At 62.3% G+C, this 457,020-nt stretch carries 396 protein-coding genes, 2 tRNA genes, 1 other RNA gene, 11 pseudogenes and 1 riboswitch (2 of these 411 cut by a window edge); of the genes and pseudogenes, 188 read left to right on the top strand and 222 right to left on the bottom strand.

The features are described 5' to 3' along the window. The 11 genes and pseudogenes from AC3EML_RS08695 to AC3EML_RS08645 form a co-directional block, all read right to left on the bottom strand. Positions 1–467 carry the 5' portion of a response regulator transcription factor gene (locus tag AC3EML_RS08695; RefSeq protein ID WP_352522275.1) on the bottom strand. Its footprint begins 340 nt before the window's first position, so only the first 467 of its 807 coding nucleotides appear in the window; its start codon is at positions 465–467; its stop codon lies off the left edge, out of view. 27 nt (positions 468–494) lie between these two features. Next, on the bottom strand, positions 495–974 hold the full coding sequence (locus tag AC3EML_RS08690) for a NifX-associated nitrogen fixation protein (protein WP_352522276.1): 480 nt from the start codon (positions 972–974) through the stop codon (positions 495–497). Between the two features lie 17 nt (positions 975–991). Continuing rightward, a complete protein-coding gene (nifX, locus tag AC3EML_RS08685) occupies positions 992–1,489 on the bottom strand; it encodes a nitrogen fixation protein NifX (RefSeq protein WP_352522277.1) in 498 nt (165 codons plus the stop codon). Beyond that, positions 1,455–2,837, bottom strand: a complete 1,383-nt coding sequence (gene nifN, locus AC3EML_RS08680; RefSeq protein WP_352522278.1) for a nitrogenase iron-molybdenum cofactor biosynthesis protein NifN — start codon at positions 2,835–2,837, stop codon at positions 1,455–1,457. The genes nifX and nifN overlap by 35 nt, the downstream gene beginning before the upstream one ends. Positions 2,838–2,845: 8 nt before the next feature. Continuing rightward, positions 2,846–4,336: a nitrogenase iron-molybdenum cofactor biosynthesis protein NifE gene (nifE, locus tag AC3EML_RS08675; RefSeq protein WP_023822476.1), complete on the bottom strand. Its 1,491-nt coding sequence runs from the start codon at positions 4,334–4,336 to the stop codon at positions 2,846–2,848. A gap of 56 nt (positions 4,337–4,392) precedes the next feature. Then, positions 4,393–5,934: a nitrogenase molybdenum-iron protein subunit beta gene (nifK, locus tag AC3EML_RS08670; protein ID WP_023822477.1), complete on the bottom strand. Its 1,542-nt coding sequence runs from the start codon at positions 5,932–5,934 to the stop codon at positions 4,393–4,395. A 126-nt stretch (positions 5,935–6,060) separates the two neighbouring features. Next, a complete protein-coding gene (gene nifD, locus AC3EML_RS08665) occupies positions 6,061–7,563 on the bottom strand; it encodes a nitrogenase molybdenum-iron protein alpha chain (protein WP_023708855.1) in 1,503 nt (500 codons plus the stop codon). A 98-nt stretch (positions 7,564–7,661) separates the two neighbouring features. Further along, positions 7,662–8,555, bottom strand: coding sequence for a nitrogenase iron protein (gene nifH, locus AC3EML_RS08660; protein WP_023706403.1), 894 nt, complete (start codon positions 8,553–8,555; stop codon positions 7,662–7,664). Positions 8,556–9,027: 472 nt separating this feature from the next. Beyond that, entirely contained in the window at positions 9,028–10,284 is a 1,257-nt protein-coding gene (locus tag AC3EML_RS08655; RefSeq protein ID WP_352522279.1) for a type II toxin-antitoxin system HipA family toxin, read from the bottom strand. Further along, positions 10,259–10,585 (bottom strand): helix-turn-helix domain-containing protein, encoded by a 327-nt coding sequence (locus tag AC3EML_RS08650; protein ID WP_023690557.1) that lies wholly within the window; start codon positions 10,583–10,585, stop codon positions 10,259–10,261. Before AC3EML_RS08650 ends, AC3EML_RS08655 begins: the two co-directional genes overlap by 26 nt. A 215-nt stretch (positions 10,586–10,800) precedes the next feature. Continuing rightward, positions 10,801–11,587, bottom strand: a pseudogene (locus tag AC3EML_RS08645) (IS3 family transposase); the annotation flags it as partial. An 858-nt stretch (positions 11,588–12,445) separates the two neighbouring features. Between AC3EML_RS08645 and AC3EML_RS08640 the strand changes: the two are divergent. Further along, the gene (locus AC3EML_RS08640; protein WP_023727169.1) at positions 12,446–13,156 is read left to right on the top strand and encodes a toll/interleukin-1 receptor domain-containing protein; all 711 of its coding nucleotides are present in this window, start codon (positions 12,446–12,448) and stop codon (positions 13,154–13,156) included. Between the two features lie 661 nt (positions 13,157–13,817). Here AC3EML_RS08640 and AC3EML_RS08635 read toward each other — a convergent pair. From AC3EML_RS08635 to AC3EML_RS08590, 10 genes and pseudogenes are all read right to left on the bottom strand, one after another. After that, positions 13,818–15,014 (bottom strand): IS256 family transposase, encoded by a 1,197-nt coding sequence (locus tag AC3EML_RS08635; RefSeq protein WP_286456782.1) that lies wholly within the window; start codon positions 15,012–15,014, stop codon positions 13,818–13,820. A 478-nt stretch (positions 15,015–15,492) separates the two neighbouring features. Further along, positions 15,493–16,596: a type 2 isopentenyl-diphosphate Delta-isomerase gene (gene fni, locus AC3EML_RS08630; RefSeq protein WP_488376755.1), complete on the bottom strand. Its 1,104-nt coding sequence runs from the start codon at positions 16,594–16,596 to the stop codon at positions 15,493–15,495. 28 nt (positions 16,597–16,624) lie between these two features. Next, complete coding sequence (locus tag AC3EML_RS08625; RefSeq protein WP_352522093.1) at positions 16,625–17,527, bottom strand: terpene synthase family protein; 903 nt, start codon at positions 17,525–17,527, stop codon at positions 16,625–16,627. After that, entirely contained in the window at positions 17,524–19,074 is a 1,551-nt protein-coding gene (locus AC3EML_RS08620) for a hypothetical protein (RefSeq protein WP_352522092.1), read from the bottom strand. Before AC3EML_RS08620 ends, AC3EML_RS08625 begins: the two co-directional genes overlap by 4 nt. 146 nt (positions 19,075–19,220) lie before the next feature. Beyond that, a complete protein-coding gene (locus AC3EML_RS08615; protein ID WP_352522091.1) occupies positions 19,221–20,210 on the bottom strand; it encodes a polyprenyl synthetase family protein in 990 nt (329 codons plus the stop codon). Between the two features lie 147 nt (positions 20,211–20,357). After that, positions 20,358–21,701: a cytochrome P450 gene (locus tag AC3EML_RS08610; RefSeq protein WP_352522090.1), complete on the bottom strand. Its 1,344-nt coding sequence runs from the start codon at positions 21,699–21,701 to the stop codon at positions 20,358–20,360. Further along, entirely contained in the window at positions 21,701–22,543 is an 843-nt protein-coding gene (locus AC3EML_RS08605; RefSeq protein ID WP_031239373.1) for a glucose 1-dehydrogenase, read from the bottom strand. Before AC3EML_RS08605 ends, AC3EML_RS08610 begins: the two co-directional genes overlap by 1 nt. Before the next feature lie 168 nt (positions 22,544–22,711). Next, positions 22,712–22,837, bottom strand: a pseudogene (locus tag AC3EML_RS08600) (ferredoxin); the annotation flags it as partial. 1 nt (position 22,838) lies between these two features. Further along, a complete protein-coding gene (locus AC3EML_RS08595; RefSeq protein WP_352522089.1) occupies positions 22,839–24,128 on the bottom strand; it encodes a cytochrome P450 in 1,290 nt (429 codons plus the stop codon). A 91-nt stretch (positions 24,129–24,219) separates the two neighbouring features. Then, entirely contained in the window at positions 24,220–25,422 is a 1,203-nt protein-coding gene (locus AC3EML_RS08590) for a cytochrome P450 (protein ID WP_023731269.1), read from the bottom strand. Positions 25,423–25,617: 195 nt separating this feature from the next. Here AC3EML_RS08590 and AC3EML_RS08585 point away from each other — a divergent pair, with 195 nt between their 5' ends. The 4 genes from AC3EML_RS08585 (at position 25,618) to AC3EML_RS08570 (ending at position 30,384) form a co-directional block, all read left to right on the top strand. After that, positions 25,618–25,878, top strand: coding sequence for a hypothetical protein (locus AC3EML_RS08585; RefSeq protein ID WP_023835170.1), 261 nt, complete (start codon positions 25,618–25,620; stop codon positions 25,876–25,878). Positions 25,879–27,069: 1,191 nt separating this feature from the next. Further along, positions 27,070–27,603, top strand: coding sequence for a peroxiredoxin (locus AC3EML_RS08580; protein ID WP_023698264.1), 534 nt, complete (start codon positions 27,070–27,072; stop codon positions 27,601–27,603). A gap of 69 nt (positions 27,604–27,672) precedes the next feature. After that, positions 27,673–29,109 carry an RNA polymerase factor sigma-54 gene (gene rpoN, locus AC3EML_RS08575; RefSeq protein WP_352522088.1) on the top strand — a complete coding sequence of 479 codons (1,437 nt, stop codon included), beginning with the start codon at positions 27,673–27,675 and terminating at the stop codon, positions 29,107–29,109. A gap of 57 nt (positions 29,110–29,166) precedes the next feature. Then, the gene (locus tag AC3EML_RS08570; protein ID WP_352522087.1) at positions 29,167–30,384 is read left to right on the top strand and encodes an MFS transporter; all 1,218 of its coding nucleotides are present in this window, start codon (positions 29,167–29,169) and stop codon (positions 30,382–30,384) included. Between the two features lie 1,340 nt (positions 30,385–31,724). Here AC3EML_RS08570 and AC3EML_RS08565 read toward each other — a convergent pair. The 3 genes from AC3EML_RS08565 to AC3EML_RS08555 form a co-directional block, all read right to left on the bottom strand. After that, a complete protein-coding gene (locus AC3EML_RS08565; RefSeq protein WP_352522086.1) occupies positions 31,725–35,195 on the bottom strand; it encodes an AAA family ATPase in 3,471 nt (1,156 codons plus the stop codon). After that, the gene (locus AC3EML_RS08560; RefSeq protein ID WP_352522085.1) at positions 35,192–36,451 is read right to left on the bottom strand and encodes a metallophosphoesterase family protein; all 1,260 of its coding nucleotides are present in this window, start codon (positions 36,449–36,451) and stop codon (positions 35,192–35,194) included. The genes AC3EML_RS08565 and AC3EML_RS08560 overlap by 4 nt, the downstream gene beginning before the upstream one ends. A 71-nt stretch (positions 36,452–36,522) precedes the next feature. Then, positions 36,523–42,111, bottom strand: a complete 5,589-nt coding sequence (locus AC3EML_RS08555; RefSeq protein ID WP_352522084.1) for a DUF3320 domain-containing protein — start codon at positions 42,109–42,111, stop codon at positions 36,523–36,525. Between the two features lie 473 nt (positions 42,112–42,584). Between AC3EML_RS08555 and AC3EML_RS08550 the strand changes: the two genes are divergently transcribed. Beyond that, positions 42,585–43,472 (top strand): thermonuclease family protein, encoded by an 888-nt coding sequence (locus AC3EML_RS08550; protein WP_084013054.1) that lies wholly within the window; start codon positions 42,585–42,587, stop codon positions 43,470–43,472. A gap of 33 nt (positions 43,473–43,505) precedes the next feature. Here AC3EML_RS08550 and AC3EML_RS08545 read toward each other — a convergent pair whose 3' ends face one another. From AC3EML_RS08545 to AC3EML_RS08520, 6 genes and pseudogenes are all read right to left on the bottom strand, one after another. Further along, complete coding sequence (locus tag AC3EML_RS08545) at positions 43,506–44,660, bottom strand: DUF4236 domain-containing protein (protein ID WP_352522083.1); 1,155 nt, start codon at positions 44,658–44,660, stop codon at positions 43,506–43,508. Between the two features lie 58 nt (positions 44,661–44,718). Further along, a complete protein-coding gene (locus tag AC3EML_RS08540) occupies positions 44,719–45,759 on the bottom strand; it encodes an OmpA family protein (protein WP_352461074.1) in 1,041 nt (346 codons plus the stop codon). Beyond that, positions 45,756–47,069, bottom strand: a complete 1,314-nt coding sequence (locus AC3EML_RS08535; RefSeq protein WP_352520075.1) for a methyl-accepting chemotaxis protein — start codon at positions 47,067–47,069, stop codon at positions 45,756–45,758. The genes AC3EML_RS08540 and AC3EML_RS08535 overlap by 4 nt, the downstream gene beginning before the upstream one ends. Continuing rightward, positions 47,069–47,887, bottom strand: coding sequence for a hypothetical protein (locus AC3EML_RS08530; RefSeq protein ID WP_023687338.1), 819 nt, complete (start codon positions 47,885–47,887; stop codon positions 47,069–47,071). Before AC3EML_RS08530 ends, AC3EML_RS08535 begins: the two co-directional genes overlap by 1 nt. Beyond that, complete coding sequence (locus AC3EML_RS08525) at positions 47,880–49,313, bottom strand: hypothetical protein (RefSeq protein WP_352520089.1); 1,434 nt, start codon at positions 49,311–49,313, stop codon at positions 47,880–47,882. The genes AC3EML_RS08530 and AC3EML_RS08525 overlap by 8 nt, the downstream gene beginning before the upstream one ends. A 284-nt stretch (positions 49,314–49,597) precedes the next feature. Continuing rightward, a pseudogene (locus AC3EML_RS08520) lies at positions 49,598–50,077 on the bottom strand (transposase); the annotation flags it as partial. A 90-nt stretch (positions 50,078–50,167) separates the two neighbouring features. Between AC3EML_RS08520 and AC3EML_RS08515 the strand changes: the two are divergent. Then, positions 50,168–50,371, top strand: a complete 204-nt coding sequence (locus AC3EML_RS08515) for a DUF6471 domain-containing protein (protein WP_352520074.1) — start codon at positions 50,168–50,170, stop codon at positions 50,369–50,371. A 330-nt stretch (positions 50,372–50,701) separates the two neighbouring features. Here the strand turns inward: AC3EML_RS08515 and AC3EML_RS08510 are convergent, their stop codons facing one another. Then, complete coding sequence (locus AC3EML_RS08510; protein ID WP_352522082.1) at positions 50,702–51,214, bottom strand: hypothetical protein; 513 nt, start codon at positions 51,212–51,214, stop codon at positions 50,702–50,704. Positions 51,215–51,275: 61 nt separating this feature from the next. Between AC3EML_RS08510 and AC3EML_RS08505 the strand changes: the two genes are divergently transcribed. Next, entirely contained in the window at positions 51,276–52,235 is a 960-nt protein-coding gene (locus AC3EML_RS08505; protein ID WP_352520072.1) for a hypothetical protein, read from the top strand. 161 nt (positions 52,236–52,396) lie between these two features. Here AC3EML_RS08505 and AC3EML_RS08500 read toward each other — a convergent pair. The 7 genes and pseudogenes from AC3EML_RS08500 to hemP form a co-directional block, all read right to left on the bottom strand. Next, positions 52,397–52,939, bottom strand: a pseudogene (locus AC3EML_RS08500) (IS256 family transposase); the annotation flags it as partial. A gap of 545 nt (positions 52,940–53,484) precedes the next feature. After that, positions 53,485–53,982 carry a hypothetical protein gene (locus AC3EML_RS08495; RefSeq protein ID WP_031198810.1) on the bottom strand — a complete coding sequence of 166 codons (498 nt, stop codon included), beginning with the start codon at positions 53,980–53,982 and terminating at the stop codon, positions 53,485–53,487. A gap of 791 nt (positions 53,983–54,773) precedes the next feature. Next, a complete protein-coding gene (locus AC3EML_RS08490; RefSeq protein ID WP_352520154.1) occupies positions 54,774–55,385 on the bottom strand; it encodes a nitrogen fixation protein NifQ in 612 nt (203 codons plus the stop codon). Positions 55,386–55,706: 321 nt separating this feature from the next. Then, a complete protein-coding gene (locus AC3EML_RS08485) occupies positions 55,707–55,907 on the bottom strand; it encodes a ferredoxin (RefSeq protein WP_084567213.1) in 201 nt (66 codons plus the stop codon). Positions 55,908–55,946: 39 nt separating this feature from the next. Next, positions 55,947–57,164: a cytochrome P450 gene (locus tag AC3EML_RS08480; RefSeq protein ID WP_352522081.1), complete on the bottom strand. Its 1,218-nt coding sequence runs from the start codon at positions 57,162–57,164 to the stop codon at positions 55,947–55,949. Between the two features lie 832 nt (positions 57,165–57,996). Continuing rightward, positions 57,997–59,088: a hemin-degrading factor gene (locus AC3EML_RS08475; RefSeq protein WP_352520151.1), complete on the bottom strand. Its 1,092-nt coding sequence runs from the start codon at positions 59,086–59,088 to the stop codon at positions 57,997–57,999. Between the two features lie 30 nt (positions 59,089–59,118). Further along, positions 59,119–59,223, bottom strand: coding sequence for a hemin uptake protein HemP (gene hemP / locus AC3EML_RS08470; protein WP_023685012.1), 105 nt, complete (start codon positions 59,221–59,223; stop codon positions 59,119–59,121). A gap of 544 nt (positions 59,224–59,767) precedes the next feature. On the opposite strand from hemP, the gene AC3EML_RS08465 reads away from it, so the two are divergent. The 16 genes from AC3EML_RS08465 (at position 59,768) to AC3EML_RS08390 (ending at position 74,948) form a co-directional block, all read left to right on the top strand. After that, positions 59,768–60,088, top strand: coding sequence for a HesB/IscA family protein (locus AC3EML_RS08465; protein ID WP_023698282.1), 321 nt, complete (start codon positions 59,768–59,770; stop codon positions 60,086–60,088). Positions 60,089–60,266: 178 nt separating this feature from the next. Further along, entirely contained in the window at positions 60,267–60,494 is a 228-nt protein-coding gene (locus tag AC3EML_RS08460) for a hypothetical protein (RefSeq protein ID WP_352520150.1), read from the top strand. A gap of 36 nt (positions 60,495–60,530) precedes the next feature. After that, the gene (gene nifS / locus AC3EML_RS08455) at positions 60,531–61,697 is read left to right on the top strand and encodes a cysteine desulfurase NifS (protein ID WP_352522080.1); all 1,167 of its coding nucleotides are present in this window, start codon (positions 60,531–60,533) and stop codon (positions 61,695–61,697) included. A 25-nt stretch (positions 61,698–61,722) separates the two neighbouring features. Then, the gene (nifV, locus tag AC3EML_RS08450) at positions 61,723–62,931 is read left to right on the top strand and encodes a homocitrate synthase (RefSeq protein ID WP_023727119.1); all 1,209 of its coding nucleotides are present in this window, start codon (positions 61,723–61,725) and stop codon (positions 62,929–62,931) included. Further along, a complete protein-coding gene (gene nifW, locus AC3EML_RS08445) occupies positions 62,928–63,308 on the top strand; it encodes a nitrogenase stabilizing/protective protein NifW (protein WP_023687348.1) in 381 nt (126 codons plus the stop codon). The genes nifV and nifW overlap by 4 nt, the downstream gene beginning before the upstream one ends. A 185-nt stretch (positions 63,309–63,493) precedes the next feature. Continuing rightward, positions 63,494–64,345 (top strand): electron transfer flavoprotein subunit beta/FixA family protein, encoded by an 852-nt coding sequence (locus tag AC3EML_RS08440; protein ID WP_352520149.1) that lies wholly within the window; start codon positions 63,494–63,496, stop codon positions 64,343–64,345. A gap of 17 nt (positions 64,346–64,362) precedes the next feature. Further along, a complete protein-coding gene (locus AC3EML_RS08435) occupies positions 64,363–65,472 on the top strand; it encodes an electron transfer flavoprotein subunit alpha/FixB family protein (RefSeq protein ID WP_023685019.1) in 1,110 nt (369 codons plus the stop codon). A gap of 10 nt (positions 65,473–65,482) precedes the next feature. Further along, positions 65,483–66,790, top strand: a complete 1,308-nt coding sequence (locus tag AC3EML_RS08430; protein WP_352522079.1) for an FAD-binding protein — start codon at positions 65,483–65,485, stop codon at positions 66,788–66,790. Positions 66,791–66,801: 11 nt separating this feature from the next. Then, entirely contained in the window at positions 66,802–67,101 is a 300-nt protein-coding gene (locus AC3EML_RS08425) for a ferredoxin family protein (RefSeq protein WP_023806340.1), read from the top strand. A gap of 742 nt (positions 67,102–67,843) precedes the next feature. Then, complete coding sequence (gene nifB / locus AC3EML_RS08420) at positions 67,844–69,322, top strand: nitrogenase cofactor biosynthesis protein NifB (protein WP_352520148.1); 1,479 nt, start codon at positions 67,844–67,846, stop codon at positions 69,320–69,322. A gap of 31 nt (positions 69,323–69,353) precedes the next feature. After that, a complete protein-coding gene (locus AC3EML_RS08415; RefSeq protein ID WP_023672218.1) occupies positions 69,354–69,548 on the top strand; it encodes a 4Fe-4S dicluster domain-containing protein in 195 nt (64 codons plus the stop codon). Positions 69,549–69,646: 98 nt separating this feature from the next. Next, entirely contained in the window at positions 69,647–69,967 is a 321-nt protein-coding gene (locus tag AC3EML_RS08410) for a nitrogen fixation protein NifZ (RefSeq protein ID WP_023687354.1), read from the top strand. After that, entirely contained in the window at positions 69,964–70,176 is a 213-nt protein-coding gene (gene nifT / locus AC3EML_RS08405) for a putative nitrogen fixation protein NifT (protein WP_023672220.1), read from the top strand. The genes AC3EML_RS08410 and nifT overlap by 4 nt, the downstream gene beginning before the upstream one ends. Before the next feature lie 32 nt (positions 70,177–70,208). Beyond that, on the top strand, positions 70,209–71,102 hold the full coding sequence (locus AC3EML_RS08400) for an SIR2 family NAD-dependent protein deacylase (RefSeq protein ID WP_352515287.1): 894 nt from the start codon (positions 70,209–70,211) through the stop codon (positions 71,100–71,102). Positions 71,103–71,187: 85 nt separating this feature from the next. Beyond that, entirely contained in the window at positions 71,188–73,056 is a 1,869-nt protein-coding gene (locus AC3EML_RS08395; RefSeq protein ID WP_352520147.1) for an ABC transporter ATP-binding protein, read from the top strand. Beyond that, the gene (locus AC3EML_RS08390) at positions 73,056–74,948 is read left to right on the top strand and encodes an ABC transporter ATP-binding protein (protein WP_352520146.1); all 1,893 of its coding nucleotides are present in this window, start codon (positions 73,056–73,058) and stop codon (positions 74,946–74,948) included. The genes AC3EML_RS08395 and AC3EML_RS08390 overlap by 1 nt, the downstream gene beginning before the upstream one ends. A 605-nt stretch (positions 74,949–75,553) precedes the next feature. Here AC3EML_RS08390 and AC3EML_RS08385 read toward each other — a convergent pair. From AC3EML_RS08385 to nifA, 7 genes are all read right to left on the bottom strand, one after another. Then, positions 75,554–76,594 carry an LLM class flavin-dependent oxidoreductase gene (locus tag AC3EML_RS08385; RefSeq protein ID WP_031198794.1) on the bottom strand — a complete coding sequence of 347 codons (1,041 nt, stop codon included), beginning with the start codon at positions 76,592–76,594 and terminating at the stop codon, positions 75,554–75,556. Between the two features lie 89 nt (positions 76,595–76,683). After that, entirely contained in the window at positions 76,684–77,823 is a 1,140-nt protein-coding gene (gene hisC, locus AC3EML_RS08380; protein ID WP_352520145.1) for a histidinol-phosphate transaminase, read from the bottom strand. A gap of 235 nt (positions 77,824–78,058) precedes the next feature. Then, on the bottom strand, positions 78,059–78,433 hold the full coding sequence (locus AC3EML_RS08375) for a helix-turn-helix domain-containing protein (protein WP_488376751.1): 375 nt from the start codon (positions 78,431–78,433) through the stop codon (positions 78,059–78,061). Between the two features lie 1,264 nt (positions 78,434–79,697). Beyond that, entirely contained in the window at positions 79,698–80,492 is a 795-nt protein-coding gene (locus AC3EML_RS08370) for an aminoglycoside O-phosphotransferase APH(3')-IIa (RefSeq protein ID WP_000572405.1), read from the bottom strand. A 178-nt stretch (positions 80,493–80,670) separates the two neighbouring features. After that, positions 80,671–82,092, bottom strand: coding sequence for a levansucrase (gene sacB, locus AC3EML_RS08365; RefSeq protein ID WP_001022105.1), 1,422 nt, complete (start codon positions 82,090–82,092; stop codon positions 80,671–80,673). Between the two features lie 19 nt (positions 82,093–82,111). Continuing rightward, complete coding sequence (gene uidA, locus AC3EML_RS08360; RefSeq protein WP_257825605.1) at positions 82,112–83,923, bottom strand: beta-glucuronidase; 1,812 nt, start codon at positions 83,921–83,923, stop codon at positions 82,112–82,114. A gap of 166 nt (positions 83,924–84,089) precedes the next feature. Continuing rightward, a complete protein-coding gene (gene nifA, locus AC3EML_RS08355; RefSeq protein WP_352520144.1) occupies positions 84,090–85,853 on the bottom strand; it encodes a nif-specific transcriptional activator NifA in 1,764 nt (587 codons plus the stop codon). A gap of 1,155 nt (positions 85,854–87,008) precedes the next feature. On the opposite strand from nifA, the gene AC3EML_RS08350 reads away from it, so the two are divergent. Together AC3EML_RS08350 and AC3EML_RS08345 are read left to right on the top strand one after the other, a co-directional pair. After that, on the top strand, positions 87,009–88,337 hold the full coding sequence (locus AC3EML_RS08350; RefSeq protein WP_023706359.1) for a dicarboxylate/amino acid:cation symporter: 1,329 nt from the start codon (positions 87,009–87,011) through the stop codon (positions 88,335–88,337). 304 nt (positions 88,338–88,641) lie between these two features. Continuing rightward, a complete protein-coding gene (locus AC3EML_RS08345) occupies positions 88,642–89,673 on the top strand; it encodes a LacI family DNA-binding transcriptional regulator (protein ID WP_023672231.1) in 1,032 nt (343 codons plus the stop codon). Between the two features lie 733 nt (positions 89,674–90,406). On the opposite strand, the gene AC3EML_RS08340 is transcribed toward AC3EML_RS08345, so the two are convergent. Continuing rightward, the gene (locus AC3EML_RS08340; RefSeq protein WP_023807977.1) at positions 90,407–91,432 is read right to left on the bottom strand and encodes a LysR family transcriptional regulator; all 1,026 of its coding nucleotides are present in this window, start codon (positions 91,430–91,432) and stop codon (positions 90,407–90,409) included. Positions 91,433–91,669: 237 nt separating this feature from the next. Between AC3EML_RS08340 and AC3EML_RS08335 the strand changes: the two genes are divergently transcribed. The 14 genes and pseudogenes from AC3EML_RS08335 to AC3EML_RS08270 all read left to right on the top strand — a co-directional run bounded on the left by AC3EML_RS08335 (position 91,670) and on the right by AC3EML_RS08270 (position 105,767). After that, on the top strand, positions 91,670–92,263 hold the full coding sequence (locus AC3EML_RS08335; protein WP_488491997.1) for a NodA family N-acyltransferase: 594 nt from the start codon (positions 91,670–91,672) through the stop codon (positions 92,261–92,263). Next, on the top strand, positions 92,260–92,919 hold the full coding sequence (nodB, locus tag AC3EML_RS08330) for a chitooligosaccharide deacetylase NodB (protein ID WP_023806351.1): 660 nt from the start codon (positions 92,260–92,262) through the stop codon (positions 92,917–92,919). Before AC3EML_RS08335 ends, nodB begins: the two co-directional genes overlap by 4 nt. Positions 92,920–92,933: 14 nt before the next feature. After that, positions 92,934–94,292 (top strand): chitooligosaccharide synthase NodC, encoded by a 1,359-nt coding sequence (nodC, locus tag AC3EML_RS08325; RefSeq protein WP_023806352.1) that lies wholly within the window; start codon positions 92,934–92,936, stop codon positions 94,290–94,292. Positions 94,293–94,327: 35 nt separating this feature from the next. Beyond that, entirely contained in the window at positions 94,328–94,936 is a 609-nt protein-coding gene (nodS, locus tag AC3EML_RS08320; RefSeq protein WP_352520143.1) for a nodulation methyltransferase NodS, read from the top strand. 35 nt (positions 94,937–94,971) lie between these two features. Next, a pseudogene (locus AC3EML_RS08315) lies at positions 94,972–95,205 on the top strand (carbamoyltransferase N-terminal domain-containing protein); the annotation flags it as partial. 54 nt (positions 95,206–95,259) lie between these two features. After that, positions 95,260–96,171 carry a nodulation factor ABC transporter ATP-binding protein NodI gene (gene nodI, locus AC3EML_RS08310; RefSeq protein ID WP_023706355.1) on the top strand — a complete coding sequence of 304 codons (912 nt, stop codon included), beginning with the start codon at positions 95,260–95,262 and terminating at the stop codon, positions 96,169–96,171. A gap of 3 nt (positions 96,172–96,174) precedes the next feature. Further along, complete coding sequence (locus AC3EML_RS08305) at positions 96,175–96,963, top strand: ABC transporter permease (protein ID WP_352522078.1); 789 nt, start codon at positions 96,175–96,177, stop codon at positions 96,961–96,963. A 64-nt stretch (positions 96,964–97,027) separates the two neighbouring features. Next, entirely contained in the window at positions 97,028–98,002 is a 975-nt protein-coding gene (locus tag AC3EML_RS08300; protein ID WP_023806356.1) for a LysR family transcriptional regulator, read from the top strand. Between the two features lie 8 nt (positions 98,003–98,010). Further along, a pseudogene (locus tag AC3EML_RS08295) lies at positions 98,011–98,270 on the top strand (hypothetical protein); the annotation flags it as partial. 165 nt (positions 98,271–98,435) lie between these two features. Next, positions 98,436–99,227, top strand: coding sequence for a calcium-binding protein (locus AC3EML_RS08290; protein WP_352520210.1), 792 nt, complete (start codon positions 98,436–98,438; stop codon positions 99,225–99,227). A gap of 392 nt (positions 99,228–99,619) precedes the next feature. After that, a complete protein-coding gene (locus tag AC3EML_RS08285) occupies positions 99,620–101,353 on the top strand; it encodes a type I secretion system permease/ATPase (protein WP_352580024.1) in 1,734 nt (577 codons plus the stop codon). 334 nt (positions 101,354–101,687) lie between these two features. After that, entirely contained in the window at positions 101,688–102,479 is a 792-nt protein-coding gene (locus AC3EML_RS08280) for a calcium-binding protein (protein WP_352520210.1), read from the top strand. 500 nt (positions 102,480–102,979) lie between these two features. After that, entirely contained in the window at positions 102,980–104,467 is a 1,488-nt protein-coding gene (locus AC3EML_RS08275) for a type I secretion system permease/ATPase (protein WP_352521693.1), read from the top strand. Further along, positions 104,454–105,767 carry an HlyD family type I secretion periplasmic adaptor subunit gene (locus tag AC3EML_RS08270; protein WP_352521688.1) on the top strand — a complete coding sequence of 438 codons (1,314 nt, stop codon included), beginning with the start codon at positions 104,454–104,456 and terminating at the stop codon, positions 105,765–105,767. The genes AC3EML_RS08275 and AC3EML_RS08270 overlap by 14 nt, the downstream gene beginning before the upstream one ends. A gap of 150 nt (positions 105,768–105,917) precedes the next feature. Here AC3EML_RS08270 and AC3EML_RS08265 read toward each other — a convergent pair. The 5 genes and pseudogenes from AC3EML_RS08265 to AC3EML_RS08245 all read right to left on the bottom strand — a co-directional run bounded on the left by AC3EML_RS08265 (position 105,918) and on the right by AC3EML_RS08245 (position 110,721). Then, positions 105,918–106,978: pseudogene (locus AC3EML_RS08265) on the bottom strand (IS256 family transposase). Between the two features lie 475 nt (positions 106,979–107,453). Continuing rightward, a complete protein-coding gene (locus tag AC3EML_RS08260) occupies positions 107,454–108,956 on the bottom strand; it encodes a ThiF family adenylyltransferase (protein ID WP_023731939.1) in 1,503 nt (500 codons plus the stop codon). After that, entirely contained in the window at positions 108,953–109,525 is a 573-nt protein-coding gene (locus AC3EML_RS08255) for a Mov34/MPN/PAD-1 family protein (RefSeq protein ID WP_155927479.1), read from the bottom strand. The genes AC3EML_RS08260 and AC3EML_RS08255 overlap by 4 nt, the downstream gene beginning before the upstream one ends. Then, entirely contained in the window at positions 109,476–109,997 is a 522-nt protein-coding gene (locus AC3EML_RS08250) for a hypothetical protein (protein WP_023731941.1), read from the bottom strand. Before AC3EML_RS08250 ends, AC3EML_RS08255 begins: the two co-directional genes overlap by 50 nt. Before the next feature lies 1 nt (position 109,998). Next, complete coding sequence (locus AC3EML_RS08245; protein ID WP_352521687.1) at positions 109,999–110,721, bottom strand: multiubiquitin domain-containing protein; 723 nt, start codon at positions 110,719–110,721, stop codon at positions 109,999–110,001. 135 nt (positions 110,722–110,856) lie between these two features. Between AC3EML_RS08245 and AC3EML_RS08240 the strand changes: the two genes are divergently transcribed. The 4 genes from AC3EML_RS08240 (at position 110,857) to AC3EML_RS08225 (ending at position 113,154) form a co-directional block, all read left to right on the top strand. Next, on the top strand, positions 110,857–111,072 hold the full coding sequence (locus AC3EML_RS08240) for a ribbon-helix-helix protein, CopG family (protein ID WP_352521686.1): 216 nt from the start codon (positions 110,857–110,859) through the stop codon (positions 111,070–111,072). Positions 111,073–111,076: 4 nt separating this feature from the next. Then, on the top strand, positions 111,077–111,706 hold the full coding sequence (locus AC3EML_RS08235) for a hypothetical protein (RefSeq protein WP_023808456.1): 630 nt from the start codon (positions 111,077–111,079) through the stop codon (positions 111,704–111,706). A 13-nt stretch (positions 111,707–111,719) separates the two neighbouring features. Then, a complete protein-coding gene (locus tag AC3EML_RS08230) occupies positions 111,720–112,223 on the top strand; it encodes a helix-turn-helix domain-containing protein (protein WP_023686069.1) in 504 nt (167 codons plus the stop codon). A 121-nt stretch (positions 112,224–112,344) separates the two neighbouring features. After that, positions 112,345–113,154, top strand: a complete 810-nt coding sequence (locus AC3EML_RS08225) for an ImmA/IrrE family metallo-endopeptidase (RefSeq protein ID WP_488505184.1) — start codon at positions 112,345–112,347, stop codon at positions 113,152–113,154. Between the two features lie 479 nt (positions 113,155–113,633). On the opposite strand, the gene AC3EML_RS08220 is transcribed toward AC3EML_RS08225, so the two are convergent. After that, positions 113,634–114,233 carry an SOS response-associated peptidase gene (locus tag AC3EML_RS08220; RefSeq protein ID WP_023834291.1) on the bottom strand — a complete coding sequence of 200 codons (600 nt, stop codon included), beginning with the start codon at positions 114,231–114,233 and terminating at the stop codon, positions 113,634–113,636. A 60-nt stretch (positions 114,234–114,293) separates the two neighbouring features. After that, entirely contained in the window at positions 114,294–114,557 is a 264-nt protein-coding gene (locus tag AC3EML_RS08215; RefSeq protein ID WP_023834292.1) for a DUF982 domain-containing protein, read from the bottom strand. A 190-nt stretch (positions 114,558–114,747) separates the two neighbouring features. On the opposite strand from AC3EML_RS08215, the gene AC3EML_RS08210 reads away from it, so the two are divergent. Then, positions 114,748–115,206 carry a hypothetical protein gene (locus tag AC3EML_RS08210; RefSeq protein ID WP_023669674.1) on the top strand — a complete coding sequence of 153 codons (459 nt, stop codon included), beginning with the start codon at positions 114,748–114,750 and terminating at the stop codon, positions 115,204–115,206. Positions 115,207–115,295: 89 nt separating this feature from the next. On the opposite strand, the gene AC3EML_RS08205 is transcribed toward AC3EML_RS08210, so the two are convergent. After that, entirely contained in the window at positions 115,296–115,505 is a 210-nt protein-coding gene (locus AC3EML_RS08205) for a DUF768 domain-containing protein (RefSeq protein WP_023669673.1), read from the bottom strand. Between the two features lie 28 nt (positions 115,506–115,533). After that, complete coding sequence (locus tag AC3EML_RS08200) at positions 115,534–115,695, bottom strand: hypothetical protein (protein WP_023669672.1); 162 nt, start codon at positions 115,693–115,695, stop codon at positions 115,534–115,536. Between the two features lie 148 nt (positions 115,696–115,843). Between AC3EML_RS08200 and AC3EML_RS08195 the strand changes: the two genes are divergently transcribed. Next, positions 115,844–116,596 carry a pseudouridine synthase gene (locus AC3EML_RS08195; protein WP_023669671.1) on the top strand — a complete coding sequence of 251 codons (753 nt, stop codon included), beginning with the start codon at positions 115,844–115,846 and terminating at the stop codon, positions 116,594–116,596. Between the two features lie 22 nt (positions 116,597–116,618). Here AC3EML_RS08195 and AC3EML_RS08190 read toward each other — a convergent pair whose 3' ends face one another. Together AC3EML_RS08190 and AC3EML_RS08185 are read right to left on the bottom strand one after the other, a co-directional pair. Further along, on the bottom strand, positions 116,619–117,200 hold the full coding sequence (locus AC3EML_RS08190) for a histidine phosphatase family protein (RefSeq protein ID WP_023669670.1): 582 nt from the start codon (positions 117,198–117,200) through the stop codon (positions 116,619–116,621). Positions 117,201–117,335: 135 nt separating this feature from the next. After that, positions 117,336–118,670: a dicarboxylate/amino acid:cation symporter gene (locus AC3EML_RS08185; RefSeq protein WP_023669669.1), complete on the bottom strand. Its 1,335-nt coding sequence runs from the start codon at positions 118,668–118,670 to the stop codon at positions 117,336–117,338. Between the two features lie 232 nt (positions 118,671–118,902). Here AC3EML_RS08185 and AC3EML_RS08180 point away from each other — a divergent pair, with 232 nt between their 5' ends. From AC3EML_RS08180 to AC3EML_RS08170, 3 genes are all read left to right on the top strand, one after another. Beyond that, complete coding sequence (locus tag AC3EML_RS08180; protein ID WP_352521684.1) at positions 118,903–120,762, top strand: sensor histidine kinase; 1,860 nt, start codon at positions 118,903–118,905, stop codon at positions 120,760–120,762. Then, positions 120,759–122,108, top strand: coding sequence for a sigma-54-dependent transcriptional regulator (locus AC3EML_RS08175; RefSeq protein WP_023746706.1), 1,350 nt, complete (start codon positions 120,759–120,761; stop codon positions 122,106–122,108). Before AC3EML_RS08180 ends, AC3EML_RS08175 begins: the two co-directional genes overlap by 4 nt. A gap of 184 nt (positions 122,109–122,292) precedes the next feature. Then, positions 122,293–122,640, top strand: a complete 348-nt coding sequence (locus tag AC3EML_RS08170) for a hypothetical protein (RefSeq protein ID WP_032891259.1) — start codon at positions 122,293–122,295, stop codon at positions 122,638–122,640. A gap of 17 nt (positions 122,641–122,657) precedes the next feature. Here the strand turns inward: AC3EML_RS08170 and ggt are convergent, their stop codons facing one another. From ggt to AC3EML_RS08155, 3 genes are all read right to left on the bottom strand, one after another. Further along, a complete protein-coding gene (ggt, locus tag AC3EML_RS08165) occupies positions 122,658–124,397 on the bottom strand; it encodes a gamma-glutamyltransferase (RefSeq protein ID WP_023703413.1) in 1,740 nt (579 codons plus the stop codon). A 140-nt stretch (positions 124,398–124,537) separates the two neighbouring features. Next, on the bottom strand, positions 124,538–125,857 hold the full coding sequence (gene rhaI, locus AC3EML_RS08160; RefSeq protein WP_352521683.1) for an L-rhamnose catabolism isomerase: 1,320 nt from the start codon (positions 125,855–125,857) through the stop codon (positions 124,538–124,540). Between the two features lie 287 nt (positions 125,858–126,144). Further along, positions 126,145–128,247, bottom strand: a complete 2,103-nt coding sequence (locus tag AC3EML_RS08155) for a bifunctional rhamnulose-1-phosphate aldolase/short-chain dehydrogenase (protein ID WP_352521682.1) — start codon at positions 128,245–128,247, stop codon at positions 126,145–126,147. A gap of 181 nt (positions 128,248–128,428) precedes the next feature. On the opposite strand from AC3EML_RS08155, the gene AC3EML_RS08150 reads away from it, so the two are divergent. The 7 genes from AC3EML_RS08150 to AC3EML_RS08120 all read left to right on the top strand — a co-directional run bounded on the left by AC3EML_RS08150 (position 128,429) and on the right by AC3EML_RS08120 (position 135,558). Further along, positions 128,429–129,232 (top strand): DeoR/GlpR family DNA-binding transcription regulator, encoded by an 804-nt coding sequence (locus tag AC3EML_RS08150; protein WP_488494602.1) that lies wholly within the window; start codon positions 128,429–128,431, stop codon positions 129,230–129,232. Positions 129,233–129,280: 48 nt separating this feature from the next. After that, entirely contained in the window at positions 129,281–130,276 is a 996-nt protein-coding gene (gene rhaS, locus AC3EML_RS08145) for a rhamnose ABC transporter substrate-binding protein (RefSeq protein ID WP_023669661.1), read from the top strand. Positions 130,277–130,360: 84 nt separating this feature from the next. Continuing rightward, positions 130,361–131,902, top strand: coding sequence for a sugar ABC transporter ATP-binding protein (locus AC3EML_RS08140; protein WP_352521681.1), 1,542 nt, complete (start codon positions 130,361–130,363; stop codon positions 131,900–131,902). Further along, complete coding sequence (locus AC3EML_RS08135; RefSeq protein WP_023711393.1) at positions 131,899–132,876, top strand: ABC transporter permease; 978 nt, start codon at positions 131,899–131,901, stop codon at positions 132,874–132,876. Before AC3EML_RS08140 ends, AC3EML_RS08135 begins: the two co-directional genes overlap by 4 nt. Beyond that, positions 132,873–133,868, top strand: coding sequence for an ABC transporter permease (locus AC3EML_RS08130; protein ID WP_352521680.1), 996 nt, complete (start codon positions 132,873–132,875; stop codon positions 133,866–133,868). The genes AC3EML_RS08135 and AC3EML_RS08130 overlap by 4 nt, the downstream gene beginning before the upstream one ends. Further along, entirely contained in the window at positions 133,868–134,185 is a 318-nt protein-coding gene (gene rhaM, locus AC3EML_RS08125; protein WP_352521679.1) for an L-rhamnose mutarotase, read from the top strand. Before AC3EML_RS08130 ends, rhaM begins: the two co-directional genes overlap by 1 nt. Continuing rightward, positions 134,182–135,558: an FGGY-family carbohydrate kinase gene (locus AC3EML_RS08120; protein ID WP_352521678.1), complete on the top strand. Its 1,377-nt coding sequence runs from the start codon at positions 134,182–134,184 to the stop codon at positions 135,556–135,558. Before rhaM ends, AC3EML_RS08120 begins: the two co-directional genes overlap by 4 nt. On the opposite strand, the gene AC3EML_RS08115 is transcribed toward AC3EML_RS08120, so the two are convergent. Beyond that, entirely contained in the window at positions 135,559–137,385 is a 1,827-nt protein-coding gene (locus AC3EML_RS08115; RefSeq protein ID WP_023681929.1) for an alanine racemase, read from the bottom strand. Positions 137,386–137,531: 146 nt separating this feature from the next. On the opposite strand from AC3EML_RS08115, the gene AC3EML_RS08110 reads away from it, so the two are divergent. Continuing rightward, positions 137,532–137,741, top strand: a complete 210-nt coding sequence (locus AC3EML_RS08110) for a hypothetical protein (RefSeq protein ID WP_031203497.1) — start codon at positions 137,532–137,534, stop codon at positions 137,739–137,741. A 7-nt stretch (positions 137,742–137,748) separates the two neighbouring features. On the opposite strand, the gene AC3EML_RS08105 is transcribed toward AC3EML_RS08110, so the two are convergent. After that, positions 137,749–138,999: a D-amino acid dehydrogenase gene (locus AC3EML_RS08105; RefSeq protein ID WP_352521677.1), complete on the bottom strand. Its 1,251-nt coding sequence runs from the start codon at positions 138,997–138,999 to the stop codon at positions 137,749–137,751. A 97-nt stretch (positions 139,000–139,096) separates the two neighbouring features. After that, positions 139,097–140,092 carry a UDP-glucose 4-epimerase GalE gene (gene galE, locus AC3EML_RS08100; protein ID WP_352521676.1) on the bottom strand — a complete coding sequence of 332 codons (996 nt, stop codon included), beginning with the start codon at positions 140,090–140,092 and terminating at the stop codon, positions 139,097–139,099. 279 nt (positions 140,093–140,371) lie between these two features. On the opposite strand from galE, the gene hemA reads away from it, so the two are divergent. Then, complete coding sequence (gene hemA, locus AC3EML_RS08095; RefSeq protein ID WP_023732401.1) at positions 140,372–141,649, top strand: 5-aminolevulinate synthase; 1,278 nt, start codon at positions 140,372–140,374, stop codon at positions 141,647–141,649. Positions 141,650–141,667: 18 nt separating this feature from the next. On the opposite strand, the gene AC3EML_RS08090 is transcribed toward hemA, so the two are convergent. Together AC3EML_RS08090 and mscL are read right to left on the bottom strand one after the other, a co-directional pair. Further along, on the bottom strand, positions 141,668–142,834 hold the full coding sequence (locus AC3EML_RS08090) for a pyridoxal phosphate-dependent aminotransferase (RefSeq protein ID WP_023696681.1): 1,167 nt from the start codon (positions 142,832–142,834) through the stop codon (positions 141,668–141,670). A 157-nt stretch (positions 142,835–142,991) separates the two neighbouring features. Beyond that, positions 142,992–143,411: a large conductance mechanosensitive channel protein MscL gene (mscL, locus tag AC3EML_RS08085; RefSeq protein WP_023681933.1), complete on the bottom strand. Its 420-nt coding sequence runs from the start codon at positions 143,409–143,411 to the stop codon at positions 142,992–142,994. A gap of 252 nt (positions 143,412–143,663) precedes the next feature. Here mscL and AC3EML_RS08080 point away from each other — a divergent pair, with 252 nt between their 5' ends. Next, the gene (locus AC3EML_RS08080) at positions 143,664–147,167 is read left to right on the top strand and encodes a PAS domain-containing hybrid sensor histidine kinase/response regulator (protein ID WP_023730979.1); all 3,504 of its coding nucleotides are present in this window, start codon (positions 143,664–143,666) and stop codon (positions 147,165–147,167) included. 66 nt (positions 147,168–147,233) lie between these two features. Here AC3EML_RS08080 and AC3EML_RS08075 read toward each other — a convergent pair whose 3' ends face one another. Both AC3EML_RS08075 and AC3EML_RS08070 read right to left on the bottom strand, forming a co-directional pair. Next, a complete protein-coding gene (locus tag AC3EML_RS08075) occupies positions 147,234–147,893 on the bottom strand; it encodes a response regulator transcription factor (protein WP_023688678.1) in 660 nt (219 codons plus the stop codon). 133 nt (positions 147,894–148,026) lie between these two features. Then, positions 148,027–148,461, bottom strand: coding sequence for a hypothetical protein (locus tag AC3EML_RS08070; protein ID WP_023732402.1), 435 nt, complete (start codon positions 148,459–148,461; stop codon positions 148,027–148,029). A 105-nt stretch (positions 148,462–148,566) separates the two neighbouring features. Between AC3EML_RS08070 and AC3EML_RS08065 the strand changes: the two genes are divergently transcribed. Both AC3EML_RS08065 and AC3EML_RS08060 read left to right on the top strand, forming a co-directional pair. Further along, positions 148,567–148,917: a DUF952 domain-containing protein gene (locus AC3EML_RS08065; protein ID WP_023732403.1), complete on the top strand. Its 351-nt coding sequence runs from the start codon at positions 148,567–148,569 to the stop codon at positions 148,915–148,917. Beyond that, positions 148,914–149,984 carry a quinone-dependent dihydroorotate dehydrogenase gene (locus AC3EML_RS08060; RefSeq protein ID WP_023732404.1) on the top strand — a complete coding sequence of 357 codons (1,071 nt, stop codon included), beginning with the start codon at positions 148,914–148,916 and terminating at the stop codon, positions 149,982–149,984. The genes AC3EML_RS08065 and AC3EML_RS08060 overlap by 4 nt, the downstream gene beginning before the upstream one ends. Here the strand turns inward: AC3EML_RS08060 and AC3EML_RS08055 are convergent. Next, positions 149,981–151,318: an MATE family efflux transporter gene (locus AC3EML_RS08055; RefSeq protein WP_352521692.1), complete on the bottom strand. Its 1,338-nt coding sequence runs from the start codon at positions 151,316–151,318 to the stop codon at positions 149,981–149,983. The two genes, AC3EML_RS08060 and AC3EML_RS08055, sit on opposite strands and share 4 nt — an antisense overlap. Before the next feature lie 215 nt (positions 151,319–151,533). Between AC3EML_RS08055 and AC3EML_RS08050 the strand changes: the two genes are divergently transcribed. Then, positions 151,534–152,436, top strand: a complete 903-nt coding sequence (locus tag AC3EML_RS08050; protein WP_023732406.1) for a histone deacetylase family protein — start codon at positions 151,534–151,536, stop codon at positions 152,434–152,436. Between the two features lie 68 nt (positions 152,437–152,504). On the opposite strand, the gene AC3EML_RS08045 is transcribed toward AC3EML_RS08050, so the two are convergent. Then, entirely contained in the window at positions 152,505–152,768 is a 264-nt protein-coding gene (locus AC3EML_RS08045) for a DUF6460 domain-containing protein (protein WP_023696688.1), read from the bottom strand. A gap of 180 nt (positions 152,769–152,948) precedes the next feature. Here AC3EML_RS08045 and AC3EML_RS08040 point away from each other — a divergent pair. Next, positions 152,949–153,022: transfer RNA gene (locus tag AC3EML_RS08040), tRNA-Gly, on the top strand. 4 nt (positions 153,023–153,026) lie between these two features. Here the strand turns inward: AC3EML_RS08040 and AC3EML_RS08035 are convergent. Continuing rightward, the gene (locus AC3EML_RS08035; RefSeq protein ID WP_023681942.1) at positions 153,027–154,034 is read right to left on the bottom strand and encodes a LysR family transcriptional regulator; all 1,008 of its coding nucleotides are present in this window, start codon (positions 154,032–154,034) and stop codon (positions 153,027–153,029) included. Between the two features lie 289 nt (positions 154,035–154,323). On the opposite strand from AC3EML_RS08035, the gene chvE reads away from it, so the two are divergent. From chvE to AC3EML_RS08010, 5 genes are all read left to right on the top strand, one after another. Then, the gene (gene chvE, locus AC3EML_RS08030) at positions 154,324–155,394 is read left to right on the top strand and encodes a multiple monosaccharide ABC transporter substrate-binding protein (protein WP_023681943.1); all 1,071 of its coding nucleotides are present in this window, start codon (positions 154,324–154,326) and stop codon (positions 155,392–155,394) included. Between the two features lie 122 nt (positions 155,395–155,516). Then, entirely contained in the window at positions 155,517–157,049 is a 1,533-nt protein-coding gene (gene mmsA / locus AC3EML_RS08025; RefSeq protein WP_352521675.1) for a multiple monosaccharide ABC transporter ATP-binding protein, read from the top strand. Next, on the top strand, positions 157,046–158,332 hold the full coding sequence (gene mmsB / locus AC3EML_RS08020; RefSeq protein ID WP_023669637.1) for a multiple monosaccharide ABC transporter permease: 1,287 nt from the start codon (positions 157,046–157,048) through the stop codon (positions 158,330–158,332). Before mmsA ends, mmsB begins: the two co-directional genes overlap by 4 nt. A gap of 202 nt (positions 158,333–158,534) precedes the next feature. After that, positions 158,535–159,530, top strand: a complete 996-nt coding sequence (gene araD1, locus AC3EML_RS08015; RefSeq protein ID WP_352521674.1) for an AraD1 family protein — start codon at positions 158,535–158,537, stop codon at positions 159,528–159,530. 34 nt (positions 159,531–159,564) lie between these two features. Further along, positions 159,565–160,005 (top strand): hypothetical protein, encoded by a 441-nt coding sequence (locus tag AC3EML_RS08010; protein ID WP_023696690.1) that lies wholly within the window; start codon positions 159,565–159,567, stop codon positions 160,003–160,005. Between the two features lie 17 nt (positions 160,006–160,022). On the opposite strand, the gene AC3EML_RS08005 is transcribed toward AC3EML_RS08010, so the two are convergent. Together AC3EML_RS08005 and AC3EML_RS08000 are read right to left on the bottom strand one after the other, a co-directional pair. After that, a complete protein-coding gene (locus tag AC3EML_RS08005; RefSeq protein ID WP_023681945.1) occupies positions 160,023–160,793 on the bottom strand; it encodes an ABC transporter substrate-binding protein in 771 nt (256 codons plus the stop codon). A 101-nt stretch (positions 160,794–160,894) separates the two neighbouring features. After that, positions 160,895–161,989 (bottom strand): 2'-deoxycytidine 5'-triphosphate deaminase, encoded by a 1,095-nt coding sequence (locus AC3EML_RS08000; protein WP_023699517.1) that lies wholly within the window; start codon positions 161,987–161,989, stop codon positions 160,895–160,897. 140 nt (positions 161,990–162,129) lie between these two features. Continuing rightward, positions 162,130–162,207: riboswitch (SAM riboswitch) on the top strand. 57 nt (positions 162,208–162,264) lie between these two features. Between AC3EML_RS08000 and AC3EML_RS07995 the strand changes: the two genes are divergently transcribed. Then, the gene (locus tag AC3EML_RS07995; protein ID WP_023669633.1) at positions 162,265–163,455 is read left to right on the top strand and encodes an O-succinylhomoserine sulfhydrylase; all 1,191 of its coding nucleotides are present in this window, start codon (positions 162,265–162,267) and stop codon (positions 163,453–163,455) included. A gap of 11 nt (positions 163,456–163,466) precedes the next feature. Here the strand turns inward: AC3EML_RS07995 and AC3EML_RS07990 are convergent, their stop codons facing one another. Further along, a complete protein-coding gene (locus AC3EML_RS07990; protein ID WP_352521672.1) occupies positions 163,467–164,618 on the bottom strand; it encodes a ceramide glucosyltransferase in 1,152 nt (383 codons plus the stop codon). 223 nt (positions 164,619–164,841) lie between these two features. Here AC3EML_RS07990 and apaG point away from each other — a divergent pair, with 223 nt between their 5' ends. Then, a complete protein-coding gene (apaG, locus tag AC3EML_RS07985; RefSeq protein WP_023738215.1) occupies positions 164,842–165,234 on the top strand; it encodes a Co2+/Mg2+ efflux protein ApaG in 393 nt (130 codons plus the stop codon). 186 nt (positions 165,235–165,420) lie between these two features. Here the strand turns inward: apaG and AC3EML_RS07980 are convergent, their stop codons facing one another. The 3 genes from AC3EML_RS07980 to AC3EML_RS07970 form a co-directional block, all read right to left on the bottom strand. Then, on the bottom strand, positions 165,421–166,452 hold the full coding sequence (locus AC3EML_RS07980) for an Hsp33 family molecular chaperone (protein ID WP_352521671.1): 1,032 nt from the start codon (positions 166,450–166,452) through the stop codon (positions 165,421–165,423). Between the two features lie 108 nt (positions 166,453–166,560). Next, a complete protein-coding gene (gene argF, locus AC3EML_RS07975; protein ID WP_023669629.1) occupies positions 166,561–167,472 on the bottom strand; it encodes an ornithine carbamoyltransferase in 912 nt (303 codons plus the stop codon). An 18-nt stretch (positions 167,473–167,490) separates the two neighbouring features. Further along, on the bottom strand, positions 167,491–168,690 hold the full coding sequence (locus AC3EML_RS07970) for an aspartate aminotransferase family protein (protein WP_352521669.1): 1,200 nt from the start codon (positions 168,688–168,690) through the stop codon (positions 167,491–167,493). Between the two features lie 358 nt (positions 168,691–169,048). Between AC3EML_RS07970 and AC3EML_RS07965 the strand changes: the two genes are divergently transcribed. Further along, entirely contained in the window at positions 169,049–169,567 is a 519-nt protein-coding gene (locus AC3EML_RS07965; protein ID WP_023692533.1) for a GcrA family cell cycle regulator, read from the top strand. A 142-nt stretch (positions 169,568–169,709) separates the two neighbouring features. Here AC3EML_RS07965 and AC3EML_RS07960 read toward each other — a convergent pair. The 3 genes and pseudogenes from AC3EML_RS07960 to AC3EML_RS07950 form a co-directional block, all read right to left on the bottom strand. Continuing rightward, positions 169,710–170,719, bottom strand: a pseudogene (locus AC3EML_RS07960) (magnesium and cobalt transport protein CorA). Positions 170,720–170,814: 95 nt separating this feature from the next. After that, a complete protein-coding gene (phoU, locus tag AC3EML_RS07955; protein ID WP_023669625.1) occupies positions 170,815–171,537 on the bottom strand; it encodes a phosphate signaling complex protein PhoU in 723 nt (240 codons plus the stop codon). Positions 171,538–171,652: 115 nt separating this feature from the next. After that, positions 171,653–172,918, bottom strand: coding sequence for an ATP-binding protein (locus AC3EML_RS07950; RefSeq protein WP_352521668.1), 1,266 nt, complete (start codon positions 172,916–172,918; stop codon positions 171,653–171,655). 102 nt (positions 172,919–173,020) lie between these two features. On the opposite strand from AC3EML_RS07950, the gene ppk2 reads away from it, so the two are divergent. Further along, on the top strand, positions 173,021–173,926 hold the full coding sequence (gene ppk2, locus AC3EML_RS07945; protein WP_023681953.1) for a polyphosphate kinase 2: 906 nt from the start codon (positions 173,021–173,023) through the stop codon (positions 173,924–173,926). A gap of 55 nt (positions 173,927–173,981) precedes the next feature. Here the strand turns inward: ppk2 and AC3EML_RS07940 are convergent, their stop codons facing one another. The 3 genes from AC3EML_RS07940 to AC3EML_RS07930 form a co-directional block, all read right to left on the bottom strand. Next, the gene (locus tag AC3EML_RS07940; RefSeq protein ID WP_352521667.1) at positions 173,982–174,731 is read right to left on the bottom strand and encodes an enoyl-CoA hydratase-related protein; all 750 of its coding nucleotides are present in this window, start codon (positions 174,729–174,731) and stop codon (positions 173,982–173,984) included. A gap of 15 nt (positions 174,732–174,746) precedes the next feature. Further along, complete coding sequence (locus AC3EML_RS07935; protein ID WP_352521666.1) at positions 174,747–175,385, bottom strand: acyl-homoserine-lactone synthase; 639 nt, start codon at positions 175,383–175,385, stop codon at positions 174,747–174,749. A 97-nt stretch (positions 175,386–175,482) separates the two neighbouring features. Then, entirely contained in the window at positions 175,483–176,214 is a 732-nt protein-coding gene (locus AC3EML_RS07930; protein ID WP_352521665.1) for a helix-turn-helix transcriptional regulator, read from the bottom strand. A gap of 303 nt (positions 176,215–176,517) precedes the next feature. On the opposite strand from AC3EML_RS07930, the gene AC3EML_RS07925 reads away from it, so the two are divergent. Continuing rightward, a complete protein-coding gene (locus AC3EML_RS07925; protein ID WP_488505393.1) occupies positions 176,518–177,327 on the top strand; it encodes an ABC transporter substrate-binding protein in 810 nt (269 codons plus the stop codon). Between the two features lie 33 nt (positions 177,328–177,360). On the opposite strand, the gene AC3EML_RS07920 is transcribed toward AC3EML_RS07925, so the two are convergent. Then, positions 177,361–177,774, bottom strand: coding sequence for a tellurite resistance TerB family protein (locus tag AC3EML_RS07920; protein ID WP_023688697.1), 414 nt, complete (start codon positions 177,772–177,774; stop codon positions 177,361–177,363). A 156-nt stretch (positions 177,775–177,930) separates the two neighbouring features. Between AC3EML_RS07920 and AC3EML_RS07915 the strand changes: the two genes are divergently transcribed. Continuing rightward, positions 177,931–179,580 (top strand): lysine--tRNA ligase, encoded by a 1,650-nt coding sequence (locus AC3EML_RS07915; protein ID WP_023732412.1) that lies wholly within the window; start codon positions 177,931–177,933, stop codon positions 179,578–179,580. On the opposite strand, the gene AC3EML_RS07910 is transcribed toward AC3EML_RS07915, so the two are convergent. The 8 genes and pseudogenes from AC3EML_RS07910 to AC3EML_RS07875 all read right to left on the bottom strand — a co-directional run bounded on the left by AC3EML_RS07910 (position 179,543) and on the right by AC3EML_RS07875 (position 188,975). Next, positions 179,543–180,415: a thermonuclease family protein gene (locus AC3EML_RS07910; RefSeq protein WP_352521664.1), complete on the bottom strand. Its 873-nt coding sequence runs from the start codon at positions 180,413–180,415 to the stop codon at positions 179,543–179,545. The genes AC3EML_RS07915 and AC3EML_RS07910 overlap by 38 nt on opposite strands. Before the next feature lie 8 nt (positions 180,416–180,423). Further along, positions 180,424–181,074 carry a S24 family peptidase gene (locus AC3EML_RS07905; protein ID WP_023692544.1) on the bottom strand — a complete coding sequence of 217 codons (651 nt, stop codon included), beginning with the start codon at positions 181,072–181,074 and terminating at the stop codon, positions 180,424–180,426. Between the two features lie 306 nt (positions 181,075–181,380). Then, positions 181,381–181,510 (bottom strand): annotated as a pseudogene (locus AC3EML_RS07900) (thioesterase family protein); the annotation flags it as partial. A 41-nt stretch (positions 181,511–181,551) separates the two neighbouring features. Beyond that, the gene (locus AC3EML_RS07895; RefSeq protein ID WP_352521663.1) at positions 181,552–183,771 is read right to left on the bottom strand and encodes a 3-hydroxyacyl-CoA dehydrogenase NAD-binding domain-containing protein; all 2,220 of its coding nucleotides are present in this window, start codon (positions 183,769–183,771) and stop codon (positions 181,552–181,554) included. 23 nt (positions 183,772–183,794) lie between these two features. After that, a complete protein-coding gene (locus tag AC3EML_RS07890; RefSeq protein ID WP_023669613.1) occupies positions 183,795–185,003 on the bottom strand; it encodes an acetyl-CoA C-acetyltransferase in 1,209 nt (402 codons plus the stop codon). A 31-nt stretch (positions 185,004–185,034) separates the two neighbouring features. Beyond that, positions 185,035–186,204 carry an acyl-CoA dehydrogenase family protein gene (locus tag AC3EML_RS07885; RefSeq protein WP_023745294.1) on the bottom strand — a complete coding sequence of 390 codons (1,170 nt, stop codon included), beginning with the start codon at positions 186,202–186,204 and terminating at the stop codon, positions 185,035–185,037. A 232-nt stretch (positions 186,205–186,436) separates the two neighbouring features. Beyond that, positions 186,437–188,245, bottom strand: a complete 1,809-nt coding sequence (locus AC3EML_RS07880; RefSeq protein ID WP_023681963.1) for an acyl-CoA dehydrogenase — start codon at positions 188,243–188,245, stop codon at positions 186,437–186,439. A 271-nt stretch (positions 188,246–188,516) separates the two neighbouring features. After that, positions 188,517–188,975 (bottom strand): MerR family transcriptional regulator, encoded by a 459-nt coding sequence (locus tag AC3EML_RS07875; protein WP_023669610.1) that lies wholly within the window; start codon positions 188,973–188,975, stop codon positions 188,517–188,519. 479 nt (positions 188,976–189,454) lie between these two features. Here AC3EML_RS07875 and AC3EML_RS07870 point away from each other — a divergent pair, with 479 nt between their 5' ends. The 4 genes from AC3EML_RS07870 to AC3EML_RS07855 all read left to right on the top strand — a co-directional run bounded on the left by AC3EML_RS07870 (position 189,455) and on the right by AC3EML_RS07855 (position 196,785). Beyond that, positions 189,455–193,444, top strand: coding sequence for a peptidoglycan-binding protein (locus AC3EML_RS07870; protein ID WP_352521662.1), 3,990 nt, complete (start codon positions 189,455–189,457; stop codon positions 193,442–193,444). A 193-nt stretch (positions 193,445–193,637) separates the two neighbouring features. Further along, the gene (locus AC3EML_RS07865; RefSeq protein ID WP_352510948.1) at positions 193,638–194,561 is read left to right on the top strand and encodes a sulfite exporter TauE/SafE family protein; all 924 of its coding nucleotides are present in this window, start codon (positions 193,638–193,640) and stop codon (positions 194,559–194,561) included. Further along, positions 194,561–195,352, top strand: a complete 792-nt coding sequence (locus tag AC3EML_RS07860; protein WP_352510949.1) for a TIGR02186 family protein — start codon at positions 194,561–194,563, stop codon at positions 195,350–195,352. Before AC3EML_RS07865 ends, AC3EML_RS07860 begins: the two co-directional genes overlap by 1 nt. A gap of 176 nt (positions 195,353–195,528) precedes the next feature. Next, positions 195,529–196,785, top strand: coding sequence for an Hsp70 family protein (locus AC3EML_RS07855; RefSeq protein WP_352521661.1), 1,257 nt, complete (start codon positions 195,529–195,531; stop codon positions 196,783–196,785). Here the strand turns inward: AC3EML_RS07855 and AC3EML_RS07850 are convergent. Further along, entirely contained in the window at positions 196,778–197,686 is a 909-nt protein-coding gene (locus AC3EML_RS07850; RefSeq protein WP_023696707.1) for a LysR family transcriptional regulator, read from the bottom strand. The genes AC3EML_RS07855 and AC3EML_RS07850 overlap by 8 nt on opposite strands. 278 nt (positions 197,687–197,964) lie before the next feature. Here AC3EML_RS07850 and AC3EML_RS07845 point away from each other — a divergent pair, with 278 nt between their 5' ends. The 3 genes from AC3EML_RS07845 to AC3EML_RS07835 are packed head-to-tail and all read left to right on the top strand — an operon-like array spanning position 197,965 to position 202,562. Further along, complete coding sequence (locus AC3EML_RS07845; protein ID WP_352521660.1) at positions 197,965–200,895, top strand: molybdopterin oxidoreductase family protein; 2,931 nt, start codon at positions 197,965–197,967, stop codon at positions 200,893–200,895. Beyond that, positions 200,892–201,620: a 4Fe-4S dicluster domain-containing protein gene (locus AC3EML_RS07840; protein ID WP_023834317.1), complete on the top strand. Its 729-nt coding sequence runs from the start codon at positions 200,892–200,894 to the stop codon at positions 201,618–201,620. Before AC3EML_RS07845 ends, AC3EML_RS07840 begins: the two co-directional genes overlap by 4 nt. A gap of 3 nt (positions 201,621–201,623) precedes the next feature. Further along, complete coding sequence (locus AC3EML_RS07835) at positions 201,624–202,562, top strand: dimethyl sulfoxide reductase anchor subunit family protein (protein ID WP_023692554.1); 939 nt, start codon at positions 201,624–201,626, stop codon at positions 202,560–202,562. Between the two features lie 12 nt (positions 202,563–202,574). On the opposite strand, the gene AC3EML_RS07830 is transcribed toward AC3EML_RS07835, so the two are convergent. Next, positions 202,575–203,453: a LysR substrate-binding domain-containing protein gene (locus AC3EML_RS07830; RefSeq protein WP_023688709.1), complete on the bottom strand. Its 879-nt coding sequence runs from the start codon at positions 203,451–203,453 to the stop codon at positions 202,575–202,577. Between the two features lie 94 nt (positions 203,454–203,547). On the opposite strand from AC3EML_RS07830, the gene AC3EML_RS07825 reads away from it, so the two are divergent. Continuing rightward, positions 203,548–204,519, top strand: a complete 972-nt coding sequence (locus tag AC3EML_RS07825; RefSeq protein ID WP_023688710.1) for a quinone oxidoreductase family protein — start codon at positions 203,548–203,550, stop codon at positions 204,517–204,519. A 4-nt stretch (positions 204,520–204,523) separates the two neighbouring features. Here AC3EML_RS07825 and pdeM read toward each other — a convergent pair whose 3' ends face one another. Both pdeM and AC3EML_RS07815 read right to left on the bottom strand, forming a co-directional pair. Next, the gene (gene pdeM / locus AC3EML_RS07820; protein WP_023669598.1) at positions 204,524–205,240 is read right to left on the bottom strand and encodes a ligase-associated DNA damage response endonuclease PdeM; all 717 of its coding nucleotides are present in this window, start codon (positions 205,238–205,240) and stop codon (positions 204,524–204,526) included. Beyond that, positions 205,237–207,741, bottom strand: coding sequence for a ligase-associated DNA damage response DEXH box helicase (locus AC3EML_RS07815; protein WP_245262675.1), 2,505 nt, complete (start codon positions 207,739–207,741; stop codon positions 205,237–205,239). Before AC3EML_RS07815 ends, pdeM begins: the two co-directional genes overlap by 4 nt. Between AC3EML_RS07815 and AC3EML_RS07810 the strand changes: the two genes are divergently transcribed. Further along, positions 207,649–207,843 carry a hypothetical protein gene (locus AC3EML_RS07810; protein ID WP_245260071.1) on the top strand — a complete coding sequence of 65 codons (195 nt, stop codon included), beginning with the start codon at positions 207,649–207,651 and terminating at the stop codon, positions 207,841–207,843. The two genes, AC3EML_RS07815 and AC3EML_RS07810, sit on opposite strands and share 93 nt — an antisense overlap. A gap of 141 nt (positions 207,844–207,984) precedes the next feature. On the opposite strand, the gene AC3EML_RS07805 is transcribed toward AC3EML_RS07810, so the two are convergent. From AC3EML_RS07805 to AC3EML_RS07795, 3 genes are all read right to left on the bottom strand, one after another. Then, entirely contained in the window at positions 207,985–208,845 is an 861-nt protein-coding gene (locus AC3EML_RS07805) for a C40 family peptidase (protein WP_352521659.1), read from the bottom strand. 29 nt (positions 208,846–208,874) lie between these two features. Then, positions 208,875–209,225: a MarR family winged helix-turn-helix transcriptional regulator gene (locus tag AC3EML_RS07800; RefSeq protein WP_023669596.1), complete on the bottom strand. Its 351-nt coding sequence runs from the start codon at positions 209,223–209,225 to the stop codon at positions 208,875–208,877. A gap of 62 nt (positions 209,226–209,287) precedes the next feature. Beyond that, positions 209,288–210,649, bottom strand: coding sequence for a leucyl aminopeptidase family protein (locus AC3EML_RS07795; RefSeq protein ID WP_352521658.1), 1,362 nt, complete (start codon positions 210,647–210,649; stop codon positions 209,288–209,290). A 237-nt stretch (positions 210,650–210,886) separates the two neighbouring features. Here AC3EML_RS07795 and AC3EML_RS07790 point away from each other — a divergent pair, with 237 nt between their 5' ends. Then, on the top strand, positions 210,887–211,708 hold the full coding sequence (locus tag AC3EML_RS07790) for a tetratricopeptide repeat protein (protein WP_023669594.1): 822 nt from the start codon (positions 210,887–210,889) through the stop codon (positions 211,706–211,708). Positions 211,709–211,821: 113 nt separating this feature from the next. On the opposite strand, the gene AC3EML_RS07785 is transcribed toward AC3EML_RS07790, so the two are convergent. The 9 genes from AC3EML_RS07785 to AC3EML_RS07745 form a co-directional block, all read right to left on the bottom strand. Continuing rightward, on the bottom strand, positions 211,822–212,838 hold the full coding sequence (locus tag AC3EML_RS07785) for a type II secretion system F family protein (RefSeq protein WP_023826811.1): 1,017 nt from the start codon (positions 212,836–212,838) through the stop codon (positions 211,822–211,824). Between the two features lie 40 nt (positions 212,839–212,878). Next, complete coding sequence (locus tag AC3EML_RS07780; protein WP_023669592.1) at positions 212,879–213,892, bottom strand: type II secretion system F family protein; 1,014 nt, start codon at positions 213,890–213,892, stop codon at positions 212,879–212,881. Positions 213,893–214,047: 155 nt separating this feature from the next. Beyond that, complete coding sequence (locus tag AC3EML_RS07775) at positions 214,048–215,556, bottom strand: TadA family conjugal transfer-associated ATPase (RefSeq protein WP_488505182.1); 1,509 nt, start codon at positions 215,554–215,556, stop codon at positions 214,048–214,050. 86 nt (positions 215,557–215,642) lie between these two features. Further along, positions 215,643–216,926, bottom strand: coding sequence for a CpaE/TadZ family protein (locus tag AC3EML_RS07770; protein ID WP_352521691.1), 1,284 nt, complete (start codon positions 216,924–216,926; stop codon positions 215,643–215,645). A 55-nt stretch (positions 216,927–216,981) separates the two neighbouring features. Beyond that, on the bottom strand, positions 216,982–217,719 hold the full coding sequence (locus AC3EML_RS07765; RefSeq protein ID WP_023692562.1) for a CpaD family pilus assembly protein: 738 nt from the start codon (positions 217,717–217,719) through the stop codon (positions 216,982–216,984). A gap of 13 nt (positions 217,720–217,732) precedes the next feature. Continuing rightward, positions 217,733–219,244, bottom strand: coding sequence for a type II and III secretion system protein family protein (locus AC3EML_RS07760; protein ID WP_352521657.1), 1,512 nt, complete (start codon positions 219,242–219,244; stop codon positions 217,733–217,735). Then, positions 219,241–220,053: a Flp pilus assembly protein CpaB gene (gene cpaB / locus AC3EML_RS07755; protein ID WP_488505181.1), complete on the bottom strand. Its 813-nt coding sequence runs from the start codon at positions 220,051–220,053 to the stop codon at positions 219,241–219,243. Before cpaB ends, AC3EML_RS07760 begins: the two co-directional genes overlap by 4 nt. A 207-nt stretch (positions 220,054–220,260) precedes the next feature. Next, complete coding sequence (locus AC3EML_RS07750) at positions 220,261–220,779, bottom strand: A24 family peptidase (RefSeq protein WP_352521656.1); 519 nt, start codon at positions 220,777–220,779, stop codon at positions 220,261–220,263. A gap of 211 nt (positions 220,780–220,990) precedes the next feature. After that, the gene (locus AC3EML_RS07745) at positions 220,991–221,179 is read right to left on the bottom strand and encodes a Flp family type IVb pilin (RefSeq protein WP_023699479.1); all 189 of its coding nucleotides are present in this window, start codon (positions 221,177–221,179) and stop codon (positions 220,991–220,993) included. Between the two features lie 346 nt (positions 221,180–221,525). Between AC3EML_RS07745 and AC3EML_RS07740 the strand changes: the two genes are divergently transcribed. From AC3EML_RS07740 to AC3EML_RS07730, 3 genes are all read left to right on the top strand, one after another. After that, the gene (locus tag AC3EML_RS07740; protein WP_023681988.1) at positions 221,526–221,948 is read left to right on the top strand and encodes a pilus assembly protein N-terminal domain-containing protein; all 423 of its coding nucleotides are present in this window, start codon (positions 221,526–221,528) and stop codon (positions 221,946–221,948) included. 166 nt (positions 221,949–222,114) lie between these two features. Then, positions 222,115–222,720, top strand: a complete 606-nt coding sequence (locus tag AC3EML_RS07735; RefSeq protein ID WP_023699477.1) for a TadE/TadG family type IV pilus assembly protein — start codon at positions 222,115–222,117, stop codon at positions 222,718–222,720. Between the two features lie 57 nt (positions 222,721–222,777). Next, entirely contained in the window at positions 222,778–223,386 is a 609-nt protein-coding gene (locus tag AC3EML_RS07730) for a TadE/TadG family type IV pilus assembly protein (RefSeq protein ID WP_352805265.1), read from the top strand. Positions 223,387–223,412: 26 nt separating this feature from the next. Here AC3EML_RS07730 and AC3EML_RS07725 read toward each other — a convergent pair whose 3' ends face one another. After that, on the bottom strand, positions 223,413–224,366 hold the full coding sequence (locus AC3EML_RS07725; RefSeq protein WP_023699475.1) for a PhnD/SsuA/transferrin family substrate-binding protein: 954 nt from the start codon (positions 224,364–224,366) through the stop codon (positions 223,413–223,415). Positions 224,367–224,541: 175 nt separating this feature from the next. On the opposite strand from AC3EML_RS07725, the gene AC3EML_RS07720 reads away from it, so the two are divergent. The 4 genes from AC3EML_RS07720 to rpsT all read left to right on the top strand — a co-directional run bounded on the left by AC3EML_RS07720 (position 224,542) and on the right by rpsT (position 227,903). After that, complete coding sequence (locus tag AC3EML_RS07720) at positions 224,542–225,780, top strand: phosphopentomutase (protein ID WP_023699474.1); 1,239 nt, start codon at positions 224,542–224,544, stop codon at positions 225,778–225,780. Continuing rightward, positions 225,773–226,663, top strand: a complete 891-nt coding sequence (gene mutM, locus AC3EML_RS07715; RefSeq protein WP_023696719.1) for a bifunctional DNA-formamidopyrimidine glycosylase/DNA-(apurinic or apyrimidinic site) lyase — start codon at positions 225,773–225,775, stop codon at positions 226,661–226,663. The genes AC3EML_RS07720 and mutM overlap by 8 nt, the downstream gene beginning before the upstream one ends. A 40-nt stretch (positions 226,664–226,703) precedes the next feature. After that, positions 226,704–227,477, top strand: a complete 774-nt coding sequence (locus AC3EML_RS07710; protein ID WP_023681994.1) for an enoyl-CoA hydratase — start codon at positions 226,704–226,706, stop codon at positions 227,475–227,477. Positions 227,478–227,636: 159 nt separating this feature from the next. After that, entirely contained in the window at positions 227,637–227,903 is a 267-nt protein-coding gene (gene rpsT / locus AC3EML_RS07705) for a 30S ribosomal protein S20 (RefSeq protein WP_023681995.1), read from the top strand. A gap of 26 nt (positions 227,904–227,929) precedes the next feature. On the opposite strand, the gene AC3EML_RS07700 is transcribed toward rpsT, so the two are convergent. Then, a complete protein-coding gene (locus AC3EML_RS07700; RefSeq protein WP_156933890.1) occupies positions 227,930–228,145 on the bottom strand; it encodes a hypothetical protein in 216 nt (71 codons plus the stop codon). Positions 228,146–228,750: 605 nt separating this feature from the next. Here AC3EML_RS07700 and dnaA point away from each other — a divergent pair. From dnaA to AC3EML_RS07665, 7 genes are all read left to right on the top strand, one after another. Further along, a complete protein-coding gene (gene dnaA, locus AC3EML_RS07695) occupies positions 228,751–230,295 on the top strand; it encodes a chromosomal replication initiator protein DnaA (protein WP_031195619.1) in 1,545 nt (514 codons plus the stop codon). Positions 230,296–230,572: 277 nt separating this feature from the next. After that, complete coding sequence (gene dnaN, locus AC3EML_RS07690) at positions 230,573–231,691, top strand: DNA polymerase III subunit beta (protein ID WP_352521655.1); 1,119 nt, start codon at positions 230,573–230,575, stop codon at positions 231,689–231,691. A gap of 62 nt (positions 231,692–231,753) precedes the next feature. Beyond that, complete coding sequence (gene recF, locus AC3EML_RS07685) at positions 231,754–232,899, top strand: DNA replication/repair protein RecF (protein ID WP_352521654.1); 1,146 nt, start codon at positions 231,754–231,756, stop codon at positions 232,897–232,899. A 31-nt stretch (positions 232,900–232,930) separates the two neighbouring features. Continuing rightward, positions 232,931–233,686, top strand: coding sequence for a molybdopterin-synthase adenylyltransferase MoeB (locus tag AC3EML_RS07680; protein WP_023681998.1), 756 nt, complete (start codon positions 232,931–232,933; stop codon positions 233,684–233,686). Between the two features lie 4 nt (positions 233,687–233,690). Further along, positions 233,691–234,179: a GNAT family N-acetyltransferase gene (locus tag AC3EML_RS07675; protein ID WP_023755156.1), complete on the top strand. Its 489-nt coding sequence runs from the start codon at positions 233,691–233,693 to the stop codon at positions 234,177–234,179. Continuing rightward, on the top strand, positions 234,176–235,429 hold the full coding sequence (locus AC3EML_RS07670; RefSeq protein ID WP_023682000.1) for an aconitase X: 1,254 nt from the start codon (positions 234,176–234,178) through the stop codon (positions 235,427–235,429). The genes AC3EML_RS07675 and AC3EML_RS07670 overlap by 4 nt, the downstream gene beginning before the upstream one ends. After that, positions 235,426–235,839 (top strand): aconitase X swivel domain-containing protein, encoded by a 414-nt coding sequence (locus AC3EML_RS07665; protein ID WP_023834323.1) that lies wholly within the window; start codon positions 235,426–235,428, stop codon positions 235,837–235,839. The genes AC3EML_RS07670 and AC3EML_RS07665 overlap by 4 nt, the downstream gene beginning before the upstream one ends. A 12-nt stretch (positions 235,840–235,851) precedes the next feature. Here the strand turns inward: AC3EML_RS07665 and AC3EML_RS07660 are convergent, their stop codons facing one another. Beyond that, the gene (locus tag AC3EML_RS07660) at positions 235,852–236,853 is read right to left on the bottom strand and encodes a 2-hydroxyacid dehydrogenase (protein ID WP_023703476.1); all 1,002 of its coding nucleotides are present in this window, start codon (positions 236,851–236,853) and stop codon (positions 235,852–235,854) included. Positions 236,854–237,010: 157 nt separating this feature from the next. On the opposite strand from AC3EML_RS07660, the gene AC3EML_RS07655 reads away from it, so the two are divergent. Continuing rightward, on the top strand, positions 237,011–237,568 hold the full coding sequence (locus AC3EML_RS07655; protein ID WP_023669569.1) for an SH3 domain-containing protein: 558 nt from the start codon (positions 237,011–237,013) through the stop codon (positions 237,566–237,568). Positions 237,569–237,581: 13 nt separating this feature from the next. On the opposite strand, the gene AC3EML_RS07650 is transcribed toward AC3EML_RS07655, so the two are convergent. Continuing rightward, positions 237,582–237,941 (bottom strand): DUF4260 domain-containing protein, encoded by a 360-nt coding sequence (locus tag AC3EML_RS07650; RefSeq protein ID WP_023688733.1) that lies wholly within the window; start codon positions 237,939–237,941, stop codon positions 237,582–237,584. A gap of 10 nt (positions 237,942–237,951) precedes the next feature. Beyond that, positions 237,952–238,383, bottom strand: a complete 432-nt coding sequence (irrA, locus tag AC3EML_RS07645; protein ID WP_023688734.1) for an iron response transcriptional regulator IrrA — start codon at positions 238,381–238,383, stop codon at positions 237,952–237,954. Between the two features lie 344 nt (positions 238,384–238,727). Between irrA and fabA the strand changes: the two genes are divergently transcribed. The 4 genes from fabA to AC3EML_RS07625 all read left to right on the top strand — a co-directional run bounded on the left by fabA (position 238,728) and on the right by AC3EML_RS07625 (position 243,170). Then, positions 238,728–239,243, top strand: a complete 516-nt coding sequence (fabA, locus tag AC3EML_RS07640) for a 3-hydroxyacyl-[acyl-carrier-protein] dehydratase FabA (RefSeq protein ID WP_023669566.1) — start codon at positions 238,728–238,730, stop codon at positions 239,241–239,243. 122 nt (positions 239,244–239,365) lie between these two features. Further along, positions 239,366–240,586 (top strand): beta-ketoacyl-ACP synthase I, encoded by a 1,221-nt coding sequence (gene fabB / locus AC3EML_RS07635; RefSeq protein ID WP_460221932.1) that lies wholly within the window; start codon positions 239,366–239,368, stop codon positions 240,584–240,586. Positions 240,587–240,619: 33 nt separating this feature from the next. Continuing rightward, positions 240,620–241,432: an enoyl-ACP reductase FabI gene (fabI, locus tag AC3EML_RS07630; RefSeq protein ID WP_023669564.1), complete on the top strand. Its 813-nt coding sequence runs from the start codon at positions 240,620–240,622 to the stop codon at positions 241,430–241,432. A 184-nt stretch (positions 241,433–241,616) separates the two neighbouring features. Continuing rightward, a complete protein-coding gene (locus AC3EML_RS07625; protein ID WP_352521653.1) occupies positions 241,617–243,170 on the top strand; it encodes a putative bifunctional diguanylate cyclase/phosphodiesterase in 1,554 nt (517 codons plus the stop codon). 16 nt (positions 243,171–243,186) lie between these two features. Here AC3EML_RS07625 and AC3EML_RS07620 read toward each other — a convergent pair whose 3' ends face one another. From AC3EML_RS07620 to rimP, 10 genes are all read right to left on the bottom strand, one after another. Further along, complete coding sequence (locus tag AC3EML_RS07620) at positions 243,187–244,200, bottom strand: class I SAM-dependent methyltransferase (protein WP_352521652.1); 1,014 nt, start codon at positions 244,198–244,200, stop codon at positions 243,187–243,189. A gap of 85 nt (positions 244,201–244,285) precedes the next feature. Continuing rightward, positions 244,286–246,433, bottom strand: a complete 2,148-nt coding sequence (gene pnp / locus AC3EML_RS07615) for a polyribonucleotide nucleotidyltransferase (RefSeq protein WP_023688738.1) — start codon at positions 246,431–246,433, stop codon at positions 244,286–244,288. Positions 246,434–246,710: 277 nt separating this feature from the next. Then, entirely contained in the window at positions 246,711–247,085 is a 375-nt protein-coding gene (gene rpsO, locus AC3EML_RS07610; RefSeq protein WP_280790898.1) for a 30S ribosomal protein S15, read from the bottom strand. Positions 247,086–247,180: 95 nt separating this feature from the next. Then, positions 247,181–248,275 (bottom strand): magnesium/cobalt transporter CorA, encoded by a 1,095-nt coding sequence (corA, locus tag AC3EML_RS07605; protein ID WP_023818823.1) that lies wholly within the window; start codon positions 248,273–248,275, stop codon positions 247,181–247,183. A gap of 44 nt (positions 248,276–248,319) precedes the next feature. Beyond that, the gene (gene truB / locus AC3EML_RS07600; RefSeq protein WP_023821531.1) at positions 248,320–249,291 is read right to left on the bottom strand and encodes a tRNA pseudouridine(55) synthase TruB; all 972 of its coding nucleotides are present in this window, start codon (positions 249,289–249,291) and stop codon (positions 248,320–248,322) included. Next, positions 249,291–249,710: a 30S ribosome-binding factor RbfA gene (gene rbfA, locus AC3EML_RS07595; RefSeq protein WP_023669558.1), complete on the bottom strand. Its 420-nt coding sequence runs from the start codon at positions 249,708–249,710 to the stop codon at positions 249,291–249,293. Before rbfA ends, truB begins: the two co-directional genes overlap by 1 nt. 161 nt (positions 249,711–249,871) lie before the next feature. Then, positions 249,872–252,436 (bottom strand): translation initiation factor IF-2, encoded by a 2,565-nt coding sequence (gene infB, locus AC3EML_RS07590; protein ID WP_023669557.1) that lies wholly within the window; start codon positions 252,434–252,436, stop codon positions 249,872–249,874. Next, the gene (locus AC3EML_RS07585) at positions 252,433–253,083 is read right to left on the bottom strand and encodes an RNA-binding protein (protein WP_023726862.1); all 651 of its coding nucleotides are present in this window, start codon (positions 253,081–253,083) and stop codon (positions 252,433–252,435) included. Before AC3EML_RS07585 ends, infB begins: the two co-directional genes overlap by 4 nt. 38 nt (positions 253,084–253,121) lie before the next feature. Beyond that, entirely contained in the window at positions 253,122–254,717 is a 1,596-nt protein-coding gene (gene nusA / locus AC3EML_RS07580; RefSeq protein WP_023669555.1) for a transcription termination factor NusA, read from the bottom strand. 47 nt (positions 254,718–254,764) lie between these two features. Then, positions 254,765–255,409: a ribosome maturation factor RimP gene (gene rimP, locus AC3EML_RS07575; protein ID WP_023669554.1), complete on the bottom strand. Its 645-nt coding sequence runs from the start codon at positions 255,407–255,409 to the stop codon at positions 254,765–254,767. 335 nt (positions 255,410–255,744) lie between these two features. Between rimP and AC3EML_RS07570 the strand changes: the two genes are divergently transcribed. After that, entirely contained in the window at positions 255,745–255,909 is a 165-nt protein-coding gene (locus AC3EML_RS07570) for a hypothetical protein (RefSeq protein ID WP_023669553.1), read from the top strand. 42 nt (positions 255,910–255,951) lie between these two features. Here AC3EML_RS07570 and trmB read toward each other — a convergent pair whose 3' ends face one another. From trmB to AC3EML_RS07480, 18 genes are all read right to left on the bottom strand, one after another. Continuing rightward, positions 255,952–256,653, bottom strand: coding sequence for a tRNA (guanine(46)-N(7))-methyltransferase TrmB (gene trmB, locus AC3EML_RS07565; protein ID WP_023823757.1), 702 nt, complete (start codon positions 256,651–256,653; stop codon positions 255,952–255,954). A 139-nt stretch (positions 256,654–256,792) separates the two neighbouring features. After that, the gene (gene metK, locus AC3EML_RS07560) at positions 256,793–258,058 is read right to left on the bottom strand and encodes a methionine adenosyltransferase (RefSeq protein WP_023669551.1); all 1,266 of its coding nucleotides are present in this window, start codon (positions 258,056–258,058) and stop codon (positions 256,793–256,795) included. 221 nt (positions 258,059–258,279) lie between these two features. Further along, positions 258,280–258,699: a helix-turn-helix domain-containing protein gene (locus AC3EML_RS07555; protein WP_023669550.1), complete on the bottom strand. Its 420-nt coding sequence runs from the start codon at positions 258,697–258,699 to the stop codon at positions 258,280–258,282. Between the two features lie 137 nt (positions 258,700–258,836). After that, on the bottom strand, positions 258,837–260,429 hold the full coding sequence (lnt, locus tag AC3EML_RS07550; RefSeq protein ID WP_023816172.1) for an apolipoprotein N-acyltransferase: 1,593 nt from the start codon (positions 260,427–260,429) through the stop codon (positions 258,837–258,839). Positions 260,430–260,506: 77 nt separating this feature from the next. Further along, complete coding sequence (locus AC3EML_RS07545; RefSeq protein ID WP_352521651.1) at positions 260,507–260,977, bottom strand: VOC family protein; 471 nt, start codon at positions 260,975–260,977, stop codon at positions 260,507–260,509. A 20-nt stretch (positions 260,978–260,997) separates the two neighbouring features. Next, a complete protein-coding gene (locus AC3EML_RS07540; protein WP_023682011.1) occupies positions 260,998–262,092 on the bottom strand; it encodes a hemolysin family protein in 1,095 nt (364 codons plus the stop codon). Positions 262,093–262,120: 28 nt separating this feature from the next. Next, positions 262,121–262,627: an rRNA maturation RNase YbeY gene (gene ybeY, locus AC3EML_RS07535; RefSeq protein ID WP_023669546.1), complete on the bottom strand. Its 507-nt coding sequence runs from the start codon at positions 262,625–262,627 to the stop codon at positions 262,121–262,123. Between the two features lie 17 nt (positions 262,628–262,644). Next, positions 262,645–263,637, bottom strand: coding sequence for a PhoH family protein (locus AC3EML_RS07530; RefSeq protein ID WP_027049340.1), 993 nt, complete (start codon positions 263,635–263,637; stop codon positions 262,645–262,647). 83 nt (positions 263,638–263,720) lie between these two features. Next, positions 263,721–265,130 (bottom strand): tRNA (N6-isopentenyl adenosine(37)-C2)-methylthiotransferase MiaB, encoded by a 1,410-nt coding sequence (miaB, locus tag AC3EML_RS07525; protein WP_352521650.1) that lies wholly within the window; start codon positions 265,128–265,130, stop codon positions 263,721–263,723. 76 nt (positions 265,131–265,206) lie between these two features. After that, the gene (gene olsA / locus AC3EML_RS07520) at positions 265,207–266,007 is read right to left on the bottom strand and encodes a lyso-ornithine lipid O-acyltransferase (protein ID WP_023669543.1); all 801 of its coding nucleotides are present in this window, start codon (positions 266,005–266,007) and stop codon (positions 265,207–265,209) included. 28 nt (positions 266,008–266,035) lie between these two features. Further along, positions 266,036–266,530 carry a ribosomal protein S18-alanine N-acetyltransferase gene (gene rimI, locus AC3EML_RS07515; protein ID WP_023669542.1) on the bottom strand — a complete coding sequence of 165 codons (495 nt, stop codon included), beginning with the start codon at positions 266,528–266,530 and terminating at the stop codon, positions 266,036–266,038. Continuing rightward, on the bottom strand, positions 266,530–267,207 hold the full coding sequence (gene tsaB / locus AC3EML_RS07510) for a tRNA (adenosine(37)-N6)-threonylcarbamoyltransferase complex dimerization subunit type 1 TsaB (RefSeq protein ID WP_023703487.1): 678 nt from the start codon (positions 267,205–267,207) through the stop codon (positions 266,530–266,532). Before tsaB ends, rimI begins: the two co-directional genes overlap by 1 nt. A gap of 107 nt (positions 267,208–267,314) precedes the next feature. Further along, positions 267,315–268,430: a DUF1513 domain-containing protein gene (locus tag AC3EML_RS07505; RefSeq protein ID WP_352521649.1), complete on the bottom strand. Its 1,116-nt coding sequence runs from the start codon at positions 268,428–268,430 to the stop codon at positions 267,315–267,317. A 3-nt stretch (positions 268,431–268,433) separates the two neighbouring features. Beyond that, positions 268,434–269,513, bottom strand: coding sequence for an imelysin family protein (locus AC3EML_RS07500; RefSeq protein ID WP_352521648.1), 1,080 nt, complete (start codon positions 269,511–269,513; stop codon positions 268,434–268,436). Then, positions 269,513–271,102 carry a di-heme oxidoreductase family protein gene (locus AC3EML_RS07495; protein WP_352521647.1) on the bottom strand — a complete coding sequence of 530 codons (1,590 nt, stop codon included), beginning with the start codon at positions 271,100–271,102 and terminating at the stop codon, positions 269,513–269,515. The genes AC3EML_RS07500 and AC3EML_RS07495 overlap by 1 nt, the downstream gene beginning before the upstream one ends. A 12-nt stretch (positions 271,103–271,114) precedes the next feature. After that, on the bottom strand, positions 271,115–271,600 hold the full coding sequence (bfr, locus tag AC3EML_RS07490; RefSeq protein WP_023669537.1) for a bacterioferritin: 486 nt from the start codon (positions 271,598–271,600) through the stop codon (positions 271,115–271,117). Beyond that, positions 271,566–271,877, bottom strand: coding sequence for a (2Fe-2S)-binding protein (locus tag AC3EML_RS07485; RefSeq protein ID WP_023669536.1), 312 nt, complete (start codon positions 271,875–271,877; stop codon positions 271,566–271,568). Before AC3EML_RS07485 ends, bfr begins: the two co-directional genes overlap by 35 nt. Positions 271,878–271,936: 59 nt before the next feature. Continuing rightward, the gene (locus tag AC3EML_RS07480) at positions 271,937–273,229 is read right to left on the bottom strand and encodes an imelysin family protein (RefSeq protein ID WP_352521690.1); all 1,293 of its coding nucleotides are present in this window, start codon (positions 273,227–273,229) and stop codon (positions 271,937–271,939) included. Positions 273,230–273,719: 490 nt separating this feature from the next. On the opposite strand from AC3EML_RS07480, the gene AC3EML_RS07475 reads away from it, so the two are divergent. Next, entirely contained in the window at positions 273,720–274,973 is a 1,254-nt protein-coding gene (locus AC3EML_RS07475; RefSeq protein ID WP_352521646.1) for an NAD(P)/FAD-dependent oxidoreductase, read from the top strand. A 129-nt stretch (positions 274,974–275,102) separates the two neighbouring features. On the opposite strand, the gene AC3EML_RS07470 is transcribed toward AC3EML_RS07475, so the two are convergent. Beyond that, positions 275,103–276,380 carry a 4-aminobutyrate--2-oxoglutarate transaminase gene (locus AC3EML_RS07470; RefSeq protein ID WP_352521645.1) on the bottom strand — a complete coding sequence of 426 codons (1,278 nt, stop codon included), beginning with the start codon at positions 276,378–276,380 and terminating at the stop codon, positions 275,103–275,105. 263 nt (positions 276,381–276,643) lie between these two features. Here AC3EML_RS07470 and AC3EML_RS07465 point away from each other — a divergent pair, with 263 nt between their 5' ends. Next, positions 276,644–277,345, top strand: a complete 702-nt coding sequence (locus AC3EML_RS07465; protein ID WP_352521644.1) for an efflux RND transporter permease subunit — start codon at positions 276,644–276,646, stop codon at positions 277,343–277,345. A gap of 12 nt (positions 277,346–277,357) precedes the next feature. On the opposite strand, the gene AC3EML_RS07460 is transcribed toward AC3EML_RS07465, so the two are convergent. From AC3EML_RS07460 to ffs, 12 genes are all read right to left on the bottom strand, one after another. Continuing rightward, positions 277,358–277,696, bottom strand: a complete 339-nt coding sequence (locus AC3EML_RS07460; protein WP_023696743.1) for a DUF2185 domain-containing protein — start codon at positions 277,694–277,696, stop codon at positions 277,358–277,360. Between the two features lie 38 nt (positions 277,697–277,734). After that, entirely contained in the window at positions 277,735–278,484 is a 750-nt protein-coding gene (locus tag AC3EML_RS07455) for an ABC transporter ATP-binding protein (protein WP_023669527.1), read from the bottom strand. Then, a complete protein-coding gene (locus tag AC3EML_RS07450) occupies positions 278,481–279,317 on the bottom strand; it encodes an ABC transporter ATP-binding protein (RefSeq protein ID WP_023669526.1) in 837 nt (278 codons plus the stop codon). The genes AC3EML_RS07455 and AC3EML_RS07450 overlap by 4 nt, the downstream gene beginning before the upstream one ends. Before the next feature lie 10 nt (positions 279,318–279,327). Next, on the bottom strand, positions 279,328–280,248 hold the full coding sequence (nikC, locus tag AC3EML_RS07445; protein WP_023682024.1) for a nickel transporter permease: 921 nt from the start codon (positions 280,246–280,248) through the stop codon (positions 279,328–279,330). Then, the gene (locus AC3EML_RS07440; protein ID WP_023669524.1) at positions 280,245–281,312 is read right to left on the bottom strand and encodes an ABC transporter permease; all 1,068 of its coding nucleotides are present in this window, start codon (positions 281,310–281,312) and stop codon (positions 280,245–280,247) included. Before AC3EML_RS07440 ends, nikC begins: the two co-directional genes overlap by 4 nt. Positions 281,313–281,331: 19 nt before the next feature. Continuing rightward, complete coding sequence (locus AC3EML_RS07435; protein WP_023682026.1) at positions 281,332–282,975, bottom strand: ABC transporter substrate-binding protein; 1,644 nt, start codon at positions 282,973–282,975, stop codon at positions 281,332–281,334. A 264-nt stretch (positions 282,976–283,239) separates the two neighbouring features. Further along, on the bottom strand, positions 283,240–284,517 hold the full coding sequence (locus AC3EML_RS07430; protein WP_023696744.1) for a lytic murein transglycosylase: 1,278 nt from the start codon (positions 284,515–284,517) through the stop codon (positions 283,240–283,242). Between the two features lie 194 nt (positions 284,518–284,711). Beyond that, positions 284,712–285,317: a recombination mediator RecR gene (recR, locus tag AC3EML_RS07425; protein WP_023696745.1), complete on the bottom strand. Its 606-nt coding sequence runs from the start codon at positions 285,315–285,317 to the stop codon at positions 284,712–284,714. Positions 285,318–285,414: 97 nt separating this feature from the next. Then, positions 285,415–286,383: a cell wall hydrolase gene (locus AC3EML_RS07420; RefSeq protein ID WP_023696746.1), complete on the bottom strand. Its 969-nt coding sequence runs from the start codon at positions 286,381–286,383 to the stop codon at positions 285,415–285,417. Between the two features lie 219 nt (positions 286,384–286,602). After that, positions 286,603–286,926: a YbaB/EbfC family nucleoid-associated protein gene (locus AC3EML_RS07415; protein WP_023669519.1), complete on the bottom strand. Its 324-nt coding sequence runs from the start codon at positions 286,924–286,926 to the stop codon at positions 286,603–286,605. Between the two features lie 31 nt (positions 286,927–286,957). Beyond that, on the bottom strand, positions 286,958–288,769 hold the full coding sequence (locus AC3EML_RS07410; RefSeq protein ID WP_352496878.1) for a DNA polymerase III subunit gamma/tau: 1,812 nt from the start codon (positions 288,767–288,769) through the stop codon (positions 286,958–286,960). A 204-nt stretch (positions 288,770–288,973) separates the two neighbouring features. Then, positions 288,974–289,070, bottom strand: an RNA gene (gene ffs / locus AC3EML_RS07405) — signal recognition particle sRNA small type. Positions 289,071–289,227: 157 nt separating this feature from the next. Here ffs and AC3EML_RS07400 point away from each other — a divergent pair. From AC3EML_RS07400 to AC3EML_RS07390, 3 genes are all read left to right on the top strand, one after another. Next, complete coding sequence (locus tag AC3EML_RS07400; RefSeq protein ID WP_023669517.1) at positions 289,228–289,647, top strand: HIT domain-containing protein; 420 nt, start codon at positions 289,228–289,230, stop codon at positions 289,645–289,647. A 35-nt stretch (positions 289,648–289,682) separates the two neighbouring features. Further along, a complete protein-coding gene (gene nudC, locus AC3EML_RS07395; RefSeq protein ID WP_352521642.1) occupies positions 289,683–290,624 on the top strand; it encodes an NAD(+) diphosphatase in 942 nt (313 codons plus the stop codon). A gap of 75 nt (positions 290,625–290,699) precedes the next feature. Beyond that, a complete protein-coding gene (locus AC3EML_RS07390; protein WP_023669515.1) occupies positions 290,700–291,005 on the top strand; it encodes a Dabb family protein in 306 nt (101 codons plus the stop codon). Positions 291,006–291,012: 7 nt separating this feature from the next. Here the strand turns inward: AC3EML_RS07390 and AC3EML_RS07385 are convergent, their stop codons facing one another. Both AC3EML_RS07385 and AC3EML_RS07380 read right to left on the bottom strand, forming a co-directional pair. Further along, complete coding sequence (locus AC3EML_RS07385; RefSeq protein WP_023682034.1) at positions 291,013–291,876, bottom strand: prephenate dehydratase; 864 nt, start codon at positions 291,874–291,876, stop codon at positions 291,013–291,015. Between the two features lie 23 nt (positions 291,877–291,899). After that, positions 291,900–292,625 (bottom strand): 3-deoxy-manno-octulosonate cytidylyltransferase, encoded by a 726-nt coding sequence (locus AC3EML_RS07380; protein WP_023669513.1) that lies wholly within the window; start codon positions 292,623–292,625, stop codon positions 291,900–291,902. Positions 292,626–292,818: 193 nt separating this feature from the next. On the opposite strand from AC3EML_RS07380, the gene AC3EML_RS07375 reads away from it, so the two are divergent. The 7 genes from AC3EML_RS07375 to AC3EML_RS07345 all read left to right on the top strand — a co-directional run bounded on the left by AC3EML_RS07375 (position 292,819) and on the right by AC3EML_RS07345 (position 302,381). Further along, on the top strand, positions 292,819–293,484 hold the full coding sequence (locus AC3EML_RS07375; protein ID WP_023669512.1) for a c-type cytochrome: 666 nt from the start codon (positions 292,819–292,821) through the stop codon (positions 293,482–293,484). Between the two features lie 151 nt (positions 293,485–293,635). Beyond that, positions 293,636–295,513, top strand: coding sequence for an extracellular solute-binding protein (locus AC3EML_RS07370; protein WP_023725788.1), 1,878 nt, complete (start codon positions 293,636–293,638; stop codon positions 295,511–295,513). After that, positions 295,513–297,381, top strand: coding sequence for an extracellular solute-binding protein (locus AC3EML_RS07365; RefSeq protein WP_023712586.1), 1,869 nt, complete (start codon positions 295,513–295,515; stop codon positions 297,379–297,381). The genes AC3EML_RS07370 and AC3EML_RS07365 overlap by 1 nt, the downstream gene beginning before the upstream one ends. A 174-nt stretch (positions 297,382–297,555) precedes the next feature. Further along, on the top strand, positions 297,556–298,653 hold the full coding sequence (locus AC3EML_RS07360) for a microcin C ABC transporter permease YejB (protein ID WP_023712587.1): 1,098 nt from the start codon (positions 297,556–297,558) through the stop codon (positions 298,651–298,653). Further along, a complete protein-coding gene (locus tag AC3EML_RS07355; protein ID WP_023682037.1) occupies positions 298,653–299,792 on the top strand; it encodes an ABC transporter permease in 1,140 nt (379 codons plus the stop codon). The genes AC3EML_RS07360 and AC3EML_RS07355 overlap by 1 nt, the downstream gene beginning before the upstream one ends. After that, entirely contained in the window at positions 299,789–301,420 is a 1,632-nt protein-coding gene (locus AC3EML_RS07350; protein WP_352521641.1) for an ABC transporter ATP-binding protein, read from the top strand. The genes AC3EML_RS07355 and AC3EML_RS07350 overlap by 4 nt, the downstream gene beginning before the upstream one ends. Before the next feature lie 19 nt (positions 301,421–301,439). Next, a complete protein-coding gene (locus AC3EML_RS07345; RefSeq protein WP_023682039.1) occupies positions 301,440–302,381 on the top strand; it encodes a 2-hydroxyacid dehydrogenase in 942 nt (313 codons plus the stop codon). A 12-nt stretch (positions 302,382–302,393) separates the two neighbouring features. On the opposite strand, the gene AC3EML_RS07340 is transcribed toward AC3EML_RS07345, so the two are convergent. Continuing rightward, positions 302,394–302,750, bottom strand: coding sequence for a hypothetical protein (locus AC3EML_RS07340; RefSeq protein WP_352521640.1), 357 nt, complete (start codon positions 302,748–302,750; stop codon positions 302,394–302,396). Between the two features lie 104 nt (positions 302,751–302,854). Continuing rightward, positions 302,855–303,787 carry a class I SAM-dependent DNA methyltransferase gene (locus AC3EML_RS07335; RefSeq protein ID WP_352521639.1) on the bottom strand — a complete coding sequence of 311 codons (933 nt, stop codon included), beginning with the start codon at positions 303,785–303,787 and terminating at the stop codon, positions 302,855–302,857. A 105-nt stretch (positions 303,788–303,892) separates the two neighbouring features. Here AC3EML_RS07335 and AC3EML_RS07330 point away from each other — a divergent pair, with 105 nt between their 5' ends. Next, positions 303,893–304,903 carry a ligase-associated DNA damage response exonuclease gene (locus AC3EML_RS07330; RefSeq protein WP_023731394.1) on the top strand — a complete coding sequence of 337 codons (1,011 nt, stop codon included), beginning with the start codon at positions 303,893–303,895 and terminating at the stop codon, positions 304,901–304,903. 244 nt (positions 304,904–305,147) lie between these two features. Beyond that, the gene (locus AC3EML_RS07325) at positions 305,148–306,746 is read left to right on the top strand and encodes a cisplatin damage response ATP-dependent DNA ligase (protein WP_352521638.1); all 1,599 of its coding nucleotides are present in this window, start codon (positions 305,148–305,150) and stop codon (positions 306,744–306,746) included. A 7-nt stretch (positions 306,747–306,753) separates the two neighbouring features. On the opposite strand, the gene AC3EML_RS07320 is transcribed toward AC3EML_RS07325, so the two are convergent. After that, a complete protein-coding gene (locus AC3EML_RS07320) occupies positions 306,754–307,977 on the bottom strand; it encodes a hypothetical protein (protein ID WP_352521637.1) in 1,224 nt (407 codons plus the stop codon). 351 nt (positions 307,978–308,328) lie between these two features. Between AC3EML_RS07320 and AC3EML_RS07315 the strand changes: the two genes are divergently transcribed. From AC3EML_RS07315 to AC3EML_RS07290, 6 genes are all read left to right on the top strand, one after another. Further along, positions 308,329–308,404, top strand: a tRNA-Thr gene (locus tag AC3EML_RS07315). Positions 308,405–308,894: 490 nt separating this feature from the next. Further along, the gene (locus AC3EML_RS07310; protein WP_023682045.1) at positions 308,895–309,083 is read left to right on the top strand and encodes a hypothetical protein; all 189 of its coding nucleotides are present in this window, start codon (positions 308,895–308,897) and stop codon (positions 309,081–309,083) included. Then, positions 309,083–310,264, top strand: coding sequence for an acyltransferase family protein (locus AC3EML_RS07305; RefSeq protein ID WP_023669499.1), 1,182 nt, complete (start codon positions 309,083–309,085; stop codon positions 310,262–310,264). The genes AC3EML_RS07310 and AC3EML_RS07305 overlap by 1 nt, the downstream gene beginning before the upstream one ends. After that, a complete protein-coding gene (locus AC3EML_RS07300) occupies positions 310,261–311,373 on the top strand; it encodes a glycosyltransferase family 2 protein (protein ID WP_023682047.1) in 1,113 nt (370 codons plus the stop codon). Before AC3EML_RS07305 ends, AC3EML_RS07300 begins: the two co-directional genes overlap by 4 nt. Then, the gene (locus tag AC3EML_RS07295) at positions 311,370–312,416 is read left to right on the top strand and encodes a glycosyltransferase family 2 protein (RefSeq protein ID WP_023738159.1); all 1,047 of its coding nucleotides are present in this window, start codon (positions 311,370–311,372) and stop codon (positions 312,414–312,416) included. Before AC3EML_RS07300 ends, AC3EML_RS07295 begins: the two co-directional genes overlap by 4 nt. Continuing rightward, positions 312,416–314,212, top strand: a complete 1,797-nt coding sequence (locus AC3EML_RS07290; protein ID WP_031202805.1) for an ABC transporter ATP-binding protein — start codon at positions 312,416–312,418, stop codon at positions 314,210–314,212. The genes AC3EML_RS07295 and AC3EML_RS07290 overlap by 1 nt, the downstream gene beginning before the upstream one ends. A 123-nt stretch (positions 314,213–314,335) precedes the next feature. Here AC3EML_RS07290 and AC3EML_RS07285 read toward each other — a convergent pair whose 3' ends face one another. Genes AC3EML_RS07285 through AC3EML_RS07265 form a run of 5 tightly spaced genes read right to left on the bottom strand, consistent with a single transcriptional unit; the run spans position 314,336 to position 319,575 of the window. Further along, entirely contained in the window at positions 314,336–315,166 is an 831-nt protein-coding gene (locus AC3EML_RS07285) for a dipeptide ABC transporter ATP-binding protein (RefSeq protein WP_023682050.1), read from the bottom strand. After that, a complete protein-coding gene (locus AC3EML_RS07280; RefSeq protein ID WP_023692618.1) occupies positions 315,166–316,011 on the bottom strand; it encodes an ABC transporter ATP-binding protein in 846 nt (281 codons plus the stop codon). Before AC3EML_RS07280 ends, AC3EML_RS07285 begins: the two co-directional genes overlap by 1 nt. Next, positions 316,011–316,895: an ABC transporter permease subunit gene (locus AC3EML_RS07275; RefSeq protein WP_050485757.1), complete on the bottom strand. Its 885-nt coding sequence runs from the start codon at positions 316,893–316,895 to the stop codon at positions 316,011–316,013. The genes AC3EML_RS07280 and AC3EML_RS07275 overlap by 1 nt, the downstream gene beginning before the upstream one ends. A 26-nt stretch (positions 316,896–316,921) precedes the next feature. Further along, positions 316,922–317,929 (bottom strand): ABC transporter permease subunit, encoded by a 1,008-nt coding sequence (locus AC3EML_RS07270; RefSeq protein ID WP_023669492.1) that lies wholly within the window; start codon positions 317,927–317,929, stop codon positions 316,922–316,924. Between the two features lie 47 nt (positions 317,930–317,976). Continuing rightward, a complete protein-coding gene (locus tag AC3EML_RS07265; RefSeq protein ID WP_352521636.1) occupies positions 317,977–319,575 on the bottom strand; it encodes an ABC transporter substrate-binding protein in 1,599 nt (532 codons plus the stop codon). A 476-nt stretch (positions 319,576–320,051) separates the two neighbouring features. Between AC3EML_RS07265 and AC3EML_RS07260 the strand changes: the two genes are divergently transcribed. Next, the gene (locus AC3EML_RS07260; RefSeq protein ID WP_352521635.1) at positions 320,052–322,043 is read left to right on the top strand and encodes a long-chain fatty acid--CoA ligase; all 1,992 of its coding nucleotides are present in this window, start codon (positions 320,052–320,054) and stop codon (positions 322,041–322,043) included. Positions 322,044–322,071: 28 nt separating this feature from the next. Then, positions 322,072–322,779, top strand: a complete 708-nt coding sequence (locus tag AC3EML_RS07255) for a class I SAM-dependent methyltransferase (protein ID WP_352521634.1) — start codon at positions 322,072–322,074, stop codon at positions 322,777–322,779. 44 nt (positions 322,780–322,823) lie between these two features. Here the strand turns inward: AC3EML_RS07255 and AC3EML_RS07250 are convergent, their stop codons facing one another. Further along, positions 322,824–323,864 carry a LacI family DNA-binding transcriptional regulator gene (locus tag AC3EML_RS07250; protein WP_198024921.1) on the bottom strand — a complete coding sequence of 347 codons (1,041 nt, stop codon included), beginning with the start codon at positions 323,862–323,864 and terminating at the stop codon, positions 322,824–322,826. Between the two features lie 190 nt (positions 323,865–324,054). Here AC3EML_RS07250 and AC3EML_RS07245 point away from each other — a divergent pair, with 190 nt between their 5' ends. Next, positions 324,055–324,384, top strand: coding sequence for a MoaF-related domain-containing protein (locus tag AC3EML_RS07245; protein WP_023682056.1), 330 nt, complete (start codon positions 324,055–324,057; stop codon positions 324,382–324,384). Between the two features lie 34 nt (positions 324,385–324,418). Beyond that, positions 324,419–324,805, top strand: a complete 387-nt coding sequence (locus AC3EML_RS07240; protein ID WP_023740788.1) for a hypothetical protein — start codon at positions 324,419–324,421, stop codon at positions 324,803–324,805. Positions 324,806–324,940: 135 nt separating this feature from the next. Here the strand turns inward: AC3EML_RS07240 and AC3EML_RS07235 are convergent, their stop codons facing one another. Beyond that, positions 324,941–325,672, bottom strand: coding sequence for an HAD family hydrolase (locus AC3EML_RS07235; RefSeq protein ID WP_023682057.1), 732 nt, complete (start codon positions 325,670–325,672; stop codon positions 324,941–324,943). Further along, a complete protein-coding gene (gene pgi, locus AC3EML_RS07230; RefSeq protein WP_488505392.1) occupies positions 325,669–327,312 on the bottom strand; it encodes a glucose-6-phosphate isomerase in 1,644 nt (547 codons plus the stop codon). The genes AC3EML_RS07235 and pgi overlap by 4 nt, the downstream gene beginning before the upstream one ends. A gap of 427 nt (positions 327,313–327,739) precedes the next feature. Here pgi and pdxR point away from each other — a divergent pair, with 427 nt between their 5' ends. Next, on the top strand, positions 327,740–329,233 hold the full coding sequence (gene pdxR, locus AC3EML_RS07225) for a MocR-like pyridoxine biosynthesis transcription factor PdxR (protein ID WP_023682059.1): 1,494 nt from the start codon (positions 327,740–327,742) through the stop codon (positions 329,231–329,233). Between the two features lie 205 nt (positions 329,234–329,438). Next, positions 329,439–331,043 carry a trimethylamine methyltransferase family protein gene (locus tag AC3EML_RS07220; protein ID WP_352521633.1) on the top strand — a complete coding sequence of 535 codons (1,605 nt, stop codon included), beginning with the start codon at positions 329,439–329,441 and terminating at the stop codon, positions 331,041–331,043. A 17-nt stretch (positions 331,044–331,060) separates the two neighbouring features. On the opposite strand, the gene AC3EML_RS07215 is transcribed toward AC3EML_RS07220, so the two are convergent. Continuing rightward, on the bottom strand, positions 331,061–331,459 hold the full coding sequence (locus AC3EML_RS07215) for a hypothetical protein (RefSeq protein WP_023821503.1): 399 nt from the start codon (positions 331,457–331,459) through the stop codon (positions 331,061–331,063). Between the two features lie 140 nt (positions 331,460–331,599). After that, positions 331,600–333,405 (bottom strand): IlvD/Edd family dehydratase, encoded by a 1,806-nt coding sequence (locus tag AC3EML_RS07210; RefSeq protein ID WP_023688786.1) that lies wholly within the window; start codon positions 333,403–333,405, stop codon positions 331,600–331,602. A 143-nt stretch (positions 333,406–333,548) separates the two neighbouring features. Here AC3EML_RS07210 and AC3EML_RS07205 point away from each other — a divergent pair, with 143 nt between their 5' ends. Next, positions 333,549–334,007 carry an SRPBCC family protein gene (locus AC3EML_RS07205; protein ID WP_352521632.1) on the top strand — a complete coding sequence of 153 codons (459 nt, stop codon included), beginning with the start codon at positions 333,549–333,551 and terminating at the stop codon, positions 334,005–334,007. A 17-nt stretch (positions 334,008–334,024) separates the two neighbouring features. On the opposite strand, the gene AC3EML_RS07200 is transcribed toward AC3EML_RS07205, so the two are convergent. From AC3EML_RS07200 to AC3EML_RS07190, 3 genes are all read right to left on the bottom strand, one after another. After that, on the bottom strand, positions 334,025–335,215 hold the full coding sequence (locus tag AC3EML_RS07200; protein WP_023732480.1) for an Mrp/NBP35 family ATP-binding protein: 1,191 nt from the start codon (positions 335,213–335,215) through the stop codon (positions 334,025–334,027). Between the two features lie 77 nt (positions 335,216–335,292). Continuing rightward, positions 335,293–336,297 carry an inorganic phosphate transporter gene (locus tag AC3EML_RS07195; RefSeq protein ID WP_023828550.1) on the bottom strand — a complete coding sequence of 335 codons (1,005 nt, stop codon included), beginning with the start codon at positions 336,295–336,297 and terminating at the stop codon, positions 335,293–335,295. A gap of 3 nt (positions 336,298–336,300) precedes the next feature. Beyond that, positions 336,301–336,942 (bottom strand): DUF47 domain-containing protein, encoded by a 642-nt coding sequence (locus AC3EML_RS07190; protein ID WP_023673429.1) that lies wholly within the window; start codon positions 336,940–336,942, stop codon positions 336,301–336,303. A gap of 158 nt (positions 336,943–337,100) precedes the next feature. On the opposite strand from AC3EML_RS07190, the gene AC3EML_RS07185 reads away from it, so the two are divergent. The 11 genes from AC3EML_RS07185 to AC3EML_RS07135 all read left to right on the top strand — a co-directional run bounded on the left by AC3EML_RS07185 (position 337,101) and on the right by AC3EML_RS07135 (position 349,186). After that, positions 337,101–338,000 (top strand): LysR family transcriptional regulator, encoded by a 900-nt coding sequence (locus AC3EML_RS07185; protein ID WP_023688790.1) that lies wholly within the window; start codon positions 337,101–337,103, stop codon positions 337,998–338,000. A 194-nt stretch (positions 338,001–338,194) separates the two neighbouring features. After that, positions 338,195–338,674, top strand: coding sequence for a formate dehydrogenase subunit gamma (locus AC3EML_RS07180; protein ID WP_023738147.1), 480 nt, complete (start codon positions 338,195–338,197; stop codon positions 338,672–338,674). Then, positions 338,671–340,227: a formate dehydrogenase beta subunit gene (locus tag AC3EML_RS07175; RefSeq protein WP_023828551.1), complete on the top strand. Its 1,557-nt coding sequence runs from the start codon at positions 338,671–338,673 to the stop codon at positions 340,225–340,227. The genes AC3EML_RS07180 and AC3EML_RS07175 overlap by 4 nt, the downstream gene beginning before the upstream one ends. 10 nt (positions 340,228–340,237) lie before the next feature. Continuing rightward, on the top strand, positions 340,238–343,150 hold the full coding sequence (gene fdhF, locus AC3EML_RS07170; protein WP_023673425.1) for a formate dehydrogenase subunit alpha: 2,913 nt from the start codon (positions 340,238–340,240) through the stop codon (positions 343,148–343,150). 349 nt (positions 343,151–343,499) lie between these two features. After that, complete coding sequence (fdhD, locus tag AC3EML_RS07165) at positions 343,500–344,330, top strand: formate dehydrogenase accessory sulfurtransferase FdhD (RefSeq protein WP_023731373.1); 831 nt, start codon at positions 343,500–343,502, stop codon at positions 344,328–344,330. Beyond that, the gene (locus AC3EML_RS07160; RefSeq protein ID WP_023673423.1) at positions 344,320–344,634 is read left to right on the top strand and encodes a formate dehydrogenase subunit delta; all 315 of its coding nucleotides are present in this window, start codon (positions 344,320–344,322) and stop codon (positions 344,632–344,634) included. The genes fdhD and AC3EML_RS07160 overlap by 11 nt, the downstream gene beginning before the upstream one ends. A gap of 134 nt (positions 344,635–344,768) precedes the next feature. Then, on the top strand, positions 344,769–346,322 hold the full coding sequence (locus AC3EML_RS07155; RefSeq protein WP_023673422.1) for an alpha/beta fold hydrolase: 1,554 nt from the start codon (positions 344,769–344,771) through the stop codon (positions 346,320–346,322). 110 nt (positions 346,323–346,432) lie between these two features. Further along, on the top strand, positions 346,433–346,912 hold the full coding sequence (locus AC3EML_RS07150; RefSeq protein ID WP_023688798.1) for a carboxymuconolactone decarboxylase family protein: 480 nt from the start codon (positions 346,433–346,435) through the stop codon (positions 346,910–346,912). Between the two features lie 76 nt (positions 346,913–346,988). Then, a complete protein-coding gene (locus AC3EML_RS07145; RefSeq protein WP_023688799.1) occupies positions 346,989–347,351 on the top strand; it encodes a nuclear transport factor 2 family protein in 363 nt (120 codons plus the stop codon). 54 nt (positions 347,352–347,405) lie between these two features. After that, positions 347,406–347,720: a hypothetical protein gene (locus AC3EML_RS07140; protein WP_023738143.1), complete on the top strand. Its 315-nt coding sequence runs from the start codon at positions 347,406–347,408 to the stop codon at positions 347,718–347,720. Positions 347,721–347,989: 269 nt separating this feature from the next. Beyond that, positions 347,990–349,186, top strand: a complete 1,197-nt coding sequence (locus tag AC3EML_RS07135) for an IS256 family transposase (protein ID WP_488505179.1) — start codon at positions 347,990–347,992, stop codon at positions 349,184–349,186. Here AC3EML_RS07135 and AC3EML_RS07130 read toward each other — a convergent pair. The 8 genes from AC3EML_RS07130 to AC3EML_RS07095 all read right to left on the bottom strand — a co-directional run bounded on the left by AC3EML_RS07130 (position 349,131) and on the right by AC3EML_RS07095 (position 357,646). Further along, a complete protein-coding gene (locus tag AC3EML_RS07130) occupies positions 349,131–349,796 on the bottom strand; it encodes a hypothetical protein (RefSeq protein WP_352521694.1) in 666 nt (221 codons plus the stop codon). The genes AC3EML_RS07135 and AC3EML_RS07130 overlap by 56 nt on opposite strands. A gap of 153 nt (positions 349,797–349,949) precedes the next feature. Further along, positions 349,950–351,377 (bottom strand): gamma-aminobutyraldehyde dehydrogenase, encoded by a 1,428-nt coding sequence (locus tag AC3EML_RS07125; protein WP_352521695.1) that lies wholly within the window; start codon positions 351,375–351,377, stop codon positions 349,950–349,952. Between the two features lie 104 nt (positions 351,378–351,481). Then, positions 351,482–352,297 (bottom strand): ABC transporter permease, encoded by an 816-nt coding sequence (locus tag AC3EML_RS07120; protein ID WP_023673416.1) that lies wholly within the window; start codon positions 352,295–352,297, stop codon positions 351,482–351,484. Continuing rightward, positions 352,287–353,252, bottom strand: a complete 966-nt coding sequence (locus AC3EML_RS07115; protein WP_023732489.1) for an ABC transporter permease — start codon at positions 353,250–353,252, stop codon at positions 352,287–352,289. The genes AC3EML_RS07120 and AC3EML_RS07115 overlap by 11 nt, the downstream gene beginning before the upstream one ends. Positions 353,253–353,472: 220 nt before the next feature. Continuing rightward, the gene (locus tag AC3EML_RS07110; protein WP_352521696.1) at positions 353,473–354,471 is read right to left on the bottom strand and encodes an ABC transporter ATP-binding protein; all 999 of its coding nucleotides are present in this window, start codon (positions 354,469–354,471) and stop codon (positions 353,473–353,475) included. A gap of 206 nt (positions 354,472–354,677) precedes the next feature. Beyond that, a complete protein-coding gene (locus AC3EML_RS07105; RefSeq protein WP_352521698.1) occupies positions 354,678–355,832 on the bottom strand; it encodes an ABC transporter substrate-binding protein in 1,155 nt (384 codons plus the stop codon). 210 nt (positions 355,833–356,042) lie between these two features. Continuing rightward, on the bottom strand, positions 356,043–356,954 hold the full coding sequence (locus tag AC3EML_RS07100; protein WP_023673412.1) for a LysR family transcriptional regulator: 912 nt from the start codon (positions 356,952–356,954) through the stop codon (positions 356,043–356,045). An 80-nt stretch (positions 356,955–357,034) separates the two neighbouring features. After that, positions 357,035–357,646, bottom strand: coding sequence for a DedA family protein (locus AC3EML_RS07095; protein WP_352521699.1), 612 nt, complete (start codon positions 357,644–357,646; stop codon positions 357,035–357,037). A gap of 162 nt (positions 357,647–357,808) precedes the next feature. Here AC3EML_RS07095 and AC3EML_RS07090 point away from each other — a divergent pair, with 162 nt between their 5' ends. Beyond that, positions 357,809–358,054, top strand: a complete 246-nt coding sequence (locus AC3EML_RS07090; protein WP_352521700.1) for a hypothetical protein — start codon at positions 357,809–357,811, stop codon at positions 358,052–358,054. Here AC3EML_RS07090 and AC3EML_RS07085 read toward each other — a convergent pair. Then, positions 358,051–358,815: a DeoR/GlpR family DNA-binding transcription regulator gene (locus tag AC3EML_RS07085; RefSeq protein WP_023692636.1), complete on the bottom strand. Its 765-nt coding sequence runs from the start codon at positions 358,813–358,815 to the stop codon at positions 358,051–358,053. The genes AC3EML_RS07090 and AC3EML_RS07085 overlap by 4 nt on opposite strands. A gap of 421 nt (positions 358,816–359,236) precedes the next feature. Between AC3EML_RS07085 and AC3EML_RS07080 the strand changes: the two genes are divergently transcribed. Both AC3EML_RS07080 and AC3EML_RS07075 read left to right on the top strand, forming a co-directional pair. Further along, positions 359,237–360,121: a phosphotransferase gene (locus AC3EML_RS07080; RefSeq protein WP_352496892.1), complete on the top strand. Its 885-nt coding sequence runs from the start codon at positions 359,237–359,239 to the stop codon at positions 360,119–360,121. Beyond that, on the top strand, positions 360,118–362,571 hold the full coding sequence (locus AC3EML_RS07075; protein WP_352521701.1) for a GcvT family protein: 2,454 nt from the start codon (positions 360,118–360,120) through the stop codon (positions 362,569–362,571). The genes AC3EML_RS07080 and AC3EML_RS07075 overlap by 4 nt, the downstream gene beginning before the upstream one ends. Before the next feature lie 12 nt (positions 362,572–362,583). Here the strand turns inward: AC3EML_RS07075 and AC3EML_RS07070 are convergent, their stop codons facing one another. Next, complete coding sequence (locus AC3EML_RS07070; protein ID WP_352521702.1) at positions 362,584–363,216, bottom strand: class I SAM-dependent DNA methyltransferase; 633 nt, start codon at positions 363,214–363,216, stop codon at positions 362,584–362,586. Between the two features lie 106 nt (positions 363,217–363,322). On the opposite strand from AC3EML_RS07070, the gene AC3EML_RS07065 reads away from it, so the two are divergent. After that, positions 363,323–364,225, top strand: coding sequence for a phosphotransferase (locus AC3EML_RS07065; RefSeq protein ID WP_352500263.1), 903 nt, complete (start codon positions 363,323–363,325; stop codon positions 364,223–364,225). A gap of 1 nt (position 364,226) precedes the next feature. Here AC3EML_RS07065 and AC3EML_RS07060 read toward each other — a convergent pair whose 3' ends face one another. Then, positions 364,227–365,150, bottom strand: coding sequence for a DMT family transporter (locus tag AC3EML_RS07060; protein WP_352500264.1), 924 nt, complete (start codon positions 365,148–365,150; stop codon positions 364,227–364,229). A gap of 72 nt (positions 365,151–365,222) precedes the next feature. Next, on the bottom strand, positions 365,223–366,503 hold the full coding sequence (locus AC3EML_RS07055) for an amidohydrolase family protein (RefSeq protein WP_352500265.1): 1,281 nt from the start codon (positions 366,501–366,503) through the stop codon (positions 365,223–365,225). Positions 366,504–366,678: 175 nt separating this feature from the next. Here AC3EML_RS07055 and AC3EML_RS07050 point away from each other — a divergent pair, with 175 nt between their 5' ends. Then, positions 366,679–368,436 carry an ABC transporter ATP-binding protein gene (locus tag AC3EML_RS07050; RefSeq protein WP_023698913.1) on the top strand — a complete coding sequence of 586 codons (1,758 nt, stop codon included), beginning with the start codon at positions 366,679–366,681 and terminating at the stop codon, positions 368,434–368,436. 54 nt (positions 368,437–368,490) lie between these two features. Further along, positions 368,491–368,961 (top strand): hypothetical protein, encoded by a 471-nt coding sequence (locus AC3EML_RS07045; RefSeq protein ID WP_156033682.1) that lies wholly within the window; start codon positions 368,491–368,493, stop codon positions 368,959–368,961. 10 nt (positions 368,962–368,971) lie between these two features. Here AC3EML_RS07045 and ilvD read toward each other — a convergent pair whose 3' ends face one another. Beyond that, on the bottom strand, positions 368,972–370,816 hold the full coding sequence (gene ilvD, locus AC3EML_RS07040; RefSeq protein WP_031246581.1) for a dihydroxy-acid dehydratase: 1,845 nt from the start codon (positions 370,814–370,816) through the stop codon (positions 368,972–368,974). A 270-nt stretch (positions 370,817–371,086) separates the two neighbouring features. Here ilvD and AC3EML_RS07035 point away from each other — a divergent pair, with 270 nt between their 5' ends. Beyond that, positions 371,087–371,557, top strand: coding sequence for a VOC family protein (locus tag AC3EML_RS07035; protein ID WP_023743207.1), 471 nt, complete (start codon positions 371,087–371,089; stop codon positions 371,555–371,557). 179 nt (positions 371,558–371,736) lie between these two features. On the opposite strand, the gene AC3EML_RS07030 is transcribed toward AC3EML_RS07035, so the two are convergent. Next, on the bottom strand, positions 371,737–373,329 hold the full coding sequence (locus tag AC3EML_RS07030) for a peptide chain release factor 3 (RefSeq protein WP_023672885.1): 1,593 nt from the start codon (positions 373,327–373,329) through the stop codon (positions 371,737–371,739). Positions 373,330–373,467: 138 nt separating this feature from the next. Here AC3EML_RS07030 and AC3EML_RS07025 point away from each other — a divergent pair, with 138 nt between their 5' ends. Beyond that, positions 373,468–374,541, top strand: a complete 1,074-nt coding sequence (locus AC3EML_RS07025) for an NAD(P)/FAD-dependent oxidoreductase (protein ID WP_023672884.1) — start codon at positions 373,468–373,470, stop codon at positions 374,539–374,541. Here AC3EML_RS07025 and AC3EML_RS07020 read toward each other — a convergent pair. The 3 genes from AC3EML_RS07020 to AC3EML_RS07010 form a co-directional block, all read right to left on the bottom strand. Then, on the bottom strand, positions 374,535–375,908 hold the full coding sequence (locus AC3EML_RS07020; RefSeq protein WP_352521703.1) for an amidase: 1,374 nt from the start codon (positions 375,906–375,908) through the stop codon (positions 374,535–374,537). The two genes, AC3EML_RS07025 and AC3EML_RS07020, sit on opposite strands and share 7 nt — an antisense overlap. A 301-nt stretch (positions 375,909–376,209) precedes the next feature. Further along, positions 376,210–377,004, bottom strand: coding sequence for a class II glutamine amidotransferase (locus tag AC3EML_RS07015; protein ID WP_023685116.1), 795 nt, complete (start codon positions 377,002–377,004; stop codon positions 376,210–376,212). 15 nt (positions 377,005–377,019) lie between these two features. Further along, on the bottom strand, positions 377,020–377,274 hold the full coding sequence (locus AC3EML_RS07010; protein WP_023685117.1) for a DUF6356 family protein: 255 nt from the start codon (positions 377,272–377,274) through the stop codon (positions 377,020–377,022). Between the two features lie 113 nt (positions 377,275–377,387). Here AC3EML_RS07010 and AC3EML_RS07005 point away from each other — a divergent pair, with 113 nt between their 5' ends. The 6 genes from AC3EML_RS07005 to AC3EML_RS06980 all read left to right on the top strand — a co-directional run bounded on the left by AC3EML_RS07005 (position 377,388) and on the right by AC3EML_RS06980 (position 381,978). Continuing rightward, positions 377,388–377,858 (top strand): Lrp/AsnC family transcriptional regulator, encoded by a 471-nt coding sequence (locus AC3EML_RS07005; protein ID WP_023672880.1) that lies wholly within the window; start codon positions 377,388–377,390, stop codon positions 377,856–377,858. 85 nt (positions 377,859–377,943) lie between these two features. Then, a complete protein-coding gene (gene dut, locus AC3EML_RS07000) occupies positions 377,944–378,429 on the top strand; it encodes a dUTP diphosphatase (RefSeq protein WP_023672879.1) in 486 nt (161 codons plus the stop codon). Between the two features lies 1 nt (position 378,430). Further along, positions 378,431–379,090, top strand: coding sequence for an HAD family hydrolase (locus tag AC3EML_RS06995; RefSeq protein ID WP_023819535.1), 660 nt, complete (start codon positions 378,431–378,433; stop codon positions 379,088–379,090). Positions 379,091–379,266: 176 nt separating this feature from the next. Next, positions 379,267–380,085, top strand: coding sequence for a hypothetical protein (locus tag AC3EML_RS06990; RefSeq protein ID WP_352521704.1), 819 nt, complete (start codon positions 379,267–379,269; stop codon positions 380,083–380,085). A 77-nt stretch (positions 380,086–380,162) separates the two neighbouring features. After that, a complete protein-coding gene (locus tag AC3EML_RS06985) occupies positions 380,163–380,966 on the top strand; it encodes an isocitrate lyase/PEP mutase family protein (RefSeq protein ID WP_023732504.1) in 804 nt (267 codons plus the stop codon). 13 nt (positions 380,967–380,979) lie between these two features. Then, entirely contained in the window at positions 380,980–381,978 is a 999-nt protein-coding gene (locus AC3EML_RS06980) for a proline racemase family protein (protein ID WP_023732505.1), read from the top strand. 5 nt (positions 381,979–381,983) lie between these two features. Here the strand turns inward: AC3EML_RS06980 and AC3EML_RS06975 are convergent. Both AC3EML_RS06975 and AC3EML_RS06970 read right to left on the bottom strand, forming a co-directional pair. Continuing rightward, positions 381,984–382,684, bottom strand: a pseudogene (locus tag AC3EML_RS06975) (EI24 domain-containing protein). A 197-nt stretch (positions 382,685–382,881) separates the two neighbouring features. Next, positions 382,882–383,784 carry a DMT family transporter gene (locus tag AC3EML_RS06970; RefSeq protein ID WP_023690035.1) on the bottom strand — a complete coding sequence of 301 codons (903 nt, stop codon included), beginning with the start codon at positions 383,782–383,784 and terminating at the stop codon, positions 382,882–382,884. Between the two features lie 215 nt (positions 383,785–383,999). Between AC3EML_RS06970 and AC3EML_RS06965 the strand changes: the two genes are divergently transcribed. After that, a complete protein-coding gene (locus AC3EML_RS06965) occupies positions 384,000–384,992 on the top strand; it encodes an adenosine kinase (protein WP_023692653.1) in 993 nt (330 codons plus the stop codon). A gap of 71 nt (positions 384,993–385,063) precedes the next feature. Here AC3EML_RS06965 and AC3EML_RS06960 read toward each other — a convergent pair whose 3' ends face one another. The 3 genes from AC3EML_RS06960 to AC3EML_RS06950 all read right to left on the bottom strand — a co-directional run bounded on the left by AC3EML_RS06960 (position 385,064) and on the right by AC3EML_RS06950 (position 389,864). Beyond that, positions 385,064–386,137 (bottom strand): sensor domain-containing diguanylate cyclase, encoded by a 1,074-nt coding sequence (locus AC3EML_RS06960; protein WP_023732507.1) that lies wholly within the window; start codon positions 386,135–386,137, stop codon positions 385,064–385,066. A 124-nt stretch (positions 386,138–386,261) separates the two neighbouring features. Beyond that, the gene (locus tag AC3EML_RS06955) at positions 386,262–388,541 is read right to left on the bottom strand and encodes an NADP-dependent malic enzyme (protein WP_023672870.1); all 2,280 of its coding nucleotides are present in this window, start codon (positions 388,539–388,541) and stop codon (positions 386,262–386,264) included. 141 nt (positions 388,542–388,682) lie between these two features. Next, positions 388,683–389,864 carry a glycosyltransferase family protein gene (locus tag AC3EML_RS06950; RefSeq protein ID WP_352521705.1) on the bottom strand — a complete coding sequence of 394 codons (1,182 nt, stop codon included), beginning with the start codon at positions 389,862–389,864 and terminating at the stop codon, positions 388,683–388,685. 165 nt (positions 389,865–390,029) lie between these two features. Here AC3EML_RS06950 and mutS point away from each other — a divergent pair, with 165 nt between their 5' ends. The 4 genes from mutS (at position 390,030) to AC3EML_RS06930 (ending at position 394,602) form a co-directional block, all read left to right on the top strand. After that, complete coding sequence (gene mutS / locus AC3EML_RS06945) at positions 390,030–392,759, top strand: DNA mismatch repair protein MutS (protein ID WP_023752996.1); 2,730 nt, start codon at positions 390,030–390,032, stop codon at positions 392,757–392,759. Between the two features lie 73 nt (positions 392,760–392,832). After that, positions 392,833–393,297 (top strand): nuclear transport factor 2 family protein, encoded by a 465-nt coding sequence (locus AC3EML_RS06940; RefSeq protein WP_023685130.1) that lies wholly within the window; start codon positions 392,833–392,835, stop codon positions 393,295–393,297. Positions 393,298–393,363: 66 nt separating this feature from the next. Then, on the top strand, positions 393,364–393,924 hold the full coding sequence (locus AC3EML_RS06935; protein WP_352521706.1) for a TetR/AcrR family transcriptional regulator: 561 nt from the start codon (positions 393,364–393,366) through the stop codon (positions 393,922–393,924). A gap of 129 nt (positions 393,925–394,053) precedes the next feature. Further along, entirely contained in the window at positions 394,054–394,602 is a 549-nt protein-coding gene (locus AC3EML_RS06930; protein WP_023690027.1) for a hypothetical protein, read from the top strand. A gap of 28 nt (positions 394,603–394,630) precedes the next feature. Here the strand turns inward: AC3EML_RS06930 and AC3EML_RS06925 are convergent, their stop codons facing one another. From AC3EML_RS06925 to AC3EML_RS06915, 3 genes are all read right to left on the bottom strand, one after another. Next, positions 394,631–395,476 (bottom strand): aldo/keto reductase, encoded by an 846-nt coding sequence (locus AC3EML_RS06925; protein WP_023819528.1) that lies wholly within the window; start codon positions 395,474–395,476, stop codon positions 394,631–394,633. 92 nt (positions 395,477–395,568) lie between these two features. Beyond that, a complete protein-coding gene (gene copM, locus AC3EML_RS06920; protein ID WP_023685134.1) occupies positions 395,569–395,952 on the bottom strand; it encodes a CopM family metallochaperone in 384 nt (127 codons plus the stop codon). A 43-nt stretch (positions 395,953–395,995) separates the two neighbouring features. Continuing rightward, a complete protein-coding gene (locus AC3EML_RS06915; RefSeq protein WP_352521707.1) occupies positions 395,996–398,503 on the bottom strand; it encodes a heavy metal translocating P-type ATPase in 2,508 nt (835 codons plus the stop codon). Positions 398,504–398,679: 176 nt separating this feature from the next. Here AC3EML_RS06915 and AC3EML_RS06910 point away from each other — a divergent pair, with 176 nt between their 5' ends. The 6 genes from AC3EML_RS06910 to AC3EML_RS06885 all read left to right on the top strand — a co-directional run bounded on the left by AC3EML_RS06910 (position 398,680) and on the right by AC3EML_RS06885 (position 406,638). Continuing rightward, positions 398,680–399,522, top strand: a complete 843-nt coding sequence (locus tag AC3EML_RS06910; RefSeq protein ID WP_023685136.1) for a glycosyltransferase family 25 protein — start codon at positions 398,680–398,682, stop codon at positions 399,520–399,522. A gap of 33 nt (positions 399,523–399,555) precedes the next feature. Then, positions 399,556–402,351: a [protein-PII] uridylyltransferase gene (locus tag AC3EML_RS06905; protein ID WP_023826510.1), complete on the top strand. Its 2,796-nt coding sequence runs from the start codon at positions 399,556–399,558 to the stop codon at positions 402,349–402,351. Positions 402,352–402,427: 76 nt separating this feature from the next. Continuing rightward, entirely contained in the window at positions 402,428–404,035 is a 1,608-nt protein-coding gene (gene murJ / locus AC3EML_RS06900; protein ID WP_023736190.1) for a murein biosynthesis integral membrane protein MurJ, read from the top strand. 173 nt (positions 404,036–404,208) lie between these two features. Then, positions 404,209–405,276 (top strand): tryptophan--tRNA ligase, encoded by a 1,068-nt coding sequence (trpS, locus tag AC3EML_RS06895; protein WP_023672858.1) that lies wholly within the window; start codon positions 404,209–404,211, stop codon positions 405,274–405,276. Positions 405,277–405,375: 99 nt separating this feature from the next. Beyond that, a complete protein-coding gene (locus tag AC3EML_RS06890) occupies positions 405,376–405,867 on the top strand; it encodes a universal stress protein (protein WP_023672856.1) in 492 nt (163 codons plus the stop codon). A 201-nt stretch (positions 405,868–406,068) separates the two neighbouring features. Further along, a complete protein-coding gene (locus AC3EML_RS06885; RefSeq protein WP_023685140.1) occupies positions 406,069–406,638 on the top strand; it encodes a NifU family protein in 570 nt (189 codons plus the stop codon). A 182-nt stretch (positions 406,639–406,820) separates the two neighbouring features. Here AC3EML_RS06885 and AC3EML_RS06880 read toward each other — a convergent pair whose 3' ends face one another. Continuing rightward, positions 406,821–407,438 carry a L,D-transpeptidase gene (locus AC3EML_RS06880; RefSeq protein ID WP_023692663.1) on the bottom strand — a complete coding sequence of 206 codons (618 nt, stop codon included), beginning with the start codon at positions 407,436–407,438 and terminating at the stop codon, positions 406,821–406,823. Positions 407,439–407,676: 238 nt separating this feature from the next. Between AC3EML_RS06880 and cueR the strand changes: the two genes are divergently transcribed. Next, on the top strand, positions 407,677–408,093 hold the full coding sequence (cueR, locus tag AC3EML_RS06875; RefSeq protein ID WP_023672853.1) for a Cu(I)-responsive transcriptional regulator: 417 nt from the start codon (positions 407,677–407,679) through the stop codon (positions 408,091–408,093). 381 nt (positions 408,094–408,474) lie between these two features. Here the strand turns inward: cueR and AC3EML_RS06870 are convergent, their stop codons facing one another. Then, on the bottom strand, positions 408,475–408,795 hold the full coding sequence (locus AC3EML_RS06870; protein WP_023807719.1) for a hypothetical protein: 321 nt from the start codon (positions 408,793–408,795) through the stop codon (positions 408,475–408,477). Between the two features lie 164 nt (positions 408,796–408,959). Between AC3EML_RS06870 and AC3EML_RS06865 the strand changes: the two genes are divergently transcribed. Together AC3EML_RS06865 and AC3EML_RS06860 are read left to right on the top strand one after the other, a co-directional pair. Continuing rightward, a complete protein-coding gene (locus AC3EML_RS06865) occupies positions 408,960–409,112 on the top strand; it encodes a hypothetical protein (RefSeq protein ID WP_023672851.1) in 153 nt (50 codons plus the stop codon). A 582-nt stretch (positions 409,113–409,694) separates the two neighbouring features. Beyond that, positions 409,695–410,195: an MmcB family DNA repair protein gene (locus AC3EML_RS06860; RefSeq protein WP_023806146.1), complete on the top strand. Its 501-nt coding sequence runs from the start codon at positions 409,695–409,697 to the stop codon at positions 410,193–410,195. 53 nt (positions 410,196–410,248) lie between these two features. Here AC3EML_RS06860 and nhaA read toward each other — a convergent pair whose 3' ends face one another. From nhaA to AC3EML_RS06835, 5 genes are all read right to left on the bottom strand, one after another. Next, entirely contained in the window at positions 410,249–411,436 is a 1,188-nt protein-coding gene (nhaA, locus tag AC3EML_RS06855; RefSeq protein WP_352461809.1) for a Na+/H+ antiporter NhaA, read from the bottom strand. Between the two features lie 359 nt (positions 411,437–411,795). Then, complete coding sequence (locus tag AC3EML_RS06850; RefSeq protein ID WP_023672848.1) at positions 411,796–412,359, bottom strand: ActR/PrrA/RegA family redox response regulator transcription factor; 564 nt, start codon at positions 412,357–412,359, stop codon at positions 411,796–411,798. 85 nt (positions 412,360–412,444) lie between these two features. Then, positions 412,445–413,770 (bottom strand): ActS/PrrB/RegB family redox-sensitive histidine kinase, encoded by a 1,326-nt coding sequence (locus AC3EML_RS06845; protein WP_023738116.1) that lies wholly within the window; start codon positions 413,768–413,770, stop codon positions 412,445–412,447. Between the two features lie 32 nt (positions 413,771–413,802). Further along, a complete protein-coding gene (gene hrpB, locus AC3EML_RS06840) occupies positions 413,803–416,265 on the bottom strand; it encodes an ATP-dependent helicase HrpB (RefSeq protein WP_352521709.1) in 2,463 nt (820 codons plus the stop codon). 41 nt (positions 416,266–416,306) lie between these two features. Further along, on the bottom strand, positions 416,307–417,197 hold the full coding sequence (locus AC3EML_RS06835; protein WP_023711243.1) for a DMT family transporter: 891 nt from the start codon (positions 417,195–417,197) through the stop codon (positions 416,307–416,309). A 26-nt stretch (positions 417,198–417,223) separates the two neighbouring features. On the opposite strand from AC3EML_RS06835, the gene AC3EML_RS06830 reads away from it, so the two are divergent. From AC3EML_RS06830 to AC3EML_RS06760, 15 genes are all read left to right on the top strand, one after another. After that, positions 417,224–417,922 carry a PIG-L deacetylase family protein gene (locus tag AC3EML_RS06830; RefSeq protein WP_352496914.1) on the top strand — a complete coding sequence of 233 codons (699 nt, stop codon included), beginning with the start codon at positions 417,224–417,226 and terminating at the stop codon, positions 417,920–417,922. Positions 417,923–418,173: 251 nt separating this feature from the next. Beyond that, positions 418,174–419,505: an ABC transporter substrate-binding protein gene (locus AC3EML_RS06825; protein WP_352496915.1), complete on the top strand. Its 1,332-nt coding sequence runs from the start codon at positions 418,174–418,176 to the stop codon at positions 419,503–419,505. Between the two features lie 229 nt (positions 419,506–419,734). Then, positions 419,735–420,682, top strand: coding sequence for a carbohydrate ABC transporter permease (locus tag AC3EML_RS06820; protein WP_031198535.1), 948 nt, complete (start codon positions 419,735–419,737; stop codon positions 420,680–420,682). Continuing rightward, a complete protein-coding gene (locus AC3EML_RS06815) occupies positions 420,679–421,629 on the top strand; it encodes a carbohydrate ABC transporter permease (RefSeq protein ID WP_023696983.1) in 951 nt (316 codons plus the stop codon). The genes AC3EML_RS06820 and AC3EML_RS06815 overlap by 4 nt, the downstream gene beginning before the upstream one ends. Before the next feature lie 214 nt (positions 421,630–421,843). After that, positions 421,844–422,047, top strand: coding sequence for a hypothetical protein (locus AC3EML_RS06810; RefSeq protein WP_023694181.1), 204 nt, complete (start codon positions 421,844–421,846; stop codon positions 422,045–422,047). A gap of 2 nt (positions 422,048–422,049) precedes the next feature. Further along, complete coding sequence (locus AC3EML_RS06805; RefSeq protein WP_023732530.1) at positions 422,050–423,162, top strand: ABC transporter ATP-binding protein; 1,113 nt, start codon at positions 422,050–422,052, stop codon at positions 423,160–423,162. Then, a complete protein-coding gene (locus AC3EML_RS06800) occupies positions 423,155–424,168 on the top strand; it encodes an ABC transporter ATP-binding protein (RefSeq protein WP_023732531.1) in 1,014 nt (337 codons plus the stop codon). Before AC3EML_RS06805 ends, AC3EML_RS06800 begins: the two co-directional genes overlap by 8 nt. A gap of 64 nt (positions 424,169–424,232) precedes the next feature. Then, positions 424,233–425,876, top strand: coding sequence for a dihydroxyacetone kinase subunit DhaK (locus AC3EML_RS06795; RefSeq protein ID WP_023732532.1), 1,644 nt, complete (start codon positions 424,233–424,235; stop codon positions 425,874–425,876). Positions 425,877–425,946: 70 nt separating this feature from the next. Further along, positions 425,947–426,549, top strand: a complete 603-nt coding sequence (gene dhaL, locus AC3EML_RS06790; RefSeq protein WP_352521710.1) for a dihydroxyacetone kinase subunit DhaL — start codon at positions 425,947–425,949, stop codon at positions 426,547–426,549. Next, positions 426,546–426,935 (top strand): dihydroxyacetone kinase phosphoryl donor subunit DhaM, encoded by a 390-nt coding sequence (gene dhaM / locus AC3EML_RS06785; RefSeq protein WP_023690004.1) that lies wholly within the window; start codon positions 426,546–426,548, stop codon positions 426,933–426,935. Before dhaL ends, dhaM begins: the two co-directional genes overlap by 4 nt. Before the next feature lie 21 nt (positions 426,936–426,956). After that, entirely contained in the window at positions 426,957–427,259 is a 303-nt protein-coding gene (locus AC3EML_RS06780) for an HPr family phosphocarrier protein (RefSeq protein ID WP_023684207.1), read from the top strand. Continuing rightward, positions 427,243–428,829 carry a phosphoenolpyruvate--protein phosphotransferase gene (gene ptsP / locus AC3EML_RS06775; RefSeq protein ID WP_023745213.1) on the top strand — a complete coding sequence of 529 codons (1,587 nt, stop codon included), beginning with the start codon at positions 427,243–427,245 and terminating at the stop codon, positions 428,827–428,829. Before AC3EML_RS06780 ends, ptsP begins: the two co-directional genes overlap by 17 nt. Positions 428,830–428,839: 10 nt before the next feature. Next, positions 428,840–429,265 carry a hypothetical protein gene (locus AC3EML_RS06770; RefSeq protein WP_023668784.1) on the top strand — a complete coding sequence of 142 codons (426 nt, stop codon included), beginning with the start codon at positions 428,840–428,842 and terminating at the stop codon, positions 429,263–429,265. A gap of 22 nt (positions 429,266–429,287) precedes the next feature. Further along, complete coding sequence (dhaK, locus tag AC3EML_RS06765) at positions 429,288–430,274, top strand: dihydroxyacetone kinase subunit DhaK (RefSeq protein WP_023694188.1); 987 nt, start codon at positions 429,288–429,290, stop codon at positions 430,272–430,274. Between the two features lie 448 nt (positions 430,275–430,722). Further along, positions 430,723–431,748 (top strand): nucleotidyltransferase family protein, encoded by a 1,026-nt coding sequence (locus AC3EML_RS06760; protein ID WP_352521761.1) that lies wholly within the window; start codon positions 430,723–430,725, stop codon positions 431,746–431,748. Positions 431,749–431,756: 8 nt separating this feature from the next. Here AC3EML_RS06760 and AC3EML_RS06755 read toward each other — a convergent pair whose 3' ends face one another. From AC3EML_RS06755 to AC3EML_RS06740, 4 genes are all read right to left on the bottom strand, one after another. Then, the gene (locus AC3EML_RS06755; RefSeq protein ID WP_023694189.1) at positions 431,757–432,752 is read right to left on the bottom strand and encodes a phosphoenolpyruvate carboxykinase (ATP); all 996 of its coding nucleotides are present in this window, start codon (positions 432,750–432,752) and stop codon (positions 431,757–431,759) included. Beyond that, a complete protein-coding gene (locus AC3EML_RS06750) occupies positions 432,749–433,183 on the bottom strand; it encodes a lasso peptide biosynthesis B2 protein (RefSeq protein ID WP_352521711.1) in 435 nt (144 codons plus the stop codon). Before AC3EML_RS06750 ends, AC3EML_RS06755 begins: the two co-directional genes overlap by 4 nt. After that, entirely contained in the window at positions 433,183–433,470 is a 288-nt protein-coding gene (locus AC3EML_RS06745) for a PqqD family protein (RefSeq protein WP_023684213.1), read from the bottom strand. The genes AC3EML_RS06750 and AC3EML_RS06745 overlap by 1 nt, the downstream gene beginning before the upstream one ends. A 545-nt stretch (positions 433,471–434,015) precedes the next feature. Continuing rightward, positions 434,016–434,813, bottom strand: a complete 798-nt coding sequence (locus AC3EML_RS06740) for a DUF2259 domain-containing protein (protein ID WP_023689998.1) — start codon at positions 434,811–434,813, stop codon at positions 434,016–434,018. A gap of 218 nt (positions 434,814–435,031) precedes the next feature. Here AC3EML_RS06740 and AC3EML_RS06735 point away from each other — a divergent pair, with 218 nt between their 5' ends. Further along, entirely contained in the window at positions 435,032–436,939 is a 1,908-nt protein-coding gene (locus AC3EML_RS06735; protein ID WP_352521713.1) for a propionyl-CoA synthetase, read from the top strand. A 71-nt stretch (positions 436,940–437,010) separates the two neighbouring features. Next, positions 437,011–437,712, top strand: coding sequence for a metallophosphoesterase family protein (locus AC3EML_RS06730; RefSeq protein ID WP_352521714.1), 702 nt, complete (start codon positions 437,011–437,013; stop codon positions 437,710–437,712). Positions 437,713–437,801: 89 nt separating this feature from the next. Here the strand turns inward: AC3EML_RS06730 and AC3EML_RS06725 are convergent, their stop codons facing one another. The 6 genes from AC3EML_RS06725 to AC3EML_RS06700 form a co-directional block, all read right to left on the bottom strand. Further along, positions 437,802–440,180, bottom strand: a complete 2,379-nt coding sequence (locus AC3EML_RS06725) for a polysaccharide biosynthesis tyrosine autokinase (RefSeq protein ID WP_023668794.1) — start codon at positions 440,178–440,180, stop codon at positions 437,802–437,804. A 183-nt stretch (positions 440,181–440,363) separates the two neighbouring features. Further along, complete coding sequence (galU, locus tag AC3EML_RS06720; RefSeq protein ID WP_023668795.1) at positions 440,364–441,260, bottom strand: UTP--glucose-1-phosphate uridylyltransferase GalU; 897 nt, start codon at positions 441,258–441,260, stop codon at positions 440,364–440,366. A gap of 75 nt (positions 441,261–441,335) precedes the next feature. Then, on the bottom strand, positions 441,336–442,286 hold the full coding sequence (locus AC3EML_RS06715; protein ID WP_352459273.1) for a glycosyltransferase family 2 protein: 951 nt from the start codon (positions 442,284–442,286) through the stop codon (positions 441,336–441,338). Next, complete coding sequence (locus tag AC3EML_RS06710; protein ID WP_488505178.1) at positions 442,276–443,220, bottom strand: glycosyltransferase family 2 protein; 945 nt, start codon at positions 443,218–443,220, stop codon at positions 442,276–442,278. The genes AC3EML_RS06715 and AC3EML_RS06710 overlap by 11 nt, the downstream gene beginning before the upstream one ends. Beyond that, on the bottom strand, positions 443,220–444,215 hold the full coding sequence (locus AC3EML_RS06705) for a glycosyltransferase family 2 protein (RefSeq protein WP_023696971.1): 996 nt from the start codon (positions 444,213–444,215) through the stop codon (positions 443,220–443,222). The genes AC3EML_RS06710 and AC3EML_RS06705 overlap by 1 nt, the downstream gene beginning before the upstream one ends. A 44-nt stretch (positions 444,216–444,259) precedes the next feature. Continuing rightward, positions 444,260–445,432, bottom strand: coding sequence for a glycosyltransferase (locus AC3EML_RS06700; RefSeq protein ID WP_352521716.1), 1,173 nt, complete (start codon positions 445,430–445,432; stop codon positions 444,260–444,262). Between the two features lie 177 nt (positions 445,433–445,609). Between AC3EML_RS06700 and AC3EML_RS06695 the strand changes: the two are divergent. Next, positions 445,610–446,776 (top strand): annotated as a pseudogene (locus tag AC3EML_RS06695) (polysaccharide pyruvyl transferase family protein); the annotation flags it as partial. Positions 446,777–447,001: 225 nt separating this feature from the next. Here the strand turns inward: AC3EML_RS06695 and AC3EML_RS06690 are convergent. The 9 genes from AC3EML_RS06690 to AC3EML_RS06650 all read right to left on the bottom strand — a co-directional run. After that, the gene (locus AC3EML_RS06690) at positions 447,002–448,465 is read right to left on the bottom strand and encodes a lipopolysaccharide biosynthesis protein (RefSeq protein WP_352521717.1); all 1,464 of its coding nucleotides are present in this window, start codon (positions 448,463–448,465) and stop codon (positions 447,002–447,004) included. Beyond that, positions 448,462–449,631: a glycosyltransferase gene (locus AC3EML_RS06685; RefSeq protein ID WP_352521718.1), complete on the bottom strand. Its 1,170-nt coding sequence runs from the start codon at positions 449,629–449,631 to the stop codon at positions 448,462–448,464. Before AC3EML_RS06685 ends, AC3EML_RS06690 begins: the two co-directional genes overlap by 4 nt. Positions 449,632–449,852: 221 nt before the next feature. After that, the gene (locus tag AC3EML_RS06680) at positions 449,853–451,094 is read right to left on the bottom strand and encodes a glycosyltransferase (RefSeq protein WP_352521719.1); all 1,242 of its coding nucleotides are present in this window, start codon (positions 451,092–451,094) and stop codon (positions 449,853–449,855) included. A 219-nt stretch (positions 451,095–451,313) separates the two neighbouring features. Then, positions 451,314–452,393, bottom strand: coding sequence for a glycosyltransferase (locus tag AC3EML_RS06675; RefSeq protein WP_023711257.1), 1,080 nt, complete (start codon positions 452,391–452,393; stop codon positions 451,314–451,316). Positions 452,394–452,424: 31 nt separating this feature from the next. Beyond that, positions 452,425–453,756, bottom strand: a complete 1,332-nt coding sequence (locus tag AC3EML_RS06670) for a UDP-glucose dehydrogenase family protein (protein ID WP_352521720.1) — start codon at positions 453,754–453,756, stop codon at positions 452,425–452,427. Between the two features lie 55 nt (positions 453,757–453,811). Then, on the bottom strand, positions 453,812–454,711 hold the full coding sequence (gene exoK / locus AC3EML_RS06665) for an endo-1,3-1,4-beta-glycanase ExoK (protein WP_488505177.1): 900 nt from the start codon (positions 454,709–454,711) through the stop codon (positions 453,812–453,814). Positions 454,712–454,832: 121 nt separating this feature from the next. Then, on the bottom strand, positions 454,833–455,228 hold the full coding sequence (locus AC3EML_RS06660) for a cytochrome P450 family protein (RefSeq protein WP_023694203.1): 396 nt from the start codon (positions 455,226–455,228) through the stop codon (positions 454,833–454,835). Positions 455,229–455,355: 127 nt separating this feature from the next. Next, positions 455,356–456,378 (bottom strand): glycosyltransferase family 2 protein, encoded by a 1,023-nt coding sequence (locus AC3EML_RS06655; RefSeq protein WP_023729642.1) that lies wholly within the window; start codon positions 456,376–456,378, stop codon positions 455,356–455,358. A 145-nt stretch (positions 456,379–456,523) separates the two neighbouring features. Beyond that, a protein-coding gene (locus AC3EML_RS06650; RefSeq protein ID WP_352521762.1) for a nucleotidyltransferase family protein crosses the window boundary here: on the bottom strand, positions 456,524–457,020 show its 3' portion. The gene runs 628 nt beyond the window's last position; only the last 497 of its 1,125 coding nucleotides appear in the window; its start codon lies beyond the right edge, outside the window — the gene reads right to left on this strand; it ends in the stop codon at positions 456,524–456,526.

Genomic DNA, 457,020 nt, shown 5'->3' with positions numbered 1-457,020 from the left:
CCGTTTGAACCCGGCTTTGGCAGCGCCAGCTTCGTGCGTAGACAGTCGAGCAGCATCGCCGGCGCGAAGGGCCGCACAAAGCTCTCGTCAATACCTGCCTTCAAGAGATCGAGGTGCTGGTTTTCGGCGCCGGGCGCGATCAGCGCAATAACCAGCAGGCCTCTGTTCCGGAACTCCGCCTTGAGCTGGGCACAGATGGTGGACCCTGTCGAGCTTGCCGGCTGGCAGTCCAGTACCACGGCCTGCGGCTCCCGTTTACTGGCTAATGCCAGCGCTTCCTCCACGCTTCTGGCCAGTTCAATCCTGAAGCCATCCACCCCCAGAATGTGGCTGTAGTATAGATACAACTCCGCACCTTGCGAACAGATCAGGACCAGTGGCTTCATCAGCGCTACCCCAAGAACCACATCGGCCTCCACCGCCTCGATTGAGAGGGCTGGCCATCGCATGTCCTCAAGACCTGACATGATCCCCTCGATCGAAAGTCGGTTCCATCACGCCCGCGCCACCTCGGGATAAGCCTCAATGGCTGCGGTGGCATCCCCGGCCAGTTGGGTACCGGCCGCGGCGAGTTTCCAGAACGTCTCGAAGCCGAACCGATGGACGTCGCGCAGGGTTTTCGACAGAACGACCAACCGCCCGGCCGTGAAGAGCACGCGCCCGAAGCCCTCATGGCTTATCTCAATCATCGGCGATGCCATCAGGCCGGAGCGTTCCTCAATCGCAAGCCCGACGGCGGTGTAGAACTTGTCGAGCCTCCACAGCACGTCCGGATCGGGATCGCCGATGATTGGAATTGCACGGCGCTGTTCCCTGGTGATGATGAAGTCGCCCAGCAGCTCGGCGTCCGATTTGCCTTCCCATGACCCGTGGGAATCATTGGCACGGATCAGCCGCACGAGGCATTTGACGAACGGGGCAGCAAGAGCCGCCTCGTCCTCGGTGGCGGCAGGGCTAACAGCGCCTTCAAACATTTCGCCCACTCCTCATTTCAGCTTTCCTCCTCGAAGGAGGGTTTCTGTTCAGCGACACCTGCCTGCGCCAGCACCTTGCGCAGCCAAGGGGGAGGACACGTCCTGAGCATCATCTGCGTGCGCAACAGCACCTCTTGGATGGTCTGGGGCTGCGGCACTTTGATCGGATGGATCTTTGCGGAAACAAGTTTGGCTGCCGAAGGTCCGCCGATCGCCAGACAAAACAGGAGATGACAGCCCTTTAGCGCTTCCACCTTCGGGGTGATGCGGTCATCGCCCTCAGTTCGATGCTTCCCGCTCTCGTCGGAAACGTCATCGAAGGCCACGGCTTCCACGAGAATCCACTCCTCGCGCATCACGTCGTAGACAGCAAAGCGCCTGGCCGATCCGAAATGGGCGTTGAGGTTCTTCATGTCCTGCGTGGCGATGGCCACGCGCAATGCGCCCGCTTGGCGTTCCGGCGTCGGTGCGTGAACCTCGTCAGTGACGAGCGAGAGGCGACGGACGGAGCTCATCTGGCATTTCTCGCTTACGGAGTGGATCAAGCGCCTCAGGCGTCGGCGCTCGCCCGTTGGCTTCGAAAATGTTGGCAACCTCGAAGATCAGGTCGCGGGTCCCCTGGTAGAGGATTGTGAGCTTGTGCTGAGCCCCGAGCCGGTCGAAGATCGGGAAGCCGACCCGCATGAGCGGAATGCCGAGACGCTGCGCCGCCTGGCGGCCGTGGGAATGAGTAACGAGAAGATCAGCGCCGGCGCCAAGCGCTTCCAAATCGCCGAGATCGCCGATTTGAACCGACTGCGCCGGTACTTCCTCCAGAATTTTCGACATAGCGGCCGTTGTGACCGCCGCCGCGATTTCGGAGCCCATGCCGATGAAGAAGCTCGCGAGTTGGTAGAGTTGGTCTGGTTCAGCAGCGATCGCAATTTTCTTGCCTCCAAAGTGGAAATGTCCGTCGAGCAACGCGTCCTGCAACTGCGCCCGCCGACGGCGCACCCCAGACGGCGCCGCCGCGCCCGAAATCGCGCACAGCAGCGAGACGAACCGGTCCGCATCCCTCAATCCGGTCAGCGACCGGAACAGCACGTAAGAAACCCCGGTCAACCTCTGCAGCACCTCGGCCGGGCGGCGCATATGCTCACCGATGACAACGCATCGCTCGGCCGTGCCAAGCTCGCGAATATCCTCGACGCTGGTGCCGCCATAGGTGGTCGTGACCCAACGGTCGGGCACCGTACCGTCGAGCGAGCCGGAGAGGTCCGGCAAAATTACCGGCTTCAGTCCAAAGCTCTCAACCATCTCGCGCAAATGCTGAATGTCAGCCACAGTGAGATTCCAGCCAGGCAGGATCACGATCTTCTTAGATTGCCGCGCCTGCTCGCCGCGCCGTGTAATCCCTTCGATCATCGCGGTGACAGCTTTGGCCCAGCCCTCTTCGATCGCGCCATCGAAATCCGGTGTGTTGGCCAGCACCACCTCCGTACCCGCGAGTTCTTCGGTGCGCTTCAGCCTGATAGTGGCGATGTCTCCTGCACTGTCTTCGCCCCGGGTTTCCACAAGCGCGGTCGTGCAAACCCCGATCAGCGTTGGCTTTGTGCGGGCCTTGAGGTTGAGGATCGCCTCTTCCAGATGGTCTGCCCCGCCGAGGATCGTTGCCACCTCGTCCATTGCGGTTGTCTGCAAGGGAATGGCTTCCTTGAAATGTCGCACGAAGAGCACGAGCGCGAAGCTGGTGCACCCCTGGCTGCCGTGGAACAATGGCATCGCGCCGTCGACGCCAAGAAAGGCGAGGGCGGCGCCGAGCGGCTGGGATGACTTCAGCGGATTGACCGCCGCCGCTTTGGACTGGGGAAGGATGCGGACCATTGGCTTCCTCAACACTCGCCGAAATCACCGGCCGTCGTGCCGGAGAATTCCTGGACAGCATGCAAGGTCACAGTCTCGATTCTCGTGCGCGGCCGTTCCTCCCTCACCGCAGGCTGGCAATCCCATGGTGCCGGCTCCCGCACCTGGCGCCAGATGGGGTTATGAATGGCCAGGTCGATCTGGCGTACGAGTTCCACCATGCCGTCATAGCCGGCGTAAGCGTGTTGGCGCTCCTGGTTGATATCGAGCCAGGGTGTCTTGGCCTTCAGTGCGACGAATTGCGTGCGCCCGCCCGACAGCAGGATATCCGCCTTGCGTTCTGAGAGCATGGCGTAGAGCTGGCGCGGTGCCATCTGCTCGAACATGTGGTTGTCGTTCTTGAGGATCTGCTTGATGCGTTCCTTGTCTTCGACGGTCGACTTCTTGACAGAGGTGCCGACGATCTCGATCCCGATCTCCATCAGCGCATGGACGACCGACCAGGACTTCACGCCGCCGGTATTGAGCAGCACGCGCTTGCCTTCGAGCCTCAGCCGGTAGGCGGCTAGCTTCTTCCAAGCGATCGCCTCTTCCTCTGCAATCAATAGCTCGGTGCGGCCGAGGATCTCCGGATCGGCACCCTTCTTCACGAGCAGCTGAGATATTTGTCGGAGCGCTTCAGAGGTGGCGCTGATGCCGTAGAAGGAGCCCTCGAAAAACGGGATGTCCCAGCGCTCGTCCATTTTGCGGGCGAGATTGATGAGCGCGGTCGAGCACACCACCATAGCCGCCCGGGCGCGGTGCGCGCAGGCAATGTCGACGTAACGGGCGTCACCCGGAATGCAGGCGCGCACCCGGATCCCGAGCCGATCCAGCAGCGGCTTCACCAGCCAGAATTCGCCCGAGAGGTTGAATTCGCCAAGAATGTTGATGTCGTAAGGGCCGGCATCGTCGGGCTCGAGCGTGCCGATGACATGCTCGAGCAACGCCTCGCCGGCAAGCTTGTTGCCGAGATTCTTGGAGCCGACGAAGCCCGGCGCATTGACCGGTACAACGGCCAAGCCGTACTTTTCCGCCGCGCGCTTGCAGACGGCCTCGATGTCGTCGCCGATCAGCGCCGTCACGCAGGTCGGATAAACGAAGATAGCCGGCGGCCCATACGCTTCCTTGATCTCGAGGATCGCTTTGAAAAGCTTCCGCTCGCCCTGCCCCATCACAACATCGAGTTCGGTGAGGTCGGTCGTGAAGCTTGTGCGCCACAGGGCTGGCCCGGACGAAGCCGCACCGCGGTTGTCCCAGGAATTGCCCTCGCAGGCGAGCGGCGCATGGATCAAATGCGCAACGTCGGTGATCGGCTGCAGCACGATCTTGGCGCCATCGAAGGCACAGCCGCCGGCCGCCGCCCCGGGGGTCAGTGGCTTCGAACAGCCCTCCTTGCGCGCCTTGGCATCCTTGTCGCGGTTCTTTTCGCAGCCAGGCTCGTTGAAGACATCCTGGATTTTGACTCTGAGCAAGGACATTGCGTCGGTCTCCAAAGTCCCTCGGGAAGACGACCGGCCAAAGCCGACCGTCACGCTTAGCGGGTGAGGTCATACGAATAGTCCGTCACGCCCGTCTCGCTTGTCTCGCGATCGAGTTTGTCGAAGATCTTGTCGAGGATCGTCGTCAGCACGCGCAACCCGCCTTGGTAGCCCATCAGCGCAAACCGATGGTGATGGTGGCGATCGAAGATCGGAAACGTCAGCCGGATCAGCGGCGTGCCGGTGTCGCGCTCCAGATACTTGCCATAGGAGTTGCCGATCAGCAGGTCCACCGGCTCGGTGAAGAGCAGCGAGCGCATCGCCCAGAGGTCCTTGCCCGCCCAGACTTGAGCATCCTTGCCGAAGGGCGATGATGCAAGCAGTTCCTTCAACTCCGCTTCCCATGTCGACGTGCCGTTGGTGGCGAGGCAATGGGTCGGCTCGCCGCCCGTCTCCATGATGAAGCGGGCCATGGCGTAGACAAAGTCCGGATCGCCGTAGATGGCGTATTTCTTACCGTGCAGCCAGGATTGGCTGTCGGCCATGGCGTCGACAAGTCGGCCGCGCTCCAGGCGGATTGCCTCGGGGATTTGCTTGCCGGAAATCGCGGAGACCTCCACGAGGAAGTCGTCGGTTGCCTGGACTCCGAGCGGGTAATGGAACGAGGACGTCGCCTGCCCCACCCCCTCGCAATACTCCAGTGTTTTTCGGGTGTTGTAATGCTGCAGCGACAGCGTCGCCTCGGCGTTGAGTGCCTTCCTCACGTCTTCGATCTTCGTGCCGCCGTCATACATGCGGTATTCGCCGTCGGACGGCGTGTCGAACTGGTCAGAGGCGTCTTGGATGAAGGTGTAGGATACGCCTATCAGGTCGAGCAGGCGCTTGAGTTCCCGGTTGTTGCCAACACAGAATCCGTCGAAGCCCGGAATGACGTTGATGGTCCCCTCGGCTTCCGTTCGCTCCTCCCCTTTCCAGAAATGCTCCAAAATGCCCTTGACCGTAACGTCATAGCCGTCGACATGGCTGCCGACGAAGGCCGGCGTATGGGCGAAAGGCACGTCGAAGTCGCGCGGGACCGAGCCTTCGTCCTTGGCGTTCTCGATGAAGCTGTGCAGATCGTCGCCAATGACCTCCGCCATACAAGTGGTCGAGACGGCGATCATCTTCGGGTCGTAGAGTTGGTACGTGTTGGCGAGCCCATCGACTAGGTTCTTCAGGCCGCCGAACACTGCCGCGTCCTCGGTCATCGAGGAGGAAACCGCCGAAGCAGGCTCCTTGAAATGGCGCGACAGGTGCGAGCGGTAATAGGCCACGCAGCCCTGGCTGCCATGGACGAAGGACATGGTTCGCTCGAAGCCTGCGGCCGCGAACACCGCGCCGAGCGGCTGGCAGGCCTTGGCGGGGTTCACGACCAGGGCTTGGCGAGCAAGGTTCTTTTCGCGGTATTCCCACGTCTTGGTGAATTCGCCTTGGTCGGTAACGATCTGGTCCGGGTGAGGACATTCGAAATTCAGCCTCTTCTCGGCGAGCATCTGCCTGTATTCCGGCTCGCGGAACAGGGGCGCGTGGTCGAGAACTTTTTCAGCCGACTGCGGCATGGGTGGTTACCTCTTTCCATCTGGCCCGCCATACGGCGGCACAGGGACGTCGAAACGTTTTCAGGTCTCCCGCGGACAAGCGGCCACAGGCGTTCGCGGCCTCCCGGCTTCCGGGAGGCCAGGGTTTCATTCGGCTGCGATCGCCGCCGACGGCTCGGCTTTTTTCTTCCAGGGGGCGTCGTAGAGGTTCCAGACCGGGTTGTTGATGGCCAGATCCATATCGCGCGCGAAGATGGCGAACCCGTCGTAGCCGTGATACGGGCCGGAATAATCCCAGGAATGCATTTGACGGAACGGTATGCCCATCTTCTGGACCGGGTATTTTTCTTTGATGCCGGAGCCAACGAGATCAGGACGGATCCCCTCGATGAACTTCTCCAGCTCGTAACCAGTCACGTCGTCGTAGATCAGAGTGCCCTTCTTCACGTAGTGGCCGGTACGCTGATAGTCGTCGTTATGGCCAAATTCGTAGCCAGTGCCGACGATCACCATGCCCAGGTCCTCATATGCCGTGACGACGTGACGGGGGCGCAGCCCGCCGACATAGAGCATCACCGTCCTGCCTTCGAGGCGCGGCCGGTACTTGGCTATGACCGCCTCGACCAGCGGCCGGTATTTGGCTATGACCGCCTCGGCCTTGGCCTCGATTTCCGGCCCGAAGTGCTTGGCTATCTTGCGCAGAGAGGCTTCGGTCTGGGAGGGGCCGAAGAAATTGTACTCCATCCAGGCGATGCCATACTTTTCCTCCATGTGCCGGCAGATGTAGTTCATCGACCTGTAGCAATGGATGAGATTGAGTTTCGCCTTTGGCGCTCGCTCTATTTCGACCAGGGTAGCGTCGCCCGACCAGTTGCCGACCACGCGCAGACCCATCTCTTCGAGCAGGATGCGCGAAGCCCAGGCGTCGCCGCCGATATTGTAGTCGCCGACCACATTGACATCGTACGGGCCGGCCTCGAACTCGAGGTCCTTCTTCTCGAACACCCAGTCGCGGATCGCGTCGTTGGCGATGTGGTGGCCGAGGGATTGCGAGACGCCGCGGAAGCCCTCGCAGCGCACCGGCACGATTGTCTTTTCGTGCTCCTTGGCCTTGTTGCGGGACACAGCTTCGGTGTCGTCGCCAATCAGGCCAATCGGGCATTCGGATTGCACAGTCATGCCCTTGTTCAGCGGAAACAGTTCCTCGATCTCGTCGATGATCCGTTCGAGCTTCTTGTCGCCGCCGAAAACAATGTCCTTCTCCTGGAAATCGGAGGTGAACTGCATGGTGACGAACGTGTCAATGCCGGTCGTGCCGATGTAGTAGTTGCGGCGCTGAGACCAGGAATATTGCCCGCAGCCTACCGGGCCGTGCGAGATATGGACCATATCCTTGACTGGACCCCACACCACGCCTTTCGAGCCGGCATAGGCGCAGCCGCGAATTGTCATCACGCCGGGGATGGACTTGATGTTCGATTTGACCTCGCATTCGGAAAGGACCTCGCTTTCCTCGCCAGCCTCGTCGCCGCTTTTTGCGACGCTGAGGTGCTTTTTGCGGCGCTTCGCCGACTTGTCAGGATATTGCGACAGCACTTCCTCGATTAGCCTCGCATGGAGGCCACCGTCATTCTCGTATTCCAGGCTCATGGGACCCCTTTCAAGGTTCAGGGTGACGCCTCACCGACGAGGCGCCGTTCTTTGAAAGACGCACCAGGTCAGGCGGCGCCTCATGTCGGCAGTGGTCGCTACTGTGCGGCCGCCTTAGCCGCTTCCTTGACCTGAAGCTCGGCAAGCATCTGCTCGTCCGTCTTCATGATGCCGAAGTCGAGCAGCATGTCCTCGAGCTCCTCCATGGTGATCGGGGTCGGGATGGTGCCCTGGCCCGAATTCCCATGGATCTTCTCGGCCAGCGCCCTGTATTCGCCGGCCTGCTTGGAGTCCGGCGCATACTGGATCACAGACATCTTCCTGAGCTCGGCGTGCTGGACGATGTTGTCGCGCGGCACGAAGTGGATAAGTTTGGAATTGAGCCTGGAAGCAAGCGCCTCGGCGAGGTCGAGTTCGCGGTCGGTTTGGCGCTCGTTGCAGATCAGGCCGCCGAGCCGCACGCCGCCCGAATGGGCGTATTTCAGGATACCCTTGGCGATGTTGTTGGCGGCATAGAGCGCCATCATCTCGCCGGACATGACGATATAGATTTCCTGGGCCTTGTTCTCGCGGATCGGCATCGCGAAACCGCCACACACCACATCCCCGAGCACGTCGTAGGAGACATAGTCGACGTCGTCGTAGGCGCCGTTCTCCTCGAGGAAGTTGATTGAGGTGATCACGCCGCGGCCGGCGCAGCCGACACCCGGCTCGGGCCCGCCCGACTCCACGCATTTGATGCCTTTGTACCCGACCTTGAGCACGTCCGCGAGTTCCAGGTCTTCCACCGAACCTTCCTCTGCCGCGAGGTGCAGCACCGTATCCTGCGCCTTCGCGTTCAGGATCAGGCGGGTGGAGTCGGCTTTGGGGTCGCAGCCGACGATGAGGATTCTCTGCCCGAGGTCAACAAGGGCGGCGAGCGTATTTTGGGAGGTGGTGGACTTGCCGATGCCGCCCTTGCCGTAAAAGGCGATCTGACGCAAACCTGACATGTAGCTTTCCTTCCTTCGTTCCATTCATCGCGGCTGCCGCGACATGAAGCCGGTCGGGCAGCTGTAGCCGCCTCGCACCTAAGGATCTCAAGACTCGTGCCAATTTGGCTGGTCGAACCCAAGATTAATTTGATGGTTGCTTTTCAGGGGTTTAGCCTGAGGGCCCAGAAAGGATCGTCGCAACAGACCGTGTAGCGGACCCGACAATGGCGACACAAAGCGTCGGATCGCGATCCTCAGTCACCGACTTCGTTTGAACCGCGTCGTTATGTTGAAGTGGACGAACAGCAGCTCGATCCTGTTGGGTGAATTGCGGGATGCTGTCTGTTCCGGCGAGCTGACGTGCTTGCTCACGCGTGTCATCGTGGACACTCCGCGGAATCTTGCGCCACGCTGGCATGCCTTCGATCCAGCCATCCATAGGGCCGCGGATCGAAAGTTCCGCTATATCAGCAACCCGAGGGGACTCGGCTCACTTATCGGCGCAGGAGTTCAGTATCGGCGTCATCGCCTTCACATGTTCGTCCATCCGCTCGAGCACTTTCGCTGCGACAACGTCGCGCTCAGGCAGATGCCACCAGTACTCGTTGACGAGTTTGACCGTCTCGACCACTGCCTTTAGGACTGCCGGCTCCGGAAGCCTTGCGCGGTTCGCAAATGCTTTCCATCGCGGTGCTGCTAGCGCCTTGAACGAGCGCTCTCCTCCAAGCGACAGCGCCATGGCGTCGGCGGGAATATATGGCACAGTGGACAGGACGTCGTAGATTGGTGCAAGCGCCGGCTTGTCGCCGTTTCCGGGATACATCAAAGACCAATTCTTCAGGTGCATGTCGCCATTGCCGGTGATGACGCTCAGTGCCAGGCGGCGGACGAAATCGAGAGCCGCCGTAGGCGAGACGGCCACGCCAAGAGCCAAGGCTATGTCGTGATAAGCGGCCCCCTCATATTTGCGCGAGGGGTAGACACCGAAGACCTGAGCGAAATCCTCGATGTGTATCCTCTCGCCACCGGCGCCGCGATCGAAGCGTTTGACGAGAAGGACCTTGCCCTCCGACAGCGTATTGAATTCTTCGGGAACGCCCTCAAAATCGGCCTTCTCGACCAGTTCGCATTCAGGAACCTCCATGCCGATTGCTGCTGCCAGCGCCAGGTTGGCGAATTCGTTCTCGGAAACGCCCGGAAACGCCGTCGAAGGGAACTTGGCAATGTACCGGCCCTGCTCGTCGTCCATCGGCAAGGTAAGGCCGCCGCCTTTTCCAATGTTCTTCATGACCGACAGCTTCATCTGCACGCCGGCAAGCGAGAACCGTGCCTTGGGGTGATCCTTTGAGCCATCCTTCGAAACCGTTATCGCGCCGTCACTGGGCAACGCCCGTACGGCTCCCGGCAGATCGGCGCCCAGTGCCGCTAAAAGATCGAAATCATTGCCTGGCCGTACATTGCCTTCGTGATGCCTTTCCATCGCCTCCCGCAATTTCTCCTCCGGCAGGAGGTTCGCGAAGAAAGCGGGCAAGGCGCTTGCCAGAGGCTTCGGATCTTTCCGCAATCCTCCCGTCGCTGCCCGGAACGACAGGCTGAGAACCGGAAAGCCGCCCGTCGCGCGGTAGGCGTCATCGAAGTTGAACGCATTGAAATCGCCCGGCGTCCTGACGATTGTGCCGATCTTCACTGCATTCAAGAGCACGTCCAGTGACGGGATCGTCTTAGGTGCGCGAAAGACTGGAGCCATGATCGTCATCGTCAGGTTGAGAAACAAAGGCGGGTCGATCGTCATCATCATGCGGACGCAATAGAGCCTGGACAGCCGGCACCATGGCTTGCGGAACCAGCATCATTTCCAGACCGAGCGCGCGAGCGATATTCATGAGCGTCGTCGCACGCGCGGCTGCGGCTCCCTTTTCGATGTCGCGATATCGGGGACGGGATATACCCGCCAAATCGGCGACCTGCTCCTGCGTCATCGCAGCGGCCAACCTCGCCTGCCTGAAAAACCCACCGATTTCCCGTAGAATTTCCGATTGAGAGTCCATAACGCAACCTATACGATCTATTCCAATGCGCGATGGTACGCAAAGGTATCCCATCCAGCGAGTAGTTTCAATGCTTTGATGATCTGTTTACGTATCATATGTGAAGAAAATGATATGGAACGAGATCAATCTTCCTCTCTCTTTAGCGCTGCGCGGCAACGTCGTTCCTCCGAGAACTGAACCGCACCGGGTTTTCCGGAGGCCGTTTCGTTGAGTCACGCGGCCATGGCTGGGTCATACAGAATGGCGTAGTAGCGTTCCTCGGCTTCGGCCGGCGGAATGTTGCCGATGGCCTCCAGCAGCCGGCGATTGTTGAACCAATCGACCCAATCGAGCTACCGAACTCGACGGCTTCGAAGTTGCGCCATGGTCCGCGTCGATGGATCACCTCGGCCTTGTAAAGGCCGTTGATCGTCGGCGAGAGCATTGTCGTAGCTGTCGCCGACGCTGCCTACCGAAGGCTCGACGCCGGCCTCCGCCAGGCGCTCGGTGTATCTTCCAGAGCGTCCAGAACGAAGCTGGCATGCGCCGTCCGGCTCACCCGCCAGCCGACGATCCTTCGCGCATAGGTGTCGACGACAAAGGCGACATAGACGGAGCCCGTCCAGGTCGCGACGCAGGTCAAGTCGGAGACCCACAGCATGTTCCGCGCCGGGGCATGGAACTGGCGATTGGCGTGATCGAGAGGGCAAGGTGCGGCCTTGTCGCTCACCGTGGTGCGGATCGGCTTGCCGCGGATGATGCCCTCAAGACCCATGGCCCTCATCAGTGGGGCAACCGTGCAGCGGGCGACGTCGAGCCCTCACGCTGTAACTCCCGCCAGACCTTGCGAACGCCGTAGACGCGGAAGTTGGCCTCGAACACGCGTCGGATCTCATCCTTCAAGGCCAGGGCCTCATCCCGCTTCGCCCGAGCCGACAGCCGGGAAGGATCGATGCGCTTGGCGACATGGTCGTGGTAGCTCGACGGGGCGATCGGCAGCACCTTCCAGATCGGCTCGACCCGATGCGGTTGCCACGTCCGAAGGCACGCCGGCGAGCACGGTTCATACAGCTGCTGTGGCCACCGTCCACCGGCTTTTCTTCGTAATAGGCCTAGTGCATGCGTCGCTGCAGACGGCCAACTGAAAGAACATTCAGCCAATGGCTATTTGACCTCGGCGCCGATGCGCTCGACGGTGGTCCTATGAAAGAGACGGGCTGCTTCAGATGCCGCACAGCCTTCATTTAGCTGAGTCGAGTGATTTCGGAGCGCTGATTGGGTTTGTTTCGGACGGCGTCCACCCTTTCGCCCGCGTTCGCGGGCTGCCTGTAACCGGGGCACCGTGGGCATTTTTAGAATAATCCCGCTAAGGTAATTCGAAGTTGTTTGGATTGACCGGTTAGCTCGGCCTGGAGCGTTCCCGGGTCGGTCAATCTCGTTCCAGAGATAGTCTTTGGTGAATGCGATATGAGCCAAGGAGCGGTGCGACCTGGGAGAGCAATTCGACGGAATATCGATGCCCTGGCCGCGGACATAACCGACAGGGGCTGAGATGACGGTAAGCGCGTAGGCTAGGCCCCGTGTCAGCATCACCAAAGCTGACAACCCTTGGACGGCTCGCAGCGTCGGGGACGACTATGGGGTGGCGACAAGGCGCAGCTTGAGGTGCCCAGACCGGCGCTTGAGAAGGCTCTAACTCAGGCTGGCTAGACCTCCGACCCGACAAGCTAACACAAAGACGCAACGCACCGTTCGAGTAATTGCTGGCAACAAGCCGGCTCCCCAATTAGAGGATTTCCCGGCTTAATTTCCAGCGTCGACTTGACTGCAAAAGACTTTCGCTGGAAGTGTCGACCTAGATTCGGGGGGCTCCATAAAATGGCAAGCAAGGCAAAATCGCGGAAGCGCGTTGGAACTCTAGAAGACCGGTTTATGGACGCCGTTAGAGAATTGTCGGGGGGCGGAAAAGTGAGCGTTAAGAACGCAGCCCTTTTCAATAAACTGGGTTGGATAGAAGAACGTTACACGACAACTAAGGACCGCCTGAGGAAGAATGGACTGATAAGAGGAGGTCCCGGTGGGACTATGTCCCTCCCCCAAAATGCGGCTAGCCCCAGTCCCAAGCCTCTCAAGGCGTTTATCTCCTACTCGCATGCAGATGCGGCTATCAAGGTTGACCTTCTAAAGCACCTTACGCCGCTGAGCCGACTTGGTCTTGTCGAGGCTTGGCACGATGGCGAAATCGAGACTGGCGACAAATGGGCGGACGCCATCAAGGGCAATCTAGAGAGCGCCGACATTATCATCCTCCTGATAAGCGTTGACTTTATCAACTCGCGTTATTGCAACCAGATTGAGCTAACTCACGCGATGGAGAGAGAGGCCAACAACACGACGGTTGTTATTCCAGTGATCGCGAGAAATTGCCTCTGGCAGGAAGAGCTCTTCGGGTCTTTTCAGGCGACCCTCAAGGGTACATCGATCGCAAGTTTCAAAGATCGCGACGAAGCTCTGACTTTGGTCGCGGCAGATATCAAGGAAAAAGCCCTTTCCATGCTTGCCAAAAAGAACGGGGTTGCTCCTTCCTAGATGTGCAATCTGCACAACATCACCACGTCGCAAGAAGCCATACGCCAGTGCACCAGGGCTCTGCGCGACCATCTCAGGCAACCTGAACCGTCCATCGACATCTACCCCAACCAGCCCCCAACCAGCCCGGTCCGGTGGTCCGCAATGCGGCAGACGGGCAACGTGAAGTCGCCAACCTGCTTTGGGGAATGCCGACACCGCTCGAACGGGTCAAGGGCAAGGCCGACTACGGCACGACCAATATCCGCAACCCACAATACGGCCATTGACAGCAGTATGTTGGGGTTGAGCATCGCTGTGTGGTGCCTGTGACGAGTTTCTCGGAGCCCAGCCCAACACCCGGCATAAGGACCCTGAGACAGGTATTCAGCGGATTGGTTCGCGCTCAATGAGGACCGGCCGCTTTTCTTCTTCGCTGGCCTCTGGACGCCATGGCATGGGGTGCGCAAGGTCAAGGACGGCGCCGGCGATTTCGAGCTTTACGGCTTCATGACGACCGCGCCCAACGCCCTGATCAAGCCGATCCATGCGCCTCTAATGGGCGTTGGGCACCTTGCCGGGAAGTGCTGTGGATAGCCGGAGGCACCTCACGACCGACCGCGCATGACTCGGGGGCAATTGTTGTGTGCGTTTCTGCAAAATGGGGCAGCCATGATGCTGGTCATGCGGCTTGGCGCAGAGCGAGCTTCTTGTGCTCGCGCAGGTCGTCCATGTTGATGTATCGGTTGGCCTCCATCCAGTTTTCATTGGTCTCGACGGCCAACGCCCTGACCAGGCGCAGGCAGCTTTCGGTGTTGGGGAAGATGCGCACGACATAGGTGCGCCGGCGGATTTCCTCGTTGAGCCGCTCCAGCATGTTGGTGGATTTGAGATGCTTGTGGTGCTGTCTCGGCAGCCTGAAGAAGGTCAGGGTTTGTTCGATGGCATCCTCGGCCCAGCCTGTCAGGCGCGGATAGCGTGCCGACCATTTGGCAAGCCATGCGGCAAGATCAGCCCTGGCCTCTGCGAGATCGCGCCGGTCGTAGAGCCAGCGCAATTCCTGCAGGCAGTCGTCGCCGTGCTTCCTCGGCAGATGATCGAGCGCGTTCCTGAGGAAGTGCACGTAGCAGCGTTGCCAGGCGGCTTCGGGGATCACCTCGCCGATCGCTGCCACCAGGCCGGCGTGATCGTCGGACACAACCAACTCGACGCCCTTGAGGCCGCGCGCCTTGAGGCCGACGAGGAAGTCCCTCCAGGCCGAGCGGCTCTCGCGATTGGCCATCTCCACGGCCAGGATCTGGCGCCTTCCGTCCCAGTCGATACCGACCGCGATCAGCACCGCCTGGCTCATGACAACACCGGCTTCACGCACCTTCTCGTAGCGCGCATCGAGGATGAGGTAAGGAAACGGCTCTTGAAGGGGGCGCCTGGCAAAGGCAGCGAGGCTCTCGTCCAGCCGCTTGTTGATGGCCGAGATCGACGAGGCCGAGAAGGCATGGCCGCACAGTTCTTCCGTGATAGCCTTCACCTTGCGGGTCGACACGCCCTGCACATACATCTCCGCCAGTGTCGCCACCAAGGCCCGCTCGGAACGCTGGTAGCGCTCGAACAGCTCGGTGGAGAAGCGCCCGGCCCGGTCCTGCGGAACCCGCAGCTCGAGCTTGCCGACCCGCGTCACAAGGGTACGGCCGTAATAGCCCGAGCGATAGCCAAGCCGTTCGGGCGTGCGCTCGCTCTTCGAGGCACCCAGCGCCTCGTCCATCTCGGCCTCAAGCACCTCCTGCATCACCGCACGGAGCACTTCGTGCAATCCATCCGGGTTCGAAAGCAAAATGTCTTTGACGGCAGCGCTGGCGGTCTTAACTTCAGTCTTGGTCATGGTGGCGTTCCTTCGCGGGAATCAGGTGACGTGAACAATCACCAGCCTGCCATGACCGCCCCCTCTCAGCGAATTTGCAGAACTCTCAGCACACTACCGGGGCAATGTGGATCGGTGCCTAATTTGCATAACACCAAGCAAACACAAGGGATTGAGGCTGGCTTACCTTCTCCGTTGCTTGCAGGAATACTCCTTCATTGCAATGGATTTGCACCATCTGCTCCTGCCGGTCTCCCGCCGCACCTGGTGTTCCGGCCCTTTCAGGGGCTCGGCTCGATCGGCGTGACCACCCTGATCAAGCATCGACATAGCCGTGGAATACCGCTTTACTCTCGGCTGTCCGTTCGGGGCATGGCGGGGTGCCTCCCCGATCACGAAGCAGCACCCGAACAAGCCCGTGACCAGCGCGTCCCCGCTTCCGAGACTTTCTCACTCAGTAAGGCTATGCGCCCGCCGCCACCTGCGGGCTACGCCGGCATCAACCGGCGGGCAGATGGGCCGAGGGCAATAAGCGGGCCTGGCGCAACGCCGCCAGATCAGCCGAGCCGGTGCAGAAGCAGGCGACGGCCAACTGGCGGATGACGATCTCGAAATGCGCGACAACGGCCTCGGTGGATACCGTAGCCGCGCGCAGCACGCCGGCTGCCTGCCCGGCGATGTCCGCGCCGAGGCGGATAGCCTTGGCCACGTCGACGCCGTCGCTGACCCCGCCCGACGCGATCAGCTTCACCGCTGGCAGCGCCCGACGTACCGCCTGCACGCTGGCCGGGGTCGGGATCCCCCAATCGGCGAACGCCATCGCAACTGTACGGTCGGCGGCATCGGGGGCCCGCTCGCCCTCCACCGCGGCCCAACTGGTGCCGCCGGCGCCGGCGACATCGATCACCGCCACGCCCGCCTGAACGAGCGCACAAGCCACCGAGGCAGAGAGGCCCGACCCCACTTCCTTGGCCACGATCGGCACCCCCATGCTGCGCGCGGCGCGAGCGATCTGGGCCAGGACGCCGCGCCAGTCGCGGTCGCCCTCCGGCTGTACCGCTTCCTGCAGCGGATTGAGATGGACGATGAGTCCATCGGCCTCCAGTGCATCCACCGCCCGGCGCGCGAGGTCCAGGCCGTCGGCCTCGCGCAGTTGCGCGGCGCCGATATTGGCCAGCAAGGGAACGTCTGGAGCCAGGCGGCGCAGCGCGCGCGTTAGCCCCTGGGAGTTGCGGGATTGCAGGCTTACGCGCTGCGAACCGACGCACATGGCGATCCCCAAGGCTTGCGCTGCCTCGCTCAGATGGCGGTTAATGGCCTCGGCGCGTGGCATGCCGCCGGTCATGGAGCTGATCAGCAGAGGCGCGCGCATGGTCTTGCCCAGCAGCGAGGCGCTGAGGTCGATCTGCGTCAGGTCCAACTCGGGCAATGCACAGTGTTCGAAACGAATGTACTCCCAGCCAGCGGCCTTGGCCCGTGCCGTTCGCCGATCCAGCACGATGTCCAGGTGGTCGTCCTTGCGCCGGCTCAGGTTGGTGTCGCTGATGCTCGCTCCTTCCGCGTCATCGGGCGACGGCGTTGCTTCGGATCGGACCGACGGCAGCGCGCGCACGCCGCCGTCTCCCGCGCGTTCAGGCCGGCGCACGCTCGCCTCCGCCCGCAGCGTCGCTGCGGTAGCGACTGGTCGAGGTCTCGTAGTACTGCGCGCGGATGGCCGCCATGGCCTCGATCAACGGTCGCCACGGCGCGGGAAAACGTTCTTCCGCCATCACCCGGTGCAGCATGCGTGTGTGGCCGGCCAACTCGTCCTTGAGGAACTCCACCACAGGCATGGCCGGATAGCGCTGCAGCAGCAGGATCGCCGCGTTGTCGGCCTCGCCGGCCGATCTATCCTTTTCGCGTCCATGCAGATCGTTCTGCAAACGCCCTATTGCGGATATGAGCCGCAGGGCCTGGCGAAACGCCGGACGCGGGCGCAAGGTCGCCATGTCCAGCCCCCACAGCAACGACAGGCAACAGAACACGTTCGTGTAGGCGATCGAATCCAGGCCGTTCTGCAAGTACTCGGCGTAGGACCAGCGCTCCTCCCCTGCCGCCTGCGCGTGTCCGGCGCGCAGCGCCGCGCAGTAGCACCGGGTATCCTCCAGAAGCTGGGCATAGTCGCGACGATCGTAGGCGAGCGCGGCGAGCGAAGCGCGCAGCACAGCACAGCCCTCGAATCCGGGGAGCACACACCGCACGCCCCGCCCCAGCGCCTGCTCCACCGCGGCGAGCTGCTCCGGCGCGATCAGGTCAAGGTCGTTGCAATCGTCGAGCCAGAACAGCAGCGCCAGTTCGCGATAGAAGGCAACGATCAGCGTTTCGTCCAGCGGATCGCGGCCGGTGCGGGCGCTGGTGTCGCGCAGGCTCGGATGGATGCGCTGCAGGATGTACTGGCCGCCCCGGACTGCTTCCACGCCATGCTCGTCGGCGAACCCGGTCAGGGAACGCCCCCACTCCAGCACCTGCTGCAGCGCGCGATCGGTCGGGATCATGGCCCCCCTCCTGCTCCCTCGGCCGAGACGCGCCGCCCCCAACGAAGCGCCATCCACAACCCGGCGAGTTCGGCCACGCGCACCACCCGAGTGGGGCAATACAGTTCCTTTCCGATCCACAGCGGCGTCTGGGGCAATACATGCGCCGCGTGGCGGGCGAGCATCCACTTCAGCGCACGCGCCACCGCCTGCGCGATGCGCCGGCGCCCTGCCCGCTCTTCGCTCCCGTCCATCACGTGCAACGCGAACAGCGCATAGGCGGTTTCCTCGAGTGTGGACGCGCAACCGGCGCCCCAGCCGCCGTCGTCGCGCTGCGTCCGCAGCAGCCCCGCCAGCGCGCGCTCGTCGCGCCACTGGGGGTTGCCTTGCGCGAGCGCAGCGACCGCATGCGCGGTTGGATACAGCCAGGAAACGTGCCATTTCTCGTTGTCCCATAGACCATGCGGGTTGCGACTGGCCTCGACGTAGGAGCTGGTGCCGGCGGCGGGCTTTCCCAACATTCGCAACGCATGCAGGGCATGGATGTTGGTCGACACCGAGGCATTGCGCTCGCCCGGGAAGGTGACGAAGAGCTCGCCGGTTTCGAACTGGCGCAACGCGTCGGCCGCCGGGTCGCGGCCTGCAAGGCGAAGGACGCACAACGCAACGGAGGTGTCGTCCGCATCGGCCGCGAAGTGCAAGGCAGGGCCCAGACCGCGGACTCCGAGACGGGCGTCGAGTTGCGCGATGATCACTTGCACCGCCTCGGCGAGCGCGGGATGCGCGAACAGACCGGCCAGATGCAGGGTGTACAGCGACCAGCATGGCTCGAACACATTAATTGGCCAGACGTTGGGAACGACACCTTCGATGCCGGTGCGCGTCGCCCGCGATGCCGCCTGCAGATACCCGTCGGTGCGCCAGACTTGCGCCGTTCTTCCCTGTGTCACGGCGTGCGCACGCCACGCGGCGGTAGCCGCTGGACTGATGCCGATGCTGCCGTCGTCGTCCGGGCATGCGGTGGCCGGCGACGTCCCCCAGGCTTCCCAGGAGTGCAGCAACGGATGGCCGCTCGGCAACGTCGCCACAGCCCCCAACTTGACCAGGCGTGCTTGCCGCAACGGCAACAGCGCCGGGTGGCGCGAAAACGCCAAGCCGCCCAGCAAGGATGCGGCCTCGTCGCACAACTGCGGCAGGATCAGCTCCGCGCCGATGGGCGCGTCTTCCGGCACCGCATGCGCGTAGGGATCGGGCTGGCGCTCGAGGAACCGGATTGCAGCCTGGGCTGCGTCGGCAGCGCCGGGAAGAGGATCGGCACGCTGCAATGCCAGCAACGCCGCCCAGGTAGGCGCATGGCGAAACAGCGGGAAGTCCGCACTTCCCCATCCGCCATCGGCCTGTTGCTGCGCGATGAGCCACGCGTATGCGTCGTGCCGACCGGTGACGTTGCCGTCGAACTGCAGAGCTCGCGCCGTGTCGTATACGGACGGACCGACGCTACCGCCGTCGCTCATCTCGCTCAGCAGATGACGCAATTCGGAAAGGATCTGTTCGGACAGCGCGTTCACGCGGTATGTTCCTTCTGCAGAGGGCTAACGAGAACAGAAACCTGCAGACGCCGCGCACGTCGCCGCCGACACGGACACTGTGCAGCATGCAGCGCCCGCCGGCCGATCGCACCAGCACAGGGGCAAGTCCTTACGGATGGGCGCGCTCATGCGTGTGGCGCGGACAGATAGACGTTGGCCCGCTGCAGCATCTGCGCCAACCCTTCCGCACGCGGCCCCAGAGGGGCGATGGCCTCCCCGGCCTCGTGCAACAAGTACAGCGCGAACTGGCGCGCTGCCTGCAGCCCCATGATCGACGCGCAGGTCGGCTTCTGCGCGGCCGCGTCCTTGCCGGGGGTCTTGCCAAGAGTCGCGGTATCCGCCGTCGCGTCGAGAATGTCGTCGGCCACCTGCAACGCCAGGCCATAACAGGCGGTGTAGCGATCGAGCGCACAGTACAGTGCAGCGTGCGCGGCATCCTCCGCGATGGAGTATAGCGCGCCCATGCGAACCGACGCGCGCACTAGCGCTCCGGTTTTCATCCGGTGCATCGCCAGGATCCTGTCCAGCCCGGCGTGCTTTCCGACCAGCGACAGATCCATGGCCTGCCCGCCTGCGGCACCCTCGGCGGACACCGCCTGCGCCAGTTCGCGCACGAGCGCAATAAGATTGTCGCCCGGCGCATCCAGGCTCGCCAGCGTCAGGAAGGCGTGGGCCTGCAGCGCATCGCCGACCAGGATCGCAGTGGCTTCGCCGAACTTTACGTGCACGGTCGGAAGGCCGCGGCGAAGCACGTCGTCGTCCATCGCGGGCAGGTCGTCGTGGACCAGGGTACAGGCGTGCATCATCTCGATGGCGGCACCGACGTCGTCGAGCATGTGCGCCGGCGTGCCCGCCAGTGCGCCGGCAGCCAGACAGAGCAAGGCTCTGGTGCGCTTCCCGCCATGCAAGGTGGCGTAGCGCATGGCTGCCATCAGCTCTGTCTTACCGTCGTCTTCGGCGCAGAGCAGACGCGCCAGCGCCTGTTCGACCCGCTTTGCGCCGTCCTGCATCCAGAACTCCGGGAGCAGCCCGCCAGATGCGCCGCGCGCCTGCGCGCCCAATCCGCCGAATGCGGAAACGCCAGTTCGGTCGCGTGGAGTGGAACCGGTCTGCATGTTGTTGATGTCCTTGTAGCTGAGACGGCCACGGCGAGCGCAAGTCGTCACGGTGTTGCCGGCGTCACACGAGTGCGTGCGCTGAGTGCAGCAATGCCGCGCCCCGCCAGCGCCGCTGCCTTGCCACACAAGGCATGCGATGCCAGCTCATGAGAAGCCTATGCGGATTGCCATGGACGGATGTGCGGTCGGGTAATAGCGCCGGCCTTTTTCGACGTCGCTCAGCAACTGCGGCCGCACCCGGTCCTTGTGCATGGTCAGCGCCAAGGCGATGCAGAACTGCACCATTTCCAGCCATACCAGGTGGTAGCCGATGCAGACGTGTGGGCCGGTACCGAACTGCAGCATGTCCACGGGCCGGATCGGTTCTGTGCGTAGCAGCCACCGCGCCAGGCGGAACTGATCAGGCGCCTCGTGCAGCAGCGCCGAGGTCGAGAAATGCAGCAGCGGGATGCATAGGTGGGTGCCCGCGGGAATGCGCCGTTGGCCGAGTTGCAATTCCTGCAGCGCGCGACGCGGCAGGAGCGTGGTCGCCGGATGCAGGCGCAGTGTCTCGCGGAACAGCGCCTCGGCGACCGGACACTGCGCCAGGTCCGCGTGCCGGGTCGGCACCGCGCCCACGCGTTGCGCCTCCTCTACCAGGGCGTCCCACAGCACAGGCTGCCGCGCCAGCTCGATCACAATCCAGGCCATCGTCGAGGCAGTGGTGTCGTGACCGGCAAGCAGCAGCAAGCGAATATTGGCGATCAGGACGTCATCGGAGAGCGGACCGTCGCTGCGGTCGAAGGCGCTCACCATGTCGTTGATCAGCCCGGTGCGCGCGGCATGCGCGCGCGCATCGCGGACGAACTGGCGCAACTGCGCGTCGATCCAGTCGCGAGCGGCACGGCCGCGCCGCAAGGGCAGTCCGGGCAGGTCGACTGGTGGCGCGACGATCAACTGCAGCAATTGCCGGTACTTGCGATGCCATACCGGCAGATCCTGCGCGGGGATTCCCATGAGGCTGAAGATGAGCTTCAGCATCAGGTCGCCGGTCTCGCGCAGGATAGTTACCTCGCCGCGGGCGCGCCACGCCTGCACCCGCGCCTGGATGACCGGCGCGAACAGGTCGCCGATCCCGGCCTGGGTCAGCCCCTTGGGCAAGAACGCTGCCTTGATGGCATCGCGCGCCTGCCGGTGCGCGCCGCCGTCCAGGGCAACCAACGTTCCGCCAAGCAATTCGGGCGCGATCTCTTCGATCAGCGCCGAGGACACGTCCTTGTGCTTGAGCAGAGAGAATGCGTCCGGATCCACACAGGTCATCAGATGTCCGGCAGGGCCGAAATCCAGCCAGAAGTGGCTGCCCAGCGTCCGTTCTGCGCGTTGCAGCAGGCGCGGCAGGTCGCAGACAATGGCGGGAAGATGCCCGACCAGCGGGAAAGCGCCGGGCATGACCGGGATGTCGGATCGCAGCCGGTGCCGACGGTTGAGTGGGTTGAGCAGTATGTCCATCAGCAGCGCGCCGCCGTCGCCGATTCGGTGTCGTCGGCAGGGCGCGCGGCGCAGCTGTTGCCACCGTCCGCGTATGTCGGCACATGCGCCAGCATGCCGCCATCGATGCACACGACCTGGCCGGTGATGAACGCAGCATCGGCGGAGAGCAGGAACGCCACGAGCGCGGCCACGTCCTCGGGGCGGCCGACGCGCTGCAGGAGCTGGTGCCGGCGCAGATGCCGTTGCATGCACTCGTCCAGCTTGGCGAGGAGACGCTCGGTCATGATAAGACCCGGCGCAACCGCGTTGCAGCGAATCTGCGCATGACCGTACTGGGTGGCGAGCGAAGCCGAGAGCATGTTCATCGCCGCCTTCGACGCGCCATAGGACGTCTGCGCCGTGTCACCGCTGAGCCCTTGGCACGACGACATGTTGACGATCGCGCCACCGCCGCGGGCGATCATCCGTGGGATGGCCTGCCGGCAGCAGAGCAGCGTGCCGCGCAGATTGGTCGCCATGGTCTGGTCCCAGACTGCCAGGTCCAGGTCGAGGATCGCGCAGTCGCGCGGGGTCAGATGCATGGCGCTCGCATTGTTAACCAGCAGGTCGACCCCACCGAAGTGCCGCTCCGCCGTCTCGAACAGCGCTGCCACCGCCTGCTCATCGGCGATATCCATGGCTATGGGCAGCGCGTGGCCTGCTTCGGCCGCGATCTGCGCGGTGCAGGCGATGGCCGCCGAGCCATCAATGTCGGCCACCACCACTCTGCCGCCCCCGCGCGCGATGGCGAGAGCGCATGCCTTGCCGATGCCGGCGCCGGCGCCGGTCACCACGGCCACCTTGCCTTCAAACCTTGCCATCGTGTCTCCTGAATTGCATTGGTCTTTCGCAGCATGCCGCTCGGCCTGCGCCGGAGAAGGCGCAGGGTCGGCACTGGCGCTCTCGTCATGGCTAGCGTCGCTTTCGATGACCCGAATGGCGGCGACCGGGCACTGGTTGGCCGCAAGCCGCACGGCGGCGTGCAGCGCCTGCGGGACCGTCGCCACGCACACTTCGGCCACCCCGTCCGGTTCGCGCTGGCGAAAGGCGCCCGGCAGCGTCAGCACGCACTGCCCGGTAGTTCCGCACAGATCCTGATCGACCACGACCCGCATCTCAGCCCTCCTGCCGATGCAGCCGCACCGGCAGCGCGCGGAACGTCCTAAGGAACGCGGAGGGCTCCCGGGTCGGCTGCTCGGCCAATGCCAGCGTGGGGAAGCGCGCCTGGATCCGCGGCAGGCTCTCGGCCAACTGCACCCGGGCCAGTTGCGCACCAAGGCAGAAGTGGATGCCGTGGCCGAAGGTGAGCATGATCTTCCCGTCGATCGACATGCCAGGACTGGTGCCGCAGAACCGCACGGGATCGAAGCTCTCGGGATCGGCGAAGGCGTCCGGGTCGCGATTGCCGGCCGCGATCAGAACGCGCACGTCCGCGTTCTTCGGGATCACCACGCCGCCCAGTTCGATGTCGCGCTGGGCGATACGCGGAATGGAGCTGAACATGGCGGGCGCGTCGTAGCGCAGGGCTTCTTCGACGAATGCCTTTACTCCCATGGCATCACCTTTCAGCCAGTGCCGCTGTTCGGGATACGCCAGCATCGCCAGGACAGCATGGCCGATGGCCGCGGCAGTGGTGGCGAAGCCGCCCAGCAACATGCCCCAGAGCATGCTGATCAATTCCGTATCCGACAGCATCTCGGCATCGCCGTCGTGTGCGCCGACCAGCATTGACACGATGTCGTGGCTGGAATCGGAGCGCTTGCGCTGTATGAGGTCGCCGAAGTAGGCCTGCACCCTAGCGCTGGCCTCGTCCCCCGCGGCGAGCTGCGGATCGCTGGCGTGCGGGCTCAGGCCTTCCAGAATGGCGCTGATGCCGGTGACGAGCGCGAGAATGTCGCCCGGGGGCATGCCGAACAGTTCGCCGAAAACCAGCATGGGCAAGGCCAGCGCGAATTCCTGATGCAGGTCCACTGCCTCCCCGCGCTCCAGTGCGGGCGCCATGCCGTCCAGGCGCGCTGCGACAATGCGAGCGATGGTCGGCCTCAGCTTGTCGATCTGGCCGATGGTGAAATCGCGCGAGATCAGCCGGCGCAGACGCGTATGCGTTGGAGGTTCCTTCATCGCCAAAGTGGACGCCAGCAGACTTAGCGACAGGCTGGTCGCCGCACGCGGGAAATAGCGCGCCAGTTCGCCTGGTGCCGGCCCCCGAAAAGCATCGCCCGTGGCCTTGAGCGCCCAGTAGATGTCGGCGTGGCGGCTCAACAGAAAGAGGCCCGACGCCGCGCGATGTACCGGATCGTGCTCGCGCAACCACCGCATGAATGGGTACGGGTCCTGAATGCACGCTGGCGACGCCAGTTCGGCGAAGGCGTCCCGGCATGCTGCCGTGGTTTCTTGCACGTCCATCTTGGTCACCTGTTGGTTGGCTGATCTGATCGGCGCGCGGCAGTCGCGCGGGCAATTCGAGGACATCGCGATTCCTCGTGGCGTCCGCGCATCACCAGAGCACCGGGAACTCCACGAACCCGCCAGTGATGATCTCCTTGCGCAACTCCAGTTCTTCGGGCGCCACCGCCAGGCGCAGCGCGGGAAAGCGCTGGAAGATCGAACCGAACACCGCTTTGAGTTCCAGCCTGGCCAGCGCCAAGCCGATGCAGCTGTGCGGCCCGTAGGAGAACGCCAGGTGCGGGTTTTCGTCACGTCCGACATCGAAGATTTCCGGGTCGTCGAAATGGCGCGGATCGAAGGACGTCGCCGGCAAGCCGACCAACACCTTGCTCTCCGCGGAAACATGCACGCCCGCGATGGTCACGTCGGTCCTGGGATAGCGCATGATGCCGTCCCAGCCCGCGCCCGGCGGGTACATGCGCAGGATTTCCTCCACCGCCTTGTCCACTAGGGATGGATCGCCCACCAGGCGTGCGCGCTGTTGCGGATGGCGGAACATGGCCAGCAGGCCGAATTCGATCTGTGCCACGGTGCTCTCGTGCCCCGCCACCAGCATGCCCGCCGCCAGGCCGATCGCCTCTTCCTCGGTCGCCTTGCCCTGGTCGACCGCCGCGAGCAGATCCGTCAGCACGTTGTCGCCCGGATCCTGGCGCTTGTCCCGCATCTTGCCGCGAATGTAGGTGCCGAGTTCTTCCCAGGCCAAGCGCGACGCGCTTCGCGGGCCGCTTTCATGCTGGTGCGTCATCACCTCGTCGGACAGCCCGGCGAAAAAGGCGTGATCCTCGTAGAGCACGCCCATCAGCGCGCCAATGACCATGGCAGGAAGCGGAAAGGAGAGGTGGCGCCGCAGATCGGCGGGCTGGGGCTGGGCCGCCAGCGTCTCGAACAACTGCGCGACGATCGCCTCCACTTGCTGAGCGAGCTGCTTCACCCTGCCGTTGCTGAAGGACGGCGCCACGATCGTGCGTAACCGCGTATGCTCGCCCCCCTCGTGCGAGACCAGCCATCCTGGCGAACCGAGAATCACCGAATCCGGGGTGAATGCCGCCGGCGGCATTCCCGCGGGCCGGAACGCCGCGTCGGTCAACACCGCCTTGGCCTCGTCATAGCCTGTCACCCACCAGCCTTCGTGCCCGGACGGGAAGCGCACGCGGTGGATCGGACCGTTGGCGCGTAGCGCCAACATCTCGGGGGATGGCTCAATGTGATCGACGCGCCACATCGGCAGCGTCGGCAAGGGTTGTTCGGACATGGTGGCACTTCACTCTATAGCGAGGGCGGAAGGTGACCGGCGGGCGCTGCGGCAGCGAAGACCTAAGACGGCATATAGATGACGTCGTCCGAAGGCAGACCGATTATCAAGAACGGCTGGCGCGTAACTGTCTAGGCACATCGCGCGGCGATATGCAGAACGTTATCCTGCACCTTCGAGGTCAGGATAAGGTCGGTGTGGTGGGCCTTTGAGCCGCCGCCAGCCAAGATTTCCTGCGCAAGGGTCGACAAGAGCGGCGAGCTGTTGGGTAAGGGCGGTTTCGCCGAGGACCCCATGCCCATAGACGCTATCCGACGCGGATTTGACATTTTGCTTTTCTTTCTTCGTTCCATTCGTGCCATCCACGAAATGAAAGTCGGTCGGCGGCTCCCGGCCCGCAACGAAGCGGCTTCAAAACTCGTGCCAATTTGGCCAACCGAAGAAAAAAATCTGTGATGCTTTTAGGGGCTTAGCCTGAGGCCAGAGAAGAGCTAGGCGAAATAGGCCGGTGTCGCGGGCCAACAAAGGCGACGGAACAGTGTCGGACAGAACGCCTCGGCGACCTTTAGGTCGGGCTTGCGACATTCTGGTCCAGTTTCGAACATAAGAGGCGGCGAACAGACACGATTGGGGAATTCGATCCTCACGGGGCCAAGGCGCTTGCCCAAGAGCCCCCGCTCATGGTCGCTGCGACAGGCGCATGTTCGCGATAGCCGTGCCTGCGCACCAATGAACGCTAGCGCCACACGTTACGCAATGACTGGAGTGCCCTCCAGGCTCAGGTAATGCATCGGCTCGGCTTCCGGTTCGTCTTTGCCCAGCCGGGGCTGAAGCGCCGAATATCCGCACCATACAGCATCGTTGTTGCCTGTGTGACGAGGCGGTTATAGCGCGCGCCCGATCTTCTAAGACACGGCCTCCGAGAAGGAGGGGCGGTCCAACAGCCCCTCTATTCCAAATGGCACGCCGCTTGCTGCTCCTGGTTAGAGCACCATCAAATCACGATGAAAGCGACTTGCACCATGCCCGACACGCGAAGCTCCAGACCGTGGCCTGAGGAGACGGTGCCCCTTGCAGCTGAACATCGGGGCATCGTCTCCTCCGGAAGTCCGTTCTGGATGGCCGCTTTGCGCATGGCTGGTCCGATGCCGGCACGCCAACACGGGCAGCGCGCGCAAATGCGGTTTGCCGGTTCTGTTCAGCATGTGAGTGCCGAAAAGCCTTGTCAAAGGGTCACCCAAGCCAAGGCCGGCGGGTCACTGCCACATATCCACAACACGCTGAACCAGTCCAGTGACTCGGAGTCCTGTGACGCGGGTGTGTTGCATGAAGACATTTCAGGCCCCCATATGCTTGCGATATTGGCTCCTTCCGGCCGCTATCCTTTTTCGAAACGCAAGATCGCTAGTGACCGATCCCGCTTCCGGCGCCATAGCCGTGGAAAGCAACCGGCTCGACGGTGTCCAGATCGCACAGATCAATTGCGTTCGGGTGGCCAAGACACCGCCAAGACGTTCCCATTGTCGGGAGGGAAAAAGGAGGTTGCGAGCCGCGAGGCCCTCATTCCGTGCCGGGCATACGAGCCTTTGCCCGGTATTGCGCCAGCCTCTGCCAGAATTCAGCGCAGTCTTCTTTAGGAGCAACTTAATGACAGTTCAAAAGAAAGTTCCCTTCGTCACCTTTCTCACGCGTGTTCACGATAAGTCGGTCGAGGGGCCAAATCCATATCGCTGGGAAGAAAAGACATCTGACGACTACTTTGCCGGCAAGCGCGTCATCCTGTTCTCGCTGCCTGGCGCCTTCACGCCGACCTGCTCGACCTACCAATTGCCCAAGTTCGAAGAGCTCTATGATGAGTTTGAGAAGGAGGGAATTGACGCGATTTACTGCCTCTCAGTCAACGACGCCTTCGTCATGAATGCGTGGGGGAAGTCCTTGGGCCTGAAGCAGGTCGAGCTCATCCCCGATGGCTCAGGCGAGTTCACACGCAAGATGGGCATGCTGGTTGCCAAGGACAATCTCGGATTCGGGATGCGCTCATGGCGTTACGCCGCCCTGATCAACAATGGCGTGGTGGAGCACTGGTTCGAGGAGGAAGGTTTCTCCGACAACTGCGAGGCCGACCCGTATGGCGTCTCATCCCCGCAAAACGTTCTCGAAACGCTGAAAGCCGCCGCATGACCTAGAAAACGTCTCACTGGCGCCATTGCAGGCCCCAAGAGGCTCCTCGACAGGATTATCGCACTCACCATGCAATCTTCAGCAAGCCTGTTTCAGCGCCAGAAGCAATCCATCGTCGCATCGCCTCAACTCATTGAGTCGATTCGCTTGCTGCAACTGGCGCATACCGAACTGCATCAGTTCGTGGAGCGGGAAATCGAGAAGAACCCGCTCTTGGAATCTGCGTCAAACGATGGCGGGCCTTTTGACGATGCTTCGATTTCGGGAGCGGATCAGCCCCTCGGCCCTGGTGCAAACGCCGTTGAAGGGCTGACCGGGGCAGGGTCGCCTGAACGGCTCGGGCAATGGAAATCACTTCGCAACACGACCAACAACCCGCCGGGCAATGCCCCTTCCCTCGACGAGTTTGCCACCCTCGCCGAAACATTGCACGACCATGTCGCTCGTCAGATCGCCCTCACTGCGTTCACACCACAGGAGCGGCTGATCGCTGGCCAGCTTGCCGCCGATCTGGAAGACACTGGCTATCTTCGGGCAAACCTTTTGGAGCTGGCCGAGAGCCTAAATGTCCATGAGGCTGTTGTGGAACGGGTTCTCGGAACCTTGCAGCAATTTGATCCACCGGGAGTTTTTGCGCGAAGTCTCAGAGAATGCCTCGAGATTCAGTTGCGCCAGCGAAACCGGCTCGACCCGGCAATGGCAGCTTTGGTTGCCCATCTTGAAATGCTTGCGCGACGCGATTTTGAGGCGCTGAAGCAGCATTGCGGCGTCGATGAAGAAGACCTTCTCGACATGATGCATGAGGTTCGTGCGCTCGATCCAAAGCCTGGGAACAGATTCGAATCCGGTGCGTCTGAATCAATCATACCCGACGTCTGGGTCACGCCCTCGCCGCAAGGCGGGTGGCAGATCGAACTTGATCCCGCCACGCTGCCGAAGCTGCTGATCAACCAAACCTACTATGCCGAAGTCACGCGTCAAACTGCCCAAAATTCGAAAGATAAAGCATTTCTCGACGAATGCTTGCAAAACGCGAACTGGCTAATCCGCAGCCTCGATCAGCGCGCCAAGACGATTGTTAAGGTTGCGGCTGAAATCGTGCGTCAGCAGGATGCCTTTTTGGAACATGGCGTCGCCCACCTGCGGCCTCTCAATCTCAGAACCGTCGCTGACGCGATCGGCGTGCACGAGTCGACGGTAAGCCGGGTGACCTCGAACAAGTACATGCTTACCCCGCGCGGCGTCTTTGAACTGAAGTATTTTTTCACCGTCGCGATCGCGTCCTGCCAAGGCGGCGATGCGCACTCCGCCGAAGCTGTCCGGCATCGGATCAAAGCGATCATTGCCGCAGAATCTCCCGGCGACGTGCTTTCCGACGAGGACATCGCTGTCCGGCTGAAGGAAACCGGCATTGATGTTGCGCGCCGCACCGTCACAAAGTATCGCGAAGCAATGAACATCCCCTCCTCCGTGCAACGCCGCCGGGAAATGCGCTTGTGTTTTTAGATTTGGGTCAAAGCAGCCAACATCACGTTGCATTGCATCAAAGTGGAGACTTCGTTCATGGCCCGATCCGCAGCAGGCGTCATGAACGCTGTTCTGCACGACCCAGAAAAACCCGTCCCACCGTCTGGTCCAGCATGGGGTGCCATCATTTCGCTTTCCTTGGGCACCTTCGGGCTGGTCACGGCAGAGTTTCTGCCTGTCAGCCTGCTCACGCCCCTCGCGCATGATCTCGGTATCAGCGAGGGAGCGGCTGGACAGGCGATGACGGCGACAGCTATCGTCGGGGCGATCTCGGCGCCGACGGTGGCCATCATCACAAAGCGCCTGGACCGCAGGACCGTCATGTGGACCATGACGCTGCTGCTGATCCTGTCGGACGTTCTGGCGGCCGGCGCGTGGTCGCTGGCGGTTCTCCTGACTGCACGCGTCGTGCTCGGCATAGCGCTCGGAGGATTCTGGTCGATGTCGGCAGCACTGGCGATGCGGCTCGTTCCAAGCCACCTCCTGCCTCGCGCTATGTCGATCATCCTCACCGGCGTTTCCGTAGCTACCGTCTGCGCAGCTCCAATCGGCGCTTATGTCGGCGATATCTGGGGATGGCGAAGCGCCTTCATGCTCGCCGCAGCCGGCGGCGTCGCTACACTGCTCGTGCAGCTCATGACCATTCCGAGAATGCCTCCGATTGGAGTGACTAGCGTCCGCAGCCTGCTGGATATGGCAAAGATTCCGATGGTCAAGGTTGCGCTTTTTGTCATCCTGCTGGTCGCTTCCGGCCACTTCGCCGGAATCACCTATATCCGCGCCTTCCTCGAAAAGATTCCCGCGCTTGACGTTGAGACGATCTCGCTTGTGTTGCTTGCTTTTGGCATCGGCGGATTCTTCGGCAATTTGGCCGGCGGGCTTCTGGCCGAGTACAGTCTCAAGGCAGTCGCGGCCCTTGCACCGCTGCTCATAGGGATAGCGGCTGTTTCGCTACTGACGGCGGGAGCATCGGCCTTCGCCTCGGGGATTGCGGTTGGCGCGTGGGGCTTTGCCTTCGGCGCGGTGCCGGTGGGATTACAGACGTGGATGGTGCGGCGGGCCGTTCCCGAGCAGGCCGAAAGCGCCGGTGTGCTGATGGTCGTAGCATTCCAAGTGGCAATCGCAGCCGGCGCGATTTTCGGCGGGCTATTGGTGGAGAATGCGGGGATCGCCAGCGCCATTGCCTACAGTGCTGTTGCCACGTTCGTCGCTGCCCTCATAGTTTTCCTGCTCGGCCCGAAGCGCGGAACCTAGACCGCCTGACAGGAGAGATCTCAGCAGCGCAGCGGGACGAGAGGTCCAATCGCATGCACGGCGCGGCGCGATCCTCCGCTTGCATGGACCCGCGGAAGCGCTTCGCCGGCTTCACCTCCGAGCATGGCGACGGACACCGGCATCTGCCGCACCGTTAAAGGCCACGCACAGCGACCTTAGAGGCTCGCGCGGAAGAAAACGACTTCGTCACAGCTCTGCGCGCCGGCGAGTAAGGACTGATTGCACGATTGCCAAGCATGAGGGACCATTACTACCGACTTGAGCATCGTTTGGAGGACTGCGATATCCCCACATGAGAGATGGGTCGGCACCGAAAGCAGCAATGCGGATCCATCGACCCTGAGCTTTAGCCTCCGACGTTCGGCGCTTGCTTGCCAATCAACCAGCGCCGTCGGGCCAGCGGATCTCGTTTCCTTCGGTTCCAATGGGCCAGGCCAGGCCAAAGCCGTTGACAAACGGCAGACTTAGATCGTTCTTGCTCGTCACCTTCGCACCGACGAGAATTACCTGTCAGCCAGTCCACCGCTGATGCTGGCGGTAGTCGAGCAACTGGCCGATCACGGCGCGAATCGCGAAGCGCATCGTAGCCGCATCAGCAGGCTTGATCTCGACCATCACTTCGGGATTGCGTCAACCGCAACCGAAGGTCGTCGCGAAAACAAGCGGGAAGATCTGTCATGCTGAGGATGGACATTGATCTCGTACTTCCGCACATACCGTTTGTAGACGTCGGACGCTGCCGCTCCAGCCGGTCGGCCACGACTTCGATCATGAACGGCCGATGCCCCGACGGGAGCGACTGGCTCGCTTTCGATAATGCCTTTACTCTCTTGACGAATGCTCTGGCGGATCGATCTGTCGTATCGTTCGCACCACCAGCTTGCCTGGCCACTCCACCCTTTGACACGGTGCCTATCCCTCCGGGGCAGCACGAATGCATTTTCGGCGAGCGTCCTAGCCCTGAACGACCTGATCTTATCCTTGTAGTGCTGGGCGGGTTACGCCCCTTGAACTGAACCCATATTCTGGGCGCGCCTGCCGATCCAATTCGCCCTTAATCGTCTCGAACCGCTGTAAACGTACCCGTCATTGGCTGCAACAAAGTTGCATTCTTCGGCGCAATAACCCTGCTTACTCGAAATGCCCCGCCACCGAGAGGCGGGCATCCGCGCTCCGCCCGGCGTAGTCGTTCATCCACGCAACATTAAGCAAAATAGGCATTTCTCAGCCTCTAGGGACGTCATGACGGATTCGATCGAAGGTTCCTATGTCAGACGAGTTGGTTAGTTGAACCGTTTTGACGCGAATTCTAATCGAGCCTAATCCAGCTGGTGAATGGTAGATTGTGGCACAACAGCCTTGGCGATTTCACATAGGTGCTTGTGGTGCGTGAGATAGATGACCTGACCTGTGTTCGCCATCTCCCCAAACAATCTGAAAACCTCCTCCGAGCGAATATGGTCGAAGGTTTCCATGATGTCGTCGGCGATGAAGGGAACCGAAGGCCGGAATTGCGCAAACTCGTAATAACCGGCGAGTCTCAGGGCAAGGTACAACTGAAAGCGCGCGCCCTTTGAAAGCGCATCGGTGACCTTGGATTGCCCGTCACCCTGCACCGCGATGAGAACCTCACCACCTTTTACAGGCTGGGTTGTCAGCCCCGAATACTGGCCACGCGTCATTAGCTTGAACGCGTCTGATGCGCGCGCCATCATCCCGGAGCGGTGGCTCTCACGGTAGAGCCGCAAAGCATTTCCGGCCGACATAATGCCAAGCTTCAGTTCGATATAACGGGTGGCCTTCTCCTCGATTTCCAACAGGGTCGTGCGCCGTTCGGCATCCAGGCGTGCAACCGCACTATCACCGCCGATGGCGTCCAGCTTGTCGGCCGCGCGCGTCTGCCGGATCAGCTGTTGCTGGATGGTTTCATCGAACTGGCGAAGCCGCTGCTCGCCCTCAGCCTTCTCGACCGCGAGGCTGTCGAAATCGATCGCGTCCAGGATCGAGCGTGCCTGGTCGAATCCATCGACTGCGAGTTCCGCCACTACCCGTTCCTCAAGTTCGGCGACGGTAGTGCGCAAGCCGTCGCGCTCACGCAGCAGCTCGTCGCGTTCGACTACCTCGGACAGAGTGGCGACGCCAAAGACGCCCAGCACTTCATTCTTGCGGCGTTCGTGTGCCGAAATCTCGGTGTCGAGGATTTCGCGCGCCTCCTTGAGGCGCTTCAGCTCGTTGCCCAGGCTTGCCTTCGTTTCACGTGTCCGCTCGGCACGCTCCAGGCGCTCGGCAAGGCGGGTGGCCAACTGCTCCGGCTCGCCATCCTTCGTCGGCTCGTCGGCTTCGACCGCGACGGCGATGACCTCGACCAGAAAATTGGCCCTGTCGGCCTCCATCTTGTCGATACGCAGCTGCAGATCCTCCCGTTCCTGCAGGCTTCTTGACAGTTCGGCCAATTGATCGAGCACAGCGCCAACGCCTGACGCGGACAGACCGCTTTCGAGCCACGTTCCCTTGAGCGCTTCGGTAATGCCGGCCAGCCATTCCTCCTCGCGACGCTCCGCCACCCCTACCGCAACCCGTCGGGCAGCTAGATCCTCTTCTTTGGAACTCACCATTCTGAGCGCCTCGGCATACTCGGCGTCCAGCTTGCGCTGCCGGTCCAGAAACAGCTCCGCGATGGCCATGACTGCTTCGAGGGTGTCGCCGGGCTCTGATACTATGCCGACGCTTTCCAGCGCCGCTCTCATTTCCAAGTGTATCTGCTCGCCGGCGTCAGCGGCTCGCTCGGCTTTCAAGCGAGCAAGTTCGATCTGCTCCCAGGCAGCGAGCGCATCGCTGCGCGCCTCGATCTGATCCTCGATCCTTTCGATCAGGCGCTCAGACGAAGGTTCCAGGGCTTCTCCGAGGAGCTCGCTGGCGGCCACACGGATTTCCAACAATTGGGTATCCGCATCCTTGACGAGCTGTTGGCTTTGGATGCCGTTTCGTGACAGGTTGGCCGTCGCCTCGGCCAGGGCACGCGGCATTGCCCGGATCTCGGCCAGATCCGCCGCGCCGGCCAGCCGGCCTGCGCTGGCAACGTCATCGCGCGTCAGTGCCACGGCGAAATCGTCAGCGGTGTCACCAGTCAACACTGCGCGGTGCCTTGCCCACGCATCATCGCGGAGACGGCGGATGGCGGCAGCCGCTTCATCGTCGACAACGTCAACCGAGGCTCGAAGGGCATCCAATCGTGCGGCGAGCATTGCATGGTGGCCCTCGTATTCGGCGAGGCGTTCGGCAAGTACCGCGGTGTTCCTTGCCAGTACTGACGCTACTGTCTTCCAGGCGGCAATCTGCCCGGCGCTCGGAACCGCAACGTTGGCGAGAGCGAGGGCATCTCCGTTCCATGGACGCAAGCGAGCCAGCGATGCCTTCCATCGGATTGTTCCCGCATCTCCCGCCTCGCGAGCCGTCTTGATCTCTGCCTTGTGTCCGCTTGCTCGCGCTTTCGACAAAGCCGAGCCCAGCCTTGCCCTGACGGGTTCGGGCACCGCCCTTTCCTCGCCGACCCGCTGCCTTGCCACCTGCAACGCATCGAGTGCTGCCGCCGCCTCGTCGCGGGCGGCGCGCGCGCCCGTAGCAATACCGGACCTCTGCTCGACCATAGCGCGAACGACGCCAACTGTGACGGCAGTCAGAAGCAGTGCGGCAGGATCCGGCTCGGAAGACCGGCCCAACGCGGCAAGGCAGCTTGCCACGGTGTTGTTGAGGATTTGCAGCCCCATCCTGCGAGTGGGCAAGTCAAAGCCAGCCGCGGTATGGCGCACCTTGCCCTCCGCCAGGCTGCGAATGCGTTCGGAAATCGACAGGATCCGTTCGTCCTCGTCGACCGCAGTGACTTTTGCCGACAGCCGCTCGACCTCATCGATGTTTGCGGACAGTCGCGTTCTGAGGCTGGCATCGTCATCGATCAGTTCGGTGACACTTCCCGTCCATGTCCGGGCTGGGGAGGTGATGTCCGGCAGCTGATCCAGCCGGGCAATCTTGCGGCGCATATCCGCCAGCATCGGCGCAGCACGTACGCAACGAGCAATGGTATCCAGCCTGGCCACCAGCACCGCCCGATCGCTGATGGTTCGGCCGTACTGCTGCGATGCATCGAGACGTTCGGCCTCCAGCCCCTCATAGGTCGATGCAAGTGTGTCGATAGCATCCCTGCGCGACTTCACGTCAACAAGGCGCTTCTTCAGCAGCGCCAGTTCGGTGCCATGCGCCTGCTTCCGATACAGCGCGTCTGCTTCGGCCTCGAGGGCGTTCAACGTATCGCTTGCGTTCCCAAGACCGGCGCTGGCCGTGAAGAGGAGCTTGCCGAGGTCGCCCCGCGACTCCAGGATCGATTTTCCGCCGGCTTCCAGCGTTTCGTCATCGAGTGAAAACATGGTCGTGTAAGCGTCACGCGACAGTCCGGCGAGATGCGCCGTGATCGCCACCTCGATCACCGATTGGCCCGTCGCGTTCAATAGCGAATTAGTACGCTGTTTCGTACGCGTGAACGTGTGCTCGGAGCCGGCCAGTTCCAGCACCCCACCGATGCGCATGGCGCTGTACTCATGCAGGAAGTTGTAGCGGCTCCGTTCCTCGATGCCGAACAGCAAATCTAGATAGGCGGAAAGCGCTGTCGATTTGCCGGCCTCATTCAGGCCAAACACGATATGCAGATCAGGTCCGGATTCCGGTTTGGGTCCGAAGTCGATCGTACCATCGGTGAACTTTCCATAGCGAATGAGGTCAAGGCGCTGCAGCCTCATGACGATCCACCGGACTTAAGGCGGGAAGTCACCAAGTCTGCGCCCTTGGAAAGCACCTGATCGAGGAACCGTTCCAGCCCGGCTTCGTCCTTCCCAGCAAAATCCCGTCCGTCGGCCGGAAGGTCGGCGACCATCCTTTGGACGAACGCCCTCGCCTCGGCGCGGAAGGCATCCGAGGTGGCATCGGCGCGCATGGATTGCTCGAGTTCGAAAATCGGATCAGCAGTATCCTCGGCCGTCTCCGCCCGAGGTGGCGCGAGGTCAAGCTCGAGCTTCTCCACCCACGTATGGCCCAGTTGTTCCGCAGCCTGTTCGGCTTCGGCAAGAAGGAGGTCCTTGTCGCGGATCAGCGCCCACATCAGTGGTGATGTTCCTGTTAGGCCAACGCGGGCCACAGCATGACGCGAGCGGACGGTGGCCCGCATCTCTTCGAGTGCGTAGCGAACACGCGCGACGGCTTCCGGCCACTCAACTGCTCCGGTAAGGTCGACGCTGACCCGCTCGAACTGCGCAACGCTGGTCAGCCTTTCCTCGACCTCCACCGAACGGTCGTCGCGCACCGTTACTAGGGAAACTGATTTCTCACTGGCCTCGTTAATGTCCCTCCCCTGCGGTATTCCCGGCATCACCACCGTGCTTGCGCCGGAATGGACTTGGCGAAGATGAATGTGGCCAAGCCCCCAATAGTCGAAACCGTGGGCGTGCAGGTCAGCGATGCTGCAGGGCGCGTAAACGTCGTGACCGGGCGATCCGGCCAGACTGGTATGCATGATGCCAATATTGACGGCTCCTTCGCGAGCAGCCGGATATTTGGGCAGCAGGCTGTCCGGCGCCTTAGGGTTCGCAAAGCTCAAACCATGGAAAACGACGTCCACACCGCCGGCTGTCTGCAATACCGACTGAGCACGACCGCCAAAAATGGTCACGGTGTCAGGAAACACCAGCTGTTTGGAAATCCGCGACAGGGCGTCATGATTGCCGCGGATCTTGAAAACCCTGATGCCGGCCTGGTGCAGGCGTGTCATCTGCGCTGCCAGGAACCGCGCCGTCTTCATCGAGGTTTGATCACCATCGTATAAGTCGCCGGCTATTACCAACGCATCCACGCGTTCCTCTAGGCAGAGATCCACTATCGAAACGAATGCCTGGCGGCTGGCGTCGCCCACGAGCCCGGCAAGATCGGGATTACGCATCGCGAGCGAACGCAGCGGCGAGTCGAGATGAATATCGGCCGTGTGTACGAATCGAAATGCCATTCGGCCTCCGCCAGCAAAAGAGGTGTTCCGAGCTTCAACAGAGATTGCAACGAGGGCTCTACAATGCCCGGTCACACTTCAGCTAATGCCTCGCTCGCGGACTCGCCGGCCACCAACAAACCGTCTTGGGGCCGCAGCAAGCCCTTGGCAATCAAATCGGCGACCCCAGCTGAAATCAACTGCCGCAATTGTGCACTTGTGGCTTTGAAGCCCAGCATTCTCGCAACGGTTATTGCGATTTCTTCCTCCGTCGCACCGAGGTTGGATTTCACGACTTCCATGGCGCCTTGGGCGACTTCGTCCTGCGCAATCATTTCGGGCTTGCGCAATCCAGCGGACACGACGCCGCTGCGATCCCTGAGACGAACAGGAGCACCTGGCTTGAAGCAGAAGCTGCCTCGACGGACTACTGCACCACCTCTCTGCGCTATGCCTACCCCTCGCTCGATTGCATCCTGAATCCTGCCACCGGCCCGCTGCAGACCCCACGCGCCCCGAATACGCGAAACTATTTCGTCGACATGGATTGGTGTTTCTATAGCCACCACCTGCTCGACCAGTCCGGCCATGATTCCGCTGGGCGTCTCGTGGAGTTCGAACGATCCCGGTCGGTTTAGTTCGGCCTCTTCGTAGGCTCGATTGGGTATCTCGGATCCCTTTGTGCTTTCGAGACCGATTTCCGTCACGTTGCCTCTGTCGACCGTAACAACCTGCACGGCTACAGCACGATTTCTCTGGACCCCCAATTCGGCCCGCTCATCGAGCTCTTTTCTCGCAGCCTCAATCGCTAATATGGTTCGCTCCAGCTGCTCGCGTGGCCTCTGAAACCAGTCAGCGTTCCAGATGCGATGGATTATCCAACCATGGTCTTCCAGAACAGACTGCCGTAGCCGGTCTCGATCTCGGGCCGAGCGCGATGAATGATATTCTGCGCCATCACATTCGATGCCAAGAATATAGCGGCCTGGCCTCTCCGGATCAGCAACCGCGAGATCGATGAAGAAGCCTGCAATGCCAACCTGAGCATGAACCTGGTAACCCTTTCCGATCAGCGCGTTGGCTACCTGCTCTTCAAAGATTGAATCCATTTCGCGAACCGTGGCCTGGGCAAGCGAAATTCGCCCTGTTCTCGCGTAGTGCAAGAAGAGCTTGAAGGCGAAGATGCCTTTCCCTTTGCCACGCTCCAGGTCGATGTCCTCGTCTGTGATGGACGCGAATACTTCGCAGCTGCGCTTGGCGCGGCTTATGAGGACGTTGAGCCGACGCTCGCCGCCTTCCGCACCAAGAGGGCCGAAACGCATGGCCATGTACCCCTGCGCATTCTTGGCATACCCCACTGAGATCATGATCACGTCGCGCTCATCGCCTTGAACATTTTCAAGGCTCTTGACGAAGAATGGCTCGCTGGGGTGCGCGTGAAAGAACTCCTCCGTATCGGGATTTAGTCGCCGCAGCCCTTCGAGTTCATCCTGGATCGCGCGGCGTTGGCTAACCGAAAATGTTGCAACGCCTAGAGTCTCTCGCGGGTTCACCTTCGCATGACGGATGATCGCTTCGGCTACTGCTCTCGCCTCTACCGGATTGGTTCCTGTGCCACCGGAATCGAAGACCCCCTCTGGCACATGATTAAACCGCAACCCCATGCCTGCCTCTTGGGTATAGGGGCTTGGCACGATGAAAAGCCGGTTCTCGTAGAACTGGCTGTTCGATACGGCGATCAGAGATTGGTGACGGCTACGGTAGTGCCAGCGGAGCATACGCTGCGGCAAGCCGCGGGCCGTGAACAGGCCGAGGATGCTTTCTATGTCGGCGACCTGCGCGCCCTCACCCTCGTCATCTTCAGACTGCGAGCCTGTCACCTTCGCGAAGAATGTCGTGGGTGGCAGTTGGCGTTCGTCGCCAACAACGACCACCTGATTGGCCCTGGCGATCGAGCCAAGGGCGTCCACAGGCTGTATCTGAGACGCCTCGTCCATCACAAGAAGATCGAAGGACATCCTGCCGGGCGACAGGAATTGGGCCACCGAAAGCGGGCTCATCATGAACACTGGCTTGAGTGCCTGGATGGCAGGCCCTGCCTTCTGCATCAACTGCCGGATAGGCATGTGGCCCCGTCTGCGCGCCATCTCAGAACGAAGCAGTCCGACTGGTCCAGCTCCGCCGTCTCTTGAAGGAATTTTTCGGTGATGAGCCGTCACAACTTCGATGGCACCGGCCTTGATCCTCTGTCGGTCCAGATCCGCGAAGTCACGTACAGCCCTGGAATGCAGTTCCCCGTCGAACCTTGCCAGCTCCGGCTCATCGGTCGCCATCGCTAGAAACATTCGTTCGTAGTAGGCCATATCGAAGACTGATCGCGCCGATCCTGTTGTAATCTGGCCGTCGGCCAGGCCGTCTATCAACTGTCCCAGTCCAGCCTTTCGGGCTGTTTCGGATCGCTCTCCATATGCAACCCATTTCGAGAGCTGTTCCTGATGATCGAGCCACCCCTCCAGTCGAGAAACAACCTCGACTATCGCGACGTCTGGAAAATCGTCTACTCCAAACAAGGAGGGAGCATCGGCTTTCAAATCCCCTGCAAGCGCCTTCAGTTCCCGCGCTGCCGCTTGGGCCGCTTCACGCGCTGAACGCGCCAAGTTTGCGATCTCTTTTCTTTCAGGCAACCGCGCAGCCAAATGCCGGATTGAGCCATTTTCTCTCAGCCAAAGTTCGGCTTGCACGAGAGCGGCCCAATCGGATCCTCGACCGAGCCACGACGAGCCGAATGCGAACTTGCCAAGGCTTTCCCCGTCCTCGATCTCTTGATCAAGCGCTTGTAGTCTGCCTAGTCGGCGCAGTATCTCCACCCGCTCACTGATCAGATCTGGAACGTCAGTCAGAACCTGTCGTGACGCGTCATCGGCTTGAGCTACAGTGCTTGCCTTCGCTTCCATCAGTTGCAGCGAGGCCCGCTCGGCGGAAGCCACGTCACCTTGCATGGATGACGCAAGGTGGCCTAAATCGTTCCAAAACCCCTCGATAATCGGCTGACCGATGTCGATCACCTTACGAACTCGGATCGCACGCGCGCCCGCTTCAGAGCGCTCCGCCATCCGCCCGGCTATAATTCGCGGTTCCGAGCCAAGTCCCCTCAGCGTGCGCATCCACTCCACTAAGGCCTGGAGTGGTGCCGAAGACGATCTCTCACCGCGCCAATCGGCTCCGAAGGCGGAACGGCCAAAGGCGTCGCCTTCGCGCACTTTTGCTGCGGCCGCTTGGCCCTTCATTAGAATGTCGAGGAGACCCACTATCTCCGCCCCAGGCGCGCTAGGGGCCACCAAAATAGTCCGCACAAGTGCATTGGCACGACGGTAGTCGCCATTCAATGCTTTCAATATTCCCGTGTGCTCGGCGAGCGCTTGCCGCGCCGCGGCCACGTTGGTACTCCACGCGGCATCAACAACTTTGCCCTGAAGCTCGGCTCTAGCAGTCTCTAGCGTTGCTACGCTGTCGGCAAGGTCACCAGCCTGTTCCAGCCCGGAGTCCCAAACTGTGGCTGCGAATGCCTCAGGGCTCGCATCGGGGGCTGCCGCAACTCTCTCGCCGGTCATCACTAACCTGAGGAGTCCTGCAAGCGTGTCCGGTAAAACCGTAGACCCCAGTTCTTGATTTAGCCGCTCAGCTTCTTCTCTTAAGCGTGGGAGCAACACGGTTAGCTGGCGCGCACGAACGAAACCGTCTTTCGGAAAGTCTGAAGGAAGCTTAGCAAGCTCTGTCTCGAGACCTTCAATTGGCGTGTCGATAGCCGTCGCCACCAACTGCTCCGACAGTTCCTCGGATTTGCGGTTGAAATCTGTTCCTGTCCAGAGAAGCGATGCAATGTCCTTTGGACGCTCATCCCAAACCGGCGAGACTAGCGCCTCGGCAGGAAGTCCAGGTGCGGACGCGAGAAGCTCAGCGCGATCTTCTACCTCGCCGCTGTCGCTGAGGATTTGCGGAGGCTTCGCCTCGATCCGCTCAGCAATATCGGCCAGTTTGGCGTGCAGAGCCTTTGCTTGATCCAGCGAGGACGCAATGCGTGGGACGAGCCTCTCAATGGTCGTTGGTAGAACGACATCCAGGCCAACTCCCCGCCATGGGTGGTGGATCGGCAAGCCGATCTCGTTGATCCGCTGAGACACGTCATCGAGAAGTTTGCGACGTTGCGAGACACCGTCATTCGTCCAAGCGGTGGCATCCTCAAGTTCAATATCAACTGGCTTTTGCCCGTTCTGCCTTAGTCGGGTTAGCTGGCCAAGAACCTGGTATGGAGTGAGTTCGGACGTTCCAAATGGAACATGCATCCTTGTAGCATGTGCATTGAGTTTATCCCTAGCCTCCAGCAGGCGTTCAGTAAGGGAAGAAGCAAGCTGTCCGCGAGGCGATCCGAGTTGCCAGGTGCGCCGCAACTCCTCCAGCATCATGCGCTTGTTTGCCTTGTTGCTATGGAGCTCAAGGCAGGCGTCCCCCACCCCCGCAGTGTCAAGCCGTCGCTTCACGACCTCAAGTGCGGCCATTTTTTCCGCAACGAACAGCACGGTCTTTCCATCGGCAACGGCCGACCCGATAATGTTTGCGATCGTCTGCGATTTTCCTGTCCCGGGAGGACCTTGGATAACGAGGTCGCGACCCTTTCTTGCATCATGGATCGCCAGCGTCTGAGAACTGTCACTGTCGACGATATGCAACATTTCGGCAGGCGCGATATGCGGATCAATCGCAATGTCGTCCGACATCAGCGGTTCGCGTGTTTCGAAACCATCTGAAAGAAGCGAGCGGATCTTCGGTTGTTCGATAATCTTTGCGCCATCCGGCCAGAGATCCGGATCCAGGTCACGGTACATCAAGAACTTAGCGAACGAGAAGAAGCCGAGCACCATATCATCGGCAAGCACCTGCCAACCCTCTTTGGTTGACACTGCTTCGGCAACGGCATCGAGATAGGCCGAGACGTCGAAGTCGTCTCCTACTTCGAAACGCGGCAGGGCGAGCTTGTGAATGCGGTCGAGATAGAGTTCCAAGGAGAGGTTTGCCGTAAGATCTTCCGTACGAGCTCGCAGCCGAAACTTTTCTCCAGCGGCCCCTCGCTCCAGCCGTACGGGGACCAAAATGAGAGGAGCCTGACGGATGTTTTCTTTGTTGCTCGGGTCAATCCACTTCAGCATGCCAAGGGCCAGAAAGAGGATATTGACGCCCTGCTCTTCCTCAAGTGTGCGGGCATCGTGGTAGAGATCAAGGAGCCGGCGCTGCAGCCCCGTTGGGGTCATCCTCGTCTGAAGCTTGGTGTCAGAATGTCGCGCAGATACCCCTCTATCGTCGAATCCTTCGTCCTCAGGCTGAGCAAGAGCAACGGGGGAATAGTCGATTTCCTCGTCTGGAGGGCTGCTCTCAACCTGGCCTGCCTTCGGCCGATCCGGCTTGCCGGCCAGGAAGGTAAAAGCCTTTCCTTCGCTCACCAGCAATCGATAGATCTCAGACGACCTCTCGTCGACAATATCGATCGTCTTCGCGCTCTTTGAAAACCGTGGCACATTCAAAAGTCGGTTGCGAGCAGAAAGGTCGAGCAATTCCATCCTGGCTCGCTCGAGCTTTTCCTTTAAAGGCAGATCGCTTTGGAAGACCGATTTTTCAACTTCCGACACTCACACCCCCCTGATAGGCTGGACACATAGAGCCTAGACAAGGGCTGTCCGCAACATAAAATGCTGGTTTTTCAACCTCGAATGGCTGCCACCAACACTTCAATCGTTTAGTATTGTGAGCGCTGCGGCTTGGTGGAAAAATTGCGGATGTTTGTTTAATGTTCCGGACACTTCGCATCCCCACCTTGATCTCGAGGTTCCCTTTCGGACAAAATGCCATCATACGTGTGGACGAGGTGTTGGCAGCTCTGGCATCCGCCTCGCCGGCCACGACCAACTGGCGCACAAGCCGACTTCTTTTTGAATTGGCCTCCTAATTTCATTCCGAGAAAACTTGTAGGCTCCAGCGCGGAAAGATGGTCGTGTTTACGGAAAAGGTAACTACAAAGTCGTGACTTCGGGCTGATCTGCGAAGGCACCATTGTTCAAAGCGCCGAACTACAAGGCAAACCAGCGCAGCGAAAAAGGCGCCTATGAAAGGTGCAGAGGCACGTTACAAATCATGCAGCTTGCGTTTCGCAAAGGATCGGAAATTGAATAACAATCGCTATTCTCATCGTCGCCGCGCGCGACCAAGGCGCGGCGCGGAACCAATCGTCCGCAGACGTTTCTCTCCAGATGTGCGCTTGCCTCTGATCCTGGTGATCGTGGTGGCCTTGGCTGCTTACGCGACCCACTATTTTACAGGCTCCGGTGACCAGTTACGTGGTCTCGATATAGCAAACTCGGCCGGGTCGAGACGGGCGCCGATTGTAGGCATAGCATCAGTGATTGATGGAGACACGATAGAGATCCACGGGCAGCGCGTCCGCTTCAACGGCATCGATGCACCCGAAAGCCGCCAATACTGCAATGACGCTAGCGCACATCAATACCCCTGCGGGCGCCGGGCGGCCGAAGCATTGGCGAATTTCCTTGCGGCTTCGCAGCCTGTCCAATGCACATTTGTTTCATGGGATCGGTACCGTCGCTTCGTCGGTGACTGTCGGCGCGCGGACGGTGTCAGCGTCGCGTCCTGGATGGTCGAACATGGCCAAGCCTTGGACTGGCCCCGCTATAGCCACGGCGCCTATGCGCAACAGCAAACTAATGCTGAAACCGCAAAGGTTGGAATCTGGATTGGGACGTTTGACAACCCTTGGGATTGGCGCGAACAACATGCCGAATCTGCGAGCCCAGCCAAAAGCCCCCTTGGGCTTGTCAGCCGTCGCCAAATAGCACAGAGCTACTCATGCCAACCTCGCCGCTTGTGCACGCAGATTTCATCTTGCGAAGAAGCACGTTGGTATCTCGCCAACTGCTCATGGGGGAGCAAGTTGGATCGAGATAGCGACGGGATTCCGTGCGAAGGCGTTTGCTGACCTGGGCTCACGCTTTGAGCCCATCCCCAACCATCACTCCCTAGTGTGCGCATTTAGCGTTATGAATTGGCGGTCGGAGCTTCGATGCAATTGCGCGAGTGCCGATAGAGCCTGGCAAAAGGGCTGGCTGACGTTTGTCTTGGAAAATTCCACCAGCTCGTTAAGTCCGGACGGGCTAGAAAACCGCAACGCTTCGTAGCGGCATACAGGGATCTGCCGATTGTCTTTGAAGCGCTTGTCAGGCCCGCCGTTTTTGTTTGGGTGAGCCCAGGTGTAGCTCACGATCTCCGCATCAGATGGAACTTTGCCGGTCTCGATAAAATTACTCGGGGCGAATTGGGTCTGCAGATCGGCATATCCGACTGCGCCGTATCGGTTTCCGTCCTTCACCAGCACTAGGTCAGGCATGAAGAAGAGCACCTGCCGACCCACATGGATTGAAGGCGGAGTAACGTTGCTGCGTACAACCTTCGGCAAGGAGCTTGTAAGTGTCGTAGGCTTTTTGTCGACCAGCATGCTGGCCCCGGCATTTCGCTTCCAAGCAGTCAGATCCTCTATCTTGCCGCCGGCAGCGACATGCCATCTCCCTGCGCAGCCGGTGAGAGTTTCGAACGCGCCGACAAGTCGCCCGTAGGCGGCCTCCGCGTCTTTTTCCAGATCGTAATAGAGCACGCTCACCCGGCGGTAACTGTCAAACCATTTGCCAATGAGCATACCCGGCACAAAGGCACCGATGCCCAGCACCGGTGCGGCACCTCCGAGCTTGGTCCCCACAAGGAAACCTGCAATCCCGAACAAAACCGCGAGTGCTACGGACAGCCGCGTCTGCGATTGCCTGGCATTGATTTCATCGAGCACACTGGCGAATGTCTCGTCACGCATTTCCACCACATCGCGGGACTCGATTTCTCTCATCACGACGCCGTCAGAGACGTATTCCGGGGGCGAGGATTGTGGACGGGGTTGCGGCGCAGATGGGGTTTGAGAGAGCTGAACTACCTTCTTCGCGCTGGCCTTGCCTAAAGTGCCACGATAGTAGAGCCCACCCACGCCGGCGTGGATGTAGTGACCTCTTGGCCCAGTGCCGATGCGGAGGCCCTTCACGCCAACGGAAGCGCCAACCCCACCGGACGAAAAGTTAAAGCGGAATGGTCCCGCACCGATCGATTTTCGAACGTAAAACCCCATAGCCCAATCCCCCCAACTCAACTGCCGTACCGCTAAGGCGCCAGTCTCTCGTCCCCATTCATGGCTTGGCGCCACCTACCGGCGCCAATTTTGATCGCTGCCTCACCCTAATCTCGATGCGCCTTCGAGCCCGTACATCGCCCATCTGCGCTCCGTCGGTGAGATGATCGCCGGGCAGGATGAGCTGACCACCAGACATCGGCAAAATCGTAAACCCCTTTAATGCGGGCATGTCACTGAGCACACTTGTAACTGAAATCGCGCGGGCCAGCCCAAGACCGGCATTGTCGGCGGGATGGAGTGAGCCGATTTCCACTTTCCCTGACAGGACCGGTTGGAGCCCCTTGTCCATGTTGGAGGATTCGCCCGCCATCGCCTGCTCGTCCGTGTGGCCAATTACCTCAATCACGTCGACACCGTACGAGGTCGCAGTCCCGGCGATGGTCTTCGCAAGATCGCGCAACTTTGTTTTGAAGGCATTCGAAAGCTCTGCGCTTCCGGTATCGAAATTATAGCCATCCAGTTCGCTGAGACTGATGATCGGCGGCCAATCGTGAGGTTTTGCTGCTTGCGTCGGCTCTGCAGCCTCCTTGAGCACATCAGCCAGATCCTGCAGCCCTTTGTCGGTGCCGGTGTAACCAAATTCTCTCAAGACCTTCGCCGCATCTATCATGGCCTTGGTCTGATCAACGCTTATGTCGTTGTCCGCAAGGACCTTCGCGACAGGGGCATTTCGCACGACCTCCTCCAGAGAAATACCTGCTTCCTTGACCGACTTAACAGCATCCTTGGCCAGGACCAGCTCGCGCCATTGTTCGTCGGGAACGGTTCCTCCCCTCGTGGGCTGAAACACCGCTTTTATCTGAGCCAGAAGCCGCTTGTTCTCGGCTTCGAGCCTCTGCACGTTTTCCTTGTTTGATTGAGTGGCTCGCAGTGCCTCATCGGTCTCTTTCTGCTTTTTCGTGATAATAGCACCGGCTGCTAGCAACAGGCAGAACACCAAAAGCAGCATCGTCTCGGCCATGGTCAGGCCCAGTATCAAACCGCGGCCGTAACCCTTGCGCTCGAAGGCGACCGAAGTCCCGCCAGCGTCACTCACCTGCCCCACCAACTGGTTCGCTTAGGCGGTTCCGTTCGTTCGGCGGGAGGCTCGCTTCCCAGAGTTTGGAAAGCGTCTGGTTGGGGCTCAGGCTCGACCCGAATTGGTGCGCTCTCGACGGTGTCATTTGCGGCCAGATCTGCCAGTGGCTGTTCGATCGCGATAGGAGCGTTGAGAGGGGGAACAGGCCTCGGCGCGTGAAGGGTTCTTCCTGCCAAGGTTGCGACAAGGTCTCCGGTGTCCTTGCTTTGCTTTTGCACCACTGCGGCAAGCGCCTGGGTCAAGCGTTGTTGCGCTTGGACGCTCTCCGCTGTTTGCTCTGCGGCTGCCACAGCCTTTTCCACACCTGCGGCCACTTTAGCCACAGCATCAACGATGCCCGCCATGCGGGCTTGCTGTTCCTGCGAAGCCGTCTCTGTTTTGACAGCATACTGAGCGACCGCGCTGCCAAGAAGTTTCACCATCGGCGCCAGATCGTTCTTAAGGACCTCATCAGGGACGACAACCCTCTCCAACTTGGTGGCTACGCTGTCGGCCTGTTCACCCAGTCTCCCAACTGAAGAGGACATTGAGCTGTTGGCTTTGTCGAGCAGATCGGCTGCCGCCTCGACGCGCTGTGCGATCGACGAGAACTGACTTTCGATCTGCCCAAAATTGTCGCTCAACGCATTGCTGAGCTTTCCCGAGGCCTCTTGAACTGGTCTGATCGATTCCATCGCGATTTTATCCAGGGCCGATCTTATGTGCTCTCCGTTCCGCTCCGCTTGAACGGCAATTTCGGCAAAACCCTCCTCCAACATCTGATTGCTTACGCGGCGAAAGTCAGCGAATTCCCTGGTTACGCTTTCCATCTCGGCTCTTACACGCCGCGTCATATCCGCGAGTTCGTGCCTGACCGTCCGTTCGATGTCGGCAGGATCGCGGCGCATCTGATTGTAAAAGATTCGCAAAGCAATGCCCGTGATCGTCGACGTCACCGCGATACCAAAGTTCCTCACGATTGTGTCGGTGGATCCTTCGGAACCAAACTGAAACAGCGATACTCCGAGACTCGTCAAGGTAAACAGGAAACCCATGTAGTAGAGATTGTCGCCTGTTTGCTCATCGTGGAGCCGTAGCTTGCCGGTGAAGACGGACGCGGCAAGATAGATGAGCATCAGGCACACAGGTGCGCTCGCCGCCATTATCGGGTCTACGCCCGACAGCTTGGCTATTGCGATGAACACGCAGCCACCCAGGGTTAGCGTCGCAAAGACGAAAAGGGGCAGGCTCGGATGTCCTAAGAACGACTCCCCTCGCTTCTTGGCCATTAGTTTAACCCCTCCAACCCTACCAGCTTCTCAAAATCACCATGATGGCTTTGAACCCACCGGGTCCAGAACTCTGCATGTTCGAAAGAGCCAAATGGCTTCTTCGCCCTATCGACGTAGAGTATCGTAAACCCAACGCCATCGAGCGATGTCCCGTAAGTCCTGTCAGCCGCGCTATCAAGGTACTTCTGATAATCGAGACCCGAACGATATTGTGAGTACAGCGCCGTATGTTCGATCATATCTGACGCGACTATTATTCGCTTGGCGGTCTTCTCTTTCGCCAAACTGCTATCGAATAGCGACAGTTTGATTTTCTGAATTCCGGCCATGATCGGAGATTGGCTCGCGGATTCTCCATTGGGAATCTGGTCGGGAAGGTTCGTCAAAGGGTCCTCGAACGCATCTTCCCATTTCTTCTGCCGCCGAGACGGATTGTTCGTCCAGCTGTCGACCGTCGAGCCATCGCCCGGATTGCATCCATCAAACATCACAGTCAGGTCGCCGGGCCTCGCGCCCAGCGTCAATATCTTGAGATAGCCGCCAGGCTCGACGCGCCCAATGGTCTTGCGGAATTCATTCTTCAGATCCGCCATAGTTATCGGCGAAATCGGGTCGGTGGCGTCGATCAAGACCGCTGTCAGGCTCACAGGTCCGTTCAGTGGGCAATTCGTGCTGATGTCGATTTGGTCCTTCCCGGATCTCGACCACATCCAAACAAAACCGGCCAGCATCACAGCCGACAGCACGGCCAATCCGGCTGCTGCGACAATTGTGCCGCCACTGCCTTTCTTTCTTCTGCGACCCCGCCTAGCCATTCACGCTATCCGGATGAAGCTTGTCGAGATCTCGGTACTGTTCGATCCCGCGCTCGCATTCCAGCCCGATGAGCCGCACCTGAGCGTTGAGTTCTTCCTGCGCGTCACGAATTGAGGCGCCCAGGTCCTTCTCGCTCCATTCATCGTCGGACGATATCAGGGGTTTTATGCGCTCAAGTTTGTAGGGTGTGGCAAAATGTTTTGGCGCTGGCTCTGTACGGGCCTGGAAATTGGCCTCCCTGTACTTTGAGAGAAGCTGGTTGCAGGCTCGCTCCAGCTGGTCTTGATGCTGCGCAAAGAGCGTCAGCAGCCTCGACCGATGATCGATGATCGCTCGATGCTCCCTGCGTCTGCTCCCCAGCCGCTTGACGATGTCCTCCACCTTCTCGTTGTGCTCATCGCGCACCTCTTGCAGAGCCTCGATGAGCTCGCTCTTGCGCTCGATGTAGTCTTCCCTGCGAGCCACCAATCTGTTTTCGACACCCGCATAGCCCGGGTATGGGTCGAGAACGAACCAGCCGTCGATAAACGCAAAGATCGAAAACATGAGACCAATGCCGAACAGAAGCCAGGATTTCACGTCCATAAGGCCAGCCGGATTGGCGAGCATGCTGCGCACGACCTCGACGCCGGCTCCGTCCACAAAGGACCCGCTAACCTCGCGGTAATGCGCAAGCGCTAGGTTTATGGTCAATGCCAAGCCGATATAGGCCACTATCGACAGCGCGCCGATCAACTTCACAAAAAGCGATCTGTGAGTCACCAGGCGTGCACAGAATATTGCGAACAGCAGAGCGGCGCCGATGTTCAAAAACGAGAACGCGGCGGCTTCGAGGAGCCCGCCAAAGAATCCCTGTTCATTTCCCTTTGCGAGGAAATTTCCGTTCATCGCCGTTTCAATGAGGAACAGGAAGATTAGCAGGGACACTCGGAAAACATGGACCGCTCCGTGTTGAACCCTCACAGCCCGGACAAGCCCGTGCTTCTGTTTGAACCAGTCGTGTTCTTTCTCCGCATCGTTGAGCGATTTGCGCAATCCGTGAAGTTCGTCCAGGCCCACCGCGATCGAGGCCTTGAAATCGGAAACACTGGCGGCGTTCGCCTGACGGATCAGACCAAACTGCTCTTCAAAGTCGAGGCTAGCCAATCGTCCGGAGAGTAGCTGTAGGCTGTCTTCGAGTGTGTGATGTGCGGCCTTCTTTTGGTCCTCGACCCTCTCGATAACTGTGTGCTCTATATCGTCGAAATTCTTGGCCGTCTTCAGAGGCTGGTTAGCCTCGCCTCGCTGCGTTCCACGACCTTCAAGATCCATTTCGCGATCAATTTTCGCGACATCCAAGCTATTGAACAATTGGGTGCTGGCGCGGAAATCGTGATTTGCCTCTAGTAGAGACTCTCGCAGTTTATTTAGCTTTTCGAATTTTATTCCCACAGCACCGCACCCGTTTTTGTACCTCTGCCCGCACAAATGGCTTCTATGCACAGCAGAAGCAAAGGGCAACTGCGTCTTCGCAACTTTGCGGTCCACTGCTCACGAGACGATCGTCTGATGTAAAAATGACGACGATAGCTGCCGTGGCAAGCGGACTTGGGCCAATGAATAGGCCATGCAGCATACTCTTCTCCGCCGGGCTTTGTGGCGAAGGAACTGAAGATCACGCCAATGAGCTGCTAAAAATCGACTCCAGAGGCGTTCGCGCAGTAGCAGAAGCGCGCGCCCTCGGCGCGCACCACGCCACCAAAGTAAGCGCCGTCAATCTCGACCTCGCCTTCAAGGGTTTCGTTCTTGGTTTCAGCCGACAGGCTTCGCGCAGCTTGTGAGCCAGCACAAAGGCGGTCTTGTACTGCACGTCCAGATCGCGAGAGAACTGGACCGCCGACATGCCCTTCGCGCCGTTAACAAACAGGCAGATCGCGGCGAGCAGATCGACAAACGACAGCTTGCGCGAGGCGAAGATCGTGCCGCTCGTAACCGAGAACTGCGCCCCCGCAAGCGGCGCACTTGAACTTGCGACCGGTCGGAATGTCGTAATGATCCAGGCACCCGCATTTCGGGCAAACAGGCTCGCCTTGAGTCGAAGCCCAGCGAAGGCGCTTGAACGCGTCGTAAGCCTTTTCCTCGCCACCCTTGTAAATCTCTTTCAGAGAAAGGGAGCGGCTTTCGGCGGAAAGGAGGAAGTGTTGGGCCATTGTCATCATATCCGGTTATATGCGGGGTTTGTATCGCCAAATACAGGGGCCTATACCACCGACTGTGATGATATTTTTTGAGGCGAGGCTATGGCAGGCAAGGACGACCCGCAGACAGTCGAATACGAGACGAAAGCCAAGGACCTTTTGAAGTCAGAGTTGAGGCGGAAAGGCGTTACCTATGCCCAACTCGCCGAAAAATTGGCGACTATGGACATTCACGAAACCGAGCGTAATTTGAACAACAAAATAGGCCGGGGGGCTTTAGTGCTGCGTTCTTACTGCAATGCTTAGACGCTATCGGGGCATCCTCATTGCGGCTTTCGGAGTAGTTTTACTCGGGGCGGCTTTGCCGCCAGACGAGCGCAAGAGCACTCAGCCCCAACATTCCGAACAGCATCAAGAGACCATAGGCAACCCTGTTGCGGCGAGTCCTCCGCCTGTCCAACAGGCAAATGAACCCCCAAGTTACACTAACCCATGCCAAGCAGGTCACGATGATCGCAGTTCCGATCTGTGTGCCCAGTGGAAGGCTGCCGACGCTGCCCAACAGTCGGCGAACTGGACCACCATTGGCGCTATCGTGGGTGCTTTCACGCTCGCCGCTGCTATGGCCGCTGCTTACTACGCCAAAGAGGCTGCTAGGCACACCCAGCGCAGCGCCGACATTGCCGAAAAGGCTTTGCTCGATATCGAGCGCCCGTATTTGTTCGTCACCGCCACCAAACCGTTGGTGGGGGTGACGCACGATTGGGCTGACAAGCCCGACAACAAAAGACCAATTCCGGAAGCGGCATACTCGATCAAGAATTTCGGACGCACTCCTGCCATCATAAACGAGATTCGGGCGAGCCTCCGGCTTTGCAACTTGCCGCCAACTCCTACCATCCCGGAGAAATCAATGACGTTGAACGGGTGCTCGGGGCAGACGATGCTCTTAGCCCTGCAGCTTTTGATCGCGGCGGCCCTATCACAAACAATGTGCGGAATGAGCTTTTCCTGTCCGATACTCACATAGAGGGGCGGGTTCCCTTCCATATGTATCTGTATGGCGAGATCACTTATACGAGCGTCAACGGGATCACCGACCAATTCGGATTTATCTACCGCTACTCGCCTCCCGGCAATACGTTCCATTTGCAGGACATTCCCGGCTACACCTACCGCCGCCGTGACGTGAAGAAACAGTAGGATTGCGATGCTGAAGCGTGTTTGGGATGGAACCGTTTCGCTCTGGGTTACGATTGCAATCTGTTCGTTTTTGCTTTTCGTCACGGCGCTGGGTTTCATGTCAGCCCGCGCCTATGATCGCGCTACCAAGGACTACCAGACCAGCCGCGCATATGATGAAACCCGCCGACAATTTGAGCAGCGATGCGCGGATTTTGAAGGCAAAGAAATCTTCAACTGCCTTAAAGGGCAGATAGAGACCGCCCGCGAGCCCAGCCGCGCCGAGGAAGATGTAGGCGCTCAAAAGGAGATGGCCCGCTGGGCTCTTTGGTTGCTCATCATCACTGGCGTTCTGGGCCTTGCCAGTGTCCTTGTCGGTCTCGTCGGCATCTTTCTGATACGAGACACCCTCGCCACGAACAAGGAGGCTACCGGCGCCGCTAAAGCTGCCGTTGCCCATGCGTCTCAGACGGCCAAGCTGGAACTTCGCGCATATCTTACTGTCGAGCCCGCCGGTGTCGATCAATTGATCGGTAGCGCGGAAGTCATCGGGAAGGTGCGCCTTAGAAATGTAGGGCGGCTGCCCGCCCGCAAGGTCACTCTGGTTGTCAGGATGGCTCGCTCGAAAGGGGTCGAGATGATTGCGTCTCGACGGCGAAGTAAATTCTCTTTCTCACACCCGCCGATATATTCGGATCGCGTCGTGCAGCCTGACGGAGAAATGCGGCAAGGTAGCGAAGACTACTTGGCTATCGCCGACCTTTGCCTGCCCCACCATAACGTCTACGTCTACGGGATTGCTCTCTACGAAAACGGCTACGGGACGCCATGCTTCACGCGATTCTGTCACAGATATTCCACCGATGGCCGCGTGCAGGGCATCAACTGGAAAACGCTCACAACTAAGAGCCGGACTTTCATCGATACCGATAAGGCTCGCTATCACGCCCACGGCAATTCCGCCGAAGAGCCGGAAGCGACGGAATAGCCCAGCTAAGGCAGCGGCCCACGCCGCTCGCGCCACATGGCGCGCCGCCTAGCTCGCGGTCCCCTCCTTCGGAGGCGGTTTGGTGCCTTCGCTACATAAGGCCGGATATACCCGTGGTTGTGTGCGTCAAGTTCTGCAAAATGGGGCGGCCATGATGCTGGTCATGCGGCTTGGCGCAGCGCGAGCTTCTTGTGCTCGCGCAGATCATCCATGTTGATATAGCGGTTGGCCTCCATCCAGTTTTCGTTGGTTTCGACGGCCAGCGCCCTGACCAGGCGCAGGCAGCTTTCGGCGTTCGGGAAGATGCGCACGACATAGGTGCGCCGGCGGATTTCCTCGTTGAGCCGCTCCAGCATGTTGGTGGATTTGAGATGCTTGTGGTGCTGTCTCGGCAGCCTGAAGAAGGTCAGGGTTTGTTCGATGGCATCCTCGGCCCAGCCTGTCAGGCGCGGATAGCGTGCCGACCATTTGGCAAGCCATGCGGCAAGATCAGCCCTGGCCTCTGCGAGATCGCGCCGGTCGTAGAGCCAGCGCAATTCCTGCAGGCAGTCGTCGCCGTGCTTCCTCGGCAGATGATCGAGCGCGTTCCTGAGGAAGTGCACGTAGCAGCGTTGCCAGGCGGCTTCGGGGATCACCTCGCCGATCGCTGCCACCAGGCCGTTGTGATCGTCGGACACAACCAACTCGACGCCCTTGAAGCCGCGCCGAACGCGATCAGGGTGCCGGCGCTCTTGGCGCGATCCGGCACAATATCGCGGCTAGTGCGTGGGTGAGCCGGTCGAATTTGTCGTTCGGGATGTAGTGTCCATGCTGGATCCTCCGTTAGCTGATTTGCCTGCAAGGTATATGAGTCATATGGCAATGGTTCGCAAGATCAAAAATATCATAAGCAAAACGATGACTTATCGACCTTAGACTTGCTCCGAACGCGTAAAAGCGGCCTCGGGCGGTTGCAAAATCGCTACAATCTTTATTTTTGATATCCGCTCGGTAAGGCGCTTTTCGCCTAAGCAACTAGGCGTTCTCACATTTTTTGTTCAAGAACAAGGCATCACACAACTTGCCTACGAGGCGAAAGCGCCTTAACTGTCAACGTTTACATACGCGAAAGTGCCTAAACATCCTGCCTGCTGCGGATGGAGGACGCTGACTGTAAAAGCCCGCCCAACCTTTCGGCGGGCGGGCTTCCACTGTCGGAACTGGAGAGTGTCATGTCGACAGCCCCGACAGGTCGGAAAGGGGTCGCTGGTTAGCGGCGCGAGATCAGCAGGCAGAGCCGGCGCAGGTCACGATCATAGGTGTCTTCGTTGCTAAGCACTTCGACGCAGCGCTTCTTCATCCGAGTGACCTGGGCGTTCGACATATCGCCGACAACGCTAGCCAGATTCGGGTTGCTCGAAGCGGTCGGGTTGCTGGGGTTGGCGGCTGGATTGGTTCCAACGCCGACATTTACGTCGGTACCGACCCCGGTGACGACACCGACATTGGCGCCGCCGGTGCCGATGGAAGCAGTCGCTCCGCCACTGCCGCCGACGGAGGCTCCGGCATTTGCCCCAGAACCGCCTAGGGATACGCTAGCCGTAGCGCCGCTGTTGCCGCCCACATTAGCGCTGGCGCCTCCGCTGCCGACGGATACCCCGCCGACGCCTCCGACATTAATTCCAGCTGCAGTCGCTGGCATACAAAGAATTACGAGAACAGATCCGGCAGTCAGACTGCCCGTAAGAATTTCAAAAATTCTTGCCATAGTACGCCTCCTTGTTGCCCTGCAAAGGATGGGACATTTTTTGGGATCTACGGACCCCATAGTGACGCCCTAGAGTTGAAAAACAACTTAACGGCCGCGAAAGATTCGTTCTTGGATCATTACTTAGTAATTCTCGGGAGTCAGATATAATAAAATTTTACTTTGGCTCCTACGTGATTTTTCCATTTGTCAGATAATATCATTCCATAAGCACCCCAGGTGCGGTGCAACAAGGTTCAGGGATCGACCGTCCGGCGATCAGTAAGCGGCTACTACCGCCGATCGGACATACAACGCTATATTAGCACCTTTTGACGAACCCGACCGGCGGGCCGAGCCAGAATCCCGTCAGCGCAAAACCTGCAAAATCGCTTCCGATGCTCGCCATTGACTAGCACGGAGGAAGTTCTGAGCGCCAAACACGGTGACCATCAACCCACGGCCGCTGGTAACTGTCGACGTCGAGCATTTCGCCTGGTTGAAAGCTATGTGGCGCCGAAGCGGAAGAAAACACTGCAGACCCCGTTTCCTAAAATCGTATCAGGGCATTAGCAGTGACGCCGAGCGGCCGCCGACCTATCGATTAACTTGGTCCGGAGCCAGAGCGTTATAAAGGAGCAAACACGCCAGAAGTGAGATGACGCTGCCTAGCAGTTGGTCTGCCGTCAGGCCGGAAAAATAAACGAGATCGAACGCCAGTACAGCCATCGCTCTAGCCACTCATGAATTGAAAACCTAACGAGCTGGTCACCAAGTCCGGCCTGCTCAAGTACGACTGACGCAAGCGGCTCTCAGTCCTGGGCGTTGTCCTTGGTCCGTGTGAGGCGGCTTTCGCCTTCCTCCGGGCCGAAGCAGCTTTCGAAATCATTGCAGTCCCGGCAACTGGGGGAGCTGCACAGCGAAAAGCCTTCGGCCTCGCAGAGCTTTCGGTAAAAGTATTTTTTCCATTTCATGTTTTGGGTGTTGCCGGCCGCCAGCGTCGGAAAATGCGAGGCGAGCAGGCGGGCGAGGTCGCTTCGACTAAAAAGGCCAAGGTCTTGCCAGAGGTGGTCATTGCGCATGGCACGCCGGGCGATGATCTTGGCGAAGCGGGCGCTTGCCTTGTCGTCGGGCCGGGCATGCGCCAGCAGCAGTCCGCGCAGAAGTTCTTCTTCCAGATCCGGCTCGGGCTCGCTCCCCTCTTGCAAGGCAAACGCGTTGATAGGAAAAGCAGGGAAACAGCGGACCAGGACATCGCGCAACTCGGCGCGCGAAAGTCCGGTTGCCTCCGTCGCCGTCGCCTCGCCGGCCTCGATCTCCTCGAGCGCACGTGAAAGCACACAGGCAAGCACATGCTGGTCGAACCTCCTCTCCAGCTGCGGCCATTGGCCGGTGGTGAGCCGGGCATAATGTTGGGCAAATATGGTGCGTTCTCCTGGTTTCGCCCTATCAAATTCTGCAGAGACCCGGCCTGCCGCAACATGGGTCGGGCAGTTCTTCGGCGTGGCACTCCGGGTCGCCTCGCGTCGAGTAGTTCGGCAATTCTCGTCTGGTCCATCGGCTCTGACGCGATCCTGTGATTCGAAGAGGTTCGCGAACCCCTGCCCTGCCGTTTGCGCCTCACGGGGAACACTGGCGCCGGAATTGCCCCGCAGAGTTGGACGTGAACCGTGCGGGACAGAGGTCGCGTGCTGAGTGCGGCCACATGGTTCAAGCCGCCAGACTCACGGTTGAATGAGGCCGATTCAAAACGCGCAGGGGGTGAGTTCCAGCGCACGTTCAGGACAGGATCGCACGCCTCGTGATGCAGGCAGTTCCTCCCCTTCCGCAACTTCAATGTCACCAGGCAGGATGTAACCGTCATTATCGAGTTTGAAGATGTCCGGCGCTTGCGCCGCGCATCGCGCGTGGCCCTGGCATTTGGCCCTTTGGACGATGATGCGCATGGCGCTGCCTCCATTGTCTGTGCCCGGCTCGGGGCGGGCCTAAGACCAGTCCAGGATCAAATTTTCGATCCCGAACACATGGCCGCCAGAAGTTATCGGCGCCGTACCCTGCTTGATCCTGAAAGCCGGGATGCGCGCCAGCCACTCCTCCAGGCCAATGACAATCTCCCGCCGGGCAAGGTGTGAGCCAAGGCAACGGTGGGGACCATAGCCAAACGCTGCGTGGCGGTTGTCCTCCCGCTCCAAATCAATCGTGTTGGGGCATTCGAATTCCGCCGGGTCACGATTGGCAATCATCGTGGCGCAGGAAACATAGTCCCCCTTCCGGATCGGCGCGCCTTCGAAGTCGATATCTTTCGTGGCCACGCGGATTAACTGAATGGGCGGATAGGCCCGCAGCAATTCTTCGGTTGCGAGCGGGATGCGGTCCGGTTCGCTCCGCAGCAATTGCTGATCTTTGAGGTTGCGTGCGAGGTACGCCAAGTCAAAGCCTATAGCTGCTGCGACCGTGTCGAGCCCAGCGACGAAGACAAGCACGCCGATGCCGCGGACTTGGGTGTCCGTCAGCCGGCGGCCCTCGACCTGTGCCTGCACGATAAAGGTCATGAAATCGTCAACCGCCTCGTCGCGGCGCATGGCTGCAAGTTCGTCGATGAATGCCACGATCGTCCGGGCAGCCACAGGTCGTTCCTTATCGTCGCCGTGGAGCAGATCTTTCCCCCAGCCAACGAATGTATCGAGTCGGTCATCAGGCAACCCCAGAAAGCGAAGAAAGGTGCTCACCGCGAAAGGAAAGGCAAAATCCTTCATCACCTCGCAGCTTGTTCCCGACGCGGCGATCCTTTCGATCAGCTCGACCGCCCGTTCGCGGACAGCCGGTTCCAAAGCCAACACCCGCTTTGGCGAAAGCAGCGGATTGAGCAGTGAGCGAAAGACGCCATGGGCCGGTGGATCGAGCTCAAGCGGGATCGTCGGCCAGTTTTCACCCAGTATGGAGGAGAAGATGCTGCGATGGCTGGAAAAAGTCTCTGCGTCCTGCAGCACCTTCCGCTGGTCCGCGGCACGGGTGATGACCCAGGTACCCCGGCCATCTTGCGTGTTGTAGCGGGAGTAAAAGATCGGAGGCCCGTCATGTACGCAAGCGACAGCTGCGTGTGGATCCCCGTTGGGTGTTGGTGGCATCCCTGGCGATGTAAACAGGCTGAAGTCCCTCACCATTTCGGGCGGGACATGATCTGGAACGGGGTTGGTCGCCATTTTGTTTTCTCTACATTGGCGTTCATGGCTCGATTGAGATTGCACCGCTGTTCATAAAGTCGATTTCCAGCATGGGCACGTCTCTTGTCGGGTGCCTTCTAAATTCTGTCGCCTGATACAGCCCACCTGCACCAGCGCGGATGAGATGGGTTGCGAAGTCGATCAGAGGGGCATCTCCGCCGCGCTCCGGTCATGAAGCAAAGCCGCCGCTTATCCCCGTTAGGGTTGAGAGACTGGTCAATCCACCTCTGCCCTGCTGATCAAATTGTCGAAGCAACTCGCGTGCCGGATAGGGGTAGCCATGGCGCTGCACCAAGCAATGCCAGCCTGCGCTGGGCCCGCCGCTGATGATCACCTGTCCATCATTCTTATGACAACGTCCGACAACCGACATCCGTGGTCGGTTTTGTCGAGCCCGCGACATCGGGCTGTTCGGCTTGGCTGTTGCGGCACAGCCTGCCGGTCGACGAGCGAGTAGATCGCCCGCACGGCCCGGATTGAGCAACGACGCGATCCAGCGCAAGGATCGGGTGCGGTCCGAGAAGACCCGACGGCGCTTGCGCGAGTATCAAAAAGGTCAAGCCGCGCTTCGGTTCGGCGCTGATGGCGTATGCGTTTTATCGGAGGCGCTGCAAGGCTTTTCGATCAGACGGCGATGCACTCGTGCGCACGGTCCGGTCGGCCACCAGCTTGACTGTATAAATGCGGTCCATTCCGGCGTGCATCACCTGACCATGCGCATGCGCTACGACGGCAGTCCTTTCCGCTCATGGACCTAAATTTGCTCGCGAGCCGCTGTCGGAACGTGGTGCTGAGTCCTATCGCGGTCGGTTCAATCCGAGGACCTGTCGGCAGTCAACACACCCCTGGAGGTCGGACCGGGAACGCGTGGCAAACTCTCGGCCAGAAACCGCCAGTCGCTGCCCTCGCGTTCGCCTTCCTTGCGCGTGCCGAAGAACTGGATGATCATCTTGCCGTCCGCGCCATAAGCTTCAATGGACGTGACGTGACCATCCCTCGTCGGCTTGCGCACGGCCCAGACCTCGCGGATGAGATGGGTCCTAAGATGCAGATGGAAGGTCTCTTCGAGCACATTGATCCGCGGCCCGATCTGCTTGACCGACCTGATCGGGCCGGAATGGATCTGAATGCAACCACGATTGCCGACAAAGCACATGATCGGCATCTCGTCTTCGGCCGCCTGTTGGAACAGGGCGCCAACGGCATCATTGTCGAGTGCCCAGGCGTCATCCTCGTCGGCCATACGCATCGCCTGGCAGCGGCTGAGCTTCAGTGTCTTCAACATATGGTAGAACTGATGCACGTCGCTTAGCCGGCCCCAGTGCTCGCGTAGGTCGTCGACCGTGTTGGCGTGGTCTGGACTCACTGCGTTATCGGGCGCCCCGCTCGCCTCGAGCGATATGATCGGCTCCTGGTCGGAGGATACAAGCTCTGCCGTCAGATCCTGATAGGCCTGCAGGTTCGAGGCGGGCGTGAGATGAGCTTTGTGCATCGCCTCGCCGGTGGCATCAAAGAATTGAAGGCTGCGGCGGATCTCGGCTCCCTCGCGCTTCTCGACGGCGAAGCCATACGCCCACGCTTTCGGGAAGATGCGCAGGTCGATCTCGTCGCCGAGCAGTATGGCATGCATGTTGCCGGTGACCACTTTGCCGTAGACGCCAATCTTTTGGTGCACGGCACTTTCGTTGCTGGTGACCGCCATCACCTCGCCGACCGCTTCGAGGCCGGTCAGCAGATCATCGACGCGCGGCTCGATGCGCACCGCGCCGTGACCACAATGCGCCGCGACGAACTCGGCTTCCGAAATGCCCAATCGAGCGGCGAGATCATGCTCCCGGATCTTCGGATTGTCTTTGCACGCCCGCCGGATTTCGTCGGGCGACGGTTTCTCGCGTTGGTCCATGCTTACCCCTGTTTCTACGACGTGTGAGGATCATCTGCCCTGCCCGGGAATCTTCAGCCGATAAGGCGCGCCGAAATGCTCGATCCTGATCTGCTGCTGGCCCATGAACAAGGTGTCGCTGGACAGCGTGCGCACGGCGTCGCACCCGTGCGAAAACCAGCGAGCAGCCACATGCCGATGGCATGCCATCGAGCCGGTCGGCGGCTACTGGGCGGTGGTGAGCGAGTGTGGATGTTGTCGCAATCGGCCAAGCGGGCATTCGGATGCCATGGGCGGCGCTGCTTTGCCAAACAACGCGTATCTGACCACGGTCCTGACATGTTGGTCCCCTGCTTCGCCCCATCCATCGCGATGGCACCTATCGCATGATTGTGGATCGGCATGCTCTTGCCGTCTCGCCAAACGGAGCTTCAAAAACCGTGCCAATTGCGCCGAGCAAGCTCAGAAGAAGTTCTGTATTTGGTGATGTGAGTTCAACCAAGAACTCAGGCCCAACATCCCTCGTGGCTGACCCGACAAACCCGACAGCACGTGTCGATTGGCCGACACCTTCTCAGCAATGCACTCACAAGAAGCACCAGTGTGAGAGATGCCGCGCTGTGTTGAAACGTTTTTTGGCTTTGGCACGGTGCATGCGACGTGATGGGCAAGCAGGTCCCGGACTGAGGAGAATGGAGCCATGATTACGCTCACCGACAACGCTGTTGCCGCCTTCAAGACTGCTCTTTCCCGCGCCAGCGAGCCGGCGGACGGCTTTCGCATTATGGTCGAGGCCGGCGGCTGCGCCGGCTTCAAATACTTAATGGGCCTGGAGAGCGTGTCGCGCGAGGGCGACGCGATCACTGACACAGATGGGGTCAAGCTGTTCGTGGACGCGGGCTCCCAACCCCATGTAGCCGGCATGACCGTCGACTTCCTCACCGGGCTCCAATCTTCCGGTTTTGTCTTCGATAACCCCAATGCGCGCGAAAAGTGCGGCTGCGGCAAGTCCTTCAGTTAAACGCCCGAAGCGCCTGTGCGGCCGACAGAGTGATTTTGCGGCAGAGGAGACTTATATGGCCGGCACAACAGATGCCCCCGTCCTAAAAAATAAGACAAGGTCAAAGCCGATCTCGGGACCGCCATTCGCTCCCAGTAGGATTCAAAGAACGTCGCCTCCCGAAGCAGCTCGGTTCCTGGTGGCACCCGAGCTGCTTGCGGACAAATCGCGCCGCTGCGCCAAATTCGGCTCATCGGTAGCGTTATCGCGTTCGGGCGGCCTTACCTGCGGGCTGACCTACGGCCACTGCGAACATGTCCATATCGACGGAGATCCGGTTTACGTCAAACACTCCGGGCGCCTGCGCGCGCTGCCAGTTCAAATGATCATCAACGGCATGCGCCAGAGGCTCAACGAGTCGGTCTAGCGCTCGCGTCATTCTGTTTAACTGAGGATCGCACCTATGAAGCCTGTCTACCTCGACAACAACGCAACCACACGGGTCGATCCTGAGGTCGTGCAAGCGATGTTGCCGTTCTTTAGGGATCAATTCGGCAACCCTTCGTCGGCACACGCTCTTGGCGCCTCAGTCAGTGCGGCGGTGAGAAAGGCGCGGAGGCAGTTGCAAGCTCTGATCGGCGCGGAGTTCGAGGATGAGATCACTTTCACCTCGGGTGGGACAGAAAGCGACAATGCAGCGCTTCTTTCAGCGCTCAAGGCGGCGCCCAACCGAACCGAGATCGTGACGTCCGCGGTCGAGCATCCCGCCGTGCTGACGCTCTGCGCGCATCTTGAGAAGACCCGCCGCCTCAAGGTGCACAGGATCCCGGTGGATTGCCGTGGTCGGCTCGATCTCGACGCCTATATGGCCGCCCTCACCCCACAGGTTGCAATCGTGTCAATAATGTGGGCGAACAACGAGACTGGTGTGATCTTCCCCGTGGCAAGGCTTTCCGAGTTGGCCAAGGAAGTGGGCGCCCTATTCCATACCGATGCTGTGCAGGCGGTCGGCAAGCTTCCGATGGACCTGAAGTCGACCGCAATCGACATGCTGTCGCTCTCCGGCCACAAGCTGCACGGGCCGAAAGGGATCGGTGCGCTTTTCGTAAAACGTGGCGTCGATTTCCATTCGCTGATCAAGGGGGGTCACCAAGAGCACAACCGGCGTGCTGGCACCGAGAATACGCCCGGCATAGCCGGGCTCGGCACGGCGGCCGAACTCGCCTTGAAATTCATGGACGACGAGACCACACGGGTAAAGTCGCTCCGCGATCGCCTGGAGGGCGGGATCCTTCAGCGCATCCCAAGCACCTGTGTCACTGGTGATCCCTTGCAACGGTTGCCCAACACCGCAAACATCTCCTTCGAACATGTCGAAAGTGATGGAATTCCACTTCTCCTCAGCCGCATTGGCATCGCGTGTTCCTCTGGCTCGGCCTGCACCTCCGGCTCTCTGGAACCAAGCCATGTCCTAAGCGCGATGAAAACGCCACACGCGGCAGTCCGCTTCTCCTTGGCGCGGGACAACAGCGAAGAGGACATCGACCGGGTGCTCGAGGTCATGCCGGGAATCGTGGGGAAGCTGCGCAGCTTTTCCGGTTCTGGGCCGGGTAGTCCGGTCTATGCGTGAGCCGCAGAAGAACAGGCTGCCTGTCATGACCGGTCATGTCTCCCTCAACGATACGACCTTGCGCGATGGCGAGCAGGCGCCGGGCGTCGCCTTCACCACGACGGAAAAGCTGGAGATCGCTGAGTCTCTTGCGGCGGCCGGCGTGACAGAGATCGAGATCGGCACGCCGGTCATGGGCGTCGACGAGATGGAAACAATTCGCGCCGTGGTAGCGCGGCGTCTTCCGGTTCGGCTCATGGCCTGGTGCCGGATGACGTCGTTGGATCTCGATGCAGCGATCGAGAGCGGCGTCCAAGCGGTCAATTTGTCGCTGCCTGCGTCGGACATCCAACTTGCCGCCAAGCTCGGCCTCGACAAGGCGGGAGCGCTCCAGGTCATCGATCATATGGTCAGGCGCGCCGCCGATGCCGGCTTCTTCGTCGCGGTGGGCTGCGAGGATGCCTCGCGGGCCAATCGGGATCATCTCGCCCGCGTCATCGAGACGGCCGCACGCGCCGGCGCAAGCCGCGTGAGGCTGGCCGACACAGTCGGTGTTCTCGACCCGTTTTCGACCTTCGAACTTGTCGCCCAGCTCGTGGTGCAGTCTCCAATCGACCTTGAATTTCATGCGCACAACGATCTCGGACTTGCTGGCGCCAACACGCTGGCTGCGATCCGCGCAGGCGCGCGCCATGCCTCCGTCACCGTCCTGGGGCTCGGCGAGCGTGCGGGCAATGCCGCGCTGGAGGAGGTGGCCGCCGCAATGGCAGTCTTCGACGGCGCAGACACCGGCATTGAGCTGACCGCATTGCCCGGCCTCGCCGCCCAGGTGGCTTGGGCCGCCCGCCGGCAGACCGCAGCCACTAAGCCGGTCGTCGGCGCCGATGTTTTCACCCACGAATCCGGCATTCACGTCGCAGGGCTGCTGAAGGACTCGCGTACTTATCAGGGGCTCGATCCGACTCTCGTGGGCCGCTGCCGGCGGATCGTCATCGGCAAGCATTCCGGCGCCACTGCGATTGCCCATGTGCTGAGCGAAAGCGGTCGCGATCTCGACCCGGATCTGGCAGCCGCGATGGTGGCCCGCGTCCGACGCGAGGCGGCCGAGACCAAATCGACCGTCACTGCAACTCGACTGGTCGAGCTCTACGATGGAATGTGCAGCGAGGCATCTCTCATCGAGCTGTGCGGGTCCAAGTCAGCCGTGCGCGAGCGCACAGAGGCCACAGTTTTGCGACCAGGAAGAATGCAATGAATTGTTCCGCTGACAGCCGCCCCATGGATGTCACCGACATCCTCGCACGACTGAAGCGCTTGTCGGCTGCAGAGGAATTCTTCTCAGTCCTAGGCGTCGCCTATGACCCGAAGGTACTGAATGTCTCGCGGCTCCATATCATGAAGCGTGTGGGCCAATACCTCGCCGAAGAAGATTTCTCCGGTCTGCCCGACCAGGTGATTGCCGCGAGGGTGCGCGCGACGCTCGAACGAGCTTACGAGGACTTTGCGATTTCCTCGCCGCTCACGCATCGGATTTTCAAGGTGCTCAAGGACCACGATCCGAACAAACCTGCCGCGCCGGGTCACACCTTTGTTCCGTTCGACTCGGTACTGAAGCGGTTCGGACGGGAATGATCGGCGACAACGGTGCGACGCGACAATGTCGAGCAGCCGCCAAATCCGGTCATCACCACAGCGCCGTCAGAAGCAACCAGCCGAAGTTGTAGGAAAGGGGGAGCGCAAGAGACTTGGCACGAATAATGCGGACAAAGGAGATAACCGCAATGCCGGACCCGGACACGAGCCTAGAGAAACCGCCAATGCACATCGTAATCTGCATCAAGCAGGTGCCGGACTCGGCACAGATAAGGGTCCATCCGGTCACGAACACGATCATGCGCCAGGGTGTTCCGACCATCATCAACCCTTACGACCTGTTCGCCCTCGAAGAAGCGCTCAGACTGCGCGACGCCCATGGTGGCGAAGTCACTGTGCTCACCATGGGTCCGCCCATGGCAGAGGACGCGCTGCGCAAGGCGCTCGGTTACGGCGCCGACCGAGCGGTGCTCTTGACCGACCGCTATTTTGCCGGCTCCGACACGCTGGCAACCTCGTTCGCCCTTTCCCAGGCAATCGCGAAGATTGGCGAGACGTTCGGCACGCCAGACCTCGTCTTCACCGGCAAGCAGACGATCGATGGCGACACCGCCCAGGTCGGGCCCGGCATCGCCAAGCGCCTCGGACTCCTGCAACTGACCTATGTCGCGAAGATCCCTTCTGTCGACCTTGCTGCACGCGAGATCAAGGTCGAGCGCCGTTCCGAAGGCGGCACACAGATGCTGAAGAGCAGGCTCCCTTGCCTCATCACCATGCTGGAAGGCACAAACGAGATCCGCCGGGGCTCGATCCAGGACGCCTTGTGCGCCGCGCGCAGCCAGGTCTTGAAATGGAGCGCGGCCGACGCCGGCATTGAGGATCTCACCAAATGCGGCCTGCGCGGTTCACCGACCGTCGTCAAACGTGTTTTCGCCCCTCCTGCTCGAGCTGAAAAGGCGACACAAATCGACACCGCCGAGAAGGCCTTGCGCGATGTCGCTGACGAACTCATCACCGCAATCTTCACCCGCCAGCCGGCGCTGGAACATGAGCTCGCCTTTAACGGCGGCGCGTGACGGCAAGGAGCAAAACGATGTCGACCGCGAACGGAGAAACCCCTCGCCCTGCCGCCGGCCGCGCCGGCATAAAGAAGGAGTTGCCCGCCCATTTCAAGGACTATCGGCACGTTTGGGTTTTCATCGAGCTCGAACGTGGCGAGGTCCATCCGGTGTCATTCGAACTGCTCGGCGAAGGCCGCAACTTAGCAGACAAGCTTCAGGTCCAGCTTGCAGGCGTCGTGCTTGGACCGCCGGGAGAGGCCGTCGGGAACGCCGTTGCCGAAGCATTCGCGTATGGCGCTGACCTTGTCTACATCGCCGAGGCGCCCCTGCTCGCCGACTATCGGAATGAACCTTTCACCAAGGCGCTGACGGATCTGGTCGATACCCACAAACCCGAAATCCTTCTTCTCGGTGCCACCACACTGGGCAGGGATCTTGCCGGCTCCGTGGCGACGACCTTGCAGACGGGGCTCACGGCCGACTGCACCGAACTCGATGTGGATACCGACAGTTCGCTCGCCGCCACGCGTCCGACTTTCGGCGGTTCCTTGTTGTGCACGATCTATACGCTCAATTTCCGCCCGCAGATGGCGACCGTGCGGCCGAGGGTCATGCCCATGCCGCAGCGGACGGATAAACCGGTCGGGCGTGTCATCCGGCACAAGCTTTCGCTTGCCGAGGACGAGATCGCTACCAAAGTCCTCGGCTTCCTGCCGGACAATCAGTCGGCGAAGGCAAACCTTGCCTATGCCGACGTCGTGGTTGCGGGAGGCCTTGGTCTTGGCGCGGCGGAGAACCTGCAGCTTGTGAAGAACCTCGCACGAGCAATCGGCGCCGAGCACGGCTGTTCGCGTCCGTTGGTCCAGAAGAGCTGGATGCCAGCTGATCGGCAGATCGGCCAAACTGGCAAGACGATCCGGCCGAAGCTTTACATAGCGGCCGGGATTTCCGGCGCCGTCCAGCATCGGGTTGGCGTGGAGGGGGCGGATCTCATCGTGGCCATCAACACCGACCCGAACGCGCCGATTTTCGATTTCGCTCACCTCGGAATCGTCACCGACGCGATCCGCTTCCTGCCCGCACTGACGGAAGCCTTCACCCGGCGGCTGTCGCCCCACAGTCGCGATAAGCTTTCGAGCTAAGGGGATGGACATGATCGAGGAAAACTTCGACGCCATTGTTGTTGGGGCAGGCATGTCCGGAAACGCAGCTGCTTACACCATGGCCAGCCATGGCCTGAAGGTGCTGCAGTTGGAGCGCGGTGAATATCCGGGCTCCAAGAATGTCCAGGGTGCCATCATGTACGCGAACATGCTGGAGAAGATCATCCCGGATTTCCGGGATGATGCGCCTCTCGAGCGGCATTTGGTTGAACAGCGGCTTTGGGTGATGGACGACACATCCCATACAGGGATTCACTATAGGTCGGACGACTTCAATGAGGCGAAGCCCAACCGATACACGATCATCCGTGCCCAGTTCGATAAATGGTTTTCGCGTAAGGTGCGCGCGGCCGGCGCGACCGTTCTGTGCGAGACGACCGTGACGGAACTCATCCGTGATGCCAATGACAGGGTGATCGGCGTCCGCACAGACCGGGCGGGCGGAGCCATCTACGCGGACGTGGTCGTTCTCGCAGAAGGTGTCTGCGGCCTGCTTGGCACTCGAGCCGGCCTGCGCGAGATGCCAAAGCCGCAAACCGTGGCCCTCGCCGTCAAGGAAATGCATTTCTTGCCCGAAGAGGTCATTGAGCAGCGGTTCGGCGTAAAGGGCGATGAGGGCTGCGTGATCGAGGCGGTGGGCACGACCTCCCGCAGCATGGCCGGGCTCGGCTTCCTCTATACCAACAAGGAGTCCATCTCACTGGGCATTGGCTGCCTCGTCTCCGATTTTGCCGCGATGGTCGAGAGCCCCTACGTTCTCCTTGATGCCTTGAGGAGCCATCCTTCGATCCGGCCGCTGATCGCCGGCTCGGAAGTGAAAGAATATTCCGCACACCTCATTCCCGAAGGCGGCTACAAGGCTATTCCGCAGCTCTTTGGCGATGGTTGGGTCGTGGTCGGCGATGCCGCGCAACTGAACAACGCCATTCACCGCGAGGGTTCGAACCTCGCCATGACCTCCGGCCGCATTGCGGCTGAGGCAATCGTCGAGGTCAAGAGCCGCAACGGTCCGATGAACAAACGGAATCTCGCCCTTTACAAAGCCATGCTGGACAAGTCCTTCGTGGTCAAGGACCTGAGGAAATACAAAGACATGCCGGCCTTGCTCCACACCAATTCATGCAATTATTTCACGACTTATCCGCGGTTGATGTCGCAAGCTGCGCAGAACTTCATGCGTGTCGACGGCACGCCGAAGATCGAGAAGGAAAAGGCGACCACGGCGGCCTTCATCAAGGCGCGCTCGCGCTGGGGGCTGGTCAGCGACGCGGTCCGCCTTGCATTGGCGTGGCGCTGAGGGGAGACGAAATGACCAGCGCAGCGACGAAGTCACGTGTCGAGGACAAGCTTTACCAGAACCGCTACTTGGTGGATTCCGGCCGCCCGCACATCAAAGTGCGACCGCACCAGAAGCCGAGCGCGAATTTGCTCGCGCTGACCCACGTCTGCCCGGCGAAATGTTATGAGTTGAACGACAAGGGTCAAGTGGAGATCACTGCCGACGGCTGCATGGAGTGCGGCACCTGCCGGATTTTGTGCGGGACGACTGGTGAGATCGAGTGGAACTATCCACGCGGCGGTTTCGGAATCCTCTTTAAATTCGGATGACCGGCGCACGCATGACCTAAGCAGATACCGCGCTCAGGGACTCTACGATATGTGAAGGTGCTGACCGCGCCAAGCGAGCTGGAGATTGCGCTCGCCATACGCTGGCCAATTGTCGTGAACGTCCTGCCCACGTTTCTGCAGACGGGTGATGGAGAAGTCGTCGTCTGGACGCTGAAGGAGAGCCGGAGATTGCCGCCACTGCCGGCAATACCCACGCACCTCAATCAGCCACTCGCCACCTCATACCACTGGCCGTAACACATCGAGCGAATTGCGGCTGCCGGCCAGTCGCATCGGCGCCTCCGCAGCAAGGTATCTCCCCCTTACGGCCGGCGTCCGAACCATGGCGCTTGTCGCCCGCATCTGACGGAACGCTAGTGGCTGATCGACGCGATTGACAAGGCCGGTTGGGTTTTGCCAGGGCGGCTCGTATCCTTGGCCTCACGCCCTGGAAAATCGGCTACGCCCTGCGCCGGCATGGTAACAAGGTGAAGAAATTCCAGACGTCGTGATGACGTCAAGCGTAAGCAGCCCGGAGTGGTCTCGCTCACACTCTGCGCGCCCGAGGCTGCTAGCTTCGCGACCCTATTTGCCTGTCCACTGTCGTAAGCCCGACAAAGGTGTGTCGGAGCAATCCGAAGGAATCTGACACGAGAAGCCTATTCGTGAACCGAAACAGCTCTTTGAGCTGGCATAGCTCTTGCGCTTTGAACTGCGACATCACGCAGCAACGGAGCCGTTCATGTCTGCACCGGCAATTTCGCTTGAGAGCCTCAGCACGACATTCGGTGACCAGTTGCTTGGCACCATGAAACCCGGTGGCTGCGCGTCTTCGTCCTGCGGCTCGTCGACAAAGCCCGACGACACGGATCCGGCTGTCTGGGAGAAGATCAAGGATCACCCCTGCTTTTCAGAAGAGGCGCATCACTATTTCGCGCGTATGCACGTCGCGGTCGCGCCGGGCTGCAACATCCAGTGCAACTACTGCAATCGCAAATATGACTGCGCCAACGAAAGCCGGCCTGGGGTGGCCTCTGAAAAGCTGACGCCCGAACAGGCGCTACGCAAGGTGATCGCGGTCGCCAACGAGGTGCCGCAGCTTTCCGTGCTCGGCATCGCCGGACCGGGCGACGCCTGCTACGACTGGAAGAAGACGAAGGCGACCTTCGCCAGGGTCGCCAGGGAAATCCCAGACATCAAGTTTTGCATATCCACGAATGGGCTGGCGCTGCCCGACCGTGTCGATGAGCTTGCTGACATGAATGTCGATCACGTGACGATCACGATCAACATGGTCGACCCTGAGGTCGGTGCAAAGATCTATCCTTGGATCTTTCACGATCATCGCCGCTACGTCGGCATTGAAGCCACCCGGATCCTGCACCAACGGCAGATGTTGGGCCTGGAGATGCTGACCGCGCGGGGCATCCTCACCAAAATCAACTCGGTGGTGATCCCAGGCGTGAACGATGAGCATCTGATCGAGGTGAATAGATGGGTTAAGGAGCGAGGCGCGTTCCTGCACAACCTTATGCCGCTGATTTCGGACCCGGCACACGGCACGCATTACGGACTGAGCGGGCAGCGCGGCCCAAACGCAATGGAGATGAAGGCTCTTCAGGATCGTGTCGAAGGTGGCGCCCAGTTGATGCGGCACTGCCGGCAGTGCCGGGCAGATGCCGTGGGCCTGCTCGGAGAAGATCGTGGCCAGGAATTCACAGTCGACCGGATTCCCGGCGAGGTCACCTACGATGCCAGCAAACGCAAGGCCTATCGGGAGCTGGTCGCGGAGGAGCGCCGTGATCACGTCGAGGCTAGGAGAGAAGCGATCGGATTGGTCAAGGCAGCGAGCCGCGGCAAGTCCCTTCTCTTCGCGGTAGCGACCAAGGGCGGCGGCCGCGTCAATGAGCATTTCGGCCATGCGAAGGAATTCCAGGTTTATCAAGCCTCGCTGAAAGGGATCAGCTTCGTCGGGCATCGGAAGGTGGACAAGTATTGCCTCGGCGGCTGGGGCGCAGAAGCCGCCCTCGATGGCGTCATCGCAGCGCTTCAAGGCATAGATATCGTGCTGTGCGCCAAGATCGGAAATTGCCCGCAGGATCAGCTCGCGGAGGCCGGAATCAGAGCCACCGACGCCTGTGCCCATGACTATATCGAGACAGCAATCAGCGCGATTTACATCGCCGCGTCTGGGACCCCCACACTCGCGGCGACGGCCTGAGCTGTCTCATTCATTCGGACCAGGAGTTAAAATGGCTTTCAAGATCATCGCATCCCAATGCACCCAATGCGGCGCCTGCGAATTCGAATGTCCTTCGGGCGCGATCAAGTTCAAAGGCGAGAGCTACGTGATCGAGTCACAGAAGTGCACCGAATGCGAGGGGGTCTTCGATGCGCAGCAATGTGCCTCGGTATGTCCGGTGCCGAAGACCTGCGTTCCTGCGTAACGGACATTGGACTGCCGACATGGTTGGGGGCTGCCTACGCAGGACGCCTGGAACGCCTTGTTCGCAATCTCAGCCGCAAGAGAAATCAGGGAACGGACATGTCGCTCGGACGCGAAGAGGAGATCGAAATCCGCAGGCCTCCACGATTTATGCCGGGAGAGCGGGTACGTGCCACTCGCCACATAAAGAATGACGGCACCTATCCTGGCAGGGAGATCGGCGAAAATCTCGTGCGGAAGGGGGACGAGGGATATGTGCGCGACATTGGCACCTTTCTCCAGCAGTTCTTCATCTATGCGGTCGAGTGGATCGACCGTGGCACCGTCGTCGGTATGCGAGCGCGTGAACTGATGAGCCTCGACAAGGCCGAGGCGCCCTGCAGTGCTGAAAGCAATACCAATGAAGGGACGGCCAGATGAAAGTCATGATCCGCAGGACCGATGCTGGTTTGTCGGCGTATGTCCCCAAAAAGGACCTCGAAGAGCCGATCATCAAACTGGAGAAGGAAGAGTTGTGGGGCGGAACGGTCACGCTCAGGAACGGGTGGCGGCTCCTCCTACCCGATCTCCCACATGATACGCGTCTGCCGATCACCGTCGAGGCAAGGAAGATTTCCGAAGAGGGCTGATGCTGCCCCTAGGTGCGTCGCGAGGAAACGAGATGAACACGATCCTGACATCGGGCCACCTCGTCATTGTGCGGGACAGTTTTGCTGAAAAGCTGCTTGACCTGGCGAAGGGAGCGCTCGCCGCCGATGAGGTGATCCCCTATCTCGGTCCGGGTCTTCTTGAGTTGAACTGTGTGGAACCGCCTGTGCCGCATACCCCGGAGGTTGTTGCCGCGGCACTCAACGCACGGGCTCCTGCCCCTTCCAGGATCCGCACCAATATGTGGTCGGTTGCGCAGTTCATCGAACAGCGCCGGCATCGCCGGACCCTTCAAGCTTGGATGACCGACATATTCGCAGCGCCGGTGGGGCCGACCCCCTTCCACGCCTGGCTCGCAAGGCTGCCACTCTCCCTCATCATCGACAGCTGGTATGACAGCGCGATGCGCACGGCTCTGGTAGAGACGGGCCGAACGGACGTCGTTGAGATACAAGGCGTCACGCGCGCGAATGAAATCGGCAACATTTGGACGAAAACCTACGATTTGTCCGGGAGGGAGCTCGATCCCCGATTGGGGGCCAAGACGGTTCTCTATTCACCTCACGGGAGTATTACGCCCGCGCAAAACTTTCTCGTCGCAGATTCCGACTACGTCGAAGTCCTGTCCGAAATTGATATCCAGACACCGATCCCAGACGCTGTGAAGGAACGGCGCATCACCCGTGGATTTTTCTTCGTTGGCTGCCGCTTCAACGATCAGATGCTGCGCACCTACGCCAGACAGATCATGAAGCGCTCCCGCGGTCCCTATTGCACCGTAATGGACGCCGAAACCCTGACCAGAAACGAAGCGCGTTTCCTTGCGGCAAGCGGAATCACGGTGATCGACATGCCAGTAGGTCAAGCGGCGGCTCGGCTTGTGGGAACGGGCACGGCTGCAGGTTGAGGACGGGATTAACAATGGCGGATGCCTTTGATGATGTCTGCTTCGGCTTTCCTCGAAGGCGCAAAATGCAGTCGGGAATACACCCGTGAACAGTGAAGCTGTCGGCGGCGCAACGAACGCACTGAATTCGTTGGCCCATGTTGAAGCGGCGCGCTGGGGCCGGGATTTGAGTACGCTGTTGCGCATCACGCGTATGAATCTGCGCCATCCGTGGCAGGTTGCCCTCGCTATGGGCTCGACGATCATGGCGGCAATCCTCCAGTTGCTCATTCCCCAGCTTCTCGGCCGGGCTGTCGACCAGACCCAGACAGCTATCGGGGGCGGTGTCGCGGGGGCCGCGGCAGGACAAGCGCTCTGGGCCCCGGCTCTCCTGCTGCTCGCCGTCAGCGCGCTACGCGGCGTTTTCACGATGGCGCAGAACTATTTTGCCGAAGCCGTCGGGCATCATGTCGCGTACGAATTGCGGCTCGCCTACTACGACAAGATCCAGCGTCTCAGCTTTTCCTTTCACGACCGGGTCCATTCAGGCGATCTGATAACCGCCGGAATGCTCGATCTCGAAGGCGTGCGGATGTATTTTTCCACCGGGCTCATGCGGGTGCTCCTGCTGGCGATGCTGATCGGGATTGGCGCTTACATGATGATCTCGACCGATCCCGTGCTCGGCTTGGCCGCGCTCAGCTTCGTGCCTTTTGTCGCTTGGCGCTCATCGACCACACAGCTTAGGCTGCGCGCCACCTGGCTCGACCTCTATGAGCGCCTTTCGGTACTAAGCCGCGTGATGAAGGAAAATCTCGCAGGTATCCGTGTGGTCCGCGCTTTTGCGGCTCAATCCTATGAGATGCTGAAGTTCGACGGCGCTTCCAAGAACGCGCTCGACCTCGCCAACGATCTCGTTGACATCTACGTACCAAACACGTCGGCGATGACCTTGTCCTACTTTTTTTCAATGGGATTGGTGCTTGGGATCGGTGGCAACAAGCTCGTCGCTGGCGAGATCAGCGTCGGAACCATGGCGACCTTCCTGACCTTCATGACCATGCTGCAAATGCCAGTCCGCCAGATCGGTCTCATGGTCAATGCGTTTGCCCGCGCTTCTAGCTGCGGTTCGCGGCTTTTCGGTCTCCTCGATCAGGAGATCACAATCAGGGATGCTCTCGAGGCCAGACCGCTTGAGATAAGTGACGGCACTCTGCGCTTCCACAATGTCTCATTTGCCTACCCCAACGCCGAAAACCGCGCCATTCTGAAGAACCTCAGCTTTGAGGCCCGGAGAGGCGAGACGATCGCGATCGTCGGTCCGCCGGGTTCCGGCAAATCGACGATGGCTCATCTGGTCCCCCGCTTTTACGACGTGACCGATGGCGCCATCACGTTGGACGGCCAGGACGTACGCAATGTCACCCTCGAGAGCCTTCGCAAGGCGGTCGCGGTTGTACAGCAGGATGCGTTCCTATTCACCACAACGATCGAGAACAACATCGCTTATGGCGATCCCTGGGCGAAGAGACAGCGAATTGAACGCGCTGGAGAATTCGCCCAGCTCCACGACTACATCCTCGGGCTCCCGGCAGGGTATGAGACGGTCGTGGGCGAACGCGGCGTTTCTCTCTCTGGCGGCCAGCGCCAGCGTCTCACGATTGCTCGCACCATGATGCTGCGCCCCTCCGTCATCATTTTCGACGACTCGATGGCCGCGATCGATGCCGGCACCGAGCTGCGCATTCGCGCGGCGATGCGGCGCTTCGCAAAGGATCGGGTGACGATCATCATCGCGCACCGGCTGAGTGCGCTTAAGCATGCCGATCAAATCCTTTTTGTCGATAAAGGCGAAATCGTAGAACGCGGCACGCATGAAGAGCTTCTGGCGAAGCGGGGACGCTACAGGGCCCTTTACGATCTCCAGACGCGCCCGGGTGATAGCATTATTAGCCAGGATGGGGGCGCCCGCTGATGGACCAGGGCCGCGGCGAACTCGAAGCCGAACGTGACGACGGGAGACGCCCTCCGCGCGCGGTCGTCGGCTCGCACCGGATCGAGGAGGAGATGTTCGGCCGGGCTTTCGACAAGAGCATCCTCCGTCGCATCTGGGGCTTCGTCCATCCCTACCGGGCAAAGGTAGTTGTCACGATTGTCGCGATGCTGATCTTCACCGGGACGCAGCTTCTCATCCCCTTGATCATCCGCTACGCGATCGACCTCGGCATGAACCCGGCAAGGCCCGATCGCTCAGCCCAGCTTGCGGCCGTCGGCGCGTTCCTTTCGGCGATTTTGGTCAATTTCGCCGCCGGCTACATGCAGGAAGCCTTGGATGGGAAAATGGCCGAAACTGTCCTGTTCGACATCCGCCGCGCCATGTTTGGCCATCTGCAAAAGGTTTCGCTCTCTTTCATGGACAAGACCGAGGTCGGACGCCTGATGTCGCGCCTGCAAGGCGACGTTAACTCCATACAGGAGTTCCTGGAAACCTCGGTATATTCCCTAGGCGATGTTGCGCTTCTCTTCGGCATCGTTTTCGTAATGCTGTGGCTCGACTTTCGCCTCGGCCTCCTGACGCTATCGGTTCTGCCGATCCTGGTGATCGTCCGCATTGTCTGGTTGCCGCGTGCCCGCGACGCCTTCATGGCTGCACACGAAACCAATTCCGTCGTCAATGGCGCGCTGGCCGAAGCCATTCACGGCGTGCGGACCATACAGTCAATGGACCGCCAGCAGGTGAATTTCAGTCTTTTTGACGATCGGGCCCATGCCAACCTCAGGACCCACCTGATCGCTGCCAGATATGCACTGGTCATGGTGCCCATCGTCGATGGCATCACCGGCCTCGCCTTGGCCGCCGTTATTGTGGTCGGCGGCTCGATGGTCATGAATAGCCGTATAGATGTGGGCGTGTTGGTAGCCTACCTATTTTACATCCAGCGCTTCTTTGACCCGATCCGCTCACTCACCCTGCAATATTCGGTCATGCAGCGCGCCATGGCCTCAGGCAAGCGCCTGACCGATGTGCTCGACGTCAAGATCGATGTTAAGGACAAACCCAATGCCGAGGTGCTTTCGCCCGAAATGGACGGCTCGGTCGAGTTTAGGGACGTCACCTTCGGCTACGATCCGAACCGTTCGGTTCTGAAAAATGTCTCGTTCAAGGTCAATCCGGGCGAGACGGTCGCAATAGTCGGACCGAGCGGTTCTGGCAAATCGAGTTCGATGGCCCTGGTCCACCGCTTCTATGATGTTCAGCAGGGTCAGGTGCTGGTCGGCGGACATGATGTACGCGACCTCACCCAGGAATCGCTCGGCCGCCAGGTCGCCATGGTGCTGCAGGAGCCATTCCTGTTCACCGGGACGGTCTTCGAGAACATTCGATACCAGAAGACGGAAGCCACGCGCGACAAGGTGATCGAGGCGGCCAAGGCCGTCGGCGCGCATGACTTCGTCATGAGCCTCGCCGACGGGTATGAGACCCAACTTGGCGAACGCGGCGACAACTTATCTCTCGGCCAGCGCCAGCTTATCAGTTTCGCCCGCGCCCTCGTCGCTGACGCCAAGATCCTCGTGCTCGACGAAGCTACCGCCAACATCGACAGCTACACGGAATTGCAGATTCAGAAGGCTCTGATCAAGCTGCTTGAAGGGCGGACTGGCCTCGTCATCGCCCACCGTCTCGCCACGGTCCGGGGGGCCGACCGCATCATCGTGCTTCAGAATGGCCAAGTTGTTGCGACTGGCAACCACGATGAGCTAATAGCCATGGGCGGCCTGTATTCCAAACTCTACTATCTCAACTACGCCTCCTTCGACGACCTTCCCGAACACGATACCACCGTCCAAGCTGGCTCTCAGACCTGACATCTTGGCGGCCTTGTGGTAGTGGCGTTGGCTTTCGGGCGTGTCGGCAGACCACTCAGGCCACCGCGTCCGGCCAGCAGCCAGCATTCAAGAACGAGCACTCCTCGCAGTTCGTGAAGACCGGCTGCGAACGATTTCCTCCAGCATCGTATCCGACCGCGGTGCACCACCATCATCGGGCGAGCTCGCTCGAGGTGTTGGCTGGGCGTCGCAAAGCCGCTCGCGAGCGCGCCCTCAATAGCGCCGTAGCGAGTGACGGCTTTGCTACCGACGGGCCGCTGATGAAGCTGGATTAGTGGGCGCCGCACCGACGCCGCCCCGGGCGAGAAGAACCTCCTGCGGCTGGCTATGGGCAACGACTAGCGCCAGCGCGACGAGCAGGCGCGTGCCGGCATCGCGACGCGCTCGGCTACCCTCTCCTTAGGATCGTGCATGTTCACACGATGGCCCAGACGCCAGCCAACGCACAAAGCTGGTATTCTGTGCCGCCTCCTCGTCGTCAGTTTGGCCTCCTCCCGATTGCCCGCCCCACCACGCGCACGCTCGAGCACGTGGGTGTGAGGAGCGCTGCACAAGGATGTAACCTCAGGCCGCGAATTTCATGGTCAGCCAAGTCGAGCCATGATTTCGGACTGAATGGTCGTCGCGGTGTAAAGGGAAGCATCTAGCGGCAGATTTCCAAATGCCATTTGACAAAGCAGGTAGTTGGCACCTGCCTCTTCCAACTGATCTAGCAGAGCTTTTCGCACAGACTCTGCTGATCCTACCACGCACAATTCACTCTCGACTGCCGCATCGAAGGTCAGCGGCAAGTTTGGTGGAGTGGGGATAGCGTTAAGCTCGTAAAGGAATTGGAAGCTCTTGAGCCAGCGTGCGTAAGCAGGTGCCGCGAGCGAATAGGCATGTGTGTCACAACGCCCAATCACGACCATGCGGAGCAATCCGACAAATCTCCCTTGATCCCCCCCGCCTGCGTTGTCCTCTCGATAGGCGCGGAACGCATCAGTAGTTTTGCGAACAGAAGAGGAAGGTCCTACACACGCGATATTTGTTCCATTCGCAGCGGCCCAAGCTGCGGACTCGGGTCGATTGGCAGCGACCCATGTGGGCGGATGTGGACGCTGATGAGGTCTTAGCGTCAAAGGAACGTCATTGAGATCAAAATGGCGGCCTTGATAGCATAGCGTGCCGACCTCCCTCGAATTAACAAGTATTTCCATAAGAATTTCGCTGGCTTCGGCATAACGGCCCGGCACCGCGTCCGCACCAATCCCGAAGTAGCCCAATTCGGTCGGGAGAGCACCGCGCCCTATGCCCAGTTCGAGCCTGCCACCGCTCAACTGGTCCAGCATACAGATCTCTTCGAACGCACGCAGCGGATGATAAAGCGCAAGCAGCATCACCAAGGGTCCGAGACGCAAGCGCCGGGTGCGCTGGGCGACGCTCGATAAGAACAGATTCGGCGATGGACCTCTCCCATGGGGAGTACAGTGGTGTTCTGCGAGATGATAGGCATAGAACCCTAGCTGATCGCACGCCTCTGCTAATATGAGGCGATCTTCGTACTGCCGGCCTATATCGCGGCCATCCTCATCCAAATGATCGAAGATGCCGAAAGCCAGGTTTGAAGGAAAGACGTTTGTCACTCTTTAAGTCCCCGATTTTAAAAGAAGGCTGTTTTCTTGCTGGGATCACCAAGCAAGTCGGAAGAGATGTGTTTGATCGCCGATTAGCGTCAGCGTAACGAAGAAGCAGAGCCTGACGCTTCCCTGCCCCTGGAGCTTGGCACCGTTAAGCTTCCAGCAATGTCGCCAGCGGCGGCAAGAAATTCATCCATCTGCTCTTTTGTGCCGATGCTGACGCGGATACAGTGTTCCAAGCCTTTGTCTGGAAAAAACGCGACAAGTATCTTTTGCCTCTCCAATGCTGCTTGCCACCATGAGCCGTCCTGTCCCGCGGGCACACGGGCCAGCAAGAAATTTGCGCGGGAGGGTGTTACGGAAAATCCGAGTTGCGATAGTGCAACTGTCACTCGCTCTCGTTCATCCTTGATGTGCTTGTGGTTGTCTGCGTAGGCGCCGCGATGCGCAAGCACGCTGATACCAACGGCATGCCCGATCACGTTCATGTTGAAGACGTTCTGGATGTTTCGCAGCCTTCCAATAATTTCAGGGTGACCGAAACCGAAACCGACGCGAATGCCAGCGGCGGCATAGCTTTTCGAGAATGACCTCAAGATCAGAAGGTTCGAATACCGGCTGATGAGGCGCAGTCCGTGATCGGGTGCAAAGTCGACGTAGGCCTCATCGAGGACAATCAAGCGGTCCGATTGTGCTACGAGGCATTCGATATCGCTTATCGGGAGGAATGTTCCGGTCGGATTGTTTGGATTGGCCAACATAATAAACTTGGCATCTTTTGCCGCACCGGAAAGCAATTGCTCCATTGGCAGGGAATGAGCTTGACATCCGATTTCGAGGAACTCAGCGCCCTGAAGCATGGCAAGTTTGCGGTTGAACGAAAACCCTGGCGACATCATCGCAACCTTGTCGCCGGGTGCGAGGAAAGCTCTGTAGATCAGTCCGAGCAGTTCAGACGACCCGTTGCCAGCGATGACCTGATCCCTGGAAACGCCATAGGTGCTGGACGCTGCTTCCCTCAATCTGAAGTTATCGTCATCCGGATATAGATACTGGCGCTTGAGGGCCGCCACTGCACTTTGCATTATGATTGGCGGCAACGGAAACGGGTTCTCATTCGTATTCAGCTTGATAAAATTTGCGTCCGGCGCTGGTCCGTTGGACGGCAGAGCATCCAACTGTCGTGTCACTTGCGAAAGAGCCGAAAGCACAGTTTGCAGTTTTGCGTCGGACATATTTAACTCCGTTTCAGTCACACAGGGGGCATCCGTATGAGCTCGCAACGAGAGCAACATGGCGGACGGGATTGACGATGGCAGGGTTGCCTTTCACACAATGGGCGCAGCGCCGGCTGAGATGGGAATTCAGCCAGGCTGTCCTCGGTCGAATCGAGTTGACGCGGACGCGGATCTGCATCGCTGCGCGGCGCCAAGGCGCTAAGCGGCTCAGCTCATGCCCAGGGTCATGCTTTCAAAGACGCTTGATCTCGACGCCGTATTTCCTCAGCACGTAGCCAATCTGGCGCGGGGTCAGCCCAAGCAAGCGCGCTGCCTTTGCCTGCACCCAGCCACATCTTTCCATGGCAGCAATGACGCGCTCTATATCGGGCGTCCTCGCGCCAATTGGGTGGGTTGCGCCGGCAAGCGGGTTAGTCGCGGCCGAACTGGCGGCCTCGTCCGGGGGCGTGGCCAAATTCGCTGACTCCGGCAGGATCGGCGGTGGTTGCAGCGCGGCCTTGCCCGATCTGCACTTCCACAGCGCCTCGGCAAAGCATTGGCCTTGGGAGCAGGCAAAGTCGTTTCTCCCGATTGACAGTCCCTCGGCCAGGATCGCTGTCCGGTGCACGCAATTTTCAAGCTCGCGAATTCTAGACAATTCGCACGATATACAGGATTTTGCCAAAGGGTTCGTGTAGACTTTCCTTGGTGTATCCAACGGCGTCAGCCGGGCAGGATAGGTGAAGTAGGCCCACCCGCGAGCGGGTGTTCCTTCTTCACTGTCCCTTATTCGCACCTGGCGGTGCTCAACGGGAATCCTGCTCTGCGAGGCTGGCCGGCTACCGCCGGCGTAACAGATGAGGGCAAGCGGATGGAAGCTCTAGTCTGATTAAGCATTGGTAACTGTCAGACCAAGTTTACTCATATATACTTTAGATTGATTTAAAACTTCATTTTTAATTTAAAAGGATCTAGGTGAAGATCCTTTTTGATAATCTCATGACCAAAATCCCTTAACGTGAGTTTTCGTTCCACTGAGCGTCAGACCCCTTAATAAGATGATCTTCTTGAGATCGTTTTGGTCTGCGCGTAATCTCTTGCTCTGAAAACGAAAAAACCGCCTTGCAGGGCGGTTTTTCGAAGGTTCTCTGAGCTACCAACTCTTTGAACCGAGGTAACTGGCTTGGAGGAGCGCAGTCACCAAAACTTGTCCTTTCAGTTTAGCCTTAACCGGCGCATGACTTCAAGACTAACTCCTCTAAATCAATTACCAGTGGCTGCTGCCAGTGGTGCTTTTGCATGTCTTTCCGGGTTGGACTCAAGACGATAGTTACCGGATAAGGCGCAGCGGTCGGACTGAACGGGGGGTTCGTGCATACAGTCCAGCTTGGAGCGAACTGCCTACCCGGAACTGAGTGTCAGGCGTGGAATGAGACAAACGCGGCCATAACAGCGGAATGACACCGGTAAACCGAAAGGCAGGAACAGGAGAGCGCACGAGGGAGCCGCCAGGGGGAAACGCCTGGTATCTTTATAGTCCTGTCGGGTTTCGCCACCACTGATTTGAGCGTCAGATTTCGTGATGCTTGTCAGGGGGGCGGAGCCTATGGAAAAACGGCTTTGCCGCGGCCCTCTCACTTCCCTGTTAAGTATCTTCCTGGCATCTTCCAGGAAATCTCCGCCCCGTTCGTAAGCCATTTCCGCTCGCCGCAGTCGAACGACCGAGCGTAGCGAGTCAGTGAGCGAGGAAGCGGAATATATCCTGTATCACATATTCTGCTGACGCACCGGTGCAGCCTTTTTTCTCCTGCCACATGAAGCACTTCACTGACACCCTCATCAGTGCCAACATAGTAAGCCAGTATACACTCCGCTAGCGCTGAGGTACCGGGTCAGAAGAACTCGTCAAGAAGGCGATAGAAGGCGATGCGCTGCGAATCGGGAGCGGCGATACCGTAAAGCACGAGGAAGCGGTCAGCCCATTCGCCGCCAAGCTCTTCAGCAATATCACGGGTAGCCAACGCTATGTCCTGATAGCGGTCCGCCACACCCAGCCGGCCACAGTCGATGAATCCAGAAAAGCGGCCATTTTCCACCATGATATTCGGCAAGCAGGCATCGCCATGGGTCACGACGAGATCCTCGCCGTCGGGCATGCGCGCCTTGAGCCTGGCGAACAGTTCGGCTGGCGCGAGCCCCTGATGCTCTTCGTCCAGATCATCCTGATCGACAAGACCGGCTTCCATCCGAGTACGTGCTCGCTCGATGCGATGTTTCGCTTGGTGGTCGAATGGGCAGGTAGCCGGATCAAGCGTATGCAGCCGCCGCATTGCATCAGCCATGATGGATACTTTCTCGGCAGGAGCAAGGTGAGATGACAGGAGATCCTGCCCCGGCACTTCGCCCAATAGCAGCCAGTCCCTTCCCGCTTCAGTGACAACGTCGAGCACAGCTGCGCAAGGAACGCCCGTCGTGGCCAGCCACGATAGCCGCGCTGCCTCGTCCTGCAGTTCATTCAGGGCACCGGACAGGTCGGTCTTGACAAAAAGAACCGGGCGCCCCTGCGCTGACAGCCGGAACACGGCGGCATCAGAGCAGCCGATTGTCTGTTGTGCCCAGTCATAGCCGAATAGCCTCTCCACCCAAGCGGCCGGAGAACCTGCGTGCAATCCATCTTGTTCAATCATGCGAAACGATCCTCATCCTGTCTCTTGATCAGATCTTGATCCCCTGCGCCATCAGATCCTTGGCGGCAAGAAAGCCATCCAGTTTACTTTGCAGGGCTTCCCAACCTTACCAGAGGGCGCCCCAGCTGGCAATTCCGGTTCGCTTGCTGTGGATCCATCGGCATTTTCTTTTGCGTTTTTATTTGTTAACTGTTAATTGTCCTTGTTCAAGGATGCTGTCTTTGACAACAGATGTTTTCTTGCCTTTGATGTTCAGCAGGAAGCTTGGCGCAAACGTTGATTGTTTGTCTGCGTAGAATCCTCTGTTTGTCATATAGCTTGTAATCACGACATTGTTTCCTTTCGCTTGAGGTACAGCGAAGTGTGAGTAAGTAAAGGTTACATCGTTAGGATCAAGATCCATTTTTAACACAAGGCCAGTTTTGTTCAGCGGCTTGTATGGGCCAGTTAAAGAATTAGAAACATAACCAAGCATGTAAATATCGTTAGACGTAATGCCGTCAATCGTCATTTTTGATCCGCGGGAGTCAGTGAACAGGTACCATTTGCCGTTCATTTTAAAGACGTTCGCGCGTTCAATTTCATCTGTTACTGTGTTAGATGCAATCAGCGGTTTCATCACTTTTTTCAGTGTGTAATCATCGTTTAGCTCAATCATACCGAGAGCGCCGTTTGCTAACTCAGCCGTGCGTTTTTTATCGCTTTGCAGAAGTTTTTGACTTTCTTGACGGAAGAATGATGTGCTTTTGCCATAGTATGCTTTGTTAAATAAAGATTCTTCGCCTTGGTAGCCATCTTCAGTTCCAGTGTTTGCTTCAAATACTAAGTATTTGTGGCCTTTATCTTCTACGTAGTGAGGATCTCTCAGCGTATGGTTGTCGCCTGAGCTGTAGTTGCCTTCATCGATGAACTGCTGTACATTTTGATACGTTTTTCCGTCACCGTCAAAGATTGATTTATAATCCTCTACACCGTTGATGTTCAAAGAGCTGTCTGATGCTGATACGTTAACTTGTGCAGTTGTCAGTGTTTGTTTGCCGTAATGTTTACCGGAGAAATCAGTGTAGAATAAACGGATTTTTCCGTCAGATGTAAATGTGGCTGAACCTGACCATTCTTGTGTTTGGTCTTTTAGGATAGAATCATTTGCATCGAATTTGTCGCTGTCTTTAAAGACGCGGCCAGCGTTTTTCCAGCTGTCAATAGAAGTTTCGCCGACTTTTTGATAGAACATGTAAATCGATGTGTCATCCGCATTTTTAGGATCTCCGGCTAATGCAAAGACGATGTGGTAGCCGTGATAGTTTGCGACAGTGCCGTCAGCGTTTTGTAATGGCCAGCTGTCCCAAACGTCCAGGCCTTTTGCAGAAGAGATATTTTTAATTGTGGACGAATCGAATTCAGGAACTTGATATTTTTCATTTTTTTGCTGTTCAGGGATTTGCAGCATATCATGGCGTGTAATATGGGAAATGCCGTATGTTTCCTTATATGGCTTTTGGTTCGTTTCTTTCGCAAACGCTTGAGTTGCGCCTCCTGCCAGCAGTGCGGTAGTAAAGGTTAATACTGTTGCTTGTTTTGCAAACTTTTTGATGTTCATCGTTCATGTCTCCTTGAGCTCATTGTTTGCCTCCCTGCTGCGGTTTTTCACCGAAGTTCATGCCAGTCCAGCGTTTTTGCAGCAGAAAAGCCGCCGACTTCGGTTTGCGGTCGCGAGTGAAGATCCCTTTCTTGTTACCGCCAACGCGCAATATGCCTTGCGAGGTCGCAAAATCGGCGAAATTCCATACCTGTTCACCGACGACGGCGCTGACGCGATCAAAGACGCGGTGATACATATCCAGCCATGCACACTGATACTCTTCACTCCACATGTCGGTGTACATTGAGTGCAGCCCGGCTAACGTATCCACGCCGTATTCGGTGATGATAATCGGCTGATGCAGTTTCTCCTGCCAGGCCAGAAGTTCTTTTTCCAGTACCTTCTCTGCCGTTTCCAAATCGCCGCTTTGGACATACCATCCGTAATAACGGTTCAGGCACAGCACATCAAAGAGATCGCTGATGGTATCGGTGTGAGCGTCGCAGAACATTACATTGACGCAGGTGATCGGACGCGTCGGGTCGAGTTTACGCGTTGCTTCCGCCAGTGGCGCGAAATATTCCCGTGCACCTTGCGGACGGGTATCCGGTTCGTTGGCAATACTCCACATCACCACGCTTGGGTGGTTTTTGTCACGCGCTATCAGCTCTTTAATCGCCTGTAAGTGCGCTTGCTGAGTTTCCCCGTTGACTGCCTCTTCGCTGTACAGTTCTTTCGGCTTGTTGCCCGCTTCGAAACCAATGCCTAAAGAGAGGTTAAAGCCGACAGCAGCAGTTTCATCAATCACCACGATGCCATGTTCATCTGCCCAGTCGAGCATCTCTTCAGCGTAAGGGTAATGCGAGGTACGGTAGGAGTTGGCCCCAATCCAGTCCATTAATGCGTGGTCGTGCACCATCAGCACGTTATCGAATCCTTTGCCACGCAAGTCCGCATCTTCATGACGACCAAAGCCAGTAAAGTAGAACGGTTTGTGGTTAATCAGGAACTGTTCGCCCTTCACTGCCACTGACCGGATGCCGACGCGAAGCGGGTAGATATCACACTCTGTCTGGCTTTTGGCTGTGACGCACAGTTCATAGAGATAACCTTCACCCGGTTGCCAGAGGTGCGGATTCACCACTTGCAAAGTCCCGCTAGTGCCTTGTCCAGTTGCAACCACCTGTTGATCCGCATCACGCAGTTCAACGCTGACATCACCATTGGCCACCACCTGCCAGTCAACAGACGCGTGGTTACAGTCTTGCGCGACATGCGTCACCACGGTGATATCGTCCACCCAGGTGTTCGGCGTGGTGTAGAGCATTACGCTGCGATGGATTCCGGCATAGTTAAAGAAATCATGGAAGTAAGACTGCTTTTTCTTGCCGTTTTCGTCGGTAATCACCATTCCCGGCGGGATAGTCTGCCAGTTCAGTTCGTTGTTCACACAAACGGTGATACGTACACTTTTCCCGGCAATAACATACGGCGTGACATCGGCTTCAAATGGCGTATAGCCGCCCTGATGCTCCATCACTTCCTGATTATTGACCCACACTTTGCCGTAATGAGTGACCGCATCGAAACGCAGCACGATACGCTGGCCTGCCCAACCTTTCGGTATAAAGACTTCGCGCTGATACCAGACGTTGCCCGCATAATTACGAATATCTGCATCGGCGAACTGATCGTTAAAACTGCCTGGCACAGCAATTGCCCGGCTTTCTTGTAACGCGCTTTCCCACCAACGCTGATCAATTCCACAGTTTTCGCGATCCAGACTGAATGCCCACAGGCCGTCGAGTTTTTTGATTTCACGGGTTGGGGTTTCTACAGGACGGACCATGGTTATACCTCCTTCTTAAAGTGTCCACATCATATAGAAGTTATCCGCTCACAAGTCAAGTAAGTCGACCTGTCCTCGGTCGAATCGAGTTGACGCGCACGCGGATCTGCATCGCTGCGCGGCGCCAAGGCGCTAAGCGGCTCAGCTCATGCCCAGGGTCATGCTTTCAAAGACGCTTGATCTCGACGCCGTATTTCCTCAGCACGTAGCCAATCTGTCGCGGGGTCAGCCCAAGCAAGCGCGCTGCCTTTGCCTGCACCCAGCCACATCTTTCCATGGCAGCAATGACGCGCTCTATATCGGGCGTCCTCGCGCCAATTGGGTGGGTTGCGCCGGCAAGCGGGTTAGTCGCGGCCGAACTGGCGGCCTCGTCCGGGGGCGTGGCCAAATTCGCTGACTCCGGCAGGATCGGCGGTGGTTGCAGCGCGGCCTTGCCCGATCTGCACTTCCACAGCGCCTCGGCAAAGCATTGGCCTTGGGAGCAGGCAAAGTCGTTTCTCCCGATTGACAGTCCCTCGGCCAGGATCGCTGTCCGGTGCACGCAATTTTCAAGCTCGCGAATGTTGCCGGGAAACTCACATTTCATCAGCACTTCAATCGCACGCGGATCGAAGGTGAGCGTACAGCCGTTCTCGTCGTTGAACTTCTTGAGAAACTCAGCTGCGAGGAGCGGAATATCGCTGCGCCTTTGGCGCAATGCTGGTACCAGCAAGGGAACCACGTTGATGCGGTAGTATAGGTCGGCGCGGAACTCATTCCTTGCAACCGCCTCTTCCAGGTTCCTGTTCGTGGCGGCAATCACGCGAACATCGACCTTGATGGTCTGATTGCTGCCGACGCGCTCAAACTCCTGCTCCTGCAGCACGCGCAGTAGCTTTGCCTGGAACGAGGCCGAGATCTCGCCAATCTCGTCCAGAAACAACGTCCCCTTGTCAGCGAGCTCAAAGCGCCCCTTGCGGGAATTGAATGCGCTTGTGAAGGCACCCTTCTCATGACCGAACAATTCGGATTCCAGGACTGTCTCTGGGAGCGCTGCACAATTGAGTTTAACGAAGGGCCGCTTGGCGCGCGGCGACAACTCGTGAATTGCCTTGGCAGCCAGCTCCTTCCCGGTACCGGACTCACCTCGCAGCAGAACTGTGGTTTTTGCCTTGGCTACGACCGCGATCTTCTCCAGCAGGGCGCTTATCGCCGGACTGTCACCAATCATCCCCTCGACGTGGACCTTTTTGCGCCGGGGTGCAGGGTGCTTAACATCAGAAAATTTCGTTTGCAGCCGATGTTCCAGCTCCGGCGTTCGCTCGCGGTCGGCCGCGGAGAAGCGATGCAACTTGACTGTCTGTCCCACCATGTTGGCAATCATGGTAAGCAGCCGGACATCATCGTCGAGCCGATAGCTTGACCTGCTTTCCAAAACCCGGTCCAAAGTCAGCGCGCCTATGGCGTTCCCATCAACACGAATGGGAACGCCGATGAACGACACGGTGTCGGAGGCCCCAAGCACCTCGATATCAGCGGCAGTGAAGGTCGGATGCATCGCTATGTCCTCGGCGAGGAGCGGCGTGTCGGTCGTCACAATCTGGTCGATGGCGTTGCGCGGCAGGCGCGACCGGGAGGGCTCATTGCCGTTCGTGCCGCAGCCGGTGGCCACTGTGATGTCCAGTCCGCCCTCGGCATCGCAGAGAGCGATGATGCCGTGCCGCATCTGCACAAACGAGTGCAGGAGATCGACTACCTTGGCCAACTTGAGTTCGAGCCGGGCGGCATCGGCGAGTACTTTCGATATTTCGAAGATGCCGGTTAGCGCGCGCTCGTGCAATGCCACACTCGCAGGATTCGTGTCGGACTTTGGACAACCCTTTATCGCATTCGGCAGCGATATGCCGCAGTCGCGGGCATTCTGTTCTGACTTGCTAATGTTGTGGTGCATGTGATCCTCGATCTCGCGCCATCAAATCTAGGCTGGCGGCATGTGCGCCCGCGACATCGCGGGCACGCGCGAAAATGCTCCGACGTGAACTCGTGCCGCCGCCGTGTGGTCGAGTGCAAAGCGGGTCTAGCCCTGACGCATCGCTTGGCTACTCCCTCCACGAGGCTTGGCCATGTTATTGGCTTGCCCCGGGCAAACACACGTTGTTTTCAAAAGACTGGAGCGAGGCGGCATAGTCAATCGAGCTTTCTTTCATCTGTGAAAGGAAACCTCGCGGCCTATGATAGGATTCATCAGTTCTATCTTTGCGTTGAAGCAGAAATACCTGGGCCGGCCATGCCTTGCCCGAGCCGCTGACCGCGCGGAGTGTAAATGCGGGGCCGTGCCATTCACCAGCGCCCGCGAAGGAGGGGCGGGAGCGATAATAACAGCCAACGGCACTGGTCGGTCGCGGCAACCGCCATCTTTCTCGAGTTGATCAGGCGGCGGCGATGTCGCGTGTGAAGGCGCGAAGCTGGCATCGAGTACGACTTCGTAGGCGGTGCCCGCAACTTCTGAATCGCATCGTCTTGGTCAGCACCATCACCAGCCTGGGGCCGAAATCGGCACACTCAATGAGCGTATCGAAAAGTCTGAACAGATTACGATGCGACCGCTTGGAAACGGCTGCCCCTGCTGCGGGCGTTGATTTGCAAAATTGGTCGTCCAAAAGGCCGTCCGAATATCTGATTGCAGTGGCTGCATGGTCGTAGGCTGTCTAGAAACGAGCGCTTCCGAACAGGGGTAAGTTAGCCTGTCATCTGGACGGCCTTGAACAGGCGACCTATTGGTACGCGCTGGCGCCAACGATGGGGCCCGGTCCAAAGCCGGCTAATGAGGAACCCACCACGCTTTTTGCAGCAAAGCCGCTAGCCAGAGGGATCGACCCGCAAGCACTCTGCCAGAGACCATCAAGGGCGTTCGGACCGCGGCCTTGCCCGCTGGTCTGACACCGCATTCCTCCATCATTGGCGAGCCCACGTCAGTTCAGGTGATGCGGATTCATCTGGCATGGGTATTGCGGCGGCGTTGGTGCAGCGTTCGACCGGAGCGCCGCGATAGGGAGAAGCCCGGGAGAAGTCACGCCACCTCGATCCGGTCAGGGAGAGAGAAACAGTGTCAGCTGCACAAGTCCGCGGCGCGAGTCCCGCGCCCCGCAAACCCTTCTACACCAAGCTCTACGCCCAGGTGCTTGCCGCCATCGCGCTCGGCGTCGCAATTGGCTATTTTTATCCGGAGACCGGCGAGAGCCTGAAGCCGCTGGGTGATGCCTTCATCAAGCTGGTCAAGATGATCATCGCGCCTGTCATCTTCCTGACAATTGCGACCGGCATTGCCGGCATGAACGATCTTCATAAGGTCGGCCGGGTCGCCGGCAAGGCAATGGTTTATTTCCTCACCTTCTCAACGCTCGCGCTGATCGTCGGCCTCATCGTCGCCAATGTCGTCCAGCCTGGCGACGGCCTGAACATCGATCCGGCCTCGCTCGATGTCCAGGCCGTGAATACCTATGCCGCAAAAGCCAAAGCGCAGTCGGTCACCGGCTTCCTGATGAACATCATCCCGCCAACGATCGTCGGTGCCTTCGCGGAAGGCGACATCCTGCAGGTGCTGTTCTTCTCGGTTCTGTTCGGCATGGCGCTTGCGATGGCCGGAGAGACGGGCAAGCCTGTCGTTTCCTTCCTCCAGGCGCTCATTGTGCCTGTCTTCAAGCTCGTCGGAATTCTGATGAAGGCCGCGCCGATCGGCGCTTTTGGCGCGATGGCCTTCACCATCGGCAGATATGGCATCGGTTCGGTAGTCAACCTCGCGATGCTGGTCGCGACGTTCTATTTCACCGCCTTCCTCTTCGTGTTCGGGGTTCTCGGCGCAGTCTGCCGCTACAACGGCTTTTCTATTTGTTCTCTCATTCGTTACATCAAGGAAGAGCTGCTGCTTGTCCTCGCAACGTCCTCCTCGGAGGCGGCGCTCCCGTCGCTGATGGAGAAAATGGAGAAGGCGGGCGCCAGGCGTTCGGTTGTGGGTCTCGTCATCCCGGCCGGATATTCGTTCAATCTGGACGGCACGAATATCTACATGACGCTAGCGGCTCTCTTCATCGCACAGGCGACGAACACGGATCTGTCCATCGGCGATCAGGTGCTGCTGCTGCTCGTAGCAATGCTTTCCTCCAAGGGCGCTGCAGGTGTGACAGGTGCGGGCTTCATCACCCTGGCGGCTACGCTCGCGGTAGTTCCGAGTGTTCCCGTTGCTGGGATGGCACTGATACTCGGCATCGACCGATTCATGTCCGAATGCCGGGCGCTGACGAATTGCGTCGGCAACGCAGTGGCATCCCTCGTCGTCGCACGCTGGGAAGGAGAGTTGGACCGAGCACAGATGAAAGCTGCCTTCAGCGGTCATCAGCTTACCGAGGCATCAAACCGGCTACCCTCCTGCAAGTAAGGTGGGCGGCCCACGACCTGTCAAGTCGCTTAGCTGGTCACATAACTGAACGACCGACCCGCAGCCTCTAAACGGCTCCTCACGGACCATGTATCAGAAGCGCTAAATGTGTGAGTGCAAATCGTCACCGCCCTTTAAGCGAATGAGCCTTTCAGTATACCCGGCCGGTTTACGTCTGCAATGATGTTCGTCCAACACGTTGTGCCCATTCGTATGGGGACGTCTTCACTTTGCCACCCGAAACCGAAACGCGCTAGGCGGACAGAGAGCCGGCCCGCGTCAAAAACCAATCAGAATAGGACCTATGACCAAGCGCCCCACGATTGCCGATCTCGCCCGCGAAGCCCGAGTCAGCGTAGCAACGATCGATCGGGTTCTGAACGCCCGCCATCCGGTGCGCGAGGAGACCGCGCGGCGGGTCCACGACGCCGCCCAGGCGATCGGCTATCATGCTGCCGGGCTAATCAAGCAGCGGTTGCGGCGAGACCTACCGCACTACCGTCTGGGCTTCATCTTGAGAAAACCGGCCCAGCATTTCTACCAAGATTTTGCGCGCGAGGTCGAAGCATCGGTCAATTTGGCCCAGTCCTTCCACGGCATTCCGCTCGTCGAATTCGCCCCGTCACATATGCCGAGCGACCTGATCGCGCCGCTCAAGGAGTTGGGCGCACGCTGCCATGCAATCGCGATGGTGGCACCGGACCACCCGAAAATCACAGCAGCGGTTGAGGACCTCAAGGCCAAGGGCATTCCGGTTTTCTCGCTGCTTTCCGACTTCGCCGCCGGCGTGCGACAGGGGTATATCGGCCTCAACAACCGCAAGGTGGGGCGCACGGCCGCTTGGATGGTGTCCAAGGTCGCAAAACGGCCCGGCAAAGTGGCGGTGTTTGTCGGCAGCCATCGTTTCCAGGGGCACGAGCTCCGTGACGTCGGCTTTCGCTCCTATTGCCGTGAGAACGCGCCCACGTTCGAGGTGCTGGATCCGGTCATGAACCTCGAGAAACGGCAGATCACCTACGAGGCAACGCTTGATCTCATGCAGCGGGAGCCCGAGCTCGTCGGCTTCTATGTCGCCGGCGGCGGCATGGAGGGCGCCATCTCCGCGCTCCGAGAAGAGGGCAAAAGTCGGGATCTCGTCGCGATCGTGAATGAAATCACACCTGAGTCTCGGGCAGCGCTCGCAGATAACATCGTCACGATGGCGGTCGCCACGCCAATGCGCCGGCTTTGCCAGGAGCTGATAACGCTGATGACACGGGCTATCGAGACCGGCACCGCTGAAACACCCGGCCAGACATTTCTGCCGTTCGACATCCATCTGCCGGAAAATATATGAAGGAGTCTATCCTAAGCGGGAGTTTCCTTTCATAACGAGAGAAAGTTGAATGATGGTCCCTCCACACGGGTGGGCGCACCCCCGGGCCTTAGCCGCGGCCCAGGACGAAGAGCCAATTGGGTATCGGCGGCGCCTTAAGGCGGAAGCGCGAGGTAGATTGCCTAGATCCGCAGCGTCAACCTCCACCGGCTTTACTGCCAACATGCCCGACGTTCTCGTGAAGGGGGTGTGGTCAATGATCCCGCACGGCAATAGCCGAGCGAGGCCAGCACAGTCCATTTGGGGGTCGACCTCGTCGACCGCCATCTCCTCGCCTGGCTGCACGTGAAAAGCCGCGGCACAGCCGGCAAGGCAGGAATTTAACCGGGCTAACCATCTTCTGGGACTTCGCACGCAAATCGAGGCGGCAGTCAATTCAGTAGCAGCCCGGGCGTGTGTTCTGCTCGTTCCGGCCCCTCGCACTTAGCAAGGAACTGCGCCGCTCTGCCGGGCCAAAGGCCCGACGCCCGAAGGGCAACCGCTCCGACGCGATCGCGTCCGCCTCCAGAAGCCGCCATCGAAAGAATGCTCGCGTCGTCACCACCTACGGCCAAGGCGGGCAATCAAGGCAGCTGGCATCACTCTGCCACACATCCTCGACGAGCAACTCGCCTGAGATCAGCCCCAGAACGTAGGCAACACGCGCCGCGCCGGCGCTTGTCGAGATGCTGATCGGCCCGTCTACAGGGGGCGATTAGGTGGGGCTTAACATCTTCCGGGACTTCGCACGCGATTTCGAGGTGGCAGTCGGTACCAAGAAACGAAAGGTCGGATCGGCGTGCCCGAGACGCTCAATGATTTCAGGCAAAGGCGCCAGGCGAGATGCCTCCTGCAACATCATTTCCCGCATCCACATGCTTGCCGGATCACTATTGTGAAGCTCAGGCCATTGGACGGCTTCCGTGAATGCAGGAGGAGGAAGTGGCGGCGGAAGTTGGACAATCCGCAGGGGTGTTGCTTTTGCGAAATGCTGCGCCAGCCGTAAGGGCATGGTCCCGATGCGGTTGGTGCCTGACAGGACGGGCGGGATCAGGCTAAAGCCCTGTACGACAACTTCGATACGTCTCTCGAAACCGTGCTCGAGCAAATACCATTCCTCCATGGTGGGCTGCCGGGTGTGCCTGAATTTGAGCACAACATGTCCCATGCACAAGTATCGCTCGAATGTAAGTGGCTCCGACAGCTGCTTGTTCGTGCCGCAGCCTACGCCTACGAGCTTATCTTCGAACAGGGCTGCGCGAGGATGTTTCGACATGAACACTTCCGGCATGATCAGAAAATCAACGTCGCCGCGCCGGAGAAGCTCCTCGGGGTCGTCGCAAATAGGCAGACATTCAAAGCGAACGGCGGGAGCTTCCTGCGCAGCGCGCTCTACTATCTTCCTAAAAAATACGAGCGTGATGTAATCGGAAAGCATGATTCGGAAGAGACGATCCGATTGGGCCGGGTTGAAGGCGTCGGGGGAAATAATCGATAGCTGGATGTGCAGCAATGCGTCCCGGACTGCTGGGGCGAGCCCGTCGGCGCGCGGCGTCAAAATGAGCTCGCGGCCGTTCATCGTAAATAGCTCATCGTTAAAATAGGCGCGTAGCCGAGCAACGGCGGCGCTCATGGCCGGCTGGCTCAGGTTGATACTGCGAGCCGCGGCAGTGACTTTACGCTCCCTCATCAGAGCGTCCAGCACAACGAGGAGATTTAGATCCAGCCCTTTAAAACGCATGTCATGTTCTATCCAACGTGTGGATGCGTATCATTCAAACAATCAATTTTACGAATTTACGAGCCATGCATTAGAGGAACGGAAAGTGAGCGACGTCAAGCTCAAATCGACGACACGGGCCGGAACTCGAGAGAGCGTCTGGCTCACCTTCGCCAACGACAACGGCTGAGTGCAGCCACCAACGCCGCTTTGGTCGAGTAATGCGGCCGCAAAAACCAATATGAAGAGAGGTCCTGAATGCGCCATCAGGTGCAGTGGAAGTTGTGCTGGGAAAACGAGTTGCAGCTCTCCGATCACGTTAAGCTCGCCGAGTTCTTTCGTGATACGTACGGGCCGACTGGGGCGTCCAACGCAGAACCGTTCGAAGGTAGTCGAAGCTGGGCCGGAGCCAGGCCTGAACTCCGCGTAATCGCCTATGATTTAAGCGGTGTAGCGGCTCACATGGGCATACTGCGCCGTTTCATCAAGGTCGACGCGGTCGACCTGTTGGTGGCTGAGCTGGGCCTGTACGGGGTACGTCCGGACCTTGAGGGTCTGGGAATCGCCCATTCAATCCATGTCATGCTTCCAATACTGCAGGAGCTTGGCGTTCCATTCGCTTTCGGAACGGTCAGGGACGCGCTGCGGAATCATGTTGAGAGGTTCGGACGGCGATACAGCCCTATGGCCGTTTTGTCGGGAATTCGCGTGCGCTCCACCCGACCAGAGGCCCGCCTCGACCTGCCGCCCACACGCATCGATGACGCACTCACCATTGTTCTGCCAGTTGGACGGCCGATCAGCGAATGGCCCACGGGCACGATGATAGATCGGAACGGACCAGAGCTATGAGCTGGTCCGATTGCTTGTACGAAGTGCGCCGTGAGTGCTCTGACGGCACCGGCCGTCGAAGCGTTTATCTGACGTTTGACGACGGTCCCAATCCACTTTTCACACCGGAGATTCTCGACGTGCTGGCAGAGCAGCGGGTGCCGGCGACTTTCTTCGTCATCGGCGCCTACGCCTTAGAGCACCCAGATCTAATCCAACGGATGATCGCAGAAGGGCACGAGGTAGGCAACCACACGATGTCTCATCCGGACCTGTACCAATGCGGTTTCGGCGAAGTGCAACGTGAGGTCTTTGAAGCGAACGACGCCATCATGAGAGCGTGCCCGCAGGCCTCGGTCCGCTTTGTTCGCGCGCCCTACGGCGCCTGGAGCGAAGAAGTCTGCACAGCATCACAGATCGCCGGGCTGGCGGCCCTTCATTGGTCCGTCGACCCTCGAGATTGGTCTCGCCCTGGAGTCGAGGCGATTATTGATAGAGTGCTCGCCTCTGTCCGGCCGGGCGCAATTGTACTCTTGCACGACGGATGCCCTCCCGGCGAGTTGAGCCAGGGCGCTCACGCCGGCATGCGCGACCAGACGGTCACGGCGCTGTCCCGGCTGATTCCAGCACTGCGTGAGCGCGGATTTGTAATCCGCTCACTTCCTCAACATCACTGAACAAACGAGATCCCATGACACTTCTTGGTACAACCAGCACTGTGGCCATTTCGCTTTATGCACTGCTCTCGACTGCCTATAAGAGCATGCAAGGGCTTTATGCTATGCCGACAAAGGATTCGTCGGCATTGGAGGTTCTCGTCGGCTCCGACAAACTGCCCAGCGTGGATGTCATCGTCCCCTGCTTCAACGAGGATCCGCGCACGCTTTCAGAGTGCCTGGCTTCCATTGCAGACCAAGAATACGCCGGAAGACTTCGGGTCTATTTGGTTGATGACGGTTCTGGAAATCGCGAAGCCTTAGGAACTGTCCACGAAGACTACGCGCGCGACCCCAGGTTCGACATCATTTTGCTTCCCGAGAATGTTGGAAAGCGCAAGGCGCAGATCGCCGCGATACGCCGCTCATCAGGGGATCTGGTGCTTAACGTTGATTCAGACACGGTACTCGCACCCGACGTCATTTCCAAGCTTGTACCGAAGATGCGAGATTCAGCGGTCGGCGCAGTCATGGGTCAGTTGACGGCCAGTAACCGAACCGAGAGCTGGCTGACCAGGCTGATAGACATGGAGTACTGGCTGGCTTGCAACGAGGAGCGCGCGGCACAGGCTCGCTTCGGTGCCGTTATGTGCTGTTGCGGCCCATGTGCCATGTACCGCCGGTCTGCGCTCCTTTTGTTACTGGACCAGTACGAGTCGCAATTTTTTCGGGGCAAGCCAAGCGACTTCGGTGAGGATCGCCATCTCACTATCCTGATGCTGAAAGCAGGCTTTCGAACCGAATACGTTCCGAGCGCCATCGCGGCCACAGTCGTTCCGAACAGACTCGGACCGTATCTGCGCCAACAACTCCGTTGGGCACGAAGCACATTCCGGGACACGCTGCTTGGGCTGCGCTTGCTGCCTAGCCTAAATAGCTATCTCACGTTGGACGTGGTCGGACAGAATCTCGGCGCGCTACTCCTCGCCCTATCGGTATTAACGGGCCTCGCACATTTCGCACTGACAGGCACTGTGCCTTGGTGGACAGGACTGATGATTGTGTCCATGACCATGCTCCGATGCAGCGTGGTAGCATTTCGTGCTCGACAATTTCGATTTCTTGGCTTTTCGCTGCACACGTTCATCAACGTCTTTCTCTTGCTTCCGTTGAAGGCCTACGCGCTGTGTACCTTGAGCAATAGCGATTGGCTGTCACGAAGCTCTGCTGTCGCTACATCGAACACTGGGGGAAAACAGGCCCCCACCCAAACTCCGATCACTGGTTCCAGCAGGGCAGAATTCTCGCCCCATTCGGCTCCGCTTCGCAGGCTCAATCTTGCGCGGGATTCTTCGGAATTAGTCCTGTCGGACAACATTTGCGGCGACGAGTGATCGCTACTTACCTGATGGACGAGAGGTGCACGAGTTTGACCCAGAACGCGAATCATCAGTTGCTTGATCGGGAATTGGCCGCAGACGATCCGTGGCGCCTCGACGGCAATCCGTTCGAGCAGAAGCGCCACACGCAAATGCTCCAGCTGGCGCTTGCCCAAGGCTCCATTACAAATGCCCTCGAAGTCGGGTGCGCTGCCGGCGCATTCACGGAAAAACTAGACCCCTACTGCCAAGGGCTCACCGTCATCGATGTCGTGGCGCAAGCGATTGCTCGAGCACGTCAACGGATAAAGGAGCCGTCGCGCATCAACTGGATAGTCTCCGATGTTCAACAGTTTTCGACCAACGAGTTGTTTGACCTGATCGTTGTGGCGGAGGTCCTCTACTACCTCGGAGACATAGCCGAGATGCGCGCGGCCGTCAAAAACCTGGTGCGGGTGCTTGCGCCAGGCGGGCATCTGATCTTCGGATCGGCAAGGGATGCTAATTGCCGTCGCTGGGGTCACGCCGCTGGTGCTGAGCCGGTCATCGCCATGCTGAACGAAACGTTGATCGAGGTAGAGCGTCTTGAGTGTCGGGGCGAGTCGGTCAACGAAGACTGCTTGCTCGTCCGTTTCCGGAACCCGATTTCCGCTTCCTGATGAATTGAATCTATCGCCGTTAACGTGGAGACACTATGCGCATCTGTGGTACCAAGCTGACCCATGATGGGGCGATCGCCCTGGTCGAGGATGGACGGCTCGTCTTCTGCGTTGACCAGGAAAAGCGGCACAACGATCCGCGTTACCAATCCATCGATAATCTCGACGCAATTGTTGCCGCTTTAGCGGAGCAGCGGCTAGATCCTTGTGATGTCGATCAGTTCGTTATCGACGGCGGGGATGGCGAAGACGAGTCACAGTTTCAGGTCGGCAGGCAACCAAGCAACCGCCAGTTTTGTCGTCCCTCTCGGTAAAATGAACCCATGTCCATGGTAGCGATCGACCTTACTGACGTAAGCAAAACTTATGACAAGCTCGTTGTCGACAGGCTGTCGTTCCGCGTTGCGGCGGGGGAATGCTTCGGGCTCTTGGGACCGAACGGCGCGGGCAAAAGCACGATTGCGCGTATGGTCCTCGGCATGACATCGCCTGATGCGGGGAAGATTACTGTGCTCGGCGCTCCAGTGCCGGCGCGCGCGCGTTTGGCACGTATGCGCATCGGCGTGGTCCCGCAGTTCGACAATCTTGATGCCGCGTTCACTGTACGCGAGAACCTGTTGGTGTTCGGGCGCTACTTCCGGATGAGCAGACGCCAGATCGATGCGGTCATACCATCGCTGCTTGAGTTCGCCCGCCTCGAGAACAAAGCGGATGCGCGCGTCGCCGAACTGTCCGGCGGCATGAAGCGGCGCCTGACGCTCGCGCGTGCGCTGATCAATGACCCGCACTTGCTGGTGATGGACGAGCCGACCACCGGCCTCGATCCGCAGGCCCGCCACCTGATCTGGGATCGGCTGCGATCGCTGCTGGCGCGGGGCAAGACTATTCTTTTGACTACCCATTTCATGGAAGAGGCCGAGCGGCTGTGCGATCGGCTGTGCGTTATGGAGGAGGGGCGCAAGATCGCCGAAGGTCGCCCGTCCGAACTCATTGACGAGCAGATCGGCTGTGACGTGGTCGAGGTCTACGGCGGCAATCCGCATGAACTGGGTGCGCTGATCCGGCCGTACGCACAGCGCATCGAGGTGAGCGGTGAGACGCTTTTTTGCTATGCACCCGATCCGGAGCAGGTGCTGGCGCAGCTACGCGGGCGCACGGGTCTACGCCTTCTGCAGCGTCCCCCCAATCTCGAGGATGTGTTTTTGCGGTTAACCGGGCGCGAGATGGAGGACTGAACAATGGGCGAACGTTATGCGGCGGGCATGCCCGCCAATGCGTGGAATTGGGTCGCGGTTTGGCGCCGCAACTATCTTGGATGGAAGAAAATCGGGCTTGCATCGGTTCTCGGCAACCTCGCCGATCCGATGATCTATCTGTTCGGTCTCGGCTTTGGCATCGGAACAATGATAGGTCCTGTTGAGGGCACTTCGTACATTGCGTTTCTCGCGGCTGGCATGGTTGCCACAAGCGTGATGGCATCGGCGACCGCTGAAACGGTCTACGGGAGTTTCGGCCGCATGGGCGACCAGCGCACCTGGGAAGGAATGCTATGCACTCAGCTGACGCTCGGCGATATCTTACTCGGCGAATTGGCGTGGGCAGCCACGAAGGCCCTCATGGCGGGCACAGCAATCACTATTGTTTCCACCACGCTCGGATACGCATCGTGGCCATCCATCCTCTGCTTGCTGCCAGTCATCGCTCTCAATGGCCTCGCCTTCGCGAGTCTAGCGATGGTCGTCACGGCGCTTGCGCCCAGCTATGAATATTTCATATTTTATAATACGCTTGTTATTACACCCATGCTGTTCCTTTGCGGCGCGATGTTTCCGGTCAACCAATTGCCCGGCGCTTTTCAGTATGCTGCCTCCTTATTGCCGCTCGCACATGCAATCGACCTCATTCGTCCAGCGATGCTTGGCCGTCCGATTGACAAAATGGGCCTGCATATCGGCGCGCTTTGCATATACACGGTTTTGCCCTTCTTCTTTTCGATTGCTCTTTTTCGTCGAAGGCTGATGCGTTGACGCTACTCACCATTCGAATTGGATGTTTGGGCGCAACCCATTCACACGCCGCCTAGATCAAGACATGCGTTTTAAAGGACTCGATCTGAACCTCCTCGTTGTGTTGGACGCTCTGGTCAGGGAACGTAAAGTCACCGCGGCGGCCCGCAGTATTAACCTGAGCCAGCCGGCAATGAGCGCCGCCGTTGCTCGGTTACGCGCCTATTTCAGCGATGAGCTATTTACGATGAGCGGCCGCGAGCTCATTTTGACACCGCGCGCTGAGGGGCTCGCCCCAGCAGTCAGGGAGGCATTGCTGCACATCCAGCTATCGATTATTTCCTGGGACGCCTTCAACCCAGCCCAATCGGATCGTCGCTTCCGGATCATCCTTTCCGATTACATCACGCTCGTATTTTTTAAGAAGATCGTAGAACGTGCTGCGCGGGAAGCTCCCGCCGTCCGCTTTGAATGTCTCCCTATTTCCGACGACCCCGAGGAGCTTCTCCGGCGCGGCGACGTTGATTTTCTGATCATGCCGGAAGTATTCATGTCGAAACATCCTCGCGCAGCCCTGTTCGAAGATAAGCTCGTATGCGTAGGCTGCCGCACGAACAAGCAGCTGTCAGAGCCACTTACATTGGAGCGATACTTATCGATGGGGCAGGTTGTCCTCAAATTCGGGGACACCCGGCAGCTCTCCGTCGAGGAATGGTATCTGCTTGAGCACGGTTTCGAGAGACGTATCGAAGTTGTCGTACACGGCTTTAGCCTGATCCCGCCCGTTGTATCCGGCACCAGCCGCATCGGGACCATGCCCTTACGGCTGGCGCAGCATTTCGCAAAAACAACACCCCTGCGGATTGTCCAACTTCCGCCACCACTTCCTCCCGCATTCACGGAGGCCATCCAATGGCCTGCGCTCCACAATAGTGATCCGGCAAGCTTGTGGATGCGTGAAATGATGTTGCAGGAGGGATCTCGTATGATTCCTTTGCCTAAGAGCACCGGACGTCTCAGTTGTCCGCAAATTGAGAAACTGCTCCCCCCTCGACTATGAGAGGAGGCATGGATGGCGATTGGAATTGGGAGATTCCTGCATTGTCGAGAACGATGTGGAGAGAGCTGATGCTTCAGCCTAAGAGGTAGCAGCGATGCTGCGGCTGCATGAACTTGGCTGGTGGAGCGAACCGATGGGCGAAGGAATTCGGGTGCGCGCGCAACACGGTGCGTCGGTATCTCCGCCACGGCGGGACCGTTCCGTTTGGTAAACCTGTTCGGCCGACCGCGTTGACGGGCTGGACGATTGGCTGCGAGAGCGCTTGTTTCCGGTCCCCGCCGCCTGCGAGCCCGCAACTGCTCAGCAGAAGGGCGAAGCGAACGAGAGTGCATCCATTTCGTAAATGTGTGCCTATCCAAGCAATCGATTTCTCCAATTGTCCGATGACGAATATGAACGACTCAGGCAGGGACATCATTAGGAGTATTTTTCGATGGCAAACATTATCGAGGGTGGCGCGGGTGCCGAAACACTCATCGGCACCGAGCGTGAAGATTGGATGGAGGGTTTCCAGGGCGGTGACTGGATTGACGGTCGTGGCGGCAACGACGAGATCTCGGGTGGCGCGGGCAGTGACCGAGCCATCGGCGGCGAGGGTAACGACCGCATCTTCGGCGGAGATGGCTGGGACGATCTCTCCGGCGACAACGGCCGCTTCAACGCGCGCGTCTCCGGTGAGGACAATGACAGGCTCAGCGGCGGTCCCGGCCAGGATGTCCTCTACGTGGGTGACGGCCAGGACACGTTGACCGGGGGCACCGACAGTGACACGTTCGTGTTCCAGTTCCACAATCCGGTGCCTGGGGTTGTCGGGTCGACGTCGGACATTACCACTATCACCGATTTCAACCCGGCGGAGGACAAGTTCGCCTTCGATGCGGTAGGCCTCTACAACGACGGTTTTGGCGCGAACTTCGTCAACAACGCCAGCATACAGTCCGGCTACCCGGTGAGCAGCTTCTACAGCGGTGCGGCCTCGGGTGCGAACGGCGAACACGTCGTGGTGATCACTGGCGAATCTTTCAACTCTGCTAATGAGGCGGCGAGTGCGATCTCCGGCGAGCACGCCGGCGACATCATTGTCTACCAAAGCAGCTACGCTGACAGAGTTGCAACTCTGGCCTATGTCACCGCCGACGGCAGCGCGCACGAGTTCGCCCACCTGGGCGGTGTAGTCACCGTGGCCGACCTAGGCCTGACCGCGTCGGACTTCACCTTCGTTTGATCCAGAAACCCATACGGAACCGCGCCCGCCCCGCCCCCTGGGCGGGCGCTTTCCCGTTCCGCTACTTGCCTGGGCCGGGGCGCCCGAGGGGCGCCCGGGAGCAGTCGCAGCGTGGATAGCTTGACCAAGCCCTGCGCGTCGCGCTGGTCGTGCACCGAAATCTCCTGAAGGTGTGGAGGCGGAAGCCTGTTCGGGCCCTTGCGGCCGACCACGATGAATCCCTTCCAAACCTTCAGCCGGACGGTGTTGTTGACCCGCTCCATTAAATGCCGGGACCAAACATATTCGGCGGGAGCACTGATCCTGGACCAGCAAGCGGATGCAGTCGGTTGCCGGTCGGGGAGCAATATAGGGAGCCGGGTCGCCAGCCTCCGGAGACTTACGTGACAACCATTCCAAAGGATTCAGCTTTGAGACCCTTCCCTCTGACTTCCGCGATTTGGGGCATTGTGTTGATCAGCGGCGTGGTCAACGTGCTTGCGCTGATCTCGCCGCTGTTCATGCTTCAGGTCTATGACCGCGTTCTGGCAAGTGGCAGCGTATCCACGCTAGTGGGGCTCGTCGTGCTTGCTGCGGGGCTTTATGCGTTCCAATGCCTGCTCGACATTTTGCGCGCCCGCGTGCTGCTGCGGATTGGCGAGCGTTTCGATGGTCAGTTTTCCGGACGCGTTCACGATGCGATCGTTCGCCTTCCGCTTTCAACGCGCATGCCGGGCGACGGCTTGCAGCCGCTTCGCGATCTCGACAATGTTCGCGGCTTCTTAGGTGGAAACGGTCCGACAGCGTTCTTCGATCTGCCATGGATGCTGTTTTATCTCGGCATTTGCTTCCTCCTTCATTTCTGGATCGGCATGACGGCACTTATCGGGGCGGTCGGTCTCACATCTCTGACACTCCTTGCCAACACTCTCTCGCAAGGGCCGATAAGCGATACCGTTGCCCACAACATGGCACGCAATGGTCTGCTGCAAGCAGCGCGTTGCAATGCCGAGGTCGTGCAAGCTCTCGGTCTTGGAAAGCGGATCGCTGCCCGATGGCAAAAGGCCAATGCCAAGTGTCTGGCCGCCAACCGGAAAGCTGGGGACGTGGCAGGTGGGCTGGGTGCCATTTCAAAGTCGCTGCGCGTGCTGCTGCAATCGGCCATTCTTGCCGTCGGTGCGTACCTTGTGGTCAGGGAAGAGGCTACGGCCGGGGTCATGATTGCCAGTTCGATCATGATGGGGCGTGCGCTGGCTCCGGTCGATCTCGCCATTTCAAGCTGGAAACCCTTCCTCATGGCGCGCCAGGGTTGGGCGCGGCTGGAGGACCTCTTGGAAAAGGTTCCTGAAACCGCTCCTGTCATGCTAATGCCTGCACCTGAACGCGAACTGCGCCTCGAAAGCGTGACAATCGTTCCGCCCGGCGAAAGCAAGCCGACCGTGACCGGCATTGCGTTTGCCATTCAGGCGGGAAGCGCACTCGGGGTCATCGGTCCATCGGGCTCGGGCAAGTCGACACTCTCGCGCGCCATCGTCGGCGCATGGACGCCGGTCGCCGGGAAGGTTCGCATCGACAGCGCAAGCCTCGATCAATGGGACCGGGAAGCACTAGGCCGTCACATCGGCTATCTGCCGCAAGGTGTTGAACTGTTCGACGGCACCATTGCCGAAAACATTGCTCGTTTTGAAGATGATCCTGACCCTGAGGCTATTGTCGCCGCGGCGAAGGCAGCGGGCACGCACGAACTGATCCTCCGATTTGAGCACGGATACGAAACTCCGATTGGTGAGGCCGGATCGGCACTTTCCGCCGGGCAGCGCCAGCTTATCGGTCTTGCCCGTGCCCTTTATCGAGACCCTTTCCTTGTTGTGCTGGATGAACCCAATGCCCATCTCGATGCGGAAGGCGAGGCTGCAGTCGTTAATGCGATCGCCTCCGTGCGCGAGCGCAAGGGCATTGCGGTTGTCGTCGCCCATCGGCCGAGCGCCATCCGCGCCGTGGATTTGGTGTTGGTGATGGAAGGTGGACGGCAGCGATCATTCGGTGCGCCTTCCAAAGTCCTGAAGGCCATCGAGTCTACACAGGATAACGTGGCAGAGCGCGCTGACATGGAGGATCCCGGTGTCCGGCATTCACCAGAACAATGACGTTCCGAGCTCCATTCGCCGCCACTTCCCTTGCTCGCAATGGGCAGTGCCGGCGCGACTCGGCAACACATCCCCATGCCCGTTCTTCCGAGGGCGGCTCAACCAGAACGACCGGTTACAAAGTTTCCTGGACCGTTCTTTGAGTGTGAATGTTCGGCCGATTGCCTGGGCGCGTCCCCGCCGCCTGCGAGCCCGCAACGGCTCGGCGAAGGGCGAAGTGAACGAGAATGCATTCATTTCGTAAATGTATGCCTATCCAAGCAATCGATTTCTCCAATTGTCCGATGACGAATATGAACGACTCAGGCAGGGACATCATTAGGAGTATTTTTCGATGGCAAACATTATCGAGGGTGGCGCGGGTGCCGAAACACTCATCGGCACCGAGCGTGAAGATTGGATGGAGGGTTTCCAGGGCGGTGACTGGATTGACGGTCGTGGCGGCAACGACGAGATCTCGGGTGGCGCGGGCAGTGACCGAGCCATCGGCGGCGAGGGTAACGACCGCATCTTCGGCGGAGATGGCTGGGACGATCTCTCCGGCGACAACGGCCGCTTCAACGCGCGCGTCTCCGGTGAGGACAATGACAGGCTCAGCGGCGGTCCCGGCCAGGATGTCCTCTACGTGGGTGACGGCCAGGACACGTTGACCGGGGGCACCGACAGTGACACGTTCGTGTTCCAGTTCCACAATCCGGTGCCTGGGGTTGTCGGGTCGACGTCGGACATTACCACTATCACCGATTTCAACCCGGCGGAGGACAAGTTCGCCTTCGATGCGGTAGGCCTCTACAACGACGGTTTTGGCGCGAACTTCGTCAACAACGCCAGCATACAGTCCGGCTACCCGGTGAGCAGCTTCTACAGCGGTGCGGCCTCGGGTGCGAACGGCGAACACGTCGTGGTGATCACTGGCGAATCTTTCAACTCTGCTAATGAGGCGGCGAGTGCGATCTCCGGCGAGCACGCCGGCGACATCATTGTCTACCAAAGCAGCTACGCTGACAGAGTTGCAACTCTGGCCTATGTCACCGCCGACGGCAGCGCGCACGAGTTCGCCCACCTGGGCGGTGTGGTCACCGTGGCCGACCTAGGCCTGACCGCGTCGGACTTCACCTTCGTTTGATCCAGAAACCCATACGGAACCGCGCCCGCCCCGCCCCCTGGGCGGGCGCTTTCCCGTTCCGCTACTTGCCTGGGCCGGGGCGCCCGAGGGGCGCCCGGGAGCAGTCGCAGCGTTGACAGCTTGACCAAGCCCTGCGCGTCGCGCTGGTCGTGCACCGAAATCTCCTGAAGGTGTGGAGGCGGAAGCCTGTTCGGGCCCTTGCGGCCGACCACGATGAATCCCTTCCAAACCTTCAGCCGGACGGTGTTGTTGACCCGCTCCATTAAATGCCGGGACCAAACATATTCGGCGGGAGCACTGATCCTGGACCAGCAAGCGGATGCAGTCGGTTGCCGGTCGGGGAGCAATATAGGGAGCCGGGTCGCCAGCCTCCGGAGACTTACGTGACAACCATTCCAAAGGATTCAGCTTTGAGACCCTTCCCTCTGACTTCCGCGATTTGGGGCATTGTGTTGATCAGCGGCGTGGTCAACGTGATTGCGCTGATCTCGCCGCTGTTCATGCTTCAGGTCTATGACCGCGTTCTGGCAAGTGGCAGCGTATCCACGCTAGTGGGGCTCGTCGTGCTTGCTGCGGGGCTCTATGCGTTCCAATGCCTGCTCGACATTTTGCGCGCCCGCGTGCTGCTGCGGATTGGCGAGCGTTTCGATGGACAGTTTTCCGGACGCGTTCACGATGCGATCGTTCGCCTTCCGCTTTCAACGCGCATGCCGGGCGACGGCTTGCAGCCGCTTCGCGATCTCGACAATGTTCGCGGCTTCTTAGGTGGAAACGGTCCGACAGCGTTCTTCGATCTGCCATGGATGCTGTTTTATCTCGGCATTTGCTTCCTCCTTCATTTCTGGATCGGCATGACGGCACTTATCGGGGCGGTCGGTCTCACATCTCTGACACTCCTTGCCAACACTCTCTCGCAAGGGCCGATAAGCGATACCGTTGCCCACAACATGGCACGCAATGGTCTGCTGCAAGCAGCGCGTTGCAATGCCGACTTGCGCCTGCAGGTGCAATCGGCCATTCTTACCGTCGGTGCGTACCTTGTCGTCAGGCAGGAGGCTACGGCCGGGGTCATGATTGTCAGTTCGATAATGATGGGGCGTGCGCTGGCTCCGGTCGATCTGGCCATTTCAAGCTGGAAACCCTTCCTCATTGCGCGCCAGAGTTGGGCGCGGCTTGAGGACCTCTTGGAAAAGGTTCCTGAAACCGCTCCTGTTGTGCCTATGCCTGCACCTGAACGCGAACTGCGCCTGGAAAGCGTGACAATCGTTCCGCCCGGCGAAAGCAAGCTGACCGTGACCGGCCTTGCGTTTGTCATTCAGGCGGGAAGCGCACTCGGGGTCATCGGTCCATCGGGCTCGGGCAAGTCGACACTCTCGCGCGCCATCGTCGGCGCATGGACGCCGGTCGCCGGGAAGGTTCGCATTGACAGCGCAAGCCTCGATCAATGGGACCGGGAAGCACTAGGCCGTCATATCGGCTATCTGCCACAAGGTGTTGAGCTGTTCGACGGCACCATTGCCGAAAACATTGCTCGTTTTGAACATGATCCTGACCCTGAGGCTATTGTCGCCGCGGCGAAGGCAGCGGGCACGCACGAACTGATCCTCCGATTTGAGCACGGATACGAAACTCCGATTGGTGAGGCCGGATCGGCACTTTCCGCCGGGCAGCGCCAGCTTATCGGTCTTGCCCGTGCCCTTTATCGAGACCCTTTCCTTGTTGTGCTGGATGAACCCAATACCCATCTCGATGCGGAAGGCGAAGCTGCAGTCGCTAAGGCGATCGCCTCCGTGCGCGAGCGCAAGGGCATTGCGGTTGTCGTCTGCCATCAGCCGAGCGTCATCCGCGCCGTGGATTTGGTGTTGGTGATGGAAGGTGGACGGCAGCGAGCATTCGGTGCGCGTTCCAAAGTCCTGAAGGCCATCGAGTCTACACAGGATCACGTGGCAGAGCGCGCTGACATGGAGGATACCGGTGTCCGGCATTGATCAGAACAATGACGTTTCAAGCTCCATTCGCCGCCACCTGGTGGCGGGCCTTCTGGCGAGCGTGATCTTTGTGGGAGGAGCCGGAGCCTGGGCGACCTTCACGAATCTCTCCGGTGCGGTTGTAGCGTCCGGACACTTTGTCGTCGTTTCCTATGTCAAGAAGGTGCAGCACCCGACTGGCGGGGTGGTCGGAGAAATCCTGGTGCGCGAAGGGGATAAAGTAAAAGCCGGCGACATCCTCATGCGGCTCGATGCTACCCAGACGCGCGCTAATCTCGCCATAGTCACCAAGCGGCTCGATGAGCTGGCCGCCTACCTGGCACGACTCGATGCTGAGCGTGACGATCTCGCTGAAATCGCCTTCCCGGACTGGCTACTCGCCCGAAGAGATGTTCCAGACGTAGCTTCGGCAATAGATAGCGAGACGCTGCTGTTCGAATTCCGCAGGCAATCCCGCGACGGGAAGCAGGCGCAATTGGCGGAACGCATTACTCAATATCACCACGAGATCGAAGGACTCAAGGCGCAGGAAATTGCCTGTGAAAAAATGATCGAGGTTCTCCAAAAGGAAATTGCTGTTCTAAGTGGGCTGCGCAAGAAAGGCATTGTCTCGGACCAACGGTTGAACAGCCTGAAGATCCAGGTTGCCACTTTCGGTGGCGAGCGCGGTGAGAAGATCGCAGATCAGGCACAGACGGCAGCCCGCATAGCCGAAACGCGCCTGCAGATCCCGCAGATCGATCAGGATTTCAAGTCGGAAGTCGGCCAGGAGCTCAGAGAGGTTCAGGCGCAGGTCGGGGAGTATGTTGAGCGCAAGGTGGCGGTTGAGCAGGAACTGCGGCGGATCGATATCGTCGCGCCGCAGTCAGGCGCCATTCAACAACTCGCAATTCATACGGTCGGCGGAGTGATTACGCCCGCCGATCCGATCATGCTAATCGTGCCGGAAGGCGACGATCTTGCGCTTGAAGTACGAATCACCCCGAAGGACATCGACCAAATCCAGCTTGGTCACAAGGCCGTGCTGCGGATGTCAGCCTTCAATCTGAGAACCACGCCGATATTGAACGGATATGTCAGCCGGATCGCAGCCGATCTGGCGACGGATGAAAAAAACGGCATTTCGTACTACCTGGTGCACCTGTCGGTTCCGCAGGCGGAACTGACGAAGCTCAAGGGCCTGACGCTCGTGCCCGGTATGCCGGCCGAAGCGATGGTCGAGACGGGCGAGCGTACGGCGCTTTCCTATTTCGTGAAGCCGCTGTCGGACCAAATCAGTCGGACATTCCGGGAGGAATGAAATAACCCAGAGAAATGAGTCTTGGCCATGGTGGCGTTCCTTCGCGGGAATCAGGTGAAGTGAACAATCACCAGCCTGCCATGACCGCCCCCTCTCAGCGAATTTGGTTGTGTGCGTCAAGTTCTGCAAAATGGGCGATCATGAAACTGGTCATGCGGCTTGGCGCAGAGCGAGCTTCTTGTGCTCGCGCAGATCATCCATGTTGATATAGCGGTTGGCCTCCATCCAGTTTTCGTTGGTTTCGGCGGCCAGCGCCCTGACCAGGCGCAGGCAGCTTTCGGCGTTCGGGAAGATGCGCACGACATAGGTGCGCCGGCGGATTTCCTCGTTGAGCCGTTCAAGCATGTTGGTGGACTTGAGGTGCTTGTGATGCTGACGCGGCAGCCGGAAGAAAGTCAGCGTCTGTTCTATGGCTTCTTCCGCCCAGGTGGTCAGCCGCGGGTAGCGGGCGGACCATTTGGACAGCCACGCGGCGAGATCGGCCTTGGCCTCGGCGAGATCGCGCCGGTCGTAGAGCCAGCGCAGTTCCTGCAGACAATCGTCGCCGTGCTTCCTGGGCAGGTGATCGAGCGCGTTCCTGAGGAAGTGGACGTAGCAGCGCTGCCATGCTGCTTCCGGGATCACCTCGCCGATCGCCGCGACCAGGCCGGCATGGTCGTCGGACACGGCCAGTTCGACGCCCTTGAGACCGCGTCGTTTCAAGCCGACGAGGAAGTCCTTCCAGGCCGAGCGGCTCTCGCGATTGGCCATCTCCACGGCCAGGATCTGCCGGCGCCCGTCCCAGTCGATGCCGACCGCGATCAGCACCGCCTGGCTCATCACGATGCCGGCTTCGCGCACTTTCTCGTAGCGGGCATCGAGAATGAGGTAGGGGAATGGCTCCTGAAGCGGTCGTTCGGCAAACGCCTTCAGGCCCGCTCCGAACGCTGGTAGCGCTCGAACAGCTCGGTGGAGAAGTGACCCGCCCGGTCCTGTGGAACCCGCAGCTCAAGCTTGCCCACCCGGGTGACCAGGGTGCGGCCGTAGTAACCCGAGCGATACCCAAGGCGCTCAGGCGTGCGTTCGCCCTTCGAAGCACCCAGCGCCTCCTCCATCTCGGCCTCGAGAACCTCCTGCATTACCGCACGGATCACTTCGTGCAGCCCCTCCGGGTTCGAAAGCAGAATGTCTTTGACGGCAGCGCTGGTCGATTTACCTTCTGTCTTGGTCATGGTGGCGTTCCTTCCAGGGAATCGGTGACGTTGAACATCACCAGCCTGCCATGACCGCCCTCTCTCAGCGAATTTGCAGAACTCTCAGCACACTACCGCGAATTTGCAGAACTCTCAGCACACTACCGGGACGGCCTTGTCCGGCGAGGTCATACTGCGAATGTCCCATATCGTTTCTCCTCAGGCCGCTATTGGCCAGAGCACAAACGTTCAGGAGGGGGGCCGGGAGCCGACCGTCTACTTTTGGCAACCCTTGCCTTGGAAGCCGCCGAAGAATGGATAGCGTTGAACAAGTGCAGCGCCCTCTGTGTCGCTTCACCTTGCGGTACCAAAGGTCCAGAAGGTCAGTTGTCTGTTCAGCGATGAGGGTACCGACGCGACTCTGGGGTGGCGTGCCTGCCCGGGTGGTGGCGTATCAGGGCCCAAATGTTTCGGTAGTGTCCAAGGGGACCGAGTTATCGACCGCGGCCAAGTACTAGCCGAGTTTCGCCGGAGAACCGGCCTCACGGACAACACAGCAATGCGCGCAACCGCTCCGTCGCGCAGTCACCGTTTTAGCCATCGACAAGTTCTTGAACTGGAGAATTGTCTTGGGTTGCAAGTTCACATCTGAAGACAATCCCGATGTAACTCGAAATAGGCTGGCTGCGGCCATCGTGGCGGCCGCCATGGACACGAACGAAGCCGAAAACTCCGGAGGCATCCGGTCTACGAAGCTCTTGACATCGCTTTCTCCCAACTGTCCGCATCTGGGCTCGGCAGAAGCGAGATAGGACAAGGCTGCATCAAGGTTTTCGACCTGTCCGGCCAATTCCTTCCGTCGTTCTTCCGGCGACATTGCCCGTAGGGCCGCTTCCCGGGCAGCGGCCTTGGCCCTTCCGTCGTCAGGCACGTTCCAACAGCCCAGGCATTCGGCTTGTTCGACGAGGCCGTATATCACCGCTTGAGCCCTTAAGCCGTCTGTACTTCCGCCCACGACGACGCGGGGGCACAGACCCTGGATGTCCTGACGGGACGTATTGATGTCCACGGCCGATACCACGAGTTCGTACGAGTCCCGCGCTTCCGCCAGATCGAGCTTCGGATGCAGGCCTGACCGGCTCGAGAGGATGTAATCCCGAAGCGTTCCGGAATGTTCCAAGCCCCCCAGTCCGCTGAAGGTCCTGTATCGCTCCACGGCCTCGACCTTAGGTCGGTCGAGATCGTCGAGGCCGGCCAAAAAGCACCGGTTAAGATTGGTGCCCTCGAGGTCGTGGCGGTCGTGATCGATGGTAACGAGGAATGAGCTTGCCAATTCGCTGGCGCCCAACACCTGGATGATCCCCTGACCGACGGCGCCTGCCCCGACGACATACAAAGGGGGCAAGCGCGTGTCCGATACGGCTGGACCGTCTTCCAATACTTCCCAGCGGCCGGATTCCCCCGACCACAGGGAATACGCGTCATCCCGGGCGAAGCGTCCTTTCTTCAAGCCTTTGGCGTGCTTGAAGACCTCGCCTGCTGCCAAGGCCGCTGCCAGGTATGGGCCGAGGCAATCGCGCCGGCCGAAAGAACCACCGAAGGCTCGCGGAGCGGAGCCGATCCAGGCTTTCCACCCCTCTCCCCAAACATAGATGCTCGCGCCTCCACGCATCTGACCGGTCATATCTATGGTCAAGTCCTCCACGCCATCGGGTGGAAGCACCGGTATCCGCCCGCCGTTGGCCCAGGACGCGAGGTTCTCGACGGCCTGGAAGGCATTTGCCGGACCGGCCCCGTTCGGCGTGACGACCGTCATCTCGCCTTTTACCGCGACCCGGATCGAACCGACCAAGCCATGCAGCCTAGCCAGTAGATTGACGAGACAGACCAGAAGGTGTTGGCGATTGACTGCCCCTGATACGTCGCCGGCACGAATGAGGATCGTTTTAGGCGACGCGACGTCCCCCAAACCATCCAACGGTCGGGAATGACGATCCCCCAATGCCAAGCCACTCATCGGAAATCCCTTCTGTCCACTGCCGGTGCGGCGATCACCTCAAGGCGGCCATGGACCTGCCCTGGGGATAGCATGTGCCAATAATCGTTCTGCCACTCGTGCACGCCGATGCCTTGCGGCCAGGGCGCGGCCGGGACGCCGTATATCGGGAATACGAGCGAAAGAATCCGGCGGCTCGAAATCATGCGGTCATCATATCGCGAGTGTTCCGTGCCCATGCCGGGATGGCTGTGAATCTGAGCCAAGGGCTTCCACCCTTCGGGCAGATCGCGCACCATTTCGCTGATCGCATCCGGCTCCACATGATAGTTTCCGGGCATAGATCGCTGCGTGGGCGCCCGGACCGATCGCACAAGGGCGGTATCGCCGTCCCGCTCGCCGTACCAGAAAACACACGATTCCCGGCGGCCTGCGCGCTGAAGCAGTTCGCTTGTCGCCGAAATCGCAGTCGGAGGTAAGCGAAGGACGGATCCGATCGGCACATAGGGCCCGGGTGCCGGGTCGCGCCACAATAGGTATTCATCCTGCATGACGATCGAATCTTCCCGAATAGTGGTTGCGGAAAGCACGTTCGATCGCCACCAACGTATGATTAAAGGTATCGCCCGTGCGCCAGAGGGTGGTGTCTTCGCCGCCGTGATTGACGTCGTAGTATTCGAACACAGCGGAACAGCACACGAGCTGGATCTTTTGCCCGCTGGGGTTCTGGTAAGCCGGATGGACGTGGACCTCCGGCGAGGTCAGTTGGGGCAGATGGTGCTGTTCGGCTAGGCCGGCGTAGTCAAGGGTCGCCGGATTGACGAACCTGGCGCTGGGCGGCCAGTCCGAACCGGCAAGAAAATCGAGCCGGAGAAGATACTCTTCGGTATTTCCGCCGAAAGTGCCGCGCATGGGGACAAGCAGCGTCCGGTCCGATGGCCGGCTCCAGCCGAGCTCTTCTATCGTCTGGCCCCTGAAGGACAGCACCCGCGGCAAGTGCTGGCCTAGCACTTGCGTGCCTGCCTGCAGGTCAATGGTGGGCCGGACGCCATGCGATGCCATTTCAGGCCCCCCCGGTCCTGGCCGCGATCTCGAACTTCTTGTCGCACAAACCTTCCTGCTGGGCCGTCTCGAGAGGAAGGCCGAGGTGGTCCATCAGGCTCACTGTCCCGACGTCCGTCTCGGCCTGGAACACGTCACGCTCGTTGCGCATGACGTCGAGCTCCTCGTAGGCCCGGTCCCAGATCGACTGCAGAGTAGTACCGGACTCGACCTTGAAGCGCACCGTTTCCAGTTCACCCAGGTGCTTGACGCGCACCGTCTGCTTCTTTGGCCCCGCAAGCTTGCCCGCCTTGAAGCTTTCGACGCCATCTTCATCCAGGTCGATGACGTCGTCTTCATCGAGGGGAAAGTCGGGCTCGTCCGTCTTTTCCAGATAGATGCTCTTGTCGGCAGCCACGCCCTTCAGCTTGCGCAAGGTTCCGGCCGTGATGAAGCGCGCGGGCCAATCCAGGGGGCCGCCGGCGAAGGCAAGCCGGTAGGATCGGTCGCTCAGGGCGACGATAAACCGCTGTCCGTCGGACAAGGGCACGGATTCGCGGCTGCGGACGTCCTCAAGTTCGCCGTTGTCCCGCATCTGCAGGACATAGCTGTAATCGTCGGACGAAAACCCCGCGGCGAGGGCGATCTGGTCCCCTGAGGGGGGCTGGTCATTTACGGGAACCGCGCGGAACACCAGGTCGGTGCCGGCGATATGGATGCTGCGAATGGGATCGCTGTCGTTCATTTGGTTTCTCCTGCGTCTCGATATCACATCAAATAGTAGCTATTTCTTAGCTAGTCAATACGTGATGTGTAGCTATTAATTGTTGACTAGCCTCGTGGATAATGATATGAACGCGCGACCGTCAAGGAGGACCCTATGGTTGAAAAACGTACGATGACGCTGAATTTGAGTTCGCAGGAGATGGATCTGGTCGATCGCCTCGCCGATGAAAAAGGTTTGTCCAAGACCGCCCTAGTCCGACAGGCCCTCAGGCTCTACCAATCCATCACGGACAGAATAGAACGCGGCGAGAAGGTATTCTTCGAACACCCTTTCACCAAGGAAAAGGCCGAGCTCATGATGCTGAACTGAAGCCATGTCGGGTAGCCTCATCGGTACCTACGACCTGTTAGACCGTCGGACCGGCAAGTTCACGGAATCCCATCTCCTCAGCCCCGCGGATGCCGGCAATGTCGCCGATATAGACGGCTCGTGGCGCCCGCTCATGGAAGCCAGGATTGCGGAACTGAAAGCCGCCGGCCAATACAACCTGCAATTCCTCGGCGATAACGACATCCAGGACGCTCATTGGCGATGGTCCGAGAAAGTCGACATGGCGTCAAACCGGCTTGACCGGCAGTCGTTCGCGATCGTGGCGGAAGGTGCCACACAGGGCCTGATGCTCGTGACGACTGCAGGTTTTGCCAAAGAACCCTCGCAACGCGGCAAGCCGCTGGTCACGGTGGACCTGCTAGCTACCGCGCCTTGGAACAGACCGCGTTTCGATGCGTCCCCTCGTTTCAAGGGCGTGGGGCGCATCATGATGGTTGCCGCGATCAGCTTGAGTGTTCAAGAGGAATTCAGGGGACGGGTAGGCCTGCACGCCTTGCCACAGGCCGAAGCTTGGTATCGAGATGTGGTTGGAATGACCGACCTGGAAATCGACGACACGCGCATGCGCTACTTTGAGATGACCGAAGCACAAGCGCGCGCCTTCCTCACTTAAACAGAAGGAGCAGATGATGGAGATGCTTATCTCACGCGACTGGCTCCGGCGAAAGATCGAGTCCGATCCGGATACGGACCATGACGCGGGATGGCCGTTGGAAGCCATCGACAATATAGGGATGTTCCTGCCGTCCGAACTTGTGTCGGACGCGGGCAACGTGGTCGAAATGAAGCACGCCTTCGGGGTCTTCATACGCCAGTTGAGACGACGCGACCAATTGTCGGTTGAAACCTTGGGCGCAAAGGCGCGGGTGGAGGCCGCCGAGATCAGGTTGATCGAACGGGACCCCAACTACAAACCCAGGCCGAGGACCGTTCACCAGTTGGCCGAGTTTTTTAGGATGCCGCCACGAGCGCTGATGAAGCTCTCTGGCGCTACTGTTACTAGAGACGAGGTCCTGCAGGAAGAGGCCCAGAAGTTCGCGGCTAAGTCCGATGATTTGTCCAAGCTCAGTAAGCACGAGCAACAGGTCTTGGACAGTTTCGTCAAGTTTCTGGTGCTGGGGCAGAAATGAACCGATGATGGAGGGGACGGTCGGAGCATATGAGGCGGACGACATCCGAGGACTCGTTGACAGGATTCTCCGCGAACTCGGCAATCCCGAACCGCCCCTCCGTCTCCCGGAGGTCCGGCAGTTGCTCGCGCTAGACCTCAAGTACTATAGCTTGTCCAATCCGACGCTCCTGCAGGAAGTCGCGCATAGGATGAAGGTGGCGGGCAAGCAGGTTATCGCCCGTCCGACCATTCTGATCGACGTGATCAAGAAGGCCAACCTCTCCGCCTTATGGATACCCGACGGCAATCGCATCCTGATCGACCAACAGGTTCCCGACGCGAAGAAACGATGGATCGAGGCCCATGAGGTTGGGCATAGTTTCATTCCCTGGCACAAGGATTTCCTGTTCGGCGACGATCAGTACACGCTCGATCCGAACTGCCATGCCAATGTGGAGGCGGAGGCTAATTTCGCCGCCGCACGCTTGCTGTTCCTTCAGGACCGTTTCGCGTGCGAGGCTCGCGACGTCGAGATTACCTTCAAGTCCATCCAGAATCTGGCCAAGCGCTACGGCAATACGATAACCACCACGTTATGGCGCACGGTCGAGGGGCGGGATGGCGAAACGCCGGCATTCGGGATGGTCAGCGCCCATCCGCACCACGACGATATCGGCCGCGACCCCGGCGGCAAGGACGTGCGATACTTCATCCGCTCACCCGCGTTCAGGACGCGGTTTCCGGGGATCACTCAGGAATTCTGTTGGAACTTTCTCAGGGCCAGTGCCGGCCGGGCTAGGAGAGGTCCGATTTTCGACGGAACCGTCGTGTTGACGGACGCGAACGGAGTCCGACACGAGTTCGCGATCGAATGCTTCTGCAACCACCACGCGATCCTGACTTATGCCGTACACAGGCGCCCGGCTCCGTTGATAACACCGGTTAAGTGATACCGCTGCGGCGCTAATAAGCTCGCCCGGCTACGTCCGCTGGTCAGGGAACGGAAGCTTCCAGGCTTAAGCTGCGTGAACGAACGGCCGATACCAGGGCGCATTAGGGTCGCAGGCGGCCATCGTTTTCATTGAGTCGTCTTGGCCAGCCGTGGTCTTCACTTGACCCCCCCGCATGATGATAAATAACCAAGAAGGATCTAGACCGAACCGGAAAAGACAAGGTGCAGGTGCGAGGCATTGAGAGAAATATCAGGAACCGAACCAATCCACAGAAATATTTTGTTGGTATTTCTGTTGGTAGCAGATGCGGCCAACCTTCGCATAAGTCTCTGAAACGAAAGCGGGATTTTCTCCACTTGGATTCCGCCTCTGGGCACCAGTTTTCTCTGAACATCAAGGGCTTGACTTCCTGGCGCCGCACCGACGGATTCCTGATTTCGGCCTGCCGGCTGTGCCGGCAAGCCTGCGCAACCGAGTTATGAACTTTCGGGGCGCACGGTCTCCACGCGCAGCGAGCCGGCTGGAAGCGGCTGCAGCAGTTCGGCTTCCGGCTTGGTCAGACTGAGCCAAGCCGCCCAATCGCCGGGCCGAAGCACCACGACCTGCCGACTGTGATAGGGCGCAATATCCGGTCCAGGCTCGGTTGTCAGCATGGTGAAGGTTGGCGGCTTGTTGCCGGCAGCTTCACGCCAAAGCCCTGCGATGGCCATGAACGGCGAGCCGTTGAGCGTGAAGCGATGCTTTGCCTTCGGATACTTCGTGCCCGTGAACTCGAAGAAGGCGGATGCCGGCACGAGGCAGCGTTTGCTGCCGGCGAATTGCCGGCCTTCGGAGCGGAAGTTGAACACTGGTCCGCCTTTCGGGCCGGCCGGCGGAAATCCAAACGTCATCGACGTCAGTTCAACAACGCCAGTGTCGCCGGCGGCGCGCATGATCGGGGCTGGATCGTTGATATGGATGTCATCAACCCGCGGCAGTTCAAGTTCGGTCTGATGGGTCGGGATCTCGAGTGCCAGCGACTCCAGCATCCGGCAATATTCAGCCCAGAGAATATGCTGCTCATAGTCGTTGCACATGGAAGGCTCCCGACCGGTCTGCCAGTTTACCTCACGCCAAACAAAGAGGCGATGGACCGCTCAACCCTCGCGGTCGCGCTCGAGCAGTATATCGGGCTCGATCGCCGCGTTGACGAAGGCGGCGCGGGCATAGCGCGCCTCTTGAAGGCCTTCCAGAACGCCAAGGCAGGCTTTACGGGCGGCGACGTGATAGCCGCCTGTCTTCACGGGCCATCGGTTCATGAGGATGTCAGCGGCCTGCGCGACACGCTCCACCTTGTAGATCGTGTTTCTGGACCTGCCAAGCGCCACGCGAACCGGCTCATCGAAATGCTGATCTTGCATGCTTCCCCTCCCGAACGCGATCGCGAGTCAATTCGGGGGAGGCAAGTTCGGTTCCACGGGAGCGATTTGCCAACGCAATAAACCCGCCCAATGAAATCACTTTGCGCCCATCGGCCAAATGGCGGATTCGCTTTGCTTGGTGATCCCCTCCACCTAGGGCAAACTGCCTGCCGGGGCTGCAGGAGGAGAAATGCGAGCACGCGCAGCTACGATCGGCGATCTCGAAAGTGTCTTCCGTGATCTGTCCACGCGGATGTCGGACGAGTATGTGGCCGCCGGCAAGGACAGCAAGGTCGCCTACGACAATCTGATGATGAATTTGAAGGAAGGCCGAGCGCACGCGCTGGTCGAGGGCGACAAGACGGTGGCGATCGTCGCCTGGCACGAGAACAGCGACGCCGCCGACACGCTGTTTGCCGCGCAGGAGGGTTTCTTCAGCGCCGCGACGGTCCGCTTCTGCAGGCGCCACATCCGCCACATTCAGGCGCTGGCCGGCAACCTTCCCATCCACTCGCGCAGCTGGCTGCAGCGGGCCGACGTCGGCAAATGGTTCCGTGTCATCGGTTATGTCGAACGCGGCCGAGAGAACGGCGCCACTGTGTTCGAATTGCCGCCGGCACGGGGAGCGTCAGCTGCGCGGGCTGCCTAGGGCTGCGCACCCACGGATGCCATCACGGAAAAGCCCCCGCCAGGATGGCGATGGGCCAATATCGCCTGCAATGGGCTCATATCGGGGGCTCAGATATCGGGCTGATCCAGCGCCTCGAAAATCACCCGTTCCAGCGGACCGAGATCCTCTTCGATCTCGCTGACCTCAAGGCCTAAATGCCGAGCATCCAGGGCAGCTCGCGTGGTTAGGGTTCGAGCCGTTGCCTTGTCGGCAGGCAGTTCGCCCGGCAGGTGCTCGTGGATCCAGCCCTGCAGGAAATCAACGCCGCGCTCGCTCATCGATTTATCCCTTCCCTTATCTGGGGGATCATTCCCCCAGAATGACCCCAGAAGCGACGATCTGAGCCGTCAGGCTGGTGAGCCTGCCTCGCTTCACGAGCGTCGGCTTTTGGTAGATTTTCTTCATGGCGGTGCCTTTCGCGACAAATCGCTCGTCGGCAACAACGTCCGTCGCGGGGCAGCGTTCCATGGCGGGCTGTTGAGCCCGACCCCCTGACACATCGTATTTGAGAACAGCCCCGCTCCCGCGACCCGTGATGTTGATGCCGCGGCAGGTTGCGAAGCCAATGCGGGGCGTGGCATTTGTCGATGCCGATCATTGGGATGGCAAGCAGGACATGGCACGGCCACCAGACATCGCCCGACACCAGGCCGCCAAGGCAGGCGTTAGCCTGAACCGGGCGCTTTCCAAACTCGGCCTGTGTTCGCGCAAGCAGGCCGAGCTGCTGATAGCCGAAGGGCGCGTGCGGGTTGGCGGCAAGGTGGTGCGCGATCCGTCGCTGCGTGTCGATCTCGGCCGCGACCGCATCGCTGTCGACGGCGAGCAGATCGTCGGCGAGGCAAAAGTCTACCTGATGATCAATAAGCCGCGCGGACAGGTCACCACGCGCGATGACCCGCAGGATCGTGGCACCGTCTATGACTGCCTGGTGGAACTGGAGTTGCCTTTCGTGTCGCCGGTCGGCCGCCTCGACAAGGCCAGCGAAGGCCTGTTGCTGATGACCAACGACACGCGCTGGGCCAACCGCCTGCTCGATCCGGCCTCGCATGTCGCCAAGACCTATCATGTCCAGATCGGCACCGCGCCCGACGAAGCGATGCTGGCGCGCTTTCGCGACGGAGCGATCGTCGACGGCGAACTGCTGACCGCAAGTTCGATCGAACTGCTGCGCAGCGGCGGCCGCACTGCCTGGCTGGAAATCGTGCTCGACGAGGGCCGCAACCGCCAGATCCGCCGCCTGCTCGGGGCATTCGATATCGAGGTGCTGAGGCTGGTTCGGGTGGCGATCGGCGGTTTGCAGCTCGGCGAACTCGCCAAGGGCAAGGCGCGGCATCTGACATCGGAGGAATTGGCGGTGCTCGCGCGTTAAGAGGCAGGCTTGCCGCGAAACCCTACTTCTGGTTCCACCTGCGTATCACCGGCTCGCTCAGATCGTGCTCATAGCCGAGGATGCTGAGGCTCGCGGTATCAAGTACGAAGTGCGCACCGCCTTCGGGTGGCAGACCGAGCCAGCGCGCGGCCAGCACGCGCAGGAAATGCGAGCTTGAAAACACCAGCACATTGCCCTCGATTGCCCGCAGCCCGGCGATGATCCTGTCGGCCCTGGCGCCAACATCCGCTACCGACTCGCCGTCGGGACAGCCGTCACGGAACAATTGCCAGCCGGGGCGCTGCACAACAATCTCCTTGGTCTTAACGCCCTCATAGGCGCCATAGTCCCATTCCTGCAGGTCGTCCTTCTTGACGGCAGCAGCGCCGAAGCCGGCAAGCGTGCAGGTGCTGAAGGCGCGCTGCGACGGGCTCGACCACACCGCCTGGAAGGACAGATCCTTGAGCCGGTCTGCCACGCCGCGAGCTGCCGCCTCGCCCTTTGCCGTCAACGGTATGTCGGTGCGGCCGGTGTGTTTTCCCGAAGCGCTCCACTCCGTCTCGCCGTGACGGACGAGGTAGATTTCGGGGTACGGATTGCTCATGCGCCGGCCTTTCGGTTTTACGTCCGCACCCTACCCGGGAGGGCCCGGCCAGCGCCAGCCACGTGCAGGCGGAAAAGGAAAGGCCGCAACCGAATCGGCTGCGGCCTTGTGCTCAAACGTCAGTGCCCGGAGCGGTCAAGCGGGCTGCAGATCGCCCGACAGCGCCAGGTCGGCTTCCTCGGACAATGTGCCGGCCATGGCGGCGGCGAACTTGGTCTGGTCGAGTTCGCCTTCCCAGCGCGCCACAACGATCGTCGCCACTGCATTGCCGACGAAGTTGGTCAGCGCCCGGCATTCCGACATGAAGCGGTCGACCCCTAGGATCAGCGCCATGCCGGCAACGGGTACCGTAGGCACGACAGAGAGCGTGGCGGCCAGCGTGATAAAGCCGGCGCCGGTGATGCCGGCGGCACCCTTGGAGCTCAGCATGGCAACCAGCAGCAGCAGAATCTGGTCGCCATAGGTGAGCGGCGTATCGGTCGCCTGGGCGATGAACAGCGCCGCCAGCGTCATGTAGATGTTGGTGCCGTCGAGGTTGAAGGAATAGCCGGTCGGGATGACCAGGCCGACCACCGAGCGGTTGCAGCCGGCGCGCTCCATCTTGGCCATCAGGCCGGGAAGAGCGGCTTCCGAGGACGAGGTGCCGAGCACCAGCAGCAGCTCTTCCTTGATGTAGCGGATCAAGGCGAGGATCGAGAAGCCGTTGTACCAAGCGACAGCGCCGAGCACGACCAGCACGAAGAGCAGCGACGTCAGGTAGAAGGTGCCGATCAGAAAGGCGAGGTTGGCAATCGCGCCGATGCCGTATTTGCCGACGGTGAAGGCCATGGCGCCGAAGGCGCCGATGGGGGCGGCCTTCATCAGGATGGCGACCAGGCGGAAGATAGGCGAGGTCAGCGCCTGCAGGAAATCGACGACCGGGCGGCCGCGCTCGCCGACCAGAGCGAGAGAGATGCCGAACAGCACCGAGAAGAACAGCACCTGCAGGATGTCGCCTTGCGCGAAGGCGCCGGTGATGGTGTCGGGGATGATGTTGAGCAGGAAGCCGACGATGGTCGTGTCATGCGCCTTCTCGGTGAAGGTGGCGACCTTCGAGGGGTCGAGCGTCGCCGCATTGATGTGCATGCCGGCGCCCGGTTGGACGACGTTGGAGACGACCATGCCGACGACCAGCGCCAGGGTCGAAAAGACCAGGAAATAGATCATCGCCTTGCCGGCGACGCGGCCAACCTTTTTCAGGTCGGAGACGCCGGCAATGCCTGTGGTCACCGTCAGGAAGATGACCGGCGCGATCACCATCTTGACCAGCTTGATGAAGGCATCGCCGAGCGGCTTCAGCGAAGCACCGAGTTCGGGATAGAAATGACCGAGCAGGATGCCGGCGGCGATCGCCGTCAGGACCTGCACGTAGAGATGACGGTAAAAGGGTAGCTTGCCGCGCGGTTCGGCGGCAGCGAATGCTGGCTGCATGACGTCCTCCATGGCGCCCCGATCGAAAGCTCGACCTCCCGGGGCAAGTTGTTTCCGCAGCCTCGCGACTGCTGTACTGGTCACTGCAACTGCCGTGCCAGACTGAGCGGCATTACCGTATCCATTGATTTTGTTGGAGATCTTTGTCGACCGAGCTGGTGCGCCGCAACCGCAAGTGCGGACATCCGCATGACTGAATTGTGCTTTGTGCGAAATCATGCACAAATAGGGAATGCTGCAACGCCCTGCCGCGGTCCTGTCGCCGACGCCCGAGCAACTCGGCAAACGCGCGCGTCGCGCCTGGCTGCTGTTTGCGGCGATCGCGCTGGTGATCGTTGCCACGGCGCTCACCGGCGCCGGCCTCTACTCGCGCCGCGCCGAGGTCGCGGCACTGGCGGCGCAAGGCCGCACCGATGCCAATCTGAAGGTTGCGTTGCTGCGCGCCGTGCTGGAAAGCCCGCGGGCGCTGCCGCTGCTCTTGTCCGAGGACCAGCAGGTGCATGACGCCCTGCAGAACAAGGGCGCTGTCACGATCGACGTGCTCAACCGCAAGCTCGAAGGGCTGGTCTCCGGCACCAAGGCTTCGGTGCTTTACGTCACCGGCGTCGACGGGTTTGCGATCGCCTCCAGCAACTGGCGCGAAACAACCAGCTTCGTCGGCAACGACTACGGTTTCCGCGCCTATTTCTCCGGCGCCATGCAATCGAGAACGGCCGAATATTTTGCGCTGGGCAACATCAGCAAGCGCCCGGGCCTCTATATTTCGCGTCGCGTCGGCAATGCGGCGGCACCGCTCGGCGTCGTCGTCGTTAAGATGGAATTCGACCAGCTTGAAGCCGACTGGCATGAGGCCAACCGGCCGGCCTATGTCAGCGACGACCACGGCGTCGTGCTGATCACCAGCGTGCCGTCCTGGCGCTTCATGACCACCGCGCCGCTGACCGGCCCGGTGGCTGCCGCCATCCGGAGCAGCCAGCAATTCGGCAACGCGCCGCTGATCCCCTTGCCGATCACACGCCCCGAGGCATTGAGCCCTGACGTGTCGATGGTGCATGCGATAACACCGGGCGGCAGCGATGCCGAATATCTCAGGCTTTCGACACTGGTCCAATCGACGCCATGGCGGCTCGATTATCTCGTGCCGGTCGAAGCGCCGATCGCGGCTGCGGTGCGTGAGATGCGGCTGCTGGCGCTGGGCGTCGTGGTGCCGTTGCTGGCGCTGGCCGGCTATCTCCTGTGGCGCCGTCAGTCGGCGCAGATGCGCATCGCTGCCGAACAGGCAGCGCGCATCGAGCTTGAGCGCCGCGTCGTCGAGCGTACGCATGACCTCAGCCTGGCGCGCGACCGGCTGCAGGCCGAGATCACCGATCACCGCAGCACCGAAGCCAAGCTGCAGGTCATGCAGCAGGAATTGGTGCAGGCCAACCGTCTTGCTACCCTCGGCCAGGTTGCCGCCGGGGTCGCGCATGAGATCAACCAGCCGGTGGCGACGATCCGCGCCTATGCCGACAATGCGCGTGTGTTCCTGGAGCGCAAGCAGACCGCCTCGGCCGAGGAGAACCTTGGCGCGATTGCCGCGCTGACCGAGCGCATCGGCGGCATCACCGAAGAGTTGAAGGTCTTTGCCCGCAAGGGGCGCACGGCAGCCGAACCGGTCGAATTGCGCGGCGTCATCGAGGGCGCCGTGGTGCTGCTCAGAAGCCGCTTTGCCGGTCGGCTGGACGCACTCGATATCACGCTTCCGCCGGTAACGCTCAAGGTGATGGGCAACCGGCTGCGGCTCGAACAGGTGCTGATCAACCTGTTCCAGAATGCGCTGGAAGCGCTGGACGGGCGCGACGGCGCCAGGGTGCAGGTGTCGGCCCAGGAGACGGCCGACGGCGTGGCGCTTGCCGTCGCCGACAATGGGCCGGGCATTTCGCCTGCCATCCTCAAGTCATTGTTCACGCCGTTCAACACCTTGAAGGAAAAAGGCCTCGGGCTCGGCCTCGTCATCTCGCAGGACATCGTCGCCGACTATGGCGGACGCATCGAGGTGGCGAGCGACCAGGCCGGCACGCGCTTTACCATTCACCTCGCCAGGGCAGCATGATGGACACCGCACCGGTCGTATTGATCGACGACGATAGCGAATTGCGGAGGGCCACGCGGCAGACGCTGGAACTCGCTGGTTTTTCCGTCTCGGCCTTTGCGGTGGCGAACGAGGCGCTGGCCGGGCTCGACGCCAATTTTCCCGGCGTGGTGGTGTCCGACATCCGCATGCCCGGCATTGACGGCCTGCAGCTCTTCGACCGCGTCTTGCAGCTTGATGCCGACATTCCGGTAATCCTGGTCACCGGACATGGCGACATCGCGGTTGCGGTCAAGGCGATCAAGGATGGCGCCTACGACTTCATCACCAAGCCGTTCGCCGCCGACCGGCTGGCGCAAAGTGTGGCGCGGGCGGCGGAAAAACGCCGGCTGGTGATGGAGAACCGCGCGCTGCGCGAAAGCGCCGAACAGGCGCAGGACGGCCTGCCGCTGATCGGCCAGACGCCGGCGATGGAGCGGCTGCGCCGCACGCTGCGGCAGATCGCCGACACCGATGTCGACGTGCTGGTGACTGGCGAGACCGGCTCCGGCAAGGAGGTGGTGGCGAGCCTGCTGCACCGCTGGAGCCGCCGCGCCAAGGGCAATTTCGTGGCGCTGAATTGCGGCACGCTGCCGGATACGGTGATCGAAAGCGAACTGTTCGGCCATGAGGCCGGCGCGTTCACCGGCGCACAGAAGAAGCGCATCGGCCGCATCGAGCATTCGAGCGGCGGCACGCTGTTTCTCGACGAGATCGAAAGCATGCCGGCCTCGACCCAGGTGCAGATGCTGCGGGTGCTGGAAATGCGCGAGGTGACGCCGCTCGGCACCAATGAAATCCGGCCGGTCGACCTGCGCGTCGTCGCCGCCGCCAAGGTCGATCTCGGCGATGCCAGCCGGCGCGGCGCCTTCCGCGAGGATCTCTACTACCGGCTTAATGTGGTGACGATCTCGATCCCGCCGCTGCGCGAACGCCGCGACGACGTCGCCCTGCTCTTCTTCTACTTCGCAGAGCGTGCAGCCGCCCGCTTCCGCCGGCAAATGCCAGCCGTGCCTGCCTCAGTGCATCGCCATCTGAGCCAGCACGACTGGCCGGGCAATGTGCGTGAACTCGCGCATTTCGCCGAGCGTTTCGTGCTTGGACTGGAGGAAGCGGCGCAAGCGCCACCTTCCGCATCGGCGGAGCCGGATGACGCCAGTTCATTGCCGGAACGGCTGGAACGCTATGAGGCCGATGTCATCCGCGAGGCACTTGGCCGCAATTACGGCGATGTCCGGCGCACGATTGAAGCGCTCGGCATTCCGCGCAAGACCTTCTACGACAAGCTGCAGCGGCACGGCATCGTGCGCAGCGATTTTTCCAGGTAATTCATTTTCCAGGTATTCAGGCGTGTGGACCCGAAAGCAGGGTAGATTTTGTGAACCGGCGCAAAAAAACCGTGGCAAGTCGGCATCAGAAAGTGTTGAAGACCGCATCGGCGGCCTTCGGCACGGCGCGATCCGGTTGCGCTCGGCAGATGTTGATGATTTGTTGCCGGTCAGCGGAGAATGAATGATGCGAGAACCTGTCGGTCAAGATGAATATGGATCGACCAACCCGTTCGATCCGGACGATCTGACGAATTTGAACGCGATCGGCCCGGCCATGGGCGGCGGCAACGACTTCGAGAAATACGCCGTTGCCGTGATCATCGTCTTCGGCGCGCTGATCATTGGCGGGCTGATGGCCGCTTCCATGACCTTTGGTCACCGGAACGGCTTCCTGTTTGCGCTTGGCGGCGCAACCGCGGCCTGGATATCGGGCAATGCGCTGCTCCTCGACCGTCCCCGCATCTACGCGGCGTTCGTCGCGATCGCGGCGCTGATGCTCGTCGGGTCGACGCTTACGCTCGTCCTCTGATCAATCTCTTGTTTTGATCAGTAGCCAATCGCCTCGCCGGATGCGGCGCGGCTGTCGATGGCGCCGTTGTAGCGGGCGCCGCCGCCCTTCTCGATTTCCGCCAGGCTCTTGCCCCCGACAAGAATGCCGGCCGCCTGACCCCAGGTAGAATCCGCGAGATCGAGGTGGTAGCCCATGCCGGCCAGCAGTTTTTCAGTGTCGGGCGACAGGCCGAAGGGTTCGACATAGATCGTGTCGGGCAGCCATTGATGGTGGATGCGCGATGCGTCGATCGCCTCCTGGATGTTCATGCCGTGGTCGATGACGTTGACGATGGCTTCCAGCGTGATGGTGATGATGCGCGAGCCGCCGGGGCTGCCGATAACCATGAACGGCTTGCCGTCCTTGGCGACGATGGTCGGGCTCATCGATGACAGCGGCGTCTTCTTCGGCTGGATGGCATTGGCCTCTCCCTGCACGAGACCGTAGAGGTTGGGCACGCCAGGCTTCTGGGTGAAATCATCCATCTCGTTGTTGAGCAGGATGCCGGTGCCGTCCGCGACCACGCCGGCGCCGAACGAGCCGTTCAGCGTATAGGTGATCGCGACCGCATTGCCGTCATCGTCGATGATCGAATAGTGCGTCGTTTCCTTCGACTCGCCGAAGCCCTTCGGCATCAAATCCTGCGAGACGCCGGCGCGGAACGGGTCGATCTTGTCGCGGATCTCCTTGGCGTAACCCTTGTCGAGCAGTTTCGAGACCGGATTGTCGACGAAATCGGGATCGCCGAGCGCCGAGTTGCGGTCCACATAGGCGTAGCGCATCGCCTCGACCGTGACGTGCACCGTCTCGGCCGAGCCGGCGCCAAGATAGGACAGCGGGTAGCCCTCCAGCACGTTGAGGATTTCGCAGATGATGACGCCGCCCGAGCTTGGCGGGGGCGAAGAGACGATCTCGTAACCGCGATAGGTGCAGCTCACCGGTTGCAGCTCGCGTACCTTATATTGCTCGAAGTCTGCCTTGGCCAGAATGCCGCCCCTGGCGCCGCTCGCCTTGACGATGGCGCCGGCGATGGCGCCTTTGTAGAAGGCTTCGGCGCCTTTTTCGGAGATGGCGGCGAGCGAGGCTGCAAGATCGGGCTGGAGGAGACGCTCGCCGGCGCCATAGGGTTTGCCGTCCGGCTTCAGGAAGATGGCGGCGGCGGCAGGGTCCTTCGCCAGCCGTGCGGCATTGCTTGCGAATGAAGCAGCGTCGCCCTGGTCGAGGATGAAGCCATCCTTGGCATAGGCAATTGCCGGCGCCATCAAATCCTGGCGTGGCAGCGTGCCATATTTTTCACGAGCCATCTCGAACCCTGCCACGGAACCAGGTACGCCGACCGCGAGGTAGCCATCAAGGCTGGCGCCCTTCACCGGATTGCCGTCCTTGTCGAGATACATGGTCTTGGTTGCCGCCAGCGGCGCGCGCTCGCGGAAATCGAGGAAGGTCGATTTGCCGTCCTTGAAGCGGATGGTCATGAACCCGCCACCGCCGATATTGCCGGCATTAGGGTAGACGACGGCGAGCGCATAGCCGACGGCGACCGCCGCATCGACGGCATTGCCGCCCTTCTTCAGCACCTCGACGCCGGCTTCCGACGCCAGATGCTGGGCGGTGACGACCATGCCGTGCTCGCCCTTCGCCGGTTGAGGCGAGGCGGCATGGAGCGCGCCGGATGGCGCGAGCGCAATTGCGAGCGAAAGGGTGACGCCAATCAGCGTCCGGCGGGTCAAGGGCATGGCGGTGCTCCAAGTGCGGTGTGCCTAGAAGAGCTACATGGAGCGCCCGAGTCCATCATCAATATGAGCGAACACATATTGGTGTTCGCCTGCCGGCAGAGGCAAGCTAATCTCCCCCCTGTGGTGGAGATTAGCCAATCTCAAACAATCCCGCCTGACCCGCCCATAACCGCCGGCCGTTCCGCCGCGACCTTCGCCCGGTAGCCCGCCGCGCGATATGCGGCGACTGGATCGATGGCGCCGCCTGTGTTCAGCCGCGCCATGGCAAGGATCGGCTCGACATCGGTGCGGTAGGCAGCTTTTAGCGTCTGCGTCGCCATCAGCGCATCATTGCCGTCTTGGAAACCCTCGAGCGCCTTGCGGTTGACCAGCAGCGCCTGCGCATAGGCGCGCTGCACCTCGACTGCCGACAGCATCAGGCTTTCGATCGGGTCGGTGACGTTGTGGCTCTGGTCGAGCATGTGGGCGGGATCGAAACCCTCGGCGCCGGAAAGCTCGGCATCAACCAGTTCGTTGAAGACCAGGAACAGCCGATAGGGATCGATCGAGCCGGCATCGAGATCGTCGTCGCCATACTTCGAATCGTTGAAATGGAAGCCGCCGAGCTTCTTGAACTGGATCAGCCGCGACACGATCATCTCGATGTTGACGTTGGGCGCATGGTGGCCCAGGTCGACCAGGCAGTAGGCCTTGTTGCCCAGCTCCTTGGATATGAGGTAGTTAGTGCCCCAGTCCTGCACGACCGTCGAATAGAAGGCCGGCTCGTACATTTTGTGTTCGGTGAACAGCTTCCAGTCGGCGGGCAGTCCGGCATAGATCTCCTTCATCGCGTCGAGATAGCGCTCGAAGACTTTGGCGAAATTGACTTGGCCGGGGAAATTCGAGCCGTCGCCGATCCACACCGTCAGCGCTTTGGAACCAAGCGTCTTGCCGATCTCGATGCATTCCAGATTGTGCTCGACTGCCTGCCGGCGCGTGCCGGCATCGGCATGCGACAGCGACCCGAACTTGTAGGACAGTTTTTGGTCCCTGGCATCCGAGAAGGTGTTGGAATTCATGGCGTCGAAGCCGAGGCCGAAGCGCGAGGCGGCCTGCTTCAGCCGGTTCGGATCGGCCTTGTCCCACGGGATGTGCAACGAGACGGTCGGTGTCGCCTGCGTCAGTTGGCTGATGACGGCGCAGTCCTCGATCTTGTCGAAAATGTCGCGCGGCTCGCCGGCGCCGGGAAAGCGGGCAAAGCGTGTGCCGCCGGTGCCGACGCCCCAGGACGGAATGGCGACGGCGAATTTCTCGACCTTGCCGCGGATGGCGTCGATGGCGATGCCGCGACGGTCGAGGCGTTCCCCGAGCGAGGCGTAGTCGCGTTCGAGGTCGGGTTTGCGGGCGGCGTTGCTCTTTTCGACAACGTCAGCGGAGATGATGAATTCCGACACTGCTATTCCTCCCAATATTTGCTGCATCGGCGCTGCCCCGCCTGCCAGGCATTTCTCCCCGTAGACGGCAGGGCTATTGCATAAAAATTCTTACGAGGAGGACCCCCACCCTAGCCCTCCCCACAAGGGGGAGGGGACGCTGCCGCGCGCCCTTGGTATTTCCGCCCTTGCATCCAGACCTCGATAATTTGCAGAGGTCAGCGCCAGCGGGTCTCCCTCCCCCCTGTGGGGAGGGATTAAGGGTGGGGGTAGGTGCCGGGCAAACATTTCAGACAATGTCATATGCGATTGCCCTGCCTTGGACGAGAAAAAGCCTAGCGCGTAAAGCTCTGCGCGTTGCCGGCGTCGACGTTGATGATGTTGCCGGTGGATTTGGCCGACATGTCGGACGCCAGGAAATAAATCGCTTCGGCAATGTCTTCCGGAAACACCGAGCGCTTCAGCATCGAGCGCGAGCGGTAGTGTTCTTCCAGATCGTCGGTCGACATCTTGTAGGCGGCGGCGCGCTGTTCCTTCCACTCGCCGGTCCAGATTTTCGAGCCGCGCAGCACGGCGTCCGGATTGACGACATTGACCCGGATCTGGGCTTCGGCGCCTTCCAGCGCCAGGCAGCGAGCGAGATGGATTTCGGCGGCCTTGGCGGTGCAATAGGCGGCGGCGTTGGGTGACGCGGCAAGGCCGTTCTTGGAGGCGACGAAGACGACATTGCCGCCGATCTTCTGGGCGCGAAACAGCCGGAAGGCTTCGCGCGAGACCAGGAAATAGCCGGTCGACAATATGTCCATGTTCTTGTTCCACAGCGCCAGCGTTGTCTCCTCGATCGGCGCCGAGGAGGCGAGGCCTGCGTTGGAGACGAGAATATCAATGCCGCCGAACTCGACGGCTGTCTGGGCGAAGCCGGAAATCACCTGCTCCTCCGCGGTGACGTTGATCAGCACCGGCCGGACGAAGTCCTTGCCATAGGCTTTCGCCAGTTCGTCGTTGGCGTTGGCAAGTGCGGTCTCGTCGATATCGGCCAGCACGACGCAGGCGCCTTCGCGCAGCAGGCGATTGGCGGTGGCGCGGCCGATGCCGCCGGCGCCGCCGGTGACCAGCGCGATTTGGCCGGCGAGCGACTTCGGCTTCGGCATGCGCTGCAGCTTCAAATCCTCGAGCAGCCAGTATTCGATGTCGAAGGCCTCCTGCGCCGGCAGGCCGACATAGGACGAAACGGTCGAGGCCCCGCGCATGACATTGATGGCGTTGACGTAGAATTCGCCAGAGATGCGGGCGGTGGCCTTGTCGCCGGCGAAGGTGAACATGCCGACGCCGGGCATCAGGTAGACCACGGCGTTGGGGTCACGGATCGGGGGCGAGTCCGGATGCTTGCAGCTGTCGTAATAGGCCTGGTAGCCGACACGGTACTCAGCAACATCGTCGGCGAGGCGCGCAATCACGGCTTCGACGTCGGGCTTCGCTGGGTCGAACTCGATAACCAGCGGGCGGATTTTTGTGCGCAGGAAATGATCCGGGCATGAGGTACCGAGTGCCGCCAGCGGGCGCAAATCCCTGGAGTTGACGAATTCGAGCACAGTGGCGGAATCGTCGAAATGGCCGAGCTTGTGGCTCTTCTCCGAAATCAGGCCGCGGATCCTCGGCATCAGTCTCGCCGCGATGGCGCGGCGCTCAGCGGCGTCTAGCGACTTGACGACTTCGCCGCCGAAGATGGCGAGACCCTCGGAGCGGCGCTCGAACCATTCGATCGCCTGGTTGATGACCGAGATCGTCGTCTCATAGCACTCCTTGGGTGTGTCGCCCCAGGTGAACAAGCCGTGGCTTTCGAGGATGACGCCCTTGGCTTCGGGGTGTTCGACGCAGAATTTCTCCAGCCAGAGGCCAAGTTCGAAGCCCGGCCGCTTCCACGGCAGCCAGCCGATGGCGTCACCGAATATCTCCTTGGTCAACGCCTTGGAATCCTTGGCCGCGGCAATCGCGATAATGGCATCGGGATGCATGTGATCGACGAACGGCTTCGGCACATAGGCGTGCAGCGGCGTGTCGATCGAGGCCGCGCGCGGGTTGAGATTGAAGGTGCAGTGGGGAAGATAGCCCACCATCTCGTCCTCATGCGCGACGCCGCGATAAAGGCCTTTCAGCGCCTGCAGTTTGTCCATGTAAAGCGTGGCGAAACCGTCCAGCTTGATCGAGGCGCTGTCGCCGCCCGAGCCCTTGACCCATAGCACTTCGACTTCGGCGCCGGAGAGCGGGTCCTTCTGCCGGATCTTGGACGAGGTGTTGCCGCCGCCATAATTGGTGACACGCTTGTCGGAGCCGAGCGTGTTGGAGCGATAGACCAGAAGCTCAGGCTCGCTCAGCCCCTTGGCTTTAGCATCGTCCCAAAGGTTGGCAAGGCGCGAGCCGGAGCGCTTGTCGAGCATGATATCCTCCCTGGACGCAAAAGGCGCGGTCCATTTTGCCGGAAATGTCTACGCAAGCATCTCGGTTGTCAATCATAAACGATCAAGATCGATCATATTGCACTGCACAATGAAATTATATGAGCGGAAATGATTGACACTGGTGGTTTTCTAGTGCCTCATGACCAGGCAGGGAGGAACCATGCACGAAAAAGAGCGCCACAGGATCATTCTGTCCGCCGTCCAGGAAAAGCCTGTGGTGACGGTGCAGGAGATGGTCGACCTGACGGACTCCTCCGAGGCGACGATCCGGCGCGATATCGCGGCTCTTCATGTGCAAAAGCGCCTGCGTCGCGTGCGTGGCGGCGCCGAGGCGATCTCGCCACCGCAGTTCATCGGCCTCGCCGGCCGGCCCTTTTCCGTCAACGAAACGCTTAACGCTTCGCAGAAGCGCGCGATTGCGCGCGAAGCGGTGGAGCTGTGCAAGGACGGCGAACCGATCATCATCAATGGCGGCACCACCACCTTCCAGATGGTGCATTTCCTGACCGGACGCCGCATGCCGATCTTCACCAATTCGTTCCCCATCGCCGAGCACCTGCTCAAGCATTCGAAGAACACCGTCATGCTGTCGGGCGGCACCATCTACCGCGAGCAGAACATCATCCTCTCGCCCTTCGACAATGACGTGACGCGTAATTTCTACGCGCGCCGCATGTTCATGGGCGCTCAAGGGCTCGGGCCTCTTGGCCTGATGGAAGGCGACCCGCTGCTGATCCAGGCGGAGCAGAAACTGATCGACCAGGCCGACGAACTGGTGGTGCTGGTCAACTCATCGAAATTCCGCCAGCGCTCGAGCCTGATCCTGTGCGGGCTCAAGCGCATCGCCACCGTCATCACCGATGACGGCATCGAGGATCGCGAAGCCAACATGCTGGAGGCCGCGGGTGTGACGCTGATCGTCGCCCGCAAGTCGGCAAAGGAAGAATCCTCGCTGCAGGCCTGAGGCCAACCGCAGCGACGATGGAATGCAACGCTCAAGGGAGGAAATACGATGAGCTTTCTGAAGAAATTGATGGTGACGGCCGCGTTCTCGGCCGCCATGTTCGTGAATGCCGCCTATGCCGAGAACGTCAAGATCGCGCTGGTGGTGAAGTCGCTCGGCAACGGCTTCTTCGACGCCGCCAATAAGGGCGCCGAAGAGGCGGCCAAGGAACTCGGCGATGTCGACATCATCTACACCGGCCCGACCAAGGCGACCGCCGAAGCGCAGATCGAAGTGGTCAATTCGCTGATCGCGCAGAAGGTCAACGCCATTGCGATTTCGGCCAATGACGCCGACGCGCTGGTGCCGGTGCTGAAGAAGGCCATGGAGCGTGGCATCACCGTCATCTCGTGGGATTCGGGCGTCGCCAAGGAAGGCCGCCAGCTGCATCTCAACCCGTCCGACACCGGCCTGATCGGCGAGACCATCATCAAGCTGGCCGCCGACTATCTGCCGGAAGGCGGCGAAGTCGCCATTCTGTCGGCTTCGTCGACCGCGACCAACCAGAACGCCTGGATCGACGCGGCCAAGAAGATCCTGCCGGAGAAATTCCCCAAGATCAAACTCGTCGCCACCGTCTACGGCGATGACGATTCGGCCAAGAGCACCGACGAAGCCAAGGGCCTGCTGAAATCCTATCCGAACCTCAAGGCGATCATCGCGCCGACCACCGTCGGCGTCGTTGCCGCTGCCCAGGTCGTCACCGACGCGAACCTGATCGGCAAGGTCAATGTCACGGGTCTGGCGCTGCCGTCGGAGTTCAAGAAGTTCATCGACAACGGTTCCAGCCAGGCGGTTGCCCTCTGGAATCCGATCGACCTCGGCTACTCCGCCGTCTACCTCGCTCATGATCTGGCGGTGAAGAAGGAAGAGGCAAAGCCGGGCGCAACGCTGTCGATCGGCCGCGTCGGCAAGGTCACGCTCGATGACAGCAACTCGGCTGCGATGGCTCCGCCCTTCCAGTTCGACAAGTCCAACATCGAAAAGTTCTCCAAGATCTATTGATCTCGGACGTCTCGGACCAAGCGCGGCGGGACCAAAATCCCGCCGCGACTTTAAACGGACCTTGTTTCAGGGCTTGATACGGATATGGACACGACAGCCCAGCACGGCATTGCGAAGGAGGAGCCCACGGGTCCTGCCCCGCGCCTGACGCTGTCCGGCGTCTCCAAAAGCTTTCCCGGCGTGCGCGCGCTGCACAATGTCAGCCTGTCGCTTTACCCCGGCCAGGTTACGGCGCTGATCGGTGAAAACGGTGCCGGCAAGTCGACGCTGGTCAAGATCATGACCGGCATCTACCAGCCCGGCGCCGGCACGATCAGCATTGACGGCCAGGCCGTCACCCTGCCCAGCGCGCATGCCGCCTTCGGCCACGGCGTCACCGCCATTCATCAGGAAACCGTGCTGTTCGACGATCTGAGCGTCGCCGAAAACATTTTTCTCGGCCATGCGCCGCGCACGCGGCTAGGCACCATCGACTGGCGCACCATGCGAAAACACGCGCGCGAAGTGCTCGACACCATGCATGCCGGCCATATCGACGCCGATGCGCGGCTGAAAGACCTCGGCATCGCCAACAAGCATCTGGTAGCGGTTGCTCGCGCGATGTCGATCGATGCGCAGATCGTCATCATGGATGAGCCGACCGCAGCCCTTTCGATGAAGGAGATCGAGGAGCTTTTCCTGCTGATCGAATTCCTCAAGGAGGAAGGCAAGGCGATCCTGTTCATCAGCCACAAGTTCGACGAGATCTATCGGATCGCCGATCGCTACACCGTGTTCCGCGACGGCGAGATGGTTGGCGAGGGCCTTATCAAGGATACCGGCCAGAGCCAGATCGTGCGCATGATGGTCGGCCGCTCGGTCGATCACATCTTTCCGCAACGCAAGGCCGAGATCGGCGCGCCGGTGCTGTCGGTCGCTGGCCTTTCGCACCCGACCGAATTCAACGACATCGGCTTCGAACTGCACAAGGGCGAGATCCTCGGTTTCTACGGCCTTGTCGGCGCCGGGCGGTCAGAGGTGATGCAGGCGATTTCAGGCATCACCCGCACATCGGGCGGCACGATAACGCTGGAAGGCAAGACGATCACGCCGAAATCGGCGGCGGATTCCATCGAAGCCGGCATCGTCTATGTGCCGGAAGAGCGCGGCAAGCAGGGCGTGGTGATCGGCCTGCCGATCTTCCAGAATGTCTCGCTCCCCTCGCTCAAGCGCACGTCGAAATCCGGCCTGCTGCGGCTGGCGGAAGAGTTTTCGCTCGCCCGCTCCTACACCGAGCGGCTTGACCTCAGGGCCTCATCGCTCAGCCAGGATGTCGGCACGCTGTCGGGCGGCAACCAGCAGAAGATCGTCATCGCCAAATGGCTGGCGACAGCGCCCAAGGTGATCATCCTGGACGAGCCGACCAAGGGCATCGACATCGGCTCCAAGGCCGCCGTGCACGGCTTCATGGCGGAGCTCGTCGCGCAGGGCCTGTCGGTGATCATGGTGTCGTCGGAACTGCCGGAGATTCTGGGCATGTCCGACCGCGTCGTCGTCATGCGCGAAGGGCTGGTTGCGGCGGTCTACGATAATAAGGGGCTGGACGCCGAAACGCTGGTCCGGACGGCAGCGGGGATCGCGGCATGAAGGCTCTCCTGAAATTCCGCGAGATCTGGCTGGCAGCGGCGATCGTCGTTTTGATTGCTCTGATCTCGACGCGCTTCCCGGCCTTTGCCGACCCCGGCAATCTCGCCCAGGTGTTCAACGACACCTCGATCCTGATGATCCTGGCGCTGGGACAGATGGTCGTCATCCTGACCCGCTCGATCGACCTGTCGATGGCCTCCAACCTGTGCTTCACCGGCATGGTGGTGGCGATGCTGAACGCCGCGCATCCGGCGATCCCGATCCCGCTGCTGATCGTCATTGCGCTGGCCGTCGGACTGGTGCTCGGCGCCATCAACGGCCTGCTGGTGTGGCGGCTGAACATCCCTTCGATCGTGGTGACATTGGGCACGCTCACCATCTATCGCGGCGCCACCTTCGTCCTGTCCGGCGGCGCATGGGTCAATGCCGACAAGATGAGTCCTGAGTTCATCGGCTTCCAGCGCGCAGCTTTCCTGGGCATTCCGGTTCTGTCCTGGATCGCCATACTGGTCATCGCGCTGTTCTTCGTGGTGATGACGCGAACCGCGCTTGGCCGTTCGATCTATGCCATCGGCGTCAACCCGACGGCGTCGGTCTATGCCGGCATCGATGTCGGCCGAACCAAATTCATCGTCTTCTGCATTTCCGGCATGATCGGCGGGCTCGCCGGTTATCTCTGGATTTCTCGTTATGTCATCGCCTCGGTCGAGGTCGCCAATGGCTATGAACTCAATATCATCGCCGCCTGCGTCATCGGCGGCATTTCGATTGCCGGCGGCATCGGCTCGGTCGGGGGCGCGGTGTTAGGGGCGCTGTTCCTCGGCATCATCTCCAACGCACTGCCGGTGATCAACATCTCGCCCTTCTGGCAGATGGCGATTTCGGGCAGCGCCATCATCCTGGCCGTCGTGCTCAACGCGCGCGGCGAACGCCAGCAGGGACGGATCATCCTGAGGAAAGCGGAAGCGGCATGACCGACACCCCCGCCCCGCGCCACATTCCCGACCGGCTCGACAAGCCGCTCTCTTCAGCGATCTTTTCCTGGGAAGCGCTGCTGGTCGTCGTGGCCGTCGCCATCTTCGCCATCAACAGTTTCGCCTCACCCTATTTCCTAGATGCCTATTCGCTGTCGGACCTGACCTTCAATTTCACCGAAAAAGGCCTGATCGCCTTCGCCATGGCGCTGCTGATCATTTCGGGCGAGATCGACCTGTCGGTCGCCGCCATCATCGCGCTCGCCTCGACCATGATGGGCATGGCGGTACAGGCCGGCGCCGACACGCCGGTGCTGGTGGCTATCGGCATCGTCGTCGGGCTCGGTTGCGGCGCCTTCAACGGCCTGTTGGTGACGAGGCTCGGCCTGCCGTCCATCGTCGTTACCATCGGCACGATGAGCCTGTTTCGCGGCATTGCCTTCATCATCCTCGGTGACCAGGCCTACAAGGGCTATCCCGAGAGTTTTGCTTTCTTCGGCCAGGGCTATGTCTGGTGGGTGGTGTCGTTCGAACTGGTGCTCTTCCTCATCGCGGCCGTCGCCTACTGGTTCCTGCTGCATCGCACCAGCTTCGGCCGCCGTGTCTTTGCCATCGGCAACAATCCGGTCGCGGCACAGTTTTCCGGCGTTCGCGTCGGCCGCATCAAATTCATCCTGTTTTGCCTGACCGGACTGATGGCCGGCATCGCCTCGGTGCTGATCACCTCGCGGCTCGGCTCGACGCGGCCGTCGATCGCGCAGGGCTATGAGCTTGAGGTCATCACCATGGTGGTGCTGGGCGGCGTCAGCATTCTGGGCGGCTCCGGCAGCATTGTTGGCGTCGTGCTCGCCGCCTTTATCATGGGGCTGGTGACCTTCGGCCTCGGCCTGCTCAACGTGCCCGGCATCGTCATGTCGATCTTCATCGGCCTGCTCTTGATCGTCGTCATCGCGCTGCCGATCATCTGGCGGCGGCTGCGCGGTAACGGCTGATGCCCGAGAAATACGCCTTCAAGATGCAGCTCAAACCCGGCATGAAAGCCGAGTACAAAAAGCGCCACGATGAGATCTGGCCGGCGCTGGTGGCGCTGCTGAGAGAGGCCGGCGTTTCCGATTATTCGATCCATCTCGATGAAGACACCAACATCCTGTTCGGCGTGCTGTGGCGGCGCGACGACCATGGCATGGCCGACCTGCCGAAGCACCCGGTGATGCAGCGCTGGTGGGCGCACATGGCCGACATCATGGAGACCAGGCCGGACAACCAACCGGTGGCCATCCCCCTGGAAACAATGTTCCATTTGGCATGAGTGGGCTGCGCCATATCGCCGTCATCGACATCGGCAAGACCAACGCCAAGGTCGCGCTGGTCGATCTCGTCACGTTGAGCGAAGTGGGGTTGCGCCGCATGGCGAACGCGCCGCTGCGGCAAGCGCCCTACCCGCATCACGATGTCGAGTCGCTGTGGAGGTTCATCCTCAACAGCCTTGCCAGCCTCAACCGCGATCAGCGTATCGACGCGATTTCGATCACCACGCATGGTGCGACCGGCGTGCTGGTCGACGCCGCGGGCGAACTGGTGCTGCCTGTCCTCGACTATGAGTTCGACGGCCCCGACAGGCTGGCTACAGAGTATAGTGCGATCCGTCCGCCCTTCATTGAGACCGGGACGCCGCGCCTGCCGCTCGGCCTCAATCTCGGTGCGCAATTCTTCTGGCTTGAGAAGCGTTTTCCCACCGAATTCGCCAGGGCCGCCGCGATGCTGATGTATCCGCAATACTGGGCGCTGCGCCTGACCGGCGTTGCCGCCAACGAGGTGACCTCGCTCGGCTGCCACACCGATCTGTGGAGCCCTTGGGAGGCGGACTTTTCCTCGATGGTCGACAGGCTGGATTGGCGCAGGCTGATGGCATCGGTGCGGCCGGCCAGGGACCAGCTCGGCCCGATCCTGCCGGCGCTTGCCGCGCGCACCGGGCTCGATCCGCAGACCCGGGTTTTCTGCGGACTGCACGATTCCAACGCCTCCCTATTGCCGCATCTTCTGTCCGACGAGCCGCCCTTCTCGGTCGTCTCGACCGGCACCTGGGTGGTATCGATGGCGGTCGGCGGCAGAGAGATTGCGCTCGATGCTGCGCGCGACACGCTGGTCAATGTCAGCGCGCTGGGCGACCCCGTGCCCTCGGCGCGTTTCATGGGTGGCCGTGAGTTTTCCCAGCTGACCAAGGACAAGCCGCAGGACTGCAGCGGCAGCGAGGTGCTGGCCGTTGTGACAAAAAAGATGCTGCTTTTGCCTTCTACCCAGCAGGGATCAGGACCGTTCCCGCACCATTCCGCGGCATGGCTTGGTGCCGAGGGCATCAGCAAAGGCGAGCGGTTCGCCGCCATCTCCTTCTATCTGGCGCTGATGACGGCGACCTGCCTCGAGCTGATCGGCGCCGACGGCCCGACCACCGTGGAAGGACCGTTTGCTCGCAACCGGCTCTTTGTCGGCATGCTGGCGGCAGCGACCGCGCGCATCGTCATCGCCTCCGAGGCGGCCACCGGCACCAGCATCGGCGCGGCACTGCTCGCATCCGATCAGCCAGTGACGCACGGCAAGGGCGAAAGAATTGAGCCGCAGACCGACCCGGTCTGGGCGGCCTATGTCACCGCGTGGCGCGCGGCAGTCGACGCGCAAGGCTGATCACAAAATCCGCTTGCCAAAGGCCGACATGACGAAGTTGATGGCGTCGGCGCCGATCCGCGGCTCCAGACCGGCGGTCAGCCCGGAAACATCCATCGACAGCAGACCGCCGGACAGCGAGATCGCCTCCATTGCCTGATGCGTCTCGCGCACCGTCAGCCCGCCCGAGCCCGCAGCCCAGCCGGCGAATTCGGTCGCCGTCGGCGAATAGCTGAGATGGAAGCCTTGCGTGCCCGAGGTGGCGATGCGGATCGCCTCGTGCATGAGGTCGCGCATGCCCATGGCGTCGATGTCGGTCATGGTGAAGGCCGAGACACGCGAATCCTTGAGCACCCTTGCCTCCGCCGGATCGGCATGGCGCAGGCCGACGATGACGACATTTTCCGGCGACAGCTGCGGCTGCAGCGCGCCGGGCTTGTGATCGAGACCGAGCGCGCGGGCCAGCACCGAGACTTCAGGCATGTCTTCGGCCTCCTCGTCCTCGGGCATCAGGGCGGCGAGGGAATCGATCCAGATCAGGCCGAAGGAATGCGTGGCGCGCGCCGTTGCGGTCAGCGCTTTGTGGGCGATACGGCGATCTGCGCCGGCGGCGAGACGGACGAGGCCCGAGGGCGGCCGCTCGACGTCGGCGAGTTCGACCACGTCGAAATTCATTGCCTCCAGCCGCGCGCCGGTTCCCTCGCGGGCGATAATCCCGCCGGCTTCCGGTTCGGCCGAGATCGACACCATCTTGCGGCCGGAGAAATCCGCGACGTCGTGCATCGGCGCCTTCTCGACATATTCCGAGGTCATCGCCAGAAGCATGGCGCCATAATTCATGCGGAAGGCGACACGGTCGCCGACGGTAGGCCGCGGATCGGCATCCTGCACATCGAGCAGCAGATGGTCGCTGGAAGCGCCGAGCACCCTCACCCCCTTGGCGATCGGCGTCAGCCCTTCGACCAGCACGTCCTCGCGGCCTATATTGGCGATGGCGCGCAGCCGGTCGCCCTCGTCGGCGAAGACCGGCTGGTTGCCGAAGGCGTCGTAGCCGGATGTGCCGATCGGCCGCGAAGGCTTGAGTTTGACCTCGATGATGTCGCTGGTCAGCCGGCAGGCATCGGGTTCGAGTTCGGGCCACGGCACGTCGCGAAAGGTTTCGACACCGCCTTGCAGGATCGCCTCGCCCACGCGCAGATTGTTGATGCCGGGCGGCAGCTTGCCTTCGAGCAGCAGCGTCAGCGATGACGAGGCGCCGCCGGAAATGAAGTCGAGGCTTTTGCCGGACAGGCGCTCGGTTTTGTAGGCATGGGCGACGAGTTGGCCAAGGTTCTCCGGAGTCGGCATTATGGCGCCGAAGCAGCCGAGATTGGTGCCGATGCCGGCGATGCGCACGCCCTTGAATTGTAGGATCTGCTCGACGGTGGGGATCAGGTCGCTTGGCCAGATGCCTTCGCGGAGATCGCCGAGATCGATCATCAGCATGATATCGTGGACGCGGCCCATGCGCTCGGCAATGCGCGATATCTCGCGGATGGTGGTCAGTTCCGACTGCAGGCTGATGTCGACGGTGCGCACGACCTCCTCTACGCGCGCCATGGGCGGGCTGCGCAGCAGCATGACCGGCGCATTGATGCCGCTGTCGCGCAGCCGGCGGATGTTTTCGAAGCGCGATTCCGCGATGCCGGCAACACCGCCGCGCAGCATGGCCCGCGCCACTTGCGGCATGCCGCATGTGCCCTTCGTAACTCCGAACACCTTGATGCCGGACAGCGCGCAGCGCTCGACGATGGTGCGGGCGTTGCGCTCGATGCGGCCAAGGTCGATAGCGACTTGCGGTCCCGACATTTCGTCACTCAGGGTTTGTAGAATCTGTCAGCCAGATGCATCTTCCAGATCGTCGTACGATATTTGTCAAACTTTGCGCAGTGACGGCCTCAATGTTGGAAACCAGAGCAATTGTATGTGGGCACGTCTTTCGATCGGAGAGGCCGGTGACGCTGGTCGTTCATCATTTCGATGGTGAGTGGCAACTGACCTGCGGCGAACATGATCATCCCGCGGACTGTGGAGATTTCGAAGTTATCGGTCTCGGCCATTTGACCTCCAGGCAGGAAAACTTGGCACAGATTGGCCAGCTTGAGCGCGGATGGCTTGCCGAATGGGTGCACGGCGAATGGACTCGATGCCAACACGACGACTAGAGCTCCCTCAGTTCCCGTAGACCAGCCCTTGCGGGTCGATCTCCGGCTTGCGGCCGGCGACGAGGTCGGACAGGAACTTGCCCGAGCCGCAGGCCATGGTCCAGCCGACATGGCCGTGGCCGGTGTCGAGGTAAAGGTTCTTGTATTTCGCCTTGCCGATGACCGGCACCGAGTTGGGCATCATCGGCCGCAGACCTGCCCACAACAGCGCCTTCTTCTCGTCGAAAGCGCCAGGGAAAAGGTCTTTGCCGGTGCTCAGCATAGACTTGAAGTCGCTGGGCTTGAAGCTGCGGTCGAAGCCGGTGAACTCGGCTGTCGAGGACATGCGCAGGCGGTTTCCGAGCCTGGAGTAACCAACCAGCCGGTCCTCGTCGGCGCCGCCCATGGTCGGTCCCTTGCTCTCGTCCTCCAGCGGGATGGTCGCGCTATAGCCTTTAACCGGATAGACGGGCAGGTCGATACCGTAGCGGCGGCCGATCAGGCCGCTCTCGGGGCCCATGGCGATGACGACGGCGTCGCCCGTCACCGGGCCGGCCGACGTCATGACCGCACGCACCCAGTCGCCCTCTATGTCGAGCCCCTCGACCGTGGTGTCGAACAGGAATCTGACGCCGAGCTTTTCGGCGGCATAGGCGGCCAGCCCATCGACGAATATCCTGGAATCGCCGGTCTGGTCGATTGGCGAATAAACGCCGCCGGCGATCTTTTCCTTCACTCCGGCGAGCCCGGGCTCAAGTTCGACCAGCCGGTCGCGGCCGACGATCTCGATCGGCAGGCCATGCTTTGCCAGAAACTGGTAGTTGTCGGTGCCGGTGTCGAGACTGTGCTGCGAGCGGAAGAAATAAAGAATGCCCTTCTTGCGCTCGTCATAGTGGATGCCGGTGGCGTCGGAGAGCGCGTTGATGCAGTCGCGCGAATAGAGCGCCAGGCGCAGTTTGACCTGGCTGTTGGCGCGCAGGCGCTCCACCGTGCACTGGCGCAGGAAGCGCAGGCTCCAGGCGAGGAAATAGGGGTCGAAGCGCAGCCTGACCTTGATGCCGAGATCATGGTTCCAGAGAGCGCGCAGGAAGGTCTTCAGCGCCGCCGGCGAGGCCCAGGCGGTGGCGTCGCCCGGCGACACCAGACCGGCATTGGACTGGCTGGTGCCGCGCGCCGGCGCCGGATGGCGCTCGATCACGGTGACCTCATGGCCGTCGGCGGCCAGATAATAGGCGGCCGCGGTACCGACAACGCCGGCTCCAAGCACCGTTATCTTCATGCCACCCCCTCTTCGCGGCACAGCGCCTCCACGCCGCACCGCCATTGCTTCAATAGCGCTTCGCCGCGCGCCTTGCGAGCCCTCGGAAGTGCCCGGCTCAGCCCCGCGCGGAGTTCTTGCCGGTGAGGATACGCTCCCAGGCGAGTGCATCGGCGACGATCTGGTCGAGGTCGTCGCGTTGCGGGGTCCAGCCGAGTTCGGCGCGTGCAAGGTCCGAATTGGCAACCACGGCGGCGGCGTCGCCGGGGCGCCGGTCGCCCATCTTGACCTCGAAATCCCGGCCGAAGGCGCGCCGCACGCTGTCGATGACCTCGAGCACCGAATAGCCGTGGCTGTAGCCGCAATTGGCGACGAGGCTGCCGCCGCCGGCGCGCAGGCGCTGCAGCGCCAGCCGGTGGGCCGCAGCCAGGTCGCTGACATGGATATAATCGCGCATGCAGGTGCCGTCCGGCGTCGGATAATCGATGCCGAACACCTGCATGAAGGGGCGTTTGCCGAGCGCGGTCTCGCAGGCGACCTTGATCAGATGCGTGGCGCCAGGCGTCGACTGCCCCGTCCGGCCCCTGGGATCGGCGCCGGCGACGTTGAAGTAGCGCAGCGCCGTGTAGCGCAAGGGATGCGCAAGCGCTGCATCGCGCAGCATCCATTCGCTCATCAGCTTGGACAGGCCGTAGGGCGATTCCGGCGCCAGGCGGGCGTCCTCACGCACCGGCTCCAGGCCGGCGCCGCCATAGACGGCGGCGGTCGAGGAGAAGATGAAATGCGGCACGCCCTCGCGCACCGCGGTTTCGATCAGCGTGCGGGTCTTGGAGGTGTTATTCTCGTAATAGGCGAGCGGGTCGGCAACCGACTCCGGCACCACGATGGAACCGGCGAAGTGGATGATCGCGTCGACCTCGTTATCCCGGATGATCTGGCCGACCAATTCCCTATCGGCGACATCGCCGACGACAAGCTTGGCTTCCGGCGCTACCGCCCATTCGAAGCCGGTGGAAAGGCGGTCGAGAACGACGACGCTCTCGCCGGCATCCAGCAGTTCCCAGACCATGTGGCTGCCGATATAACCGGCGCCGCCCGTTACCAAAACCGTCATCCGTGTCCTCTTTTACTCATGATTTATCGGAAACTGTCTCAATCACCGCCTTACTGGAAAGCCTGCGGCAAGGCCATTAGAAACGCCTGAATGTTAAATCCGTAACAGTCTCACCGGCCTGTGGCATCGTACGGAAACAAAATTGATCCACATCAAGGGAATAGGCCACGATCTGGCATCGTTAGGAACAGGCTTGGGGCGTGGCATTTTGACCAAAACGGCCCGGTGGACGACGAATGGCCCAACGATTATGATCCCGCGCAAAACTGGGAAGGCGACATGAACTATCAGCGGTTCTTCGAGGAAGCGATCGACCAGCTCCACGCCGAGCGGCGCTACCGGGTTTTCGCCGATCTCGAGCGCATTGTCGGCAAGTTTCCGCGCGCCATCTGGCGTTCAAACGGCCGCGCCGAGGAAATCACCGTCTGGTGCTCCAACGACTATCTCGGCATGGGCCAGAACCCCGATGTCATTGCCGCGTTCCAGAATGCAGCCGGCAAGATGGGTTCGGGCGCCGGCGGCACCCGCAACATTTCCGGCACCTCGAACCCGCTCGTCGAGCTCGAGCTGGAACTGGCCGACCTGCACGACAAGGAAGCGGCGCTGGTCTTCACCTCCGGCTTCGTCTCCAACGAGGCTTCGATCTCGACCATTGCGCGGCTTTTGCCCAATTGCCTGATCATTTCGGACGAGTTGAACCATGCCTCGATGATCGAAGGCGTACGGCGCTCGGGCGCCGAAAAGAAGATTTTCCGCCACAACGACGTCGCGCATCTCGAAAGCCTGCTGCAGGTGGCGGGCCGCGAACGCGCCAAGCTGATCGTGTTCGAGAGCGTCTATTCGATGGATGGCGACATCGCGCCGATCAAGCAGATCGTCGAACTGGCCGAACGCTACAACGCCATGACCTATATTGACGAGGTCCATGCCGTCGGCATGTACGGACCGCGCGGCGGCGGCATCACCGAGCGCGAGGGGCTGGCCGACCGCATCGACATCATCGAAGGCACGCTGGCCAAGGCGTTCGGCACGCTGGGCGGCTATATCGCCGGCAACAGCGCCGTCATCGACGCGGTGCGCTCCTATGCGCCGGGCTTCATCTTCACCACGGCGCTGCCGCCGGCGATCGCCGCCGCCGCCACCACGTCCATCCGCCACCTCAAGCGGTCGCAAGCCGAGCGCGATGCGCAACAGCGCCAAGCGTCGCGGACCAAGGAGGTTCTGTCTGCAGCCGGCCTGCCGGTGATGGAATCGCCGACACACATCGTGCCGGTGCTGGTCGGTGACCCCGAACTCTGCAAGATGGCCAGCGACCGTCTGCTCGGCGTGCACGGCATCTACATCCAGCCGATCAACTATCCGACCGTGCCGCGCGGCACCGAGCGGCTGCGCATCACGCCGACGCCGTTCCATACCGATACCCTGATTGCGGGACTGCAGGACGCGCTGGTCGAGACATGGGATGCGCTGGGCATTCCCTACGGCTCCGCCGGACGGCCCACTGTCGCCAAGAGCGACCGGATTGTGCCGCTGCTTGTGCCGAAGTCGGGCGGCTGAAGCCGCCGCCCATTCACCTCAAACCGTCCTCATCCATCCCGCCAGCCGGTGTGCCGCTTCCTCGAGTTGGTCGAGGCGGCGGTGGAAGCACAGGCGCAAAAACGCCTCTCCGCCAGGGCCGAAGGCGGTGCCCGGCGCCAGGCCGACATTGGCCTTGTCGACGATGTCGAAAGCAGCCCGGCGCGGATCGGTGATGCCGTCGACCGTGAAAAACAAATAGAACGCGCCTTGCGGCACGGTGAAGCGCGCTTTGCCGGTTGCGCCGAGAATATCGCAGACCAGGTCGCGCGCTTTCCTGGCGCGCTCCACCTGCTCGACGATGAAGGCATCACCGTGGTCCAGCGCCGCGACGGCGCCGCGCTGCATGAACTGGGCGACGCCTGAGGTCGAATACTGGATCAGGTTCTCGAACACCTGCTGCAGCTCGGGATGGGTCTTGATCCAGCCGACGCGCCAGCCGGTCATCGCCCAGTTCTTGGAAAAGGAGTTGACGAACAGGATGCGGTCTTCCGCGGTCGAAATGTCGAGGAAGGACGGCGCACGGCCGTGGCCGTAGTGGAACAGCGAATAGATCTCGTCGGCGATGATCCACAGGCCATTTTGGCGGGCGAGATTCAGGATCGCCTGCAGCGTTTCCTTATCGGCCGTCCAGCCGGTGGGGTTCGATGGCGTGTTGACGAACAGCGCCTTGGTGCGCGGCGTCACCGCAGCCGCAATCTTGTCGACATCGCAGGACCAGCCATTGCCCGACTGGTCGAGCGTGACCGCAACCGGGGTAGCGCCGGAAATACCGGCGGCGGCGGCGAAATTCGGCCACGCCGGGGAGAGATAGACCACCTCGTCGCCGCTGCCGGCGACCGCGGCTAATGCCAACTGAATGGCATGCATGCCGGAACCGGTGGCGATGAATTCCTCTTCGGCGAAGCTCTTGCCGAAATGCCTGGCATAGTAGCGAGAAAGCGCTTGCCTCAGCTCCGGAATGCCTTTCTGCCAGGTATAGAAGGTCTCGCCATTGGCGAGCCCCTTGGCGGCGGCTTCCGAAATGAAGGCAGGCGTCGGCAAATCGCCTTCACCGGCCCAGAGCGGGATCATGCCCTCGCGCGTACGGCCGTAATTGACGACGGCGACAATGCCGCTTTCGGGGGCGGCCACCGCTTCGGCGCGCAAGCTATCGATCAGGGTCATGACAGGTCCGTTTTGATGTCCGCTTTGATGCATGTCATTATCCAGAACCGCTGCGCACTTATGGGCGACATGCATTGGCGGATGCTCTTAGCAGATGCGGCAACAGAAAACCCCGGCCGCGAACGACCGGGGTTTTGGTCCAGAAATCTGGCCTTGTCTATTTCCTGGCGAGGAGATCGCGAATTTCGGTGAGCAGTGCGACGTCAGCCGGCGGCGGAGCCGCAGGTGCGGCCGGCTTCTCGCGCTCGAGCCGCTTGCGCATGTTGTTCACGGCCTTGACCATAAGGAAGATGATGAAAGCCAGGATGACGAAATTCAGCGCCACGGTGATAAAATTGCCGTAGGCGAACACCGCGCCTTCCTTACGCGCGTCGGCAAGATTGGTCGAATGCACTGTTGATGAGAGGCCTATGAAGTAGTTGGAAAAGTCGACGCCACCAAGTGCGCCGATGAAAGGCATGATGATGTCATTGACAAGAGAATCGACGATCTTGCTGAAGGCCGCGCCGATGATGACGCCGACCGCAAGGTCCATCACATTTCCTTTGGAAATGAATTCCTGGAATTCTTTCAGCATTCGACCCTCCTTGTCATGACGGACCGCGCTGCCGCCGTCCCTCCGGCGTCGGCCCGTGCGCACCATAACAAAAACCTGCGGTTGCAACAGAAGCAAAAGCTGGAAAACACCGCTTTCTCCTTACCTTGGGTCACGGTTCGACAGGGCCGCGTCGCGGCCATGCGCCGGAAAGCCGCGATGGACTTGACCTTAGAGCTGTGATTGCCTCTGGGCAGGCCGGGGTGAAAGCTGGCCGAGGAGGATTTTCGGGCCGTGCAGGGCTGGTTCATCGTCATCATTGCGGTCGCCTATGTAACGCTGCTGTTCGTCATCGCCAGCCTCGGCGACCGGCGTTCAACGGCGCTGGGACCCGGCCGCGCCCGGCCCTTCATCTATGCGCTCAGCCTCGCCATCTACTGCACCTCCTGGACCTTCTTCGGCTCGGTCGGCCTGTCGTCCGAGCGCGGCCTCGAATTTTTGGGCATCTACACCGGGCCGGTGCTGGTGTTCGTGTTCGGCTTTCCGCTGCTCAATCGCATCGTGCGGCTGGCCAAGAGCGAGAAGATCACCTCGATCGCCGACTTCCTCGGCGCGCGCTACGGCAAGAGCTTTGCCGTCTCGGCGATCGCCACGCTGATCGCCACCATCGGCGCGGTGCCCTATATCGCACTGCAATTGAAGGCGATCTCCGGTTCGGTCGGCCTGATGGTCGAGCATTATACGGGATCGCCGCCCTCCTTCGATCCCTTCGTCAGCGACATCTCGCTGGTGGTGGCCATGCTCTTGGCGCTGTTTGCGGTGCTGTTCGGCACCCGCCATGCCGACGCCACCGAGCACCAGGACGGGCTGGTGCTGGCGGTGGCGGTCGAAACCGTGGTCAAGCTCGCCGCCTTCCTGGCGATCGGCCTGATGGTCACCTTCCTGATCTTCGGTGGCCCGGGCGACATGATCGACAAGCTGGCCGAAAACAGCCAGGTGCGGCAAGCCATGGGCTACAACACCTCGCTCGCCACCTGGCTGGTGCTGACTTGCCTGAGCGGCTTTGCCATCATCATGCTGCCGCGCCAGTTCTACGTCACCATCGTCGAGAACCGCGGCGAGGCCGAACTGCGCACCGCGACCTGGGTGTTTCCGCTCTATCTCGTGGCGATAAACCTGTTCGTGCTGCCGATCGCCTTCGCCGGCCTGGCGCTGGTCGGCGCCAAAACCACCAGTGACCTCTATGTGCTGGCGCTGCCCTTGTTCGGCGGCCATGACTTCCTCGCCATGGCCGCCTTCATCGGTGGGCTGTCGGCGGCGACCGCCATGGTGATCGTCGAAAGCGTGGCGCTGTCGATCATGATCTCCAACGACCTCGTCATCCCGCTGTTCGTGCGCCGCCTGCTCAAGACCACGACCTCTGAGAATGAGGATTGGTCGACGCTGATCCTCAACGTGCGGCGCGGCGCCATCTTCATCCTGTTGTTCATCGCCTTCCTCTACTACCGCGAAAGCACCAACTCGGCGCGGCTGTCGTCGATCGGCCTGATGTCGTTCGCGGCAATCGCCCAATTCGCGCCGGCGCTGATCGGCGGGCTGATCTGGCGCGGCGCCAATGGCCGCGGCGCGGCCCTTGGCATGGTCGCCGGCATCCTCGTCTGGGGCTATACGCTGCTTTTGCCGTCGCTCTCGGCAGCCGACGCGGACATCGTCGTGCAGGGGTTGTTCGGTTTCGAGGCGCTGCGGCCGCAGGCTCTGTTCGGCACCGTCGCCGAACCGTTGAACCACGGCGTGCTCTGGAGCCTGTCGGTCAACACGCTGTTCTTCGTGCTCGGCTCGCTGTCGCGTGCGTCAGTGCCGCTGGAGCGGATCCAGGCGTCGATCTTCGTGCCGCGCGAATCCGGCCCGATGCCCAGCCTGCGCCGCTTCCGCACCGCCATCACCGTCAACGTGCTGAAGGACACCATCTCGCGCTACCTCGGCGTCGAGCGCACCGAGCGCTCCTTCCAATCCTTCGAGAAAAGCAATGGCGTCTCGCTGCACGGCAATGAGCAGGCCAGCATGGATGTCATCCGCTTTTCCGAGCAGCTGCTGGCGAGCGCGGTCGGCTCGTCTTCGGCGCGGCTGATCCTGTCGCTGCTGTTTCGCCGCAACGACCGCGAGTCCAAGGACGCCTTTCGCCTGCTCGACGACGCCACCGAAGCGCTGCAGCACAATCGCGACCTGCTGCAGATCGCGCTCGACCAGATGGAGCAGGGCATCACCGTATTCGACCGCGATTTTCGTCTGATCTGCTGGAACAGACAATATCGCGCGCTGTTCGACCTGCCCGACGAGATGGGCCAGGTCGGCGTCTCGCTCGACCGCATCCTGCGCCACCTCGCCGAGCGCGGCGATATCCCGGCCGACCAGCGCGTGGCGATGCTCAACCGGCTGACCAGCTTCGTCAGCCCATGGCAGATGGAGTTGACGACCAGTGGCCGAATCCTCGAACTGCGTTCCAACCCGATGCCGGACGGTGGCATCGTTGCCACCTATGCCGACATATCAGGACGCGTCGAACAGGATTTGGCGCTGAAGCGGGCCAATGAATCGCTGGAGCAGCGGGTCAAGACGCGTACCATCGAACTGACTAGGGTCAACGAGGAGTTGACCCGGGTCAATGAGGAGTTGGCGCAGGCGCAGATGCTGGCCGAGGAGGCCAATCTGGGCAAGACGCGCTTCCTCGCCGCCGCCGGCCACGACATCCTGCAGCCGCTGAACGCCGCCCGTCTCTACTGCTCGTCGCTGATCGAAAAGGCCGGCAAGGGCCCGGCCGGGGAGGCTGCTATCAACATCGAATCCTCGCTCGAATCGGTCGAGACGATCCTGGGCGCCGTGCTCGACATTTCCCGCCTCGACGCCGGCGCGATGAAGCCGGACGACAGCGCCTTCCGCCTGGACGGGCTGCTGCGCCAGATCGGCAATGATTTTCAGCCGCTCGCCGCCGAAAAGAAACTCGATCTGACGATCATAGCCTCGTCGCTCAGCGTGTTGACGGACCGCAACCTGCTGCGCCGGCTGATCCAGAATCTGGTCTCCAACGCCATCAAATACACCCCCCATGGCCGCATCCTGGTCGGCGTGCGACGGCGCGGCGAACTCGCCGAAATCCAGGTGATCGACACTGGCATCGGCATTGCCGGCGACAAGCTGAACACGGTCTTCAACGAGTTCACCCGGCTGGACGAAGGCGTGCGCGAGGCCGAAGGTCTCGGCCTTGGCCTGTCCATCGTCGACCGCATCGCGCGGGTGCTGCGGCTCGAGATCCAGATCTTTTCCAACCCGGGCAAGGGTACGCGCTTTTCCGTTATCCTGCCGGTTGCGGCGGTTGAGGCGCCGCGGCGCGAGGTCGAGCCGAAGGCGCCTGCCCGCACCGCGAATTCGCTGGCCGGCCTGCGCGTCATGTGCATCGACAACGACGCCCGCATCCTCGACGGCATGCGGCTTCTGCTCGAGGGCTGGGGCTGCAGCATCGGCACGTTTTCGGGTTCGGAGGATATTGGCAGGGCCGATCGTCCCGACATCGTGCTTGCCGACTATCATCTCGATGGCAGAAGCGGCCTCGACATCATCGCCCGCCTGCGTGACATCCATGGTTCCGACCTGCCGGCCGTGCTGGTCACCGCCGACCGCTCCACCGAGGTCCGTGCCGCTGCCGCCGCGCTCGACGTGCCGGTGATCAACAAGCCGCTGAAGCCGGCGGTGCTGCGTTCGATGATGGCAAGGGTCAGGCCGCTGGCGTCGGCGGCCGAGTAGAGTTTCTATCTTTTTGTTTTACGCAATTCCCAAGGGAAAGCGCTACGCACTTTTCCTGGAATAGCTTTAGCCCGCCGGCTGCAGCGGATCGCTGCCGATCTTGGACAGCTGGATCACCGCCTGGGTGCGGCTGTCGACGCCGAGTTTCTGCAGGATGGCCGAAACATGCGCCTTGACCGTCGCTTCGGATACGCTGAGCTCGTAGGCGATCTGCTTGTTGAGCAGGCCTTCGGCAAGCATGCCGAGGACACGCGTCTGCTGCGGTGTCAGCGCCTGCAGCCGCTTGATCAGGTCGGATATTTCCGGGTCGCGCTCGACGCCGAGGTCGATGCCGACGGGGGCTGCGATATCGCCTGCCAGCACCGATTGCACAGCGCTGCGGATTTCCTCCATGCTGGCCGATTTGGAGATGAAGCCGGATGCGCCGAGATCGAGCGCGCGCCGGATGGTCACCGGGTCGTCGTGGGCCGACACCACCACCAGCGGCACCGCCGGGTGGATGCCGCGCAACGCGATCAGACCGGACAGGCCGCTGGCGCCCGGCATCGACAGATCGAGCAGCACGAGGTCGACATCCTCATGGGCCACGACCAGCGCCTTGGCGCTTTCGAAATCGCCGGCCTCGTGAATGGCGGCGACATCGCCGACGCCGGCAAGCGCCTCTTTCAAGGCGCCGCGGAACAGCGGATGGTCGTCGGCAATGACGAAGGTGTAGCCCGACGGCAAATGTTCCTCCCCAAATCCCGTTGTTGCCCAAACTTCGTTATCGATTGACGGCTTTTACGGGATCGGACGATTATGCGGCGAAGCGCTTTGTTTTCAAGCGGCAATGGCCGGACGGCACTTTGCGCCGGGCAGCTCAGGTCTTTTGCGAGTTGAGCTTGGCGCCGTCGCCATTGTCCTTGTCCATCTCCTTGACGATGCCCATGAAGCCACGCAGCATGCGCTCCATATAGCTCATCGTCTTGTCGAAATCCTCTTCGCTCGGCAATTTCGACTCGAGACGGGCCGACAGCGAATTCTCCAACCTGGCGACGCGTTCGTCCATGGCCTTCATCGAGGCCTGCAAACGCTCGACCTCGTCCTGGAAGGCGGCGCGTTCGTCGGCCGCCATCTTGCAGACGAGCTGGCCGGAGCGCTCCTCGCAGATCGACATGGCGCCGGTCCGGGTGTCCATGCGGACATAGCCGTTGGCCGATTTTTCCAGCCGGTAGTGGTCGGCCTCCTCCGACCAGGCCGATGCCGCGACCAGCGAGACCAGTGCGGCGGGGATCAGTATGTGCTGCAGACGCATGTTCCATCCTCCACGAGCCAGTGTGCGCAACCTATCACAGCTTTGCGCCGTAAATGCGGACGAGTTGCCCTTCCCCGCATGATCGGTTCGGATTATAGCGCAACCATGTCTCAGATTATCTACAAGATCGCGCCCGAAGCGCTTTGGCGCGAGGCCGAGAAAAACGGCCGTTTCACCGGCGCTCCGATCGACGTCGCCGACGGCTTCATCCATTTCTCCACTGCTGATCAGGCCAGGGAGACGGCGGCGAAGCATTTCGCCGGCCAGACGGATTTGCTGCTGATCGCCATCGACGGGGCGCTGCTCGGTGACGCGCTGAAATACGAGGTCTCGCGCGGCGGCGCGCTGTTTCCGCATCTCTATGGCGTGCTCGATATGACCGTCGTGCTGTGGGTGCGGCCATTGCCGCTCGGCGCCGACGGCCCGCACCAGTTTCCGGCGCTGGAGGCCGAATGAGCGTGTTCGATCGCATCGGCCAGAAACTGCTGTTCACCTTCGATCCGGAAACGGCGCATGGCATGTCGATCGCGGCGCTGCGATGCGGTCTGCCGGTCGGCGCGCGGACGGTGCGCGACGACAGGTTGAAGCTCAGCCTCTGTGGCATCGCCTTCCCCAATCCGCTCGGCATGGCCGCAGGCTATGACAAGAATGCCGAGGTGCCTGACGCGCTGCTTGGCCTCGGCTTCGGCTTTGCCGAAGTCGGCACCGTGACGCCGCTGCCGCAGGCCGGCAATCCGAAGCCGCGCATTTTCCGGCTGACGGAGGATGACGCGGTGATCAACCGGCTGGGTTTTAACAATGGGGGCCACGAAGCGGCCGAGATGCGCCTTGCCGCCCGCAAAGGACGCGTCGGCATTGTCGGCGTCAACATCGGCGCCAACAAGGACAGCGCCGATCGTGTCCGTGACTATGAGTTGGGCGTTTCCCGTTTTGCGAAATACGCCAGCTATCTCACCGTCAACATCTCGTCGCCCAACACGCCCGGCCTGCGCACCATGCAGGCACGCGAACAGCTCGGCGAACTTCTGGCTCGCGTCGTATCGGCGCGTGCCTCGGCATCGGCCCAGCCACCAATCTTCCTCAAGATCGCACCTGATCTGGTCGAGGCCGAGCTGGAGGACATCGCCGCCGAGGTCAGCGAAAAGCAGATCGACGGGGTCATCGTCTCCAACACGACGCTGGCGCGGACCGGATTGCGTAGCACCACCAGCGAGACCGGAGGGCTCTCCGGCAAGCCGCTGTTCGAACGCTCGACCATCGTGCTGGCCAAGATGCGCAAATTGCTCGGGCCGGAGCGCGCCATTATCGGCGTCGGCGGCGTCGATTCGGCCGAGACCGCGCTGGAAAAAATCCGCGCCGGCGCCGATCTCGTCCAGCTCTACACCGGCATGATCTATGCCGGGCCGGCGCTGCCGGGGCGCATCCTTGCCGGGATGGTGCGATTTGCCGACAAGGAGCGGCTGAAATCATTGCGCGAACTGCGCGACAGCCGGCTCGATGAGTGGGCTGCCAGGCCGCTCTAAAACGCCGTGCGCAACCGGAGCCGCAGGACGGCCAGCAGGCTGAAGCCGCGCACCAGCAGGAAAACGTGCAGCGCCGCCCACAGGCCGTGATTGCCGAGAGACGGCGCCAAGCTGAACAATGCGGCGCTGAAGGCCAGGAACGACACCAGCATCATGTTGCGCATCTCGCGCGACCAGGTAGCGCCGATGAAGACGCCGTCCATCTGGAAGGCCAGCACGCCGCTCAGCGGTGTCAGTGCCGCCCACGGCAGATAGATGTCGGCAACAGCACGAACATCCGGCGACGTGGTGATCAACGAAATCAGGCCGGCGCCGCCGAGCCAGAAGATCAGCGTGGCGGTTCCGGCGAGGCCGAACCCCCAGAACAAGGTCAGACGCACCGCCCGGCGGAACGCCGTCTCGGCGCGTGCGCCGATCGCGCGTCCCGCCAACTGCTCGGCGGCTGTGGCAAAACCGTCGAGGAAATAGCCGGCGACGAGAAAGAAGTTCATCAGCACGGCATTGGCGGCCAGCGTCAGCGTGCCGAACTGCGCGCCCTGGCGGGTGAACAGCGCGAAGGCGGCGAGCAGCGAGAACGAGCGGATCATGATATCGCGGTTGAGCGACAGCATGCGCAGGAAAGCGGGCATGTCGAGCAGGCGATGCCGCGGCAGGCGGGGTGCGGCCCGGAACCGCCAGACAACGATGGCGAGACCCAACAGCATGGCCAGACATTCGCCGGTGACGGTCGCCCAGGCCACGCCGGCGACGCCCCAGCCAAGCTTCAGGCCGAGCAGGATGCAAAGCACGATGTTGATGCCGTTGAGCACCGCCTGCAGCATCAGCCCAATCCCGCCCTCGCCGCGCCCAAGGACATAGCCGAGGATGGCGTAGTTGATCAGCGTGAAGGGGGCGGCGAGCATTCTGATGTGGATATAGACGCCCATCGCTTCGCCGACGCGCGCCTCGCCGCCGATGAATTTCTGGCCGGCGATGGCGATCAGCGGCGCAAGGACGACAAGCACGATGCCGGCGGCGACCGCGATCAGCACGGCGCGCCAGAACACCGCCTGCTCCTCCAGTTCGTCGCCGCGCCCGAACGCCTGGGCGACGAGGCCGGTGGTGCCGGAGCGCAGGAAATTGAAGGTGCTGAAGACGACGTCGAAGACCAGCGCCCCGGCCGCCAGGCCGCCGAGCAGGGCGGCATCGCCGAACTGCCCGACCACAGCCGTGTCGACGATGCCAAGCAGCGGCGTCGTCAGATAGGCGAGCGTCATCGGCACGGCGATGGCGAGCACCGAACGGTTGGTGACGGCGAAGGGTCTCGCGTCGGCTGGGGTTGCACCCGTGTCCAGGGGATTGCTGCCTTGCTGATTGCGGCTTGATCGAACAGCCGATGTGCCCCATTTTCCGGCCACCGCGCAATCACTCTTGCCGTGACGGCCAACCGAAATGTTCTTCTGGCGCGAGCCCGCCGGACCCGAGTATTGGTTTTAAGCAATTCCCAAGGGGAAGCGCTACTCGCTCTCCTGCGAAAACCGCTGCACACTTTGCTGGAATTGCTTTAGCCATGCCCCTGCAGATCGTCCATCACCCCGACTACGATGCCGGCTTCGCCGTCAATCATCGCTTTCCGATGAGCAAATATCCGCTGCTGATGCAGGCCTTGCATATCAGTGGTCTGATCCACGCCGATGCGCTGTCGATGCCGGAGCCGGCGCCGGCCTCCTGGCTGAAGCTCGCCCATGCGGCTGATTATGTCGACCAAGTCATCACGTGTTCGGTGCCTGAAAAGATCGAGCGCGAGATCGGCTTTCCCGTGGGTCCGCGCGTTTCGCTCAGGGCGCAACTCGCCGCCGGTGGTACGGTGCTGGCCGCACGGCTGGCGCTTATCAACGGCATTGCCTGTAACACTGCCGGCGGCAGCCACCATGCGCGGCATGCGCAAGGCGCGGGCTTCTGCACTTTCAACGATGTCGCTGTCGCTTCGCTGGTGCTGCTAGCCGAAGGTTCCGCCCAAAAAATCCTGATCGTCGATCTCGATGTGCATCAGGGCGACGGCACGGCGGATATACTGAGTGACGAACCACGCGCCTTCACCTTCTCCATGCATGGCGAGCGCAATTATCCGGTGCGCAAGATTGCCTCCGATCTCGACGTTGCGCTGCCGGACGGCACCGGCGATGGCGCCTATCTCGAGCGGCTGGGCGCCCTCCTGCCGGAGCTCTCGGCCAAGGCGCACTGGGACATCGTCTTCTACAATGCCGGCGTCGACGTGCATGCCGAGGACCGGCTCGGCCGGCTATCGCTCAGCGATGACGGCGTGCGTGCCCGCGACGCCATGGTGATCGGTCATTTCCGCGCGCTGGGCATCCCGGTCTGCGGTGTCATCGGCGGCGGCTATTCGACCGATGTCGCAGCGCTGGCCGCGCGCCACGCCATCCTGTTCGAGGTGGCGTCGGACTTTGCCTGAGTGGCCTTCGGTTTGAGCACAATCTTTTCCGAAAACCGGTTGCCACTTTTCGGGATCATGCCTCCGCTTCACTTCCGGTAGTTCGCGAGCCTGAGCAGGATGAACACCGGCACGACGATCGCGGCGCCGAGCAGGATATAGCCCAAGAAGCGATAGACCGCGTTGAAGCCGAGGTTCCACAGATCGATGAAGAAACCCTGGATGCGGTAGAAGACGTCCATCGGCGTCCAGCCGAACGCATTCATGACCAGGCCGACGAGGAACGACACGACCAGCAGCTTGACGATCACCCTGACGGGCGAGTCACCGAGAAAGCGCGTCACTGTGGACAAGGGGACTGCCTCCAGATTGGTGTGCCCGGATTCGGGGTACAAACCCACGAATACGCACTTGCTGCGCCCGCATCAAGGCAGGCGGACCGGCGCAATCGGTCGGGTTCCAACAGCCGTTTCCGAAGAGCTGTCCAAGGGCGATTGCCCGAAGCATGCCCATCATGATATCGAGAGGCCGACGCGGGTATGATGTAATGGTAGCTTGTCAGCTTCCCAAGCTGAACGCGAGGGTTCGATTCCCTCTACCCGCTCCAGTTCCTATCCCACTTCCCGCAAGATAAAATCGTGCAGCATCTTGGCTGCCGGCGACAGCACGCGGTTCTTCACCGTGATCAGGCTGTAGGGGCGGACCTCGATGTCGAACTCGGTCTGGACGACATCGATGGCGCCGGCGAGACCGTCGGGGTTCTGGATGAATTTTGCCACCTGGATCGACACCGGGGCGATGGCGTCGGACTGCGCCACCATGACCAGTGTGAGCAGCAGCGACGAGGTGTTGAGGATGCGGTCCGGCAGGGCGATGTTGCGGTTCAGGAAATTGCTCTCCATCGCCTGGCGCAGCGGCGACCCGCCCGACTGGAACACCCAGTCAAAGGCGGCGGTGTCCTCCAGCCTCACCGCCTTCCCATTGTTTAGAGGATGGCCGTTGCTCAGCGGGTGGCCTCGGCGCACGATCAGGCAGGCCTTCTCGACGCCGATGACGCGCGATTCGAACAGGCGCGGATTGAGGTCTTCGGGGACACGGGCGATGATGAAATCATGGCGCGTGGCGATCAGTTCGCGCGCCAGCACATTCGACGTCTCGACCTGCATGGTAATCTCGATGCGCGGATAGAGGCGGCGTATCTCGCGGATCGCCGGGACCGCCAGTTCGATCGCCGGCGCCGTCACCGCGCCAAGGAACACCGAGCCGCCCTTGCCGGCCTTGAGCTCCGATATTTCGCGGTCGGCCTCGCGCATTTCAAGCAGGATCGAGCGCGCGCGCCGGGCCAGCGCCTTGCCGTAAGGGGTGAGCGTGATGCCGCGCGGCAGCCTTTCGCACAGCTTGACCTCAAGCACCGCTTCCATCTCGGAAATCATGCGCGAGGCCGCCGGCTGCGAGATGTTCATCACCTGGGCGGCAGCGCTCACCCGACCGTGATCGTCGAGTGCTGCGATCATGCGCATGTGACGCAGGCTCAAGCCGCTGCGCAGAAGTGTCTCGCCATCGCCGGGCAATTCATCGTAACCGCTTGAAATTCCCTGAGGACCTCGTAAAGCCGCCATGCCTTTTCCCGCTTCCGCCGCTGTTCCAGCCCGGTTTAGTCATATACCGGTTTTGGTATAGCAACCACCGAAGATCGCATTTGACAGTTATGGCAAAGGGTCACACTTTCGCGCGTCCTCAAGACTTGACGGTCGATGACGAGCAAAATCGTATCGATTTAAATCTGAGGGCCGATTGGGAGGATACCGGAGATCGATTATGACGGCGGCGGCGCTTTGGCGCATCCGCCCGACTGCGCGGCCCGCGAAGCCCCGAGGTGTCGCGTCCATCAACCAGGGAGAGTTTTACGTGAAAATCATCAAGACACTGGCCGCCGTCGCGGCCCTTGGCATCGCTGCCATGACCTACTCGGCGCATGCAGCCGACAAGGGTCTTGTCGGCGTGCTGATGCCGACCAAGACCTCGCAGCGCTGGATCAATGACGGCGATGCCGTCAAGTCCCAGCTCGAAGCTCTCGGCTACACGGTCGACCTGCAGTACGCGCAGGACGACATCCCCAACCAGCTCAGCCAGCTGGAAAACGAAATCACCAAGGGCCCGAAGGCGCTGATCATCGCTTCGATCGACGGCACGACCCTGTCGGACGCGCTGCAGAAGGCCGCTGACGCCGGCGTCGTCGTCGTCGCCTATGACCGCCTGATCAAGAAGACCGCCAATGTCGATTACTACACCACCTTCGACAATTTCGGCGTCGGCGTGATCCAGGCGAACTCGCTGGTCAAGGGCCTCAAGGAGCGCTTCCCGAACACCAAGCCGTGGAACGTCGAACTGTTCGGCGGCTCGCCGGACGACAACAACGCCTTCTTCTTCTACAACGGCGCAATCTCGGTGCTGCAGCCGCTGATCGATGACGGCTCGATCAAGATCAAGTCCGGCCAGACCGGCATGGACAAGGTCGGCACGCTGCGCTGGCTCGCCGCCACCGCCCAGGCGCGCATGGACAACCTGCTGTCGGCCAACTACTCGGACGGCAGCCGCGTCGATGGCGTTCTTTCGCCCTATGACGGCCTGTCGCGCGGCATCACCGCTTCGCTGCGCGCCGTGGGTTACGGCACCGACGCCCAGCCGTGGCCGATCGTGACCGGCCAGGACGCCGAGACTGCTTCGGTCAAGCTGATCATCACGGGCGAGCAATACTCGACCGTGTTCAAGGACACCCGCGAACTGGCCAAGGCCACCGTCGAGCTCGTCGACAAGGTGCTCTCGGGCGGCAAGCCGGACGGCCTCGACGAAAAGACCTACAATAACGACGTCAAGGTCGTTCCCTCGATCCTTTTGACGCCGCATGAGGTCGACAAGTCGAACTACCAGGCACTGGTCGTCGACTCCGGCTACATCAAGGCCGACGAACTGAAGTAATCCCGGTTACAAAATCAGGGGTCCTGCGCAACGCAGGGCCCCTTTTCGTTCACCAGCGAGCCCGGTATTGTTACCGACCTCGCCGGCAGTGTTTGCCAACCTCTCAAGGAGCGGTAGTTCCCATGGCCTCGACGATTTTGGAGATGCGCGACATCACCAAGACCTTCCCCGGCGTGAAGGCGCTGTCGAACGTCAACCTCAGCGTCGAGGAAGGCGAGATCCACGCCGTGGTTGGCGAGAACGGCGCCGGCAAGTCGACGCTGATGAAGGTCCTGTCGGGCGTCTATCCCGCCGGCACCTATGACGGCCAGATCATTTTTCAGGGTCAGGAATGCCAGTTCAAAGGCATTCATGACAGCGAACACAAGGGCATCGTCATCATCCACCAGGAACTTGCTCTGGTGCCGATGCTGTCGATCACCGAAAATATCTTCCTCGGCAACGAAAACGCCCGATACGGCGTCATCGACTGGGATGCCAACGAGGCGCGCACCGCTGCCCTGTTGAAGAAGGTGGGCCTCAAGGAGGACCCGAAGACACTGATCACCAATATCGGCGTCGGCAAGCAGCAGCTGGTCGAGATCGCCAAGGCGCTGAGCAAGGACGTCAAGCTTTTGATCCTCGATGAGCCGACCGCGTCGCTCAGCGAGAAAGACAGCCAGGCGCTGCTCGATCTTCTGCTCGAATTCAAGCGGCAAGGCATGACCTCGATCCTGATCTCGCACAAGCTCAACGAGATCAACCGGGTCGCCGACAAGGTAACCGTCATCCGTGACGGGCGCACCATCGAGACGCTGGCCAAGGAGGATATCTCCGAAGACCGCATCATCACCTCGATGGTCGGCCGTTCGCTAGACGACCGCTATCCGCCGCGCGAGCCCAAGATCGGCGAAGTCGTGTTCGAGGTGAAGAACTGGTCGGTCTATCACCCGCTCCATGCCGAGCGGCAGGTGATCAAGGGCATCGACATCAATGTGCGCAAGGGCGAGGTGGTCGGCATCGCCGGGCTGATGGGCGCCGGCCGCACCGAATTCGCCATGAGCCTGTTCGGCCGCTCCTATGGCCGCCGCATCACCGGCGAAGTGCTGCTCAAGGGCAAGCCGGTCGATGTCTCCTCGGTAAGCAAGGCGGTCCAACACGGCATCGCCTATGTCACCGAGGACCGCAAGACCTACGGCCTGAACCTCATCGACCATATCAAGCATAACATTACGCTGGCCAATCTCGACGGCGTGTCGCGCCACAGCGTAATCGACGACATGCGCGAACTTGCGGTCGCCAACGACTATCGCAAGAAGACCAATATCCGTGCGTCCAGCGTCTATCAGATGACCGGCAATCTTTCCGGCGGCAACCAGCAGAAGGTGGTGCTGTCGAAATGGTTGTTTGCCGACCCTGACGTGCTGATCCTCGACGAGCCGACACGCGGCATCGATGTCGGCGCCAAGTATGAAATCTACACGATCATCGCGCGCCTTGCCTCGGAGGGTAAGGCGATCGTGGTCATCTCGTCGGAAATGCCGGAATTGCTAGGGATTACCGACCGCATCTACGTCATGAACGAAGGGCGCATGGTGGGCGAAATGCCGGCGGCGGAAGCAAGCCAGGAAAAGATAATGCGCGCCATCGTCCGGGGAGAAGGAAAAGCAGCATGAGCACCGAAAGCGCCCCCGCCCCGCAGGGCAACGTCGCTGACGAACAGCGCCCGCGCATCGCCGTCTCGGCGCTGGCGACGAATTTACGCGAATACGGGCTGATCATAGCCCTGATCGTCATCATGCTGTTCTTCCAGTTCACCACGTCGGGGACGTTGTTCAAGCCGGTCAACCTCAGCAATCTGGTGCAGCAGAACTCCTTCATCATCGTGATGGCGCTGGGTATGCTGCTGGTGATCGTATCGGGCTATATCGACCTCAGCGTCGGATCGGTCGCCGGTTTCATCGGCGCGCTGGCGGCAAACATGATGGTCATCTGGCAGCTCGGACCGCTGAGCAATCCGCTGGTGGTTTCGATCGTCTGCCTGGTCGCGGGTGGCCTGATCGGCGCCGCGCAAGGGTATTGGATCGCCTATCACCGGATACCGAGCTTCATCGTCACGCTGGCCGGCATGCTGATCTTCCGCGGCATTTGTCAGGCCTTGCTTGGCGGCGGCTCGTCGGTTGGTCCGCTTCCCGACGACTTCAAGATGCTCAGCTCCGGCTTCATCCCGGATGTGATCGGCCCACTGACGCTCGTCCCGCCGGTCGTGAACGCAGCCGGCAAGACCATCATGGGCAGCGGCGTGACCCTGCACATGACGACGGTCGTGCTGGGGCTGATCGCCGTGCTCGCCTATGCCTATTTCGGGGTCCGCACCCGGCGCAAACGAGAACGCCATGGTTATGAGGCCGAGCCCTTCACCCTGTTCGTCGTCAAGACGCTGGTCGCCAGCGCGCTGGCGCTGTTCCTGGTCTATGAGTTTGCCAGCTACCGCGGCCTGCCCGTGGTGCTGCTGGTCATGGGCGTGCTGATCACGCTGTTCGTCTTCGTCACCAAGCGCATGACCATCGGGAGGCGCATCTACGCCATGGGCGGCAATCCCAAGGCGGCGCAGCTGTCGGGCATCAACACCGAGCGGCTGACGCTGATGGTGTTCATCAATATGGGCGTGCTGTCGGCGCTTGGCGGCCTGATCATCGCGGCTCGTCTCGGCCAGGCGGTGCCGGCGGCGGGTCTCGGCTCGGAGCTCGACGTCATCGCCGCAGTGTTCATCGGCGGCGCCTCGGCGATGGGCGGCGTCGGCCAGGTTATCGGGGCGGTCGTCGGCGGCTTCATCATGGGCGTGATGAACAACGGCATGTCGATCATGGGCGTCAATGTCGACTGGCAGCAGGTGGTCAAAGGCCTGGTGCTGCTCGGCGCCGTGATCTTCGACGTCTACAACAAGAACAAGGCCTGACAAGCTTCAGGCGAGGCAAGCAGGAGGCATACGATCGCGGCGCAGCCGGCAAATTGTCGGCATAAGAAGTCCCCCGAGGGATCAAGTTCGCGAGCGCAATCCGGACGAAGAGTTCAACCCGTGGCGCGGCTAGGTCCGAGCCGCGCAGGTCAAGGTTTGCCAAGAGGCATCCAAGGCCAAGCACATGAGAGAGGATTTAATCATGCTGATCTCCCAGGTCCTCGACGACGCCGAGACCATCCGCGTCGTCGCCCGCAATGGCGGCGGCAAGACCAGGATCATCAACGGCGCCCGCAGCGTCTATTCGCTGGCCATGGAAGCCGCGCGCACCGGCACGGGCCTCGCCGCGCTGATTGAGCGCAAGGGGTTCGGTGAAGCGATAGACCTCGACGCCGTCTACAAGAAGGGCCGGCTGGTGTCCCCGATCAACCATCCCGATCCCGCGCATCTGCATCTGACCGGCACCGGCCTGACCCATCTCGGCTCGGCGGCGACGCGCGATTCCATGCACAAGAAGCTCAGCGATGGCGGCGAGGAGCAGCTTACCGATTCCATGAAGATGTTCCGCATGGGGCTCGAAGGCGGCAAGCCGGCCAAGGGCCAGACCGGCGTGCAGCCGGAATGGTTCTACAAGGGCAACGGCACCATGGCGGTGGCGCCGGGCGCCGCACTGATGTCGCCGGCCTTTGCGCAGGACGCCGGCGAGGAGCCGGAAATCGCCGGCATCTATGTCATCGGCGACGACGGCGCGCCGTTCCGCGTCGGCTTCACGCTGTCGAACGAGTTTTCCGATCATGTTACCGAGCGGGTGAACTATCTGTTCCTGGCACATTCCAAACTGCGCAACGCCTCGTTCGGGCCGGAAATCCTGATCGGCGACCTGCCGGCCGACGTCAGGGGCTCATCGCGAATCTATCGCGACAGCAATTTGCTGTGGGAAAAGCCGTTCCTGTCGGGCGAAGCGAACATGTCGCACACAATCGCCAATCTCGAACATCATCACTTCAAATATTCGGCCTTCCGCCAGCCGGGCGACGTGCATGTGCACATGTTCGGCACGGCGACGCTGTCCTTTGCCGACGGCATCAAGACTCAGGCCGGCGACGTTTTCGAGATCGAGGCCGCGGATTTCGGCCTGCCGCTGCGCAACCCGCTGGAGATCGAGCAGCCGGTGAAGGTGGCGGTGAAGGCGCTTTGAGGCAGCATCACATTTGGGAGCCGGAATGAACGGAATGCGGCTTGTCATTGTGTTCACGGGCGTGGCCCTGTTCCTGACCCAACCGTCGGTGGCCTTTAGCGCCGGCCAGTGCAGCCCGAAGTCCTATCGTGAAGCCCGTTTGGCGATGACGAGCCGTCTTCTGGCAACCGGCTATTCGAAAGCCCAGGTGAGCTTTCTGATGCGCAACACGGATCACATGACATCAGCGCTTCGCACCGACAGGCTGAACAACAATGGCAAGGTCTGCGGCATCGACTCCGCCAAGGCCCATGTCCTCGGTTGCCTCGACAAGCAGTTGTTCCCGTTGAAGCGCGGCTCAAACGCTTCGCTCGACGAGGTCAAACTGACCGAAGGCTTTTGGGGCAGGAAACGTTTGGCCGCACGCGAACTGCTGTTTATCGGCCATTTTCATGCCTGCCTTGGCGCCGCGAAAGAGTATCTCTTTCGCGGCTGACTCCGGCGGGCCGGAAGTCAATAAATATCGAAATCGAAATACTTGGCCTGGATCTTCTTGTAAGTGCCGTCGGCGACGATGGCGTCTATCGCCGCATTCAGCTTGTCGCGCAGCGCCGTGTCTTCCAGGCGGACAGCGATGCCGGCTTGCGTCTCGGTGCCCTTGACGTCGCCGACAAGCTTGCAGCAGCCTTCGCTCGCCTTCTTCAGCCAGTCCATCAGCACGAACTTGTCGGAGATGACGGCGTCGAGACGGCCGTTCTGCAGGTCGGTGATCGCCTCTTCCTGGGTGGGGTAGAGTTTCGCCTCGGCGCCGGCCTTGCCATAGGCGTCCTGAGCATAGTCGGCCTGGGTGGTCGAGGCCTGCGCGCCCACCGTCTTGCCGGCAAGGGCTGCCGGTTCGGTGGAAGTGAGGTCGCTGTCCTTCGGCGCCACCAGTGCCAGCGGCGTCGTGTAGTATTTGTTGGTGAAGGCGACCTGTTTCTTGCGCTCCTCGGTGATGCTCATCGAGGCGATGATGGCGTCGAACTTTTTCGCCTGCAGCGCCGGGATGATGCCGTCCCAGTCCTGGGTGACGATCTCGCACTCGACCTTCATCTGCGCACACAGCGCATTGGCAATGTCGATGTCGAAGCCCTCGATCTTGCCGTCCGCGGTGATGGTGTTGAAGGGCGGATAGGCGCCCTCGGTGCCGATCTTCAATTTCTCCTGCGCCTCAGCCAGCGAGCCGGCCGATATCACCAGCATGGCAGCGCTCGCTGCCGATATGATCCATCTTGAAATCTGCATTTTGGTTCCCCTTGCGCGCCGTTCTCTTGCCGGCCACCGAAAGGCAGCCAAGCATGGTGAGGCAGCGCAGGCAAGTATTTTGCCTGACGGTGATCGAAGGTTCAGCCGGCGGGGCGGAAATGCTTGGAGAGCTTGAGGCCTTGCGCCTGGTAATTCGAGCCGAGATCGGTGCCGTAAAGCGCCTGCGGCCGCTTCAGCATGTGTTCGTAGACCAGCCGGCCGACGATCTGGCCGTGGTCGAGGATGAACGGCACTTCGTGGCTGCGCACTTCGAGCACCGCCCGGCTGCCGGTGCCGCCTGAGGCCGAATGGCCGAAGCCCGGATCGAAGAAGCCGGCATAGTGAACACGGAATTCGCCAACCAGCGGATCGAAGGGCGTCATCTCGGCGGCGTAGAGCGGCGGCACGTGCACGGCTTCGCGGCTGACCAGGATGTAGAACTCGTCCGGGTCGAGCACCAGTTCGCCGGCGCCGCTCTTGTAGAGCGGCTCCCAGAAATCGACGGCATCCTGGGCGGCGCGCTTGTCGACATCGACCAAGCCGGTGTGATGCTTGCCGCGATAGCCGACCAGGCCGTTCTGGTCGCCGTCGAGATCGATCGACAGCGCAATGCCGCCGCCGGAAATGTTGGGCGGCTCGGTCGCCACCAGCATCTCGGCGCGGTGCAATTCGTTCAGTTCTGCCTCCGACAACAGCGCGTTGCCAGTGCGAAAGCGGATCTGCGACAGCCTCGATCCGGCGCGTACGACGATCGGGAAGGTGCGTGGACTGACTTCGAGATAAAGCGGCCCGTGATAGCCGGGGGCGATCTTGTCGAACTCATGGCCGCGATCGGTCATCACCCGGGTGAAGATGTCGAGCCGGCCGGTCGAGCTTTTCGGGTTGGCCGAGGCCGACACGTTTGCGGGCAGCGCCAGGCTTTCGAGCAGCGGCACGATGTAGACGCAGCCGGTTTCCAGCACCGCGCCCTCGGCGAGACTGAATTCGTGCAATTTCAGCCGGTGAAGCTTGTCGGCCACCAGATGATCGGGACCCGGCAGGAAGGAGGCGCGCACGCGAAAAGCCTTGTCGCCGAGCCTGAGATCGAGGCTCGCCGGCTGCACCTGGTCGACATCGAGCGCGCGCGGCGACTTCAGCGCGCCGGACTGAAACAGCGCGGAAATGTCCTGATCGGGAAGAATGCCTGTCTGCCGCAAAAGGCTGGCTCCGCTCCAAGGTCGGTCTCTTTGTGGCAGGTTCTTGCCGCAAAACCGCTGGATATTATTGCGGAACCTGCCTGGTACAAACCTCTTAATGAAGCCGGCAATTGACGCAAGCTCAGGTGAGGTCTAAAGGGTCGTTATCCCGTGGTGATTTGGCCGGTCGGCTTGCAGCCACGTTAAACAAGTCGCTAAAGGACCGTCGGGCCGCAAGGCCATATGGACCGGTTGCGACTTTCGCGGCCGGTTTTTTTGTGTCTGGAACAAAAGCGATGAGCACCAAGAAGCGTAACTGGAAACCTCAGACCGCACTCGTGCACGGGGGAACGCTGCGTTCCCAGTTCGGCGAGACGTCCGAAGCGATGTACCTCACCCAAGGCTATGTCTACGAGACGGCGCAGGCTGCCGAGGCCCGTTTCAAGGGCGAGGAGCCGGGCTTCATCTATTCGCGCTATGCCAACCCTACCGTCGACATGTTCGAAAAGCGCATGTGCGCGCTGGAGGGTGCCGAAGATGCGCGCGCCACGGCGTCCGGCATGGCGGCGGTGACGGCAGCGCTCCTGTGCAGCGCCAAGGCCGGCGACCATATCGTTGCGGCGCGCGCGCTGTTCGGCTCCTGCCGCTGGGTGGTGGAGACGCTGGCGCCGAAATACGGCATCGAGGCAACGCTGGTCGACGGCACCGACATCGCCAACTGGGAAAAGGCGGTGCGGCCGAACACGAAACTGTTCTTCCTGGAAAGCCCGACCAATCCGACGCTGGAAGTGGTCGACATCGCAGCGGTGGCGGCGCTCGCCACCTCGATCGGCGCCAGGCTGATCGTCGACAATGTCTTTGCCACGCCCTTGCAGCAGAAGCCCTTGCAGCTCGGCGCCCATATCGTCGTCTACTCCGCGACCAAGCACATTGACGGCCAGGGACGCTGTCTCGGCGGCATCATCCTGTCGGACAAGAAATGGATCGACGAGAATTTGCACGACTATTTCCGCCACACCGGCCCGAGCCTGTCGCCGTTCAACGCCTGGACGCTGCTCAAGGGCCTGGAGACGCTGCCGGTTCGGGTGCGCCAGCAGACGGAAAGCGCGGCCAAGATCGCGGATTTCCTGGCAGGACGGCCGGAAATCGCCCGCGTCATCTATCCCGGCCGCGCCGACCACCCGCAGGCCGACATCGTCAAGAAGCAGATGACGGGCGGATCGACGCTGATCTGCCTCGACGTCAAGGGCGGCAAGCAGGCGGCCTTCGCCTTGCAGAACGCGCTCGACATCGTGCTGATCTCCAACAATCTCGGCGACGCCAAGAGCCTGATCACCCATCCGGCGACCACCACGCACAAGAACCTCAGCGACGAAGCTCGCGCCGAGCTTGGCATCGGGCCGGGAACGCTCAGGCTGTCGGTCGGTCTTGAGGATACGGACGATCTGCTGGAGGACGTTGCGCAGGCGCTGAAGGCAGCCGGGTAGGCCGCGAGGCGTCACGCTCCCGACGAAACCTCTTCCAGTTCGGCCGTCTTGGTGCCGATGGTCATGGTGTTGCCGCGCCAGTCGACGGCGCCGCTCAGCCAGCCGCGCGCCCAGATGGCGGGAAGCATCATGTCGCGGACCATCATCGCCGGGACCATGCGCAGCGACAGATGCCAGCCCTTGGCCGCGGCCAGCGCGCATTCGGGAATGTAGGCCGCCGTCAGCACGGCCAACACCGTGGCCGGCAGGCTGATGCCGGCACTTGCGGCCGCCACCAGCGCCATCGCCAACGGCACGGCGACGCCGGTCAGGATCTCGGGTGCGAAAAACAGCGGGAAGGTGACGCGGCGCAACCGCGCCCAGCGCGCCTGGCGCGACCAGATGTCGGCATGTCGGCGCTGCCCCAGTGGTTGCTCGAAAGGCGAGGCAACGAGATTGACGCGCAGGCCCAGTCCGTTGACCAGCTTGGTTGCAGCAGCATCCTCGGCGATCTCGGCGGCCAGCGCGCGGATACCGCCACTGGTATCGAGCATCGGCTTGTTCCACAGCATGCTCTTGCCCTGGGCAAAGCCGAGGCCAAGCGCCTCGCCGGCATATTGCCAGCGCGCCTGCAGCGTGTTGAGGAACGCGCATTCGACCTCGGCCCAGAAGCCATCCGGCCGCGAGCCGATCGGCGTCGAGCAGATAAGCCCGGTATTGGTCCGCCAGGCCGCCATCAGGTGCTGGACGTAATCCCTAGGCATCAGCACGTTGGAATCCGCCAGAATAACCCAATGATAGCGCGCCGCTTCCCAGCCCTTGACGCAGTTGTTGAGCTTCGGGTTGCTGCTGACGCGGTCGTCGCCGATCAGCAGCCGGGCCGGCACGTTGGGAAACAGGACGATCGCCCTGTTTATCAGTTCGACGACCGGGTCGTCGGCGTGAGCGACGCAGAAGATCAGTTCGTAGATCGGCCAGTCAAGCGAGAAAGCTCGCTGCAGCGTCTCTTGTGTGAACGGCTCCACGCCGCGCGACGGCACGACGATCGAGACCGGCGGCTGCTCGTTGGACGGCGGAGGGATGAGACGGCGCGCTTTCAGCTTCGACGATGCAAGCAGGATGCTGGCGAGATTGGAAAGAAGCAAAGCGGAGGAAGCGAAGGCGGCTGTGAGAGCTGGTTCCATCGAGATCTGGTCACTCCGGAAAGGCCGCTCGCGGCTGCTTTGTCAGTCGACAGATGGGCCTTGAGTCGCCGGCAAGGTTTGCGCACACCAACATTGTCATGTGTCACTTAAATGACAATTGTTTGTCGGCACCTGCGCTTTGAGGCTGGCAGGACATGCCGCTCTGCGCGTATCAAACCGCATGGCGCGACAAATGTTCCCTGCCGCGCAACCGGAGCAGCCCATGTACCGCGCCGTCACGCGCAACATCGAAGTGCAGGTCAGACCGTTTTACCTGGAGGACCGCTCGGACCCGGCGGAGAACCGTTATGTCTGGGGCTACCAGGTGACGATCGACAACCAGTCGGACGATTTCGTGCAGCTTATGTCGCGTTACTGGCACATCACCGACGGCAGCGGCCGGGTCGAGGAAGTGCGCGGCGCCGGCGTGGTCGGCGACCAGCCTGAGCTCAATCCCGGCGACAGCTATCAATACACGTCAGGCTGCCCGCTATCGACGCCGTCCGGCTTCATGGTCGGCCACTACACCATGCGCAACAAAAAGGGCGAGACGTTCGACGTCGCTATTCCCGCGTTTTCGCTGGATCTGCCGGGGACCCGACGGACGGTGAATTAGGGGTTTTCTCCCCGTCACTATACGGGGAGAAATGCCCGGCAGGGCAATGAGGGGCAGCGCCAAACTCATGAGGTTATCTTCCACGCACATGACCTAGGCTATGCGCGGCCATTCACCAAAGTTCGCGCTGCCCCTCATCCGCCCTTCGGGTACCTTCTCCCCGTGAACGGGGAGAAGGTAGAGATGCTACTGAGCTGCAAACTCCGCCGGGTCGAAGTCGTACTGCTTCGAGCAGAACTCGCAGGCGACGTGGATGCCGCCATCTTCGGTGCTGTCCTTGATTTCCTGCGCGGAAAACCCCTCGAGGATGCCGCGTATCTTGTCCCTTGAGCAGGAACATTGGTCGGCAACCGGCACGCCGCCGAAGACGCGCACGCCATGTTCGTGGAACAGCCTGTAGAGCAGCCGCTCGGCGCCGATGGTCGGGTCGATCAGCTCGGTCGGCTCGATGGTGCCGAGCAGCGCCACCAGCTCGCGCCAAGAATTGTCGGCCGGCTCGTTCATCACGTCGCGCGGATCGCCGTCGCCCCCCGAAATGTCGGGCACGCGCATGCGCTCGGGCGACTGCGGCAGGAACTGCGCCAGGATACCGCCGGCGCGCCACTGCTCGCGCGCACCGCCGGGGCCGGGCGTCAGCAGCTTGGCCACCGACAGCCTGAGGTCGGTCGGGATCTGCTCCGACTGGCGGAAATAGGTGCGCGCGGCGTCTTCCAGCGTCTCGCCGTCGAGCTGGACGATGCCCTGATAGCGCTGCGTGTGCGCCCCCTGGTCGATGGTCAGCGCCAAAACGCCGCTGCCCAGCAGCGTCTGCTGCGAGGTCTGGCCTGCGGCCACCAGGGCCTCCAGCCGGTCGGCGTCGAAACGCGCATAGGCGCGCAATGACGAAGGCGTGGAGAAATCCGCGACCAGCATGTCGACCGGCCCGTCGGTGCGGGTCTGCAGGATGAACTTGCCTTCGAATTTGAGCGAGGTGCCGAGCAGCACCGTCAGCACACAGGCTTCCGCGAGCAGGCGGGCGACCGGCTCGGGATAGTCGTGACGGTTGAGGATGGCGTCGAGCATCGGCCCGAGTTGCACGGTGCGGCCGCGCACGTCGAGCGGGCCGACCTCGAAGGGTACGACATGATCGTCGCCGGCATAGCCGAACTCGCCGAGTTTGGGGTGATGTTCAGTCACTTGATGCGTTTCCAACATGACAAAGCTCCAGGGCGCGGCCATGCGGCCCGGAGGGGTGCATGCGTCCAAACGCGCTTGATTTGCGTGATGCGGCGCAAATAGGCATCACGCCGCCCCGGATCAAGCGCTTGGAGATCAAGCGCCTGGAGATCAAGCGCCCAGACACCAGGCCAAAACCGCCTTCTGGGCGTGAAGCCGGTTCTCGGCTTCGTCGAAGACCACCGAATGCGGACCGTCGATGACCTCGTCGGTCACTTCCTCGCCGCGGTGCGCCGGCAGGCAGTGCATGAACAGGGCGTCGGGCTTGGCCCTGGCCATCAGCGCCGCATTGACCTGATAGGGCGAGAAGACATTGTGGCCGCGGGCGCGGTGTTCCTGGCCCATCGACACCCAGCAGTCGGTGACGATGCAGTCGGCTTGGTCGACGGCTTCCTCGGGCGAGCGGGTGAAGTGCAGCTTGCCGCCATTGCTCTTCGACCAGTCGATATGCTTTTGCGCCGGCTCGCTGCCTTCCGGCACTGCGACGTTCAGGTTGAAGCGGAACCGCGCCGAAGCTTCGAGCAGCGAATGCAGCACGTTGTTGCCGTCGCCGGTCCAGGCGATGGTCTTGCCGGCAACCGGACCGCGATGCTCCTCGAAGGTCATGATGTCGGCCATCAGCTGACAGGGATGGGTGTCGTCGGTCAGCCCGTTGATGACCGGAATCGTGGCATTCTCGGTCAGCTCGAGCAGCCGCTCATGCGACGTGGTGCGGATCATGATGGCGTCGACATAGCGCGACAGCACCTTGGCGGTGTCGGCAATGGTCTCGGAACGGCCGAGCTGCATTTCGGTCCCGGTCAGCATGATGGTCTCGCCGCCGAGCTGTCGCATGCCGACGTCGAAGGACACGCGCGTGCGCGTCGACGGCTTGTCGAAGATCATGGCCAGCACCTTGCCTTCGAGCGGTTTGGTCCGTTCGCCGGCCTTGAGGCGCGCCTTGCGCACCACCGCATCGTCCAGCATCAGGCGCAGATCGCCTTCGGAAACGGCGGAAAGATCGGTGAAATGGCGAAGGCTCATCGGGAATGGTTCTCGGGATTACTTCGCGGCGGCCGCGGCGATGGCGTCGGTCAGGCCCTTGGCGCCGGCGCGGATGCAATCGAGCGCTTCGCCGATCTCGGCGTCGGTGACGGTCAGCGGCGGCAGCAGACGAATGACGTTGTCGCCGGCCGGCACCGCCAGCAGATGCTGGTCGCGCAGCGCCATGTTGACCTTGGTGTTGGGCATGGCGCATTTCAGGCCAAGCATCAGGCCGCTGCCCCTGATGCCTTCGATGACATCAGGAAATTCGTCGGCGACCGCCGCCAGGCCCTGCTTCATCAGCAATGCCTTGCGCTGGACGTCTTCGAGGAAGCCGTCTTCCAGCACGACGTCGAGCACAGCGTTGCCGACCGCCATGGCCAGCGGATTGCCGCCGAAAGTGGTGCCATGCACGCCTGCCGTCATGCCGACGACAGCGTCGTCGGTGGCGAGGCACGCGCCCATCGGGAAGCCGCCGCCAATGCCCTTGGCAATCGCCATGATGTCGGGCGTCACGCCGGTCCATTCATGCGCGAACAGCTTTCCGGTGCGACCGATACCGCACTGGACCTCATCGAAGATCAGCAGCAGGCCGTGCTGGTCGCAGAGCTGCCGCAGCCGTTTCAAGGATTGCGTCGGCACCGGGCGGATGCCACCCTCGCCTTGCACCGGTTCGATCAGGATCGCGGCGGTCTCTGGTGTGATCGCCTTTTCGGCGGCGTCGATGTCGTCGAAGCCGACCTGGTCGAAGCCTTCGACCTTGGGCCCAAAACCTTCGAGATATTTGTACTGGCCGCCGGCGGCGATGGTCGCCAGCGTGCGGCCGTGGAAGGCGCCTTCGAAGGTGATGACCCGGAAGCGCTCGGGATGGCCCTTGACGAACTGGTAGCGCCGCGCCGTCTTGATCGCGCATTCGAGCGCCTCGGCGCCGGAATTGGTGAAGAACACCTTGTCGGCGAAGGTGGCGTCAGCCAGCCGCTCGCCGAGCCGGGCCTGCCCCGGGATCTCGTAGAGATTGGAGACGTGCCAGAGCTTGGCCGCCTGTTCGGTCAGCGCCGAGACCAGATGCGGATGGCTGTGGCCCAACGAATTGACCGCGATGCCGCCAGCGAAATCGAGATATCGCTCGCCCTTGTCGGTAACCAGCCAGGTGCCTTCGCCATGGTCGAAGGCCAAAGGGGCGCGGGCAAAGGTCTCGTAAAGCGCCGAACCGCTCATTATATGCGTCTCCGGTACCGGAAAAATCAAAAAAGCCGCCAAAGCGGCGGCCTTTGCGGCTTATCGTGTTTTTCGGCCATGAAGTCAACGAAAACGTCGTGCAGAGGCGCGCGGCAAGCTCCCGACGAGACGCTGGCTCATAAGCGACCGGGCAAGTTGGGGAAAACCTAAAAAACCGATTCGTGTTGCACCTGGGACTCTTGTCACCGAGTCAACACATGAGGTAATTGTAGTCGGGAAATAACTAGATTTCGTGCGGCGGACCTAATCACCTAATATATGTGGTGTCTGCCCCGGCAAAGATTGCCGGGTCGGGAACGGATTCCGGCTGCCGCACACTTAGCAGGAGCGCGGTCTCATGAACTGGACTGACGAGCGGGTCGAACTTCTCAGGAAACTGTGGTCGGAGGGCTTGAGCGCAAGCCAGATCGCCGCCCAACTCGGCGGGGTCAGCCGCAACGCGGTCATCGGCAAGGTGCACCGGCTGAAGCTGTCGGGCCGCGGACGCTCGACCGCGACGCCGGCGCGTCAGAAGAAGACAACGCAGGGATCTTCGATCCAGAAATCGGTGCCGCGCGCCGCAACCGCGCAGCGCCATGTCACGACTTCGATCGGGGCGAACGCGCTGCAGGCGCAGTTCGACGCCGAGCCAGTGGCGCGCCACTACATCCGCCCGGTCGAAAACGTCGTCGTGCCGATCTCGCGGCATCTGCAGCTCACCGATCTCACCGAGCGCACCTGCAAATGGCCGAATGGCGATCCGCTGTCGGAAGACTTCAACTTCTGCGGCAACGAGGCGGCTGAAACCGGACCTTACTGCAAGTACCACGCAAGGGTGGCGTTCCAGCCGGCTTCAGAGCGGCGCAGGAGCCGGTAGTTAGGAATAGGGATTGGGGACTGGGCAGTAGGGAATGGGGTAGCGCTCGTCAGGCGCTACCTTATTCTGCCTACTGCCTACTGCCTACTGCCTACTGCCTACTGCCTACTGCCTACTGCCTACTACTGCCTACTGCCTACCATCACAGCCACCCACTCTTCCGAAATCGCCAATACAAAAACGAGCAGATCAGCGCGATCGAGACCAATACGACGGGATAGCCGTATTGCATCTTCAGTTCCGGCATGTCGTCGAAATTCATGCCGTAAATGCCGGCGAGCGCCGTCGGCACCGCCAGGATCGCCGCCCATGAGGCCAGCTTCTTGGTGTTCGCGGTTTCCTGGCTCTGGCCGACCAGCAGGCTGGCTTCGAAAGCGAACGCCAGAACCTCGCGCAGGCTGTCGATCTTTTCCTGCACGGTGCGGATATGGTCGGTGACATCGCGAAACAGCGGATGCATTGCGGTATGGATCTGCGGCAGTTCGGCGCTGGTTAGCCGGCGGCAGACCTCGACCAGCGGCAGCGCCGCATTGCGCAGGCGCAACAGATCGCGGCGCAGCATATAGAGCCGCTCGATGTCGGGACCGGTCATCGGCTTCAGCAGCACCCTGTCCTCGATCGCCTCGACCTCGTCCTCGATCTGCTCTAGCACCGGCATGTAGTTGTCGACGATGAAGTCGAGGATGGCGTAGAGGACGAAATCCTCGCCCTTGGCCAGTGAGAGTGCGGACAGCTTTCCCAGTGCTGGCGCACGGCGGCGTATGAGGTCGAGGGACCATGCCTGACGCTGACGATATAGCCTGAGCCGACGAACAGATGCGTCTCGCCGAAGGTGACGCGTCCGTCGATCAGCTGTGCAGTGCGGGCAACGATGAACAGCGCATCGCCATATTGCTCGATCTTCGGCCGCTGGTGCGGATGTTCGGCGTCTTCAATCGCCAGCTCATGCAAATGGAATTGCGCCTTGACGCGCAGCAGAAGCTCGCGGTCGGGTTCGAGCAGCCCGATCCAGACGACATGGCCCGACTTCTTGGCCCATTCACCGGCTTCCTCGATCGGAATGTCGGCGATGCGCTTGCCGGCGGTGTAGACGCTCGACGCGATGATGCCGGACGATGCCGGCGCCGGCTTGAACTCTCGGACATATTCCATCGCAGCCTCCTGAGCGCCTGGCCTTGGCCAGGAACCGAGACGCTAACATCCGGGTAGTTTAGCGCAATATGATTAAGCGTTCGAGGGGTGCGCGATCACTTCACCGGCAGCGCCGGAAGGGCAATCTTGTCGGTCTTGTCGCCCTTTGGACGCTCGGCCGGCAACTGCTCGCCGGTGACGATGTAGTAGATCGTCTCGGCAATGTTGGTGGCGTGGTCGCCGATGCGCTCGATGTTCTTGGCGCAAAACAGCAGATGCGTGCACGGCGTGATGTTTCGCGGATCTTCCATCATGTAGGTCAAAAGCTCGCGAAACAGCGAGGTGTACATGGCGTCGATCTGGTCGTCGCGGTCGCGAACGAAGCCTATTTTCTCGACCGAGCGCGAGGCATAGACGTCGAGCACTTCCTTGAGCTGGGTCAAAGCGAGTTCGGCCAGCGCCTCGAGGCCGCGAAACAGGCTGGTCGGCTGGCGGCCGTCAATGACGCTGACCACACGCTTGGCGACGTTCTTGGCGAGGTCACCGACCCGTTCGAGGTCGGCCGAAATGCGGATGGCGCCGACGATCTCGCGCAGATCGGTCGCCATGGGCTGGCGCTTGGCGATGATGACGATGGCTTTGTCGTCGATTTCGCGCTGGCCCTCGTCAAGCACGATGTCGTCGCGGATGACCTTCTGGGCGAGGCCGGGATCGGCATTGACCAGCGCCTGGATCGCCTGCTCGACCATGCGCTCGGCATGGCCGCCCATCGCAGCGATGCGCTTCGCCAGGTATTTCAGCTCTTCGTCATAGGCGCTGACAATGTGTACGGACTGCATGGGCGAAATGCCTTCCTTAAATCTTTGGCCTTTTGAGTCGTTTCCTCGACCCCTGTGCTGATACGCTAGCCGGATGACAGAAAGAAGAAACAGGCAGTTAGCAGATAGTACCGCCTCAGCCTGCCGGCAAATGGACCGTGAACGCCGCGCCCTTGCCAACCTCCGACTTGATCGAAAGCCGGGCGTTGTGGCGCGTCAGAATATGCTTGACGATGGACAGGCCAAGACCGGTGCCTTTCTGCGTGCGGCTGCTCTCCACGTCGACGCGATAGAAGCGCTCGGTAATGCGCGGTATGTGCTCTTCCGGGATGCCCGGGCCGTAGTCCCTGATGGTTACATCGATGCCCGGTTCCGGGCCGGCCTCGCCCCGCGCGATCGACACCGTGACGCGTCCGCCAGGCTGGCCGTATTTGCAGGCGTTTTCCAAGAGATTCTCGAACACCTGGAACAGCTCGTCGCGGTCTCCGGGCACGTCGAGCGGCCCCTCGGCGTAGTCGCGTTCGATGACGACGCCGTTCTCGCTGGCGAGCGGGCCTAGTGAATCGATGACGCTGTCGATGGTCTGGCGCAGATCGACCTCGGTTCCCGGCCTCAGGTAAGGCTTCATTTCAAGCCTCGACAGCGACAGGAGATCGTCGATGAGGCGCGCCATGCGGCCGGTCTGGTTCTGCATGATCTGCAGGAACTGCTCGCGCGCCGCCGGATCGTTGCGGGCCGGGCCGCGCAACGTCTCGATGAAGCCCGAGATCGAAGCAAGCGGGGTGCGCAACTCGTGGCTGGCATTGGCTATGAAGTCAGCGCGCATGCGGTCGATGCGGCGCGTCTCACTCTGGTCCTTGAATACCAGCACATAGAGATCGGTGGCGTAGCCGACCGAGGACGCGCTGACCCGGTAGGCGCGTTCCACCGGCAGCTTCTCGGTGTAGTCGACGGCATCGGAGGCGACGGCTCCCGACAGCACGCCGTCCAGCAAGGCCTGCATTTCCGGGGCGCGGAATTTCAGCGACAGCGACAGGCCGGGCGCGATGCCGCCAAAGGCGGCATAGGCGGCGGCATTGGCGTGGACGATGGTGGCGGTGCGGTCGAAGATGATCAGCGGATCGGCAACGGCAGCCGCAAGATATTCGCCGGAAAGCCGCTGCAGCCCGCTCGCCTCGACCGTGGTAATGGTCTCAGCGGACCGGCTGGCGCCACCGGTTGGCAGAAGCGCGGCGGCCAGCAGCACCGTCAACGCAGCCAGGACGACATAGGCGGAGATACCGGCAAACCCATAAACGGCCATGATGGCGATCGCACCGGCGGCAAGCAGCCATCGGCTGTTCCACAGCCGGCCGGCGACGGCCTGCCCCGTGGTTGTCCGCTCTGCGCCGGTGTCAGCCATTCGTGCTTTCCGTGCTTCTGCGCCGGTCCCGCCGAAACTTCCGCTGGACCGGGTTTGAGGCCCCCCATAGCATGAGTCCGCAAGCTGGAAAGGTTCGTCTCGATGAAAAAAGCCAAGGAAAGTCCCGCCGCAGAGCCGGCAAAGGGGCCGCTGAAGATCAAGGTGGACGGCAAGGAGCGGGAGTTCGACATCGAAAACCCTGAGCTTCCCGGCTGGATCGAGGACCACAAACTGACGGCAGGCGACTACCCATACGACAAGAAAATGAAGACCGAGGAGTATGACGAGACGCTGGAGCGGCTGCAGATCGAACTGGTCAAGGCGCAGGCTTGGCTGCAGGCGACCGGCAGCAGACTGATGTCGCTGTTCGAGGGGCGCGATGCCGCCGGCAAGGGCGGCACCATCTCGGTGCTGCGCCAGTATCTCAATCCTCGAACCGCGCGCAACGTGGCGCTGACCAAGCCGACCCCGACCGAAGTCGGGCAATGGTACTACCAGCGCTACGTCGCCCATTTCCCGACATCGGGCGAATTCGTCACCTTCGACCGTTCCTGGTACAACCGCGGCGGCGTCGAGCCGGTGATGGGCTTCTGCACACCGGAACAGCATGCAAAATTCCTCGACGAGACGCCGCATTTCGAGCGGATGATCTCCAATGAGGGCATCTATTTCTTCAAATTCTGGCTCAACATCGGCCGCGAGACCCAGCTCGAACGGTTTCACGACCGCCGCTGGTCGCCGCTGAAGAACTGGAAGTTCTCGCCGATCGATATTGCCGGCATCACCAAATGGGACGACTACACCAAGGCGCGCGACCAGATGGTCGAGCGCACGCACAAACAGTTCGCGCCCTGGATCATCGTGCGGGCCAATGACAAGCGACGCTCGCGGCTGGCCGTCATGCGGCGCATCCTGTTGTCGCTGCCCTATGATGGGCGCGATCTCGACGCCATCGGCAAGGAAGATAAGAAGATCGTCGGCGAAGGGCCGTCGTTTCTCGAGAAGTAGAGACTGGAAGTACAGAAGCCCACCCCGATATCGGGGTGGGCCCTGTTGGCTTGTTTTATGCCGCCAGGCGGGCGATCCGCTGCAGCCGCTTCAGCGTGGTGTCGTCCTGAAGCGCCTGCTGGAACAGCGTGATCTCGTGATCGATCCGGTCGCAGAGCACTGCTGTATCGCCCTTGAGCAGACCGCGCGTCTGCAGGAGAGCCGCAACCGGCTTCTTGGCCAGTTGCCTTGCCCTGCCGAGCGCTGCCTCCTCGGCACTGCCATCGGCCACGATCTCGGCGACGAGACCGAGCGCCCTGGCGTCTTCAGCACCGAGCGTATCGCCCAAGCAAAAGAAGCGGAAGGCGCCGGCATAGCCGAGTTTCTGCGGCGCCAGGATCGAGGTTGCCGCATCCGGCGCCAGGCCGAAATCGACAAAGGGCACCCGGAAGGTGCTGTTGCTCGAGGCGATCACCATGTCGCAGTGGAACAGGATGGTGCAGCCGACGCCGACGGCATCGCCATCGACACAGGCCAGCACCGGTTTGGGGAACGTCGCCAGCGTGCGGAACATGTCGGTGACGGCGGCGATTAGCTGCTGGTGCTTGGTGGAATCGAGGAACTCGGAGAAATCGCCTCCGAGACAAAAGCAGCCGGCGAGGCCGCGCAGCACCACGACACGGACATTGTCGTCGACAGCGGCTTCATGGAAGGTTTTGGCCAAGCTTGCATAAGCGCGCCTGTCCAGAACCGGCCGGCCGTCATGCGACGACACGGTGACGACCAGCGTGTGGCCACGCAATTCGGGTTGGGGGTCAAAGCTCATTGTTCGTCTCCGATCTTACGACGCCTGCCGCATGCCGAGCATGTCGGGCGTGCCCCTGGCCAGCACGGGGGCGTGATGGTTGCGGCGCGAACGCACGACATCCAGTGTGTGCTCGTTGAAGGTCAGCAAGGTGGCGACGACCTGCTGGTTGCCATAGGTGCGCTGATAACCGAGCGGCGTGGCCAGGAAATGCAGCTGCAACGCCCGCAGCACCCACATTGGCTCGAACTCGATGATGACCTGGTTGACGTCGCGCTTCAGGCCCCACTCGACGAAGCCGGCTATCAGCTCGGTGCCGACCGTCGACACGCCGCGCCTGCCGTCGCGATAGCCGGGCGCCACCGCGTAGCGGGTCAACTCCCAGACCCTCGGTCCGGAAGGCGGCGTGCCTTCATAGAGATCGACCAGCACCTCGGTCAGCAGATGCGGCCGCGTCGTCGGCAACATGCGCTGGTAGCCGGCTAGTTCGCCGCCGCGGATGACCAGCTGGTGAACCGCCTCGTCATGATCGAACTGGTCGATCTCGAGGCCGTCCGGGCGCTTCAGATCTGTCCAGCCCATCTCTTCGACGAAGATCTTGTAGCGCAGACGATGGACTGCCTCCCAAAGGTCGGGGCGTTCCATCAATTCCTGTGTTGTAAGGGCAAAAAGCATTTGGCCGTCTCCTGGGCTCAAGAGGAAGATACGGCCGGACTGTCCAGATAAAATTGCGTGAAAACGCAGGCAAGAATACTAGGCCGGCACGGCCGACCTAGCTAATATAACCACGCCTAATCGCTTCCGCGACGGCTTGCACCCGATTGACGGCGCCCAGTTTGCTTTTAGCGTTAAGGAGATGTTTTTCGGAGGTGTGCTCCGAGATTCCGAGTATCTGCGAAATCTCCCATTCGGATTTGCCGACGGCTGCCCATTTCAAGCATTCGCGCTCACGCGGAGTCAATTCGATGTGATCGATGGTGTTGGCTGCCATCGTGTGCAACTGCATGGCGCGGCCGACCGCGTAGGTCGAGACCAAGGACACCAGTCCGAACTCGGCGCCCGACAATTCGACGGCCTCGCCACCCAGAGAGACCATGACGATCTGGCCTTCGAGGGTCACCAGCGGGAAGGCCAGGCCGTCGCGCAGCTTGAACTCCCTGGCGTCGCCCATCACCTCGCCGCTGTCCCTGTCGACGCGAATGCCGCGAGAGGCCTCGCGCCATTCGAACGGTGCCTGCAAGTCCTTCATATGGCTGACGACGGGATCATGGTCGACATAGTTGCGCGCCACATAACGCTCCAGCCATTCCACCGGCCAGTCGCACAAAAGCACGTGGTCCTTTTGCTGGCCACGCGGTGTGCCGGGCTGCGGTACGGTTCCGGCCATCAGCGCCGTCAAGCCGAAATTCGAGGTAACGCCAAGCAATGTTTCACAGACCGCGGCCGCCGTGTCGGCATGCTGCAGCTGGTCCATGTACTCCAGTGTGCGATCGAACTGACTCATCGCAACATCTACCCCATGTTGCCTACCGCTCTTGAGACCGATGCTACGTGTCTGACCCGCACTTCGCCATCAACCCCGGATTGCAAAGCCACATCCTTAGCTTCTCTAACGCCAGCGACCGCCAACCCCGGGCCGACTCTGTGCGGCTATTTGCAACCTCGCCAAAGCATAACCCGAAATTTGCCCGTTGAAATCAAAAACAATTGTGCCTGCGCCGTTTTCGTATCACAAGCCAACGGTCAAGACGGGCGGAGTTTTTTCGTGACACCTCGCTGGATAGCCATCGCCTTGCTGTCGATGCTGATGGGAGTGCAGCCGTTTGCCGGCGCTGCGCGGGCAGCGGAACCGCAGGTGCCGGTGCTTTGGGATGCCAAGGAGCGGCTGCCGAAACCGGACCTTGCGGCGCTGCCGAGGCTCAGGTTCCTCACCACAACCGATTTCCCGCCCTTCAACTTTCTCGACGGCACGGGCCGATTGTCCGGCTTCCACATCGACCTGGCGCGGGCGATTTGCGCCGAACTCGACATCGCCGACAAATGCCAGATCCAGGCGCTGCCCTGGGCCGAACTCGACGACGCGTTGCAGAAGGGCGAAGGCGAGGCGATCATCGCCGGCATCGCCGCTACGCCGGAGACGCGGGCGAAGTACAGCTTTTCGCGCTCCTATCTACAGTTTCCGGCGCGCTTCATCATGCCGAAGACCAAGGCCTTCGCGGAGCCGATCCTCGACAAATTGCGCTCGAAGCGGGTCGGCGTGCTGGCCGGCTCGGCGCATGAAAAGATGCTGCGCGATTATTTCGGCACCGTGCAGATCATCCGCTTTCAACGGCCGGAAGACCTCTACAGCGACTTGAAGAGCGCCAAGATCGATGCCGCCTTCGGCGACGGCATGCGCTTTTCCTTCTGGCTGGGCGGCACGGACGCCGCCGGTTGCTGCCGCTTCGCCGGTGGACCCTACCTGGCGCCGGAATATCTGGGCTCCGGCATGACCATTGCCACCCGGGCCAGCGACCCAGCGCTGGCCGCAGCCATGGACTACGCGCTGCAGGAGATATCGGTGAAAGGCACCTTCGCCGAATTCTACTTGCGCTATTTCCCGGTCAGTTTCTTCTGATCCGGTCCCGGTCAGCTTCCTCTAGGGGCTGGATCAGGTCAGCGTGCGCAGGCGGGCCTTCGCCCCGCGCGCGATGGCTGCGGCGGTCAGCGTGTCGAGATCGAGCTCACGCCGGATCAACTGCAGCACCCGCAATTCCTCCATGCGCATTTCTAGATCGACGGCGGCAACCTCGAAGGCCGCGGCATAGGCGGTGTCGTGCAGCCGTTCGGGCAAAGTCTCGGCGACACGCTCGAGCACGCCTTCCAACCCATCCTTTTCATGCAGCATCTTCTGGCAGTCCTGCGCAATGGCGATCAGCCTGTCCTGCTTGAAATCCTCGAACACCGGCCAGCTGCGGACGACGTCGCCGATGCGCGCCAGTTCGATATCGGTCATGTCGCGATCGGAAGCCGAGGTGATGACCATCAGGTAGATCAGGGCTTCATGGGTGGACGGCAACGGCATTCAAGACTCCTTGATAGTGAGGGTCGAAGGTAGGGACGCTACGGCGCCGTCGCAACGAAAACGCCTGATATCGTTGACGCTCCGCCCTGTCGCGCCTAGAGACCCGGTTGAAAAATCTTACCAGCCGCGAAAGCCGGCCATGACTGGAACTTTGACATGACGGGATCAAACATCGCCGATCTCAACCCCGAAATGCTTGCGGCAGCCGCCGAAAGCAAGGCCTGGCCGTTCGAGGAAGCCAAAAAGATCATCGAGCGCTACAAGGGCGGCGACTTCCCGGAGATCGTCCTGTTCGAGACCGGCTACGGCCCGTCGGGCCTGCCGCATATCGGCACGTTCGGCGAGGTCGCGCGCACCTCGATGGTGCGCCATGCCTTTCACGTGCTGACCGGGAACAAGGTCAAGACCAAGCTGCTCTGCTTCTCCGACGATATGGACGGCATGCGCAAAATCCCCGACAATGTGCCGGATCGCGCAGCGCTCGAGCCCTATCTGCATATGCCGCTGTCGGCGGTGCCCAATCCGTTCGGCGGCGACTATCCGAGCTTTGGCGACCACAACAACGCGATGCTGTGCCGCTTCCTCGACACGTTCGGCTTCGACTACGAATTCGCCAGCGCCACGCAGTACTACAAGGCCGGCCGCTTCGATGCGATGCTGGTGCGCGCCGCCGAGCGCTATGAGCAGATCATGGCGGTGATGCTGCCGACGCTGGGGCCGGAGCGGCAGGCAACCTACAGCCCGTTCCTGCCGATCTCGCCGAAGAGCGGGCGCGTGCTCTACGTGCCGATGAAGCATGTCGACGCCAAGGCCGGCAACATCACCTTCGACGATGAGGGCACCGAGACCACGCTTTCGGTGACCGGCGGGAAGGTCAAGCTGCAGTGGAAGCCGGATTTCGGCATGCGCTGGGCAGCGCTCGGCGTCGATTTCGAAATGTTCGGCAAGGACCACCAGACGAACGCGGTGATCTACGACCGCATCTGCAACATTCTCGGCGGGCGCGCGCCCGAGCATTTCGTCTACGAACTGTTCCTGGACGAGAACGGCCAGAAGATCTCGAAGTCGAAGGGCAACGGGCTGACCATCGACGAATGGCTGCGCTACGCGCCGACCGAAAGCCTCGGCCTCTATATGTATCAGCGGCCAAGGCAGGCGAAAAAGCTCTATTTCGACGTCATCCCACGCGCCGTCGACGAGTACTACACCTTCCTCAACGCCTATCCGCGCCAGGACTGGAAGGAGCGGCTGGGCAATCCGGTCTGGCACATGCATGACGGCAAGCCGCCTTCCATCGACATGCCGGTGCCGTTCTCGCTGCTGCTCAACCTGGTCAGCGCCTCCAACGCGCAAAACAAGGATGTGCTGTGGGGCTTCATCTCGCGCCATGCATCTGGCGTGACGCCGGCGACGCATCCCGAACTCGACCAGCTGGTCGGTTTCGCCATCCGCTACTTCGACGATTTCGTGAAGCCGACGAAGACCTTCCGGCCGGCCGACGATGTCGAACGCGTGGCGCTGGAAGCGCTTGGCAACGCGCTTGCTGGCCTGCCGGCCGGCGCCGACGGCGAAGCGATCCAGAACGCTTCGCTCAACGTGGCGCGCAAGATCGAACGCTATCAGGACCATTCGAAGAAGAGCCCGGACGGCGGCCCTGGTGTCTCGGGCGCTTTCTTCCAGATGATCTACCAGGTGCTGATCGGCCAGGAACGCGGACCGCGCTTCGGTTCGTTCGCAGCCCTCTACGGCATCGCCGAAACCCGCGCGCTCATTGAGCGGGCGCTGGCTGGTCAGCTGGCGGCGTAATTTCCGTCCCGTCCGGCGGCGTGTCTATCGCCGGGGCATCGAGGATCGGTTGCGACGCCGTCGGTGCCGCAACAGGCGTTGGCGCCGGTGGCAGGCCGCCAAGATCGGGCGCGGCGCCGAAGACGCCCTTCTTGGCGGCGCGCGCCTTGTCGCCCGCTTCGACATAGGGGCCGCCTGCCGTGGCGCGCGCCCAGCCGTTTTCGACCAGCCACTGGCCGACATCCAGCTTGCCGATGCGGCATTCGGCGGCGATCAGCGCACGGTCGGCCTCCGGCGGCACCTTGCAGGCAACGGCCCGGCCGCGCAGGAAAGACCGGAACGCGGTGCGCGCCCTGATACCGCAAGCCCAGGACTTGCCGCCCTCGGTGCAGGTCTCGTCTTGCCTGACGATGTCGATGCCGGAGACCGTCACGGAATAACCATTGGCTTCGATCAGGCCGGCGGCGGCCGCGACCGGCTGGAACAGTTTTGTTCCTCCCCAGTCGTCGACCGCTCTGCGCCCACGCGGCTTGGGCGGCCCGGCCAGCGCCAGGTCGCTCAGCGGCGCGCGTGGCTCAACCCGTTCAAGTTCTTCTACCGGCAGCGGCGGCGGAGCGATGGCCTCGGGATCGATCGCCCTCGAATGCACCTGAGGCGAGTGCATCGGAGGCTTGACGGGCCGGACCTCGGGGATCGCCGACGTCGCCGGCTCCTCGGGCACGGCCTCGGTGTCCGGGTCGATCTGGTCGACGGTGATGGCGGGGCCGTCGCGATGCAGCGCGCGACCGCCGGCGACGACAATGGCGACCATCACCGGGATCGCCAGGAGGGCTATGAGGATTTGAAGCAGACGCACCGCGAGACCTACTGGCTTGCCCAGACGATCCGCGCCACCCATTCGACATCGCGCATCGCGATGTCGCGGTCCGGGTGGTCGGGGTTGAGCGAGATCAGCACGATCGATTTCGTCGTCTGGCGCTCCAGCACCTTGGCCATGACTTCGCCGGCATTGGTCTTGACGACGACGCGGTCGCCCTTGCGGGTAGCGGCGCCCGGCTCGACGATCAGCACATCGCCATTGCGGTACAGCGGCAGCATGGAATCACCCTGCACCTTCAACGCATAGGAGGTTTCGGTCGCCCGCGCCGGAAGCTCGACAAGGTCCCAGCCCTGGCCGGAGGGATAGCCGGCATCATCGAAGAAGCCGCCGGCGCCGGCCTGGGCGAAGCCGAGCAGCGGCACCGCCGAACGCTGCGAGGCTAACGGGCCCGAAGCTGTCTTGGCGCGGCCTTCGACCAGCCCGGTGAATTCGTCGAGCGAAGCGCCTGTCGCCTCGATGATCTTGGCCAGCGATTCGGTCGAGGGCCAGCGCGGCCGCCCATCCGAGGACAGCCGCTTCGACTTGTTGAAGGCGGTGGAGTCCAGACCAGCTCGCCGGGCCAGGCCGGAGGCCGATAACGAATAGCGCTCGGCGAGAGCGTCGATGGCGGCCCAAACTCGGTCATGCGAGAGCAATTCGCTCTCCTCAAAACAGGAAAAAATACCTTTTCCTTCTAACGCGCGGTCATCCGATTGTCCACCGGCGCGCGGCCCGATCTCTCAAAAAGCTGCGTGCGGCGAAGTCGTCATGGATGCCTCAAACTGCCTTGGGCAGGCTGCGCAATCCTTGGTGGAGGTCATGCAAACCCGCTCGGCCTCGGTCGGCGGCCGCGGTTGAACGGAGCGGGCAAGCGTCCTATCGGACGCGCCAAGGACGCAGTAGCATTTGATTTGGCGCATGATCCTTTCCGAAAATCGATTCCGATTTTCGGGGTCATGCGCGAGGTCGGCGAGCATCATGTAGCGGGCGTTGTTGAGATGGAGGTTGAAGTCGATGTCGGCAGGCAGCGAAAAGCCAGCCGACTTTCGCTGCCGACCGCGTAAGGGTCACGGCGCGCCTTGCCGTGGCCATCATGCGCGCAAGGCGCCCTCAGACGTACATGGGGCGCTAGCTCAAGCGGCCTTCTGCACCTCGCCTTTCGCATAGGGATCGAAGCGCTGGTAGAAGGTCTCGCCCTTCTCCGCCAGGTCGAGTAGCAGCTTGGGCGCCTTGAACTCGGCGCCGTATTTCTTCTGCAGGCCCTTGGCTATTCTGACGAACTCCCCGACGCCGATGCCGTCGATATAGGACAGCGCGCCGCCGGTGAATGGCGCGAAACCGAAGGCGAGGATCGAGCCGACATCGGCCTCGCGCGGATCGGTGACGATGCCCTCTTCCATCACCCGGGCCGCTTCCAGCGCAATGGTTACCAGCAGGCGCTGCTGCAGTTCCTCATAGTCGACCTTCTCGGCCTCCAGCTGCGGATAGAGATCCTTCAGGCCCGGCCACAGCTTCTTCTTGGCAGGCTTGGCCGGATAGTCGTAAAAACCCTTGCCGTTCTTGCGGCCGAAGCGGCCATGGGTGTCGACCAGCGTGTTGATCAGCGCCATCTGCCTGGGGTCGACAGACTTGTCTCCGAGGTCCCTGATGGTCTGCTTCATGATCTTCTGGGCAAGGTCGATCGCCGTCTCGTCGGTCAGCGCCAGCGGGCCGACCGGCATGCCGGCGGCCTTGGCGGCGTTCTCGATCATCGGCGCCGGAACGCCTTCGATCAGCATCTTGTAGGCTTCCGACATGTAGCGCAGCACGCAGCGGTTGACGTAGAAGCCGCGCGTGTCGTTGACGACGATCGGCGTCTTCTTGATGGCGCGCACGAAATCGATCGCGGTGGCCAGCGCCTTGTCGCCGGTCTTCTTGCCCAAAATGATCTCGACCAGCATCATCTTGTCGACCGGCGAGAAGAAGTGGATGCCGACGAAATTCTTCGGCCGCGCCGAATTCTTGGCCAGTGCGGTGATCGGGATGGTCGAGGTGTTGGAGGCGAAGATCGCCGACGATTTCAGCACGGCTTCGGCCTGCTCGGTGGCAGCCTTCTTGACGGCCGAATCCTCGAACACCGCCTCGACCACCAGATCGCAGCCGGCGAGATCGGCATAGTCGGCCGACGGCGTGATCAGCGACAGAAGTCTGTCCTTCTCCTCGGGCTTGACGCGGCCCTTCTTGACCTGATCGGAGATCAGGCTGTCGGAATGCGTCTTGCCCTTTTCGGCCGACGCCATGTCGCGGTCGAGCAGGACGACCGGGATGCCAGCCTTGGCGGTGACAAAGGCGATGCCGGCGCCCATGAAGCCGGCGCCGAGAATACCGATCTTCTTGAACTTGGTCTCCGGCACGCCGGCCGGGCGGCGGGCGCCCTTGTTGAGCTCCTGCAGCGAGACGAACAGCGAGCGGATCATCGCTGCTGCTTCCTTCGACTGCATGATTTCGGTGAAATAGCGCTGTTCGATCCGCAGACCGGTGTCGAACGGCACCAGTAGGCCTTCATAGACGCATTTCAGGATCGCCGCGGCGGCCGGATAATTGCCGTAGGTCTCGCGGCGCAGGATGGCGATGGCCGGCGGCCACAGATTGAAGCCGGCCGGCGTATAGATTTGGCCGCCAGGCAGCTTGAAGCCCTTCTCGTCCCAGGGCTGGACGGCTTTCAGGCCGTTCCTGATCATCGCCTTGGCGGTCTCGATCAGCTTGCCGGGTTCGGCGATCTCGTGGATCAGCCCCATCGCCTTGGCTTTCTGCGGCGACAGCGTCTGGCCGGTGGTCAGCATCTGCAACGCCTGCTGCTGGTCGGTCAGGCGCGGCACGCGTTGGGTGCCACCGGCGCCGGGGAAGATGCCGACCTTGACTTCCGGCAAGGCCATCTTGACCTTTTCGGAGTCAGCGGCAACGCGGCCATGACAGGCCAGCGACAGCTCGAACGCGCCACCCATGCAGGTGCCGTTGATCGCCGAGACCCAAGGCTTGCCCGACGTTTCGAGCTTGCGCCACAAGCCACCCATGCGGCCGGCATTGTCGAACAAAAGCTGTGCCGCCTTCTCCGGGTCCTTGGTCTTCTCCTTGGCAAATACGGCCAGCATCTTCTGCAGCATGGTCAGGTCGGCGCCGCCGGAGAAGCTGTCCTTTCCCGAGGTGATCACCGCGCCCTTGATGGCGGCGTCGGCCACCACATGGTCGATGATCTTCTCGAGCTCGTTCATCACCTCTTCGGTGAAGACGTTCATCGAGCGGTCCGGCATGTTCCAGGTGACCAGCGCGATGCCGTCTGCGTCGGTGTCGACCGTGAAGTTTGTATAAGTCATGTCTCTCTCCTTCCGGCCGAAAATCAGACGCGTTCGATAATCGTTGCGGTGCCCATGCCGGCGCCGATGCAGAGCGTCACCAGAGCGGTGTTCAAATCGCGGCGCTCGAGCTCGTCCAGCACCGTGCCCAGGATCATCGCGCCGGTGGCGCCGAGCGGATGGCCCATGGCGATGGCGCCGCCATTGACGTTGATCTTGTCGTGCGGGATTTCGAATGCCTGCATGTAGCGCAGCACCACTGAGGCGAAGGCCTCGTTGAGCTCGAACAGGTCGATATCCGACAGCTTCATCTTGGCGCGCTTCAGAAGCTTCTCGGTGACGTCGACCGGACCGGTAAGCATCAGCACCGGCTCGGAGCCGATGTTGGCAAAGGCGCGGATGCGGGCGCGTGGCTTCAGGCCCATCGTCTTGCCGGCCTTCTTCGAGCCGAGCAGTACGGCGGCCGCACCATCGACGATGCCGGACGAGTTGCCGGCATGGTGGACGTGGTTGACCTCTTCGACTTCCGGATGCTTCTGCACGGCGACCGCGTCGAAGCCGCCCATTTCGCCAGGCATGACGAAGGACGGGTTGAGCGAGGCCAGCGACTGCATGTCGGTCGACGGCCGCATATGCTCGTCATGATCGAGGATGGTGAGGCCGTTCTGGTCCTTGATCGGTATGACGGAGTTCTTGAAACGGCCATCGGCCCAGGCCTTGCCCGCACGCTTCTGGCTCTCGACCGCATAGGCATCGACGTCGTCGCGCGAAAAACCGTATTTGGTGGCGATCAGGTCGGCCGAAATGCCTTGCGGCACGAACCAGCCGGGCAGGCCGACGGACGGGTCCATGAACCACGCGCCGCCCGAGGCGCCCATGCCGACGCGCGACATCGATTCCACGCCGCCTGCAATGACGATCTCGTCGGCGCCTTGAGCGATCTTGGCGGCGCCGAAATTGATGGCGTCGAGGCCTGAGGCGCAGAAGCGCGAGATCTGCATGCCCGGCGCCTTGTTATCGTAGCCGGCCTCGAAGGCGGCGGCACGCGGAATGACGGAGCCGGCTTCGCCGACCGGATCGACGCAGCCGAAGATGATGTCGTCGACGTTTGCAGTGTCGAGGCCGTTGCGGTCGCGCAACGCTTCAAGCGTCCTGGCCGCAAGCCGCACCGCCGGCACCTCGTGCAGCGAGCCATCCTTCTTGCCCTTGCCGCGCGGTGTGCGCACGGCGTCATAGACATAAGCTTCAGCCATTTGCTTGCTCCTTGCTTTGCCGACGTCGCTCTCAGAGAGAGCGGCCGATCAGCAATTTCATGATCTCGTTGGTGCCGCCGTAGATGCGCTGGACGCGGGCGTCGCGGAACATGCGGGCGATCGGATATTCATTCATGTAGCCATAGCCGCCATGCAATTGAAGGCATTCGTCGACGACTTTTCCCTGCAGGTCCGAGAGCCAGTATTTCGCCATCGACGCCGTCACCGGATCCAGCCCGCCATTGATGTGGCGGGTGACGCAATCATTGTAGAAGACGCGGCCGATGGTGGCCTCGGTCTTCAGTTCGGCGAGCTTGAACTGGGTGTTCTGGAACTCGATGATCGCTTTGCCGAAGGCCTTGCGGTCCTTGACGTAGTCGATGGTCAGAGCAAGCGCGCGCTCGATCATGGCGATCGCGCCGGTGCCGATCTGCAGGCGCTCCTGCGGCAATTGCTGCATCAGCTGGATGAAGCCCTGTCCCTCTTCGTGGCCAAGCAGGTTCGAGGTCGGCACGCGCAGATCATTGAAGAACAGCTCCGACGTGTCGTTGGCTTTCAGGCCGATCTTGTCGAGGTTGCGGCCGCGTTCGAAGCCGTCGGCCTCGTCGGCCTCGACGACGATCAGCGAGGTGCCCTTGGCGCCTTTGGCCGGATCGGTCTTGGTGACGACGATGATGAAATTGGCCAGTTGGCCATTGGTGATGAAGGTTTTCGAACCGTTGATCTTGTACTGGTTGCCGTCCTTCTCGGCGCGCGTCTTGACGCCTTGCAGGTCGGAGCCGGCGCCCGGCTCGGTCATGGCGATGGCGCCGATCAGTTCGCCGGTCGCCAGTTTCGGCAGCCATTTCTTCTTCTGCTCTTCCGAGCCGTAGTGAAGGATGTAAGGAGCAACGATCGCGTTGTGGAGACCGATGCCGAAACCGTCGACGCCGACATGGCCGATCGCCTCGATGATGGCGCTCTCATGCGCGAAGGTGCCGCCGGAGCCGCCATATTCCTCCGGCATAGAGGCGCAGAGCAGGCCGGCGGCACCCGCCTTGCGCCAGCTCTCGCGGTCGACCATCTCGTTCTTCTCGAACTCGTCGTAGCGCGGCGCGATCTCTTCCGACATGAAGCGGTGCGCCATGTCGTAGAGCATGCCGACCTCGTCCGCCGCCCAGGCGGGCTTCGGCAAGGAGAGCACTTCGGCTGGATTTGTCATGCCGTTTCTCCCGCGCCAACGTCCCCCTCCCCCTCGAGGGGAGGGTGGCCGCGAAGCGGTGGGGTGGGGTCGCCGATGACGTGCTCGACCTTATCTTCGGAATTGACGCGGGTTTGGGGCATTGCGATCATCTCCTACCAAAGCGCCAACCAGCCGGCGCACTGCACGCAAGGACCCCTCCCGGCCCTTCGGGCCACCCTCCCCTCAAGGGGGAGGGGGACGCCAGCCATTTCTAGAACGCTTCCGCAGGCAGCGCCATTAGCGTGTCCGCACCACTGGAAATGCGGGCGAGATGTGCCGATGTCTCGGGCATGATCCGCTCCATGAAGAAGCGCGCCGTCACCACCTTGTTATCGTAAAAAGCCCCATTTTCGTGGACAGATTGGGAGCCATTGGCCCCGGTCTTACCGAGCGCGGCCTTGGCCATCTGCGCCCACATATAGCCCAGCGCGACCAGGCCGAAGAGATGCATGTAATCGGTCGACGCGGCGCCGGCATTGTCGGGCTTGGCCATGCCGTTCTGCACCAGCCACATGGTCGCCGCCTGCAGATCGTTGAGGCCCTTCTTCAGCGCCTTGGTGAAAGGCGCCAGCTTCTCGTCGGCGCGGTTCTCCTCGCAGAACTCGCCGACGTCCTTGAAGAAGGCCTGCACGGCGCGGCCGCCATTCAGACCAAGCTTGCGGCCGACGAGGTCGAGCGCCTGGATGCCGTTGGCGCCTTCATAGATCATGGCGATGCGGGCATCGCGCACGAACTGGCTCATGCCGTGCTCTTCGATGTAGCCGTGGCCGCCGAACACCTGCTGCGCCATGACTGCATGGTCAAAACCCTTGTCGGTGAGCACGCCCTTGATCACCGGCGTCAGCAGGCCGGTATAGTCGTCGGCCGCCTGGCGATCCTTGTCGTCGGCGGAGCGGTGGGCGATGTCGGACTTGATCGCCGTCCACAGCGCCAGCGCGCGGCCGGCCTCATTGAAGGCCTTCATGGTCATCAGCGAGCGGCGGATGTCGGGATGGACGATGATCGGATCGGCTTGTCTGTCCGGCGCCTTGGCGCCAGACAGCGAGCGGCCCTGCAGCCGGTCCTTGGCGTAGGAGACCGCGTTCTGGTAGGCGATCTCGGACAGCGACAGGCCCTGCAGGCCGACGCCGAGCCGGGCTTCGTTCATCATCGTGAACATCGCCTTCAGGCCGCCATTGGCCTCACCGAGCAGCGTGCCTTCGGCCTCGTCATAATTCATGACGCAAGTCGAATTGCCGTGTATGCCCATCTTCTCCTCGATCGACCCGCAGGAGAGCGTGTTCTTCTCGCCCGGATTGCCCGAGGCATCGAGCTTCAGCTTTGGCACGATGAATAGCGAGATGCCCTTCACGCCCGCCGGCGCGCCTTCGATGCGGGCCAACACGAGATGGACGATGTTTTCCGACATGTCGTGCTCGCCGGCCGAGATGAAGATCTTCTGGCCTGAGATCTTGTAGGTGCCGTTGCCGTTCGGCACCGCCTTGGTGCGCAGCAGGCCAAGATCGGTGCCGCAATGCGGCTCGGTCAGGTTCATGGTACCGGTCCAGGACCCCTCGACCAGCTTTGGCAGCCATGTCGCCTTCTGCTCGTCGGTGCCGTGTGTGATGATCGCAGCGATCGCGCCTTGCGTCAGGCCGGGATACATCATCAGCGCCATGTTGGCCGAAACCATGTATTCGGCAACCGCGGTGTGCACGGCATAGGGCAGCCCCTGGCCGCCGAACTCGACGGGCGCCGCCAGTCCCATCCAGCCGCCTTCGCGATACTGGTCGTAGGCTTCCTTGAAGCCCTTCGGCGTCGTCACCGAGCCGTCCTCATGGCGCACGCAGCCTTCCATGTCACCGACGCGGTTCAGAGGATGCATAACGTTTTCGGCGAGCTTGGCGCCTTCGGCGAGGATCGCCTCGACAACGTCGGGCGTCGCGTCGGCAAACCCGGGAAGGTTGGAATATCGCTGATAACCCAGCACCTCGTTGAGCACGAACAGCGTGTCCTGGACCGGCGCCCTGTAGATCGGCATGTGTTCCTCCACCATGCGGGTCTTGGCCGCGAGATCGGGCCCCGAACATGAGGTTGGGGCGGCACGCCGGCCAATGTCGAAAGCGAGATAGCAAAAATTGACGTTTGCGTAAACGTCAATTTTGTCGCCGGGACAAAATTTACCTATGCCAGCCTGTCGCACGAGCGGTGCATGGCTTTGTGCAAAGCGAGGGGGGTCAAACAAAAAGAGCCGCGGGGGCGGCCGCGCGGCTCTTAAGTTCAAAGCTTTCGCCGGGAGCTGCGGAGCAAAATCAGCTGGCGGCGCTGGCCGGGGCCGAACGCTCGGACAGCATCTGGCGCACGGCCGACATCGAGCCGCTCAGCTCGTTGATGGCGTCGTCGATCAGCGCGCGCTGCTTCTGCAGGCGGGCTAGCTGCTTCTCCGACTTGTCGAGAGCCAGCCGCAATTGCTTGGTGTTGGATCCCGTGGGATCGTAGAGATCCATCATCTGCTTGACGTCGCGCAGCGAGAACCCGACCTTGCGGCCGAGCAGGATCAGCTTCAGCCGCGCCTTGTCGCGGCGCGTGTAGAGGCGCGTTGCCCCATCGCGTTTCGGATTGAGCAGGCCCTTGTCTTCATAGAAACGCAGCGTGCGCAGCGTCACGCCGTATTTCTTGGCCATCTCGCCGATGCGCACGAGCTCCTCACTGGCTTCGGCAGACATATTGTTGGTGTTGGCCGCGGCTTCGCCGGGCGAAACAAGTTTCATAGTCACTGGCTTTCCCCTGTCGTGGCATCGCGGTCTCGGACCTTGCAACGCCTGAGTGGAAGCGGGGGCATGCTTCCAGTCGTGGTTTCAACTAATTCATCGCAAAAGGCACGAACGGCGCCCCTCTTACGTTTACGTCAATTCTATATCGATAGCCGCCGCATGACGCAAGGGCGTTCTGGGATTGCGAAACCTTATGCCGCACCCCCGGCGCCGGGTCCGAACGGGCACCGCCTGTATTTCAGCAATGCCGTAACTTCTTAAGCTTGGTTAACACCTTGTTTACCACGATGGGTGAAATGTGCGGATGTCGGTCACCCGTGTTTATCCTGTAGCGAATTTTTCACGGTTTTTCGGAGAGCGGGCCTGGCCCGGGAAGCTCGTCTTCCGCCGCAGCAGTGCCGCGCGGCCGCCTTCGTTCCCGACAAGGACTTGGGAAACTGGCAGCAAGCCGGCCATTCTGAAAAACGGACGCATCGATGAACAGCAAGCGGTCCTATCTCGATACACTCAACGCCGGCAGGCCGCGCAGGCCGAACACCACACTTGATGAATTGAACCGCTCGCTGGAAACGCTGGAGCAGCGGCTGGAGCGCAAGCGCGAGGACGCCGCCGAGCGCTTCGATCCGCGCCGGCCGCCGGCAGAGCCGCGCTACGCAAGCGCCCAGCCCTACGCCCCGCCGCGCTGGTACGAGGACCCGCAGCCCACGCCGCGGCCGAAAGGCGCCGGGCCGGCCGGCTTCGACCAGAACTATCAGGCGATCGCGCGCGACATCGACCGCGTGCGCGGCCAGGAAGACAGCGTCGCCGTGGTCGGCAAGATCGCCGGCGAATTGCGTGGCCTGCGCGAGGAACTGCGCCATCAGATGACGGCCGGCCTGCAGCGCGAATTCGCCGCGTTGCGCAAGGACATCGAACGGGCCTTCCAGGCGAGCAACCAATCGGGTGGTCAGGCAGGCGGCTTGCCCGGCAAGGGCAGCGCCGAACTCGGCGTCGAATTCGAGCGGCTGTCCGGCGCAATCCAGACGCTGGCCGAGAAGAGCGACGACCGAAGCGTCAACATGCTGCGGCTCGAGCTCGAGCAGGTAAAGACGGCGCTCGACACATTGGCGCGCGAGGAAAGCGTGCTGAAGGTCGACCGCCGCTGGGACGATTTCGACCGCCGCTGGAGCGCGTTCGAGGACCGTGTCGACGCCGACCAGCGCAACCGTGCCGACGGCCCCGGATTTTCGGCCCTGACCGACCGGCTCGAACAGATCAGCAATGCCGTCCACAATCTGCCGGAATCGCTGTCGCTGCGCTCGATGGAAGAAAAGGTCCGCACCCTTGCCGGCGCCGTCGATCATTTCGTCAGCCAGCAGAGCAACCGCGGCGGCGACACGCTTGGCCTGATCGACGAACGGCTTGATGAGATTTCGCGCGCCATCGTCGCCTCGACCGTCGCCGCACAGGCCAATTCCTTCGACCCCGAACCCTTTGAACGCATCGAGAAGCGGATCGCCTCGCTGGCGCAGCAGATCGAGGAAGTCGTGCAGGTTCGTCCGAGCGGCGAGGTTCTCGACCGTCTCAGCACGCTGTCGAACAGGGTCGACGAGCTTGCCGGCCGCGCCAATCTGCCGGAACAGGCGATGGAGCGCCTCGGCAAGCAGATCGCGATGATCGCCGACAAGATCGACCGCGCCCCGGCCATGCCCGACGCCGACTATATCTTCCAGGGTCTGGAACAGCGCTTCGACGTGCTGTCGGGCATGATGGAACGTCGGCAGGGCGACGCCATCGAACAGGGCAACATGCTGTTTCGCGATCTCGAGCGGCGGCTGGACGAGGTTGCCGACCGGCTGGACCAGCGCCAGCCGCAGGCTGACAGCGCCGGCATCATGGACGCCATCGATGCACGCTTCACCGCGCTCGCCCAACGCATGGAGACGCGCATTCCCGATCCTGCCAACGAGGCGGCGATCCGCGGCCTGGAAAGCCGGCTCGAAGACATTTCAAGCCGGCTGGAATCGTCGGCCGCGCAGGTCGCCGGCATCGATCCGGCACTGATCCGCAGCCTCGAGGCGCAGGTCTCCAGCCTATCGGCGCATCTGTCGAAGCCCGGCACGCCGCTGCCGGAATTCGAGGACATCAGCCCGCGCCTCAACGAAATCGAGAAGTCGCTGGCCGGAACCCGCGAATCCATCATGGGCGCGGCACGCGAAGCAGCCGAGAGCGCCGTGCGCTCGCTGGCAGATTCCAACGCCAACACCGCGGCCGTTACCGGCCTTGCCCAGGATCTGAAGACGCTGGAAGCGCTGACGCGCCGTTCGGACGAGCGCAATTCACGGACATTCGAGGCGATCCACGACACGCTGCTCAAGATCGTCGATCGTCTGGGCTCGCTGGAGACCAGCGAACCGGCCGAGGCGGTGAGCGAGCTTCTGGATGCCCAGGCCGAGCCGGCGCGGCGGGCCCGCGCTGCACGCGCCTCCAAGATTTCGGTGCAGGACGCGCCGTCGATGGATATCGACCAGCCGCTGCCGCTGACCGGAGACATGGCCGATCTCGACGGCCGCGCCGCCGCCATCATGCGCAGCGAGCCGGATATGCGCGCCGACCCGGGTACGCGTAGCGACCCGGTCATGGGCAGCGAACCCGTGCGGCGCTCGCCAGCCGAGGCTGCCGCGGCCGCTGCCCAGGCAGCGCTCGGTTCCGACAGGATTGCCGAGAAAGGCGAAGGCACGGCCAAGAAGTCGCTGTTCGGTGGATTTGCGCGCGCCTTCAGGGGCAAGAAGCCGGCTGACATGCCGCCGCTTGCCGGCTCGGGGCCCAATGTCGACCTGCCGAGCGTCGATCTCGACGAGCCGCTCGATCCGAAGCTCGCCAACCGGCCGTTGGAGCCGGGCTCCGGCGCGCCCGACCTCAACGCCATCATGAAGCGCGTACGCGACGAACGTGGCCCACCGGTGCGCCAAAACTCCGGCGATGCGTCGAAATCCGACTTCATTGCCGCGGCCAGGCGCGCGGCGCAGGCCGCGGCCGCCGAGGCCGACGCGCTGAAACGCCAGTCTACCATGAAGGGCCCGGTCAAGGCGCTTCGTATCGGCGACCTGCTCAAGGCGCGGCGCAAGCCGATCCTGATGGGAGCGGTCGCGATCATGCTGGCGCTTGCCGGCCTCCAGTTGGGCAAGGCCTTCTTCGCCGACCCGGTCGAGGTCGCAAGCAACGATACAGCGCCGATCGTCGCCTCGCAGCCGGTCGAGACTGCCTCGGTCAACGCTGCCAGCCAACCCAAGGCAGAACAGCAGGTGGCCGTTCAGGACGTGCCGGCCCGGATCGTCAGGCAGGCGGAGCCCACGGAACCGGCAGCTGGCAACGATGCGCCAATGAATGCGGCCTCGGTCGCTGGGCCCGAAGTGCCGGCGGTGGAGCCCGCGCCAGCGCCGATGGCTTTGGCCGATCCGGCCCCCGCGCCAAATGCAATGCTGCCGACCACCGCCACTGCGGAACCGGCGGCTGCCGACGCGCAGCCTGCGGCCGCCGTCGTGGCGCCCTCGGCCTCGGATACGACGGCCTCGGATACTACCGGCGCCGTTCCGCCGGCTGATGCCGCGGTAGCACCTGTCGTGGCCAAGATAGACGTTCCGGCCGATGCCGGCCCGCAAGCCTTGCGCGACGCGGCTGCCGGCGGTGACGCCAAGGCGCTGTTCGAGCTCGGTTCGCGCTATGCTGAATCGCGCGGCGTCAAGGAAGACATGGCGGCAGCGGCCAAATGGTACGAAAAGTCGGCCGAGCTCGGCTTCGCACCGGCGGAATACCGCATCGGCAATTTCTACGAGAAGGGCATCGGCGTCACGCGCGACGTCAAGAAGGCAAAGACCTTCTACCAGCTCGCCGCCGCGCAGGGTAATGCCAGCGCCATGCACAATCTGGCCGTTCTGTTTGCCATGGCCGCCGACGGCGTGACCGACAATGAATCGGCCGCGCACTGGTTTCAGGCGGCGGCCGATGTCGGCGTCAAGGACAGCCAGTTCAATCTCGGCATCCTGGCGGCAAAGGGCGTCGGCATGAAGCAGAGCCTGGAGGAATCCTACAAATGGTTCGCGCTCGTCGCCAAGACCGGCGACAAGGATGCGGCTGCAAAGCGCGACGAGGTCGCCACTGCGCTGCGCCCCGAACAGCTGGAGCGGGCGCGCGCCGCCACGGAACTGTGGAAGCCGAAGCCGCTCGACCCGGCGTCCAACTCGGCCGATATTCCTGAATCCTGGCAGGAAGGCACGCCGCAGACCACCGCCAGCGTCGACATGAAGAAGGCGGTCAAGAACATCCAGCTCATCCTCAACAAGAACGGCTACGATGCCGGCGGCGCCGATGGCGTGATGGGCGGCAAGACCAAGACCGCAATCATGGCTTTCCAGACCGACAACAAGATGCAGGCGACCGGCGAAATCGACGAAAAGCTGGTGAAGGCGCTGCTGGCGCACAAATAACGGCAGATGCGTCGCTAACGCGACGCCCTTGCCATACATTTGCCTGTTAACTGCTTGAGATGTTTTTTGTTTCGGTAGGGCGGCGGGGTTTGATCCCACTGCCCCGGCGGTGCAAGAAAGAATTGGCTTTTCGGTGCGACAATGCCCTGGAATGGCTGCAATCGCCGACAGGCAAACTGATCGAGACTGACGGGTGGGCATCTATCTCCCGATCGCGGAAATTTCCGTCAACGTCTTCGTGCTGCTGGCAATGGGCGCGGCGGTGGGTTTCCTGTCGGGCATGTTCGGGGTCGGTGGCGGCTTTCTGATCACGCCGCTCTTGATCTTCTACAACATCCCGCCGGCAATCGCCGTTGCCACTGGCGCCAACCAGGTTATCGCCTCCTCCTTCTCCGGCGCGCTGTCGCACATGAAGCGCGGCACGCTCGACTTCAAGCTCGGCGGGGTGCTGCTGGCCGGCGGCATCGTCGGCTCGACCGGCGGTATCTTTGTCTTTGCCTTCCTGCGCCGGCTCGGCCAGCTCGATTTGTTCATTTCGCTGCTCTACGTCGTGCTGCTTGGCACCGTCGGCGGGCTGATGCTGGTCGAGAGCGTCAATGCGCTGCGCGCGACGCGCAGCGGTGCGGCGCCGGTCTTGAAGAAATCCGGCCAGCACAACTGGATCCACCGGCTGCCGCTGAAGATGCGCTTCAGGGCCTCGAAGCTGTTCGTCAGCGTCATTCCGGTGCTGGGGCTCGGCGCCGGCATCGGCTTCCTGTCGTCGATCATGGGTGTCGGCGGCGGCTTCATCATGGTGCCGGCGCTGATCTATCTCTTGAAGGTGCCGACCAACGTCGTCATCGGCACCTCGCTGTTCCAGATCATTTTCACCTCGGCCTACACCACGCTTGTCCACGCCACCACCAACCAGACGGTCGACGTCATGCTTGCCTTCCTGCTGATGGCGGGCGGCGTTGCCGGCGCGCAATATGGCGCCAAGGCAGGACAGAAGCTGCGCGGCGAACAGCTCAGGGCACTGCTGGCGCTGCTGGTGCTGGCGGTTGCCATCCGGCTTGCCATCGATCTCTTCGTCACGCCGCTAAACCTCTATTCGCTGACCGCCGCGGGCCTGAACTGATGCCGCAGTGGGGGATTTTTTCGGCCGCCGCTTTGCTTATCGCCGTCGCTCTGCCGGCCGCAGCGCAATCGCCGAACCCCTTGCCGGAAGGCATCCAGATCGGTCTCTCCACCGACGCCGTGTCGATCACCGCCGGTTTTTCCGGCGCCGACCTGACCATTTTCGGTTCGCTGGAAAACCCCGACCCGCTGGTCGCGCGACAGGGGCGCTACGACGTCATCGTCGTGCTCGAAGGCCCGCCGCGGCCGGTGGTGGTGCGCCGCAAGGACCGCGTGCTCGGCGTCTGGGTCAACCTGGAATCGGAGACCTTCGAGAACGTGCCGGTATCCTACTCCGTCGCCACGACGCGGCCGCTGCAGGACATCACCGAACCCAACAGCTACAAGCAGCTGTCGCTCGGCGCCTCCAACCTTTACATGCAGCCGGCCGAGGTAACCGACAGTCCGGCGACGATCGAGGAATTCACCGTGGCGCTGCGCGAGCGCAAGGCGGCGACCGGCCTCTATAGCGAGAATGTCGGCGGCGTGCAGTTCCTGTCGCAGAACCTGTTTCGCGCCACGGTGCGGCTGGCGCCCAACGTCCCGGTTGGAACGCATAAAGCCCGCGCGTTCCTGTTCAAGAGCGGCCTGTTCCTCAAGGAAAGCTCGGCCCAGCTCGAAATCCGCAAATCGGGTTTCGAACAGTCGATCTTCCGCGTCGCGCATGATTACTCCTTCCTCTACGGCGTCTTCTCCGTGTCGCTGGCCATGATCACCGGCTGGCTGGGCAGGCTGATCTTCCGCAGGGATTGACGCGCACGACCCATTTCCGGGGAAAGGGGGTTCCCCTTTTCTCAGTCTTGCGATAGACCGCCGCCTCCCAACCCTCGGGTTACACGCACAATCATTCGGCAGAACGGTCAGGCCTCTGGACGGCGCGCGCCTTGCGGACGCCTGCCACAGCGACGACCCAATGACAGGAGGCTGCAATGCACCAGGCATTTGGCGGCATCGATTTCGGCACGTCCAATTCTACGGTGGGCGTGATCCGCAACGGCCAGGCACGGCTGGTGGCGCTGGAAGGCGAACAGCCGACATTGCCAAGCGCGGTTTTCTTCAACTTCGAGGACGGTCACACCTATTTCGGCCGCCGCGCCATTGCCGACTACACCGATGCCATCGAAGGCCGGCTGATGCGGTCGCTGAAGAGCGTGCTCGGCAGTTCGCTGGCGCATGAGAAGACGCGGATCAAGGCCCGGCAGATCGGTTTCATCGACATTGTCGGCATGTTCGTCGGCCATTTGAAGAAGCGGCTTGAGGAAGATGCCGGCGCTCCGGTGGAGAACGTTGTGCTCGGCCGGCCGGTGCAATTTGTCGACGACGATGTGGAAGCCGATGCCAAGGCGCAAAGCGAGCTTGAAAAAGCGGCGCGCGCGCAAGGCTTCAAGCACATCGCCTTCCAGTTCGAACCGATTGCGGCAGCACTCGACTATGAGCAGGACGTGAAGCGCGAGGAACTGGCGTTGATCGTCGACATGGGCGGCGGCACGTCCGACTTCTCGATCGTGCGCGTTTCGCCGCAACGCGCCCGCTCACGCGACCGCAAGGACGACATCCTCGCCAACCGAGGCATTCATATTGGCGGCACCGATTTCGACCGGCTGCTCAGCATCGCCCATGTCATGCCCAAGCTCGGCTATCTCTCGCCCACAAAAGACGGCAAGCGCAACCTGCCGGCGAGCTATTTCATTGATCTCGCGACGTGGCAACGCATCAACCTCGTTTACACCGCCAAGGCGATGACGCATCTGAGGCAGATCCGCTTCGAGGCCGTCCGCGCCGACCTTGTCGACCGCTTCATCCATATTGTCGAGCACCGTTACGGCCATGCGCTGGCCGGCCTGGTCGAACGAGCCAAGATCGCGCTGACAGATCAGGCTTCGGCTGATGTGACGGTGGCACTGCCCGGCGCGCATTTCGCCGCCGAGATCTCGCGGACCGGCCTGGAAGAGACGATTGCCGCCGACATCGAGCGGGTGTCCGCGACGGTGCGGCAGACGATTGCCGATGCTGGCGTGAAAGCGTCCGACATCACCGCCGTGTTCCTCACCGGCGGCTCGACCGCCATCCCGCTGGCACGGCGCGAAATCCTGTCGCTGGTGCCGCAAGCCGCCGTTATCGAGGGCGACATGTTCGGTTCGGTCGGCCTTGGCCTGGCGCTGGATGCACAGCGGAAGTTTAGCTAGAGCTCACGATGCGGTTCCCGCCCTCAGCGCCGAGATGCGCCTTGAGCGCCATCTGGGCCAGGCTTGCCTGGCGGTCACGATGGGTGATCATGGCGAAGTCGCGCTTCGGCAGCTCGAGCGGCACCGACCGGAGACTGCCCTCGGCGACGGCGCGTCCGACGACGAGGTCCGAGATGATGGTGGCGCCGGCGCCGGCCTCGACCGCCTGGCGAACCGCCTCGTTGCTCGGCAGCACCAGAAATATCTGCAGGTCGCCAAGCGATATCCCCTCGCGGCGGGCCAGGTCCTCCAGCACCTCGCGCGTGCCCGAACCACCCTCACGGATGATCCAGCGCAGCCCTCTGATATCCGGGCGGCCCGGCGCGATCTCGGCGATTTCGGGATGCGAGGCGGCGACGACCAGCATCAACCTGTCGACGTCGACCTTGGTGCGGCGGAGGATGTCTGACTCGGTGCGCCCCTCGACCAGACCGAGATCGGCGGTGCCATCGAGCACGTTGGCCTCGACCTGCCTGGTGTTGCCGATGCTGACGCTCAAGCGCACCGCCGGGTAGGCCTCGTGGAAAGAGGCCAGCCGGCGCGGCAGCCAGTAGCTGGCGATGGTCAGGCTGGCGGCGATGGACAGACTGCCGGCGACCGTCTGCGAGACATGCTCCAGCACATTTCGGGCGGCGGCGGCGCGTTCCAGCACCGCCTTGGCCTCGGGCAGGAAACGGTGGCCGGTCTGAGCCAGCTCGATGTTGCGGCCGACACGGTTGAACAGATGAACGCCATGCTGCTCTTCGAGCGCGCGGATGGCGGCCGACGCCGCCGACTGGGAGATGCCCAAAAGCTCTGCCGCCTTGGTCATATGGCCGCGTTCGGCAACGGCAACGAAAATGCGCAACTGGTCCAGCGTCATGTGTGCATTAAGAACCAATTCCGATCGAATTTACAAGAACAACTGATTAGACGGATCGATAGTTTAATTCTACTTTTTTTGCCGAAGTTAGAAAAAATTCGCCAACAAATCGCAGCCAACAAAATGATCGGGCGGTTCAGATCCCTGTTTGCGCATTGGACCCGTGGCCTCAGGCGGCGGCTGGCCGGCGACCGCTATCATCCTGAAGAACACTATATGCGTGGCCCCGGACCAAAGACGCGGGCCAAATTCGCAGGTAGCAAAAGCACGCCGGCATCATGAACCCAGCTGCGCCGCGCGGGGCCAATTCCGCACCGTCGCAACGGCCGCTTGCCGACACGCGCGCGCCGGATGAAGGCGACGGCGTCGACACCTCGCCCGCTACCTCCGACAGCATCGCCAAGACCACCTGTTATATGTGCGCCTGCCGGTGCGGCATCGACGTCCATATCAAGAACGGCAAGGTCCGCTACATCAACGGCAACAAGGCCCATCCGGTCAATCGCGGCGTGATCTGCGGCAAGGGCAGCTCCGGCATCATGCAGCACTACAGCCCGGCGCGGCTGAAGAAGCCGCTGCTGCGCAGCGGCCCGCGCGGCTCGGGCGAATTCCGTGAGATCGAATGGGAGGAAGCCCTTTCGATTGCGACCGGGCGGCTATCGCATATCCGCCGGACCGATCCCAAAAAGCTTGCCTTCTTCACCGGGCGCGACCAGTCACAATCGCTGACCGGCTGGTGGGCGAGCCAGTTCGGCACGCCGAACTTCGCCGCCCATGGCGGCTTCTGCTCGGTCAACATGGCCGCCGGCGGGCTCTACACGATCGGCGGCTCGTTCTGGGAGTTCGGCGAGCCCGACTGGGACAACACGAAATACTTCATGCTGTTCGGCGTCGCCGAAGACCATGATTCCAACCCGATCAAGATCGGGCTCGGCAAGCTCAAGGCACGCGGCGCCAAGGTGGTGTCGATCAACCCCTGTCGCACCGGCTACAACGCCATTGCCGACGACTGGATCGGGATCCGGCCCGGCACCGACGGCCTCTTCGTCTTAGCCCTCATCCACGAACTGCTGAAGGCAGGCCGCGTCGATCTCGATTATTTGCTGCGCTACACCAACGCCCATGTGCTAGTCGTCCAGGAGCCGGGTGCGGCGGACGACGGGCTGTTCCTGCGCGACAGCGACAACAATCTTCTCGCCTGGGACAGAGTGGCGAAGACAACCGTCAACGCAGCCGATGCGGATGCGAAACCGGCGCTGACGGGCAGCTTCACGTTCGCCGGCCGCCGTTGCGTGCCGGTGTTCCGGCTTATCGCCGACCGCTACATGGACGACAGCTACGCACCCGATGCGGTCGCGGCACGATGCGGCATGCCGGCCGACACCATCCGCCGGATCGCTGCCGAACTCGCCCACGTCGCCTTCGAACAGACGATCGAACTGCCGGTTGCGTGGACCGACTGGGCCGGACGACGGCACGAGACGATCAAGGGACGGCCGGTGTCGATGCATGCCATGCGCGGCATCTCGGCCCACTCCAACGGCTTTCACTCCTGCCGCGCCATCCACCTGCTGCAGGTGCTGCTCGGCACGGTGGACGTGCCCGGCGGCTTCCGTTTCAAGCCGCCCTACCCGCGCTCGGCGCCGCCGGGACCGAAGCCGACCGGCAAGGTGGTCAAGCCGATGACGCCGCTCGACGGCATGCCGCTCGGCTTCGTCTGCGGGCCGGACGATCTCCTGGTCGACGAGGCCGGAACGCCGCTCCGCATCGACAAGGCTTATTCCTGGGATGCGCCGCTCGCCGCGCATGGGCTGATGCATACGGTCATCCGCAATGCGTGGGCCGGCGACCCATACCCGATCGACACGCTGATGATGTACATGTCGAACATGGCGTGGAATTCCTCGATGAACACCGTCGAGACCATTGCCATGCTCACCGACCATGACGAAGCGGGCAACTACAAGATCCCCTTCATCATCTATTCCGACGCCTATTATTCCGAGACGGTGCCGTTCGCCGACCTGGTGCTGCCCGACACCACCTATCTCGAACGTCACGACTGCATCAGCCTGCTCGACCGGCCTATCAGCCATGCCGACGGACCAGGCGATGCCATCCGCCATCCCGTCGTCGAACCCAACCGCGACGTCAGGCCGTTCCAGTCAGTATTGATCGAACTCGGCGCCCGGCTCGGCCTGCCCTGCTTCGTCAACGACGATGGGGTGGCGAAATACCGCGACTATGCCGACTACATCGTCAATCACGAGCGCACGCCAGGCATCGGCCCGCTCGCAGGCTGGCGCGGCAAGGACGGCACGTCTGCAGGCAAGGGCGAGGTCAACCCAAACCAGCTGCAGCGCTACATCGACAATGGCGGCTTCTGGCACCAGGACTTTGCTGAGGACCAGCGCTATTACAAGATGGCCAACCGCTCCTATCTCGACTTCGCGGAGCAGATGGGGTTCATCCCCAAGGCCGAGCCGATCGTGTTCCAGCTCTATTGCGAACCGATGCAGCGCTTTCGCCTCGCCGCGCGCGGTCATGGTCGCGTCCAGCCGCCCGAGAGCGAACGCCAGCGCATCGAGACCTATATGGATCCGCTGCCGTTCTGGTTTACGCCGTTCGGAGAGGCCGCGGTCGATCCGCAGAAATACCCGCTGCATGCGCTGACGCAGCGGCCTATGCACATGTATCATTCCTGGGGCTCGCAGAATGCGTGGCTGCGGCAAATCACCAGCCAGAACCGCCTGTTCATGCACCACAAGACCGCGGCAGTTCTCGACCTGGCCGACGACGACTGGGTGTGGATCGAAAGCATCAACGGCCGGGTGAAGGGGCAGATCAAGCTGGTCGACGGCGTCAATGCGGATACGGTCTGGACATGGAACGCCATCGGCAAAAGGCGCGGCGCCTGGGGGCTGAAGGACAACGCCGCCGAGAGCAATCGCGGCTTCCTGCTCAACCACATCATCGGCGACCAGACCTCGGCCGATGCGAACGGTAAACGCTATTCTAATTCCGATCCGGTCACCGGCCAGGCGGCGTGGTTCGATCTCAGGGTTCGCATCGTCAAATGCGCCTCCGAAGAAGCCGGCTTCACCGAGCCGCAATTCGAGCGCTTCAGCCAGCCGCCAAATGTCGAGCCATCGCCCGACATCCTTCGCTTCGGCGCCGAGTTCCGCGTCCATAGGGAAGCTGTGGAATGACCTGCCTTCCCGCCCATACAGACAAGAAGCTTGGCCTGGTCATCGACCTCGACACCTGCGTCGGCTGCCAGGCCTGCGTCACCGCCTGCAAGGAGTGGAACACCGGCGGCCACATGGCGCCACTGACCGACATCGACCCCTATGGCGGCCATGTCGACGGCGTCTGGTTCAACCGCGTGCACAGCTACGAGCACACGACCGAGGCGGGCGGGCGCACGGTCAACTTTCCGCGCTCCTGTCTGCATTGCGAGACGCCTGCCTGCGTCACTGTCTGCCCGACCGGCGCGTCCTACAAGCGGGCGTCGGACGGCATCGTGCTGATCGACGAAAGCAAATGCATCGGCTGCAAACTGTGCAGCTGGGCGTGCCCCTATGGCGCGCGCGAATTCGACACCGATGTCGGCGTGATGAAGAAATGCACGCTTTGCGTCGATCGCATCTACAATGACAATCTGGCCGAGGAAGACCGCGTGCCGGCCTGCGTTGCCGCCTGCCCGACCAGCGCCCGGCATTTCGGCGATCTCGGCGATCCCTCGTCGGCTGTCTCGCAACTGGTGGCGGAGCGTCGCGGCGTCGACCTGATGCCGGAGATGGGCTACAAACCGACCAACAAATATCTGCCGCCGCGCGCCCAGCGCGCCGCATCGGTGCCGGCGCCAAGGCTCGAGCCAGTCACGGCCGAAGGCGGTTTTCTCGGCTGGATCGACCGCATGCTTTCGAACTGACCAATGCATCCAGCCTTTTCCGTCGTCTTCTTCACAACTGCCACAGGAGCGGGCTACGGACTGCTGGCGCTGCTTGGCGTGCTTGGCGGACTCGGTTTTATCCCGGCCCATTTCTGGCCCGGCCTTATCGGCATGGGGCTGGCGCTTGGCCTGATTGCTGCCGGCCTTTTGTCGTCGACCGGCCATCTTGGCCGGCCCGAACGCGCCTGGCGCGCCTTTTCGCAATGGCGTAGCTCCTGGCTGTCACGCGAGGGTGTATCGTCGGTCGCGACCTTCATTCCCGCCGGGCTGTTCGGCATCGGCTGGGTGTTTTTTGGCCGCACCGGAGGCTGGATGGCCATCGCCGGGTTTCTCGCAACTATCGGCGCAATCGTCACCGTCTGCACCACCGGCATGATCTATGCCTCGCTGAAGCCGATCGCGCAGTGGCATAGCCCGTATACGCTGCCGGGCTATCTCATCTTTTCGGCGATGACCGGCAGCGTGCTGTTGAACGCGCTGCTGCAGGCTTTCGCCATCAGCCCGACCGCCGTTGCGGTAGCCGCCCTGCTGCTGACCTTGCTCGGCTGGGGCTGGAAGCTGGCGACGTGGCGATACAATGACGCGCTGGAGATCGCGACCACCGCCAACACGGCGACAGGCCTCGCCGGAGGGACGGTGCGCTCGCTGGAATGGCCGCACACCGAGGAGAACTACCTGCTCAAGGAAATGGGCTTTCGCATCGCCCGCAAGCACGGTGCAAAGCTGCGGCTGATCACGCAGTTGCTGGCTTTCGCCTTGCCTGCCCTGCTGCTGCTTTCTGTCTTATTCGCTTTGCCCTGGCCATTCGCAGCGGTGCTGTCGGTGCTTGCGGCAACCGTCCAGTTCGCCGGCATGCTGGTCGAGCGCTGGCTGTTCTTCGCCGAGGCCAAGCACACCGTCACCCTCTATTACGGCCGGTAGAGCGTCCCGCCGTCAGGCGGCCCGTGCTCGTGGCGCCGCCGGCAAATCCTTAAGCAGGATTTCGATCGCGGCATCGATTACAGCTGTCCTGCGGTCGTGCGCGTAAAGGCCGTATTGGACCGTGAGCGGCTCGGGCAGGCCGGCTGACGTCTTCAGCACCCGCATCGAAGCAGTGCGCACGGATTCGGGCGGAAGCAGTCCAACGCCCAGTCCGTTCTCGATCGCGGCCTGAAGGCCGGTGACGCTCTGGCACGACAGGACGATCCGGTGCTCCCGGCCGGCGGCGACCAGCGCCTCGATCATCCGCCTGCGCCAAGGGCAGGTTGCGCCGAAGGCGGCGAGATCGAGTGGCCGGTCATGGTCCAGCACATAGTCCTGGGCGCAGACCCACTGCAGTTCGACGTTCCATGTCGTCACGGCATCGGCCGCGACGACGGATGTCGGGGCAATCATGACATCCAGCGCATCCTCGCTCCACAGCCGTCCCAGCGCGACGCTGTGCTCGACCATCGCGTCGAGGCTGATGTCGGGATAGGTGCGATGCAGCCGCCCAAGCGCGGCCGAAAGCGCGGCCGTGGTGACCTCTTCGGCAAGACCAATACGCACGCCGCCGCCAATGCTAGCCTGCTGCAGACGCGCCACCGCTTCGTCGCCGAGAGCGAGGATGCGGGTCGCGTATCCCAGAAAGAGCTCTCCCGCCGCAGTCGGTACGACACCGCGGCCGGTGCGCTGGAACAAGTGCCGTTGGAGCAGGCCCTCCAGCCGGCGCATCTGCATGCTCATCGCCGATTGGGTCTTGCCGGTCTGCGCGGCGACCCTGCTCAGGCTACCTTGCCGGCAGACCGCGACATAGGTGCGGAGAAGGTCGAGGCCGATCTGCTCAGATATCATTTTGTTTGAACTCTGATGTCATAGGTATCAGTCTACAATGATATCTCGCCACGCGCTATCTCACACTCAAGAGAACAGCGCAGGGAAGAAAACCATGAAAGCGATCCGTGTTCACCGCCATGGCGGGCCAGATATGCTCGCCTACGAAGATGTCGACATCGGCCAGCCCGGACCGGGCGACGTGCGCGTGCGCAACCGGGCGGTCGGCCTCAACTTCGTCGACATCTATTTTCGCACCGGCGAATACGCGCCGCCCGCTCTGCCATTCATTCCCGGCAATGAAGGCGCCGGCGAAATCGTCGCCGTCGGTGAAGGCGTCAGCGGCTTCGCGCCTGGCGACCGAGTCGCCTATGTCGAGACGCTCGGCGCCTATGCCGAAGAACGCATCGTGCCCGCGCATTTCGTCGTGCATCTGCCCGACGCCATCGATTTCGAGACAGGTGCGGCGATGATGCTGAAAGGGCTGACGGCGCAATATCTGCTGCGCCGCACGTTTCGCGTCGAGGCGGGCCATACCATCCTGGTGCATGCCGCGGCGGGCGGCGTCGGCCTCATCCTGACGCAATGGGCCAAACATCTCGGCGCGACCGTCATCGGCACGGTCGGTTCACCCGAAAAGGCCGAACTTGCGCGCGCCAATGGCTGCGACCATGTCATCGACTACAGCAAAGAGAATTTCGCCGCACGGGTGAAAGAGGTCACCAACGGCGAAGGCTGCCACGTCGTCTATGACGGCGTCGGCAACGCGACCTTCCCCGCCTCGCTCGACTGCCTGCGGCCGTTCGGCACCTTCGTCAGCTACGGCACAGCGTCGGGGTCGATCCCGCCCTTCGACATCATGCTTTTGATGCAAAAGGGTTCGCTGTTCGCCACCTGGCAGTTGCTGTTCCATCATCTCGCCAGGCGTGAGGACGTCGTCGCCATGAGCGAGGATCTGTTCAGCGTCGTCCTCAGCGGCGCAGTGAAAATCCCGGTGCACACAAGCATGCCGCTTGCCGAAGTGGCGGAGGCGCACCGCCGGCTCGAAGCACGGCAGACGACAGGCGCAACCGTGCTTATACCGTAGAAACTCAGCCCGGCCGCAGCATCGAACCGGAAATGGCGAAGATGCGCGCGGCGCCCATCATATAAGCTATCAACGTCTCGCGGCGGAACAGGCCGGCATAGGCGCGGTCGAGCACGTTGAGCGAGCCGGTATAAGCGCCGAAGGCCGGCATGATCATGCGGCCGCCATCGCCGGCAAAGCAGCGCCGCCGCACCGAGCGGCCCTGCTGGACGATGCGGGCGCAAGGGTGAAGATGGCCGGCAACTTCGCCCTCGGTTCTTATCTTCGACGGCTCGTGGCGGAACAGCAGCGAGCCGATGGCGAGTTCGCGCACCGTCTCGCCGGGCAAATCCGCCGGCGCTTCCGGGTCATGGTTGCCGGCGACCCAGAACCAGTCGCGGCCGGCCATCAATGCTTCCAGCCGATCGCGGAAGGTTTGATGCATGCGCTCGGCGCCGCCGCCGTCGTGGAAGGAGTCGCCCAGGCTGATGACGATGGCCGGCTGATAGTCCGCGATTACCGCCTGCAGCCGGAGCAGAGTGGCGCCGGTATCGTAGGGCGGGATCAGTGCGCCGCGCCTGGCGAAGGACGAGCCCTTTTCCAGATGCAGGTCGGAGACCGCGAGCAGCCTCAGATCGGGGAAATAGAGCACGCCGCGCGAATCACAGACCGCGCGCTCGCCCGCGATGCCGACAAAGTCGGCCTCGGCGATCAGCGATGCCCGCGCCAGCGAAAAATTCATTCCTCAACCATCCCAGGACCCATGGCTTCCTCGACCAAAGTCGCGGCATCCATCAGCAGCGTTTCGTCGGCCTCGCCGTTCACCGGCATCTTGCCGATTTCGAGCATGATCGGCACGGCCAGCGGCGATATCTGTTCGAGTGCCTTATGCACGATTCGACCCTGGATACGCGAGAGCATGTCGGCAAGTCTGCTGACATCGAGCAGACCGGTCGCCGCGTCGGCGCGCGTCGCCTGCAGCAGGATGTGGTCGGGCTCATGGCTGCGCAGCACGTCATAGATCAGATCGGTCGAGACGGTGACCTGGCGGCCGCTTTTCTCCTGGCCGGGGTGACGTTTCTCGATCAGGCCTGAAATCAGCGCGCAGTTGCGGAAGGTGCGCTTGAGCAGCCAACTGTCGGCCAGCCAAGCCTCGAGGTCGTCGCCCAGCATGTCCTGGTCGAACAGAGCGCCAAGCGAAGGTTTCCGCGATTTGAACATCGCGCCCATATCGCCCAGCGACCAGATGGCCAATGCGTAGTCGGTGGCGACGAAGCCAAGCGGCCTGGCGCCGGCCCTGTCCAGCCGGCGGGTGAGCAGCATGCCGAGCGTCTGGTGCGCCAGCCTGCCCTCGAAAGGATAAGCGACGAGATAGTGACGGTTGCCGCGCGGAAAGGTCTCGATCAAGAGGTCGTCGCGTTTGGGCAATTCCGATTTGTCGGCCTGGAACCGCAGCCAGTCCGATACCTGCTCGGGCAGCTTCTTCCAGCGCTGCGGGTCGTCCAGCATGGCGCGCACCTGCTCGGCGAGGTAAGTCGAAAGCGGAAATTTGCCGCCGCCATAATAAGGAACCTTGGCGTCGCTTCCCGGCGCATTCGAGACGAAGCATTCGTTCTCGCGGATGCCTTCGAAGCGCAGCACTTTGCCGGCAAACATGAAGGTGTCGCCATGCGTCAGCGTTTCGAGGAAGGCCTCCTCGATCTTGCCCAGAGCCCGGCCGCCGTGCGAAGCCGAGCCTTTGCTGCCGGCCTTGACGTAACGCACATTGAGCGCCGGCACCTCGATGATGGTGCCGACGTTCAGCCGATATTGCTGCGCGACGCGGGGATTGGAGACCCGCCACATGCCGTCCTTGTTGAGGCGGATGCGGGCGTAGCGCTCGTAGTTCTTCAGTGCGTAGCCGCCGGTGGCGACGAAATCGATGACGCGGTCGAATGTCGGCCGGTCGAGGCTGGCATAGGGCGCTGCTGTCAGCACTTCCTCGTAGAGATCGTCGGCGCGAAACGGCGCTCCGCAGGCGCAGCCCAGCACATGCTGGGCCAGCACATCGAGCCCGCCATTGACCAGCGGCGGCGTATCCTGGGCGCCCAGATAGTTGGCGTCCAGCGCTGCCCGGCACTCCAGCACCTCGAAACGATTGGCCGGGATGAGGATCGCCTTCGACGGCTCGTCCATGCGGTGGTTGGCACGGCCGATGCGCTGCGCCAGCCGGCTGGCGCCCTTGGGCGCCCCGACATGCACGACCAGATCGACGTCGCCCCAATCGATGCCGAGATCGAGCGTCGAGGTGGCAACGATGGCACGTAAGGCATTGTCTCCCATCGCCTTCTCGACGCGGCGGCGCTGGGTGACATCGAGCGAGCCGTGATGCAGCGCGATCGGCAAGGTATCCTCGTTGACCCGCCACAATTCCTGAAACAGCAGCTCGGCCTGGCTGCGGGTGTTGACGAACAGCAGGGTGGTCTTGTGGCGCTTGATCTCGCGGTAGATTTCCGGCGTCGCATAGCGCGCCGAATGGCCGGCCCATGGCACGCGCTCTTCCGAATCGAGGATCGAGATTTCGGGCTTCGCGCCGCCGGTTACGACGATGAGCTCAGACATATCGGGACTTGCCAGGCCTTTGGGCGGATTCTGGCTCACCAGCCAGCGCCGCAACTCGTCGGGCTCGGCCACCGTTGCCGACAGACCGATCGTCTGCAGGCCGGGCACGATGCTGCGCAGCCGCGCCAGCCCGAGCGCCAGCAGATGGCCGCGTTTCGATGTCACCAGCGAATGCAACTCGTCGAGCACGACATAGCGCAGATCCTCGAAGAAGCGCCCGGCATCGCCGGCCGCAATCAGCAGCGCCAATTGCTCGGGCGTGGTCAAAAGGATGTCGGGCGGCGCCAGTTTCTGGCGCTGCCGCTTGTGCGAAGGGGTGTCGCCGGTGCGCGTCTCGATGGTGACGGGCAGGCCGATCTCCTCCACGGGCTTGCCGAGATTGCGCTCGATGTCGACGGCCAGCGCCTTCAGCGGCGAGATGTAGAGCGTATGGATGCCGCGCCGTGCCATACCAGCTTTGCGTCTGGGGCGGTTGGCCAGTTCGGTCAACGATGGCAAGAAGCCGGCCAGTGTCTTGCCGGCGCCGGTCGGTGCGATCAAGAGCACCGATTGCCCGGCTTGAGCCTTCGCCAGCAGCTCGATCTGGTGAGCGCGCGGCGACCAGCCTTTTTCGCCAAACCATCTGATGAATGGCTCGGGCAGAAGGACGGCGGCATTTTGTTTGGCAAGGCGCGGCTGCTCGGTCACGCGAAAGAGGTAGCGCGACGGCGCGCGATCGCCAAGGAAAATCGGAACAAAAGGTGATCGGGTGAGTTATCCTCACCCCGTACGGGAGAGGATGCCGGCAGGCACGTGAGGGGCAGCGCGAGCTTTCAATCGCTGGCGCCGCCCCTCATCCGCCGTTCGGGCACCTTCTCCCCGTGAACGGGAGCGAAGGAAGAGGCGCTACGGCCGCCGAAAGCCCGTCGGCCCGCCATAGAGATACCCAATCCGGCCGATCGCCTCCTTCAGCCCTTCGCGCGAGACCAGCATGGTGTGGCCGTTGGCGTGGATCATGGTCTCGGCGTCGGTCATGATCGCGACATGGCCCTTCCAGAACACCAGGTCACCGCGTTTTAGCCCGGCATAATCGAATCCCGGATCGAGCGGCTCGCCGAGGCCTGCCGCTTGCATGTCGGAATCACGCAGCACATTGCGGCCGGCCATGCGCATGGCCAGTTGCACGAGGCCAGAACAGTCGATGCCGAAGCCGGAGGTGCCGCCCCAGAGATAGGGCGTGCCGATAAACATCTCGGCGACCGAGACATAGTCGGCGGCGATATCGCTGACCGGGCGCACATGGCCGGCGATCAGCGCCTCGCCGGAAGGCAACAGCGCATAGTGCGTGCCGCGCGTTTCGGCAGCGCCCCTCACCGTCACCGTCGAGCCCATCGACAATTGCCCGCTGATCGGAAAGCGCAGATCCGGGCCTGGATAGAGAAAAGTGCGCGGCGCCGTGACGATGTGGGTTGGCGCATGCTCGCGTGCGCCCAGCATGGTGGCGCCGACGTAGCCGACATAGCCGTCGCGTTCGGCCTGGACCCAGGCCCAGCCTTCGGCTTCCTCGAAGACAAGCACATCGTCGCCGAACAGTACCTGCGTGTTGACGCCGGCATCCGGGCGCGGTGCCTTGCGCACGTCAGCCACGGAGGCCGTGATCCGAGCCCGACGGCCGGTGACGAAGCGATCGGCCGAAACCTCCCCTTTCAGCCTTGCATCGGCGAGGTCGGAACGGAAGGCGTGGAGGCGGGCATCCCTGGCAGTCAAATCGGTACTCGTTCTAATTCATGGATTGATCAGATGGGCAGTTCATGAGCCCTGGCAACGATACCATCCCCGAAGCGCTCGACAAAGAGCGCGCCTTCGACCGTGCGCCGGATCAGCACATTGCGCTTGTCGAGCTCGTCGCGATGGCGTGACACCAGTTTCAGCGCACCCATCGTGTCGAGGGCGCGGGTGATAACCGGCTTGGTAACATTGAGGCGGGCGGCTAGACCGCGCACCGTGTGCGGCGGCGGGTCGAGATAGATGGTGAACAGGATCGCCGTCTGGCGCATGGTGAGATCTGGCGCGCCGGCGCGCACCTGCGACAGCATCACCTGCTGCCACAGCCGCATCGCCTGGCTCGGACGCATCGAAATCGACATCGCCCGAGCATGACGGCAAATTGTTTCGGTTCCGTTTCAGTTTTGGTGGCCGTCTCAGGGCGTCAGGCATAGCGCCTCGAAATGACCCGCTCCAGTGCACGGATGCCTTGCGCCTCGCCGCCGGCGGGTCCGTAGGGGCGATCGGACGGGTTCCAGGCGAAGATGTCGAAATGCGCCCAGCCCGTTGTCCGTTCGACAAAGCGCTTGAGGAACAGCGCCGCGGTGACCGAACCGGCGAAGCCGTCGGTGGTGACGTTGTTGATGTCGGCGATCTTCGACGCCAGCCTGGCGTCATAGGGCCGCCACAACGGCATGCGCCACAACGGATCCTCGACGGCCACCGAGGCCGCAGCCAGTTCGGACGCCAGCGTTTCGTCGCCAGTGTAGAAAGGCGGCAGATCGGGACCGAGCGCGACACGCGCTGCCCCGGTCAGCGTCGCCATGTTGATCAGCAGTTCCGGCTCCTCGTCATCGGCCAGCGCCAGCGCATCGGCCAGCACCAGCCGCCCTTCGGCGTCGGTGTTGCCGATCTCGACGGTGAGGCCCTTGCGGCTGGTCAGTACATCTCCAGGCCGGAAGGCGTTGCCGGCAATCGAATTCTCGACCGCCGGGATCAGGACGCGCAGCCGGATCTTCAGCCCGGCAGCCATGATCATCGAGGCCAGGCCCAGCACATTGGCGGCGCCGCCCATATCCTTCTTCATCAAGAGCATGCCCGACGACGGTTTGATGTCGAGGCCGCCAGTGTCGAAACAGACACCCTTGCCGACCAGCGTCACCTTCGGCGCGCCTTCCGGTCCCCAAACCATGTCGATCAGTCGCGGCGCTCCGACCGAGGCCCGGCCGACCGCATGGATCATCGGGAAATTCTGCTTCAGGAGATCATCCCCCTTGATCACCGACACCTCGGCCTTGTGAGTGGCCGCCAGGGTCCGCACGGCCTTCTCCAACTCGTCCGGTCCCATGTCGCTGGTCGGCGTGTTGACGAGGTCGCGCGCCAGGAAGACGCCGTCGGCGATGCGCCGGACGCGTCCTGCATCTACGCCGAGCGGCAGCGCAAAACGCAGCGTCTTGCCTGATTTCTTTCCGTAGCGAGTGAAGACGTAACCGCCGAGCACCAAGGCTATGGCCGCGAGTTCCGGCTCGGCTGGAGCGGCGGCAAAATGCCAGTCGCCTTCCGGCAAGGCTCTCGCCAGCATGCCGACGGCCAGCGCGCCCTCGCCGTCACCGACGCCGAACAAGGCGCCGGCAAGGGAACCGTTGTCGCCGGGAACGGCGAGCGTCCTACCGGCTTCGCCGGAAAAGCCGTTGGCGGCCGCCCATGCGGTCATGGAAGGCGAAAGCCCCAAGGCCTCCAGTCCATCGCTCGCGACCAGATGGACCGGCAGGGCAGTGTTTAGTGTCTCGATGAGTTCGACGGGCATTCGATGGTCTCCGGGAGGCTTGCAGGTCGACCTCAGTCAAGTGACAGGGACGTCGGATGATTTCAACATCTATGCACAGGGGCCGGCATGGGACTGCCAGGCCAAAGGCTTCCGGCGGGCCGTTCACCGATCCGACGGCTCACTTTTTAACTGTCCGTTAGGGTTAACAGAATATTTCTGCGGGGATGAAGATGGCCACGTGAATGGCCACGCGCAGGAATGGAGAGCCCCGTGCCGATGCCCACCAACCGCAGGATGAACGTCACGGGCAAACGGTTGGTCACCACGGCACTGCTGATGGCGCTGGCGGCCGGTGTTGCCGGGTGCGGAACCAGCAAGCTCACGACCGGCTCGATCGGGCGCACCAGCGGCAAACCGCTGGAAACCATGTCGGCCAGCGAGTTGCACGGGGCGACCGGGCGGCTGGGCGAATCCTACGCAAAGAACCCCAACGACAAGCGGCTGGCGACAAATTTTGCGGCGGCGCTCCAGATGGACGGCGATGCCGACCAGTCGCTTGCCGTGATGCGCAAGCTGGCGATCGCCTACCCCAAGGACCGCGACGTGCTTGCCGCCTACGGCAAGGCGCTGGCCGCCAACGGCCAGTTCGAGCCGGCGCTCGACGCCGTGCGCCGGGCGCAGACACCGGAATATCCGGACTGGCGGCTGATGTCGGCCGAGGCCGCCATTCTCGACCAGCTTGGCCAGAAGGATGAAGCGCGCCAGAACTACCGCAAGGCGCTGGACCTCAAGCCGAACGAACCCTCGATCCTTTCCAATCTCGGCATGTCCTATGTGCTGGAAGGCGATCTGCGCACCGCCGAGACCTATATGCGCTCGGCAGCCCAGCAACCGAATGCCGACAGCCGGGTGCGCCAGAACCTTGCGCTGGTCGTGGGACTGCAGGGCCGCTTCGACGAGGCCGAGAAGATCGCCTCGCAGGAGCTTTCGCCCGAACAGGCGCAAGCCAATGTAGCCTATCTTCGCCAGATGCTTGCCCAGCAGAACGCCTGGAGCCAACTCAAGGATCAGGACAAGGCAAAGCCGGCGACCAACTGAGCGCCGCATGGGCGCCGGCTCCGCACAGCGCAAATCCGTCCACGCATCAACGCTGAAAACCAAGAGCCGCACTGCATTGGCAGTGCGGCTCTTTTGTACGGCTGCAACGAGGCCTACTGGCTTGAGGAATTGTGCTGGTCGCCGAAGATGCCGCGCTGACTGACCTGAATGCCGGCTGGGCCCAGAATGATGGCGAACAAAACCGGCAGGAAGAACAGGATCATCGGCACGGTAAGCTTCGGCGGCAGGGCGGCGGCCTTCTTCTCGGCGGCATTCATGCGCATGTCGCGGCTTTCCGAGGCCAGCACGCGCAATGCGTGCGCCACGGGGGTGCCGTAGCGTTCGGCCTGGACCAGCGCCTGGGACACTGACTTCACCGATTCCAGGCCGGTACGAGCCGAGAGGTTTTCATAAGCCTGCCTGCGCTCCTGCAGATAAGAGAGTTCGGCGTTGGTCAGCACGAATTCCTCCGCCAGCGCCACCGACTGCGAACCGATCTCCTCGGAGACCTTGCGCAAGGCAGCCTCGACCGACATGCCCGATTCGACGCAGATCAGCATCAGGTCCAGCGCATCCGGCCACGCCGCCTGGATCGACTGCTTGCGCTTGGCGGCACGATTGTTGACGTAAAGGATCGGCGCGTAGAAACCCGCGTAGGCGACAAGGATGCAGACGAACAGTTTCACGAAGGCCGGCCGGTCCGGCAGTCCGCCGAGCACGAACAGATAGATCCCTGCCAGCGCGAAACCGACAAAAGGCAGGATCAGGCGGAAGAACAGGAAGCGCGTCAGCGGGTTCTGGCCACGAAAGCCCGCCACCTTGAGCTTCTGCAACGTGCCTTCATCGGCCAACGCACGCCGCAGGTCCAGCCTGTCGACGATGTTGCGCATGCCGATCGACTGCTCTTCGCGCAGCCCCTTGCGGCGACGATCGGCTTCATTGGCAAGCCGCGCGCGCTGCTTGGCGCGCAATTCGTCACGCTCCAGCGCCACCGATCTCATGCGCGTCTTGAGCTGATTGCCACCAAGGGCCGGCAGCACCGTGAAGACGGTCGCGAACACCGCAATGCCAACCAGCAACGCTATCAGGAAGGCAGGATCGGTCAGCGATTTTACGACTTGGTCGGTCATTCGTTTTCAGTCTTTTCGTTTCGAGCTTTCCAAGGTCGGCCTAAACTTCAAAGTTCATCATCTTGCGCATCACCAGAATGCCGATCGACATCCAGACGCCGGAACAGCCGAGGATCAGATTGCCGGTGCTGGTGGTGAACAGCGGCATGATGTAGTTCGGGCTCGACAGATAGACGAGAAGGGCGACGACAAAAGGCAGCGCGCCGATGATGACGGCCGACGCCTTGGCTTCCATGGAAAGCGCCTGGACCTTGGCCTTCATCTTCTTGCGATCGCGAAGCACGCGCGACAGGTTGCCAAGCGCCTCGGAGAGATTACCGCCGGCCTGTGACTGGATCTGGATAACGATGCCGAAGAAGCTTGCCTCGCTGCACGGCATGGTTTCAGCCATGCGCAAGGTGGCATCGGGGATGGACATGCCAATCTGCTGTGAATCGACGATCCGGCGGAACTCGGTCTTGACCGGCTCCGGCGATTCACTGGCGATCAGGCGAATGGCGTCGTTGAGCGGCAGGCCGGATTTGACGGCGCGCACGATGATGTCGAGGGCGTTGGGAAATTCGTTGAGGAACGCCTTGACCCGGCGCGCGCGGCGAAACGAGACGAACCAGCGCGGCAGGCCGAGCGCCCCCGCCAGCAGCGCGCCCGGCAGGACCAGAAGCGGCGCGCCGGCGAGATAGGCAAGCACCGTCAGCGCGATGCCGCAAATGACGGAGTAGATATAGAAACGTTCGATCGAGACCTGCATGCCGGCCTGACGAATCTGGGCCTTCAACGGCGGCTTCTTGACGGCGAGTTCGTTGGTTTTCTGCTTTTCGTCGAGCTGTTTCAGCGTGTCCTGGACAGATTTACGCCGCTTGACCGCCTCCGCGACGCGGTCGCGCGAAGCCTTGACGACCGAACGATCGGTCTCGGCCGCCTTGATCGTCTCGAGCCGCTTGCCGGCCTGCTTCTCGTTGCTCATCTTGGTGAACAGGAAGGCATAGGCGACCGCACCGGCGCTGAAGCCGGCGAGCACGATGAACGCCAGTACGGTGGTGTCAATTCCGAACATCGACCTCGGTCCCCAGCGCATATCGCCGTTTCAAGGAAACGGCGATATGCGCTATCGCTTTGTTTTGACGCAATTCCCAAGGGAAAGCGCTACGCGCTTTTCCCGGGAAAACCGCTTCACACTTTTCCTGGAATTGCTTCCAACCTCGATATGCGTCAGTCAGCGCGTTTCTCCATCGATTCCAGCGCATTGGCGAGGCGCTGTTCCTCGCCATAGTAGCGGGCGCGATCCCAGAAATGCGGGCGGCCGATGCCGGTCGACACGTGCTCGCCAAGCAGCCTTCCATTCGAGTCCTCGCCCTTGATGTTGTAGAGCACGATATCCTGCGTGATGATGACGTCGCCTTCCATGCCGATCACCTCGGTGATGTGGGTGATGCGGCGCGAGCCGTCGCGAAGGCGTGCTGCCTGGATGATGACATCGATGGAGCCGACGACGATTTCACGCACGGTCTTCTGCGGCAGCGAATAGCCGCCCATGGCGATCATGGATTCGATACGGTTCAGGCATTCGCGCGGGCTGTTGGAGTGGATCGTTCCCATCGACCCGTCATGGCCGGTGTTCATCGCCTGCAGCAGGTCGAAAACCTCCGGTCCGCGCACTTCGCCGACGATGATGCGTTCGGGCCGCATGCGCAGGCAGTTCTTGACCAGGTCGCGCATGGTCACCTCGCCTTCGCCCTCGAGATTGGGCGGGCGGGTTTCGAGACGCACCACGTGCGGCTGCTGCAGTTGCAGTTCGGCCGAGTCCTCGCAGGTGATGACGCGTTCCTCGCGGTCGATATAGTTGGTCAGGCAGTTGAGCAGCGTCGTCTTGCCAGAGCCGGTACCGCCGGAGATGACGATGTTGCAGCGGACGCGGCCGATGATCTTGAGGATCTCGGCGCCCTGCGGCGAGATGGCGCCGAACTTGACCAGCTGATCGAGCGTCAGCTTGTCCTTCTTGAACTTGCGGATGGTGAGCGCGGTGCCGTCGATGGAGAGCGGCGGGGCGATGACGTTGACGCGGGAGCCGTCGGGTAGGCGGGCGTCGCAGATCGGACTCAATTCGTCGACGCGGCGGCCAACCTGGCTGACGATGCGCTGGCAGATGTTGAGCAGCTGCTGATTGTCGCGGAAGCGGATGCCGGTCTGTTCGACCTTGCCATTGACTTCGATGTAGACGTTCTTGGAGCCGTTGACCATGATGTCGGCGATATCGTCGCGGGCGAGCAGCGGCTCCAGCGGGCCGTAGCCCAGCACATCGTTGCAGATGTCCTCGAGCAACTCTTCCTGCTCGGCGATCGACATTGCGAAATTTTTGATGGCGATGATGTCGTTGACGATGTCGCGGATTTCCTCGCGCGCGCTCTCGGGATCGAGCTTGGCGAGTTGCGACAGGTCAATGGTGTCGATGAGCGCGGAGAAGACCTGGCTCTTGGTGTCGTAGTAGGTTTCACTTTTTTCGCGCTGGATCTTTTTTGGCGGCTCCGGCGCCATCGATGGCGCCTCAACGGCACGGCGAGTTGGCGGGGTTCCCGGCGCTCCAGGCGGCGCTGCCGCGGGCCGGGCAAGTACCGCCATTTCCGCAGGCGTTGCAGTGGCCGGCGCCGCTGGCGCCGGTGCTGGCTGACGGAACTCCGGGGTGAACCGGCCGCCGTCGTCGGAGCCTCTTTTACCAAACATGATCGACTACCAATTCCGTCCAGAACATGATGCCGAAGCGGTTTTCGGACGACATCATGCTCTACTTCTTGATTTGGAGGGGAGCGTCATTTCTTGTTACGCGAGAGCTTGCCGAGCAGGCCGCCAAGGCCTGCCTTCTTCCTGGCCTTGATTTCGCTGCGACCGGTCAGGACATGCGCGATTTCGTTGATCATGCCGACGACCGGGCTCCTGGCATCCATCTCGCCCAGCATGCGGCCGTTGTTGGCGGCATTTCCAAACAACAACGGGTCGAAGGCGATGACCGACATCGGCGTGAGGCTGAGCGGTTCGGCGAAGTCGGAAGCGGATATCTCGGGTCGCTTCGGTACGCCGGCCTGGTTGATGATCAGTTTCGGCGGCGGATCGTTCGGGCGAAGCCGCGTCAGCATATCGACCAGATTCTTGGTGTTGCGCAGATTGGCCAGTTCCGGCGTCGCCGTGATGACGATCTCGTCAGCCTTGATCAGTGTGTTCTTGGTCCAGCCAGTCCAGACATGAGGAACGTCGAGCACCAGCAGCGGCACACTGCGCTGCGCGGTGTCGATGAGTTGCGTGAACGCATCGGGATCGAAATCATAGACACGTTCGAGGGTGGAGGGCGCGGCGAGCAGCGACAGATGTTCGGCGCACTGGGCAAGCAGCCGGTCGAGATAGACCTCGTCAACTCGTTCGGGCGAAAACACGGCTTCGGCGATGCCTTGCGCAGGGTCCTGGTCGAAATTTATGTTGGCCGTCCCGAAAGCCAGGTCGAGATCGGCGACGACCACTTCCGACTTGAACAGCGATGACATCGCCCACGCTACATTGTGGGCGATGGTCGAGGAGCCGACGCCGCCCTTGGCGCCGATGAAGGCGATCGAGCGGCCGATCGGCTCGGCTTCCGGATCGACGAAGATCGATGACACCACGGAGACGATATCGGCCATCGACACCGGTGCGATGACATATTCGGAAATACCGAAGCGAATGAGTTCGCGGTAGAGACCGACATCGTTGTAGTGGCCGATCACCACGACTTTGGAGGAGGGATCGCAATATTCTGAAAGCTGGGCAAGCTGCTCCAGCAATTGCTTCGGTTCGCTGCGCGATTCCAGCAGGATGAGGTTCGGCGTCGGCGCCGATTGATAGAATTCGATCGCCGTGGCGATGCCGCCCATATGCACTTTCAGATGCGCCTTGGCCATGCGGCGATCCTCGCCGGCCCGCTCCACCGGATGCGCGACACCTTCCGTCTCGCAAAATGCCTGGATAGAAATACGCGGCACCGGCCGCAGCGCCTGCATCGCTGCAACATCCGATTGGGAGCTGTCGCTGCCGTCTCCGGGCGTGTCGTAGGCAAGATTGCTCATCGTCATGCTCTTTTCCGTGACTTCTCTTTCCGGTCTCTACGCGGGACCGGCGCTCCTAATACGTCACTTCCGAACTGCCGAGGAACTCGTCCGAAATACCTCTGCCGCGATAGACGTCGATCACCGCGCCGCGGTTCTCGGCGTCGATATCGGACGACTTTCTTGGCCCGAGCAGATCGGCCGGATTGGCGAGTTGCGCAGCGAGGTTGTTTTGAGAGGAGCAGCCGTAATCGGCGTAGTGCTTGTTTTCGGAGGTTGCGAGGATGTCTTCGGGCCAGCGCCCGCATTTGTCGGTCTGGGCTCTCACCGAAATATAGGAAACGCGGATAGGCGCCGAGGCTTCCGGGGAAACCGACTGGTAGGAGGTCACCACGATCCGGTTTCGCTTGATGCCGCTGGCAACCGCCAGCCTGGCGAAATCGCGCGCCGCGGCAGTCGCCGCCACCTCATTGGCCGAGCCGATCGGGGTTGCGATCGTCAGCGCCGGGGCAGCGCTCCTGTCGTAGCCGTCAAGGAAGCCCAGAAGCGTGTCGCGCTGCGAGCCGGTCATGCCGCGATCGCCGGCGCCGACCGGGAGGTCCAGCTTCTGGTTCTTCTCGGCAATCACGATCGGATGCGTGGTGCGATAATCATCGGGAATCGCCCCGACCGTGATGCTGTCGCGCTTGGCACAACCGGCGAGCGAGGCCGCGATCGCGATCGCCAGGATCGGCATTGCCGATCGGCTGATCCGCGCACCACCGGACCGCACTGTCGTGGCGACCGGTATGGCCTTCGATGCTGACTGAGACATGTCCGCTCCCCGCTTACTTGTAGATGAAGCCGACAACGCCGTGGTAGCGGCCGTTGGGCTTGTCTGTCTGCATGGTGCCGTAGACGCGGTTGACGCGGCCAAGGAACATGGCCGGGCCATCGCCGGCGGCGTTGAAATTGTCATCCGGCTTGGCCAGGTCGTTGCGCGCCACCGGCCGCGCCAGATAAGGCGTGATGATGATGACCAACTCGCTTTCGTTGCGGACGAAATCGCGGCTGCGGAACAGCGTGCCGAGCACCGGGATCTTGGTCAGTCCGGGCAAGCCGTTTACCGCCTGCCTGACGTCGTCGCGGACGAGGCCGGCTATCATCATCGATCCACCCGAAGGCAGTTCCACGGTCGTGTCGGCCAAACGTTTGCGCAGCGATATGACGTTGGTGTCTCCGAAAGAGACCGCGCCTTCGGTGGTCGGTTCGGAAACCGACGTCCTGACCTTCAGGCTGATGCGACCGGGCGACAGCACCACAGGCTGAAATTCCAGGCCGATGCCGTATTCGATTTTCTGAGCCGTCCAAACCCTGTCGGCATTCTGATTGGCATCCGACTTGGCATTTGTAACGGCGCTGACCATATTGTACTCGCCGCCGACCTTGAAGGTCGCCTTCTCACCGGAGACGGCCGTCAAAGTAGGCTCGGCCAGCGTTTTCATGACGCCGGACTGCTCCATCGCAGTGATGTAGCCCTGCAGAGCAGAGGTGGCAAAATTGACCCCCGAACTCGACAACGGCTTGCCTAGGCCGGGGAAGGTGTCACTGGTCGCATTGAAGCTGATGCCGTTGGAGCTGCCTTTGCCAACCATGTTGACGCCGAGCTGCTTCATCACCGAGCGGCTGACTTCGGCCACGGTCACCTTCAGCGTCACCTGGTCGTCGCCGATGATCTGCAGCAGGTTGACGATCTTCGAGACCCGGCGTTCGGCATCCGGATTGTTGATGTCGACGCCGCCATTAGCATTGCCGCCGGCCGCGGTCTGCGAATACTGGCCGGTCGTCGCTTCACCGCCGGACACAAAGATGGTTGCCAGATCGACGGCGCGCTTGGCATCGAGCGGCGTGTCCACCACCCCGGTCAGGACGACGTTGTCGTTCAGCAATTCGACCTTGATCTCGGCATTCGGAAGGAAGCGCTTGAGGTAGTCTTCCAATCCGGCGACGTCGCGTTCGACGGCCAGATCCAGGCTGGCAATCTGCTCGCCATTGGGACCGAAGACGAAGATGTTGGTTTCGCCCACCGACTTGCCGAACAGATAGATCCGCCTTGCGGTGCGGGTCACCGCATCGGCGACCGCAGGGTTGGCGACCAGAATGTCGTAGGCATCGCTCGGCAGATCGATGACCACCGATTTGTTGAGGCCGAGCTTGACACGTTGCGTGGCGGTCGAGGCCATGACCCGGGCGCTCTTTCCGGCGGCCTTGGCGTCGACGAGGCCACTTGCATGGGCTCCGAGAAAAAGCAGGCCGATGGCCGCAGCCATGGTGACCGGCAGTTTAGCGAGTAACCTCATTTCCTTGCCCCTACTTCGGAAACTTCGCCCGATTTGATCAACCGCACCGTTCCGCGCCGCCCATTGCCGGAAACGAGGTAGTCGGCTTCATCGGTACCCTTTTCCTTGTTGTCGGTGATTGAGCGCAGCGCCAGCGTCAGGCGATCGGCCATTTGCTGGGCGACGGTGATGATCTCGGCCTGCTGCGGCGTCAGCTCCAGCGTCGCCGTCTGTCCGACCCTGGTCTTCTTGCCTTCCTCGTCCTCCTGGATGGTTTGATCGATCGCCAGGACGCGGATGTTCTTGAGGATGGTCTCGGTGGTGAATTCGCTACCGCCGTTGCCGGTGTCGGATCTGCGGGTCATGATGACGTCGACAAAATCGTTAGGCAGGATAAAGCCGCCTGCCGACGTGTCCGCCGAGATCGCGGTGGCGACGGCACGCATGCCGGTGGGCAGGATAGAAGACATGAAGCTCTGCCCCTCGCCGATCAGCTTGGAGCGCCGCAGCGGCTCACCGGTGTACATCGCCATGCGGGCGACGGAGCCCTTCAGCTTCTCCCGCGCTTCGGGTTCGGCGGCACGGGTGATGAAATTCGCATTGATGCCATCGGACGGCCAGGACTCCCAGCTGAGATTGTTTTCAAGCGGGCTTCCCATAGGCACGTCGCCGGAAAGCACGAGCACATCCTGCAAGGCGATGGCCGGCGCCTGCGGGGCATCGACGACGACCTGCTGGGGCGGGACCGCCACCATATTCTTGGCAACATAACCTGCACCACCCGCCGCGGCCACCGCCACGCCCAGAATGATCAGTCGGGATGCTGGCATCTGTCCGAACCCTCGCCTTTAGGCAACCACCTAGCCAGGCCGGACTTTGCAGCGGCAATCGTCAAAACAAGGTTAATACAATGCTTACGATCGTGATTAATTTAAGGTTTACATAAATTGGATGGACCCGTGCTCCGACCAACAAAAGAGGCGGCCAAGCCGCCTCTTTTCAGATCGATGCAGGAGCGGCAAGGAAGGCTTGCTGTCTCAGATCGCCAGCCTTGCCAGCGCCCATACCATCAGGGGTGAGTCCGGATAGGTTAGCAGCCCGCCAATGCCGAGTGCAATGCCGTAGGGAACGCCGGTCGTGTCGTCGGCGAAATGGCGCAGGAATGGACTGTGGCTGGTGTAGATCGCCAGCGGCGATTTCCGGTAGAGGAGGATGGCGAGCGTCAGCAGTCCCCCGATAAACGCTGAGATCACGAGATACTCGACAAGGTGAGTGTTGAACCCCATCCAGACGGCGGTGCCGGCGAGCAGCTTGGCGTCGCCGCCGCCCATGCCGCCCAGTGCAAACAGACCGAACGTCACTGCCAGCACCAAGGCGCCGGCGGCGAAATGCCAGCCATAGGTTGCCCAGTCCATACCCGTCAGTGGCGCAACCACGGCAAAGACGGCCACAAGCAGCGCCGGCACCCGATTGGAGATTGTCATCGACAGCGCGTCGGAGATCGCCGCAAAAAGCATGCAAAACGGAAAGACAACGAAGATCAGCGCGTTGAGCATCGGTCTCTCATGGTTGGAAAGGCAACGATGGCTGCAGGTTAGGCGGCTTGGGTTAAGGATTGGTGAGTTCTGCTGATGCGGGGCAAATCCCGGGAAATGTCAGGGCGCCAAGCGGCGCAGCAAAGACCAAAGCCAAACGATCTTCAAAGACAAAAGGGCCGCCAGCGAGGCGGCCCTTCCAGTCTACCCGTCGAAACAGGATGCTAGACTATTACTTACAAGCAGCGTTCGTCGGATCCTTCACGCAATCCGCGATGTCCTTGAACTTGTTGTTCAGGGCATTGCCGAGCTGACCAGCGCCAACCATGATGGCAAGCGCGATGAGAGCTGCGATCAGACCGTATTCGATAGCGGTCGCGCCGGATTCGTCCTTCGCGAAACGTGCGATGAGATTAGACATTCGAGAGCTCCTACTCCACGTGTTACAGCACTTCCGTCAACTTCTGTGGTGGTTGATCGGATGCTGCCAATCTACGGAGAAGCTCTTTCAATCGGCTTAATAAACAGCCTTACCGATTCCTTTCCCGCTTCGAACAGCTTGCGTGGTTAACCGTAAACTAAACGCTGGAAAGTAGCTCGCCTGCCCGTGAAAAGCTGTAATCTCACGGCTATCGGCAGGATGCATTGTTATATTAGCTGGCAGCAAGATTGGTGCGAATACCCCGGCGACGGTCAAGGTTTAACCGTTGGTTCACCAATCTCCTTCATGTTTCTTTGAACAAGTTTTGCCGCTGTGGAGCGCCTTGATGACTGCCATGAAATCGTCATTCCTGCTTGTCGCGCTTCTCGCCGTCCCGGCTTTTGTGCTGCCGGCCAAGGCCGGAGCCGGCATCGAAGTGACGATGAATCAGGCCAAGATCGTCAAACTGACACGCCCCGCCGACACCATCGTCGTCGGCAATCCGGCGATTGCCGACGCCTCCGTCCAGGATGCATCGACGATCGTGCTGACCGGCAAGGGGTTCGGCGTCACCAATCTGGTTGTCCTCGACCACGATGGCAGCCCGATCGTCGACGAGCAGGTGACCGTGGTGCGCCAGGACGCGTCGTCCGTGCGTATCTACAGGCGCGCCTCGGTACAGACCATGTCCTGCACGCCCTATTGCGAAAGCTCGTACAAGAGCGACTCGGAAAAGTCGTCCGAAGCCGAGATGAGCGCTGGGCAGTAAGCGCCTCAGTTGGCTTGATTGTCTCGGGAAAGCCGCGTCGGTTAGCGGCCGGTTAATGTCGCCTGGTCGAATTTAACGGTCATTCAAACCGGAGCTAAATGGGTTCTTGATAGTGGTGCTGACGGTACCGCATCAGGATCGGTAGAAACGGGATAGGGGCGACGTTTTGGACGAGGATTCAGAACGCGAGATCTGCAAGGTCAAGGCAGGGCGCGTGACGTTTGCCCGTCTTTTCCTTGGTGATCGGCGCGGCAGCACGGCGATAGAATTCGCGATGCTTGCGTTACCGTTTGCGGCTCTCGTCTTCGCCATCCTCGAGAGCTGCGTTTCATTTGCCGGACAGGAGGTGATGGCCAACATCACCGATGATATCGCCCGTCAGTTGCGTACTGGCCAGTTGAGGCAAGCCGATGTGACGGAAGAGAAGCTGAAGGGCTTGGTCTGCGCCAGACTCGAGATCATTGTCGCGAAGGGTTGCCCCGGTTTGCTGGTGGATCTGCGCCCGTTCAAGACCTTTGCCGGGGCAGCCAGTGCGGGTTTCACGATTTCCGGCTCGACCATCACGCTGACGGGCAAGGATCCGGATACAGGCAAGGACCCGGCTTTCGGGACCCCTACAATAGGTCCGGCAGAATCAAAGAACATGCTGCGGGTCTTTTACCCTTGGCCGGTCATGACCGATTTCATGGCTCAATACATGTCGAATATGGATGGCGGCAAGACTCTGCATTACGCGACGACAACGTGGCAAAACGAGCCATTCGACAACTGAGTTTGCACGTGTAAGCAAAAGGAAAAGTGCATGTTTCGTGCGGGGGCACATCCGGGGATGTCGGTTGTCTGGAAGAGAGCGGCGCGGTTTTTTTCCGATCGGCGCGGCATAGCGGCCGTCGAGTTTGCCCTCATCGTGCCTGTCTTGCTGATCATGTATTTCATTACCATGGAGGCCTCGCAAGCCATCGAGGCCAGCAAGAAGGTCAGCCGCATCAGCTCCATGGTTGCCGACCTCGTCACGCAGCAAACGTCGGTGGTCAACGCAGATCTCACCGACATCATGAAGATCGGCAACTCCAGCCTTCAGCCTTACAACCGCTCGGTCGCCAATATCTCCATTACGGCAATCGACATCAGAACCGACCCGAACAATCCGATACCGCAAGCAAAGGTGGCGTGGTCCTGGAGCGTGCTGGATGGGAAGACTGGCCGCGACTCCAACCCGACAACTTCCACCACCGTTCCGGCGACGCTCAATGTTGCGGGGACTTTCCTCATTCGTGTCAAAACCACTCTAGCATACCAACCGATCATCTCCTGGTCGGAAGGCTCCGAAAAGCCGCTCGGATTTATCTCGGCCTTCAACAAAGGCAAGATAACGATGAGCGAAACCTACTATCTCAGGCCGCGCCGGGCCACGTCGATCCCCTGCAGCGATTGCTGAAGCAGTTCTACCCATTCAACCCGGGTTCATTGCGCGCCGCTGTCGGTGCTGCCCGACACCAGGCGCACGATGGAAGCGGCCATCGCATAGTCACTCGCAGCGGCGAGCGTGAACCCTCCCGAATGTTTCGATTCCACGAAATCGTAGACTTCCGGCGACTGCGATCTGAGATTGGTGAGGAAGACGGTCAGTCGGCGTTTGGCTTCGGGGTCGAGATCGCTGCGGACGGCGTGAGGGCCGTATCTGAGCACGCCGGAGGTCCAGATGATCTGGAGCGCGGCTTCTGGAATGCCCGCCGCCTCCAGTCGCGCCGCCGTGCCGTCCGGATCAGCCGGCTGATCGCCAGCAATCGCCGTCCGGTTTTCCGCCGTGGCCCGCTCCCAGCCGAACACGGCATCGGCCTGGCCATCGGCCAGCATCGCTTCTGCGGCGGCAGCCGAGCCGGCATGAGCGAGGAATGGCGCATCCTGGCTGATCTTGATGCCGTCGGCTGCCAGCCCGGCGAGCGGTAGAAGCGAACCGCCGACATTGTCGGAAGGCGCCATGGCAATGCGGTGCGTTTCCAGGGCCGCGAGATCGGAAAGCCTGCCGTCGCGCGTCAAAAGCACGGAGCGGATGCCCGTGGCACCGTCGGCATCGACCGGCGCCACAAGAGGTTCGACGCAGCCGCAGCGCTCCGAGGCGGTGGCGTAGGCGGTCGCCGAATAGACCGCGTACTGAATCCGGCCATTGGCCTGTGCCTCGATCAGCGCCGCATAGTTATGCGCGACGACGAATTCCACCTTCATGCCGAGCGCCTTGCCGTAGGCGTCTGTCAGCAAGGCCAGACCCGGAACCGTGTTGCCGGCGCCCGGCTCGGCAACGATGCCGATCCGAAACGTGCCGATCTCGTCGCGCCAGTCGGCGTGCGCCGCGAGCTGCGAGGCCAGCAGCGCTACAGTGGTCGCCAGTGCACTCCAACCGAGGTCAGCCCGTCTCATCGATCCATGCCCCGCACGCCGTTCCTTGAAGCGCATCGCATGTCTCAAGGATGCGTACACCACGCCTGCCCGACTTCGCGACTATCGCGCCAGGCCGTTGCCGCCTGGTTTACGATTTGCCAATGCCGCGACGGGACCTTATGTCTGGTCAACCAGACTGGCAATGACGGCACCGATGGCACGCGCTTTCCTCTTCGTTCTCGATTCTTTCGGCATTGGCGGCGCCGCCGATGCCGAACGCTATGGCGACGCCGGCTCGAACACATTCGGACATATCGCGCTGGCCTGCGCGGAAGCCCGCGCCGATCGCGAGGGCCTGCGCGAGGGACCGCTGAAGGTGCCCACCATGGTTTCGCTCGGTCTCGGCCGCGCAGCAGAAACCGCAACCGGCTTCCACTTCGACAGCAAAGCCGCTGTTTCAGCCTCCGCTTTCCACGGCGCCGCGCAGGAGATTTCGAGCGGCAAGGATACGCCGTCGGGTCACTGGGAAATCGCAGGTCTGCCCGTGCGGTTCGACTGGGGCTATTTCCCCGATAAGGTGCCCGCCTTCCCTGCCGAACTGACCGAAGCGATGATCCGCGAGGGCAAGGTGCCGGGCATTCTCGGCAACTGCCATGCACCCGGCACCGAGATCATCGAGCGCTTTGGCGAGGAGCATATCCGCACCGGCCAGCCGATCTGCTACACCTCGGTCGATTCCGTCCTGCAGATAGCAGCGCACGAAGTTCATTTCGGCCTGGAGCGGCTCTACGAGTTCTGCAAGACGGTACGCCGGCTGGTCGATCCGCTGAAAATCGGACGGGTGATCGCACGGCCTTTCCTGGGCGAAACATCAGCCACCTTCGAGCGCACCTACAACCGCCATGACTACGCCGTGCCGCCGCCTGAGCCGACGCTGCTCGACCGCTTGACCGGGCGCGGCAGCCGGGTGATCGCGGTCGGCAAGATCGGCGACATCTTCGCCCACCGCGGTATCTCGGAAGTACGCAAGGCGCCCGGCAACATGGCAATGTTCGACAAGGCGCTGGGCGCGATGGACGATGCCGGCGACGGCGACCTGGTGTTCGCCAATTTCGTCGACTTCGACACCGAGTTCGGCCATCGCCGCGACGTCGCCGGCTATGCTGCGGCGCTCGAAGCCTTCGACCGCCGGCTGCCCGAGGCACTGGCAAAGCTGAAGCCGGGCGATCTGCTCATCCTCACCGCCGACCATGGCAACGATCCGACATGGCGTGGCACCGACCACACGCGCGAACGCGTCCCGGTCATCGGCACCGCACCAGGTCTCACGGGCGGCGACATCGGGCTCAGGACCACCTTCGCCGATATCGGTGAGACGGTCGCCGAACACCTCAAGCTGGCGCGCGGCCGCCACGGCGCTTCCTTCCATGCGGCGATAGGCGGCCATGCCTGAACTGCCCGAGGTCGAAACCGTCCGGCGCGGCCTGCAGCCGGTTCTGGAAAGCGCGCGGATCGTACGCGTCGAGGCGCGCCGGCCCGATCTCAGATTTCCGTTTCCGGCGAAATTTGCGCAGCGGCTGACCGGCAAGACGGTCATCGCGCTTGGCCGCCGCGCCAAATATCTCACCATACACCTGGACGATGGCCCGGTGCTGATCTGCCATCTCGGCATGTCGGGCTCGTTCCGCATCGAGACCGCCGATGAGAAAGAGACGCCCGGCACGTTCCATCAAGAGCGCTCGAAGGATGCCAAGCACGACCATGTGGTGTTCCATGTCGTGTCGCCTGTCGGCGTCCAGTCTCGCGTGGTCTTCAACGACCCGCGTCGCTTCGGCTTCATGCTGTTTGCGGAAGGCCTGGCCGACGCGCATCCGATGCTGGCGGGACTGGGCGTCGAGCCGACCGGCAATGCGCTGGAAGGCGCCCTGCTCGCCTCTCTGCTGAAGGGCCGCAGATCGCCGTTGAAGGCGGCGCTGCTCGACCAGAAGCTGATTGCCGGGCTCGGCAATATCTATGTGTCGGAAGCGCTGTGGCGCGCCGGCCTTTCGCCATTGCGCGAGGCAGGCACCATCGCCGGGACCAGCAAGAAGGCCAAGGAACAGAGCGAACGACTGGCCGAGGCAATCCGTTCGGTGATCGCCGATGCGATCGCCGCCGGCGGGTCTTCGCTGCGCGACTATGTGCACACAGACGGGTCGCTGGGCTATTTCCAGCATTCCTTCGCGGTCTACGATCGCGAAGGCGAGCCCTGTCCGACGCCCGGCTGTCGCGGCCACATCGAGCGCATCGTGCAAAGCGGCCGCTCGACCTTTTATTGCCGGACCTGCCAGCGGTAAGCTAGACGGTCCTTCAGTGCCGCAACCAGGAGGCCAGCCCATGAGCTATGAAACCATCATCGTCGAGACGCGCGGCAAGGTCGGCCTGATCACGTTGAACCGGCCCAAGGCGCTCAACGCGCTGAACGCGCAGGTGCTGGCGGATTTGCTGACGGCGGCAAAGGGGTTCGACGCCGATCCCGGCATCGGCGCCATGGTCATCACCGGTTCCGAGAAGGCTTTTGCGGCGGGCGCCGACATCAAGGAAATGCAGGCCGTCACCTACGCGGAGGCCTATGTGCAGGATTTCTTCGTCGGCTGGGAAGAGTTTACCCGTGCGCGCAAGCCGATGATCGCGGCGGTCGCCGGCTATGCACTGGGCGGCGGCTGCGAACTGGCGATGATGTGCGATTTCATCATTGCCGCCGACACGGCGAAATTCGGCCAGCCCGAAATCACGCTCGGCGTCATTCCCGGCATGGGCGGGTCGCAACGGCTGACCCGCTTTGTCGGCAAGTCGAAGGCCATGGACATGTGCCTGACCGGTCGGATGATGGATGCCGCCGAAGCCGAGCGCAGCGGCCTGGCCTCGCGCGTCGTGCCGGCCGGCGAGTTGATCGAGGAGGCGATGAAGGCCGCGGCCAGGATATCAGAGTTTTCACTGCCATCGGTGATGATGGCCAAGGAGGCAGTCAACCGCGCCTACGAGACGACGCTGGCGGAGGGACTGCGCTTCGAACGCCGGCTGTTCCACTCGCTGTTTGCGCTCGACGACCAGAAGGAAGGGATGGCCGCCTTTGCCGAGAAGCGGAAGCCGAATTTCACCAATCGCTAGAGTGGCGGCGGCGAGGACCAAAAAGAAGCCAAAGCGGCGTTGACGCGCCGGAAAAGCTGAACTATAAGCCGCTCCAACCGAGGCGGCCGTTGGCTGCCCGTTTGTTTTTTGCGCCCTGCGGCATCCCGCATGCGCCCACCAGATCAGAAGAGAGGCATCATGGCCAATACCTCCTCGGCCAAAAAGGCAACGCGCAAGATCGCCCGCCGCGCAGCGATCAACAAGAACCGCCGCTCGCGCGTGCGTACATATGTCCGCCAGGTCGAAGAGGCACTGGCTGCCGGCGACAAGGCAGCCGCGCTGGAAGCCTTCAAGACCGCAGAGCCGGAATTGATGCGCGCCGCGACCAAGGGCGTGATCCATAAGAATACGGCATCGCGCAAGGTGTCGCGTCTGGCTCACCGCCTCAAGGTGCTGTCGGCCTGATTGACCGTTCCTGAACTGTCGTTCTTTCAAACCCGGCCAATCGCGCCGGGTTTTTTCGTTTGCCGGCAAGCACTTAAAAAGAACGGCCGCAAAGCATGCCCGAGCCGCATTCCAGAGTCCGGAATGCTTTGCCGGCACATACACTCCCACTGATATTCCAATCCGCCGAAACGGCCCACGCCAATAAATTTGGCTGTCACAAATTGCTGATATTTTTCAGTGGCTTGCTGGAAGTGATCCACAGCTTGTTCACATCGCCTGTGGGCGACAGGCAGCAAGTTGGTGTCAAGCGAATTATTTCAGAAAATTTCAAACCGCACAGCCATTTTCATATTCGCGGCAAAAGGGTTTGAATCCCAATGGCTTTGTCAAAATATGCGCTTCCAGCACGGAGCCCGAACCGTTGTTCACTAACCAGATTCCTTAAAAATCCGTTAGAGGTGGCCTTGCCCTATCCACAGCGATTTCGGTAATGTCGGTCTATCGAAAGGGACGGGCCATTAGCCCTTAACCCAGCCTGAATCGGCCAGCTAACAGTGGCAGAATTCATGACGTGGATCAATTCCGCGAACGGGTATGGCTTGCCTTTTCGATACGATAGGGGACTGGCGTAATTGTACATGGCAGCTTGATGGCGCACCGGCGTTTTCGCCGGGTAGCACCGCTTTGCCCGAACATGTCAGACGGACTGGCTTTAAGCAGCCGGGACCCATCCCATTCTGACGAGGCAACGTCATCCGCCGGCGGCGGCGGTGGTGTTGTAGCGAAGATACGGTCGCCGGAAACATGGGTGCAGGAGGCGCACTCCCGGCGGAAAAAAGGTACAAAGGAAAAGGGACGCACAATCATGCAGAGCGGCATCGAGCGGGAGCTTACGGGCGACCTGCCATTTCCCGGAACATTGGTCGGAGCGCACGATATGGCGGCTTCCAGCGACGCGGAACAGAAGTTCGACCGGGTCAAGGCCCAGTTGAAGGCGCGCCTGGGAACCGAGGTCTATTCGAGCTGGTTCGGCCGTATGAAGGTGGCTGAGGCTTCCCGGGGCATTGTACGCATCTCGGTGCCCACGGCCTTCCTGCGCTCGTGGATCAATGGCCATTATCTCGATCTCATCGCCGATCTGTGGAAGCACGAGGATCCCGAAATCCTCAAGATCGAGATGGTCGTGCGCACCGCGACCCGTCCTGCCCGCAATGGCGTCGAACCCGAGGCCGTGCCGGCGCGCAAGATGACCAAGCATACGCAGACCGCATTGGCGGCCGGCACGGTCGGCCCCGGCAGGGTGGAGCGGGCGCCCGCCCCTCGTCCCGGCACGCCGATCGAGAGCGAATTCCGGCACAATGTGCTGGGGTCGCCGCTCGACCCGCGCTACACGTTCGGCTCCTTCATCGAAGGCCCGTCGAACCGGGTGGCTTTCGCCGCAGCCAAAGCCGTGGCGGAATCGCAGTCGAGCGCGGTGCGCTTCAACCCGCTGTTCCTTCATGCGACCGTCGGGCTCGGCAAGACGCACCTTTTGCAGGCGATTGCGGCCGAATCCCTGAAACAGAACCCGAAATCGCGCGTCGTCTATCTGACGGCCGAATATTTCATGTGGCGCTTCGCCACCGCGATCCGCGACAACAATGCGCTGACGCTGAAGGAACAGCTGCGCGACATCGACCTCTTGATCATCGACGACATGCAGTTCCTGCAGGGCAAGTCGATCCAGCACGAATTCTGCCATCTCATCAACATGCTGCTCGACAGCGCCAAGCAAGTGGTGGTTGCCGCTGACAGGCCGCCGTCGGAACTGGAATCGCTGGAACCGCGGGTGCGCTCGCGCCTCAATGGCGGTGTCGCGCTGGAAATGTCGGCGCCGGACTTCGCCATGCGCATAGGCATGCTCAAACTTCGGCTTGCCACCGCCAAGGTTGACGATGCATCGCTCAATATTTCGGAGGAGATCCTCAACCATGTCGCCCGCACGGTGACCGGCAGCGGTCGTGAGCTGGAGGGCGCGTTCAACCAACTGCTGTTTCGTCAGTCGTTCGAGCCGGCGATCACCATCGACCGCATCGACGAGATCCTGGGGCACATCTATCGCTCTGGCGAGCCGAAGCGGGTGCGCATCGAGGACATCCAGCGCATCGTGGCGCGCCACTACAATGTGTCGAAGACCGAGTTGCTGTCCAACCGGCGAACGCGCACCATCGTGAAGCCCAGGCAGGTCGCCATGTACCTGTCGAAGGTATTGACGCCGCGCTCGCTGCCGGAGATCGGCCGGCGGTTCGGCGGGCGCGACCACACCACGGTGCTGCATGCGGTGCGCAAGATCGAGGACCTTTCCGGCGTCGACAACACGCTGGCGCAGGAACTGGAACTGTTGCGCAGGCTGATCAACGACCAAGCCTGATCGGCGCGGCAAACGGTCGTCGCGCTTTAAATTTTCTTGTTTTGATGCATGTCGTTGTCCCAAAACCGCTGCGCAGTTTTCGGCGACATGCATCGGTTGCCGGCCAACGTCCGCTTTATCCCCAGAAAGCCCGCTTAACCGGCGCGAACCGGTGGCCCGGACTTGCGTTTGCTGGCTTTTTCCTGTCAGTTTGCATAGATTCTGAGCCTGTTCAGACCTTTCGCGGGGCGCCGCCCACTGGTGACCCGTCCATTCATTCAAGCGAGCCTGTTTCGTCATGCGTGTTATCCTGGAACGGTCCAATCTCCTGAAGTCGCTCAACCACGTTCATCGCGTGGTCGAGCGGCGCAATACCATACCGATCCTGTCGAACGTGCTGCTCAGCGCCGAGGGCGCCAGCCTTGAAATGAAAGCCACCGACCTCGACCTCGAAGTGACCGAAGCGACGCCGGCAAAGGTCGAGCGCGGCGGGGCGACGACGGTTCCGGCGCACCTGCTCTACGACATCGTGCGCAAGCTGGCCGACGGCGCCGAAGTGATGCTGAAGACCGACGAGGACGGCAACGCCATGACGGTAACGTCGGGCCGCTCGAGCTTTCGCCTGCAATGCCTGCCGCAGTCCGATTTCCCGGAGCTTTCGGCGGGATCCTTCTCACACATCTTCCGGCTCGATTCCGTCGCCCTGAGAGGCCTTATCGAAAAGACCCAGTTCGCCATCTCCACCGAAGAGACGCGCTACTATCTCAACGGCATCTACCTGCACACGCATGAAACTGGCGGCAAGCTGAAGCTGCGTTCGGTGGCGACCGACGGCCACCGCCTGGCGCGCGCCGAGATCGACGCTCCGGCCGGGTCCGAAGGCATGCCGGGCATCATCATTCCGCGCAAGACGGTCAGCGAATTGCAGAAGCTGGTCGACGATCCCGATGTCGCGGTGACCACCGAATTGTCCGACACCAAGATCCGCTTCACCATCGGCAGCGTGGTTCTGACCTCGAAGCTGATCGACGGCACTTTCCCGGACTACCAGCGCGTCATTCCGACCGGCAACGACAAGAAGCTGATCATCGACCGCCAGAGCTTCGCCGCCGCCGTCGATCGCGTCTCGACCATTTCCTCCGAGCGCGGCCGCGCGGTGAAGCTTTCGATCTCCGAAGGCCAGGTGACGCTTGCCGTCAACAATCCGGATTCGGGCAGCGCCACCGAGGAACTGGCCGCTGATTACTCCTCAGACCCGATCGAGATCGGCTTCAACGCCAAATATCTGCTCGACGTCGCTGCTCAACTGACCGGCACGGAAGCCAAGTTCATGCTGGCCGATGCCGGTTCGCCGACGCTGATCCACGACATGGCCGATGAGACCGCGCTCTACGTGCTGATGCCGATGCGGGTGTAGCAGCCGCACTGCGGCACACTGCAGCAGAATTGATTGCGGCGACTTCTACAGGCGGATAGCGGTTGCCGGAACAAAGTCACATAAGGAAGCTAACACTTACGAATTTCCGCAACTATGCGGCGCTGTCGATCGGCTTTTCCCCCGGCCCTGTGGTGTTTTCCGGCGACAATGGCGCCGGCAAGACCAATCTTCTGGAAGCCATCTCCCTGCTGACGCCGGGCCGCGGCCTGCGCCGTGCGCCCTATGTCGACGTGGCCCGCGAAGGCGGCGATGGCGGCTTTGCGCTCCACGCAAGGCTCGACGGGCCGGAGGGACAGGTCGAGATCGGCACCGGCATCACCGGGGGTGAAGCGGCCGGCGAGGGCGGTCGCAAGGTGCGCATCAATGGCGCGCCGGCACGGTCGGCAGACGCCATGCTGGAATGGCTGCGCGTCGTCTGGCTGACGCCGGCCATGGACGGCCTGTTCCCCGGACCTGCCGCCGACCGGCGGCGCTTTCTCGACCGGCTGGTTTTGGCTGTCGATCCCGGCCACGGCCAGCGTGCGCTCGATTACGAGAAGGCGATGCGCGGACGTAACCGCTTGCTTACGGAAGGCTCGCGCGATGGCGCCTGGTTCGACGCCATCGAGATGCAGATGGCCGAAACCGGCGTGGCGATCGCGGCTGCGCGCGCCGAACTGGTACGCCTGCTTACCGCCATGATCGACAGGCTGCATTCCAGCGGGCCGTTTCCGCAGGCCGACATCAGCCTCTCCGGCGACCTTGAAAGCGACGTCGCCACAGCACCCGCCGTGGACGTCGAGGAACGCTATCGCGCCGCCCTTGCCGACGGCCGCGAGCGCGACCGCGCCGCCGGACGCACGTTCGATGGCCCGCACCGTTCGGATCTGCTGGTGCGCCACCGCCCCAAGGCGATGCCGGCCGCACTCTGCTCGACCGGAGAGCAGAAGGCGCTGCTGGTCGGCATCGTGTTGTCGCACGCAAGGCTGACCGGCGAGATGTCGGGGATGACGCCGATCCTGTTGCTCGACGAGATTGCCGCGCATCTCGATGCCGGCCGGCGCGCCGCGCTGTTCTCGATCCTGGAAGAGCTGAGCTGCCAGGCCTTCATGACCGGAACCGACGCCGCGCTGTTTTCCAGCCTGAGGGGACGCGCGCAGTTCCTCACCGTCGACCACGGCACGGTTGGGCCAACCGAAGAGACCTGACAAGCTTTTTGCTCCGCTATATGGTCCGGCAATGACCCCTGCCGCCCTCACCGACGAAGAGCTCGAACGCTATGCCCGCCACATCGTGCTGCCCGAGATCGGCGGCGCCGGCCAGCAGAGGCTGAAGCGGGCGCGGGTACTGGTGATCGGCGCCGGCGGCCTCGGCGCGCCGGTGCTGGAATATCTCGCTGCCGCCGGCGTCGGCACGCTTGGAATCGTCGACGACGATATTGTCTCGCTGTCCAATCTGCAGCGGCAAGTGATCCACGCCACCCATACGGTCGGCACGGCGAAGACCGAGAGCGCCAAAGCAGCGATCGCCCGGATCAATCCCCATGTCGCGGTGGAATTGCACGATTTCAGGCTGACGGCCGACAATGCTGCCGTTCTCGTCGCGCGCTACGACGTGGTCGTCGACGGCTCCGACAATTTCGAGACGCGCTATGTGGTGGCGGATGCCTGCGCGGCGGAAAAGCGGCCGCTCGTGCATGCCGCCGTCGGCCGCTTCGACGGCTCGGTGACGGTGTTGATGCCGTTCGGGACCGGCGCCGACGGCAGACCGAACCCTGGATATCGCGACCTCTTTCCTGAAGCGCCGCCGGAAGGACTGGTGCCGTCCTGCGCGGTGGCCGGGGTCGTCGGTGCGCTGACCGGCGTCATCGGCACCTTGCAGGCAATGGAAGCCATCAAGCTGATCACCGGTATCGGCGAACCACTGGTCGGCCGGCTGCTGCTCTACGATGCGCTGTCGGCGCGCTTCGACACGATCCGCTACAAGAGAAGCTGACCGCATGGATCAGCCTGCCAGTGTTTTGGTCACGCAGTTCGCCCCCGGCTTCGACCGCTGGGACGAACTGCTCAGCCTGATCATGCGCGCCTTTGCACCGATGGACGGCGTCATCGACCCGCCCTCCTCTGCGCATCTGCTGTGCGTCGAAAGCCTGAGGGACAAGGCTGGGCGGGAAACGGTGTTCGTGGCTCTGCAGGGCGGCCAGATCGCAGGCTGCGTTTTTGCGCTGGAGAGACCCGATGATTTCTATATCGGCAAGTTCGCCGTCGAACTCGGGCTTCAGGGCCAAGGCATCGGCAGACGATTGATGCAGGCTGTCGAGGACCTTGCCCGCAACCGCAACAAACCCGCCATCGAACTGCAGACGCGGGTCGAGCTCACGGCAAATCACGCAACCTTTGCGCGTCTCGGCTTCCGCGAAACCGCGCGCACGGCGCATGACGGTTATGACCGGCCGACCTCGATCACCATGCGCAAGGAGTTCGCGTGAGCCTCGCCCTCAGCGCACAGGAGCAGACAATCGCCTCCGGCCATGACGGGGCGGCGATGGCGATGCGCATCGTTGCCGAAAGCGCTGCGCTGCTCGGCGCGCCGCGACTGATCCCGATCGCCTCGACGCATATAGACGGCGCGCTCTATCACGGCGATTCCGGCACGCTGTTTGCCGAAAGGCTGGTCGATGGCGGCGCCAGGGTCGCGGTGCGCTCGACGCTCAATGTCGGCGCGCTCGACCTGATGGGCTGCTCGCGCGTGCGCCTCGAAGAGCCGGCGCGCGGCATGGCGCGACGAATGATGGAGGCCTACCGCAAACTGGGCTGCGAGCAGAGCTGGACCTGCGCGCCCTATCAGGCCGGCCACAGGCCAGCGCTTGGCAGCGATGTCGCCTGGGGTGAATCCAACGCGGTGGTGTTCTGCAATTCGGTGCTGGGGGCACGCACCAACCGCTATGGCGACTTCCTCGACATCGCCTGCGCCATATCGGGCCGCGCGCCGGATTACGGCCTGCATCGCCCCGAGAACCGGCAGGCACGGCTGGTGTTCGATGTGTCCGGCCTCTCCGCCTCGTTCCTTGGTTCGGAGATCGCCTGGCCGGTGCTGGGCAACCTCTACGGCCGTGAGGTCGGCAACGCGGTCGGCGTCGTCACCGGCATATCCAGCCATCCCGGCGAGGATGCGCTGAAGGCCTTCGGCGCGGCGGCGGCATCGTCGGGCGCCGTCGGCCTGTTCCATATCGCTGGGGTAACGCCAGAAGCGCCCGACGCCGAGACCATCCTGGTGGGCGGCAGGCCGGAAACGATGATCCGCGTAACGCCGGAGATGGCCATGAAGGCCCGCGCCGGCCTGTCCACCGCAGCCACGCAGACCGCCATCGATGCCGTGGCGATCGGCAGTCCGCATCTGTCTTTGGCCGAATTCGATGCACTTGAGCGGCTGATTGGCGGGCGGCGGCTCAGCGTGCCGATTTACGCCTGCACCGGCCGCCACGTGCTCACCAGGCTGGAGCAGAACGGCAAGCGCAAGATGCTCGAAGCCAGCGGCGTCATCATCGTCGCCGACACCTGCGTGGTGGTGACGCCGATCCTGCCGAATCTGGCCGGCGGCGTGCTGATGACCAATTCGGGAAAATTCGCGCACTACGCGCCGGGCAATACCGGTTACGCCGTGCTTTACGGCTCGCTGGCCGACTGCGTGGAAAGCGCGGTTGCCGGTAAGCCCAGGTTTACGGATATCGCCGCATGAGCGCCGTCGCTGAAATCCTGGTGCCGGGCAGCGGAGGCGAAGGGCTGGCCTTGGTGCTGACGGCGCCGATCAGCTTCTGGGGCGGCGTCGATCCGAAGAGCGGCCGCATCGCCGATGTCCGTCACCCGCAGCATGGCGAGACCATTTCCGGGCGTGTGCTGTTCCTGCCCGGCACGATCGGCTCGTCCTCAGCGTCAGCCGTGCTGATGGAACTCGTCCACAATGGCCATGCGCCGACGGCACTCGTGCTGCACGAGCCGGACGCGATCCTGCTGCTTGGCTTGATTGTGGCCAGGGAAATGGGCTGGCCGACGCCGGTAGCGCTCAGGCTCAGGCGCGACGCTTTTGAGGCCTATCGCGGCAAGCGTGTGAGTGTCGCGGCGGATGGCGCCCTCACAACCGCATCCTGAACGCGGCCCGCTTCAAGTCCGTAGCGGCAGCACGCGGTCCGGCGGCCGGTGGCCGTCGAAGAAGGCGCGGATGTTGATGATCACCTTCTCGCCCATGTCGATGCGGCCCTCGATCGTCGCAGAACCCATATGCGGCAAAAGCACGACTTTGTTCTTGGCGGCAAGCTTCAGCAGTTTCGAGTTCAGCGCCGGTTCGTGCTCGTAGACGTCGAGGCCGGCGCCGGCGATCTTGCCGTCCTGGATCAGCTTGACCAGCGCTTCCTCGTCGATGATGTCGCCGCGCGCGGTGTTGACCACATAGGCGGTGGGCTGAAGCAGAGCTAGGCGCCGCGCCGAAAGCAGATGAAAGGTCGCCGGCGTCGACGGGCAGTTGATCGAGATGATGTCCATGCGGGCAAGCATCTGGTCGAGGCTTTCCCAATAGGTCGCCTCCAGCCCTTCCTCGACCGCCGGCAGCACGCGATGGCGGTTATGGTAGTGGATCGACAGGCCGAAAGCCTTGGCGCGCCTCGCAACCGCAGTGCCGATGCGGCCCATGCCGACGATACCGAGGCGCTTGCCCCAGATGCGCCGGCCGAGCATCCAGGTCGGCGACCAACCGGCCCATTTCTTGTCGCTGGTGAGCACATTGGCGCCTTCGGCCAGCCGCCGCGGCCCGGCCAGCATCAGCGCCATGGTCATGTCGGCCGTATCTTCGGTCAGCACGTTCGGCGTGTTGGTGACGGTAATGCCTTTCTTGGCCGCCGCCGCCACATCGATCTTGTCGACGCCATTGCCGAAATTGGCGATCAGCTTGAGATTGTCGCCGGCCTGGGCAATTAGCGCCGCATCGATCTGGTCGGTGATGGTCGGCACCAGCACATCGGCTTCCTTGATCGCCGCGACCAGCTCCGGCTGCGTCATCGGGCGGTCCTCGACATTCAGCCTGGCGTCGAAGAGTTCGCGCATGCGGGTCTCGACCGGATCGGGCAGCTTGCGCGTGATGACGACGAGAGGCCGTTTTTTGCCTGCCATTGTTTCCTCGAACCCGATCTCGTTGAGACCTCTTTAACCAAGACAGGCGAAACTGAATACCGGTCGCGGTGCCTGCCACTCCTGTAACAAGCGGTGCCGCCGAAGACAAAGAAAAAGGGGCGCCCGGACCAAAGGGCACGCGCCGAAAGGAATGAAAGTGTCTGGTTTCGCGTCGCTTCGCCTGATCCTCAGCGCAGCGCTTCTCGGCGCTCTCCTGCATTCCCCGCAAGCCGCGGCGCAAGGTGCCGCCGCACCTGTGCAGACGGTCACGCTCGGGCCGAGCGGCCTGCCGCTGCCGCGTTTCGTCAGCCTGAAATCGGCTCGCGTCAACTCGCGCGTTGGCCCCGGCGCCAACTATTCCGTCGACTGGATGTACACAAAGGCCGGCCTGCCGATGGAAATCATCCAGGAATTCGATACCTGGCGGCGGGTGCGCGATGCCGATGGCTCGGAGGGTTGGATCAACCAGTCGCTGCTGTCCGGCCGCCGGACCGCGATCGTCGCCCCTTGGCAACGCACCAAAGGTGGCCGAATCAATCTGCTCGACGATGCCGATAAGGACGCCAGCGTCATCGCCATCATCGAGCCGGGCGTTACGGGCACGATCAAAACCTGCGATGGCCAGTGGTGCGAAATGACCTTCGACGGCCACACCGGCTGGATCGCCCAGTCGCAGGTGTGGGGCGCCTATCCCGGCGAGCACGTCAAGAATTGAGATTGCTGGAGGCCTAACGGCCGATACGGCCGAGATGGGTGTCCTGAAAACCGGCCGACAGTTTGAGACCGTAGCCGAGCGCGCGGTCGACGGCGATGTGGATGATCCAGATCAGACCAATCGCGGTCGCCGTCGAATTGGCCAGAACATATCCGGCGAGCGCCAGCAACAGCGGGACGATCAATATGTGCAAGGCATTGTAAGCGACAGCGCCGATCCGTGCCCCGGCGAGATAGCCCAGCATCGACAGGTCTGGCGCCAGGATAAGCAGGGCGAACAGCCACCAGGAAACGCCTGACGCGGCATAGGCGACTATAGCCACGACCGCGACCGCAACCCATTCGAGCCGGATTGCAAAATCGACAGGTTTCACGGGTTGGGGCTTAAACGCTGCGTTTCGGGCGCAGCCTCACCACGATGTCGACATTGGCGATCTCCATACCTGCGGGTGGCTCCGGCAGGTTGGAGACGGTCACCGGACCGCTTTCTATATCGAAGATCCTGTTTTCGCCTTCGATGTAAAAATGATGGTGATCGGAGGTGTTGGTGTCGAAATAGGTCTTGGACCCCTCGACCGCCAGGATGCGCAGCAGGCCGGCCTGGGTGAACTGGTGAAGCGCGTTGTAGACGGTGGCGAGCGAGACCGGCACGCCGGCGGCGACCGCCTCTTCATGCAGTTCCTCGGCCGAAAGGTGGCGGTCGCCCTTGGCAAACAGCAGATCGGCCAGCGCAATGCGTTGGCGTGTCGGCCTGAGGCCGGCTTCGCGAACCCGCTTGTCCACAGCGACATTTTCCTTCCGGCAGCCCAGATCCATCTATCCGTCCAAGCCCACAGTTCTGCCTCAAGACACGCCCAGAGTGGCGAAAAAACCTCATCAACCGAAACTGGATACCTCCCGACATATATTCTGTTGGCGGAATACGATCAATAGAGCGACGTGCGTCCAGTTGGACGCACTAAGTGCGCTCTATTGCTTTTTTGGCGTCGCATCGTGCTTTCCGGAATCGAGATCGATTTCGGGCCGATGCGAGAGCGCGCATTGACCCGGGCAGACGGGCGGGTTAAGCGCAAACGCCGGTTTCCGGACCGAAAGGGATTGTGTTAGGAAACCAACGACAAGGGCGCCCCACCGCCCGGGACATTATGGGGACGAGACATATGGCGGGTTCGAAATCCAGCTACGGTTATGAGGAATTGCTTGCCTGCGCCCGCGGCGAGCTGTTTGGGCCTGGCAACGCCCAGCTGCCCTATCCGCCGATGCTGATGTTCGACCGCATCACCGAGATCAGCGAGACCGGCGGCGCCCACGACAAGGGCTTCATCCGTGCCGAATTCGACATCAAACCGGACCTGTGGTTCTTCGCCTGCCATTTCATCGGCAATCCGATCATGCCGGGGTGCCTGGGCCTTGACGCCATGTGGCAATTGACGGGTTTTTACCTCGGCTGGCTCGGCGAGCCGGGCAAGGGCATGGCGCTGTCGACCGGCGAAGTGAAGTTCAAGGGCATGGTGACGCCATCGGTCAAGAAGGTCGAATACGGCATCGATTTCAAGCGCGTGATGCGCGGACGCCTGGTGCTCGGCATCGCCGATGGCTGGCTTAAGGCCGACGGCGAACCCATATACGCGGCGACAGACCTCAAGGTGGGGCTGTCCAAGCAATCGGCCGCCTGACCGGCGCCACTGCAGCAGGGCGTTCCCGGACGCGCAACGACGCTGCGGCATTTTGATTTTGCGTATGATCGCCGGCCAAAACCGGCTACGGTTTCGGGATCATCCGCTGGAAGGAGTTGCGAATGAGAAGGGTCGTCGTCACAGGCCTCGGCATCGTATCGTCGATCGGCAACAACGCCAACGAGGTGCAATCCTCGCTCCACGATGCCAAATCGGGCATCAGCTTCTCCGATTCCTTCGCCGAACACGGCTTCCGCTGCCAGGTCTGGGGCGCGCCGACGCTCGACCCGACCCCTATGATCGACCGGCGTGCCATGCGCTTCCTGAGCCAGGGCGCGGCCTGGAACCATGTCGCGATGGACCAGGCGATCGCCGACGCCGGGCTTGGCGAAAGCGACATCACCAATGAGCGCACCGGCATCGTCATGGGCTCGGGCGGCCCCTCGACCCGCACCATCGTCGAGGCGGCCGAGACCACGCTCAAGAACAACAGCCCCAAGCGCATCGGTCCGTTCGCGGTGCCGAAGGCGATGTCGTCGACCGCGTCGGCGACGCTCGCCACCTGGTTCAAGATCCACGGCGTCAACTATTCGATCTCGTCGGCCTGCTCGACCTCGGCGCATTGCATCGGCAACGCCTACGAACTGATCCAGTGGGGCAAGCAGGATGTGATGTTTGCCGGCGGCCATGAAGACCTCGACTGGACGATGTCGGACCTGTTCGATGCCATGGGCGCGATGTCGTCGAAGTATAACGATCGTGCGCCGACAGCTTCCCGCGCGTATGACGCCAATCGCGACGGCTTCGTCATCGCGGGCGGCGCGGGCGTCCTCATCCTGGAGGAGCTCGAACACGCCAAGGCGCGCGGCGCCAAGATCTACGCTGAGATCGTCGGCTATGGCGCGACGTCGGACGGTTACGACATGGTGGCGCCGTCGGGCGAAGGCGCGGTGCGCTGCATGCGCCAGGCTCTGGCGACGGTGTCCACGCCGGTCGACTACATCAACACCCACGGCACCTCGACGCCGGTCGGCGATTCCCGGGAAATGGGCGCCATCCGAGAGGTGTTCGGCGACACGATGCCGTTCATCACCTCGACCAAGTCGCTGACCGGCCATTCGCTGGGTGCCGCCGGCGTACAGGAATTGATCTACTCGATCCTGATGATGCAAGGCGGCTTCATCGGCGAGAGCGCCCATATCGAAAACCTCGATCCCGAATTCGAGGGCATGCCGATCGTGCGCAAGCGCATCGACGACGCCAGGATCGACACGGTTTTGTCCAACTCGTTCGGCTTCGGTGGCACCAACGCAACGCTGATTTTCCAGCGCTATTCCGCATAAGGCCAGCGTTTTATTGTAGGGGGATTGCCGGCCATGGACGGACTGATGAAGGGCAAGCGCGGGCTTGTCATGGGCGTCGCCAACGATCATTCGATCGCCTGGGGCATCGCCAGGAAATTGTCCGAACACGGGGCGGAGCTTGCCTTCACCTATCAGGGCGACGCATTCGGGCGCCGCGTCAAGCCGCTTGCCGAGAAGCTTGGCGCGTCTCTGGTGGTGCCGTGCGACGTCGAGGACAGCGCATCGGTCGCCGCCACCTTCGAGACGCTCGGCAAGGAATGGGGCGGGCTCGACTTCGTCGTCCACGCCATCGGCTTTTCCGACAAGAACGAGCTCAAAGGGCTCTACGCCGACACCAGCCGCGACAATTTCGTCCGCACCATGGTCATCTCCTGCTACTCCTTCACCGAGGTCGCCCGCCATGCCGCCCCGCTGATGAGCGAAGGCGGCGCGATGATCACGCTGACCTATGCCGGCTCTGTCCGCGTCATGCCGAACTACAACGTCATGGGCGTCGCCAAGGCCGGGCTGGAAGCCAGCGTGCGCTATCTCGCCAACGATTATGGCCCGCGCGGCATCCGGGTGAACGGCATATCGGCGGGACCGGTGCGTACTTTGGCCGGCGCCGGAATCTCGGACGCCCGCCACATGTACTCCTACCAGCAGCGCAACTCGCCGCTGCGCCGCACGGTGACCATCGACGAGGTCGGCGGCTCGGCGCTCTATCTTTTGTCCGACCTCTCGTCAGGCGTCACCGGCGAAATCCATTATGTGGATTCCGGCTATCACATCGTGTCGATGCCAACCCTGGATGAGTTGAAGCAGACCGACAGCGTACGCGATTAACTCACCAGTAAAATTAGATGCATCGGCGGAAACTCATTTTAAGGAGATATCCGCTAGAAGTCCTATGGGCTTGGGCTCTGCGCGTTCTTGCTGGGCGCAAAGGATGCTTTAGCCTTTATGAATTTGCGCTTGATATTTCCCGAAAGTCGAGTTGATTTCGGGATCATGCGACAGGGACTGAGCAATGCCTGCTGTCAGCAACCCGAAGCGAACACCTGTGTTCCGGCTGCTCACCGTCGCCAGTTCGGGCCTTGGCAGTTTCATCCTTGGGCTTTGGGGCCTCCGGCATGGTGTCGGGGACGGCTTTGCCGGCATGCAGGCGGAAACCATGATCGGCGTCGCGTCGGCGCTATGCGCGCTGGCCGCCGCCGGTGCTGCCTTGTCCTTCTTCGCCGGCGTCGATGAATCGGTGGACTACGTTTTCAACGAAACCCATTTCGACAAGCTGACCGGGCTTTTTGCGCGGCCGGCGATGGTCGGCAGGATTGCCGACGCGGCGTCCGCGACGATCAGGACCGGTGAGCCGGTGTTCCTCATCGACATCGACATCGACCGCTTCAAGCAGATCAACGACGCCATCGGCTACAGCCATGGCGACGAACTGATCCGCGGCTTCACCAAGCGGTTGAAGGCCTGCATGCCCGAAGGCGCGGTGATGGGGCGCATCGGCGCCGGCGAGTTCGCTATCCTTGTCTGGGAACACCAACTCCAAAGGTCCATGGAAAGCACCGTCGAAACCATGATCGAGGAGATGCTGAAGCCGTACCAGCTCGATTCTCACCTGCAGTCGGTCGGCCTGTCGGTCGGCATCGTGGCGATGCCAAAGGATGGCGTCGATCCGGTCCTCATCCTGCGCCGCTCCAACCTGGCGCTGCAGAATGCCCGCGCCGGCGGCGTGGGCAACTGGTCGGTCTTCCATTCCGACATGGGCCAGGTCGCCGACTACCGCCACTGGATCGAATCCGAACTGCACATCGCCTTCGTCCGTGGCGATTTCGACCTTCACTACCAGCCGCAGCTCGACCTGCCGACCGGCCGTATCGTCGGCTACGAGGCGCTGATCCGCTGGAAGCACCCGGAACGCGGCATGATCCCGCCGATGGAATTCATTCCGATCGCCGAAGAGACCGGCATGATCCACCCGATCGGCAATTGGGTGCTGAACAAGGCCTGCAGCGATGCCCGTCATTTGCCCGAGGACTGCTTCGTTGCCGTCAACATCTCGCCGGTCCAGTTCAGGACCAAGGATTTCGTCGGTATCGTGCGCGACACGATGGCCAGCACCGGCATCAAGCCGTCGCGGCTGGAGCTCGAAGTGACCGAGACGGCGATGATGCAGGACCGCGACCGCGCCGCCATCATCCTGCAGCAGCTTGCCGACATGGGCATTTCGGTGGCCGTCGACGATTTCGGCACCGGCTATTCCAATCTCAGCTACCTGATCGACTTCGCCTTCGGCAAGCTGAAGATCGACCGCTCCTTCGTCAGCCGCATCGACACCGATTCCAATTCGGGCGCCGTCGTCTCTACCATCGTCGGCCTGTCGCGGGCGCTCGGCGTCGGCATCATCGCCGAAGGCGTCGAGACCGAGAACCAGGCGACGCTTTTGCGAGCAGCTGGTTGCGAGATGGTGCAGGGCTATCTGTTCGGCAGGCCGGCGCCGCTCAAGATCAAGCCTGGCGATATCAGAGCGACCATTCCCGTCCACGAGCCGGCGCGCATCGTCAGCATGCATTGAGGCGACCGGCACCGTCCTATCGGCGCGCGGAGAAAACCTTGAACATGCCGTCGCGGGCGAGTTCGGCATGGCTGGAGAAGACAGCCTTCAGAACCGGTTCGTAAGGCAGCTGACGGTTCGCCACTATGAACAGCCGCCCGCCCGGTTTCAGCGCCTTGCCCGCCGCCTGGATCATGCCGGCGCCGATTTCCGGCTCGGCCGCCCGGCTGCGATGGAAGGGCGGGTTCATGACGATGGCATCATAGCGCCGCTCGACCGGCTCGCTCAGCAGATCGGTCCAGAAGAAGCCGGGCTCGAAGCCTGTCTGGCCGATATTGCCCTTGGCCGCCTCAAGCGCGTCGAAATCCGCTTCGTAAAGGTCGAGCCCCGTTATGCCGGATGAACGTGCCGCGACCTCGGCGGCGACATAGCCCCAGCCGGCGCAGAAATCAGCAATGTTGCCGCGCAGGTCTTTGGGCAGGTTGTCGACCAGAAGTTTCGAGCCGGCGTCGATGCGGTCGAAGGAGAACATGCCCGGCGCGGTGCGGAAGCGGTCCTCTACGACCAAGGCGGGATTGGCGACGCGCAGTTTTTCCGCAGGCGCCAGATCGACCGGACGGCGAAGCCAGAAGGCGATGCCGTGATATTTCGGCAGATGCCCTTCGATCGGAACAAGCTCGTCGATGCGCTTGCGCAGGCTGGCGATGCCTTCGTCCTTGCCGCCGGCGACAATGATCAGACCGCCCGGCGTGATGCGTTCGATCGCCTCGGCAATACGCATCTCGTTTAGCCCACGATGGCGGCCGGCAAGCACGAGCGCTGCATCGAATGCATCGCCTTCCGCGCGCGGCGTTACCTTGTGGCCGGCACGCTCCAGCGCTCGGAGATACGGCCGGAAACCCTGTGCAAGATGGAGCTCTGCCTCGAAGCCTTCCGGCAGGCGAAACCCAGGCTCGGCGCCCAGGAACAGCACACGCTCGCCCTTTTGCGGCAGAGGGAGCGCCCCGGCCTCGAAGGGGTGAAACAGTGTCTTCAGCGGCTCAGCGGCCATTCTTCGATTCTCATGTCGTAGACGGGTCTTAAACGAAAACGGGCGCGACATAAGCCGCGCCCGTTCAACTCTATTGTCAGACCACTCAGGCGGCGTTTTCTTCGCCTTCGGCCTTCTTGTCGCGGGCGATTTCCTTGCCGGTGGCCTGGTCGACGACCTTCATCGACAGGCGGACCTTGCCGCGCTCGTCGAAGCCCATCAGCTTGACCCAGACCTTGTCGCCTTCCTTGACGACGTCCGAGGTCTTGGCGACCCGGTCGTTGGCAAGCTGCGAGATGTGGACGAGGCCGTCACGCGGACCGAAGAAGTTGACGAAAGCGCCGAAGTCGGCGGTCTTGACGACCGTGCCTTCGTAGATTTCGCCGACTTCCGGCTCGGCGACGATGGTATGGATCCACTTCTTGGCCGCCTCGATCTCCTTGGCGTTCGACGAAGCGATCTTGACCGTGCCGTCGTCCTCGATGTTGATCTTGGCGCCGGTCTTCTCGACGATCTCGCGGATAACCTTGCCGCCGGAGCCGATCACGTCGCGGATCTTGTCGGTCGGGATGTGCATGACCTCGATGCGCGGTGCGAACTCACCGAGTTCGGGGCGGGCGCCGGTCAGAGCATGCGCCATCTCGCTGAGGATATGCTGGCGGCCGTCCTTGGCCTGGTCTAGCGCGATCTTCATGATCTCCTCGGTGATGCCCTCAATCTTGATGTCCATCTGCAGCGAGGTGATGCCGCCTTCGGTACCGGCGACCTTGAAGTCCATGTCGCCGAGGTGATCTTCGTCACCCAGGATGTCGGACAGAACCGCGAAGCGCTCGCCTTCCTTGATCAGGCCCATCGCGATACCAGCAACCGGCTTGGCCAGCGGAACGCCGGCATCCATCAGCGCCAGCGATGTGCCGCAGACGGTGGCCATCGACGACGAACCGTTGGACTCGGTGATCTCCGAGACGACGCGCAGCGTGTAGGGGAACTGGTCCGCGCTCGGCAGCATCGGACGGATAGCGCGCCAGGCGAGCTTGCCGTGGCCGATTTCGCGGCGGCCCGGCGAACCCATGCGGCCGGTCTCGCCGACGGAGTAGGGAGGGAAGTTGTAGTGAAGGAGGAACTTCTCCTTGTACATGCCGGTCAGCGAATCGACATACTGCTCGTCCTCGCCGGTGCCCAGCGTGGCAACGACCAGCGCCTGGGTCTCGCCGCGGGTGAACAGCGCCGAACCGTGCGTGCGCGGCAGGACCCCGACTTCCGAGACGATCTTGCGGACAGTCTTGAGGTCACGGCCATCGATGCGCGAACCGGTGTCGAGAATGTTCCAGCGCACGACCTTGGCCTGGAGTTCCTTGAACACCGAACCGATCTGCTCGGAGGTGTACTTGGCGTCTTCGCCTTCGGCCGGAGCGAACGCTGCCTTGACCTTCGCCTTGACGGCGTCGACGGCGGCGTAACGCTTCTGCTTGTCGACGTTCTTGTAGGCATTGCTGAGCTCGTCGCCGACGATCTTCAGCATTTCGGCTTCGAGCGCGGAGTAGTCCGGTGCCGTGAAATCGCGCGGCTCCTTGGCGGCAACTTCGGCCAGCTTGATGATGGCGTCAATCACCGGCTGGAAGCCCCTGTGGCCGAACATGACGGCGCCGAGCATCAGCTCTTCGCCGAGTTCCTTGGCTTCGGACTCGACCATCAGCACGGCGTCGGTGGTGCCGGCGACGATCAGGTCCAGCCTGGATTCCTGCATCTCATCGACATGCGGGTTGAGCACGTATTCGCCGTTGATGTAGCCGACGCGGGCGCCGCCGATCGGGCCCATGAAGGGAACGCCCGACAGCGTCAAAGCGGCCGAGGTGGCAACGATCGACAGGATGTCGGGATCGTTCTCGAGGTCATGCTGGACGACGGTGACCACGATCTGGGTGTCGTTCTTGTAGCCGTCGGCGAAGAGCGGGCGGATCGGGCGGTCGATCAGGCGGGAAACCAGCGTTTCCTTTTCGCTCGGACGTCCCTCGCGCTTGAAGTAGCCGCCCGGGATCTTGCCGGCGGCGTAGGTCTTTTCCTGGTAGTTGACGGTCAGCGGGAAGAAATCGAGGCCTGGCTTCGGCTCCTTCATCGAAACGACAGTGGCGAGAACCTTGGTTTCGCCATAGGTCGCAAGCACCGCGCCGTCAGCCTGACGCGCGATCTTGCCGGTTTCCAGGATGAGCGGACGGCCGCCCCATTCGATTTCCACTTTGTGGTAGTTGAACATATCTTGTCCTTAGTAAGCGGAAAGGGCCGCGCCGTTTCACGGTGCGCGGATGCCCTTTCCCTGGCTTCCTTTCTCGGGCAGCCACGGGCAAGACAACGGGAAGCTCGGGTAGATTCGGCGCTGGTTAGCGCACGAGCGTCCTGCAATCCTGCCCCATGACCGTCCATGGGCGGTTTCGAGTGGCCTCTGCACGCTCGAAACCGGGTCTGGCCAATCGATGCGACTGGCAGAATGCGCGACCGGCGGGCTCTCCTTCGAAAGCCCGCCGGTCAATTCGTCAACGGCGCAGACCGAGCTTCTCGATCAACGTCTGATAGCGCGCGTCATCCTTGCGCTTGAGATAATCAAGCAGGCTGCGGCGCTGGGAGACGAGAGCGAGCAGACCACGGCGGGAATGGTTATCCTTCTTGTGGTCCTTGAAGTGGTCGGTCAGGTTCTTGATGCGCTCGGAAAGGATGGCTACCTGGACTTCCGGAGACCCGGTATCGCCCTTGGCGGTTGCGAATTCACCCATCAATTCCTGTTTGCGCTCGGCAGTAATCGACATCGTGTTTTTCCTTATCTGTTTGAGGAAACGGGTCGCCCTCAGCCGGGATGTCGTCCAGCAGGGGCCAGTGCAAGCAAAGCGACATGGCGCGATGCTGCGGCGCATATAGGGCAATTCCCCGGAAAACACCAGCCCATTCATAAAGCCGGCTTGTCGCAGCCCTTTGCTCGGGAATCCAGGATTCCCCTGACACCGAAACCTTACAGCCACTTCTTGCTTTTGAAGAAGACGATCAGCCCGACAGCAACGGCCAGCATGAACAGCAGCGAAGCCGGGTAGCCATAGTAGGCTTTCAGTTCCGGCATGTTCCACGGCGAGATATCGGGATCGAAATTCATCCCCCAGATACCGACCAGGAAGGTTAGCGGCATGAAAATCACCGAGACGATGGTGAGATAAGAGATCACATCGTTGGTGCGTGCCTGGCTCAGCGACAAATGCATTTCGATCAAGCCGGTCAGCATATCACGCTGGTTCTCGACCAGCTCGATCAGCCGCAATGCGTGGTCGAGCGTGTCGTTGAAGAAGATTTTCGTCTCCGGCTTCACATAGGGCACGTCGTTGCGGATCAGCGTCGCCAGCGCGTCGCGCATCGGCCACAGCACGCCCTTGAGCACATTGGCGTCGCGCCGCAATTCGTGCAGCTGGCGCATCTGATGCTTGTGAGGCGTGTTGAGCATCTCGTCCTCGATGCCATCGACCTCCTCGCTAGCGGCCTCAATCGGCGGGAAATAGCTGTCGACGATGGAGTCGATGAGCGCATAGGCCAGATAGTCGGCGCCGCGCATCCGCAAGCGGTTGGGCAACGCTGCCGCGATGCGCTTGCGTACGGGGTCGAACGGATCGCCTTCGCGCTCCTGGAAGGTGACGACGAATTTCTTGCCGAAGAACACCGCGATCTGCTCATAGCGATGCACCTTGACGTCGTCGATCATGCGCATGACGACGAAGGCGTGGTCCTCGAAGAAGTCGACCTTCGGCCGCTGGCCGGTGTTGACGACATCTTCCAGAGCCAGTGGATGCAGGTTGAAGATCCGGCCGATCTCCTCGATCAGCTGGATGTTGGCGAGACCGGTGCAGTCCAACCAGACGACCGGCCAGTTGTCGCAATGGGTGTTGAGATCGTCGATACTGGCATCGTTGATGGTCTTGAATTTTTCAGGCGAAATCAGCGTCAGCCGCAGCTCGGACCGTCGCGCCGCCGGATCGGCGATCAGCGTGCCAGGCGAGGCGCCAACCGGCGGCCGGCGCGTTGTCACCGGCGCCCGCTTCTTCACCGCCTCAGCCTTTGCCATGTGCCCCTCGGATGTGACGTCGACGTAAGACTAGACGAGAGTGGTCAGCCGGCAAAGACCCGCTTCGGCTTGAACATGCCCTGCTCGATGGCGCCGATGGCGACAAGCTTGCCGCGCGCGGTGGCGCAGGCTTCCTCGGCTTCCACGGGCGCGTCGCGGCCGCGGATGATGACGGGATTGCCAAGGCGGATCTTGGTCGCCGCTTCGTCGCTGATGGCGATCTGGGGCAGGCAGTCGAGCGCGGCGGCCGTGTCGACAAGCAGCGCATCGATGGCGCCAAAGTCGATCGGCGCATCGGCAACATCGGCGTCGCCCTCTCCGTCAGCTTCGCGCTGTTCGCCGAAACGGGCGACTTCCAGTTCGGCGAGGGTGACGAAATCCTCCTGGGTGAACGGCTCGACCTCGACCCGGCGCAATTCGGCGATATGACCGAAGCAGCCGAGGTCGCGGCCCATGTCGCGGGCCAGCGAGCGCACATAGGTGCCCTTGCCGCATTCGACCTCGAACAAAGTGTGGTCGGCAGCGTGCTCGACGATGTCCAGACGGCCGATCTCGATCTCGCGCGCGGGGATGTCGACCGCCTCGCCCCCACGGGCGAGATCGTAGGCGCGTTCGCCTGATATCTTGATGGCCGAGAATTGCGGCGGTGTCTGCATGATGACGCCGGTGTAGTTCGGCAGCAGCGCCCTGACGTCGTTTTCCGCCGGACGGCGGTCGGAACTTTGCGTCACCGGGCCTTCGAGATCGTCGGTCGAACGCTCCTCGCCCCAAGCGACGGTGAACCGGTAGATCTTGGCGCCGTCCTGTACATAAGGCACGGTCTTGGTTGCCTCGCCGAGCGCGATCGGCAGCATGCCAGAGGCCAGCGGGTCGAGTGTGCCGGCATGGCCGGCCTTTTCGGCCTGGAAAAGCCATTTGATCTTGGAGACGGCTTCGGTCGAACCCATGCCAACCGGCTTGTCCAGCACCACCCAGCCGGAGATCGGCCGGCCCTTCTTCTTGCCGCGGCGCCCCACTATTTCTCGTCCTTGTCGTTGTCTTCGCCATCGGCACCCAAGTCTCGCGCGACTTCGGGCGATTTCAGCAAATCGTTGATCCTGGCGAAATTGTCGAAGGACGTATCGAGCTTGAAGCGGAACTCCGGCATGAACTTCATCTGGCGGAGCGCGCCGGAGACGCGGCCACGGACGAACTTCGCATGCTTGTTGAGCGCGTCGATGACCGCACCCGTGTCCTTGGCGCCGAGCGGCGAAACGAAGGCCGTTGCGACCCTCAGATCAGTCGACATGCGCACTTCCGAGACCGAAACCACGGTGTTCTCGATCAGCGGGTCGATAATCTCGCCGCGCTGCAAGGTTTCCGACAGCGCATGGCGCACCTGTTCGGCGACGCGAAGCATGCGCTGGGATGGGCTGGAGGCGGTTGGACGGGGCATTTTTCTCAATCCGGAAAGCGTGAGGCGCGGGATGGGACCGTGCCGCATGTCTCATACTTGTTTCTATGCATGTCGTTTATCCCGCACTTTTGGGCGACAGGCATTAAAGTTAGGGCGGCGGTCTTTCGACCACCGCCCGGTCGTATCGACAGTATACGAACTCAGAGCGTCCGGGTCACCATCTCGACGCGGAAGCACTCGATGATGTCGCCAACGCGCATGTCCTCGTAGTTCTGGAAGGCCATGCCGCACTCCTGGCCGCCCGGAACTTCCGCGACTTCGTCCTTGAAGCGCTTGAGGGTCTTCAGCGTGCCTTCATGGATGACGACGTTGTCGCGGATCAGGCGCACGCCCGCTCCACGCTCGACCTTGCCTTCGGTGACACGGCAGCCGGCGATCTTGCCGACCTTGGTGATGTCGAAGATCTCGAGGATCTCGGCATTGCCGATGAAGGTCTCGCGGCGTTCCGGCGACAGCAAGCCGGAAAGTGCTGCCTTCACATCGTCGACGAGGTTGTAGATGATCGAGTAGTAGCGGATTTCGATGCCCGCGGCCGCCGCGGCCGCACGTGCCTGCACGTTGGCACGGACGTTGAAGCCGATGATCGCGGCCCCCGAGGTCTCCGCCAGCGACACGTCGCTTTCGGTGATGGCGCCGGCGCCGGCATGAACGATGCGCGCACGCACCTCGTCGGTGCCAAGCTTGTCGAGAGCGGCGTTGATCGCCTCGATCGAACCCTGCACGTCGCCCTTGATGACCAGCGGGAATTCCTTCAACCCGCTCGTCTGCAGCTGCGACATCATCTGTTCGAGCGAGCCGCGCTGGCCGGCATGGCGAGCCACTGCCTTCTCGCGCGCCAGACGCTGGCGATATTCGGTGATCTCGCGGGCGCGGGCCTCGTTGTTGACGACAGCGAAGCGGTCGCCGGCTTGCGGCGTGCCCTGCAGGCCAAGCACCTCGACCGGCATTGCCGGCGGCGCCTCCTTGATCTGCTCGCCACGGTCGTTGACCAGCGCGCGCACCCGGCCCCATTCGTTGCCGGCGACGAGGATGTCGCCCGGCATCAAAGTGCCGGTCTGCACCAGTACGGTGGCGACGGGGCCACGGCCCTTGTCGAGCTGGGCTTCGATGACCACGCCCTCGGCGGTACGGTCCGGATTGGCCTTGAGGTCGAGGATTTCGGCCTGCAGCAGGATCGCCTCGAGCAGCTTGTCGAGGTTGGTGCCCTTGGTCGCCGACACTTCGACGTCCAGCACTTCACCGCCCATCGATTCGACGAACACCTCATGGCGCAGCAGTTCCGACCGCACCTTCTGCGGATCGGCATCATGCTTGTCGATCTTGTTGATCGCCACGATGATCGGAACGCCGGCCGCCTTGGCATGGCTGATCGATTCGATGGTCTGCGGCATGACGCTGTCGTCGGCCGCCACCACCAGGATAGCGATGTCGGTCGCCTGAGCGCCGCGGGCGCGCATCGCCGTGAAGGCGGCGTGACCGGGCGTGTCGATGAAGGTGATCTTCTGACCGTTCTTCTCGACCTGGTAGGCGCCGATATGCTGGGTGATGCCGCCGGCTTCGCCGGAGACGACATTGGCATTGCGGATGGCGTCGAGCAGCGAGGTCTTGCCGTGGTCGACATGGCCCATGATGGTCACGACAGGCGGCCGCGACACCAGGTCCTCGGCATTGTCGGCAATGTTGAACAGGCCTTCCTCGATGTCGGACTCGGCGACGCGGCGGACCGTGTGGCCGAATTCGGTGGCGACCAGCTCGGCCGTGTCGGCGTCGATGATGTCGCCCGGCTTCAGGATCTGGCCCTGCTTCATGAAGTACTTGACCACATCGACAGCGCGCTCGGACATGCGCTGCGCCAGTTCCTGGATGGTGATGGTTTCAGGCAGGATCACTTCGCGCATAACCTTCTCGCGCGGCTCATTATGCATCGCGCGCTTGAATTTTTCCTGGCGGCGACGCATCGACGACAGCGAGCGGGCGCGCGCGTCCTCGTCGGAAAGCGCCGTGTTGAGGGTCAGCTTGCCGCGACGACGGTCTTCCTCGGCCTTGGTCGGCTTGGCCGGGCGCGCCACTTCGGGCGTAACCGGACGGCGTACCGGGGCGCCGGCGGCGGTGCGCTTCGGCTTGACCTCTTCCTCGTCGTCCGATGCCACAAGCTCGGCAGCCTGCGGCGCGCGGCGGCGCGCTTCTTCCTCGGCGCGGCGGCGGGACTCGGCCTCGGTCTGCAGGCGGGCTTCTTCCTCGGCCTGACGGCGCGCGGATTCCTCGCGCTCGCGCTTGCGGCGTTCCTCATCCTCGTTGCGGCGCTTGGCCTCTTCGATGGCGCGTTGGCGGTCCTCGACGTCGCGAACCTTGGAGCCTTCGAGCGCCCTGCGGCGCGCTTCCATTTCATTGCGCGACAGTTCGTTCAGCACCATGCCGCCGCGTTCGGCCGGCGGCGGCGGAGGCGGCGCCTTAGGCGCTTCCTGCACGACGGGGGCTGCCACTACCGCGGGCTTGGGCGTAAATACGGGTGCAGCCACCGGCTCCGGCTTGTCGCCGGGCATGGAGAATTTGCGCTTCTTGATCTCGACCTGGACCTGCTTGGTGCGGCCATGCGAGAAATTCTGTCGCACGACGCTCTGCTCTGTACCGGGGCGCTTCAGCGTCAAGGTCTTCTTCGGTGTAACACTCAACGTCTTATCGTCGCCCGATTTCGTATCGCTCATTCCATATCCTCTGCAGCATCATCTTCGTCAGCAACGGCCGCAAGCATTGCCAGATCGTCGGGGGTTCCGCCCCGATATCGGTCGAGCGCAACCATGCGCCTCTCAACCGCCTTGCCCGCGTCTCCCGCGAGAACGGCAGCATGTATCACATTTGTACCCCCCAATGCCAAGCTCAACTCGGCCTCGGAGAAAAGTTTGTAGGCAAGGACTGCCGGCCCGCCGAGGTGGACAGTTGCCCGCCGCGCCTGACTGATCTTGCGCACGCCATCGTCGGATGCCTCGGTCGCGTGGAGCACGAAAAGCGCCGACCCCGAGCGCACCGCGCTCTCGACCTTGGTTGCGCCGAGTGCGATCGAGCCAGCCTTGCGGGCAAGGCCAAGCATACCCAAAGCGGATCGTGCAAGCAGTCCGTCGACCATGCCGCCGAGATCGGGCGGCACGACGACCTGCGCCTTGAAGGCGCGGGCAAACAGGTTCTTCGCCGCCGCCTTGTCGATATGTAGGCGGTCGGCGCTCACCCAACAACCACGGCCGGGCAGATTTCTCTTCAGGTCAGGAACGACGGCCGAATCCGGGCCGACGACGAAACGGATCAGCTCATCCGGCTCGGCTTGCTTGCGCGTGACGATGCAGGTGCGATCGTTCATCTCGTCCTGGGGCGGGTTGTGTGCGATGCGGTTTCACCTCACGCACCAACGGCTTCGTCAGCCGGGACCTGTTCGGCTGCAAGCTCGTCTTCGGTGATCCAGCCGGCCTTGAGGCGGGCTGCCAGAACCATCTGCTCGGCGTCGGCGCGCGACACGCCGTGATTGGCGAGCACACCCGGGAATACCTTGGTCTCGCCGTCCTTGCGTTCCTTCCAGCCGGTCAGGTCGTCGGCGGCATAGCCGGCGAAATCCTCGATCGTCTTCACGCCATCCTCGCCGAGCGTCACCATCATGGCGGTGGTGACGCCAGGGATCTCGCGCAGTTCGTCGGTGACGCCCAGCGCCTTGCGCTTGTCGTCATGCTCGGCTTCGATCTTCTCCAGATATTCGCGGGCGCGGGTCTGGATCTCCGAAGCGGTGTCTTCGTCGAAACCGTCGATCGAGGCGATCTCGCCCGAATCGACGTAGGCAACTTCCTCGACGCTGGTGAAGCCTTCGGAGGCCAACACCTGGCCGACCATCTCGTCGACATCAAGGGCTTCCATGAACAGCGACGAGCGTTCGACGAATTCCTTCTGGCGGCGCTCAGACTCCTCGGCCTCGGTCAGGATGTCGATGTCCCAGCCGGTGAGCTGCGAGGCAAGACGCACGTTCTGGCCACGACGACCGATGGCAAGCGACAGCTGGTCATCGGGAACCACCACTTCGATGCGCTCGGCATCCTCGTCGAGCACGACCTTGGCGACTTCCGCCGGCTGCAGCGCGTTGACGATGAAGGAGGCAGCCGAAGGCGACCACGGGATGATGTCGATCTTTTCGCCCTGCAATTCGCCGACCACGGCCTGGACGCGGCTGCCGCGCATACCGACGCAGGCGCCGACCGGATCGATCGACGAGTCACGCGAAATGACGGCGATCTTAGCGCGCGAGCCTGGGTCGCGGGCGACCGACTTGATCTCGATGATGCCGTCATAGATTTCCGGCACTTCCATGGTGAAGAGCTTGGCCATGAACTGCGGATGGGTGCGCGACAGGAATATCTGCGGGCCGCGCTGTTCGCGGCGCACGTCGTAGACATAGGCGCGGACGCGGTCGCCGTACTTGTAGTTTTCACGCGGGATCAGCTCGTCGCGGCGGATAATCGCCTCGCCACGGCCGAGATCGACGATGACGTTGCCATATTCGACGCGCTTGACGGTGCCGTTGACGATCTCGCCGATGCGGTCCTTGTATTCGTCATACTGGCGGTCGCGCTCGGCCTCGCGCACTTTCTGCACGATGACCTGCTTGGCTGACTGGGCGGCGATGCGGCCGAAATCCATTGGCGGCAGCTGTTCGGCGATGAAGTCGCCAAGCTGGGCGTCCGGATTGCGCTCGCGGGCCGAGGAAATGGCGATCTGGGTGGCGTAGTCGTCGACCTTCTCGACCACTTCCATCAGCCGCTGCAGCTTCATCTCGCCGGTGTTGGCGTTGATGTCGGCGCGGATGTTGGTTTCCTGGCCGTAGCGCGAGCGCGCGGCCTTCTGGATCGCATCAGCCATGGCGGCAATGACGATCGACTTGTCGATCGACTTTTCACGCGCCACCGCGTCGGCGATCTGCAGCAGTTCAAGTCTGTTGGCGCTTACAACCATCTTATTACTCCCGAGCTTGTTGCCGAGCTTTTAGGCCCGGCCGCTCATCATAGTTCCTGTTCGATTTCGTCTTCCGCGCCGCCTTCAGCACCTTCGGGTGCATCATCAGCTTCGCCGCGGCGTTTCTTGGCTTCCTTGCGTTCCCGGTTGTCCTTCGAAAGGGCATCGCGAATAAGGTCGTCGGTGAGGATCAGCCGCACATCGGCGATCGCGTCATAAGGAATGCGAACCGTCGGCTCTTCGCCGTAGGCGGCCTTGTCGCGCTCGAGCAGCATGTCGTCTTCGCCGGCTTCGGCGATCTTGCCCTTGAAGCGCTTGCGGTCGGCGACCGGCACCGAGGTTTCCATCTTCACCAGATGGCCGGTCCAGGTGACGAAATCCGACTTGCGTACCAGCGGCCGGTCGATGCCCGGCGACGACACTTCGAGATGATAGGCCTTCTCGATCGGGTCATCGACGTCGAGCGCCGGCGACACAGCGCGGCTGACCTCTTCGCAATCCTCGACGGTCATGGTGCCGTCCTCGCGTTCGGCCATGATCTGCAGCGTCAGGCCGTTCTGGCCCGACAGATGCACCCGCACGAGACGGAAGCCAATGCCTCGCAACACCGGCTGAACGATCAGCGCGATGCGCGCATCGATACCGCTTTCGCGGATGATGCGGTCGTCGGCTTCGCTTGCCGTTGCAGTCATGCGTTTCCTGTCGTTCTATGGGTCAGGATGATCGTCGTCCCGAACCATCTCTTTGCTGATGGCTGACCGGCAGGTAATAAAAAAGAGCGGGACCGGGTGGACCCACTCTTCGTCATACCGACCAAGAATTTGAGGCTGATATAGACGATCCCGGCCAGTGTTTCAAGTCTGTTGAGGGGCCGGGCAGAGTGCAGCCGGCGACGGCTGGCAGGATTGCGCGGGGCGCATGCCGGCTATGCGGTAACGGCCCTGTGATCCCGGATGTCACATCGCTATCTATGGCGCACTGCACAAATCAAAGATGAGCGCGCGGTGGCGCGCGAAAGGTCAAGACAATGAGCAACCGTACCGTGTTTTCCGCCATAGGCGACGCCTTTGCCCTGTTCGGCAGCGCCGTTGCCGCCTCGCGGGCCGTCGAAGCCGGCCGCAAGCCGCGCGCCAACGATCTGCGCCGGCTTGGCATGGACCCGACCGCTTTCGGCAAGATCGGCCGTTTCTGAAGCCAGACCGGCTGTCGATGCGGGACACTTTCCCGCATCGAACTATTTTCTGATGAAGGTGAGATAGGCCGGCCGTCGGCCCTCGCGAATGGCTTTCGCCTCGTAGCGTGTGCCCGGCCAGCCTTCATAGGGCCGATGCCAGTCGGCCCCATCTTGCGCCTGCCAGAGGAGCGCGCCATGCGCCCGGCAGTGCAACAAGGTCCAGTTCACATAGGTGTCGATGTCGGATGCGAAGCGGAATTTTCCGCCCGGCTTCAGCACGCGCGCGAACCGATCGAGGTTGAGCGGGCTGACAAAACGCCGCTTCCAGTGCTTTTTCTTCGGCCAGGGATCGGGGTAGAGCAGGTCGATGCCGTCGAGCGACGCCTGCGGCAACCAATCGAGCAGGCGCGTGGCGTCGTCGTCATAAACGCGAAGATTGGCAAGCGGCTTTTCCCGCACCGCCATCATCAGCTTGGCCATGCCGTTGACGAACGGCTCGACACCGATGAAGCCGGTCGCCGGTGCCTCCGTGGCACGGTGCAGCAGATGCTCACCGCCGCCGAAGCCGATTTCCAGCCGAACCGTTGAAACATCCGCTGAGAATAGCGCGCGCAATTCTGCCGGTGCCTGGACGGAGAGGTCGAGGCCATAGGCCCCAAGACCGCTTTCCAGCGCCGCCGCCTGCTGCGGGCGAATGGTCTTGCCGTGCCGGCGGCCGAAGAACCCTTCGGTCGCCCGGCTCCGCCTGTCCTGTGGATCCATGGCCTGGTCGCGCGCCGCGCTTAGATTGAGATGAGATTTGGGATTGAGATGAGATTTGGCTGAAATCTCATCTCAATCTAATCCTTTGTTGGAGCATGATCTTTTCCAAAAAACCGGTACCCACTTTTTGGAATCATGCCTAAGCAGCGATCGCGTCCTTGAGCGCCTTGGCCAGATCGGTCTTTTCCCAGGAGAAGGACCCGTCTCGGCCGGCCTTGCGGCCGAAATGGCCGTAGGACGAGGTCTTTGCGTAGATCGGCTTGTTGAGGTCGAGATGCCTGCGGATGCCGGATGGCGACAAATCCATCACCGTGCGCAGCGCTTCCTCGAGCTTGGCCTCGTCGACCTTGCCGGTGCCGTGCAGGTCGACATAGACCGACAGCGGCTGAGCAACGCCGATGGCGTAGGACAGCTGGATGGTGCAGCGGTCGGCGAGCTTGGCCGCCACCACATTTTTGGCGAGATAGCGCGCCGCGTAGGCGGCGGAGCGGTCGACCTTGGTGGTGTCCTTGCCGGAGAAGGCGCCGCCGCCGTGCGGGGCAGCACCACCGTAGGTGTCGACGATGATCTTGCGGCCGGTCAGGCCGGCGTCGCCGTCCGGCCCACCGATGACGAACTTGCCGGTCGGGTTGATGTACCACATGCAATCGTCGGCGATCTTGAGGTCGCCGAGCGCCTCACGGATGTAAGGCTCAACGACCTTGCGGACCTTCTTGGAATCCCAGGTCGCGTCGAGATGCTGCGTCGATAGCACGATCTGAGTCGCTTCGGCGGCCTTGCCATCGACATAGCGAACGGTGACCTGGCTCTTGGCGTCAGGCCCGAGCTTGCCGGCTTCGCCGTTGTTTTCGTGACGGGCAGCGGCGAGCAGTTCGAGAATCTTGTGGCTGTAATAGATCGGCGCCGGCATCAGGTCCGGGGTCTCGCGGCATGCATAGCCGAACATGATGCCCTGGTCGCCGGCACCCTCTTCGCCCTGGCGGTCGGCGGCGTTGTCGACTCCCTGGCCGATGTCGGGCGACTGGCCGTGCAGCAGAACCTCGATCTTTGCCGTCTTCCAGTGGAAGCCGGCCTGCTCGTAGCCGATTTCGCGGATCGCCTTGCGGGCGACCGACTTGAACTTGGCCGGGTTGACGACCGAATGCCCGGCGGCGTCCTTGAGGATGTTGCCGGCTTTGTCCCGCTTCAGCAGAGTATCGGGAACCCTTACTTCGCCGGCGATGACGACGCGGTTGGTGGTTGCGAGCGTCTCGCAGGCGACGCGGACTTTCCATGGGTCCATGCCGGTCTTCTTGGCCTCGCGATAGACCAGATCTACGATCTCGTCCGAGATGCGGTCACAGACTTTATCGGGATGACCCTCGGCCACGGATTCCGAGGTGAAGAAGTAGTTCTGCCGCGTCACGGGTGTCCCCTCTTGAAAAAACGATCGGCAGGGCTGCCGATTTTGGCGCGCCACGTGTTAACGGTGCCGGGCGCCGCTCGTCAAGCGGTGCCGCGGTTCTGGCATGAGTGCCGCAGCAATATATCTTGTACCACCGGCGGCTTGGCGCCGCCGGCAGTCGAGCCTCTGGGCTACTCGGGCCCAGGGGATTACTGGGCCAATGGGTCAATCGACCCACCGAATCACTCGGCATCTTCGGCAGAAAGGGACTTCACAAGGTCGATAATCCGGCGGCGCACCTTCACATCCGCGATCTTGACGAACGCGCGGTTGAGCTGAAGCCCTTCCGGACTGCCGCAGAATTCGACGGCGAAAGCCATCGAAGTGTCCTCGGCAAATCCTCTATTACCCACCGGCTCCTGCCCTGGCGCATCCTCGAAAAAGAAGGCGACAGGCACGCTGAGTATCGAGGCTATTGCCTGCAGACGGCTGGCGCCGACGCGGTTCGTTCCTTTTTCATATTTTTGGATCTGCTGAAACGTAATACCGAGATTTTCACCAAGCTTTTCCTGGCTCATTCCAAGCATATTGCGCCGAAGGCGGACGCGACTTCCGACATGGATGTCGATCGGATTCGGTTTCTTCTTGTTTTCTTCTGTCATTTTTTCCTCGCCGAATTTTTCCGGCCTTTTCTATTTTTCTCGCCCAAACGAAGCCGGAGCCAACTGCCCCAACAGAAACACCAACCGACTTCGAGAAAATTAGGCGGTAACAGTATGAGTTTCTAATGTGTCGACTGTCAATTCACCCGTAGCCGTTGCCTTACGTTCAAGCTGAGGGCGATTGCGGCAAACACCAACATGATCAGCATTCCGTTAATGCGCCGCCCCGCGGCGGAGATGAAGGCTTGGCCGGAGATCGGCACCCGCACGTCGATGGCGCCACGTGCATCGACCGCCAATGCGTCGACGATGCGTCCCCGCGTATCGACAACGGCGGAAATGCCGTTGTTGGCGGCGCGCAACAGCGGCAATCCGTTTTCCACCGCGCGAATCTGAGCCTGCCTGAAATGCTGGTACGGCCCGGGCGTGTCGCCGAACCATGCGTCGTTGGTGACGTTCACAATAAGCTGGGATGACGTTGCGTCAACAGCCACAAGATCAGGAAAGATCACCTCGTAGCAAATAAACGGCAAGGCGCTGATGCCGCCGGGCAAAGCGATCGGATGGCGTTCGTTGCCGGCGGCGAAATTCATCGGCCCGGCGACGAGTTGTCCGATGCCGAAGCGGCTGAGCAGACCGGAAAACGGCAGATACTCGCCGAACGGCACCAGATGGACCTTGTCGACGGCATCAGCGATTTCGCCCTTGTCATCGATCGCCACCACCGAATTGTAGTAGCGGCTGTCGGCATCCGCCCCCGATCCGCGCTCCTCGCGCACGACGCCGGCAATCAGCATCTGACCAGGCTGCAGCATGTCGCCGAGCGCGGTCAGCGCGTCCGGACGCTCGGTGAACAGGAAGGGTACCGAGGTCTCCGGCCACAGGATAAGTTGCGGTTTGTCATGACCGGGATCGGGCGCTGCGGCCGACAGGCCCATCATCGTGGCGAAGATGCGGTCGCGCACCGAGGCGTCCCATTTTTCGCTGAGGTCGACATCCGGTTGCACGATACGGACATCGAGAGTGCGGGTTGTCGGCTTGTCGGGGGTCGCGAGCCTGACATAGCCGAAGCCGGCATGGGCGGCGACGAGAATGGCAAGCAGGACCACACCGAGACGGACATGCCGGCGTGCTGCAAGCAAGGCCGGCATGGCGAAGACAAAGACCGCCAGCGCGTTCATGCCGACCATGCCGGTCACCGACACGCTTTGCATCAACAGCGGCACGGGCATCGCCGCATAACCGACGGCATTCCAGGGAAAGCCGGTGAACAGGAAGCCGCGCAGCCATTCCGTCAGGCCAAAAGCAAAGGCAAGGGCGGCAATGCGGCCAATGTCGTTGGTCCATAACAGCCGCGCGACGACGGTGGCGAAGCCGTAGAAAAATGCCAGCGCCAAAGGAATGCCTACGACCGCGAAGGGTAAGGCCCAGGCGAAACTGTCGGCCTCGACCAGAAGCGCCTCGCCGATCCACCATAGGCCGGCGAGGAAATAGCCGAAGCCGAACCACCAGCCGATGGCAAAAGCCGGCCGCAGGCGCCTGAGCCAGCCGTCGGAAGCCTCGCCGGTGGCGCCGTCGAGCAGCCAGACCAGCAGTGGAAACGAGACGAAACAGACGGCGAAGAAATCGTAAGGCGCCTGGGCGAGCACCGCCAGCGCCCCGGCAAGAAACGCCACCAGCGCGCGCCGCCAGCCCCAAAGCAGAATTATCCGGCCGGCAAGGCGCTCCATACAGACTTCCCAGGTCGCGCGAATCAAGAGCCAAGATTTATCAGATTTATTGAAACGCGAACCGGCCGATCGCTGCGCTATCGGTGCCATCCCTCGATGGTTAGCCCGCTCAGTTGCTCGGCCTCCTCGCGCGGCACGGTGCGCAAGGTCTGGGAGAAGGTCCAGACATGGCCTTCGGGGTCGCGCGCCCGATACTGCCGTTCGCCGTAGAAATGGGCGGCAGGCTCCTCGACGATTTGGGCTCCAGCCGCCATTGCCCGCTCACAATGCACGTCCAGGCCGTCTTTCAGATGCACACAGACCGACTGAGTGTTCTTGCCGCCGACGCTTACCGGACTGGCAATATGATCGGCCCATTCGGAATCGACGATGATGTAGCCGTCGCCAAAACGCATTTCGGCATGGACCAGCCGTCCGTCGGCGTCGCTGACCACCATGCTCGGCTCGAAGCCGAAGGCCGTTTCGAGCCATTTCAATGCGGCTCGCGGGTCCTTGTAGAACACACCCGAGCCAAAGGTTGAGTGCTTGAAGGGATCGTCGATCGTCATCGGCCGGGCGACGTTCTGTCCTAGGCCTGCTCGGTGCGGGGGGCGGTCACGCGGCGGCGACGCTCGCCCTTCTGGTTCTGGACGATGCGCACCCGCTTGACGCGGCGCGGATCGGCGTCGAGCACGTGGAATTCGAAGCCGGGGATGGCTTGCACAACCTCACCACGCGCGGGCACGCGGCCCAGCGTGTTGAAGATCATGCCGCCGATCGTGTCGACATATTCACCATGCTCACCGGCGGTAAAGTCCTCGCCGATCATCTTGGCGACCTCGTCGATCTCGGCCTTGCCGTCGACGACGAACACGCCCTCGCCGGTCTGGGTGATCAGCGGCTCGTCCTCGTCATGCTCGTCCTCGATATCGCCGACGACCATCTCGACGATGTCTTCCAGCGAGGCGAGACCATCGGTGCCGCCATATTCGTCGATGACCAGCGCCATCTGGGTTCGCGTCGTCTGCATATGGCCCATCAGGTCGGAGGCAAGCATCGAGGGCGGCACGAAAAGCACCGGGCGGATTAGATTGAGGTCGCCGATGGTGCGGCCGAGATCGACCTGGGCGAGGTCGAGAAGCGTCGTTGCCGGCGTCTTCCTGGATGTTCTGCCCTTCTTGACCCGGGCGACCTTGGTGATGTGGGCCAGCACGTCGCGGATGTGAACCATGCCGCGCGGATCGTCGAGCGTCTCGGAATAGACCGGCATGCGGGAATGGCCGGACTGCTCGAACAGACCGAGCAGATCGCCCAACGTCGTGGTGATCTCGACGGCCTCAATATCGGCGCGCGGCACCATGACGTCCTCGACGCGTACCTCGCGCAGGCGCAATATGTTGTTGAGCATGGCGCGTTCGCCGGGCGAGAAAGACCCGGCATCGCTGGTCGTTTCGGCAAGCGCGCCGGCGATTTCCTCGCGCAGGCTGGTGCCGTTCCGCTGCCTGAAAAGGCCCAAGACGCGGTCGAACAGGGACGGACCGGCAGGCGATGGCTCGCTGGCAATGCTACCAGAAGCGGGGCTGCCGGAACTGGGACTCGGACTCGATCCCTCTTCCGTCGTATCGGAAGGCTTTGTCGCACTGCCAGCCTCGGGGCGGGCGGCAGTTTCTGGTTTGTCGTTCATCGTCGTCCGGTCAATTGGTCTTTTGTCATTACGTGTAGGGATCGGGAATGGCAAGCCTTGCGAGCGCTGAGCGCTCGATGGCTTCCATCTCATCGGCCTCTGCATCGGTCTCGTGATCGTAGCCCAGCAAATGCAGCAGGCCGTGGATGACGAGATGGGTGATATGGTTCTCGAAGGGCTTGTCTTCCAGGGCTGCTTCGCGCGCCACCGTCTCGGCGGCCAGCACGATGTCACCCAGCATGGGCGGCAGCTTGCCACCCCTGGGGAACGGAAAAACAGGGAAAGACAAGACGTTGGTCGCCTTGTCCTTGCCGCGCCAGCCGGCATTGAGGGTACGGATATGGGCATCGTCGGAAAAGACGATGCTGAGTTCGGAAGGACCGGCAGCAGCGGTTTCGGCAAAGGCAGCCGACACGGCGCGATCGACCAGACGCGTCAGCGCCGCCTCATCGGGCCAGTCGCCGGCCTCGACCGACATATCGATCTCGACGGGAACCGAACTATCCCCGCCGCCAGGTCTTATGTCTTCAGGCATGAGCCCGCATCGTCACATCAGCTCTCGGCGCCGAGGCCGCGCGCCAGCTTGGCGTCGCGGTCATAGGCCCTGACGATTTCGGCCACCAGCGGGTGGCGCACAACGTCGACATCGTTGAAGCGCACGGTTACCGCGCCCGCCACGCCGTCAAGGACACGCAAGGCTTCGACGAGGCCCGACTTGGTGCTTGGAGGCAGATCGATCTGCGTCGGATCGCCGGTGACGATCATGCGCGAATTCTCGCCGAGGCGGGTCAAAAACATCTTCATCTGCATCGGCGTGGTGTTCTGCGCCTCGTCGAGGATGACGGCGGCATGCGCCAGCGTGCGGCCGCGCATGAAGGCCAGCGGCGCGATCTCGATGACCTCGGCGGCAATGGCGCGCTCGACCTTGTCGGCCGGCATCATGTCGTAAAGCGCGTCATAGAGCGGCCGCAGGTACGGATCGACCTTTTCCTTCATATCGCCGGGCAGAAAACCCAGCCGCTCGCCGGCCTCGACCGCCGGCCGTGACAGGATGATGCGCTCGACCATGCCGCGTTCGAGCAGCATCGCCGCATGCGCCACCGCCAGATAGGTCTTGCCGGTGCCGGCGGGGCCAATGCCGAAGACAAGTTCCGAACGCTCCAGTGCCCGCATATAGGCGTCCTGATTGAGCGAACGGGCATAGATCGTCTTCTTGCGGGTGGAGATCTGGGCGGCCGAGACTTTGCCCTTGCGTTCCAGCGTCGGCAGCGTCAGCTGGTCGTCGGCGGCAATCGCCATGCGCACGGCGCCATCAACGTCGGACTGGCCGATATCGGTGCCCTTCTGGAGAATGCCGTAGAGATTGTCGAGCGCGCGGCGCGCCTGCTCGGCCGCCGAGGCCGAGCCCTTGATGGTCAGCTGGTTGCCGCGCGAGCGGATGTCGACGCCGAGCTTCTGCTCAAGCCGGGCCAAATTCTCGTCGAACTGACCGTACAGGGCGCTGGCAAGCTTGTTGTTGTCGAAAGTCAGAACGATGTGCGCCATGTCAGAGGCCCCGGATGTCTGGTTCTGGGGCAGAGTCTTCACTTCAGCAGCGCTCAACCGTCTCTCCTCATCTGCCGAGGCCATCAAGCCAACTCGGCGAACAGGCTATTGTAGCCCGTCTTCGTGATTCGCACCCGGATAATGTCACCGATTTCGCCGGCCTTTTCATCAACAATAACCGGCTGCAGCCAGGGCGAGCGGCCGACCTTCTGGCCGGCCTGACGGCCGGGCTTCTCGATCAGCGTGTCGATGGTGCTGCCGACCAGGCCCAGGCCGAAATCCTGCTGTTGTTTCAGCAGCAGCGCCTGCAGGCGTTGCAGGCGCTCGTCCTTGACCGCTTCCGGCACGTGATCGGGCATATCGGCGCCCGGCGTGCCGGGACGCGGCGAATATTTGAACGAGAAGGCCGAGGCGTAGTTCACCTGGCCCACCAGATCCATCGTCGCCTCGAAATCGGCGTCGGTTTCGCCGGGGAAGCCGACGATGAAGTCACCGGACAGCGCGATGTCGCCGCGTGCAGCGCGGATGCGCTCGAGCAGCGCCAGATAGTCCTTGGCCGTGTGCCTGCGGTTCATCGCCTTGAGGATGCGGTCTGACCCGGATTGCACCGGCAGGTGCAGATAAGGCATCAAAGCCGGGAGGTCGCGATGGGCAGCGATCAATTCGTCGTTCATGTCGCGCGGATGGCTGGTGGTGTAGCGCAGCCGCGCCAGGCCGGGAATTTCGGCTAGCCGGAACAGCAGACGGCCAAGCCCCCATTCCATGCCATCCTCACCCTTGCCGTGCCATGCATTGACGTTCTGCCCCAGCAGCGTCACCTCGCGCACACCGGCATCGGCCAGCCGCTCGGCTTCGGCGACGATCTGCGCCACCGGCCGCGACACTTCCGAGCCCCTGGTATAGGGCACGACGCAGAAGGTGCAGAATTTGTCGCAGCCTTCCTGTACCGTGAGGAAGGCGGTGACGCCGCGCTTGATCATTTCGGCACGCTTCGGCTGCGGCAGATGCTCGAACTTGTCCTCGATGGCGTATTCGGTCTCGACGATCTTCTCGCCGCCACGCACCCGGGCCAGCACATCGGGCAGCCGGTGATAGGTCTGCGGGCCGATGACCAGATCGACAGCAGGCGAACGGCGGATGATTTCCGGGCCTTCGGCCTGCGCGACGCAACCGGCGACGCCGATCAGCATTTCGCGCCCAACTGCTGCGCGTTCAGCCTTCATGTCGCGGATGCGGCCGAGCTCAGAATAGACCTTTTCCGCCGCCTTCTCCCTGATATGGCAGGTGTTGAGCAGCACCAGGTCGGCGTCGGCGATGACATCGGTCGCGGTGTAGCCGTCGGCGGCCAGCGCATCGGTCATGCGCTGTGAGTCATAGACATTCATCTGGCAGCCATAGGTCTTGACGAAGACCTTTTTGGCCGGGGCGGACGCCGCAGCAGCGCTTTGCGAGGCGCTGTCGGTTTCGTTCCGCTCTATCGTGTTCAAATCCATCCGGCGGCTTCTAACGCCTTTCCGTGACAAAAAACAGACGATTCTCGGGCATCGGCCTGTAGGCGCTCGGCCTGCGCTAGCGGCTCGGTCGGGGATCGGCGAGCGCGGCCTGCATCATGGCGCGCACCTTGCTTTCCATCATCCTCGACGTTTCCTTGCGGTTCGAGCCCTTGGAAAAGGCGATGGGCTCGCCGAAATGCACCTCGACGTCAATGGCGCCTTCGGCCATCAGCACCTTGAGATGCGGCATCAGGTCCTGATCGCCGATCCAGGCAGCGAGCGGCCGGTGGCGGCGGCCGAGAGGCACGCCGTGCACCCGCGTGTAGGCAATCGCCAGCGGCTGGATGAAGACCTGCTCGGCCGCGCCTTCCGAAATCGCCATCGAGGCGGCGCCGAACAAGGTGCTCTTGAACGGCAGGATGGTGTTGCCGTCGCCGGTAGAGCCCTCGGCAAACAGCACCATGGCGTCGCCCTTGGCCATGCGGCTGGCGATCTCGCTGGCCTGGTCGCCAGCTGTCCGCTTGCGCTCGCGTTCGATGAAGACCGTACGCTGCAATTTCGACAGCCAGCCGATCAGCGGCCATCCCTCCATGTCCGCCCGAGCGATGAAGGTCACATCGGCAAAGGAGCCCAGCACCATGATGTCGGTCCAGGAGATATGGTTCGAGGCGACCAGCAGCGGGCGCTGGCTGGACAGCGCACCTTTGACATGGATGCGCAGGCCGAGCGTCCGGACGATGAGGCTGTGCCAGGCCTTCAGAATGACCGTCTCGCGCCAGATTCCAGTCTTCATCGACAGCAGCTGCAAAGGCACAAGGACCAGCGAACCGATGACAACGAGGCTCAGCGCCAGGAAAATCCTGATTTTTCCGATCATGCAGCTTGGCCCTGCCCCAAAACTTTGGCTAGCGAAGATCGCGGCGCATGACAAGCGCGCCGGTAGGACCATGTTCGGTCGAGCGGTAATAATTGGCGCGGTGGCCGACTTGTCGGAAGCCCAGCCGCCGGTAGAGGGCGATGGCAGCGACATTGGTCTCGTCGACCTCAAGGAACAGCGCCTCGGCGCGCTGCGCATGCAATTCGCGCAGTACCGCGTCCATCAACTGCCAGCCGAGCCCCTGGCGGCGATGCGAGCGCGCCACCGCCACGGTCAGAATTTCGCCCTCGCCGGCTGCAAGCCTGGCCAGCACGAAGCCGACCGGCGGCTTGGCGCCCTGGCCGATTTCGCGCGCGGCATAGCCGAACACGGTTTCCTGTTCGAGCAACGCGGCGAATTCGCCATCGGTCCAGGGCCGGACGAAATCCTCGCGATGCAGCACCGACGCTGCCGGGCTGTCGGCGATGGTCAGCGGCTCGAGCGCATAGTCCCTGCGGCGCGGCTGGAGGAAAGGGATGCGCATTACCGTTTCTGCCTCAACAGGATGAACCCGGCCTGCGGCTTGGCATCGGCGCCGCGCAGATAGAGTGGCTTCGGCTTGTCGCCCTCGCCTTTTGCAGCGGCGAGCCGGGCGTAGACGGCAATGTCGGCGGTGGCAGCCGTCGGGCCGATATCGAAATCGCGACCGGCCGCGGCTGCGATCTGCACGGCGGCCGTGCCGGCAAGCACCGGACGATTGTCCGCCGCCATTCCCGCGGCTTGCGCAAGTGTGGTCACCGCCGGACCATAGCGCAAAATCGTATCTGCGTCGTAAAACGCGGCATGGATCTCCTCGCGGCCTGCATCGAGAGCGGCCAGGATCGGGCGGCCGGGAAATGCCGCCCTCGCCTCGGCCGCCAGCGCCTCCAGTGTCGTTACCCCGATCGCCGGGATCTTCAGCGCCAGCGCCAGGCCGCGCGCCGCCGAGACGCCCACCCGCAGGCCGGTGAAGGAACCCGGACCGATGGAGACCGCAACGGCGCCAAGGCCGGCATAATCGGTGCCGTCCGCTTTCAACGCTTCGTCAATGACAGCCATCAGGTGTTCGGCGTGGCCTTTGCCGAGATCGAGTACCGAGCGGCCGAGCTCTCTGCCGCCCGATGCGTCATAGACGCAAGCGGCGCAGAGATCGGCGGCACAGTCGATGGCGAGCAGTTTCATAGGCGACCGGTTCGAAAAACAGTCTCCCTCTGCCCGCCACGGCGCGCCGCCGCAAGAGCCAGCGCGTAAATTGTTAAGCGGCTTCGCTTCGGTGCAGGCCGGACGGCTTACGCCGCTGGCGCGATGCGCAGCATGTGGTTGTCCCAGACATAGTCGGGCTCGGAGCGCGTCGCGCCGCTGCCTTCGATGATTTCGCCGGCACCCGTGGTTGCCATGAAGCCCGGGCCGTCGGGCGCCAGGCCGCAGACCTCGACCAGCGCCTTGGTGGCGACGATCTTGCCGCTGGCGGCGTCGATGACGGCCAGCGAATTGCCTTCCGGCGAAGACACCGCGACCGTGCCGGCAATCGGGTTGGCGGCGACCGAGCCGATGTAATTCCGGAAGCCGGATAGCACGTCTTGCGGCATGTCGAGCAGCTGCAGCCCCTTGCCGCGCGTGGCGCGGCCGACCAGCGGTGGCCGCTCGGTGCCCGGCCCGCGGTACTGGCAGCCGAACCAGATGGTGCCTGTGGGGTCGGCATCCATGTGGCGAATCGACAGCTGGTGCAGAGCCGGCGGCAGTTCATGCTTTTCGATGAGATCGCCGGTTGTGCGATCGACCAGCACATAGGACGGCTTCATGGTGGCGGTGTTGAGCTCGGCGCGGCCATAGTCGGGATGGGTCTCGATGCCGCCATTGGCGATGGCGATCGTCCGGCCGTCTCCGAGCAGCAAGAGCTCATGCGGCCCCATGCCATAGGTCGGAAACTCGCCGATGCGGCTGAACTTGGCCCGTGCGTCGTAGATCCCGACGACGCCGGCGGCATTGTCGAAATTGTTTTCGGTGGCGTAAAGCAGCGCGCCGTCGGTGGAAAACACACCGTGGCCGAAGAAATGCCGACCGGTGATGCTGGCGATGGTCAGCGGCGGCTCGCGGCCGGCATGGTCGAAGACCACGGCGAAGGTGCCGGGTTGCCGGGCGAAGACCACGGAGCGCTTCGAGACCGGATCGAAGGTGACGTCGTGGCCACGGTCGGGCAGGTCGATCGCATGCAATACTTTTCCGGCTTCCGACAACACAGCGGCGCCAAAGCTGCCGTCGCGCTTGACGAAGGCGGTGGCAAAGACGGCATCGGCGGCAAGCGTGTCCGCCCAGGCCCGCGGCGCCATTGACGCGACGAAGCCGGCGCCGGCAGCTCTGAGAAAATCGCGGCGGTCCATCAGCGGCGTGCGTGTCGCAACCATTGGTCAGTCCCCGTCCAGTGACGAAAAGCCGGCGGTCAGGCCGAACTCGGCGGTTAGCCGGGTGCCGATCAAGCCCGACAGGCTGGAGGTGATCAGCGCGAAATGTTCGAGTTTTCCGCGCTCCGCGGGATCGGCGAGCGTCTTGTCGATCCGACCCTGGATGGATTTGGCAGTGGCAACGCCATTGATGAGCTGGATATGGATGGATTCCGCCATCCATCTGCTATCCTCGGGCAGCGCGTCGCCGAGCTTCGAGGCCTGGAACAGCGCATCAATGCCGGAGAGGTTGCCGGCTAATGAAAGGCCGGTGTTTTGCGAGCGCCAGTAGATCGCTTGCCTCGGCTTGTCACCCTGCGGTTTGGCGCCGAGAAAACCTTTGAGGCGCACGTCGCGGACCATTTCCAGCTCGTTGATGAAGACGCCGACCAGTTCGGTCACCCCTTCGGTGCCGTCGCGGTAAAGCGCATTGTCGGGTCCAGGATTAGCCCACAAGGCTGCAAAACCGTCCGGTTTTTTCCAGGCCGCGTCGACATCGGCCGCCATGGTCTCGATGTTCTTGGCGACTGCCGCGCCATAGGCGCAGCGATAGGGCTCGTCCTTGCCGACGAGCGTCTCGGCGCCGTCGCCGTAAAGCACGAACTCAAGCGCCCCTAATCCCTGCATCGCGACACTCTTGCCCGCCAGCTGCGCCGGATCGGTGGCGGTCGGATCCTTGCCGGCCAGCGCCGCCTGCACCTGCTTCAGGCCGATGCTCTTTCGGTCCGGCCAGTAGAGCATGCGCTCCAGCCGGTTGTTCTCCTTGATTGGCCCGAAGGCGATGATTTCAGCCGACGACCAGGCTGCGACCGTGGCCGAGAATCCGGCATGCGCGGCATCGAGGTTGCCCTGCGACGGCGCCTGGCAGAGCGCGTCCATGGCCTTCGCCAAGGTGCCGGCATGGCCATGCAGGCTGGCATAGGCGGGGCGGACAAATCCGTCGATCGCTCTTTGAATGACATCGGAGGCTTTCACCGAGGCCGATGCCGGGGACGCACCGAACAGAGCCAATGGGAGGAGTAGAACAGGCAAAACCCGCTTGAGCATCAGAATGACTCCAGGAATTTGATGAGAGCATCGCGGTCGGCCGTATTGGCGGCGGCAAAGCGATCGCGCGCCTTCTGCCCCTCGCCGCCATGCCACAGGATCGCTTCGGTAAGCGTGCGCGCACGCCCGTCATGCAGGAAGAAGGCGTTGCCGTTGACGGTCTTTGTCAGGCCGATGCCCCATAGCGGCGGGGTGCGCCATTCACTGCCCGTGGCATCGCCCACCGCCTGGCCGTCGGCAAGGCCAGGCCCCATGTCGTGCAGCAGAAAGTCGGAATAGGGCCAGATCAGTTGGAACGCCTGCGCCTTGTTCCCGCGCATGGTGACGAATTTCGGCGTATGGCAGGCAATGCAGCCCATCTCGTAGAACAGCTTCTTGCCGGCGAGCACGGCGGGTGCGCCGACATCGCGCCGCGCCGGCACCGCAAGATTCTGTGAATAGAAGGTGACGAGGTCCATCACCGGTGGTGGCGCCTCGACCGGGCCGAGCCGCTTCTGCACGCCATTGGGCATGGCTAAGCAGGCCTCTTCGGCTGCGGTGCAATCGCCCCAGTGGCTGGGCTCTTCCGGCGTCGAAATGCCGATATCGCCGGCAAAGGCGTCCGTCGCCTGCTGGCGGATCGATGCGGTCTGCGCCTTCCAACCGAAGCGGCCAAGCGTCAGTTGCCCGCTGCTGAGGTCACGCACCATGTTGGGCTTGCCGGAAATGCCGTCGCGGTCGTCGGGATCGGCATGGGCAAGGATGTCGGCCGGCGCGATCTGTTCGATCAGGCCAAGGCCGATCATGGGCGGGGTCAGACGTGGCGATAGCGTGGTGCGCGGGTCAAGCGGGCCGTAGCCAAGCCCGTCGACCGAATAGCTCGGCTTGCGCAGCGAAACGATGCTACCGTCGCCGAGCGTGACCTTTTCCTCGCGATAATCGACATACATGCGGCCTTCGCCCTTGAGGCCGGGCACCGCCAGTTCCTGCAACTGCGCGCCGTAGACCGGATCGGGGAAGTTCAGCACCTTGTGCGCGGCGATCTCGGTCTTTTCCTCGGCCGTGCTCGCATCGCGCGCTAGCCGCAGGAACATCGACGTGGTGCGGCTGTCGGCGGCCGGCGGGCGGCCGCGGCCATCCTTCAAATGGCAATTCTCGCAGGCGCGCTCGTTGAACAGGGGTCCGAGACCGTCCGAGGCCTGGGTCGAGGATGGCGACGACACCCAGTTCTTGCGGAAAAGCGCATTGCCGAGCTTGAAATTGCCCTGTTCCTCGAAGGTAATGTTTTCAGAGGGTTGCGAGAAGGCGTCGCGGTCGACCTGCTTGCGCGACGTGCCGGCGCCGCCTTGCATCGTTTCGAAGGATTCGGGCTTGGAGAAATCCTGGGTTGGCCTGGTAACGGCAAGGACGCGGGCCTGGTCCTTCGGCGTCAGGTCGGTGCGGCTCGTGGCGAGGCCGACCGGTTCCGACGATCCGGCCAGGGCCGGGGCCAAAATTGCCGCCAGGGTTACAACCGAAAGCCCGCGAAAGGCCTGATATCGCGGGTTTTTGAGGAGCAGCGGGCCGGCGGCCCGCCGCAAGCGGCGCAGAATATCTATGGGGCGCCGCATTCCTGCATGGTCCTATTCCGCCTCGTCCGCCGATGCGGCGTTGAGCTGGCCGTATTTTTCCTCGCCGATCGAGGCAAGGAGGTCGAGCTGCGTCTCGAGGAAGTCGATGTGACCTTCCTCATCCGCCAGCAATTCCTCGAACAGCTTCATCGTCACGTAGTCGCCGGCTTCGTTGCAGATCTCGCGCGAACGCTTGTAGGCGGTGCGTGCGTCATATTCGCCGGCGAGATCGGATTCGAGCACTTCCTTGACGTTCTGGCCGATGCGCAACGGCGCCACGGACTGCAAATTGGGATGCCCTTCGAGGAAGATGATACGGGCCACCAGCCGGTCGGCATGGTGCATCTCCTCGATCGATTCGGCGCGTTCCTTCTTTGCCAGCTTGGCATATCCCCAATCTTCGAGCAGGCGGAAATGCACCCAGTATTGATTGACGGCGCCAAGCTCCAGGAACAGAGCCTCGTTAAGCCGCTCGATGATCTGCGGTTCGCCTTTCATGGATTCTGCTCCCATATTGGACGCGCAGGCCTCTGACGCGATCCAGGTGTGAAACGATGTCCACGCCGCTCGCCTCCGAACGGGTGTGGTAATTTTCGGTGACCCGAATGATCGTTTCGACCACATTTGGGAAGCAGCCGCAACAGCGACCGCGCTTTTGCATCGTGTGATAGACCTTCGCCGGCACGATCAGTTGCCAGGGGTCCTGATCCAGCAGATCGACGATCGTCTGCTCAATCTCCTTTTCGGTGATGATGTTGCAATGGCAGATCAGCATGGATTGGCTCTGGCTGACGGCGCCCCTCCGCGCCGTTTGGCTGGTAGTTGGTTGGGGTGCTACTTGAACACCTTGTCCGGTGCGTCGAGGCTGTCGGACCCCTCGAAGGCTATGTTGTTCAGCTTCAGCGCGCCGACGGCGCGTTCGATCGACTTGGTCTGGTCGACCAGCGCGTCGATTGCCGCCTGCACGGTAGCATTGCCTTCGGTGTTGCCCTCGGCGATCTGCTGGTCGTAGGCCTCGCCGGCCACTTCCCGCGCCTTGATCGCCTCCATCTTGGCGACCGAGACATCGAGCTTGTCGGACAGTTCCTTGTCGATCGCCGGATCGGCCGCCTTGACCATATCGTGCACCGACGGGCCTGAAACGACGGTGCCGTCGATGCGCGTGTAGCTGGCGAGATAGGCGGCGCGGATGCCGATGGCGTCATAGAGATGCGAGTTGTAGGTATTATCCGAGAAGCAGTCGTGCTCCTCTTCGGGATCGTGCAGCAGCAGGCCGAGTTTCATGCGCTCCCCGGCCAGTTCGCCGTAGGACAGCGAGCCCATGCCGGTGAAGATCACCGAGATAGCGGTGTTCGGCTGGCCATCGACGAGGTTCTTGCGGGCGGCGCCGTCTTCCTTCCAGTTGCCGACCATCTCCTGCAGGTCGGAGACCAGAAGATCGCTGGCCGACTTCAGATACTCGGCCCGGCGATCGCAATTGCCGCCGGTGCAGTTCTTGAGGTCGTAGTCGGTGTACGGACGCTCGCCGGCGCCCGGGCCGGTGCCGTGCAAATCCTGGCCCCAGAGCAGGAATTCGATGGCGTGATAACCGGTGGCGACATTGGCCTCGATGCCGCCGGCCTCCTGCAGCGTGCCGGCGAGGAACTCCGGCGAAAGCTTCGAGGCGTCGACCTTCTTGCCGTCGATCTCGATGTCCTTGTTGGCGATGACATTGGCGGTGTAGAGCGCGTTGGCGTCGGACTCGGTGCCGTAGCTCTTGGCGACGTAGTCGATCAGGCCTTCGTCGAGCGGCCAGGAGTTCACCTTGCCTTCCCAGTCGTCGACGATCTTGTTGCCGAAGCGGTAGACCTCGGTCTGCTGGTAGGGCACGCGCGACGCCTTCCAGGAATCGCGGGCGGCATTCAGCGTGTCCGCCGACGGGTTGGCAAGCAGCGCGTCGACAGCCTTGTCGAGCGCCTGCGCCGTGGTCAGCGAATCCTCGTACTTGGCCAGCGCGATGTCGGAATAGGTCTTGATGACCGCCTTGGCATCGATCTCCGCCGCCTTGGCCGGCAGGATGAAAACCGCCGCCGTCAACATAGCCGTGGCACCGATCGCAGCCAGTCTGCCGCCATATCGCGCTGTCATCATCAGTCTCCAGTTCAAAGGGGATTCGGTAAAAGGCGCGCGTGCCAAACGGTGCCGGGACATAGGCATGCCGTAGGACACCACAGATGCCGCGCCGCTCTGCGGCTCACGGGAGAAAGACACCAAATGCCTCCAATCGAACGGGTTCAAGGCCCAAACATCAAAGGGATGCGCTGACGCGCGAGCCTCCATAAAACGATGGCGAGGCCGGAAGTCAACTGGTGAACCCTAGAAAATTCAATTGAAACAACAGTTTATAATTATTCTAAACTAGCACTATCAACTTTAAATCGTAGCCAGCAGCCAAGGTGAGAGACGCCGCGATTGACAAGCGACCGTTCCGGGTGCGACCCGGACCGGGGCTCTTGCGACGGCGGCAGACAATCGCCATCTGGCGGAACGGCTCACAATCAAAGCATGATGTCGTCCGAAAACCGCTTCACACTTTTCGGCATCATGCTCCAGATTTGAAACAGGAATTCGGGTTGCGATGAAGAACGGGGTCGTCATTGTCGGTGCGGGTCATGCGGGCGTGCAAGCGGCCGCCAGCCTGCGCGAGGAAGGCTATGACGGGCCTGTCATACTGATCGGCGACGAAACCGATCTGCCCTATCACAAGCCGCCGCTGTCGAAGACCTTCATCAAGGACGCCGATGCCAAGCCGCAACCCTTGCGCGGCGAGGCCTTTTACACCGGCAGCGCCATCGACTTCAGGCCGGGCGTCCGAATCGACAGCATCGATACGGCAGGCCGCAAGCTGGACATAGCGGGCGGCGGCGTGCTGCCGTTCGACCGGCTCATCCTGGCCACCGGTTCGCGGCCGCGGCTCCTGCCGCTGCCGGGCGCCGACCTCTCGGGCGTGCTGTCGCTGCGCTCGATCGCCGATGCGCGGCTGATCCGCGCGCTCAGCGCCCAAAGCGGAGACGTGGTCATCCTCGGCGGCGGCTTCATCGGGCTGGAGATCGCGGCAACGCTGAGGGCCGCCGGCCGCAACGTCATCGTGGTCGAGGCCGTCGACCGGCTGCTTGGCCGGGCGGTAGCGCCGGTGGTGGCGAGCCATGTCCGCCAGCGGCTGGAGGCGATTGGCGTGCGTATCCTCACCGGCACCACCATTGCCAGGTTGGAAGGCGAAAACGGCCATGTCTGCGCCGCCATCACCTCCACCGGCGAAAGGCTGCCCGCGCGCATGGTCATCGTCGGCATCGGCGCGGTGCCGAATGTCGAACTTGCGCAGGCTGCCGGACTGACTGTCGCCAATGGCATCCGCGTCGACCAGCAGATGCGCACCTCAGTGCCTGATATTCTGGCCATCGGCGACGCCGCTTCCTACCGCCACTGGTCGACCGGCGGCGACGTGCGGCTGGAATCGGTGCAGAACGCCACCGACCAGGCGCGGCTTGCCGCACGCACGATCACCGGCCACACGGACGCCTATGCGGCGGTGCCGTGGTTCTGGTCTGACATCGGCGACATGAAACTGCAGATGGTCGGGCTGACCTCGGGCGGCGACAGCCATGTCGTGCTGGGCGACCTCGCTGAGAACAAGTTCTCGATCTACCACTATGCTGGAAGCCGGCTGCTCGGCATCGAATCCGTCAACAGGCCGGGCGACCATATGCTGGGCCGCAAGATGCTCGGGGCCGGGTTTTCGCCGATGGCGCAGACGATTGCTGAGGGACTTGACGGGCTGAAGGCTGCACTGGCAGCGTTCCAGCAGGATGAGCCGGCACGGGCTGCGGGCTAGACGCACTTACCCTCCCCCTTGTGGGGAGGGTCGCTGCGAAGCAGCGGGGTTGGGGTCGGCGCGAGGCCCCCACCCGGACCTGCGGTCCGACCTCCCCACAAGGGCCCAAGGGGGAGGTAGGGGTTTGCGCTAGGCAGCGCAGACTTCGCGGATCGAGCTTTCCAGAATGTCGAGCGCCTCGTTCATGACATTGTCCTGGATGGTGATCGGAGCCAGGAAACGGATGACGTTGCCGTAGACGCCGCAGGTCAGCAGGATCAGCCCCTTGTCGAGCGCCTTCAGCCGGATCGCATTGGCGATCTCGGCCGACGGCAGGCCCTTCTTGACGTCGTTGAATTCGACCGCGTTCATGAAGCCGAGACCCCTGATGTCGACAATCTCGGGCACATCGTCGCGGATCGACTGCAGCCGCTGTTTCAGCCGGGCGCCCAGCGTATTGGCGCGGTCGCACAGCTTTTCGTCCTCGATTACGTCGAGCACGGCGTGTGCCGCGGCAACGCCGATCGGGCTGCCGCCATAGGTGCCGCCGAGCCCGCCAGGACCGGGCGCATCCATGATCTCGGCGCGGCCGGTGACCGCCGCCAGCGGGAAGCCGCCGGCCAGGCTTTTCGCCATGGTGGTAATGTCGGCCGCGACCTCATGATGATCCATGGCGAACATCTTGCCGGTGCGGGCAAAGCCGGTCTGCACCTCATCGGCGATCAGCAGCATGCCGTGCTGGTCGCAGAGCTTGCGCAGCGCCGTCAGGAATTCGCGCGGCGCGTCGTAGAAGCCGCCCTCGCCCTGGACCGGCTCGATGATGATGGCGGCAACGCGAGCCGGGTCGACATCGGCCTTGAACAGTTTGTCGAGTGCGGCCAGCGAATCGGTTGTAGACACGCCGTGCAGCGGCACCGGAAACGGCGCGTGGTAGACGTCGCCCGGCATGGCGCCGAAACCGACCTTGTAGGGCACGACCTTGCCGGTCAGCGCCATGCCCATGAAGGTGCGGCCGTGGAAGCCGCCGGCAAAGGCGATGACGGCTTGGCGGCCAGTGGCGTTGCGGGCGATCTTGATGGCGTTCTCGACGGCTTCAGCGCCCGTGGTGACGAAGATGGTCTTCTTCTCGAACTTGCCGGGCAGCATGCCGTTCAGCCGTTCGGCCAGCCTGACATAGCTCTCATAGGGCACGACCTGGTGGCAGGTATGGGTGAAGCGGTCGAGCTGTGCCTTGACCGCCTCGATCACCCTGGGATGGCGGTGGCCGGTGTTGACGACGGCGATGCCGGAGGAGAAATCGATGTATCGGCGGCCTTCTACATCCCAGATCTCCGAATTCTCGGCGCGGTCGGCATAGATCTGCGTCGTCATGCCGACGCCGCGCGAGATCGACTGGTTCTTGCGCTCGGAAATGGCTGCGTTCTTCATTTCGTCCCTCATCGGGCCGACGCCCGTTCTCGTTAGATGAATGCCAAGGCCTCTTCTGACCTTATTTCACGTTTTCCTCAAGTTGGCACCGCCGCCGGGCGATTGGGCCTGTCGTCGATGCGGGCCACTTCGACAGACCGGTCTTAACCAGCCGACCGATACACGTACGGGGCAGTCCGTGACAGCTCACCCGTCACCGGGAACGGCGAAGCAATCCCGCTCGCGGCAGTGGCGACTTCCGCTACGACCTCGAACAGCCGACGGTGTGGCGGCGCAACCGCATCCCGACGATCACCGTTCGCGCAGGCCTCGTTGGCGACGTGCTGCCGGCCACCGTCGTCAACGAATTGAAGCCGTCGGTCGACGCCTTCATCGCCAAACTGCCGCCCGCTATTCCGTTGCAACCGCCGGCTCGGTCGAAGAAAGCGCAAAAAGCCGCAGCGGTGGTGCCGCTGATGCTGTTCGTGATGGCGACCATCCTGATGATCCAGTTGCAAACTTTTCAGCGCCTGTTCCTGGTGGTGGCGGTGGCGCCGCTCGGCCTGATCGGCGTGGTCGCGGCCCTGGTGCCGAGCGGCGCACCGCTCGGCTTCGTCGCCATTCTGGGCGTCCTAGCGCTGATCGGCATCCTGATCCGCAACTCGGTTATCCCGATCGTGCAGATCGAGGATCTGGTGGCCGAGGGCCAAGACCGCTGGGAAGCCGTGATCGAAGCGACCGAGCACCGCATGCGGCCGATCGCGCTGACGGCCGCGGCCGCCAGCCTAGCGCTGATCCCGATCGAGCGCGAAGTGTTCTGGGGCCCGATGGCCTACGCCATGATGGGCGGCATCATCGCCGGCACGGCGATCACGCTGCTGTTCCTGCCGGCGCTTTATGTGACGTGGTTCAGGATCAAGGAGCCTAAGCAGGGGGACGAACCATCTGTTCCGGAGAACGGCGAACTGGCGCAAGACCCCGCTTAAGGCTTTGCCGGATCATTCGTTATCGTTAGAGGGTTCGGGGCGCGATTTCGCTCGCTGCCATGGCGATGATTTTGACGTCCGCCAAGCATGCCAGCCTTTTGGCAAGTCGGCCAATGCCAGGATGCTTTCATCCTGCTGCACCACCTCTTGCAGGCCAACGAGCATTATCTCGCGTTCATCCCAATCTCGAGAGTCGCTGCTATAGAATTGCCAACTGCCCCCTTCATCGTTGTAGTTCTCGTCATCGTCAGCTTCATGCACAACGTATGCGATCCAGTCGCCCCGTTTGAATATGCTCTTGTCCGATAGCACCGCGACATTGGGCGGATCTGCAAACTTCCATTCTTCCATGGAATTCCCCAAGCGATTATTCTGCGGAACAAACTAGTTCACGCCGTCCGAACAAACCCCTCGCTCGCCCTAAGCAAATTGCGTGTGTAATCCTTCTCCACGCGGTGCCCGATCAGCTGGCCCGCCGTCAGGTTCTCCACCGCTTCGCCATTCTGCATCACCATCAGGCGCTCGCACATATGGGTGATGATGGCGAGGTCGTGGCTGACCATCAGGAAGGTCAGCTTGCGCCGACGGCGAACCTCTTCCAGCAGGTTGAGCACTTCCGCCTGCACCGAAGCGTCGAGCGCCGAGGTTGGTTCGTCGAGCAGCAGGATCGACGGTTCGAGGATGAGCGCCCGCGCGATCGCCACGCGCTGACGCTGACCGCCGGAGAGCTGGTGCGCGTAGCGGAAACGGAAACCGTTGCCTAATCCGACCTCGTCGAGGGCGCGCTGGATGCGTTGCTCGCCATCGGCAAAGCCGTGAATGGCGAGCGGCTCCTGTAGCAGGCGGTCGACGGTCTGACGCGGGTGCAGCGAACCATAGGGGTCCTGGAAGACCATCTGCACTTCGCGATAAAAAGCCTTGTCGCGGCGCGCTCCCAGCGTCTTGCCATTGACCGTGATAGTACCGGATGCGACAGGCACCAGGCCGGCAATGGCTTTGAGCAGCGTCGACTTGCCGGAACCGCTCTCGCCGACCAGGCCGAAGGATTCGCCGGACTTCACCTCGAGGTTCGCCCCTTTCAGCGCGCGAAAACGGTCGAACACCACCTCCAGCCCTTCAATCGAAATGGCTGGCGTCATGCCGCCCACTCCGGCTTGCGGTCGAGCACCGGCAGCGGGTGGCGTTCGTAACCGATCCTGGGCATGCAGTTGAGCAGGCCGCGCGTGTAGGGATGCTGGGCGTCGCGCAGCTCCGACGCCTTGAGCTGCTCGACCACCTTGCCGGCATACATGACGATGACGCGGTCGCAGAAGGAGGCGACCAGCCGCAGATCGTGCGAGATGAAGATCAGACCCATGCCGCGCTCACTGACCAAGCGGTCGAGGATGCCGAGCACATCGAGCTGAACGGTGACGTCGAGCGCCGAGGTCGGCTCGTCGGCGATCATCAGTTCCGGTCCGGCGATCAGCATCATTGCGATCATGGCGCGCTGGCCCATCCCGCCGGACACCTCGTGCGGATGCAGGTCGAAGACACGCGAGGGATCGCGGATCTGCACAGCTTCCAGCATGGCCAGCGCCCGCTCGCGCGCTTCGGCCTTGGAGACCTTTTCATGCGTGCGCAGCGTCTCGACGATCTGGCGGCCGATGCTCATCACCGGGTCGAGCGAATATTTCGGATCCTGCAGGATCATGGCGATGCGTTTGCCGCGCAGCGCCCGGCGCTGGCGGGCGGGTATGTCCAAAAGATCGATGCCGTCCAAGGCGAGCTTCTTGGCCGACACCAGAGCCTGCGGCGGCGTCAGGCCCATGATGGCGCGGCCGGTCTGCGACTTGCCGGAGCCGCTTTCACCGACAATGCCCAGCCGCTCTCGGCCAAGCGAAAAAGTGACGCCGCGCACCGCCTGGATGAGGCCGGTCCGAGTCGGGAAGGTGACGCGCAGGTCGTCGACATCGAGAAGTGCACCGCTCATTGGTCACCACTCATTGGTCGCCACTCCGGGGATCGAGCGCATCGCGCAGGCCGTCGCCAAGCAGGTTGAAGCCGAGGCTGACGATGAGGATGGCGAAGCCCGGCGCGCCGGCCACCCACCATTGGTCGAGCACGAAGCGGCGGCCGGACGCGATCATGGTGCCCCATTCCGGCAGCGGCGGCTGGGCGCCCAGGCCGAGGAAGCCGAGGCCGGCGGCGGTGAGGATGATGCCGGCCATATCGAGCGTCACCCGGATGATGAGCGAAGAGATGCAGAGCGGCATGATGTGGCGCAGCACGATGCGGAACGGAGAGGCGCCCATCAATTGCACCGCCTTGATGTAATCCGAATTGCGCACGGTCATCGTCTCGGCCCGCGCAATTCGCGCGTAAGGCGGCCACGAGGTGATGGCGATGGCCAGCACCGCGTTTTCGATCCCGGGACCAAGGGCGGCGACAAAGGCCAGTGCCAGGATCAGCTTGGGAAAGGCGAGGAAGATGTCGGTAATGCGCATCAGAATGGCATCGGTCCAGCCGCCGGCATAGCCGGCGACGGTGCCTACCAAAAGGCCGATGGGGGCTGCGATGACAGCGACAAGAATGACGACATAGAGGGTCCAGCGTGAGCCAAAAAGAATGCGCGAATAGATATCGCGGCCGAGATCGTCGGTGCCGAACCAATGCGCCGCACTCGGCGCCAAAAGCCGGGCATTCTTGAGATCGCCGATGGTCGGCGAATAGGGCGCCAGCACATCGGCAAAGGCGGCGACCAGCAGCAGCGCGATGATGATGAGCAGGCCGAGAAACGCCAGCCGGTTGGCGGAAAAGCGCCGCCAAGCGACGTAGGCGCGGCCGAGCCGTGCCTGCATGCGCGAGGCCGGCCGATCGCTGAGCAGCCAATCGCGGCGCGTTTGGATTGCTTCGGCGCTCATCCTGTCTTCGTCCTCGGATCGAGCACCTTGTAGAGAACGTCGGACAGGAGATTGATGCCGATGAACACCGAACCGATGACGATGGTGCCGCCGAGCACGGCGTTCATGTCGGCGTTCTGCAGCGAATTGGTGATGTAGAGGCCGATGCCGGGCCAGGAGAACACCGTCTCGGTCAGCACCGAACCTTCGAGCAGCCCGGCATAGGACAGCGCGATCACCGTGACCATCGGCACCGCGGCGTTGCGCAGCGCATGGCCCCAGATGATTCGCGTTTCAGACAGGCCCTTGGCGCGCGCGGCGACGATGTATTCCTGCGACAGCTCATTCAGCATGAAGGAGCGCGTCATTCGGCTGATATAGGCGAGCGAGAAATAGCCCAGCAGCCCTGCCGGCAGGATGATGTGGCGGTAAGCGTCGTAGAAGACATCCCACTGGCCCTGCAGCGCGGCGTCGAGCAGGTAGAAGCCGGTGATCGGTGTGAATGTGTACTCGTAGACGATGTCGAGGCGGCCAGGAAAAGCCACCCATTGGAGCTTGGCGTAGAACAGGACAAGCCCCAAAAGCCCGATCCAGAAGATAGGCACGGAATAGCCAATCAGGCCGACAATGCGAACGATCTGGTCGATGAGACTGCCGCGTTTTACCGCTGCCAGCACGCCGAGCGGCACGCCGATCAACGAGCCTATCAGAGTGCCCAAAGTCGCCAGTTCGATCGTTGCCGGAAAGGCACGGCGGATGTCGGTCATCACAGGATTGGTGGTCAGCACAGAGGTGCCGAAATCACCGTTCAGCGCATGCTTGAGATAGATATAGAATTGCTCGATCAACGGAAGATCGAGCCCCATCTCGCGGCGGGTGCGCTCGACGACATTGGCCGGTGCGCGGTCGCCGAGCACCGCCAGCACCGGATCGATCGGGATGACGCGGCCGATGAAAAAGGTCACCGCGAGCAGGCCGAGATAGGTGGTGACGGCGATGACCAGGAAGCGGCCGATCGCCAACAAGATAGCGACGGCGCGGGCGCTTCCCTGCCCCGCCGTCGCCTGGTTTTCAATCGCGCTCATCAGGGCGCGTCCGCCGGCGCTATTCCTTGGAGACCGGGCCGACGAAGTTGGTGTCGAAGCTCGGACCGAGCGCAAAGCCTTTCAGGTTTTTGCGCAGGCCTGCCACTTCCAATTGCTGGTGGATGATGACGAAGGGGCTGGTGTCGAGGATCGTCTTTTCAAGACTCTTGTACATATCGGCGCGCTTGCCGGCATCCTTCTCCAGCAAGGCTGCTTCGGTCTGCTTTGTCAGGTCCGGGATGTCCCAGGCATTGCGCCAGGCCAGCGTCTTGGTCTTGCCTTCATCCGAATTGTCCGGGTTTGAGGCAAAGGTCTGGGCGTTGGAGTTCGGATCGAAATAGTCCTGGCCCCACTGGCCGATATAGATGTCATGATTGCGGGCGCGGTATTTGGTCAGCGTCTGCTTGCCGTCGCCCGGGATAATTTCCAGCTTGATGCCGGCTTGGCCAAGCGTCTGCTGGATCGATTCCGCCATGCCCGTTGTCGGCTGTCCCGTGCGTACGTCCATGGTTACGCTGAAGCCGTCGGCCAGGCCGGCCTTGGTCAGCAGTTCCTTGGCTTTGGCGACGTCGAACTTGAACGGATTTTCGTCCAGTTCGCCCAGCACGCCCTTGGGCAGGAAGGTCTGGTGAATCTCGCCAATGCCCTTGAGGATGGTCGTGCTCAGCGCATCGTAGTCGACCAGATATTTGAACGCCTGGCGAACCTCGGGCTTGGCGAGGTTCGGATTCTTCTGGTTGAGACTGATGTAAAAGACCGTGCCCTTCGGCGCGCTGGTCGTGGTGAGATCGGCATTCTTGGCGATGGCGTCGAGATCGTTCGGCTCGAGGTTGCGGGCAACGTCGATGTCGCCTGCTTCGAGCGCCAGGCGCTGTGCCGAGCTTTCCTTCATGTTGCGGTAGATGACGCGGGCGAGCTTGGCCTTCTCGCCATTGTAATTGTCGTTGCGCTCCAGCACGACGACCTCATTGGCCCGCCATTCGCGCAGCTTGTAGGCGCCGGAGCCGGCATAACCGGTCTTCAGGAAGGCGTTGCCGAAATCGTTGTCCCATTTGTAGTCGGCACTCGGCGTCACCGCGGCGACATGTTCCTTGACCAGCTTTGCGTCGACGACCGAAGCGACCGTTGCCGACAGGCAGTTTAACACGAAGCTCGGCGCATAGGCCTTGTCGACGGTGAACTGGAAGGTGGTATCGTCGACGGCCTTGGCCTTGTCGGCAACATTGTCGCCGCTGATGCCGAACTGGTTGATGATGAATGCCGGCGGCTTATCCAGCTTGATGGCGCGCTCGAAGGAATAGGCGACATCGGCGGCCGTCAGTGGATTGCCCGAAGCGAACTTTAGGCCGGGCTTGAGCTTGAACGTATAGACCAGGCCGTCGTCGGAGACGGTCCAGCTCTCGGCAAGGTCGCCCTTGACCTTGGAGGTGTCGCTGAGGTCGAGGCGGACCAGCAGATCATAGGTGTTGCCGGTGACTTCGGCGGTCGACAGTTCGAACGCCTCGCCCGGATCCATGGAGATGATGTCGTCGATGGCAAAACCTTCGACCAGCGTGTCGGCGGGGGTCACGGCAAAGGCCGGCGCGACGCCAATGAGCAGAGCGGACATGGCAGCACCTGCGAGCCAGACGCGCGAACGTAGAGCAAACTTTTCCATCATCATGATGATTGTTCCCTGTTTTGTTGATTGTTGACCCCGAGTTCCCGGCTCAGGGCTGCAGTAATCTTTTTCGCGGCCGGAGGACGACCGTTAGACCCCATACCGTGTTGATTTTTTTCCAGTTGGTCAACACCCTATCCGGCAGCCCTCCAACCGGCAACGGGCATTTTTGCGAGCCGGCATACTGGACCGGAATATGCTGTGCGCGTCGAAGCATGGGCGAGCCAATTGCAGCCGCCGATGGGGAAAAATCTGCTCTTTTCGGTGTTACTTGATGGCAGCAACCAGATCGGCGTCGGGGAAGCAGGTGGCGGGGCGGCCGTTCTTTTCCTGCCAGCTGCCGATCGAGCGGCGGGTCTTGAAGCCGGGCAGGCCGTCGGCGCTGCCGACATCGTAGCCCTTGGCCTCCAGCGCCCGTTGCAGCGCGGCGATGTCGGAACGATGCAGGCCGCCGACCGCACCCCAGCTGCCGACGAAATCAGCATCGCCATGGGCGATGCGGTCAGCGCCATGGCCGATGAACAGGGCGTAGAGGTCGCTGGTGTTGTATTGCTTCAGCACGTAGAAATTTGTCGTGGCGATGAAGGCCGGACCGCTGCGTCCGGCCGGCATCAAAAGGAACCCTTCCGCCTTCGGTTCGTTGGCCGGAAAGGCTTTGCCGCCGACGCGGCTGATTCCCATCGCCGCCCAGGCTGAGATCTTCTTGCCCTGGTCGGGACCTTCGAGCGAGCAGGAAACGCTTTCCGGAACCGTCACCTCGAAACCCCAGCCACGCCCCTTCACCCAGCCATAGTGGACGAGATAGTTGGCGATCGAGGCCAGCACGTCCGGCGTCGAATTCCAGATGTCCGGGTGCCCATCACCGTCGTAGTCGACGGCGTGCTTCAGGAACGAGGTCGGCATGAATTGCGGCTGGCCGAGCGCGCCGGCCCAGGACGATTTCATGGCGCCGACCGGCGCCAACCCATGCTCGACGATCTCGAGCGCCGCCAGTACCTCGGTGCGGAAGAAGTCCTTCTTGGTCGACATGAACGCCTTGGTGCCGAGAACCTCGAAGGCGTCGTAGGGCATTTTCGCCGCGCCGAAGCCGGTCTCGCGGCCCCAGATCGCCAACAGTATCTCGCCCGGGACACCGTAGCGCTTTTCGATCGCAGCCAGCGTCTTGGCGTTGGCCGCCTCGCGCGTGCGCCCACCTGACGTGACGGCGCGCACCGTCTTTTCGGCGAAATAGGCGCCGGGCGAACCGAACTCGGCCTGATGCTGTTTTTGCGGAGTTTTGGGTTTCTCGCCGGGCAGGACGAGGTCGGGCAATTTGAGGTTCGGCTTCACGCCGTCGAAAGCGGCGTCGAAGGTGGATTTGGAGATGCCTTTGGTCTGGGCTTCCGGCCAGAGATCGGTTTTCAGCCAGGCGCGGAACTGGTCGTCGATTTTGGCGGCGGAGGCGGGGGCTACAAAAAGCAGGGCAACGAGGGATGCGAGAAGCGCAACGAGCGCCAATCCAAAAGATCCGCGTTCTGTCGCGCCCCCCTCTGTCCTGCCGGACATCTCCCCCTCAAGGGGGGAGATTGGCTGTCGCTTCGGTTTTCGCCAACCACCAGCGTTGAAAGAAGAATGCCGCCCGAGAAGCTGCTGATCTCCCCCCTTGAGGGGGAGATGTCCGGCAGGACAGAGGGGGGTGTTTGGCGCAAACCTCGAAGAATGCGAAGCTTTCATGTCGCACATCCTGCCCGCCAATTGCGTCAAAACGCCGTCCGCGAGCGCAAGGCCGCCGCCAGCGTCCCCTCATCCAGATAGTCGAGTTCGCCGCCGACCGGCACGCCATGCGCAAGTCTGGTGACCTTGATCTCGAAACCCGAGAGCTGGTCGGTGAGATAATGCGCCGTCGTCTGGCCCTCGACCGTGGCGTTGACGGCGAGGATCACCTCCTTCACCTCGCCGCCGGCGACGCGGTCGACCAGCGAGCGGACATTGAGCTGGTCGGGGCCGATGCCGTCGAGCGGCGATAGCGTGCCGCCGAGCACGTGGTAGCGCACATTCATGGCCGCCGCCCGCTCCAGCGCCCAGAGGTCGGAGACATCCTCGACGACGATCAGCGTCGAGGCATCGCGGCGCGGATCGGTGCAGATCATGCAAGGGTCGGAGGTATCGACGTTGCCGCAGGTCGTGCAGATGCGCACCTTGTCGGCGGCTTCAGCCATGGCGGCGGCGAGCGGCGACAAAAGCTGCTCCTTCTTCTTGATGAGGTGCAGTGCCGCACGCCTGGCCGAACGCGGCCCTAGCCCCGGCACCTTGGCCAGGAGCTGGATCAGGCGTTCGATCTCGGGACCGGCGATTCGCTTCGACATCGCACTGATCTAGGATTTTTCCGCGCGCTTTGAAACATGCCGCATACGCACCGAGCCCGCCATGCTGCCATGGCGGGCTTGGAAACTGTTTTTGGCGTCAGTAAGCTGACGCTGGCCGGGTCTGGTCGATAATCATCGCGCCGATAGCGTCGGTATTCTCAGGCGTCGACTGGAAGCCCATCGACGCTTCCTGCGTTGCCGATGGAACCGAGGTGATGTGGCGGGCGTTCAGCGTGCCGCCGAAACGCGAGGCATCGGGCTCGGCCATCGGCTCCTGCATCGCCACCTCCGTCTGCTTGGCGGCGACGCGGGCGCTCTTGGCGGGCGCCGCGGAAGCCGTCACATAGGTCTGCTCGGCCGGGGCACGTGTCGCCTTGGCTGCGCGAACCGCCGCGGCCTGCTTGGCAGGATCTGGACGGACAATGGTCTTCACCACCGGCTCGGCGTAGGCAACCTGCACCGGCGCTTCAGGCACAGGCGCGCGCGGCTGCGCCGAGGCAACCATGGTCGTGGATTCATCCGGCAGCGGCTGCCAGTTGCGACCGCGCTTCTCGTAGAAGGCGTTGCCGCCGGCAACCATGGTGTAATGCATGTTCTTGTAGGGGAACCTCAGGCCGGCGGTGTGGAAGTACATCGTGTTTTTCAGCTTGGCCTTGCGCTCGCCCTTGAGCACCGCATCGGCGGCCTCCTCGACATCGGGCATCGCTTTCGAATTCATCGCCCGCGTCATCACGCCGGGCGCGAACTGGCCCGGTTCGCCAACCACTTGGCAAATGGTGCTGCCATGATTGCCGGAGCGCAGCCGGTTCATCACCACCGTGCCGACGGCGATCATGCCGTCACGGCTCGAGCGGTTGGACTCGAAGAACATCGCCCGCTCCAGACATTCCTTCTCCTTCGGCGTGTTGCGGTAGGCGCGCGTCGAAAGGAAGCTGGGCGTGATGGCGTCGGTCAGACTGGCGACCGACAGGCCGTGCGAAGACGTGGTCTGGCTGCAACCGGCCAGGAACATAGGGGAGAAGATGATGCCGAGCAGAAGCGGCGTCTTCCATCGCGTCGCGATCAACAAAAATGCCTCATTGTCCAGATGCCAGCCCGCCCCGAGATGTGGCAAGAATGAGAACTCTTAAAGGCAAAAAGATGGCTAAAGGATTAGCTTTCGTGCAGCATAGGTAAAACTTTATAAATGCCCGGATATGTCCGCGTGAGCAAAGCCGGAGAAAGTCTTAACAACAGCCTCCGCAGCCGATTTCCCTTCATAATCAATTAACTGGTTGGAGCCGGCTCAGAACGGCAATTTCATTCCGGGCGGGATCGGCAAGCCTGCCGTCAGCGCCTTGGTCTTCTCCTGCATAATCTGCTCGACCTTATTTTTGGCGTCATTGTGAGCGGCCAGCAGCAGGTCTTCGAGAATCTCGACCTCGTCCTCCTTGAACAGCGACGGATCGATCTTCAGCGACTTCATTTCGAACTTGCCGGTCAGCGTGACATTGACCAGCCCGCCGCCCGCCTGCCCGCTTGCTTCAATCGTCGCGATCTCGTCCTGCATGGCCTGGAACTTGGCCTGCATTTCCTTCGCCTTGCCCATCAGGCCGAGAAGATCTTTCATGGTCGGGTCCTTTGCGGATTCGTGGCTATGGTCAGGTTTCGTCGTCGTCGGACGGCGGCTCGACCGGCGCTTCGGCCTTGTCGGTGTCGACTTCCGGCGCGTCGGGAATGCGCACGTCGATGATCTTGGCGCCGGGAAAGCGCGCCAGGATGGCGGCCACAGCCGGATCGCTTTTCGCGTCGGAGAAAGCAGTCTCGCGCCTGGTCGATTCCATCTCGGCCAGCGTTTGGCCGCCCTCTTCCTTCGACAATGACACCAGCCAGTTGCGGCCGGTCCAGGCGCGCAGCTTCGTCGTCAAGTCGTTGAGCAGCATCTTGGGCGCATCGGCGGTCAGGCCGACGTCGATACGGCCGGGCTCGATGCGCACCAGGCGAATACAGCTCTTGACCAGCACCTTAAAGGCGATGTCACGCTGCGCGTCGGCAAGAGCGACAATATCGGCCAGCGATTTCAGCGGCGGCGATTGCGGCTCGACGACCGGCTGCGGAGGCGCGACAAAGGCGACCGGGGGCGCGTCGACCAATCGCATGGTTTGCGCACCGGCTGGCCCGGACGGCATCCGGGTCTGCGCTACCGCGCTGGCGCCGCCGCCATTGCCGGCATTTACCGGCGCACCATTCGGGCGTGACGCACCACCGGACGCCGGAGCGCCGCTCTCCAGAGATTTCAGCGCCTCGTCCAGCGTCGGCAGGTCGGCGGCATGCGCCAGCCGGATCAGCACCATCTCGCCGGCGCTGACCGGTCGGTTGGACGACTGCACCTCGGGAATGCCTTTCAAGAGCATCTGCCAGGTTCGCGACAGAACCTTGACCGACAGCGTGCTGGCGAAGTCGGCGCCGCGGCGGCGCTCATCCTCGGACAGGGAAGCGTCGTCGGCAGCCGTCGGCACGAAGCGCAGCCGGGTGACGAGGTGGTTGAATTCGGCCAGATCGGTCAGCACGGCAGCCGGATCGGCGCCGGTGTCGTACTGGTTGCGGAATTCGGCAAGGGCGGCCGCCACATCGCCTTTCATGACATGTTCGAACAGGTCGACGATGCGGGCGCGGTCGGCGAGACCCAGCATGGCGCGCACCGCTTCGGCGCTGACGGCGCCGCCGCCATGGGCGATCGCCTGGTCGAGGATGGAGAGCGAATCGCGGGCCGAGCCTTCGGCGGCGCGCGCGATCATCGCCAGCGCGTCGTCGTCGACCGATATGCCTTCCTTGCCGGCAATCGAGGAGAGGTGCGCGACCAGTGCGCCAGCATCGATGCGTCTCAGGTCGAAACGCTGGCAGCGCGACAGCACGGTGATCGGCACTTTGCGGATTTCGGTGGTGGCAAAGATGAATTTGACGTGCGGCGGCGGCTCTTCCAGCGTCTTCAACAGGCCGTTGAAGGCCTGGGTGGAGAGCATGTGCACTTCGTCGATGATGTAGACTTTGTAGCGCGCCGACACCGGGGCATAGCGCACGCGCTCGATAATGTCCCTGATGTCGTCGATGCCGGTATGCGACGCGGCGTCCATCTCGATGACGTCGACATGGCGGCCTTCCATGATCGCCTGGCAGTGCTCGCCCAGGAGGGCGAGGTCGACCGAGGGATGGTCGACCGTCGGCGTCTTGTAGTTGAGCGCCCGCGCCAGGATGCGCGCCGTCGTGGTCTTACCGACGCCGCGCACGCCGGTCAGCATCCAGGCCTGGGCGATGCGGCCTGTGGAGAAAGCGTTGGTCAAAGTGCGGACCATCGGCTCCTGGCCGATCAGTTCGGAGAAATTCGACGGACGATATTTGCGCGCCAGCACGCGATAGGCGACGGCCTTTTGCTTCTCCAGGTTTTCGGGGTCCGAATTTCCGGCTTCGCTCATTCGCCCGTAAAGCTCCAAAAGGCCGCGTCTCAGCGTAGCCGATTCCTGCTAGATCGTTTCACCGTTTTCTGAAACGGCAAACCGCTCTACCCTTTGCTTTAACGCAATTCCGGACGGGAAACCGCTCACACTTTCCCTGGAATTGCTCCAATAGTCTCGCCCGCGCTGCAATGCGTCGTCAATGTCGCGAGAGGGGCCGATGAGGTGGGAGGCTGGAACAATGACCCGTTCCGGGCTCGTTAGGGCTGCTTCCTTCCGGACCTGACCCGGTTGGCGAGTGGATCGTCCACCACCAACCTCCCGCGTTCCATATCGGCAATTCAGCGATCAAATGCAAGGGTGCATTGAGAATCGGATGCCCGTGAACTCCGCCGCTCAATGAATCGCTTGCAGCCCCCGTGCAGCCGCTCTAGCGTGATGAGTTTGGGAATAATGCGAGAAGCGCAAGGGAAACGCCAATGCTACCGGGCCTCAAGGCCGGATTCACGCTCGACTCCAGGCTGGAGGCGGATAGCGAGCAGCTGATGTGGCTCGGCCTGTGCGAGCTCAGGGTGATGAACGATAGCCGCTGGCCATGGCTGGTCCTGGTGCCGCAGCGGCCGGGGGCCGAAGAAATCCACGACATGACGCCGCTCGACCAGGCGATGTTGACCTTCGAAACCAACATGGTGGCGCAGGCGCTGAAAAGAACCACGAGCTGCACCAAGATCAACACCGGCGCGCTCGGCAACATCGTTCGGCAATTGCATGTCCACGTCATCGCCCGCTCGGAAGGCGATCCGGGCTGGCCGGGGCCGGTGTGGGGGCACGGCATGCGCGAGCCCTATGAGCGTTCAGGCATCCGCCAGTTTGCGCAACAGATCAAGGCGGCGCTATAAGCCGCCTGTGTCCATCCCTAGACGTTCGAGCTTCCATGACCCTTCGCCTTTTTGACGCGCCCTTGCGCGAACCGAGCCAGTTCGTCGGCTTCGCCGGAAACACGATTGATCGGCAATCCGAGAACCGCGCCGACGATTCCGTCGAAAGGGCGTTGGCCGATCCCTCGGCACGTCTTCTGCCGATGCATGGCGGACGGCTGTATCTGAAATTGCACGATGGCAGCTTCGACCCTTGGTTCGATCTGGCTGAGAGCCAGAAGCTGCAGCCATCACTCGCACAAGGCGTGCTGCTTGGCTTTGCCGAGAGCGGCCCGGTACTTGCCGTGTCGGTCGGCCTCGATCCCGAACAGCTGCCGGAGACCATGAAGGCGATCGATTTTCGCTCGGTCTATATGCAGGGGCTGATCGACGAGGCGGCAGCGGGCGCGCTGGCGCAAGGCGCCGCCCTGCTTGCCTGGCATGCCACCCATCGCTTCTGCAGCAAATGCGGCCATGAATCGCAAATGCGGGCCGGCGGCTACAAGCGCCATTGCCCAAATTGCGGCACCGAGCACTTTCCACGCACCGATCCGGTGGCGATTATGCTGACGGCGACGCGGGAAAAATGCCTGCTCGGCCGCGGCCGGCATTTCGGGCCCGGCATGTACTCGGCGCTTGCCGGCTTCATCGAGCCGGGCGAGACGATCGAGGCGGCGGTGCGCCGCGAAACGCTGGAGGAAGCCGGCATCCGGCTCGGCCGCGTTGTCTACCATGCCAGCCAACCCTGGCCGTTCCCCTATTCGCTGATGATCGGCTGTTTCGGCGAACCGCTCAGTGACGACATCCAGGCCGATCTCAACGAGTTGGAAGATTGCCGCTGGTTTTTTCGCGACGAGGTGCGTTCCATGCTGGAGAGGACGCACAAGGACAATCTGGTCACGCCGCCGAAAGGCGCGATCGCGCATCATCTGATCCGCGCCTGGGTCGACAGCGAATAAGACTTGTTATTTTACGCAATTCCGGACGGAAAACCGCTTCACACTTTTCCTGGAATTGCTTAACGGGAGCAAAAAATGATCCGTCACACCGTGGTTTTCACCCTGAAGCACCCGCAGTACTCGCTGGAGGAAAAGCGGTTCCTCTCCGATGCCAAGCGCATTCTCAGCGCAATCAAGGGCGTCACCCATTTCGAGCCGCTGCGGCAAGTCAGCCCGAAGAACGACTATCACTTCGGCTTCTCGATGGAGTTCGTCGATCAGGCCGCCTACACCAGATATAACGAGCATCCCGACCACGTTGCCTTCGTGCGCGACCGCTGGATCCCGGAAGTCGAAACCTTCATGGAAATCGACTATGTGCCGCTGACCCTGCTGGTTTAGGGGAACCTTAGTCCGCGACCTTCCACTGCTCGCGCGACTCGCTGGCGGGATAGACACCCAGAATGCGCACTTCGCGCGAGAAGAAGCGCAGTTCGTCCAGCGCCAGCTTGACCAGTGGATCGTCGGGATGGCCCTCGATATCGGCGTAGAACAGCGTCGCGGTGAAGGCGCCCAACTGATAGCTCTCCAGCTTCGTCATGTTGACGCCGTTGGTGGCGAAACCGCCCATTGCCTTGTAGAGCGCAGCCGGCACGTTGCGGACACGGAACATGAAGGTCGTCATCATCTTGGTGTCGGCCGAGGGCCGTTCGGCCAATCGCTTGTCCTTGGTCAGCACGACAAAGCGGGTGACATTCGAATCCGTGTCCTCGACGTTCTTCTCGATGATGTCGAGGCCGTAGAGTTCTGCGGCTAGCGCCGGGGCGAGCGAGGCCATGGTGCGGTCCTTGAGCTCCGAGACCAGCTTCGCAGAGCCCGCCGTGTCGCCGGCGATCACCGGCTTCCAACCGTTCTTGCGGATGTATTTGCGGCACTGTCCCAGCGCATGGATATGGCTGTGCACGGTCTTGATCTCTTCGCGTTTGACGCCTGGCAGCACCATCAGCTGGAAGTGGATCGGCAGAAAATACTCGCCGACGATGTGGAGTTTCGATTCCGGCAAGAGATGATGAATGTCGGCGACGCGGCCGGCGATGGTGTTTTCGATCGGGATCATGGCGAGGTCGGCCTTGTTGGTCTCGACCGCGTTGAAGGCATCCTCGAAGGTGGGGCACGGCAACGGCTCCATCGAAGGGAACATGTTGCGGCTGGCGGTGTCGGAATTGGCGCCCGGTTCGCCTTGGAAGGCTATTCTGTTGGTCTTGTCAGGCATGCCGATATCTCAGGTTGAAGGTCTCAGGAAAGAATTTGTCGGGCGCGTTCGAGGTCTTCCGGCGTGTCGACGCCCAGCGGCAGCGATTGCACGATCTCGGCATCGATGCGCATACCGGCCTCCACCGCCCGCAACTGCTCCAGCCGCTCGCGCCGTTCGAGCGGCGAAGGTTTTAGCGCGACGAAGCGTTCGAGGGCTGAGCGCCGATAGGCGTAGAGGCCGACATGGTGATAGAGCGGCCCCTCGCCCCAGGGCGCGGTGGCGCGGGTGAAATAGAGCGCCTTCAGCCGCGTCGCCGACAACGGCGAACCGACGATCTTGACGACGTTGGGGTTGGCCTTTTCCTCGTCGCGGACGATCTCGACGCCGAGCGTGGCGATGTCGACCGCAGCGTCCTCGAACGGTTTCAGCGCCGCACCGATGATCTTGGGATCGATGGTCGGCAGGTCGCCCTGCACATTGACGATGGTTTCGACCTTGCGATCGGGGTCGAGGGCGGTCAGCGCCTCGAAGATACGGTCGGAACCGGATTCGTGGTCGGTGCGCGTCATCACCGCCTCGAAACCGTGCGCGCGCACCGCTTCGGCCACGTTGCGCGTGTCGGTTGCCACCACTACCCGGCCAAGCCCAGCCTCAGCGGCGCGGCGGGCGACATGGACGATCATCGGCGCGCCGGCTATGTCGGCCAGCGGCTTGCCCGGCAGGCGCGTCGAGGCCATGCGGGCCGGGATCAGGATGAGCGTGGACATCGAGGTTGCAAGGCGTTCGAAAGAGGATGGGGAAAGTGGCAAAAGGTCTCACTGGAAGCGCCCTTATAGGTGTTGCAACGCCCAAGCAAAAGACCTAGTTTCCGCCCGATTTGACCGGCTCGACGGGGTGGGTCACGATACCGACGGACGGAGTGGACGGAGAGGTCCGCCGGAAAAGGGAGCCCTGGGGCGTATGGATTCCAACGAAGTCAACAAACTGCTCGCCGGGTTGCTTGGAACCTGTTTCGTCGTCTTCTCGGTCGGTTTGGTGTCCGACGCCCTGTTTGCCTCGCCGGCGCCGGAAAAACCCGGCTTTGCCATCGAGGCGACGGAGCCTGCCGAAGGCGGCGCCGCCGGACCCGCAGCAGAGGCGAAGCCGATCGCCGACCTTTTGGCCACCGCCAATGTCGAGCAAGGTGCGGCCGTCTTTAAGAAATGCCAGGCCTGCCATTCCGGCGAAAAAGGCGGCCCCAACAAGGTCGGCCCGGATCTCTGGGACATCGTCGACCGCCCCGTCGCCGAGCATGAGGGCTTTGCCTATTCGGCCGGCATGAAGGAGTTTTCCAAGGGCGGCGCCGAGAAGTGGACCTATGACAATCTCAACCACTTCATCACCTCGCCGAAGAAATTCGTGAAGGGCACGGCGATGGGCTTTGCCGGCCTGCCGAAGGACGAGGACCGCGCCAACGTCATTGCCTATCTGCGCACGCTGTCGGATAGCCCGAAGCCGCTGCCGACGCCAGGTGCCGCCGCCGATGCAACGGCGCCGGCCAAGCCGGCCGAGGGTGCCGCTCCGGCCAAGCCGGCTGAAGGTGCAGCTCCAGCCCCTGCGACGCCGGCACCGGCGCCCGCCAAATAACCGAATTGTCATCTCCATGACCTCAAAAAAGCCGGGTTCAGCCCGGCTTTTTGTTAGGAAAATCGCATATGCGGCGACAAAGCCGCCGCATGGCGGTTTTCACCGGCGTCAAATCATTTAGGATTGCCGGGCATCGCGACGAGGAGAACGCATGACGGTTGGCCGAACGCTTCTGAGGTCCTTTCTGGTTGTGGGCGCCCTCGCAGGCGGCCTGCAGGCATCCTTCCCCCAGGAATGGCACACCACCTCTTCGCTGATCGGCCCCTCCAAATATGGCGAGAACTTCCAGCGCTACGATTATGTGAATCCGGATGCACCGAAGGGCGGTACCTACAATTCGGTCGTTTCCGGCACGTTCGACAGCTTCAATCCCTACGTCGTGCAGGGCTCGCCGGCGGCCGGCCTGCAGCCATTTGGCGGCGGCCTGCTCTACGACACGCTCATGGATCAAGCGACTGACGAAGGCAGCGTCAGCCACCCGCTCATCGCCGATGCCTACAAGTACCCTACCGACTATTCCTCGGCCACCTACCGGCTCGACCCACGGGCGAAATGGCATGACGGACAGCCGATCACCACTGACGACGTGATCTGGTCGTTCCAGGTGCTGAAGGCCAACAGCCCGATGTACAGCCGCTATTTCGAAAACGTCACCGACGCCGTCGCTGTCTCGGACCGTGAGGTCGAGTTCCACTTCGACCAGAAGGGCAATCGCGAACTGCCCAAGATCCTCGGCGACCTTGTCGTGCTGCCCAAGCATTGGTGGGAAGGCACCGACGACAATGGCAAGAAGCGCGACATCACCAAGGGGACGCTGGAGCCGCCGCTGGGCTCGGCTGCATACAAGATCGCCAGCTTCAAGGCGGGGTCGGAAATCGTCTGGCAGCGCGTCCCCGACTATTGGGGCGCCAAGCTGGCTGTGAAGATCGGCCGGGAGAATTTCGACACGCAGCACTTCACCTACATTCTTGACGACAACGCCTCCTGGGAGGCGTTCAAGAAAGGTGGCCTCGACGATATCAAGCCGGAAAACAGCTCGAAGCGCTGGGCGACATTTTATGATTTCGCGGCGATCAAGGCCGGCGATGTGATCAAGCAGGAGTTCAAGACCACCTCGCCCGAGCCGATGCAGGCTTTCATGCTCAACCAGAGACATAGGTTGTTTGCCGATCGTCTGGTCAGGGCCGCGCTCACCTACCCGTTCGATTTCGAATCGATGAACCGCACGCTGTTCTTCGGTTTCAACACTCGCACCCACAGCTATTTCCAGGGCACGGACCTAGCCTCTAGCGGCTTGCCGCAAGGCAAGGAATTGGAGATCCTGGAGAAGTACCGCGACAAGCTGCCGCCGGAAGTATTCACCCAGGAATTCAAGTTGCCGGTCTACGATTCGCCGCAGGCGGAGCGCAAATATCTGAAGCAGGCGGTCGACCTGTTCGCCCAGGCCGGCTGGGTGATCAAGGGCGGCAAGATGGTCAACGCCAAGACCGGCGAGCCATTCAAGTTTGAAATCCTAGGCTCGAATGAAACCGACCAGGTCATTTCCAGCCCCTGGATCGCCAATCTGCGCAAGATCGGCGTCGATGCGACACTGCGCATCGTCGACCCGAGCCAGTACACCAACCGCGTCAGAAATTTCGATTACGACGTCATCACAGGACAGCTCCAACAGTCGGAATCGCCCGGCAACGAGCAGCGCGATTTTTGGAGCTCCAAGTCCGCCGGCACACCGGCATCGCGCAATTATTCCGGCATCAAGAACCCGGTCGTTGACGCCCTTGTCGACCGCATCATTTTTGCCACGGATCGCGATGACCTCGTCGCCACCACCCATGCGCTCGATCGCGTGCTGCTGTGGAATTACTATGTGGTGCCGCAATACTATCGCGCCGTTGTGTGGCTGGCTTACTGGAACAAGTTCGGCATTCCGGAAAAGCAGCCCGGCTACCGTGGCGCCGATATCGATTCCTGGTGGATCGATGCGGACAAGGAAAAGGCCCTGGCCGCCAAGTACAAGGGCAGCAATTGATGGCGGGGCTCCCTCGCCGCGATTTCCTGGCCCTCAGTGGCGCCGCGGCTGTTGCTGCGCTGCTGCCGGGCAAGGCTTTCGCCGCCAGCCCAACCCGCGTGAAACTGCATGGACTGTCGGCTTTCGGCGACCTCAAATACAAGCCGGACTTCACTCATTTCGACTATGTCAATGTCGATGCGCCGCAAGGTGGCGTCTTCAACTTCCTGCCGCGCAACTGGCTTGCCAACCAGACGCCGCTGACCTTCAACACGCTGAATTCGTTCGTCCCCAAAGGCGATTCGCCCCAGCGCACGGAGATGTGCTTCGATTCACTGATGGTGAGAGCGTACGACGAACCTGACGCCGTTTACGGGCTGATCGCTGACGGCGTGACGATTTCCGACGACCGCAACGACTTCACCTTCTCGCTGCGCCCGCAGGCCCGCTTCCATGACAGCACGCCATTGACCGCAGAGGATGCCGCCTTCACCTTCAAGCTGCTCAAGGACAAGGGGCACCCGTACTATTCCCTGCCGCTAACGCATCTGGATGACGGGATTGCCGTGGATGCCCACACGCTGCAGCTTAGGTTTTCCGGCAAGCAGACAAGCCGCACCATCCTCAACGTCGTCGAGTTCCCGGTCCTGTCGAAGGCGTTCTACACGACCAACCCGTTCGATTCCTCGCAGATGAACCCGCCGTTGGGGTCAGCCGCCTACAAGGTCGGTCGCTGGTCGGCAGGGGCCTGGATCGAATATGAGCGTGTGGCTGATTATTGGGGCAACGACCTGCCGGTCAATCGCGGCCAGAACAATTTTCAGCGGATTCGCGTTGAGTTCTATCAGGACCGTAGCGTTGCCTTCGAAGCGTTCAAGAAGGGAGAAATCCTCTACAGGGAGGAATTCACCTCGCGCGTCTGGGCGACCGGCTACGACTTCCCAGCCTTCACTGCCGGCAAGGTGGTGAAGCACGAATTCCCGGCCGAAACGGTGCCTTCGATGCAGGGCACCGCCGTCAACCAGCGGCGCGAGCAGTTTCGCGACTCGCGCGTGCGGCAGGCGATCGGGCTGTGCTTCGACTTCGAATGGACGCGGCGCAATTTCTTCTACGGTTCCTATGAGCGCTCGCAATCCTGCTTCGAGAAATCCGAATTTCGCGCCGAGGGCAGACCGTCGCCACAAGAATTGGCTCTTCTTGAGCCGCTGCGTGAGCAGATTCCCGCCGAGGCTTTTGGCGAAGCCGTGATCCAGGACGCGTCGAACGGCTCCGGCCGCGACCGGCAGTTGCTTGGCAAGGCGGCCAAGCTTCTGGCCGAGGCCGGCTGGAAACGGTCCGGCAATTTCGTCGTGAACGACAAGGGTGGTCGGTTGTCCGCAGAGTTTCTTGTCGACGACGAAGTCTTCGAGCAGGTCTACTCGCCCTGGGTCGAAAACATGAAGGCGGTCGGCATCGATGCCTCGATCCGGCTGGTGGATGCCGCGCAATATCAGCTGCGGCAGAATTCGTTCGACTACGACCTCGTCTCGGTCGCGGCCTCGTTTCCGGCGACGCCAACCCGTGATGACCTCGAAACCATTTTCCATTCGCGAGCAGCTACCGTATCGGGCTCTCGCAATCTGCCGGGAACGTCGAGCCCGGCCATCGACGCCCTGGTTGACGCCGCAGGTGCCGCCGAGGGTCGCGAAAGCCTGACAATTGCCATGCGCGCGCTCGACCGGGTCTTGCGTGCACGGAGGGATTGGATTCCAAGTTGGTTCCTGGCGAATCATCGAAGCGCCTATTGGGACATGTTCGGTTTTCCCGAGCGGAAACCCGATTTCGACTTCCCGGTCGAAGCGCTGTGGTGGGTCGACAAGGGCAAGGCGGCAAAAATTGGCAAAGGGTAGGCTGTTGCGCGGCACTTTACCCTCCCCCTCGTGGGGAGGGTCGGTGAGCACTTCGTGCGCAGCGCGAATGGCGAACCGGGGTGGGGGTGTGACGGCGTACGCCGGATCGAGACTACCCCCACCCCGCTCCGCTTCGCGGATCGACCCTCCCCACAAGGGGGAGGGTGAAAGCTGATGGGCGCCTACATACTGCGCCGTATCCTGCTGATGATACCGACCCTGTTCGGCATCATGGCTGTTGCTTTCGTCGTCACTCAATTCGCACCGGGTGGACCGGTCGAGCAGGTCATCGCCAGCCTGACCAACCAGGGCGGCAGCGACCGCCTCGGCAGCGGCGGCGGCGATGCAGGAGGCGGCGGCAATTTCGATGTGGCCGGCGATGTCGGTTCGAAGTACCGCGGCGCGCAAGGGCTCGATCCTGAATTCATCAAGAAGCTGGAAAAGCAGTTCGGCTTCGACAAACCACCGCTCGAACGCTTCGGCATGATGCTGTGGAACTATGTCCGCTTCGATTTCGGCGACAGCTATTTCCGTGACATCTCGGTGCTCGATCTGATCCTGGAAAAGATGCCGGTGTCGATCTCGCTTGGGCTGTGGATCACGCTGTTGTCCTATCTGATCTCGATTCCCCTTGGCATCCGCAAGGCGGTCAAGGACGGCTCCGCCTTCGACGTCTGGACCAGCGGCGTGATCATCGTCGGCTATGCCATACCGGCCTTCCTGTTCGGCATATTGCTGATGGTGCTGTTCGCGGGCGGCTCCTTCTGGGACTGGTTCCCACTGCGCGGCATCGTCTCCGACAATTGGGACCAATTGTCGTGGCCTGACAAGATCGTCGATTATTTCTGGCACATGACCTTGCCGCTGACGGCGCTGGTGCTGTCGGCCTTCGCGACGACGACGCTGCTGACCAAGAACTCCTTCCTGGAAGAGATACGCAAACAGTATGTGGTGACGGCCCGTGCCAAGGGCCTGTCGGAGCGGCGGGTGCTTTACGGACATGTGTTCCGCAACGCAATGCTGATCGTCATTGCCGGCTTTCCAGCGGCCTTCATCTCGGCCTTTTTCACCGGCTCGCTTTTGATCGAGAACATCTTTTCCCTCGACGGTCTCGGGCTGCTCGGTTTCAGGTCCGTGTTGGCGCGCGACTATCCGGTCGTGTTCGCCAACCTCTATATATTTTCGCTACTTGGCCTGTTCGTGACGCTGTTGTCCGACCTGATCTACACATGGGTCGATCCGCGCATCGATTTCGAGCGGAGAGACGTCTGATGACGCAGGCTGCAGCCGAGATCACACCGACAAGGATCGCCCGCCCCTGGCTGTCGCCGCTCAACAAGCGGCGCTGGCAGAACTTCAAGGCCAACAGGCGCGGCTACTGGTCGTTGTGGATATTCCTCGCTCTGTTCGTGCTGTCGCTGTTTGCCGAACTGATCGCCAACGACAGACCGATCGTCGCCTACTACAAAGGCGAGATCCTGTTCCCGGTGGCGGTCGCCTACCCCGAGGAAAAATTCGGCGGCTTCTACGCCGTCACCGACTATCGCGACCCGGTCATCCGCGACGAGATCAACGCCAATGGCTGGATGATCTGGCCGCCAATCCGCTATTCCTACCGCACCGTCAACAATGCGATCCCCGACGCCGCTCCCGCAAAACCGTCATGGGAATACGACGCGCAGAGGCGATGCAGCCAATATCCGCAAGGCGCTGCCGATCCTGACTGCATTGTCGGCAACTGGAACTGGCTGGGTACCGACGACCAGGCGCGCGACGTGCTGGCGCGCATCATCTACGGGTTCAGGATTTCCGTGCTGTTCGGGTTGATCCTGACCGCGGGTTCGTCGGTTATCGGCGTCGCCGCCGGCGCGCTGCAAGGGTATTTCGGCGGCTGGACCGACCTTCTCTTTCAACGCTTCATAGAAATCTGGTCGGCGATACCGCTGCTGTATCTGCTGCTGATCGTCGCTGCCATCCTGCCGCCGGGCTTCTTCATCCTGCTCGGGCTGATGCTGCTGTTCTCCTGGACGTCGCTTGTCAGCGTGGTGCGCGCCGAATTCCTGCGCGCGCGCAACTTCGAATATGTCAACGCGGCCCGCGCGCTTGGTGTGTCCAACCGCACCATCATGCTGCGCCATCTTCTGCCTAATGCCATGGTGGCGACGCTGACCTTCATGCCTTTCCTGGTCAGCGCCTCGATCTCGACACTGACCTCGCTCGACTATCTCGGCTTCGGCCTGCCGCCCGGCACCGCGTCGCTCGGCGAACTGCTAAAACAGGCGCAGAGTAACCTCAATGCCCCCTGGCTCGGTATATCGGGCTTCATCGTCATCTCGCTGATGCTGTCGCTGTTGGTGTTCATCGGTGAAGCAACGCGCGATGCTTTCGACCCGCGCAAGGCGTTCCGATGAGCAGCGAACTCCTGCTCTCCGTCCGCGATCTCAGCGTTGCCTTCACCCAAGGCGGCAACGAGTCGACCGCCGTCGACCACATCTCCTTCGATCTCGCCAAGGGCGAGACGGTGGCGCTTGTGGGCGAATCCGGTTCCGGCAAATCGGTCTCGGCGCTGTCGGTGCTGAAGCTTCTGCCCTACCCGACGGCCAGCCATCCCTCGGGCAAGATCCTGTTCCAGGGCGCCGACCTTTTGGCGATGAACGAAAAGCAGTTGCGCAGCGTGCGCGGCAACAAGATCACCATGATCTTCCAGGAGCCGATGACTTCGCTCAATCCGCTGCACACGATCGAGCAGCAGATCGTCGAGATCCTGGCGCTGCATCAGGGCATGGGCGACCGCCAGGCCAAGGCGCGCACGCTGGCGCTGCTCAACGAGGTCGGCATTCGCGAACCGGAAAAGCGGCTCGACGCCTATCCGCACCAATTGTCCGGCGGCCAGCGGCAGCGCGTCATGATCGCCATGGCGCTGGCCAACGAACCGGAACTGCTGATCGCCGACGAACCGACGACGGCGCTCGACGTCACCGTGCAGGCGCAGATCCTCGAATTGCTGGCGGAGTTGAAGAGCCGTAAGGGCATGTCGATGCTGTTCATCACCCATGATCTCGGCATTGTCAGAAAGATCGCCGACCGCGTCTGCGTGATGACCAAAGGCAAGATCGTCGAGACCGGGCCGACCAAGGACATCTTCGCCAACCCGCAGCACGCTTATACCAAGCACCTCCTCGCCGCCGAGCCGAAAGGCAAGCCGCCGGCCGCCAACGACGCCGCCAAACCGGTTATGACCGGCAAGGACATCAAGGTTTGGTTCCCGATCAAAAAGGGTTTCTTTCGCACCACCGTCGACAATGTGAAGGCTGTTGACGGCATCGACGTCACCGTACGCGCCGGCCAGACGCTAGGCGTCGTCGGCGAATCCGGCTCCGGCAAGACGACGCTCGGGCTGGCGCTGGCGCGGATGATCTCATCGACCGGCACCATCCAGTTCAACGGCAGCGACATCAACCAGCTTTCCTTCAACGCCATGCGGCCGCTGCGCCGCGAGTTGCAGATCGTTTTCCAGGACCCGTTCGGCTCGCTCAGCCCGCGCATGTCGGTCTCGGAGATCATCGAGGAAGGCTTGAAGATCCACGAGCCGAAGCTGTCGCCCGACCAACGCGACGACAAGGTCGTCGCCGTGCTGAAGGAGGTCGGGCTCGATCCGGCGACCAGGAACCGCTATCCGCATGAATTCTCCGGCGGCCAGCGCCAGCGCGTCGCCATTGCGCGCGCCATGGTGCTCAATCCACGCTTCGTCATGCTGGACGAACCGACCTCGGCGCTCGACATGAGCGTGCAGGCGCAAGTGGTCGACCTCTTACGCAATCTGCAGGCCAGGCACGACCTTGCCTATCTGTTCATCAGCCACGATCTGAAAGTCATTCGCGCCCTTGCCAATGACGTCATCGTCATGCGCAATGGCAAGATCGTCGAAGCCGGCCCTTCCGAACAGATTTTCGAGCGGCCGCAGACCGACTATACGAAGGCGCTGATCTCGGCCGCGTTCAAGATCGAGACGGCGCCGGTCGGTATCGTCAGCGAATAACAGGGAATACAATCCGCAAATGGAAAAAGGCAAAATCCTGCTTGCCGTCACCGGCTTTCATCCGCAGCGCTGGCGCGAGCTGCTGTCGGCCGAGCGCGAAGTGGTGCTGGAGCCGGACGGTGCCTCTGACCCGTCGATCACCTATGCGGTGGTGTGGAAGCAGAAGCCGAACCTCTTGAAATCGCTGCCGAATCTACGCGCAATCTTCTCGATCGGCGCCGGCGTCGACCATATCTTCGCCGATCCCGGCCTGCCCGATGTGCCGATCGTCAAAGTCGTAGCCGACAACCTCACCCAATACATGACCGAATATGTCGTCTGGCGGGTGCTCGACCATCATCGCCAGGGCATGCTCTATCGTGCCCAGCAGCCGAAGAAGACCTGGCACGAACCGCCGCAGCGGCCGGCCGGCGACATCTCGGTCGGCATTATGGGGCTCGGCAATCTCGGCCGCGCCGCGGCGTCGGTGCTGTTGTCGCTCGGCTTTGCCGTCAACGGCTGGTCGCGCAGCGACAAGGCCATGAAAGGCGTTGCGACCTATGCCGGAGAGGCCGGGCTGATCCCCTTCCTCAACGCCACCGACATACTGGTGGTGCTGCTGCCGCTGACGCCGGATACGCACGGCATCATCAATTACGGCGTGCTGAAGGAATTGCGCAAGCGCAACGGCCTCGGCGGCTCGGTGCTGATCAATGCCGGGCGCGGCCGGCTGCAGAAGGACGCCGACATATTGCGCGCGCTGGGCGACGGCACGCTGAAGGAGGCGAGCCTCGACGTGTTCGAGGTCGAGCCGCTGCCGAAGACCAGTCCGCTATGGAGTCACCCGAAAGTGTTCGTGACGCCGCACGCGGCGGCGACCTCCGACCCTGTCCACCTGGCGCCGAGCATGTTGCGGCAGATGGATGCCTTCGAGCGCGGCGAAAAGCTTGATAACGTGGTCGACCGCAAGGCGGGGTACTGAGGAAGTCCAGGTTCAGCTCGGCAGACTGAACTTCTTCTGCTTGTTGGGCGTGCCGCAGTCGCGGCGGACGATCGAGCGGTTCATGGCATCGATCTGGCCGCTTGCCAGGTCGGTGTCGCGCTTGCTTTTGGAGCGCATATCCGGCGTGAACGGGCCGAAGCCCATCGCCGGATTGGAGAAGCTCGGCTTGGCGTCCGTCGACAGATGGTATTGCTGCGCCAGTTCGTTGCGCTGCGCCAGCAACTGGTCGCAAGGCACATTGTCATATTGCAGCGACGATTGTACGTCCTGGTCCTGCCGCTCCGACATCGAGCTGCTGCAGCCGCCCATCGCTAGGCAGGACGCCAAGACCATCATGTTCCAGCGCATGTGTTCCTCCTCAATGCCTGCCGAGGGCTTTTCTCGGCTTGTATCCTACCTGATGCCGCGCCAGCCGCAAAAATCCTATTCACGTTTTCGAACAAGACGAGACATCAACCCTTGGACGAGGGCACCGCCAGCGCGGCAAGCCCGCCGACCGGCTGGCGGCGATCCCAGCGGATGACGGTCGGCTGCATCGACAGCACCGACAGGCCGTTTGCGGCAAGCACCCGCTCGACATAGGCTTGAGAATGGGCGTAGCGACGAGACGGCTGCAGCGCAAAACCGGCGTCGCCGCCCGCCCCGCCCTTGGCTGGCGTTTCGACGGAAAAGGCAAACAGGCCATTGGTGGCCAGAATGCCGGCTACGGTCTTCACCACGCGATCGAGCGCGCCGACATAGATGAACACGTCGGCCGCCACCACCAGATCGGCTTTCGGTCCGGCATAGGCGAAATCCTGCAGATCGGCCTTGGCGAGCAGATCGTAGACGCCTTTGGCGCGGGCCTTTTTCAGCATGGCGGCGGAGATGTCGTAGCCCTCCAGCCGTTCGGCGACCGGCCGCAGTTTCTCGCCCATCAGACCGGTGCCGCAACCAAAGTCGAGCGCCAGCGAAAAGCGGCCCGCCCTTGCCGCTCGAATGGCGCGATCGAGAAACTCCGGCAGCCGGTAGCCGAGCTTGCCGACCAGCGAATCTTCGAAAGTTTCGGCATAGTGGTCGAACAGCGTTTCGACGAAGGCGCTGGGTGGCGCCGCGGCAGCCGGCGCCTTGCCGATGAGTTGCAGCTTCAGCGCAGCGCCAAGGCGATCCGCCGGGTCGAGTTTCAGCGCCGTCGCCCATGCTTGAGCCGCCACGTCGAGCCGCTCGGCCGTCTCCTGCATCTCGCCAAGACGGAACCAGCCCGCCGCCCATTGCGGCGCCAGTTCCAGCGCGCCGAGCAGCAGCTCCGCCGCTGCCGCGTGCTCGCCCGAGCCGAAAAGCATCTCGGCATAGTCGGCGCGACGGTCGGCGGTCAGGTCGCCGGACGAGATTTTCAGCGGTTGCATGGCGATGGCCCCGCCGGCTGATGCGGCCGGTGGCTGGCTGTAGGCCGAGTCAGCAGTCTCTTGCAACAGGCTTCCCGCGCTGGAATTAGCCACTATCTTGACTGGATGCGCGCCAGCGACCTGCTCCATCCCCGGCCTGAAGGCCTTTATTGCCCATGCGGCGATTTCTTCATCGACCCGGTGCGGCCAGTCAACCGGGCGTTGATCACGCATGGCCATTCCGACCATGCCCGATCCGGCCATCGTTCGGTGCTGGCGACGCAGCAGACGCTCGACATTATGGGGTTGCGTTATGGCGAGGATTTTGCCGGGACAACGCAAGCGGCCGTGCTTGGCGAAGCGATGGCGCTGAACGATGTCAGCGTCACCTTCCATCCGGCCGGCCATGTGCTGGGCTCGGCGCAGATCGCGGTCGAGCACAAGGGCAGGCGCATCGTCGCCTCCGGCGACTACAAGCGCCAGAAGGACGCGACCTGCGCACCGTTCGAACCGGTCCAATGCGATGTGTTCATCACCGAGGCGACCTTCGGCCTGCCGGTGTTTCACCATCCGCCCGACACGGAGGAGATCGCCCGGCTGCTCAAATCGGCGGCGCAGTTTCCCGAGCGATCGCATCTGGTCGGCGCCTATGCGCTGGGCAAGGCACAGCGGGTGATGCGGCTGCTGCGCGATGCCGGTTATGACAGACCGATCTATATCCACGGCGCGCTGGCCAAGCTCAGCGAATATTACCAGAGCCAGGGCATCGACCTCGGCACGCTGGAGCCGGCAACCGTCGACAGCGGCGGCAAGCAGGATTTCACCGGGGCCATCGTTGTCGGCCCTCCATCGGCCTTCGCCGACCGCTGGGCGCGGCGCTTTCCCGACCCGATCTCATGCTTCGCCTCGGGCTGGATGCGCATCCGCCAGCGTGCCAAGCAAGGCGGCGTCGAACTGCCGCTGATCATTTCCGACCACGCCGACTGGGACGAACTGACCGCCACCGTCAAGGAGACGGGCGCCGGCGAAATCTGGGTGACGCATGGCCGTGAGGAAGCGCTGGTGCGCTGGTGCGAGCTGGAAGGCATCGCCGCCAGGCCACTGCACCTGGTGGGATATGAGGACGAGGGCGATTGATGGTGATTTTTGATCCAGAAATCGCCGGCGCGGCGATCCTTCCCACCCCCCTCTGGCCTGCCGGCCATCTCCCCCGCAAGGGGGGAGATCAGATGTCACCTCCGCTTTCGCCAATCGCCAACCTCGCAAGATGGGCGGCAAGATCAAGGCTGCCAATCTCCCCCCTTGCGGGGGAGATGTCCAGCAGGACAGAGGGGGGTGTGCCAGAACGCAAACCTCTGCCGTCAACGCGGTCCTTGCATCCATGAACCGCTTTGCCGAACTCCTCGACCGCTTGGTGCTGACGCCGTCGCGCAATGGCAAGCTGACGCTGCTCGTCGACTATTTCCGCAGCGTCGAGGACCCCGACCGCGGGCTGGCGCTGGCGGCGATCACCGGCGACCTCAACATTGCGGCGGTCAAGCCGGCGATGCTGCGCACGCTGGTCACCGAGCGCATGGATCCGGTGCTGTTCGGCTATTCCTACGACTATGTCGGCGACCTCGCTGAAACCGTGTCGCTGGTCTGGCCGCAAACGCCGGGACATATCCCCAACCGGGAGCCGACGCTTGGCGACGTCGTGACGAAGCTGCAGGCGGCGAGCCGCTCGGACGGACCCAAGGTGCTGGCCGGGCTGCTCGACAGCGCCGGCATTTCGGCGCGCTTTGCCATCATCAAGCTGGTCACCGGCGGCTTGCGCATCGGCGTTTCGGCGCGGCTGGCCAAACAGGCGCTGGCCGATTTCGGCAAGGTCGATGTCGCCGAGATCGAGGAGCTGTGGCACGGGCTGACGCCGCCCTATATCTCGCTGTTCGCGTGGCTGGAAGGCAAGGCCGAGAAGCCGAAGCGGACCGCACTTGCCCTGTTCAGTCCGGTGATGCTGTCGAACCCGGTCGGCGACGGCGACCTCGAAAAGCTCGATCCGGCCGCCTATGCCGCGGAATGGAAATGGGACGGCATCCGCGTTCAGGCGGTGTGCGAGGGCGGCGTGCGCCGGCTCTATTCGCGCACCGGCGACGATGTGTCCGGCGCATTCCCCGATCTCGCCCAGGCAATGGATTTTTCCGCCGCGCTCGACGGCGAATTGCTGGTCGGCGAGCCCGCGGCGACCGGCACGTTTTCGGACCTGCAACAGCGGCTCAATCGCAAGAGCGTGGCCCCGAAGATACAGCAGCAATACCCGGCCTTCATGCGCTGCTACGATGCGCTGCAGATCAACCGCGAAGATTTGCGCGCGCTACCTTTCCGCGAGCGGCGGGCCCGTCTTGAGGCCTTCATCACAACGCTGGACCCGCACCGTTTCGATCTGTCGCCATTCGTCGAATTCCGGGATTGGCAAACGCTGGAGGAACTGCGCCGCGCGCCGCCGCACCCAATCATCGAAGGCGTGATGCTGAAGCGCTGGGATTCGCCCTATCTCGCGGGACGGCCGAAAGGCCCGTGGTTCAAGTGGAAGCGCGATCCGCACACGGTCGATGCTGTGCTGATGTATGCGCAGCGCGGCCATGGCAAGCGGTCGAGCTTTTATTCCGACTATACGTTCGGCGTCTGGTCGGGGCCGGAAGGCGCGGAGGAATTGGTGCCGGTCGGCAAGGCCTATTTCGGCTTCACCGACGAGGAGTTGAAGCAGATCGACAAATTTGTCCGCGACAATACGGTCGAGCGTTTCGGCCCGGTGCGCTCGGTGCGCGCCGACCGCAGCCAAGGCCTGGTGCTGGAGGTGGCGTTCGAAGGTCTCAACCGTTCGACCCGCCACAAATCCGGCGTTGCGATGCGATTTCCCCGCATCTCACGGCTGCGCTGGGACAAGCCGACCGCCGAAGCCGACCGCATCGAGACGCTGCAGGCGCTGCTTGATCGCTAGGCGGCGCTTACGGTTCGATCGAAACGCGGATCTCGTAGATGTCGACCGCCTTGCCCTGCTTGTCGAAGTCGGAGTTGATGGCGATGCTGCCGGCCGCGCCCGGGGGCTTGTCGGGGAATTTCACGTCGAACAGATATTCGTTACGCTGCTGGCCGACCGCATAGCGCTTGCGGCCGCAGTCGCCGAGATCGCCGAAATTGCAGTCGACGGAGATCTGCGTGTCCTTGCCGTCCTCGGCGCGGGCGACGATGTCGAACACGGCATGTTTGCCGGCAAGCTTCTCCAGCACGCCCTGCCCGACATCGAAGCTGATGGCCGAGCCGGAAGCACCGGAGCGGATGCGCAGGAAGGAGCCGGTGTCGTCCTGCACGACATCGGCCTTGGCGTCGGACGGGGTCGCCACATGCGTTGGATCGGTGGGTGTAAACACGTTGATCCAGTCGCGCGTCTGTTCGGCGACACCAGGCTGCTGCGGCGCGCCAGGCTGCTGCGGCTCAGTTGTATCGGCAGGCGGCGTGAAGTCGTCATCGTCGACGGTCGGCGGCGCTTCGGGCGGCGCCGTGTCGAGCTGCGCCGGCGTCTTGAAGACCCCGGTCTGCACGGCGAAATAGAGGCCGATGCCGGCGGCGGCGAGCAACGTCACGCCAAAGAAGATCGCCGTCAGCGGCAGGCGGCGGCCCCTTATCCGCCTTTCATCGCGATCAGGCGCCACTTCCGCCGCGGCCTCGGCCGGCTCGGAATCGGCCATATCGATCGCCGGGGCGCCGGGCAGCGTGGCGTCAGGCATGATGTCGGGGACGACCGGCAGCACGCGCGAACGCGGCGCGTCGGATGCCTCGGGCTGAACCGGTTCATCAACGACGATCGCCGGCGACGGTCCGGCCGCGACACCTGTCGGGGCATCGACCGCGGGCGCTTCGGCGGCGCCCTGTACGGCGTCTTGCGGCTGCGCAACGCGTTGCGTCAGCGCGGTATCTTGTGTCTGCGCAGCGCTCTGCGTCGGCGCGGCGACATCGGGGACCGCGGGCAGGAATTCGGATTCGATCTCGGCGATCTTTTCCTGCACCGCCTTACGGCGCTTGATGGCGGCTTCCACCGTCACGCCGGGATTGGCCTGGAGCACGCGGTCGAGCGCCGCGAAAGCCGACCGATAGACCCGCTCGCGAAATGCCCGGTCCTCGGCGTTGCCTTTCTCGAAGGCGTTGCGGATCGCTTTTTCGATCGCGTCCAAGCGAATTCCCCTGTCCGTTCGCTTACATTGCCATGATCGTTAGCCGCAGGCGACCAATCAATCAACGGGCGAGCGCCCGCATTCTGCCTTACAGGCCTGTTCAACGCTCATTTCGATGCCTTTTAGCAATAAAATCAGTCCGTTTGCCGCCTTGCCGGGCGATTTGCGCGCAGTCCGGCGCGACGTCTCCGCGTAATCGAAAAAGCAAACGAGGCGATGGCTTATTCCGCGCCAATGGAAAATGACGGGACGAATTGCCGGATCCAGCCTTGAAATCACGGTTGCCCATCTTGAATTAGCGGCCGGTTGAGTCTATCACCCAGCCGATCCTGGAGGCTTCGCGCTTCCTGGGCCGCTTTAGCTCAGTTGGTAGAGCACATCATTCGTAATGATGGGGTCAGGTGTTCGAGTCACCTAAGCGGCACCAGTTCTCCATCCGACGCAAGCGTGACGGCAGGTGCAAGGCTAATGCACGTCACTCCCTACGCCAACACCGGCACTTCCTGTCTGCCTCGTCGACATGCGCCATATGGCCGCCGCCACAGGATTGCGTCGTCAGACGCTTGACCATCGACTATGCTGCATCGCGCAAGATCGACAGCCTAGAGAACCCGACAATACAAGCATAATTTATAAGATACAAAACCACTATCTTAGAATAATCTTCGTCAATTTTGACCTATATCAGACACTCCGGATTATAGTTGTGTAATTAAACCGTGCCTTTCTGACATGGTACTACTGCTCATGCAGCATTGCGGACGTGAAAAACCCTCAGCGACGCAACGCACTCGCAAATCATACCCATTTTTAGCACTAACTCACACAAATATTACAGCTCGATAGATATTTTGTGTTGCACTGCACCATTGCCCGGTTGCACCATTTCTTGGGGGATTGGTACTGGGAAGTGCGCCGTGGAGGATTCCGCCAAGTTGATCAGCTTGAATTTTTCGCTGGCCAGCACCGATTTCGAGGCTGCCCCGCGCACAAGGCGCGGGTTTGATGTTGTCGGCGCACTCTCGACGCTGGCAGGCCTCGACCTGAGGCCCGGAATGCAGGGCCGCTGGCTTCATCGGAGATTTCAGACCGGCGGAAATGGCTGATGGCGGTCGCGCGTGACAATCAGTTGGACGCTCTGCGCGCCATCGCTGTCACGATGGTTCTCTATTCCCATTTCCTTGCACCCAACGGGTCCTCCTTTTGGGGCCACATCGGGGTGCGGCTTTTTTTTGTGCTGAGCGGCTTCCTGATCACACGACTGCTGCTCGAAGCGCGCGCCGCGGCCGAATTCAAAGCCGGCCCTGCATTGAGTTCCTTCTACATCAGGCGCGCGCTGCGCATATTCCCGCCCTATTTCGCCGTGCTTGGGTTCGTCTGGCTGACCGATCTGGAGCAGTCCAGTGGATCGCTCGTCTGGCATGCGCTTTACCTGTCGAATTTTTGGTACGCGCTGCGCAACGAATGGACGCCCTGGCTACTCTGCCATTTCTGGAGCCTGAGCATCGAGGAGCAGTTCTATATCGCCTGGCCGCTGGTCGTGCTTCTCGCACCCCGCCGGCGGGTGGAAGCGATCACTATCGGCGTCATCCTGTTGTCGCTGGCCTATCGCTTCTACTGGCCGATCACCGCCACCCCGGCGCTAGCGCGCGACCTGCTGCCGCCAGCATCGATGGACGCGCTGGCGTTTGGTGCTTTGCTTGCCTGCCGGCGGACCAGAGGCGCCGGCCTGCCGCAATGGATGCGGCTAGGCTGGCCAGCCCTTGCGGCTGTCTTCCTGGCGATTGAGTGGCTTATCCCTGCGCCGGCCGATCCTATGCTGGAATGGGCCCGCTGGGCGTTACTGCAGATCCTGCCCCTAGTGCCGCTGGTGGCCGTTGTCGCCGCCTGTTCAGCCGGCCTTGGCGGCGTCCTCGGCAGGGTTTTCGAACTGCCACCGCTGCTGTCACTGGGCCGCATCAGCTACGGCGTCTATCTTTACCATCCGATCCTTCTGTCGCTCGCCGTCAAGTCACAGCCCTGGATCCCGCTCAATGTCTCGGAGCAGGGGCCAGGGCGTTTCCTGGTCGCGAGCGCCGCCACGATCGCCGTCGCTTCGATCTCGTGGACGGCTTTCGAAAAGCCGCTCAACGGCCTCAAGCGCCGCTTCCCCTATGTAGCGCGCCGCCGCTCCCAGGCACGCTCTGGCGATGCCGGCTGGCTCGGCAGGGCGGCGGACGCCTATCCCGGCGGATCCCCCGATGGCCGCGCCGCACTCGAACTCCGGCGAACGGATGCGCAGAGATGACCACCGCGCCGCTCGTCTCCGTCCTGCTGCCGGTCTACAATGCCGGGCCTTATCTCACCGCTGCGCTGGAGAGCATTCTGCGGCAAGACTACGATCGCCTGGAGGTCATCGCTATCGATGACGGATCGACTGACAACTCGCTCGAGATTCTCGAACGATACCGCCGGGCAGACAATCGCGTTTCTGTCATCTCGCGTGAGAACCGCGGCCTCGTCGCCACCCTCAATGAAGGGCTACGACTGGCCCAGGGCGAGCTTGTTGCGCGAATGGATGCGGACGATGTCGCCTATCCCCGGCGCCTCTCGCGCCAGGTCGCACTGTTCGAGCGGCGGCCCGATCTCGGCTTCTGCGGCGCCTGCGTCGATACCTTGCTTCACGGCCGTATCGCCAAAGGCAGGCTAGACCCGGTGTTCCGGCTCGGCCGGCTCGACATATTGTCGATGTTCTTTACGATATTCTTACATCCGACGGTGATCTATAACAGGAAGGTTATTGGGAACAACGATCTCTATTACGATCCAAAATATAGGCATGCCGAGGATTTCGATCTCTTCAGACGGCTTGCCGGCCGTTTCCCGGCGACCATATTGCCCGATAGCCTGCTCGTCTATCGCATCCACGCGGGAAGCGTGACCATGCGGCATGCCAAGGAAATGCGCAGGACGCATTTGCGGATCGTGGCCGAAAATCTCGAGCGTGAGGGGCTTGCGGAAACCACAGCGGATCTGCGCGACATCGGCGAGGCCGTCTCCTTCGACACGGTTTCGCGCGCAGCCGATTTCATCCGTGCGCTCGAAGAGCGGATTTCCGAGCTGCCGACCGACACACGGCCAAGCTTCGAGGCAGGCGCGCTGAACCTGTTCTATTTCCTCTACCAACTCGTCGGCGACGAAGGAGAACCGCCGCTGACCCACGAATTGCTCACGCGGACGGCGAGATGGAATTTCATCCGGCGCCGCGAACAATATGCGCTGCGTCCCGGCGTCTGGGCGCCTTGGCTCAGCCTGCTCTCGATAAGGGCCGGAAAGCGGGCGGACGCGGTGGCGTACTTCTTCAAAACCACGCCGGCCGAAGCGGTGCTTGCGCGTTATCAGCGGGGACTGGTATGACCGACAGGCCCCACCCGCTCCTGCGCGATCACCAGTTTGCGAGTGCACCTGTCCCGACATCTCCCCGATCGGAGCGGCCGTCGCTCGAGGTCAGTTTCATCGTCTGCACGCGCGACCGCGCCGCTGTGCTGGAGGCTTGCATAGCCTCGATCCAGGCCGCATGCCGGGTGCACGCCACCTTCGCGGCAGAGTTGGTGGTGGTCGATAATGGTTCACGGGACGGCACGTCAAAGCGGCTGGCCGCTATCGCCGAAACTTCCGACATCCCAGTCACAGCCGTCTCGGAGACTCGCCCCGGACTAGCCGCTGCCCGCAATGCCGGATTGGCGCGAGCGCGAGGCCGCGTGCTGGTCTTCGTCGACGACGACTGCAAGCTCGACCGCGACTATCTCCGCGACCTGGAGCGGCACTACCGGAGTGGCGAGAAGTGGCTGATCCGCGGCGGCCGGGTCGAGCTCGGTGATGCCCGGGACCTGCCCTTCACCATAAAGCTCCGCGAGGCAAGCGAGCGGCTGACCCCGGCGGTCCACCCCGGCGGCTTCGTGCTCGGCTGCAACATGACCATGCACCGCGACGTCGCGGCCCGCATCGGCTCGTTCGACGAACGCTTCGGCGCTGGCGGCCCGCTACGCTCGGCTGAAGATACTGATTATCTCGTGCGGGCGATGCTGCTCGGCATGCCGGTCGAGTACGTGCCCGACATGACGGTCTTGCATCATCACGGCCGGCGAGACCGCAAGTCGATCGACAGGCTGCACCGCGACTATAGCCTCGGTAATGGTGCGCTGTGCCTGAAACATGTCCGCCACGCCCCTTGGCTGCTTCGCCATGTCTATTGGTCTGCGCGGGCCGCGTTCAGGGAACTGGCGGGCCGTCCTCGCTTTGACCGCGACCTCGATCTGTCGCACTGGCCTATTGTCGTTATGAATCTGGCAGGTGCCGCCAGATTTGCGCTGCTCGTCATGATGGGATGGCCAAAACGGCTGCCGCTGCGCCACGACCGACAAGCCAGCGAAGCCAATGCGGAGGCCAGAGCGCGATAATGTCACTGATTCCGTCAGCCCTGCCAATGCTGCGCCGCGCGCTTGGTGGCAGGCTGTTGCGGCTCGTTCCCGTCGTGGTGGGGCTCGGGCTTGCGGGCGCCGCGCTGGAAGGCCTCGGCATCGGTCTCATCATTCCGCTGCTTGGCATCATTATGGGACGTGGCGAAACATCAGGCATGGCCGGTTTCTCCGCCCTCCTCCAGCAGGTTGGAGCGGACCTCGGCGAGCGCCAGCGGCTGATCGCCATTTCGGCCGCGATCCTCGGTTCGATCGTACTGAAAAATGTCTTTGCCTTCGCCAACACTCTGCTGACCAGCTACATCTACGGCAAGGCAGGTTATTCGATCCGTAGCGCACTGTCGGAGCAGTTGCTCAGGGTCGGCTACCCCTTTTTCCTGCAGCAAAGCCCCGGGCGGCTGCTCAACATCATCTCCAACGAATCCTGGCGAGCATCCGACGCTATCCAGGCCCTGCTCGGCGCGATCGTCAGTGCCTCGGCCGCCGTCATCCTGCTCGCCTTCCTCCTGCTCCTCTCTTGGCAGATGACGCTGCTGGTGACTCTAGGGCTGGCGCTTGTCCAGCTGGCGCACGGGGTTTTGTCGTCCAATCTGAAGGCGCCGAGCCGCAGCGTCGTCTCGCGCAACAGCGCACTGGCGTCGCAGATGCTGCATCTGGTGCATGCCGGGCGCCTGATTCGCATCTTCGGGCAGGAGAACCGTGAAAAGGCGGTCTTCGCCAAAGCGTCCGACGGGGTGCGGCGGGCGGCTTTCGTGCTTTCAATCCGCCAGGGCGTCTTGCCGCCACTGACCGAGGTATTGCACGCGATGCTGTTCCTGGCGGTGGTGATCGGAGCCTGGCTGGCGAATGTAAGCTTCCCGCTGACCGTCGCCTTCCTCATCCTGCTCTACCGACTGCAGCCGCATATGCGGGCCTTGCAGATGTCCTGGAGTCAGTTGCAAGGCATGAGCGGCTCGCTGGAGGAGGTACAATGGCTGCTCGATCCTTCCGACAAGCCCGAGGCGCCGCAGGGCAGCCTGCCGTTCGACGGCTTGCGCCAAGGGATCAGCTTCGATGATGTGAGCTTCGCCTATTCCGGTCCCCTGTCAGGCCCCGACGCGCGCGAGGCGGTGCTGCATAAGGCGGTGTTCGACATCCGCAGCGGCCGCTCGACGGCGCTGATCGGCCGCTCGGGCGCCGGCAAGACGACGATCGTCAATCTCCTGTGCCGCTTCGTCAAACCCGACAGCGGCAGGATCCTCGTCGATGGGGCACCGCTCGATGAAGTGGACCCAAGCCAGTGGCGGCGGAACATTGCCCTGGCCAGTCAGGAGCTGGAACTGGTCGATGGCACCATTTTTGAAAACATTATCTACGGCTACGACACGGCGTCGGCCAGCGACGCCATGCGCGCCGCAAGGCTGGCCGAGGCACATCAATTCATCGAGCACCTGCCGCAGGGCTACGCGACACTGGTCGGATACCGGGGCATCAACCTGTCAGCCGGACAAAGGCAAAGGATCGCCCTGGCGCGGGCGCTGGTGCGCGATCCCGATATTCTCATCCTCGACGAAGCCACCAGTGCGGTGGATGGGTTGTCAGAAGCCGCTATTGTCGAGACGCTGAAATCGCGGGCCGGCCGCCGCACCACCATTGTCATCAGTCATCATTACAGCACCATATCGTTCTGCGACGACGTGGTGATCTTGAGCCGCGGTCGGGTGAAAAAACAGGCCCCCTTCGCAACCCTGGCAACGCTCAGCATGGACGAGCTTTACCAGCACGGAGCGGGTGAGTGATGGGGCGCACCCCAACCTGCGACGCGGCTTGCGCCCGGCAGCTCGCAGATCGCGATCAATCCTGCCGGCAAACCACCGCCGCGACGCATTTCCGATTGTTCAAAAACAATTCTCGGTGGGAGGTCAGGCGGCCTTCTTCTTCGCCAGCCGCGCCTTGATCGAGGCGACGTCGGCGCGCGGCGTCGCGGCGAACAGCGTCCTGGTGTAGTTGTGCTTGGGGTCGGCGAAGACCTCCTCGCGCGAGCCGTATTCGACGGCTTCGCCGAAATACATCACCATCACATCGTCGGCGATGTAGCGCACGACCGACAGATCGTGGCTGATGAAGACATAGGTCAGCTGGAATTCGTCCTGCAGGTCGGCGAGCAGGTTGAGCACCTGCGCCTGCACCGAAAGATCGAGCGCGGAGACCGGTTCGTCAAGCACCAGCAGGCTCGGGTTCAGCATCAGCGCGCGGGCAATGGCGATGCGCTGGCGCTGGCCGCCCGAGAACATGTGAGGATAGCGATTGTAGTGCTCGGTTCCGAGGCCGACTTTCTTCAGCATCCTCATGGCGAGGTCGCGCCGCTCTTCGGCCGGCTTGTCGGTGTTGATGAGCAGCGGCTCGCCCAGCACATCTCCGATCTTTTGGCGCGGATTGAGCGATCCGTAAGGGTTCTGGAAGACGATCTGCACCTTGCGGCGCATCTCCCTGGTCAGGCCGTTCCTTGCGATGTCGACCTTGTTGCCGTCGATGAACAGTTCGCCCGACGTTGCCGGATCGATCAGCGTGATGATGCGCGCCAGCGTTGACTTGCCGCAGCCCGATTCACCGACGATGGCCAGCGTCTTGCCCTTGTCGACGCTGAACGAGACGCCCTTGACCGCATGCACGGTGCGCGCGCCGCGAAACAGGCCGCCGCCGACGTGATAGTCGCGCACGATGTCCTTGCCTTCGACGACCTTGATGCTCATCAGACGCCCCCGGCAGCCGGTTCGAACAGCATGTCCGAGACGGTCGGTAGCCGGTCGCCGACGGCATTTTCCGGCAGCGCCGACAAAAGCGCGCGGGTGTAATTGCTCTTCGGCGATTCAAACAGCGACAGCACGTCGGCCTCTTCCATCTTGCGGCCCTTGTACTGGACGATGACGCGGTCGGCGGTCTCGGCGACGACGCCCATATTGTGGGTGATCATGATCAGGCCCATGCCGTATTTGACCTGCAGCGAGACCAGCAGGTCGAGGATCTGCTTCTGGATGGTAACGTCGAGCGCGGTGGTCGGCTCGTCGGCGATCAGAAGCTTCGGATTGCAGGCGATGGCGATGGCGATCATCACCCGCTGGCACTGGCCGCCCGACATCTGGTGCGGGAACGAGTTCAGCCGTTCGGCCGGCTCGGCAATGCCGACCTGCGTCAGCAATTCGATGGCGCGCTCGCGACGCTGGGCCTTGTCCATGCCCATATGGAAGCGCAGCACTTCCTCGATCTGGAAGCCGACGGTGAAGCACGGATTGAGACTGGCCATCGGCTCCTGGAAGATCATCGACATGTCCTTGCCGACGATCTTGCGACGGTCGGCCGGGCTCATCTTCAGAAGATCGCGACCGTTGAAGCTCATCTGGTCGGCAGTGACCGTCGCCGTCCACGGCAACAGCCCCATCACAGCCAGCATCGACACCGACTTGCCGGAGCCGGATTCGCCGACGATGGCCAGCACTTCACGTTCGTTCACATGGAGCGAGACGCCATCGACCGCGCGGAACGGGCCGGATGCGGTCTGGAACTCGACGACGAGATTGCGGATGTCGAGCAGCGCCATTACGACCTCCTCAGCTTCGGATCGAGCGCATCGCGCAGACCGTCGCCGATCAGGTTGATGGCAAGCACGGTGATGAGGATGGCCAGACCGGGGAAGGTCACCACCCACCAGGCGCGCAGGATGAATTCACGCGCCGAGGCGAGCATGGTTCCCCATTCCGGTGTCGGCGGCTGGGCGCCAAGGCCGAGAAAGCCGAGAGCGGCCGCCTCCAGGATGGCGTTGGAGAAGGACAGCGTGCCCTGCACGATCAGCGGCGCCAGGCAGTTGGGCAGGATGGTGCGCAGCATAAGCCTTATATGGCCGGCGCCGGCGACCTTGGCGGCGACCACATATTCGCGGCTCTTTTCGGCCATGACGGCAGCGCGCACCAGACGGGCAAAGTGGGGTTGCAGGACAAGCGCGATGGCCAGCATGGCGTTGAACAGGCCGGGGCCGAGGATGGTGACCAGAACCAGCGCCAAGAGCAGCGACGGGAAGGACAGGATCAGATCCATGACCCGCATGATCGCCACGTCGACCCAGCCCCGGAAATAGCCAGCCAAAAGGCCGAGCGTGATGCCGCCGACAAGCGCCAGCGTGACCACGACGGCGCCGATGAGCAGCGAGAAACGCGCGCCATAGAGCAGGCGCGAGAGCATGTCGCGGCCGACCGCGTCGGTGCCAAGCAGATATTCCATGCTGCCGCCTGCCTGCCAGGCCGGCGGACGCAAGAAAGCGGTCTTGTCCTGGATGTCGGGCGCATAGGGCGCGAGCAGCGGTGCAAAGAGCGCGGCCAGCACCAAAAGGATGAAGACGAACAGGCCGATGACGGCGCCGCGGTTTACCGAGAAATAGTGCCAGAAAGTCCTGAAGCCGGTCAGTCGGTCAGGGTTGCCGGCGGCCATCGGGGCGATTTCGGTCGACTGGCTCATCACGCCGCCCTGATGCGCGGGTTGATGACGGCATAAAGCACGTCGACGATCAGGTTCACCGCCATGACGATAAGGGCGATCAGCAGCAAGCCTGACTGCACGACGACATAGTCGCGCTTGGATATGGATTCGACCATCCACTTGCCGATGCCCGGCCAGGCGAAGATGGTTTCTGTGAGAATGGCGCCGGCGAGCAGGGTACTGACCTGCAGGCCGATGGTGGTGACCACCGGGATCAGCGCATTGCGTAGCGCATGCACGCCGATGACGCGGGACGACGACAGGCCCTTGGCGCGGGCGGTCCGCACATAGTCTTCGCCCAGCACTTCGAGCATGGCCGAGCGCGTCTGGCGCGCGATCACCGCCAGCGGGATGGTGCCGAGCACAATTGTCGGCAGCACCAGGTGACTCAATGCCGAGCGGAAAGCATCCCACTTGCCGTAGAGCAGGCTGTCGAGGGTCAAGAAGCCGGTGATCGGCTTGATAAAGAACTGAAGGCCGATGCGTCCTGAAACCGGGGTCCAGCCGAGATAGCCGGAGAAAAAGATGATCAGCAGCAGACCCCACCAGAAAATCGGCATGGAATAGCCGACGAGGGCGGTGCCCATCAGCCCCTGGTCGAACCAGGAGCCGCGTTTGACCGCAGCAATGATGCCGGCCGGGATGGCCAGCACCATGGCGAAGATCATGGCGAAGACTGAGAGCTCGATGGTTGCCGGGAAGAGCGTCATGAAATCTTCGATGACCGGCCGCTTGGACGAAATCGACACGCCGAAATTGCCGGTCGCGGCATCGCGGACATAATGCGCGTATTGCTGCCAGATCGGCAAATTGTAGCCGAACTGTTCCTTCAGTTCCGCGTAACGCTCGGGCGACACGCCATGCTCGCCGGCCATGGCAAGAATGGGATCGCCGGGCAGCAGCCTGACAAAAGCGAAGGCGCAGATGGTGATGCCGATCAGCGTCGGCAGCACCAAGACGATTTTGTTTAGGAGATATCGGAGCATCTTGAAAAGCGGGCGGCGCCTGATTGCGCGCCGCCCGCCTAACAGTTCTATTCGGCCTTGTCGACGCCGTCGAAGCGATGAATGCCGAGCGGGTCCATCATGAAGCCGCTGACATTCTTGCGCACGACTGCGTAGACCTGGCTGTGTGCCATGAGGAAGGCCGGAGCCTGCTTCTGGAAGACAACCTGTGCCTCTTCATAGAGCTTGGTGCGTTCGGCCTGGTCGCTGGTCTTCTTGGCCTTCTGGATCAGATCCTCGAAGTCCTTGTCGCACCAGCTGGAGTAGTTCGACACGCCGATGGCCGAGCAGGCGAACAGCGTGGCGAAGAAATTGTCCGGATCGCCATTGTCACCGGTCCAGCCGATCTGGAAGGCGCCCGGCCGTTCCTTCTTCTTGCCTTCCTCGCGGTACTTCGTCCACTCGTAGCTGACGATTTCCGCCTTGACGCCGACCTTCGCCCAGTCAGCCTGGATCAGTTCGGCGGCGCGCTGGAAGTTCGGGTTGTAGGGACGGACGCGGTCGGAGGCCCAAAGCTGGATCTCCTTCAATCCGGCATCGGCCAGCACCTTCTTGGCTGCTTCCGGATCATAGGCGTCGGACTTCACGTCCTTGTTCCACGACCACATGGTCGGCGGGATCAGGTTTACGGCCGGCGTGGCACCGGCGTCCTGGAACAGCGACTTGATGAGCGATTCCCGATCGATCGCCTGGTTGAGCGCATGGCGCACTTCAGGCTTGTCGAGCGGCGGGATGGTGGTGTTGTAGCTCATATAGCCGATGTTGAGGCCAGCCTGATCCATCAGGGTCACGTCGGCGTTGGCCTTGATCGTGCCGATGTCGGCAGGATTCGGATAGGGCGCGATATCGCATTCGCCGGCGAGCACCTTCTGGATGCGGGCGGTGGCGTCAGGCGTGATCGCGAAGACGAGATCGTCGATCTTCTCCTTGCCCTTGAAGTAGTCCGGGTTGGCCGCATAGCGGATGACCGAATCCAGCTGGTAGTCGACGAACTGGAACGGACCTGTACCGACCGGCTTGGTCGAGAAGTCGGCCATCTTGCCGTCTTTTTCCAGCTGGTCGGCATATTCCTTCGACACGATCGAGGCGAAGTCCATGCCGAGATTGGCCAGCATCGGCGCGTTCGGCTCGGTCAGCGTCAGCTTCACGGTCAGGTCATCGACCTTTTCCCACTTGGCGACGTATTTCGGCATGTCCATGCCGGTGTAGTAGTCCCAGGTCAGGTTCGGCAGGTACTCCTCGCCGTTCCAGGGGTTTTCCTTGTTGAACTGGCGATCGAACGAAAAGACGACGTCGTCGGCATTGAAATCACGCGTCGGCTTGAAGAAATCCGTCGTCTGGAACTTCACGCCCGGATGCAGGTGGAAAGTATAGACCAGACCGTCGTCCGAAATCTCCCATTTGTCGGCGAGACCGGGCACAACTTCGGTGCCGCCATGCTTGAACTCGACCAGGCGCGAATAGACGGTGCGCGACGAGGCGTCGAAGTCGTTGCCGCCCGTCGTGGTACCCGGGTCGAAGTTGGCCGGCGAGGCCTCCGAGCAATAGACCAGCGTCTTGGCATTGGCCACACCGCCGAGGACGCTTGCAGCCAGCAACGCGGCTGCAAAAGTCAGTTTCTTTTTCATTGAGCACTCCCTGATGTTCTTCCAAGCCCCTCTATAGGCTCGCGAAGCGCGCATATAAGCACCGTTTTTCCGGCTTTGGAACACCCTGTTTGCCTACCCCTCCGTAAGCAGAAAATATTTCTCGGTCTTTGACGAGCTGCAGAAACAAATAGCAAAATCTGCTAATCACGGGATTGTTAACGACCGCATTTTTTCATTGATCGCAGCAATCGTAAGCCAAAAATCCACAAGCCTGGGTTTCGCCACCGAGATGACCGGACGGCATTGCCTGAGCTGGCATCGCGGGAAGGATTTCGACGGCAAATCTTTGCCGTCCTGCCGCTGGGGCAAGACTTGCACGGCCGCCGATAGTCGCAATAGATAGATGACACGCTGGATTTTCCGGGAATCCGCGACATCGATGCAGCGGAGGACGCCTCACCACATCGAGGCGGCGCAGCAGGAGCAGGCAACAGAACGACCGAGGGAGGCTAGAGGTGGCGAAAGCAACAAAGACAACGGCCCCGGCGAAAGCAAAAGCGGCGAAAGCTTCAAAACCGGCCGCCGCTGCCGCCAAGTCGAAAGCGCCACCGGCCAAAGCCACTCCCGCCGTCAAGCCAACGGCAACCTCGACGCCGGCGAAGGCAAGCGCCAACCCGGCAGCGAAACCTGCGGTCAAGCGCGCGGCGAAGACAACACCCGCTGCAAAGCCCGCCCAGCCGCCAGCCGCGAAGACAACCGCGGCGAAGCCCGCCTCGAAGCCGTCGCCGGGCGCGGCCAAAAAACTGCCGAATACGCTGACGGCGCTTGCCGCGGGCTTGCCGGAAAAGCCATGGCTAAAAAGCTATTCGAAAGTCGTGCCGGCGGAGATCGGCGCCCTGCCCTACAGTTCGATCGGCGACTTCCTCGTCGGCGCCTGCAAGCAGTTTTCCGGCCAGCCGGCATACGTCTGCATGGGCAAGTCGATCTCCTATGCCGAACTCGAGCGGCAATCGGCCGCCTTCGGCGCTTATCTGCAATCGAAGGGCCTGCAGAAAGGCGCACGCGTGGCGCTGATGATGCCGAATGTGCTGCAATATCCGGTGGCGATGATGGCCGTGCTTCGCGCCGGCTATGTCGTGGTGAACATCAATCCGCTCTACACGCCGCGCGAGCTCGAACATCAGCTCAAGGATTCCGGCGCGCAGGCGATCGTCATTCTGGAGAATTTCGCCAGCACCCTGGACGCGGTGATTGCCAGGACGGCGGTGAAGCATGTGGTGGTCGCGGCGATGGGCGACATGCTCGGCGGCCTCAAGGGCACGATCGTCAACCTGGTCGTGCGCCGGGTGAAAAAGATGGTGCCGGCCTGGTCGCTGCCCGGCCATGTCAAGTTCAATGCGGCGGTGAAGGCCGGCGCCGGCATCGCCTTCAAGCCGGCCAAGATGGAAGCCAGCGACGTCGCCTTCCTGCAATATACAGGCGGCACCACGGGGATTTCCAAAGGTGCTGTGCTGCTGCACTCCAATGTGCTGTCCAATGTCGCGCAGAACACGCTGTGGCTGCAGGACGCCTATGCGATCAAGCCGAAACCGGCGCATCTCAACTTCATTTGCGCACTGCCGCTCTACCATATCTTCGCGCTGACGGTGAACGCGCTGATGGGCATGCAGCAGGGCGCCCAGAACGTGCTCGTTCCCAACCCGCGCGACATTCCCGGCTTCGTCAAGGAGCTGCAGAAATACCCGATGCACATTTTCCCCGGCCTCAACACGCTGTTCAACGCGCTGCTCAACAACGAGGATTTCCGCAAGCTCGACTTCAAGCCGCTGATCATGACGCTGGGTGGCGGCATGGCGGTGCAGAAGGGGGTGGCCGAGCGCTGGAAGGCGCTGACCGGCAATTCGATCACCGAGGGCTACGGGCTGTCGGAGACCTCGCCGGTGGCCACCGCCAACAAGTTCAGCGACAGCAATTTCACCGGCACGATCGGCCTACCGCTGCCGTCGACCGAGATCGTCATCCGCGACGATGACGGCAACAACCTGCCGCTGGGCGAAGTCGGCGAGATCTGCATCCGCGGGCCACAAGTCATGGCCGGTTACTGGAACCGGCCGGACGAGACCGCCAAGGTGATGACCAAGGACGGCTTCTTCAAATCCGGCGACATGGGCTTCATGGACGAGCGCGGCTACACCAAGATCGTCGACCGCAAGAAGGACATGATCCTGGTCTCCGGCTTCAACGTCTATCCCAACGAACTCGAGGAAGTCGTCGCCCAGCATCCGGGCGTGCTCGAAGTGGCGGCGGTCGGCGTGCCGGACGAGCATTCGGGCGAAGTGCCGAAGCTGTTCATCGTCAAGAAGGATCCGGCGCTGACCGTTGAGGCAATCACTGCGTATTGTCGCGAAAACCTGACCGGCTACAAGCGGCCGAAATACATCGAGTTCAGGACCGAACTGCCGAAGACGCCGGTGGGCAAGATTTTGCGCCGGGCGCTGCGGGAATAGTTTGAACGGCGAGCCAAGCGACGGCGGGATGGCGGACGATAGTCGGCGTCCCGATGCAGTAGTGTTCATCAAGGCGAACCTGCGGCTTGCGCCCGTTCCCGCCCTTCGTGAAATCCAGCTCTATACGGCTCATCCCGGCAGCGGCCTGAGGCGGCTTGTCGAGTGGCGAGCTTATGGATCGGAAGACGGCAGCCAAACCGAGCAGCACGAAGCTGAGCCGCAGCCGCCCTACTGGGCCTATGCCTGGGCCGGCGGCGCCGTGCTTGCGCGCTATATACTCGACCATCCGCAAAGCGTGGCCGGTAGCCGCGTGCTCGACCTCGGCGCCGGCTCGGGCCTCGTCGGCATCGCCGCCGCCAAGGCCGGCGCCAGCGCGGTGATCGCGGCGGAGATCGATCGCAACGGCGTCGCCGCGATCGGCCTCAACGCGTTGGCCAACGGCGTCGAGATCACCATTGTCGACCAGGATATCACGACGGGCCCGCCGCCAGCGGTCGACCTCGTGCTTGCCGGCGACGTGTTCTACGGCCGCGAGGTTGCTCTGCGGATGATCCCGTTCCTCGACCGCTGCCTGGCAGCCGGCATCGAGGTGCTTGTCGGCGATCCCCGCCGCGCCGATCTGCCGCTGTCGCGGCTACGATTGCTCGCCGAATATCAGGTGCCGGATTTTGGCGACGCGAAGGGTGCTTCGACCAGGCCGAGCGGAGTGTTTTCGTTTGAAGCCGATGAGCGCTGAAGCGGCAACGCCCACCGTTGAATACCCGGTAAGGGTGGCCCGGCCTAACCGCGTGGTCGGGCGGTCGAGCCGCGGACCAACAGTTCGACCGGTATGATCACTTGGCTCGGGGCGCCGTTTGCAAACACCGTCGTGGCGGCAAGTCTCCCCTTCCCGACAATGTCTTGAGCCACTGTCGTGAGTGGAGGCGTGGTGCGCGAAGACTCTGCGGTACCATCGAAGCCGACGACCGACACGTGCTCGGGTACATTGATATTGCGCCGACGCGCTTCGTCCAGGACGGTGATCGCCTGCCAGTCCGACATAGTCAGGATCGCCGTTGCCTGCGGAACCTGGTCGAATACGACCTCTCCGGCCGAAGGATCACCTGGAGTCGTCTCGATGATCGGGACATTGTCGATTGACAGACCGAACTCAGCCAACCCTTGGGCGAAGCCGAAAAGTCTCTCCTGATCGAGTTGAAAACCGGCAGAGATAGCGCGCGGGGAATTGCCAGGCAAATGGACGATGGGTGACCCCGATGTGCGCCGAATGGACAGGATTGCAAAACGCCGATGTCCAAGAGCAGCCAGATGCCTGATGGCCGCCAGCGCCCCGCTCCTGCCGTCTATCCGGATAGAATTGACGTCCGGACCGGCATCGCTCTCGAGGATGACGAAGGGCAGCCGCCGGCGACGTAAAGACGCGATCAACTCGATGTCCGCGCTGTGGCCCAGAATGAAGCCGTCAACCAAGGCCTCTCGAATGGTGGAGGTGCGTGTTTCGTCCGTACCATTGACCAAACTCAATGTCGCTCCAGCCTCGTCACAAGCAAGCGAAACGCCAAGCACCAGCTCACGCAGATATGGGCTCCTGATCATGTCGGCAATGGCATATGCACCTGGAGGGATAAGGCCAAGGGCGTTAAACCTCCCGTCGCGCAGCACGCGTCCTCTCGGATCGGGGCCATCATAACCGAGCTGGCGAGCCGCGGCCTCGACGCGCCGGCGCAGATCGGACCGCACCAGGTCCGGATGGTTGAAAACGTTGGAGACAGTACCGCGGGAGACTCCCGCGACCCGGCCGACATCGGCGAGCGTAGGCATTTTAGAAGCGTTCATTTCCCTCAGTTAGACAATTTTTTGGAACGCTCCAAGTTTTTTCTTGACGCCAAGCGTCAAATGATGGAATTTGCACTTGGAGCGCTCCAAAAACTAAAAAATTGCAGATTTCCGGTCTCTGTGCCGGACATCGGCCAAGCGTGCCTGATTTCGCAAATCATTAAGGAGGACTAGGATGGCTACGACCAATGGTGCTCCGACCTCACTCGTCGGAAAGACTTTTGATTGCTTGTTCGGACAATTTGTACCGAGGTTGACGGTCCTGTCGCCGACCGAATTGCGGGTGCAGGCGACGATCGGCGCTACAAAGATCGACGAGGTGGTTCAGAGCAGTCTGACCGGCGTTCGACCCGGACTTGTCATCATGAGTTGGACCGAGCAAGGCGGCAACTTCGTCGTGCAGGTTCAAGATCACGAGAACCAGATCGTTCATAACTATGCGCGACTGGCGGACGGGCAGCAGTTCTGCGCGCAAGGCACAATTCAACCAGTGACGACGGCGTGAGGGCCGCCTGTCTATCTGAGAGGAGAATTACGCCATGACCACCAAGGTGATCGACCAGACCGACCCTACACAGTGGGATCCAAAGCTTGACGCCGTTATCGCGGCTCCCGGAAACCATAAGGTGTTGTTTGAGAATGACCGGCTACGTGTGCTTGAGGTAATCCTCAAGCCCGACGAGGAAGAGCCGACACATCACCACCGCTGGCCTTCAGTATTCGTGTTCGATGAGGTGGAAGGCCCTATCCACGACTTCGCGCCGGATGGAACCATGATGCCGCCCAATCGAGATGTCGTCCAAGCGGTTCAGGCATGGGACGGTCAAGGGTGTCTTGTGGTGCATATGGCCCCCCAACCAGCGGGTCGCGTGCTCAACGCTTCGAGCAAGACCCTGCACGGTATCCGCGTCGAGATGAAGTCATAGCAGGCGTGATCCTGGCCAACGGAATCCGCGCACGCTGAACGTCCGCTTTTGAGGATTCAGGCCTTAAAGCTGCAGTCGGCCTGCGGCCTAAGAACGGACGTTCGGTACTTCGCGCTTCACCCCAGGCACTCCCCGTCAAACCGTCTCCTTGACCCGCGCCGACAGAAAGTCCGGCAGGTCGGCAACAGAATCGAGAACGACGTCGGCGATCGCCGACAGCGATTCACGCGTGCCGGTGCCGGAGAGCACGCCGACCGCCAGGCCGCAGCCGCCGGCACGCGCCATCTCCAGGTCGTGGCGGTTGTCGCCGACCATGGCGATCTCGGACGCCTTCAACCCGGTCAGGTCGCAAAAGGCGACGATCGTGTCCGGCGCCGGTTTCGGATTGGCGACCGCGTCATAGCCATAGGCGGCGGTGAACAGCTGCGCGACGCCAAGCGTGACCATGGTCTTTTCCGCACCGGCAGTCGAATCGTTGGTGGCGACGCCGAGCCGGTAGGATCGCTTGTGCAAAGCCGTCAGCGCCACGACGATGCCGGGCAAGGCCACCGCCATCGATGAGCCTTGCACCGAGGTGATCTCGTTGAAGCGGGCGACGGCCAGCATCTGGTCCTCGTCGGACAGGCGCGGGAACCACAGTTCGACGACATCCATATTGGTGCCCGAGGCGAAGATGGAATCCGGCTTGAAGCGCTTGGCGACAAAATCGAAGCCCGCCGCTGAAAGCAGCCTGTCGGCTTTCCAGCGATCGCCCTCGGCGGCGTCCATGGCCATGAAATCGGCAATGCTGAGCCAGGTCGCGTTGAAATCGACAAGCGTGCCGTCCTTGTCGAACAAGATGCCCTTGATGTCGGCCGGATTTTTCATTGAGCCCCCCGCAGTTGCTGGATGCGCGCCACCAGCCCGGCGGTCGATGCGTCGCGCTTGTCGGCGCTCTCCTTGCCTTCCACGACTGGCAACAGGCCGGTCGCCAGCTCCTTGCCGAGCTCGACGCCCCATTGGTCGAAGGAATTGATGTTGAACAGAGTGCCTTCGACGAAGACGCGGTGCTCGTAAAGCGCGATCAGCCGGCCGAAGGTGCGCGGGTCGAGCTTACGGTAGAGGATCGTCACCGAGGGGCGGTTGCCGGAGAAGACACGGTGCGGGGCTATTCTGTCGACATCGGCCGGCTTCATGCCCTTGGCCAGCATCTGCGCGCGCGCCTCGTCCAGCGTGCGGCCCTTCATCAACGCTTCCGACTGCGCCAGGCAATTGGCAAGCAGTAGATCGTGCTGGTGCTTGAGATCAGGCTCATGGCCGACGGCAGCGGCAAGGCACTCGACCGGGATGAAATCGGTACCCTGGTGCAGCAGCTGGAAGAAGGCGTGCTGGCCATTGGTGCCGGGCTCGCCCCAGACCAGCGGTCCGGTCGGCGTCGTCACCGGCGTGCCGTCGAGGGTGACGCCCTTGCCGTTCGATTCCATGTCGAGCTGCTGCAGATAGGCCGGCAGCCTGGAAAGGCGCTGGTCATAAGGGATGACCGCACGCGCCGGATAAGCGCAGATCACGCGATGCCACCAGCCGACCAGCCCCAGCAGCGCCGGCAGGTTCTTCTGCAGGGGTGCGGTGCGGAAGTGCTCGTCCATCTCATGCGCGCCGTCGAGGAAGGCGCGGAAATTGCGCGGACCGATGGCGATCATCACCGGCAGGCCGATGGCGCCCCACAGCGAATAGCGGCCGCCGACCCAGTCCCAGAAGCCGAACACGCGATCCGCTTCGATGCCGAACTTGGAAACCAGGTCGAGCGCGGTCGAGACGGCGGCGAAATGCTTGCCGACAGCTTCCTTGCCGAGCGCCTTCTGCACCCATTCGCGCGCCGTCTCGGCATTGGTCATCGTCTCGACCGTGGTGAAGGTCTTCGAGGCGATGATGAACAAGGTGGTTTCGGCCGACAGGCCCTTCAGCGTGTCGTGGATATGGGCGCCGTCGATGTTGGAGACGTAGTGCGCGCGCGGGCCGTCGTGATAGGGCGCCAGCGCCAGCGTCGCCATGGCCGGGCCGAGATCGGAGCCGCCAATGCCGATATTGACGATGTCGGTAATCTTCTTGCCGGTGGCGCCGGCGGCCTTGCCGGAACGAATGGCATCGGCAAAAGCGCCCATGGCGTCGAGCACGGACAGCACATCCGCCTTGACGTCCTGGCCATCGACCGTGACGCCCTTGCCCGAGAGGTTGCGAAGCGCCGTGTGCAGCACGGCGCGGTCCTCGGTGATGTTGATCTTCTTGCCGGAAAACATTGCGGCCCGGCGACCTTCGAGATCGGCGGCGGCGGCGAGCTTCTCGAGCAGTTCCATCGTGCGCTGGTCGACCGCGCATTTCGACCAGTCGAGCAAAAGGTCGCCGTCGCTGGCCGAAAACGTCTCGAAGCGCTTGGGGTCGGCGGCAAAAGCCTCGCGCATCGTGCCCGATGCCGCCGCGCGCGCAGCACGCAAGGCGACAAGCTGTTTGTCGAAGGAGGAATGATCCAATGCCGGCTCCTGATCGTTTTTCACGACATCTTATCAGACCGGATGTTTCCGGCGCGTGTCGTCGGGGTGATGTTATCGAGCCGAATTCCCCATGTTTCAATGCGTGGGGATGACGCAGTGCAGCATAGTGCGATCTGATGGAGCTACGACGCTGCGCGTCGCGCTGGATGATGTGATGGGAGTAGCGACGACGCTACGCGTCGCGCTTGGGATAATGAGGCGCGACGACGCTTCGCATCGCGCGGGCGTCCGCGCTGCGGGAGGACGAAAGCGTCACCCGGGGATGCGACGACGCTGCGCGTCGCGCATAGATCACTGGCATAAATCCCAGCGATCAGAAAAATTGATTGGCGCAACCCCTTGTGCCACGGTTACCTTCCGCTGGTCCAGCCAAGCAAAAAAGACTGGCCATCGAGGAACACCTTCCATGCCACAGCGTAACGACACGGCCATATGGTCCGGCCTGTTCCGGATTTCGGCGGAATCGGGCCAGACCCTGCAGGCGCAGATCCGTCAGGCGATCGTCGCCGCCATTCTCGACCGGCAGATCGCCGCTTCGATGCCGCTTCCGTCCTGCCGCATCCTGGCTGAAAAACTCGGCGTCGCGCGCGGCACTGTGGTGCTGGCGTTCCAGCAATTGGTCGATCAGGGATTCCTGGTGGCGCGCGAACGGCGCGGCCATTTCGTCAATCCGGATGTGCTGGCCACCCCCGCCAAGCCGCACCAGAAGGCGCCCGACCAGCAGAACGAGATCGACTGGAAGGCACGCCGGCAGATCGCCGCCAGCGATATGCCGCCACCGGCCAAGCACGACAACTGGATCAAGTCGTCCTACCCCTTCGTCTACGGCCAGTTCGACCCGGCGCTGTTCCCGACAGCCGAATGGCGTGAGTGCAACCGCATGGCGCTGGCCGTGCTCGAAATCCGCAACTGGGCCTCCGACATGGTCGATCGCGACGATCCGCTCTTGATCGAGCAGATCCAGGCGCGGCTGTTGCCGCGGCGCGGCATCTTCGCCAATCCGGACGAGATCATCGTCACGCTCGGCGCCCAGAACGCGCTCTATATGCTGGCGACACTGCTGATGACAAAGGGCTCCAAGGTCGCGATGGAAGACCCGGGATACCCCGACGCGCGCTCGATCTTCCGCCTGGCAGGCGCCGAAATCCAGCCGGTTCCGGTCGATCAGTCCGGCATCGTCACCTCGTCCATCCCCAACGATTCCGGCTTTGTCTTCGTCACCCCCAGCCACCATTGCCCGACCATGGTGCCGCTGGCGGCAGAGCGGCGGCAGGACCTTCTGGCGCGCGCCAACCGCCACAACCAGATCATCATCGAGGACGGCTATGACAGCCAGCTTCTCGACGAGGCGCCGCAGCAGGCGCTGAAGAGCCTCGATCGCTCGGGTCGCGTCGTCTATGTCGGCTCGATGTCGAAGACGCTGGCTCCGGGCCTGCGGCTTGGCTACATCGTCGCTTCGGCTGGACTAATCTCCGAGCTTAGGGCGCTGCGCCGCTTCATGCTCAGGCACCCGCCGGCCAACAACCAGCGCGCGGTCGCGCTGTTCCTGTCGCTCGGCCATCACGAGGCGCTGGTGCGGCGGCTGTCGTCGGCCTTCGACGAGCGGCGCAAGCGTCTGGTCCATGCGATTTCCGCATTCCTGCCGGAATGGCGCTCGACCGATTCCGCCGGCGGCACATCGCTCTGGCTGGAAGGCCCGCGCGGCACCGATTCACGTGGACTGGCCGAGGCCGCGGCCTCGCGCAGCGTCATCATCGAGCCGGGCGATCGCTTCTTCGATCGCACCGAAAAGCCGTCGCGTTTCATGCGCTTGGGCATTTCCTCGATCGCACTGCAGCACATCGAGCCGGGTATTCGCGAGCTCGCGACCGCAGCCGGACGCAGGCCCGCTGCAGCCTGACTTGCCTGTGCCGGGGCTTTGAACAGCCCGGCCCTTGGCATGATCACCAACATTCTGCATTAGCTCTCTGGCATACTCGGCTGCATTGACTGGCCCATAGGCTGGGCCAATGGCAACGGCATAGTCGGCTGACAGAGGGACGAAGCAAGCCGACGGTGGACCAATCATCGCGTCGTGTTTCGCAAGCTAAAGGTGGAGTGCCCCCATGTCAGTGGCTGTTGAGAAGCAGGATGCGGCTCCTAAAGATACATCAGCCGACCAGCGTTCGCGACGATCCGGCGGGCGCGAAGCGCGCCGCGCCATGCGGGCAGCACCTTTGGCCGACGACATCAGGCCGGTACGTGCCGGGCTTGAAGGCGGCAGTTACGGCCCGCTCAACCGGAACGACCAGGAGCGCATCCATGAAGCGGTGCTGACGCTGCTGGAGACCGTCGGCTTCGCCAATGCCATTCCCTCCTGCATCGAGGCTCTGACCGGGGTCGGCGCCGTCTATGGCGATGACGGCCGCGTCCGTTTCCCACGTGGGCTTGTGATGGACACGATCAGACGAGCCGCGCGAAATTTTACGCTGCACGGCCAGGACCCCAGGCATGACATGCTGATCCAGGGCAAGCGTGTGCATTACGGCACGGCGGGTGCGGCGGTGCATCTGGTCGATGTCGAAAAGCGCGAATACCGCGAGTCGCTGGTGCAGGACATTTACGACGCCGCTCGCCTCGTCGAAGGGCTCGACAACATCCATTTCTTCCAGCGGCCGATGGTGCCGCGCGACATTCCCGATCCGCTCGAAATGGACTTCAACACGCTCTACGCCTGCGTGATGGGCACGTCTAAGCATGTCGGCACCTCGTTCACGGTGCGCGAGAACGTGCAGCCGGCGCTGGAAATGCTTTATGCGATCGCCGGCGGCGAGGAGAACTTTCGCGCCCGGCCGTTCGTATCCAATTCCAACTGCTTCGTCGTGCCGCCGATGAAATTCGCCGAGGACGCCTGCGGCGTGCTCGAAGCCTGCGTCGAAGGCGGCATTCCGATCCTGCTTCTATCGGCCGGCCAGGCCGGCGCCACCGCTCCGGCGGCAATTGCCGGCGCTGTGGTGCAAGCGGTGGCCGAAGTGCTGGTCGGCCTCATCTACGTCAACGCCATCAAGCCCGGGCATCCGGCGATCTTCGGCACCTGGCCGTTCGTCTCCGACCTCAGGACCGGCGCCATGTCGGGCGGCTCGGCCGAGCAGGCAGTGTTGACTTCGGCCTGTGCGCAGATGGCGCAGTTCTACGATCTGCCGGGCGGTTCGGCCGCCGGCATGACGGATTCGAAACTGCCCGACATCCAGTCCGGCTATGAAAAGGGCATCACCGATGTGATGGCCGGTCTTGCCGGCCTCAACTTGGTCTATGAATCGGCGGGTATGCATGCCTCGCTGCTCGGCTTTTGCCTGGAGAGCCTGATCATCGACAATGACATGCTGGGCCACTGCCTGCGCTGCGTGCGCGGCATCGAAGTGACCGACGAAGCGCTGTCGATCGACACCATCACCGAAGTCTGCATGAATGGCCCAGGCCACTATCTCGGCAATGAGCAGACGCTGCGCCTGATGCAGACGGAGTATTTCTATCCTGCCGTCGGCGACCGCTTTTCGCCCAAGGAATGGAACGAGAAGGGCCGGCCCGACATCTTGCAGCGGGCGATCATCGAAAAGAAGCGCGTGCTGGCCGAGCGCTTCCCGCGCCATGTGCCGAAGCTGCTCGACGACAAATTGCGTGCCCGCTTCGGCGAGATGATCAAGCTGCCACGCAGCGGCATGGGCGGGTAAGCTTCACCTTACGAAGGTCAGTCCGCACTTAGCCCAAAGCGCTCGACGACTTCGGCGCTGATCAGCTTGCCATGCAGCGCCATCAACACGATCTGGGCATCCAGGCTGTCGCCGGTTTCAAGCGCAGCCTCGATGCGGCGCTCAGCCTCCAGCCGCCGCTCCGGCCCATTGGCCTGCTCGAAGGTTTGTGGGCCCGCGATGCAAAAGCCGAACAGCTGCGCCACGGACCGGTAGGCGTCAGGCGGCGGCTCGTCCGGCCAATGATCCTTCATCAAATTGACGATGGTGAGCTTTACCCCCTCGGGAACAAGCGCCGGATGAAGATCGGCGCCGCGCAGCGCGTTGTCCAGTTCCCGCAAATCACCCGAGCGGCCGAACATGCCGAGGAAACCGAGGGAAGAGCGCCGTTTAGTCATTGATGGGTGTTATCCCTTGTGCAGGACCTATCGACACGACGTATCTGTAGACTTGGCCCAATCGATACAAGAGCGTTGCCATGAGAAAAGGCGGCCTGCCCGATGGCAAGCCGCCTTCGATTTCACCAAACTTGCAACGCTCAGTGGTTGTCCCTCGGCACGCCGCTGGTGTGCGCGACGTCCTGGTATTTCACCGCCGGCTTCAGCACCATGCCCTCCGAGAACTGGTCGACCATGGAGCGCTGGATCTCCTGCCATGGCGTCTGATGCTTGGGATAATGATAGCCGCCATCGACCTGCAGTTCGGCACGGCGGCGCGTGATTTCCTCGTCGGTGACGAGGATGTTGGCAGTGCCTTTCCGTAAATCGATGCGCACACGGTCGCCGGTCTTGAGCAGCGCCAGGCCGCCGCCAATGGCGGCCTCCGGCGAAGCGTTGAGGATAGACGGCGAGCCGGATGTGCCCGACTGGCGGCCATCGCCGATGCAGGCCAGCGCGTGAATGCCCTTCTTGATGAGATAGGCCGGCGGCTGCATGTTGACGACCTCGGCGCCGCCGGGATAGCCGATTGGGCCAGCGCCGCGCATGAACAGGATGGTGTGCTCGTCGATGCCTTGCGCCGGATCGTCGATGCGGGCGTGGTAGTCCTCGGGACCATCGAAGACCATGGCGTTGCCCTCGAAGGCTTCCGGGTCGTTCGGGTTGGAGAGATAGCGTTCGCGGAATTCCGGCGAGATGCCGCTCATCTTCATGATTGCGGAATCGAACAGATTGCCGCTGAGATTGATGAAGCCGGCATTGGCCTTCAGCGGCTCGGCGACGGTGCGGATGACGTCGGTGTTCTCGTTGGCGACATCCTTGCAATTGTCGCCGATCGATTTCCCGTTGACGGTCATCGCTTCGGGATAAGGCAGCAGCTTGGCCTTCATCAGTTCGGCCACCACAGCCGGCACGCCGCCGGCATGATGATAGTCCTCGCCGAGATATTCGCCCGATGGCTGCAGATTGACGATGAGCGGCACATGGAGGCCGACCGTCTGCCAGTCGTCATTGGTGAGCGGCACGCCGAGATGGCGGGCAATCGCGTTGAGGTGGATCGGCGCGTTGGTCGAGCCGCCAATCGCCGAATTGACGACAATGGCGTTCTCGAACGCCTTGCGCGTCATGATGTCGGATGGCTTCAGATCCTCATGCACCATCTCGACGATGCGCTTGCCCGTCTCATAGGAGATCTGGCCGCGCTCGCGGTAGGGTGCCGGAATGGCAGCCGAGCCCGGCAATTGCATGCCGAGCGCCTCGGCCAGCGAGTTCATCGTGGTGGCGGTGCCCATGGTGTTGCAATAGCCGGTCGACGGCGCCGATGAGGCGACGATGTCCATGAACTCGTCATAGTCGATCTCGCCGGCCGAGAGGCGCTGGCGCGATTCCCAGACGATGGTGCCCGATCCCGTGCGCTTGCCCTTGTGCCAGCCATTGAGCATCGGTCCGACCGAAAGTGCTATGGCCGGAATATTGACGGTGGCCGCCGCCATCAGCAGCGCCGGCGTGGTTTTGTCGCAGCCGATGGTCAGCACGACGCCGTCGAGCGGATAGCCGTAGAGCACTTCGACTAGGCCGAGGTAGGCAAGGTTGCGGTCGAGTGCCGCGGTCGGGCGCTTGCCGGTCTCCTGGATCGGATGGCACGGGAATTCGAAGGGGATGCCGCCCATCGAGACGATGCCTTCGCGCACGCGCTTGGCGAGCTCGATATGGTGGCGGTTGCATGGCGACAGATCCGAGCCGGTCTGGGCGATGCCGATCAGCGGCTTGCCCGACATCAGCTCGGCCCGCGTCAGGCCATAGTTCAGGTAGCGCTCGAGGTAGAGCGCGGTCATGCCTGGATTGTCGGGATTGTCGAACCACTCCTGCGAGCGAAATTTCTTCTTTCCGGTGGGGGCGCCTGCCATCATGGTCTCCGTATTTGTAAGACAAATCGATATGGCAACGCGCGGAAGCAGGCAAGAGGGCGCACCGTCGCAACCGGACTTTGGTGCGATAGACACAGACCAGACCGTGCGTTAGGCCTTCGAAGTCTGTCCGGGAGGTGTCGATGGCTTTGGTGATCGAAGGCGAGGAACGCATTGCCGCCCCCCTGCAGAAAGTGTGGGACGCGCTGAACGATCCGAAGGTTTTGCAGGCGACCATTCCCGGCTGCCAGCACCTGGAGATGAAATCGCCGACCGAAATGGCGGCGACGGTGGTGTTGAAGATCGGACCGATCAAGGCGACATTCAACGGCGAGGTGACGTTGAAGAACCTGAAGCCGCCGCACTCCTACACCATCCAGGGCGAGGGCAAGGGCGGTATTGCCGGCTTCGCCAAGGGTGGCGCCGACGTGACGCTGACGGCGGACGGGCCGGATGCGACGGTCCTCAAATACGCGGCCAAAGCCGAAGTCGGCGGCAAGATCGCCCAACTCGGCAGCCGGCTCATCGATTCGACTTCGAAGAAGCTGGCCTTGCAGTTCTTTTCAAGCTTTGGCGAGAAGGTGGGTTCCCCTCCCCCTTGAGGGGAGGGATATCCGAGCTACTCGAACACGATGTTCGGCACCGCCGCTTCGGCCGCGCCGCGTTCTTCGTTGACCCGGTCCCAGACCTTCGAAGCAATATCGCGGTAAATCTTCGCCTCGGGGCTGTCGGGCTTCGACGCCACCACGGGCGAGCCTTCATCAGAACTTTCGCGAATGCCCATTTCCAGCGGCACTTCGCCGAGGAAGGTTACGCCGAGTCGCTCGGCCTCGCGCCGCGCCCCGCCATGGCCAAAGATGTCGTAGCGCTTGCCGGTATCGGGTGCTATGAAATAGCTCATGTTCTCGACGATGCCGAGCAGCGGCACGTCGACCTTCTTGAACATATTCAATCCCTTGCGGGCGTCGATCAGCGCCAGGTCCTGCGGCGTCGAGACGATGACGGCGCCGGCCAGGGGCACCTGCTGGGCCATAGTCAGCTGCGCGTCGCCGGTGCCGGGCGGCATGTCGACGACGAGCACGTCGAGGCGGCCCCATTCGACCTCGCGCAGCATCTGCGTCAGCGCCGACATCACCATCGGACCGCGCCAGATCATCGGCGTCTCCTCGTCGACGAGGAAGCCCATCGACATCACCTTAAGGCCGTAATTCTCCATCGGTTTCAGGATCTTGCCGTCGACGGTCTGCGGCCGGCCATGGATGTTGAGCAGCCTGGGCATGGACGGCCCATAAATATCGGCATCGAGCACGCCGACACGCAAACCGTTGGCGGCGAGGCCAAGCGCGATGTTGACAGCGGTGGTCGACTTGCCGACGCCGCCCTTGCCGGACGCCACCGCGATGATCGCCTCGATGCCGGGCACGCCGCGCTTGCCCGAGCTTTGCGAGGCCGGGGCGTGCGGGGCTGGAGAGTGTGGAGCTGGGCGCGGCGCGGCTGGCGCAGCCGGCGGTGCGGGCCTGGGCGCGGGACGCGACGCAACCGGAGCCTCCATGCCGCCGCCCTTCTTCTCCGCCGTCAGCGCGACGACGGCGCCGGCGACACCAGGGATCGCCTTGACGACACGCTCGGCTGCGGCGCGCAGCGGCTCCATCTCCTGTGCGCGGGCGGCGGGAACGGTGATCGAGAAAAACACTTTCGAATCGGCGATGAAAATCTCCGAAACCATGCCGAGGTCGACGATGTTGCCGGTGAAGTCCGGCCCGTTGACCGTCTTCAGACGCTCGGTGACGATTTCCTTGGTGACGGACATGCATTATTCCCTAAGGCGTTTGGCTGCGGCTCAGATAGTGCAGATTGGCAGCGACTCCAAGCACCACGGTGTCCGCCTCACCTTGCCAGGCCAACCGCAAGGTAGGTGAGCGCCGAAATTGCAGCCGTGGCCGGCAAGGTGACGATCCAGGCGATGACGATGTTGCCGGCAACGCCCCAGCGCACGGCCGAGACGCGACGGGCGGCGCCGACACCGATGATGGCCCCGGTGATCGTATGGGTGGTCGACACGGGAACGCCGAGCCAAGTGGCGGCAAACAGGGTGATGGCGCCGCCGGTCTCGGCGCAGAAGCCCTGCATCGGATTCAGCCGGGTGATCTTCGAGCCCATCGTGTGAACGATGCGCCAGCCGCCGAACAAAGTGCCGAGCGCCAGTGCTGTCTGACAGGTGAGGACGACCCACAGCGGCACGTAGAACGTCCCGCCGAGCATACCTTGCGAATAGAGCAGCACGGCGATGATGCCCATGGTTTTCTGGGCGTCGTTGCCGCCGTGCCCTAGCGAATAAAGCGAGGCCGAAAAGAACTGCATGACGCGGAAGGTGCTGTCGACGGCGAACGGTGTCTGGCGCACGAACAGCCAGGAAACGGCCAGGATCAGGACCAGCGCCAGAACAAACCCTGTCGCCGGCGACACGACGATTGCGGCGACCGTCTTGCCAAGCCCGGTCCAGACGATGGCGCCGGGCCCAGCCTTTGCAACGCCGGCGCCGACGAGCCCGCCGATCAGGGCATGCGAACTGCTGGACGGGATGCCGGCAATCCAGGTGACGATGTTCCAGACGATGGCGCCAACGAGCGCCGAGAAGATCACCGCCGGCGTGACGATGCTGACGTCGACGATACCTTTTCCCACAGTTTCAGCCACGTGAAGGCCGAAGAACATGAAGGCGATGAAATTGAAGAAAGCCGCCCACAGGACCGCATATTGCGGTCTCAGCACGCGGGTGGAGACGATGGTGGCGATGGAGTTCGCTGCATCGTGCAGGCCGTTGAGGAAATCGAAAAACAGCGCGACGGCGACAAGGCCGATCAGCACGGGAAAGGCGATGGTGGCTTCCATTGCCTAAACGTTCTCGATGACGATGCCGCTGATCTCGTTGGCGACGTCCTCAAAGCGGTCGACCACCTTCTCCAGCTGGCCGTAGATCTCCGAGCCGATCAGGTAGGCCATCGGATCGCTGCGGCCATGCCGCTTGAACAGGTCCTTCAATCCCTGCTCATGCAGATCGTCGGCGCGGCTTTCAACGCGCATCACCTCTTCGGCGATGGCGTTGAGGCGTACCGTGTGCGTGCCGACCTTGCTGAGCAGCGGGATCGCTTCGGCAACCAGCCTGGAGGCGGCAACGATGACGCCACCCATCTCCTGCATCAGCGGGTCGAATTCCTTCTTTTCGAACAGCTTCACCGTCTTGACGGTCTTGTGCATCATGTCGATGGCGTCATCCATCGACTGGATGAGGTCCTTGATGTCGCCGCGATCGAAAGGCGTGATGAAGGAACGCCGCACCGCCAGCAGGACTTCGGCCGTGATATGATCGGCCTCGTCCTCGAGATCGATGATCTTCTGGCACCAGCGATCGATGTCCTTGCCCTGCAGAAGCTGCTCCAGCGCCTCGGCGCCGCCGACCACGGTGCGGGAATGCCGTTCAAAGAGGTCGAAGAAGCGATCTTCGCGCGGCAAAAGCTTGCGGAACCAGCCCAGCATGTCCGATCTCCTCGTATTCCATCCAACCACATAGCGCCGTGTTCGGCCGGGGGAAACAGCCAGCCGGCCCAAAGATGTGGATGCATGGCCAATTGCGGGTAGAGCTTGCGGCGAAAGGCAATTTCCCCGACCTTGCGCGCAACGAACGGACGGATGGTATGATCGACAAGCTCGAATTCTTCATCGCGCTGGCCAAGGAGGAGCATTTCGGCCGGGCGGCGGAAGCGTGCGGCGTCACGCAGCCGACCTTGTCGGCCGGGATCAAGCAGCTGGAGGGCCAGCTCGGCGTCATGCTGGTCAATCGCGGTTCGCGCTTTCAGGGGCTGACGCCGGAAGGCAAGCAGGTGCTGGTGTGGGCGCGTCGCATCGTCGGCGATTCCAGGACCATGCGCGAAGAGATGCGGGCGGCGCGACATGGCCTGTCCGGGCGTATCCGTATTGCCGCCATCCCAACCGCCCTCGCCATGGTGGCGCGGCTTACGACGCCATTTCGCGAGAAGCATCCGGGCGTCACCTTCTCTATCCTGTCGCGCACCTCGATCGAGGTGTTGTCGCTGCTCGGCAATTTCGACGTCGATGCCGGCATCACCTATCTCGACAACGAGCCTCTCGGACGGGTGACCAGCGTGCCGCTCTATGACGAGCGCTACCAGCTGATCACGGCGGTCGGAAATCCCTATTCGGATCGCGACAAAGTGACATGGGCCGAAATCAGCCAGCTGCCGCTCTGCTTGTTGACGCCGGACATGCAGAACCGCCGCATCATCGACCAGCATCTGGCCGAGGCCGGCGTGCAGGTGCGGCCGACACTGGAATCCAACTCGATGATCGTGCTGTTCTCCCACATACGGACAGGCAAATGGTCGTCGATCATGCCGCTCAACCTGGCGGAAACATTCGGTTTTTCCGAGCCGATCCGGGCCATTCCGATCGTCGAACCGGATGCCAGCCACACGGTCGGGCTGGTCGCCGCGCCGCGCGAACCGCACACGCCGCTGGTGCAGGCGCTGCTGGACGAGGCGATGGCGCTAGCAGACGATTTCCGCGCCAATCGCTGAGCTAGTCATAACTGGTCAATCGGCGCGATAGAAATTTTCTATCGTGCAACGAAACCGCTTTATTGATTTCAGAGGTTTTCTCTGATTTCTTAAGCACTTAGCGATTAAGCGGCGTAGGCATGTCGTTGTTCCAAAACCGCTTCATGCTTTTGGACGATTATATGCATCGATCGCTACGATAGGGAGGGCGCTGCGTGACGATGCAGCCTGCAAGTACCGAGATACAGTCGCGCACGGCGGCGATCATCCAGGAGTTGAAGGGCCTCGAAGGCCCCCTGCTGCCGATCCTGCACGAGATCCAGGAAGAATTTGGCCACGTGCCGCAGGACGCCGTGCCCGTCATCGCCGATGGGCTGAACCTGTCGAGGGCCGAAGTGCATGGCGTCGTGACCTTCTATCATGATTTCCGTGCCCGGCCGGCTGGCCGGCATGTGCTCAAGCTCTGCCAGGCGGAAGCCTGCCAGTCGATGGGTTCGGATGCGATCGCCGCAAAGGTCAAGCAGTTGTTGGGCATCGATTTCCATGAGACCACCCGCGACGGATCGGTTACACTTGAGCCTGTCTATTGCCTCGGGCTGTGCGCCTGTTCACCGTCGGCGATGCTGGATGGTGAGGTGATCGGGCGGCTCGATGACGAGAAGATCGAAGAGATCGTCGCGGAGGTACGCTCATGATCCCGCGCATCTACATTCCAGGTGACTCCGGCGCGCTGGCGCTCGGCGCCGAAAAGGTCGCCAAGGCTGTTCGTGCGGAACTGGCTGAACGGGGCGTCGAGGCCAAGATCGTCCGCAACGGCTCGCGCGGCGCCTATTTCCTCGAACCGATGGTCGAGGTCGCGACCGAAAAGGGGCGCGTCGCTTACGGGCCGGTCAAGCCCTCAGACGTCAAGAGCCTGTTCGACAGCGGCTTTCTCACCGGCGGGCATCACAAGCGCTGGCTGGGCGCGCCCGACAAAATCCCGTTCCTGGCCAAGCAGACGCGCCTGACCTTTGCGCGTTGCGGCATCAACGACCCGCTATCGCTCGATGCCTACAAGTCACTGGGCGGGCTCAAGGGCCTGCAGAACGGGGTGGCCATGGCGCCGCTCGACATCGTCAAACAGGTCACGGAATCGGGCTTGCGCGGCCGAGGCGGCGCCGGCTTCCCGACCGGCATCAAGTGGAAGACGGTGCTCGATACGACATCTGACCGCAAATACATCGTCTGCAATGCCGACGAGGGCGACAGCGCCACCTTTGCCGACCGCATGATTATGGAGGGCGACCCCTTCGTGCTCATCGAAGGCATGACGATTGCCGGCATCGCCACCGGCGCGACCAAGGGGTTCGTCTATATCCGCTCGGAATATCCGCATGCGGTGGCTGTCATGAACAAGGCTGTCGAGGTCGCCCGCAAGGCAGGCGTGCTCGGCGTCAGCGTGCTGGGTTCGCCCAACGCCTTCGACATGGAAATCCGCGTCGGCGCCGGCGCCTATGTCTGCGGCGAGGAAACGTCGCTGCTGAACAGCCTTGAAGGCAAGCGCGGCGTGGTGCGAGCCAAGCCACCGCTGCCGGCAATCCAGGGTCTGTTCGGCAAGCCGACGGTGATCAACAACGTCATCAGCCTAGCCTCCGTGCCCATCATCATGGACAAGGGTGCTGCCTTCTACAAGGATTTCGGCATGGGCCGCTCGCGCGGCACGATCCCGATACAGATCGCCGGCAACGTCAAGTTCGGCGGCCTGTTCGAGGCGGCGTTCGGCATGACGCTGGGCGAGATCGTCGACGATATCGGCGGCGGTACGGCCACAGGTCGCCCGGTGAAGGCGGTGCAGGTCGGCGGCCCGCTCGGCGCCTATTTCCCGCGCGGCCTGTTCGACACGCCGTTCGACTACGAAGAGTTCGCGAAGCGCGACGGGCTGATCGGCCATGCCGGCATCACCGTGTTCGACGACACGGCCGACATGCTGAAGCAGGCGCGCTTTGCCATGGAGTTCTGCGCCATCGAAAGCTGCGGCAAGTGCACGCCCTGCCGCATCGGCTCGATACGCGGGGTGGAGACCATCGACCGGCTTGCCGCCGGCATCGAGCCGGAGAAGAACCTGGCACTGGTCACCGATCTCTGCAACACGATGAAGTTCGGATCGCTCTGCGCGCTGGGCGGCTTCACGCCCTATCCGGTGATGAGCTCGATCACCCATTTCCCCGAAGATTTCAAGCCCGCGCCGGCGCGCGTGGCTGCTGAATAGGAGCTGGCAGATGAATATCAAGGCCGACTTCCCGACACTCATCGAAGAACTCGATTACGGAACCCCGGAATCGAAGGCGCAAAAGCAGGTTACGCTGATCGTCGACGGCCGCAGCATCAGCGTGCCGGAGGGTACGTCGATCATGCGCGCGGCGATGGAAGGCGGGGTCGAGATCCCAAAACTCTGCGCCACGGACATGCTGGACTCGTTCGGCTCCTGCCGCGTCTGCCTGGTCGAGATCGACGGGCGCGGCGGCACGCCGGCATCCTGCACGACCCCCGTCGGCGAAGGCATGGTGGTGCGCACGCAATCCGAGCGGCTCGACGCCATCCGCCGCGGTGTCATGGAGCTTTACGTCTCCGACCACCCGACCGGCTGGAACGAGAAGGCCGGCACCGGCGCCAGCGAGTTCGACGTTGTGGCGAAATCGGTCGGCCTGACCGAGAACCGCTTCGGCATTGAGGGCCGCAACCACGTCAAGCAGGAAAACGGCGTCGCGCCCGGCCATGGCTCGCTGGCGGTCGACTACATCGCCCGCGACGAGTCCAACCCCTATTTCACCTATGATCCGGCGCAATGTATCGTCTGCTCGCGCTGCGTGCGGGCCTGCGAGGAGGTGCAGGGCACCTTCGCGCTGACGATCGAGGGCCGCGGTTTCGAATCGCGCATGGTCGCCGGCATGCACGAGGATTTCATCGCCTCCGAATGCGTGTCCTGCGGCGCCTGCGTGCAGGCCTGTCCGACCGATGCGCTGCGTGAAAAGACCGTGCTTGAGAAAGGCATGCCCGAGCGTTCCGCTGTCACCACCTGCGCCTATTGCGGCGTCGGCTGCTCGTTCAAGGCCGAAGTGAAGGACGACGAAGTCATTCGCATGATGCCCTACAAGGACGGCAAGGCGAACCACGGCCACTCCTGCGTGAAGGGCCGTTTCGCCTATGGCTATGCCACCCACAAGGACCGCATCCTGTCGCCTATGATCCGGGAAAAGGTCAGCGATCCCTGGCGCGAGGTGAGTTGGGAAGAGGCCATCGCCCATACGGCCAAGGAATTCCGCCGTATCCAGTATCAATACGGCCGCACCTCGATCGGCGGTATCACGTCCTCGCGCTGCACGAATGAAGAGACCTATCTCGTCCAGAAGCTGGTGCGCCAAGGCTTCCGCAACAACAATGTCGACACTTGCGCGCGCGTCTGCCACTCGCCGACCGGCTACGGCCTCGGCCAGACCTATGGCACCTCGGCCGGCACGCAGGATTTCGATTCCGTCGATTTCACCGATGTCGCCGTCATCATCGGCGCCAATCCGGCTTCCGCGCACCCGGTGTTCGCCTCGCGGCTGAAAAAGCGGCTGCGCCAGGGCGCCAAGCTGATCGTGCTCGATCCGCGCCGCACCGAAATGGTCAAGTCGGCGCATATCGAGGCCGACTATCACCTGCCGCTGAAGCCCGGCACCAACGTGGCGGTGCTGACGGCGCTGGCGCATGTCATCGTTACCGAAGGGCTTTTCGACGAAGCCTTCATCCGCGATCGCTGCGACTGGGCGGAGTTCCAGGATTGGGCTTCTTTCGTCGCCTTGCCGGAAAACAGCCCCGAAATCGTGGGCAAGCTGTCCGGCGTCGATCCCGAACTGATCCGAGGTGCTGCACGGCTCTATGCCAAGGGCGGCAATGGCGCGATTTATTACGGCCTCGGCGTGACCGAACACAGCCAGGGTTCGACCACGGTTATGGCTATCGCCAACCTTGCCATGGCGACCGGCAATATCGGCCGCCCGGGCGTCGGGGTGAATCCGCTGCGCGGCCAGAACAACGTGCAGGGTTCCTGCGACATGGGCTCGTTCCCGCATGAACTGCCGGGCTACCGCCACATCTCCGGCGAGGCGGTGCGCGACATCTATGAGACGTTGTGGGGGGTGAAGCTCGACGACGAACCGGGCCTGCGCATCCCCAACATGCTGGATGCCGCCGTCGACGGATCCTTCAAGGGCATCTACATCCAGGGCGAGGACATCCTGCAATCCGACCCTGATACCAAGCATGTCGCGGCCGGCCTGGCGGCGATGGAATGCGTCGTCGTGCACGACCTGTTCCTCAACGAGACAGCTAACTACGCGCATGTCTTCCTGCCGGGCTCGACCTTCCTGGAAAAGGACGGCACCTTCACCAATGCCGAGCGCCGCATCAACATGGTGCGCAAGGTGCTGGAGCCGAAGGCGCGCTATGCCGACTGGGAAGCGACACAGGAGCTTGCCCGCGCGATCGGGCTGGATTGGAACTACCAGCATCCCTCCGAAATCATGGACGAGATCGCCAAAACGACGCCAAGCTTCGCCGGCGTCTCTTTCGATCTGCTCGACCGTGTCGGATCGGTGCAATGGCCCTGCAACGAGAAGGCGCCGCTCGGCACGCCGATCATGCATATCGACGGCTTCGTGCGCGGCAAGGGCAAGTTCATCCGCACAGAATATGTGGCGACCGACGAGCGGACCGGGCCGCGTTTCCCGTTGCTGCTGACCACCGGTCGCATCCTCAGCCAGTACAATGTCGGTGCACAGACAAGGCGCACCGAAAACGTCATGTGGCACTCGGAGGACCGGCTGGAGATCCATCCGCACGATGCCGAGAACCGCGGCCTGCGCGATGGCGACTGGGTGCGGCTGACCAGCCGTTCGGGTGAGACGACGCTGCGTGCGCTGATCACCGACCGGGTGTCGCCAGGTGTGGTCTACACAACGTTCCACCATCCCGACACGCAGGCCAACGTCATCACCACCGACTTCTCGGACTGGGCGACCAACTGCCCGGAGTACAAGGTGACCGCGGTGCAGGTCGGCGCCTCCAACGGGCCTTCGGACTGGCAGCGCGATTATAACGAGCAGGCCGAGCAGAGCCGCCGCATCGCAAAGCTGGAAGCGGCGGAGTAGTCTTGCCACGGCGTTCGACAATAAGAGCTTCAATCTTGACGGTTGGTCGACCCCTACTCCGTCAGGAAGGACGCGAGCTTATGCCGCCTGGCGCCTTTCTTCTCCCTCCGGAGGGGGGAGAGGTGGCGCCGCGAAGCGGCGACGGAGTGGGGGAAGCCGGCCCCGCAACACGCAGCCGTCGAAAGTCGCGCACAACCCAAAGAGCAGGCAAACCGGCCTATCTGGCGAGCAGTCGACCCCCACTCCGTCAAGCTTCGCTTGACACCTCTCCCCCGGTCGACGGGGGAGAGGAAAGGCGCGAGCCTCCACAGCTACTGCTAAGGACGAACAGGGCAGAGGGGCGCGCCTCGTGACCCGCAAACGCCAAGCCACCACCCAAATCTCTCGCCTTGCCCACCGCGCCAGCGGCACGACATCGGCCAACCGCATGGTGCCGGAGGAGACGCCGGTGGCGTTCTCCTTTGCCGGCACCACCCATGCGGTGATGATGGCGAGCCCGGCCGATTTCGAGGATTTCGCGCTCGGCTTCTCGCTGACCGAAGGCATCATCGCGTTGCCTGACGAGATAGAGGCGATCGAGGTCGAGGACCATGGCGCCGGGATCGATATCCAGATCCGGTTGAAGGACCAGGCCAATACGCGCTTCGAGGCGCGACGCAGGCGATTGGCCGGTCCGGTCGGCTGTGGGCTATGCGGCATCGAATCGATCGAGGAAGCGATGCGCTCGGTCGACAAGGTTGGTGCGTCCAAGCTTACGCTTGAAGCCGACGATATCACCCGTTCGGTAAAGCTTTTGTCCAAGGTGCAGCCTCTGCATTCAGAAACCGGCGCCGTGCATGCAGCGGGCTTCTACATTCCCGGCAAAGGCATCGTCATGGCGCGCGAGGATGTCGGCCGGCACAATGCGCTGGACAAACTGGCCGGCGCGCTGGCCAAGGCCGGCATTGACGGTGCATCGGGCGCGGTGGTGGTGACATCACGCGTCTCGGTGGAGATGGTGCAGAAAACGGCGGCGATCGGCTCCGCCTTCATCATCGCCGTGTCGGCGCCGACAGCGCTCGCCATCCGCACCGCTGATGAGGCCGGCATGACACTGGTAGCGCTGGTGCGCGGCGATGATTTCGATGTTTTCACCCACCCGGAACGGGTGGTCTTGGGAGTTGCCCAGCATGTCGCATAACGAAGAACACATCACGAGCACCGGGGAAAAGCTGGTGCGCATGGCCAACCAGATCGCCGCCTTCTTCCATTCAAGGCCCCGCGAGGAAGGTGTGGCGGGCGTGGCCGAGCACATCAACAAGTTCTGGGAGCCCAGGATGCGCCGGCAGTTCTTCGAGATGCTGGACAGCGGCGGCGAAGGTTTTGACGAACTCGTCGTCGTGGCCTCGGCCAGGATCAAGCGGCCGAAGACCGAGGAGCAGGCCGATGTGAGCATCGGCTACGTCCAACCCACGGGTGCAGAGAGCGCCGCTCCCCAGAAATAGCCTCCCCCAGAAATGGCGGGCGAACACGGTTCGCGGCGGGCTATATTCCTGTCTTCTAAAGTTTGGCTGCCGCATCCGCCGGGCGTCTGCTATGGTCGGCGATCAGAAATCGTCTGGCCGGGCGGGATAGCAACGTGAGGCCGATCGAGACGCGATATGCCCTCAGCGGCGACGTGCGGATCGCCTATCAGGTGGTCGGCCAGGGATCGTTCGACCTGGTTTTCGTGCCTGGCTTCATCTCCAATCTCGACCTGCATTGGGAAGACGAGGGCTACGCCAGGCTGTTGAAACGCCTCTCGGCGTTCTCGCGGCTGATCCTGTTCGACAAGCGCGGCACCGGCCTGTCCGACCGCGTCGACCCACGCCACCTGCCCAGCCTCGAAACCCGCATGGACGATGTGCGCGCGGTGATGGATGCCACCGGCAGCGGCCGCGCGGCCTTGCTCGGCGCTTCGGAAGGCGCGCCGATGGCAATGTTGTTTGCCGCCACCTATCCGGAACGGACACGAGCGCTGGCGCTCTATGGCGGTTATGCGCATTTCCACAAATGGGTGATGTCGCCGGAGCGCCTCGAGGCCTTCATCGCGACGGCCGGCACGGAATGGGGCACGGGCGCCACACTGCCCAACTTCGCTCCCGGCCGGGTAGATGATGCGCATTTCACCCAGTGGTGGGCCCGCTTCGAGCGGCTGTCGGCCAGTCCGACGGCAGCGGCCGCTCTTGCCCGAATGAATGCCGGAATCGATGTGCGCGGCGTGCTTTCGGCGATCGGCGCACCGACACTGCTCATTCATCGCCGCAACGACGCGCGGGTCGACCCGGACGCCAGCCGCTTCCTGGCGAAAGAGATCGCCAATGCGCGATTGGTCGAGGTCCCCGGGCGCGACCACCCGATCTGGACCGGCGATGTCGACCGGGTGGCCGACCTGATCGAGGAATTCCTGACCGGCGAGCGTGCCGTGGCCGAAGCGGAGCGCGTGCTTGCCGCTCTTCTGGCGACACGCATCTACGACACGGCGCGGGTTGGCGACCGCATGTGGAGCGAACGTAGCGAGCGCTTCCAGGAGAGCTGGCAGCAGCTGGTCGGCCGTCATGGCGGACGCGTCGCCGGCATCCATGGCGAATTGATGATCTCGCGCTTCGACGGGCCGGCGCGGGCCATACGCTGCGCGGCGGCACTGCGCGATGCGGCGCAACATATGGGCATTGCAAGCGCCCAGGGCGCCCATGTCGGTGAGGTCGAAATGCGCGGGCCGCCGGTGGGGCTGATGGCACGGGTGACGATGCAGATCGCCGCCCATGCCGGGCGCGGCGATATTCTGGCGTCGCGGCTGGCCGCCGATCTGGCGGCGGGGTCCGGCCTGCATTTCATCGATGCCGGGCGTGTCACGGTGGATGAGCTGGACGAGCCGCTGGCGCTGGTCCAGGCAACGTCGGAACAGCACCTGGAGCCGGCCTGCCGCCCCAAGGCGAAACCCGCCGAGCCGGCTCAACTGACGGCGCGCGAAAGCGAGGTGGTGATCCTGATCGCCGACGGCAAGAGCAATGCCGCGATCGCCGCCGAGCTGAGGCTCAGCGAGCATACGGTCAAGCGTCATGTCGCCAACATATTGCTGAAGCTCGATTTGCCGTCACGGGCGGCGGCAGCGGCATTTTCCGCCAGGCAGGCTGGCCCGGACGGGCCATAGGGACCATGGCGCTTTCGGGCGAAGCGGCCAGGTGGGGTCGAGGCGTACCAATTCTCTCCATGCAGGCCAGGCGGATGTCGCCGGGAAAGGCACTGCGGATGGAGGATGCAATGCTGAAGTCAAACAGGTCGATCAAATCGCTGGTGATAGCGGCAGGCGTTGGCGCGTTGTTCACGATCGCTCCCGCCAGAGCCGAGGATGCCTCGGCGGCCGCCGCCTACAAGGACATCGAGGCGACGCTCGGCTCAGTGCCGGACATGTTCAAGACGCTGCCCGATGTCGCGGTTGCCGGCGCCTGGGCCGAGATCAAGGGTGTGCAGCTCAACCCCAAGACCGCGCTCGACGGCAAGACCAAGGAACTGCTGGGGCTGGCCGTCGCCTCGCAGATCCCCTGCCAGTACTGCATCTATTTCCACACCGAGGCCGCCAAGCTCAATGGCGCGACCGATGAGGAGATCAAGGAGGCGATCGCGATGGCGGCCATCGTGCGCCACTGGTCGACGATGCTCAACGGCAGCCAGGTCGATTTCGCGACCTTCAAACAACAGACCGACGGCGTGTTCGCAGCCGTCAAAGCCAAGTCGCAGTGAAAGAAAATGCCGGGCGGTGCGCCGGGCATTGCTTGTGATCATTCAACCGCCCGATCAACGGGCCATGGAGGACAAGATGCTGACCAAGACGCAGAGCGTGGACGGCGCGGCGATCAAGAAAGCGATCGAAGGACGGGACGGCAGGATGCTCGCTAGCTTCTATGCCGACGACGCACTGGTGCGGGTGATCGACCGCAACAATCCGCCGAGCAAGCCGCGCGAGATCCGCGGCCGGGCGGCGATCAGCACCTTCTGGGACGACATCTGCAGCCGGGCGATGACCCACAAGGTCGACACCACCATCGCCGATGGCGACAATCTCGCCTTCACCCAGGCCTGCGCCTATCCGGACGGAACGAAAGTGTTCTGCGCGGCGATGCTGGAGCTGAAGAATGGGCGGATTGCACGACAGACCGTCGTGCAGGCCTGGGACGAGTAGTTCCACCGCGGAAAGATCAACCGCGGTTTGGGCCGCAAAACTGGAGGAGACAAAATGTTCAGCGCCAGATGGCAGATCGACGCCAAGTTCGGGCACAAGCAGACCGTGCTCGACCTGTTGAAGAAATGGGAACGCGAGATCGGCTCTCAGGTCGGCATTGCCGATCTCGAGTTCCAGATCATGACCGGTTCGGTCGGAGCTCGGGAAGCGACGGTCGAATCGCATCATCAGGTCGAAAGCCTTGCCCAGCTGGAGGGATTCTTCGCCAGGATCGGCAAGATCGACGCGCACGCCAAATGGGGCAAGGAGATGGAGCCCTACGTCGTTTCAGGCACCAGCCTTTGGAACATCTACCGCATCGTGGAGTAGCCGTGGCAGGTGCAGCAGTTTTCGGCCATCAGTTGCGGCGGCCGAAACTCGTCCGCTGCCCGGAAAACCGCCCTTCCCTGCCCGATCCGGCAGCCGCGACACGTGCCGGCTGATTGGGCAATGTGGCCTGCTTGGCCAGGGCCGCCGCTATCAAGGCGTCGGCCTGGCGCGGGTAGTGTGCTGAGAGTTCTGCAAATTCGCTGAGAGGGGGCGGTCATGGCAGGCTGGTGATTGTTCACGTCACCTGATTCCCGCGAAGGAACGCCACCATGACCAAGACTGAAGTTAAGACCGCCAGCGCTGCCGTCAAAGACATTTTGCTTTCGAACCCGGATGGATTGCACGAAGTGCTCCGTGCGGTGATGCAGGAGGTGCTTGAGGCCGAGATGGACGAGGCGCTGGGTGCCTCGAAGAGCGAGCGCACGCCCGAACGGCTTGGCTATCGCTCGGGCTATTACGGCCGTACCCTTGTGACGCGGGTCGGCAAGCTCGAGCTGCGGGTTCCGCAGGACCGGGCCGGGCGCTTCTCCACCGAGCTGTTCGAGCGCTACCAGCGTTCCGAGCGGGCCTTGGTGGCGACAATGGCGGAGATGTATGTGCAGGGCGTGTCGACCCGCAAGGTGAAGGCGATCACGGAAGAACTGTGCGGCCATGCCTTCTCGGCCTCGTCGATCTCGGCCATCAACAAGCGGCTGGACGAGAGCCTCGCTGCCTTTGCCAGGCGCCCCCTTCAAGAGCCGTTTCCTTACCTCATCCTCGATGCGCGCTACGAGAAGGTGCGTGAAGCCGGTGTTGTCATGAGCCAGGCGGTGCTGATCGCGGTCGGTATCGACTGGGACGGAAGGCGCCAGATCCTGGCCGTGGAGATGGCCAATCGCGAGAGCCGCTCGGCCTGGAGGGACTTCCTCGTCGGCCTCAAGGCGCGCGGCCTCAAGGGCGTCGAGTTGGTTGTGTCCGACGATCACGCCGGCCTGGTGGCAGCGATCGGCGAGGTGATCCCCGAAGCCGCCTGGCAACGCTGCTACGTGCACTTCCTCAGGAACGCGCTCGATCATCTGCCGAGGAAGCACGGCGACGACTGCCTGCAGGAATTGCGCTGGCTCTACGACCGGCGCGATCTCGCAGAGGCCAGGGCTGATCTTGCCGCATGGCTTGCCAAATGGTCGGCACGCTATCCGCGCCTGACAGGCTGGGCCGAGGATGCCATCGAACAAACCCTGACCTTCTTCAGGCTGCCGAGACAGCACCACAAGCATCTCAAATCCACCAACATGCTGGAGCGGCTCAACGAGGAAATCCGCCGGCGCACCTATGTCGTGCGCATCTTCCCCAATACCGAAAGCTGCCTGCGCCTGGTCAGGGCGTTGGCCGTCGAGACCAATGAAAACTGGATGGAGGCCAACCGATACATCAACATGGACGACCTGCGCGAGCACAAGAAGCTCGCTCTGCGCCAAGCCGCATGACCAGCATCATGGCCGCCCCATTTTGCAGAACTTGACGCACACAACCCTGGCGCGCGCGCTGGTCCGCGCCGGCATCTCCGGCAGGGTTGCCCGCCACGGCGGAGGTCGACATCCGCCGGCGGGGTTTGAAAGCAAGATAGAGAAGCAACGCGCCGAGCAGTCCAGCCCCAATGACGATCGTCAAACGCGTGCCGGTCATGCCGGTGCGTTCGATCTGGGTGGGGTTGACGGGGTTCTGGACGACGGTGAGCTTGTCGCCGACCTGCGGTTCGCGGGCACCGTTCTTGTTCAGCTCCATCGTGGCCTCGACGGCGTCGGCGCCGGTGCCGACGCGCAAGGTGCCGGTGAATTTCTGGGTCACCTTCCACTCTTTGTCAGCATGAACCGTCTTGAACGCATCCACCAGTTCGCACGGGATCGTGGCGGTGCTGACGGTCTTGTAGACAATCTTGTGGGCGGTCGATTCCATGTCGCATTCGACATTGACCGCGAGGATTTCAGCAGGCGCCTCGGGCCAGCCGCTCTTCTTGATCATGTCCTTGCCGCCGAACACAGCGATCAGCAGACAGAAGCCGCCAATGAGTACCAGCTTGATCTTGGTCGTGTTCATGCGCAAACCCCTCGCCGCGCGGTTTCCCGGCAAGAGGCTGCTCGTTCAGGTTGAATATTCAGTAAATCGTGAACTCCCGCCGTACTGCAAAAGTAACTCTCGCTTAATGTACAGAAAACGGGTTGGCGAACATTTTAGAGATATTGGCAGCCTCTACCCATGCGCGACCATCACATGACGAACGGCGGTATAATCCTCCAGCGCATAGAGAGACATGTCCTTGCCGTAGCCAGACTGCTTCAGCCCGCCATGCGGCATCTCGTTGGTCAGCATGAAATGGGTGTTGATCCAGGTGCAGCCATATTGCAGACGGGCGGCCGTCGCCATGGCGCGCGAGACGTTCTTGGTCCACACCGAGGATGCCAGGCCGTAGTCGCTGTCATTGGCCCAGTTCACGGCTTCATCGACTTCGGAGAAGCGGGTGATGGAGACGACCGGACCGAACACTTCGCGGCGCACGATCTCGTCTTCCTGCAGCGCGCCGGCAACCACCGTCGGCTGGTAATAGAAGCCGGAGCCTTCGCCCGGCTTGCCGCCGGTGGTGATCTCGATGTGCTTCAGTTCCGAAGCGCGCTCGACGAAGCTCGAGACTCGATCGCGCTGGCGGCGCGAGATCAGCGGCCCGATCTCGTTTTCGGTGTCGTCGGGCTGGTTGTATTTGATGGTCGAGACGGCAGATGAGAGATCGGCGACGAGCTTGTCGTAGATCTTCTTGCCGGCATAGATGCGGCAGGCGGCTGTACAATCCTGCCCGGCATTGTAGTAGCCGAAAGCGCGCAGGCCGTTGACCACGGCGCCGAGGTCGGCATCGTCGAAAACGATGACCGGCGCCTTGCCGCCGAGTTCCAGATGCGTGCGCTTGACCGACTTGGCGGCGGCCTGCAGCACCTTCTTGCCCGTGGCGACGTCGCCGGTGATCGAAATCATGTTGACCTTGGCGTGATTGATCAGCGTGTTGCCGACGCTGTCGCCGCGGCCGAGCACGACATTGACGACGCCCTCGGGCAGCACCTCGGCCAGGATCCTGGCCAGCTTCAGCGCCGTCAGCGGCGTCTGCTCCGACGGCTTGAAGACGACGGTGTTGCCGCCGGCAATGGCCGGCGCCAGCTTCCAGGCCATCATCATCAGTGGATAGTTCCACGGCGCGATGGAAGCGACGATGCCGATCGGGTCGCGCCGCACCATCGAGGTGTGGCCGGGAATGTATTCGCCGGCGACCACGCCCGGCATCGAACGCACAGCGCCGGCAAAGAAGCGATAGCAGTCGACGATCGCCGGGATCTCGTCATTGAGCACGGCGTTGATCGGCTTGCCGCAATTCAGCGCCTCGAGCGCCGCGAACTCCCGCGCGTTGGCCTCGATGCGGTCGGCGATCTTGAGGAGATAGCCGGAGCGCTGCGCCGGCGTTGTGCGTGACCACAAGACGAACGCTCGCTCGGCGGCAGTAACAGCCGCCTCGATCTGCGCCTGGCTGGCTTCAGGCAAATTGAGAATGGTCGCCCCGGTCTTTGGATTCAGAATCGGCTCCTCGGTCTCGGTGCCGTTCTCGAACTTCGAGCCGATCAGCATCTGGGTGTCCATGCGGGTTCTCCTTGGTCAGGAGCGAGTAGCGAATAGCGAGTAGCGAACAGGGCTGGTCGTGCAATCTCCCTATTCGCTATTCGCTACTCCCTATTCGCTGTTCTTCATTTGCCCGAACCGGCGATCTGGTCGCCGTCGCGGGTCAGGTAATAGGCGGCAAGGATGGGCAGCAGCGTCACCAGCACCACGACCATGGCGACGACATTGGTGACCGGACGCTGGCGTGGGCGGATCAGCTCTTCCAGCATCCAGATCGGCACGGTCTGCTGCTGGCCGGCGGTGAAGGTGGTGACGATGACCTCGTCGAAGGAGAGCGCGAAGGCGAGCATCCCCCCGGCAAGCAGAGCGGTGGCGATGTTGGGCAGCACGACGTGCCGGAAGGTCTGGAAGCCGTCGGCGCCGAGATCCATCGAGGCCTCGATCATTGAGCCGGAAGTGCGGCGGAAACGGGCGACCGCATTGTTGTAGACGACGACAACGCAGAAGGTGGCGTGGCCGAGCACGATCGTCCAGAACGAGAACGGGATGTCGGCTAGCGAGAAGGCCGAGCGCAACGCGATGCCGGTGATGATGCCGGGCAGCGCGATCGGCAGGATGACGAGCAGCGAGATCGTCTCGCGGCCGAAGAATTTCGTCCGTGACACGGCGGCGGCGCACAGCGTGCCCAGTATCAAGGCAATCGCGGTCGAGATGGCGGCGACACGGACCGAAAGCGACAGCGCCTGCCAGACATCCGGCCGGTTCCAGGTGACGGCGAACCATTGTGTGGTCAGCCCCGGCGGCGGCCAGACGAAGCTCTTCTCTTCCGTGGTGAAGGCGTAGACGAAGATCAACAAGATCGGCAGATGCAGGAACAGCAGGCCGCAGGCGGCAGCGATCTTGAGGCCGAGCGGAGCGGATTGCGAACCGTCAGAGCGCATCGAAGGCCCCCATGCGCTTGGCGCCCCAGAGATAGAAACCCATGATGACGATGGGCACGACGGTGAAGGCTGCGGCGAGCGGGATGTTGCCGGCTGTGCCTTGCTGCGAATAGACGGCCTGCCCGATGAACAGCCGCGATGTGCCGATGATCTGTGGGATGATGTAGTCGCCCAGCGTCAGCGAGAAGGTGAAGATCGAGCCGGCGACGATGCCGGGCAGCGCCAGCGGGAACAGCACGTTGCGGAAGGTCTGGCCCGGCGATGCGCCGAGATCGGAGGACGCCTCGACCAGATTGCCGGGCACGCGCTCCAATGCCGCCTGCACCGGCAGGATCATGAACGGCAGCCAGACATAGACGAAAGCGATGAAGGTGCCGGTGGCGGAGACCGACAAAGAGTTGCCGCCGACGACCGGCAGCGACAGCCAGCCATCGAGCACCCAGAGCAGATGCAATTTGGCGAGCAGCCAGGTCAAAATGCCTTCCTTGGCGAGGATCAGCTTCCAGGCGTAGATCTTGACGAGGTAACTCGACCATAGCGGCAGCATGATTCCGAGATAGAACAGCGCCTTCCAGCGGCCGCGGGCATAGCGCGCCGCATAATAGGCGATCGGGAAGGCGATGACGGCCGAGGCCAGCGTGACCAGCACCGCCATCGTCACCGTGCGCAGGATGATGTCGAGATTGGCGGGCTGGAACAGGTCGCCATAGGTCTTCAGCGTGAATTCGTGGTTGATGAGGCCGGAGAACTCGTCGATCGAGAAAAAGCTCTGCGCCAAGAGCGCGAACAGCGAACCGATATAGACGACGCCCAACCACAGCACCGGCGGCGCCAGCATGAGGAACAGCAGCAGTTGCGGCTTGCGCCAGAAAAGGTCCGACAGTGCGCCGCGCATGCCACCGCTGCCGGGCAGGATGGCGGGGGCGGAGGTTGAGTTGAGCGCGGCGATGGTCATGGGGCGACCGCGTGCTGAAGGAACCCTGAGAAGCCGCGTTCCTTCACACCCCCCTCTGTCCTGCCGGACATCTCCCCCTCAAGGGGGGAGATCAGCAGTTTCGCTGCCTCGCCAAATCCCCAACGTTGAAGATTGGCGAAACCGGGAGGAACAGCCAATCTCCCCGCTTGAGGGGGAGATGTCCGGCAGGACAGAGGGGGGTGCTTGGCGCAAACCTCAATCATGCCGGCTCGTCCATCAAATGCAAATGCTCGCGGTTGAACGTCAGCACCACCGCTTCGCCTTCCGCCGGCAGCTTTGTCCCGGCCGGCACGATGGCGTGCAGCCTCAACCCGTCGGCGTCGAGCGCCAGCTTGGTCGTAGCGCCGAGATAGTTGGTTCCGACCAGGCGCGCGGCAACGCCCTCGCCTTTGGCGGCGCGGCCGATGCGGATGGATTCGGGACGCAGGCTGCCCCAGCGGTGCTGGCCGGAATAGCGCTGGACGAAGTCCGGCGGCAGTACGTTGGAGGAGCCGACGAAATCGGCGACGAAGCGTGTCCTGGGCCGCTGGTAGATGTCTTCCGGCGTGCCGATCTGCATGATCTTGCCGTCATTGAAGACGGCGACGCGGTCGGCCATCGACAGCGCTTCGCCCTGGTCGTGGGTGACTAAGACGAAGGTGATGCCGAGCGCCTTCTGCAGCGACTTCAGCTCTTCCTGCATGTTCTCGCGCAGTTTGAGATCGAGCGCGCCGAGCGGCTCGTCGAGCAGAAGCACCTTGGGCTGGTTGACCAGCGCACGGGCCAGCGCCACGCGCTGGCGTTGGCCGCCGGAGAGCTGGCCGGGACGGCGGGCGCCATAGCCGGGAAGCCGCACCAGTGACAATGCCTCTTCCGCCGCCTTCTGCCGCTGCGGCTTGGCGATGCCCTTGACCATCAGCCCGTAGGCGACATTGTCCAGCACGTTCAAATGCGGGAACAGCGCGTAGTCCTGGAACACCGTGTTGACGTTGCGGCGATAGGGCGGCACGCCCTCGGCGCGGTCGCCGAAGATCGAGATCGAGCCCGAGGTCGGCTGCTCGAAGCCGGCGATGAGGCGCAGGCAGGTCGTCTTGCCGGACCCCGACGGACCGAGCATGGCGAAGAACTCGCCCGGCACGATATCGAGATCGACCGCATCGACGGCGCGCACGCTGCCGAAATGGCGAGAGACTTTCTGGAAGGAAACGGCCGATGTCATGGGCTGTCCGTCTGTTGCCGGTTTGTGTTCGTCGAAATAGCTCTTGCCGCCACCAATCAGGCCAGCGGGCACGGCACTTCACCTCCCCCTCGATGGGGGAGGTCGCGGCGAAGCCGCGGGTGGGGTGACTAGCACCGGACGTCAGCGTTGCCCCCACCCCGACGCTGCGCGTCGACCCTCCCCACAAGGGGGAGGGTTAAGGGAGCTCACCGCCCGCCGATGACGCCGATATAGTCGGACACCCAGCGGTAGTAGGGCACGCAGTGGTCGTTCTGGGTGGCGCACTTCGAGACCGGCGTCTTCCAGAACTTGATCTTGTCGAAGTTCTCGTAGCCGTTGGTCTTGCAGCCTTCCTCGCCGAGCAGCTCGTTGGCCTTGCAGGCAGCGGGCACCACGGGGAGCGAGCCGAACCAGGCCGAGACATCGCCTTGCACCTTGGGCGACAGCGAATGCTCAAGCCACATATAGGCGCAGTTGGGATGCGCGGCGTCGGCCTCCATCATGGTGGTGTCGGCCCAGCCGGTGACGCCTTCTTCCGGCACGGTCGAGGCGACCGGCTTCTTGGCGGCAACCAGCGTGTTGACCTGGTAAGGCCACGAACCGGAAGCGACGACGCCTTCGTTCTGGAAGTCGTCGACCTGGATGGCGGCGTCATGCCAGTAGCGGCCGACCAGCGTCCGCTGAACACGCAGCAGCTCGAGCGCTGCCTTGTACTGGTCTTCGTTCAGTTCGTACGGGTCCTTGATGCCGAGTTCCGGCTTGTGGAACATCAAATAGTTGGCGGCGTCGGCGATGTGGATCGGGCCGTCATAGGCCTGGACGCGGCCCTTGTTGGACTTGCCGTCCGGCAGGTTCATTTCCTCGAAGACGACGTTCCAGCTCTTGGGCGCTTCCTTGAAGACATCGGTGTTGTACATCAGGATGTTCGGGCCCCACTGATAGGGAACGCCGTAATGCACCTTGTCGACGGTGAACCAGGGCGCATCCTTCAGACGGTCGTCTACCGCCTTCCAGCTCGGGATGAGATCGGTGTTGATCGGCTGCACGCGCTTGCCGGCGACGAGGCGCAGCGAGGCATCACCCGAAGCGGTGACCAGATCGAAGCCGCCCTCATTCATGAGCGAGACCATCTCGTCGGAGGTGTTGGCGGTCTTGACGTTGACCTTGCAGCCGCTCTCCTTCTCGAAGGAGGTCACCCAGTCATAGCCCTTGTCGGTTTCGCCGCGCTCGATGTAGCCCGGCCAGGCAACGATGCTGACCTCGCCTTCGCCCTTGCCGAGCTCCTTGACCTGGGCGACAGCCTGACCGGAAAAGGTTAGCGCGACCGTCAAGGCGGTGCACGTCTTCAGAAATGAGTACATCGTCAATCTCCCATTTGGCGCCTGACTGCGAAGCGAGTCGCCGCCGCGGTCAGCCGCAGGCTGAAAAGCGTCAGTTCATCCGATGGCACGTTGCCGCTCTGATGGCGGCTTTCGTCCCTGACATGAAAAGTGCTCGGAAAATTCCGGTTTCGCAAATTCATTTATCAGAAACGCGATATCGGTTTTTCCGATAGATAACCACGTACCCTATCAACGCTGCTGGCGTACCATACGCTGCGACTGGGCAAGGCCGATGAAGTCGCGCGACGCCTGCGGCAGACCGGAGCCGCGGCGCCAGACCATGCCGACCTGGACGACCGGCAGGGAACCCGAAATGTCGCGCGATTCGATGCGGTCGCCTTCCAGCGACCACGGCCGGTAGACTAGGTCGGGCAGCAACGCCACGCCCGCACCTGTGGCGACGAGGCTGCGAACGGCTTCGACCGAGCGGGTGCGAAAGGCGACATGCGGCCTGGCGCCGATCGCCGCCAGAAGCTTGCCGGTGTTCTCCTCGATCTCGTCGACGGTCAGCATGATCAGCGGCTCGCCGGCAATGTCGCCTATGCCGATAATGTCGGCGCTGGCCAGCTTGTGGCCGAGCGGGACCCACAGCCGGTAGGCCGAGACCTCGAGGATTTCCGACTGCAGCGCGGTGCGGTCGCGCAAATTGGAGGTGACCATGACGGCAATGTCGAGCTTGCCGCCGATCAGCAGATGTTCGAGATAGTCGCCATTGTCCTCGATGGCCGAGACATCGACGCCGGGATAGGCGCGGCGGTAGCGCGCCAGCAGATCGGACAGCACATAGCCGGCGACCAGCGAGGTGACGCCGAGCTGCAGGCGCCCGCCGGCCACCACCTGGTCGTCGGAGAAAGCGCGGCGCGCATCGGAGACGTCGGCCAGGATCTTGGTCGCATGGCGCAGGAACTGGTGGCCTTTGTGAGTAATGTTGAGGCCACGTGGATGGCGCTCGAACAATTCGACGCCGAGATCGCTCTCCAGCTCCTTGATCGCCTCGGTGACCGAGGATTGCGAGATGGAGAGGTTTTGTGCGGCGCCCGACACCGTGCCTTGCTCGGCGACGGCAATGAAGAACTGCAGCTGGCGGATGGTGAAAGCCATGGCCGGACTAAACACCGGCGCGCCGGGGAAGGAAAGCCGAAGGCGGAGCTTATACCCATACGGCTTGAGGCGCCTCCTGGTCAGCCGAACCCGAGGCGCCGCCGGCAGGCAGGACCGTAGCGAAGCGCGAGCATGAAGGCCGTCTCCAGCGCCAAAACGATGACGATGATGCGAAAGCCGATGGCATAGGAATCCCGGCCGCTGCCGCGCATAAGGTAGCCGGTGACGAGGAAGCCGGTGTTCCACAAAGTGGCGCCGAGCAGCGTCGCCGCCGCGAAGGGCAAGAGTGGAAGACGGAGCGCGCCGGCCGCGATCGGCAGATAGTTGCGAACCGTCGGGATGAACTGCGCCAGCAAGGAGACCCGGACATGATGGCGGCGATAGGCCTGACCAAGCTTGCTGTAGGTCGCATAGCGCAAGCAGACATATTTGCCGAAACGCTCGACCAGCCTGTCGGCACGATCCAAGCCAATCCGACGACCCAAACTATACCAGACAAGGCAGCCTGTGATGGCGGACAGCGTCGTCACCAGGAGCAGGATCGCCAGCGCCGGGAGATCGGGGGCTGCCGTCATGCCGAGGAACAGCAGCAGCACATGCGAGGGCGGCAGCGGCAGGATCTTTTCGGTGAAGGCGAGGCAGCCGACGCCGAGCAGGCCGAAGCCCAGGATCGCCGACAGTGGATCAGTCATGCGAAGCGCCAGTCATAGGTTTTGAGGTTCTTGATCCTGGACACCTTGTACACCGTCATACACCGTCGCCAGCGGAAAGTTGCGGAATGTCCGGCCAAGCCGGGTCCGCTTCCAGGTCGGAGCGCGCAAGCGTCCAGGCCATGAGGAAAGACAAGGCATCGTTTGCAGCATGGTGGCCTCATTGCTGATGCGGGCGATTCGCCCGGCCCGCATTTCGACGAGGCGCTGTTTGCGGCTGCCAAGTTGCGTGGACATTGCGAAGAGCGGATGATTGAAAAACAATTTTTCACCAGAACGACATCTTCTGCGGCCGGCGACGCGGCGCGCATGATGCACAACATCGCCTTCGTGGTATCGGGTGGCGGCATGGCCGGGATCGCGGCGCGCCAGTCGCTGGTGTTTGGCTAGGCGGCAGCAATGCTAAGGCGCGCTCCAGCCTCGGCAAGTGCCGAGGCAATGTCGCGCGGCGGCGGCTGGTCGGTGGCGAGTTCGGAAAACCCGTCGAAGCCGCAGACCTGGACCAGCCCCTGGCGGCCGAATTTGGTATGATCGGTAACGACCAGCGAGCGCTGGCCGCGCGACAGCACCATGCGGGCGAACTCCGCCTCTTCCAGATCGTAGTCGGCAAGGCCTGCGGCGGCATCGACGGCGCCTATCGAAATCACCGCGTGGCTGACCGAGAAGCGGCTGACGAAATCGATCGCCGAGGCGCCGAAGGCGGCCCCGGAATCGCTGCGCAATTCGCCCCCGGCCATATAGACCTTGTTGCCGTTGACGGTGGCCAGCGTGCGGGCGATATCGGACGAGTTGGTGACCACCGTCAGCCGCCGGTGGCCGAGCAGTTCGCGGGCCAGGAACGAGGTCGTGGTGCCGGTGTCCAGCATGACCGATTCACCGTCGCGAATGGTGGCAGCGACCATGCGGGCGATCAGCCGCTTGGCCTCGGCGTTGTCGCGCATGCGCCGCTCGAACGGCGCTTCGCCCGCCATCGACGGCAGGCCGATAGCGCCATGCATCTTCAAGACGGATCCGTTGCCGGTCAGTGGCTTGACATCCCGGCGCACCGTTTCAAGCGAAACCCCCAGCCGGTCGGCGAGGCTGGCAATGGTGACGGTGCCCTCTTCCTTGAGGAGGCGGAGGATTTCGCCATGCCGTTTCGAATGGATCATGTGGCTTCCTGATTTGCGGCCTGCCCGGTTTTAGGGCAATGCAGACGTTTTTAAAGGAATTGCTCGTGGTTTCGGGCAAAACACCCAAAAAAAGTCACAACATTTCATTGACAGATAAGCAGCACTAGCGTGACATTGATGGCGTGACAGGGCTTCGGAACTGCCACGGGAGGGTGATGGCAGAGCCGCATTTCACGGACCCGACCGTCTGGCCAGACCGTCTGGGATTGAACTGGCACAAAGTTTTTCAAATCCGCGGGGGCGGAGACCGGGTATCAAAACCTGGCCAGAGGGGCTCGTCGGTGCGGTGCGGGATAGGAGTTCCTGTGTCCCGCACCGACGAGATTTTTGCGCTTCCCCGAACCCTCGTTGCGCGGCGCTTGGCGCCTATCGAAGCTCCGCAAAAGTCAGGGATGGCCCCGTGACTGCTGAAGACCGCATCCGGGCCTTGCCTTGCTGGAATGGCAGCATCGACATTGCGCCGCTGCCGGGCGGCCTCAGCAACGCCAACTATCTGGTCAAGGACGCGGCCGGGCGGCATGTCGTGCGCTTCGGCCAGGACTATCCATTTCACCACGTCTTTCGCGACCGCGAGGTGATGACGGCCCGCGCGGCGCACGCCGCAGGCTTCGCGCCGGCGGTCCACCATTCCGAACCCGGCATCATGGTCACGGAATTTCTCGGCGCGAAAACCTATGTTGCCGAGGACGTGCGCGCCAATATCGGCCGCGTCGCGGCCCTTATGCGCGGGTTCCATCGCGAGATGCCCAATCACATCTCCGGCGCCGGCTTCATGTTCTGGGTCTTCCATGTCATCCGCGACTATGCGCGAACGCTGAGCGAAGGCGGCAGCCGCAAGCGCGACGAGCTGCCCAGGCTGCTGGCTCTGGCCGACGAGTTGGAGCGGGCCCAGAAACTGCTGCCGATCGTCTTCGGCCACAATGATCTTTTGCCGGCAAATATTCTCGACGATGGCGACAGGTTGTGGCTCATCGATTTCGAATATGCCGGTTTCAACACCGCGATGTTCGATCTTGCCGGCGTTGCCTCCAACGCCGAGATGAGCGACGCGGAGTCCTTCACTTTCCTCACCGCGTATTTCATGCGCGAGCCGGATGAGGCGATCCGCCGCTCGCACGCGGCCATGCAATGCGCCTCGCTGCTGCGCGAGGCGATGTGGAGCATGGTTTCCGAACTTTACCTCGACGCGCCCGGCATCGACTACGTCGCCTACACCGCGCAGAACCTGACGCGGCTCGACGCGGCGCTGGACAATTACCGGACGAAATACGGGACACAGCCATGACATTGCCTACACATGCCGGCATCGTCGTCATCGGCGGCGGTATTATCGGCTGTTCGACGGCCTATCACCTGGCACGCGACCACAAGGCCGATGTCGTGCTGCTGGAACAGGGGAAGCTGACCTCGGGTTCGACCTGGCACGCGGCCGGGCTGGTCGGCCAGCTGCGCTCGTCCGCCTCGATCACCCGCGTGCTCAAATATTCGGTCGAGCTCTACAAGGGGCTGGAAGCCGAAACCGGGCTCGCTACCGGCTGGAAGATGACCGGGTGCCTCAGGCTTGCGACCAATGCCGACCGCTGGACCGAATATAAACGGCTGGCGACGACGGCCAGGAGCTTCGGCATGGACATGCAGTTGCTGTCGCCGGGGGAGGTCAAAAAGATGTGGCCGCTGCTGGAGACCGGCGACCTCGTCGGCGCCTCCTGGCTGCCGACCGATGGGCAGGCCAGCCCCTCCGACATCACGCAGTCGCTGGCCAAGGGCGCGCGCATGCATGGCGCCAAGCTGTTCGAGGACGTCCGCGTTACCGGCTTTGACATGACGGACGGGCACATCACCGCGGTGAAGACCAACAAGGGCGACATTGCTTGCGACAAGGTGGTGAACTGCGCCGGGCAATGGGCACGCCAGGTCGGCGCGATGGCCGGCATTTGCGTGCCGCTGCAACCCGTCAAGCACCAGTACATCATCACCGAGAAGATCGACGGGCTGGCGACCGACGCGCCGACAATCCGCGATCCCGACCGCCGCACCTATTTCAAGGAAGAGGTCGGCGGGCTGGTGATGGGCGGCTATGAGCCGAACCCGCAGGCCTGGGCGACCGGCCTGCCCGGCGGCGATGTCCCCGATGACTGGGAGTTCCGCCTGTTCGACGACGACTACGATCATTTCGAACAGCATATGAGCCAGGCGATCGCGCGCGTGCCGGCGCTGGAGACGGTCGGCGTCAAGCAGATGATCAACGGGCCGGAGAGTTTTACGCCGGACGGCAATTTCATCCTCGGTGTCGCGCCCGAATGCGCCAACATGTTCGTCGGCGCCGGCTTCAACGCCTTCGGCATCGCTTCCGGCGGCGGCGCCGGCTGGGTGCTGGCGCAATGGGTTGTCGATGGTGAAGCGCCGCTCGACCTTTGGGTGGTCGACATCAGGCGCTTTTCCAATTTGCACCGCGACCGGCAATGGGTCAGCGATCGCACGCTGGAAGCCTATGGCAAGCATTACACGATCGGCTTTCCGCATGAGGAGTACGTCTCGGGCCGGCCGCGCATCGTCTCGCCGCTCTACGAGCGGCTGAAAGCGCACCGCGCGGTGTTCGGCTCCAAGCTCGGCTGGGAACGGCCGAACTGGTTCGCGCCGCAGGGCGCCACATCCGAAGACATTTATTCCATGGGCCGGCAGAACTGGTTTGGCCCGGTCGGCGAGGAGCATCGCCATGTGCGCGAGAAAGTCGGCATCTTCGACCAGTCGTCCTTCGCCAAATACGAAATGACGGGTTCGGATGCGGCTAAGGCGCTGGACTGGATCTGCGCCAACGATGTCGCCAAGCCGGTGGGACGGCTGACCTACACGCAGCTTCTCAACACGCGCGGTGGCATAGAGGCCGACCTGACGGTGGCCAGGCTCGCCGAAGACAAATTCTACATCGTCACCGGCACCGGCTTCCGCACGCATGATCTCTCCTGGATCGGCGACCATGTCGGCAAGGGCCTCGACGTGGCGTTGAAAGATGTCACCGAGGATTTCGGCACGCTGTCGCTGATGGGACCGTGCGCCCGCGATGTGCTTTCGGCCGTCACCGACGCGGATGTCTCGAATGCCGCCTTCCCATTCGGCCATGTCAGCGAGATCGCTATTGCCGGTCACACGGTGCGGGCGCTGCGCGTCACCTATGTCGGCGAGCTCGGCTGGGAATTGCATGTGCCAATCGCCGCCACCGGCGAGATTTTCGACACGCTGATGGCGGCAGGCAAGCCGCACGGCATCCGGCCGATCGGCTACCGGGCGCTGGAATCACTTCGGCTGGAGAAAGGCTACCGCGCCTGGGGCTCCGACATCACCCCCAACGACACGCCTCAGGAGGCCGGCCTCGGCTGGGCGGTGAAGCTGAGGAAGAACACCGATTTCGTCGGCCGGCGGGCGCTCGAAAAGATCAGCGGCGCCGACCTGAAGAAACGCTTTGCCGGCTTCACGGTCGACGATCCCGATATCGTGCTGGTCGGGCGCGAGACGATTTTGCGCAATGGCGAACCGGTCGGCTATCTCACCAGCGGCGGTTATGGCTACACGCTGGCTAAGAACATCGGCTATGGCTATGTCCGCAACGCCGATGGCGTCAGCGACGATTTTCTCAGCTCAGGCGACTATGAGCTGGTGGTGGCGATGGAACGGACGCCGGCCAAGATCCATCTCGAGCCGATGTACGATTCGGCGATGAGCAAGATCAAAGCGTAGACGAAACCTGGATTAGCTCACACGAAGCACGAGGCCGCGGCTGGGCACGGTATCCGACTCGCCCGGCATCGAGACATAGGGCGCCGTCTCCTCGGCGCGGACAACCCTGCCCTCAGCTTCGAGTACAGCGATGCGTTCGGCGAAGCCGGCGTTCCACAGCGTGTTCTTGACCGTCAGCACGATGATGCCGTCCGGCCGGCAGATGCGGATCAGTTCATCCAGCCCCCCGGCGCTGACATGGCCGGAGGTGAAAACGCCGGCCGAGACGATGCCGGCATAGGCATTGTCGGCAAAGGGCAGCGGGCCGCCGAGCGCCAGGCAATGCAGCGCCGAATAGACGCCCTTTGCCGCTGCCTTGGCCAGCATGCCTTGCGAAATATCGAGCGCTTCGACCTGGGGATAGCCGGTGATGGCCAGCCACTCGCCGATCAGCCCGGTGCCGGCGCCGGCGTCGAGAAGCGGTGCGGCGCCGCGCGGCAGATGGCGGGCCAGCAGGGCCAGGCAGATCGTCGGATGGCGGTAGCCGGCGGCCGACATATCGGCATCGTAGGTTTCCGACCATTTGTCATAGATCGCGGCGACGTCCTCGGGCCGTTGCGCCGCATAGGCGGCGCCAAGCCCGCCATGATCCTTGTTGCCCGCCATGGCTGTTTCTCCGCCAGCTCGCTGCTCACCCTCGATCGGATGATAGCCAAACGGCGAAAACTGTGGAACCGTTGTCGCAAGAAATAACACGCCAGGGGCAACAGGCATGGGGACGGACGAGGCACGCGCAACACTTGCGGCGATTCCGGCATTGGCGGGCTATGACGGACCGCTGGAGCGGCTCGGCGGGATGACCAATCTCGTCTTTCGGGCCGGCGATATCTGCCTGCGTATCCCCGGCAAAGGCACCGAGGAATATATCAACCGCGCCAATGAAGCGGTGGCGGCGCGTGAGGCGGCCAAAGCCGGCGTCAGCCCCGAAGTGCTGCATGTCGACCCTGCGACAGGCGTGCTGGCGAGCCGCTTCGTTGCCGGCGCCGTGACGATGTCGCCGGAAAAATTCAAGCTGCGCGCCGGCAGCCCGGCCCGCGCCGGCGAAGCCTTCCGCAGGCTGCACGCGTCCGGTGCGGTGTTTCCGTTCCGCTTCGAGCTGTTTGCAATGATCGACGACTATCTCAAGGTCTTGTCGACCAAGGACGTCGCCTTGCCGCCGGGCTACCACGACGTGGTGCGCGAATCCGACACCGTGCGTGCCGCCCTTGCTGCCCATAGACTGCCGATTGCCGCCTGCCATTGCGATCCACTGTGCGAGAATTTTCTCGATACGGGCGAGCGGATGTGGATCGTCGACTGGGAATATTCGGGGATGAACGACCCGCTCTGGGACCTCGGCGACCTCTCGGTCGAAGGTCGGTTCGACACCACGCAAGAGGAAGAGATGATGCGCGCCTATTTCGGCGGCGAGGCGAAACCGGCCGAGCGCGGCCGCGTCGTTATCTACAAGGCGATGTGCGACCTGTTGTGGACGTTGTGGGGGCTGATCCAGCTTGCCAACAACAACCCGGTCGAGGACTTCCACGCCTATGCCGACGGCCGCTTCGCCCGTTGCAAGGCGCTGATGGAAACGCCTGAGTTTTCACGGCATCTGGCGGCGGTGCGCCAAGGTTAGGTCAATTCACGCCTTTCGGCACGTTCTCCGGCGGCACGACTGTTTCGACCACCTTCTGGCGGTGGAAGATGAACAGGCCGGCGAACACGACGATGGCCGAGCCGATCAGGATGCGCGGTCCCGGCAGGTCGCCGAAGAATGCCAGGCCGAAGATCACCGCCCATAGAAGCAGGCTGTAGTGCAGCGGCGCCAGCGTCGAGGCAGGGGCCAGTTTCAGCGCCCTGGTAATCATCAGATGCGCGCTGCAGGAGACGATGCCGAGCAGGAGCATGGCGCCGAAATCGAGTGCCGAGGGCGTCTGCCAGGCGCCTATGGTCATCACGCCGCCGACCAGCAGCGTGCCGATAGTCTGCCAGGTGACCAGCGTTGTGTCGCTGGTGCCGCGCAGGCGGCGGCTGAGGATGATGGCAAAGGCGAAGGCGATGCTGCCGACCAGTGCGAACAGCGAGGACTGCGAGAACGCCGCCGAAGACGGCTTCAAGATGATCAGCACGCCGCAGAAGCCGACCATGATGGCGGCCCAGCGGCGCCAGCCGACCTTTTCGCCGAGCAGGAAATGCGACAGCGCCGCCACATAGATCGGCCCGGCCATGTAGAAGCTCATCACGTCGGCAAGCGGAAGATAGACGACGGCGGCATAGAACAGCGCCGTGTCCGCCGTGGTCGCCAGCACGCGCAGAATCTGGAGGACCGGCCGCTCCATCCGGAACAGTCTGCGGGCGCCCTGGTTGGCGATCATCGGGCCGAGCACGATGAAGGCGCCGATGGATCGGATCAGCACCACCTGGCCGACCGAGAAGCTGGCGACCAGCCATTTGCCCATCGCGTCGTTCAGCGCGAACATGAAGTCGCCGGCCAGCATCAAGAGGATGCCGGCCAGAAGCGCGTTCCTGATAGTGAAGGTGCGGACGAGCGACTGGGCCATGCGGCTCCCTAGCTGCAAGCGGTCGCTTTGACGAGGCAAATCGGTAAGACCAGCGGCGGAAATCGGCTGTTTCTACGCAGTTTTGTGCCGCCGGTTCACCTGTCCGGGACGGCCGGCGATCGACAGCCGTGTCTCCTGTTTCGTGCGCTCGGCCACCACCTTGCCCCTGGCGACGACGCACAGCCGTTCGGCACGTAACCTCAAGGCTTCGATCGGATTGCCGGCATCGAGGATGACGAAGCTGGCGCGCTTGCCCACGGCAAGGCCGAGATGATCGAGGCCCATGATGGCGGCGTTGACATTGGTGACCATGTCGAAGCAGCGTGCCATGTCGGCAGGGCTCGACATCTGAGCGACGTGAAGCCCCATGAAGGCGACGTCGAGCATGTCGGCGGTGCCCAGCGAATACCAGGGGTCGAGAACGCAATCCTGGCCCCAACCGACGCGGATGCCGAGCGCCAGCATCTCCTTCACCCGGGTCATTCCGCGCCGTTTGGGAAACGTGTCGTGGCGGCCCTGCAGCATGATGTTGATCAGCGGATTGGGGATCGCCGACACACCGGCCTCGGCAATCAGCGGCAGGAGCTTGGAGACGTAATAATTGTCCATCGAGTGCATCGAGGTGAGGTGCGAGCCGGCCACCTTGCCCTGAAGGCCAAGGCGGTGGGTCTCATAGGCAAGCTGCTCGATGTGGCGCGACAGCGGATCGTCGGTCTCGTCGCAATGCAGGTCGACCATCAGCCCGCGCTTAGCCGCGATTTCGCACAATTCGGTCACCGAGCGCGTGCCGTCGGCCATGGTGCGTTCGAAATGCGGGATGCCGCCGACGATGTCGACGCCCATGTCGAGCGCGCGCAGCGTGTTCTGGCGCGCCGTCGGCGAACGGTAGAAGCCATCCTGCGGGAAGGCTACCAGTTGCAGATCGATATAGGGCGCGACAATCTTCTTGACGTCGAGCAGCGCCTCGACCGCCAGCAGCCGGTCGTCGCAGACATCGACATGGGTACGGATGGCGAGCAGGCCCATCGAGACCGCCCAGTCGCAATAGGCGAGCGCCCGCTCGCGCACCGCGTTATGGGTCAAGAGCGGCTTCAGTTCGCCCCACAGCGAAATGCCTTCCAGCAGCGTGCCCGAAGCGTTGATGCGTGGAATGCCGTAGGACAGCGTGGCGTCCATATGGAAATGCGGATCGACGAAGGGCGGCGAGATCAGATTGCCACGGGCGTCGATCGCCGTGCCGGCGCTGACATGCAGTTCGGGCTCGATGGCGACGATCGTCTCGCCGATGATGCCGAGATCGGCGACGGTGCCGTCGGGCAGCGTTCCGCCGCGCACAACAAGGTCGAAATCCATCTGTCGTCATCTCCCTGAAGCTCGAACGCCGCAATCGTGGCGCAAAAGACACCGTGCCGCAGCCGATTGTCTCCGCGACAGCGAAAGGTTCCATCCGGCCACAACTCGCTCTATAAGCCGCCTTTCGCCCCGGTGGCGAATCCGAAATTCGTCAGTCAGTCATGGGATCGGCCATTTGTTTCGCTTCTTCCGTTCGACGGAAAACCAGCGCCTTATCGCAAGGCTTTTGCGGGAATCCTTTCACGCACATAGATTTGGCTACGCTGCGGCCATTCTGTCGATGCTGGTGGTGGCGGCAACGACAGCAGCCAGCGCCTATATGCTGCGCGAAATCACCAATGAATTCGTGGTTTACAAGAGGATTGGGCAGGTCAATCTGATCGCGGCGGCGACCGGAGCGATTTTCATTCTCAAGGGCTTCGCAAACTTCATCCAGGCCTACTTCATGAGCAGGGTCGGCAATGCCATCATCGCCGACCGGCAGCGCAAGATCTATGACAGCATTCTTGCACAAGGCATCGAATTCTATCATTCGACCTCTTCGTCCGAACTGATTTCGCGCATGACGAACAATGCCCAGGCCGCGCGCAGCGTGCTCGACCAAATCGTCACGTCCTATGTTCGCGACCTGGTGACGCTGGCTGCGCTGGTGGGTGTGATGGTCTGGCAGCAGCCGGCGCTGTCCCTGATCTGTCTGGTGATCGGGCCGATCGCCATTTACGGCGTCAATCGTATCCTCAAGCGCGTCCGAAAAATTGCCTCGCAAGAATTCCGTTCGCTCGGCCAGATCGTGCAGGTGATGCAGGAAACGGCGATCGGCGTGCGCGTCGTCAAATCCTTCGGTCTCGAAGGCGCCATGCGCAAGCGCATGTACAAGGCCGTGTCGGACGTGGAGAGCCGCGCCAACAACATCGCCACGCTGGAGGCCGCCACCAGCCCGGTGATGGAAACGCTTGCGGGGCTGGCCATCGCTGGCGCCGTTTTTGTCAGCGGCTTCCTGGTTCTGGGCGGCGGCGGTCAGATGCCGGGCAACATCATGGCGTTCATCGCGGCGCTGCTGTTGGCCTATGAGCCGGCCAAGCGCCTGGCCCGCGTACGCATCTCGCTTGAAACCGGCATTGTCGGCGTGCGCATGATGTTCCAGCTCGCCGACCGGCCGCTGACGCTGGCCGAAAAGCCGGATGCAAAGCCGCTGCGGGCCGGGCCGGGCGAGATCCATTTCGACAATGTCAGCTTCGCCTACCCCGAAAGCGCGCCGGTGTTCGAGGGACTGGACCTGACGCTTGCCGCAGGCAAGATGACGGCGCTGGTCGGACCCTCGGGCAGCGGCAAGTCGACCATCCTCAACCTGATCATGCGCATGTACGACCCGCAGGTCGGCAGGGTGATGTTCGACGGGCAGGACATTTCTTGTGCCACGCTCACCTCGGTCAGGGAAAAGATCGCCTATGTCAGCCAGGACACGTTCCTGTTTGCCGGCACGATCATGCACAACATCAGGCTCGGGCGCGAGGGCGCCACGGACGAGGAAGTAATGGCCGCCGCAAGGGCCGCCAATGCACATGACTTCATCAGCGCCCAGGCGAAAGGGTACGACACGGATGTCGGCGAGAATGGCGCGCTGCTGTCAGGCGGCCAGCGCCAGCGCATCTCGATCGCGCGCGCCATGCTGCGCAATGCCGAAATCCTGCTGCTCGACGAGGCGACCAGCGCGCTCGACGCCGAATCCGAGGCGCTTTTCCGCGACGCGCTGCAGCAGCTGACGGTAGGGCGCACCACCATCGTCATTGCCCACCGCCTGTCGACCGTGCACCAGGCCGACACGATCGTGGTGCTGGAGGCCGGCAAGGTGGTGGAAAGCGGCGCGCATCGCACGCTGCTCAACCAAGGCGGGCTGTATCAGAAGCTTTATGAATATCAGCTGATGCCATAACGGAGTGCGAGTATGCGCGCTGCTCGGTTCATGTCCTTTCTACGATCCGTCTTGTTGGGCACCTTTGCCGCGCAATCTCCTGCCATGGCTCTCGACTACGACAAGGCGCATCACCTCGACGCGGAGAACCTCGCCGAACAAGGAATCGCAAAGACCTACCAAGAAGTTTTGCCCGAGCTTCGGCAATATGTGAAAGACCCAATCGCAATCGAGGAAAGCGTAGACATGTACGCTTCACGATATGCCGTGCGCTCGGCTGGCCAGGAGTTCGTGATATACGCCCCGGATAGTGTGGGCAGCGAAGACAAAAGCTGGGGCACGGCCACTTATGTCTTCTTCAAAATCATCAATGACCAGCTCACCCATTCGGGCGTGCGATACTACGCGCTCAACGGTGGAAACGACCTGTTCGGCATCTTCTTGACACCATCACAGGCGGAAGACGCAAAGCGATCGCTGCCAACCCGCACGGATTGGCCCTATCTTCCCGATCCGAAATCGCCTTGGTACGGCCAGTACCACTAGCCGGGCTGGATCACTCCGGCACGTGCCGCACCGCGCCCTTGTCGGCGCTGGTGGCGAAGGCGGCGTAAGCGCGCAGCGCGGTCGTCACCTTGCGCTTGCGCTTTTCCTCGGGCTTCCAGGCCATGGCGCCCTTCGCCTCCATGGCCGCGCGGCGCGCGTCGAGTTCAGCGTCGCTGACAGCAAGCCGGATCGTGCGGTTGGGGATGTCGATCTCGATCGTATCGCCTTCCTGCACCAGTCCGATCGTGCCGCCTTCCGCTGCTTCGGGCGAGGCATGGCCGATCGACAGGCCTGATGTGCCGCCGGAGAAGCGGCCGTCGGTGACCAGCGCGCAGGCTTTGCCGAGGCCTTTCGACTTCAGATAGCTGGTGGGGTAGAGCATTTCCTGCATGCCGGGGCCGCCACGCGGCCCTTCATAGCGGATGACGACGACATCGCCGGCCTTGATTTCGTTGGACAGGATCGCCTTCACCGAAGCGTCCTGGCTTTCGAACACGCGGGCCGGGCCGGTGAACTTCAGGATCGACTCGTCAACGCCGGCCGTCTTCACGATGCAGCCGTCGAGCGCCAGATTGCCTTTCAGCACGGCAAGGCCGCCGTCTTTCGAGAACGGCGTTTCGGCCGAACGGATGACGCCCTTCTCGCGGTCGAGGTCGAGCTCGTCCCAGCGGCGGTCCTGGCTGAAGGCGACCTGTGTCGGCACGCCACCCGGAGCGGCGAGGAAGAAATCGCGGACGCTTTGGCTGGAGGTGCGGGAAATGTCCCAATGGTCGAGCGCTTCGCCGAGGCTCGCCGTGTGCACCGTGGGCAGGTCGCGGTTGAGCAGCCCGGCATTGTCGAGCTGGCCGAGGATCGCCATGATGCCGCCGGCGCGGTGGACGTCTTCCATATGCACGTCGGACTTGGCCGGTGCGACCTTGCATAGCACCGGAACCCGCCGTGACAGCCGGTCGATGTCTTCCATGGTGAAATCGACTTCGCCCTCGTGGGCGGCGGCCAGGATATGCAGCACCGTATTGGTCGAGCCGCCCATGGCGATGTCGAGCGTCATGGCGTTCTCGAAGGCGCCCTTCGAGGCGATGCTGCGCGGCAGCGCCGTCTCATCATCCTGCTCGTAGTAGCGCTGGGCGAGATCGACGATAAGGTGACCCGCCTCGACGAACAGCCGCTTGCGGTCGGCGTGGGTTGCCAGCGTCGAGCCGTTGCCCGGCAGCGAGAGCCCCAGTGCTTCGGTCAGGCAGTTCATCGAATTGGCGGTGAACATGCCCGAGCACGAGCCGCAGGTCGGGCAAGCCGAGCGCTCGATGACCTTGACGTCCTCGTCGGAGATCTTGTCGTCGGCGGCGGCAACCATGGCGTCGACCAGGTCGAGCGCTTGTGTCTTGCCGGCGAGCACCACCTTGCCGGCTTCCATCGGCCCCCCGGAGACGAAGACGCTTGGGATATTGAGGCGCAAGGAGGCCATCAGCATGCCGGGCGTGATCTTGTCGCAATTGGAGATGCAGACCATGGCATCGGCGCAATGCGCGTTGACCATGTATTCGACCGAGTCCGCGATCAGCTCGCGCGACGGCAGCGAATAGAGCATGCCGTCATGGCCCATGGCGATGCCGTCATCGACGGCGATGGTGTTGAATTCCTTGGCGACACCGCCGGCCTTCTCGATCTCGCGCGCCACCAGCTGGCCAAGGTCTTTCAGATGGACATGACCCGGCACGAACTGGGTGAAGGAATTGACCACCGCGATGATCGGCTTGCCGAAATCCGAATCCTTCATGCCGGTGGCGCGCCACAGGCCGCGGGCGCCGGCCATGTTGCGGCCGTGGGTGGTAGTGCGGGAGCGATAGGCAGGCATGAATTTTCCTTGGCTGGCTGGCTGCGCTCAACGCGGAGCGTGGCGGCGCTGGATTTGGATCGCAGGGTTTATAGACCGGCAAGTATGGTCTGGCCACATTTTTGCAATGCGCCAGAGTCTCGCTGAAATCAGGGTTTCGAAAAAGATTGCCGGCCAGTGTCGGATCGCTAGCCCGGCATCCGTCCTTGGGACGACGGCAAGGGAATGGCACCATTTCTATAAGTCAGCCGCTTCACCTGTAATCGCAACCAAACACCCGAGGAGCATGACATGCAAAAGATCACCACCTGCCTGTGGTTCGACGGCCAGGCCGAAGAGGCGATGAATTTCTACGTTTCCATCTTCAAGAACTCGAAGGTACTGAGCGTGCTGCGTTGGCCCGAAGGCCATACCGATGCCGGCAAGGCGCTGGTAACCACGTTCGAACTCGACGGCGTGCAGTTCCAGGCGCTCAACGGCGGACCGCAATTCAAGTTCAACGAGGCGATGTCACAGTCGATCGACTGCAAGACCCAGGAAGAGGTCGATTATTTCTGGGACAAGCTCATCGAAGGCGGCGGCGAACCGTCGCAATGCAGCTGGCTGAAGGACAAGTTCGGCGTCTCCTGGCAAGTCGTGCCGGAGCAACTGCCGCGCCTGCTTCTGGATCCGGACCGGGCCAAGGCCGGGCGGGTGATGTCGGCGATGATGCAGATGAGCAAGATCGATATTGCCAAGATCGAGGAAGCTGCGGAGGGGTGAGAAGGAGTCCGCGTAGCGGACGAAAAGCCAATTGCTTGGCTTTTCGAGCTTCGAACGCCCTGAGCCATGCGAAGGGCCGGCGCGCGTGGGAGCCAATTGACCCTTCAACGTCGGCGCTGCCCCTCATCCGCCCTTCGGGCACCCTCTCCGCGTAAACGGGCAGAAGGAAAAGGGGCGCCTTACGCCGCCTTGTCGCGGACCTGGTAGTCTTTGACGGTTGCGAAGCGGATCGCCTTCCAGCGTTCGGCTTCGTAGTTCAGCGAGAAGGCGTGCTGGGCCAGAAACACAGGGTCGTTGTCGAGATCGCGGGCGATGTCGCCGCGATGCGCCTCAATGAAGCGAAGCGTTTCGGCCTTGTCGTCGGCCGAAATCCAGCGGCAGACCGAGAAGCGCGACATTTCGAATTCGACCGGCAGCGTGTATTCGAAATTCAGCCTTTCCTTCAAGACGTCGAGCTGCAGCGCGCCGACAACGCCGACGATGGCCGGCGAGCCGTCTTCCGGCGAAAACAGCTGCACGACGCCTTCCTCGGCCATCTGGTGCAGCGCTTCCTTGAGTTTTTTCGCCTTCATCGCGTCGCCGAGGCGCACACGGCGCAGGATTTCCGGCGCGAAGTTGGGTACGCCGCGGAACAGTATCTCCTCGCCTTCGGTCAGCGTATCGCCGATACGCAGCGTGCCGTGGTTGGGAATGCCGACGACATCGCCGGCAAACGCTTCGTCGGCGGTGACGCGGGTGCGGGCAAAGAAGAACTGCGGCGCCGACAGGCTCATCGGCTTGCCGGTGCGCACCAGCTTGGCCTTCATGCCGCGCTCGAGCTTGCCCGAACAGACGCGCACGAAGGCGATGCGGTCGCGATGGTTGGGGTCCATATTGGCCTGGATCTTGAACACGAAGGACGTCATCTTCTCCTCCGTCGCCTCGACCTTGCGGGTGTCTGCGTCCTGCGCACGCGGCGGCGGGCCGAAGGCGCCGAGCGCCTCGATCAGGTCGCGCACGCCGTAATTGCGCAGCGCCGAGCCGAAATAGACCGGTGTCAGATGACCTTCGCGGAAGGCGTCGATGTCGAGCGGGCGGCAAGCTTCGCGCGCGAGCTCCAGCTCCTCGATGAAGGCCTCGCGCTCGTTTTCCGGCAACAGGCCGGCGACGCGGTTGGAATCGGGGCCGTTGACCGGCGTGCGGTCTTTCTCGGCATCGCCCCTGCGCACAGCGTTGAGCGCCAGGTGGTAGGTGCCGGCAAAAGTCTTGCCGCGGCCGATCGGCCAGGTGATGGGGGCAGTGTCCAGCGCCAACTTCTGCTCGATCTCGTCGAGAATTTCGAACGGGTCGCGGCTTTCGCGGTCCATCTTGTTGATGAAGGTGATGATCGGGATGTCGCGCAGCCGGCAGACTTCGAACAGTTTCAGCGTGCGCGGCTCGATGCCCTTGGCGGCGTCGATGACCATGACGGCCGAGTCGACCGCCGAGAGCGTACGATAGGTGTCGTCGGCGAAATCCTCGTGACCTGGCGTGTCGAGCAGGTTGAAGACATTGTCCTCGTATTCGAAGGTCATCACCGAAGTGACGACCGAAATGCCGCGCTCGCGCTCGATCTTCATCCAGTCGGACCGGGTCTGGATGCGGTCCTTCTTGGCCTTGACCTCGCCGGCAAGCTGGATGGCGCCGCCGAACAGCAGCAGCTTTTCGGTGAGCGTCGTCTTGCCGGCGTCGGGGTGGGCGATGATCGCGAAAGTGCGGCGGCGCGATACCGCCTGTTCGATGTCTTCAGCCAATTTCTGGAATCCTGTCTGTGGCGCGGGCTTCTAGCAGCGCATTGCTGGCCTGTCGACAGTTTCGGGCCGGCAGGCCGACCACACTTGAGCTTGAATCGTTACGGTGGCATCAGAGGAGCCCATTCTGAGAGGTCCGGTATGAGCAGCGCTAAAGAAGTCATCGTCATTGGCGCCGGCATTATCGGGGCGTCCATCGCCTGGCACCTGACCAAGGCCGGGGCGCGGGTGACTGTGATTTCCGATAGTGGTGCCGGCGGCGTCGCCACGCCAAACTCCTTTGCCTGGATCAACGCCAGCTGGGGCAATCCCGAAATCTATTTCCGGCTGCGCATCCGTGCGATGGCCGAATGGAAGCGGCTGGCAAACGAGCTGCCCGGGCTGCCGCTCGCCTGGTGCGGCGGGCTGTGCTGGGATCTGCCGGCCGACAGGCTCGAAGCCTACGCGGCTGAGCACGCTTGTTGGGGTTACGGCATCGAACGCGTCGACGCCGGGCGGGCAGCGCAAATCGAGCCCAATCTCGTCGAGCCGCCGGAATTCGCTGTCTATGTCGCGGAGGAAGGCGTGGCCGAACCGGTCGCAGCGGCCAAGGCGCTGCTGGCCCACGCAGAACGGCAAGGTGCGCGCGTTCTCTCCAGTTCTGTAACCGCACTTGTCCAGACCGATGGCAGGATTGCCGGTGTCGATACATCGCATGGGCTGATGCCAGCCGAAGAGGTGGTGATCGCAGCCGGTGTCGGGGCGCCCGATATTGCCGCTACCGCCGGCATCAAGCTGCCAATCGAGACGCCGCCCGGTCTGATCGTCCACTCGCAGCCCTACAAGAAGCTCCTCAACGGGCTGGTGCATGCCGAAAAGCTGCATATGCGCCAGACGGCGGAGGGCCGCATCATCGCCGGCTCGGATTTCGCGGGGAGCGATCCCGGTGAGAATCCCGACGCCACGGCGCGCGAGCTGTTTGCAGCAATGAAGGCGGCTTTGCGCGGCGCCGACGAACTGGAATTCGATTTCCACACGGTTGGCTACCGGCCGACGCCGATCGACGGCTTTCCGATCATCGGCCGCGCCGAGGGCACGGAAGGTCTCTATGTCGCCGTCATGCATTCCGGCATAACGCTGGCGCCCGCGGTCGGGCTGTTCGCCACGCGCGAAATTCTCGACGGCGAGCGTGATCCGCTGCTGACGCCTTATGGGTTGGGTCGGTTTGCTCAGTAGCCCGGCGGACGCTTGAAGCCGCCGGTCAGCGCTTCGATCGCCTTGGCGATGCCGAGCAGCCGCGATTCCGACCAGCGCTTGCCGACCAGTTGCAGGCCGATAGGCAGGCCGTCGCGGTCTTGCCCGCAGGGCAGCGAGAGTGCCGGAAGGCCGGAATAATTGAAGACCGCGCCATAGGCCGGTAGCATCCAATAGCTTTGCTCCTTGCCGTCGACTTCGATCGGCGTGCCGGGCTCACAATGCGCGAAGGCCGTGGTCATGGCGACCGGGCACAGCAAGGCATCGCAGGTTTCGAAGAACCTGTCCCAGGCCAGGATCGAGCGGTCGCGGCGAGCGAGCGCCTCGAACCAATTGGTGATCGGCGTTGGCTGCTCCGGCGGTTCGGGCTGCGCTGCCTCCAGCATCATGCCGATCAGATCGCCGCCCTGCTCCAGATCGTCATGCAGATCGATCTCAGGCAAGTTCGCTTCTTCCACAATCACCCCTGCTGATTGCAACCGCTTGGCCAGGCTTTCGACCGCGGCAGCGATTTTACCAGCCACCGGAAAGCCGGGGAAGGACGGCGCGACGGCGATGCGCAATGTCTTGAGGTCGAGCCTGGGCATGGCCTCTACGGGCACCGGCGCGAGGTCGGTGTCTGCTCCGTCCGGGCCGGCGATGATTTTGTAGATCAGCGCAAGATCCTCCACGCTGCGCGCCAGCGGGCCGAGGCAGGACATCAGCCGCACGCTACGCGCCGCGCCGTTCGGATCGGGGAAGGCGCCGGCCAGGGACACGCGGTGCTCGGTCGGTTTCAACCCGTAGACGCCGCAAAAAGCCGACGGCAGGCGGATCGAATCCTGCATGTCGGTGCCGACATCGAACGGCGTCATGCCGGTCGCCACCGCTGCCGCTGCGCCACCGCTGGACCCGCCTGACGTGCGCGATCGGTTCCACGGATTGCTGGTGCGACCGAACAGCGGATTGTCCGATTGCCAGTCGCCCAGCATCGTCGCGACATTGGTCTTTCCAATCAGGATGCCGCCTGCGGCTTTCAATCGGGCGACGACCGGGCTGTCTGCCTTTGCCACATAGTCGGCGAATGGTGCGAAACCAACCGTGGTCTTCATATCAGCGGTTTGGTGCATGTCCTTCAACGTGAAAGGCACGCCATGCAGCGGTCCGAGCGCATCGCCGCGCGCCTGCACCGCGTCGGCTTGTTTCGCGCGCTCGCGGGCGCCTTCCCGATCGAGATTGACGACCGCGTTGACCGCCTCGCTGTGTCGGTCGATTTGGGTCAGATGGGCGTCCAGAGCTTCGACGGCGGAGATCTTTCGCGCCGCGATTGCGGCGGCGAGATCGATGGTCGAGGAAAAGGCGAGGTCCATGATTGCTCCGGCTGCTGCCAAACGTATCGCGGTTTAAAACCAAGTTCAGCATTCGGAGATCATCGGCGCTTGATCAAAATTGCGCTTGCCGGTCGGTAGAGGTTGGCGCTCTACGGCGCCCCCCTCTGTCCTGCCGGACATCTCCCCCACTTTGGGGGAAGATTGGCAGCTTTGGCTTCGGCGCCCCTTTTCCTGCGTTGAAAATTGGCGAAGGCCGCCGTGACCTCCAATCTCCCCCCTCGTGGGGGAGATGTCCGGCAGGACAGAGGGGGGCGCGAAGGAATGCGGCTTAGACTAGGGCCTAGACGACCAGTGCCAGCCTTGCCACAGCCGGCACGAACGGCCGAATGCTCATCCCATCGCCAGTGATCGTGACAAAACTCGCCGGCGGGATCGCCTGCCAGTCGCCGCCTTCGCGGTCGAAGGGTTCGGACACGATGCAACGACCGCCGTTGCGGAGCGACGTGTACAGGGTCGGTGCGTGGGCATCGCTTGCGTAGCGCACGGCATAGAGCGCGCGCCCATCCGAAAGGGCCGCAGTGAGTTTCAAGGCCGGTTCGAGACCGGCGTGGCGTGACGCCTCCAGAACCCGAGCGGTGGCGCGCGATACTGCCCCTTGCGGGTCGCCAGCAAGACCCTCGTCGATCATCAGCAGGAAAAACAATTCGGAATCGGTGGTGCCCTCGCGCTGGTCGAAGACGGCGTCAGAGAGCGAGTTCTCCAGCGCGCGGCGGATCTTTTCGAAGCCGCCGATCTGGCCGTTGTGCATGAACGACCAGTTGCCGGAGATGAAGGGATGGCAGTTCATGCGGCTGGTGGCGCCGCCGGTCGACGCCCTGACATGGGCGAGGAACAGGCCGGATTTGATCTGCCGGCATAGGCTTTTCAGATTGGGATCCGACCAGGCCGGCAGGATGTCGCGGTAGAGGCCGGGCTCGGGCCGGTCGCCATACCAGGCAAGGCCGAAACCGTCGCCATTGGTCGGCGACTTGGCTTCCTGGGCGCAATGGCTCTGGGCGATCAGCGAGTGGCAAGGTGCGGTGACGACGTCTTCGAGGAAGACCGCTTCACCCAGATAGGCCGCCCATCGGCACATGGCTTCTAACCAATCCTAGGCGCGATCCAAGAGAGCCTGGGGCTCCTTGACCGCGTGCGAGCCTCTGTTGTGCGTCCGCTCGTAGAGTTCGCGAACGATTCGGCTTGCCGTAGTTTCGAAGAGAAACGGCAAGAAAGCGTGAACGAGTGCCGCACCAGCGGCCATCAGGAGGCGCGAGCAGAACCAGGCGGCAAAGGCCATATGGCTGAAATAGGTCTCGCCCACCTTGGCCGGGTGAGAGGTGAACAGCTTCGAAAACAGCGTCGTCATGGTGATCCCTCCTGCCGGGATAAGCCCCGATGTGGGTATCCTGCCACGGGGTAAAGGTTCATCGGTCTCAATTTGTCCTTGTCTAACGCCGTGGTTCGGGACATTCATCCCACATGGCGCTTGAATTTGATGAAATCGACCGAAGATTGCTGGCCGAGCTGCAACGCGACGGCACACTATCGGTCGATCAGCTCTCCGAAAAAGTGTCGCTGTCGCGCAACGCCTGCTGGCGCCGGGTCAAGCGGCTGGAAGAGGACGGCGTCATCACCGGACGGGTGGCGCTGGTCGATGCCGACAAGCTCGGGCTCGGACTTTCGGTGTTCATCCTGATCCGCACCTCCAATCATGACCCGGACTGGCTGCAGAAGTTCCGTGCGGCGGTGACCGGTTTTCCCGAGATCACCGGGGTCTATCGCATGTCCGGCGATCTCGACTACGTGCTGCGCGCCCGCGTCGCTGACATGAAGGCCTATGACCGGCTCTATCAGCGGCTGATCGCCAAGGTGGCGCTGTCGGACGTTTCGGCCTCCTTCGTCATGGAGGAGATCAAGGAGACGACCGTCGTTCCGATGGAATTGCGCTAGGTCACACTGACGCCTGAAAGAAAGCCGTTGATAGGCCTGCGGACGAGTTGACCGAATCGCCGTTCGCGCCGATAGGATCGATTTTATGCGCGCAGCCTTCCAAAATTCCTCCGTCATTGGTCCCACTGTCGGCTTCGTCAGGTTGCCGCATGGAGATGGACTTCCCCTTCCCGCCTATGAAAGCACCGGCGCCGCCGGCATGGATCTGCGCGCCGCGGTGCCGGAAGACCGGCCGCTGCTGATCCTGCCTGGCAAGCGCGCCTTGGTGCCGACCGGTCTGATCCTGGAAATTCCCGAAGGAATGGAAGGCCAGGTGCGGCCGCGCTCCGGCCTTGCCTTCAAGCATGGGCTGACCGTCCTCAATTCACCGGGCACGGTCGACAGCGACTATCGCGGCGAGGTCAAGGTGCTGCTGATCAACCTTGGCGACGAGGATTTCGCGGTGACGCGCGGCATGCGCATTGCCCAGATCGTCTTTGCCGCGGTGACGCAGGTGACGGTTGAGGAGCGCTCGCTGGCCGGCGCCACGACGCGCGGCGCGGGCGGGTTCGGATCGACCGGCACCGCCTGAAATGAGCATACCGAAACTGGTCATCTTCGACTGCGACGGCATCCTGGTCGACACCGAGAACCTTGCCAACCGGCGGCTTGCCGAGTGGTTTGTTGCCGCCGGTTATCCCACCACATTCGAATATTGCCGCAAATATTTTTCCGGCCGCAGCATGGCTTCGGTGCAGAAGGAAATCGAAGAGACGACCACGGTGTGGCTCGGCGCCGATTTCGTAGATCGCTGGAATGCCGGCCTGCCCGATCTGTTTGCGCATGGCGTCGAGGCGATCCCCTACGTGCGCGACTTCATCGAGGCGGTTCGCGCGGCCGGCATTCCCTATTGCGTCGCCACTTCCGCGCGTATCTCGAAGATGCACATCACGCTCGGCCAGACCGGGCTGCTGCCGCTGTTCGAGCATGCCATGTTCTCTTCGACCATGGTCAGCCGCGGCAAGCCGTTCCCGGACCTGTTCCTGCATGCGGCAAAGACCATGGGTTTTGCGTCGGCCGACTGCATCGTCATCGAGGACAGCGTTGCCGGCACGCAGGCCGGCATTGCCGCCGGCATGCGTGTCTATTCCTATCATGGCGATCCCTATTCCGACCGCGATGGCCTGGCCAGCGCCGGCGGCGTCCTGTTCGACGACATGCGCGAACTTGCCGGGCTGGTGCCGATCCACTGAAGCTGTGTTAGGTTCCGCGCGGCCAGCCTGAGGCACCCATGCCAACGAACCTGCTTCGCTCCATCCTAAAGCGTTTCACCGTTTCATGGAAACGGCGAACCGCTCTATCTTTTTGTTTTGTCGCAATTTCCGGCCGGAAAACTGCACACACTTTTCCTGAAATTGCTCTAGCGCTTGTGCTGCTGCCGTGGCTTTGGACCGCAGCCGGCGCGCAAGCCGTCAGCTTCCCGGAATTCGGCAGCGCCATCCCCGGCCACATGGATGTGACCTATCTGGACCTCGCAAGGATGGTCATTCCCGGCCTCGCAGGTGACAGCAACGGTTTCTACCGGGGTGGATTGCCGATCGAGATGCGCCACATCGAGGGACCGGATGGCGGCGGTTCGCCGCCTGAGACATCGGGCCTCTCCAACGCCGGCGTGCTCGCCATCAAGGCCGGGGGTAAGGACCGGCTGGCGATGCTCTACGACCTCGGCGACTCTCCCGACAGCGCCGAAGGCTATGCCGTGCTGGCGCTCTACGACATCACAGACAAGCCGAAGCTGCTCGACGTCGTCAATGTCGCGCTCGACCGCGGCACCTATTTCCGTGAACCGGGCAAGCTTTCCGTTGGGCCGAACGACGACATCGTGATCACCATGAGCGCGCATTTCAATTCAAGCCAAAACTACGCGATCACGCCGCTGATCATGGTGCGCGACGACAAATTCCAACTGATCGACATGATCTTCACCTTCGATGAGAACCTGTGCGCCTACAGCCGCAAGCAGGATGTTGCTTTCCAGACGATCGCTGACGGACAGCCTTATGCCGCGGTCAAAGTGACGGTGACCGACGCCACGGTGCTCAACGGCGAGAGCTGCGACGACCAGCCGCCCAAGCCTGAAGCCCACACAATTTCCGTTACCTATCATTGGGACAAGAAGACGTTGCACTACGTCAAGGATTCCGATGCGCTGGACAAATTGGCAGGAGAGAACGCCAAACGCTTCTGAGCCAACCGCATTTGTTTGCCCGGTGCATTGCTGCACGATAGAATCTGCCGGCATTTCCGCATCTGAAGGGAGCACTCATGGACAAGGGCAAGATCTTTCGCGACCTGCACGCCTCGACCTTCGTCATGCCCAACCCCTGGGATGTCGGCACGACCAAGCTCCTGGCCTCCTTCGGCTTCAAGGCGCTGGCGACGACCAGCGCCGGTTTTGCCTTCTCGCGCGGCCTGCCCGATGGCGCAGTGACCTTCGAGGCGATGATCCACCATTGCCGCGAGCTGACGGCGGCGACCAGCCTGCCGGTGTCGGCCGATCTCGAGAAAGGCAAGGGCGACAGCGCGACGAGTGCCGCCGAGACGGTTTTTGCGGCCGAAGCGGCAGGTCTCGCCGGCTGCTCGATCGAGGACCATACCGGCGATCCCGACAAGCCCATCTATGAGTTTTCACACGCCGTCGAGCGCGTTGCAGCTGCTGCTGAGGCCGCACGGGCGCTCAAGCATGATTTCGTCTTCACCGCACGGGCCGAGAATTTCCTTTGGGGCAAACCGGATCTCGACGACACGATCAAGCGGCTGCAGGCCTTCGAAAAGGCCGGCGCCGATGTGCTCTATGCGCCCGGCCTCAAAGATGTCGAGACCATCCGGAACATCTGCTCGGCGGTGAGCAGGCCGGTCAATGTCATGGCACTCCCGGCCTTCACCATCGCCGACCTTGCCATGGCCGGGGTCAAGCGCATCTCGCTCGGTCCGTGGCTGACCAATTTCGCCTTCGGCATGCTGGAAACCGCGGCGCGCGAGATCCAGCAGGACGGCACGTTCGGCTTCACCCGGGCCGCCATCCCGTTCGGCAAATTGCAGGCGCTGTTTTCCAAATCCTCAGGCTAGGGGGTCCCGGCGCATGACGCTCACCGTCGTCGACATGCACACCGGCGGCGAGCCGCTCAGGATCGTCACCGGCGGCTATCCAGACATTCCCAAAGGCACGATCCTGGAAAAGCGCGCCTATGTGCGCGACCACCTCGACCATTTGCGCAAGCTGCTGGTCTTCGAGCCGCGTGGTCACTACGACATGTATGGCGCGCTGCTGGTGGAGCCCGACCTGCCCGGCGCCGAGCTGGCCGTGCTGTTCATGCACAACGAGGGCTATTCGACGATGTGCGGCCACGCCATCATTGCGCTTGGCCGCTACGCCGTCGACGAAGGCCTGGTGGCGAAACAGGAGCCAATCACCATGGTCAACATCGAGGCGCCGTGCGGCTTGGTCGTCGCTTCGGTGGAGGTCAAGGACGGCAAAGCGGGATCGGTGTCGTTCGAAAGCGTGCCGGCCTTTCTGTTTGCCCATGACCAACAAATCGAATTGGGGGGATACGGCAAGATTGCGTTCGACATCGCCTATGGCGGCGCCTTCTACGCGCTGGCCGACTGCCATCAATTCGGCCTGGAGTTCGGCCGCAGCCGGGTGCGCGATTTCGTCGACGCGGCAACCGCGCTGACCGAGCGGCTGAAGGCGGCGTTCCCTCTATCGCATCCCGACCATGCCGATCTCGCTTTCCTCTACGGCACCATCCTCACCGATGGACACGATGCGTTCTCCGGCGAGGCAACAAAAAACATCTGCGTCTTTGCCGATGCCGAGGTCGACCGCTCGCCGACCGGCTCCGGCGTCACCGCGCGGCTGGCGGCAATGCATGCCAAGGGTGAGATCAACCCTGGTCAGGAGCGGTCCTTCGAAAGCATCGCCGGCTCGCGCTTTTCCGGAGCGGTGGCGCGCACGACCATGGCCGGCCCGCATGATGCGATCATCGCCCGCGTCGGCGGCCGCGCCTACTATTCGGGCCGGGCGGAATTCACCGTCGAGCCGGATGACGAATTGGGACGCGGTTTTCTTCTGCGTTGATAGGCCTATCGCCCGGCGCTCTCCCGCGCGCCGACCGCCTTGTGCAGATGCACCATCATGGCGGCGGCAAAGAGCGGCGTCAGCAGGTTGAGCAGGGGCACGGCGAGGAAGGCAGCAATGAGCAGCCCGGCCAGAAACACGGTGCCGGCATGTTTCCGGCGCAACGCCCTCGCCTCGTCTTCCGGGCGGAAGCGCATGGCGGCGAATTCGAAGAATTCACGTCCCAGCAGATAGCCGTTGACGATGAAGAAGGCGGCGATGTTGACGCCCGGAACCAACAGAAGCAGCAGGGCGACGATGTTGCCCAGGATGACAACGCCGAAGAATTTCACCGACAACACGAGCGAGCGCAGCGCGGCATGGCGCGTCCGACGGGATCGGCCGGATAGTCGGTGCGCTCGACCACTTCGGCGATGTCTTCGAGAAACAGGCCCGCCACGATTGCCGTCACCGGCGCGATCAGCAGCGCCATCCCGAAGGCAAGCGCGATGGCAGCGATGATGCCGCTCAGCCATCCGGCCCAGGACGGCAGGCCGGGCAGCAAGGAGTGAACCCATGGCAGGGCCAGCCAATCGACAAGCCCGGTCAAGACGAACCACAACGCGACCAGCGCCAGGACGGTCAAGCCCAGCGTCTTCAGGAAAACCGCGCGGAATTCGGGAGAAAACAGCCGGCTGAAGGCGGCGCGGGCAGCGTTGAAGATCACGGCGTTTCACCCCCAGGAACGAACGGATATCTCCGACATAGGCTGAGACCCTGTGAGCCGCAAGCCTGCTGGAGCGGGCGCAATTCCGGACGGGAACTAGAGCATGATCCCAAAAAGTGGGTACCGGTTTTTGGAAAAGATCATGCTCCAACAAAGGGTTAGATCATGATGAGATTTCAACCAAATCTCATCACGATCTAGCGCGCCAGCGCCCGGGAGCGGGCTGGGATGGTCATTGCCGCAACGCCGGCGACGACGCAGCCCATGCCCCAGAAAGCTGTCGGCCCAAGGCTCTCGCCGAGGAACACGACGCCGATGCCGACGCCGATCGGCACGCGCAGATAGGCCTGCGACGTCGTGCCGACCGAACCAAGCGTGTGGATGAGGCGGAAAAAGATGCAGAAGGCCAGCGCCGTGGAGAACACCGACAATGCCAACAAGGCCAGTATCGACGCCATTGAAGGCGACAGGGTCCACGGGCGGTCGAAGGCCAGGCTCAAGGGGACGAGGATGACCGCGCCGCACAGCATCGAGCCGGCGGCCGGCAGCATCGGGTCGAGTCCCCTAAAGCCGCGGCCGAAAATGGCGGCGCCGGCATAGCAGACCGTGGCGGCAATGACGGCAAGCTGCGCCCACAATTGATGGCCGAGCCCGCCAAGCGCCTGGGTGCCGACGATCAGGCAAATGCCGGCAATGCCGGCACCGACACCGAACAGCTTGCGTGCGGTCACGGATTCATGGCGGGTGATAAGCGCGGTCAGCAGGAAGGTGAAGATCGGCGAGGTCGCGTTGAGAATGGTGGCCAGACCGGCGTCGATGGAGCGCTCGGCGGCGGCGATCAGCGTGAACGGCACGACGCTGTTGAGGCAGGCCTGGACCATGAACCGCCACAAGGTCGCGCTGTCCTTGGGCATGGCGAGGCCGCGCCAGCGGATCAGCGCGAGCAGGATGGCGCCGGCAATCAAGGTGCGGGCAGCGATGAAGGATATCGGCGGGATCGTCTCGACACCGATCTTGATGAAGGTATAGGACGCGCCCCACAGGGCGGCCAGCACGCCAAGCAGCGCCAGTTCGGTGGTCATGTCGGTCTTTGCTTGCATGCGGGTGCTTCCAGCGCTTGATTTGAGGCCAAGCTTGTAGGCGACCCGGCGGTCAGATGCTTCGGCCACGGTCGAACTGTGATGGAGCCTCGTCCCAGGCGCGCGCGCCGGCTTGGGCCGGCAAAGGATGGAAATCGGTTGCCATTTTTCGGGGTGATGCTGTAGACCCGCCCGGGCGCGGCAGAAAGCCGGCAGGTTCCGAGGCGGAGACATTGATGCCGGATTTTGACGTGCTTTGCATCGGCAATGCCATTGTCGACATCATCGCCCAGTGCGACGACGCTTTTCTCGAGACCAACGGCATCATCAAGGGTGCGATGAACCTCATCGACACCAAGCGCGCCGAGCTGCTCTACAGCCGCATGGGGCCGGCGATCGAGGCCTCGGGCGGCAGCGCCGGCAACACGGCGGCGGGCGTCGCCAGCTTCGGCGGCCGCGCCGCCTTCTTCGGCAAGGTGTCGAACGATCCGCTCGGCGAAATCTACGCCCATGACATCCATGCCCAGGGCGTTGCCTTCGACACCAGGCCGCTTGAGGGACAGCCGCCGACGGCGCGCTCGATGATATTCGTCACCCCCGATGGCGAGCGTTCGATGAACACCTATCTCGGCGCCTGCGTCGAACTCGGCCCGGAAGACGTCGAGGCCGACAAGGCATCCGGCGCCAAGGTTACCTATTTCGAGGGCTATCTGTGGGATCCGCCGCGCGCCAAGGAGGCGATCCGGCAGACGGCGAAGCTCGCACACGAGGCCGGGCGCGAAGTGTCGATGACGTTGTCGGATTCGTTCTGCGTCGACCGCTACCGGGACGAGTTCCTCGAGCTGATGCGCTCGGGCACTGTCGACATTGTCTTTGCCAACAGCCACGAGATCAAGTCGCTCTACCAGACAAAATCCTTCGACGAGGCGCTGGCGGCTATCCGCAAAGACTGCAAGATTGCCGCCGTCACCCGCTCCGAAAAAGGCTCAGTGATCGTGCGCGGCGACGAGACCGTCACCATTCAGGCGACGACGATCCGCGAACTGGTCGACACCACCGGCGCCGGCGACCTCTATGCCGCCGGTTTCCTCTACGGCTACACCTCGGGGCGCAGCCTGAAGGATTGCGGCGATCTCGGCTCGCTGGCCGCCGGGCTGGTGATCCAGCAGCTCGGGCCACGGCCGCGGCAAAACCTGCGCAGCGCGGCCCAATTGGCGGGGTTGCTGTAGGGCCGTCTTTCGGCGCGCAGCGCCGAGCCAGATGAGGGGTTCCCGCCGGATCAGGCTGTCCGGCGCTCCGCTCAGGCGGTGCGGCGAAGGTCGTCGGACGTAGGCCCGGGTTCCAAAGCCCCGGCGGTGACCAGCCGGTTGCGGCCGCTCTTTTTGCCGATGTACATCAGTCGGTCGGCGAGCGTTATCAGCGCCTCCGAATCGGACGCTTCCGCCGGGTAGATGGCGACGCCAACGGTGCAACCAACATGGATGGCTCCATTCGGCGTCGGCACCTTGATCCGCAGCTTTTCCAGGATACGTTCGGCGACGCCCACGGCCTTCTGTCGGGCCCGGCTAGCCTCTCCTGAAAACAGGAATGCGAACTCGTCTCCACCGAGCCGCGCCACGAAATCAGCGCTGCGCAGGATGGTGCGAAGCTGACCCGCCACCTCCTGCAGCAGCGCGTCGCCGGCCTCGTGGCCGAGCGTGTCGTTGACCTTCTTGAACCTATCGAGGTCGATGAACAGCAGGCCGGCCGCCTGGCCGGTGCTGTCGCAGCGGTCGATCACCGACCTCAGCTCGTTGTGAAAGGCGCGCCGGTTGGGCAGGCCGGTCAATGCATCGTGGTTGGCCGAATGATCGCTCTGCTGCTTGGCCAGCTCGATCTCGCGCTTTTGTACGGAGAGTTCCTCATTGGCGGCCTTGAGTTCGAGCAGCAGTTCGGCATTGAGATCCTCGACTACCTTACGGTCGCTAATGTCGACGACGAAACCTTCGAGGAATTCGAGTTCGCCGGCACCATCCCAGACCCCGCCTCCGATCTCGCGCACCCAGAGCGGCTCGCCGACCTGTGGCACGATGCGGTAGTCGACGTTCCAGTTGCAGCGCGCCTCGAGCGCGGTATCGACGGCGGCATAGACCGCAGCGAGATCATCCGGGTGGATCGCCGAGACATAGTCGCGCACGGCATTTTGAATGAAGTCGCTCGGCCGATAACCGCTGACGGTTAAAATGCCGTCGCTGATGTAGAGCATGGTGTAGGACGCATCGTTGCGGCAACGGTAGAGATAACCGTCCATGCGGCCGGTGATGCTCAGCAGCGCATCCAGGCGCTCGTCGTGATAGACCCCCTGGCCGACCACAGATGCCGTGTCATGCTTCATGGCCGCACCCCCGTTTTGGCGGTCTGAGCGCGCCGCCAATGCCATAAGGCCATAGGGGGCGAGAACGTTCCCTATAGCAGCCGAATATTATCAATCTCTTATGCGTTGGCGATTTTGCCGCCAATCAGGCTCCCGCGCTATAGGCCGCGATCGCAGCCATGTTGACGATGTCCGAATCCTTGGCGTTGAGCGAGACGATCTGGACCGGTTTGTTCAAGCCGACCAGCAGCGGGCCGATGACGGTGGAGCCGCCGAGTTCCTGCAGCATCTTGGTCGAGATCGAGGCCGAGTGGAACGCCGGCATGATCAGCACGTTGGCCGGGCCGGTCAGCCGGATGAACGGATACTGCGCCATGGCACGGGCGTTCAACGCAACGTCGGCGGCCATCTCGCCGTCATATTCGAAATCGACGCGGCGCTTGTCGAGGATACGCACCGCTTCCTGCACCCGCTCGGAGCGTTCGCCCTGCGGGTGGCCGAAGGTCGAATAGGCAAGCATGGCGAGCCTCGGCTCGTAGCCCATGCGGCGGGCAAATCCCGCCGCCTCTTCGGCGATGTCGGCGATCTGTTCGGCATTGGGCATGTCGTGCACGGCGGTATCGGCGACGAGGACTGTTTTGCCCCGCGCGAGCACGATGGAGACGCCGATGACGCGGTGTCCGGGCTTGGCGTCGATGACGCGGCGGATATCGTCAAGCGCCGTGGAATAGTTGCGGGTGACGCCGGTGACGATGCCGTCGGCATCGCCCAGCGCCACCATGCAGGCAGCGAAATGGTTGCGGTCGTTGTTGATCAGCCGCTGGCAGTCGCGGAACAGGAAGCCTTTGCGCTGCATGCGCTCGTAGAGATAATCGGTGTAGATGCCGTTGCGGCGCGAAAGCCTGGCATTGATGATCTCGATGCCTTGCTTGTTCAGGTCGATGCCGGCGTGCCTGGCGTTTTCCTTGATTACATCGTCGCGGCCGAGCAGGATCGCGGTGCCGAGCTTCTGGTTCACATAGGAGACGGCGGCGCGCATCACCTGTTCTTCCTCGCCCTCGGCAAAGACGATGCGCTTGGGCTGGCGGCGGACGCGATCGTAGATGCGCTGCAAGGTCGAAGCGATCGGGTCGCGGCGGGCCGACAGCTCCTGCGCGTAGCGGTCGAGGTCGAGGATAGGCTTGCGGGCGACGCCCGACTCCATCGCCGCCTTGGCCACCGCGAGCGGGATGGCCGAGATCAGGCGCGGATCGAACGGCACCGGGATGATGTAGTTCGGGCCGAATTTCGGCCGGTTGCCCTGATAGGCGGCGGCGACATCGTCGGGCACGTCCTTGCGCGCCAGGTCGGCCAGCGCTCTCGCTGCGGCGATCTTCATGTCGTCATTGATGGTGGTGGCCCTGACATCCAGCGCACCGCGGAAGATGTAGGGGAAGCCCAGCACATTGTTGACCTGGTTGGGGTAGTCGGAACGCCCGGTGGCCATGATGGCGTCGGTGCGGATTTCGGCCACTTCCTCCGGCGTGATCTCCGGGTCGGGATTGGCCATGGCGAAGATGATCGGGTTCTTGGCCATCGATTGCACCATCCTGGTGGTCAATGCGCCCTTGGCCGACAGGCCGAGGAAGACGTCGGCGCCATCCAGCGCCTCGGCCAGGCTGCGCGTGGCGGTCTTGACCGCATGCGCCGACTTCCACTGGTTCATGCCTTCGGTGCGGCCCTGGTAGACGACACCCTTGGTGTCGCACAGGATGATGTTCTCGGGGGCAAACCCCATCGCCTTCATCAGTTCGATGCAGGCGATGCCGGCCGCACCGGCGCCGTTGCAGACCATTTTCGTGGTCTTCATGTCGCGGCCGGTGATCTCCAGCGCGTTGATCAGCCCGGCGGCCGAGATGATGGCGGTGCCGTGCTGGTCGTCATGGAAGACCGGGATGTCCATCAGTTCGCGCAGGCGCTGCTCGATGATGAAGCATTCCGGCGCCTTGATGTCTTCCAGGTTGATGCCGCCGAAGGACGGGCCGAGAAAGCGCACGCAATTGATGAACTCGTCGGCATCCTCGGTGTCGACCTCGAGATCGATGGAATCGACATCGGCGAAGCGCTTGAACAGCACCGCCTTGCCTTCCATCACCGGCTTGGAGGCCAGCGCGCCGAGATTGCCGAGACCGAGAATGGCGGTGCCGTTGGAGATGACGGCGACCATGTTGCCGCGCGTCGTGTAGTCGAAAGCGCGGCTGGGGTCTTCGGCAATGGCCAGCACAGGAACCGCGACACCCGGCGAATAGGCGAGGCTCAGATCGCGCTGCGTCGCCATCGGCTTGGTGGCGACGATCTCCAGCTTGCCGGGGCGGCCCATGGCGTGGAATTCCAGCGCCTCCTCGGCGCTGACGGAGGGGCCGCTATTTTCGGTTTTCTTGGCCATGATGCTTTTGATTTCCTCGCCGGTGTCGCCCCCTTGAGACGGGTGCGTGTTTTTGAAACTTCTGGATCAAGGCTACACGCCACCGCTGTAAATCGCCAAGCGATCTTCACGCCGCAGCGAATCTCCCGAAGTCGAACGGCGTCACGTCGGCTCTGGCTCGCTGACGAAGGCAGCGATTTCGCACACCGTTCCCCGCCGCATCATGCCGTCTGTGCCGGGGAAAGGCCACGTCTCGATGGGTGGCGCACGGCTTCCCTTGCGCCGCAGCAATGCAGTCAGGAACGCCATGAGTTCGATGCGCTGGGCGTGAACCTTCTCCAGCGTGCGGCGGCGGATGTGCTGACGCGGTATGGCACGATCTCGCAGCGTCTCGACGGCGCGGCGAATGGCAGCCGGTTCCGGATCGGCGACGATGCAATAATCCGGATCGAAATAGACGTCGCGACCGCCAAGGCTCGGCGTACTGACGATCGGCAGGCCGGCCATCAGATATTCCATCGAGGAGTACATCGCTCCTTCCACGGCCGACAGGCACAGCCCGACGGCGGCCTGGTTGTAGACGTGGTTGACCTGTTGCGCCGTCAGCTTGCCCGGCCAGCCGTCGACGAGCGGATTGGCGATCTGGTGGAGCGGCGAACGCGCCTGCAGTCGCCGAACAAAGGCGCGGGCGGCAACCGGCGGCAATTCGCCGATCGAATAGGTGATGTGGGCCAGCCGCTCTATGTCGAAGGCCAGGTGATGGCGTTTGATCGGCGAGATGCGGCCATTGTAGACCGCGTCGAATTCGACCGGCACGTCCGGCAGCGGCCGGAATATATCCTCCGACACCATCAGATTGTGGTTGGAGAAGATGGCATTGCCGCCCGCAGCTGCGATGAGACGGCGCTCTTCCTCGGTGTTGCACAGGAAGATGATATCGTGCAGCGGAAACCGGCCGGCATACCAGGCGAGATCGCGGCCCATCCGGGCGATGACAGCCGGCCGCTCCATGGTCCAGGTCTGCATCGTCAGGAAGGTGACGCGGCGCGCCGCCAGGCGCCGGCCGAGCGCTGCCAGCGGATAGAGCGGCCGCGACCCGCCAATCGGGACATAGAGCACCAGCGGGTCGCGGCTGAGCACATGCAGCGACATGTCGATGCCGCCATCGACATCGGACAGCGGCCCGCGTGTCGGCAGGAGGAAGGGGACGCGCTTGCGCAGTGTCCCCCTGAGCTTGCCTTTGGTGCGGTGGACGCGCCGCGCCGCCAACAGCAGCAGGCGCTCAAGCGCCGATCCAGCCGGACCGACCAGCTCTTCGAACGCCTCCTGTTTGTCCTGATCCATGCCGCTTATCCCCGCCATGGCGATCATAGGGTCTGGTTGGCGCCCGAAGCAACCAACGGCTTCACCCGGCGTAGAGGGAGCACAAGCCGCCGTCGAGGCCGGTCGTCCCCTGCTTTTCGGGCCGCCGGCATTAAACCCCGCACCCACATCTGCTAGCGTGCGGGCATGAACATGCACACTTCAGCAGAAACCGACGCCCCCGAGGTGACACCGCCTGCGCCCGTCGGCAGCGTCACGCCGATGATGGAGCAATATATCGAGATCAAGGCGGCGAACCCGGATTCTCTGCTGTTCTACCGCATGGGCGATTTTTACGAGCTGTTCTTCGACGACGCCGAAAAGGCGAGCAAGGCGCTGGGCATCGTCCTGACCAAGCGCGGCAAGCACCAGGGTAACGACATTCCGATGTGCGGCGTGCCGGTGCATGCGGCCGACGACTATCTGCAAAAGCTGATCGGCCAAGGTTTTCGCGTTGCCGTCTGCGAGCAGATCGAGGACCCGGCGGAAGCCAGGAAGCGCGGCGGCAAATCGGTCGTACGCCGTGACGTGGTGCGCCTGGTGACGCCAGGCACCATCACCGAGGATAAATTGCTGGCGCCGTCGGAATCGAGCTTTCTGATGGCGCTAGGGCGGGTGAAGGGCGGCAACAGCGGTGACGCCTTCGCCCTGGCCTGGATCGAGATCTCGACCGGCGTCTTCCGCGTCGCCGAAACCACGACCGACCGCCTGCTGGCCGATGTCTTCCGCGTCGACCCGCGCGAGCTGATCGTCGCCGAGCCGGTGTTTTACGATCCCGAGTTGAAGCCGGTGTTCGACGTCATTGGCCGCGTTGCCAGCCCGCAGCCGCCGTCGCTTTTCGATTCGGCTTCGGCAGCGGGGCGGATCGCGCGTTTCTTCGAAGTGGCGACGCCGGACAGTTTCGGCGCCTTCTCGCGCGCCGAATTGTCGGCGATCTCGGGCGCCATCGCCTATGTCGAAAAGACGCAGAAGGCCGAGCGGCCGCCTTTGTCGCGTCCCGAACGCGAGGAGCAGGGCTCGACGCTGTTCATCGATCCGGCGACACGCGGCAATCTGGAACTGTTGCGCACGCTGTCGGGCAGCCGCGACGGCTCGCTGTTCAAGGCTATAGACCGCACGGTCACCGGCGGCGGCGCCAGGCTGCTCGCCGACCGGCTGATGGCGCCGCTGACTGACCCGGCGGCGATCGGCGCCAGGCTCGATTCTGTGTCGTTCTTCCGTGCGGAGACGCAGCTTTGCCAGGCGGTGCGGTCAGGCCTGAAGAGCGTCGCCGACATGCCGCGGGCGCTGTCGCGGCTGGCGCTCAACCGCGGCGGCCCGCGCGATCTCGGCGCGCTGCGTGCCGGCTTCGAAGCGGCGGCCACCATTGCCGAACTGTTCGGAACGGCCGTCCTGCCCGCGGAGCTGACAGCGGCACTTGCCGCGATAAAGGCGCTGCCGCGCGCGCTGGCCGGGCATCTGACCCAGGCTCTTGGCGAGGAACTGCCGCTGCTGAGGCGCGACGGCGGCTTCGTGCGCGGCGGCTACCATGCCGAGCTCGACGAGATGCGGGCGCTGCGCGATGAGTCTCGCAAGGTGATCGCCGGGCTGGAGCGCTCGCTGATCGAGGAGACTGGCATCCGCTCGCTGAAGATCCGCCACAACAATGTGCTGGGCTATTACATCGAGGTGACCGCCAACCATCATTCGATCATGACCGGCAGCGATGGCGCCAAGGCACGCTTCATCCACCGCCAGACCATGGCCAATGCCATGCGTTTCACCACGACGGAACTTGCCGAACTCGAGACCAAAATCGCCAATGCCGCTGACCGGGCGCTGAGCATCGAGCTTGCCGCTTTCGATACGCTGACGGCTGAGGCGGTCGGCGAGGCGCAGAAGATCCGCGCCGGCGCCGATGCGCTCGCCGTACTCGACGTGTCGGCGGCGCTCGCGCTGTTGTCGGAGAGCGAAGCCTGGTGCCGGCCGCTGGTCGATTCCAGCCTCGCCTTCGACATCTCGGGCGGACGCCATCCGGTGGTCGAACAGGCGCTTCGCCGTTCGGGCGAAGGGCCGTTCGTCGCCAATGATTGCGATCTGTCGCCGCAAGACGGTGCCAAGGCCGGCGCCATCTGGCTGCTCACCGGTCCGAATATGGGCGGTAAGTCGACCTTCCTGCGGCAAAACGCACTGATCGCCATCCTTGCCCAGACCGGCTCCTTCGTGCCGGCGACATCGGCCCATATCGGCGTCGTCGACAGGCTGTTCTCGCGCGTCGGCGCCTCGGACGATCTGGCGCGTGGCCGCTCCACCTTTATGGTCGAGATGGTAGAGACGGCCGCGATCCTCAACCAGGCCGGTGAGCGGGCGCTGGTGATCCTCGACGAAATCGGCCGCGGCACCGCCACCTTCGATGGCCTGTCGATCGCCTGGGCGGCGGTCGAGTATCTGCACGAGAAGAACCGCTGCCGGGCGATCTTCGCCACTCATTTCCACGAAATGACGGCACTCTCCGGCAAGCTGCCGCGACTGCACAATGTCACGATGCGGGTCAAGGAGTGGGAAGGCGACGTCGTCTTCCTGCACGAGGTCGGCAAGGGTGCCGCCGATCGCTCCTATGGCGTTCAGGTCGCTCGCCTTGCCGGTCTGCCGGAAGCGGTGGTCGGCCGCGCCAAAGAGGTGCTGCATCAGCTCGAGGAAGGCGATGTCTCCGGCAAGGCCAACCGACTGGTCGACGATCTGCCGCTGTTTTCGGTGGCAATGAAGCGGGAAGCGGCAAAGCCTGCGGAGAGCGACGCATTGGGCGCAGCGCTGGGTGAGATCAATCCAGACGAGATGACGCCGCGCGAGGCGCTGGAAGCGCTCTACCGGCTGAAGGGGCTGGCGGGGAAAACCTAGCCCGATTTCGGCCTTGACCAATTGTACCGATTGGTACAATGCTTGCCATCGCCTTTGCCGATGGGAGAATGACATGAGCCGTCCGCCGCTGCCGCCCTTCACCGCCGAGACCGCCGCGCAGAAGGCTCGGCTTGCCGAAGACGCCTGGAACAGCCGCGATCCCGAACGGGTTTCGCTCGCCTATACGCAGGACAGCACCTGGCGCAACCGCGCCGAGTTCGTCTCGGGCAGAAATGAGATCGTCTCCTTCCTCACGCGCAAATGGGCTCGCGAGCTCGACTACCGCCTGATCAAGGAGGTCTGGACCTGGAACGACAACCGCATCGCGGTGCGCTTTGCCTATGAATGGCGCGACGACAGTGGCCACTGGTTCCGCTCCTACGGCAATGAGAATTGGGAATTCGACGCGGCCGGGCTGATGCGTAGGCGCGTCGCCAGCATCAACGACCTGCCGATCGCCGAGGGTGAGCGCAAATATCACTGGCCGCTCGGCCGCCGACCGGACGACCATCCCGGCCTGTCCGAACTCGGATTTTAGAATATGATCCCTAGAGCTGTGTCGCGGTTTTCGGCAAAGATCATGCTCAAGCGGAAAAACTAGCGCATGCGCAGGATCGCGCCCGATCGCGCCGATTTGCTCTCCATCATCGGCGAGGTTTTCCGCGAACACGGCTATGAAGGGGCGAGCCTGGCGCGGATCGGTGCGGCGACCGGCCTAGGCAAAGGCAGCCTTTACCACTTCTTCCCCGGCGGCAAGGAAGAGATGGCGGCGGCTGTCATTGCCCATATAGATGGCTGGTTCGAGGAGAATGTCTTCGTGCCGTTGCAGGACAGGGCCTACCCTCGCACGGGTATCGATCGGATGTTCGAAGCGACCGACAGCTATTTCCGCTCGGGACGCCGGGTGTGCCTGATCGGCGCCTTCGCGCTGGACGAATCCCGCGACCTCTTCGCCATTGCGATCAAAAGCTATTTCGGCCGCTGGGTGGCGCATCTTGCCGAAGCGCTGACCCGAAGCGGGCACAGCGCTGCCAGGGCGGACGAACTCGCCGAAGAAACGGTCGGCGCCATCCAGGGCGCGCTCACGCTGGCGCGCGCCTTCGACGACACCGCAGTGTTTTCGCGCGCGTTGCGACGGGCGCGGGCGGCGCTGGAAACCACCTAGCCAATTGCATGGGCGTCTGGCATTCAGAATGCGAGTTGTTCATTGCCACCTCCTAGGCCCATCCATAACGAAATTGGGAAGGCAAATGGCGCGATCTCATGAAGCATTGCCGTGAGGATACTGCCCCACATGATTTGGACTCCGCACGAGGTCGTCAAGACTGAATTGCAACCTGGAGAAACCGTGCGCTGGACTGGATCTCCATCCTTTATGGGTATGCTTCGGACCCAGTTATTTCCGATTATTTTTGCCATCGCCTTGACCTGTTTCTGTACTCCACTCCTCCTCAGCGCTCTAAGCGAACCATTCCTTAAGCACATTGGGTGGAATTCACTCTCGCTGATCACGTGGTTTGTCGCTATTGGCTTTGGACTATGCCTGCTCGGCAATGCCGTCTGGAATACTTTGGCTGTATGGCGAACGGTCTACGCCGTGACCGACCGTCGAATCCTTATCATCAGCGATTTGTGGTGGCGGCATGTCCTTGCCATGGCCCCTAATGCCATAAACACCATTGAGCGAAACGAACGCTCGAACGGTAGAGGATCGATTACCTTTCGCCGGGAAACGGTTGATACGGGCGACGAACCAACCACAACCACAGTGAGCTTTGTCGGTGTCCGCGATGTGCGAAACGCAGCGCGCGAGATCGAAAACCTACGACTGGGCAGCAAGTAGACGGCCAGTCTGACCAACCGCAATCAATTCAGATCATCTCCAGCCCGCGCTTGCGCGTCGGCGGTGGAAAGGCGCGGTCGAGTTCGGCGAGGTCTTCGGCCGTCAGCCTGATATCGAGCGCGGCGACATTCTGGCGGACATGGTCGTGGCTGCTCGCCTTCGGAATGGCGATGACACCGGGCTGCGCCATCACCCAGGCAAGCGCGATCTGTGCTGCCGTGGCGTTGTGGCGGGCGGCGATGGTTTCCAGCCTGGAATTGCGCGCCAGCGCGCCCTGCTCGACCGGCGAATAGGCCATCAGCGGGATGCCGCGCTGCCGGCTCCACGGTGCGAGATCGAATTCGGGGCCGCGCCGCGACAGATTGTAGAGCACCTGGTTGGTCTGGACATGATCGCCAGACGACAGGCCGGTCAACTCCTCCATCTCGTCGGTGTCGAAATTGCTGACACCCCAGTGGCGTATCTTGCCGGCCTCCTTCAGCGCCTCGAACGCCTCGACGGTTTCAGATAGAGGCACACTGCCCGGCCAGTGCAGGAGATAGAGATCGATGCGGTCGGTGCGCAGGCGCTTCAAGCTGTTTTCGCAGGCCCGCGCCACGCCGGCGCGCGAGGCATTGGACGGCAATACCTTGGAGACAAGAAAGAGTTCGTCGCGGCGCCCGGCAATGGCTTCCGCCACCACCTCCTCGGCGCCGCCGCTGGCATACATTTCAGCGGTGTCGATCAACGTCATGCCGAGGTCCAGCCCGAGCTTCAGGGCATTGACCTCCCCGGCGCGGCGGCGGGAATCCTCGCCCATCTTCCATGTGCCCTGTCCCAGCACCTGGACGGCCTCGCCCGAAGGCAGCGTGGTGGCTCTTATCGTCGATGGCATGTGGGCTCCTGGCGCCGTGTAATCGATGTGAATGGCATCACAACCACGGAGAGAAATCCAGAATGGATCTCTCCGGCATGGCCGTTGCTGCCTTACTTCGCCGGATGGGCGGCGAGCCAGGCCTGCATCTTGGCGATCTCGGCTTCCTGCGCGGCGATGACATCTTCGGCCAGCTTGCGGATTTCGGGATCCTTGCCATTGGCGAGTTCCACCTTGGCCATGTCGATCGCGCCCCGATGATGCGGGATCATGCCGCGCACGAAATCGACATCGGCATTGCCGGAATATTCGATCATCATGTCGGTGTGCATCTTGTCCATCGCCGCCTTGTAGCCGTCGGTCGAAGGACCTTGCGCGCCCATCGCGCCCATGTCGTGTTTCATCTCTTCGGATTGCGCCGGGACGCTTTCGAGGAAAACGGCAAGCAGCATTCCCGCCGCCATCATCAAAAGCACGATTTTCTTAGCCAAGGTCATCCATGATCTCCTGTTGATTGAAATTCGAATCTGGGGGCTTTGCTCAGAGTTTCAACGTCCGCAGCCGCAATGCGTTGGCGATGACCGAAACCGAAGACAGGCTCATGGCCGCCGCCGCCAGCATCGGCGACAAAAGCGTGCCGGTGAGCGGATAGAGCACGCCGGCAGCAACCGGCACGCCAAGCACATTGTAGAGGAAGGCGAAAAACAGATTCTGGCGGATGTTGCGGATAGTCCCCTGGGCGAGCGTTCGCGCCCTGACGATGCCGTTGAGATCGCCCTTGACCAGCGTAATGCCGGCGCTCTCGACAGCGACATCGGCGCCGGTGCCCATGGCGATGCCGACATCGGCGCTGGCCAAGGCCGGCGCATCGTTGACGCCGTCCCCGGCCATGGCGACGCCGGCACCTTTCGCACGCAACTCCTCGACTAGGGCGGCCTTTTGTTCCGGCAGAAGGCCGGCGCGCACCTCGTCAATGCCAAGGCTTTTGGCGATGGCGCGCGCCGTGCGTTCATTGTCGCCGGTCGCCATGATGATCCGCAAGCCTCTGTCGTGCAGCGCCCTGATCGCCTCGGCTGTCGTTGCCTTGACCGGATCGGCGACCGCGACAATGCCGGCCAGTTTTTTGTCCACCGCAACGAACATCGCCGTCTTGCCTTCTGCCTGCAGCGCCTCGGCCCTGGCCGACAGGGAAGCGGTGTCGATGCCGACATCGGCCATCATGGCGGCGTTGCCGAGCGAAACCTTCCTGCCAGACACCGTGCCGGATACGCCCTTACCGGTGACGGCGTCGAAGCCGCCGGCCTCAACGAGCGTCAGGCCGCGTTCGCCGGCGCCGCCGACAATGGCCTCGGCCAGCGGATGCTCCGAGCCTTTTTCCAGGCCGGCGGCGAGCGCCAGCAACTCATTCTCGGACAGGCCGTCGGCAGCGACGACATCGGTCAAGCGAGGCTTGCCTTCGGTCAAGGTGCCGGTCTTGTCGACGATCAACGTGTCGACCGAAGCGAAGCGCTCGAGCGCGGCCGCGTCCTTGATCAGCACGCCCGCGTGCGCCCCGCGCCCGGTGGCGGTCATGATCGACATCGGCGTCGCCAGTCCGAGCGCGCAGGGGCAGGCGATGATCAGCACCGAGACCGCCGAGACGATGGCAAAGATCAAGCTGGGTTCGGGACCGAAGATCGCCCAGGCGGCAAAGGCCGCGAGCGCGACCAGCACGACGGCCGGCACGAAGTAGAAGGAGACGCGATCGGCCAGACCTTGAATCGGCGCGCGCGAACGCTGCGCCTTTGCGACCAGCTCGACGATGCGCGAAAGCGTCGTTTCGGAGCCGACCTTTTCGGCGCGCATGATCAGCGAACCGTTCTTGTTGAGCGTGCCGCCGGTCAAGGCATCGCCTTTCGTTTTTTCGACCGGCAGCGGCTCGCCCGAGATCATTGATTCGTCGATGGAGGAACGGCCTTCCGTTACGATGCCGTCGACCGGCACGGCGTCGCCCGGACGGAGGCGCAGGTGGTCGCCGGTCTTGACCGCATCGAGCGGCACGTCGGTGTCGGAGCCGTCCTCCCCGATCAGCCGTGCCGTCTTCGGCGCCAGGCCGAGCAGCGCACGGATGGCCGAGCCGGTCTTTTCGCGCGCCCGCAATTCGAGCACCTGACCGAGGAATACCAGCGCGACGATGACGGAAGCTGCCTCGAAATAGACCGGGACGGTGCCGCCATGGCCACGGAACTGATGCGGAAAGATGTCCGGAAACAGTGCGGCGACGACGCTGTAGAGGTAGGCCGCACCCACACCCAGCGAAATCAGCGTCCACATGTTGGGGCTGCGGTTGACCACCGATTCCCAGCCCCGATGGAAGAACGGGAAGGCTGCCCACAGCACCACCGGGCTGGCCAGCGCCAATTCCAGCCAGACCATCGTTCGCCCGTCGACAAACGCCTGGAACGTCAGGCCGAGCATCGGCGCCATGGCAACGATCAGCAGCGGCACGGACAGCACCGCGCTGACCCAGAACCGTCTGGTGAAGTCCACCAGTTCGGGGTTCGGGCCCTCATCGCCAGTGGGAACGCCCATCGGCTCAAGCGCCATGCCACAGATCGGGCAGGAGCCGGGCTTGTCTCTTATCACTTCGGGGTGCATCGGGCAGGTGTATTGCGTGCCTTTCGGCACTGGCGACGGCGCCGGCCTATCGCCGAGATATTTTTGTGGCTCGGCCTCGAACTTCGCCTGGCAGCCGGCCGAGCAGAAATAGAAACCCTGGCCTTCGTGGCGGAAGAAATGCCTGGCGGTAGCGCGGTCGACACTCATGCCACAGACGGGGTCGGTGGCGGTCAGGTATTTTTCGGGCCCGGCGACGAATTTCGTACGGCAACCCTCGCTGCAGAAGTGAAAGAGACGGCCGCCATGCTCGGCCGTCGGCTTGCCCGCGGCCGGATCGACGCTCATGCCGCAGACCGGATCGCGCACCACGGCTTCGGCGGCCGGCTCAGCAGCCTTTGCCGCACAGCAGCTGCCATCGGCCGCGTGGTGGTGATGCTCGGAATGCGCCATCGAAAAATGCCTTATATCTGTCTGGGTGAGGGGGTAGTGCTTCCAGTAACTGGAAGGTCAAGGGGCGATTTCCACTTTTCGATCATGGCCCTCATCGCACACATCGAGGGAAAATCGCTTACGCAACTTTGTTCCCATGCTATGGACGCGCGTCCCACTGCATCGATCCCACCCAAATGAAATGCCTGATTATCAATCTCGATCGGTCCCGCGATCGCCTCGCCCATGTAACGGCGGAGTTCGCCCGCATCGGCATCGCGTTTGAGCGGGTCGCCGCCATCGATGCGCGAGATCGGCCGGATCTGGCCGAAATGCCGCAGGGCAAGAAGCATTTGCGTCTGGCCGACGCCGAGATTGCATGCCTGCTCAGCCACCAACAGTGTTGGTCGATGATCGCTGCAGGTGAGGATGCTTACGCGGCGATTTTCGAGGACGATGTCGTTTTCCCGGACAAAGCCGGCGCTTTGCTTGCCGATGCGGGCTGGATTCCCGCCGATGCGGACATCGTCAAGTTGGAAACGTTCTTCAACCGGACCGTAATTTCACGCAAGCAAGTTGCCTGCGGCCACGGTTTTTCTGCGAGCAGACTGCACGGGCTCCATATCGGTACGGCGGGATACATCCTGTCCAGACAGGCCGCGCGGGACCTTCTTGCGGCAACGAATGAGATCAGCATTCCCGTCGATCACCTCATCTTCAATCCGCGTTTTGCGACCTCGTCCGACAAGGTCATTTACCAACTCGTCCCAGCATTGTGCCTGCAGGCACAATTCCTCGGCGACAGTCCGGTGAGATTGCCAAGCCTGCTCAAGCAGGAGCGAACAGAGGAATGGGTGGCAAGCGGGATAGGTAAACGGCGCCCCAGGCCAATCACCGCCAAGGTAAGGATCGAGACCAGGCGGTTGACGCGGCAGATCGCCGATCTCTTCCGGCTCCGGCGCGAGATGATCATCCCTTTCTGGTATCGCGGCCGACGCGTCCGTCCGCCCCATACACAGCGCCGTGAAAACGCGCTATAGACGCCGCGCAAAGGCGAGGCCCACCGGCAATCCATGGCAAAAATCTCCCTCAAGCTCGACGCGCTGATCGACAGCGAGGCTTTGCGCCGCGACATGACGGCGCTGATCTCGGCGGCCAGCGGCGCCGAGCCCGGCGCGCGCGTCGGTGCGCTCCGGCTGCTGAAGGATCGGCTGACCGAGGGCCGCAAGGTTGCCGAGCGCATGCTGATGGACGATGGCAGCGGCACGGCATGCGCCGCCCGGCTGTCGCATCTGATGGACGAGATCATCCGCGCCCTCTACGAGTTCGCCGCGACCCACGTCTACCGGGTGAAAAGCCCCTCGACCGCAGAGCGCATGGCGGTCGTTGCCGTCGGCGGCTATGGCCGCGGCACGCTGGCGCCGGGCTCCGACATCGACCTGTTGTTCCTGCTGCCCTACAAGCAGACGCCGTGGGGCGAACAGATCGTCGAATATATGCTCTATATGCTGTGGGACCTCGGGTTGAAGGTTGGCCACGCCACCCGCAACATCGACGAGTGTCTCAGACTGTCGCGCAGCGATATCACCATCCGCACCACGATCCTGGAAGCGCGGTTCCTGTGGGGCGAACAGAAGCTCTTCGACGAATTGCTCACCCGCTTCGACCATGAAGTGGTGCGCACCACCGGACCGGAATATGTGCAGGCCAAGCTCGCCGAACGCGACGATCGCCATGCCAAGGCCGGCGAAAGCCGCTATCTGGTCGAGCCCAACGTCAAGGACGGCAAGGGCGGCCTGCGCGATTTGCAGACGCTGTTCTGGATCGCCAAATACTTCTATCGCGTGCGCACCGGCGAGGAATTGGTCGAGAAAGGTGTCTTCACCGAGGCCGAGTACCGCGAATTCCAGAAGGCCGAAGACTTCCTGTGGGCGGTGCGCTGCCACATGCATTTCCTCACCGGCAAGCCAGAGGAACGGCTGCATTTCGATATCCAGCGCGAGATCGCCGAACGGCTGGGCTACACCACCCATCCCGGTCTGTCGGCGGTCGAGCGCTTCATGAAGCATTACTTCCTCGTCGCCAAGGATGTCGGCGACCTCACCCGCATCTTCTGCGCCGCGCTCGAGGAAGAGCAGGCCAAGCATGTGCCCGGCTTCAACCGCATCTTCCTCACCTTCCAGCGCCGCAAGCGCAAGCTGGCAGGCACGTCGGACTTCATTGTCGACAATCACCGCATCAACGTCGCCGACGACAGCGTGTTCGAGCGCGACCCGGTCAATCTGCTCAGGCTGTTCTGGTTCGCCGACAAGCACGGGCTGGAGTTCCATCCCGATGCGCTGAAGCTGCTCACCCGCTCGCTCGGTCTGGTCAACAAGTCGCTGCGGCGCGACGAGGAGGCCAACCGGCTGTTCCTCGACATCCTGACCTCGGACCGCAATGCCGAGCTTAATTTGCGGCGCATGAACGAGGCCGGCCTGCTCGGCAGGCTGATCCCCGATTTCGGCAGAATAGTCGCCATGATGCAGTTCTCGATGTACCACCACTATACGGTGGACGAGCACCTGATCCGCTGCATCGGCGTCTTGGCCGAGATCGAGCGCGGCGACGGCGAAAAGGTGCATCCGCTCTCGCACACGCTGATGCCGGGGCTAGAGAAGAGCCGCGAGGCGCTCTATGTCGCGGTGCTGCTGCACGACATCGCCAAGGGCCGGCCGGAGGATCACTCAGAGGCCGGCGCCCGGATCGCGCGCCGCATCTGCCCGCATATGGGGCTGTCGGCGGCCGACACCGAGACAGTCGCCTGGCTGGTCGAGAACCATCTGGTGATGTCGATGACGGCGCAGACGCGCGACCTCAACGACCGCAAGACGATCGAGGATTTCGCCTCGATCGTGCAATCGGTTGAGCGGCTAAAAATGCTGTTGATCCTGACCGTCTGCGACATCAGGGGTGTCGGGCCGGGCGTGTGGAACGGCTGGAAGGGCCAGCTCCTGCGCACGCTCTACTACGAGACCGAACTGCTTTTGACCGGCGGCTTCTCGGAAGTGTCGCGCGCCAAGCGGACGGCGGCGGCGCGCGAGCGGCTGGCCGAGGCGCTGGCCGATTGGCCGGACAAGGCCCGCAAGCGCTATGTCGGCCTGCATTACGAGAACTATCTGCTGACGGTCGACCTCCCCGATCAGCTGCGCCATGCCGAATTCATTCGCGAAGCCGACGCGGCAGGCAAGAAGCTCGCCACCGTGGTCAGGACCCACCAATTCGAGGCGGTGACCGAGATCACCGTGTTGGCGCAGGATCATCCGCGCCTGCTTTCGGTCATTGCCGGCGCCTGCGCGGGAGCCGGCGGCAACATCGTCGACGCGCAGATCTTCACCACGTCCGACGGCCGCGCGCTGGACATCATCCTGATCTCACGGGAATTCGACCGCGATGAGGATGAGCGCCGTCGCGCCGAGCGCGTCGGCCGGCTGATCGAGGACGTGCTGTCGGGCAAGAGCTGGCTGCCGGAGATGATCGAGAAGCGCACCCGGCCGCGGCGCGGCGCCAAGGTGTTCAAGATTCCGCCGCGCGCCGAAATCCGCAACACGCTGTCGAACCGGTTTTCGGTGATCGAGGTCGAGGGACTGGACCGGCCTGGGCTGTTGTCGGAAATCACCAGTGCGTTGTCCGATCTCTCGCTCGACATCGCCTCGGCTCACATCACCACCTTCGGCGAGAAGGTGATCGACACTTTCTATGTCACCGACCTTACGGGGCAGAAGATCGACAACCCGGCACGCACCGCCACCATCCACGCCAGGCTGATCGCGGCGCTTGAAGGCGTTGTCCCAGAGCGCGGCGGCAAGGCCAAGGCGGCGGCCGAGTGACCATCACTTTGTCCCAATCACCCCCTTTGTCCCAATCATCCCCTTTGTCCCAACCATCCAGGCAATCTCCCCGCGCATGAGCCTCGTCAAGAAATTCGCCACGGTTGCGTCCGGCACGCTGATGAGCCGCGCCCTTGGCTTTGGCCGCGAGATGCTGATGGCTGCCGCACTCGGCACCGGGCCGGTGGCGGACGCCTTCAACGCCGCCTTCCAGTTTCCAAACACGTTTCGCCGGCTGTTTGCCGAAGGCGCTTTCAACGCCGCCTTCGTGCCGCTGTTTGCCAAGGAGATCGAGACCCACGGCACCGACGGCGCCAAGCGCTTTTCGGAGGAAGTGTTCGGCGTCCTGTTCACCGCACTTCTGGCGCTGACCATCGTCATGGAATTGGCGATGCCGCTGATCGTGCGCTATCTCGTGGCGCCGGGCTTTGCCGACACGCCGGGCAAATTCGAGACGACCGTCCTGCTGGCGACGATCATGTTCCCGTATCTCATCTGCATGTCGCTCGCAGCGATGATGGCCGGCATGCTAAATTCGCTGCGCCGCTATTTCGCGGCTGCCGTGGCGCCGGCTTTCCTCAACATCATCCTGATCAGCGTGCTCGGCTACGCCTGGTACCACGGCATGGATGCCCGTGAGGTCGGTTTCAGCCTGTCCTGGGGCGTGCTGGCGGCGGGGCTGGTGCAGCTTGCCATCGTCTGGGTGGCGGTGCGCAATGCCGGCATCGCCATCGGCTTTCGCCGGCCGAAGATGACGCCCAACGTCAAGCGCCTGCTGATCCTGGCGCTGCCGGCGGCGATCACCGGCGGCATCACCCAGATCAACCAGCTGATCGGCACGGCGATCGCGTCGGCGCAGGACAGCGCCGTGTCCTCGCTTGCTTACGCCGACCGCATCTACCAGCTGCCGCTCGGCGTCGTCGGCGTTGCCGTCGCCATCGTGCTGTTGCCGGAGCTGTCGCGGGCGCTGAAATCGGGCAATCTGGTCGAGGCGGCCAATCTGCAGAACCGCTCGGTCGAGTTCACGCTGTTCATGACCTTGCCGGCGGCGGCGGCCCTTTGGGTAATGGCGGAGCCGATCGTGCGGCTGGTCTATGAGCGCGGCGCCTTCGCCGCCAACGGCTCGACGCCGACCGTGGCCGCGATCCTGGCGATTTTCGGCCTCGGCCTGCCGGCCTTCGTGCTGATCAAGGCCTTCACTCCCGGCTATTTCGCCCGCGAGGATACGCGCACGCCGATGATGTTCGCCGCCATTTCGGTCGGCGTGAACGTGATCACGGCACTGACGCTGTTCCCGAGCATGGGCGCGCCCGGCATTGCGGTGGCCTCGGCCGTGGCCGGCTGGGTCAACGCTGTGATGCTGCTCGCCGTGCTGATCCGTCGCGGCCATTGGGGCCGCGACGCGCCGCTGCTGAAGCGCATTCCGCGCCTGGTGCTGTCGGCTGCGGTGATGGCGGTGGCGCTCTATTTCGCCGAGCACTGGCTGGCCGTCAGGCTCGGCCCCGGCTCGCCACTGGTGATCAAGGCCGTGACGCTTCTCTCATTGGTGGCCGGCGGGGCGCTGCTCTACTTCGTCACGGCTTTCGCCACCGGCGGCGCCGATTTCGGAATGATCCGGCGCAATGTGAAACGCGGCTCGGGCAAGGCAGCGGCGCCAGCGCCAAACGCCGATCTGGACGAATAGTCCGGGCGAGCTAACAGCAACACCGGTCTTGATCCTCTCCGCCCCTTCGTCCATAAGCGCGCCGTCGCAAGACTTTCGCCGCGCGTGGTTTCCAGCCGCGTGATTGGCTCCGAAAGGTCTGCAACTTTTCGGAAACACGCTTAATACGGCCCTCCACAAGCCATGAGGAACCCATGACCGCCTTCAAACAGCTCGTCTTTTCCGGGGTACAGCCGACCGGCAATCTGCATCTCGGCAACTATCTCGGCGCCATCAAGAAATTCGTTGCGCTTCAGGACACGTCAGACTGCATCTATTGCGTCGTCGACCTGCATTCGCTGACGGCACAACTCGTCCATGATGACCTCGCAGACCAGACCCGCTCGATCACCGCCGCCTTCCTCGCCTCGGGCATCGACCCGAAGAAGCACATCGTCTTCAACCAGTCGCGGGTGATGCAGCATGCCGAGCTTGCCTGGATCTTCAACTGCGTGGCGCGCATCGGCTGGATGAACAAGATGACGCAGTTCAAGGACAAGGCCGGCAAGGACCGCGAAAATGCCTCGCTGGGCCTGCTAGCCTATCCCTCACTGATGGCGGCCGACATCCTGCTCTACCGCGCCACCCATGTGCCGGTGGGCGAGGATCAAAAGCAACATCTGGAGCTGACCCGCGACATCGCGCAAAAGTTCAATAATGATTTTTCGAGCCGCATCGCCAGTCTTGGCGTCGGCGTCGAGATGCAGGTCGGCGAGGAGACGGTGAACGGTTTCTTCCCGATAACCGAACCGGTGATCGGCGGGCCGGCGGCGCGCATCATGAGCCTGCGCGACGGCTCCAAGAAGATGTCGAAGTCGGACCCGTCGGATCTGTCCCGCATCAATTTGACCGACGATGCCGACACCATCTCGAAGAAGATCCGCAAGGCCAAGACCGACCCGGAAGCGTTGCCAAGCGAAGTCGACGGACTGGAAAGCCGCCCGGAAGCGGAAAACCTGGTCGGCATCTATGCCGGGCTGGCCGAGATGTCGAAGGCGGACGTGCTGAAGGAATTCGGCGGCCAGCAGTTTTCCGTGTTCAAGCCGGCGCTCGCCGACCTTGCCGTGGAAAAACTGGCGCCGATCGCCGGCGAGATGCGCCGTATCGAGGGCGACCGCGCCTATGTCGACGCGGTGCTGAGAGACGGCGGCGAACGCGCCGGCGCGCTGGCTGAGACCACCATGAAGACGGTACGCGACATTATAGGCCTGTTGCAGGGCTGATCACCGTCAGTGCACCGCACCATTCTGGCCCAAGGCCGGCGGCTTGCCGCCGGTCTGCGGCGGTGGCAGATTGCGGCCGAAAACATCGAGTAGATAGACATGGTCTCCAAACGCCTCAGTCGCGAAGCCGGCCATCGCAGGAAATTCCTGACGATCATCGACGACACGCCGGAGTGCGAGCGCGCCGTCGCCTACGCCTCCAAGCGGGCGCAGAGCACCAGCGGCACGCTGGTGCTGCTCTACATCATCACACCGGACGACTTTCAGCACTGGCTGGGCGTCGAGAAGATCATGCGCGAGGAAGCCAATGCCACGGCACGCGCGGCACTCGACGGCTACGCCAACAAGGTGCGCCAGAAGCTCGGCATCGAGCCCGAGATGGTGGTGCGCGAAGGCAAGCCGACCGAAGAGATCCACAAGCTGATCGAGGAAGACCAGGACATCGCCATCCTGGTGCTGGCGGCAGGTGCCGGCAAGGAAGGACCCGGGCCGCTGGTCGGGGCTGTTGCCGGCAAGGGCGCCGCCTTCCCTATTCCGGTCACAGTGGTGCCGCAGAACCTGTCTGACGAGGAGATCGACAGCCTCGCATAGAGAGTGATGCCGGAAGTGTGAAGCGGTTTCGGATAACATCACGATCCTGGATTTATAGCCCGCGCGGGATTCATTCCCAGCCAGCAAAAACATTCCGCCAGCCAGCCGTTTTGAGCGACGCGTTTCGCTTGAATGTCCAGCCGATTGAGCCTATTTAGAACTATTCCAAACTAGCTGCCCGACTGGGGCACGGAGACGGCCATGTTCATCCAGACCGAATCGACGCCGAACCCGGCAACGCTGAAGTTCCTGCCCGGCAAGGAAGTCCTTGTTGAAGGCACCGCCGATTTCCGCGACGCCGACAGTGCAGCCAGCGCCTCGCCGCTGGCCGGCCGGCTGTTCGAGATCCCCGGCGTGACCGGCGTCTTCTTCGGCTATGACTTCATCACCGTAACCAAGGACGGCCCGGACTGGCAGCACCTGAAGCCGGCGATCCTGGGCGCCATCATGGAGCATTTCATGTCGGGCGCGCCCGTGATGGTCAACGCCGGCCCCGCCGCCGAGACCAGCCAGACCGGCGAATTCTACGACAAGGCCGATGAGCAACTGGTCATCACCATCAAGGAACTGCTCGACACCAGGGTGCGCCCGGCGGTTGCCCAGGATGGCGGCGACATCACCTTCCGCGGCTTCGAGAACGGCACCGTGTTCCTGCACATGAAGGGCGCCTGCGCCGGCTGCCCGTCCTCGACGGCGACGCTGAAGCACGGCATCCAGAACCTGCTCCGCCACTTCGTGCCGGAAGTACAGCAGGTCGAGCAGGTCTCCTAAGACCCCTTCACGCATTCGAGCGAGCAACAAAAAACCGGGCCAGATTGCCCGGTTTTCTGTTTTGGACGTCCGTTGTTGCCTAGACGGTCCGCGTACGAAGGGTAACGCCTACTTTGACCATGATCTTCCCGAAAACCGGTTCCACTTTTCGCTTTCGTGGACCTCGGTTCCGGATCATGGTCCTACATCACGATGACCTTGGCACCGACCGACGTGCGGTCGTAGAGGTCGATGATGTCCTGGTTCATCAGCCGGATGCAGCCTGACGACATCGCCTTGCCGATCGAATTCCATTCCGGACTGCCGTGCAGGCGGTAGCCCATGTCGCCGCCCTTGTTGAACAGATACATGGCGCGCGCGCCGAGCGGGTTCTTCAAGCCCGGCTCCATGCCGCTCGCGAACTTCGCTAGCTCCGGCTGGCGCTGGATCATCTGCCGCGGCGGCGTCCAGGTCGGCCATTCGCGCTTCAGCGCGATATGGGCGGTGCCGTGCCATTCGAAGCCTTCGCGGCCGACGCCGATGCCGTAGCGGATCGCCCGGCCGTCGCCTTCGACGAAGTAGAGAAACTTGTTCTGAGTATCGACGACGATGGTGCCCGGCTTTTCCGAGGTGTCGTAGTTCACCTCTTGCCGGTGGTACTTCAGCGGCACCCTCTCGATCGGGATGCGCGGCAGTTGGTAGCCTGCATCGTTCACCGAACCGTAGTTGTTGGTGAACAGTTGCGAGCCGATCGTGCTGCAACCCGAGATCGCGGCCGACAACGCAAGTGCGGCGACGATTGCAAATGACTTCATGCGCATGAAATGGTCCGATGCCCCGCCAAGATGTCGCGACACGTTACGGCCGCTTTTCCTGAAATCATTCATGCTGGCATTTGCTTTGCTTGCCAAGCGCGCGATGCCTATATGCAGGAGCTTACGTGCCGGTAAGCCGTCAACTATGGCATTTCGGCAACAGGACTCACGGGATTGTGAAGGAAAAACAATGGGCGGCCCTGTCGGATAGCCTAGAATCAGGGAACCACATCGAGGAATCACAATGAATGTAGGCGATGCCGCGGCGCGGTCCGGCCTGCCGGCCAAGACCATCCGCTACTATGAAGAGATCGGCCTGATCGCGCCGGCGCGCGCCGGCAATGGCTATCGCGATTATTCCAGCGACGACATCCATCGGCTGGCCTTCCTGCGCCGTGCCCGCAACCTCGGCTTTTCAATCGACGATTGCCGCCAGCTGATGGCGCTCTACCGGGACCGCAGCCGCGCCAGCCACGATGTGCGCGAGATCGCCGCCGCCCATGTCAGCGCCATCGAGGAAAAGGTGCGCGAGCTGCAATCGATGCGCACGACCTTGCAGACGCTGATCCAGGCCTGCCATGGTGACGACCGGCCGGATTGCCCGATTTTGGATGATATTGCGGGGGCCGCGCAGGCCGCAGACAGGCGGGCCACGGTTTGAAGCACGGGCGCCGGGATAGACTGGGCGCCGGACGCGCAAGAAAAACCTCCAAAGGTCTATATCTCATTTGGCTAAAATTACGGAACGTCCAATGGACAAGAACGGAACCAAAGCGGTTACATCAGACCTTTGCGCTCACGACGTAAGACTTTAGTCCGGCCGATTTATAGCTAAGAACGGAAGTCGATCGGCACGACATAGGGCCGCTGCGGATCAATACCAGACTGCACCCAGACGAATATGGTGCGATCGCGGAAGACGCTCGGACCAAGCCGTCACCCAGGTTTGTCAACCGAATAATCGTCTGATGAGGCGCGCGGATGCTGGGGTCAAAATCCGAAAGCGACCGCCACCTTCAGACCGAACGAGTAAGAAGCAGACCTAGCTTGAGGTAGGTTCAAACTCTTCTCTGACTTCCTTCCAGAGCAAAAACTTGAATGGCCACGCTCTGAGATAGGGGATCAGCTTCTCTCGCGGCAGAGCCGCAAAAAGAAGGGTGGTCAGAACTGAAAACATACAGGACAGAAACGCCACAAAAGCTATCGGCATCATCAATACCGCAGTGAAGCCACCGACAATATGCGGCCAAGTACCCTTCTCAGCTACGATTCCCGCGCTAGCAAGAAGGCCAATCCCCAGCAAGATTAGGCCTATCGTGCCCAACGATACGAGCAGCGCGGTGAGTGCGGTTCTACGCTTCATATGCTTTGCCTCCCGGTAGCTATCTCAAGCATAGCGGGGATCAATCCGCAGGGCGCGTTGTAAAGTATATAGTCGCCCTGCGAAAGGCGATTGTATGGTTGACAAACCCATTTGCTCACGACCTTGGCTCTGCTAGTCTCGCGCTTGGGTTTGGGGGTCAAGACATGAATGCCGTTGAGTTTATCGACAAGGTTCTAACGCCGCTCGGTGGCGGGCTTGGCGTCCTGCTGGCATGCCGGTTTTCACCGCAACTTCGTGCGCAGGTCAGGCCTGGTCTGGAATTAGTGATGGCAGTTATTGTCGTGCTGATCCTGTGAGCCATCAAATGGCTCTAGGAGCTACCCAGCCGTAGGGAAGTTACCCATTTCGGAACCAAATTCCGCCTAACGCTTACGAGTCGTCGTTTCGTATACGGCTTGGTCATTTACAAGGTTTCGTATGCATCCGCCCTGATAGCCGCCAGTCGGAACGCGCTATGCTGGTGCGGCGTGGCGTGCAACGGCTGTTGCGGGACATGGGCCCTCTGCAGAACTGGCCCACGCTTGCCGCGGCGATAACAGGCCCTGACTGCCTCGATTTTTGATGATATGGCGGGCTTAGGCCGGGCGAAGGCAAGGCCGCTTCGGGCAGTGACATAAGCGGCCGGACCTCGCTCATCCGAGACTTCAGGACCTTTTCGGCCATCCCGCTTCTCACAAACGCGGAGATGACACCGATTAGAGATTCGATCCAACGCAGTATTGTCCGCAGTACTTCCCGTAGCGCCTGGCCCATGACGTGACATGCCTCTCGGATCATCAATCGTAGCAGGATTATATTCCTATCTGGCCGAATTTGTCAATCGGATTTTGCCCAAGCATGGGTTCAAACCGTGAACAAAATCTGGCATGGTGGCTGCCATGCCGATCATCTCCCCGATTCTCCTCAATCCCCTGATCGATGGCCGCCAGTCGGAACGCGCCATGCTGGTGCGGCGTGGCGTGCAGCGGCTGCTTATGCAAATGGGCATGCATGTGCTGCCCGAACTGTCGCTGGCCACCGGGCGGCGCGCCGACCTTGTGGCGCTGACCAGGCAGGGCGACATCTGGATCATCGAGATCAAATCCTCGATCGAGGATTTTCGCGTCGACCGCAAATGGCCTGATTACCGGCTGCACTCCGACCGCTTCTTCTTCGCCACGCATCCGGGCGTGCCCTCGGATATTTTTCCGGAGGAATGCGGCTTCATCCTGTCCGACGGCTACGGCGCCGAGATTCTGCGCGATGCGCCCGAGCACCGGATGGCGGCGGCAACGCGCAAGGCGCTGATGCTGCGCATCGCACGGGCGGGTGCGGCGCGGCTGCTGGCGGCGGAACTGGCGGGTGTGGCGGTGCCGGCGCTGGCGGGAGAGAGCGAGTAGACGAAGCTCAAGTTCCTCGCCCCGCTTTGCGGGGGCGAGGAACCCAAGAACACCTACTCCACCACCTCCTCCACCCCTGCCGCCGGCGCCATCAGGAGCACGGCGGCACCCAGCAGCGCTGCAACGAAGGACCCCGCCAGGATGCCGACCTTGACGGCGTCCTGCAGCGCCATGTCGTTGGCGAAGGCGAGCAGGCCGATGAACAGGCTCATGGTGAAGCCGATGCCGCAGAGCAGCGAAATGCCGATCATGTGCAGCCAGCCGGCATTGACCGGCAGGTCGGCGAAGCCGAGCCGGATGGCAAGCGCGGACGAGCCGAAGACGCCGACCAGCTTGCCCAGCACCAGGCCAGCGGCAACGCCGAGCGTCAGCGGCTCGACCAGGGCAGAGGCGCTGAGGCCGGCCAGCGACACGCCGGCATTGGCAAAGCCGAAGATCGGGATGACGAAGAAGGGCACGATCTTGTGCAGGCCGTGTTCAAGCCGGTGCAACGGCGAATGGTCGAGATCGTGGCCGCTGCCGTCAGAGATTTTCAGCGGAATGGTGAGCGCCAGCGCGACGCCGGCAAGCGTGGCATGCACGCCCGATTTCAGCACCAGCACCCACAGCACGGCGCCCAGCACGAGATAGGGCGTCAGCGCCGTCACCCGCATGCGGTTGAGCACGATGAGCACCGCGATGACGGCGAAGGCCGCACCGAGATAGGCCAACGACAGGGCGCTTGTGTAGAAGATGGCGATGATGATGACGGCGCCGAGATCGTCGATGATGGCGAGCGCGGTAAGGAAGATTTTCAGCGAGGCCGGCACGCGGCTGCCGAGCAGCGACAGCACGCCGAGCGCAAAGGCGATGTCGGTGGCGGTCGGGATCGCCCAGCCGGAGAGCGCGGCGGCGTTGTTGCGGTTGATGGCAACATAGACCAGTGCGGGAACCAGCATGCCGCCGGCGGCGGCGACGCCTGGCAGCACGCGGCGCGGCCAGGTCGAGAGCTGGCCGTCGAGCATCTCGCGCTTGATCTCGAGGCCGACCAGCAGGAAGAACACCGCCATCAGCCCATCGTTGATCCAGTGCGACACGCTGAGCGGGCCGAGATAGGCGTGGAGAGCGGCGAAATAGGTTTCGGCCAATGGTGAATTGGCGACGATCAGCGCAAGGGCTGCCGCAATCATCAGGATGATGCCCCCCGCCGCCTCGCCGTCGAGGAATTCGCGAAGGATGGATTTCGGCTGCTTGTCGCGCATCTGTGCTCCGTTGCCGGGTTTTCCGGCGGCGTTATTGCCGATGATGGGCAAAGGTCGATGGCACGGCAAGCGCAACTGTTTCCAGCGTTGGCGCCGCCCCAACCAATCCGCTTGGCGCTGCGGCGGACGCATAGGGGGAGAGAAGTGTCACCTATGTATCCGGTTCAAAGTGTTACCCATCTATCGGCTGGACAGCAGCTTCAGCCTCGCCGTCGTCTCCTGCAACGCCGGCGATTGGCGAAGCCGGCGATGAGAGCGCCCCTCTCCCCCGTCTCTATACGGGGAGAGGACGCCGGCAGGCAGGTGAGGGGCAGCGCTGAGGTCGGCAATTGGCGGCCGGCGCCGCCGGCGCGTGAACCTCAGCGTGGTGCGCGCTTGGCGAGTATCCGCTGCAGCGTGCGGCGATGCATGTTGAGCCGGCGCGCGGTTTCCGACACGTTGCGGTCGCACATTTCGTAGACGCGCTGGATGTGTTCCCAGCGCACCCGGTCAGCCGACATCGGGTTTTCCGGGGGGGCGGCGCGTTCGCCGGCGGTGCGGGTGAGCGCTGCAAACACGTCGTCGGCGTCAGCCGGCTTCGACAGATAGTCGATGGCGCCGAGCTTCACCGCGGTCACCGCGGTGGCGATGTTGCCGTAGCCGGTGAGGATGACGGTGCGGGCATCGTCGCGCTTCTCGCGGATGGCGGCGACGACGTCGAGGCCGTTGCCGTCGCCGAGCCGCATGTCGACCACCGCATAGGCCGGCGGATGGGCGCGCGCCTTGGCCACCGCCTCCTCGACGCTCTCGGCCGTCTCGACCACGAAACCCCTGGTTTCCATGGCGCGGGCCAGCCGCGTCAGGAACGGCTTGTCGTCGTCGACGATGAGCAGCGAGGTGTCCTCGCCTTCAACCATTGCGCCAATTGCTTCTTCGCCAGTCATTATCTTAAAAAATCCTGCTGCCTTAATTTTACGCAGATATAGTTCCTGAACGCCATTGTCCAATTTTGCCGCCTCCGCCAGGCTTTTACGCGGTGTCGAACATCGAGATCCCCACCGATTCCGGGTTGAGGAAGACGGTGCGGGGCCACGATATCTGCACGATGGCGCCCTCGCCCAGCCCGCTCGAATTGCGGAAATCGAGCGTGGCGCCGGAGCGTTCGAGCAAGGTCTTGGCAATGAAGAGCCCGAGTCCAAGGCCACCGCCGGCCTCGTTGCCCTGGCGTGTCGACATATAGGGCTCGCCGATGCGATCGATGATTTCGGGGGGAAAGCCCGGCCCGTCATCGATGATCGAGAAGGTGACGTCGAGTTCGTCCCAGCTCCATCGCACCGTCACACTGTTGCGGGCGAAGTCGACGGCGTTCTCGACCAGATTGCCGAGGCCGTAGATGACCCCGGGGTTGCGTCGTCCCACCGGTTCGGGGCCGACGCGCTCGCCCGGCCGAAGCTTGATCGAGATGCCGAAATCGCGGTGCGGCGCCGTCACCTCCTCGACCAGCGAGGTCAGCGGCAGACGGGACAGATGCGCCTCGCCCTCGGAGGACAGGCTGGTCAGCCGCTTCAGGATCTCGCGGCAGCGCTCGCTCTGCGACCGCAACAGCTTCACATCCTCACCATATTTCGGATCGTTACCCAGCGCCTTCTCCATTTCCTTGGAGACAAGGGCGATGGTGGCGAGCGGCGTGCCGAGTTCGTGCGCGGCGGCGGCGGCGAGGCCATCGAGCGCCGACAGATGCTGCTCGCGCTGCAACACCAGTTCGGTGGCGGCAAGCGCATTGGCGAGCAGGCGGGCTTCCTCGGCGACGCGGAAGGCATAGATGGCGGTGAAGGCGATCGAGGAAAACACCGCCATCCATATGCCGGCGACATAGATGAACGGCATGGGCAGCGGCGCGCCCTCATACCATGGCAGCGGCTGGTGGAAGAAGACCAGCAACGTGGCCGCCGCCATGACCAGCGCGCCGAGCACCGCAGTCAGCCGCAGCGGCAGCGACGCCGCCGAGATGACGACGGGCACGGTCATCAGCACCGAGAACGGGTTGGTGAGGCCGCCGGTCAAATAGAGCAGTCCGGCAAGCTGCAGGCTGTCGAAGGTCAGGATGAAAAAGGCTGAGAACGGGGTCAGCCGGTGCGCTGCCGGATAGCGGAAGGTCAGCACCAGGTTGAGCCAGGCCGAGCAGGCGACCAGCGCGAAGCAGAGGCTGACCGGCAGCGGGAACTTGAGCCCATAGGCGACGACCAGCACCGCCAGGCTCTGGCCCACGATGGCCAGCCAGCGCAGCCGGATCAGCGTGTTGAGGCGCAGCCGCTGGCTTTGCTGGAAGTCTGGCGCGTGCACGATGTTGATCATGGCCAAGGATTATAGCCGGGAAAGGACGAGCGCTAGGTCCCTCGCGGTTTGGCGCGGGCGGTGGCCGCAGCGAGCAGCGGATTTTCCGGCCAGACATGGCGGGGATAGCGGCCGCGCATGTCGGTGCGCACATCGGCCCAGGAGCCGCGCCAGAAGCCGGGCAGGTCGCGCGTCGTCTGGATCGGCCGGTGCGCCGGCGACAACAGCTCGAGCGTCAGCGGCACGGTGCCGTTGGCGATTGCCGGATGGCGGTCAAGGCCGAACAGCTCCTGCACGCGGATCGCCAGCACCGGCCATTCGCCGTCATAGCGGATCGGCACATGGCTGCCGGACGGCGCGTCGAAATGGGTCGGCGCCAGTGTGCCGATCTTGCGCTGCAAATCATGCGGCACCAGCGCCATCAGGCCCGACGACAGCGTGCCGGGATCGATGGCGGCGAAGGACGCCTTGCCCGACAGGAACGGCAGCAGCCAGTCGTCGAGGCGTTCGAGCAGGGCGGCTTCCGAAACATCGGGCCAAGGCGCACCGAGGCCGCGATGCAGCCAGCCTAGGCGCTGGCGCAGCGTCTCGCCGTCCTTGCTCCATTCCAGCAGCGACAGGCCGTGCTCGCGCAAGGCATCCAGGATGGCGCGGTCGGCGTCTGTTCCAGTTGGTGCGGGCAGCATGCGCTCCGACAAAGTGATGGCGCCGAGCCTGGCGGTCTCGCGCACGCGCACCGCGCGCCGCTCGCGGTCGAAGCTTGTCTCGCGGCGCGTCTCGATCCTGTCGGCGAGAGCGGCACGGATGTCGGTCTCGTGGACCGCGGCCGCGGCGGTTATACGGGCGTTTTGCGCCTTGCCTTGCAGATCGGCGACGACCAGCCAGGTCTCACCGGCCAGCGGATCGGCGGCGTCGAGCATGGCGCCGGAGCCGTTGGCGAGCACGAAACGCCCGCGCTCGCCGCGCGCTCTGGCGACACGGTCCGGCCAGGCGTGGATGAGGAGAAGACCGGCAGAAGCGGTTTCGCTGCTCTTGGCGCCGCCCGCCTGCTTCGCCAATCGCCCGGCAAGCTGCCTTGCCGCAACGGCGCGCGGCGACTTCTCAGTGCGAAAACGGATGAGCCGCCGTTCGAGATCGGCGCCATCGCCGCCGAGGCCACGCTCGGTGAGCAGGACGGCTAGCATCGCAGCCTCGAGCGCGTGGCCGCCGCCAGCGGCTTCAGCGACCATGTGTGCGAGCCGCACGGGCAGGGCCAGCTTGCGCATCGCGCCGCCCGCCTCCGTCAGCCGGCCGGCCGCATCGATGGCGTGCAGCGCCAGGAGCAGCGCCCGCGCCTCGTTGAGCGCGGGAATGGGCGGCGGATCGAGGAAGGAGAGACTTGCGGGATCGGCGACGCCGAAGGCGGCGCAATCGAGCAGCAGGCCGGACAGGTCGGCTTCCAGAATCTCGGGCGGGGTGAACGCGGGAAGGGCCGCCGTCTGCTCGGCCCGCCAGAGGCGGATGGTGACGCCTGGCTGCGTGCGCCCGGCGCGGCCGGCGCGCTGGTCGGCGGACGCCCTGGAAACGCGCACCGTCTCCAGCCGGGTCAGGCCGCTCGCCGGTTCGTAGCGCGGCAGCCGCGACAGGCCGGAATCGATGACGACGCGCACGCCGTCGATGGTGATCGAGGTCTCGGCGATCGACGTCGCCAGCACCACCTTGCGGCGGCCGGGCGGCGCCGGTTTGATGGCGGCATCCTGCGCCCTGTTGTCGAGCTGGCCGTAGAGCGGCACGATGTCAGTGTCGGCGCCGAGGCGGCCCTGCAGCCGCTCGGCGGTGCGCTCGATCTCGCGCTGGCCGGGCAGGAAGGCGAGCACGCTGCCGCTCTCCTCGGCAAGGGTGGAGCGGATCGCCTTGGCCATGGTGTCTTCGACGGGAACGCCGGCCGGCCGTTCGTCGTAACGGATGTCGACGGGAAAGGCGCGGCCTTGACTTTCGATCACTGGCGCGCCGGACAAAAGTTTTGCCACACGCGCGCCGTCGAGCGTCGCCGACATCACCAGCAAGCGTAAATCGGGCCGCAGCGCGCCCTGCACATCGAGCGCCAAAGCGAGGCCAAAATCGCCGTCGAGCGAGCGCTCGTGGAATTCGTCGAAAATCACCGCCGAAACGCCGGGCAGTTCCGGATCGTCGAGGATCATCCGCGCCAGCACGCCTTCGGTAACGACGAGGATTTTTGTCCGGGCCGATGTGCGGTTTTCCATGCGCATGGCATAGCCGACAGTGGCGCCGGGCTCTTCATCAAGCAATTCGGCCATGCGGCGGGCGGCGGCGCGGGTGGCGAGGCGGCGCGGTTCGAGCAGGACGATCTTGCCGGCGACCAGCCAGGGCGCATCGAGCAGCGCCAGCGGCACCAGCGTCGTCTTGCCGGCACCGGGCGGCGCCACCAGCACGGCGCTGTTGCCGGAGCCGAGCGCCTCGCTCAGGGCCGGCAGCACGGCGGATACCGGAAGCTCCGGCAAGGCTCTTGTCGTCATTGCGTCCGCATATCAGCGGTCACTATGGCCATGCAACCGGATCAAAGCCTCGTGCGCGCAAACGGGTTCCAGCGCACCGTGCCCAGCCGGACCTCCTCGCGCACCATGGTGAGCAGGCCGGACGCGCCAACGACGGCCAAGCCGACCAGCGATATCCAGTCCGGATACTCCTGGAAGAACAACGCGCCGAGGATGACCGCCCAGACGATCTGCGAATAATGCGTCGGCGCCATGCGGTTGGCCGGCGCGTATTTGGCGGCCAGCAGCTGCAGCAATTGGCCGCCGGCGGTAAAGGCGCCGCCCAGCACCAGCCACAGCAGCTGCATGGCGTTGGGGAGGGTGAACGATGTGGCGATGGTGCCGGCCCCGTTGAACAGCAGCCCGTAACCGATGAGCACGCCGAGCATGGTGGTGCGCTTTTCCTGCTGGGCGAGCGACCGCATCAGGATGACGCTGGCCGCGGCAAGAAAGGCCACCGTGAAGGCGGCAAGGTGTCCGAGATGCAACTCGCGAAAACCTGGCCGCACCACCAGCATGACACCTGCAAAGCCGGCAACCACCGCCAGCCAGCGCCATGGACCGACCTTTTCCTTCAGGATGACGGTCGAGAGAATGGTAACGCAAAGCGGCGCCAGGAAGATCAGTGCATAGGTCTCGGCCAGCGGAATGGTGGTGAAAGCGTAGACGCTGAGCACGCCCGAGGCGATGCCGGCCCAGGCGCGGGCCTGCACCGCCCATGGCCGCCCGGTGCGCCAGAAGTCGCGCCAGCGCTCATCGACTGGGCGGCTGAAAAACAGGAAGCAGCCGGCAAACAGCGTGATGAAGAAGCCGATCTCGAAGACGGTGAACTGTCCGCCAAGGCTCTTGATAACGGCATCGCTGCACGAATAGCTTGCATAGGCGATGAGGGCGAGCAGGATTCCGTTCGTCACGTTTTTCCATTTCCGGGGAGAGTGCAGTGAAGGTATTGGCGCTCGGCGCGCATCCCGACGACATCGAGATATTCATGTTCGGTACGCTGGCTGCCTATGCCACGCAAGGCGCAGAACTGACTTTTGCCGTGGCCACGGATGGCGCCAGGGGCGGCATGGGCGACCCGAGCGTTTTGGCTCGTGTCCGCCGCGACGAGGCGGCGGCCGCTGCGGCGTTGCTCGGCGCAACCCTTCGCTTTCTCGACTTTCCCGACGGCGAACTGGTGGCCGATGCGGCACTGATCGCTTCGCTGAAAGCGCTGATACGCGAGACCGCGGCGGATCTGGTGATCACGCATGCCCCCAACGACTATCACGCCGACCATCGTGCTTTGTCGGACGGCGTGCGCATCGCGGCCTCGTTCGGCGTCCCCGTGCTGCATGCCGACACGATGGGCGGCACCGGTTTTGTGCCGACGCATTACGTCGACATTTCCGCCTACGGCGATATCAAGACGCAGGCGATCCGAGCGCACCAGTCGCAGTGGCCGGAGCAATATGTCGACAGAGCGCGCGTCCAGAATGAGTTTCGCGCCGGGCAATGCAACAGCGTTCCCGGCTCCCTGGCCGAGGCCTTCCGATTCGAGCCAACATTTCCCTTCGCCGACATCCGCGCGCTGCTGCCGCCCGCGCCCCCTGTTCGGCCGGTGACGCCGCAGACGAAAATTATAGGCGACCCCGGCTAAGCAACTTCCGGGCGAGCCGTCCGGCAATCATCCAACGATTTCAATCGCCGTTTCGCCATGTTGCGGCGCAGCGACGAATTCGCTTGCCTTGTTTAGTAAAAATTGCATCACTAAACAAATTACTAAACATCTGCGGCGCACCGCGCCGCCCTGGCGACGCATAGCGTGCCGTGTTTAGCCCCTCGGTGGAGCGAGGGTTGAGGGGTTCTTGAAACGGCCATCCGGGCGCGTTTCGCAAATGGGAGGAAGGCATGAAATCGAGCTTGAAACTGGCGTTGGGGCTGGCCTCGGCGATTACCGCGTCGACAGCCGTCTCGAACGCGGCGCACGCTGAAGACCTGACGCTTTGCTGGGCCGCCTGGGATCCGGCAAACGCGCTGGTCGAACTGTCCAAGGATTTTACCAAGGAAACCGGCATCGGCATGAAATTCGAATTCGTGCCGTGGACCAACTATGCCGACCGCTTCCTCAACGAGCTCAACTCGCACGGCAAACTTTGCGACCTGATCATCGGCGACAGCCAGTGGATCGGCGGCTCGGCCGAGAACGGCCACTACGTCAAGCTGAACGACTTCTTCGACAAGGAGAAGATCAGCATGGACGACTTCGTGCCGGCAACCGTCGTCGGCTATTCCGAATGGCCGAAGAACACGCCGAACTACTGGGCGCTGCCGGCCATGGGCGACGTCGTCGGCTGGACCTACCGCAAGGATTGGTTCTCCAAGCCGGAGCTGCAGAAGGAATTCAAGGAAAAATTTGGCTGGGATCTCGGCCCGCCGACCACCTTCGACCAACTGAAGCAGGTCGCCGAGTTCTTCCAGAAGCGCGAGATAGACGGCAAGACCGTCTATGGCGCCTCTATCTACACCGAGCGCGGCTCGGAGGGCATCACCATGGGCGCCATGGACGTGCTCTACAGCTTCGGCTTCCAGTATGAAAACCTGAAGAAGCCCTACGAGATGGAAGGCTTCGTCAATTCGCCAGACGCGGTCAAAGGCCTGGAGTTCTACAAGTCGCTCTATGATTGCTGCACGCCTCCGGGTGCCTCGAACAGCTATATGGGCGAAGGCGTCGACGCCTTCAAATCCGGTCAGGTGGCCATGCACATGAACTTCGCCTTCACCTGGCCCGGCCTGCAGAAGGACGAGAATGTCGGCGGCGACAAGATCGGCTACTTCGTCAATCCGAAGGGTCCCGGCGGCGCCCAGTTCGCGCAGCTCGGCGGCCAGGGCATTTCGGTGGTGTCCTATTCAGACAAGCAGGAATCGGCGCTGAAATACATCAAGTGGTTCGCCAACAAGGATGTGCAGGCCAAATGGTGGTCGCTCGGCGGCTATTCCTGCCTGAACGCGGTGGTCAAGGACCCGGCCTTCCCGTCCAGCCAGCCTTATGCGCAGACCTTCCTCGACTCGATGGCGATCGTGAAGGACTTCTGGGCCGAGCCGAGCTACGCACCGCTGCTGCAGGCGTCGCAGAAGCGCTTCCACGACTATGTCGTAGCCGGCCAGGGTTCGGCCAAGGACGCGCTTGACGGCCTGGTCAAGGACTGGACGCAAGTGTTCCAGGACGACGGCAAGATGTAACCGGACCAACGGCTCCTCCCGAGCCTGACCCCAGAGGCGGATGATTTTCAGGCCGAATTGATCAGAAATCATCCGCCTCAGGGCTAAAAAGAGAGAGAGCATGATGTCGTCCGAAAACCGCTTCACACTTTTCGGCATCATGCTCTTGGTCCCGTGCTGCCCTTGGCACGGGACGCAGTTCAGATAAATTCCAGTGTCGAGACTTGACGTGACCGAAGCAGGACTCACCATGCTCAATCGGACTGCGGAGAACGTTGCCCGGGCGACCCCGGAGCCGTTGGCCCGCAAGGTCCGGGGGATCAGCGACAAGGGCCTCGCCTGGCTGTTCATCTCGCCGACGATCCTGTTGCTCTTGGCCATCAACATCTTCCCGCTGTTCTGGGCGATCTACCTGTCCTTCACCAACTTCCGCGCGAACCGCCCGAACGAGGTGGTGAAAAACCTCGGCTTCGCCAACTACCAGCGCATCCTCGGCGACCAGGACATCTGGATCGCCATGCAGACGACGGCGCATTTCGTGTTCTGGACGATCCTGCTGCAGACGCTGATCGGTTTCACGCTGGCGTGGCTGATCGACAGGAAGTTTCGCGGCCACGCCTTCTGGACGACCATCATCCTGGTGCCGATGATGCTGTCGCCGGCGGTGGTCGGCAATTTCTGGCGTTTCCTCTACGAGCCGCAGATCGGCCTGTTCGCCTACGCCATCTCGTTCGTCACCCGGATACCACCGACCGACATCCAGATGCTGTCCAACGTGTCGCTGGCGCCGTGGTCGATCATCATCGTCGACACCTGGATGTGGACGCCCTATGTCATGCTGATCTGTCTCGCCGGCCTGCGCTCCATCCCCGAATACATCTATGAAGCCGCCGAGGTCGACCGCGCGTCCAACTGGCGGCAGTTCTGGTCGATCACGCTGCCCATGGCGCTGCCCTTCATCATGCTGGCGGTGCTGTTTCGAGGCATCGAGAACTTCAAGATGTTCGACATGGTCAACCTGCTGACCGGTGGCGGGCCGGGCTCGACCACCGAGGTCGCCTCGATCACGCTGAAGCGGCAGGCCTTCGAGAGCTGGCGCACCGGATATTCCTCGGCCTTCGCCATCATCCTGTTCGTCGCGGTGTTTGGGCTGGCCAACATCTACGTCAAGGCGCTGAACAAGGTGAAGCAGAGATGAGCCTGACCACCGCCCACTCCGTCGTCGCCCCCTCGGCCAATTCGAAGCGGATCGCCGGCACGATCATCGTGCTCTACGCGCTGATCTCGATCGTGCCGTTGCTGTGGATCTTCGCCACCAGCTTCAAGACGCCGCCGGATTCGATCGCCTATCCGCCCAAGATTCTGTTCCAGCCGAGCATCGAGGGCTATTGCAACCTGTTCACGACGCGCACCAGGCAAACGCCCGACTACATCAACTCGCTCGGACCCGCGACCGGTTTCTGCGACGAGACCTCGCGCAAGCGCAACATGGTGATTGCCGGCCCGTCCAACTTCCTGCCGCGCTTCGTCAACTCACTGATCATCGCCTTCGGTTCCACCTTCTGCGCCGTATTCCTCGGCACGCTGTCTGCCTATGGTTTCTCGCGCTTCAAGGTGCCGCTGGCCGATGACCTTCTGTTCTTCATCCTGTCAACGCGCTTCATGCCGCCGATCGCGGTCGCGATTCCCATCTACCTGATGTACCGCGAGCTCGGCCTGTCCGACACCGCGCTGGGCATGATCCTGCTCTACACGGCGGTAAACGTGTCGCTGGCGGTGTGGCTGCTGAAAGGCTTCATCGACGAGATCCCGCGCGAGTATGAGGAAGCGGCGATGATCGACGGCTACACCAGGCTGCAGGCCTTCTGGCGCACCGTGCTGCCGCAAGCCACCACCGGCATCGCCGCGACCGCCATCTTCTGCCTGATCTTCGCCTGGAACGAATATGCCTTCGCCGCACTCTTGACGTCCGGCACCGCGCAGACCGCGCCGCCCTTCATCCCGACCATCATCGGCGAAGGCGGCCAGGACTGGCCGGCGGTTGCGGCCGGCACGACGATCTTCCTGGTGCCGATCCTGGTTTTCACCGTCCTGCTTCGCAAACAATTGCTGCGCGGCATCACTTTTGGGGCGGTGCGCAAATGATTGATGTGCCAGGTCGACCCCCACTCCCTCGAGCTTCGCTCGACACCTCTCCCCCGATCGACGGGGTAGAGGAAGGACGCGAACTTCATTCAGGCAGGCTGCCTTCCTCTCCCTCCGGAGGGGGGAGAAGTGGCGCTGCGAAGCAGCGACGGAGTGGGGGAACCACCTGGCAACCGTCTCGCCCCGTTGCCGGGCAGAAGGAAGGCAGCTACGCATGACGCGCCCAGCCATCTCCAAAAAGTCATCCTGGCCTCGCTGGGCCCGGCGCGGCCTCATGGAAAACATTGCGACGGCGCTCATCGCCGTCGGCTTCCTGATGCTGTTCCAGCCTTTCGCGCTCGCGCTCTACACCTACTCGTTCATCACCATGCTCGCCGGCACAGTGATGTTCATCATCGTCTCGAAATTCCCGGAATAATCATGGCCGAAATCCGCGTCCAACATTTGAGAAAGGCCTTCGGCGATTTCGTCGCCGTGCAGGATTCCAGCTTCATCGTCGAGGATGGCGAGTTCTTCGTCATGCTTGGCCCGTCGGGCTGCGGCAAGACCACGACGCTGCGCATGATCGCCGGGCTGGAACTGCCTACGGGCGGCCAGATCCTGCTCGGCGGCGAGGATGTCACCATGCGCCGGGCGCGGGAGCGGGACATCGCCTTCGTGTTCCAGCTGTTCGCGCTCTATCCGCATATGAATGTGCGCAAGAACATTGGCTTCCCGCTTCTCGCGCAAGGCATGCCCTCGGCCGAGATTCGAAGCCGTGTCGAGGAAACGGCGAAGCTGCTGCGCATCGACCATCTGCTCAACAAATCGGTCTCGGGCCTTGCCGGCGGCGACCGCCAGCGCGTGGCGCTCGGTCGCGCCATCGTGCGACGGCCAAAATGCTTCCTGATGGACGAGCCGCTCGGCACGCTCGACACCGAATTCCGCGATCTGATGGTGCATGAGCTGCGCGAGCTGCACAACCGCATCCACGCCACCACCGTCTATGTCACGCACGACCAGATGGAAGCGATGTCGATGGCCGACAAGATCGCCGTCATGAACCATGGCGTCATCGAACAGTTCGGCAGCCCGCGCGAAATCTACGACCGCCCGGCAACCATGTTCGTCGCCGATTTCATTGGCTCGCCGCCAATGAACTTTCTCGGCTTTGGCGGCGGATTGGCGAAGGGGGCGAAGGAGATCGTAGTGCAAGGCGCCAAGGTGGCGGTGCCGGAAGTGCGCGAGGATATCGCGCCGGCCGACATGGCGCTCGGCATCCGCCCCGAGCACATTCGCTTCGACGACGCCTCGAAACTACGCGGCGCCATCTATGGCACCGAATATCTCGGCACGACGCAGATCGTGGCCGTGGAAACGGCGGGCGGGATCATCAAGGCGCGGGTACCGGCCGAAATCCGGCTTGCTGCCGGCGACCATGTCGGCCTGACGCTGAACAGCGCGCGGTTGTCGCTGTTCGACAAGGGCTCGGGTCGGGCGGTGCGCACCGCTGTTCACGATACCGCCTCTCAAGGGAGAGCGCAGCATGGCTGACGTGCACATCAAGGGCGTGACAAAAAGCTTCGGCGACCATGTCGCCGTCGATGGCCTCGACCTTAACATCGCCGATGGCGAATTCGTCGTGCTGCTCGGCCCGACCGGCGCTGGCAAGACGACGGCGCTGAGATTGATCGCCGGACTGGAGCGGCCGGATGGCGGCAGGATCGATATTGGCGGCCACGATGCGACGACGCTGTCGCCGGCCGAGCGCGACACCGCTTTCGTCTTCCAGCAATATTCGCTCTATCCGCATCTGTCGGTCTACGACAACCTCGCCTTCCCGCTGCGCTCGCCGGCGCGGAAAGTACCGGAGGACCAGATTCGCCGCCGCGTCGAAGAGGTGGCAAAGATGGTGCGCATCCACCACAAGCTCGCCAACCGCTCGACCAAGCTGTCGGGCGGCGAGATGCAGCGCGTCGCCATCGGCCGAGCGTTGGTGCGCAAACCGTCGATCTATCTGATGGACGAACCGCTGTCGTCGCTGGATGCCAAATTGCGCGCCGATCTCAGGCTCGAACTCAAGCGCATCCAGGCCGAACTCGGCGCCACGATGCTCTATGTCACGCACGACCAGATCGAGGCGATGACCATGGCCGATCGCATCGGCATCCTCAATGACGGCGTGCTGGTGCAGATCGGCACGCCGCGCACAATCTATTCGGAGCCGGCCAACCTTCATGTCGCGGCCCGCCTCGGCCAGCCGGCGATCAACCTGCTGCCGGCCGGGCTGCTGCCTGATGGTGGGGCGCCGACCGGAACCAAGACCATCGGCGCGCGCACCGAGCATCTGTCGATCGAGAAGACCGCAAGCGGCCATGCCGACGGCGTCGTCGACTGGGTCGAACATCTCGGGGACCAGAACCATCTGCATGTTACGGTCGGCCCGAAGAAACTGGTGACGCTCACCGACCCCGATACGGATCTGGCCGAGGGCGACAAAGTGGTGATCCGCTACCGCTCGCCACTTTATTTCGGCGCCGACGGACAAAGACTGATGTGAGGTTTTCGGTATCTCGCCAAGGGCACGGCACCGGCTTCTGATTGACGAATACAGGACGAATTCGATGAAGCACTTTTTCAACCGCAGGGAAACGATCGTCACCGAGGCGCTGGACGGGCTGTTGCGGACTATCGGTTCCGGCGATCTCGCCCGCCTCGACGGCTATCCCGAGATCAAGGTCGTGCTGCGCGCCGACTGGGACAAGGCAAAGGTTGCCGTCGTCTCCGGCGGCGGTGCCGGGCACGAACCGTCCCATGCCGGGTTTGTCGGCAAGGGCATGCTGACGGCGGCGGTCTCGGGCGAGATCTTTGCCTCGCCCAGCGTCGAGGCGGTCCTGGCGGCCATTCGCGCGGTGACCGGCCCGGCTGGCTGCCTGCTGATCGTCAAGAACTACACCGGCGACCGCCTCAATTTCGGCCTCGCGGCCGAGAAGGCGCGCGCCGAGGGGTTTCGCGTCGAGATGGCGATCGTCGCCGACGACATTGCCTTGCCCGATATCAACCAGCCGCGCGGCGTCGCCGGCACCTTGTTCGTGCACAAGATATCAGGCCATTTGTCGGAGACGGGAAGCGGTCTGACAGCGATCGCGACAGCGGCTCGCGCGGCGGCGAAGGACATCATCTCGCTCGGCATGTCGCTGTCGTCCTGCTCGATCCCCGGCCAGCCACATGAAGAGCGGTTCGGCGAAAATGACGGCGAACTCGGCCTCGGCATCCATGGCGAGCCGGGCGTCGAGCGCATCGCCGTGCAGAGCGCCGACAGACTTGTGGCGATCATGGCGGAGCGGCTGGCCGCGCGGCTCGACCCGAACGCCAGCCACGCGTTGCTCATCAACAATCTCGGCTCGGTGCCGCCGCTCGAAATGTCGCTGGTCGCCAATGCCGTGCTGGCCTCGCCGCTGGCCAAGACCGTGAAGCTTGCGATCGGCCCCGGACCGCTGATGACGGCGCTCAACATGAACGGTTTTTCGCTGTCGCTGATCAAGCTCGATGCGGCGCGCGAGGCAGCCTTGCTGGCGCCTGTCGGCCCACATGCCTGGATGCCGGCCAAAACTGTCGTCGCGCCGGCTATCGTGCCTATGGCGAAAGCGGCTGGAAACAGCGCAGCCCAAAGGGCCAGCCAGGATTCCGGCACCAGGCGTTTGATCGTCACGGTCTGCGAACGGCTGATCGCGCTCGAAGAGACACTGAACGGGCTCGACGCCAAGGCGGGCGATGGCGATACCGGTTCGACGGTTGCGACCGGCGCGCGCAGCGTGCTGGAACGGCTCGATGCGCTGCCGCTGGCCGACCCTGCCGCCACGCTTGCGGCTATAGGCGATAGTCTGGGCGTCGCAATGGGCGGCTCCTCAGGCGTCTTGCTGTCGATCTTCTTCACGGCGGCGGCTCAGGCTTCGAACGGCGGAGCAACCCTGTCCAAGGCGCTGCTTGCCGGGCTTGACCGGATGACCTTCTATGGCGGCGCCAGGGTCGGCGACCGCACCATGGTCGATGCCTTGGAGCCGGCGCTGAAGGCGCTCGATGCCAAGGGGCTGGATGCCGCGGCTACAGCGGCACGGCACGGCGCCGAGGCGACCGCTGCCATGGAGAAGGCGAAGGCCGGACGCTCCGCCTATGTTGGCGCCAAATTGCAAGGCGTAGTCGACCCTGGCGCCCATGCCGTGGCCGAAGTGTTCGCGGCCGCCGCCGCGCTGCATGCAGCGGCCTGACGGCATGCTTCGATTGTCGAATGAAAACTCTTGCGATACTGCCGGCAGGATCGAAACCGGGAATCTGGACATGGCAGCGTTCGACCTTGCCAGGCTGATCACCGCCGCCGCGGACACGATCGCCGCTCACTCGGAAGAGTTGACCGCGCTCGACCAGGCGATCGGCGACGGTGACCATGGGCTGAACATGAAGCGCGGCTTCGAGGCTGTGCGCGCCGATGCCGGGGCGTTCGCTGCAAAGCCGCTGCCCGAGGCGCTGAAGGCGATCGGCACCAAGCTGGTGATGACGGTCGGCGGCGCGTCCGGGCCGCTGTTCGGCACATTGTTCCTGGCGCTGGGCAAGGAGATTTCAGGAGAGCCGGATCGCCCCAAGCTGACGGCTGCTTTCGGCAAGGCAATCGAGGCGGTGGCCGCCAGAGGCAAATCGCAGGTCGGCCAGAAGACGATGCTGGATGTGCTGTATCCGGTGCATGACGCGCTCGCGAATGGAAAGACAGGCTCGGAAATCGCTGATATTGCCGACGCGGCTGCCGAAGCGACCGTGCCGATGAAGGCAACACGCGGTCGCGCCTCATTCCTCGGCGACCGCTCAATCGGTCATATGGATGCCGGCGGACGCTCTGTGGCGCTGCTGGTGCGGACCATCGCCGAAACCGTCGAGGGCCAAGCATGAGCAATGTCGGCATCGTCATCGTCTCGCATTCCCCGCTGGTTGCCGAAGGCACGGCCGACATGGTGCGGCAGATGGTGGGCGACGAAGTGCCGCTTGCATGGTGCGGCGGAAACGGCCATGGCGGGCTCGGCACCAGCGTCGAAGCGATCATGGGCGCCATCGACAAGGCGTGGTCGGAGGCGGGCGTCGCCATACTGGTCGATCTCGGCGGCGCCGAGACCAATTCGGAAATGGCGGTGGAAATGATCGGCGAGCCGCGGGCGCAGAAGATCGTCGTCTGCAACGCGCCGATCGTCGAAGGCGCGGTGATGGCCGCGACGGAGGCGTCCGGCGGCGCCTCGCTGAAGGAAGTGGTGGCGACGGCGCATGAATTGTCGCCGTCGTGAGCGAACGGGAATTTTGACCTGATGTCCGCATTTGCCGAGGCCACCGTCCTGATCACCCACGAGGTAGGTCTGCACGCGCGCCCTTCGGTGAAGTTCACCAAGCTTGCCAAGAGCTTTGCCGCCGAGGTGGAGATTGCGCTTGCCGCCAACGGCCCATGGTTCGACGCCAAGAGCATCGTCAAGGTGATGGCGGCCAGGGCGCCGAAAGGCACCATGCTGCACATCCGGGCCACAGGCGACGGCGCCGATGATGCCGTGAGAGCGCTGGCCGAGCTGGTGCGACGCGGTTTCGACGAGGATGCGGGCCATGCCCGAACCGCTTAGGCTGCAAGGCATTTCGGCCTCGGCCGGCTATGCCGAGGGGCCGTTGTTCAACCTCGACAACGGCACCGCGCACTACACGGGCAAGGCGAGCGCCGCGGACGAGAAGGCCGCATTGGAAGCAGCTATCGCCAGCGCGACGGACCGGCTCGCGACCCTGATCGAAACCGCCGATGACGAGGCCGCCGGCATTCTCGAATTCCAGCTCGCCATGCTTGGGGACGAGGCACTGACCGGCCCGGCTTTTGCCGCGATCGCGTCCGGCATGCCGGCTGACATGGCCTGGCGACAGGCGCTGGACGCCGAGATCTCCGGCTACGAAACGTCGGACCAGGACTATTTCCGGGCTCGCGCCGCCGATATCAGCGATATCCGCGACCGCGTGCTGCGCGCCCTTACCGAGGAGCAGGAGAGCGCTCCACCAGCCGGCGCCATTCTCTATGGCGAGGACATCGCGCCGACGCGCTTTCTAGAGACCGACTGGAGCACCGGCGGCGGCATCGCGCTGAGGGCCGGCAGCGCCGCCAGCCACGTCGCCATGCTGGCGCGCTCGCGCGGCGTGCCGATGGTGGTGGGGCTTGGCGCTTCGCCGGCTAATCCCGTCGGTCTGGCTCTGCTCGATGCGGAGCATGGCGGTATCGTGCTTTCGCCGACCACGACCGAGATCGAAGCGTTCCACCGGTCCTCGTCCTCGTTTGTGGCACATCGAGATAAGGCCGGAGTCTATCTCGCGAAACCGGCGGTAACCCGGGCCGGGACGACAGTGCGCGTGCAGGTCAACATCGCCGATCCGTCCGAGGTCGACGGCATCGACATTTCGACCTGCGACGGGGTCGGGCTGATGCGCACCGAATTCCTGTTCGGCAAGGCGCCGCCGGACGAGGAGACGCAATACCAGGCCTATCGCAAGGTGCTGGAATGGGCAGGCGACAAGCCGGTAACCATCCGTACCGTCGACGCCGGCGGCGACAAGCCGGTGCCGGGCTTCACGGTCGAGGAGAGCAACCCGTTCCTCGGGCTGCGTGGCATCAGGCTGTCGCTGGCAAGGCCGGAGGTGTTTCGCGTACAGATCCGGGCGCTGCTGCGCGCGGCGGTGCACGGCAATCTGAAGGTGATGTTTCCGATGATCGCCGTCGCGGAGGAATACCAACGCGCCGCCGCTCTGTTCGTGGAGGAGCAGGCCGGGCTTGCCGCGCGCGGCATCGCCCAAAAAATGCCGCCGCTCGGCATCATGGTCGAGGTGCCTTCGGTGGCGATCGCGCCGGAGGCGTTCGCCGATGTCGCCTTCTTCTCGATCGGTTCGAACGATCTGACCCAATATGTAATGGCGGCTGCCCGCGATAACGCAGCCGTGGCGCATCTTAATTCTGTCCGCCATCCCGCCGTGTTGCGGCTGATCGGCTCGGTTGCCGCTTTTGGCCTGCGCGCGAAAATTCCAGTCAGCCTGTGCGGCGATGCCGGCGGCGATCCGGCATCGATCCCGGCACTGCTCGAGGCCGGCCTGCGGGATCTCTCGGTGGCTCCCGCCCAACTCGCCATGGCCAAGGCGGCCATCTCGGATGCATCGGTCTAGGATGACTGAGATGGCCGACAAGACACCAGAAGCCGGCTCCGAAGAGGCGATCCGCGCCTACAAGACGATCCTGTCGCAGGTCATCGACCAGCGACCGTCGGGTATGCGACAACGCCTTGCCGACGCGCTTGGCAAGCACCGCAGCTTCGTCACCCAGATTTCCAGCGCGGCCTATTCGACCCCGATCCCGTCAAAACATCTGCCGGCTATTTTTTCGGTCTGCCATTTCAGTCCGGCCGAGCGCGATCAGTTTCTGGCTGCCTATCATCTGGCGCATCCCGGCAAGATGTCGGTTGCGGCAGGCATGCGCAAGACCCGGCATGTCTCGCTGATCGTGCCCGATTTCGGCGACGACAAGCAGAATGCAGCGCTCGACAAGGCGATCAACGAATTCATCCAGAAGATCACCAGCATCACCGGCAGGAGTGGCGGCTGATCGTGTTGTGTCGGGAGGACACATGAAGAAGTTTATGAATTCCGTCGACACGGTGCTGACCGAAAGCCTCAACGGCTTCGTTGCAGCTCATGCCGACATCCTGGTGCTGGGCGAGGAGCACAAATTCATTCGCCGCAAGGTGATGAAGCCGGGGAAGGTGGCGCTGATCTCGGGCGGCGGTTCCGGCCACGAGCCGTTGCATGCCGGCTTTGTCGGTCACGGCATGCTGGACGCCGCCTGCCCCGGCCAGGTCTTCACCTCGCCAACGCCGGACCAGATACTGGCGGCGGCCGCCGCCGTCGATACCGGCGCCGGCTGCCTGTTCATCGTCAAGAACTATGAAGGCGACGTGATGAATTTCGACATGGCCGGCGAAATGGCCGACGGCGTCCTGCAGGTGGTGATCAATGATGACGTCGCCGTCGAGAATTCGTCCTTTACGACCGGCCGGCGCGGCGTCGCCGGCACGCTGGTGGTGGAGAAGATCGTCGGCGCCGCCGCCGAGCAAGGCATGGCGCTGGCGGATCTCAAGGCGCTCGGCGGTCGCATCAACAGCGCGACGCGTTCGATGGGCGTGGCGCTGACCAGTTGCACGGTGCCGGCGGCCGGCAGGCCGACCTTCGAGATTGGTGATGGCGAGATGGAATTCGGCGTCGGCATTCATGGCGAGCCCGGCCGGCGTCGCGACACGTTGAAAAGCGCCGATGCGATCGCCGAAGAGATTTGCGCCGCGATCCTGGGCGATCTCGGCGACAGGGCGAAAGGCCCGGCACTGTTGTTCATCAACGGCTTTGGCGGCACGCCGCTGATGGAGCTCTATCTGATGTACAACAGCGCCCGAAACATCTTCGAAAAACAGGGCGTGACGGTGACCCGCTCGCTGGTCGGGTCCTACGTGACATCGCTCGACATGGCCGGCTGCTCGATCACGCTGACCATGCTGGATGACGAGGTAACGTCAATGTGGGACGCGCCGGTGCACACAGCCGCGCTGCGCTGGGGACTGTAACGGAGGGGCCTTGCCCATATCCCGAACAGGCGGCTTATGAACTTGCCTTAGCCTGCGGGACCGGACGGACCGTTACCCGCAGTCACGCCGACAGATTGCCCGCCTGCAGCGCGGCTTGCCTTGCGGCCGACCGCTCCGGCTTCATCCAAACCGAAGCCGTAGAAGTCTTATCGCGGTATCGGCAGCGACGGCCCGGCCACCACGCTGGACAACTTTCCTGCCTTGCGCAGCACGGGCGCTTCATACTTTTTCTTGGCCATTCCAAACACCCTTTTCAGTCAAGTGCAAAAGAATGGACCGAAACCGTGGAAAGTCAATTCATGAGCTGGTTCTGCCACCACACGCTGGCTTCATGCATGCTTTTCTGCAACATACGCTCCTCTGAGTTGGTTGTTTGACGCAATTCCGGACGGGAATTGCTGATGTGGGCGAACGCAATCCGGGTTTGATGCTGCCATCTCTTGCGCCTGCCGATGAAAAACTGCTGCTGACCTTCGCCGACCCGGAGGCGACGGTTGCCATTGGCCGTGACGTTGCTGCCGAAAGCTTGCTGGCACTGCTCGCCAATGCCGAGTTCCACGGCGTGCTGCCGATCATGCTGCGCAAGCTCAGCGAGATCGGCGACGCCCAACTGCCTGCGGACGCAGCCTTGCGGCAAAAGCTGTCGGAACTGCGTGATCGCTCGACGCTGGCGACCGGCCAATCGATGCTGCTGCAATATCATGGCGACCGCATCATGAAGGCATTGGCGGCGAAAAATCTTCCGGCCCGCATCGTCAAGGGTCCGGTCTTCGCACGCAAACTTTACCGCCACGCCGCTGACCGGCCGTTCACCGACATCGACATTCTGGTCGAGCCGGCCAGCATCATTGAAGCCAACACGGTGATTGCCGGATGCGGCTTCGAGCTCTGGAGCGGCGAGGCGCAGTCGCAGGATCTGCAGGAGTTCAAGTGGCTGGAGAAGGAGAATACCAGCCTGCTGATCGAACTGCACGGCAACCTGGTGCATGATTCCGGCATGCGGCGGCGGCTGTCGCTGGGCTTTCGCGAATTGCAGATCATCGACGGCAGCGAGGCCGACACGCCGGCCGCGCTGCTGACCATCGCCATTGTCCACGCCGCCGGCGGGCACAAGTTCCACCGGCTGCAGCTTTGCGTCGATGTGCTGCAGGGCGTGCGCGCGCTGCGGTCGCCCGCGGATGAAGACCGGCTTTTCGAGGCGGCGCGCATCAGCGGCATCGAGCTCGAACTGGCGACGGTTCTCAATGTGACGGGGCGGCTGTTTGATGCACCGCGCGCGATCGAACTGGCCGACCGCATCAAGCCCGACCTCTCGATATTTTTGGCCAAATGGCTGATCACCGGCGATACGCTGCTCGGCGTCAATTCCAGGGACAAGATGCATTCGCGCCTGCGCCGCGACGCCTTCCGCTGGATCCAGCGCCTCGCCAGGCCAAAGCCGCATTCTGCCTGAAGTGTGCTTTAGTCCCGCGCCGCCAGCGCCGAGCGGATCAGCGGGGCCGCCTCGGCCGGGTTCGCGCCGACTTCCAGGGTAAATGTCGGGACGGCTTTGACCAGCGTTGCGATGGTTGCCATGCGGCGCTTCTGCGCCGGCAAAAGGCCGGTCATGCCGGTCCTGACATTGTCGGTGGCAAGCGCCACCATGGCGTCTGTCCTGGTCATGGGCACGAGCCGGGTTTGCGCGTCCGCCGAGCGGGCGAGATGAAACAGTGCCGCAACCGGTCTGCCGACAGTTTCCTCGATGCGGATGATCTCGGCGAGACGTTCCAGCGAGACGGCCTGCTCGCCATTGGCGTCCCATTTGTCGCCAAGGCAAGGCGCCACGAAGGGCAGCATTGCCGCGGTGTGGCGGTGGACCTTCACCTTGCGCGGCAAGCCCCAGGCCGTGATGCCGCCACCGGCCAAAACCTTGAGGATCATGGCGTCATCCGAGCACAGGCCGAAACCTTGCGACGCCAGCGCCAGCGACGTCGTTGACTTGCCGGTGCCGCTCGGCGCATGGATCAGCACGAGCGCCTCGCGGCCGGGCAATGTCAGGCCGGCGGTGTGCAGCATGTGCTGGTCGCCGGCATCAAGTGCTGCATCCAGCACCATCATCAGCACCGTCCATTTGACCTTGGCATCGGGATGGACTCGTATCTCGGCCCAGCCTCCATCGGCATTGATCGAGACGGTCTGCAGGCCGGGAAAGACCAGATGAACGGTGCCGCCACCGTCGATCAGCCGGCAATGGCCGTCCTCCGGCACCTCGCCGTCGAAAGCGAGTTTTCCGGCAGGCGATTCCGGTAACTCCCGCGTCTCGACGATGTCGACGCGGAAATCGGGCTCGACCGGCCCGCTCACGCGCAACGTGCCGAGCAAGAGGTCGAAGCTCGGCCAGAGATCGGCCCGCGAGGCCGATATGCTGATGACCTGGCCCTGGAGATCATAGCAGAAGGTGGTCGCCGGACCGGTCAAGCAGCGTGCGCCTTTCCGGCATCGGCGTGATGGCGATAGATCTGCACCATGCCGGGGAGGCTGTCCGAGACCACCGGGCGGCCATCGAGACAGACCCAGCAATGGGCAGACATACGCGGCGCCTGCATCGACTTCGGATCGACGCCGAAGCGCAGATCCGGATCGAAGCCGGCAAAGCGCAGGAAGCGGTGGGCGAGCAGGCCCTGGCGCAGGCATCTGCGGTCGCGCATCAGCCAGGGGTGCCGGACGGTCCGGTTGACGGCAGCGACGATGTAGGCTGACGACAGGCCGCGATAAGGGGTGGGTGCGCTGAGCGGCGCCCATTTCAGCACCGATTCGAAGCTGCGGCGGCCGATCAGGGTCGGCATCAGCCGCGCGCTTGCCCATAAATGGACACGAAACAAAGCGCGCAGGAGAACGCCGTCCACCATCAGGGAGCCGGGTCGGCGAGAATGCCTTCGCTCACCAGTTCGGCGGCCAGCGCCGCCATGTCCTGGTCGAGCGTGCCCTTGTCGACCTCGAACTCGTCAGACAACAGGACGACGATCTGGTCAAGGCTGCGGGCGCCGTCCACCTTGTCGAGAAAGGCTTCGGTGGTGCCGTTGCAGGTGTAAAGCTGGCCGCTGCGCGCCAAGAGCACGACGGCGCCATCGCCGACATGCTGGACCGAGGCGTCGTCCGCCAGCCGCAGAACCATTTCAGAACCGATTTGGGCCATGGAGCCCCTCCACCATTTTCCTGGAGAGCAGATAGCGCGGCGATGCGGGTCTGTCCATTGCGCGGACGAGAGGGAGAACAAGCCGGCCTGACCGTTCTGTGGCAATCCGGCAACGCCACCATCCTCACGACACAGGCAACCGAAGCCTAATGGAGACATCCAATTTCAGATTGTGGTAACTTCCACATCATTCAGAGCCTGAGAACGGGGAAGCACCCCAGAAATAGTCGGTGATTGCGGCTGGGAATCACCGCCGCAAACGGTCAAGCCAGCTATCTCGCAGGGTCAAGGTGTTGCTTTTCTTACCTAAAGTAAGCTATGGAGTCGCGGCGTTTTGGGAGAGCATTGGGTATGCGTTACAACTGGGAGCGGGCGCCGACCGCGTTCGAACGTCATCGAAAAGCGTTGGCAGCCGCCATATTGATTGCGGGTGGCGTCGGGCTGATGCTGGCGGCCTTGCCGCTTTAAGACTGATATCCGACACGAACGCCCTGCTTTCTCCGGGCGCATGAGCTTTTTCTGCCTGCCACAAGACGGGCCGCGGCTTAGCGTGCATGGCCGGTTACGGCGATGAAGCGGCGGTCGCGTCCTTCGAAGCCCTGGCTGAAGCGCTGCACCAGCACCGCCACTACCGCCGGCCTGCCGGGCGGGGTGTATTCGTAGGATTCCGACAGGCTGTAGGAAGTCGGGCAGTTGCGCGAGCCCGGCACGGCCTTGTCCTCGTGCAGCACCTTGAACGGCTTGCCGTCCTGCCCCTGCAGCGACAGGCGGAAGCCGCGCGCCTTGCCCGTCTTGGCGCCTTGAAGTTTCTTTTCGCCCTGAAGTGTCTTGTCGCTCGGAAGAGCCTGGTCGCTTGGCTTGGCGTCATCGAAGCTTGCCGAGCAGTCCGTCTTGCTGTCGGCCAAAATCTCATCGAGCTGGATGGTCGAAATCTGTGTTTCGCCATAGAACGGCGACAGCCATTTCTGCGCGGCTTGCTCGAGGCGGGAAATGTCGTTGTACTCGACCGTGTCGTCCGGGAAGGTGAACCTGTCGGAGGCCGTGCGCGTGCCGCGCTCGGCGATGCCGTATTTGGCCAGGATTGGCGCGGCCTGCTTTGCGGCCTGCGCCCGTGCCTGCTCCACCGTCGTGGTCGCCTCTTCCGATTCGTCGAGGACAAGGATCGGCTTGCCGCCGACGAACTCGTCTGTGCTTGTGTCGATGATGTCGATCTGCGACCAGCCGGAAACGGCAGCGTCGAGCTCGCCATATTGCTCGAAGGCGAAATATTTGCCGTCGGGGGAAAAGCCGATGATGCGCCGCGCGGCGGCATCGCCGGCCTGGGCGGCGGAAACGATCGTCAACAGCAGCGCTGCTCCAACGGCAGATCCAACCCCGTATCGTACCGTCATTGCGCGCCCTGCCCCGATTTCAAACCCGGCCATGGTGCCTGCAATTTATGGCCAAGGCGAGATCGGCCAAGCGCCAAATTTCGGGAAAGACATGGCATTTGGGGAAAGACGTGGCCGGGAAAACCCGCATAGGCTATTGCAAGATAGAGAGTTTTCCCGAGGAGGGATGAATGGCGTCACGCTACCACGAGGTCTATGACGGCTGGAAACGCGACCCAGAACAATTCTGGGCCGATGCGGCCGAGGCGATCGACTGGTATTCGCCGTGGACCAGCGTCTTCGATGCCAAGGCCGGCGTTTACGGGCGCTGGTTCAACGGCGCCAGCTGCAACACCTGCTTCAACGCTCTCGATCGCCATGTCGCAGGCGGCCGTGCCGACCAGATCGCACTTATCTACGACAGCGCGATCACCGGCACGGTCAAGAAATTCACCTATGCCGAATTGAAGCGCGAAGTGGTAGCGCTGACTTCGGTGCTCAAGAACCGCGGCATTCGCAAAGGCGACCGCGTCATCATCTACATGCCGATGGTGGCCGAAGCGGCGGTCGCGATGCTTGCCTGTGCCCGCATCGGCGCGGTGCATTCGGTGGTGTTCGGCGGCTTTGCCTCGCACGAGCTCGCCACCCGCATCGACGACGCCAAGCCGAAGCTGGTCATCTCCGCGTCCTGCGGCCTGGAGCCTGGACGTGTCGTGGCCTACAAGCCGCTGCTCGACAAGGCGATCGAAATGTCCCGCCACAAGCCGGACGCCTGCCTGATCCTGCAGCGCGACCAGCTGCGCTGCGATCTGAGGGAGCATTACGATATCGATTTTGCCGACGCCGTTGCCCGCGAGCGCGCCGCGGGCGCCAACGTCGATTGCGTTCCGGTGCTCGCCACCGACCCGCTCTACATCATCTACACCTCCGGCACGACCGGCCAGCCGAAGGGCATCGTGCGCGACAATGGCGGCCACATGGTCGCGCTCAAATGGACGATGGAAAACGAGTTCGGCGTCAGACCGGGCGAAGTATTCTGGGCGGCCTCCGATGTCGGCTGGGTGGTCGGCCATTCCTACATCGTTTACGGACCGCTGCTGCATGGTGCGACAAGCGTGCTGTTCGAGGGCAAGCCGATCGGCACACCCGACGCCGGCACCTATTGGCGGGTGATCGCAGAACACGGCGTGGTCGCGCTGTTCACCGCGCCGACGGCCTTCCGCGCCATCAAGGGGCAGGACCCCAAGGGCGAATTCGTGCCGAAATACGATCTGTCGAAATTCCGCACTCTGTTCCTGGCCGGCGAACGCGCAGACCCGGAAACCATCAAATGGGCGGAGCAGAAACTCAACGTGCCGGTGGTCGATCATTGGTGGCAGACCGAGACCGGCTCGCCGATGACCATCAACCCGGCGGGCCTCGGCCTGCTGCCGGTGAAATACGGCTCGCCCGGCGTGCCGATGCCGGGCTACGACATTCGCGTGCTCGACGATGCCGGCCATGAAGTGCCGCGCGGCACACTTGGCAATGTGGCGGTGAAACTGCCGCTGCCGGCCGGCTGCCTGCCGACGCTGTGGAATGCCGACGAGCGTTTCCGGCAAGCCTATCTCGAGGAATTTCCCGGCTTCTACAAGACGGCCGATGCCGGCATGATCGACGACGACGGCTACCTCTATGTCATGGCGCGCACAGACGACATCATCAATGTCGCCGGACACCGGCTGTCGACCGGGGCCATGGAGGAGGTGCTTTCAGCGCATCCCGATGTTGCCGAATGCGCCGTCATCGGCGTCGCCGATGTGATGAAGGGCCAAGTTCCGCTCGGCTTCGTCGTGCTCAATGCCGGTGTGTCGCGCGATACTGCTGCTATCGAAGGCGAAGTGGTGGGGCTGGTGCGCGAACGGATCGGCCCGGTCGCCGCCTTCAAGACGGTGGTGACGATCAAGCGCCTGCCCAAGACGCGCTCCGGCAAGATCCTGCGCGGCACCATGCAGAAGATCGCCGACAAGGAAGAATGGACGATGCCGGCGACCATCGACGATCCCGCCATTCTTGACGAGATCACCGCGGCGCTCAAAGCCCGCGGCATCGGGGTCTGACGGCCCCAGTGGCGTTGTTTCAGCGGTCCAGACCTCCCCGGCCGGCGCCGCGCGAGCGCCTGGAAATGGATATGGACGACACCGTCGTCTACGCGATCGGCGACGTGCATGGCTGCTACAAGGAATTGCTGTCGCTGGAGCAGAAGATCCAGCTCGACGCGCTGCAATTTCGCGGCCGCAAGATTATCGTCATGCTCGGCGACTATATCGATCGCGGGCCGCAATCGGCGCGCGTGCTCGACCATCTCTTGGCGCTGCCGCCAACAGGGTTCCTGCGCGTCTGCTTGGCGGGAAACCACGAGGTGGCGATGCTGAACTATCTCGACGGCTATCTGTCGCGGGACCGCTGGCTGGCGGTCGGCGGCCGCGAGACGCTGTTTTCCTATGGCGTCGATCCGGCGCGGCTTGCCAGCCTCTACGCATCAAGCGACGCGGTCGACCGGCGCGTGAAGGAAGTCATCCCGGCCAGCCATATCGATTTCCTGCGCAGCCTGCCGGTCTTGCTCTGTTCGGATAAATTCGTCTTCGTCCATGCCGGTATCAGGCCGGGTATCGACCTGGTCGCACAGGATGAGCAGGATCTGCTCAACATCCGCGACGAGTTCTTCAACGCCGCCCATCTGCTCGACCGCTTTGTGGTGCACGGGCACACGCCGGTCGATATTCCCAGGCTCGACGGGCGCCGGCTCGGCATCGACACCGGCGCCTTTCAAAGCGGCCGGCTGACAGCGCTCAGGATCGCGGGTAAATTCGGCAAGCTGATCTTTTCCTGACCTGCCGTGCTTCTTCGTTTGAGCGTGATCCTTTCCGAAAACCGGATCCGCTTTTCCGGATCACGCTCCTTTTCAGGATCGCGCTCCGTTCAGGCGGCGGTCTTGGCCCGCACGTCCGATTTCTCCAGATAGTAGGTCGAATAGCGGTCGAAGAACTTTTCCGAGCCGCCGAGCGAGCCGTATTTCGGCAGCTTCTTCAGATCGACCTTGTTGAGCACGGCGCCGACGACCTTGCTTGCGACGTAGGGTTCCTGCTCCAGCAGCGAGCGCACCATGGCGCGCGGCGTGCGGCCCCATTCGGCAACCAGCACGAAGCCGTCGACCAGCGGCGCAAACGCCTTGGCGTCGACCACGGGGCCGAGCGGCGGCAGGTCGACGATGATGTACTCGAACGTCTCCTTGGCGTTGTCGATGAAGCGCCGCATGCCGGCCGACGACAGCAGCTCGCTGGTATGCGAGAACTGCCCACGCAGCACGGCCGGGATGATCGCCAGCTTGGTCTGGCGGTCGACTTTGCCGACCGACTGCCAGGTCTGGCCGTTGACCACGGCCTCCATCAGCCCCTGCTCGGCCTCCATGCCGAGGTTGCGGCTGAGGCCAGGATTGCGCAGATCGGCGTCGATCAAAAGCGTCTTCGAGCCGTTGGCGGCCAGCAATCCGGCGAGATTGGCGGCGACCGTAGACTTGCCCTCGCCGGGCAGGACCGAGACCACGCCTATGACCCGGCTGCCTTGCCCTTCCATGACGACGTCGAAGGCGATCTTGGCGTTGCGCAGCGTTTCGGAGAACATCGATGCCGGCGCATCGACGCTGACCCGCATGCGCGCCCGTTTCTCGGCCGCCGACAATGTGTTGGCGCCTTTGGCATCCGCCGCACCGCCGTCGGCGTCCTTGCCGAGCCTGCCGCCGATCATCGGCAAATAGCCGAGGAATTTGAGGCCGACGCGATCGCGAATGTCCTCGCCGGTCCTGAAGAAGCGCTCGTTGAACTCATTCAGGCCACCGAAGCCGGCGCCAAGCAGCACGCCAAGCACCAGCGACAGCGCCAGCACCCTGGAGGTGCGCGGGCTCGAGGCGGAAAGCGGCGTTGAGGCATCCGAGATGATGCGGACCTTGCCGACCGGGAAGGATTGCTGCTGCGAGGCCTCCTCGTAGCGGCTAAGGAAGGTCTGGTAGAGCGTGGTCAGCGCCTGCGCCTGCTGGTCGAGTTCGCGCAGTTTGACCTGGCTCTGGTTGTCGATGGAGCTCTTGCCGGCCGCGTCGGCGATCTTCTGCCTCAGTGAGGTCTCGCGTGAAAGCGCGACTTCATATTCATTGCGATAGCTTTCGGTCAGTTGCTTCAACTCGCCGAAAATCTGGGTCGACAGGTCGGCCTTTTCCTTGGCCAGCGCCACCGCCTGCGGATGGTCGGCGCCGAAATTGGCCGTCACGTCCTGCAGCCGCTTGGCCACTGTGAGATAGCGGGTCTTGAGCGTTGCAATGACCGAGCTTGCCGGCTGATCGCTTGAGATGGCGGAATCGTTGAAGGCATTGTCCGAGCCGCTTTCGACGATGGTCTTGTATTGCTGGTAGCGGGCGCTGGCGCGCGCCGTATCGGCCTGCGCGACGATCAGTTGCGCGGTGAGATCGGCAATCTGTTTGTCGCTGATCAGCTGGCCGTCGCTGTTGGCGGCCAGACCATGCTCGGCCCTGAATTTCTCGACCGCCATAGCGGCCGCCTGTGAGTTCTGACGAAGCTCGGTCAGCCGGCCCTGCAGCCAGACCGCAGCGCGCTCGGTAGCGTCGAAGCTGGCATTGAGCTGGTCGGCGAGATAGGCGTCGGCATAGGCCTTGGTGATGGCGGTGGCGAGCGCCGGATTGGTCGACTGGTAACCGATGGCGAGCACATAGGAGCGGCCGTTGCGCTGCGCCAGCACCTCGCTCTGCAGCTTCAGCACGGCATAGTCGTGGCGCGCCGTCTGCATCATGGCCTGGCGTGTCGCCTCATCGACGTTTTCCATGCCGGGAATCTGCTCGGCGGAACTTGAGCGGAAATAGCCGATCACGCCGCGCACGAAGCCGATGCCCTTGACCAGCGCCGATTGCGGCGGGTTCATGAACTCTGCGTTCTGGTCGAGTTTCAGCTTGTCGACCACCACCGAGGCCAGCCGCGCCGAGGTGATGATTTCGATCTGGCTGAGCAGGGCGGCGTCGGTCTGCATGGTGACGGATGCAGCCGAGATGTCGTCGATGACCTTGTTCAGGCCTTCGTCGATCAGCACGCTGGCGACCGACATGTATTGCTTGGGCGTGGTCTGCAGATAGAGCAACCCCAGGAACAGGCCAATGATGGCGCAGACTGCCACCACCTTGACCTGACGCGCCGCCATGCCAAGCAGGCGCTCGACGTCGATGAAGTCTTCACCCTTTTCCTGATCGGGGTTGGGCAACGGCATCCTCTTGTCGAGAGGAAAGCTGGCATAATTCATCTTCGATCCAATTCTAGGTTACAGGCGCCGGAGCGAGACGGGGCACCTCGCCCGGAGCTGCGGAGATCGGGGGCAAGATATGCAACGCAAGCTTCATGCCATCTGGCGCCGGGCCTGAGCGGCCTGGCGTGCAGGCACGAGCCGCGCCATCGTCCAAACGCATATGCCCTCGAAAGATGGGCATTATGCGGCCACTTCCTGACGCTCATGCGACCGCACGAACGCCTGCAGCATTTCCAGCACAGGTCCCTTCATGTCGTCGCGCGCCAGCGCGAAGGCGATGGTGGCCTCTATGAAGCCTTCCTTGGAGCCGCAGTCGAACATGCGGCCATTGAAAGGCTGGGCAAAGAAAGACTGGCTTTTCGCCAGCCGCACCATGGCATCGGTAAGCTGGATTTCGTTGCCGGCGCCGCGTTGCTGGTTGCCCAGCAGCGAGAAGATCTCGGGCTGCAGGATGTAGCGGCCGTTGATGTAGTAATTCGACGGCGCATTGGCCGGCGCCGGCTTTTCGACCATGGCCGTCACCTCGAAGCCGCTGCCTGTCTCGGCGCCGCGCCCGACGATGCCGTATTTGCTGGTCTCGCTGGGATCACAGCGCTCGACGGCGATCACATTGCCGCCGGTCTGCTGATAGAGATCGACTGTTTCAGCCAGGCAACCTCGGCGGCCGAACGACACCATATCGGGGAGCAGCAGGGCGAAGGGCTCGTCGCCGATGACTTCGCGTGCGCACCACACCGCATGGCCGAGACCATGTGGCGACTGCTGGCGGATGAAGCTGGTGGCGCCGGCCACGGGCAGCATGCTTTCGAGCGCCTCCAGCTGGGTCTTCTTGCCGGTTTGTTCGAGCGTTCCAATCAGTTCGGGGTGCAGGTCGAAGTAGTCCTCGATGACAGCCTTGTTGCGGCCGGTGACGAACACGATGTGCTCGATGCCGGCTTCGAAGGCCTCGTCCACCGCATATTGGACGACCGGCCGGTCGACCACGGGCAGCATCTCCTTCGGAATCGACTTGGTTGCCGGCAGGAACCGTGTTCCAAGCCCCGCCACAGGGATGACTGCCTTCCTGATTTTCTTCATCGCAAATTCCTTCTGAGCAGATCGATTTCAGCCTGTTGCAGGCCACGAACAAACGTCTTGATGTACTCGCCCTCCTTACCTCTCCGCGCCGACGGCAAACTGCGCCGCCACCCTTTTGAGGCGGACGGCGATCGGCATCGACATGTGCCTGACAGCCGCCGGATCACTTAGCGCGGTGCGTATCGCTTTCAACGGCGAACGCGCCTTGATGTGCTGGACCAGCGACAGGAACGATGCCGCCTTGCGCAGGCTGCGGGCGCGTTTGGCGAAGGCGGCCGCAGCAGCAGCGTCCATGGAATTGGTCTCGGCGAAGACCGCGTCGGCCTTGCGCATCGCCTCGATATGGTGAAGCTCGAGCACGCGCGAGATCGAGCCCGTGCGGATGTGGTAGATATAGCCGGTCGTCGGCTCGACGACGCATTTTCCGCTCTTGGCCAGCGCGTTGGCGAGCAGGATGTAATCCTCGCCTATGCTCAGACTTTCATCATAGCGAAGCCCGTTTTCGATCAGGAAACGGCGCTGGAAGATCGGCTTGAGATAGCCAAGGTTGAACGTGGATTCGAAAACGATGTTGCCAGCGATGTAGTCGGCGAGCGTGATTTCACGCAGGCCCTCCAGATATTTGGCGGGAAACATCGTCGCTTCGGCAATGCCGTCCTCGCGCACCACCTGGAGGTTGTCGACGGCGATCACAGCGCCCGCGCTTTCGGCTCGCGCGATCATGGCGGCGAGCCGCCCGGGCAGGACGGCATCGTCGGAATCGAGCACCGCGACCCAGCGGCCTGTGGCGAGGTCGATGCCGGCATTCCTGGCGCCGCCAGGGCCACGATTTGCCGGCAGCGCAACCACTTTGACGACATCTTTTGGATAGGCTCTTGCGACGTCGAGCGTGTTGTCGCGCGACTGGTCATCGGCGACGATGATTTCGACGCTGACATCGCGCTGGGCCATGGCGCTTGCGATCGCCCGGTCGAGCGTGGCCGCGGCATTGTGGGCTGCGATGACAAAGGAGACGTCAGGCTGCACGCTTGCCTCCTTGCTGCGGGGAAGACAGTCCGTATTGGCGAATTTCGCTGATACCGACCAGGCCGCTGACGACGCCGACATGCATGATGCCGCGCAGCACGCTGCGGTTGCGGCGGACCGGGCTAATCGCAGTCAACGCCGCCATGCCGAAGCAATAGGCGGCCTTGGCCGAGGCGAGGCCGACCTCCTTCGCCCGACGGACTGCGCCCGCATTGTGGCCAACAAGGTGGCCATGCGTCTGACCGAAGCGGAAGCGGCGGCGGCGCAGCCAGTCGAAAGCGGCTCGCGAACGCGGCACGACTTCCTCGACCAACGCCTCCGGCGCAAAGGCGATGCGACCGCCTGCCTTGACCATGCGGTCGAAGAATTCGGTGTCCTCGCCGCCGCTCTGGCCGCGCGCCAGGCTGAAACGACGGTCGCGCAAGCTGTCGGCGCTCATCCTCAAAAGGACGTTGCAAGTGTAGCCGGTGCGGATTTCGCCCTGCACCCAGACCGGCAAGGTCGAATGGAAATCGCCCTTGCGCATCCAGTCCGGCGCATCCGGGCGGTAGAGCGCCCGCACCGGACCGAGCACGGCCTCGGCGCCGCTTGTCTCCGCGATAGCAACCAGTTCGGCCAGCCATTGCCGGGAAGCGGTTTCATCGTCGTCGATGAAGGCGAGAAAATCGGCCGTGCTGGCATCAAGACAGGCGTTGCGGGCGACCGAGATGTTGCGCGCCGGGGCGTGCCGGTAGCGGACCACGAGCTTCAATTCGCTCGCCAGCGCGGTCACCAGCGGCTCGGCGGTCGGCTCGTCGTCATTGTCGGCGACGATGACGCCGATGCCGAAACCGGCAGGCATATCCATGGCAGCGAGCGACCGCAGCGTGTCGGCCAGTTCCGGCCGCCGGAACGTGCAGACGCAGATGTCGATGCGGCGGCTGTCGGCGACCATCATGCCACCCCGCGCTGCGATCGCGAGCCGAGCAGTTGCAGCCAAAACCCGAGCGACCAGCCGAAATGCATGACCATCGCCGAAATGCCTGTCAGCACATTGCTGGGATTGCGCTGGCTGATGGCGGTCAAAGCGCCGTAGCCCAGACAGACCGAAGCCCAGACCAGCAGAGGCACCGCCGCCAGCCAGTGGATAAAGGAAAATGCCGCGAGAAGGACGACCGGCGCCACCAGCAGCGGGATCATCTGCCGAGCTTTCGGGATCATGCGGTGCTTGAGCACATTCTTGGCGCGGCCGCGGCCATAACCGAGATATTGAAAATACAGGCCCTTCAGCGACGAACGCGGATAGTAGACCATCTGGGTCTTGCCGCTCATCCAGATGCGGTAGCCAGCCTGGCGCAGCCGGTAGTCGAGTTCGGCATCCTCATTGTGGCTGAAGGTCTCGTCATAGCCGCCGACCGCGGTGAAGGCCGAGATCCGGATCAGCGCGTGATGGCCATGGTCCACCCATTCGCCGGCGGAAAGGTGCCGGTGCTTGGAGCCGCCGGTGCCGAGCTTGGAATTCTGCGCCGCCGCGACCGCTTTCTGCACCGCGCCGCTGCCGCTGGTCAGCATCGAGACGACGACCGAATCGGCTGAAGTGGCGAGCGCCTCCTCGACCAGCCGGTCGCAATAATCGGCGGGATAGCCGCCATGGGCATCGATGCGGATCAGATATTCGGCGCCGTCACCGAGGCAGGCAACGGCGAGGTTGATCGCCGCGCTCTGGATACGTTTTGGGTTGTGCAGGAGGACGACCTGAGGGTCCTTGGCCGCAACCGCTTCGACAATGGCCAAAGTGCCGTCGGTGCTGCCGCCATCGGCAACGACGATGCGGGCGCCGAGCCTTAGCGCTGCCGGCCTGAGCTGCTCGAGCAGCGCGCCGATATGGGCTGCCTCATTCAGGCACGGAATGACGATCAGGCTCGACGGAAGCGCTTCGGTTTGCGTCATCGGCGCCTTCCCATACTCTGTATTTTTCCCATCATCAGCCATCGCTAAGCCAGCGCTTCGGTCACGAAGGGACCGGGGACCGCCGCCAGACCGCGCAACCTGTCGACAAAGGCGCGGCAGTCGCTGCCGTCGTAGCTCCAGGTTCGTGGGTTGCGGGCCAGCACGCGCGCCTTGGCCTTGCCGAAGTGCTCCTGGTCCATGCGGCCGAGCGCGGTTTCCAGGATTTCGGGCGTGGCATCGGAAAGCAGGATGCCAATGTCCTGCTGGTTGAGAAAGCGCCCCGTCTCGGTATTGCCCATCGAGATCGGTACGGCGCCGAAGCGGCAGCCCTCATAGAGGCGGTTGGGCAGCAACCATTCCGAATTCTGCCCTTCCTCGAAGAAATCGATCGCCCAGGAAAAATGCACTTCGCCGTAGATCGCGGCCATGTCTTCCGGGTTGCGGTAGGGGCCACGAAAGGAGAGATAGGGTTCGGCCTCGACAAAAGCATGGAAATCCGGGAATTCCGAGAGTGCCGGACGGCCCCGGAGGACGACCTCGAAGCGCCCGCCCTGACGGCGCGTGAAGTCGGCCAGCAGCTCCAGCGAGCGGCGGCAGCGCAGCGCGCCGAACCAGCCGATGCGCCATGGGGGTGCTGCAGGGTTTTCGGCCTTTGACCGGTGATCCAAGACGATCGGCGCGGTTTCGAAGTATTTGTTTTCGACCAGTTCCACCGGTGCGGCGACCTGCCCGAACGGCTTGAAATAATTGGCGATGAAGGCCGGTGAACTCGTCACCAGAAGCTTCACGTCGCGGGCGAGATAACGCTCCGCTGTGCGCAGCGCCTTGCCCAGCATGTCATTGCGCAGCACCAGGCGATGGATGTCGAGGCATTCGTAGACGATCGGCACGCCGCCGCGAAAGGCGGCCTTGGCGCGCCTGGCCAGCGCCAGCATTTCCAGATTGCGCGCGATGATGAGGTCGGGCTTCGGCATCGCCGCAAGCTTCGAGCCTATCGACAGCGCCGCCTTGGCGACCGCCGCCAGACGCTGGCCGAATCGGCCGTCACGCGTCGCGCCGAGGTCGACCGGCTGCAGCCCCTCGACGTCGGGAACAGCATTTGTGGTCCGACGGAAGCCGGCCAACGTGACCCGCGCGCCGCCTGCCTTGAGCATTATGATCCGCCGGCGCACCGCCGGGTCGGAAACATCGTGCACAAGGTACAAGACATGCAGCATGAAAACTCGACCGCTGTTGGCCCACCCACGGGAATGCTAACCCAGCTTTTGCTGCATCGCAACATTTTTGGTGCGCCGTAGCATAAGTGCACGTTTTTTGTTGCACTGCAAAATTGATGCGTTACCCTCCGTCGGGCTTGAGCGCCGCTCTGACTGGTCACCCAGCCCGATGCAGCGATGAATTGTGACGCGAGCCGCATCGGGATCGTCCTGGCGTTGGTGTTTTCGGTCACCATGCCCGTCCTAGGCACCGCAGGCCCCGCCGCGGAATCTGCTGACGAAATGAGGTATCCCATGAAGATCGTCGTTGAAAACACAGTCTGCCTGAATACCGGGGATGCGGCGATTCTGCTGGCGATCCGCCACATTCTCAAGACGATCGTGCAAGGCGACGTGCGGTTTGCCGTCTTCGACAGCCAGCCCGAGGTTGCGGAACGACTCTATCCGAAGACGGATTATCCCGACCTCGAATTTCATAAGCTGCTGTCGGAATCCCTGTTCCGATACAAGAATGGCAGCGGGCTGAGGGACCGGTTCAAGCCGATCTACAATCGGCTCGTTCTCCAGGCCCTGCGCTGGTTTGGCAGCAGCGCGCTAGGCAATTTTTTCAGCCATCGCGACCGGCGCGGTCTCGATATCTACGCCGACGCGGACATGGTGGTCACCACAGGGGGAACCTATCTCGTCGAGAACTACAATCTCGAACGACGCCTCAATCAGTTCAGGCTCGATGCCGTATTTGGCAAAGATCCGGTCTTCTTCACGCAATCCCTCGGTCCGTTCGACAAAAGTTACAACCGCCAGGAGCTCGGCCCGATCTTTGACCGCAGTCCGCTCATCCTGCTGCGCGACGAACCGTCGCGGACCCATATCCGGGACTTGGTGAAGGATCTCGGCAAGTGCCACGTGGTGGCCGATGCCGTATTCGCCTTGGCCGATACCGACAGGATCGGCAAGCGTCTCGCTTCCAGCCAGCCGCCGGCGTCGACGGGTCGCGTCGCTATTTCGGTCCGCCACTGGAACTACGTCAGCGACGGTGAGGGCGGCATGCGCCGCTATCTGGATTCGGTCCGCGAGATCGCCACAATTCTTGTCAGGGACCTTGGCAAGGAGGTGACCTTCGTCTCCACGTGTCAGGGTGTGCCGGAATATGCCCATGACGATTCCAAGACCGCGCAGGCCATCGTTGCCGAGCTCGATCCTGAGATCGCCAGCCACGTGACGGTGGACGCTTCGTTCCACACGCCGGACCAGTTGATGGCGCTGGTGAAGGGCTTCGACTTCGTCGTCGCGACGCGCATGCATATGATGATCATGTCGCTTTGCGTCGGCACGCCGGTGCTGCCGATCGCCTACGAGTTCAAAACCAAGGAAGTGGCCAAGCGAATCGGTGTCGACGATGTGCTGCTCGACATCGACACCGTGACGCCCGAAGAGGCGCGCGAAAAGCTCGGCCGGTTTGCGGGAGATCTCGACCGCTATCGCAAGACAAGCCTTCAGGCCGTGCTCGAAGAACATGCTTCGGCAATGTCGGCCACAAACCTGCTGGCGCCGCTGATCGCCGGCCGCTCAGCGGATATTGCGCGCGGCGTTGGACAGGGTGGTGAACAAAGCGCGTCGCGACTGCGGGACGGCAAGCATGAAAACGAGACCGATGCCGTAGTTGAGGGCAAGCGCCAAAAAGACCGCGAGCAGGTCTGACTGGCCCGTTAGAGACGCCGGCAACCACAGGTACAGGAACCAGGCAAGCAGGGACGAGGCGATGAAAAGCCCCTGCATGAGCAGGAAGTCGGCCGCGGTCACCGGACCGACGCGATGGACCAGTAGCGCCAGCACGGGAACGCGCAGCACGTAACCGCTGATGGCATAGGCCGCGGCAACGCCGACGGCGCCCCAGTGCAGGCCGACGACGAAGGCAGCGACGGTCGTCAGCGACGAATAGATGCCCCAATGGAACATGGTCTTCGTCTTGCCCTGACAGATGAATATCCATCCCGTCGTGCTTGAAACGGACTGGACCAGGCTGGCGATGCCCAGCCAGGCAAAGATCGGTGCGACCGGTGCCCAGCCCGCGCCGAAGAGAAGTGCGACGATCTGATTGGAGGTCAGCGTCAGCGCCGCGATGCCCGGCATGGTAACGGCCGCCAGCATCCAGTTGGTGCGCACATAGATATCGCGAAAGCGGGCCTTGTCATCGTGGATGCGGCTGAGCAGCGGCACCATGACCCGTGTCAGCGGCTGGTTGATGTTCTGCAGCGGGAACAACAGGAGCTTGTAGGCGCGGTCGTAATAGCCGAGTTCGATCGCACCGGAATATTTTCCGATGAGAATGTTGTCGAGATTGCGCGAGAAGAAGTTGGCGAGGTTGAAGCCGGTCAGGTTGGCGCCGAACGACAATATATCGGCATCGACCTTCAGGTCCGGCCGCAAAGGCGTCCAACGCGCCACCAGCCAGGCGGCAGCCAGGGCGATAGCTGCCGAAACCGCCGGGCCGATGACCAGCGACCAGTAGCCCAACCCCGCATAGGCCGCGATCGCGGCGGCCAGAAGTCCGGCGGCGGCGCTTATCACGTCGTTCAGTGCGAGCTGGCCGAACTGCAGGTGCCGGTTCATCAACGCCAGCGGCACTGCGGCCAGACTGCCGAGAAGCAGCGGCAGGGCGGAGCCAAGGGTGATGCCGGACATACGTTTATCGCCATAGAATGCGGCGATGGCAGGCGCCAGGCCGGCCACTACCACGGCACTGCCCAGCCCGACGAGCGCGCTGATCCAGAACACCTGGTTGAGCTGCTGGTTGCTGATGTCCTTGCGCTGAACCACAGCCTGCTGCAGGCCCAGATTCTGAAGCAGCCCGACGAAGGCGACGATCGGCCCGACGGAAGCCACCAGACCGAAATCCTCGGGGATGAGCAGACGGGCCAGCACGATGACGGAGAGAAACTGGATCGCCATCTTGAAGCCCTGGGCGCCGATGGTTACTAGCCCGCCGCGCAGGGCGACACGACCGAACTGGGGGGGCGGATTGGCGTTCATGCAAGCGACCTCGTTTCGCCAAGCCGCATGGCGATTTCCACGAAATGTTGGTTCAGCAGATCGGAGTTGAACTCCGCCTCGATCTTCTTGCGCGCCGCGAGAGCGATCCCTTCACACGGCTTCGGATTCTCGGCGATCCAGGCAAGCTTGCCGGTCAGCGCCGCAACGTCCCGCTCAGCCACGAGAAAACCCGTCTTGTGATCATCGATCAGTTCAGGGACCCCGGAATGATATGTGCTGACCACCGTCAGGCCCGCGGCCATCGCTTCCATCAGCGAAACCGGAATGCCTTCCAGATCGCCATCGCGGGCGCCGACGCTGGGCAGCAGGAACACATGCGCATCGCGCAGACGCTGTTTGACTTCGCTGTGCGGCCGGGGCCCAAGAAAATTCACCCTGTCGGCAATGCCGAGCTCTGCGGCGATCCCCTTCAGCTGCTCGAGAAGTTCTCCGCCGCCGATCACCGAGTAGATCCAGTCTCGCCGCGGCAGGCCAGCAAGCGCGCGAAGCGCATATTCGATGCCCTTCTTTTCAGTCAGGCGGCAGACCGAGATGAAAGAGAGCGTAGCCTGCTCCCATGAACGCCACCGATAGTCGATGTCACTCGGCCGCACCCCCATATGGTGAACCACAACCTGCTCCGGCGATGCACCGACCTCAATCAAGGCATCGCGGAAAAACGCATTCACCGGCAGTTGAAGAACGCCCTTTTCGAACACAATCTTGTAGCGCGCGAGCGTATTGTCATGCAGCGGTTCGCCGACATCACGGCCGTGAAATATCGTCACCAGGGGAGCGGAAATCCTCCCGCGCTTGATGGCGCGGGCCACGCGCATGCCGTTGTTGCCGAAATGGGCAACGATGACGTCGGCGCCCTGCAGTTTTCGCGCATGAGCAATGTCGATGGCGGTCGAGAGCTTGTCCCAGAACCTGCCGGACCATTTCCTGAGCAGCGGGCGATAGCGACCCAGGCCACCCCACCAGCATACGACCTTTCCTGGCAGCGCCTGCCAGCGCGGATCATCGATGTTGCTGTCCCTGCCGAAGGACGTCTCGTTGCAGACGACGGCGACTTCCATGCCGCGCTCAAGGCATCCGGCTATCTGGTCGAGAACAAAGGTTTCGGACAATGAAGGGAACTTGTCGACTACGAAGCAAATCTTCATCGGCAGGATGCGCTCGTGCGGAGAGCCGGTGTGCCCTTGACAAAAGCCGGGCCGAAAACAGGGTGCCGGAGGCACAAGACATGCAGCATGGAACTCTACCGCTGTTGGCCCACCCGCAGGAACGTTAGTACAGGTCTTGCTGCACTGCAACATTTTTGGTGCAGTGTAGCAAGATTTCCCTCAGCTTGGCGTGCCTGCCGATCAAACGCAGAGGAGCAGTGTCAGCCGGCAGATGAAGGATCCGCCAAGCCCTCGGAAACGCCGACATGACCAGTGGGTGCATGCGCAGGGCTCGATGTGGCCAGTTGGGTGACGATCTGCGCAAAACGTTCATTCAGAACATCTGCGTTGAAGTCCTCCTCGACTTTGCGGCGTGCGGCAAGCGCGATACGCTCGCATTCGGTCGGGTGCTCCGCGGCCCAGGCAAGCTTGCCGGCAAGCGCTGAAATATCTCGCTCGGGCGCAAGCAACCCCGTCTCCCCATCCTTGATGAGCTCCGGGATTCCCGAATGATACGTGCTGACCGCAATCAATCCGGCGGCCATGGCCTCCATGAGCGCGACCGGAATGCCTTCCATATCCCCGTCGCTGGCAGTGATACTTGGCAGCAAAAAGAGATGCGCCATGCGAAGCCGTCTTTTCACCTCTGCGTGAGGGAGGCTGCCGAGGAATGTTACGCGACCAGCCAAGCCCAGCTCTACGGCCAGCTTCTCCAGATTCATCCGCAGAGGACCGTCGCCAACAATGTCGTAACGCCAGTCTAGCTGCGGCTGGGAGGCGTTGAGGGAGGCCAGGGCTCGCAAGGCGAACTCGACGCCTTTCTTTTCGACCAGGCGGCAAACCGTCGTCACGACCAGTTGGGTGCCTTCCCACGATTCCCAGCGATAGCCGATTTCGCGGGCGTCAATTCCCATATGGTGGACCGTCGCGCTCGCCTGCGACAGGCCGGCTTCCAGCAGCATCGTGCGGAAGTAATCGTTGACGGGCAGGTTCAGGGTCCCATGCTTGATCAGCCCGGCATATTGTGTCGCGAGCACTGCCTGCCGCGCCGGGATCGCCACGTCCGCGCCGTGAAAGATGGTTATGATCGGTGGTTTGAGCACCTTCCATTTCTTCAGTGCGGCTGCTCTCTCGCCGTTCTGTCCGAAGTGGGCGACAATCACGTCGCAGCGGTTCAGGCGGCGTGCAAAGGCGATGTCGAGAACGGTCGAGGCCTTGTATCGCAGACGCGGCGGCAGACGTTGTACAAATTTGCTGATTCCAGCGGCCCATCGCCACCAATGTCGGGTTCTGGCGAGCAGCGTCGCCATCGGCTCGCTTTGCCGGTCAATTCGGTGGTCACCTTGCATCTTTTCGCAGACGACTTCGACCTGAAAGCCCCGCGCCAGCAGCCCAGCCATCTGGTCCACGACGAAGGTTTCCGAAAGCAGAGGGAATTCGCCGACGACAAAGCCCACGCGCATGACCCGCCCATAAGGTTGGGGCTTGCTCGAACCAAGCGGTCCATATCGCACAAGCCCTAATGTAGACAGGCAGAATACACGTTGATTGCTGCAGTGCCACAAAATATTGCACTGCAGCAATTAAAAGTGATCCGGAGGGATAGGCGCACGACCTGGCTAACGGAAACTTTGCGCGACCACGGTCGTGCAGCGTCTCAGCTGAACTGCAACACGACGCGTTTAGGCTGCGCGCTCCAAACCGACACGTCTTGCGCGGTCGAGAACGCCCATGAACGTTGCGAACTGGCTGTCGGGGTTCATTTGCCGCCGCTCCGAAAACTGACGTGCTGTCGCTGACAGCCGCTTGTACTCGGCCTCGTCGCTCCACAGCCGCCTGACCGTTGCGACCCAGTCGGCGAGCGGGGCGTCGTAGTCCAATACCACGCCGCCGGCGCCGATCGCTTCCGGCAGACCGCCGCGCCGCGAGCCGACTACGGGAATGCCACTACAATGCGCTTCCGAGGCCACCCGGCCCCAGGCTTCTTCCCATTTGCTGGGCGCAAGCAGGATTTTCGTGCGGCCGTAGACCGTCTTCATGTCGCTGGTGCGGCTTTCCAGCTTGACGTTCTGGAGGGGAGAGATTGTTGCTTCGATCCGGGCTCGATGATCGTCGTCGAGCTTCCAGCTTTCGACGAACAGGAACGGGATCTCGGGACAGGCGGCGGCAATGCGCACCGCAAGATCGAAGCCTTTTTCCTCATATGGATTGATGAGCGTGACAAATTCACCGGTCGTCGGTGTGCTGTAGAACGCGGGATTGATGGTCGGCGGAATAACCGTCGAATCGATATCGAATTTTGCCTTATAGGCGCGCGCGGTGAACTCGGAGTTGGCGATATAGACCGCCGAATGGAGCTCACGCAGATCGCCGGCCAATTCGTCGAATTCGACATTCCTCAGATAGACAGTCAGCGGCACGCCAAGCCTCTGCAACTCTCTGCCGATCGGCACCGAATTGTGGCACTGCACGACCGCGACATCCGGCCTCAACTTTTTGACGGCGAAGTCGGCCGCTTCCCAGGGGAACCACGCCCGTACAACCGGATAGCCCGGGAAATTGTCGATGACCGCGCGCTGACGAAGGAGCTTCATCTTGGCGCGCGCCCTGAAGCCGAACATGCCGTCGCCGAACAGGGCTGCCAGAACGGATGCCTCGTGACCGTTTTCGCGCAATTGCTCGACCAGGTGGTGGGTGCTCGACTGGACGCCCCCGCTGAATTGCGGCGTGTAGCCGGTGCCGCCTGCAAACAGAACTTTCATGAACCTGGCTCCGCGTTGTGCCGCCCTGCCTTCACGCCGCCATCCTGCCGATCGAGAAATACTCGATGCCGTGACGGGCGATGACCTTGGGATCATAGAGGTTACGGCCATCGAAGATGACCGGCGTGGTCAGGGCATCCTTCACCGCGTCGAAGGACGGGGCGCGGAAACTCTTCCATTCGGTGGCGATCAGCAACGCGTCGGCGCCGCGCAGTGCCGCCTCCTTGGTGCCGCACAACAAAAGGTCGTCGCGCAGGCCGTAGATGGCCTGGCATTCCTGCATCGCCTCGGGGTCGTAGGCCTGCACATTGGCGCCGGACTGCCACAGCGCCTCCATCAGGACGCGCGCCGGCGCCTCGCGCATGTCGTCGGTGTTGGGCTTGAAGGCGAGGCCCCAGAGCGCGAAGGTCTTGCCCTTGAGACTGCCCTTGAAATAACGGTGCACCTTGTCGAACAGCACCGACTTCTGGGCATTGTTGCGCTCCTCCACGGCGCGCAGCAGCTTGGCGTCGAACTTGACACCTTCGGCGGTCTTGATCAGCGCGCGGACATCCTTGGGAAAGCACGAACCGCCATAGCCGAGGCCGGGATAGATGAAGTGGTAGCCGATGCGCGGATCCGAGCCGATGCCCTTGCGTACCTCCTCGATGTCGGCGCCGAGTTGCTCGGCCAAATTGGCCATTTCGTTCATGAAGGAGATCTTGGTCGCCAGCATGCAGTTGGCGGCGTACTTCGTGAATTCGGCGCTGCGCACGTCCATCACGATCATCTTCTCGTGGTTGCGGTTGAACGGCGCGTAGAGCTCCCGCATCACCGCCTCGGTGCCCTCGCTGTTGGTGCCGACAATGATGCGGTCAGGCTTCATGCAGTCGGCGACGGCGGAACCCTCCTTGAGGAACTCAGGATTGGAAGCGACGTCGAAAGCCAGGTCCTGGCGCCCGCGCGCCTTCAGCGTCGCGGCGATTTTGGCCTTCACCTTTTCGCAGGTGCCGACCGGCACGGTCGACTTGCCGACGACGATCTTGGGACCGTCCATCTCGCGGCCGATGGTCTCGGCCACCGCCAGCACATATTTGAGGTCGGCCGAACCATCTTCGCCGGGTGGCGTGCCGACCGCAATCATCTGGATCTCGCCATGCTTGACGCCGGCGGCGGCATCGGTGGTGAACTTGATGCGGCCGGCGGCGTGGTTCTCCTTGACCAGGGCCTCCAGTCCCGGTTCGAAAATCGGCACCAGGCCCTGGTTGAGCCGCTCGACCTTCTTTTCATCGACATCGACGCACACCACCTGGTGCCCGACCTCCGCCAGCACCGCGGCCTGCACGAGACCGACATAGCCAATTCCAAAGACCGTCAAATTCATTCGGGTTAATTCCTGTTCACGCCCTTTGGCCTTATATAGCCGGGCCGGTTCAGATCTACTTTATGCTGCTTACACTGCATGCCAGCAATTCCGGAAACTGGCACGGCTGGCCGAGCGCGGTGAAGGCGACGCGCTGCACCTGCATCGTCACCTGGCGGCCGGGGTCCGAAAAGGCGCCCATCCAGTTTTTCAGCGTGTCGCTGCCCCAGAGGCTGAAGAATATCTTCTGCGAGTGGGTCGGCAATTGCTCGGGATTGGTCACTTCCTGGACCAGCTTGCCGTTGACGTACCAGCGCAGCCGGTCCTTTTCCCAGATAAAGGCATAGTCGTTGAAGCCCTTGTCGGCGCCGCCTTCGACCTCGGCCAGCTTCTCGTTTTTGGGTTTGCCGGCGATGTAGCTGTTGACCTGCACCTTGGATGTATCCTTGGTCAGCACCTCGAAGTCGATCTCATACCAGGGCTGTTTGTCGGCAGGGCCGATATAGGTGAAGAAAGCGGCGTTGAGACCGGATCCGGTGTCGGTCTTCATCCGTGCTTCATAGGTCCCATAGCCGAAGCGCTGCTTGGTCTGGATCTCGGCGCAGGCGAACTCGCGGTCCTTCAGTTTGCGCTTTTCGAAGCCGAGCGTCAGCATGTTGTCGGAAACTTTTACCAGGCTTTTCGACCAGGTGCAGTTCTGGTGATTGCCGTTCGACCAGCCGTCGGAGACATACCAGCGCGAACGATCGAAACTCTTGAAATCGTCGACGAAGGACGGTGCGCTTTGCATCTCCGGGGAGGCGTCCTGGGCGCGGGAGGGGTGCGCGGCGCCGAGCAGAGCTGCGGCTGCCGCCAACAGAAGCGCACCAACGGATAGAAGACGCGTTGGGAATACAAGACGCATTGGCCGATTTGGCCGCGCGGAAATCATGGCATCGATTGCCGCCATGGGCGTCGTCTTCGGATCTGCGTTCATATCAATTCACCTTTGTGCTGTTCCGCCCCAACCCAAAGTCACCGATTGGCCCACATTGCTAACGGGCCGATCCCGATCCTCCGTCCCCGAACTTTCTCTTCTGTGTCTCGTGTGACCGTGTTCAGCCGAAGCGACCTGCGGGTTTGACATATTCGCCGTGCGAATCAGAACCCTGGCCATCCTCGCCGACGATCGCGTCGAGCGAATGACGCAGTTCCTTCATCCGGCTCGTCTGGCGCACCAGCTCGGCGATGCGCTGTTCGCAGTTCAGGATGGACTTCGTCAACTCGCCGACTTCCGACAGCTTGCTTGCCGACGCCGAGCCGTTCTCCATCGACTCGACCAGGAAGGCCGCGTTGGTGGACTTCGACCGGTAGCGGGCCTCCAGCCCGGTCTTCTCGGCCGCAATCTCGGCCGTGATCTGATCCAACAGCTTTGCCAGACGGTCGAAACGCGCCAGATCGGTCTGCTTGTCGCGCGCTGGGTCCCTGGACCTGAAGCCGAAAATTGAAGCCATCCGGTTGGCCTTCCAAAATTGCTGCACCGCAACATACAGTGCCATCGTCGGGGCGTGTAGGCAACCTCCGAGTTTCAGAAAGGCAATTTTTTCAGCCTTGCGGCCGCCGTCCCGGACCTGGCGGAGCCTACTTTTGCGCCGCCGTGCTGGTACCGGCCATGAGGAAGCGCAAGGGCGGCACCGGCTGCTGCCGCGGGGGCAGACCGGCGTGGCGAAACAACGCATCGAGCTTGTCGGCGGCCACGCCGACAACGATGGGAATGAGATTCGACTGGCTGGCCAGCGCGTAGGCGGCGGCAGACGCCATGCCGCGCTCGGCCTTCACATCGAGAAAATTGCGCAGCCGGTATTTGTCACGCACATGCCGCTCGTGCTTGCGCAGCAGGGCCTTGGAGCCTTCCGGCAGGCTGTCGATCTTGAGCAGTGCCAGATCCGCATCGGCGAGGCGCTTCAGATCCTGTGTCTTGTGGCGCCCGCTCAGCGAATCGGCGCGCACGATCGCGCCATAGCCGCAGGAACGGATGACCTTGAAGCGTGCGCCAAGGGCAAAGGCGCGGGCGTACAGTTCATAATCTTCGCCGAGACGCAGGTTCTCGTCGTAACGCAGCCCATGCCTGTCGAGGAAAGCTCTTGATATCACCGGCTTGAGAAAGCCGAGTTCGCCGCGCTGGACACGCCGTCTGGAGATGTTGCCCTCGATGAACCGCTCGAAGTCGAGGAATTCCGGGTCCGCCGAAAAGGACGGGGCGACGATCTTAGAGACGTCGGTCGCCGTATCGTCACGGATCAGCATGATGTTGTCGGCGGCGAAATCCCAGTCGGTGCTGGCAAACAGCTGGCGAAACCGTCCCTGAAGGAAGAAATCGTCGGCGTCGAGAATGCTGATGAAAGGCGATTTCGACCCGGCAATGGCGGCATTGCGGGCGAAGGACGGGCCGCGATTGACGTCGAGCCGGATGACCGAAAGCCGACCGCTGCCATCGTCGGCAGCGCTGGCCACTTTTGCGGTGTCGTCGGTGGAGGCGTCGTCGACGACAACGACTTCCGCCACCTCCGGCTCGCGCAGCGCCGAGGCGATGGCTGCGGGAATGGTCCGGGCCGCGTTGCGCGCCGCGATGATCACGCAGACCCGGGATTCTGTCATGGACATAGGATGGCCTTTCGATTGCGTAAAGTGTCGCGAGGCCCCTCGCCCTCCCGGCGCGCGGCGCCGGACCCCGATCCATCCTCCCATGATCCATCCCCAGCGGATCGGGACGGAACGTTTTCTGCCTGCTGCATGACGACCCTCATCGTCACCGGCTTTCCCGCTCGAAAATCCGCCGGCTGAGGTCGGCTGACGCGGCCCAGCCGGCCTCGGTCAGATAGCGGACAGGTTCGCGGCCGCACAATTCCCACAAAACGGTGCGCCGTTGCGGCCATCTGAGCGACGACAGCCACGGCGCGATGACCATGTGGAACAGGTCTTCATTGCCGATGCGTGACAGGATCCTGGTGGCCCGATCCGACAGCAGCGTGCCGGCGCCACCAAGCAGCACATCGGCGGCGCGCAGGCCCAGCAGCAGGGTGTCGGCCAGCCGCTGCTCGGCCGCGTAGTCGAGCACAGTCTGCTGCTCGGCCTCGCTCAGCCGACTGGCAGCGGCCCGGATATCGCAGACATAGCCCGCGCATGGCTCGCGGTTGAACAGCGCCTTTGCGACACTGATGCAGGACAGAAGCAAAGTGTCGGAGGCCGAGATGAACGGCACGCTGGAGCCGGCGATCGCAAGCGCGCGCTTGCGGCGCAGGAACC

The organism is Mesorhizobium sp. P170090 (assembly GCF_057786115.1).
This window is presented reverse-complemented; position numbering and strand designations above follow the sequence as displayed.

What these genes read in the sequence shown, in the direction of transcription:
- AC3EML_RS08690 (WP_352522276.1), bottom strand. Translation starts at nt 974, where the DNA reads ATGTTTGAAGGCGCTGTTAGCCCTGCCGCCACCGAGGACGAGGCGGCT.
- nifX (WP_352522277.1), bottom strand. Translation starts at nt 1,489, where the DNA reads ATGAGCTCCGTCCGTCGCCTCTCGCTCGTCACTGACGAGGTTCACGCA.
- nifN (WP_352522278.1), bottom strand. Translation starts at nt 2,837, where the DNA reads ATGGTCCGCATCCTTCCCCAGTCCAAAGCGGCGGCGGTCAATCCGCTG.
- nifE (WP_023822476.1), bottom strand. Translation starts at nt 4,336, where the DNA reads ATGTCCTTGCTCAGAGTCAAAATCCAGGATGTCTTCAACGAGCCTGGC.
- nifK (WP_023822477.1), bottom strand. Translation starts at nt 5,934, where the DNA reads ATGCCGCAGTCGGCTGAAAAAGTTCTCGACCACGCGCCCCTGTTCCGC.
- nifD (WP_023708855.1), bottom strand. Translation starts at nt 7,563, where the DNA reads ATGAGCCTGGAATACGAGAATGACGGTGGCCTCCATGCGAGGCTAATC.
- nifH (WP_023706403.1), bottom strand. Translation starts at nt 8,555, where the DNA reads ATGTCAGGTTTGCGTCAGATCGCCTTTTACGGCAAGGGCGGCATCGGC.
- AC3EML_RS08655 (WP_352522279.1), bottom strand. Translation starts at nt 10,284, where the DNA reads ATGGCTCCAGTCTTTCGCGCACCTAAGACGATCCCGTCACTGGACGTG.
- AC3EML_RS08650 (WP_023690557.1), bottom strand. Translation starts at nt 10,585, where the DNA reads ATGGACTCTCAATCGGAAATTCTACGGGAAATCGGTGGGTTTTTCAGG.
- AC3EML_RS08640 (WP_023727169.1), top strand. Translation starts at nt 12,446, where the DNA reads ATGGCAAGCAAGGCAAAATCGCGGAAGCGCGTTGGAACTCTAGAAGAC.
- AC3EML_RS08635 (WP_286456782.1), bottom strand. Translation starts at nt 15,014, where the DNA reads ATGACCAAGACTGAAGTTAAGACCGCCAGCGCTGCCGTCAAAGACATT.
- AC3EML_RS08625 (WP_352522093.1), bottom strand. Translation starts at nt 17,527, where the DNA reads ATGATCCCGACCGATCGCGCGCTGCAGCAGGTGCTGGAGTGGGGGCGT.
- AC3EML_RS08615 (WP_352522091.1), bottom strand. Translation starts at nt 20,210, where the DNA reads ATGCAGACCGGTTCCACTCCACGCGACCGAACTGGCGTTTCCGCATTC.
- AC3EML_RS08610 (WP_352522090.1), bottom strand. Translation starts at nt 21,701, where the DNA reads ATGGACATACTGCTCAACCCACTCAACCGTCGGCACCGGCTGCGATCC.
- AC3EML_RS08605 (WP_031239373.1), bottom strand. Translation starts at nt 22,543, where the DNA reads ATGGCAAGGTTTGAAGGCAAGGTGGCCGTGGTGACCGGCGCCGGCGCC.
- AC3EML_RS08595 (WP_352522089.1), bottom strand. Translation starts at nt 24,128, where the DNA reads ATGGACGTGCAAGAAACCACGGCAGCATGCCGGGACGCCTTCGCCGAA.
- AC3EML_RS08590 (WP_023731269.1), bottom strand. Translation starts at nt 25,422, where the DNA reads ATGTCCGAACAACCCTTGCCGACGCTGCCGATGTGGCGCGTCGATCAC.
- AC3EML_RS08580 (WP_023698264.1), top strand. Translation starts at nt 27,070, where the DNA reads ATGACAGTTCAAAAGAAAGTTCCCTTCGTCACCTTTCTCACGCGTGTT.
- rpoN (WP_352522088.1), top strand. Translation starts at nt 27,673, where the DNA reads ATGCAATCTTCAGCAAGCCTGTTTCAGCGCCAGAAGCAATCCATCGTC.
- AC3EML_RS08570 (WP_352522087.1), top strand. Translation starts at nt 29,167, where the DNA reads ATGGCCCGATCCGCAGCAGGCGTCATGAACGCTGTTCTGCACGACCCA.
- AC3EML_RS08565 (WP_352522086.1), bottom strand. Translation starts at nt 35,195, where the DNA reads ATGAGGCTGCAGCGCCTTGACCTCATTCGCTATGGAAAGTTCACCGAT.
- AC3EML_RS08560 (WP_352522085.1), bottom strand. Translation starts at nt 36,451, where the DNA reads ATGGCATTTCGATTCGTACACACGGCCGATATTCATCTCGACTCGCCG.
- AC3EML_RS08550 (WP_084013054.1), top strand. Translation starts at nt 42,585, where the DNA reads ATGAAAGGTGCAGAGGCACGTTACAAATCATGCAGCTTGCGTTTCGCA.
- AC3EML_RS08545 (WP_352522083.1), bottom strand. Translation starts at nt 44,660, where the DNA reads ATGGGGTTTTACGTTCGAAAATCGATCGGTGCGGGACCATTCCGCTTT.
- AC3EML_RS08535 (WP_352520075.1), bottom strand. Translation starts at nt 47,069, where the DNA reads ATGGCCAAGAAGCGAGGGGAGTCGTTCTTAGGACATCCGAGCCTGCCC.
- AC3EML_RS08530 (WP_023687338.1), bottom strand. Translation starts at nt 47,887, where the DNA reads ATGGCTAGGCGGGGTCGCAGAAGAAAGAAAGGCAGTGGCGGCACAATT.
- AC3EML_RS08515 (WP_352520074.1), top strand. Translation starts at nt 50,168, where the DNA reads ATGGCAGGCAAGGACGACCCGCAGACAGTCGAATACGAGACGAAAGCC.
- AC3EML_RS08510 (WP_352522082.1), bottom strand. Translation starts at nt 51,214, where the DNA reads ATGGAACGTATTGCCGGGAGGCGAGTAGCGGTAGATAAATCCGAATTG.
- AC3EML_RS08505 (WP_352520072.1), top strand. Translation starts at nt 51,276, where the DNA reads ATGCTGAAGCGTGTTTGGGATGGAACCGTTTCGCTCTGGGTTACGATT.
- AC3EML_RS08495 (WP_031198810.1), bottom strand. Translation starts at nt 53,982, where the DNA reads ATGGCAAGAATTTTTGAAATTCTTACGGGCAGTCTGACTGCCGGATCT.
- AC3EML_RS08485 (WP_084567213.1), bottom strand. Translation starts at nt 55,907, where the DNA reads ATGCGCATCATCGTCCAAAGGGCCAAATGCCAGGGCCACGCGCGATGC.
- AC3EML_RS08480 (WP_352522081.1), bottom strand. Translation starts at nt 57,164, where the DNA reads ATGGCGACCAACCCCGTTCCAGATCATGTCCCGCCCGAAATGGTGAGG.
- AC3EML_RS08475 (WP_352520151.1), bottom strand. Translation starts at nt 59,088, where the DNA reads ATGGACCAACGCGAGAAACCGTCGCCCGACGAAATCCGGCGGGCGTGC.
- AC3EML_RS08465 (WP_023698282.1), top strand. Translation starts at nt 59,768, where the DNA reads ATGATTACGCTCACCGACAACGCTGTTGCCGCCTTCAAGACTGCTCTT.
- nifS (WP_352522080.1), top strand. Translation starts at nt 60,531, where the DNA reads ATGAAGCCTGTCTACCTCGACAACAACGCAACCACACGGGTCGATCCT.
- nifV (WP_023727119.1), top strand. Translation starts at nt 61,723, where the DNA reads ATGACCGGTCATGTCTCCCTCAACGATACGACCTTGCGCGATGGCGAG.
- nifW (WP_023687348.1), top strand. Translation starts at nt 62,928, where the DNA reads ATGAATTGTTCCGCTGACAGCCGCCCCATGGATGTCACCGACATCCTC.
- AC3EML_RS08440 (WP_352520149.1), top strand. Translation starts at nt 63,494, where the DNA reads ATGCACATCGTAATCTGCATCAAGCAGGTGCCGGACTCGGCACAGATA.
- AC3EML_RS08435 (WP_023685019.1), top strand. Translation starts at nt 64,363, where the DNA reads ATGTCGACCGCGAACGGAGAAACCCCTCGCCCTGCCGCCGGCCGCGCC.
- AC3EML_RS08430 (WP_352522079.1), top strand. Translation starts at nt 65,483, where the DNA reads ATGATCGAGGAAAACTTCGACGCCATTGTTGTTGGGGCAGGCATGTCC.
- AC3EML_RS08425 (WP_023806340.1), top strand. Translation starts at nt 66,802, where the DNA reads ATGACCAGCGCAGCGACGAAGTCACGTGTCGAGGACAAGCTTTACCAG.
- nifB (WP_352520148.1), top strand. Translation starts at nt 67,844, where the DNA reads ATGTCTGCACCGGCAATTTCGCTTGAGAGCCTCAGCACGACATTCGGT.
- AC3EML_RS08415 (WP_023672218.1), top strand. Translation starts at nt 69,354, where the DNA reads ATGGCTTTCAAGATCATCGCATCCCAATGCACCCAATGCGGCGCCTGC.
- AC3EML_RS08410 (WP_023687354.1), top strand. Translation starts at nt 69,647, where the DNA reads ATGTCGCTCGGACGCGAAGAGGAGATCGAAATCCGCAGGCCTCCACGA.
- nifT (WP_023672220.1), top strand. Translation starts at nt 69,964, where the DNA reads ATGAAAGTCATGATCCGCAGGACCGATGCTGGTTTGTCGGCGTATGTC.
- AC3EML_RS08400 (WP_352515287.1), top strand. Translation starts at nt 70,209, where the DNA reads ATGAACACGATCCTGACATCGGGCCACCTCGTCATTGTGCGGGACAGT.
- AC3EML_RS08390 (WP_352520146.1), top strand. Translation starts at nt 73,056, where the DNA reads ATGGACCAGGGCCGCGGCGAACTCGAAGCCGAACGTGACGACGGGAGA.
- hisC (WP_352520145.1), bottom strand. Translation starts at nt 77,823, where the DNA reads ATGTCCGACGCAAAACTGCAAACTGTGCTTTCGGCTCTTTCGCAAGTG.
- AC3EML_RS08370 (WP_000572405.1), bottom strand. Translation starts at nt 80,492, where the DNA reads ATGATTGAACAAGATGGATTGCACGCAGGTTCTCCGGCCGCTTGGGTG.
- sacB (WP_001022105.1), bottom strand. Translation starts at nt 82,092, where the DNA reads ATGAACATCAAAAAGTTTGCAAAACAAGCAACAGTATTAACCTTTACT.
- uidA (WP_257825605.1), bottom strand. Translation starts at nt 83,923, where the DNA reads ATGGTCCGTCCTGTAGAAACCCCAACCCGTGAAATCAAAAAACTCGAC.
- nifA (WP_352520144.1), bottom strand. Translation starts at nt 85,853, where the DNA reads ATGCACCACAACATTAGCAAGTCAGAACAGAATGCCCGCGACTGCGGC.
- AC3EML_RS08345 (WP_023672231.1), top strand. Translation starts at nt 88,642, where the DNA reads ATGACCAAGCGCCCCACGATTGCCGATCTCGCCCGCGAAGCCCGAGTC.
- AC3EML_RS08340 (WP_023807977.1), bottom strand. Translation starts at nt 91,432, where the DNA reads ATGCGTTTTAAAGGGCTGGATCTAAATCTCCTCGTTGTGCTGGACGCT.
- AC3EML_RS08335 (WP_488491997.1), top strand. Translation starts at nt 91,670, where the DNA reads ATGCGCCATCAGGTGCAGTGGAAGTTGTGCTGGGAAAACGAGTTGCAG.
- nodB (WP_023806351.1), top strand. Translation starts at nt 92,260, where the DNA reads ATGAGCTGGTCCGATTGCTTGTACGAAGTGCGCCGTGAGTGCTCTGAC.
- nodC (WP_023806352.1), top strand. Translation starts at nt 92,934, where the DNA reads ATGACACTTCTTGGTACAACCAGCACTGTGGCCATTTCGCTTTATGCA.
- nodI (WP_023706355.1), top strand. Translation starts at nt 95,260, where the DNA reads ATGTCCATGGTAGCGATCGACCTTACTGACGTAAGCAAAACTTATGAC.
- AC3EML_RS08305 (WP_352522078.1), top strand. Translation starts at nt 96,175, where the DNA reads ATGGGCGAACGTTATGCGGCGGGCATGCCCGCCAATGCGTGGAATTGG.
- AC3EML_RS08300 (WP_023806356.1), top strand. Translation starts at nt 97,028, where the DNA reads ATGCGTTTTAAAGGACTCGATCTGAACCTCCTCGTTGTGTTGGACGCT.
- AC3EML_RS08290 (WP_352520210.1), top strand. Translation starts at nt 98,436, where the DNA reads ATGGCAAACATTATCGAGGGTGGCGCGGGTGCCGAAACACTCATCGGC.
- AC3EML_RS08280 (WP_352520210.1), top strand. Translation starts at nt 101,688, where the DNA reads ATGGCAAACATTATCGAGGGTGGCGCGGGTGCCGAAACACTCATCGGC.
- AC3EML_RS08275 (WP_352521693.1), top strand. Translation starts at nt 102,980, where the DNA reads ATGCTTCAGGTCTATGACCGCGTTCTGGCAAGTGGCAGCGTATCCACG.
- AC3EML_RS08260 (WP_023731939.1), bottom strand. Translation starts at nt 108,956, where the DNA reads ATGAGTGGCTTGGCATTGGGGGATCGTCATTCCCGACCGTTGGATGGT.
- AC3EML_RS08250 (WP_023731941.1), bottom strand. Translation starts at nt 109,997, where the DNA reads ATGGCATCGCATGGCGTCCGGCCCACCATTGACCTGCAGGCAGGCACG.
- AC3EML_RS08245 (WP_352521687.1), bottom strand. Translation starts at nt 110,721, where the DNA reads ATGAACGACAGCGATCCCATTCGCAGCATCCATATCGCCGGCACCGAC.
- AC3EML_RS08240 (WP_352521686.1), top strand. Translation starts at nt 110,857, where the DNA reads ATGGTTGAAAAACGTACGATGACGCTGAATTTGAGTTCGCAGGAGATG.
- AC3EML_RS08235 (WP_023808456.1), top strand. Translation starts at nt 111,077, where the DNA reads ATGTCGGGTAGCCTCATCGGTACCTACGACCTGTTAGACCGTCGGACC.
- AC3EML_RS08230 (WP_023686069.1), top strand. Translation starts at nt 111,720, where the DNA reads ATGATGGAGATGCTTATCTCACGCGACTGGCTCCGGCGAAAGATCGAG.
- AC3EML_RS08220 (WP_023834291.1), bottom strand. Translation starts at nt 114,233, where the DNA reads ATGTGCAACGACTATGAGCAGCATATTCTCTGGGCTGAATATTGCCGG.
- AC3EML_RS08215 (WP_023834292.1), bottom strand. Translation starts at nt 114,557, where the DNA reads ATGCAAGATCAGCATTTCGATGAGCCGGTTCGCGTGGCGCTTGGCAGG.
- AC3EML_RS08210 (WP_023669674.1), top strand. Translation starts at nt 114,748, where the DNA reads ATGCGAGCACGCGCAGCTACGATCGGCGATCTCGAAAGTGTCTTCCGT.
- AC3EML_RS08205 (WP_023669673.1), bottom strand. Translation starts at nt 115,505, where the DNA reads ATGAGCGAGCGCGGCGTTGATTTCCTGCAGGGCTGGATCCACGAGCAC.
- AC3EML_RS08200 (WP_023669672.1), bottom strand. Translation starts at nt 115,695, where the DNA reads ATGGAACGCTGCCCCGCGACGGACGTTGTTGCCGACGAGCGATTTGTC.
- AC3EML_RS08195 (WP_023669671.1), top strand. Translation starts at nt 115,844, where the DNA reads ATGGCACGGCCACCAGACATCGCCCGACACCAGGCCGCCAAGGCAGGC.
- AC3EML_RS08190 (WP_023669670.1), bottom strand. Translation starts at nt 117,200, where the DNA reads ATGAGCAATCCGTACCCCGAAATCTACCTCGTCCGTCACGGCGAGACG.
- AC3EML_RS08185 (WP_023669669.1), bottom strand. Translation starts at nt 118,670, where the DNA reads ATGCAGCCAGCATTCGCTGCCGCCGAACCGCGCGGCAAGCTACCCTTT.
- AC3EML_RS08180 (WP_352521684.1), top strand. Translation starts at nt 118,903, where the DNA reads ATGCTGCAACGCCCTGCCGCGGTCCTGTCGCCGACGCCCGAGCAACTC.
- AC3EML_RS08175 (WP_023746706.1), top strand. Translation starts at nt 120,759, where the DNA reads ATGATGGACACCGCACCGGTCGTATTGATCGACGACGATAGCGAATTG.
- AC3EML_RS08170 (WP_032891259.1), top strand. Translation starts at nt 122,293, where the DNA reads ATGATGCGAGAACCTGTCGGTCAAGATGAATATGGATCGACCAACCCG.
- ggt (WP_023703413.1), bottom strand. Translation starts at nt 124,397, where the DNA reads ATGCCCTTGACCCGCCGGACGCTGATTGGCGTCACCCTTTCGCTCGCA.
- rhaI (WP_352521683.1), bottom strand. Translation starts at nt 125,857, where the DNA reads ATGCAGCAAATATTGGGAGGAATAGCAGTGTCGGAATTCATCATCTCC.
- AC3EML_RS08155 (WP_352521682.1), bottom strand. Translation starts at nt 128,247, where the DNA reads ATGCTCGACAAGCGCTCCGGCTCGCGCCTTGCCAACCTTTGGGACGAT.
- AC3EML_RS08150 (WP_488494602.1), top strand. Translation starts at nt 128,429, where the DNA reads ATGCACGAAAAAGAGCGCCACAGGATCATTCTGTCCGCCGTCCAGGAA.
- rhaS (WP_023669661.1), top strand. Translation starts at nt 129,281, where the DNA reads ATGAGCTTTCTGAAGAAATTGATGGTGACGGCCGCGTTCTCGGCCGCC.
- AC3EML_RS08140 (WP_352521681.1), top strand. Translation starts at nt 130,361, where the DNA reads ATGGACACGACAGCCCAGCACGGCATTGCGAAGGAGGAGCCCACGGGT.
- AC3EML_RS08135 (WP_023711393.1), top strand. Translation starts at nt 131,899, where the DNA reads ATGAAGGCTCTCCTGAAATTCCGCGAGATCTGGCTGGCAGCGGCGATC.
- AC3EML_RS08130 (WP_352521680.1), top strand. Translation starts at nt 132,873, where the DNA reads ATGACCGACACCCCCGCCCCGCGCCACATTCCCGACCGGCTCGACAAG.
- rhaM (WP_352521679.1), top strand. Translation starts at nt 133,868, where the DNA reads ATGCCCGAGAAATACGCCTTCAAGATGCAGCTCAAACCCGGCATGAAA.
- AC3EML_RS08120 (WP_352521678.1), top strand. Translation starts at nt 134,182, where the DNA reads ATGAGTGGGCTGCGCCATATCGCCGTCATCGACATCGGCAAGACCAAC.
- AC3EML_RS08115 (WP_023681929.1), bottom strand. Translation starts at nt 137,385, where the DNA reads ATGTCGGGACCGCAAGTCGCTATCGACCTTGGCCGCATCGAGCGCAAC.
- AC3EML_RS08105 (WP_352521677.1), bottom strand. Translation starts at nt 138,999, where the DNA reads ATGAAGATAACGGTGCTTGGAGCCGGCGTTGTCGGTACCGCGGCCGCC.
- galE (WP_352521676.1), bottom strand. Translation starts at nt 140,092, where the DNA reads ATGACGGTTTTGGTAACGGGCGGCGCCGGTTATATCGGCAGCCACATG.
- hemA (WP_023732401.1), top strand. Translation starts at nt 140,372, where the DNA reads ATGAACTATCAGCGGTTCTTCGAGGAAGCGATCGACCAGCTCCACGCC.
- AC3EML_RS08090 (WP_023696681.1), bottom strand. Translation starts at nt 142,834, where the DNA reads ATGACCCTGATCGATAGCTTGCGCGCCGAAGCGGTGGCCGCCCCCGAA.
- mscL (WP_023681933.1), bottom strand. Translation starts at nt 143,411, where the DNA reads ATGCTGAAAGAATTCCAGGAATTCATTTCCAAAGGAAATGTGATGGAC.
- AC3EML_RS08070 (WP_023732402.1), bottom strand. Translation starts at nt 148,461, where the DNA reads ATGCGTCTGCAGCACATACTGATCCCCGCCGCACTGGTCTCGCTGGTC.
- AC3EML_RS08065 (WP_023732403.1), top strand. Translation starts at nt 148,567, where the DNA reads ATGTCTCAGATTATCTACAAGATCGCGCCCGAAGCGCTTTGGCGCGAG.
- AC3EML_RS08060 (WP_023732404.1), top strand. Translation starts at nt 148,914, where the DNA reads ATGAGCGTGTTCGATCGCATCGGCCAGAAACTGCTGTTCACCTTCGAT.
- AC3EML_RS08050 (WP_023732406.1), top strand. Translation starts at nt 151,534, where the DNA reads ATGCCCCTGCAGATCGTCCATCACCCCGACTACGATGCCGGCTTCGCC.
- AC3EML_RS08035 (WP_023681942.1), bottom strand. Translation starts at nt 154,034, where the DNA reads ATGGCGGCTTTACGAGGTCCTCAGGGAATTTCAAGCGGTTACGATGAA.
- mmsA (WP_352521675.1), top strand. Translation starts at nt 155,517, where the DNA reads ATGGCCTCGACGATTTTGGAGATGCGCGACATCACCAAGACCTTCCCC.
- mmsB (WP_023669637.1), top strand. Translation starts at nt 157,046, where the DNA reads ATGAGCACCGAAAGCGCCCCCGCCCCGCAGGGCAACGTCGCTGACGAA.
- araD1 (WP_352521674.1), top strand. Translation starts at nt 158,535, where the DNA reads ATGCTGATCTCCCAGGTCCTCGACGACGCCGAGACCATCCGCGTCGTC.
- AC3EML_RS08010 (WP_023696690.1), top strand. Translation starts at nt 159,565, where the DNA reads ATGCGGCTTGTCATTGTGTTCACGGGCGTGGCCCTGTTCCTGACCCAA.
- AC3EML_RS08005 (WP_023681945.1), bottom strand. Translation starts at nt 160,793, where the DNA reads ATGCAGATTTCAAGATGGATCATATCGGCAGCGAGCGCTGCCATGCTG.
- AC3EML_RS07995 (WP_023669633.1), top strand. Translation starts at nt 162,265, where the DNA reads ATGAGCACCAAGAAGCGTAACTGGAAACCTCAGACCGCACTCGTGCAC.
- AC3EML_RS07990 (WP_352521672.1), bottom strand. Translation starts at nt 164,618, where the DNA reads ATGGAACCAGCTCTCACAGCCGCCTTCGCTTCCTCCGCTTTGCTTCTT.
- apaG (WP_023738215.1), top strand. Translation starts at nt 164,842, where the DNA reads ATGTACCGCGCCGTCACGCGCAACATCGAAGTGCAGGTCAGACCGTTT.
- AC3EML_RS07980 (WP_352521671.1), bottom strand. Translation starts at nt 166,452, where the DNA reads ATGGCCGCGCCCTGGAGCTTTGTCATGTTGGAAACGCATCAAGTGACT.
- argF (WP_023669629.1), bottom strand. Translation starts at nt 167,472, where the DNA reads ATGAGCCTTCGCCATTTCACCGATCTTTCCGCCGTTTCCGAAGGCGAT.
- AC3EML_RS07970 (WP_352521669.1), bottom strand. Translation starts at nt 168,690, where the DNA reads ATGAGCGGTTCGGCGCTTTACGAGACCTTTGCCCGCGCCCCTTTGGCC.
- AC3EML_RS07965 (WP_023692533.1), top strand. Translation starts at nt 169,049, where the DNA reads ATGAACTGGACTGACGAGCGGGTCGAACTTCTCAGGAAACTGTGGTCG.
- phoU (WP_023669625.1), bottom strand. Translation starts at nt 171,537, where the DNA reads ATGCAGTCCGTACACATTGTCAGCGCCTATGACGAAGAGCTGAAATAC.
- AC3EML_RS07950 (WP_352521668.1), bottom strand. Translation starts at nt 172,918, where the DNA reads ATGGCTGACACCGGCGCAGAGCGGACAACCACGGGGCAGGCCGTCGCC.
- ppk2 (WP_023681953.1), top strand. Translation starts at nt 173,021, where the DNA reads ATGAAAAAAGCCAAGGAAAGTCCCGCCGCAGAGCCGGCAAAGGGGCCG.
- AC3EML_RS07940 (WP_352521667.1), bottom strand. Translation starts at nt 174,731, where the DNA reads ATGAGCTTTGACCCCCAACCCGAATTGCGTGGCCACACGCTGGTCGTC.
- AC3EML_RS07935 (WP_352521666.1), bottom strand. Translation starts at nt 175,385, where the DNA reads ATGCTTTTTGCCCTTACAACACAGGAATTGATGGAACGCCCCGACCTT.
- AC3EML_RS07930 (WP_352521665.1), bottom strand. Translation starts at nt 176,214, where the DNA reads ATGAGTCAGTTCGATCGCACACTGGAGTACATGGACCAGCTGCAGCAT.
- AC3EML_RS07925 (WP_488505393.1), top strand. Translation starts at nt 176,518, where the DNA reads ATGGGAGTGCAGCCGTTTGCCGGCGCTGCGCGGGCAGCGGAACCGCAG.
- AC3EML_RS07920 (WP_023688697.1), bottom strand. Translation starts at nt 177,774, where the DNA reads ATGCCGTTGCCGTCCACCCATGAAGCCCTGATCTACCTGATGGTCATC.
- AC3EML_RS07915 (WP_023732412.1), top strand. Translation starts at nt 177,931, where the DNA reads ATGACGGGATCAAACATCGCCGATCTCAACCCCGAAATGCTTGCGGCA.
- AC3EML_RS07895 (WP_352521663.1), bottom strand. Translation starts at nt 183,771, where the DNA reads ATGACTTATACAAACTTCACGGTCGACACCGACGCAGACGGCATCGCG.
- AC3EML_RS07890 (WP_023669613.1), bottom strand. Translation starts at nt 185,003, where the DNA reads ATGGCTGAAGCTTATGTCTATGACGCCGTGCGCACACCGCGCGGCAAG.
- AC3EML_RS07885 (WP_023745294.1), bottom strand. Translation starts at nt 186,204, where the DNA reads ATGACAAATCCAGCCGAAGTGCTCTCCTTGCCGAAGCCCGCCTGGGCG.
- AC3EML_RS07880 (WP_023681963.1), bottom strand. Translation starts at nt 188,245, where the DNA reads ATGCCGATCTACAGGGCGCCGGTCCAGGACACGCTGTTCGTGCTCAAC.
- AC3EML_RS07875 (WP_023669610.1), bottom strand. Translation starts at nt 188,975, where the DNA reads ATGAAACTTGTTTCGCCCGGCGAAGCCGCGGCCAACACCAACAATATG.
- AC3EML_RS07870 (WP_352521662.1), top strand. Translation starts at nt 189,455, where the DNA reads ATGAACAGCAAGCGGTCCTATCTCGATACACTCAACGCCGGCAGGCCG.
- AC3EML_RS07860 (WP_352510949.1), top strand. Translation starts at nt 194,561, where the DNA reads ATGCCGCAGTGGGGGATTTTTTCGGCCGCCGCTTTGCTTATCGCCGTC.
- AC3EML_RS07855 (WP_352521661.1), top strand. Translation starts at nt 195,529, where the DNA reads ATGCACCAGGCATTTGGCGGCATCGATTTCGGCACGTCCAATTCTACG.
- AC3EML_RS07850 (WP_023696707.1), bottom strand. Translation starts at nt 197,686, where the DNA reads ATGACGCTGGACCAGTTGCGCATTTTCGTTGCCGTTGCCGAACGCGGC.
- AC3EML_RS07845 (WP_352521660.1), top strand. Translation starts at nt 197,965, where the DNA reads ATGAACCCAGCTGCGCCGCGCGGGGCCAATTCCGCACCGTCGCAACGG.
- AC3EML_RS07840 (WP_023834317.1), top strand. Translation starts at nt 200,892, where the DNA reads ATGACCTGCCTTCCCGCCCATACAGACAAGAAGCTTGGCCTGGTCATC.
- AC3EML_RS07835 (WP_023692554.1), top strand. Translation starts at nt 201,624, where the DNA reads ATGCATCCAGCCTTTTCCGTCGTCTTCTTCACAACTGCCACAGGAGCG.
- AC3EML_RS07830 (WP_023688709.1), bottom strand. Translation starts at nt 203,453, where the DNA reads ATGATATCTGAGCAGATCGGCCTCGACCTTCTCCGCACCTATGTCGCG.
- AC3EML_RS07825 (WP_023688710.1), top strand. Translation starts at nt 203,548, where the DNA reads ATGAAAGCGATCCGTGTTCACCGCCATGGCGGGCCAGATATGCTCGCC.
- pdeM (WP_023669598.1), bottom strand. Translation starts at nt 205,240, where the DNA reads ATGAATTTTTCGCTGGCGCGGGCATCGCTGATCGCCGAGGCCGACTTT.
- AC3EML_RS07800 (WP_023669596.1), bottom strand. Translation starts at nt 209,225, where the DNA reads ATGTCGATTTCGATGCGTCCGAGCCAGGCGATGCGGCTGTGGCAGCAG.
- AC3EML_RS07795 (WP_352521658.1), bottom strand. Translation starts at nt 210,649, where the DNA reads ATGCCCGTCGAACTCATCGAGACACTAAACACTGCCCTGCCGGTCCAT.
- AC3EML_RS07790 (WP_023669594.1), top strand. Translation starts at nt 210,887, where the DNA reads ATGCCCACCAACCGCAGGATGAACGTCACGGGCAAACGGTTGGTCACC.
- AC3EML_RS07785 (WP_023826811.1), bottom strand. Translation starts at nt 212,838, where the DNA reads ATGACCGACCAAGTCGTAAAATCGCTGACCGATCCTGCCTTCCTGATA.
- AC3EML_RS07780 (WP_023669592.1), bottom strand. Translation starts at nt 213,892, where the DNA reads ATGTTCGGAATTGACACCACCGTACTGGCGTTCATCGTGCTCGCCGGC.
- AC3EML_RS07775 (WP_488505182.1), bottom strand. Translation starts at nt 215,556, where the DNA reads ATGTTTGGTAAAAGAGGCTCCGACGACGGCGGCCGGTTCACCCCGGAG.
- AC3EML_RS07770 (WP_352521691.1), bottom strand. Translation starts at nt 216,926, where the DNA reads ATGAGCAATCTTGCCTACGACACGCCCGGAGACGGCAGCGACAGCTCC.
- AC3EML_RS07765 (WP_023692562.1), bottom strand. Translation starts at nt 217,719, where the DNA reads ATGTCTCAGTCAGCATCGAAGGCCATACCGGTCGCCACGACAGTGCGG.
- AC3EML_RS07760 (WP_352521657.1), bottom strand. Translation starts at nt 219,244, where the DNA reads ATGAGGTTACTCGCTAAACTGCCGGTCACCATGGCTGCGGCCATCGGC.
- cpaB (WP_488505181.1), bottom strand. Translation starts at nt 220,053, where the DNA reads ATGCCAGCATCCCGACTGATCATTCTGGGCGTGGCGGTGGCCGCGGCG.
- AC3EML_RS07750 (WP_352521656.1), bottom strand. Translation starts at nt 220,779, where the DNA reads ATGCTCAACGCGCTGATCTTCGTTGTCTTTCCGTTTTGCATGCTTTTT.
- AC3EML_RS07745 (WP_023699479.1), bottom strand. Translation starts at nt 221,179, where the DNA reads ATGTCTAATCTCATCGCACGTTTCGCGAAGGACGAATCCGGCGCGACC.
- AC3EML_RS07740 (WP_023681988.1), top strand. Translation starts at nt 221,526, where the DNA reads ATGACTGCCATGAAATCGTCATTCCTGCTTGTCGCGCTTCTCGCCGTC.
- AC3EML_RS07730 (WP_352805265.1), top strand. Translation starts at nt 222,778, where the DNA reads ATGTCGGTTGTCTGGAAGAGAGCGGCGCGGTTTTTTTCCGATCGGCGC.
- AC3EML_RS07725 (WP_023699475.1), bottom strand. Translation starts at nt 224,366, where the DNA reads ATGAGACGGGCTGACCTCGGTTGGAGTGCACTGGCGACCACTGTAGCG.
- AC3EML_RS07720 (WP_023699474.1), top strand. Translation starts at nt 224,542, where the DNA reads ATGGCACGCGCTTTCCTCTTCGTTCTCGATTCTTTCGGCATTGGCGGC.
- mutM (WP_023696719.1), top strand. Translation starts at nt 225,773, where the DNA reads ATGCCTGAACTGCCCGAGGTCGAAACCGTCCGGCGCGGCCTGCAGCCG.
- AC3EML_RS07710 (WP_023681994.1), top strand. Translation starts at nt 226,704, where the DNA reads ATGAGCTATGAAACCATCATCGTCGAGACGCGCGGCAAGGTCGGCCTG.
- rpsT (WP_023681995.1), top strand. Translation starts at nt 227,637, where the DNA reads ATGGCCAATACCTCCTCGGCCAAAAAGGCAACGCGCAAGATCGCCCGC.
- dnaA (WP_031195619.1), top strand. Translation starts at nt 228,751, where the DNA reads ATGCAGAGCGGCATCGAGCGGGAGCTTACGGGCGACCTGCCATTTCCC.
- dnaN (WP_352521655.1), top strand. Translation starts at nt 230,573, where the DNA reads ATGCGTGTTATCCTGGAACGGTCCAATCTCCTGAAGTCGCTCAACCAC.
- AC3EML_RS07680 (WP_023681998.1), top strand. Translation starts at nt 232,931, where the DNA reads ATGACCCCTGCCGCCCTCACCGACGAAGAGCTCGAACGCTATGCCCGC.
- AC3EML_RS07675 (WP_023755156.1), top strand. Translation starts at nt 233,691, where the DNA reads ATGGATCAGCCTGCCAGTGTTTTGGTCACGCAGTTCGCCCCCGGCTTC.
- AC3EML_RS07665 (WP_023834323.1), top strand. Translation starts at nt 235,426, where the DNA reads ATGAGCGCCGTCGCTGAAATCCTGGTGCCGGGCAGCGGAGGCGAAGGG.
- AC3EML_RS07660 (WP_023703476.1), bottom strand. Translation starts at nt 236,853, where the DNA reads ATGGCAGGCAAAAAACGGCCTCTCGTCGTCATCACGCGCAAGCTGCCC.
- irrA (WP_023688734.1), bottom strand. Translation starts at nt 238,383, where the DNA reads ATGGATCTGGGCTGCCGGAAGGAAAATGTCGCTGTGGACAAGCGGGTT.
- fabA (WP_023669566.1), top strand. Translation starts at nt 238,728, where the DNA reads ATGGCGGGTTCGAAATCCAGCTACGGTTATGAGGAATTGCTTGCCTGC.
- fabB (WP_460221932.1), top strand. Translation starts at nt 239,366, where the DNA reads ATGAGAAGGGTCGTCGTCACAGGCCTCGGCATCGTATCGTCGATCGGC.
- fabI (WP_023669564.1), top strand. Translation starts at nt 240,620, where the DNA reads ATGGACGGACTGATGAAGGGCAAGCGCGGGCTTGTCATGGGCGTCGCC.
- AC3EML_RS07625 (WP_352521653.1), top strand. Translation starts at nt 241,617, where the DNA reads ATGCCTGCTGTCAGCAACCCGAAGCGAACACCTGTGTTCCGGCTGCTC.
- AC3EML_RS07620 (WP_352521652.1), bottom strand. Translation starts at nt 244,200, where the DNA reads ATGGCCGCTGAGCCGCTGAAGACACTGTTTCACCCCTTCGAGGCCGGG.
- pnp (WP_023688738.1), bottom strand. Translation starts at nt 246,433, where the DNA reads ATGTTCAACTACCACAAAGTGGAAATCGAATGGGGCGGCCGTCCGCTC.
- rpsO (WP_280790898.1), bottom strand. Translation starts at nt 247,085, where the DNA reads ATGCGCCGCAGCATCGCGCCATGTCGCTTTGCTTGCACTGGCCCCTGC.
- corA (WP_023818823.1), bottom strand. Translation starts at nt 248,275, where the DNA reads ATGGCAAAGGCTGAGGCGGTGAAGAAGCGGGCGCCGGTGACAACGCGC.
- rbfA (WP_023669558.1), bottom strand. Translation starts at nt 249,710, where the DNA reads ATGCCCCGTCCAACCGCCTCCAGCCCATCCCAGCGCATGCTTCGCGTC.
- infB (WP_023669557.1), bottom strand. Translation starts at nt 252,436, where the DNA reads ATGAGCGATACGAAATCGGGCGACGATAAGACGTTGAGTGTTACACCG.
- AC3EML_RS07585 (WP_023726862.1), bottom strand. Translation starts at nt 253,083, where the DNA reads ATGAACGATCGCACCTGCATCGTCACGCGCAAGCAAGCCGAGCCGGAT.
- nusA (WP_023669555.1), bottom strand. Translation starts at nt 254,717, where the DNA reads ATGGTTGTAAGCGCCAACAGACTTGAACTGCTGCAGATCGCCGACGCG.
- rimP (WP_023669554.1), bottom strand. Translation starts at nt 255,409, where the DNA reads ATGACTGCAACGGCAAGCGAAGCCGACGACCGCATCATCCGCGAAAGC.
- AC3EML_RS07570 (WP_023669553.1), top strand. Translation starts at nt 255,745, where the DNA reads ATGAGCAACCGTACCGTGTTTTCCGCCATAGGCGACGCCTTTGCCCTG.
- trmB (WP_023823757.1), bottom strand. Translation starts at nt 256,653, where the DNA reads ATGGATCCACAGGACAGGCGGAGCCGGGCGACCGAAGGGTTCTTCGGC.
- AC3EML_RS07555 (WP_023669550.1), bottom strand. Translation starts at nt 258,699, where the DNA reads ATGACAGAAGAAAACAAGAAGAAACCGAATCCGATCGACATCCATGTC.
- lnt (WP_023816172.1), bottom strand. Translation starts at nt 260,429, where the DNA reads ATGGAGCGCCTTGCCGGCCGGATAATTCTGCTTTGGGGCTGGCGGCGC.
- AC3EML_RS07545 (WP_352521651.1), bottom strand. Translation starts at nt 260,977, where the DNA reads ATGACGATCGACGATCCCTTCAAGCACTCAACCTTTGGCTCGGGTGTG.
- AC3EML_RS07540 (WP_023682011.1), bottom strand. Translation starts at nt 262,092, where the DNA reads ATGAACGACAAACCAGAAACTGCCGCCCGCCCCGAGGCTGGCAGTGCG.
- ybeY (WP_023669546.1), bottom strand. Translation starts at nt 262,627, where the DNA reads ATGCCTGAAGACATAAGACCTGGCGGCGGGGATAGTTCGGTTCCCGTC.
- AC3EML_RS07530 (WP_027049340.1), bottom strand. Translation starts at nt 263,637, where the DNA reads ATGGCGCACATCGTTCTGACTTTCGACAACAACAAGCTTGCCAGCGCC.
- miaB (WP_352521650.1), bottom strand. Translation starts at nt 265,130, where the DNA reads ATGGATTTGAACACGATAGAGCGGAACGAAACCGACAGCGCCTCGCAA.
- olsA (WP_023669543.1), bottom strand. Translation starts at nt 266,007, where the DNA reads ATGATCGGAAAAATCAGGATTTTCCTGGCGCTGAGCCTCGTTGTCATC.
- rimI (WP_023669542.1), bottom strand. Translation starts at nt 266,530, where the DNA reads ATGCGCATCCCTTTCCTCCAGCCGCGCCGCAGGGACTATGCGCTCGAG.
- tsaB (WP_023703487.1), bottom strand. Translation starts at nt 267,207, where the DNA reads ATGAAACTGCTCGCCATCGACTGTGCCGCCGATCTCTGCGCCGCTTGC.
- AC3EML_RS07505 (WP_352521649.1), bottom strand. Translation starts at nt 268,430, where the DNA reads ATGGTTGCGACACGCACGCCGCTGATGGACCGCCGCGATTTTCTCAGA.
- AC3EML_RS07500 (WP_352521648.1), bottom strand. Translation starts at nt 269,513, where the DNA reads ATGCTCAAGCGGGTTTTGCCTGTTCTACTCCTCCCATTGGCTCTGTTC.
- AC3EML_RS07495 (WP_352521647.1), bottom strand. Translation starts at nt 271,102, where the DNA reads ATGCGGCGCCCCATAGATATTCTGCGCCGCTTGCGGCGGGCCGCCGGC.
- bfr (WP_023669537.1), bottom strand. Translation starts at nt 271,600, where the DNA reads ATGAAAGGCGAACCGCAGATCATCGAGCGGCTTAACGAGGCTCTGTTC.
- AC3EML_RS07485 (WP_023669536.1), bottom strand. Translation starts at nt 271,877, where the DNA reads ATGCTGATCTGCCATTGCAACATCATCACCGAAAAGGAGATTGAGCAG.
- AC3EML_RS07480 (WP_352521690.1), bottom strand. Translation starts at nt 273,229, where the DNA reads ATGACAGCGCGATATGGCGGCAGACTGGCTGCGATCGGTGCCACGGCT.
- AC3EML_RS07475 (WP_352521646.1), top strand. Translation starts at nt 273,720, where the DNA reads ATGAAGAACGGGGTCGTCATTGTCGGTGCGGGTCATGCGGGCGTGCAA.
- AC3EML_RS07470 (WP_352521645.1), bottom strand. Translation starts at nt 276,380, where the DNA reads ATGAAGAACGCAGCCATTTCCGAGCGCAAGAACCAGTCGATCTCGCGC.
- AC3EML_RS07460 (WP_023696743.1), bottom strand. Translation starts at nt 277,696, where the DNA reads ATGGAAGAATGGAAGTTTGCAGATCCGCCCAATGTCGCGGTGCTATCG.
- AC3EML_RS07455 (WP_023669527.1), bottom strand. Translation starts at nt 278,484, where the DNA reads ATGACGCCAGCCATTTCGATTGAAGGGCTGGAGGTGGTGTTCGACCGT.
- AC3EML_RS07450 (WP_023669526.1), bottom strand. Translation starts at nt 279,317, where the DNA reads ATGAGCGGTGCACTTCTCGATGTCGACGACCTGCGCGTCACCTTCCCG.
- nikC (WP_023682024.1), bottom strand. Translation starts at nt 280,248, where the DNA reads ATGAGCGCCGAAGCAATCCAAACGCGCCGCGATTGGCTGCTCAGCGAT.
- AC3EML_RS07440 (WP_023669524.1), bottom strand. Translation starts at nt 281,312, where the DNA reads ATGAGCGCGATTGAAAACCAGGCGACGGCGGGGCAGGGAAGCGCCCGC.
- AC3EML_RS07435 (WP_023682026.1), bottom strand. Translation starts at nt 282,975, where the DNA reads ATGATGATGGAAAAGTTTGCTCTACGTTCGCGCGTCTGGCTCGCAGGT.
- AC3EML_RS07430 (WP_023696744.1), bottom strand. Translation starts at nt 284,517, where the DNA reads ATGTCCGGCAGGACAGAGGGGGGCGCGACAGAACGCGGATCTTTTGGA.
- recR (WP_023696745.1), bottom strand. Translation starts at nt 285,317, where the DNA reads ATGTCGAAGCGAATCGCCGGTCCCGAGATCGAACGCCTGATCCAGCTC.
- AC3EML_RS07415 (WP_023669519.1), bottom strand. Translation starts at nt 286,926, where the DNA reads ATGAAAGATCTTCTCGGCCTGATGGGCAAGGCGAAGGAAATGCAGGCC.
- AC3EML_RS07410 (WP_352496878.1), bottom strand. Translation starts at nt 288,769, where the DNA reads ATGAGCGAAGCCGGAAATTCGGACCCCGAAAACCTGGAGAAGCAAAAG.
- AC3EML_RS07400 (WP_023669517.1), top strand. Translation starts at nt 289,228, where the DNA reads ATGCTACCGGGCCTCAAGGCCGGATTCACGCTCGACTCCAGGCTGGAG.
- nudC (WP_352521642.1), top strand. Translation starts at nt 289,683, where the DNA reads ATGACCCTTCGCCTTTTTGACGCGCCCTTGCGCGAACCGAGCCAGTTC.
- AC3EML_RS07390 (WP_023669515.1), top strand. Translation starts at nt 290,700, where the DNA reads ATGATCCGTCACACCGTGGTTTTCACCCTGAAGCACCCGCAGTACTCG.
- AC3EML_RS07385 (WP_023682034.1), bottom strand. Translation starts at nt 291,876, where the DNA reads ATGCCTGACAAGACCAACAGAATAGCCTTCCAAGGCGAACCGGGCGCC.
- AC3EML_RS07380 (WP_023669513.1), bottom strand. Translation starts at nt 292,625, where the DNA reads ATGTCCACGCTCATCCTGATCCCGGCCCGCATGGCCTCGACGCGCCTG.
- AC3EML_RS07375 (WP_023669512.1), top strand. Translation starts at nt 292,819, where the DNA reads ATGGATTCCAACGAAGTCAACAAACTGCTCGCCGGGTTGCTTGGAACC.
- AC3EML_RS07370 (WP_023725788.1), top strand. Translation starts at nt 293,636, where the DNA reads ATGACGGTTGGCCGAACGCTTCTGAGGTCCTTTCTGGTTGTGGGCGCC.
- AC3EML_RS07365 (WP_023712586.1), top strand. Translation starts at nt 295,513, where the DNA reads ATGGCGGGGCTCCCTCGCCGCGATTTCCTGGCCCTCAGTGGCGCCGCG.
- AC3EML_RS07360 (WP_023712587.1), top strand. Translation starts at nt 297,556, where the DNA reads ATGGGCGCCTACATACTGCGCCGTATCCTGCTGATGATACCGACCCTG.
- AC3EML_RS07355 (WP_023682037.1), top strand. Translation starts at nt 298,653, where the DNA reads ATGACGCAGGCTGCAGCCGAGATCACACCGACAAGGATCGCCCGCCCC.
- AC3EML_RS07350 (WP_352521641.1), top strand. Translation starts at nt 299,789, where the DNA reads ATGAGCAGCGAACTCCTGCTCTCCGTCCGCGATCTCAGCGTTGCCTTC.
- AC3EML_RS07345 (WP_023682039.1), top strand. Translation starts at nt 301,440, where the DNA reads ATGGAAAAAGGCAAAATCCTGCTTGCCGTCACCGGCTTTCATCCGCAG.
- AC3EML_RS07340 (WP_352521640.1), bottom strand. Translation starts at nt 302,750, where the DNA reads ATGCGCTGGAACATGATGGTCTTGGCGTCCTGCCTAGCGATGGGCGGC.
- AC3EML_RS07335 (WP_352521639.1), bottom strand. Translation starts at nt 303,787, where the DNA reads ATGCAACCGCTGAAAATCTCGTCCGGCGACCTGACCGCCGACCGTCGC.
- AC3EML_RS07330 (WP_023731394.1), top strand. Translation starts at nt 303,893, where the DNA reads ATGCGCGCCAGCGACCTGCTCCATCCCCGGCCTGAAGGCCTTTATTGC.
- AC3EML_RS07325 (WP_352521638.1), top strand. Translation starts at nt 305,148, where the DNA reads ATGAACCGCTTTGCCGAACTCCTCGACCGCTTGGTGCTGACGCCGTCG.
- AC3EML_RS07305 (WP_023669499.1), top strand. Translation starts at nt 309,083, where the DNA reads ATGGCGGTCGCGCGTGACAATCAGTTGGACGCTCTGCGCGCCATCGCT.
- AC3EML_RS07300 (WP_023682047.1), top strand. Translation starts at nt 310,261, where the DNA reads ATGACCACCGCGCCGCTCGTCTCCGTCCTGCTGCCGGTCTACAATGCC.
- AC3EML_RS07295 (WP_023738159.1), top strand. Translation starts at nt 311,370, where the DNA reads ATGACCGACAGGCCCCACCCGCTCCTGCGCGATCACCAGTTTGCGAGT.
- AC3EML_RS07290 (WP_031202805.1), top strand. Translation starts at nt 312,416, where the DNA reads ATGTCACTGATTCCGTCAGCCCTGCCAATGCTGCGCCGCGCGCTTGGT.
- AC3EML_RS07285 (WP_023682050.1), bottom strand. Translation starts at nt 315,166, where the DNA reads ATGAGCATCAAGGTCGTCGAAGGCAAGGACATCGTGCGCGACTATCAC.
- AC3EML_RS07280 (WP_023692618.1), bottom strand. Translation starts at nt 316,011, where the DNA reads ATGGCGCTGCTCGACATCCGCAATCTCGTCGTCGAGTTCCAGACCGCA.
- AC3EML_RS07275 (WP_050485757.1), bottom strand. Translation starts at nt 316,895, where the DNA reads ATGGCCGCCGGCAACCCTGACCGACTGACCGGCTTCAGGACTTTCTGG.
- AC3EML_RS07270 (WP_023669492.1), bottom strand. Translation starts at nt 317,929, where the DNA reads ATGCTCCGATATCTCCTAAACAAAATCGTCTTGGTGCTGCCGACGCTG.
- AC3EML_RS07265 (WP_352521636.1), bottom strand. Translation starts at nt 319,575, where the DNA reads ATGAAAAAGAAACTGACTTTTGCAGCCGCGTTGCTGGCTGCAAGCGTC.
- AC3EML_RS07255 (WP_352521634.1), top strand. Translation starts at nt 322,072, where the DNA reads ATGGCGGACGATAGTCGGCGTCCCGATGCAGTAGTGTTCATCAAGGCG.
- AC3EML_RS07250 (WP_198024921.1), bottom strand. Translation starts at nt 323,864, where the DNA reads ATGCCTACGCTCGCCGATGTCGGCCGGGTCGCGGGAGTCTCCCGCGGT.
- AC3EML_RS07245 (WP_023682056.1), top strand. Translation starts at nt 324,055, where the DNA reads ATGGCTACGACCAATGGTGCTCCGACCTCACTCGTCGGAAAGACTTTT.
- AC3EML_RS07240 (WP_023740788.1), top strand. Translation starts at nt 324,419, where the DNA reads ATGACCACCAAGGTGATCGACCAGACCGACCCTACACAGTGGGATCCA.
- AC3EML_RS07235 (WP_023682057.1), bottom strand. Translation starts at nt 325,672, where the DNA reads ATGAAAAATCCGGCCGACATCAAGGGCATCTTGTTCGACAAGGACGGC.
- pdxR (WP_023682059.1), top strand. Translation starts at nt 327,740, where the DNA reads ATGCCACAGCGTAACGACACGGCCATATGGTCCGGCCTGTTCCGGATT.
- AC3EML_RS07220 (WP_352521633.1), top strand. Translation starts at nt 329,439, where the DNA reads ATGTCAGTGGCTGTTGAGAAGCAGGATGCGGCTCCTAAAGATACATCA.
- AC3EML_RS07215 (WP_023821503.1), bottom strand. Translation starts at nt 331,459, where the DNA reads ATGACTAAACGGCGCTCTTCCCTCGGTTTCCTCGGCATGTTCGGCCGC.
- AC3EML_RS07210 (WP_023688786.1), bottom strand. Translation starts at nt 333,405, where the DNA reads ATGGCAGGCGCCCCCACCGGAAAGAAGAAATTTCGCTCGCAGGAGTGG.
- AC3EML_RS07205 (WP_352521632.1), top strand. Translation starts at nt 333,549, where the DNA reads ATGGCTTTGGTGATCGAAGGCGAGGAACGCATTGCCGCCCCCCTGCAG.
- AC3EML_RS07200 (WP_023732480.1), bottom strand. Translation starts at nt 335,215, where the DNA reads ATGTCCGTCACCAAGGAAATCGTCACCGAGCGTCTGAAGACGGTCAAC.
- AC3EML_RS07195 (WP_023828550.1), bottom strand. Translation starts at nt 336,297, where the DNA reads ATGGAAGCCACCATCGCCTTTCCCGTGCTGATCGGCCTTGTCGCCGTC.
- AC3EML_RS07190 (WP_023673429.1), bottom strand. Translation starts at nt 336,942, where the DNA reads ATGCTGGGCTGGTTCCGCAAGCTTTTGCCGCGCGAAGATCGCTTCTTC.
- AC3EML_RS07185 (WP_023688790.1), top strand. Translation starts at nt 337,101, where the DNA reads ATGATCGACAAGCTCGAATTCTTCATCGCGCTGGCCAAGGAGGAGCAT.
- AC3EML_RS07175 (WP_023828551.1), top strand. Translation starts at nt 338,671, where the DNA reads ATGATCCCGCGCATCTACATTCCAGGTGACTCCGGCGCGCTGGCGCTC.
- fdhF (WP_023673425.1), top strand. Translation starts at nt 340,238, where the DNA reads ATGAATATCAAGGCCGACTTCCCGACACTCATCGAAGAACTCGATTAC.
- AC3EML_RS07160 (WP_023673423.1), top strand. Translation starts at nt 344,320, where the DNA reads ATGTCGCATAACGAAGAACACATCACGAGCACCGGGGAAAAGCTGGTG.
- AC3EML_RS07150 (WP_023688798.1), top strand. Translation starts at nt 346,433, where the DNA reads ATGCTGAAGTCAAACAGGTCGATCAAATCGCTGGTGATAGCGGCAGGC.
- AC3EML_RS07145 (WP_023688799.1), top strand. Translation starts at nt 346,989, where the DNA reads ATGCTGACCAAGACGCAGAGCGTGGACGGCGCGGCGATCAAGAAAGCG.
- AC3EML_RS07140 (WP_023738143.1), top strand. Translation starts at nt 347,406, where the DNA reads ATGTTCAGCGCCAGATGGCAGATCGACGCCAAGTTCGGGCACAAGCAG.
- AC3EML_RS07135 (WP_488505179.1), top strand. Translation starts at nt 347,990, where the DNA reads ATGACCAAGACTGAAGTTAAGACCGCCAGCGCTGCCGTCAAAGACATT.
- AC3EML_RS07130 (WP_352521694.1), bottom strand. Translation starts at nt 349,796, where the DNA reads ATGAACACGACCAAGATCAAGCTGGTACTCATTGGCGGCTTCTGTCTG.
- AC3EML_RS07125 (WP_352521695.1), bottom strand. Translation starts at nt 351,377, where the DNA reads ATGGACACCCAGATGCTGATCGGCTCGAAGTTCGAGAACGGCACCGAG.
- AC3EML_RS07120 (WP_023673416.1), bottom strand. Translation starts at nt 352,297, where the DNA reads ATGCGCTCTGACGGTTCGCAATCCGCTCCGCTCGGCCTCAAGATCGCT.
- AC3EML_RS07115 (WP_023732489.1), bottom strand. Translation starts at nt 353,252, where the DNA reads ATGACCATCGCCGCGCTCAACTCAACCTCCGCCCCCGCCATCCTGCCC.
- AC3EML_RS07110 (WP_352521696.1), bottom strand. Translation starts at nt 354,471, where the DNA reads ATGACATCGGCCGTTTCCTTCCAGAAAGTCTCTCGCCATTTCGGCAGC.
- AC3EML_RS07105 (WP_352521698.1), bottom strand. Translation starts at nt 355,832, where the DNA reads ATGTACTCATTTCTGAAGACGTGCACCGCCTTGACGGTCGCGCTAACC.
- AC3EML_RS07100 (WP_023673412.1), bottom strand. Translation starts at nt 356,954, where the DNA reads ATGGCTTTCACCATCCGCCAGCTGCAGTTCTTCATTGCCGTCGCCGAG.
- AC3EML_RS07095 (WP_352521699.1), bottom strand. Translation starts at nt 357,646, where the DNA reads ATGACTGATCCACTGTCGGCGATCCTGGGCTTCGGCCTGCTCGGCGTC.
- AC3EML_RS07085 (WP_023692636.1), bottom strand. Translation starts at nt 358,815, where the DNA reads ATGATCCATTCGAAACGGCATGGCGAAATCCTCCGCCTCCTCAAGGAA.
- AC3EML_RS07075 (WP_352521701.1), top strand. Translation starts at nt 360,118, where the DNA reads ATGACATTGCCTACACATGCCGGCATCGTCGTCATCGGCGGCGGTATT.
- AC3EML_RS07070 (WP_352521702.1), bottom strand. Translation starts at nt 363,216, where the DNA reads ATGGCGGGCAACAAGGATCATGGCGGGCTTGGCGCCGCCTATGCGGCG.
- AC3EML_RS07065 (WP_352500263.1), top strand. Translation starts at nt 363,323, where the DNA reads ATGGGGACGGACGAGGCACGCGCAACACTTGCGGCGATTCCGGCATTG.
- AC3EML_RS07060 (WP_352500264.1), bottom strand. Translation starts at nt 365,150, where the DNA reads ATGGCCCAGTCGCTCGTCCGCACCTTCACTATCAGGAACGCGCTTCTG.
- AC3EML_RS07055 (WP_352500265.1), bottom strand. Translation starts at nt 366,503, where the DNA reads ATGGATTTCGACCTTGTTGTGCGCGGCGGAACGCTGCCCGACGGCACC.
- ilvD (WP_031246581.1), bottom strand. Translation starts at nt 370,816, where the DNA reads ATGCCTGCCTATCGCTCCCGCACTACCACCCACGGCCGCAACATGGCC.
- AC3EML_RS07035 (WP_023743207.1), top strand. Translation starts at nt 371,087, where the DNA reads ATGCAAAAGATCACCACCTGCCTGTGGTTCGACGGCCAGGCCGAAGAG.
- AC3EML_RS07025 (WP_023672884.1), top strand. Translation starts at nt 373,468, where the DNA reads ATGAGCAGCGCTAAAGAAGTCATCGTCATTGGCGCCGGCATTATCGGG.
- AC3EML_RS07020 (WP_352521703.1), bottom strand. Translation starts at nt 375,908, where the DNA reads ATGGACCTCGCCTTTTCCTCGACCATCGATCTCGCCGCCGCAATCGCG.
- AC3EML_RS07015 (WP_023685116.1), bottom strand. Translation starts at nt 377,004, where the DNA reads ATGTGCCGATGGGCGGCCTATCTGGGTGAAGCGGTCTTCCTCGAAGAC.
- AC3EML_RS07010 (WP_023685117.1), bottom strand. Translation starts at nt 377,274, where the DNA reads ATGACGACGCTGTTTTCGAAGCTGTTCACCTCTCACCCGGCCAAGGTG.
- AC3EML_RS07005 (WP_023672880.1), top strand. Translation starts at nt 377,388, where the DNA reads ATGGCGCTTGAATTTGATGAAATCGACCGAAGATTGCTGGCCGAGCTG.
- dut (WP_023672879.1), top strand. Translation starts at nt 377,944, where the DNA reads ATGCGCGCAGCCTTCCAAAATTCCTCCGTCATTGGTCCCACTGTCGGC.
- AC3EML_RS06995 (WP_023819535.1), top strand. Translation starts at nt 378,431, where the DNA reads ATGAGCATACCGAAACTGGTCATCTTCGACTGCGACGGCATCCTGGTC.
- AC3EML_RS06985 (WP_023732504.1), top strand. Translation starts at nt 380,163, where the DNA reads ATGGACAAGGGCAAGATCTTTCGCGACCTGCACGCCTCGACCTTCGTC.
- AC3EML_RS06980 (WP_023732505.1), top strand. Translation starts at nt 380,980, where the DNA reads ATGACGCTCACCGTCGTCGACATGCACACCGGCGGCGAGCCGCTCAGG.
- AC3EML_RS06970 (WP_023690035.1), bottom strand. Translation starts at nt 383,784, where the DNA reads ATGCAAGCAAAGACCGACATGACCACCGAACTGGCGCTGCTTGGCGTG.
- AC3EML_RS06965 (WP_023692653.1), top strand. Translation starts at nt 384,000, where the DNA reads ATGCCGGATTTTGACGTGCTTTGCATCGGCAATGCCATTGTCGACATC.
- AC3EML_RS06960 (WP_023732507.1), bottom strand. Translation starts at nt 386,137, where the DNA reads ATGAAGCATGACACGGCATCTGTGGTCGGCCAGGGGGTCTATCACGAC.
- AC3EML_RS06955 (WP_023672870.1), bottom strand. Translation starts at nt 388,541, where the DNA reads ATGGCCAAGAAAACCGAAAATAGCGGCCCCTCCGTCAGCGCCGAGGAG.
- AC3EML_RS06950 (WP_352521705.1), bottom strand. Translation starts at nt 389,864, where the DNA reads ATGGATCAGGACAAACAGGAGGCGTTCGAAGAGCTGGTCGGTCCGGCT.
- mutS (WP_023752996.1), top strand. Translation starts at nt 390,030, where the DNA reads ATGAACATGCACACTTCAGCAGAAACCGACGCCCCCGAGGTGACACCG.
- AC3EML_RS06940 (WP_023685130.1), top strand. Translation starts at nt 392,833, where the DNA reads ATGAGCCGTCCGCCGCTGCCGCCCTTCACCGCCGAGACCGCCGCGCAG.
- AC3EML_RS06935 (WP_352521706.1), top strand. Translation starts at nt 393,364, where the DNA reads ATGCGCAGGATCGCGCCCGATCGCGCCGATTTGCTCTCCATCATCGGC.
- AC3EML_RS06930 (WP_023690027.1), top strand. Translation starts at nt 394,054, where the DNA reads ATGATTTGGACTCCGCACGAGGTCGTCAAGACTGAATTGCAACCTGGA.
- AC3EML_RS06925 (WP_023819528.1), bottom strand. Translation starts at nt 395,476, where the DNA reads ATGCCATCGACGATAAGAGCCACCACGCTGCCTTCGGGCGAGGCCGTC.
- copM (WP_023685134.1), bottom strand. Translation starts at nt 395,952, where the DNA reads ATGACCTTGGCTAAGAAAATCGTGCTTTTGATGATGGCGGCGGGAATG.
- AC3EML_RS06915 (WP_352521707.1), bottom strand. Translation starts at nt 398,503, where the DNA reads ATGGCGCATTCCGAGCATCACCACCACGCGGCCGATGGCAGCTGCTGT.
- AC3EML_RS06910 (WP_023685136.1), top strand. Translation starts at nt 398,680, where the DNA reads ATGAAATGCCTGATTATCAATCTCGATCGGTCCCGCGATCGCCTCGCC.
- AC3EML_RS06905 (WP_023826510.1), top strand. Translation starts at nt 399,556, where the DNA reads ATGGCAAAAATCTCCCTCAAGCTCGACGCGCTGATCGACAGCGAGGCT.
- murJ (WP_023736190.1), top strand. Translation starts at nt 402,428, where the DNA reads ATGAGCCTCGTCAAGAAATTCGCCACGGTTGCGTCCGGCACGCTGATG.
- trpS (WP_023672858.1), top strand. Translation starts at nt 404,209, where the DNA reads ATGACCGCCTTCAAACAGCTCGTCTTTTCCGGGGTACAGCCGACCGGC.
- AC3EML_RS06890 (WP_023672856.1), top strand. Translation starts at nt 405,376, where the DNA reads ATGGTCTCCAAACGCCTCAGTCGCGAAGCCGGCCATCGCAGGAAATTC.
- AC3EML_RS06885 (WP_023685140.1), top strand. Translation starts at nt 406,069, where the DNA reads ATGTTCATCCAGACCGAATCGACGCCGAACCCGGCAACGCTGAAGTTC.
- AC3EML_RS06880 (WP_023692663.1), bottom strand. Translation starts at nt 407,438, where the DNA reads ATGCGCATGAAGTCATTTGCAATCGTCGCCGCACTTGCGTTGTCGGCC.
- cueR (WP_023672853.1), top strand. Translation starts at nt 407,677, where the DNA reads ATGAATGTAGGCGATGCCGCGGCGCGGTCCGGCCTGCCGGCCAAGACC.
- AC3EML_RS06870 (WP_023807719.1), bottom strand. Translation starts at nt 408,795, where the DNA reads ATGAAGCGTAGAACCGCACTCACCGCGCTGCTCGTATCGTTGGGCACG.
- AC3EML_RS06865 (WP_023672851.1), top strand. Translation starts at nt 408,960, where the DNA reads ATGAATGCCGTTGAGTTTATCGACAAGGTTCTAACGCCGCTCGGTGGC.
- AC3EML_RS06860 (WP_023806146.1), top strand. Translation starts at nt 409,695, where the DNA reads ATGCCGATCATCTCCCCGATTCTCCTCAATCCCCTGATCGATGGCCGC.
- nhaA (WP_352461809.1), bottom strand. Translation starts at nt 411,436, where the DNA reads ATGCGCGACAAGCAGCCGAAATCCATCCTTCGCGAATTCCTCGACGGC.
- AC3EML_RS06850 (WP_023672848.1), bottom strand. Translation starts at nt 412,359, where the DNA reads ATGACTGGCGAAGAAGCAATTGGCGCAATGGTTGAAGGCGAGGACACC.
- AC3EML_RS06845 (WP_023738116.1), bottom strand. Translation starts at nt 413,770, where the DNA reads ATGATCAACATCGTGCACGCGCCAGACTTCCAGCAAAGCCAGCGGCTG.
- hrpB (WP_352521709.1), bottom strand. Translation starts at nt 416,265, where the DNA reads ATGACGACAAGAGCCTTGCCGGAGCTTCCGGTATCCGCCGTGCTGCCG.
- AC3EML_RS06825 (WP_352496915.1), top strand. Translation starts at nt 418,174, where the DNA reads ATGAAATCGAGCTTGAAACTGGCGTTGGGGCTGGCCTCGGCGATTACC.
- AC3EML_RS06820 (WP_031198535.1), top strand. Translation starts at nt 419,735, where the DNA reads ATGCTCAATCGGACTGCGGAGAACGTTGCCCGGGCGACCCCGGAGCCG.
- AC3EML_RS06815 (WP_023696983.1), top strand. Translation starts at nt 420,679, where the DNA reads ATGAGCCTGACCACCGCCCACTCCGTCGTCGCCCCCTCGGCCAATTCG.
- AC3EML_RS06810 (WP_023694181.1), top strand. Translation starts at nt 421,844, where the DNA reads ATGACGCGCCCAGCCATCTCCAAAAAGTCATCCTGGCCTCGCTGGGCC.
- AC3EML_RS06805 (WP_023732530.1), top strand. Translation starts at nt 422,050, where the DNA reads ATGGCCGAAATCCGCGTCCAACATTTGAGAAAGGCCTTCGGCGATTTC.
- AC3EML_RS06800 (WP_023732531.1), top strand. Translation starts at nt 423,155, where the DNA reads ATGGCTGACGTGCACATCAAGGGCGTGACAAAAAGCTTCGGCGACCAT.
- AC3EML_RS06795 (WP_023732532.1), top strand. Translation starts at nt 424,233, where the DNA reads ATGAAGCACTTTTTCAACCGCAGGGAAACGATCGTCACCGAGGCGCTG.
- dhaL (WP_352521710.1), top strand. Translation starts at nt 425,947, where the DNA reads ATGGCAGCGTTCGACCTTGCCAGGCTGATCACCGCCGCCGCGGACACG.
- dhaM (WP_023690004.1), top strand. Translation starts at nt 426,546, where the DNA reads ATGAGCAATGTCGGCATCGTCATCGTCTCGCATTCCCCGCTGGTTGCC.
- AC3EML_RS06780 (WP_023684207.1), top strand. Translation starts at nt 426,957, where the DNA reads ATGTCCGCATTTGCCGAGGCCACCGTCCTGATCACCCACGAGGTAGGT.
- ptsP (WP_023745213.1), top strand. Translation starts at nt 427,243, where the DNA reads ATGCCCGAACCGCTTAGGCTGCAAGGCATTTCGGCCTCGGCCGGCTAT.
- AC3EML_RS06770 (WP_023668784.1), top strand. Translation starts at nt 428,840, where the DNA reads ATGGCCGACAAGACACCAGAAGCCGGCTCCGAAGAGGCGATCCGCGCC.
- dhaK (WP_023694188.1), top strand. Translation starts at nt 429,288, where the DNA reads ATGAAGAAGTTTATGAATTCCGTCGACACGGTGCTGACCGAAAGCCTC.
- AC3EML_RS06760 (WP_352521761.1), top strand. Translation starts at nt 430,723, where the DNA reads ATGCTGCCATCTCTTGCGCCTGCCGATGAAAAACTGCTGCTGACCTTC.
- AC3EML_RS06750 (WP_352521711.1), bottom strand. Translation starts at nt 433,183, where the DNA reads ATGGTGGACGGCGTTCTCCTGCGCGCTTTGTTTCGTGTCCATTTATGG.
- AC3EML_RS06745 (WP_023684213.1), bottom strand. Translation starts at nt 433,470, where the DNA reads ATGGCCCAAATCGGTTCTGAAATGGTTCTGCGGCTGGCGGACGACGCC.
- AC3EML_RS06735 (WP_352521713.1), top strand. Translation starts at nt 435,032, where the DNA reads ATGGCGTCACGCTACCACGAGGTCTATGACGGCTGGAAACGCGACCCA.
- AC3EML_RS06730 (WP_352521714.1), top strand. Translation starts at nt 437,011, where the DNA reads ATGGACGACACCGTCGTCTACGCGATCGGCGACGTGCATGGCTGCTAC.
- AC3EML_RS06725 (WP_023668794.1), bottom strand. Translation starts at nt 440,180, where the DNA reads ATGAATTATGCCAGCTTTCCTCTCGACAAGAGGATGCCGTTGCCCAAC.
- galU (WP_023668795.1), bottom strand. Translation starts at nt 441,260, where the DNA reads ATGAAGAAAATCAGGAAGGCAGTCATCCCTGTGGCGGGGCTTGGAACA.
- AC3EML_RS06710 (WP_488505178.1), bottom strand. Translation starts at nt 443,220, where the DNA reads ATGGTCGCCGACAGCCGCCGCATCGACATCTGCGTCTGCACGTTCCGG.
- AC3EML_RS06705 (WP_023696971.1), bottom strand. Translation starts at nt 444,215, where the DNA reads ATGACGCAAACCGAAGCGCTTCCGTCGAGCCTGATCGTCATTCCGTGC.
- AC3EML_RS06700 (WP_352521716.1), bottom strand. Translation starts at nt 445,432, where the DNA reads ATGCTGCATGTCTTGTACCTTGTGCACGATGTTTCCGACCCGGCGGTG.
- AC3EML_RS06690 (WP_352521717.1), bottom strand. Translation starts at nt 448,465, where the DNA reads ATGAACGCCAATCCGCCCCCCCAGTTCGGTCGTGTCGCCCTGCGCGGC.
- AC3EML_RS06685 (WP_352521718.1), bottom strand. Translation starts at nt 449,631, where the DNA reads ATGAAGATTTGCTTCGTAGTCGACAAGTTCCCTTCATTGTCCGAAACC.
- AC3EML_RS06680 (WP_352521719.1), bottom strand. Translation starts at nt 451,094, where the DNA reads ATGCGCGTGGGCTTTGTCGTCGGCGAATTCCCTCTGCTTTCGGAAACC.
- AC3EML_RS06675 (WP_023711257.1), bottom strand. Translation starts at nt 452,393, where the DNA reads ATGAAAGTTCTGTTTGCAGGCGGCACCGGCTACACGCCGCAATTCAGC.
- AC3EML_RS06670 (WP_352521720.1), bottom strand. Translation starts at nt 453,756, where the DNA reads ATGAATTTGACGGTCTTTGGAATTGGCTATGTCGGTCTCGTGCAGGCC.
- exoK (WP_488505177.1), bottom strand. Translation starts at nt 454,711, where the DNA reads ATGAACGCAGATCCGAAGACGACGCCCATGGCGGCAATCGATGCCATG.
- AC3EML_RS06660 (WP_023694203.1), bottom strand. Translation starts at nt 455,228, where the DNA reads ATGGCTTCAATTTTCGGCTTCAGGTCCAGGGACCCAGCGCGCGACAAG.
- AC3EML_RS06655 (WP_023729642.1), bottom strand. Translation starts at nt 456,378, where the DNA reads ATGTCCATGACAGAATCCCGGGTCTGCGTGATCATCGCGGCGCGCAAC.